Source organism: Rhodoglobus sp. G.S.23, from assembly GCF_056675935.1.
Window position 1 is genome coordinate 1087184 of sequence record NZ_CM155237.1, and the last position, 457134, is coordinate 1544317.

Genomic DNA, 457134 nt, shown 5'->3' on the forward strand with positions numbered 1-457134 from the left:
AAGAGGAGGCTGGGATGCTAACCGCACTACTGGCTGCTGCAACGGAGGGCGAATCGCCCAACCCGTTGATTCCGGAGACCTACGACATTGTTTGGTCGTTGGTTTGCTTCGCGATCATCTTGTTCTTCTTCTGGAAGAAGTTCCTTCCTGCACTAACGAAGACGCTCGACGCACGCGCCGAAGCTATCGAAGGTGGCATCAAGAAGGCTGAGATCGCTCAGGCCGAAGCTGCTGCAGCTCTCGAGCAGTACAAGACGCAGCTCGCTGAGGGCCGTGCCGAGGCCGCGAAAATTCGCGAACAGGCACGACTCGAAGGCACCGCGATCGTCAACGAGCTCAAAGAGCAGGCATCGATTGAGGCTGCACGCATCACTGCGAACGCACAGGCCACAATCGAGGCAGAGCGTCAAGCAGCTCTCGTGTCGCTCCGCACCGAGGTTGGCTCAATGGCCATCGACCTCGCATCGGGCGTCATCGGGCAGAGCTTGACCGATGACAAGAAGTCGTCTGCGCTCGTCGATCAGTTCCTGGCTGACCTTGAGGCATCAGAGAAGGCAAAGGCGAAAAAGTAATGGGATCAGCTACGAGAGAAGCGCTTGTTGCCGCGAAGGATGCTTTGGCATCGGTCGCTGCCAAGAACTCTCTGGCCACTGGCGCAGAGCTGTTTGAAGCCGGGCGCGTTGTGGGCGGTTCCGCCCAATTGCGTTCCGCTTTGGCCGATCCTGCAGCCGCTGCGAAAGACAAGGCCGCGATTATCGGTTCGGTTTTCTCGTCGCTGAGCGCCTCTACGCGCACCGTTCTTTCAGCCATCGTGAGCGCTCGCTGGTCGAGTGCAGATGATTTGCTCGCAGGAATCGAAGAGATCGGCATTCGGTCGGTGGCAAATTCTGCTCCCGCAAAGCTCTCTATTGATAGCGAGCTCTTCGCTTTCGGTGGCACCGTTTCTTCAGATGCCGAACTGGAACTCGCCGTAGGCAGCAAGCTTGGCTCCGCCGCATCGAAGTCTGCGCTGGTTCACGAACTGCTCAAGGGCAAGGCTTCAGAACAGGCTGTCGTCATCATCGACCAGCTCGTTCAGCAGCCACGTGGCCGCCGCATCGGTGAACTAATCGCCACTGCAGCAGACATCGTTGCCGACCAGGCAGGTCAGTCAGTCGCCACGATCACGACTGCGGCGCCGCTCAAGGCAGCGCAGCTCGAACGATTGCGCACGGGCCTCACTAAGAACTACGGACGCGAGCTCAAGCTCAACGTTCGCATCGACCCCTCGATCATCGGTGGGGTACGCGTTCAGATCGGTGACGAAGTCATCGACGGCAGCGTTTCCACCAAGCTCAACGACCTCAGGATCCAACTCGCGGGCTAGCGAGTTAGCAGACCTTTCCACGGAATAGGAAAACACAATGGCAGAACTCAGCATTAGTCCGGACGAGATCCGCGACGCGCTCAAGGACTTCGTCAAGGCTTACGAGCCCGGCAAGGCTGCGACAACCGAGACCGGCACCGTCGTCGACGCTGCAGACGGAATCGCTCACGTCGACGGCCTCCCCGGCGTAATGGCCAACGAACTCATCCGCTTCGCCGACGGCACACTGGGCCTCGCCCAGAACCTCGACGAAGACGAGATCGGTGTTGTCATCCTCGGCGAATTCGCCGGCATCGTCGAAGGTATGGAGGTTACCCGCACGGGTGAAGTACTTTCCGCACCAGTTGGCGACGCATTCCTCGGTCGTGTAGTCGATCCTCTCGGCGCCCCGATCGATGGCCTCGGTGAGATCAAGGCAGAAGCTCGCCGTGCGCTCGAACTTCAGGCACCTGGCGTCATGGATCGCAAGAGTGTTCACGAGCCCATGCAAACCGGAATCAAGGCTATCGACGCCATGATCCCGATCGGCCGTGGCCAGCGCCAGCTGATCATTGGTGACCGCCAGACGGGTAAAACCGCCATTGCGATCGACACCATCATCAACCAGAAAGAAAACTGGGAGTCGGGCGACGAGAACAAGCAGGTTCGCTGCATCTACGTCGCCATCGGGCAAAAGGGTTCGACGATTGCTGCTGTCAAGGGCGCGCTCGAAGAGGCCGGCGCGATGGAGTACACCACCATCGTGGCTGCTCCCGCATCCGACCCTGCAGGATTCAAGTACCTCGCCCCTTACACCGGTTCAGCCATCGGCCAGCACTGGATGTACGGTGGCAAGCACGTACTGATCATCTTCGATGACCTCTCCAAGCAAGCCGAGGCCTACCGCGCCGTATCGCTGCTCTTGCGCCGTCCGCCAGGACGTGAGGCATACCCCGGTGACGTGTTCTACCTGCACTCCCGTCTGCTTGAGCGTTGTGCCAAGCTCTCCGACGAGCTCGGTGCCGGATCGATGACGGGCCTTCCCATCATCGAGACCAAGGCAAACGACGTTGCTGCGTACATCCCGACCAACGTGATCTCGATCACCGACGGTCAGATCTTCCTGCAGTCCGACCTGTTCAACGCCAACCAGCGCCCCGCTGTTGACGTGGGAATTTCGGTCTCGCGTGTTGGTGGAGACGCTCAGGTCAAGTCGATCAAGAAGGTTTCAGGAACACTGAAGCTTGAGCTTGCTCAGTACCGCTCGCTCGAAGCATTCGCAATGTTCGCATCTGACCTCGACCCAACTAGCCGTCGCCAGCTCGCTCGAGGCGCACGCCTCACCGAGCTGCTTCGCCAGCCTCAGTACTCGCCCTTCCCCGTCGAGAACCAGGTCGTTTCGATCTGGGCCGGCACGAACGGCAAGCTCGACGAGGTTCCCGTCGAAGACATTCTTCGTTTCGAAAGCGAATTGCACGACTACCTCGCTCGTAACACGAAGGTTCTCGACACCCTCCGCGAGAAGAACGCACTCGATGACCAGCTAATTGCTGACATGGATGCGGGAGTCGAAGCATTCAAGCTAGGTTTCCAGACCGGTGAGGGCAAGTCGCTCAACTCGGTAGGATCCGAGCAGTTCGAAGAGATCGCTGAAGAAGACATCGCTCAAGAGCAGATCGTCAAGCAGAAGCGCTGAGCTCTGCGCCAGTAATCAGCGAACCAGTGATCATCGACCAACACGACAGAGAAAGTTAGAAAGCTATGGGAGCGCAACTTCGGGTCTACCGGCAGAAGATTAGTTCTGCCAAGACGACCAAGAAGATCACACGCGCGATGGAGCTGATCTCCGCGTCGCGCATTCAAAAGGCGAAACAGCGGGTTGCTGCATCGGGACCGTACTCACGTGCAGTCACTCGTGCCGTTTCGGCGGTGGCGACTTTCTCGAATGTCGATCACGTGCTGACAACCGAGCCAGAGACAGTCGACCGCGCAGCGGTAGTCATCTTCTCGAGCGACCGTGGCCTCGCAGGAGCGTTCAACACGAACGTTCTCCGCGAAGCTGGCGAACTCGCAGCTCGGCTCGAGGGCGAAGGCAAAGAAGTTGTTTACTACCTCGTTGGTCGCAAGGCCGCGGCGTACTTCGCCTTCCGCAAGCGAGATGCTGAGCAGATTTGGACCGGCGGAACAGATTCGCCAGCGTTCGAAATTGCCAAGGAAATCGGCGATGCCGTAGTTGGCAAGTTCTTGCAGCCAGCGAGCGAGGGCGGCGTGGATGAAATTCACATCGTGTATAACCGCTTGGTAAGCATGCTTCTGCAGGTTCCCGAGGTCGTTCGTCTCCTCCCTCTGGAGATCGTTGAGGGTGTTGAAGCGCCCGACGAGAAGGATGTTCTTCCCCTCTACGAATTCGAACCAGAGGTGGACAAGGTGCTCGACGCTTTGCTGCCTGTGTACATCGAAAGTCGCATCTTCAACGCCATGCTTCAGTCGGCTGCTGCAAAGCACGCTGCTACACAGAAGGCAATGAAGTCTGCAAGCGACAACGCAGACAAGCTAATCAACGACTACACGCGCCTCGCAAACAACGCGCGCCAGTCAGAGATCACCCAGCAGATTTCCGAGATCGTGGGCGGCGCGGACGCCCTCAGCTCGGCTAAGTAAGAACCATAGATAGGGAAGCCATGACTGAAAAAGCCCCGGCCAAGAAGGCCCCAGCCAAAAAAGCACCAGCCAAGAAGGCGCCTGCAGCCACGAAGGCTGCGGCAGCCACAGTTGCCGGTATTGGTCGCATTTCGCGAGTAACCGGCCCCGTAGTGGACGTCGAATTCCCGCACGATTCGATCCCCGGAATCTACAACGCCCTCAAGACCAACGTCACCATCGGTGGTCAGACGACTGAGATCACACTTGAGGTCGCACAGCACCTCGGTGACGACGTCGTTCGCGCCATCGCGCTCAAGCCGACTGACGGACTCGTTCGTGGCCAAGAAGTGCGCGACACCGGCGAGCAGATCACTGTTCCCGTTGGTGACGTCACCAAGGGCAAGGTCTTCAGCGTTACCGGTGAGATCCTCAACGCGGATGAAGATGGCAAGGTCAACGGTGAAACTGTCGAGATCACCGAGCGCTGGCCCATCCACCGCAAGCCCCCGGCATTCGACCAGCTCGAAGCAAAGACTGAGCTGTTCGAGACCGGTATCAAGGTCATCGACCTCCTTACCCCCTACGTACAGGGTGGAAAGATTGGTCTGTTCGGTGGTGCCGGCGTCGGTAAGACCGTTCTGATCCAGGAAATGATCCAGCGTGTAGCCCAGGACCACGGTGGAGTTTCCGTCTTCGCCGGTGTTGGTGAGCGTACCCGTGAAGGTAACGACCTCATCGCCGAAATGGACGAAGCAGGCGTCTTCGAGAAGACTGCTCTAGTCTTCGGCCAGATGGATGAGCCACCAGGAACGCGACTGCGCGTTGCACTCTCGGCTCTCACCATGGCTGAGTACTTCCGTGACGTTCAGAAGCAGGACGTTCTGTTGTTCATTGACAACATCTTCCGCTTCACGCAGGCCGGTTCTGAAGTATCGACCCTTCTGGGCCGCATGCCTTCGGCCGTTGGTTACCAGCCGAACCTCGCCGACGAGATGGGTATCCTTCAGGAGCGCATCACCTCGACGCGTGGTCATTCGATTACGTCGCTTCAGGCAATTTATGTTCCTGCTGACGACTACACCGACCCAGCTCCGGCAACGACCTTTGCCCACCTCGACGCTACGACTGAGCTCAGCCGTGAAATCGCGTCGAAGGGTCTCTACCCGGCCGTTGACCCGCTCACCTCGACGAGTCGTATCCTCGACCCTCGTTACCTAGGTGCCGACCACTACCGTGTTGCTACCAACGTGAAGCAGATTCTGCAGAAGAACAAGGAACTCCAGGAGATCATCGCGATCCTCGGTGTCGACGAGCTCTCTGAAGAAGACAAGATCACCGTTTCGCGCGCACGTCGAATCCAGCAGTTCCTCTCACAGAACACCTACATGGCGAAGAAGTTCACCGGTGTTGAGGGATCGACTGTTCCGCTCAAGGAGACCATCGAGTCGTTTGACGCGATCGTCAAGGGTGAGTTCGACCACGTTGCCGAGCAGGCATTCTTCAACGTCGGTGGAATCAACGATGTCGAAGAGCAGTGGGCCAAGATTCAGAAAGAGAACTCCTAACAATGGCCGTTCTCAAGGTGAGCGTCGTCTCTGCCGACCAGGAACTCTGGTCGGGAGAGGCGAGCCAGCTCGTCGCGCGCACTACCGAAGGTGAAATCGGAATTCTTCCTGGCCACGAACCGCTTCTAGCGATTCTCGCGAAGGGTGAAGTTCGAGTCACCGCCGCTGATGGAACACTCGTCACCGCAAACGCAGATAACGGATTCCTCTCAGTGGAGAACAACACGGTAACAGTCGTGGCGAGTTCCGCAGAGTTGGTCTAGTTTTCGTTTCATGCTAATTGCAATGGCTGGGCTGCCGGGCGCAGGTAAGACCACTCTCGCAGAGGTCATTGGTGCACGGCGCAAGATCACAATCCTGTCGGTCGACCAAATAGAAACTGCGATTCTGGAAGCCGGAATTAGTAGTGGACAACCGACAGGTCTTGCCGCCTATTTGGTAGCAGAGACTCTCGCAGAATCTGTTCTCATGCACGATCGAGATATCATCATCGACGCCGTAAACGCCGTGGATCCTGCGCGCGAGCAGTGGGTTAACCTCGCTGAGCGCACAGGTTCCGGCATCCGGTTCATCGAAGTCGTGTGCTCCGATCGCGAAGAACACAAAACTCGACTCGTCGAGCGCGCAGCTAAACGAGAACGGTCCGGTGTTCTGGCTCGAGATGCTGTGGAACACAATCTGGACGAATACTCGGCCTGGACTGGAGCGAGCGGTGCGACTGCACGCATCACCCTTGATTCTGCCGGCGCGATCGGTGTCAACGTTGAACGGGCCATCGCCTTTCTTGACGCGTGATCGTTCTTCTTCCTCCCTCTGAAACGAAACGAGACGGCGGAGTCCACGGCTCCGCCCTCGATTGGTCACGGCTATCTTTCCCTGCGTTGACCGAGCACCGTCAAACCGTTGCTCAACAGCTCACGCACCTCACGGGCGATTCCGAAACCGCCCGACGAGCGCTTGGACTCAGCCTTAAACAACAGTTCGAGGTTGAACGGAACCGCACGCTGGCCACCGCCCCCGTTATGCCAGCCCTCGAACGCTATACCGGCGTACTTTTTGACGGACTCGATGCGCCGAGCCTGACACCTGCAGAACGTGACTTCGCCCACAAAACGGTGGTTGTGCATTCGGCACTTTTCGGGCCCATTGGGGCCGGAGATCCGATTCCCGCCTACCGACTTTCACACAATTCGCGCTTACCCGGATTGACTCTTAAATCACATTGGCGTGCCTCGGTTACGGAGACTTTGAGCGCCGTCAAGGGGCTGCAACTTGATCTTCGCTCTGAGGCTTATGCGCAGCTGGGCGCTGCGTCGGGTAACAGTGTCTATCTTCGAATTGTCACTGAGGGGCCGGACGGAAAGCGCGTCGCGCTGAGCCACTTCAACAAAAAGTCCAAGGGTATCTTCTCTCGGGCGGTCATCAGCGCCGGTATCCACCATTCCACCGTCGAATCGCTCATGGAGTGGGCGAGGGGTGCGGGTTTTCAACTCGAGCGCGGCGAACCTGGAGAACTCGATCTGGTCGTCGCCGCCGCCACTTAGGCTGCTCGCCAACAGCCTTCGACGTGATCGTCGACCATGCCGGCCGATTGCATCAGGGCGTACATCGTCGTCGGCCCCACGAATCGGAACCCCTGAGCTTTGAGGGCCTTGCTCATGGCGGTGGACTCGGCAGTCACGGCAGGTACATCTGCAAGCGACGATAGCCGTCGCGCCCGTGTTGGGGGAGCGAACTGCCACAGCAGTGCATCCAACGCGCCCGGTGCCTGCTGCGTGAGTTTCAGCGTTGCTCGGGCATTGGTGATTGCTGCTGAGACTTTGAGGCGGTTGCGGATGATGCGGGGATCGTTGAGCAGTCGGGCCACATCTGCGTCGGAATACTTCGCGATCGCCATTGGGTCAAAGTGGTCGAACGCATCGCGTAATCCCTCACGTCGTCGCAAGATCGTAATCCACGAAAGCCCAGCTTGGAAAGCCTCAAGCATGATCTTCTCGAAGAGCTTGTGGTCACCGCGAAGGGGAACCCCCCACTCGTCATCGTGGTACTGGCGATAGAGTTCGTCGTCCCCGACCCAGCCGCAACGACCGCGGCCATCGGGCCCGACGATAATCGATGCCCGTTCGCTCATCGGTGACTGATTCCTTCGTGTTCGAGTAGCCACACCTTCGTAGGAATGCCCGCACCACCGCTGTAACCGGTGATGCGCTGGTTCGACGCGAGCACGCGGTGACAGGGCACAATGATGGGGATCGGGTTAGCGCCAACGGCGCCTCCTACCGCACGGCCCGCAGTGGGGCGGCCCGTCGCGCGGCCGATATCGGCATAGGAAACAGCTGAACCGAACGGGAGTTGGTTTAGCTCGTGCCAGACCGACTGCTGGAATGCCGTGCCAGGAGCAGACAGAGGCAAGTCAAATGAGCGACGTTTGCCAGCGAAGTACTCGGTGAGTTGTCGTGCCGCCTCATCGAGCACGGCACAGGAATGCTCGTCTTCGGCGCCATGAGGCAGAACGCCACTGTTTTCAATGGCTAGCCCTGTGAGGCTTTCCCCATCGCTCGTGAGCTCGATGCGGCCGATAGGAGACGGAAGACGGCGAAGGTAGGTTTCTTCGTGCTGGAGTGCGTTGCCTGGTTGCATGATTCGAGCGTAATCCTGACTCTAGAGGCGCCGCTGGCTATTTTCGGACATCGCGATATTCGGCTTTGGGGGAGCGCTGTGGAGGATGAGTCCTAGAGTTTGTCGTCTCGCGGCTCGATATTGATGCTCTTGTTGAGTTCGCTGATCGTCGCGTTGAGTGCCTCAAGCTGCGTCACCATGTCTTCGTACGTCGCGACATTCTTTTCGATTGAGGCGTAGAACGAATTCAAGGAGTCTTGGCGATCGATCAACGAACTGCGCTCGTTGTTGAACTGCTGGACCGTGGAGAAGTCGCCGTTGTCTGCGCGGGTATTGAAGCTATCGATGTCCCGGTTTAATTGGTCGTAGCCCGCATTGTAAGAGTCATAGTCGGCATCAATGCTGGCGCGTAGCGTATCGAGCTCGGCTACCAGCTTCTCGCTAGCTTCCTGCTGAGCGGTAAAGACAGCATTGGACTTTTCGTGCAGGGCAACAACCGCCGAGCGGTCGGTGAAGTACTCGGCGTAGTGCTCTTCAAGTTCGGGGCTGAGTTCGGCAAACTCCGTACCAATAATGGAATGGAGTTCATTCGACCGCTCTCCGGGCTCGGTCTTAGCGTAGAACTCTAGAGTTGTGGCAAACTCTGGATCGTCTTTCATCCGCTTCGCTTCTGCTTCCAGCAGCGGAGTAAGCCGTGCTCGTTCCGCGCTAGAGGTGCGGTCCCACGCCGCGTGCAGCATCTCGTGCGCGGCGACGACTTGCTCGATACCGGCGAGCCGATCATCCGTAACGTCAAAGAGGTAGATCGACTTATTGCTCGGGAAGTAGCAGCCGAGCACCCCGAAGTTTTCTTCGACGTTCGAGCACGTGCTGTTGAAGGTGGGGTTCGTCTGAATCGTCGGCTGGCTTGCGTAAAACAAGAACTTGCCCTCGTCGGACATTCCGGCCTCACCGACATACTTCTCAACGCTCGATGACGGTTCGAACTGCCACACGGCGAACTGATCAGCGATGCGCTGCTGATTAGTGAGTACCCACACTCCGCTAGCGATGACGGCAACATTGAGCATGACCGCGAGGGCAATCGCAATTGCCCGGGACACGGTCATGGGGGAACGGCGATCGCGCTCGCGCAATATCGGCGAATTATCCTCAGTACTCACGAAACAACTCTAACTGAGCCGCGGGTAAGAGAACGAACCTGCTGTGGTTCTAGAGGCGGCTCCATGCTTCGGTGAGAACCGAACGCAGGATCGATTCTATCTCGTCAAATTCGGCTGGACCGATCGTTAGCGGCGGTGCCAGCTGAATCACAGGATCCCCTCGATCGTCAGCACGGCAGTAGAGCCCGGCATCATAGAGAGCCTTGGAGAGGAAACCACGCAGAAGGCGCTCGGACTCATCATCGTTAAAGGTCTCTTTCGTCGCCTTGTCCTTGACGAGCTCAATGCCAAAGAAGTACCCATCGCCCCGCACATCACCAACGATTGGTAGGTCGAGCAAACGTTCAAGAGCCGCACGGAATTTCGGGGAGTTTTCCCGAACATGCTCGTTGATTTTCTCTTCTTCAAAGATGTCAAGGTTCTCGAGAGCGACAGCGGCCGACACAGGGTGCCCGCCGAAGGTGTACCCGTGATAGAAAGTCGTCGCGCCGTGCTTGAAGGGCTCATAAACGCGGTCTGACACGATCGTCGCGCCGATCGGGGAGTACCCGCTCGTCATGCCCTTCGCGCACGTAATCATGTCAGGAATGTAGTCATAGGCGTCACACGCAAACATGTGGCCAAGGCGCCCGAATGCACAAATGACTTCATCGCTTACCAGCAGCACGTCATACTCATCACAAATCTCGCGCACTCGCGTGAAGTAGCCGGGCGGCGGTGGGAAACATCCGCCCGAGTTCTGCACCGGTTCTAAGAAGACGGCTGCGACGGTTTCGGGGCCCTCAAAGAGAATCATCTCCTCGATACGGTTGGCTGCCCACAGCCCGAACTCTTCTTCCGTGCCATGGAAACCCATTTCCTCGGCACGGTAATAGTTGGTGTTCGGCACGCGAAAGCCACCAGGAACGAGCGGCTCAAACATCTCTTTCATGCCGGGGATTCCCGTGATCGTGAGTGCACCCTGAGGTGTGCCGTGATAGGCCACTGCCCGCGAAATCACCTTGTGTTTAGTGTGGCGTCCCTGAAGTTTCCAGTACTGCTTCGCCAACTTGAACGCCGTCTCTACGGCCTCGCCGCCGCCGGTAGAGAAAAATACCCGGTTGAGGTCGCCAGGCGCATAGCCTGCCAAACGGTCAGCAAGCTCGATGGCTTTCGGATGGGCGTACGACCACAGCGGGAAGAACGCGAGTTCTTCTGCCTGCTTAGCGGCAACCTCGGCCAAGCGCTTGCGGCCGTGACCAGCATTGACCACAAAGAGCCCGCTCAGTCCATCGAAGTACTTTTTGCCTGCAGTGTCATAAATGTGATGGCCTTCGCCGCGCACAATAATGGGCACGCCGTGACCGTCTTCCATCACCGATTGGCGAGAGAAGTGCATCCACAGGTGATCCTTAGCTTTTTGCTGCAGATCGGCTTCGTCGAACTCTGGCATGGCAGACACTTTCTTGAGGAGAATGGGGGCGCCGTTTAGCGCGTGCCCCAGTTATAGAACTGCTTGTGGAGACGCAAGTAGACGAAGGTCTCCGTAGAGCGAACGCCCTGAATTCCGCGGATGTCGCGGTTCAGAAGATCAATAAGGTCATCGTCGTTTTCGCAGACGACTTCGACAAGGAGGTCAAAGCTGCCCGCGGTGAGCACGACGTAGTCAACTGACGGAAGCTTACCGATTTGTTCGGCGACAGAGGTCGTGTCTCCTGATACCTGGATGCCGATCATTGCCTGGCGAAAGAAACCAAGTTGCATGGGATCAGTAACAGCAACGACCTGCATGACACCCGAGTCGGTGAGTTTCTGCACACGTTGCCGAACAGCTGCTTCGCTGAGACCGACCGCCTTGCCGATGTCGGCATAGGAGCGGCGCCCATCGTTCTGCAGTTGCTCGATGATCGCCTTTGAGACATCGTCGAGGTGCACAGGTTTGGCCGCAGAACTGCGAGACGAGGTGCTCATTGCTCGATTTTGTCAGTTGAAACCCTCTTCTGCAAGTGATTCCGTATCAAAATAGTCGTTTCACAGCGGAAATCGTCAGTTCAGCAGTGGATTACTGACGACGCGGTAGGTATCTTGGTGGCATGAGCACTTCTGAGATCCAAAACTTCATCAATGGCGAGTATGTTGCCGCCACCACCGAGAACAGTTTCGATGTGGTCGACCCGGCAACGGAGAAGAGCTACGCCACCTCACCAATATCGTCAGCCGCCGATGTTGATGCAGCCTACGGCGCTGCGGCGCGAGCATTCGAGACGTGGGGCGAGACCACGCCGTCAGAGCGTCAACTAGCCCTGTTCCGCATCGCTGATGCGATGGAAGCTCGAGCCGAAGAATTCGCCGATCTGGAATCACGAGACACCGGCAAACCGCGCAACAGTTTGGTGGCCGATGAAATCCTGCTCTCCGTCGATCAAATCAGATTCTTCGCGGGGGAGGCACGGCACCTTTCGGGTATGGCCTCCGGCGAATACCTGAAAGACCACACATCATCGATTCGTCGCGAACCTATCGGCGTTATCGGTCAAGTTGCCCCGTGGAACTACCCGCTCAATATGGCCGTGTGGAAAGTTGCGCCAGCTATTGCCGCTGGCAACACCACCGTCCTGAAGCCGAGCGACACGACCCCGTCATCAACGCTGCTCTTTGCAGAAGTCGCCTCCGAGTTTCTCCCAGCAGGCGTATTCAACGTACTCACGGGCGATCGCACAACGGGCGGCCTCATGATCGACCACAAGACACCGCAAATGGTTTCCATCACCGGGTCGGTTCGGGCCGGTATGGAGGTCGCTAAGGCGGCATCCGTTGATCTCAAGAGGGTTCATCTAGAACTTGGCGGTAAGGCCCCGGTTGTGGTCTTCAACGATGCAGACATCCCTGCGGCGGTAGCAGGAATCGGTGCCGCCGGATACTTCAATGCTGGTCAAGATTGCACGGCGGCAACGCGCCTGATCGTGCAGGAGGACGTGCATGATGAATTTGTCGCTGAGCTGGTGAAGTGGACACGAGAAAACGCCAAGACAGGAGCGCCAGACGAAGACGTGTACTTCGGAGCCGTGAACAACGCGAATCAGCTTGCGCAGGTCTCCCGCGTAGTTGATGAGTTGCCATCCCATGCTCAGATTGAGCTAGGCGGGCATCGTCAAGGTGAGCGTGGCTACTTCTATGAAGCGACCATCATCTCCGGGCTTCAGCAACATGACTCTGCCGTGCAAAACGAAATCTTTGGGCCGGTCATCACCGTTCAGAAGTTCACTGATGAAGACCAAGCGCTCGAATGGGCGAACGATGTCAACTACGGGCTCGCGTCAAGCGTGTGGACTCGCGATCACGGCCGCGCGATGCGCTTCGCGAAGCATTTGGACTTCGGATGCGTGTGGATCAACACCCACATCCCGATCGTCGCCGAAATGCCTCATGGCGGATTCAAGCACTCTGGGTACGGAAAGGACCTCTCAAGCTATGGCTTTGAGGATTACACCCGCATCAAGCACGTCATGAGTTTTATCGGAAAAGCGTGACGTTCTCCCACGAGAAATCGTCAAGCGAGCCTAAACTTACGGGGTGAAGCAAGACTTCGACGACACGATTACTGCGGGCCAGCGTCCCGTCGTGCAGCCGACTGAGCCCGACCTCGATGACACGATCATTCTTTCGTCCAGAAAACGGCCGGTAGTAGTGCAGCCGTATATTCGGCCAGGCGCTGGTGCTGCGCCCTCCGCTGGCCGGGCCGCAGCCTCGCCAACCGCACAAGTTCCTGCACGCCTGCCGACGCGGGTCAGGGCCCAACCGGTGACTCGTTCACGTCCCACTGCCGCGAATACGCCCGAGACATCCGCACTGTATTACCGAGTGCAAATTGACGGCGCAGCAGGTGCCCACAATCTTGAGCATCCGTGTGTGTTTGGCCGCGACCCTAGGCCCCCACGCGTCGTTCGCGGCGTCGGGCCTAGGCTTATCGCGGTGAACTCGCCAACACGAGAAGTGTCAGAAACCCATGTAGAGATACGTCAGTTGGGTTCATCAGTTATCGTGACAGATCTTCGATCTACCAACGGGTCCGTTGTTCAAGTTCCCGGCAATGCCGCGAAAAAACTTCGGCAGGGTGAGTCGGTAGTCGTAACTGCCGGCACGCTAGTGGATATTGGAGACGGAAACATTATTCGGATTCTGCCGCGGCGGCGTCTGGAGTAAAGCAAGCAGGAAGGTGGCCGTGACCGAAATCGGCGGCAACAATTCACGGCACACGATCGCATTGCCAGGGCGAGAAGACCAGACGTTTACGTTTGCGTGGGCTGCAGGCACTCATACTGGACATCGGCGTGCCGCAAATGAGGACAGTTATGTCGCTCGGGCACCGATGTTCGCGGTTGCTGATGGCATGGGCGGACATTCGGCTGGTGACCTCGCTAGCGCTGCCGTCGTCGAGCGCCTCGATGACGCCATCACGGGAGACTTCTTGCCTGCGCGTTCGGTGGAACGTGCACTTGAGCGCGCCACTGACTACATCGGGTTGATCGCTCAGGACAGCGAACTTGGCGTCGGCACTACCGTCACCGGTGTTGTGCTCACTGAGCATCACGAGTCGGTGGCCTTCGCAGTTTTCAATGTTGGTGACAGTCGGGTTTATTCCTTCGAAGATGACGTGCTCACCCAGATCACCCGAGATCACTCTGTAGTTCAAGATCTTGTGGATGCTGGACTCATCACTCGTGACGAAGCTGACGATCACCCAGACGCCAACATCATCACACGGGCGATCGGCTTCAACGCGGCGCCATCGCCAGATTTTTGGATGCTGCCGATCCACCGGGGACAACGACTGCTCATCTGTTCTGATGGACTCACTCGCGAGGTGCCGGAGGATGAACTTTCGCGTCAACTGGCCGAACGCACTGACCCGGCACAAACCGTGTCAACTTTGATCGCAGCAGCACTCGACAGTGGTGGTCGTGACAACATCACCGCGATCATCCTCGATGTACTAGAAGTACCTACAGTGGACTAGGCGGTAGGTCCTCCATACTGGGGACAGACTCTCTGACCCCAAACAAGGGGCAGAATCCGGATATTGAGCTAATTGCTCACTTAGAATGGTCGAACTCGTCGACATGTTAGGGGTGTGCTGTGGCTCGAAGACTGCCATCAGAGCCCCCTGCGCTGCCGGGGTTTTCCCACGTCCACGTTCTTGGTTCCGGCGGATTCGCTGACGTATTTCTTTATGAGCAGAACATGCCACGACGTCAGGTCGCTGTCAAGGTGATGCTGAGTGAAGTTGTCAACGACCAAGTTCGACAAATGTTTCAGGCCGAAGCGAATCTTATGGCGCAGCTCAGCGCCCACCCGTCGATCCTCACGGTCTATCAGGCGAGCGTCTCTTCCGATGGCCGACCGTACTTGGTGATGGAACTTTGCTCATCGACTTTGAGTCAGCGCTACCGGGCCGAGCGCTTGCCAGTTCCCGAGGTGCTGCGCATCGCTATCAAGATCGGCAGCGCGATTGAAACAGCTCATCGCGCCGGCGTTCTTCACCGTGACATCAAGCCATCGAACATCCTGACGACCGCCTACGGGCATCCGGTGCTCTCTGACTTCGGAATCGCAGCGACCCTCAGCGAATCCGAAAATCTTGAAGCCGTCGGAATGTCGATTCCGTGGTCCGCACCAGAAGTCTTGATGGATGAGACTGCTGGCACTATTGAGTCTGAACTGTGGTCGTACGCTGCGACTGTTTATTCCCTCTTGGCCGGTCGTTCGCCGTTCGAAGTACCGGGCGAGTCGAATAAGTCGACGGACTTGATTTCGAGAATCAACCGAGCCAAGCCTCGCACGACCGGTCGTGGCGACGTTCCCGAGAGCCTTGAGCGTGCGTTGAATCGTGCGATGTCGCGCAAGCCGGAATCTCGCCAAGGCAGTGTGCTTGAGCTTGTGCACGAGCTCCAAGCGGTGGAGTCGGAACTCGGCCTTTCGCAAACTCCGATCGAAGTTGCTATGGATGACTGGGCACTCGCGACCGTTGCAGAGTTGGAAGACCGCACTCGAGTTCGTCCAGGTCAGGCTTTGCCGGTTTCGTCATCTCAACGCCGAAAGCGTCGTCGTCCGGCAGCGATCGATGACAGTTTCGGTTCTTTCGACAGCGAGGCCGTCGATGAAAAAGCGGGAAGACGAAAGACTGGCTCGAACCCGCCACCTCGCGGCTACCGCATGCAGGCCATCGCGTGGGTCGGAGTAATTGTTGCCGCACTTGTTGTGGTGCTGGGGGCAACTGTGACGTTCACCCAGTTGCAGTCACAGTCGAGTGGCATTCCTGTTGTTAGCGATATCAGCGCGACAATATCGAGCGATGTTGTGGAATTTTCTTGGAAAGATCCCGGACTCGAAGCGGGTGATTCGTACCAAATCACCACGACCGACGGTCAACCGCCGGTGCAACAACGGGAGCCGAGTTTCGTCGTCGATGCGGAATCAGGCGAGAACGTCTGCATTTCTGTGACAGTGACGCGCGACGGAAAGTCTGGGTCATCGAGTGCTCAGAAGTGCGCGGTGTTGCCATGACGCCAGTAAAAGTAGGCGGTGACGATGGCTAAGCTGTGGCGCGGAGCGCGCCGCTCCACTGTTGTTGGTGCGGTAGCCATCTCTGCGATCGTTGCGTTGATCGCAACGATCGCCGTTGTGTCGACGGGTTACACAGCACAGCGCGTTGATCTTGCCGACGGTGCTGTGTGGGTTGCCAACAACCAGCAGCAGGCTATTGGCCGCGCAAGTACAGAAGTGCTCGAAATCAACTCGGTGGTGAACGCTCAAAGCGCTGACCTTGAGGTTGTTCAGCACGGGGAGAACGTGCTGCTATTCGATCGCTCTGAGAGCGCGATCGATGTGGTTGATCCCGCGCTTTCAGAGGTAGCCGAGAGTATTGCGCTCCCGCCAAACCAACCCGAGGTCTTCTTCGCAGGGAAAAACGTCGTTGTGCTTGAACATGGCACCGGCGAAGTATGGATCCGCTCTTACGACGACTTCCTCAATTTCGATGCTGAGTCTGTCGCGTCGCTGAGCCTCGGTGCCGACGCGATTGTCAGCGTTGACGAAGACGGATTGCTTTTCGCTTTCTCCCCGTCGACAAGTCAGCTTTTTCGGGTGAACGCCGCGATCTCCGACACCGCAGAATCGAGCGTTACCCTCGACCTCGACACCACTGCGGAACTCAGCATTACCTCTGTTGCCGGCCAGTGGGCAATTCTCGATGCGGATGCTCAACTGCTCTATATGGACGGCAGGACGGTCGACCTCACTGGCCTTATTGATGGTGGCAATGGCCCGATCCTCCAGCTCCCATCCACCGGGGGAGAGCGAGTGCTCATCGGCTATAGCGATGGGGTTCTTAGCGTTCCGCTCAGTGGGGCCGCCGCCGTTGGCTTGGCAACTGGCCAGTCAGGGTTGGCCTCGGCACCGCTTCGGATTGGTGATTGCGAGTTCGCCGCTTGGACGAGCGGCGAGAACTGGCGACGCTGTCCAACGGATGCCGGTGATGGTGTGATGCTGCAATTGGCCGAGATGCAAGCCAACGCGCAGTTGTCATATTCCGTTAATGGCACGCGCGCGGTTCTCAATGATCGACTCAGCGGACGCACCTGGGCCATTCAGGATGATGGCGAGCTCATCAATAACTGGAACGAACTCATCACGACAGATGAGGAAGAACCTGAAGTTGAACAAAATCTTCTCGATCTCGAACCCGAAGTCGACAAGGTGCAGCAACCACCCGTTGCCGTTGACGACGCGTTCGGGGCTCGCCCCGGTCGCGCAACAGTTCTTCCGGTGCTACTGAATGACTATGACGCAAACGGCGACGTCCTCGTTGTCGAAGAACTGCCGACGATTAGCGCAAGTGTAGGTCGCATCGACCGAATCAATGAACGCCAGCAGATTCAACTTACGCTCGAGCCAAGTGCGAGCGGCCAAGTTAGTTTCAGCTACACCATCAGTGATGGTCGCGGTGGTACAGCGACAGCAACCGTGGTCGTCGACATTCGCCCAGATTCTGAAAACTCGCCGCCGCAGCAGGTGCGGGCGACGAAGTTCACCGTTCAAACCAGCGGACGAATTACCGAACAAGTGCTTGGCGACTGGGTTGATCCCGATGGTGATCCGTTTTATCTGACGAGCGCGGCAGTCGCGGTTCCCGACACTGTGAGCTACAAGCCAGGCGGAGACGTTATTTTCTCTGACTCCGGCGCTGGCGGCGAACTCAAAATCGTCACTCTCGTCGTTTCAGATGGCGACGCCGAAAGCTCGGGTAGCATTTCCGTTTCGGTCAAATCGCCCGGGGAAGTTCCGATCGAAGCCGATCCTTTTGTCGTACTGGCGTATGCGGGCAAAGAAGTCACGGTCTCACCGCTGGCTCATGTTCGCGGTGGCAACGGAAACATCCGCCTCAATAGCGTTCCAGCCAAGACTGGTGCTCAAGTCTTGCCCAGCTACGAGACGGGCACCTTCCGGTTCAAGAGCGATGAGATTCGCAGCCACAATCTTGAGTACGTTGTCACAGACGGAAACCTGACGTTTACGGCAATCGTACGAATCGATGTCGTTGCACCACCAGACGCGAACACGACACCGATTACGGTACCCAAGACGATTTTCGTGCAGACACTGCAGAACGAACGAATCGATGTTGCGGGCACTGACGTTGACCCCGCCGGCGGAGTGCTTCTCGTCACAGAAATCATGAATCTGCCCGCCGGCTCTGGCGTACGCGCCGAAGTCTTGGAACAGCGACTCGTGCGTGTCAGCTTGGAAGCTCCACTCGACGACGGTCCAGTGAGTTTCAATTACCGCATTAGTAACGGCCTTGCGGACGCCATTGGCGTTATTACTGTTGTTGAAATTCCCGCCCCGTCGCGGCTGCAAGCTCCGATCGCGAACGATGATTCCGTTACCGTTCGCGTGGGTCAAGCTGTCGACATTCGGGTACTCCACAACGACGAACACCCTGATGGACTCGAACTGACTCTCGTGCCCAAGCTTGCTCAGGACCTCCCTGAGGATTCCGGGCTCCTGTTCGCCTCCGGCCAAGTTCTTCGCTACCTTGCGCCCGACCGCACCGGAAACTTCACCGCCGCCTATCAAGTCGCTGGTCCCGATGGTCAGTCAGCAACCGCGATTGTGCGCATTGCCGTTCGTGAACTCGACCCGGCAAGCAACAACCCGCCAGTTCCCCCGACGGTTACTGCTCGCGTTCTTGCTGGAGACACCGTGCGAGTGCAAATCCCGTTGACGTCAGCAGACCCCGATGGTGACTCCGTTCAGTTGCTGGGTCAAGCAACCAACCCCAGCAAGGGCGCGGTCATTGAAGTCGATTCGAATACCTTTGTTTACCAAGCCGGAGAGTACTCCGCCGGAACAGACACCTTTAGCTACACGCTCATCGATTCGCTGGGTGCGCGAGCGAACGGCGAAATCAATATCGGTATCAGCCCACGAATCGATGGTGCGCGGAACCCCGTGGCAATCATCGATGAGGTCACTGTCAAGCCGGGTATTACAGTCTCGGTTCAGGTCCTTGCTAACGACTCCGACCCTGATGGTAGTCCGCTGTCTGTCGTGTCTGTCGAACCGAACGATTCTGTAACCGTTGCTGAAATCGACGGTGACGTGGTCAATGTGACTCCGCCGGAAGAACCAGGCGACTACGGAATCATCTATGTCATCGAGAACGAAACGGGCGGTTCGAGCCAGAACTTCATCCGCGTCACAGTTGACCCTGAAGCCAAACCCGCCTACCCGATAGCGACGGATAGTGTTCTCACACTGTCAGACGTGCTCGACCGCAATCGTGTAACGGTCGATGTGCTCGGTGACGTGTTCTTTGCGGATGGTGACCCTCGCACGCTATCGCTGGCAATCTACACAGGCTTCGGCGATGTCGCACGAGTGACCTCTGACAAAAAGATCGAAATTTCTGTTGAGGATGCCGGACAGATCATCCCGTTCCGCGTCACCAACCCGGCAGACCCCGAAGCCTTCAGCTACGCCTTCATCAAAGTGCCCGGGTACAACGACGCCTTGCCCCAGATCGATCGTCGAGCCAAAAAGTTGAGCGTCAATAGTGAGAGCACGCTAGTGATCGATCTCAACGACTACATCATTGCGGTCGGGGAGAAGCCGGTTCGACTCACCGACTCCAGTACGGTCTTGGCGACCCACAGTGATGGCACGAGCCTCGTGCGCGACGAAGACACTCTTGTTTACACGTCGGCAGAAAAGTACTTTGGTCCGGCATCCATTTCGTTTGAGGTCACGGACGGCACGTCAGCGACCGACCCTGAAGGCCGCAAAGCAATCTTGGTGCTGCCGATCGACGTGCTCCCTCGAGACAACCAAGCTCCAGTTTTTGGCGGCGCCGTAATTGATTTTGAGCCGGGCCAGGAGAAGGAGATCGATCTCCTCAAGCTGACGAACTACCCCTACCCTGACGACCTGGACGAACTCGCCTACTCCGTGTTGAGCCCACTCCCTGAGGGCTTCACTTATTCGCTTGAGGGCACGACGTTGATTCTTCGCGCGAACAACAGCGCGTTTAAGGGAACTCGGACGTCGATCTCGCTCGGGGTCAAGGACGACCTCTCTGAGGGTAAATCCGGGCGTATCGAGCTCAATGTAGTTCCTTCAACTCGCCCGCTGGCAAGCCCAGCGCCAGACTCTGCAATTGCTCAACGCGGTCAGACCACGGTCGTCGACGTACTAGCCAACGACGCGTCGACCAATCCGTTCCCCGGTGCACCATTGCGGGTTATCGATATTCGCGGGCTCGGTGGCGGAGCGATCCCCGCCGGATTGACGATCGTGCCGAGCAGCGATAAGAGCACGTTGACCGTTACCGTTTCGGCTGACGCAGTGCCCGGCGACGTGAATCTTCAGTATCGGGTTGCTGACGCGACCAACGATGTGTCTCGCTACGTGTGGGGAACAGTGACGGTCTCCGTTCAGGATCGACCTGATCCGGTCTCCAACCTGGGGCCAAGCGGCTTCGGGGACAAGACCATCATGATGCGCTGGAACGCCGGTCCGTCTAACAATTCGGCCATTACGTCGTATCGGGTGACCACGAAAGTCGGCACCGTCGTTGCGAACACGACGGAGTGTGCCGGCACAACGTGTGCAATCGCCACCGCAGGCAACGGCCCAACGAATGCGGTCAAAGTTACGGTGGTCGCTATTAACGCGATCGGAGAATCCGACCCCGTAACGCTTGCAGACGCTGTCTGGTCTGACATCATCCCCGTAGCCCCCACTGCATTGAGTGCAGCCCCTCTTGACCACGGTCTGCGACTGACCTGGAATGCGGTGCCCACACCGAGCGGTGGTTCACCAGTGGACCGTTACCGCGTTGTCGTTGGTGGATTCGAGACCTCGCTCGGGTTGACGCAATGCGACAGCACCACGTGCACCTGGGATACTCCAGCGACGTGGGTACTCGACAACGGTGTCGCCGTTACCTATACAGTCAGCCCGCGGAACGCGGCCTACACAGCGCTATCGGTGTGGAATACCAGCGAGCCGCGCAGCGCAGTACCCGCTGGCCCACCGATCGCACTTGCTGCTCCCGTTGCGAGCGTTGTCAACGACAGCACAGCCAATCTGACGTGGGCGGGAGCATTTAGCGAGAATGGTCGCCCCGTTACCGAGTACACCGCCGCTGCCTATACCGGGACAGCTCCTACCTGTGCTGCTGACGGATCGATCGCTCGCAACGGTGCCAAGCTTTCGGCGGCCGCCAGCGGTACGTCGACAACGTTTACCGGGCTAGCCCCCAATCGCACGTACACAATGCTTGTGTTTGCTTACAACGGGCAAGGCTGCACCGTATCTCCAACAGTGATTGCGCACACCCCTCCCGCTGTCGTGACCGCGCTCAATACGGCAGGACCGGTGGCAAACGGCAACCGATTCGACTTCACCGTCAACGGTGGAATGATGGGCAGCGACGCGCTGACAAGCGACTACACGCTCTACTACCGTCTCAGCGGTGGCAGCGTTCCCGGCACAATTTTTGGACCAGTTGCGCTCGGCTCGTTCCTCACGGCCGACGGTGGTCAACAGTATGGAACCTACGTTTCCGTTGAAGTGCGCGCGTGCCGAAGCTACGGATCGGGCCCGATCTGCCAGCCGACCTGGTCAACACCATTCCCGCTCGGAGTTCCCGTAAACCCCTCAGTGGCAAGCCTCACGTTCACGTCTGACAATGACGTACTTAACCAGAGCGGAACCTTCACGTGGCTCGATTGGCCCACCGGCACCTACGAGGCTGTGCAGTATCGCTGTGGAGGCGCAACGCTTGATGCTTGGCAGACAGCCAACACCAGCACGCCCGGCGGCAGCTGCCACGCGGACGTGGCCCTACTGGCAACCCCAACACTTGTCGTCCGCGTCATCGCCAACGGTGGCCAAACCTACGACAGAACGTATAACGGATTCGATTATGACTAGAGGTGCGGTATGAGCATGACTCCCGATGAAGCTGCATGGTTCGCAGAGAGTTTCAACAGGCTCGTCACGAATGTCGAGCAAATCCTGCTCGGAAAGACGTTTGTGGTGCGCCTCGGATTCACTGCGCTGCTGAGCGAGGGGCACCTGCTGCTTGAGGACTACCCCGGCACAGGAAAGACCTCGTTTGCTCGCGCGATAGCGCAAAGCGTGTCAGGAACCACGAACCGCATCCAGTTCACCCCAGACCTACTGCCGGGTGACATCACCGGAGTCAGTATCTACGATCAGCGGGACAACGAGTTTGAGTTCCACCCCGGACCAATCTTTGCCAATATTGTTCTTGCCGATGAGATCAACCGTGCGAGCCCCAAAACTCAAGCTGCGCTGCTAGAAGTGATGGAAGAAGGGCAAGTAACCGTAGACGGAATTTCACACCCCGTTGGCGCGCCCTTCATGGTGATTGCTACTCAAAACCCCATCGAGCAAGCGGGTACCTACCGTCTACCCGAAGCACAACTGGATCGCTTTCTGATGAAAGCTTCGATCGGCTACCCAGACCGGGCATCCACCCTTCGTATCCTTGATGGTGCCGGCGTGGCCGCGCACTCCGTGACCATTGACCCTGTCGTCAGCGCTGAGCTTGTTGTTGAAATGGCTCAGCTCGCTCGCACTGTTCATGTCGACCCGACAATAAATGACTACGTAAGCCGGCTAGTTGAAGCGACTCGCAGCGCAACTGAAGTTCGACTTGGCGTGAGTGTCCGTGGAGCGCTCGCGCTGATGCGCGCAGCCAAGACCCTGGCGGCCTCCAACGGTCGGCACTATGTCGTTCCCGATGACGTGAAAGCACTTGCCGAGCCCGTACTTGCGCACCGACTGGTGATCGATGCCGAAGCAGAGTTTGAAGGTGTAACCGCCTCGAGTGTTATCGCCCAGATTCTGATTGAGAATCCTCCACCCACTGAACGGCAAGCCGTGTGAGTTCGATTTTCTCGCGCCAGGCTAAAAGAGAGCCCCGTCAACAACCCGCAGCGGAACATCAGGATCCGAGCGGCGAACGAGCGCGCTCTGACGCAGACTTCCCGACTGCAATCCGGGGACTCGACAACGCACGAACTCGAATTGTCGGGTACCGCACGGGGTTTCTCGCTGACCTAATCGTGGCCATCGTGCGTTTCGTTGGCCTCGCGCGCACCATGATCTCTCGCTACGCGGCGAGAGTCACGTCAGTCGTGACTCCGCTCGGCTGGGTGATTCTTGCCCTCATCCCTCTGAGCCTGATCGTTGGTTACTCGATAGCGTGGGTCGAACTCGTTATTGCGGGCTACGCATTCATCGCTGTATCGCTGATGGCGGCCATTTATCTCTTTGGGCGAAGCCAGCTCGCAATCAGCCTTCACGTGGATCGACGGCGTGTGGTTGTCGGGGAGGCTGCAAGCGGCGAGGTTCGCGGGGTCAACGAGAGTAAGCGACGCAGCCTCGGAGTTGTCGCTGAAATTCCGGTCGCTCAGACCTTTGCCGAGGCAGTGCTTCCGAGCATCCGGCCCGGCGGTTCGGCAACGCACGATTTTCCCATCCCTACTCATCGTCGAGGCGTTATATCAGTCGGCCCCGTACGAACAGTGCGCGCTGACCCGATAGGGCTTGTACGCCGCGAGCTCGTGTGGACTGAGTCCGCGGAAGTCTTCGTTCACCCGCGCACCATCAGTATCCCCAGTGTCAGCACTGGTCTGATCCGCGACCTTGAAGGAAACCCCACCAAGGATCTAGCAAATAACGACATTTCTTTTCATGCGCTCCGCGAATACCTTCCGGGTGACGAGCGGCGCAACATCCACTGGAAAACCACTGCGCGAACCGGCCGGTATATGGTTCGTCAGTTTGAGGAGACCCGCCGCAGTCATTTGGTGATCGCGTTAAGCTTGGCGACTGCCGACTTTGCGAGCGAATATGAATTCGAGATGGCGGTGAGCGTTGCCGGATCTCTGGGCGCGCAAGCTATTCGCGATGCCAGAACGGTAACGGTAGTTGCTAGCGCGCAAACACCGCAGTTTGCCAAACGGAAGATTTTCGCCGTACGAGCCCTTTCCACTTTGACCGGGACCCGACTCCTCGACGACCTCACTCGCGTGCAGAATGCAGAAACGGCTCTTCGAATTGTGGATGTCGCACGCGTTACTTCTGAGCAGACGAGCGGTGTTTCGGTCGCGTTTCTTATTTGCGGTTCACCCGTGACCTCGCAGCAACTGCGCGCTGCATCAACAAAATTCGCCGCGAACGTGGAAGTGGTTGCCATTGTGTGTGACCCGGAAACAGTTCCTGGTTTGCGCAGGGTCGCCGGACTGAGCGTTCTCACGATCGGCTACCTCGAGGATCTTAAACGAGCCCTCGCGCGATCGGCGGCAGTATGAGGCGCACACTGTCACGTTCCTTCTTCCTTGTCAGCGGCGGACTGCTCTGGCTGGCAATTGTTCTCGCTGCGGCCGCGCTGTGGCCGATCTACCGCAGCCCCGCCGTGATCATTCTCATCGCCGTGAGTGTGATCGTCGGCTCCATTGTGGCCGTCGTTTCGCTCTGGAGAAAATGGTCATTCGTGACGACAACGCTTGTCACGTTTGTTGCATTTCTGGTGATCGGAGTTCCTATTGCGATTCCATCCGAGGCGCAATATACAGTGTTGCCGACGCTCGGCGGACTTATCGATCTCGTTCTCGGTGTTGCTCTCGGGTGGAAGCAACTTCTGACAATTTCCCTTCCCGTTGGCAGCTATCAAGCGTTGCTCGTACCAGCCCTCGTGCTTGTCCTCACCGCCACAGTCGCTGCGCTCAGCATCGCCTATCGCACCAGAAGCCCAGAACTTTCAGTGATTCCACCAATCGCGTTGTTCTTGTCGGCAGTGGCGTTTGGCCCCACCTACCCCGATCGACCGGCAACATTGGCAATCGCCCTATTGGTCGTCATTGCGCTCGCGCTGGTGTGGTTTCGCTGGCGACGTCGACGCGACACCGTCAATGCTCTTGAAGCCGCGATGGATACCGCTGGTGTAGCTCGACGCAAGCGAGAGTTTGGCTTTGCTGGTGCGCGAACAGTAATCAGTGCGGTCATGATTTTGGCGATCGCGACAAGTGCCGCAGTCGCTTTTGCCAACGCTGTGCCTCCCGTGAACGATCGCTCCGTGCTTCGCACGGCGATAGTTGAGCCTTTTGATCCGCGAGATTACGTGAGCCCGCTTTCTGGTTTTCGGCGCTATTGGCAGCCAACAACAGCCAACTCTGTGCTTTTCGAAGTGTCGGGTGTCCCATTGGGAACTCGAGTCAGGCTTGCCACACTTGATAGCTACGATGGGGTTGTTTACGCGGTAGGTAGCGGTCGCGTCACGAGCGCTTCCGGATCATTTGCTCGTGTGCCTTCTCGCTTTGACCAGTCTGAAGTCGAAGGAAGTCCGGCCCAGATGGCAATCACTATTGCCGCATATTCAGGAGTTTGGGTGCCGACCGTTGGCCTGTTTGAAGAGGTTGACTTCGGTGGAGATCGAGCCGCGGATTTGCGCGACTCGTTCTACTACAACAAAGTTTCCGGCACTGCAGCGGTGACCGAGCGACTCGAGCGTGGCGATAGCTACACCCTTGAAGGCGTTGTCCCCGTCCAACCCACGGATGACGAAATTTCGACACTTACGCCTGGTGCAGCTGAAGTTCCTCCCATCGGAGTCTCGCCAGACGAACTCACGGAAAAACTCGACCAGTACGTGCGTGGGATCACCGTGCCAGGCGAGCGTCTCGCCGCCATGCTTGCCGGCCTGGCAGCTGACGGCTACATCAGTCACGGTGTCGGTGTAGACGAACCGGCTAGCAGATCTGGTCACTCAGCAGATCGAATTGCTGAGCTGTTTACTGAGCAGCGAATGATCGGTGATGGAGAGCAGTATGCGGTTGCGGCATCCATCATGGCAAACGAGTTGGGGTTCCCCGCCCGAATAGTGCTCGGGTTCGTCACTTCAGACCAGCAGATTCGCGGCAATGACGTGAGCGCCTGGATCGAAGTCAATACCGAAGAATATGGCTGGGTCACGCTTGACCCCAATCCACCATTGCGTGAGATTCCGGACGAAGATCCGGATGACACTGCGCAGGTTGCTCGCCCCCAAACAGTCGTGCAACCTCCGGAAATCGAATCGGACACGCTCAACCGCCAGTCAAACCCGGATAGTGAGCAGGCGCTGCAACCTGACCTTGATCCTGTGCTGCAGGCGATCCTCGCGGTTCTCCGCGCTGTCGGTTGGACGTTGCTCGTGCTCCTCGTGATCGCTGCCCCATTCTTGCTTATTGTCGCCGCGAAACTGCGTCGACGGATATTGCGCCGACGCGCAGATTCCGCCCTCGACCAGATCAGCGGTGGTTGGCAAGAGTTTGAAGACTCCCTCCTTGACCACGGCTACACGCCACCACCGTCAGGAACCCGAACGGAGGTCGCTGCGATAGTGCAAGTACCAGCCGCCCATGACCTTGCGGTGCATGCCGACCGCGTAATTTTCTCCGGAGCTGATCCGAAGTCAGACGAGGTCGATGCGTTCTGGACGAACGTCACCGATCTCGAAAATCAGCTTCACACTGGACTGTCGCGTTGGGCGCGGTTCACGACCAAAATATCACTGCGATCGCTCGGTGGTTATAGTGTCACAAGTCTGTTTAAGCGATAGAGGACTACCCGATGATCTGTTCTTTCTGCGCGACGCAACTGCCCGCCGATGCTGTTTACTGTGCCGAGTGCGGGCGGCCCGCGATGTCCCGGCGCGCCCGCCGCAGCGCTGATGCTGCTCCCAAACGCTCACAATCCGCACGAGTGAAGCGCGCGGAAAAGAAGGCAAAGGCAGCGGCTTTGCTGAGCGCACGTCGCCGTCACTCGGTCGAAAGCGGCGAGAGCGCTGAGAGCGCTGAGAGCGCTGAGGTCGCACCGGCAGCCGCGTCTCGTCCGGTTTCACGCCCCACGATTCCGACATCGACTGCCGCCACCGCTGACCTTCACGAAGTCAGCGCCGAAACATCTGCGTCAGCCGACAAAACTCATCAGTTCGATGAGACCGCGCCCACAGCATCCGACACCATAGTTTTGCAGCTAGGCGAGCCGCTGGTGCTCCCCAGCGCTGATGAACTCTCAGCCCACGATGTTGGCGACTTTCCCAACACTCCGACTGACGACAGCGAATCAGTTCAGCACGACGGCGCTCCCGAGGACGAGCCAGAAGACGGCCCAGAGCACGAGGTTTTGCCGTTCGACGAAGATGGTCCCTACGACGAAGTCGTCGACCCCTCAGTTCTCACTTTCGCCGCCACCATTTCCCCATCACCAGTGGTGAGCGATGTCCCGCCCGCAGCCGACGAGGGTTGGCGCGACCTTCCGGCGCCAAACCCCCAAGAAGCGGCCTGGCCGCAGTCACCCGACGCCACGGCGGACGAGGCAGCGGTGGACGCAGCAGCCGCGGACGAGGCAGTGGTGGTCAACGACGCAGCGACTGAGAATTCGGTGCAGTCCGAAACTGACGCCGATTCTGACCACGCGCCGAAATCTGATGACGAAATCCCGATAGCTGAGATCGGCGACGCTGACGCTGCTGTAGTTAATGATGCGGGTGTTGATGCGGGTGCCGCTAAGGCTGGCGAGGCCGCTGACGGCGGCGATGTTGCTGACGATGACGGTGCGCTTGTCGATGACGATGCGCGTGGCGGAGACGATCCAACTCGTGACGTCAATGGATCGCTCGAAGAGGATCACTCTGGCGTCCGTGACAGCGATCGCGACGGGGTAGTGCTGCTTGCGGGCGACGCACCGGTGCCCGCGCCTCAATCAGAGTCTCAGCCCGAAACCGAAACCGAATCCGACGCTAAATCCGAGCCTGAGCCAGCGCAAGAGCCAGCGCAAGAGCCAGAGCCGCAGCCGCAGACAGAGCACGAAGAGCAAGCCGAGCCTGAGCTTCCGGCCGAGCCTGAAGCACTCGTTGAGCCAGAGCCCTTGGTCGAGCCGTCGCCCCTGCCGCGATCGGCGTTTGCGCCAGATCTCAAGAATGTGGGTCGGCCCGAGGTGGCCGTTCCTGCCGCCGAGCGTTCCCCTGCAAAGCAGGTGCGCCCCCTCGGTGAAGAAACGCTCTTTACGACAGCAGATCGATTGAGGGCGTCCGCTTTTGCGCCTGTAGCATCGGAGCGCGTAGCCGATCAGCCAGCTCCCTCAACGACAGCGGTCGAGCCAGAGGCTGAGGTGACTTCGTTCAGCGCAACTGCTCCCCGGGCATCCGACAGTGTCAATGGTCCGCAGAACGAGTCAGTCGCTTCTGTTGATTCCGAAAAAGCACCGACGGCGCCACTGGTCGTGTCGGCATCGAGCGATGCAGTCTGCGCTCAATGTGGTGAAGCTCTTTCGGAATCCGATATCTTCTGCGGCTCCTGTGGCTTCGTCAAACACGGAATCGGGCCAACAGCTCGCACCGCGGTCGCGCCACCACTAGACCCCTTCCCCTGGGGAAAACCAACCGCCCGCACCGGGGCAGTCGCTTCAGCGCGCAACACACTCGCTGCTAGTCACATCGACGAGGTAGCGGCACAAGACGAGACTGAACAGAATCAGAACGTTGAGCAGGCTGAACTAGCTGAGCAGGCACAACTATCCGGGCACACTGAGGTCGCCGAGCAGGCCGAGATCGCCGACCAGGCCATGAACGCGGGGAATCCCGAATCGGGAGACGCCCCAGAACTGCCTACAATTTCCCAGAACGATGATGACAACGCAGACTCGCAAAACGACCACTCTGCTTCGAGCGACGAGGCACGCGACGATTCAGGCGACCCACAATTTTCGGATGCGGATTCGAGTTCCCGTGCGACGGAAATCGGACAGTTGAGTTCTGAGGCAGCGTCGACATCCGCTCCACGTGAATCAATCGACTCCTTGGATGAGGCAGCTTCGGTTGGTGCCGTTGACGGAAACCATAACGGCTCAGCTGCCGAATTCGAGCGACTCAGCGCAGTGCCAGATTTTGCGTCAAGCGATGATCAGCGAGTTGCCGAGGAGGTGAGCGCAAGCACGGATGGTAGCGGCGCATCTGAGACGGCTGGGCTCTCAGTTCTTGCACCGCCGCCGATGTCTCATCACCGAGTGGAGCTTCCCATCGCTCCGCCAACCCCGATTGCATCGCTTGCTTCCGACGACGAAGACATCGAAGACACTCGGATCGTCGAGAGAAGTCTTTCTGGCACACGTTTTGTGCTTCAGTTCAGCACGGGCGACAGCGTGATTGTGACGGGAACCGGTCTGGTTGGTCGCAATCCGATTGCAGAGCCATCAGAAAAGTTCGACATTCTCGTGCCGATTACCGACCCCAGTAAGTCCGTGTCCAAGACGCATCTTGAGTTCGGTCAAATCACTGGTGCCTTCTGGATTAGCGACCGTTACTCCGGCAACGGAACGGTCGTGCGAGAACCCGGGGGAGAACCCAAGCGGTGTGAACCCGGCAAGCGTTATCGAGTCATGCGCGGCACACGAGTTGAGATCGGCGAACAGTTCTTCATCGTTAGTTAGCGACAGAACTCACCGGCGTTCGCTTTACTCACCGTCGGTGCGGTCGAACCGGGGAGAAGCGTCCCTCACAAATCCTACAGGATGCACTCTTTCCACTACTTGGGGTGAGTGATATGAGCGGATGCTGAAGGCTGATGAACTCAGTGAGTGACCGATTCTCGCGCTACTGGCCCCCGTATTACTTTGCCTACTGCTCCACAGCCCGCAGCGCCCTTTAGATTCCCGATCGTCGCTGCAACAGTTCCGATCGTGGCTTCGTTGGCGATTTGGCTCATAACAGGATCCACCTTCGCATTGGTCTTCGCTGCGCTTGGCCCACTAGCGGCGACGGGAAGCTTCATTGATTCGCGGGTTTCCGCACGCAAAAAGCTGCGCGCCGAAACCGCACGATTTTCCCGGGAAGTAGCGGCGACCCAACTGTCCATTGAGGCTTACCATCGGCAGGAGCGAGGCGATCTTGTTGAGCGCACGCCACCGGCGATCGTCATGGTGAACGACGTGCAGATAGATTCCTTGCGCTGGGCGCGAGAGCCTCGCGACGTTCTGCCGGTGCACCTCGGCTACGGCACAGTTCGTAGCGACCTCGTCATTGATCGTTCCGGATCGCACGATGCGGTGGATCCGGTTACCGACGAGCACTACCAGCACCTAGTCGATCAGGCTGCGAGTGTGCACGGTGCTCCCATCGCTGTGAATGCTCGGCTCGGCATTGCGATTTTCGGTACCGAGCCAATTGCACTCTCCCTAGCCAGGGGGCTGGCCATTCAGTTAGCGCGCACGCTTTCGCCAACGACAAGCTGGGTGAGGTTGCGCGGCGTCTTTAGTTCAGAGCAATGGAGTGCACATCTTCCGCACCGAGTCTTGCGTTCAGAGAGCGGTGTCGATGATGCTGACCATGCGCACACCCGGGCAAGTGTTCACTGGGGAGTACTCGGAGATGGTGTACCCAGCGTCTCGATCAGCGTTGTCGAGAATGAGGAGCACGCCCCGAGCGGGCATCGAATTATTATTCGCGCCGACGGGAGCACGGTCGCTGTTGTCCGCCATCCGGACAAACATCAGCGGCGAAACTTTGCACCATCGTTTCTCGGTCGGGAGCAAGCATTGGCGTGGGCGCTCGCGGCACACGACATTGCCTCCCGCGACGGGTTAGCAAGCAGCGATGGTGCAGTGCCTAATTCGGTCGAATTGAGAGGCCTATTGGGCCAGCTGGATCCTGGCTGCGAGCTGCGACCGCGTCGTACCAAGTCGCTAGCGAGTCGGCCAGCGGTGGGGGCGAACGGTCGCATCGTTGTCGATCTTGTTGCTCACGGGCCGCACGCAATTGTTGGGGGGACCACGGGAAGCGGCAAGAGCGAACTGCTCATCTCTTGGGTTCTCGCAATGGCTGCAGAATCCTCGCCGGACGATGTCACTTTCCTGCTCGTCGATTTCAAAGGTGGTTCAGCATTCGCTCACCTTTCAGAGCTTCCCCACACGGTGGGAATCATTACTGACCTCAACGCTGCCGAGGCCAGTCGAGCGTTTGTCAGCCTTCGAGCAGAGTTGCAGTACCGAGAGCGTGCACTCGCCATCGCCGGGGTGAGAGATGTCGCTGAACTGGACACACTTCCGCGCCTAGTGATTGTCGTTGATGAGTTTGCGGCGATGATGGCCGACTATCCTCAACTGCACGCCCTGTTTAGCGACATTGCTGCCCGTGGCCGGTCTCTCGGGGTGCACCTGATTTTGTGCACACAGCGCCCGTCAGGAGTGGTGCGAGATTCGCTCCTAGCCAATGCCGATCTTCGGATTTCGCTGCGGGTGAACAACGGAGCAGATAGCTCCGCCGTGATCGGTAGCGATCGCGCGGCCGAGCTGCCAACGGGAGCGAAGGGTCGCGCGTGGCTTGCTCACGGGTCCTCATCCGCCGAGCTAGCGCAGTTCGCGCTCGCGACGCCAGACGACATTCAGACAGTTGCCAAACGATGGCCAGCCACCGTAACCCCGAGACGACCATGGTGCGAACCCCTTCCCGGCGATGTTTCGCTCGCTCATGTCGCTGAACGCAGTAGCTCCGCTGGGGGGAGGGCTTGGCGACAGGGGAGAGAAGAGGCCACCATCTGCTTTGGGCTCAGCGATATCCCCGAGGAGCAGCGCCAGGGCATTGCGGAATGGTCGCCGATGGCAGACGGGAATGTTCTCATTCTCGGTGGCCCAGGCAGCGGCAAGAGTGTCGCGATCGCCACAGTCGCCGCTGCGGCCGCTTCTCGCGGTGTTGCTCGCCCTGTGACGGCAGACTCTGCAGAAGCGGTCACAGGCCCACACATGGGCGAAGAGCCTTGCTTCCGCATTGAAGCCGGAGGGCTCGACGCTGCAGGATTCTGGGACACGCTTGCCGAAATTCATGCGCTACTCGATAATTCGACATCGCGCGAGCAGTCCGCGGGGGGAACGATCGTGCTCATTGATGATCTAGACGCGATAGTTTCACGGTTCGACGACGACCACCGAGCCGCAATTCTCGAGAGACTTATTCGCCTCCTCCGCGAGGGACCCGCTCACAAAATTTGGGTGGTCGCGAGCGCTCAACGTGTCACCGCAGCGCTGCAGGCCATCGCCCAACTCATGCCAAACATCCTGAGGCTCCGCTTCAGCAGTCGGCAGGAATTCGTACTTTCCGGCGGCGCCTCAGACGATTTTAACCCGGCACTACCTCCCGGAGGTGGTTTATGGAAAGACATGCGAGTGCACATCGCCAGAAGCGAAGATGTGCCACCTGTGCCGCGAGCGGCAGCCGTCAGAACCCTCAATCGTCATGAGCACCTCGCTGTCGCCAGCAGCCGTCCCACAGCAACCAGAGCAGCACTCGCCGCAGCAGGATGGCAAACGCGCGTACTCGAAGGAGCGCCTGGTTCCGAACGCGAATTGTTCATCCCCAACGGGAACGACCCCGTTGCCATTATCGGATCAATCGATGAATGGCAGTCGCGCTGGGGCGCGCTAACGCTCCTCAGAGCGCACGCCACAATCCTGCTCGATGGCTGCAACCTCAGCGACTACCGCACGCTCGCGCGCACTCGGGAACTGCCACCCCCTCTTGCTCCCGGCTCGGGCCACTACTGGAACGTCACCGAAGCTGGAGCAGAGAGAGTGCGACTGCCAAGAACTACCACGGTGTAATCTCGCGACGAGAAGTGGTGAGGACGTGATCTTCAGCGGTACCCGAATTGGGCACAATAATGGCGCGAATCTGAGCACAAAACATGGAATTATTGCCACGCGCCCATAAAGCCCCTCCTAACTGGGGCTACAACTACGCAAACTGCGCTCACTACCATCGGGGTAATTGGTGTGGCGAAGGAGAAAACGTGACGAGACCACTTCCGCAGGATCCAGCGATCCAACAGCTGATGCTGCAGGCGAAGCAATCTCAACTCAGCCGCAGGCGGCTATTGCAGGGAGCAGGGCTTGGCGCATCCGCGTTAGCTCTTGCCGCATGCGCCGCGCCAGACGGCTCAAGTGCTATTGATATTTCAGAGAGTGATAGCTCTCTCGTGTGGGCAAGCTGGCCCTCATACATTGATGAAGACCTCAGCGGACACTCCGCGACCCTCAAAGAATTCAAGAATCAGACCGGTGTCAGTGTTGAATACCGTTCTGTTGTCAAAGACAACGTTGGCTTCTACTTGACGATGAAAGACCAACTCGCGTTGGGAAAGCCAACAGGGGCTGACGTAATCGTTGTCAGCGACTGGATGGCTGCTCGACTGATCAGGTTCGGCTACGCACAGAAGATTGATTCGGCGAACATCCCCAACAAGGCGAACCTCAACAAGAAGCTTGCTCATCCCGACTTCGATCCCGACCGTGACTACTCACTGCCGTGGCAAAGCGGATTCATCGGCATTGCCTGGAACACCGAGGAATATCCCAAGGGCCTAGTTTCGGTTGAGCAACTGTGGGCAGATGAACTCAAAGGAAAAGTCGTTGTTCTCGCAGAAATGCGCCACACGATGGGGATGCTCTTGCTCGCCCAAGGTGTCGATATCTCGAAAGATATCTGGGGAATCGACGAATTCAAGAAGGCGAGTGATGTTCTCGAAAAGCACCTCGCGTCCAAACACATTCTTGGGGTCATGGGCAGTGACTACATCGACAAATTCAAGTCAGGCGAAGCAGTAGCCGGATTTGCTCGTGCCGGCGATATCGCTGTGCTCAATGCCCAAGCTGGGTACGAAAAGTACAAGTTCTTGCTTCCAGGATCGCGGGGCACGTTCTTCACGGACTCGCTCGTTATTCCTGCGGGTGCTCAGCACAAAGCCAACGTTGAAAAGCTGATGGACTTTTACTACGATCCCGCAAACGCGACCAAGGTCGTGCAGTGGATCAAGTGTGTGAGCCCTGTTGACGGCACCCTTGAGTACGCAATCGAGAACTACCCGGAGTTGGCCACAAACCAGTTCACGTTCCCCAACGCCACTGCAATGTCGCGCGCCAGTTCTTTCCGCACGCTCAGTACCACCGATGACCAAGCGTTCAATGCCGAGTTCCGTCGCATCACCGGTAAGGGCTGACCTGCCGTCATCCTCGCACCATCATTAGCGCGTAGTTCTTACGTGAGCTGAAAACGCAGTTCACCGACGGGCACGCCTCGACCCAGTACTTTTTCGGTAGTCGAGGCGAGAACCGCAGCGGCAGCATCCGCGTCGATGGCACCAACTTCAGCGAGCAAGGACAAACCGACAGGGAGCAGCGGCCGAATAGACCCGTCAAGGATTTTCAGCGTGACAGTGGTGCCATCGGGCGCCGCCGCGATAAGAACACCCTCGGCGCCGCGCTTGGCAATAATGCCGAGGGTGTCCATCGCTTCGGCAACCTGCGGCATGTCTAGCCCCCAGGCGTTGGCCCGAATCGCGCTGACGAGGGCGTGAGCGTGGGGATCGTTCTCCGCGGTTGCCGTGGTCACGCGTTGGATTGCCCGTGCCAAGGAAACAAGACTCATCGCGAAGACGGGGGCGCCGCATCCGTCGGTACCCTCATGTGCCAGCTCAGCTTCAGTGAACTCGACTATCGTTTCGCGGATTCGAGATTGCAGCGGATGATCGTGCTCAAGGTAGCTCTCAAGTGGCCAACCGTTGACGACACAGGCCGCAAGAAAGCTCGCGTGCTTTCCTGAACAATTCATGGCCAGCCGACGAGGAGCATCCGTTGCGCGTCGAGCAGCCGAGTTTGCTGGCCAGTCGGGCGGGCAACGCAAATCATCATCGCTGAGGCCGTAGGCGGCCAGGGTCGAGGCGACAACGTCTTGGTGGCGTTGGCTACCGATGTGACTTGCGCTGGCCAACACGAGTTGTTCGTCGCTGAGTGTGACTCCTGAGCGCAGGACAGTGATCGCTTGCATCGGTTTCAGAGTCGAGCGCGGATAGATGAGTGCTTCGGGGTTGCCGAGACGACGCAATTCGCTACCGTCAGGGGCGAGCACTACTGCCGCTCCGAGATGGCGAGATTCGATCATCCCCGACCGCTCGAGCACAGCAAGCTGCACGGTGTCTTCGACGGTGAGGGCGTTGGCTTGGCCTGAGGTAGCTTCATTCACCATCCCACGCTAGCCGTTTCGAAGCACTTCAAGCACTTCGCCGTGAGGTCTGAGCGAGATACGGTGGAGTCGCGCGTGGTGGTGGGACTTCGTACTGCGATCATGGGCTTTGGGCTAGATGCTGGCGAAGGAGTTTCTGATGAATATCGATCACAACTTTGAAGTGCGACTCGAATGGTCGGGCAATCTTGGTGAGGGAACGCGCGAATATCGTGGGTACTCTCGCCATAACGAAGTCACTGCCGTTGGCAAGCACAGCATCGAGGGCTCGAGCGCTCGTGTTTTTCACGGTGATGCCACACGGTGGAACCCGGAGGAGTTGCTCATTGCCGCGCTCAGCCAGTGCCACATGCTCAGCTATCTGCACGTAGCGGTCAGCCGCGGCATCGTTGTCACCGCCTACCACGACGAAGTTTCGGGCACGATGAAGCAGACGGACAACGGAGGCGGGCATTTCACCTCGGTGACGCTTCGGCCGGTGGTGACGATCTCTGCCGGAAGCGTTGAGGATGCGATGGATGCGCACACCGAAGCCAGTCAGAAGTGTTTCATCGCGTCATCCGTCAACTTCCCTGTGCTTCACCAGCCGCGGATCATCGTCGGGGATGAGAAAGCGGTCTGAGCCAACATCGCTTGGCGATCGTGCACTGGGCGGCGATTCCACACGCTACGCACAGCAATAGTGCGCGAGGATTGGTTCTTCTTGTTGTTGCTGTGAAAGGTTCCTGTGCGTAAAGCGATTCCGTTCTTCCTGACCCTCGGTGTTGTGGCCTCGCTTGCCGCATGCGCCCCCGGCGACTCGACAACGGCTGAACAATCAGGTGATTGCTCGCCCACAGCATCGGGATCTGCTTCGGAAGCCGTCAATACCGCTGGCGACTTCGGCGCGAAGCCAGAAGTCACAATTGACTTCCCCACAGACGTTTCTGAAACTCAGCGCACCGTTGCTATCGCCGGAGACGGTGACGAGGTTGCTGTTGAGGGCGCAACCGCTAACGTTCAGTTCTCTCTGTACAGCGGTGCTACTGGTGAAGAGCTGTCGTCGACGACTTATGACGAAGCCGGTCTCGCTCCATTCCCGGTTGATGCCGAGCAGTTCCTCGTCGGTATCGTCAAGACCATTCAGTGCTCTACCGCCGGTTCGCGCGTCGTGGGTGTAATTCCTCCTGACGAGTCATTTGCCGACGATGCCGCTCGCGAGCAGCTTGGTGTTGGCGCCGACGACGACATTGTCTTTGTGGTCGACATCGTTTCCGTTGACGCTCCAGCGCCGGCAGCTCTTCCCCGAGCTGATGGCGAAGATCAGCCCGCTGAGGATGGCTTCCCTACCGTTGAGCTCGACGACGATGGTCGCCCGACCATCACGATTCCTTCGACTGATCCTCCCACTGAGCTCGCCGTGGCCGTGCTTAAGCAAGGTGACGGCGACACTGTTGGCGAAAATTCCGATGTCACCGTTCACTACGTAGGAATGAACTGGACAACTGGCGAAATCTTTGATGAAAGTTGGGCGCGCGGCACCCCATCGACTTTCAATACCGGACAGGTTGTTCCCGGTTTCAAAGCTGCTCTTGAGGGACAAAAAGTCGGATCTCAGATCATCGCAGTCCTCCCGCCAAGCGAAGGCTACGGCGAAGCTGGCAACGAAGGCGCTGCGATCAGTGGAACTGACACCATCGTGTTCGTTGTCGATATTCTCGGCATTGGCTAGCATCCGCTCGTCAGTTTCGTCTGGCTCGCTAAGGTAGCGGAATGCGCAAGATAATTCTGCTCGGATCGACCGGATCAATTGGCACTCAGGCGCTTGACGTCATCGATGCCAATCGCGACCAATTCGAAGTAGTGGGGCTGGCCGCCGGGTCGAACCGCGCGCTCGCTGAGGAACAAGCTGCGCGTTTTGGCGTCGAGCACATTGCGTTCGGTGCTGAAGCGGCTGCTCAGTTGGCTCGGGATGTCGAGGCTGACGTTATCGTCAACGGAATCACGGGTTCTGTGGGCTTGGGTCCCACGCTCGCTGCGCTTGATTCTGGCGCAGTGTTGGCTTTGGCCAACAAGGAGAGTTTGATTGTCGGTGGCGATTTAGTGATGTCGCGAGCGAAGCCGGGCCAGATTGTTCCGGTGGACTCCGAGCATTCGGCCATCGCGCAAGCACTTCGTTCGGGGGAGCACTCGGAGGTGCAGCGTCTAGTTTTGACGGCATCCGGTGGTCCGTTCCGCGGTCGATCGCGAGAGTCGTTGCATGAGGTAACGCCGCGCGAGGCGTTGGCGCATCCGACGTGGGACATGGGCCTCGTAATCACCACGAACTCCTCGACACTGGTCAACAAGGGTCTCGAAGTGATTGAGGCACACTTGCTGTTTGACGTGCCATATGACCGCATTGCTGTCACCGTCCATCCTCAGTCCATTGTTCATTCGATGGTCGAGTTTGTGGATGGCTCGACGATTGCCCAGGCAAGCCCGCCCAATATGCGCTTGCCCATTTCGCTCGCATTGGATTGGCCGCACCGTGTTCCGGGTGTCGGCGTACCGCTGGACTGGACTACAGCAAGCACGTGGAGTTTTGAGCCGCTCGATAGCGAAGTTTTTCCTGCAGTCGAGATGGCGAAGGCTGTCGGTACGGCAGGCCTCACATTCCCGGCAGTTTTCAATGCGGCAAACGAGCAAGCGGTGCTGGCGTTCCACGCTGGTGCTATCGGTTACCTCGACATCTTGGATGTCGTCGAGCGGGTCGTTGAGAGCCACCAGCCGACCGAGTTGAGTCTTGACGCCCTGCACGAGGCCGAGGTCTGGGCTCGTCGTGAAGCAGATTCGGTTGTGTCAAAGACTCGCCACTGAGTCTCAAAAACCCCCAGTGCGGGGTAGTTCTGAGGTCTGCACAGCGCTGGCACAGGTGGACGTCGGCGCTCGTGGCTATTCTTAGCGGGTGGAAAACGTGCTCTTGTATATTCTCGGCATCCTTGTTGTCGTCGTCGGACTCGCCGTGTCTATCGGCCTGCACGAAATCGGCCACTTACTGCCGGCGAAGCTCTTTGGGGTGCGCGTAAGCCAGTACATGATTGGGTTTGGCCCGACTATTTTCTCCCGCAAACGGGGAGAGACGGAGTACGGCGTCAAGGCAATTCCTCTTGGCGGTTACATCGCCATGGCGGGAATGTATCCTCCGGGCAAAGCAAACAGTGGGGGGCGCACCGCCACGACAGGTATGTTTCAGGCTCTGATTCAGGATGCTCGTACTGCCAGCGCTGACACTCTCGTGGACGTTGATGAGTCGCGGGCCTTCTATCGCCTGCCCATTATCAAACGGATCATCATCATGCTGGGTGGCCCGGTGATGAACCTGCTTATTGCCATCGTCATGTTCGCGATTCTTTTCATGGGATTTGGTGTTGCCCAGACGAGCACCACAATCGGGAGTGTCTCGGAGTGTGTGCTCCCTGCGACTTCTGAACGTCAGTCGTGCGAAAGCGCTGATCCTGCGGCCCCTGGTTTTGCGGCTGGGATGCTCCCCGGCGACCGTTTGGTGTCGATGGACGGTGAGCCGGTCGAGACGTGGGCTGAAGCCACTGAGTACATCCGTGCGGCTGCTGGCGACGAGCTAACGGTCGTTGTCGAGCGCGATGGCGCCGAGGTCACTCTGGTGGCCGAGCCGCTGCTGACCGAACGCTATGTTTACGATGATCGAGGGGCAATTGTCGAAGATGCCGACGGCAACCCTCAGACCGAAGAGTACGGTTTCTTGGCGATTGGTTCGGCGGTTGAAACGGTGCGCCAGCCTGTTACCGCAGTGCTTCCCGCGGTCGGTGACAACGTTGTCGCTGTCGCCAACGTCATCCTGCACCTTCCGCAGCGCATGGTTGATATCGCGAATGCGGCTTTTGGGCCAGATGAGCGCGACCCCAACGGACCAATCAGTGTTGTTGGAGTCGGCCGGATCGCTGGCGAGATTGCCAGCCTCGATTCCTCTCCGGTTGCAGACCGAGTGGCCTCGCTCATTGGACTGATTGGTTCACTAAACGTCGCACTCTTCGTCTTCAACCTCGTGCCACTCATGCCGCTTGATGGTGGACACGTCGCCGGTGCGCTCTATGAAGGTGTTCGACGCTTCTTCGCGAAGCTCTTTGGCAAGCCCGATCCTGGACCGGTCGATACCGCCAAGATCATCCCGTTGACGCTAGTGGTTGTTGTCTTGCTCGGAGCAATGAGCGCGCTGCTCATCTATGCAGACATTGTGAAGCCCATTTCGATCTTTTAGTTTTTGGCGAATTGCGGTCTAGCCCCGTGAGGCCAGACCGCAATCAACCGTGCGAGTGCCGAACGCTGCAACGCCGACGGCGCAGTACCGACGGACTAGCGCAAACTAGTCAGTACTAGCGGGTTAGCAGCAGGGCGTCGCCCTGACCGCCGCCTCCGCACAGTGCGACTGCGGCGCGACCTGAGCCGCGGCGGGCAAGTTCGTGCGCTGCATGAACGACGAGGCGAGCACCGGACGCGCCAACGGGGTGTCCGATTGCTATAGCGCCACCGTGGATATTGACAATGTCATGACTGAGCCCGAGCTCGGCGGTCGAGCGCAGGCTCACTGCGGCGAAGGCCTCGTTGATCTCGGCAAAGTCGAGGTCGCCAGCGCTCCATCCTGCGTTGTCGAGGGCGGCGGCGATAGCGCGCGCTGGCTGCGAGTGCAGCGAGTTGTCTGGGCCGGCGACATGGCCGGAGCGGTCGAGCACGGCAAGCCAGGTGAGGCCGTTTTCTTCAGCCCAGGCGCGACTGGCTAGGATCACGGCGGATGCTCCGTCGCTTAGGGGCGACGAGTTTCCGGCGGTGATCGTGCCTTCGGGATCGAAAGCGGGACGCAGCCCGGCGAGAGTTTCGACGGTGGTGGTTGCTCGCACACCCTCATCCGTGTCCAGAATGAGGTCGTCACCCTTGCGCTGCGGGATAGTCACCGGTGCAATCTCGTCGACGAAGATGCCGGCTTCGATTGCGGCGGCCGCTCGCTGGTGCGAGGCAGCGGCGATTTCGTCCTGTTCGGTGCGGCCAATATTGAGGCGGCCGTTGTGACGTTCGGTGCTAGCGCCCATTGACTCGGCATCAAAAGCATCGGTGAGGGCATCGTGCGCGGCAGAGTCCAGCGCTGAAACTGTGCCGTAAGCCCAGCCCATGCGCGATCCGGGGAGCACGTGCGGTGCGTTAGTCATGGATTCTTGACCGCCGGCAGCGACGACATTTGCTTCGCCGAGACGGATGAGGCGTGCAGCATCCACGATTGCGGCAAGCCCGGAAAGACACACTTTGTTCACTGTGACGGTGGGGGTTTTCCAGGCGAGGCCTGCGGCGATGGCCGTTTGGCGCGCGGGGTTCTGCCCGGCGCCGGCCTGAATGACCTGGCCGAAGATCACTTGGTCAATGGAGTCAACGTCGACGCCGGAGCGTTCGACGGCGGCGCGAAGCGCTATGGCGCCGAGCTCGACGGCGGTGAGTGAGGCGAGTTGTCCGCGCAGTTTCCCTTGTGCAGTGCGTGTTGCGGAAAGGATTACTACATCGTTGGGTGCGGGGGTGTTGGCCACTGTGCAAACTCCTTTGTTGGTGCGCCGTTGTTGACAGCGAGGTTGAGCAACCATAGGCTACATGAAACCTGAACCGGGTCTCAGGTTCAGATCACAATCCTCCTAAGGCAGCAGGAAAGGTCCCATCATGCGGGTCAGTAAAAAGTACCTCGCTCCGGCGTTAATTGCGACGGTAGCTCTCACACTGGCGGGCTGTGCCCCCAGCGTAGATAACGGTTCGGGCGGCGACGAGCTCGCTCCGGTCGACATCTCCATCATCACTTCCCAAACCGGCCCCCTTGCGGCCTATGGTGAGGCCTACCTCGCCGGATTCGACGCCGGTCTCGACTACGCCACCGACGGCACAGGCACCGTCGACGGCCGTGAACTCAACATCGAAATCACGGATGACGCCGGCGATGCCGACAAGGCAGTCACCGCAGCGAAAGACGTGATCGGTCAAGGCAAGAAGATCATCATGGGCACGGTGTCATCCGGAATCGCGCTCGCGCTGGCCGAACAGGCTGAGCAAAACAAGGTTCTCTACATTTCGGGCCCCGCAGCCGCTGATGCCATCACCGGTGTCAATGGCTACACCTTCCGTTCAGGTCGCCAGAGCTACCAAGACGTCGCTACTGCAGGAACCTTTATCGGAGACCCTTCGGGTAAGTCGGTTCTCGTCTTCGGTCAGGACACCGCATTCGGTCAAGGCAACGTTGCCGCAGCAACTGCCGTCCTCGGCGGCCAAGGTGCCGATGTGACGAGCTTGCTCGTTCCTGAAGATGCAACCGAGTTCACCCCGTTCGCCCAGCAGATTGTTGATGCCCAGCCTGACCTCGTGTTCGTGGCGTGGGCTGGAGCTACCTCTGGTGCGATGTGGGAGGCACTCAGCCAGCAGGGCGTGTTCGATAGCGTTCCGGTTGCTACCGGGCTTGGCGACATCTCGACCTACGGCGCCTACGGTCCCGCTAGCGACAAGATCAGCTTCCTCAACCACTACTTCGGTGGAGCAACAGACAACGACGCCAACTCGGCCATGGTGAGCTACCTCGAGGCAGAGGGCAAGCAGGCTGACCTGTTCTCGCCTGATGGCTTCGTTGCCGCGCAGATGGTTGTTCAGGCTGTGCGTGAAGGCGGCGACGATGTCGACGCCATGATTGCGGCTCTTGAAGGTTGGACGTTCGACTCCGTCAAGGGATCGATCACCGTCCGCGCTGAAGACCACGCCATGATCCAGCCCATGTTCCAGGTAACTCTTGTCGCTGACGGCGACTCGTGGATGCCTGAGCTGGTAACCGCGGTTGACGCTGAAGCTGTCACGCCTCCCGTCGCTGAATAACCAACGAAGTTAGAAGCTATGTCGAACCAGCCCGTGCTCACGGTCGAGCATCTAGCTCTCACGATTGGCGGTGCCGTCATCATCGATGACGTGTCACTGTCGGTAGCGAAGGGCGAGATGCTCGGCGTGATCGGCCCTAACGGGGCCGGAAAAACCACGCTATTCAACCTCATCTCTGGAGTGATGACTCCCACGACGGGAACCGTCAGTCTTGAGGGGCGCGATGTCACGAATCAGACCATTGATGCGCGAGCCCGGGCTGGGCTCGGCAGAACCTTTCAGACCTCCAGTCTCTTTCCGGCGTTGAGTGCTGTGGAGAACGTGAGGCTGGCAGCTCAAGTCAAGCTGGGTGGTGCTACTTCGGTGCTTCGCTTTCCCAGGCCAACCGATGCCGCATCGACGATTGCTCGAGCGGGGCTCGACGAGGTCGGTTTGGGTCATCACAGTGAGACGCTGGCAGGAGTTCTCTCCCACGGTGACAAGCGCAAGCTTGAGATCGCCATGCTGCTCGCTACTGACCCGAGCGTGATCTTGCTCGACGAGCCGATGGCAGGGGTCGCCTCTGGAGATGTTGCTGGACTCAGCGACGTCATCCGCCAGGTTCATCAGTCTGGACGCACAGTGTTGATGGTTGAACACCACATGGATGTCGTGCTCGGCCTGGTTGACCGTGTTGCGGTTATGCACCATGGTCAGTTGCTCGCGTGTGACACCCCGGATGCCGTGATGGCAGACGAAGCGGTGCAGAAAGCTTATTTGGGGGCACCACTATGACCGAGTCGACCGGCACGACGCCGACGATCACAGATTCGATTTTGACGGTTGCTGATCTCAGCGCAAGCATCGAGGGTCAGCAGGTTGTTGAAGCGGTGAGTTTCGAGATGCTCCCCGTTGGTGTGACGGCACTCTTGGGGCGCAATGGTGTTGGCAAGACGAGCACTTTGCGCGCGATCATGGGGCTAATCGAACGTTCTGGGGAAGTGACGTTGGCGGGGGAGCGGGTCGACCGCGAACCTACCCATCGAATTGTGCAGCGCGGTGTTGGCTATGTTCCGGAGGATCGCGAAGTGTTTGCGTCTCTCACGGTTGCCGAAAACTTGCGCCTCGCTGAGCGTGACTCTTCACCAAATCGTGAACTGATCGCCGAGCTTTTTCCTGATCTCACTCAGCGGGCTGGCCAACTTGCGGGAACCCTGTCTGGTGGTCAGCAACAAATGGTCTCGCTTGCTCGTGCACTCGTTAACGACAACCGCGTGCTGTTGGTTGATGAACCGACTAAGGGGCTAGCGCCGTTGATTGTCATGGATGTCGCTCGGGCTCTGGAACGGGCAGCGCAGTCTGTTCCCGTTCTGCTCGTTGAACAAAATCTTCAGGTTGTGCGGATGCTCGCAGAGAAAGCCATCGTGCTTGAAGGTGGCCGCGTTGTTTACGACGGCAGCGCCGAAGAACTCTTGGGCGATGAAGCCCTGACAAAAGAATTGCTGGGAGTCGCATGAGCACCATAATTCTCCTGCTGATTACCGGCCTGGGGCTTGGTGCACTGTATTTCTTGGTTGCATCCGGTCTCTCGCTGATCTACGGCCTCATGGGAGTGCTGAATTTCGCGCACGGTTCATTTCTCACTCTCGGCGCTTTTGCCGGTTGGGAACTGGCGCGGCGTCTGGGCGGAGAGAGCTGGGGCACGCTAATTGCTTCGTTGCTGCTCGGCATGGTCGTTGGCGCTACCGTCGCTGCGGCAACTGAGTTTTTGCTGATCCGGCGGTTGTACAACCGGCACATTGAGCAAGTGCTTGTCACCGTGGGATTGGCTCTGGCGACGGTTGCACTTTTTGAGGGAATTTGGGGTACTGAACCCATCTACGTCACTGCACCACCATGGTTGTCGCAAACGACAGAGATATTGGGGGCGCGCGTTCCGAATGATCGCTTCTTGCTCATCGGGGCTGCGGTGCTCGTACTGCTCGGCATTGTTGCATTCTTGAGGTACACGCGGTTTGGGCTTGTCATTCGGGCTGGTGTCGAAAATCGTTCGATGGTGACCGCGTTGGGGATCGACGTGCGTAAAGCTTTCACCGTTGTCTTTGCGATTGGAGGGGCAGCAGCTGGTCTCGGTGGGGTGCTCGCCTCGCACTACTTCGGTTACGTTTCACCGCAGCTGGGCGGATCACTGCTGATCTTTGCTTTCATCGTCACCGTGATTGGTGGTTTGGGTTCGCTCGCTGGCGCGGCGATTGCGTCGGTGGCTGTCGCCATCCTGCAGCAGTTTGCTAACTATTTCTTGGGCGGAACTGGCGACCTCATGGTTGTTCTGTTGCTCGCTGTCGTGCTGTTGGTTCGCCCAACCGGAATTTTGGGGAAGAAGGCATGAAGTCGCTAACGAACCTCAGCCAGCGCACGTGGTGGATGCTCGGGGGAGCGTTTGTGGTGTTCGCCGCCCTGCTGCCGCTGCTGAACATCTCTATCCCCGGCGTACTGCCAGGGGCCACCTACACGCCGGGTACGCTTCAGTTGCTCGCCCTCGCGCTACTCTTTGCTTCGCTTGCTCTGAGCTACCATTTGCTGTTTGGCACGGCGGGCATGCTGTCCTTTGGCCATGCGCTCTACTTTGCCCTCGGTGCTTACGGACTTGGCATTGTGTTGCAGCAAACTGAGCTCACCCTGATCCCGGCGCTCGGCCTCACTCTGGCGATTGTCATCGCGGCCGCCTATTTACTCGGCTCGCTGAGCTTACGAGTTACTGGAATCTCCTTCGCGATGGTCACTTTGGCTTTTGCGCAGGCAGGAAACGTACTCGTGCGACGTAATCCTTCCGTCACTGGCGGCGAGGAGGGGCTGCGGCTCGACACCGAGCACATCCCCGACTTTTTCGTTGGTGTGATCAATACACGAAACCTTTACTGGCTTGCGCTCGCGCTGCTGGTCATCGTTTTTGTCGTCGTGGCGTGGTTCGAAAATTCTCGAGCCGGTCACGCGGTGACGGCAACGCGCGAAAACGAGTTGAGAGTGCGAGTGCTCGGATTACGCCCGTTCGGCGTCAAACTCATGGCGTTCGTCATCGCGTCGGTTTTGGCATCGCTCGTGGGAATGGTGCACTTGCTGCTTCAGAGCGGAACGACTCCTCGAGCAACATCCGCAGACTTCACGCTCACGATTCTGGTGATTGTGGTGCTCGGAGGTGTCGGTTCGCGATGGGGTGCCATCGTCGGCGGAATCATCTACACCTTGCTCGATCAGAGACTGACGGCGCTCGCAGGTTCCGACGCAATTGCCGGACTTCCCGCAGTTTTGCGTATTCCTCTGTCAGAACCGCTCTTTATCTTGGGCACGCTGTTTATCCTTGTGGTGTTGTTCCTTCCCGGAGGAATTGCCGGTGCAGTGCGGCGCCTAGGAACAGGCACTCGTTCGACGCCGGCTGCTCGCAAGCAGCTTGAGGAGGCGGAATGAGTCAGCCTGATGGGCTACACACGCTAGGGCGGTGGACGGCCGATCGCGCCATCGCTACGCCAGAGCGCGTAGCTGTTGATGACCGTGGTGTGGTGCTGACTTACCGGCAGTTGGATGATCGGGCCACAGCCCTCGCCGCCGCTTTCCTCGATGGCGGCTACGGTGTTGGCGATCGAATTGCGACGATTACCGGCAACAGCTCAGACCACGTTGTGGTGTTCTTTGCGTGTGCAAAGGCAGGGCTCGTACTTGTGCCACTGTCGTGGCGCCTCTCTCCGCGAGAGATCGCTCAGCAACTGGAGCAAGCAGATCCCGCACTGTTGCTCGTCGAAGACGAATTTTCGACCCTGGCTTCACTCGCCACAGATCGCCTTCGGGCCCCCATTGCCCGTAGCATTTTGGGCACCCACGGTATCGAACGAGACATTGTTGCCCCGTTGCGCCAGGATGCGGCACTGCCGGTGCGACGACCCGTCCGAGACGAGGACGCTCTCCTCATCGTGTTTACCTCGGGCACCCTCGAGCAAGCTAAGGGCGCCATCCTCAGTCATTCCAATTGCTTTTGGACGAACCTGTCACTCTCTCGTACTGCCGAGATCACGAGCGCTGACACGGTGCTCGCGGTAATGCCTCAGTATCACGTTGGCGGGTGGAACATTCAGCCACTCTTGGCGTGGTGGATGGGGGCAACAGTGGTTCTTGAGCGCACTTTTGACCCCGCACGCGTGCTTCAACTTATTGCTGATCGGCGCATTACGACGATGATGGGCGTGCCAGCGAACTACCTAATTTTGTCGCAGCATCCACGATTCGCGTCGAGTGATTTGTCGAGTCTGGCGCACGCCATTGTTGGTGGTGCTCCTATGCCCGAACCGTTGCTGAGGGTGTGGCACGGTCGGGGTGTAGCGCTTACGCAGGGCTATGGCCTCACCGAAGCTGCCCCCAATGTGCTGTGCCTTCCCGATGAGGAAGCGCGCGTTCGCATCGGATCAGCGGGCAAACCGTATCCGCATGTTGACGTCGATATCGCCGACCCCGTCACGGGAGAACGAATCACTGGCGCCGGGCAGGGAGAGCTGCTGGTTCATGGCCCGGGTGTCTTCACTGGCTACTTTCGCGCCCCAGAAGCGACGGCACTCGCTCTTCGCGAAGGGTGGCTGGCCACGGGAGACCTGGTGGATCGGGATGCGGAAGGTTACTACCGCGTTCTCGATCGAATCAAGGACATTTTTATCACCGGGGGAGAGTCGGTAGCTCCTGCAGAAATTGAGGGTGTGCTGTTCGGGCATCCAGCTATTGCTGACGTCGCCGTTGTCGGAGTGCCAGACGAGCAGTGGGGCGAAGTTGCCGTCGCCTGGGTCGTCGTTCGCTCTGGTGAATCGACCGATGAAACTGACGTTCTCGATTTTGCCCTCGCTTCTCTCGCCAAGTTCAAAGTGCCGAAACGAGTGCTATTCGTGGAGTCGATTCCCCGGTCATCCAGCGACAAAGTTCGACGTCGTGTACTTCTTAGCCAATGGACAGAACAGTCGGCACAATCAGGACGGATCAGTTCATGAGCACACCACTTACCGCTCGCGGCACCCGCACCAAGACGAAACTGATCGAGGCTGCCGAGACAATCTTTGCCCGTTATGGCTACACGGATGCTTCTGTCGTGCGCATCACAGAAGAGGCCGGCGTAGGTCAGGGCACGTTCTATTTGTACTTTTCGAGCAAGCTCGAGATTTTCGAAGAGCTCGTGGAGGATCTGAATCGGCGTGTTCGTCGGGCGATGAGTGAAGCATCGGGCGCAGCATCCAATCGCATTGAATCAGAGCGCGCCGGCTTTCGGGCGTTCTTCGAATTCACGGCGGAACACCCCGCGCTGTACCGCGTGGTGCGCGAGGCTGAATTTGTTTCGCCCAAGTCGCTGCGATTGCACTATTCGCGCATCGTCGATGGCTATATCGAAGGTCTCAAAGAAGCACAGTTGCTCGGGGAAATCGGTGACGTTGATCCGACCGTTGCAGCCTGGGCGCTGATGGGCATCGGCGAAATGATTGGGATGCGGTGGGTCTTGTGGGGAGACTCCCCGTCGGCGGGCCATGACGCCGATCCGACCGCAAGTGGAACATCGCGGGTTCCCGATGAAGTTCTCGATCAAATGATCACGTTTATCCGCCGAGGTCTGGCAGTGCCAGAGCCGCGCAGTGAAGGAGTCGAGAAATGACTGATCTGACGGGCCGAAGGGCCCTCGTTACGGGTGGCGCAAGTGGAATTGGTGCCTCCTGTACTGTCGCGCTGGCCAAGGCCGGAGCTCACGTGATTGTTGCCGATCTCAACGGTGATGCTGCCACCGCTCAGGCGACGCTCGTGGGTGGGGAGGCCTGGCAGGTCGACCTCACCGACACCGCGGCTCTTGCGGACCTCTCACTGGACATCGACATTCTCGTAAACAATGCCGGTATCCAACACGTGAGCCCGATCGAGAGTTTCGAGCCGGCGATGTTTAGCCGCATTCTCGATCTCATGATTGAGGCACCGTTCTTGCTTGTGCGGGCCGCACTGCCGCGCATGTATGAGCGCGAATTCGGTCGCATCATCAACATCAGCTCGGTTCATGGTTTGCGGGCATCGCCATACAAGTCAGCGTATGTTGCCGCCAAGCATGCCCTTGAAGGCTTTTCGAAGGTCACGGCGCTGGAGGGCGGCGAGCACGGGGTGACAAGCAACTGCGTCAACCCCGGTTACGTTCGCACTCCGCTCGTCGAGAAGCAGATCGCTGATCAGGCAAAGGTTCACGGCATTCCCGAATCTGAGGTTGTCGAAAAGGTCATGCTCACTGAGAGTGCCATTAAGCGTTTGCTTGAGCCGTCCGAAGTTGCCGACCTCGTGCTGTGGCTTGCTGGTGACACCGCCGGAATGGTGACGGGCGCCTCGTACACAATGGATGGCGGCTGGAGCGCACGATGACTCAGCACTATCGAACTATCACGTGTCTCGTCGATGGCGGCGAACTCACGGCAGCCATCTGGGAGCCAGCCGAGCCACCGAAGGGCACCATCCTGGCGATCCACGGCATCACGGCATCCCATATGTCATGGCCTCTGATTGCCGCAGCTTTTCCTGAGTATCGCGTTATCGCTCCCGACCTGCGGGGGCGCGGTGCGAGCCGTGGCCTTCCTGCTCCGTTCGGGATGCCGCAGCACGCCGCTGACATGAACGCGCTGTTGGCTGCGACAGAGACGCAATCGGCGCTCGTTGTTGCTCATTCGATGGGTGGTTTTGTCGCTGCAAGCCTTTCGGCGCTCTACCCGGAGCGCGTGACCGGGTTGGTTCTCATTGATGGTGGTCTGCCGATTCCGGCTCCGGAGGGCACGACGATGGAGGAACTTCCTCAAGTGATTTTGGGGCCGGCGGCGGAGCGACTGTCGATGACGTTCCCGGATCGTGCCAGCTATCAAGATTTTTGGGCTCAGCATCCGGCATTTGAGGGTAATTTCACTCAAGCGGTGCGTGACTATGTTGACTACGACTTGGTTGGTACTGAGCCAGCGTTGCATCCGGCAAGCAATATTGAGGCGGTCACTTATGATGCGTTGCAGTTGAGCGGCGATGCGGAATATTTGGGTGCGCTTCGGGCAATTAGGGTGCCGGTTCATTTCATCCGTGCACCTCGAGGGCTTCTCAATCAGGTGCCCGCGTTGTATTCTCCGGAACAGTGTGAGCAGTGGCACAGAGAGCTTCCTCAGGTGATTTTTCATGAGGCGCACGATGTCAACCACTACACAATTACTTTGACGCAGCGCGGCGCAGATTGTGTTGCGGACGTCATGGGTGAACTATTGGCGAGTCAACCGCGGGAGGTTCGAGCGTGAGTATCGATAAGACAGTGGGGTCGGCGGCGGAGGCAGTCGCGGATATTCCGAGTGGGGCATCTCTTGCCGTTGGCGGCTTCGGTCTCTGTGGCAACCCAATGGTGTTGATTGAGGCGTTATTGGAGTTGGGCTCTGATGACCTCAGCATTGTGAGCAACAACTGTGGTGTGGATGACTGGGGGCTTGGCGTGCTACTGGCGGCCCGTCGCATCCGGAAAATGACGTCGTCGTATGTTGGTGAGAACAAGGAGTTTGAGCGCCAGTTTTTGACGGGTGAGCTTGAAGTTGAGCTGACTCCACAGGGCACGCTCGCCGAGAAGCTACGCTCCGGTGGTTCCGGAGTGGCGGCGTTCTTCACCCAGACGGGCGTGGGTACTCAGGTCGCTGAGGGTGGTCTTCCGCGGCGCTATGACGGTGCCGGTGGCATTGCGATCGCCTCGCCTCCGAAGGAGGTTCGCTCATTCGATGTGGACGGAACGTCAAAAGAGTTCGTTCTCGAAGAATCGATCACGACTGACTTTTCACTCGTACATGCCCTTAAAGGGGACCGTCACGGCAACCTTGTGTTCGCCAAGTCGGCCCGCAACTTCTCGCCGCTCGCGGCAATGGCTGGCCGCATCTGTATCGCTCAGGTTGAAGAGCTAGTTGAACCTGGTGAAATCGAACCGGATGCCGTGCACTTGCCCGGTGTGTATGTCACGCGGGTCATTGAGGTTGGTTCCGATGTCGAGAAGCGTATTGAACGTCGCACAGTGCAGAAGGTGGTTGCGTAATGGCTTTGACTCGTGAAGAAATGGCCGCGCGGGCGGCGCTCGAACTTGCTGACGGTTCCTATGTGAATCTGGGCATCGGCCTTCCGACGCTCGTGCCGAACTATGTTCCCGAGGGGCGCACTGTTGTGTTGCAGTCGGAGAACGGCATCCTCGGTGTTGGACCGTACCCGACGGAGGAAAACGTCGACCCTGACCTGATCAACGCAGGAAAGGAAACCGTCACCACGCTTCCCGGCACAGCCTTCTTTGACTCTGCTATGAGCTTTGGCATGATCCGCGGTGGCAAGATCGATGCCGCCATTTTGGGTGCAATGCAAGTATCTGTTGCCGGAGATCTGGCCAATTGGATGATTCCCGGAAAGATGGTGAAGGGCCCAGGCGGCGCGATGGATCTTGTGCACGGTGCTGCACGAGTGATCGTGCTCATGGAACACGTCGCGAAAGACGGAACTCCCAAGATCGTGAATGAGTGCTCGCTACCGCTCACCGGCCGAGGTGTTGTTCACCGCATCATCACGGATCTTGCCGTGATCGATATCACTCCAACGGGTCTCGTGCTGCGCGAGCTCGCTCCCGGAGTCGACGAAGCCACCGTGCGGGCCGCTACCGAGCCTGAACTCACGGTCGACCTCATCGCTCACTAGGTTTCTGTGGACACCCGCATTTCCAGCAGTTTCACCGACTAAAGGACACCCCATGGCTACTCTTCTCGACGGCATCATTCAGCACAGCATTACGACCCCGCGCCTTGTCGCGTCAGTGCTGGAAAGGCCAGCAGATCCGGCGAGCTCGACCGTCGTTTTTGTTCACGGCAACGTGTCATCGTCACTGTTCTGGCAACCAACAATGCTCGGACTCGACCCGAATGTTCGTGCGCTCGCCATCGATCTTCGCGGTTTTGGAGACAGCGAGACATTGCCAGTGGATGCCACCCGTGGCGTTCGCGATTTCTCTGACGACATCGCAGCAGTGCTGGATTCTCTCGGTGTAGAGCGCGCAAACTTTGTCGGGTGGAGCATGGGTGGCGGCGTCGTCATGCAGTTCATGATCGACCACGCTGAGCGTGTGGCAACAGCAACGTTTGTCTCCCCAGTGTCGCCCTATGGCTTTGGCGGAACCAAGGGCCCCACCGGCGAGATTCTCGCCCCGGAGTGCCCTGGCACCGGTGGCGGGGGAGCGAACCCCGACTTTATCGCCCAGCTCCAGGCGGGTAATACGGGTGTCGACTCTCCGGCATCCGCTCGCATGGTTTTCCGCACGGCATACGTTGCGAACCCCGAAGTGCACGCTGAGCATGAAGATCTGTGGGTTGAGTCGATGCTCACGACGGCGACAGGCGAAGACAATTACCCTGGCGACTCTGTCGTTATTGAGGCGTGGCCCGGATTCGGTCCCGGCGGTCGCGGAGTGCTCAATACGATGACGCCAGACCACTTCAATGTCAGTGGAATCACCGAATTGGCGAGCAAACCGCCCATTCTGTGGGTTCGCGGTCTCGGTGACGCGATTGTTTCGGATGCTTCGGGATTTGATCTCAACTTCTTGGGCCAACTCGGTGTCATTCCTGGTTGGCCGGGGGCGGACATCGCTCCGCCGCAGCCAATGATCGAACAAACTCGCGCTGTTTTCGATCGCTACGTCGCCAATGGCGGCGAATACACCGAGTTGGCGTGGGAAAACTGCGGCCATTCGGCTCACCTTGAACACCCCAAGGAGTTCGTTGAAGCCCTCGGCGCGCACCTCGCCGCGAACTAGCGTTCCGGTGTTGTTCAGGAGTCGGCTCTAGACTGGAATCGTGCCAGCAATCAATCTTGGAATGCCGAAAGTTCCCGAAGTCCTCGCTCCTCGTCGCAAGACCCGGCAGATTAAGGTCGGTTCTGTAGGAATCGGCAGCGAGTCGCAAGTCAGCGTGCAGTCTATGACGACGACGCAGACCACGAACATCGACGGAACTCTTCAGCAGATCGCCGAACTTACCGCCTCCGGTTGCGACATTGTTCGCGTCGCTGTTCCTCATCAGGATGATGCAGATGTCTTGCACATCATCGCGAAGAAGAGCCAAATTCCGGTTATCGCCGACATCCACTTTCAACCGCGCTATGTCTTTTCAGCGATCGATGCCGGAGTGGGCGCTGTTCGTGTCAATCCCGGAAATATCCGCAAGTTCGACGACAAAGTTGGCGAGATCGCCAAGGCAGCGAAAGATGCTGGCGTAAGCCTGCGGATCGGTGTGAATGCCGGTTCGCTTGAGCCGAGCATTCTGCAGAAGTACGGCAAGGCAACCGCAGAGGCGCTCGTTGAGAGTGCCGTCTGGGAGGCTGGGCTCTTCGAAGAGCACGACTTCCACGACTTCAAGATTTCGGTCAAGCACAACGACCCCATCGTCATGGTTAAGGCTTACCGCCTGCTCGCTGAGCGCGGTGACTGGCCGCTGCACTTGGGCGTCACCGAAGCTGGCCCCGAATTTCAAGGAACGATCAAGAGCGCTACCGCGTTCGGCATCTTGCTTTCCGAAGGCATTGGCGACACCATTCGGGTGTCCCTCTCGGCACCACCAGCTCAAGAGGTAAAGGTTGGACTGCAAATCCTGCAGTCGCTCAACCTTCGCGAGCGCAAGCTTGAAATCGTCTCGTGCCCCAGCTGCGGTCGCGCTCAGGTCGACGTCTATAAGTTGGCAAACGATGTCACCGAGGGCCTCGAGGGCATGACGGTTCCGTTGCGCGTTGCTGTCATGGGTTGTGTCGTGAATGGACCGGGTGAGGCTCGCGAAGCTGACCTCGGTGTTGCCAGCGGTAATGGCAAGGGCCAGATCTTTGTGAAGGGTGAAGTCATCAAGACTGTGCCCGAATCAGAGATCGTTGCGACTCTCATCGAAGAGGCCAATCGCATCGCAGCAGAAATGCCTGCCGGTGAGATCGGTACCCCGCAAGTACTGACACCGTAGCGCCACTAACATTGAGACGTGTCTACACGTCTTTCTCAACTCTTTGTCCGCACGCTCCGCGAAGACCCCGTCGATGCTGAGGTAGCCAGTCACCGCCTTTTGGTGCGTGCCGGTTACATCCGTCGTCAGGCTCCTGGTGTCTTTGCGTGGTTGCCACTTGGTCTCAAGGTTCGCCGCAATATCGAGGCGATCATCCGCGATGAGCTTGAATCGTTTGGCGCGCAAGAGGTGCACTTTCCGGCGTTGCTGCCGCGCGAGCCCTATGAGTTGACTGGTCGTTGGGCTGAGTATGGTGACGGTATTTTTCGTCTTCAGGACCGCCGCGGGGCTGACTATCTTTTGGCGCCAACGCACGAAGAGGTCTTCACGCTGCTCGTGAAAGACCTGTACTCGAGCTACAAGGATCTTCCGCTGGCGCTGTACCAAATCCAGGACAAGTACCGTGACGAAGCACGCCCTCGCGCGGGCCTATTGCGTGGTCGCGAGTTCTCGATGAAAGACAGCTACTCTTTCGATTACACGGATGCCGGCCTCGACGTTTCGTATCAGCAGCACCGTGACGCCTACGAGCGAATCTTCGCTCGCTTGGGCCTTGAGTACGTCGTGGTTGCTGCGGATGCTGGAGCCATGGGTGGCTCGAAGAGCGAAGAGTTCTTGCATCCAACCCCTATCGGCGAAGACACGTTTGTTCGCTCTGCTGGAGGCTATGCCGCGAACGTTGAGGCGTACCGCACAACAGTCCCAGAGTCGCTTCCCATTGATGGGCTTCCTAAACCGCTCATTTTTGATTCGCCAAACACACCAACGATCGACACGCTTGTCGCTCTAGCGAACGAGCAGCAGCCTCGCGCTGACCGCCAGTGGACTGCGGGAGACACGCTCAAGAACGTTGTCTTGGCGCTCAGCTCGCTCGATGGATCCCGCGAGCTTGTTGTTGTTGGGCTGCCAGGCGACCGCGATGTTGATCTCAAGCGCGCTGAGGTTGCCTTCGCGCCTGCTGAGGTCGAAGCGGCAACTCCAGAAGATTTCGCCACCCTTGCCAAGCTCGAGGGCAACCCCGGCTTTGTCAAGGGTTACATCGGCCCGTGGTCACCCGAGGGTGCCGTTATCGGTGAGAAGTCAGCAACCGGTGTCCGTTTCATGCTCGATCCCCGTGTCGTTGATGGAACTCAGTGGATCACCGGGGCAAACATCCACGAGAAGCACGTTCTCGGTCTTGTCGCCGGTCGTGATTTCATTGCCGACGGCACTGTAGAGATTTCCGATGTCCGCGCCGGTGACCCGGCTCCTGACGGCAGCGGACCCATCGAAACCGCTCGCGGAATGGAGATTGGGCACGTCTTCCAGCTCGGCCGCAAATATGCCGAGGTTCTCGGACTCAAGGTGCTCGATGAGAACGGCAAGCTTGTGACCGTCACGATGGGCTCTTACGGCATCGGGGTTACTCGCCTCATGGCCGCCATCGCTGAGACCACCAACGACGGTAAGGGCTTGCTCTGGCCGAAAAACATCAGCCCTTTCGACGTTCATATCGTGGCGGCAGGAAAAGACCCGCTCATTTTCGAGACCGCTGAGAACTTGGTGTCTTCGCTCGAAAGCGCCGGACTCGACGTGCTCTTCGACGACCGCCTCAAAGTTTCGCCCGGCGTAAAGTTTGGCGACGCTGAGCTGCTCGGTGTGCCCAAGATCGTCATTGTCGGTCGTGATGCTGCCAACGGAATGGTCGAAGTCTGGGATCGTACGACAAACGAGCGCACCAGCACGAGCATCGACGAGGTTGGTGCGGCGCTGCTCGCCTAAGGCGGCTAAACTAGCCTATTCGGAGCCAGTGAGGCTCCGGTTTATCACCCCTAAATGAATATCGGAGGCCCTCAATGGATATCGACTTGAGCGTGCTGCGCATGATGGAGCGCGAGCGAGAGATACCGTTCGAAGAGCTAGTGCAGATCATTGAGCAGGCAATCATGAGTGCCTATCTCAAGCACGTTGAGGCTCCCGAAGGTAAGGTCGCAGAACTTGCGCCGACTGCTCGCGTCGTACTCGACCGCAAGACTGGCCACGTCAGTGTGTGGGTTCCTGAATACGACGACGAAGGCGCAATCATCGGTGAGGCTGAAGACAGCCCGAGCGATTTTGGTCGTATTGCCGCGTTCGCAGCGAAGCAGGTAATTAACCAACGGCTTCGCGACATCGGTGACGACAAAGTTCTCGGCGAATTCAAAGGTCGTGAAGGCGACATTGTTGCTGGCGTCATTCAACAGGGTCCTAACCCTCGAATGATCCACATTGATCTGGGAACCGTCGAGGCGATTATGCCTCCAGAAGAGCAGGTTCCGAGCGAAGAGTACAAGCACGGTTCACGACTTCGTGTCTATGTCACCGCAGTGAACAAGGGCGATAAGGGGCCCCAGATTACGGTCAGCCGCACGCATCCTTCGCTCGTACGCAAGCTTTTTGCCCTTGAAGTCCCCGAGATTGCAAGCGGACTTGTCGAGATCACGTCGGTGGCCCGCGAAGCCGGTCACCGCACCAAGATGGCCGTGCGGGCGACCGAAACGGGAATCAACGCCAAGGGATCATGCATCGGCGAGCTTGGACAGCGTGTTCGCGCGGTCACAGCAGAACTCAACAACGAAAAGATCGACATTGTCGACTACTCGGAGAATCTTGCTGTTTTCGTCGCAAACGCGCTTTCGCCCGCCAAGGTGTCCAGCTCGTTTGTCATCGACGAAGCAACCAAAGCTGTTCGTGCCCTCGTTCCCGATTACCAGCTTTCACTGGCAATCGGTAAAGAAGGACAAAATGCGCGCCTGGCAGCAAAACTGACCGGCGCCCGCATCGACATCCAGCCAGACTCGATTCTCGACGACGAGTAGTCATACGACTGCGGCAGGCTCTGCTCCCCGTGAGTTAGGGCTGACCGCGGTTGTGTGTCGCTCCCCAGCGCTGCTGACGTGCCGATACTGGGCGCGGGGGAGTGCGGGATTGGAGAGTAGGGGTATCATGGATGCAGTAAGAACGTGTATTGGCTGTCGCGCAAGCGGCAGCAGATCCTCGTTACTGAGGGTTATCGCATCTCACGGTGCGGTTGTGGCCGACCATTCGGCCACACGTCCGGGTCGCGGTGCGTGGCTCCACCCCACATCCACGTGTTTAGAGTCTGCAGTCAAACGCAGGGCTTTTGAGCGTGCATTGAAGGTGAAGTTGCCACTAGATACCGGAACACTTCTTTCAGTGTTAGCTGAATATGAGACGGGACATCAACCGATGTCCCCTAACGAACAGGCTGATTGACCTATGGACAACTAATGAGCGGCTCGAAATGAGTTCCGTCCGTAATTAGCGGTCTGCCCCTGTCTGGGAGCAGACCCAGACAGGAGAAATGTGGCTTCCAAACCACGCGTACACGAAGTTGCCGCCGAAGCAGGCGTCGATAGCAAGGCTGCACTAGCGAAGCTCAAAGAAATGGGCGAATTCGTTAAAGGCCCTTCGTCAAGCATTGAACCACCCGTCGCACGACGGCTAAAAGCTGCTCTAGAAGCAGACGCTGCGAAAGCACCGGCAGAGCCAGAGAAGCCCAAGGCTGCTCCCAAGGCCGCGCCGAAAGCTGCGCCAAAACCCAAGACCCCGGTGCCTAGTGCTCCGACCCCGGCAGAGGTTGTTGTAGAAGCCCCGGCTCCTACGCCAGCGCCCGAGCCGACTCACGAATCAGAAGAGGGCGCGGCCCCCGCACCGTTGACTGTCGCCGAGCGTCAAGCTCAGGCACTCGCTGCCGAAAAGGCTTTGGCTGCAGAGAAAGCATCCGCTGAGTCTGGAGCGAAGCCAGAGGGCAACGCCGCTGCGACTCCGAGCCCATCCTCTGTTCCTCGTCCGGGTACACCTCGTCCGGGAAACAACCCCTTTGCCTCTAACCAGGGAATGGGGCGTCCCGCTGCAAGCGGCGGCAACAGCTCAATTCCTCGCCCAGGCGCACCTCGCCCCGGACTTCCTCGTCCGGGTGCACCTCGCCCAGGCACTGCTCGCCCCGGCTCAGTTCGTCCAGGCGCTCCGCGCCCAGGCGGCCCTGGCCAGAGCGCACGCCCCGGTGGCTTCGGTCAGCGTCCAGGTGGCCCAGGTGCCGGTGGCGGTCAGCGTCCCGGTGGCGCTGGTGCTGGAGCCGGTGCTCGTCCAGGCGGCGCACCCAATAACTTTGGACCCAACCGTCCGCCAGGCGGCGGTCGTGGTCGCGGTCCAGGTGGCGGCACTGCTGGTGCTTTCGGTCGCGGTGGCGGCAAGAGCAAGGCACGCAAGTCGAAGCGGGCGAAGCGGGCAGAGTTCGAACTGAGAGAAGCTCCTTCGCTTGGTGGCGTTAGCGTCCCCCGCGGAAACGGCAAGGAAGTAATTCGCCTTCGCCGTGGCGCATCGATCACCGACTTTGCCGACAAGATCGACACAAGCCCCGGAAACCTCGTTACCGTACTGTTCCACTTGGGACAGATGGCAACGGCAACGGAGTCTCTCGACGAGGCAACGTTCGACATCTTGGGCGAAGAGCTCGGCTTCAAGATCGAAATGGTCTCGCCAGAAGAAGAAGATCGCGAACTGCTGCTCGGCTTCGACATGGACCTCGATCAAGAACTTGAAGACGAGTCGGAAGACGAACTCGTAATTCGCCCTCCCGTTGTCACCGTTATGGGTCACGTCGACCACGGTAAGACCAAGTTGCTTGACGCTATCCGTAACGCCAACGTTGTCGCTGGCGAAGCCGGAGGCATCACGCAGCACATTGGTGCCTACCAGGTTGTCAAAGAGCACGACGGCCTCGAGCGTCCGATTACCTTCATTGACACCCCGGGTCACGAGGCGTTCACCGCCATGCGTGCTCGTGGTGCTCAGGTCACCGACGTTGCGATCCTCGTGGTTGCTGCAGATGACGGAATCATGCCCCAGACGGTTGAAGCCCTCAACCACGCTCAGGCAGCAAATGTTCCGATCGTTGTCGCAATCAACAAGATCGACAAAGAGGGTGCAAACCCGGCCAAGGTACGCCAGCAGCTCACCGAATTCGGCCTCGTGGCCGAAGAGTACGGCGGAGACACGATGTTCATGGACGTCTCGGCGCTCAACAAGATCGGTATCACCGAGCTTCTTGACGCTGTGCTCCTGACAGCGGATGCTGGGCTCGACCTGCGCGCAAACCCCAACAAGGATGCTCGTGGTGTTGCGATTGAAGCCAAGCTCGACAAGGGTCGCGGTGCTGTTGCTACCGTGCTCATCCAGTCGGGAACGCTTTCGGTCGGAGACCCCATCGTTGCCGGAACCGCTTACGGTCGCGTTCGTGCAATGTTCGACGAGAACGGCGACTCTGTCCTCAAGGCTGAGCCGTCGCGTCCGGTTGCTGTGCTCGGTTTGACCTCAGTACCCAAGGCCGGCGACGTGTTCTTGGTTACCGACGATGACCGCATGGCTCGTCAGATCGCCGAAAAGCGTGAAGCAGCAGAGCGCAACGCAATGCTCGCTCGTAGCCGCAAGCGCATCAGCCTCGAGGACTTCACGAAGGCCCTCGAAGATGGCAAGGTCGAATCGCTCAACCTCATCATCAAGGGTGACGTATCGGGTGCTGTTGAAGCCCTCGAAGAGTCGCTCCTCAAGATTGATGTTGATGACTCGGTTCAGCTGCGCATCATCCACCGCGGTGTTGGTGCTGTTACCGAGAGCGACATCAACCTCGCTACCGTCGACAACGCAATCATCATTGGATTCAACGTTCGCCCCGACCCGAAGGCACGGGAACGTGCCGCTCGCGAAGGTGTCGACGTTCGTTTCTACTCGGTCATCTACGCAGCACTCGAAGACGTCGAGAACTCGCTCAAGGGCATGCTCAAGCCAGAATTCGAAGAAGTTCAGTCTGGTGTTGCCGAGATCCGCGAGATCTTCCGTTCCTCCAAGGTCGGAAACATCGCCGGTGTCATCGTGCGCTCGGGAACGATCACGCGAAACGCCAAAGCACGAGTTATCCGCGAAGGTGTCGTCGTTGGCGACAACCTCGCAATCGACTCGCTGCGTCGCTTCAAGGATGACGTCACTGAAGTTCGCACCGACTATGAAGCCGGTATCGGACTTGGCAAGTTCAACGACATCCAAATCGGTGACGAGATCGAGACAATTGAAATGAAGGAAAAGCCGCGAGTCTAACTCGTTGGCTTATGACGGCAACCTGAGCAGGAAGCGGAGCTACGCAGGCTCCGCGAGCTTCCTGCTCAGGTTGCCGTCAACGCCTCAGTTAATCTTGAGGCAGCAAAAGTTATAGAAGGAGTAGAGATGGTTGACGCAGCTCGTGCGGCAAAAATGGCCGACCGCATCAAAGTAATCGTTGCGAAGACGCTAGAGCGTGGCATCAGAGATCCGCGACTCGGATTTGTCACAATCACTGACGTTCGTGTTACCGGTGACTTGCAGCACGCCTCAATCTTCTTCACCGTCTACGGAACAGATGAGGAGCGCCTCGACAGCGCCGCCGCCCTCAAATCCGCTACCGGTCTTGTTCGTCGCGAAGTTGGGAAGAATCTCACCGCACGGCTCACCCCGTCGATTGAGTTCATTCCCGATGGAATTCCCGAGAACGCCGCACTGATCGATTCCCTCCTCACCGAGGCCCATCAGCGTGACGCATCGATCGGTTCGCTCAAGCAGAACGCTACCTACGCCGGCGATGAAGACCCTTACGTCAAACCGCGCGATATCGCCGCCGATGAAGAAGCTGCTGGCTTCGACGATGACGATGACGATGACGATGACGACGCCGTTTACGTCAGCAAAGACGACTAGAGCATAAGAGCATTCGACTACGGCAACTCGTAGTCGGCGCCCACTTTCACGGCGAGGCCGTCCGCGAGGAGCCCAGCGATGGCTCGATTTCGTTGGACACTTTCTGGCCACACTTGGGCAATTTCTTCTGCCGTCACCGGTACATCGCTTGCGCGCAATTCGGCGAGGATCAGGCCCCGCACTTGGCGGTCGGATCCCTCGAACCGTTTTTGGGTGGCTTGCCGTTTTCCCTCATACAGCGGGTAGCCCGCGGCACGCCACTGGCAGTGCTCCCTAATCGGGCACTCGTCACACAGCGGCTTTCTCGCGGTGCAGACGATGGCACCAAGTTCCATGACCGCAGCGTTAGTTGCGCGAGCCGCATCGCGTTCGGCTGGCAGCAGTTCTTCCATCGCTGCGAGGTCACGTTTCGTTGACGGCGGCCCCGCTTCGCCCTGACCGCGCACTGCTCGTGCAATTACTCGCCGAACATTGGTGTCGACGACCGGATGCCGGTGACCGTAGGCGAAGGCGGCGACAGCGCGAGCGGTGTAGTCACCTATGCCGGGAAGAGCCATGAGCGTTGGCACATCCTCCGGCACAATTCCGCCGTGGTGCTCAGTAATTGCTGTGGCCGCGGCGTGGAGGTTGAGCGCACGTCGGGGGTACCCAAGCCGTTCCCACGCCCGTACGGCATCGCCGGGAGGCGCTGAGGCGAGTGCAGCCGGTGTCGGCCACCGCTCGAGCCATTGCTCGAGTCGCGGTATGACTCGGATGACCGGGGTTTGTTGCAGCATGATTTCGCTGACCAAGATGCCCCAGGCGCCGTAGCCATCCTGGCGCCACGGCAATTCACGACCGTTCTCGACGAACCATTCTCGAATCAGCCGCGAAAGTATGACGAGATCTGCGGCCGAATTCTCAGTTGCCACTCGTGAGAGCCGCATAGCGGGCGGCGATGTCATCGGGGCTGAAGAAGGTGCCGCGTTCTTCTACCGCGTGTACGAGCTCGACCATAAGGGCGTTTACGGGAGCGCTGCTGTTGTTGGCGGCTGCGGTGCGCACAACGGCGCCGTTCAGCGCGTCCACTTCGCTTGGTTGGCCCCGTCGAATGCTCTGAAGGGTCGAGCCAGGGTTGGGGGTGCGGCCCATGCGCCGTGCCATGAGCCGGGGGAGTAGCTCGCCGAGCAGCAGCGGTGTTCGAGCGAACGTGCGCAATTGGCGATGGGTGAGCCCCTGGAGTGTTTCGAAGTGGATGTGGCCGGCCAGCCCAACGCGCACTGTTTCGCGCATGCTTGCTGTCATTATGCGTCGTAGGCCTCGGTGTGAAACGACGGCTTGCACGCTACGGCCGCTAATCGCGGGCAGCGCGTTGACCTGATTGATGACGAGTTTTGTCCACTGTGCACCGCGAAAGTTGGGCACAACGAAGGTCGGCATGACGTCATTGAGGGTGTGGGCGGCATAGCGAGCAGGAACATCGTTATCTCCAGCGACACCGACGTAGCTGGGGCCAGCGGCGGTGACATGGATCTTGCCAGGGGAGAGGAACGACGAAGCGAAAGTCGCGAGGCCTCCAATAATGTCGGAGCGAGGCGAGGCGTGCTGTGCGGCCTCGAGCGAATCGAGTCCGTTCTGAAAAACGACGACGGGAACGTTGCGCAAATATTTGATGTTGTCGCGAAGTGCTTGCTCAGCGTCGTGGGCCTTTGTCGCCACGACAACAAGCTCGTTGACGCGCGTGAGGGTCGCTGCCGCGCGAAGTCTGGCGGTGCTTTCGCCCCACGCGCCAGTGAGCGCGATGCCAGATTGGCGAATGGAGTGGAGGTGCGCCCCGCGCGCTGTCACTTCGACATCATGGCCGGCGCGCGCAAGCAAAGCCGCAATTGCGCCGCCGACGGCACCCGCCCCAATGATGCCAATTCGCATGGTCGAAGTCTAAGCGCTTGACCGCGCGAACGGCTGGGACTTGACCGGCGGTGTCGATACGCGTGTGCGATGCGAGAGAATTGGCTAATGTTGTTGCGCTGCCCATCCGGGGCCGCTGGGTTCGGGAGGTGCGGTCATGGCTAAACCACCGCGCAATCCGACGAGCGGAATCCTATTCATCGACAAGCCTCAAGGAATAACGAGCCACGGCGTTGTCGCCAGAGCTCGGGCATCCGTGGGAACACGCAAGATTGGCCACGCCGGCACTCTAGATCCCATGGCCACGGGTCTTCTCGTGCTCGGCGCGAACAATGCGACTCGGCTTCTGACCTACTTGGTTGGCCTCGACAAGCAGTACACGGCAACGATTCGGCTTGGCGCTTCGTCGAATACTGATGATGCCGATGGCGAGCTTTCAGCGCCCGCGGATGCTGCAGTACTTGCCGCGATCAGCGATGACGCTATTGGCGAAGCGGTCGCGCAATTCACGGGCCCCATCATGCAGCGGCCCAGCTCGGTCAGCGCGATCAAAGTTGGCGGTCGGCGCGCCTACACGCTTGCTCGTTCCGGCGAAGAGGTTGTGTTGGCAGAACGCGCGGTGACGGTATCCGCTTTCGAGGTGCTCGAGATCGTGCGTGACGAATTCATTGATGTGAAGGTTCGAGTCGACTGCACCTCGGGAACCTACATCCGAGCGCTAGCGCGCGATGTTGGTGAGGTGCTGGGAGTAGGCGGTCATCTCACTGTATTGAGACGCACCAAAGTGGGGCCATTCGCTGTCGAGATGGCGAGCACGCTCTCGGATGATCTCGAACAGCAGCTCGTTGCTCCCGCTCAGGTTGCTGGCACCCTTTTTGAGACTGTCAAGATCAGTGATGAAGAAGCGTTCGAACTCTCGCGGGGCCAGCAGATTCCGCTTGGGCCCGTTGGCTCCGGCCCGCTCGCTGTTGTGAACTCTGGGGGCCGGCTCGTCGGTCTTGCAGAAGTCGTCAATGGCCGCACCCGCATCCTGTCGAATTTTCCGGCGGATGCCGCAGCAGTTCCCCAGGAAGGTTCCCCGCACGATGGTTGAATGGTTTGTGTGGGTGCAAGTGATCGTGGCGGTGCTTGCCGGCACCGCGGCAATAGTCGCTGGTTTCGCGGGAGTGAAGCCCAACGACTACACGCTGGGTGCCACGCTTCTCGTTGAAGCGCTCTTGGCCGTGCAGCTCGTGATGGCGATTGTCGCCCCAGCGTTCGGAAATGTGGCAACGGGCAGTGGCTTAGAGTTCTGGATCTATCTGGTCTCCGCCATCCTGATCCCGCCGGCTGCAGTGATGTGGGGACTGATCGAACGCAATCGTTGGAGCAGCGTTGTGTTGGGGGTCGCGTGCCTCTCAATCGCTGTGATGGTCTACCGGATGAGCCAAATCTGGTTTGTGCAATTGGCCTAGCCCAGAGCGCCTAAAGTTGAAGCGATGACTAGCCAGAATTCTTCCACCGCCACCGGTTTTGGCCGCGTGCTTATCGCCGTCTATGCCGTTATGGCGTTGGGGGCCACCGCGCGGTCGCTTTTTCAGATCGCAACGAAGTTCGATGACGCGCCTGTCGCGTATCTTCTGTCTGCGCTCGCGGGACTTGTCTATATTGTTGCGACGATTGCTCTTGTCCGTTCCGGAGCGCTCTGGTTCAGGGTTGCCGTGGTGGCAATCGTTTTCGAACTCGTCGGTGTACTGATCATTGGCACGCTCAGTCTCGTAGACGCTGTTCTGTTCCCCGCAGATACGGTGTGGTCGTCATTCGGGGCTGGCTACGGGTTCGTGCCGCTTATCCTTCCTGTTCTTGGGCTCATCTGGCTGTATCGGGTGCAGAAACCTCGGGAGAATCGCTGACATGGAGTTGTTCGAATCGATCGACGCTGTTCCGGATGATTTTGGTGCGGTTGCTATAACGATCGGCAAGTTTGATGGTGTTCATGGTGGCCATCGCGCGGTTCTTGAGCGATTGCAGCAGATTGCCGCCGAGCGGGACCTGCGTTCTGTTGTGGTGACTTTCGATCGTAATCCGATGAGTTTGTTGAACCCCGAGGCGTGTCCACTGCCGCTCGTGAGCCTTGAGCAAAAGCTAGAACGACTTGGTTCGACTGGCGTTGACGCGACTCTTGTTCTGGAATTCGATCGTGCGCTGAGCGAGGTGAGCGCTGAAGAGTTCGTAACGACAGTGCTGACGGGTGCTCTGCAGACTCGCGTCGTTCTTGTTGGTGCAGATTTCCGTTTTGGTGCACGCGGCGCTGGCGACGTCGATTTACTGCGGTCGCTGGGCAAGAAACACGGTTTTGAGGTCATCGTCATCGACGATATCGAGCTCGAGGCAGGTCGTCGTCTTTCGTCGACCTTTGTGCGAGAGCTACTTGCTGATGGCCGGGTCGCTGAAGCTGGTCGCATTCTGACGGCGCTGCATTCGGTGCGAGGTGTCGTTGTTCTCGGTCAGCAGCGCGGTCGCGAGTTGGGTTATCCGACAGCAAATCTTGAGCGATTGCCCGAAGGCTTTATTCCGGCGGATGGCGTCTATGCGGCCTGGCTCATAGTCGACGGCACACGTTTCGCGGCGGCTGTATCGATCGGCAACAATCCGACGTTTGAGGGCGTGGCGGCGAAGCAGGTTGAAGCCCATGCGCTCGATCAGGACTTCGATATCTATGGCAAGCGAGTCGAAATTGAGTTTGTTGAGTTCATTCGCGGGATGGTGAAGTTCTCGTCGATTGATTCTCTCGTCGAGGAGATGGGCCGCGATGAAGACACCGTGAGAACCATCTTGGGCGTCCCCGCGAAAGCGACGCCCAAGAAGTAGTTGCTGAGGCTAGCCCTTGATGAGCTTGTTGAGGGGCACCTTAACGCCATTCTTGAGGTTCTCGACAATGTCATCGGGTACATCGCCGATGAGGGGCAGATTGAGGTCTTTCGCCCAGTTGCCGATCGTGTCGAGGATCGTGTCGGTATCGAGGCCCTGGAGCGTGGGCTGGATGCCTTCCCAGATTGGCTCGAGTGCATTGAGATCGAGACCTTTACCCTGAACCAAACCGCCGACAACATCTCCGATGTCCCCGAGGTCGAATCCGCTGTTTCCCATGAGTGTCTCCTTGGCGTGCAGCCAGCACGAGTTGTCGACTGTACCCATCATCGTAGAGGGAGGGGTTAACGGGAAGTAGAGTAGTTCGAATGACTACTAGCGCGCGCACTCTCTGGAGAGGCCGCATTCTCGCCCTCCTGGGGATTCTCTTTATCGCCCTCAATGTGCGCACCGCCGTCGCCGCAATTTCTCCGATTCTTGGGGTAATTCAAAACGACATCCCGCTCTCGAGCTTGGGTCTCGGAGTGCTCGGAATGCTTCCCCCTGTTGCGTTCGCCCTTGCCGGCCTTGGTGCACCGGCACTTGCTCGTGCTCGCGGGCTTGATGCGAGTTTGCTGATCGCGGCAATGGCGATGGTTTTGGGTTCGAGCATCCGCGCCGTCAGCGATGACTTCGTCATGCTTGCTCTTGGCAGCATCATCGCTCTCGGAGGAATGGGAATCGGAAACATCCTGTTGCCTCCCGCCGTAAAGAAGTACTTCCCTGATCGCTTGGGCACGGTTACCGGCGGCTATGTCATGCTCGTCTCGCTGGGTGCCGCGATCCCGGCGTTCTTTGCTGCTCCGGTGGCTGAGGTTGCCGGATGGCGTGTATCGGTGGCGGTGTGGGCTCTGCTGGCCCTTACTGCGCTAGTGCCGTGGCTCCTGTTGTGGGCGCGTGGACGTCATGCTCGTCGCACTGTCGCGAGTGAAGAAGCACTCCTGCCGACGTCGGACAGTATTTCGGTGTGGTCAATGGCGCATTCGAGAACGGCCTGGGCCATCACGATTGCCTTCGCTGTCTCGTCGATCAGCTTCTATTCGTTCTTCGCTTGGCTTCCTGAAATTCTTATTGAGTCCGCCGAAATGACTCCTGTAGAGGCTGGCGCAATGCTGTCGCTCTTCGGGCTCATCGGGATTCCGCTGGGCATTGTGAGCCCGATTCTGGTCAGCCGAATCTCCAACGTCGGTCTGCTCATGCTTGGCGGAGTAGCGGCCGGTGCCGCAGGTTTCCTTGGGCTAGCCTTTGCTCCCACTGTTGCGACCTGGCTGTGGGTTATTTTCGTGGGAATTGGCAGCATCATGTTCCCGCTCAGCCTTGTGCTGATCAACCTGCGCACCCGTAGTCATGACGCCTCGGCTGCTCTCAGCGGTTTCGTGCAGAGCGTTGGCTACACCGTCGGCGCGCTCGGCCCGTTCGCTGTCGCGCTAGTTCGAGAGCTTTCTGGTGGGTGGGTTGCGCCCCTGATGTTCTTGCTCGCCACTAGCTTGCTTGCCATCATCAGCGCATTCTGGCTGACTCGGCCGCGATTCGTCGAAGATGAGTTACGCATTCCCGTTGGCGAACTCGCGGACTAGACCTTTAGCTCTGCAGCGCGGAATTGCTGAGTCGCTCGGGGTGATGAACGAGAGCGGCGGCGCCAATCAGCGGGCCGTCGCTTGAGAGACCTGACGCCACAACGCGCACCTTCGTGATGAACGGGAACGGCGCGCGGTCGGTGATCGCTTCTGCGACGAGGTCAATGTAGTCGGCGGCGACGTGGGAGAAGCCGCCACCGATCGCAACAAGTTCGAGGTCGACAAGAGCGGTAGCCGAGGCGATTCCGTGGCCGACAGCGCGTGCCGAGCGGCGAACGGCGCGAATTGCGATCTCATCTCCGGCAGCGTAATCAGCCGAGAGCTCTTCTCCCGTGCTGCCGTTCCAGCCGTGAGCTTGTGCCCATTCGACAGTCTTGGGCCCGGAAGCCACAGCTTCTACGCAGCCGGTGCCGCCGCAGCCACACTGGGTGTCCTCGCCGCCGACTTCGACGTGCCCGAAGTGGCCGCCGTTGCCGGTGGGGCCGTCGATGAGCTGGTTGTCGAGGATGAGTCCTCCACCGACACCGGTCGAGACGACCATTCCCATGAAGTACTTCACTCCCTGAGCGGCGCCGATCCAGTGTTCAGCGAGAGCGATGCAGTTTCCGTCGCCACGCAGCGCAACGGAGATGCCGGGGAGCTCTGCTTCGACGAGGGCGCGCACGCCATAGTCTCGCCAGGCCGGCAAGTTGAGGGGCGATACTTCGCCGCGCGATACCGAAATGGGCCCGGCGCTACCGATGCCAGCGCCCAGAAGTTCAGCGCCATCGGGGAGGGCGGCAGTCGACTGGCGCACGACGGTGCGAACGCTCTCGGCGAGTTGCTCGCTCGATGATGCGCGGCCCGTGGGGGCTCGGAAGCGGCTCGTCGCGAGAACGACACCGTTCGGGTCTACGAGGGCAGCCTCGACTTTGGTTCCGCCAATGTCGATGGCGAGGGCATAACGATTCGATGTGGTGGTGGTCACGGCATCCACCTTATTGGGTGTCCGTGGTGATCGTGGTTCACCTGATGACTTTCGTGTGGCATTCAGCTTGAGGGTGTTGGCTGCGCTTGTGCGCATCGCCCAGTGGTATTCAATGCTCATCTGAGCAGATGCAACTGCATATGTTGCAGCGGGCGTCGAGGAACTCTATCGTTGAGGGAGGAGGCAGCAGTGGACGAATCAACCGAGCTCTTGGCCGTGCGTGTTGCCGAGCTCTATTACGAAGAGAACAAGACTCAAGACGAAGTCGGAGCTCTTCTCGGGATTACCCGCTGGAAAGTGGGCCGACTGCTCACTCGTGCCCGCGAAGCAGGAATCGTGCGCATCGAGATCATTCACCCCCGCGCTCGGCGGCTGGATGTCGAACGGCAGTTGCGAGACCGCTTCGGTCTGAAAGATGCGGTCGTGGTTCCGCTGCCCGCGGACGACGAGGAGGTCAACCCTCGCGTGGCTCAAGCGGCTGCCGACTACTTGGCCGCTGTTCGCCCCGTTCCGCGCACTCTGGGCGTCAGCTGGGGTCGCACGCTCGACGAGGTCGCTCGTTTACTTGCTCCCGGCTGGACCGTTGGCGTGCAGGTCGTGCAGATCAACGGCGGTGTGAGTCTCAACAGTAAGCAGGGAACCGCAGCCCAAACTGCTGTCACCATCGCCCAGAAGGGGCACGGTCAAGCGACGCTGCTGCCGATCCCCGCGATTCTGGAGCAGGTCGAGACGAAGCGTGCGATAGAACGCGACCGTGCTGTGGCTAGCGTTCGCGCATTGGGTGCTTCGGCATCCGCCTATTTGTATAGTGCCGGTGTTGCTGGTGCTAGTTCGGTCCACGTCGATAGTGGTTACCTGACCGAGAACGATGTCGATGACCTCGTCTCTAAGGGAGCCGTCGGCGACGTGGTTGGTCGTTACATCAACAGCGCTGGCAAGATCGTTGACTCTGCTCTAGACGAGCGCACTGTCGGTATCGGTCTTGATGAGCTTCGTGCAGCAGATCACGCAATTTTTGTCGTCGCTGGCGACGCTAAACATGACGTCGCGCGCGCCGTCGTTACGAGTGGGCTGTGTTCCGTCATCGTCACCGATGAGGCCACAGCGCACGCCCTTCTGGAGGAAACCACATGACAATCGAATCGGCCATCGCGCTCGCACCTGCTGAGCGCGCGGTCAATCTCATCGGAGCAGATCTGACCGAGAAATCTCTCAAGCTTCACCTTGAAGGACTCTCGGGCGTTGACGCTGTTGGGCTTGAGCAGCGCGCAGCGGGTCTGGGAACGCGTTCCATCAAGACCACGTCGAAGGCATGGGCTCTCGACACCATCATCAAACTCATCGACCTCACCACTCTTGAGGGCGCAGACACCCCTGGCAAGGTTCGCTCGCTCGCGGCCAAGGCTGTACTGCCGGATGCTTCGGATGCGTCGACCCCTCAGGTCGCTGCCGTCTGCGTCTATGGCGACATGGTCCCGTACGCGGCTGAAGCCCTCGGGTCATCCTGGTCAAACGGTTCAGACAACGGAATCAACGTTGCCGCCGTCGCGACCGCGTTCCCGAGCGGACGCTCATCGTTGCCGATCAAGATCATGGACACCAAGGAAGCCGTAGCTAACGGCGCAGACGAAATCGACATGGTTATCGACCGTGGCGCTTTCCTCTCGGGCAAGTACGGTGTTGTCTTCGACCAGATCGTCGCTGTCAAAGAAGCGTGCCGCCGCGAGAACGGCACCTACGCTCACCTCAAGGTGATCTTGGAGACCGGCGAACTCAACACCTACGACAATGTGCGCCGTGCATCCTGGCTCGCAATTCTGGCCGGGGGAGACTTCATCAAGACCTCCACCGGAAAGGTTTCGCCCGCCGCAACCCTGCCCGTCACCCTCCTCATGCTCGAGGTTGTGCGCGACTGGCACTTGCTCACCGGCGAAAAGATCGGGGTGAAGCCAGCAGGCGGCATCCGCAGTTCTAAAGACGCGATCAAATACCTCGTCACAGTCGCTGAGACTGTCGGCGAGGAATGGTTGCAGCCGCACCTGTTCCGTTTCGGAGCATCCAGTCTTCTCAATGACGTGCTCATGCAACGTCAGAAGCTCACTACCGGCCACTACTCAGGCCCCGACTACGTCACGATTGACTAAGGCACACCATGACTGAGAATGACAAAGCATTAAGCGTGAAAGCACCAAGCTTTCTCGACTACGCGCCAGCTCCAGAGTCCACTTCGGTTCTGCACTTGAAGAAGCACTACGGTCTCTTCATCGATGGTGAATTTGTGGATGGCCGCGGAGACGCGTTCAGCACGATCTCACCGGCAACCGAAAAGGAGATCGCCTCGATCTCCAACGCCAACAGCGCTGATGTGGATGTCGCAGTCGCTGCAGCCCGCAAGGCCTACGACCGCACGTGGTCGAAGCTGTCGGGCGCAGACCGCGGCAAGTACCTCTTCCGTATTGCGCGCCTCGTGCAGGAGCGAGCTCGTGAGCTTGCTGTTGCCGAGAGCCTCGACAACGGAAAGCCGATCAAGGAGAGCCGCGACGTTGACGTGCCTCTCGTTGCTGCCTGGTTCTTCTACTACGCCGGTTGGGCTGACAAGCTCGACTACGCCGGTCTCGGACCGAACCCGCAGTCGCTCGGTGTTGCCGCTCAGGTGATCCCGTGGAACTTCCCGCTGCTCATGCTCGCGTGGAAGATCGCTCCGGCGCTTGCGGCGGGAAACACCGTCGTGATCAAACCGGCCGAAACTACTCCGTTGAGCGCAATGATCTTTGCTGAAATCTTGCAGCAGGCTGACCTGCCGAAAGGTGTCGTCAACATCATCACCGGTGCCGGCGACACGGGCCAGGCGCTCGTCAATCACCCGGACGTCAACAAGGTCGCCTTCACCGGGTCAACAGGCGTTGGCCGTGCGATCGCCAAATCGGTTGCCGGAACGGGCAAAAAAGTCACTCTCGAACTCGGTGGCAAGGCAGCAAACATCGTGTTCGATGATGCGCCAATCGACCAGGCCATCGAGGGAATCGTCAACGGCATCTTCTTCAACCAGGGCCACGTCTGCTGTGCAGGTTCGCGCCTACTGGTTCAGGAGAACATTCACGATGACGTCGTCGACCGCCTCAAGGCGCGATTGTCGACCCTCCGAATGGGCGACCCGCTTGATAAGAACACCGATATCGGTGCAATCAACTCCAAGGGTCAGCTCGACCGCATCCGCGAACTCAGCGACATCGGGGAAGCTGAAGGCGGCGAGCGTTGGACTGCCGACTGCGCGATCCCTGAGAACGGTTTCTGGTTCGCCCCGACGATCTTCACGAACGTGTCGACCTCGAGCCGCATCGCTCGCGAAGAGGTCTTCGGGCCCGTTCTGAGTGTCTTGACGTTCCGCACGCCGGCCGAGGCCATCGCCAAGGCCAACAACACGCCCTATGGGCTGTCTGCGGGCATCTGGAGCGACAAGGGCTCGCGCATCCTCGCTGTGGCTGACAAGCTGCGCGCCGGTGTCATCTGGGCCAACACCTTCAACCGTTTCGATCCTGCGTCGCCGTTCGGTGGCTACAAGGAGAGTGGCTACGGCCGCGAGGGTGGCCGTCACGGACTCGCCGCTTACCTAGAATCCGCTGGATGGGCCGCGCCCGCCGTCACGAAAGGTGGCAAGAAATGACCCGTCTCACGGTTCCTAAGACCTACAAGCTCTACATCGGTGGCAAGTTTCCGCGCAGCGAAAGCGGTCGCACCTACGAGGTAGCAACCAAGAAGGGCGCCTTCCTCGCGAACGCTGCCCTGGCAAGCCGCAAGGACGCTCGGGATGCCGTAGTCGCCGCCCGCGCAGCATTCAGCGGCTGGTCGGGGGCCACGGGCTACAACCGCGGCCAGGTGCTGTATCGCATCGCCGAACTGTTGGAGGGTCGTCGCGAGCAGTTCATCGACGAGCTCATGGCAACGGAGTCGCTGTCGAAGTCGGCAGCGACGGCGCAGCTCGACACGGCGATTGACGCCTGGGTTTGGTATGCCGGCTGGGCCGATAAGTACGTGCAGGTCGCTGGCAACGGTAACCCCGTTTCAGGGCCGTACTTCAACCTCTCAACGCCTGAGCCGAGTGGCGTTATCGCCATTGTGGCTCCGCAGGATTCGTCGTCGTTGTTGGGCCTCGTGAGTGTCATTGCTCCGGCTCTCGTCAGCGGAAACACGGTTGTCGTGGTTGCTCACCAGAACGCCCCGCTCAGCGCGATCAGCCTCTCTGAGGTTCTCGCGACGAGCGACGTTCCCGGTGGCGTCGTCAATATCCTCACGGGGTCACCGGCCGAGATCGCGCCGTGGCTTGCGAGCCACGCGGATGTCAATGGTCTCGACCTCGCCGGAGCAGAACAGCTCGAGTGGGTTGACCTTCAAATCGCCGCAGCAGATACTCTCAAGCGCGTATCCGGACCGGTTATCGGTGTTCCGGCGCCGTCAATTGAGCGTGTTGTGCAGTGGACTGAGACCAAGACGGTGTGGCACACGAAGTCTCTGATTTAGCCGAGAAGTGCGGCGTGAAGCTTGATCTAGACGATTATCTGCGGATACTTGCTGGGTAATGGTCTTTTCACGCCGCACTTTCTCGCGTATCGGTGCCGCGCTCTTCGCGCTACTGATCGCTGTCGTCGTGATCCCGGTTGCCAACGCGGCGGCGGCCAGCGCTGCTCCCGCCGACACCATTCACAGTTTGGTGAATCAAGCACGGTGGAATGTGGGTCAGGCTGGTCTGATTCGTAGTTCAGCGATGGATGCTGTTGCTCTCGATTGGGCAAAAAACATGGCCGCGAATAACTCGATGTCACACAATCCCCATTATTCGAGCCAAATCCCTAGTGGCTGGAACAAGGCTGGGGAAAATGTTGCTCAGGGCTACCGCACCGCTCAATCGATGCACGATGGCTGGATGGGGTCCCCAGGTCATAAGGCAAACATTCTGGGGTCGTTCACCGACGTTGGCATCGCGTTTTACGAGAGCGGCGGAACAACGTGGGGTGTGCAAGTCTTTGCGAACTACGCTGGGCACACCGGACCAGCAGCGCCGGCGGCCGCGGTCGCCCCGGCCCCGGCGCCAGCCCCGGCGCCTGCCGTTGAAACAGAACCTGCTCCTGTAGCCGAAGCTCCGAAGGAAGACGCTCCGAGCTCCGCTGAGAGAGCTGCCGCTCAAGCCGCTGAGGATGCCGAGATCTCACCGTCGCCAACGGCATCCGCCGATGCGGGCGAAGACGCTGATTCGAGATCGCCGTCGACCATGTCGCGCGAAGAATTGCAGGCGAGCGTGTACGGCGACAGACCAGATCAGACCTGGATCGCGTGGTCTGTTTTCGCCGGAATTCTCTTGCTTAGCGCCGGCGTCTGGTTTGTGGTGTGGCGAAGACGAGCTCGAAGCTGACATTCTGGCCGCGAGCGTTCAGCCTCTGTGCGCTGGTTCTCAGTTGCGCTGTTTAGAGTTCTGACATGCGCGTTCTTGTAACTGGAGCAACAGGATATTTGGGTGGCCGACTCGTTCCTCGGTTGATAGATGCTGGGCACTCCGTGCGCGTGCTTGTGCGCAACCCTCGCAAGCTGCGTGACGTTCCGTGGCGGGACGACGTGGAGACCGTAATCGGTGATCTCACCGATGCCGAGACACTGACCACTGCTGTCGCCGATATCGACGCGCTCTACTATCTCGTGCACGCCATGGGGGCTAAGGGCGATTTTGAAGCGACCGAGAAGCTCTCCGCCAATAACGTGGCGGTGGCAGCGAAAAGCGCCGGAGTATCGAGAATTGTCTACCTCGGCGGACTTCACCCTGAAGGCGACATTAGCGAGCTGAGTCGTCATTTGCGCAGTCGCGCTGAGGTGGGTCGGATCCTGATGGACTCCGGCGTGCCCACGATCGCATTCAACGCTGGTGTCGTGATTGGTTCAGGCTCGGCGTCGTTTGAGATGATCCGTCACCTCACCGAGGTGTTGCCCTACATGCCAGCGCCGAAGTGGGTGCGCAACTTCATCCAGCCGATCGCCGTACGAGACGTGCTCTACTACCTAGTTGCGGCACTCGAATTGGATAAAGATCTCAACCGTAGCTTCGATATCGGCGGCCCAGATGTGCTCCGCTACGGCCAAATGATGAACGGCTATGCTCTCGAAGCTGGCCTGCACCAGCGCCCCATCGCCTCGTTGCCGGTGCTAACGCCGTGGCTCGCGTCGCAGTGGGTAAACCTGGTGACTCCCATTCCCCGGTTGCTCGCGGTGCCGATCATCGAGTCTCTTCAGTTTGATTGCATTGTGCGCGATGAATCTGTCTCTGACTTCATCCCCAAGCCACCGGGCGGGCTTACGGGTTACCGGGCCTCGGTGCGTTTAGCTCTAGTGAAGATGCGCGACGGGGAAGTCGCGACCAGTTGGCAAGACGCCACCGTCGCTGGGGCTCCGAGCGACCCGATCCCGAGTGATCCAGAATGGACGGGCCACACTGTCTACACCGATCTGCGAGAGCGAAGCACTCCGGCATCGCCAGCAGCACTCTGGGCTGTAGTTGAAGGAATTGGGGGTGAGAACGGATGGTATTCGTTCCCTCTTGCGTGGGCGTTGCGGGGCTGGGTAGACAAGCTGGTTGGCGGAGTTGGTTTGCGGCGCGGACGTCGTCATCCGAGTACTCTCAATACTGGAGACGCGCTCGACTTTTGGCGGGTTGAAAGCATCGACCATGGTCACAGTCTTCGGCTGCGGGCCGAAATGAAACTGCCGGGTCGAGCCTGGCTCGAATTGACCGTTAAACCGGATGGCGCTACCGGATCGCTGTACCGCCAGCGCGCAGTGTTTTTTCCTAGCGGTTTGGGCGGCCGCCTCTATTGGGCAGCGATTCTTCCCTTCCATGGTGTGATTTTCAGCGGCATGGTAAATCGGATCGTTGCTGCAGCAGAATCGAACACCGCTGACTGACCACGCTTGGCTAATGACCCGACTGCGATACATTTGACTAATGTCTGGAATCGTCGTTGTCGGCAGTGCAAATATTGATCAGGTTTTTCGCGTTGAGCGCATCCCTTCGCCGGGAGAAACCGTACTTTCGCACGGTCTGAGCACTGCGCTTGGCGGCAAAGGGCAAAACCAGGCCGTTGCTGCAGCTCGCGCCGGAGCACAAACCACCTTCGTGGGTGCCGTCGGCGCAGACACGTTCGGCGAGATGGTGCGCGCGGGAATGGGCGACGATTTGATTGATATAGCCCAATTACGCACCTCGCCCAAGCCAACCGGCACAGCACTGATTGCTGTTGACGGAACGGGCGAGAACACGATCATCGTTGAGCCGGGAGCTAACGGCGATATTGTGGCTCTCAGCAGTGCGGATGCGGCAGCGATCACGGCGGCGTCGGCTCTCGTGATGCAGTTGGAAATTCCGCTAGCCACAGTCGTCGAGGCGGCAAAAATCGCTCAGGCGGCTGACACTCTGGTCATTCTGAACGCTGCACCCATTCAGACGCTTCCTCAAGAGCTGCTTGACGTTCTTGATGTACTAATTGTGAATGAGCATGAAGCTGCCGAGCTGGCACGTGATAACGGTTTGGACCCTGAACTCGACGGCCTGGGGGAGCGCCTTCTCTCGCTGGTGCCAACAGTGATTGTGACTCTCGGTTCGAAGGGTGCTTCCTTGCACCGCACTGGATTTGATCAGATTGTTGTCCCGGCACATCGTGTGACTTCAGTTGATGCCACGGGCGCTGGGGATACGTTCTGTGGTGCTTTCGCGGCGGGCCTCGTTGAAGGAATGGAGGCGGATGCAGCATTACGATTTGCTGTGGCGGCGGCATCCATTTCGGTCGAGAGCAATGGAGCTGTGCCGTCGATTCCGCGACGTGCGGCCATCGAGACACGCGCAAAAGAATCTGCGCATTAGGTAACGGATTGATAACAGACTCGCTATAGTGGGGTCACCGTGAACGTACGGCAACCCGACAAAGGATGGCGAGTCAATGGCGACATCGCAGAACCCGGCACCTCACTATCGAGACCAACGAGCGCGAAGAGTGACCCTCGCCGTCGCCCTCGTTTCCGCAATTACTCTCGCTCTCGTGCTGAATGCTAACGTCGGCCGCGTTCATGCCGCCGGTGCTTTCTCATCCCTTCGTGCGCCAGGAGAGGCCGCGTTCATCGCCGGGCACCGCGGCGACAAAATGATTGCGCCAGAGAACACCCTCGAGGCGCTCGGTCACGCGCTCAACAGCGCAGCAGACTACGTCGAGACTGACGTGCAACTCACTGCCGACGGCGTTCCGGTACTGATGCACGATTGGACAGTCGATCGCACAACAAACGGCACTGGCCCCGTCTGGGGTTACAGCTATGAAGAGCTTGCCAAGCTTGATGCTGGCTCGTGGTTTGGTGAAGCCTTTGCGGGGGCGTCAGTTCCCACGCTGGAAGAGTTTCTCAATTTGCTTCGCTGGTCTACAAAGAACGCCATCCTCGAACTCAAAGGATCGTGGACTGATGAACAGGTTTCCCTGATTTCTGACCTCATCGCGCGTCATGGTGTCAGCGATCATGTCATCATCGGAAGCTTCGACATCATGACACTGCGAGCACTGCAGCGCGTCAACCCCGAGCTGCCAGGCATGCTTATTGTGCGCGACATTGTCGGTGACCCAGGAGCGCTGGCCGCAGCAGCGGGCGCAGTTGCTCTCGTCACAAGCAAAAAAGCGATTACGGCTGATCCTGAATTAGTGCAGCGGGTGCATGATGCTGGCCTCGGAATACTCATCTACACCCTTAACGATTCTGAGACGTGGTCGGATGCGGTCTCGTTGGGCGTTGACGGAATCGTCACCGACAGACCGGCAGAGTTGGGACAGTGGATCGCTCGCGAGTTCACCGACCCCGAGGATCTGCCATTCGCTAGGGGAGTGCGAGTTGCAGGCTAAAGCGAGGCGATGAGGGCTCGATAAAAGTCGATGCCGGCGAGGTAGCTGCTCACGAGCATCCGCTCGTTTCGGGCGTGAAGTGTATCGCGAACCTCGCGTGCCATCGCAAACGGGGTAAATCGATAGACTCCGCGGCTAATGCGTGTGAAGTGGCGACTGTCTGTTGCACCGTTCTGCACATAGGGCGTCACGATCGTTCCCGGGAAGCTTTTCTCAATTGTCGAGCGAAGCAATTCCCAAGCCAACCCCGTAGTCGGCGAGACGGGAGACGGCTCACCGGGGGACTCGACCGTGATTCTGACCCGCTTGTCGTTTACTGCCCTTGTCACATGTTTGAGAGTCGCTTCGAGGGTGGAGTTGACAGCGATTCGTACGTTGATGATGGCGCTGACCCGCTCCGGCAGCGCGTTGACGGCGTGGCCGCCTTCGAGGATTGTTACGGCCTGAGTTGTGCGCAACATTGCGGCTAGCTCGTCGCTCTTGCGCACCAGAATGGGCACGAGGAGCCCCCGTGTCCACGACACATTGCGCAGCAAGAAGCCGCTGAAGCCCCCGGCATGCTCGCCGAGAGTGCGAAGCAAGTCTGAGCCTGTCGAAGTCAAATGGGTGGGAAAGGGACGAGCATTGAGACGAATTATCGCTTGAGCGAGTCGAACAGCGGCGGGAGTGCGTGGTGGCGTTGAGGCGTGTCCGCCTGACTGGTCGACAGTCAAACGCAAGGCAGCCGTACCCTTCTCGGCGACTCCAACAACTGCCATGGGGGCTGTGACCTGATCGAAGACGTCGTCAACAATCGCGCCGCCTTCGTCGAGCACCAAGACGGGTTTCACTCCGCGTTGTTCGAGCAGATCCACAATCGCTGAAGCCCCAGTGCCGTGTGTTTCTTCGTCGTGGCCAAAGCACAGGTAGATATCTTGAGACGGCACTAGGCCAGCTTCGAGTTGAGACTCGACGGCTTCGAGGATGGCGACGACCGAGCCCTTGTTGTCGAGCGTTCCGCGCCCCCAGATAAATTGTTCTTCGCCTTTGCCGCTGAGTTCAGCGGCAAACGGCGGCCGCTTCCATCCTTCAGGGGGAGCGGCAACAACGTCGTAGTGGGCCAAGAGCACTGACGGTTCTGTCGATGCACGTCCGCGCCAGCGAAAAATAAGGGAGTAGTCAAGCACTGTCTCACGTTCGAGACGGCTGTGGCACAGTGGATAGAGTTTGCGCAGCGCTGAAGCGAAGCGGGTAAATTCTGCCCACTCAGTTGCGTCCACATCCTCGCGGGAAACTGTAGGGATTTGTACGAGCTGTTGCAGGTGTTCGACAGCCAAGGCACTCTTCATACGTCGACTCTATCGAGAGCTGGGCGGTGATTGCCCCCACCCGGGGGTCGTAATGCGTGAGGAAGGAAGACTGTGACTCGACTGGAGCTGGCGGCCAATGGTCATCGAGCACGCCGATATCTGGTGCTTGCCGGAGCCCTCCTGTGGGCAATCGGGATGATTCTGCCGCCGACGATGGCGACCGCAGCACCCACGGCAGCGACTACGCCGAACGCGCACGCTCTCACAGATCCCCCTACAAGCATCGTGAGCGCCGGTCTCGACGATTTCGTATTCGATAGTTATGACGCCGAGTTCTTTCTTGATCGCGATAGCGAAGGTCATTCGACGCTTTCCACGGTCGAAACTTTTGTTGCGGTATTTCCGGCAGACCAGAACCGGGGGATGCGGCGAGCGATCCCTGATTACTACCAGGGTGTGCCGGTAAACCTAGCCAATATTTCGGTGACAGACGAGACCGGCAAACCTCGACCATTCGACGTGGAGCATGACGAGGGATTCACTCTGATCACGAGTGCCGCAAACACGTTTGTCAGCGGAGCCCAAACGTACGTCTTCAGTTATGACCAAACTGACGTCACTCGATACTTTTCCAACACTGAGGCTGACGAATGGTACTGGGACACGAACGGCACGGGTTGGCAACAACCGTTTGGCTCAGTCACAGCAACCATCCACTTGGGCGAAGGGCTCGCAGATGCACTCATTTCGCCGCCTCGCTGCTATTGGGGCTACGAAGGATCGACAGAGGTATGCGAGATCGTCTCGGTTGACGCGAACGATTTTGTTGCCTCCCACGATCTCTTAAGCGCAGGTCAGAACCTCACCGTCGCAATGGGATTCGAACCGGGAACCTTTGTGGCTCGAGACAGCTCCTATTTCGCCTCAACCTCGGGCTATCTGCAACCGTTGGGTGCTCTCGGCGCTCTTGCAGGCCTCATCTGGGCGTTCCGTACGCGGCGAACAAAACTTGCCGACGCTGCAGGGCGGCCCACCATCATCGCCGAATATTCGCCTCCCAGCGACGTGCCACTCGTCACGGCAGCCCTTCTTCTTGGCAAGCGCAATAAAGCGATCGCCGCGCAAATCCTCGAGTTTGCCGTCCGAGGCAAGCTTCGGGTTCGTGAAGCGGAATCGAGTGGGTTCTTCTCGTCGCGCACCGAGTATCTCCTTGAGTTGGTTGACCCAACGGGGGTGCGTGGCGCTGAACTAGAGATATTGCGCGCGCTTTTCGGGAAGTCATTGCAGCACGGCGCGGTGCGAAGTCTCGCGAAGGCCGATCAGAAGCTCAGCCAGAAGCTCTACAAAATTGTGGAGCGAGAGAATTCCGGACTCGTTGCTGCCGGTTTCCGTCGCACAGTGTCGGCGAGTAGCTACCTACCGATTGCGGTGTCGGCGGTCGCGATAGCCGCAGTCATATTCTTCGGAGTCCTGCTGATCGATGGTGCCTTTGGATCCGGAGTCCCATTCGTGATCATTGCGGGTTCGATTATCGCGGGGGTAGCGACTCTGGTGTTGCTCTTTCGCACGCCCGTCACCGCGCGCGGCGCCGAAGCTAGAGACCATCTTGAGGGACTTGAGCTGTACATCCGGCTGGCAGAAGCGGACCGGTTGAGGATGCTGCAAAGCCCTGAAGGTGCCTTGCGCGAGAAAAGTACATCGACCGGTAACAACGACGTGCTCAAGATCTACGAGAAGCTCCTGCCCTACGCAGTGCTTTTCGGGCTCGAAAAGCAGTGGTCTGGGGAGCTGAGTCGGTACTACTCTGAACGCTCACCCGATTGGTATAGCGGTTCTGGCGCGTTCAACGGTGCACTGTTTGCCTCAAGTATTTCGTCAATGTCTGATTCGATCGCAAGTTCGTACTCTGGCAGCGCGTCGAGCAGTTCGAGTGGAGGTTCCGGCGGCGGCGGTTCTTCCGGCGGTGGTGGCGGCGGTGGTGGCGGTGGCGGCGTGTAGCGCTCTGCAGAGTCAGCCGCGGGTATATTTGCTCTAATGAGTGCTACGTACCCCAACAGGCCACGCCGAGTGGTCCTCCCGGCAGCAATCCTCGCTGTGCTCGTGCTCCTCGTTGGGGCGGGCATCATCGACACCGAGATTTTCACAGTGGTTCGCTACGTTGTCAGCATTCTTGCGTTGATTTGCGTGGTGCTCGTGGTTCAGGCTCACCAATGGTGGTGGGCGATCGCACTCGTGCCGATTGCGATTTTATGGAATCCCGTGTTTCCAATTGTCGTCGCCGACACTCAGTTGTTCGCGGGATTGCACTACACCGCAGCGCTTGTGTTCATCGTTATTGGCGTCGCCGTTCGCGTCACCGATACCCAAAGTCGAGGTTAATTCGCTCGAGTAGCACATGATCCCGTTTTTCTGCGTACACTAGTAACGCATCCCTTGAGACCACCAATCGCACCGCAGTTGGGTCTGGCTCACTCGAGCGGATGTTGTCACTCAGCATGAGGTCCCATTCGTGGCAACGTCTTCGAGCCGTCGATCCGTGTGACTGAGCATTTGCCTAGCGCCAGGAGAATAGTTGACCAACTCGTCAAAGACCGATCCCTCGCAGCGCAACAAGCGACCCAAAAACTCTGGTCAGCGACAAGCCGGCGCTCAACGTCGACGCGCTCGCCCCGGTGACGACACCGGAGTAATCCCCGTGCTCGCTCGCGCCGCTCGTGAAGTCGAGACTGCCGTGCAAAAGGGCCCGCTTAAGCCTGCTAACCGTGCACGCTTCCAAGTCGCCGCGCTGCTCCTGCGTGAAGAGCGCGCCAGAGTCAAGGTTGATGCAACGCTGACTGAGTCTGAACGAGCTAATGAGCAGAAGCGCCTTGATGGCCTCGCCGGCATCTTGGCTAAGACCGCAGCGCGAGACACTAGCCTGCTTTCGATGCTCGGGGAGGCCGCCCCAATCACGCCAGCAGCGAAAGCTCTGCGCCGTGACCTTTTGTTGGCTGCTGGCGTTGAGCTGAGCCCTGAAGAGTTGATCATTTCCGCCGAGCCGAAGCCTGTAGACAAGCAGGTCGATAAGCAAGTTGTGCCAGCATCCGTTCGTCAAATGCAAATGGCAAACCCCTTCTTGGCTCCCGATTTCAGTGCAGTGGCTGCAAAGCCAGAGCACGGAAACCGCCTCGCAAACTGGGAACTCATTGACCCTCTGTTCCGGGCTTTCGAACACGGATCTGGCGGTGGTGCTGCGTCAATGGAACTGCCGGAAGCTGAATCGCTTCGCACGCGGGGAAATCTCGATCTCATGCGGCACCAAGCTCGTTTCGTCGAGCGCGTCAAGCAGGGCCACCGCACGTTCCTCCTCGCCGATGAGCCAGGACTCGGCAAGACGGCTCAAGCGCTGATGGCGGCGGAGGCTTCTCACTCGTACCCATTGCTCGTTGTTGTCCCTAACGTCGTCAAGACCAACTGGGAACGCGAAGTGGAACTGTGGACTCCTGGTCGCACCGCGACTGTTGTTCACGGTGATGGCGATTCTGTCGATGCCTTCAGCGACGTCGTCATCGTCAACTATGAGGTTCTCGACCGCCACGTCGGTTGGCTCGGACGATTTGGCTTCAAAGGCATGGTCGTCGATGAAGCCCACTTCATTAAGAACCTCAAATCTGAACGTTCCAAGCATGTACTTAGCCTGTCTCACAGCATCCGTGCGACGTACCCGAAGGCGCTCTTGATGGCGCTAACCGGAACACCGCTCATCAACTCGATTGAAGACTTCCGAGCAATCTGGCAGTTCCTGGGCTGGATCGATGCGACGAAACCACTCGCGCCACTCATGGCAAAGCTCGAAGAATCAGATCTCACCCCCGCTGACCCCGGTTTCTTCTCCGAAGCGAGACGTGCGGTTATCGATATGGGTATCGTTCGTCGAAAGAAAGTGGATGTCGCGGCTGACATTCCGGCGCGACGCATCGCCGATATTCCCGTTGAACTCGACGATGATCTCGGTCGCTCGATTCGGGCGGCAGAGCAAGCGCTCACCGCGCGACTCCTTGATCGCTTCACTCGAGTGCGCAACCTCAAGCCCGATGTCGCTGTCGAAGACTTGATTCGGGTCGTCGCTCACGCCGAGCTCGAAGAGTCAAAGAGTGCAACCACGGGAGAGAACGTCTTTACGATGGTGCGTCGAATTGGGCAGGCAAAGGCTACGCTCGCCGCCGATTACACAGCGCAATTGGCTCGCTCAGTCGGCAAGGTTGTGTTTTTCGCCAAGCACATCGATGTGATGGACACCGCCGAGGCACACTTTGCCAAGGTCGGACTTAAGTCGGTGTCGATTCGCGGTGACCAGAGCGCCAAGGCTCGCCAAAACGCCATCGACTCGTTCGCCGATGACCCCGACGTTTCCGTAGTGGTTGCATCGCTTACCGCCGCTGGCGTTGGATTGAACCTTCAGGCAGCATCCAACGTTGTTCTCGCCGAACTTAGTTGGACGAACGCCGAGCAAACGCAGGCGATCGACCGCGTGCACCGAATCGGCCAAGAGCTTCCGGTGACAGCCTGGCGCATCATCGCAGCGCACACGATTGATGCGCGAATCGCAGAGCTCATAGACAGTAAGGCTGGATTGGCTGCACGGGCACTTGACGGTTCAGATGACGAAGTCATTGCGGAGTCGAATATCCAACTTCAGGCGCTTTCCGCGCTGCTGCGGGACGCCATCAAGAATTAGCTCACCGTTAAGAACTGACGTTCTCGTCACCGGTCTCCGTCGGCTCACGCGTGGCCGAAGCGTAGAATGGTTGCATGAGTGACACGCAGGTTTTGTCGTGCCAACCGTCAACGGAGATGAGAACCAACAGTTGAGCAATGCCTCTTCGCACAACACCACTACCCGCATCGAATCCGATTCGCTCGGCTCGCTAGAGATTCCGGCAGATGCCTATTGGGGGGTCCACACTCTCCGAGCAATGCAGAACTTTCCGATAACTCGGCGTGCGATCTCTGTCTATCCTGACCTCGTTCGCGCTTTGGCTCACATCAAGCAGGCGGCGGCTCGTGCCAACGCCGAACTCGGTGTTCTGGAATCGAAGAAAGCGCACGCTATCGATACCGCGTGCCAAGAGATTCTCGATGGCGCACTTCAGGCAGAGTTCTGTGTCGGGGTGATTCAGGGCGGTGCTGGCACGTCTACCAACATGAACGCCAACGAGGTGATTGCCAACCGCGCCCTCGAAATCTTGGGGCACCAGAAGGGCGAGTACTCCTTCCTGCACCCCATCGATGATGTCAACCGCAGCCAGAGCACGAACGATGTGTATCCGACCGCGATCAAGCTAGCGATGATCTTTGGTGTTCATCGGCTTCTCACCGAACACGCACTGCTGTCCGAGTCATTCGCGGTCAAGGGTCGCGAGTTTGTCAAGATTCTCAAAATCGGTCGCACTCAAATGCAAGACGCGGTGCCCATGACCCTTGGCCAAGAGTTCACTGGCTTTTCGCATACGCTCGAAGAAGATCACGCCAGACTCACCGACGTTCTGCCCTTCATGAGCGAAATCAATATGGGCGCCACTGCCATCGGCACAGGAATTACCGCCGATTCTCGGTACGCCGAAGCGGTACGACGCCACCTGACGGATGCCACCGGCATCGAGATGAAGACCGCGTTCGACCTCATCGAAGCTACGAGCGATGTGGGAATCTTTATGTCGCTGAGTGGAATTCTCAAGCGTTCGGCCGTGAAGCTTTCGAAAATCTGCAACGACCTTCGATTGCTTTCCAGCGGCCCGCAAGCCGGTTTCGGTGAGATCAACCTCCCGGCAAAGCAGGCAGGTTCCTCGATCATGCCTGGCAAGGTGAATCCGGTTATCCCCGAGGTCGTCAATCAGGTCGCATTCAGCGTAATCGGGGCGGATGCCACAGTCACCGCCGCGGCCGAAGCAGGGCAATTGCAGCTCAACGCTTTTGAGCCCGTCATTGCCCACTCGCTGCTTCAGTCGCTGGCCTGGATGACTAACGCTTGCCGTACTCTTCGCGAGAACTGCATCGATGGAATCACGGCCAACGAGGAACGTCTCGCGGCACAGGTCGAATCGAGCGTAGGAGTTGTTACCGCTCTTACTCCCTACATTGGCTACGCAGCAGCGGCGACCCTCGCGCATACAGCGCTGACGACGAACGCATCCATTGCACAACTTGTGGTCTCTGCCGGGCTCATGAAAGAAGAAGACGTCGCCCGAGTGCTCACTCCTGAGCGACTGAGTGGGGTTTCGCCTATGACCTCCGCAATCACCCTTCCCTGGCTAGCTGAAGAAGAATAGCCAGCCCCAACACAGAAGACGCCTAGCCTCTCGCGCTGCGAGGGGCTAGGCGTCTTCTGAGTTAACCAGTGTGTGCCGGATTGAGGGGCACGAGTCGTAGCGCGCTAGGGCTTCTTCGAGGTCGGGGCGTCGTACTCAGAGTCGTCATCGTCTTCGTCATCGAGGGGCGCCAGAGCTTCGTCGCGCGCCTTGCCCGCTGTCGCAAAAGCACGATCGATAACGCTTTCGCCTCGCTCTCGAAGTTCGGCGGCAGTGTGAGTGGCGTTGTCTCGCACATCGCTCGCAGTGTGGGTCACTCGACCGACCGCATCCCGTGCCGTTGTTGAAGCTCGGCCAGCGAGTTCTTTTGCCGAGCCCTTGGCAGAATCAGCGAGATCCTTCGCGGTCTCTTTGGCAGTCTCGGCAAGTTCCTTTGCCGTGCCCTTCGCGGACTCGGCAACCTCGCGCGCGGTTTCAGCGACCTCTTTAGCCGTGCTGGTCACGAATCCCGGGGTAGCCTTTGCGACGGCCTCAGCCTTGTCGCGCAAGATTGGTGCCTGAGTGCGTGCATAGTCTTCGACGCTTGTGCGTGCCTTGCTGACTCGCGGGCTCTCCCAGAGTTCGGTTGCCTTGCCTTTCATCTGGTCGTAACGTTCGCGGCCGGCGCGCGCGCCGAGAACATAGCCGATGGCAATACCGAGTGCGAGTTTCACGAGTCTGGCGTTCATGCGTCTAGCCTACGGTGAGGTCGCCTTTCGCTCTACCTGGGCGGGGCGTGATCGCCACAAGTGCATACAGGCGTAGCTACGCCAGGGCGCCCACGCGGCGGAATACTGGGTGAGAGCCGGAGCAGCGGCCGGAAGCCCCAGTTCCCTAGCCCCTTGGCGCACAACGAGGTCGCTGCTCAGCATGATGTCGGGATTTCCGAGCACCCGCATCGCCATGTACCCGGCGGTCCACGGGCCGATCCCCGGCATCGCCTTTAGCCTTGCTGTGAATTCGTCGACAGGGGTCGAAACGTCGAGATTGAGATCGCCGGAAGCAAGCGCTTCGGCGACAGCGAGAATGCTCGTAATGCGAGTGCGTGGGCCACGCAGTACCTCGCTACCAGACGCCGCCAACCGCTCAGAGGTGGGAAACAGGCCATCACTGCCCAGTTCGCGAGCGATGCGGGCGTGCACTGTTCGCGCGGCCGCAACCGAAATTTGTTGCCCAATTAGAGTGCGAAATAGTGTCTCTTCGGTATCGACACTGCCGGGGAGGCGCATTCCGGGAACCCGCGCGACTGAGGGCGCAAGTGCCGGATCGATGGAAAGGATGCGATCGATTGCGTGCGAGTCTGCGTCGAGGTCGAAGAGGCGACGCACTCGAGCGACCAGCGGTGCGACATCCGAAATTCTGGCTAGCTGGGCAGTGCACACGAGGCCGTTGTCTATCAGTTCGAGGCGAACTGTTGCCACTCCGCCCGGCAAGCGCACCGCGCGCTCAAGGCTGGATTCAGTGGCTAGCTCTATGCCCTCGACTGCATGATTTGCGAAGAAAGTCATGAGCCCGGCTCCGTCGAAGGGTGCACGAGTTGGCAGTCGAAGAGTTAGCGTCGACGGTCGTTCTTCTGCAAGGTGCGGATGAGCGGAGCTGCCGCGCCTGGCTAGCGTACGCAGCTGACTCGGGGTGGTTTCGTACACCGCCTGGATTGTGTCGTTAAATTGGCGGATGCTGGAAAACCCTGCGGCAAAGGCGACGTCGGAAATGCTCAAATCCGTAGCGCTCAGGAGCGTTCGTGCGGCCTGTGCCCGGTGTGCTCTGGCGAGTGCCAAAGGTCCAGCACCGAGTTCTGCTGAGAGCACTCTGGTGAGGTGGCGGCTGGTGTATCCCAAACGGGAGGAAAGTCCAGACACGCCTTCTCGTTCGACGACACCGTCGCCGATGAGGCGCATCGCGCGTGAGGCCAGGTCGTCGCTGAGGTTCCAGTCGGGAGAACCTGGTACTGCGTCGGGCTGACACCGTTTGCACGCGCGGAGACCAGCTTCGTGAGCAGCAGCCGCGGTCCGATAGAACCGCACATTCCGCGGTTGTGGTGCGACAGCAGGACAACTTGGGCGGCAATAGATTCCTGTGGAGTGCACGCCGGCGATGAACTGCCCATCGAACCGCGCATCCCGCGAGCACAGTGCTCGATATTGTTCATCGAAGCTGAGCATGGAGGCGGACATAACTCAAGGGTGCCACCTCGTTAGGCTACTGACCAGCGGAAATCAGACATCACGCTTGCGGCGACTTGACCGAGTACTGCCCGGCGCGCTGACCCGAAGCTGGCCGAAGCGACTACAGTCGCACCGTGGAATCTTCATGGACAGTACTCACCATTCTTGCGGCCGTCTGGCTCGTAGCATTCTCAGCTCAAATCGCTGACTACGCGACGGCACGCTTCGACCACCTTCGACTAGCGCGCGGTGTTCGAACGAGAGTGCGGTTGCACCCTGTTGCGTGGATCGTGCCTGTTGCCGCGCTGGCCCTTGTCATTACGGCAGTAGGGATTGACTGGAGCACACGCTTGTTCTTCGCGAATCCAACACAGACCCCCGCTGGGGTCATCGTCGCGCTCAGCACCGTGGTGTTAATTGTGGCGCTCATTGCGATCATCGCTGTCGTGGTGGTTCGCCCTCCTGCCGATAGCTATCGACTCATGCGTGATGAGCTCATCGAGCTTGCCGGTGTGCGCATGCATCAAGATCAGGTTGACGAATTTCGTGCGCGAGTCGCTGCCATCGATGCAGCATCCAAAGATCGTCGGATGCCGGACGCAGCAACACCTCTAGCAACCGTGCGACTGATTCTGCGAACGCCGCACTGGTTGATCGCGCCAGTTGCTTCACTAGCGGCCATCATCGCGGCGATTGTTGACGTGGCCAACGACTCCTCGCGATCGTGGCCACTGGCAGTAGCAGTGGTGATCTTTCTTCTGAGCCTCCAGTTTGCTGTTTCCGCTGCCCGCGCTTCGCTGACGTTGCGCGCAGCCGTGCGGTCGACTCAAGATGTCTACCGCGGAGAGCTTCTCGGCCTCATCATCGAAGCCGAACGTTCCTCGAAGAAGCGAGTCGCAGGACTCGGTGATCGAGTGACGCGGGCATTGAGCATTTTGCGGGAGCAGCAAGCCTCACAGTAGACGTCCCCAGCGAGGTGGCTGTCTCACGCTAGGGTCGTTTTATGACCGCGAGTGATTCACCTTCTGCGACTCCCGATTTCACCGCATCCGCAGGGATTGCCGCTCAGCAGCCATTGCCGGCGCCTGCCGAGGTCGCTAGCGAAGCGAAGCAGAACCAATTGCATGGTGGGCCGCCTCCGCGGCAAGGGCCCGGCCTGCTTATCTTGGGGATAGTGGGCGTTGTCGCCCTCTCGTTCGTCTTACTTTTTGTTGTTGTCTACGTGATTTCTGCCATCGGCACGGATGCTTTCGCGCTTGGCGGTGTGCTGGCGGTTGTTCCGCTGGCTGTCGTCTTCTTTACCGTGCGATGGATCGATCGCTGGGAACCAGAACCGCGCCTTGCCGTTGTTTTCGCATTTCTCTGGGGTGCTGGCGTCGCTGTCTTGCTTGCGTTGATTGTCGGTGCAGAGATTGAGAATGTCATTGCTGCTCTCGGAGGGCCTGGGCCAGCCTACGAGTTCTTCTCTGCAGCGATTCAGGCGCCGATTGTTGAAGAAGCGGGTAAGGCGCTGGGGATTCTTGTGATCTTTTGGGTCGCACGCCGTCACTTGGATGGACCGATCGATGGATTGGTTTATGCGGCATGGATCGCTGGCGGTTTCGCGTTCACCGAGAACATCTTGTACTTCGGCACTCAACTCGTCAGCGTTGATGGCGGTGGAACAGGAATCTTCCAGATGTTCTTGGTCCGGGGCCTCATGTCACCGTTCGCCCACGTGATGTTTACGGCGTGCACCGGAATCGCATTGGGATTCGCATCGCGCTCGACCCGAGCCGCTCACGGAGTGGGAATCTTCGCCGTGGGGCTCACCGTGGCGATCGCGTTGCACGCCCTGTGGAATGGCGCACTGTTTTTTGTCAATGACTTCTTCGGCTATTACGCCATTGTGCAGTTTCCGCTCTTCGTCGTTGCCATCGTGATTGTTCTTTATCTGCGCAAGCAGGAAGAAAAAATGACGTTCGACCGGCTTGCAGAATATGCAAGCGTTGGCTGGTTCAATCACGATGAGATCGCGGTGCTTGCGACGGCGAGTGGCCGACGTCACGCGCTGGCGTGGGCGGCCCGCAATAACAAGCGAGTGGCGATGCAAGCCTATATTCAGGATGCGACGCGACTCGCGTTCGCCCGTCAGCGCATCATCACGGGGCGTGACCGGATTAGTGCGACCACTGACGAAGCAGTGCTCCTCGGGGCCGTAGTCGAGTCACGCCATGCCCTCATGGGCACCGGGAATCCGCCTCGCAAGGATCCACCGACTGGATAGCCGGCACCGTGAATGAGGAAGTGATCTGCTAAGCAAGCAGGCGGATCACGAACTGCCCGATCCAGAAAACCGCAACTACCGCCACCATCGTAATGGCGGCGATTGAGACGCCGCCCTTCAGCCGTTGCCCCTGAGGGGCGACGAGATTTACGCTCGAGTCGCCGATGCGTTCATCCGCATAATTTCGGGACTGGCGCAGAGTCTTGGCGCCGACAGTATCGGCGATGCCGAGCAGCCGACGGTGTTGCGCTGGGTCAACAAGGTCGAACTCCTGTGGCGAATAGACCAATAGCCACTTGTCGACGACCTCAACGTCGTACGGTGCAGCGTGGTCAATGAGCAACGCCATCAAATCTGGTGTGAAAACGTAGAGAGCGTCGCGTTCATACTGGCGCGGTGAGTACAGCGTGAAATGTTCGTTGAAGTCACCCTCGAGTTTCAACACTTGATCGCGAGCGAACGACTTGGGCAGATTGCTGACACCAAATAATTGATTATTGGAACGAGCATCCAAAACCATGTGGGGGAGAGCCCGGTCAAGCTCTAAGGCCATGAAGCCCCAGTTGTGTGTCTGGCGATTCTTTCCCGAGCCTGTCACATAGCGGTAGTTGCCGTAGTCGAGTGTGCGCCCCTCATTGCTGCGAAAGCGATTGCGGATAGAGCGAGTGCCGCCGTTGTTGAAGATGAGTCCTGGATAGTCAATGGCGGTGTCGAGGGGCGCAAATGTGAGCCCATTGTCTTCAGCGAACTTGTTCATGCGATAGAAGCGCAACCATGGCCCGCCGTTGCGACGCCATGCGCGAATGCCGGCATAGATCGCCCCTGTCGCCACCATCAGAAGGATGAGGAGAAAGAGAAGGGCGGGTAGTGCAGCGAATACCGCGCCTTCGACGAACGCTGATCGAACTATGCCGCTAAGAACGCCGAAAATCTGGCCACCGGCGACGAGGAGAAAGATGACAGCTGCGACAGCGACGAGGCCAACTTTGGCGACCATCCCCAGCTGCGAGTACCCGAAATGGTCGCGGCGTTGTGCCCGAAATTGCGATACCTCGTGAGCGTCAACGGGATAGATCAGCCCGGAGTAGTCGATTGAGCGAAGCATCGTTCCATCGTAAGTTGTGAGGCACTCAAGCCGTCAGTCTCACTTTGGGGGGAGACGGCTCAGAATCGCGGGTTTTGCGGGACTGCAAGCCCCACACAGACTCATCGCCCACCGGTGCGGCACTGCCTGCGACTCTGGTGAGCGATGAGTGTTACTGCTTTCAGCGTGCCACCAAGTTTCGCTAAGCGCAATAGGTTGGCGGCGATTTCATAGTCAAAAACGGCGTACCATTGAAGGCCGCAATTTGGAGAGGAACCCGAATGTCATCGAGTGAACTTGAACGGGAACGGGACTATGTCCATGGTCTCTATCGCCGACTCGATTCGCTTCGGGATGCCGCTCAACAACAGCTGGAGGCTGTGCGCAGGAGCGCTCCAGGAGGAACCCATCAGAACCGGTCTGAGCGCGATGCTTTTGCCCGAATCTATGAAGATCGAGTTGGCCAGTTGCGCGAGATTGACGAAAGATTGGCGTTTGGTCGGCTCGAGTTGGAACCCGATGGCGATGAAAGCGGTCGCGTGCTGCGCTACATCGGTCGAATCGGCCTTCGTGACGATGACCAATTGCCGCTGCTTCTCGATTGGCGAGTTCCTCAGGCACGAGCGTTTTATCAGGCAACGGCCGCGACCCCGCTCGGGGCTCGCGCTCGACGCCACCTCCAAAGCAGCGGGCGCAACATTGTGCGCATCGACGATGAAATCTTTGACTCAGAGATTCTTGAGAGCGACGCAGTCTCACTTCAAGGCGAGGCGGCTCTCATGGCCAGCCTCACTGCCGAACGCACGGGCCGGATGGGCGACATCGTCGCGACGATCCAGGCCGAGCAAGATGCGATCATTCGCTCCGAACTCAGCGGTGCCCTGGTGGTGCAGGGCGGACCAGGTACTGGAAAAACGGCGGTAGCGCTGCACCGCGCGGCGTACCTGCTGTATTCGCATCGTGAACGTCTTTCGACATCCGGTGTGCTGATTGTCGGTCCGTCTCGCTCGTTCTTGCGGTACATCGAAGCGGTACTGCCCTCGCTCGGTGAGACGGGCGTGGTGCTCGCGAGCCTCGGACAGCTATTCCCGGGTGTGGATGCTCGTCGCGAAGATCTAGATGCGGTTGCGAGCCTTAAAGGTTCGCTAGAAATGGCGGCGCTGATCAGGAGGGCTGTTCGGTCACGTCAGGTAGTGCCTACCGCTACTCAGCGCATGGAAATCAATGGTGAAATCCTTGATGTTCCCGCTGATCTCATTCGTGGTGCGATGCAGAAGGCGTGGGATTCCCACAAGCCCCACAATCTTGCTCGAGTGACATTCAATAAGGCCGCGATCGCCGCTTTGAGCCGGATGCTCGCCGAACAGCTTCGTTCACACGGCAACACCATCGACGATTCCGATCAGAAATGGTTGCGCGAAGACATCCGCACTGCCCACGACGTCAAGGTTGCGCTGAACACGGCATGGATGCCCCTGTCGCCTCAGAAACTCATTAGCGATCTCTACGCTCGGCCGGCGTGGCTGGAGAGTCTCACGCCCCGCTGGACTCCCGCGGAGAGGCAATTGCTGCTGCGTGAGCGCGATGCCGCATTTACGATCAGTGACGTTGCACTGCTCGATGAAGCAGCCGAATGGCTCGGTGAAGTGGATGTAGCCCACACCGCGGCCGAGCATGAGCACGCCCAGCAGCGCAAGCGTGACCTCGAGAACGCGGCCGCAGCCATTGAGAACATGGGTGTTGAAGGCATGATTGATGCCGAGACCCTTGCTGACGGATTTGAGGTGGCTGTCGAACGTGCGTCGACCGCTGATATCGCTGCCGCTGATCGCTCTTGGGCCTACGGGCATATCGTTGTCGATGAAGCTCAGGAACTTTCGCCCATGCAGTGGCGTCTCCTCGGGCGTCGCAATCCTCTGAAATCGTTCACGATTGTCGGTGACGTGGCTCAAGCAAGTGCTGCAGCGGCTGCAACGAGTTGGGAAAAAGCGTTGGGGGCTCATGTCGGTAGCGCGTGGCGGCTTGAAGAACTCACCGTCAATTACCGCACCCCCTCTCAGATTGTTGCGGTTGCCGAAGCAGTTGCTTTAGCCCATCACGTGTCGATCACGCCGTCGCGGGCTGTGCGGGAGAGCCCGTGGCCGGTAGCCGTGACGACGACATCCCCTGAAAGTCGTGCCGGGAGCGTTGTCGATGCAGTGCATGCCGATCGGGCTATCTCTACTGATGGAACCACGGCGGTCATCGTGAGCGAGTCGCTGACGGACGAAACCGTTGCTGCACTCACCAGTGCGCTTCCGGGTCTCGTTGGTGAGGGCGCAGCGGGCCTCAATAAGCCGATCGCCGTACTGACGCCTCGAGAATCTAAAGGTTTGGAGTTCGATTCGGTTGTTGTCGTCGAGCCTCAGCGCATTGTTGACGAGATAACTCGGGGCGCTGCCGCCCTGTATGTCGCGATGACGCGCCCAACCCAGCGCCTCAGCATTGTGGCTTCTGAGGGGCTCCCGGAAGGTATTCCCTTACCGAAATAGGGTGCTCGCGGCTGTTCACCCCCACTCGGGTAGGCCCAAAAGTGGGGGTTTCATGAAATTCTCAGGTTAGGCACTATGTATCTAGAAGTTGTTCCTCGGGGGAGGGACCTTCACTCGGGAGCGAGTTTTCGCCACGAGTCGGGCCGGAGGCGGGGGAGCCTCCGGCCCAACGTATTTCTGCATGCATTGAGGTGCATGTGAGAGCTGGAGGGTCTGCGTGCCGCAGAATAACGATCTTCGCGGCCGGATCGCTGGACAGTCAGCTATGGCCGCCGTAATCGAAGCGCAATCACACCGAGCGCCACGAGGACGCTTGGCGCGCACCTTTGGCGTATCCCCGCTCACTGATGAAGGCAAAGCGCACTACCGTGGCGCCGTTGGCGAGTTACTTGTCGGCTCCATCCTTGACCATCTTGGGCACAGCTGGGATGTGCTGCACGGTGTTCCTCTTGGCCCTTCCTCGCTTGATCACTTTGCCGTTGGCCGCGCGGGAGTCTTTGCGATTGCCGTCGTAAATTGCCGGGGCGACGAAGTTGCCGTCAATGGTGATGAACTCATTGTCGCTAAAAGTGTCAATCCCGGGTTGCGCGAGGCCAAGTCCGCTGCGACTATCGTCGCTGAGTCGCTCAGCAACGCTCTCGGCGCCACGATTAGGGTCACGCCAGTCCTTGTCTTGGTTGAGCCGACTAAGGTTTCCACCTTGCAGGATGCTGCTGACGTTCACGTGCTCACCTCGATGCAGCTTGAACAGTGGCTGCTCTCGGCCCCGTCGGTGCTTTCCGGTGAGGATGTTGCCAACATTTCTGGTGCGGCCGAAGCCAACGACACATGGCCACAACCTCAAAAGAGCGCTCGAAAGGCACGAAATCTAACGCGAGCGTTCGTGCGGATCCATCATGAAGTTCGCGCGGCAACGGCGCGACGTTTCCTGTGGGGTGCTGCTTCGGTGATCATCCTGTTTCTTTCCGTGTGGATTCTTGTCTCGATCCTCGCTTCTGCGGTCGTACGCGACATGTGAGTTCCTTATGCGTTGATCCATAGTCAGCCGTGAGTCGTTAGCGAGTCGAGCGCTTTCTCTCTCGAGGTAAGGCACGATGGATGAATGTTTAGGCGACATCCATATCTGAGCGTTGCCACGTTCGGATATTTGGCAATCGTGGCGTGGCTCACTTTGAGTCCCCAAGCGCCTGATCAGCGCGACGGTCCGCTCTGGCGACTCGCGCTATTCCTCGACCGATTTTCTGCAACACAGTGGTTGACGTTCAATGATCTTGAGTTCGTGGCGAACATTGCTCTCTTTGTTCCGCTTGGTTTGTTTTTTGTTTTGCTCGTGGGCAAGCGGCAGTGGTGGCTTGCGATTGGGCTTGCGGTCGGTTTGACCGCGGGTATCGAGTGGGTGCAGCAGTTCATTCCATCGAGGGTGTCTGATCCACGGGATATTCTTTCCAATTCCCTCGGCGCGACTATCGGCGTCGTCATTACTCTCAGCGTTGCTGCCGTGCGCCACCGTGCTCGGGTTACGCTCCGGCGCCGCCATGATGTCGAAAATTCTTCATATTGACGTGAGCGAAGCGTATTCTGGGGCCATGCCTTCCGCGCGCTGGTTTGTTCCGTACCTAGCGGTTTCTGCGATCCATGTCCTTGGTTCGGCTTGTGTACCCACGTTGTGTACTTCGTTCTCTTTATTCGAAGCCTTCGAACCCGTCACATCCCTTGGTCAACCACAGGGCTTGTTGTGTGGTGGATGGGCATGCTCCTCTTGCTACGCGACGATCTTGGCGTCTTCTTACTTCCACTAGCCATCTATGGAATCGTGCTTGGTGCATCGACAGCCGCAGCGTTTGCCACAAGCGCCACGATTGCGACCGGGGCTGTGCTGTTCTTGGTTTCAGACACCTCTTTGGCCTGGGCTCTGTTCGCCCCGACGGGAGCGTGGTGGAATTCGGATGCCGTAATCATGGCGCTGTATGTTTCGGGACAGTTGTTGATCGTCACCGGCTTCTTGCGCTTGCGAAGTCGGGCTCGGGAGGCTGCTAGCGTGACTGGGTGACTTCTGAGCCTCCGTTGGATCCTGTGCAGCGACGTGTTGCGGTTGCGCCGGTGATTGTGGCGGTTGTTGCGCTTCTGGTGTTTGCCGTTGTTGTGACCATCGTTATTACGCTCGCTGCCGCGACGACTCCTGGCAGCGGTGCTCAAGCGCCAACGCCGGGCGTTTCCCCGTCCGCAGTTTCGCCTGACCTCACAGTGCCGGAATCTGCCGCTGTCGCTCCAACCGAGGAGTCGACCGGGGCGCGCTGTGTCGATTTCACCGAAGAGACAGTCGCACTCGATATTGTTGAAGCCTCGCTGACTCAGACGGACCGTGGCGATCTCACCGTCGACGTGACTCTGGCATCCGCTGTGCCCACTGGCTCGGCACAGTTGGGCATTTATGTTGAACGATCCGACGCTGATCGCGCCTATCAGTTCTCTGTTGAGATCAATGATCGCGAGATTGAGAGCGTCACTTCGTACGAGTTCGATGACAAGAAGAGCGATCGACTTGATGTCGATGATGCTGAGATCGATGGCGCTGTAGTGAGCTTTGTCATTCCGCGCAATGTTTTCAAGAAGCTTGGCGACGACTGGTCATGGTTTGCATTTTCGATGTGGGATGACGCGTCCGCCGATGCGTGCCCTGGCGACCCTGGCTCGTTCGAGACTCTGCTGTTCGATTCGACCGCGTCGTCATCACCGGATAGCGAGCAGCGCGACTAGCCCGGAATGCACGCACCGCTTGACACAGTCGCGGAGAGGCCGGGTGCGTCATCAACGGCGGGTTGAAGCTCGGTGAGGGTTAGTGCGTAACCGACATTCTCTTGGTCGGCACCTCGAGCAAAGATTGCTCCGATTACTTCCCCCCTGAGCGAGAGCAGTGGGCCACCGGAGTTTCCGGGATTCACCTGGCCTGCGAGGGTGTAAACCTCGCGAGGCGAACCGCCAGACCCATAAATGTCGGGGCTGCTGGTTGTGCTGACGTGCTGCACTAGTGCTGCATCGACGGTGATGGGCCCTCCGTAGGGATAGCCCTCGATAGCGGCACTAGTTCCGGGGCGTACAGTGCGGCCGAGTGGGAGGGGAGCGGAGCTGAGTCCGGGTACCGCGATTACAGCGAGGTCGTCGCTCGGGTCGAAATACACGATTGTTCCGGTGAGGACTTGGCCGTTTAGCGCTTCGATCACGGGGCGTTCCGTGCCAGCAACGACATGAGCGTTGGTAACAATTCGTTCATCGGAAACCACGAATCCTGTACCGGTCTGGGCTTGGCCACAGGCGTAGGCGTTGCCGGTGATCCGAACAACGGATTCGGCTGCCGTGGCGAGAATTGCGCTGTCAGTGTCGATCGTCGGGATTTTCCCGCCAGCGGCTCCGAGCTTGGATGTGAAGAACGGTACGCCCTGATCGGCGAGCACAGTGCGCAATTGCGCGATTCTGAGTTCGACGTCATTCGGTGTCAGGTCCTGAATTGTGCTGATGACAGCCGAGCCTGAAATGGTGCGGGAGAGTAGCGGTGAGCCGAGCTGCGCGACGCTAAAGCTGACGGTCGAAACGATTAGCGCGGCAAGGACACCATTGGCTATGCCCCCCGCGACTCGGTCGATGCCTCTGAGTTTGCTGGTTTCGAGTTCCTCGCGAAGTGCGCGAGCTATCGCTGCACCGATCGCGTGCCCAATTGCGATTAGAGCAATCGCGGCCACAATAGTAAGAGCGACGCGAAGCTGTGGCCACGGAATCGAGGTTGATATTGATGGCGCAAGCAATACAGCGGCAATGACTCCCGCGACGATTCCCGCGATGACGAAAACGCTTCTGGTCAGCCCTATCGAGATGCCATAGGCCACGTACCCAAGCAGCAGCGCAATAAGCAGCAGGTCGAGTAGCGGGGACACATTCACCTCTCAACTCTAAACGGCCGTTCTACCCCCATGCGCCGAGTTGGGTGATTCACAGAATCCAGCTAATCTCTGCCTGTGGCGTGTGGGGGAATTGAGTGAGTGGTGTTGAGCGGCGCGAGGGTGCCGAAACCATGGCTGGGGCACCAGCGGTTGCAGAGGCCGAAGTCGGTTTTGGGCCGGCGATGTCTGCCTGCCTTCGAGCGCAGGCTGCGCGCGAACGTCAGAGCGCGCCGGCTAGATTTTTTGGTGTTAATCCCCTCTCGACGACGGCACGTCAGCACTATTCTTCGGCTCTCAGCGAGCTGGAAACGGCAGTCGCCCTTGCAGCCTTAGGCGCAGACTGGTGCGTTGCCCATTCGACCCGCAGAGTGACTAACCGGATCAATACCGACCACATAGTGCTCGGTCCTCCTGGAGTCTTCTTGGTATGCAGTCGGCAACATCCGCTAGCGAAGATTGTGACCGCTGGTCGGATGATTATGGTCAATGGGCGCCGCGTTGCCTATGTTCGGGATGCCCTGATTGGGGCGGATCGCCTGGCTGAGGAGTTGGCTGATCTCGGTGCTGATCACATCGGGGTCCGTCCCGTCGTGACCATTGGGGGTGCCTCCGGTGTCATTTATGGCAATAAGCGCCCGCCCGTTCCGGTGCTTCAGCTCGGAGAACTCGTGAGCTGGCTTCTCCACGAACCTCCGGTGCACTCCGTAGGGGAGGTGAACCGTCTTGTAGCCACAGCAGCTCGTCTCGAGTCATGGCATGTTCTACCGGCAGCAGGTAACGCGAACGTGAGGCTCACCGCGCGGTTCGAAAGACTTCGGGCTGAAGTCGACGCTGCGCGTCAGCGATATCGCTTGTTGCTTGTTGCTGGAGGCGCCGCGGCAATCGCGGCAACGGTAACCATGCTGATCGTCGTCGGTCCGTCAATTGCTGAATTAGTAAAGGGCTAACTTTGCCGCTCGTCCTGCCGAGCTCCCAGTTCTGCTAAACTCTCAAGGTTGCCGTCTAACGGCCGCGGATAAAGAGAGCTCAAGCATTCAGCTATGGGCACCGCGCAACGACTAGAGAGGGGATTACCTTATGGCACTTGAAGCAAGTATCAAGAAGGCGATCATCGAAGAATACGCAACCCACCCAGGTGACACGGGATCCCCCGAGGTCCAGATCGCGATGATGACTCGTCGCATCCTCGACCTCACGGAGCACCTCAAGATGCACAAGCACGACCACCACTCACGTCGTGGACTGCTTCTTCTTGTTGGTCAGCGTCGCCGTCTGCTGGGTTACCTGCAGAACGTCGACATCACGCGTTACCGCACGCTGATCGAGAAGCTGGGATTGCGTCGCTAGTCGATTCGTCACACTTGCCAAAGGCCGTCATCGCATTGCGATGGCGGCCTTTGTTGTTAACTCTGGCCGTGGTTCTTAATTCTGGCCGTCGTCGTCACCGCGGTGACGAGCCGAATTAGGCTGTTGGCCCGGTTGCGGTATCAGCTGACCGCTTGTTCTTCCGCGGCAGGGTGAGCAGGGTGGTGATGCTGACGGCGATCATCAAGATTGCGCCGATTGCGACGAGCGAAAGTAGCCCGGCTGCTGGTAATACGAACATGGCTACTCCTGCTGCAATCGAAACGATGCCGCTGAGCCAGCCGAACCAGCGAGGGTGGATGGTGCCACGAACGCCACCTACGAGGTCGACGATGCCCTCGAGAATCCATCCAATTCCAATGACGAGCGCGAGTGCTCCGAGCGATTGGAATGGGTTAGAGAGACACAGGATGCCTGCAATAACCACCAATAAGCCGAGTAGGCCAGTGACCCAGCGCATGGGCGAGTCGAGGTTATTGGCAACGAATGCTGCCGTGATGCGGAATAGTCCTGAGGCGATGAGGTAGATGCCGAAGAGGATTGCAACAGTCAACATGGTTGCGGCAGGAAACAGGAGACCAATGACACCGAGGACGAGTCCGATCACCGCTACCGCGACGAGCTGGCCGCGGTGAACTCGCAGTAGCCCCGGAAGAAGGTCCTCGGCAGAGGTAGAGCGGAATGGTGTGCTTTCAGACGGGCTCATGGGTGTCCTCAGATGTGTGGTCGATCCGTAATTGTTGGGTTCATTCTCCCAGCATCGACGGGCTTGCGTGCAAGTGCGACGCACCCGTTAGGCTCGATATATGTCGCGTCGCGTTACTTTCTCTCAGCTCGGTGGGCCAGAAGTGCTCACGATTTCCGAAGTTTCTGAACCCCATGCTGGTGTTGGCGAAGTGCGGGTGCGGGTCAGGTTTGCCGGCGTCAATCCTTTTGACGCCAAAGTATTTAGTGGCGGTGCCACTTCGACGCCACAGAAAGTCGCATTCCCCAGTGGCAACGGCAACGATTTCGCTGGTGTCGTTGATGAACTTGGCGACGGCGTTTCGGAATGGGCTATCGGCGATGAAGTGCTCGGAGGAAAGGGGTTCAGTGGGCAAGCCGACTATGTTGTTGTTCCCACAAAGAAGCTTGTTCGCAAGCCGGCCGCTCTCAGTTGGGAACAGGCCGGTGGCCTCGACATTGCTGGCCGCACCGCCTGGGCGAGTGTCGAGAGTGTTTCACTCACGTCAGCAGACACTATTCTCGTCAGCGCCGCTGCTGGCGGAGTTGGGGTGATTGCTGCGCAACTCGCCAAGCTCACTGGCGCGCGAGTCATTGGCTCGGCCAGTGAATCGAACCATGAATTCTTGAGGTCGCTCGGCATCCTGCCGGTGACCTACGGCGAGGGCATGGTTGAGCGCATTCTCGAAATCAGTCCAGAAGGTATTACGGCCGCACTCGATAACAATGGGCGTGAGACGGTGGATGCCGCGCTTGCGCTTGGTGCACCGGCATCCCGCATCAATTCCATCGCTGACTATGCAGCTAGCGAGGACTACGGCACATCTGTTGTTGGTGCAGCCGGGGCCAGCCCCGACGACCTTGCTTCGCTTGCCGCTCTTGTGGCTGCGGGGACCGTTCAGGTTCCCATTGATTCGGTGTTCCCCTTCGAGGAGGTCTCCGAGGCATACAAGAAGCTCATGACTGGTCACTCGCGGGGAAAGATTGTGCTCGCGCTTTAACCTTCGTTCCGCGATCTGAGCGCGACGATATGATGAGCCGGTACTGGCCGTAAGCAGAGAGCGACGATCGCCATTTTTCAGCTCCTTACTACTGGCGTGATTGCTGGCATAGCCGGATTCGCCTCATCATTTACCCTCGTGGTCGCTGGCCTACGCGCTGTCGGCGCAAGCGATGCGCAGGCGGCATCCGGTCTCCTAGCGCTTACCGTTCTTATGGGACTCGTCACGATTGGGCTCGCTTGGCGATACCGGATGCCGATCACCGTTGCGTGGTCAACTCCGGGTGCCGCACTGCTCATTGTTGCTGCTCAGGGAGATGTTGAGTTTCGCGCGGCCGTCGGAGCGTTCATCGTGTGTGCGGCGTTGATCATGGTGTGTGGACTGGTGCCAGCACTCGGCCGGCTCATCACTCGCATTCCGCAGCCGATTGCTAGTGCGATGCTGGCGGGGATCCTGTTTCCCATTTGTCTTGCGCCGATCACGGCATCGGTGGAATACCCGTGGCTGGGGCTCCCCATGGTGATCGTGTGGCTCATTCTGCTGAAGGTCGCGCCGCGCTGGGCTGTTCCGGGCGCGTTGGTGGCCGCCGTCGTCGCGATTACGCTCACATCGAATGGCGACGGAATTGAGGCGTCGACCTTCGTGCCGCAACTCACCTTTGTGGCACCGATCTTCGACCCCATTCTGATTGTCAGTCTTGGCATCCCCCTGTTCATCGTGACGATGGCTGGTCAAAACGTGCCTGGCTTCACGGTCATGCGCACTTATGGCTACGAAGTGCCAGCGGGTCCTGCGCTCACGGTTACCGGCGCGGCGTCTGCGGTTGGAGCCGTTTTTGGTGGCCACGCACTCAATCTTGCGGCAATCACGGCGGCGCTCACCGCGAGCGAGGAAGCGCACGATGACAGTCGAAAGCGCTGGATTGCCTCGGTATCAGCGGGCGCCACCTATGTTGTGATCGGTCTCGGTGCCGGCTTCGCGACAGCCCTAGTCGCTATTGCGCCGCCGATCGTCGTCGTTGCTATCGCCGGGCTCGCTGTGATTGGCGCATTGATCACGTCGGTACGAACAGCGCTTGATGCACCGCACCATCGCATCGCTGCGATTGCCACGTTCTTGGTTGCGAGTTCGGGGATCACCGTGATCGGCATCGGCTCCGCATTTTGGGCGCTCGTAGTCGGAGCCATTGTTATGGCGTGGTTGGGGTGGCGGCGGCGCGAGAGTCGAGCCGAATCCACCCCATAATCCGGACGCCCGGTGCACCATCGAAAAACTTTTCGAAGTTTTTTTGAGATTGCTGCATCCAAAACAGGGTCTCAGTCAGAAGTACTCCATGTCAGGCGAATTACGCCTACACATGAGAGGACAAGAACCGTGCGAAACAGAATCATTGCCGGCGTAGCTGTCGGCGCGATCGCCGCAGTGGGCGTCGCTATCCCCGCAAACGCAATCTCAGACTCCAGCGCAGACCTGTACGTGCTTCACGCTGTGCCTGACCTAGTCGTCGACGTGTATGTCAATGGTGAACTCACCCTTGACGACTTCGAACCTGGTGACCTCGCAGGCCCCCTCGACCTTCCCGCCGGAACCTATACGGTGGCGATCACAGCCGCCGATGCCGCTGATGACTCATCGCCGGCAATTGGCCCGATCGATCTCACGTTGGAAGCCAACATGAGCTACACGGCAGTTGCTCACTTGGATGCTGCCGGTGATCCAACAGCGACCCTGTTCACCAACGACCTGAGCACAATTCCGGCGGGAGAGGGCAAGCTCACCGTCCGTCACACGGCCGCAGCCCCCGCTGTAGACGTACTCGCCAATGGTGCTGCAGCGTTCACCAACCTCAGTAACCCCGATGAAGTAAAGGCAAACCTCGCGGTGGGAACTATCTCCGCTGCCGTTGCGCTGACCGGAACCACGGATCCGGTTATTGGCCCGGCTGACGTCACGATTGCCGAAGGTGTCAACACCATTGTGTACGCCTGGGGCAGCGCCGCCGACGACAACCTCACCATCGCAGTGCAGACCATTGAGGGCCTTCACTCAACCCCGGGTGGAGTGGATGCCGGTACCGCTGGCCTCGCCGGTAGCAACAACAACGGGCTTCTCCTCGGAGGACTGGGTGCTCTTGCGGCGCTCATCGCCCTCGCCGGATTCGCCGCAACGCGAGTCTCTGCAGCTCGAGCGACGAAGTAATTCACCCACCAGCAGTCACCAACTAGCACTCACCAACCCCAGCAAGGAGAACGTCATGGCCGCGAGAACCCTAGCCCTCGCGGCCTTGGCGCTTCTTCTTGCTGGTTGCACCGCAGCGCCGGCGCAATCTATTGCACCAGATCCTGCACCGGCTCCGCGCCCTACTGCAGTGGTCGACGTTCCGCGTCAGTCGAGCGAGATCGCGCCGATTGAGCCAGTAGCAATCCCGGTTCGGATCCAGATCCCTTCCGTCTCAGTTGACATCGCCATCGCTCCGGTCGGCATCGAAGCAGACGGCTTCATGCAGATTCCGGAAAATATCACCGTGGCCGGCTGGTATCGGTTCGGCTCATCGCCGAGTAGCGAACGGGGATCCACCGTAATCACCGCTCACGTCGACGATTTTATTCAGGGCCTTGGCCCTTTTGCCTACCTGTCGACGATGCCAGCTGACGCAGAAATAATCGTGACGACAGATGACGGAGTCGACCATCGATACCGTCTCGAATCTGTACAAAGCATCCAGAAGGAGCAAGTTCCGCTTGACCAAGTGTTTGACCGGCAGGGCGCTCCGCGAATTGTTCTTCTCACTTGTGGTGGACAGTTCGACCAGAATGTGCGGAGATATTCAGACAACGTTGTAGCGATCGCCAATCCGCTGTGACTACCACCAACCGGAGAGCCATGACCGACGAAGAAGTCGCCGAGGAAGCCCGCATGACTCAGGCCTTCATTGCGGGCGACGAGTCTGCACTCGCTGACGTTTACCGCCGCTGGTCTTCTCTAGTGTTTACTCTGGCAGTTCGTTCTCTCGGCGACCGAGGTGATGCCGAAGACGTCACCCAGAAAGTTTTTGTGTCTGCATGGACCGGGCGGGCAAGCTACAAGCCAGAGCGATCGAGCCTCTCCGCCTGGTTGGTTGGCATCACAAAGAACAAAATTGCTGACACCCATGAAGCGAGAGCGCGAGTGCGGCGACTTCACGAACAGCTCACGGCAACGACATCACGGGGGGAGCCGATTGTGGAAGACTTCGATCTGGCTGACACTCTTTTGGTGGCCGATGAAATCTCTCGACTTGATTCGGATGCTCAAGCGATCATGCGCTTAGCATTCTTCGACGATCTCACTCACAACCAAATAGCCGACCGTCTCGAACTACCTTTAGGAACGGTCAAAAGCCATATCCGGCGCAGTCTGCAACGGATGAGAATACGATTGGAGGCGACCTATGCGACACGTTGATCCTGAAGTGCTCGCTCTGCTTGCCCTCGGCGAACAGGTTGCCCTCCCTGAAGACAGTGTTCACGTGAGCGAGTGTGATCAGTGCCGCCGCGAAATCGAGGTGCTCTCGCGTGCGGCGATGATTGGCCGCTCCACGTTCGACGCTGGAGAATTACTCGATCCGCCGTCACGGGTCTGGGAGCGCATCAGCGATGAGTTGTCGCTCAGTCCCGAAATCAGTGTTCCTGCCGAAGCTGGCGAACCGACCGGAGTTAGTGTGCCCGCGCGCGACGAGAATAGTGCGGCAGGCGCCATCATTCATTCGCTTGAGAAGCGCCGGCGCCCCTGGATCGGTGCTCTCGCTGCCGCGGCATCTCTTGCTCTCGTTGCCGCAGCGGGTTCGGCGATTTGGCTAGCGTTTCGGCCGGCCGAGCAACCGACAATTCTGGCAAGCGCAACGCTCGACGCTTTCCCGAATTGGGCTGAAGCATCGGGGGAGGCCACACTCGAGCGGCTGCCCGATGGCACGCGGGTGATCGACGTGAACTTTGCTGCGCCGGCGGCCGATGGTGGTTATCGCGAAGTCTGGCTAATCACTACGGATGCCACGGCTCTCGTGAGCCTCGGAATTGTCGAAGGAACCACTGGCCACTTCACGGTGCCCGCTGGTCTGGACGTTGATCGCTATGCGCTCGTCGATATCTCCGAGGAACAGTTTGACGGAGATCCATCGCATTCCGGTGACTCGATCGTTCGTGGGCAACTCTCCGCCGAAGCCTAGAGGCGGCCAACGCCAGCGACAGCACAATTATTAGTCGAAGCGCGTAGTCTCCAAACGATACAGAGCTAGAGCGACTGAGAGCCGTGTGCGTCCCCGTGCTGTGCGCACATCGAAGCCCAACTTTCCGCTCAGTTCCTCTGCGCGGGATTGCACAGTCGAGTGGTGAAAACCGAGCGTACTGGCCGCAGCGCGCAGGCTTTCACTCGCTGCGAGGGTGTCGAGCATCGGCAGGATGCGTGGGGTCTCGCGAATCACGACACCGAGCGACTGGAGGTCGCAATTCTCGGGCGCTCCGGCGGGACTGATCTCCGCGAGCAACAACAGGGAGCCGAGATCGTCAGCGTGCAGCACCGGTTCACTATCGGAAGTCAACCGAAGGGCGGTGAGCGCCGAAATCCACGAGCGCACCAGATCAGCGGGCGCGGCAGCGATGCCGATTCCGGCGCGCGGAGCTTGCACGGCATCCGTGCTGAGTCTAATTTCGGCGCGCACAGTGCCTACCACCGTTGCGATGACGGCGGATGGGCCCGCGGCGGCAGTCGTAGCGGTCGCCGGCTGAGCTATCACACGGTAGCGCGTGGTCGAAATAAGGTGCAGGGAGTGTGCCGCACTCTGACGGTGCTCGGGAGTCTCCGTTGCATCGAGAATTACTTCGACTGGGTTATGTAGGGATTCAGCTGCGCCGGTTCGCTCGATAAGAATTCTGATTGCGAGCGCGACTCTTTCGAGGATCATGTCGTCGTTCGCGTGGGACGCCCCCTTGCGTTCTATCCAGACGGTCGCACCGTCAGCAACGGGCAGGGCTGGCCATGAGTCTGCAGAGCCAGGATCAGAACCGCGGCGCCCGCGCTCGTCAACTCGAAGGTTCAGCGCCGGCGAAGTGAGGCCTGCCGGGCATCCAGCGAGCATGCTTGCACCGCGCAAGAGCACTTCGGCACTGGCGTGGCCCGCGGTGAGCGCGTCGAAATACGAGATCACCCGCAGGGTTTCGCTGGCTTCGGGATCGAGCGCTTTCAAGCGTCCGGCTAGTTCTTGCATTCTCGTTCCGCCCTCTGTGGTTCGAGCCCTACTCTATTGCGGCCCGCCCAGAACGAACAGTCGCGCATAGGGCTCGAACCGCAGGCGAACCGGTGGCGCTGAAGCCTGCAGACTCGCTACAGACCGAGCGTGCGGCGCAACCAGTTGAGTCGAGCGTCTTGAGTGGCGATGGAGAGCGCGGCGAAAGGAGCCATGGCATCGTAGCCGTGGAAGCCGCCGGGCCAGACGTGCAGTTCGCAGTGGCCGCCCGACGCCCAAATGGTTGAGGCGTAGGCGACGTCTTCGTCGCGGAATACTTCCGAGGTGCCCACGTCAATAAAGGCGGGCGGCAAGTTGCTGAGGTCCGTCGCGCGCGCGGGTGCCGCGTAAATAGACACTTCGTCGGTCTTACGACGGTCGCCGAGCAGGGCATCCCAGCCGGTGTCATTGCTGCCGCGATCCCAGACTCCCGTGCCGTCGATCTGATAGCTCGACACTGTCTCGTTGCGGTCATCGAGCATCGGGTAGATCAGCATTTGAGCGGCAAGAGCGGGTCCATTGCGGTCGCGCGCCAAGAGCGTCGTGCCCGCAGCAAGGCCTCCTCCAGCGCTACCGCCAGCAATGACGAGCTTTGTCGCATCGATGCCGAGCCGTGCTGCGTTCTCTGCCGTCCACACGAGAGTCGCGTAGCAGTCTTCGACCGGAGCAGGGTCAGGATGCTCGGGAGCCAACCGGTACTCGACCGACACCACAACGGCATCCAATTCTTCAACCCAGGCGAGCATCGTTTCCATGCCGCTGAAGCGGTCGCCGATGATCATTCCGCCGCCGTGAGTATGCACAATGCCGGGCCCCGCCACGCTGTGATCGTTGCGATGGAAGATGGAGACCAGCAGGTCCCCACCGGGACCAGCGAATGTCTCTTCGCGATGAGTGATGGCTCGCCCGTCAAGCAAATCGGCGACGGGCGTAACCAGCCCGGTTCGCAGAGGCTCGATCATGTCGGGAGTGAGCGTTGGCGGTAGCTGCTCGTTCACGATAGCCAGAACTGCGGCTAGTTCAGTATCGAACGGGGGAGCCGGGTGAACATTCTTCGTAGTCATGAGAACTCCAGTGGTCTGCGTCACGCCAGTGTGACTGCCTGCCCCCACGCTAGAGTCTCATGCGGTACAGGCAGTACCGCCACCCGATCCACGTTCAGAGTCCGTTAACCGCCATCTGGCGGTACGGTGCTGGAATTATCAGGAAACAGGGTGGTTGAACCGGATAACTGATTCATCCAGACAGATTTTGGGAGACCGGAGCACACCATGCAGTTCGGAATTTTCACCGTTAGCGACGTCACGACTGACCCCACCAACGGCACAACGCCCACCGAGGGCGAGCGTATCAAGGCCATCGTCACGATCGCGAAGAAAGCGGAAGAAGTCGGGCTCGATGTCTTCGCCCTGGGGGAGCACCACAACCCACCGTTCTTCTCCTCAAGCCCCACCACGACGCTCGCGTACATCGCAGCTCAGACCGAGAAGCTCATCCTCTCGACGAGCACGACGCTCATCACGACAAACGACCCGGTGAAAATCGCCGAGGACTACGCGATGCTTCAGCATCTCTCCGATGGTCGCGCCGACCTCATGATGGGTCGAGGCAACACCGGCCCGGTCTACCCGTGGTTCGGCAAGGACATTCGGGAGGGCATCCCGCTCGCCATTGAAAACTATTCTCTGCTGCACAAGCTGTGGCGTGAAGAGTTCGTCAACTGGGAGGGTAAGTACCGCACACCGTTGCAGGGCTTCCAGTCCACTCCGCGACCCTTGGATGGCGTGCCTCCCTTTGTCTGGCACGGCTCCATCCGCAGCCCAGAGATTGCCGAGCAAGCCGCGTACTACGGAGATGGCTTCTTTGCGAACAACATCTTCTGGCCGAAAGAGCACTACATGCGTCTCGTGAGCTACTACCGTCAGCGCTTTGAGCACTACGGCCACGGCACGGCAGCACAGGCCATCGTCGGGCTGGGCGGTCAGGCCTTCATGCGCAGCAACTCTCAGTCGGCCAAGGCAGAATTCCGCCCATACTTCGACAACGCTCCCGTGTATGGTCACGGGCCGTCGATGGAGGACTTCACCGACCAGACACCGCTCGCCGTTGGCAGCCCTCAAGAGGTCATCGACAAGTACGCCGGAATGCGCGAACACTTCGGTGACTACCAACGCCAGCTCTTCCTCATGGATCACGCCGGCCTGCCGCTCAAGACCGTTCTTGAGCAGCTCGACATCCTCGGTGAAGAAGTGGTGCCCGTGCTCCGCAAGGAATTCGCCACCAATCGGCCAGCCGAAGTTCCGGATGCTCCAACCCATGCCTCGCTCGTCGCCCAGCGTGATGCCGCTCTTGCGGCCGCAGCTGACGCGCCGGTGACCGTCTAGATCTCCTCGTTTCCCCTTCGCGGCTCAGCACAACCTTCAGAAAGAAGCACATAATGTCCGACGTCAAGAAAATTGCCGTCATCACCGCTGGCCTCAGCCAGCCATCATCCACGAGGCTCCTCGCTGATCGTCTCACCGAGGCAACCGTCAACGACCTGCGTGAACGCGGCATCGAAGCAGAAGTGACTGTCATCGAATTGCGCGACCTCGCGCACGACGTGACGAACAACCTGCTCACGGGCTTCCCGAGCACCAAGCTCGACGACGCCATCGCCGCGGTGACGGGCGCGGATGGACTCATCGCCGTCACGCCCATTTTCACCACGAGTTACAGCGGGCTGTTCAAGTCATTCATCGACGTACTCGATCCGCAATCGCTCACGGACCTGCCTGTGCTGCTCGGCGCAACCGGCGGGACCGATCGACACTCCCTTGCGATCGACTACGCGATGCGACCGCTATTCACCTATCTCCACGCAGTGTCGGTGCCGACCGGGGTATATGCGGCATCGGCAGATTGGGGCAGTGGGGGAGACAGCGCATCGAGCACGCTCCCAGCACGAATAGCCCGTGCGGCAGGGGAATTGGCGGCGCTCGCGGCAGTATCTGATCGTTCGGATCGGGTAGTTGACCCGTTTGCCCTCCCTGAGGGCTTCAGTCCGGTGGGAAGCTTCGGCGCTCAGTAGCCGGCCCGTGAATGAGAAAGCCGTGCGGTAGCACGGTGTGTGGTTCCTCCAGCCGCGCTGCTCGGCAACTCCGTAAGTGGTAAATCCACGCGGTGTCGCCGGGCGGCAGCGGTTGTTGCGACGTTTATCCAGTCTTGCGGCGGAAGTCGCGCTTGTGATCTGCGCGGTCTTGCGTGCCGTGGATTGCCGATTCGGCATCCAGGTGACCGGGACGGGCTGTTTCCTTGCCCTGCTTGCGATCAAGCGCCTCGCGGAACCTGCGCTTGTTCTCTTCGCTCGCAGAGGGTGTTTCTTCTGTGGGTTCCATAAACCCAAGCGTAAACGACGAGGCGACTTTGCGTGTCGATAGCGCTGATTTCCGGGGTCAGAAGGTGCCTAATGATACGATTAGGGGAGTTGTCCACGTAGTTGTAGGCCAACGTACGGAGCAGGCTGGCAAGAAGCTGGTCACCGGTGGTAATTTTCCGAGTTGTTCGGAGGCTTTCTACTGTTGGCCAGACACGCGCCGCCACTCTAGGCATGCGCGTGAACCAAGCGTCCTTCTGCCCGCTCCTGCTCCTTGACGAGTCGCACACCATACGGGTGCGCGACGTAAAACAAAGGAGAAACCCCCGCATGGAGGGTCCAGAAATCACATTCGCCGAAGCCGTTCTCGATAACGGTAAATTCGGCAAGCGCACCGTGCGCTTCGAAACCGGTCGACTCGCTCAGCAGGCACAGGGTGCCGTCGCTGCGTACCTCGACGAAGAAACAATGATCTTGAGCGCAACCAGCGCTGGCAAGCACCCGCGTGAAGGCTTCGACTTCTTCCCACTCACTGTGGATGTTGAAGAGCGCTCATACGCAGCAGGCAAGATCCCCGGCAGCTTCTTCCGCCGCGAAGGCCGCCCATCGACGGAAGCGATCCTCGTTTGCCGTCTCATTGACCGTCCGATGCGTCCGACGTTCGTTGAAGGACTCCGCAACGAAGTTCAGATCGTCATTACCGTTCTGAGCATCGCTCCGGACGAGTTCTACGACGCTCTCTCAATCAACGCTGCATCGCTCAGCACCCAGATTTCGGGTCTTCCGTTCTACGGTCCCATTGCCGGCATCCGCCTGGCTCTGATCAACGACCAGTGGGTTGCCTTCCCGAAGCACAGCCAGCTCGCTGACGCTGTCTTCGACCTCACTGTTGCCGGCCGTATGGTCACCAACGACCAGGGCGAAGAAGACATCGCCATCATGATGGTGGAAGCTGAAGCTACTGAGAACAGCTGGGAGCTCATCAAGGCCGGCGCAACGAAGCCAGACGAGGCAGTAGTTGCTCAGGGCCTCGAAGCATCGAAGCCGTTCCTTAAGCAACTTGTTAAGGCTCAGCTCGAGGTTGCTAACAAGGCTGCAAAGCCTGTTGCCGAGTTCCAGCTCTTCCCGCCGTACTCCGACCAGGCGTACAACGCGGTTAGCGAAATTGCTGAAGCAGAGCTTCGCGATGTCTACAAGATCGCTGACAAGATTCAGCGCCAGACCGCTGACGATGAGCTTAAGGCTCGCGTCAAGGCTGAAGTTCAGTCGAAGGTCGACGCTGAAGAACTCAGCTCAGACGTTCTTGGCATGGTTGGCGGCGCGTACAAGGCCGTCAGCAAGAAGGTTATGCGCCAGCGCGTACTCACCGAGGGAATCCGCATCGACGGCCGTGGCTTGAGCGACATTCGTGCGCTCGATGCTGAGGTCGAGGTCATTCCTCGCGTTCACGGTTCGGCAATCTTCCAGCGCGGCGAGACTCAGATCCTGGGTGTCACCACGCTGAACATGCTCAAGATGGAGCAGCAGATTGACTCACTGGCACCAGTGACCAAGAAGCGCTACATGCACCACTACAACTTCCCGCCGTACTCGACTGGTGAAACCGGTCGCGTTGGTAGCCCGAAGCGTCGCGAAATCGGTCACGGTTTCCTCGCAGAGCGTGCGATCGCACCAGTGCTTCCTCCCCGTGAGGAATTCCCCTACGCCATCCGCCAGGTTTCCGAGGCTCTCGGTTCCAACGGTTCGACGTCGATGGGTTCCGTTTGTGCTTCGACCCTGTCACTGCTCAACGCTGGTGTGCCACTGCGCGCACCCGTTGCGGGTATCGCCATGGGCCTGATCTCGGATGAAGTTGATGGCGTCACGCGCTACGCGGCTCTCACCGACATCCTTGGTGCTGAAGATGCTCTCGGCGACATGGACTTCAAGGTTGCTGGTACGAGCGAATTCGTTACCGCCATTCAGCTCGACACCAAGCTCGCTGGTTTGCCTTCGTCGGTTCTCGACGGTGCACTCAAGCAGGCCAAGGAAGCGCGTACTGCGATTCTTTCGGTGCTCAACGCTGCAATCGATGCTCCTGACGAGATGGCTCCAACGGCTCCTCGCGTGATCTCGGTTCAGATTCCGATTGACAAGATCGGTGAGCTCATTGGGCCCAAGGGCAAGAACATCAACCAGATCCAGGATGACACCGGAGCCGACATCTCGATTGAGGATGACGGAACCGTCTACATCGGTGCTGTCGATGGTCCTTCTGCCGAGGCTGCACGCGCGGCGGTTAACGCCATCGCGAACCCCCTCAACCCTGAGGTTGGCGAACGCTTCTTGGGTACGGTCGTCAAGATCGCTACCTTCGGTGCCTTCGTATCTCTCACTCCGGGTAAAGACGGATTGCTGCACATCTCTGAGGTTCGCAAGCTTGCCGGTGGTAAGCGTGTCGAGAACGTCGAAGACGTTCTCGGAGTCGGCCAGAAGATTCAGGTTGAAATCACCAAGATCGATGACCGTGGAAAGCTCTCGCTTGCTCCGGTTACCGACGAGTCTGACGCAGAAGCAGCGGTTCCCGCTGACGAAAGCTAGAGCCAGCTCAGTAAAACTGAAGTAACGATGTAGTGCCCATCCTTTCGAGGGTGGGCACTACTCGGTTAACGCGTCTAGCTCGAGAGAAGTAAGACCTCTTTCAGGGGTAGTCACCCTTGTCTCCCCTTGCACAGGGAGGGGATATAGGGGCTCTGGGGCGGTACGGTGGTTCTGTGACCCGAATCACTACACCTCTTGATGCCTTCATGAGCGACATGCTCGTGTGGCTAGATGGCGCTTGGTATTTGTGGGTGGCTCTCGGCATCGTCGTGCTTGTCGTGGTCGTCAGCGTGGTTGTCGCAAAAATGCGCAGCCGAGGCTACGAACGCGTACCGCATTACTTCCGTCAGAGTAGCTAAGCCCCGATTTCTGCGTTCTTTATTTGCCCGCATTCCCGAAGCGGGTTACTTGGCGTGCTCGTGTGATCGCTCAGATGAGCCCGCGAGCGTTTATACGTCATTGTCGGTGCTGGAGTAGCCAATCAGCTGAGCGCGGGCAACAATGTGATCACGCAGTACGAAACCCAACATGGCGGGAGTACTTCCTTCGGCAACGTCGAGGAGCTCGACGTTGAGGGCGCTCACGGTGAAAACATAGCGGTTGGCGCCATGACCGGCGGGCGGTGCTGCTCCTTGAAACGACGTGAGTCGCAGTTCGTTCGGAAGAGTGACGGAGCCGTGTGGCATGAGCTGAGCATCCGGATTACCGGCATCCTGAGGCAGAGACTCTACCGAGGCGGGGATGTTGTAGACGGCCCAGTGCCACCATCCGCTGCCGGTCGGGGCGTCAGGATCGAACACCGTGAGGGCAAAACTTTTGGTGCCGGAGGGAAAACCGTGCCAATGAAGGGTGGGGGAGCGGTCTTCGCCGCCCGCGTTCGCGATGCCGGAGCGAGCCCACTGGGGCAGCATTCCTTCAGCTTCAAAGTCTGGGCTCTCAAGCTCAAACGTCGGTACGACGCGAAGCTTCCAGTTCGGGTCATTCACGATGGGGATCCTCTCGTTGGCTAACTCGGTGCTCGTGCCATTATCGCGAGGTTGCGACTGAAGCGGCACCAATTGCGCTCTGAGAGCCCCGATGTCGCTGTTTTTGACACGGACTAGTAACGATCGCGGTGTGCGGCGCGTATTGCGCGTTGGCTCGTCTTATCCTTGCCAGAAGCCTTGTGGGAGGCCACTATGACGCAGGTACACCCGACTCGATCACTGCCGGGTGCTCCGAGTGCGGAGCTAAGTTCGCAACCTCACTTCATCACGCGCGTAATTGGTTCCTCTGACCTTCGTGTCTATCCTCTTGCCCTCAGCGGCAACGTCTTCGGCTGGACTGCCGACGACTCGGCGACGACGGCGATTCTCGATACTTTCGCTGACGGCGGCGGCAACTTCATTGATACCGCTGACTCTTACGCTTCCGGCCGCAGCGAGCTCATGGTTGGCAAGTGGATGCGCGTTCGTCACAACCGCGATGACGTCGTTTTGGCCACCAAGGTAGGGAAGAGTCGCGACAACCCTGGCATGCAAGCAGGTTCGATCAAGCGTGCTGTCGCTGCGTCGCTTGCGCGCCTAGGAACTTCGCACATCGACCTCCTGTACCTGCACGTTGATGACGAGAGCGTCGATTTTGACGAAACTCTGCTCGCGGTAGATGAACTCATCGGTGAAGGCAAAGTGCGTTACTTCGGAGGCTCAGACCACACCGGCAATCGCCTTATTCAGGCGCGCATTGCCTGCGGTCAGATGGGCGTAGCGCCCATGATCGCTGTGCAGTCGCACTACAATCTCCTGCACCGTGAAGAGTATGAGACTGGTCTCGCTCATGTCGCTGCCATTCAGGGTTTGGGGGTAATGCCGCGATTTGCTCTTGCCAGTGGGTTCCTCAGTGGAAAGTACCGTCAACGGGGCGATCTAGCCCTCAACTCCCGCGGGCATGACGCCGCGCAATATCTCCGACGTCGAGGCTTCAAGGTGTTGAACGCCTTGGATGAGGTTGCAGATGAACACGATGCGAGTGCGGCAACGATTGCTTTGGCATGGCTTCTCAATAAGCCAGGAGTCGTGGCGCCCGTCGTGAGTGCGAGCAACGCGGCGCAGGTGCCTGAACTACTCGCGGCTGCCCGCGTGCAGTTGACGCGGCATCAGTCGGCTGACTTGGATCGAGCGTCCGCGTACTAGAGTCCGAAACGGCGGCACTGTATCGGCACCGCGGTGACGAGCTCAGGTTGGCGTTGCCGGTTGACCTGTGAGTCTTAGTACACGGTTGGACTAAACCCGGACGGAGTCAGCGAGCACGCGTTTGACTACACGCGCCATTGCTGCTCCGGCGGCGATAGTGTCTCCGGCATAGCCGCCGGCGAGGGCGCCATCTTTAGCGAGCATGAGCTCGTCAGCTGCGTCACCGGGGAAGAGGTGGCCTGCGTCGCGCATGAGCTCATAGAGAGCCTCGTTGTACCAATCGCGATGCTCGGCGATGAGCTTACGCACCGGATGTGTGGGGTCGGAAAACTCTGCAACGACGTTGAGGAATGGGCATCCGCGAAAATCGGCTTTTGTGAGCTCCCCAGCGATGCCTTCAAGCAATCCCAGAACCGCGTCCTGCGGTGATGCTGCACTATCTATGACGGACTGTACGTGCGCCTCAGTGCTCGCTCTGCGGCTCTTGACGTATTCGAGAATCAAGTTGTCTTTTGAGCGGTAGTGCTTGTAGAACGTCGCTTTCGTCACGCTCGACTGAGCGATGATGCGGTCTACTCCGACGTTCAGGATGCCATCTTGGTAGAAAAGTTCGTTGGCCGTTTCAAGAATGCGGCCTTTGGCCGGAGCGCGCTGTGCGGTCTCTGGTGTCTCAAATACCATCACAGCGCACTCCTTCCGGGGGAAATCCGGATCAGGAATTTTTCCCCACTAAGTGCATTACTCGATTCGGGTCGAGCGATGCGGTTGTAATACACAACCCGGTTCGGGTCCGGGTTGTGTGGTTATGGTCACCGCGCGATTCGGGCTTGAGCGGTGGGTTGTCGGCTTCGGGTGCCTAAAAGAACTGTACCACAGGAGGACATACAGACAAGTCTGTCTGTCCTCATTTGGCCACCCCAATTTGGGGGGTCTTTTTCCTGAGAATTCTCGACGCAATCGTGCGCTCAAGACAAATGACGTAGGCTCATACCGATGAGCGACGCTGTGATTCTTCCTCTTGACCTTCCCGAACTGTCGTTCACTGCAACCGGCGACAGTCTCGTTCGCAGAACCGTTTTGCCGAGTGGTGTGCGCATCCTCAGCGAACAAGTTCCTGGTGCGCGAAGCGCCACCGTCGGCTACTGGGTAGCGGCGGGCTCCCGAGACGAACTCCCGGGAACCTTCGGTGCAACTCACTTCCTAGAGCACTTGCTTTTCAAAGGCACCCCATCGCGCACAGCTCTCGACATCGCGGTGAGCTTTGACGCTGTCGGCGGCGAACACAACGCAATGACCGCCAAGGAATACACCTGCTATTACGCCAAGGTGCAAGATATTGACTTGCCCATGGCGATTGAAGTGATTGGTGACATGCTCACGTCGAGCCTCATTGATCCAACCGAGTTCGCCAACGAGCGCGGCGTGATCTTAGAAGAACTCGCCATGGCAGACGACGATCCCACTGATGTCGCTAGCGAGCGCTTCTTCGAAGCGGTCTTTGGCGATCATCCGCTTGGTCGGCCCATTGGCGGTAGCGCAGAAACAATCAACGCGATCTCGCGTGAATCGGTAATGAAGCATTACCGCGGCAATTACCGCCCCCAAGATCTGGTAATCACTGTGGCAGGTGCCGTTGACCACGACATGCTCCTCGCCGCAGTCTCCGCCTGCTTGGTTGGCGCCGGCTGGGATCTCTCTTATGAGGCAACACCGGTAGCACGCAGAGACAGTGCAGCCACAGCAGCATCAGCGACGACTGCAGCTCAGCGCCTTCAGATAACGCATCGCCCGATCGAGCAAGCAAATATCATTGCTGGCGTTGAAGGACTTTCGGCGACCGATGAACGACGCGCAACCCTCACCGTGCTCAACTCGATTCTTGGCAGCGGAATGTCCTCGCGGCTCTTTCAAGAGGTACGCGAGAAGCGTGGTCTGGCCTACTCGGTGTATTCGTTCGCGCCCAGCTACTCCGACGCCGGAATCTTTGGAATTTATGCCGGATGTTCGCCAGCAAAGTCCGCACAGGTCGCCGAATTGATGCTCGAAGAATTCAGCAAGCTCGGCGATGCCCATGTGACTGACGAGGAAATAAGTCGCGCGGTTGGTCAACTCCGAGGCGCCTCAGCACTTGCGCTCGAAGACTCAGATTCGCGCATGTCGCGACTCGGGCGCAGCGAACTAACGCTTGGCGAGTTTATCGACCTCGACACATCGATTGCTCGGATCTCGGCAGTCACAGCCGACGGAATTCAAGAACTTGCTCGCGAGCTCTCATCGCGCCCCCTGTCGATTGCGGCAGTCGGTGCGGTCACTCAAGAGATGTTCACCGGGCTTACTCTGGGCAGCGCTGCCCGAAGCTAGATCAACAAAGGAATGGTGATGGCTCACTACCTCTACCTCGTGCGTCACGGCGAGCAGCAAGACGCAGAACATGGACTTCCTGACGGCCCGCTCTCGGGCAAGGGGACACGTCAAGCGATGGCAATCTCTGAGCGCCTGAGTGGTGTTCCCTTTACCCGCGCGTTTCACTCGCCGCTGCAGCGCGCTGCAGAAACGGCCGCAATAATGACTGAGCGGATGCCGGCACTCGAGTCACAGCCAACAACGCTGCTCATGGACTGCATCCCCAGCGGCCCAACCGTCGATATGCCGTCAGCCTTCGACCACTTCTTTGGCTCAGTAACACCGGAAGAGATTGACGCTGGCGAAGCGCAAATGGCTGATGCCGTTGCCGAATTCCTCACTCCGGCACGCGAAGACCGCCACGACCTGCTCATCACGCACAATTTCGTAATCGCTTGGTTTGTGCGCGAAGTGCTTGGCGGTGACCGGTGGCGTTGGTTGGGGCTCAATCAGGCCAATTGTGGGCTTACGATCATCCGAGTGCGAAGTGCGAAGCCGCCAGTGCTCGTGGCCCACAATGATCTCGGGCACTTGCCGGCAGAATTGCGCACGGGACTTCCCGAAGAGCAGCCCTACTAGCGCGAGTGTGTTACTGGATCTTCTTGCGATACCAGGTGGTCGCGTTGGGGTTGTCGTTGTACGGTTCGACGGATTCGAATCCGCTCGAACGGTAAAGCCCACCGGCTGCGGCGAGACTTTCGTTGGTGTCGAGTACTAGCTCTGTGGCGCCCCATTTGCGGGCCCGCAGCTCGAGTTCCGCTAAGAGTTGTCGTCCGAGCCCGGCGCCGCGACCTTCGCGGCGCACCCACAGGTGCTTCACTTCGAAACGACCAGCATCAAGCTGGCGGATGCCGCCACAGCCGAGTGCGTTGCCCATTTCCTCGACGACGACGAAAACTCCGCGCGGCGCCGTGAACTGGTCGACGCTGGGGAAAGTAGTGACGTAGCCCGATGGGGTCGGAAACGTCTCAGCTCGGTAGCTGAAGTACTCGGTGAGAAGTTCGTGGGCGAGAGCATCCGAGACGGAGAGAGGTCGAAACTGTGGCACAGCACCACAGTACTCTCGGCTGCAGGTGCGGGTAGTCAGCGAAGTCGCTCAGCATTGATAGATTTGAGTAATGACAACGAAAGTAGCGGTAGTCGGCGCAACCGGTCGCATGGGAAAGTTCATCAGTGGCGTGGTCGACGCAGCAGCTGATTTCTCGTTGGTCGCCACCCTTAATTCGCGGTCGGAGCTCAGCGAAATTCTTGAGGCAGACGTCGTGGTTGACGTCACCGAGCCGAGCATTTCGCCATCGGTTGTCGAGTTTGCGACGTCGCATGGCAAGAGTGTTCTTGTCGGCACCTCTGGCTGGAGCGAAGATCGCGTGCAAAGCGTAAAATCAGCGCTTGCCGACAGGCCCGATGTCGGCGTCATCTTTATCCCTAACTTTTCCCTTGGCTCCGCCTTGGCCACATCATTCGCGGCCTCCGCTGCGAGGTATTTCGATTCGATCGAAATCATCGAGAGCCACCACGCCGGCAAAGTCGATTCGCCTTCCGGCACGGCTGTTCGCACGGCAGAGCTCATGGCAGATGCCCGCAATAAACGTGGACCTGTGGCAGCACCTCATCATGATCAACGTGCGCGGGGTGAACAGGTTGCTGGCATTCCGGTGCACAGCCTGCGGATGGCGGGAGTTGTGGCGCACCAGCAGGTTATTTTCGGTGGTCCGGGAGAAGTGCTCACGATCGACCACCGCACAATGTCGCAAGACTCTTACGAGGCGGGAATTTTGCTTGGGCTGCGGGCGATCTCCCGTGCGCGCGGGGTAACGGTTGGGCTCGATCAGCTCATCGATCTCACCCCTGGCGACCGAGCGGATTCCCAGTGAAAACACGCATTGCGGCACTGGTGATGGTGGGTCTGCTGATCCTCTATCTCGTATTCGTCATCAACTATTCATTTGTTCTCATCGGAACAGGTGAGCTCATCGCCCAGGTTATGGGGTGGGCGCTTCTTGTCCTTCCGCTGATCGGCTTGTGGGCGCTTGCGGCAGAAATGGTATTCATTTTTCGCGCGGATCGACTGTTCAGTACTCTCAGGGACGAGGATGCTTTGCCCGAGGAGATCACGGAACGTCGGCCAAGCGGTCGCCCGGATCCCGAAGCCGCCGACCGAGCATTCGGACGTTACCGCGATGAGGCGGAGGCCAGCCCGGAATCGTGGCGTGCCTGGCTTCGGCTCGGACTCGCCTACGACGCCAGTGGCGACCGCCGTCGCGCGCGCTGGGCAACGCGACGCGCAATCTCGCTTTCTCGTGGTCCTGCGGCGAAGGCTGCCTAGGGACGACCGTGACCGCGGGCGAAACGACTCGCTGTCTAAAGTCGAGCAGACTTACTCGATGAATTCCTCGATCGCCTGCTCGATCGTGTCGTGCGTGAAAGTAAAACCCGTGCCGAGGAGCCTGCTCGGCTGAACCTTTTCATCAACCAAGATGAGATCTTCGCCTGCATCGCCCAGCATCCGGAATGCGAAGCTGGGAACAGTAAGCCAATGGGGTTTGTGCATGGCCTGTGCGAGGGTTTTGGTGACCGTGTCTGCCGTTGCTGGAGTTGGCCCAACGAGGGAAACGACGCCGGAGAATTCACTTCGGAGCAAATGGATGATGGCAGCAGCTTCGTCGTGAAGGCTAATCCACGGCCAATACTGTTCACCGCTTCCGAGCCGGCTCCCCAGACCGAAACGAGTGAGAAGGTTGAGCGGAGTAAACGCTCCGCCCTCACCAACAACGATTCCAGTGCGGAACATTACGAGGCGTGTTGTCGAAGGTGTGAGCTGCGCGGCTTTCTCCCACGCATCAACAACGTCGCTCAGGAATCCTGTTCCCTTCGTCGAGTCGTCAGTCAGAACTTCGCCTGGACGGCTCCCGAAGATGCCCACAGCGGAGCCGTTAAGGAAAACGGAAGGGGGAGTTGCAGACCGCCGAATCGCTTCGGCGATGGTGCGGGTGCCGTTGACGCGGGAACGCAATATCTCCCGCTTGTAGCTGGGCGTCCACGGAATTCGTCCAGTGCTGGCGCCGGCAAGGTTGATGACAGCATCCGCACGTTCAATGGCGCGATCGTCGATGGTGCTCGATAGTGGATCCCAGTAGAACTCGGACTCGGTGCGGGGTTCTCGCCGAACGAGGCTCATCACCTCGAAACCTTCTGTCTCCAGTTGGGAGACGAGTTCCGTGCCGATATAGCCAGACGCACCAGCGACGAGGACCCGTGTGACGGCTTCCTCAGTCACCGCTAGGCCAAGCTTGCTTCAAGAGTGATGGGGACGCCCGTCAGCGCGCGTGATACGGGGCATCCTTCTTTTGCTTCTTGAGCCAATCGCTGAAAGTCGTCTTCGCTCAAATCAGCCACTTTGGCACTGACCAGCAGGTGGCTTCCCGTGATTCCTTCTGCAGGATCAAAGGTGACAGCGGCGGTGACTTGCAGGCTCTCTGCCGGAGTTCCGTTACTGGCGAGCCCGTTCGAGAATGCCATCGCAAAACAGGCCGAATGGGCCGCGCCAAGCAGTTCTTCAGGGTTGGTCGTCGCTTCTTGGCCCTCTGAGCGTGCTGCCCAGGTGACCGGGAACTCTGCCGCATCAGAGGAATCTAGCGATGTCGTACCTTTTCCACTAAACAGGTCACCAAACCAGAGTGTTGTTGCTTCGCTCGTAACAGGCATTGCCGTTCCTTTCGTCGTGCTCAACACTATGCGTTGGCTGAACGACGCGCATGAGAAACCCGTGTGAAGGTGCGCGCACCAAGTACTATCAATTCGATGGCTTCTACGATCGCTACCCCCTATGAAGATCTGTTGCGCGACACGCTCGCCAACGGTGTGCACAAGAGTGATCGCACTGGTACTGGCACACGAAGTGTGTTCGGGCGTCAATTGCGGTTCAACCTCGCAGAGGGATTCCCTCTCATCACTACCAAGCGTGTTCACTTCAAGTCGATCGCCTATGAACTGTTGTGGTTCTTGCGCGGGGAAAGCAATGTCTCGTGGCTTCGCGACAACGGGGTAACAATCTGGAATGAGTGGGCAGACGACGATGGCGAACTTGGCCCCGTCTACGGCGTGCAATGGCGCTCCTGGCCGACTCCGTCTGGAGAACAGATTGATCAGGTCTCTGAGGTCATCGAGCAAATCAAGACCAATCCCGATTCTCGTCGGCTCATCGTCTCTGCCTGGAACCCGGCCGACATCCCGAAAATGGCGCTAGCCCCGTGCCATGCCTTCTTCCAGTTTTATGTCGCCGACGGCAAACTGTCCTGCCAGCTCTATCAGCGAAGCGCAGACCTTTTCCTTGGCGTTCCCTTCAATATCGCCAGCTATGCGCTGCTCACGCACCTGGTTGCCGAACAAACGGGGCTCGAGGTCGGCGACTTTGTGTGGACAGGTGGCGATTGCCACATCTACGACAACCACATCGAGCAAGTTGCCGAGCAGTTGAGCCGTGAGCCCTATGCTCTGCCTAGCCTGGCAATCCATACCAAACCAGACAAAGTCTTCGGCTATGCGTTCGAAGACTTTGAGATCGTCGGCTACCAGCACCACCCAGCCATCAAGGCCCCGGTCGCAGTGTGAGCGTGACCGTTGGCATGATCTGGGCGCAGTCTGATGGCGGAATCATTGGAAGCGACGGCGCGATGCCTTGGCACTTGCCTGAGGATCTCGCCCACTTCAAAGAACTCACTCTTGGCAGCCCGGTAATCATGGGCCGTAAAACGTGGGAGTCACTGCCTCAGCGTTTTCGGCCGCTGCCAGGGCGCCGCAACATCGTCGTCACTCGGCAAACCGAGTGGGGCGATGACGGAGCGGAAGTCACACACAGCGTTGACGAAGCCATTATGTTGGCTGCGACATCCGTTCAGCCCGGGGACACGGTGTGGGTTATTGGGGGCGCAGAAATATTTGCGCATGCCCTTAACCATGCGCACAGGCTCGAGATCACAGAGATCCGCGAGAGCTTTGACGGGGACACCCTTGCCCCGCATCGAAGCGAACAATGGATGCTGGCAGCGAGCGATCCCGCCGAAGATTGGCACACGTCATCCAGTGGACTTCATTACCGTTTCTTGCGATACGAAACCCAGACTTCGAACCAGCGCTAACCTAGAGGGGTGTCTACAGTGAATCCTTTTGGTCAAGTACTCGTCGCGCTCATCACGCCATTCACCGCTGAGGGTGAAGTTAATTGGGGCGATGTTGAAAAGCACATCGATAGTGTGATCAGCGCCGGTGCCGATGGCATCGTCGTCACGGGTACTACCGGTGAAACAAGCACTCTCACTGATCCCGAGAAAATCAAGCTTGTCGAGGTTGCAAAATCTGTCTCTTCCGGTCGCGCCAAGATCATCACTGGCGGTGGTTCGAACGAGACCGCGCACGCGATTGAGCTCTACAAGGCAAGCGAGAAGGCTGGCGCTGACGGTGTGATGTTCGTCACGCCCTACTACAACAAGCCGACCCAAGCTGGCGTGCTCACTCACTTTCGCATGCTCGCTGATGCTACCGATCTGCCCGCGATTCTTTATGACATCCCGGGTCGCACTGGCGTGCCGATCATGTACGAAACAATCCTTCGTGCGGCGAAGCATCCCAACATCCTCGCGGTGAAAGATGCGAAGGGTGATTTCAGTGAGGTGAGCCGTGTGCTCAACCAGACTGACCTCTTGTACTTCTCTGGCGATGACGCCAATGTTCTCCCTCACCTAGCGATTGGCGCTTCCGGCCTCATCGGAGTAACGGCCAACATCGCACCTGCTCCCTACCGCGTGATCGTCGATGCGGTAAATGCGGGCGACCTTGCCACAGCAACCGCAGCCCACAAAGCGCTCGAGCCACTGGTTCGGGCGGCAATGACTCACGTTCCAGGCACCGTCGCTGCCAAGTACATTCTTCACGGCCTCGGGCGCATTTCTAGCCCACGAGTTCGATTGCCTCTCGTCGGACCTGAAGAGTCAGAGGCGGCGCAGATTGAAGACGAGTTGGCGCTGGTCACCGGAATCACAGGTCTCGATCTCACAAATTTTCGCCCTGACCGCAATGCGGCTGCCGGGGGAGCGCTCCCCAAAGTTGCCGGAGCAACCCGCTAGGTTCTTCCGCGAGGGGTAGGCTCTGCCATGGGCATGGCCCACATTTTTCGCACAGGGGCTGACGGCCCTACACATCTAACTGCAAGGTACTGAATGCCAGTTTCCGTTTTTGATCCACCCGCACTTGAGTCGGGCACCCTCCGCGTTACACCGATTGGCGGTCTCGGCGAAATCGGTCGAAACATGACCACTTTCGAAATCGACGGCAAGATCCTCATCGTTGACTGCGGTGTACTCTTTCCTGAGGAGCACCAGCCCGGTGTCGACCTGATCCTTCCTGATTTCAGTTCGATTCGTGACCGTCTCGACGACATTCTTGGCATTGTGCTCACGCATGGCCATGAAGACCACATTGGCGCTGTTCCCTACCTCTTGCGCTTGCGTCAAGACATCCCCCTGATCGGTTCGACCCTTACCCTCGCGCTCATTGAAGCGAAGCTCAAAGAACACCGCATTAAGCCGTACACGCTCAATGTCACTGAGGGTCAAAAAGAGAAGATCGGTCCATTCGATCTCGAGTTTGTTGCCGTCAACCATTCGATTCCGGATGCCCTTGCCGTTGCCATTACGACTGTTGCAGGCACTGTTCTGCACACGGGTGACTTCAAGATGGACCAGTTGCCGCTCGATAATCGCATCACCGACCTGCGTGCTTTTGCTCGCCTCGGCGAAGCGGGAATTGATCTCTTCCTTTCTGACTCGACGAACGCTGACGTTCCGGGCTTCACGCCGAACGAACGTGACATTGGTCCGGTTCTTGAGGCGGTCATTGCCAAGGCTCCTCGGCGCGTAATTGTCGCGAGCTTCTCGAGCCACGTGCACCGCGTGCAGCAGGTGCTCGATGCGGCAATCGCCAACGACCGCAAGGTTGTTTTGATGGGCCGTTCAATGGTCCGCAACATGGGTATCGCTGCTGATCTAGGCTTCCTCAAGGTGCCAGACGGTGTTTTGCTCGATGCCAAAAAGGCTGTCAACTATCCAGACAACAAGCTCGTCTACATGTCAACGGGTAGCCAAGGTGAGCCGATGGCTGTTCTTGCGCGCATGGCGAATATGGAGCACCAGATCGAGGTCGGGCAGGGTGACACGGTAATTCTCGCGTCGAGCCTTATCCCGGGCAATGAGAACGCTGTTTACCGCGTAATCAACGGGCTGACCAAGTTGGGGGCCAACGTTGTGCATAAGGCGAATGCCAAGGTGCACGTTTCTGGCCACGCGGCGGCTGGTGAGCTGCTGTACTGCTACAACATTTTGCGCCCCAAGAACGTACTGCCTGTTCACGGCGAATACCGTCACTTGGTCGCTAACGCCAATCTGGCGATCCAGTCGGGTGTTCCTGCCGAGAACACGATCATCGCCGAAGATGGCACGGTGATCGATCTCAAAGATGGTCACGCAGCGATCGTTGGTCAACTCGATGTTGGCTTCGTCTATGTTGATGGGTCGAGCGTTGGCGAAATCACGGATGCTGATCTGAAGGATCGCCGCATTCTTGCCGAAGAGGGCTTCATTTCGATTTTCGTCGCGGTTGATGCTCAGACGGGAAAGGTCATTGTCGGGCCTGAGATTCAGTCTCGCGGCTTTGCTGAGGATGAGGACGTGTTCGATGCCGTTCTCCCCATGGTGATCAAGGCGCTTACTGACGCCGCCGCGAACGGAACGCGCGACACTCACTCTTTCGCTCAAGTTGTCCGTCGCACTGTCGGCCGTTGGGTTAATACCCAGCACCGTCGTCGTCCGATGATCGTTCCGGTCGTCATCGAGGTTTAACTTTTCACTGGGCGCGAGGGGCTCTGCTCCTCGCGCCTTTTGTGCACCCGCGGAGCGAATGCCGGGCTTGTCTTTTGTCACTTTTGATGGTGTGATGTGAAGATTGCTCGGTTGCTATGGCGAGCCGATTCTGGATTCGGAGTATCGAATGAGTGTTGCGCGCAGGTGGGTATTCCCCATTATTTGGCTGATCATCTTTTCTGTTATTGCGGCAGCCCTCGTGAAGTTTGCGTTCTTTGGCGATGCGCTCGCTGTGGATGACCGAGAGTTTCCGACGGTCGCGATTGAGGAGCAGCACTACGAAGTGGTGACGGGAACGATCACTAACGATGTCGAATTGACGGGGAGTGTGACGGCTGCCGCTAGTGTCCCGATTCCTGCGACGCTTTCCGGAGAAGTGCGTGAGGTTGCGGTCACGGCAGGTCAGGCTGTCAAGAAGGGCCAAGAGATCCTGAAGCTGCGAGCCGAGGTGGTCAACGCCGACGGAACGCCAGGAACTCAGTGGAAGGTGGTCGTTGCGCCAGCCACCGGCACGCTCACCGACTTCACTACGCTCGTCGGTTCCTCCTTTCAGGTGGGGTCACCCGTCGGCAGCGTGGCTCCACCGTCATACCTCGTGACCGGCACGGTTCCCTCCGCGCAGTTGTACCGACTCGTCGACCGTCCCACCGAAGCAAGTGTTGCCATCAACGGAGGTCCGGCGCCGTTCACGTGTACCGGACTGAGCATCACGTTTGCGGCTGCGACAGAAGCCGGTGGGGAAGCGGCATCCGGACCAACAGTGTCCTGTGTCGTGCCGAGTGATGTTGTTGTGTTCCCTGGTCTCAGCGCCGATTTGACGATCGCTGGCGGTGTCGCTGAAGACGTCATGGTCGCCCCGGTTACTGCCATCGAGGGACTCGCCAGCTCGGGAAATGTTTATTTCGTGCTCCCTGACGGCACGACCGAGGTGCGCGAAGTCGTGCTTGGTCTTAACGATGGCATCACCGTTGAGATTGTTTCCGGACTGGAAATCGGCGACGTGATCTTGCAGTTTGTTCCCGGTGCTGATGCGATCGACGAGGAAAATCTGCCGGACAATTGCTACAAAGATGGCGATAGCGTGGTGTGCTACTGATGCCGTTGTTATCGCTAGAAGGCGTAACGCGCTCGGTAGAGCTTCCCGACTTCAGTCGTCTCGACATCCTTAAGGGCGTTGATCTTGCTGTGGATGTTGGTGACCACATCAGCATTGTTGGGCGTTCTGGGTCAGGTAAGTCGACACTCCTCAACCTGCTTGGACTCATCGATAACCCGACAACTGGTCGCATCGTGTTTGACGGTGCCCCGTTAGCGAAGCTCTCAGGTGGCAAGCGAGACCGCAAACGAGGGCGCGATGTCGGTTTTATTTTTCAGCAATTCAATCTGCTGGCGGGCCGTACTGCGCTCGAGAACGTTATGACCCCACTGCTGTACGCGTCTGGCCGTCAGTTTTGGCGCCGTCGCGCTCTTGCTGAAGAGATGCTCGACCGGGTCGGCCTCAGTGAGCGGATGACATCAATGCCAGACAAACTCTCCGGCGGTGAGCAACAGCGTGTTGCCATCGCGAGAGCACTCGTGCGCAGCCCGCGACTGATCCTCGCTGACGAACCGACCGGAGCGCTCGATGTTGAGACCGGTGCGACTGTCATGAAATTACTCGACACCGTTGCGGAGCAATCCGGTGCCGCTCTCATCACCATTACCCACGACCCCAACGTTGCAGCGCTCGCTCGCCGGCACTATCGACTAGACAACGGGGTACTGTCGGCGATTGATGTGCGTCGGATGCTGGCGACGTCACTTCCGGAAGCTGCGCTATGAGGTGGTTTCACAAGAAAGATCGCGAGGCAGGGGCTGAGCCTGAGGCTGATGCAGCGGTAGAGCCGGGTACCGTCGTCGTCGTGCGCCCCAACTACGAGCTCGCGAAACCGACGCGTGAACCGCGTGGTTCACTGTTGAGCGGCCTCGTGGGTTCTGTTGTTGAGGCATGGGACGAAGTCCGCATCAACCGCACCCGAGTGCTTCTGAGTTTGATCGGTATCGGGGTAGCGGTCTGCGCTCTTGCGACCGTGGTTGGCGCCGGAGCGGTATTTGGACAAGCCCAGACTGAACAGTACGAGAAGCAAAGCGGTCGGCCGGCGACGATCATGGCATACCCACCTTTCTCGACGGTGACGAATGAGCAAGCTGATGCAGCAGAGTTCCTCGATTTCATGGGAACACTCGTCGAGCGCTATCAGGTGAGTCACTCAACTTCCGTCCGTCGAGGAAGCGCCAGCATTCAGCTGCCAGACGGTACACAGTTCACCGCCCTGTTGGGTGTGGATGACAAATACGGCGTAATGCATCGACTAGACATTGCCGAGGGCCGCTGGCTGACCGAAGAGGATGAGAAGCACCTCGCGCCGTCAGTGGTCATCAACGACGAGCTGTACGAGAAACTTGGGCGTCCTGACCTGCGTATGCACCCCACGATTAAACTTTCCGCTGACACAGTGACTACGGCTGTGGTCGTTGGGGTACTCGCGCCGGAGCCGAACGCCTCAGGGTTAAGTGTGTCAATTCTTGCGTCGCCTTTTAGCGCGCTCGTCGGCACTGAGGCCGCTAACGCAGGCGATTCGAGTTTCGAGATGTGGGTTCCCGAAGAACAATCTTCTCAACTGGTCGACCTCCTCGATCGCGACATGCGCGCGCAGTATGGCGAAGACGTCCAACCGAGTGTGAACCGCAATGACTATCTGGCGTGGGGTGGACCCAACCCTCTCGAACCACTCCAATGGGTCATTGGCGGTATCGCAGGTCTCATTCTCCTTCTTGGCGCATTGGGGCTTGTCAATATTTCTCTTGTGACGGTGAAATATCGCGTGCGAGAAATCGGAGTCCGTCGTGCGTTTGGAGCCACGGCCGGACGCGTGTTTTTCGCGGTCATGATGGAGAGCGTCGTCGCAACGCTCGCCGCTGGCGTAATTGGGGTTGCCCTCTCGATTGCGATCGTGCAAAACCCCGCCGTTCAGAATCTGATTGCGCCTGGTGTGCAAGATCTGCCGCCGTATCCGCTAGAGGCTGCGCTGATCGCGCTCGCGGCATCCGCAGCTGTTGGTGTCCTTGCTGGCCTCATGCCTGCCATCGTCGCCGTCAAAGTGAAGGTGATTGATGCCATCCGCTATTAGCGCGCGCATTGAGCGCAGCTTGGCAGGTTGAGTGTCGCTGCATCACTCTGACAGAGGCCACAGGTAGCTTTGAATTATGGCTACGCGTACATCGTCGACCTCGCGCTCGGGTGCGTCGAAACCTCGCGCCAGAAACACTTCGAACAAGACTCAAGCAACCAAGCGACTGCCCCGCGGCAAGCAAGCTCCCGTTGAGCCTGAGGGTCCTCTCACCAAAATGTGGATGGCGCTTGCTCACATGGTCGGCGGCGCTTTTCGCGTGTTTGGCCGCGAAGAACTCACTAAAGATGAACGCCGAGACGGTGTTCCGTTTCTTTTCTTTGTTCTCGCAATCGTTGGCGCGGTCGTTGAATGGTTCAACCCCACAGACTCGGTAGCAATTGCGCTCGACGCCTACACCTTTGGTGGCCTCGTTGGACGGGTCGCGTTTGCTTTGCCGGTGATTTTGCTGCTTCTTGCTGTCTGGATGTTTCGGCATCCGTCTAGCGTTCATGACAACGGTCGCATCGGCATCGGTCTCAGCATTCTCATTGTCACAGTGGCAGCGCTGTGCCACGTGTTCAGCGGCCAGCCGCACCCCTCTGAGGGAGCAGAAACCATCGCGCGGGCCGGGGGAGTGTTCGGCTGGATGATGGCGAATCCCCTTATTTGGCTGGGAACGACACTGCTTGCCGTGCCCGTAATCGTGTTGCTGCTTGTGCTTTCGCTGTTCATCATCACGAAGACCCCACCGAATCGTCTCCCTTCGCGACTTCGTGAGCTCTACGCTTACCTTTTTGGCGCACAGCTCAAGAGTGATGAAGAGCGGGCCGCGGCTAAGGCTAAGTCGAGCACAAATATGAACGATTCCGTTCAATTTGGTTCGCTGACCGATATCGGTCTTGGGGGAGACAACGACACGTCATCGCTGCCATGGTGGCGTCGAAACAAGTCACAAAATAGCGAAGATAAAGCTTTCGACAGCCCAGTGATCTCTCGAGATCAAGCCACCGAGGTCGTCAACCCGACGCCGCCTCCAGCAGCAAAAGACCTCACCAAAAAGGAAGAGCAGTTCGGCGTCGAGCTACTCGAAGATCTTCTTAAAGCCGAAGAAGCTGTCAAGAACTACAACACTGGCGAAGTGGATGCCCCGGCCACTGAAATGCGCGACGACGGGCCTCGCGTTCTCCCCGGCTTTACTACCAAGGCCAGCGAAAAGGGCACCGCTGGCGAGTTCGACGGCCCGCACGAGACCACGCCCCAAGCATCGAACGCCGTCTACCGTCTTCCCCAAGCATCCATGTTGTCTGCGGGAACGCCACCCAAGTCGCGTTCAGCCGCCAACGATGAAGTGGTCGCGTCGATCACTGAGGTTCTCAAACAATTTAGTGTGGACGCGACGGTCACCGGTTTCAGTCGCGGACCATCGGTTACCCGGTACGAGCTCGAACTAGGCCCCGGTGTCAAGGTTGAGCGTGTTACAGCGCTGGCCCGCAACATTAGTTATGCCGTCGCAAGCAACGAGGTCAACATTCTCTCGCCTATCCCGGGCAAGAGCGCTATCGGTGTTGAGATCCCGAACAAGGATCGCGAGATCGTGTCGCTTGGTGACGTACTGCGCTCCAGCGCGAGCACTAAGAGTGAGCACCCGATGACGATTGGCCTCGGAAAAGATGTCGAGGGTGGATTCGTTGTCGCGAACCTTGCCAAGATGCCCCACTTGCTAGTGGCGGGTTCTACGGGTTCGGGTAAGTCGAGCTTCGTGAACTCTATGATCACGTCGATTCTGATGCGGGCGAAGCCTGCTGAGGTGCGAATGGTGCTCATCGACCCCAAGCGCGTTGAGCTTTCGATCTATGCGGGAGTGCCGCATCTGATTACTCCCATCATCACCAACCCCAAGAAGGCGGCAGAAGCGCTGGCCTGGGTCGTGAAAGAGATGGACATGCGGTATGACGATCTGGCGAGCTTCGGCTACCGTCACATTGACGACTTTAACCGCGCCGTCGTCGCCGAAGAGATCAAGCTGCCTGAGGGCAGTCAGCGCAAGCTGAAGCCGTACCCGTACTTGCTCATCGTCGTTGATGAGTTGGCAGATCTCATGATGGTTGCGCCGAGAGACGTCGAAGACTCGATTGTTCGAATCACGCAGCTCGCGCGCGCATCCGGCATCCACTTGGTGCTGGCAACCCAACGACCGAGTGTCGATGTGGTTACCGGGCTCATCAAGGCCAACGTGCCTTCGCGCTTGGCGTTCGCCGTGTCGAGCATGACGGACTCTCGAGTGATCCTCGATCAGCCCGGTGCAGACAAACTCATCGGTCAAGGTGACGCTCTCTTCTTGCCGATGGGCGCTTCCAAGGCGATTCGAGTGCAGGGCGCTTGGGTTCCCGAGAGTGAAGTTGCCGAGATCGTGCAACATGTCATTGCTCAGGCCCAGCCTGAATACCGCAACGATGTTGCAGCGGTTGCCGAGAAGAAGAACATCGATGCTGACATCGGCGGAGACCTCGAAGAACTGTTGGCGGCCGCTGAACTCATCGTAAGCACCCAATTTGGGTCAACATCGATGTTGCAGCGCAAGCTTCGTGTCGGTTTCGCTAAGGCTGGCCGTCTCATGGACCTCTTGGAGTCTCGAGAGATTGTTGGCCCATCGGAGGGTTCGAAAGCGCGCGACGTGCTCGTCACCGCCGAGCAGCTTCCTTCAGTGCTCGCGCGATTGCGCGGCGAAGAGGAGCCAGCACCGGTAGACGCTGTGGAGGAATCTCTCAGCGGATACGATGAAGTAGAAGGCGGCTCAGATGAGGACGCTTGGAACTTGACTGATCGGGAGTGATCGCGTGAGCGACCAACCAGCATCACCTTCTGCTCCGCCCGAACGAACTAGTTCGCTGCGTGGTCGGATGATTCGCGACGGCGATACGCCGGCCTCTATTGCGAATATCGCCAACATCATCACCGTTGTTCGAATCTTTCTTGCACCTCTCTTCATCTGGCTTTTGCTGCTGGATGACGGCGAGATGGGTCTCATCAGATACCTTGCGGCTGCACTCTTCATATTCGCCATCGTGACTGACACTGTCGATGGGCACTTGGCTCGCGGGCGAAACCTCATCACGGACCTCGGAATCATTTTGGATCCGATTGCCGACAAAGTTCTCACGGGCGGCGCGCTTGTGGCCCTGTCGATCTTGGGCGAGCTGCCGTGGTGGGTCACGATTCTCATTTTGGTTCGCGAGTTCGGAATCACGATTTATCGTTTCGCTGTGCTTTCGAAGGTTGTCGTCCCCGCCTCACGCGGTGGCAAGCTCAAGACGGTCCTGCAGGCCGTCGCTATTTCCCTTTTCCTCGTACCGCTCTTCACCGTTCTCGGTCCGTGGGTCTTATGGCTCAATTGGTCCGTCATGGCAGTCGCTGTCGTTCTTACGGTGTACACGGGCGTTGAATACCTGTGGCGGGCATGGCGTCACACCCGCAAATCCAATTCAGGAGCGTGACCCTTCACCAGTGAATACTGAAGAACTCGCCACGAAAATCGTGGCGATTCTGACCGCACATCGACAAACTATCGCGTTAGCGGAGTCGCTGACCGGAGGGATGCTCTGCGCTCAGCTTGTTGCTGTGCCGGGAGCGTCCGCTGTGCTCAACGGCGCCGTTGTCGCCTACAACACGGCTATCAAGCACCAAGTTCTTGGCGTCGATGCGAGTCTGTTGGCGATTCATGGCACCGTGCATCCGGATGTCGCTGCTCATATGGCCACCGGCGTGCGTGACGTGCTTGGTGTCGGTGAGCAGCAGGCAACCTACGGACTGGCTACGACGGGCGTAGCGGGCCCGGACTCTCACGAAGGCAAAGTGCCAGGCACAGTATTTATTGGCTTCGCCGCTACCAACTTCGTGGAAACTCGTGACTTTGAGTTCACGGGGGATCGCAACGAGATCCGTGTGCAGACTGTGCATGCTGCTTTGGAATGTCTGTATGAGCACCTCACCGCGGAGAACTGATCGCGGGAAGGGGCAGCGCCCACAAGTGGGTACAGCAAGAATCGTGCCGTGGGAATATTGCAGGTTTCGGCTGGGTTACAGTTAGCGAACTCACAAGGCCTCTCCAGTTTGGAAGGGTTAGAGTTCTGAACAGATAGTGGCTGTAGTCTTGACTATCCAGAATAATCTGGTCGCGATACACAGTCAGAGAGGGAGTGTCCAATGGTTCTAGTTCGTCAGGAAATCGGTGACGTTCTCCGCGACGTGCGCCTTCAAAAGGGACGCACCCTTCGTCAGGTCGCAAGCAAAGCGAGCGTTGCCCTCGGATACCTCAGTGAGGTCGAGCGCGGCCAAAAAGAGGCCAGCTCAGAAATTCTCGCTTCGGTCGCCGAAGCCCTCGATACACCGATCTCCGTAATCATGCGTGAGGTTGGCGATCGTCTTGCCGTCATTGAAGGTGCAACGACGATCCCCGATACTCTCCCCGATGAGCTCGTTGCCGAGTTCGATTCGAATTTGGTTTCGCGCTAACCAGTGCAGATCGAATGCCTCGCTCCGTGTGGAGTGGGGCATTCGTTACTTAAGCGGAGCGAACATAGGGTGGTTGCATGCGAGTGAGCGAGTTTTGGACGGCGGTCGCCGATGAGTTTGGTGAGCCTTACGGCCGCGTGCTCGTTAACGACCAGGTGTTGGGTGCAGTAGGTAGTGTCACTGCTGCCCAAGCGCTCTCCCGTGGCGTTCCTGCTCGTCAGGTCTGGACGGCATTGTGCGAGGCAATGGATGTTCCTCCCGAGCGTCGCTACGGCGTTGGGCAACGCGAACCCAAGAAGCAGTAGCTCTTCGCCCGCGTGGCGCGTTCGAACATTCGTTCGATATTGTTAGTCTTCTCCCTAACACCCAATCGAATACAGCTTTTGGGCGCACATCGCACGCCGCTGCCCTGGAATGTCAGAGCAGGCACGTAACGTGGCATTTAGTAACACAGCCTTTGTCGGGAGGTTGCGGACCTTGCATTATCGGTCCACACGAATCGCGACAGCCTATGGGCAGCAACCTACGACCAATGGAGAAGATGTAATGCCATCAGCAGCAGACCGCGAGAAGTCCCTAGAGACAGCCCTCGCTCAGATTGACCGTCAGTTCGGCAAAGGTTCAGTTATGCGCCTCGGCAGCGATGAGCGCGCTCCGGTCGAGGTGATTCCCACCGGTTCGATCGCTCTCGACGTCGCGCTGGGTATAGGCGGGCTTCCCCGCGGGCGAATCGTCGAGATCTACGGTCCGGAGTCTTCGGGTAAAACTACGTTGACCCTGCACGCAATTGCCAACGCTCAGCGCAACGGCGGTATTGCCGCATTCATCGATGCAGAGCATGCTCTTGACCCCGAATATGCCGCGAAGCTTGGCGTAGACATTGATGCTCTGCTCGTCTCGCAGCCCGACACCGGCGAGCAAGCTCTTGAAATCGCCGACATGCTGGTGCGAAGTGGGTCAATTGACCTCATCGTTATTGACTCGGTCGCTGCACTCGTTCCTCGTGCAGAAATTGAAGGCGAAATGGGCGACACCCACGTTGGTCTTCAGGCCCGACTTATGTCTCAGGCATTGCGCAAGCTCACCGGTGGCCTCAGCCAAACCAACACCACCATGATCTTCATTAACCAGTTGCGTGAAAAGATCGGTGTCTTCTTCGGCAGTCCCGAGACCACCGCCGGCGGTAAGGCGCTCAAGTTCTACGCCTCGGTTCGACTCGACATCCGCCGCATCGAAACGCTGAAAGACGGCACGGACGCAGTGGGAAACCGCACGCGAGTAAAGGTAGTCAAGAACAAAATGGCGCCACCTTTCAAGCAGGCAGAGTTCGACATCCTCTATGGCATCGGAATTTCACGCGAGGGTAGCCTCATCGATTTCGGCGTGGACCATGAGATTGTCCGCAAATCTGGTGCTTGGTACACCTATGACGGTGACCAGCTCGGCCAGGGTAAAGAGAAGTCGCGAGCCTTCCTGCTCCAAAATCCTGCCATTGCGCTGGAGATTGAACAGAAGATCATGCGCAAACTCGGTGTGGGCGCTGAAGCGAAAGCAGCGAACGCGAGCGAGGCGAAAGCCTTGGCCGACGCCGCAGTGAAGGCGGAGAAAGCTGAGAAGGCGGCGAAGGCCAGCGCTAAGGCTGACGGACCGGTGCTGCCAGTAGCTGACAAAGCAGCTACCCCGCTTAAGACAGCCGTAGGCCAGTAGGTTCTGTTATGACTTCCTCCGACGATGAATTTCTCGCACCCGTCATCAACCTGTTTGGGGATCGTTCCGGTACCCAACGGAACGGGGCGGCGGATTTATCGCCGGAGGAGTCACCAACGCTCGAAGCTAGTGGCGACCAAGGCGAATCCCTTGGACGGGCGGATTCGCGTGCAGCCGACCTGGCACCGGTGCGTGCACTACCGACCATGGCTGACTTCAGCCCCGCTCACTCCAAGGAACAAACACCCGATACGGATGACTCCAAGACTCAAGCTGAGCCAGTTCGCGCGCAGTCACAAGCGCAGCGACGTCAAGCGCGAGACGGCTTCTCGGAGATAAGCCAAGTGAGCATGCGGGCACTCGCTCGACGGGGCATGTCGTCACACGAAATGACGCAGTTCTTAGCCACTCGAGAATTCGAATCTGAAGACATTGATTGCGAAGTCGAACGGCTGGAGAGCTGTGGACTACTCGACGACGCCGCACTCGCCGAAACACTCGCGCGAACACTACGCGATCGAAAGAAACTTGGCGCTTCAGCTATCCGTGCCGAACTGCGTCGACGCAATATCGACCAAGAGCACATTGCTGCGGTGCTCGACGACGATCGTGACGAGGAGCAAGAGCGCGCGAACGAGGTTGCGTTCAAGCGAGCTCCTCAGCTTCGCTCACTCGACGGAGTCACAGCCAAGCGTCGGCTCACGGGGTTTCTCATGCGCAAGGGGTACTCAGGGTCCGTAGTCTCGGCGGCAGTCACCGCCGCGCTCTCCTCTGGCTCAAGCGAATCTTCTGGCGGGCCCACCTTTAGGTAACACACCGTCAAGCGGAGATGGTCCAGAGGCTTAAGGTGGAAGACATGATTGATGAGAAACTGGCCGCCCCACGCAGCTACGAAGTGCGCACCTACGGTTGCCAGATGAATGTGCACGACTCCGAGCGACTCAGTGGCTCCCTTGAGGCAGCCGGCTATATTCGCGCAACCGAGGGCCAAGCAGACGTCGTCGTCATTAACACCTGTGCGGTTCGCGAGAACGCGGACAACAAGCTCTACGGCAACCTCGGCATGCTCGCCAGCGTCAAAAAAGAACACGAAGGCATGCAAATCGCCGTTGGCGGTTGTCTTGCGCAAAAGGACAAGAACGTCATCCTCGAGAAAGCACCGTGGGTAGACGTGGTCTTTGGAACCCACAACATGGGCTCCCTTCCCGCTCTTCTCGAACGCGCCCGCCACAATGAAGAAGCGCAACTCGAAATTCTTGAGTCGCTTGACGTCTTCCCCTCGACGCTCCCGGCAAGACGAGAATCCACCCATAGCGCGTGGGTATCGATCTCCGTAGGCTGTAACAACACGTGCACGTTCTGCATCGTGCCAGCGCTACGTGGAAAAGAAAAAGACCGACGTCCCGGCGACATCCTCGCCGAAGTTCAAGCCATTGTTGACGACGGAGCAATCGAAGTCACCCTGCTCGGGCAAAACGTGAACTCCTACGGAGTTGAATTCGGTGATCGTCAAGCGTTTAGCAAACTCCTGCGAGCAGTCGGCGCGATCCAAGGTCTCGAACGTGTGCGCTTCACCAGCCCGCACCCGGCAGCTTTCACCGACGACGTCATCGACGCAATGGCAGAGACGCCCAATGTGATGCCGCAACTGCACATGCCCCTGCAGTCCGGCTCAGACCGCATCCTCAAATCAATGCGCCGTAGCTACCGCTCCACCAAATTCCTCGGAATCCTTGACCGAGTACGAGCCCAAATGCCGCACGCCGCTATCACCACTGACATCATCGTCGGTTTTCCCGGTGAGACAGAAGAAGACTTCCAAGAAACCCTGCGTGTGGTTGAAGAGTCGCGATTCGCCTCGGCCTATACATTCCAATACTCCATCCGGCCTGGAACGCCCGCCGCCACAATGGACGACCAGATCCCCAAAGAGGTCGTACAAGAGCGCTACGAAAGACTCGCGGCTCTTCAAGACCGCATCTCGCGCGAAGAAAACGACAAACAAATCGGTCGCACCGTCCACGTCATGGTTACCGCGACCGAAGGACGCAAGCAAGCAGAAACCGCCAGGCTATCGGGCCGTGCCGAAGACTCGCGACTTGTGCACTTCGATATTCCCGAAGGCAGTGCAACGCCGCGTCCCGGCGACGTCGTCACTCTGACAATCACCGAAGCTGCAGCATTTCACCTTGTAGCAGACACTCCAGCGGGCCAGACCCTTGACATCCGTCGAACCCCAGCCGGAGATGCGTGGGATCGCGCACAAGCCGAGTCCTGCGGAGTGCCGACCGGCGCGGCCACTACCGACTCCGGCCCACGAGTATCACTTGGCCTCCCGACCATCCGTGTCTCGACAACGCCGATCTATGACCCAACAGACTCCCTCCGCTAATCCCGAGCATGCGGTCTCCAGTGACGAGCACGGCTTCATGCACGACCTCGTTGTCATCGTCGGGGCGACAGGAACCGGCAAGTCAGAGCTATCGCTCGACATCGCTGAAGGGTTCGCGCGTCACGGAACTCACGCCGAGATCGTTAACGCAGACGCAATGCAGCTCTATCGCGGGATGGACATCGGCACGGCCAAGCTCCCGATAAGTGAACGACGCGGCATTCCTCATCACCTGCTCGACGTCCTCGATCCTAAAGACGACGCCAGCGTCGCTCAGTATCAGGTGGATGCGCGTCAAATCATTCGAGAAATCCAATCTGCTGGAAACGTACCCATCCTTGTTGGCGGCTCCGGTCTCTACGTCTCGAGCGTCATTCATGATTTCCAGTTCCCTGCCCGCGACCCGCACGTGCGAGCACGACTCGAGGCCGAGCTGGAAACATTCGGCGCTGGCATCCTATTTCAGCGTCTCCGCGAGTTGGATGCTGATGCCGCGCAATCGATCGGCGCCAGCAACGGTCGCAGAATAGTTCGCGCCCTTGAGGTCATCGAAATCACAGGAAAATCCTTCGGCGCTGGATTACCTGAAGAAAACAAGCTCTGGACGTCAACCCGCATTGTTGGCCTCGCTGCTCCGCGCGACAAGCTAGTGGCCAGACTGAACGAGCGCGTGCAGAATATGTGGGATTCCGGGCTGCTCGATGAGGTTCGTGCGCTGCGTCCGCACGGTTTAGGCACCACCGCTGCCCGCGCGATCGGCTATGCCCAGGCCATTGAACAGCTGGAGGGCACACTCTCTGAAGCAGAAGCCATCGAGCAAACGGCGGCGCTCACGCGTCGCTACGCTCGACGCCAAGTTGGCTGGTTCAAACGTTATGCGCAGTGCCGCTGGCTCGAATACGACGCTGCTGATCGTGCCCAGCGTGCTCTGGCGATCGTGATGGGGGAGAATGGTCAGCATGGCGACGCTTAACTTCACAAAAGGTCAAGGAACGGGCAACGATTTCGTGCTCTTCGCTGATCCAGACGGTGAGCTCGACCTCACCCCGCAGCAGGTTGCAGCGATCTGTGATCGTCACTTTGGTGTTGGTGCAGATGGGATCATCCGCGCCGTACGGTCTCGCAGTCTCGATGCGGGCGCTGCGGCGCTTGCCGAAGACGCCGACGCCGAGTGGTTCATGGACTACCGCAATGCGGACGGCAGCATCTCGGAGATGTGTGGCAACGGCATCCGTGTCTACGCCGAGTTTCTCGCCAACGAAGGCTTTGTGGATTTCGAACCCGGCGATACTTTGCCAATTGGTACTCGCGGTGGTGTTCGCGATGTTCAGCGCAACATGGCTGGCTACCAAGTCGACATGGGACGTTGGGCACTCGACGGTGGAGAACCGCTCGTGAGAGCGAAAGAGCTTGAGATCGCCCGCCCGGGACTCGGTATCAACGTAGGAAACCCCCACGTGGTCGTTGCTCTCGCCGAAGAATCAGAACTCGACGGTGTTGACCTCGGCTACATCCCTGTAATCGATCCTGTGCCCGAGCACGGCGCGAATGTCGAGTTCGTGGTGCCGGCGGATCCACTCGTCAAAGACGGAGTTGGTTCGATTCGGATGCGCGTGCATGAACGCGGCAGCGGGGAGACCTTGTCGTGTGGCACTGGGGCCGTAGCAGCAGCGCTTGCCATTCGTCACTACGCGGGCCCGAACGCACCGCATCAGTGGCGCGTTACGGTGCCGGGCGGCACCGTGGTTGTGCGGATGTTCCCGACCGAAGACGGCGAACACGTCTCGCTCAGCGGTCCGGCGGAACTCGTTTACACCGGCAGTCTCGAACTGGCTTAGTTTCCGCGCTGCAGAGCGGCTAACTGCCGAGATTTTGTTAGTTCGCGTCGGTTGCGCGTTTGTGCGCCCGTAATACGCGATACCCCTTGCTGATGGCGGCGCGACTGAATGTGAAGTTGTCAGGGAATGCGGACTCCATCCAGCGATGTAGGGAATCCGAGCCGAGGTTGCGTTGAACAACGAGCCAGGCATCCGCATCCATTTCGAGCCTCGGCAGCCACGTTTCAAGAATGTTGTGAAGCTCGCCCTTGCCTACGCGAATGGGCGGATTCGACCAAATAGTCATAAACGTTATGTCTTCGGGAACATCTTCGGGCAGAACCGCGTTAATATTGGGTATGGACAATTTCTTGGCGTTTGCGCGCACCAGATCCAGTGCGCGCTCGTTGACGTCCACCGCCCACACCGTTGCATGAGGTGATTCGAGGGCAAGGGTGAGCGCCATCGGACCCCAACCGCACCCGAGATCAAGCAAGTTACCTCCCGGAGGAGGCGCTGGCACGTTCGACAAGAGAACTTGAGTTCCCGCGTCAATGTGCGCGGGGCTGAAGATCCCATTTGACGTGACAAGTTCTCGCTCGACGCCAGCAATGGTCGCGTGAATCGTCCGCAATTTGAGATCACTCTCGGGTGAAGACGAGAAGTAATGCTCGTTAGCCATGAACAGAACTTACCGAAAACTAGAGAAGTAGGGTTAACCCAATGACGCGAAACACGACAGAAACCAGTATCGAGGCCAACAACGGCGACGACGCCGAGCGTTCCGTCGAGCGCGTTCTCGCCAGCGAAGGCTCCACTCATGCTGCCGTAACGCGCTTCGGTGCTGGGGCATCTGGGGCGCAAGCGCTCCAATCGGATGCTCATTATGAAGCCGACCGAGACGGCGACCAGTTTGATCGAGACGACCGGCACGCACTGAAGCGTGTTCGAGGGCTCTCAACAGAGCTTGATGACGTCACCGAGGTCGAGTACCGCCAGCTGAGGATCGAAAACGTTGTGCTGATCGGAATCTACGGTCAGGGAGCGCTTCGGGAAGCGGAGAACTCACTTCGGGAGTTGTCCGCTCTGGCAGAGACCGCAGGCGCAGTGGTGCTTGATGGCCTCTTGCAGAGCCGTTCGCACCCTGACCCAAGCACGTACTTCGGTAAGGGCAAAGCAATTGAGCTGCGCGACGTTGTAGCCGCTACCGGCGCGGACACTGTCATTGCCGACACAGAACTTGCTCCCAGCCAGCGTCGTGCACTCGAAGATGTCGTCGGCGTGAAGGTGATCGACCGCACAGCGGTGATCCTCGACATTTTCAGCCAGCACGCGACAAGCCGTGAAGGCAAGGCTCAAGTGGAGCTAGCCCAAATGGAATACCTGCTTCCACGACTTCGTGGTTGGGGTGAATCGATGTCTCGCCAGGCCGGTGGCCAAGTGGGTGGCGCCGGCGCCGGTATGGGTAGCCGTGGTCCTGGTGAAACCAAGATTGAACTCGATCGCCGTCGCATCCACACTCGCATGGCTCGCCTACGCAAGCAGATCAAGGGATTCGCGCCCGCTCGGGAGGCGAAACGCGCCAACCGTGACCGGTTTGAGGTGCCAAGTGTCGCTATTGCCGGCTATACCAACGCAGGCAAGTCGAGTTTGCTCAACCGTCTGACTCGCGCCGGCGTGCTCGTAGAGAATGCGCTCTTCGCAACGCTCGATGCCACTGTGAGACGTTCGGAGACAGCAGATGGCCGGCTATTTACGCTTAGCGACACTGTTGGTTTCGTGCGCAATTTGCCGCATCAGCTTGTGGAAGCGTTCCGGTCGACCCTCGAGGAGATCGGGCAGTCTGACGTCATCGTGCACGTTGTTGACGCCTCCCACCCAGATCCCGGTGCTCAGCTGAGCACGGTGCGCGACGTCATCGGTGAGCTGGGTGCCCGCGACATCCCTGAAATCGTTGTCTTCAACAAGAGCGACCTTGCGGATGACGACCAGCGTTTGTTGATTCGTGGACTTGAGCCGACGGGAATCTTTGTTTCTGCCCGCTCGGGTGAGGGCATCGACGAATTGAACGCGCGTATTGCGGAACTTTTGCCAGCTCCGGAGGTCGAGGTGACTCTGCTCGTGCCCTATGACCGTGGAGAAGTCATCTCGCGCCTCCACGTGCAGGGGCGCGTGTTGGCGACGGACTATCGCGAAGATGGAACCCAGGTGCGGGCGCTTGTGCACCCGGCTCGACTAGCCGAGCTCGAAGAGTTCGTGAGTAAAGCTTCGTAGCGTCTGGTCGCGAGCTTGCGCGTTGGGCGCGAGCTCGCGATTAAACCTGCTTAGAGCGAGCGCAGTACCGTAACGACTTTGCCGAGCACTGTGGCGTAGTCACCGAGAATGGGCTCAAAGTTGGAGTTGCGTGGCAGTAGCCATGTGTGACCGTCGCGTTGACGAAATACCTTGACGGTTGCTTCGTCATCGAGCATTGCGGCAACGATGTCGCCATTTTCGGCTGTCTGCTGTTGGCGCACAACAACCCAGTCGCCGTCGCAAATGGCAGCGTCGATCATTGAATCTCCGACGACCTTCAGCATAAACAGGTCACCTTTGCCAACAAGTTGGCGGGGGAGAGGGAACACTTCTTCAATGTGCTGCTCTGCAGTGATGGGGATACCGGCGGCAATGCGGCCGACGAGCGGAACCATCGCGGCATCACCCATCGATGGGCTGATCGTGCTGGATTCGTCGACGGCGCTTGGCACGTCGATAAGAACTTCGATGGCGCGGGGGCGGTTGGGGTCGCGGCGCACGTAGCCGCTGAGCTCGAGCTGGTTGAGCTGGTGGGTAACGCTCGATAGCGAGGAGAGGCCGACAGCGTCTCCGATCTCGCGCATGCTCGGCGGGTAGCCCTGAGTAGCGACTGCTCGCTGAATCATCTCGAGGATCGCGAGTTGTTTCGCGCTCAAGCTGGTTCGCCGGCGGGTGCCACGCTCTGCGGCGTCGCCATTTGCGGCTATTGAGTCGGTCACGAGTCCTCTATTTCTGCCTCTAACGATTCCAATGTCAGTGGCTCATTCGAAACTGTATCCGCAGAACAAGCCAAAAACAAACATTTGTTCGAGTGTCGCGAGGCAATGTCGGTGGCTTGTTCGAATATGTACTTGAAATTAGAACAATTCGAATGTATGTTCGGAACACAGCTTCGCACCCGACTCTCCCGGCCGAGAGTCGGGTGCGGGAACCCCTAGAGGAGAATTTGATGTCCACTGCAGTGATTGCACCCAACGCGGAATCCCGTGCTCGGCAGTCCGCACCGCGTCTTCGCCTCACAACGCGTGGTCGCGTCGTCTTGATGACGCTCGCGGCCACGCCGTTGGTTGTTGCGGCTCTCGTTTTCTCCCTCAACGGTGGTGACGCTGCCGCTACGTTGGAGTCAAACGAGAACGCGTTCGTTTACGTCGACGTTTCCGCAGGCCAGTCGCTGTGGAACATCGCAGAGACCCATGCTCCTGGGCACGATCCGCGCGATGTTGTTGCTCAGTTGATTGAGCTCAACCAGCTTCCCTCAGCAGATGTCTTTGCGGGTCAACAGCTCGCGATCCCTGCCAGCTTTTCTGAATAGAAGCGCGCGCTAGCTCTTCGCGCGGTTCGCTCGTGGTGCATGCGAGAACGTAGAGGCTGATTGATTGAGGCAGCGTGACGCTTGTCAGCCGTCTGCATCTAGCATTGTGGAGTGACTTCGCTTTCAGATCTCCCTATCCGTGACGACCTTCGAGGGCTCAAGCCCTACGGTGCACCTACCGATCCGGTGAGCATCCAACTCAACGTCAACGAGAACACCCACCCCATCCCCGAGGCGGTGGCCACCGATATTGTGATGGCGCTGGCAAGAGCAGTGATGACCGCAAATCGCTATCCCGATCGAGAGTTCACTGAACTGCGGGAGAGTCTCGCCGAATACCTGGGGCACGGCCTCGCCGCTGCGAACATCTGGGCAGCAAATGGTTCCAATGAGGTACTTCAGCAAACGCTTCAGGCCTTCGGCGGTCCAGGCCGCAGCGTTCTCGGATTCCCGCCCACGTACTCTATGCACCCCATCATCGCCTCAGGCACCGGCACCGAGTGGGTTACGGCTTCTCGTGATGCCGGCTACGACCTCACTCCCGAAACAGTGGTGGCGGCGATAGCTGACCTTTCGCCGGACATCGTGTTTCTCTGTTCGCCGAATAATCCCACCGGCACTCCCGTCAGCAACGAGACGGTCGTCGCCGCCTACGACGCGACCGACGGTATCGTGCTCGTCGATGAAGCCTATGCAGAGTTCTCCGACCGCGAGACGGCGCTGTCACTGCTTGAGGGACGGCCGCGCCTCATTGTTTCCCGCACCATGAGCAAAGCGTTCGCGTTCGCCGGAGCTCGAGTGGGGTACTTGGCCGCCGATCCGGCTATCGCCGATGCCCTCAGACTCGTACGATTGCCGTACCATCTCTCCGCTTTGACGCAGGCGGCCGCAGTTGCCGCGCTTGCTCACGCCCCTGAGATGCTCGCGATGGTTGGGGAGATTAAAACTCAGCGCGACCGGATGAGCGCCGGGCTTGCGGAGTTGGGGTTCACCCCCGTACTGACCGAAGCAAATTTCGTGCTCTTCGGGAATGTTGCGGATCCGCAAGCACTGTTTAACAAGTTGCTCATTCAAGACATTTTGATTCGCGATGTCGGTATACCTCACCACTTGCGGGTCACTGCAGGCACTGAAGCAGAGACCACGGCATTTCTGGATGCGATGGCTGACCTCCAAGCGCTCGGTAGAGTTGAGCAATGACTTCACAGCGCACCGCGACGATCACGCGCGAGACCAGCGAGTCGAGTATCGAACTCTCGATCAATCTCGACGGAACAGGTACCTCATCCATTGAGACGAGCGTCCCGTTTTATGACCACATGCTCACCGCATTCTCGAAGCACTCACTGATCGACCTCACTGTGAAGGCGACCGGTGACACTCACATTGATGTCCACCACACTGTGGAAGACATTGGCATCGCTTTGGGTCTTGCCATCAAACAGGCGCTCGGCGACAAGGCCGGCATTTCTCGTTATGGCGATGCGCTTGTTCCTCTTGACGAGGCGCTTGTTCGAGCGGTTGTCGACGTCTCGGGTCGTCCGTACCTCGTGCACACGGGGGAGCCTGCCGGGTTTGAGATGCACTTGATCGGTGGACACTTCACGGGATCGATGGTTCGTCACGTTTTCGAAGCGATCAGCTTCAACGCGGGTATTACCGTTCACATCACTGTCTTGGGTGGGCGTGACCCCCACCACATCGCTGAGGCTGAATTCAAAGCCTTTGCTCGTGCGATGCGCGGTGCTGTTCAGCCCGATTCCCGTGTCACCGGAATTCCGTCAACAAAGGGTGCGCTCTAGTGGTTGCGCCCTCAGTTGTCATTCTGGATTACGGATCGGGCAATATCCACTCTGCGGCTAAGGCTCTAGAGGCTGCCGGCGCGAGCGTGCGATTGAGCGCTGACCGTTCTGTTGCTGAGGCCGCTGACGGGCTTCTCGTGCCAGGGGTTGGCGCATTTGCTGCTGTCATGTCGGCACTGGAATCAGTGCGCGGTGGTGCGATTATCGAGAAGCGCCTGACAGGCAGCCGCCCAGTGATGGGGATTTGTGTCGGAATGCAGGTGCTGTTTTCTTCCGGCGATGAGCACGGTGTTCAGACCGACGGACTCGATGAGTGGCCGGGTGTTGTAGAAAAGTTACCTGCTCCAGTTTTGCCCCACATGGGCTGGAACACGGTCGAGACTCCCGACGACACGACTATTTTCGATTCGATTCGCGACGAGCGATTCTATTTCGTCCATTCCTATGCTGCACAGCAGTGGACACTTGACGTTCAGCCCCCATTTCCACAACCCAAGCTCACGTGGGCAGACCACGGCGGTCGCTTCCTCGCTGCCGTCGAAAATGGACCCCTGACGGCTACTCAATTTCACCCGGAGAAGTCTGGCGAAGCCGGAATCCGACTACTAAGCAACTGGTTGGAGACGCTCTGATTTTGCGTCAGTTCGACGTGCACTAGTATCGGATGCTTGTGCGCGGCGTTCCGCGATCAGGTCTTCAGAGAGCAAATCTATGAGCGAGTTCAATAAAACACCCAGCCTCACACTTCTGCCTGCCGTCGATGTCGCTGACGGTAAGGCCGTTCGACTCACTCAGGGCGAAGCGGGAACCGAGAAGAGCTACGGCGACCCGTGCGCGGCGTCGCACGACTGGGTTGACCAGGGTGCGGAGTGGATCCACTTGGTGGATCTTGACGCTGCCTTCGGTCGCGGCAATAACCACGCGATGATCAAGAAGGTCATCAAGTCGACGCCGAAGCGCGTCAATATTGAACTTTCTGGCGGCATCCGTGACGATGCGTCTCTCGAGGCCGCGCTTGCCACCGGCGCGAAGCGCATCAATCTCGGCACGGCAGCGCTGGAGAATCCTGAGTGGGCTGCCCACGTAATCGCTGAGTACGGCGAGGCTATTGCCGTTGGTCTCGACGTGCGCGGAACGACGCTCGCTGCTCGTGGCTGGACTCAAGAGGGTGGCGACCTGTGGACGGTCCTCGACCGTCTCGAGTCAGCCGGATGCTGCCGCTATGTGGTTACTGACGTGACTAAAGACGGCACTCTCCAGGGCCCGAACATCGATTTGCTTCGCCAAGTGATGGATCGCACTCACCGCCCGGTTATCGCCTCTGGTGGCGTCTCAAGTCTCGATGACCTCATCGAGCTGCGCGAACTCGTGCCTCAGGGTCTCGAAGGTGCGATCATCGGCAAGGCACTTTATGCCAAGGCTTTCACCCTTGCGGAAGCACTTGACGTTTCATCGCAGTAACTATTTTTTGCATCGGACGCTGATATGAACTCGACAGACTCCGCCGGCACTCCTTGGGAGGGTCGCTCGTTCGAACCGAATCCTGCTCCCGATGACGACGGAACAGCACCTGTTGCGCTCATGGCCGTCATCACTCGGTTCCATCAGGGCAATGCGACTGAGGCAGACGTAGTTGATTCCATTCGTGAATCTCGGCTTCTCATCCCGTTGCTTGCGAAGGCGGGGGAGACGGAGACCACCGAAGCCGGACTCACGATTGACAAGACTCAAGAGTTATCGATCGTGACGGTGACGGGCCCGGATGGTCGGGCAGTTCTGCCGGTGTTTAGTTCGGTCACTGCGATGAGTAATTGGAACCCGGACGCTCGCCCCGTTCCGGCAGCCGGCACCCGCGTAGCTCTCGCCGCTGCGAGCGAGAACACTGATCTGGTCGTTATCGATCCACTGAGTGACAGTGAGTTTGTTATCCGTCGACCCGCGCTGTGGTCGATCGCGCAGTCAACTGACTGGACTCCCAGCTATTTGCGCACCGACGTGCGAGACGAATTCGCGATAGCCGCTGCAGAAGAAGCCGACGTTGCTGAAATCCAGTTGCTCGCGGGAGATCCGGGGGCGCGATTGCAGGGCCCTGAACTGGTTGTTCAAATCGCTATGAAGCCGGGGCTTGACCGCGAAACGCTCGATGCCACGATGGATCGGATGCGCGAGCGCTGGGCTACTTCCGAACTCATCGCGCAGTCGGTCGATTCTCTGGCAGTGCAGGTAGTTCGAGCGCCGGAGTCGTCGCTCTAGTTCACTGGCCCTGTCCATTTTTCGCCTGGACCCTGACCGGGTGCATCAGGGATGGTGGATGCTTCGCGGAACGCGAGTTGCACTGAACGAAGGCCATCGCGCAGGGGGCGAGCGTGGTGGTTGCCGATCTCCGGCGCTGCTGCGGTAACCAAACCGGCGAGGGCATTGATGAGTTTTCGCGCCTCGTCGAGGTCTTTTTCTGATTCCGCATCTGGTCCGTCGGAGAGCCCGAGTTTTACTGCTGCAGCGCTGAGCATGTGTACGGCAACGGTGTTAATTACCTCTACCGCGGGCACCTCAGAGATGTCTCGAGTTTCATTGACGTCGTCATTGGTGGGCTCGCTCATGATGTCCTTCGCTAATTGGGGTTCGCTCTGCTATCCTTATGCAGGCCCGGGGCTTGCCCCGGATACGAAAGTGGAGATTCTCCCACCTGTCAACCGCATACAAGGTTACCGGGTAGTTACACCCCGCATGGTTCGCTTGCGGTGCAGTGTGTGTAATCAGTTGTGATTATGCCTATTGTTCCGGATGCTCGCCTGCAGCTTTAAAGGGTGTTGCAGCGTTCTGCTGCATTTGATCCTCTTTCGTGCCACGGCATCCGCCGAACTGTATTTCGTGAAACGCTCCGCGTACATGAAGTGCACCACGAAATGTGAGGAGAACACGCATCAGCGATCCCCGTACCAACGACCGAATCCGAGTTCCTGAGGTCCGTCTTGTCGGACCCGGCGGTGAACAAGTCGGTGTCGTCTCAATTGACGTCGCCCTCAAGCTCGCCCAAGAGGCAGATCTAGATTTGGTCGAGGTTGCTCCCAGCTCAAAGCCTCCCGTTGCCAAGATCATGGATTACGGCAAGTTCAAGTACGAAGAGGCGCAGAAGGCGAAAGAAGCTCGTCGCAATCAGACGAACACGATCCTCAAAGAGGTTCGTTTCCGTCTGAAGATTGACACGCACGACTACGAAACCAAGCGCAAACGTGCTGAGGGATTCCTCGCAGGCGGCGACAAGGTCAAAGCAATGATCTTGTTCCGTGGCCGTGAGCAGTCTCGCCCCGATCAGGGTGTGCGTTTACTTCAGAAGTTTGCCGAAGATGTGTCGGAATTCGGTTCAATCGAATCAACGCCGACTATTGACGGTCGCAACATGGTCATGATTATTGGCCCACACAAGACCAAGGCAACAGCGAAGGCTGAAGCCGAGGCCCGCAAGGTTGCTAACAAGAAGCCTCGTGAGGCAGAAGTTCCAGAGAAAGAGGAGAAAGATGCCTAAGCAGAAGACGCACTCAGGCACCAAGAAGCGTTTCAAGGTCACCGGTAGCGGCAAGGTCATGAAGCAGCAGGCTGGTATGCGACACAACCTCGAGGTTAAGAGCAGCAAGCGTAAGCGCGCGCTCAACCAGGATCAGGTCATCGCACCGCAGGACGCCAAGACAATCAAGAAGCTTCTCGGTAAGTAAAGGGTTTAGGAATACATCATGGCAAGAGTTAAAAGGGCGGTAAACGCTCACAAGAAGCGTCGGGTTATCCTCGAACGCGCCAAGGGTTACCGCGGTCAGCGTTCGCGTCTCTACCGCAAGGCCAAGGAGCAGGTTACTCACTCGCTCGTCTACGCATACCGCGACCGCCGCGCCCGCAAGGGTGAGTTCCGTCGTCTGTGGATCCAGCGCATCAACGCTGCGTCACGTGCAAACGGGCTTACTTACAACCGCCTCATCCAGGGTTTGAACCTGGCTGGAGTGCAGGTTGACCGTCGCATCCTCGCTGACCTCGCCGTCACCGAGCCTGCTACGTTCGCGTCACTGGTTGCAACCGCTAAGGCTGCACTTCCTGCTGACACGTCAGCACCGCGTTCGGCTGCCTAGGCAGTCGCACCACACATCGTGCAACGGCACGCTGTACAGGCCATTTCGGCCAGTACAGCGTGCCGTTTCTCTTATATTGGGCGGCCGAGTCTAGGGTTGAAGACGTGATTGATAACCCGCGCTCACCACGCGTCCGAGCCGTGGCCAAACTTGAGAAGAAGAGCGCTCGGTCCGAGACCGGGCTCTTTCTGCTGGAGGGCCCGCAGTCAGTCTCTGAAGCCCTCAATTTTCGGCCGGAGCTCCTCGTGGAGCTATACGCCACTCCTACCGCACTAGAGCGTCACACTCATCTCGCTCGTGCGGCTGAAGAAGCCGGCATCGAGATCGAGTTTGTTACCGAGCAGGTAATCGAAACAATGGCTGACACCGTAACGCCACAGGGTGTTATTGCCGTGTGCCGTCAGTTCCCAACATCGGTCAAGGACCTACTTTCCGGTGGGCCCAAGCTCATCGCGATCCTCGAAGAGGTGCGCGACCCCGGCAACGCGGGAACAATAATTCGAGCCGCGGATGCCGCTGGTGCCGATGGAGTGATCCTGACCGGTCGAAGCGTCGACCTCTACAACCCCAAAGTAGTGCGAGCAACAACCGGTTCGCTCTTTCACCTTCCTGTCGCTGTCGGCGTTGAGCTTGAGGCTGTTCTTGAGCGTGTCAAGGGCGCCGATCTTCGAGTAATTGCGGCAGACATCAAGGGTGGCGATTTACTCGCAGCGCGCAACGACGGTGTGCTCGATCATCCGACCGCCTGGTTGTTTGGCAATGAGGCTCGTGGACTGACTGACGAACACTATGCGCTTGCCGATTGGGTCATTTCGGTGCCGATCTATGGGCACGCAGAGTCGATGAACTTGGCGACAGCGGCATCGGTTTGCCTTTATGAGAGTGCATTCGCTCAGCGCAACAACTGATTCTGTGTCACGAGCGTGTTACAACTAGGCGTGCCGTTTGACCCTCGTTGGAGGCATGTGGTTGTCTTGCAATATGGCAGCACAGAGCGGTGAACCTCTGGTCGTAGTCGACCATGTCAACAAACATTACGGTGAGCTGCACGTGCTCAAAGACATCACAACCACGATTCATCGTGGCGAGGTGGTGGTCGTTATCGGGCCTAGTGGTTCCGGCAAGTCCACACTGTGTCGTGCGATCAACCGTCTTGAAACCATCGACGATGGCACGATCACGATCGATGGCAAGCTTCTTCCCGAAGAGGGCTCCGGGTTAGCAAAGCTGCGGGCAGACGTCGGAATGGTCTTCCAGTCGTTCAACCTCTTTGCGCACAAGACGATTCTTGAGAACGTCACGCTTGGCCCGCGCCGTGTGCGCAAGATCGGCAAGGCCGAAGCTGACAAGCACGCGATGGAACTCCTCGACCGCGTGGGTATCGGCAACCAGGCATCCAAGATGCCGGCTCAGCTTTCTGGCGGTCAGCAGCAGCGAGTAGCTATTGCTCGTTCGCTCGCGATGGATCCCAAGATCATTCTTCTCGATGAGCCAACGTCTGCTCTCGACCCCGAGATGATCAACGAGGTTCTGGATGTCATGGTCCAGCTCGCGAAGGATGGCATGACCATGCTGGTTGTCACCCACGAGATGGGCTTCGCTCGCAAGGCCGCCGATCGAGTCATCTTTATGGCGGATGGCGAAATCGTTGAAGAGGCCGAGCCCGAGCAGTTCTTCACCAACCCTCAGTCTCCGAGAGCGCAGGACTTCCTCTCGAAAATTCTTACTCACTAAAGCAGCGAGTAATTTCACCACAGCATAAGGAGAAAAATATGAGGCTCAAAAAAGGCCTATCGATCTCTGCTATTGCGCTTGCTGGCCTCCTTGGCTTGAGCGCGTGTGCAGCAGACACCGGTACCACCGACCCCGATATTGTCGTTCCTGAGTTCGAAGCAGGAACCACCATGGCTGACCTCGCTGACGCGGGAAAGATCACCATCGGCACCAAGTTCGACCAGCCGCTGTTCGGACTCAAGGGACCGTCTGGCGAGCCAGTTGGTTTCGACGTTGAGATGGGCAAGATTATTGCCGCGTCGCTGGGTATTAGCGAAGACAACATCGAATGGGTCGAGACTGTTTCAGCCAACCGCGAAACGTTCATCGAGAACGGAACCGTTGACATCGTCATCGCTACGTACACGATCAACGACAAGCGCAAGGAAGTTATCTCCTTCGCTGGACCGTACTACAACGCGGGCCAGGACATCCTCGTTCTCGAAGGCAACCCCGAGGGAATCACTGGTCCAGAGGACCTTGCAGGCAAGGATGTTTGCAGCGTTGCAGGTTCGACCTCAGAGAAGAACATTGCTGAATACGACGTCAACCTCATCACGACTGACACGTACTCGAACTGCCTTGAGCCGCTTCGTAGCGGAAAGGTCATCGCTGTCACTACTGACAACGTGATCTTGGCTGGACTTGCCGATCAGAACGCTGGCGAGTTCGAAGTTCTCAGCAACCCGTTCACCGAAGAGCCTTACGGCATCGGTCTTGGTCACGACGATGACGCATTCCGTGACTACATCAACGATGTGCTCGAAACGTCGTACTCCGACGGATCGTGGGACGCTGCTTGGGAATCAACTGCAGGCCAGGTCCTGAAGCTCCCGACTCCTCCCGCTGTAGACCGCTACAGCAACTAGTGTGATCGGTGCCCGCTCGCGGTTAGTCCGCGGGCGGGCACCACTCACGTCACTACCCACTATTTCTCAGGAGGCTCTGGATGGACGTCATCTCCAACGCGATCGACGCCCTTGTCGACATAACGCCGCTCTATATGCAGGGCTTCGTTCTGACTCTCGCGCTTCTGGGGATCGCAGGTGTCGGGGCATTCATACTCGGGGTTCTAATCGCATCGATGCGCATTTCTCCCGTGCCGTCCCTTCGTGTCTTCGCAACGGTCTACACCGAGATTCTGCGAAACATTCCGCTCCTGCTTGTGCTCTTCTTCTGCGCCTATGTGCTCCCCATTTTGGGCGTCGAACTCGACTACTTCCTTCTCGCCTCTCTTGGGCTCACCCTTTACACCTCGCCCTTTGTCGCTGAAGCAGTTCGTTCCGGGTTCAATGGTGTTCCCGTCGGGCAGGCCGAAGCCGCCCGTAGTATCGGCATGGGTTTCACTCAGACCGTCGGGCTCGTAATTTTGCCCCAGGCAGGCCGGATGGTCGTCCCGCCGCTTATCAACGTTTTTATCGCTCTCACCAAAAACACTTCAGTTGCCGGGATCTTCTTTGTGAATGAGCTCTTCAAGGCGACTTACGCTGCGGCTCGCGACAACGGCGATGTCGTCGTTCTCACTCTGGTTTACGCGGCGGCGCTCTACCTCGCCATTACGATTCCGCTCGGGCTGATAGCCGGAGCGATTGAGAAGAAGGTCATGGTGCTGCGATGAGCATGAGCGTTCTATATGACGCGCCTGGTCCCAAAACCAAGCGTAATTCGACAATTGCCTCAGTCATTGGAGCAGTCGCGATTCTCGCGGGACTCACTTGGGTATTTTTCATTCTCGCAGCACCTCGCGTCAACGCCAACGGCGCAGAACAACCCGGAATGTTTGATCAGTCGCGCCTGAACATCCTGAGCGATCCTGAACTATGGGGTGCTTTTGGCGGTGGGGTCCTAGATACCCTTCGGATGGCTGCTGTCGCCGGAGTACTGGCGATTGGCGTGGGGATTTTGTTCTCATTCGGACGGACAGCCGCGTCTAAGTGGGTGCGCATCCCGACTTCCGTCCTGCTGGAGTTCTTCCGAGGAATGCCGCTGCTGTTGCTGATCCTTTTTGTCTTCCTGTTGTTTTCGACGGGAAGCTACTGGGCGGGTGTGCTTGGGCTTGCTATCTATAACGGTGCAATCATTGGCGAGGCATTACGCGCCGGAATCAACTCTCTGCCAAAGGGGCAGCGTGAAGGTGGTCTATCTGTCGGCCTCACGTCGCTGCAGACGCGGTTTATCGTGGAATTCCCGCAGGCATTCCGTCAAATGTTGCCAATCATTCTTGCGCAACTTGTTGTGCTACTCAAAGACACCTCATTGGCGTACGTTGTTTCGTATCCTGAGCTCGCCCGCACGATCAAGAACCTCCAGAATTTCTACGGCAGCCGTTATCTCTTCACGCTCTTTGCGGTCGGTTTCGTCATCTACTTGGTGATGAACCTGACGCTGTCCTACATCGCTCGCTACGCTGCCAAGCGAAGTGGGCCGAAGCTCGGCAAGGTCACGCCCGATACTCCTCGGGTGCCTGGAGCAGAGGGAACGAGAGCTATTACGATTCCTCGTGGCCGCAATACCGGTCGAGATCGCACCGGAGGCGACTGGCTCGGCTAAACTCGGTTCTTGTGTCTGAACCCACCCCGATCACAGAACCAGCGGTAACCGCAGCGGTCGAAGCAGCTCTTGCTGCCATCGATTCCGCCGCGACAATGGCCGACCTCAAAACGGTACGAAACGCCCACCTAGGCGAGAGCTCGCCACTGGCTGCCCTCAACGCCCAAATGAAAAACGTGGCGCCCGCCGACCGAGCCGCCAGCGGCAAACTCATCGGTGGCGCGCGAGGTCGCGTCAGCGGTGCGTTTAGTGCGCGCGAGGCCGAATTGGCCGTTGCCGAAGAAGAGGCAAAGCTTGCGGCGGAAGCTGTGGATGTTACGGCCGTCGCCACCCGCTACGTGAAGGGTGCGCGTCATCCGCTCAGCCTGCTTATGGAACACATGAGCGACCTGTTCGTCGGCATGGGATGGGAAGTCGCCGAAGGCCCAGAACTCGAAAACGAGTGGTTCAACTTCGACGCCCTCAACTTCGACGAAGATCACCCCGCGCGGGCGATGCAAGACACCTTCTTCATCGACCCCGTTGACTCGCACTTGCTGTTGCGCACCCACACCAGCCCGGTTCAGATTCGTTCGCTGCTCGAACGCCCGCTTCCGGTGTACGTCGTCGCGCCCGGCCGAGTTTTCCGCACCGACGAACTCGACGCGACCCACACGCCGGTCTTCCACCAGCTTGAGGGAATCGCGATCGACAAAGGCCTCACGATGGCGCACTTGCGAGGAACCCTTGAGCACCTCGCTCGTGCAATGTTCGGCGAGGGTGCCCAGATTCGTCTGCGCCCCAACTACTTTCCCTTCACCGAGCCCAGCGCCGAAATGGACGTCTGGCAGCCCAACGCCAAGGGCGGTGCGCGCTGGGTCGAGTGGGGTGGCTGCGGAATGGTCAACCCCAACGTGCTGCGTGCAGCAGGCATCGACCCCGAGGAATATCAGGGTTTCGCCTTTGGAATGGGCATTGAGCGCACGCTCCAGTTCCGCAACGAAATGAATGACATGCGAGACATGGTCGAGGGCGATATTCGCTTCTCCCAGCAGTTCGGAATGGTGGTCTAATGAAAATTCCCATGAGCTGGTTGCGGGAATTCGTTGAGATCCCCGCAGACATCACACACGAACAGGTACACGCTGCCCTCGTCAAGGTCGGTTTCGAAGAAGAAGACGTACACGGATTCGAAATCTCCGGGCCGGTAGTTGTCGGCCAAGTTCTCGAATTCGTTGGCGAGCCTCAAACCAATGGAAAAACCATCAACTGGTGCCAAGTGGATGTCGGCGAACCCGAGCCCCGAGGCATCGTTTGTGGAGCCCACAACTTCATTGTCGGAGACAAAGTCGTTGTTACACTGCCAGGCTCCGTTCTGCCCGGCCCGTTTCCCATTGCTGCACGCAAAACGTATGGTCACGTCTCCGACGGCATGATCGCGTCGACTCGCGAGCTTGGTCTCGGAGACGAACACGACGGCATCCTGGTTCTCTCTACGCTCGGACTCGACCCCGAGGTCGGCACGAGCGCAATCGAGCTACTCGGCCTTGACGACTTCGCCGTCGAGATCAATGTCACGCCCGACCGTGGTTACGCGATGTCTATCCGGGGAGTCGCTCGCGAATTCGCGCTCTCGACCGGAGCAACATTCACTGACCCAGCGGATGCCCCAACCGTGACTGAGGCGAGCGGATTCTCCGTCACGATCAACGATGATGCGCCCATTCGTGGTCGTGCTGGCGTGCGAGCATTCACCACGCGTGTCGTCCGGAACGTGGATGTCACCAAGCCAACACCGTCATGGATGATCACCCGGTTGACGCTTGCCGGCATCCGCTCAATCTCGCTGACGGTCGACATTACGAATTACGTAATGCTCGAACTCGGGCAACCCATTCACGCCTACGATCTCGATCGTGTGGCCGGCGGCCTGACAGTGCGTCGTGCGGCGGCAGGGGAGACCCTCACCACGCTCGATGCCAAAGTGCGCACGTTGAATGTCGAAGATCTGCTGATCACGGATGACTCTGGCCCCATTGGTCTTGCCGGCGTGATGGGGGGAGCGAGCACCGAAATTACGGATTCGTCCACCAACGTTCTGATCGAAGCGGCAAACTTCGATCCGATTTCTGTTGCACGCACCGCACGTCGTCACAAGCTGGGAAGCGAGGCATCGCGTCGTTTCGAGCGCGGTGTTGACCCCCTCGTGGCGCCGGCTGCCGCTGCCCGCGTGGTCGGACTGCTCGTTAAGTTGGGCGGCGGAACCGTGGACTCGCTCGGAAGCGATATCGCCGCAGCCCATAGTCCTCTGGCCATCGACCTGCCTGCGACCTACATTGAGGGTCTGATCGGTGTGCGATATTCGTCTGATGAGATCACCGATTCGCTCATTGCAATCGGAGCGACCATTGCTGTGACGGAGACCGGCTGGAGTGTGACTCCGCCCAGTTGGCGCCCCGACCTCGATGACAAGACCACGCTTGCCGAAGAAGTCGCCCGCATCGTGGGTTACGACCGGATCCCTTCTGTGCTTCCGGTTGCCCCTCCGGGCCGTGGTTTGACGCGGGCGCAGCGTCTGCGTCGCACCGTATCGAACAGCTTGGCTTCTTCGGGTCTGACCGAAGTGCTCGCATACCCGTTCATCTCGCAAGCCTCAAATGACCTCTTTGGCTCGTCGCAAGCAGGGGGAGTGGCCGCGATCACGCTTGCGAACGCTTTGGACCCCGATGCTGCATCCCTGCGTCGTTCGCTCCTGCCAGGCCTCGCGGCAATTGCTCATCGCAATGTGTCCCGCGGTCTGACCGACCTTGCCCTCTTCGAAGTGGGAACCGTCTTCCTGCCCGAGGCCGGTCGTGCCTACGGCAGCGGTGATCTCCCCGTCGGTGATGAGTTGCCGACCGAGGTCGCTTTGAGCGAACTGCACTCGAGTGTTCCTGAGCAACCCTGGCACGTTGGCGCCCTGTTTGTGGGAGACGCGGTTACGCGCCAGCCCGGTCAGCAAGCTGTTACTCGGAGTTTCGCTGATGCTCTGGCAACGGTGCAGCACCTGGCTGCGACGATGCTGGTGCAAATTGAGGTCGTCACGGGAAGTCACCAAGCCCTTCACCCCGGTCGCACCGCCGAATTGCGCGTTGGTGGCCAACTCGTTGGTTACGCTGGCGAGATATTGCCCGCGCTAGCCCTTGAACTCGACTTGCCTCGTGTCGTCGCGGTCCTTGAGCTCGATTTGAGTGCTCTCATTGCGGCTGCCGCGACGGATATCTCAGCGATGCCCATCGTGTCGTTCCCGGCCGCAACCCAAGATGTGTCACTGGTCGTCGCCGAATCCGTTCAGGCGGGGGAACTGCTATCAATCATTCGCGAGGGCGCAGGAGAACTTCTGGAGAGCGTGCGGTTGGTCGATGACTACCGGGGTGCCGGAATCCCGGAGGCACACAAGTCGCTGACGTTTGCGCTTCGCTTCCGGGCCACCGATCGTACTCTGACTCAGGCGGAAGCAACCGCAGCGAAGAATGATGCGGTTGCCCTCGCTACTGAACGAGTTGGCGCTGAACTGCGCGAGTAGCTAGCGCTTTCCTCCACCGAGAAGACCACCAATGAGACCTCCAACAAGGTCTTGACCGCCAGCGCCTCCGAGGAGACCACCGAGAAGTCCGCTAATGCCGCCTGCAGGCGAGTTTTTGGCGGCGCTCGTGGTGGTAGGTTCTGACTTTTGGCCGAGGAACTTCGAACCGACCCACGCCAAAACAATGGGGGCGACGATCGGCAGGATCTTGCCGATCAGATCGCTGGTGACATTGTCGTCGGCGTTGTTTTTGGCGACCGCGGAGGCAACATCCTGCTGCTTACCGCCGAACACGTTCTTGACGATCTTCGCGCCGTCTGCCGTGTCAATCGCCTCCACCGATGTTGCCGTGGCTTGGGTGCCGTGAGACACAAGTGCCTTTTCGAGTGACTGTGCTCCCGCGTCATCCTTGGCATTGGCGGCCATACCGCCGAGCAGCGTGGGAACGACTTGTTTGACGGCGCTCTCGGCCAGTTGCTCGTTGATGCCCAATTGTTTGGCAATGTCACCGATCGGAATGAGTTTCAGCAGGCCATCGAGATCAGACATGAGTGCTCCTTCGTAGGGGATAGGCGCGACGTAAGTCAGCAATTCAAGAATATCGATTAGCCTGCGTCGGTGTCTGGGCACTATCCTAGAAATGTGACCGACTTCCGCACTTGCAGCCAGCGATTCTCGCTGCGCTTTGTGGTGCCGTCTTCGCCGGTTCTCCGCGGGGCTGACGAGCGACGATAGGCGGAGTTTCGCCATGACCCACGAGGTCGTGTCTGAATCACCGCCGCAAGTGTTCTCGTTTCCGAACCCACCTCGAAGGTAATCCCATGTCTATTTCGGTCGCTGTGGCCGGTGCCAGCGGTTATGCCGGTGGCGAGCTTCTTCGCCTCCTTGCCACTCACCCCGAGCTCGATGTCACAACGGTGACCGCGTTTAGTAACGCCGGTCAGCGCCTCATCGATGTGCAGCCGCACTTGCGTTCGCTCGCGCACCTCACACTCCAACCAACCGAGCCATCAGTGCTGGCTGGTCACGACGTCGTGTTCTTCGCACTTCCGCACGGCAAATCGGGAGCCCTGACAGCCGAGCTTGGAGAAGACACTCTGGTCGTGGACTGCGGTGCTGACCACCGTCTTACTTCGGAAGATGACTGGGCAGCCTTCTATGGCGGAGACTACTTCGGCGCCTGGGACTACGGCATGCCCGAACTCCTCCATGCCTCAGGCGGAACGCAACGCCAAGTCCTCACGGGGTCAAAACGTATTGCCGTACCCGGCTGCAACGTCACAGCGATTTCCTTGGCACTTGCTCCCGGCATCCGTTCCTCGCTTATTGAAGCGGAAGACATTGTTGCCGTGCTTGCGGTGGGGCCCTCAGGAGCAGGCAAAAGTCTCAAGGTGAATCTCCTCGCCAGCGAAATGTTGGGTTCTGCATCCGCATATGCCGTTGGCGGCACCCACCGCCACACACCGGAAATTGTTCAGAATTTGAAGGTTGCCGGCGCAGCGACAGTGAGTGTTTCGTTCACGCCAATGTTGGTACCGATGTCCCGCGGCATTCTGGCTACGTCAACGGCGAAACTTGCCGACGGTGTCACAGCAGCGCAGGTGCGCGAAGCGTGGGAAACCGCCTACGCCGACGAACCGTTCATCCACGTATTACCCGAGGGTGCATTCCCCAGAACCGCAGACACTCTCGGCGCAAACACCGCACTCATTGGGCTCGCTATTGACGAAGTAACCCGCCGAGTCGTTGTTATTAGCGCGATCGACAATCTTGTTAAGGGCACAGCAGGGGCCGCCATTCAATCGACAAACATAGCGTTGGGGCTCGACGAAACCCTCGGCCTTGCGCTGGACGGAGTAGCACCATGAGTGTCACATCAGCCGCAGGATTCGAGGCTTCCGGAATTGAAGCCGGGCTCAAAGCAAGTGGTGGTCTTGACGTTGCCCTCGTGGTGAATCGCGGCCCACGCTTTGATGCCGCCGCAGTGTTCACGAGCAATCGTGCCCAAGCGCATCCGATTATTTGGTCCAAGCAGGTCATCGACGATGGCATTGTTTCGGCAATTGCTCTCAACTCGGGTGGGGCGAACTGCTTCACTGGGCCTCAGGGATTCCAAGTAACGCACGCCACGGCAGAGCATGTTGCTGAGGCCCTCGGCATGTCGGCCGGCGATATCCTCGTCTGTTCGACTGGGCTTATTGGTGAGCCCTTGCCGCAAGACAAGGTTTTAGCGGGCATGAGCGCAGCCGCTGCCGCGCTGAGCACCGATGGTGGGGCTGATGCGTCTCGCGCCATCATGACGACAGACAGCAAACCCAAGACCACCGTCGTCTCGGGCACCGGGTACACGATCGGTGGCATGGCAAAGGGCGCGGGGATGCTCGCTCCAGGACTCGCGACAATGCTCGTGGTCATCACCACCGACGCCGCTGTCGCCTCTGCCGAGCTTGACCGCGCACTGCGCGAAGCAACCAGGGTGAGCTTCGACCGTCTCGATTCTGATGGCTGCATGTCGACGAACGATCAGGTCAGCGTGATGGCATCTGGGGCATCAGGGGTCACTCCCGATAGTGACGAATTTTCGTCGCTCCTCACTCAGGTGTGCAATGATCTTGCCGAACAGCTTCAAGCCGATGCTGAGGGCTCAAGCCATGAGATCCGCATTGAGGTTATCGGTGCGCTCAGTGAAGACGAGGCCGTTGTGGTCGGGCGTTCGGTTGCTCGCAACAATCTTTTCAAGGCAGCAATCTTTGGCAACGATCCCAACTGGGGTCGAGTGCTGGCCGCAATCGGAACCACGGATGCCGCCTTCGACCCGTATGCGGTCGATGTTTCGATGAATGGTGTGCGGGTGTGTCACGCAGGAGCTCCCGACCGTTCGCGCGATGAGGTGGATCTCACGGGGCGCACCGTTCACGTGTTGATCGATCTTGCCACTGGCGATGCTGAAGCAACCATTTTGACCAATGACCTCACGCACGATTACGTGCATGAGAACAGCGCGTACTCAAGCTGATGCCGGCGTATACCCACGGCCCAGCTCACGAGCAGGCAATGACGAAGGCGGGAGTGCTCATTGAGGCGCTTCCGTGGTTGAAGAGGTTTCGTAACCGCATCATTGTGGTGAAATTCGGCGGCAACGCGATGATCAACGATGAGTTGAAGCGCGCATTCGTTCAGGACATGGTTTATTTGCGTCTCGCTGGCGTTCGCCCGGTGATTGTTCACGGTGGCGGGCCTCAGATCACGAAGGAACTGAAGATTCGCGGGATCGAGTCGGAGTTCCGTGCTGGTTACCGCGTGACGACGGAAGAGTCGATCGATGTGGTGCGCGATGTGCTCACCGATCAGGTTGGTGCTGAGCTCGTTGATCTCATTAACGAGCACGGCGACCTGGCAAACGGTATTGCGGGTCACGAGCATTCGCTGTTCATCGGTGAACGCATGATCAAGGAGATTGCGGGCGAGCGTATCGATCTCGGTCTGGTGGGCAATGTGACTGAGGTTGATCCTCAGCGCGTGCTTCATGTGTTGGCCGCCGATCGCATTCCCGTCGTGTCGACTCTCGCCCAAGATAGTGGCGAAATAGAAGACGATGGTTCAGGCTTGCTCAACGTCAATGCGGACTCTGCTGCTGCGGCACTGGCTATCGCTCTTGATGCGGCGAAGCTCGTTATTCTCACGGACGTGTCTGGTCTGTACAGTGACTGGCCTAACCGCGAGTCTCTCGTCTCGATCATCAACACCGACGAGCTGCGTGAACTTCTACCGAGCTTGGAATCGGGCATGATCCCTAAGATGACCGCCTGTCTGGCAGCGGTAGATGCTGGGGTTCCTAAGGCAGCGATTATCGACGGCCGTGCGCCGCACTCGATTCTGCTCGAAGTATTTACTCAAGATGGAATTGGCACCGAGGTGGTACCCGCATGACCTGGCAAGACGACTATGCCCACCGCATCATGAACACCTTTGGTCTGCCCAAGGTGGAGTTGGTGCGCGGTGACGGCTGCGCGGTATTCGACTCAGATGGCAAACGCTACCTCGACTTTTTGGCGGGCATTGCGGTTAACTCCCTTGGCCACAATCACCCCGCCGTTGTCGGTGCGTTGACCAGCCAAGCAAATCTCTTGCACGTGTCGAACTTCTTCGCCACTGAACCGCAGCTTGCTCTTGCCGAACGCCTGTTGCGCATTTCCGGTGCTGGCGACGAGGGGCGAGTCTTCTTCGCGAACTCGGGAACAGAAGCTAACGAGGCAGCAATCAAGCTTGCTCGTCGCACCGGTCGCCCCCGCATTCTTTCCCTGCAGGATTCTTTTCACGGTCGTTCCATTGGCGCACTGTCAATTACCGGCAAGGCTGCGCTTCGCGAACCGTTCGAGCCTCTCTTGCCTAACGTTGAGCACATCGATTCCACGATTGAGGCGCTCACTGCAGCGATTGGTCCGGATGTCGCAGCACTCTTCGTAGAGCCCATTAAGGGTGAAGCGGGGGTGCGTGAACTTCCCGCTGGTTACCTCGAGGTGGCTCGGGAATTGACAACTCAGCACGGCGTGCTGCTCATCGTCGACGAAATTCAGACCGGGGCCGGACGCACGGGAAACTGGTTTGGCTTCCAAGAGAGCGGCATTGTTCCCGACGCCATCACCCTTGCGAAGGGCATTGGCGGGGGAGTGCCGATCGGTGCACTCGTGACGTTTGGTGCGGCATCCGCTCTCTTGCAGCCGGGTCAGCACGGAACAACGTTCGGCGGAAATCCGCTTGTCTGCGCAGTCTCCAACGCCGTTTTGACGCAGATCGAAACGGATGACTTGGTGGCGAATTCCGCCACACGCGGGGCGGAGATTCGAAGTGCTCTCGCTCGCATTGATTCTCCGCTCATCAACGACTTGCGTGGTCGCGGACTTCTGATCGGTATCGGTTTGACTGAACCGGTAGCGGCCCGCATTGTGGAATTGGCGCTTGAGCATGGACTCATCGTGAATGCACCTAACGAGTCAACGATTCGACTTGCTCCACCCCTCATCATCGGTGACGACGAGATCGCCGAGTTTATTGACACCTTTAGCGCAGTGCTCGCCGCTGTCGCCAGCCCAGCCCTTACGGAGGCATCATGACCAGGCACTTTCTTCGCGATGATGACCTCAGCCCCGCTGAGCAGAGTGAGATTTTGGATCTTGCCGAGCAGATCAAGAGTGACCGTTGGGGCCGCAAGCCTCTTGCGGGCCCTCAGACCGTTGCCGTGATTTTCGACAAGTCATCGACTCGCACTCGCGTGTCGTTTGCGGTGGGTATCGCTGACTTGGGCGGTACTCCGCTGATCATCTCGACAGCGAACAGCCAGTTGGGCGGCAAAGAGACTGCCTCAGACACCGCTCGAGTGCTGGAGCGTCAGGTGGCGGCCATTGTCTGGCGCACGTATGGCCAAGAGGGTCTTATCGAGATGGCGCACGGAACCCAGGTTCCCGTAATCAATGCTCTGAGCGACGAGTTCCACCCGTGCCAACTGCTTGCCGATCTGTTGACCATCCGTGAACACAAGGGTGAGCTCAAGGGGCTCACTGTTGCTTTCCTCGGTGATGGTGCAGACAACATGGTGCACTCCTATTTGTTGGCAGGTGCCACAGCAGGAATGCATGTGCGCATTGCGTGCCCCGAAACCTATCTGCCGTTGGCGGATGTCGTGGCTGATGCAGAGAAGATTGCAGCATCCACGGGTGGTTCGATTGCCATTCTCACGGATGCTACTGAAGCCGTGAGCGGAGCGGATGTTGTCGTTACTGACACGTGGGTTTCGATGGGCAAAGAAGAAGAGAAAGCTGAGCGGGTAGCAGCGCTCAGCCTGTACAAGGTGGATGCCGCGCTGATGGCACTCGCAAAGCCTGACGCAATCTTCTTGCACTGCTTGCCTGCCGATCGCGGGTACGAGGTTGAGGCCGACGTTATCGATGGTCCGCAGAGTGTCATCTGGGATGAGGCGGAGAACCGCCTCCACGCCCAGAAGGCGCTCATGGTGTGGTTGCTCGAACAGGCCGCCTAGTTTTCGGCGGTGTTAGGCCGCCGGTGTAGTTCCCTAAACTGAATCACGACTTCAAGGAGAAAATCACATGTCAGAACGCGTTGTACTCGCCTACTCAGGCGGACTCGACACCTCCGTAGGTATCGGTTGGCTCAAGGACGCCACAGGCAAAGAGGTTGTCGCTTTGGCGATTGACGTCGGCCAGGGTGGCGAAAACATGGACGACATCCGTCAGCGTGCTCTCGATTGTGGTGCTGTTGAGTCGATTGTTGTTGACGCGAAGGATGAGTTCGCTGATGACTTCCTCATGCCAGCTCTCAAGACCAACGCGCTCTACCAGAAGCGTTACCCTCTCGTTTCAGCTCTCAGCCGTCCGCTGATCTCTCGCCACCTCTCGCTGACCGCTCAGGCTCTTGGCGCCGACAGTGTTGCTCATGGTTGCACTGGCAAGGGAAACGACCAGGTGCGCTTTGAAGCCGCCGTTGCTGCTCTCGCTCCCGACCTCACGAGCATCGCGCCCGTGCGGGACCTTGCTCTTACTCGTGACAAGGCGATCATCTATGCGGAAGAGCACAACCTTCCGATCCGTCAGTCTGCGGCGAGCCCGTACTCGATCGACAAGAACGTCTGGGGCCGTGCGGTCGAGACTGGCTTCCTCGAAGACCCGTGGAACGCCCCCATCGAAGACCTTTACGAGTACACCTCAAACCCCGAAGCTGGCCTTCCGGCTGACGAAGTGACCATCACCTTCGAAGCCGGTATCCCCGTTGCCATCGACGGCGTTTCGATGTCGGCGCTCGCCATCGTTGAGCACATGAACGCAATTGCGGGCAAGCACGGCGTTGGCCGCATTGACATGATTGAGGACCGTCTTATCGGTATCAAGAGTCGTGAAGTTTACGAAGCTCCCGGCGCGATTGCGCTCATTGCCGCCCACGAAGAGCTTGAGTCACTCACCCTTGAGCGCGACCTCGGTCGCTACAAGCGCGGCGTTGAAACCGAATGGTCCAACCTGGTTTACGACGGACTCTGGTACTCAGGGCTCAAGCGTTCACTCGACGCGTTCGTTGAAGACACGCAGCGCTACGTCAGCGGAGAAATCCGTATGACCCTTCACGGCGGTCGTGCAGTGCCGACCGGTCGCAAGTCGGAGCAGAGCCTCTACGATTTCAGCCTTGCCACCTACGACACCGGGGATACCTTCGACCAGTCACTGGCGAAGGGCTTCATCGACCTCTGGTCGCTGCCAAGCAAGATCTCGGCTCGCCGCGACGCAAAGCAGGGCTAATCATGGCGCAATCTGCTGAAACTGGTGAAGGACAACTCTGGGGAGCCCGCTTCGCAAGCGGTCCATCGCCGGAGCTTGCCCGGTTGAGCAAATCGACTCACTTCGATTGGCAGCTTGCGCAGTACGACCTCGCCGGTTCGCGAGCGCACGCACAGGCGCTCGCGGCCGCCGGGTATCTCAACGACGTCGAACTCGAAACGATGGTGGATGCTCTGCAGTCGTTGAGCGAAGCTGTCGCCGATGGAAGCTTTACTTCTCTCGAATCTGAGGAAGATGTTCACGCTGCTCTGGAGCGTGGACTGATTGAGCGCGCTGGGGCTGACGTCGGAGGTAAACTCCGCGCCGGACGCAGCCGCAACGATCAAATCGCTACCCTCGTGCGCCTCTATTTGCTCGATCACGCTGGTGCGATTGCGAAAATGGTTGTCGACCTGATCGATGCGCTGGTTGCTCAGGCAGAGAAGCACGAGTCAGCGGTCATGCCGGGGCGCACCCACCTCCAACATGCGCAGCCTGTACTGCTCGCGCATCACTTGCTGGCCCACGCCTGGCCGCTCGTGCGCACGCTCGAGCGTTTGCGTGATTGGAAGGTCCGAGCATCCACATCACCGTATGGCTCTGGTGCGCTTGCCGGCAGCACCCTCGGACTCGATCCGGCTCTGGTTGCTCGTGAGCTTGGGCTTGCTCGCCCGACCGAAAACTCGATCGATGCGACTGCGAGCCGGGACGTTGTGGCTGAATTTGCGTTCATCACGGCTCAGCTCGGCATCGACATCTCGCGACTGAGCGAAGAGATAATTCTCTGGAACACGCGTGAGTTCGATTTTGTGCAACTCGATGATGCTTATTCCACTGGTTCGTCGATCATGCCGCAGAAAAAGAATCCAGACATTGCGGAGCTTGCTCGCGGCAAGGCTGGACGCCTCATTGGCAACTTGACGGGTCTCCTCGCCACGCTTAAGGCACTTCCGTTGGCTTACAATCGCGACCTGCAAGAAGACAAAGAGCCGGTTTTTGATTCAGTTGAGACTCTCGAGGTTCTGCTGCCAGCCTTCACGGGAATGATCGCCACGCTGCGTTTCAATACTGCCCGCATGGCCGAACTTGCGCCGCAGGGTTTTTCTTTGGCGACGGATGTTGCGGATTGGCTCGTGCGTCAGCACGTTCCGTTCCGTGAAGCCCACGAGATCAGTGGTTCTTTGGTGCGGTTCTGCGAAGACAACTCGCTTGAACTTCACGAGCCATCAGATGAGGACTATGCAGCCATTTCCCCCCACCTCACGGGTGATGTGCGCGCCGTGCTCACGGTAGAAGGTTCTGTGTCGAGTCGCGCCGGCATCGGTGGCACAGCCCCTGTTCGTGTTGCAGAGCAGCGCGCCGAGCTCACTGAGCGAGTTCGCGTGCTTGCGGCATCGCTTGATCCTCAGGTCCTTCGCTAGACGTGTTCGAACTGCTCAGCAGGCCGGCGACTGAGGTTGCACCGTTGTTGCTGGGTGCTGTCGTGCGGGTTGGTGATGTTGCTGTTCGGCTCACCGAAGTCGAGGCCTATATGGGGGAGCGTGATCCGGGGTCCCATGCGTTTCGGGGCCCGGGAAAACGCAATGCCGTGATGTACGGACCGCCAGGCCACTTGTACACCTACTTCACCTACGGCATGCATACGTGCGCGAACGTGGTGTGTATGCCGGAGGGCACTGCATCCGCGGTACTGCTGCGTGCGGGAGAAGTCATCGCGGGTGTTGACGTTGCCACAGAACGACGAGCACGTTCTCGAAAGCGTACCGATCTCGCGCAGGGCCCAGCACGCCTCGTTGTTGCGCTCGGGATTGGGTTGGATGACGCCGGTACTGACCTTGAGTCGGGTCGCGTGCGCTTAGAGCTCCCTTCCTCGGCAGCACCGTTCGAAGCGGGGCCACGCACTGGAGTTGCCGGTGACGGTGGTTCTGATGATTATCCGTGGCGTTTCTGGATTCCGGGGGAGCCGAGCGTGTCACCGTATCGGTCAGCAGCGAAGCGCAATCCCACCTGATGGCCCGCTTTACTTCACTTGAGCAGCGAATTGATGAGTGGGCTCATCGCACGCTCGATCAACAATCTCACCGTCGACCAAGCCGTGCTCTAACCTGGGTAATTGAGTTCACGGTCTTCGTGCTCAAACAAGCATGGGCGTGCGTCTTTGGGGGCGCGTTGCTGGCGGTGCTCGTACTCACACGGCTCTGGTACCCCGAGTCGGCGACCCTGGCGCGCAACGATTTTTTGGTGCTGGCAGCGCTGACGATTCAAGTTCTCATGGTGGTGTTCAAGCTCGAGACTCTGCGGGAACTTCGGGTGATCATCCTGTTCCACATCGTGGGTACGGTGATGGAAATTTTCAAGACGGATGCCGGCTCGTGGACGTATGAGGGCGACGGCATCCTGCACGTTTTGGGGGTTCCGCTGTATAGCGGCTTCATGTATGCGGCGGTTGGTTCGTATATGGTGCGGGTTTTCCGCCTCTTTGAGTTGCGTTTTGATCGGTATCCGCGTCGTTGGATTACGGCGATTCTGGCGCTTCTCATCTATATCAACTTCTTCAGCCACCATTTCATCCTCGACGCACGCTGGTTCCTGTTTGTGGCAATCGCGGTGGTCTATTGGCGCACGGTGATGCACGTGCGTGTATCGCGGGCACGTTTCCGGATGCCCGTGCTTGTCGCGTTCGTGCTTGTCGCGATTTTCATTTGGATCGCAGAGAACGTGGCGACGTGGTCAAACGCCTGGGTCTATCCCAATCAGTCGCAGGGTTGGGAACTGGTGTCTATTGCCAAGCTCGGATCGTGGTTGCTGCTGATGATCGTGTCGGTGGTGCTCGTCACGTGGGTTGAGAAGCCGCGACCGCCCGAGGTGGAGCGGTTAGCGCCCGAGCAGTAGCGCTGCGGTGCAGAGGCCGGCCCAGACGAGACTCACGAGCGTGCCGATGATGAATCGTTCACGGGCGGCCGCGTTTTCCAGTTCGGAGAATCGACCAAGACCTTTGATCGCGATGATGACCGCGATTGCACCGGGTTGCCCGACCATAATCGACCCGATGAAGGCGAAGCGTTCGAGGTAGCCGATGGTTGTGCCGCCACGCAGAATCTCCCGCTGGGGCAGGGGAGAGTCAGCATCACTGACCAGAATTCCCCCGTGGATGCCGCGGGTTGCCGGGTACGATGCGAGCGAGAGTACGTAGGCCACGAGGGGGCTTCCGGCGACGGTAGCCAGCGCAATCATGGCAACACTCATGAGTATGACGAGGCCCGAAAGGTCGCTGGGAAGTGGGTTCTGGGTTGAGCCAAGGATGAGGGCTAGCGCGACCGGCACGAAGGCGGATGTTGCTAGCCAATACTTTTCGGTGCGCGTCGCGATCATGGCTGCGCCGATTGCGCCGATCGTGAGAATCAGTACGGTTATCCACCAGCCGATCATGAAGTGCCTTCCTCTGCGTTGAATGCTTTGTCTATTGTCAGTGCGTCGTGGGCTCTGTCGAGAAGGTTAGCAAGTGCGCTCACGGCGTCTTCCTCTGTGCGCAGTCCGGCAACGAGGGCTCGTTGACTTGCTGATTGCGGTGAGATTCCGAGTCGTTCGGCGGCATCAGCTTGAGTGATTCCGGTGTTGAGCAGGTCGTACAGTTCCCACCCGTTGTCGGTACGCCGGTTTCTCATCAGGATGAGGAGTTCGAGCAGCGGGTCGATGTCGCGGGCGAGTTCGCTGGTTGGATCTGATTCGACGGCGCACTTTGCGGGACTTTTCTTGGCTCGGTCTATTGCGGTGCGCGCGGCGATAAAGGCGGGGCCGCTTGTTGCGCGAACGGTGGCGCCGAAGGGCGTTGGCACGGCGCCGATTCCGATGCCGACGCTCCATTGGCCGGTTCGCGTGAGTTCGAGGGCGATCTCGAGAGCTGCTTGTGCGGAGTTCAGCAACATTTGCACTTCGTCACCTGCGGTGCGTTCGGCGGTGAGGGCGAGGTCGTTCTGCCGCTCAGCATTGAGCAATTGCAGTGCTTCGGCTACGGCATCCGCGCTGCGTCTGCTGTTTCGTTGATCTGCTGTAATGACAAACATAACTAAAGGCTACAGCATTGATTCGTAAATATCAGGCCCACAACATTGATTCTTGACAATCAGACTCTCAGCCTTGCTTCCCTGCCGCGTCACGAGTTGCCGCAACCTCCACTACGGTTAAAGGCGTGTCAGCGACCGCATCAGAATCACTCAGCAATCAAAGCAACGACGCCTCTTTCGCGACCCTGTGGGACGAACTCGTCTGGCGCGGCCTCGTGCATGTCTCGACAGACGCGGATGCTCTCAAGGAGCTTCTGGCTGGCGACCCGATCACCTACTACTGCGGATTCGATCCGACTGCACCAAGCCTGCACCTCGGAAACCTCGTGCAGCTCCTGCTGCTTCGCCGCCTCCAGCTTGCTGGCCACAAACCGCTTGGACTCGTTGGGGGAGCCACCGGCCTCATTGGAGATCCTCGGCCCACGGCTGAACGCACCCTCAACGACAACGAGACGGTTGCCGAATGGGTGAGCTACTTGCAGGCTCAGGTTTCGAAGTTCCTCAGCACCGAGGGCGACAATGCGGTGCGCATGGTCAATAACCTCGACTGGACAGCGCCGATGAGCGCGATCGACTTTCTGCGGGATGTCGGCAAGTACTTCCGGGTCGGCACAATGCTGAAGAAGGATGCCGTCAGCGCACGCCTTAACAGTGACGCCGGAATTAGCTACACCGAGTTCAGCTACCAAGTCATGCAGGGTATGGACTATCTGGAGCTCTACCGCAGCTACGGTTGTGTGCTGCAGTCGGGCGGCAGTGATCAGTGGGGCAACCTCACGAGCGGTACAGATCTCATCCACAAGGCTGAGGGCGCAAGCGTTCACGCGATCGGTACCCCGCTCATCACCAACTCGGATGGCACCAAGTTCGGCAAGAGTGAGGGCAATGCGATCTGGCTCGACTCTGAGATGACGAGCCCGTACGCGTTTTACCAGTTCTGGCTCAACACTGATGATGCGGATGTCATCCAGAGGCTGAAGATTTTCACGTTTTTCTCGCGGGAACGTATTTCAGAACTCGAAACTGCTGTGGCGGAGGCGCCGTTTAGGCGCGAAGCGCAGAAGACCCTTGCCTTCGAGGTGACGTCGTTGGTTCACGGCCGCGCTGCCACCGAAGCGGCGATATCGGCGTCTGCTGCGCTATTCGGCCAGGGGGAGTTGGCATCGTTGGATGCCCACACTCTTGCTTCAGCGCTGCGAGAGCTCAACCACGTCGATGCCGCAGCGGATGCCACTATCGTGCAACTGCTCGTAGATACTGCGCTGGTGTCGAGTGCGAGTGAGGCGCGTCGCGCCATTTCTCAGGGTGGCGTCTACCTCAACAATGTTGCGGTGGCGGATGACCAGGCGACTGTTGGTGGCGATTTGTTGCCAGGGGATGTGGCGGTTCTCCGTCGCGGCAAGAAGACCCTCGCTGGAATTTTCGTTACGTCGTAGGGTCGGCGTAGCCTGACGGAATGTCCCGCATTCTGTTCGAAACCGCATCCACTCTCAACGGTTATATTGCTGACGAGGCAAATTCTCTTGAGTGGCTTTTCGCTGTTGCGGATGATGAAACTCCCGCTGTTGCTCCCACTGCGACCGTTCTGGTCGAGGGGGCGACCACCTATGAGTGGGTGCTCGAGCACGAAGACCTCATCGCGCAACCGCATAAGTGGGCTGAACTTTTTGGTGACAAGCCGACCTTTGTCTTCACGACTCGCGATTTACCGGTTCCCCACGGTGCCGACGTTCGATTCGTTCGAGGCAACGTTGCGGATGCTCTGCCCTCGATCTGCGAAGTTGCGGGTGACGGCGACATCTGGGTCGTCGGTGGCGGCGAATTGGCTGGCCAATTCTTCGATGCGGGAGCCCTCGATGAAATCTCTATCTCGTTCGCGCCCGCAGCTGTGCTGGGTGGCGCGCCACTCTTTCCTCGCGTCGTGGGCGCCGATCGCTTGCGCTTGACCTCAGCCGCGGCTGTAGGCCAATTTGTCCACGTGGTTTACGAAGTCGTGCCCTTGTCAGTCCCCGCGTCGATGTCGGCGATGAACACGCGCTAAGCATTCGGCAGCGGAGCCGTGGCACTCGTCATTTCGATTCCTCGCCAATTCTGGTCGCCCACCCTCAACTTTCAGTGCCGAGTGTGGTCGGAGCACAGTGTTTTGTGGTGCTCACTTTCTCGACACGCCCGGGATGTTCTCGGTATTGGCGGGAGGGGGATTCTGCACGTAAAGTTCTTTCTAGTCACCCCAAAGGTGCGGATCGCTAAGTCAGTTTTTGCTGCTGAGTGTCCGGCCTCAAGTGGGGACCACCATCCTCCTCAACTTTCGAGTTGTGGTCGAGTCAAACATCGTTTTACCTCTTGTGGGTTTCGGTGTCAGATCTTAGGATGAGAACCCGCTTTATTCGCGTGTTGGTCAGTTGTTGGGTGCCGTTCTGGTGCCGGATGGTTGGTTTGACAAGCGCGGTGAAGCTGGTAAGTTAGACAGGTTGCCTTCCGCATGTATGTGGGGGTTGCCAACACAGGTTTGAAAGCCCTGGGGTGAAGCCGTTGTGCGGTGGAGGTCAGGAGCGTCCGATCCTTGAGAACTCAACAGCGTGCACAATGTCAAATGCCAAAAACCCGACTGTGCTTAGTGAAATCGTCCCATTTCGGGTCGTGATTGCTGGTGCAGCGGATTCCTTTGGAAAAGATATAAACAACAAAGCAAGTCAGTATTGATTTGTTCTGTCAGTTTCAAACTTGCAAGGTTCTGACCTATTCCGGTTAGTCCTTGCACACAATGTGCTTCTGCAAGCTTGCTTGTGGTTGCTAAAAAACATTTATGGAGAGTTTGATCCTGGCTCAGGATGAACGCTGGCGGCGTGCTTAACACATGCAAGTCGAACGATGAAGCAGAGCTTGCTCTGTGGATTAGTGGCGAACGGGTGAGTAACACGTGAGTAACCTGCCCTTGACTCTGGAATAAGCGTTGGAAACGACGTCTAATACCGGATACGAGCTTCAGCCGCATGGCTAGGAGCTGGAAAGAATTTCGGTCAAGGATGGACTCGCGGCCTATCAGGTAGTTGGTGAGGTAATGGCTCACCAAGCCTACGACGGGTAGCCGGCCTGAGAGGGTGACCGGCCACACTGGAACTGAGACACGGTCCAGACTCCTACGGGAGGCAGCAGTGGGGAATATTGCACAATGGGCGCAAGCCTGATGCAGCAACGCCGCGTGAGGGACGACGGCCTTCGGGTTGTAAACCTCTTTTAGTAGGGAAGAAGGGCTTCGGTCTGACGGTACCTGCAGAAAAAGCACCGGCTAACTACGTGCCAGCAGCCGCGGTAATACGTAGGGTGCAAGCGTTATCCGGAATTATTGGGCGTAAAGAGCTCGTAGGCGGTTTGTCGCGTCTGCTGTGAAAACTGGGGGCTCAACCCCCAGCCTGCAGTGGGTACGGGCAGACTAGAGTGCGGTAGGGGAGATTGGAATTCCTGGTGTAGCGGTGGAATGCGCAGATATCAGGAGGAACACCAATGGCGAAGGCAGATCTCTGGGCCGTTACTGACGCTGAGGAGCGAAAGCATGGGGAGCGAACAGGATTAGATACCCTGGTAGTCCATGCCGTAAACGTTGGGAACTAGATGTAGGGACCATTCCACGGTTTCTGTGTCGCAGCTAACGCATTAAGTTCCCCGCCTGGGGAGTACGGCCGCAAGGCTAAAACTCAAAGGAATTGACGGGGGCCCGCACAAGCGGCGGAGCATGCGGATTAATTCGATGCAACGCGAAGAACCTTACCAAGACTTGACATATACGAGAACGGGCTAGAAATAGTTCACTCTTTGGACACTCGTAAACAGGTGGTGCATGGTTGTCGTCAGCTCGTGTCGTGAGATGTTGGGTTAAGTCCCGCAACGAGCGCAACCCTCGTTCTTTGTTGCCAGCACGTAATGGTGGGAACTCAAAGGAGACTGCCGGGGTCAACTCGGAGGAAGGTGGGGATGACGTCAAATCATCATGCCCCTTATGTCTTGGGCTTCACGCATGCTACAATGGCCGATACAAAGGGCTGCAATACCGCAAGGTGGAGCGAATCCCAAAAAGTCGGTCTCAGTTCGGATTGAGGTCTGCAACTCGACCTCATGAAGTCGGAGTCGCTAGTAATCGCAGATCAGCAACGCTGCGGTGAATACGTTCCCGGGCCTTGTACACACCGCCCGTCAAGTCATGAAAGTCGGTAACACCCGAAGCCAGTGGCCTAACCCGCAAGGGGAGGAGCTGTCGAAGGTGGGATTGGTAATTAGGACTAAGTCGTAACAAGGTAGCCGTACCGGAAGGTGCGGCTGGATCACCTCCTTTCTAAGGAGCATGTGCAACGCGTTTTTTCGTCCCTGCGGTATACACAGGGTTAGTGGGAAACGCATTATGTTGCCAAGTCGTACTGCCCTGTTCGGGGTAGACGGCGCTCATGGGTGGAACATTGACATTGTGGCCAGAGGAACTATTTTCTCTTCAGTACGCTGACTTCGGTTGGTAGGAACGAGGGTTTATGGGGGTGCTGGTCTTTGCACGTTGTTGGGTCCTGAGGGACCGGGCTCGGACTGAAAGGTTCGTGTTCGTACCTTAGGACCTGGGACATCGAAAGGTGTCTTTGGGTCTGATGGATCCTGGTCTTGTTTCCTGCAGGTTGGGGGATGAGGGAGGATACCGCCCGTATTTTGAGAACTACACAGTGGACGCGAGCATCTTAGATTCGACCGAAAGGTCGGATCACAAGAAATAACAATTGCTGTCATGCCTTTGGGTGTGGCAGTTCATTGGTCAATCTCGGCATTTAGGTGCCGCGATCGATTCTTATACTCATGTGATATCAATTTTCTAAGAGCAAACGGTGGATGCCTTGGCATCTGGAGCCGAAGAAGGACGTATAAATCTGCGATAAGCCTCGGGGAGCTGATAATAGAGCTGTGATCCGAGGATTTCCGAATGGGGAAACCCCGCTGGGCGTTGCAAGACGACTCAGTGACTCCCGCCTGAATATATAGGGCGGGTAGAGGGAACGTGGGGAAGTGAAACATCTCAGTACCCACAGGAAGAGAAAACAACCGTGATTCCGTTAGTAGTGGCGAGCGAAACCGGAAGAGGCCAAACCGATCATGTGTGATAGCCGGCAGGCGTTGCATGGTCGGGGTAGTGGGACTTTTCAGCTGTTACTGCCGTACAGCAAGAATTACAACGATATATAGACGAAGTGGATTGAAAGCCACGCCATAGAGGGTGCCAGCCCCTTAGTCGAAATGTGTCAATGGTTCGAAGAGTATCCCAAGTAGCACGGGGCCCGAGAAATCCCGTGTGAATCTGTCAGGACCACCTGATAAGCCTAAATACTTCCAGATGACCGATAGCGGACAAGTACCGTGAGGGAAAGGTGAAAAGTACCCCGGGAGGGGAGTGAAATAGTACCTGAAACCGTTTGCTTACAAACCGTTGGAGCAGCCTTAGTAGCTGTGACAGCGTGCCTTTTGAAGAATGAGCCTGCGAGTTAGTGATCAGTGGCGAGGTTAACCCGTGTGGGGCAGCCGTAGCGAAAGCGAGTCTTAATAGGGCGAAATAGTCGCTGGTTCTAGACCCGAAGCGAAGTGATCTATCCATGGCCAGGTTGAAGCGTGTGTAAGAGCACGTGGAGGACCGAACCCACTTCAGTTGAAAATGGAGGGGATGAGCTGTGGATAGGGGTGAAAGGCCAATCAAACTTCGTGATAGCTGGTTCTCTCCGAAATGCATTTAGGTGCAGCGTTGCGTGTTTCTTGCCGGAGGTAGAGCTACTGGATAGCTGATGGGCCCTAAAAGGTTACTGACGTTAGCCAAACTCCGAATGCCGGTAAGTGAGAGCGCAGCAGTGAGACGGTGGGGGATAAGCTTCATCGTCGAGAGGGTAACAGCCCAGACTACCAACTAAGGTCCCCAAGCGTGTGCTAAGTGGGAAAGGATGTGGAGTTGCACAGACAACCAGGAGGTTGGCTTAGAAGCAGCCACCCTTGAAAGAGTGCGTAATAGCTCACTGGTCAAGTGATTCCGCGCCGACAATGTAACGGGGCTCAAGCACACCACCGAAGTTGTAGATTTCGTATTATAGGTAAGCCTTCGTGGTTCAGCCGTACGGAGTGGTAGGAGAGCGTCGTGTGGGCAGTGAAGCGGCGGTGTAAACCAGCCGTGGAGCCTACACGAGTGAGAATGCAGGCATGAGTAGCGAAAGACGGGCGAGAAACCCGTCCTCCGAATGATCAAGGGTTCCAGGGCCAGGCTAATCCGCCCTGGGTAAGTCGGGACCTAAGGCGAGGCCGACAGGCGTAGTCGATGGACAACGGGTTGATATTCCCGTACTGACGAAGAACCGTCCCAACTAATCCAGTAATGCTAAGTATCTGAATCCCCTAGACCAATCCCTTCGGGGTGAGGCGTGGGGCCTAGCGTACGACCCTATTCTGGTGCGGTTAGCGTATTAACAGGTGTGACGCAGGAAGGTAGCTGAGCCGGGCGATGGTTGTCCCGGTCTAAGGATGTAGGGCGAACGATAGGCAAATCCGTCGTTCATTAAGCCTGAGACCCGATGGGTAGTCGTCAAGACGAAATCAGTGATCCTATGCTGCCAAGAAAAGCATCGACGCGAGGTTCAAGTTACCCGTACCCCAAACCGACTCAGGTGATCAGGTAGAGAATACTAAGGAGATCGAGAGAATCGTGGTTAAGGAACTCGGCAAAATGCCCCCGTAACTTCGGGATAAGGGGGGCCTAAGGCGTGAACGGATTTACTCCGGGAGCGCTGCAGGGCCGCAGAGACCAGTGGGAAGCGACTGTTTACTAAAAACACAGGTCCGTGCTAAGTCGCAAGACGATGTATACGGACTGACGCCTGCCCGGTGCTGGAAGGTTAAGAGGAACGGTTAGTCGTAAGGCGAAGCTGTGAATTTAAGCCCCAGTAAACGGCGGTGGTAACTATAACCATCCTAAGGTAGCGAAATTCCTTGTCGGGTAAGTTCCGACCTGCACGAATGGCGTAACGACTTCCCAGCTGTCTCAACCGCGAACTCGGCGAAATTGCACTACGAGTAAAGATGCTCGTTACGCGCAGAAGGACGGAAAGACCCCGTGACCTTTACTATAGCTTTGTATTGGTGTTCGGTGTGGCCTGTGTAGGATAGGTGGGAGACTGTGAAGCTTGGACGCTAGTTCAGGTGGAGTCATTGTTGAAATACCACTCTGGTCATATTGGATATCTAACTTCGAACCGTGATCCGGTTCAGGGACAGTGCATGGTGGGTAGTTTAACTGGGGCGGTTGCCTCCCAAAAAGTAACGGAGGCGCCCAAAGGTTCCCTCAACCTGGTTGGTAATCAGGTGTCGAGTGTAAGTGCACAAGGGAGCTTGACTGTGAGACTGACAAGTCGAGCAGGGACGAAAGTCGGGACTAGTGATCCGGCAGTGGCTTGTGGAAGCGCTGTCGCTCAACGGATAAAAGGTACCTCGGGGATAACAGGCTGATCTTGCCCAAGAGTCCATATCGACGGCATGGTTTGGCACCTCGATGTCGGCTCGTCGCATCCTGGGGCTGGAGTAGGTCCCAAGGGTTGGGCTGTTCGCCCATTAAAGCGGTACGCGAGCTGGGTTTAGAACGTCGTGAGACAGTTCGGTCCCTATCCTCTGCGCGCGCAGGAAATTTGAGAAGATCTATCCCTAGTACGAGAGGACCGGGATGGACGAACCTCTGGTGTGTCAGTTGTTCCGCCAGGAGCACCGCTGATTAGCTACGTTCGGAATGGATAACCGCTGAAAGCATCTAAGCGGGAAGCCAGCTTCAAGATGAGATTTCCATGGCTTAGGCCGAGAGACTCGCAGCTAGACTACTGCGTTGATAGGCTGGATGTGGAAGCAGGGACTAACGACCTGTGGAGCTGACCAGTACTAATAAGTCGATAAATTGATAACACCCCACCTCACTCGGCAGTCTTTGACTGTCGAATGGTGACTGAGAAGAATTCTCGCGTCCACTTTGTGGTTCCCGATTTACGGTCGGGAACTGCGCCCAGCACACACTGCTGAGCCCCACCCTAGGTGGAAGCTCTGTGATGTGAACTGGCCCAGACTGATACATAAATCAATAGTGTTTCGGCGGCCATAGCGAGAGGGAAACGCCCGGTTACATTCCGAACCCGGAAGCTAAGACTCTCTGCGCCGATGGTACTGCAAGGGGGACCTTGTGGGAGAGTAGGACACCGCCGGACTTCAATTGTGAAATGGCCACCACTGTGTTTAATAGACACAGCGGGTGGCCATTTTGCGTTAAGTTCCATCCAGATTCAGGAGCAAAAAGTGAGTGATTCGTCAGGTAACGATGGGCGTCGCGACAGCCGACCCCACGGAAACCGCTCTGGCGCGCCTCGATCTGGTGGTCGACCCACCGGTGGGCGACCAGGAGAGGGCCGTCCAAGCGATGGAAGACCTCGCCGCGACAACGCCGCAGGTGGACCAGCCCGCGGCAAGCCCGCATCCGGATCCGATCGTCCTTGGCGCGCAAAGCCCGAAGGCGACGACACCCGTCCACCCCGCTCCGGAGACCGCGAGGGTCGCCCCGCACGGTCAAACGACGACACCCGCCCACCCCGCTCCGGCGACCGCGACAGTCGGCCGCAACGGTCAGGTGACCGCGATAGCCGGCCACCTCGTTCTGGTGACCGCCCCGATCGTGGCGACCGTTCAGGTGGTCCCGAGCGCAGCGATCGCCCCGCACGACCCCCACGCAACGACGGCTCCGGTCGCCCGGAACGTGGAGGTCGTCCCGACCGCGGATCCGGACGCAGCGATGGGCCCCCCGAGAAGCGTCTTTGGACCAAAGGCGGCGCCCCCGCACGCGGAGACCACAACGCCAGCGAACGCGAGCCAGAAGAAGATCGCGATCCCTTCGGCATCCGCTCCGTTCGCGCATTCCACCAGGCGCCGGAAATTCCCGCGGGAATTACCCCAAAGATGCTTGATCGAATCGCATCCAATGAACTGAAGACTCTGAGCAAGGAAAACGCAGAAGGCGTAGCCCTGCACCTCGTCATGGTCTCGCAGCTCATCGAAAGTGATCCTGAGCTTGCGCACCAACACGCCATCTCTGCCGCTCGTCGAGCCGGCCGAATTGGTGTTGTGCGCGAAACCCTCGCAATCACCGCCTACGCAACAGAGGACTACGCCCTCGCGCTGCGCGAACTGCGCACCTACCGTCGCATCTCCGGTCGCGACGACCAACTACCGATGATGGTTGATAGCGAACGTGGCCTCGAACGCCCCGAACGTGCACTCGAGCTCGGACGATCCGTGCGCCGAAGCACCCTGTCGACCGGCGTGCAGGTAGAGCTCGCGATCGCCATGTCTGGTGCTCGGCTCGACCTCGGTCAAGCCGAAGAAGCCCTGACCGAACTGCAGATTCCGCAACTCGACCCGACTAAAGCGTTCAGCTATAGCCCAGCACTCTTTGGCGCCTACGGCACTGTGCTCGAAGAACTCGGTCGCGAAGAAGAAGCAGCGATCTGGTTTGATCGTGCAGATGTCGCAGCCGACGCGCTCAACGACGATGACGATGCAACCATCGAAGTCGTTGAAGAAGAATTTGAGTACGAAATCGACGAAGTCACGTCTGAGGTCGACACTGCACCCGCCGCGGCATCCGAGACAGAAACTGAGAATGCTGATGAGCCTCTGGACGTCACTGACGAGACTGATGGGAACGAAGGCGAAAGTGGCGAGCGTGTCGACTAAGACACCGCTCACTGGAATTTCCCTAGTTCTTGCCGACCTCGACGGTGTTGTTTACCGGGGCGCTAATGCTATTCCTCATGCCGTCGACAGCATCAACGCGATAGAGGGCGCCCAGGTCGCCTATATCACCAACAATGCTTCGCGCACCGACGCATCCGTCGCCACTCATCTGAGCGAACTCGGATTGCGGGTCGAGGCGAACGACGTCGTCACGTCGCCCCAAGCGGCGATGACTCTTCTGCGCGAGTTGGTGCCAGCTGGTTCAACCGTCATGGTGGTGGGGGGAGACGGACTCACGAGCGAGCTCGAGAAGTCTGGCTTCGTCGTCACACGCTCCGCCGAAGACTCGCCAGCCGCAGTCGTTCAGGGCTTTGCGCCCGATGTGGCGTGGACACACCTTGCAGAAGCAGCGTTCGCTCTCAAAGGTGGCGACGACGGCATCCCGTGGGTTGCCACAAACACCGATTGGACCATTCCCCAAGCGCGCGGAACAGCACCAGGAAACGGCACCCTCGTTTCTGCCGTGCACACCGCGGTTGGCAGGCTGCCCATCGTTGCCGGAAAGCCAGAAGTCGCAATTTTCGAAGAAGCGTTCCGACGTTACGAGTCCCGCAAAGCACTCATGATCGGCGACCGCCTCGACACCGACATTCTCGGTGCCAACAACTCAGGCATCCCGTCTCTGCTCGTCTTGACCGGTATCGATCAAGCCAAGCAAGTACTCGCAGCAATCCCCGAAGAGCGTCCAACGATGATCGTTGACGACCTGCGGGGGCTTCATGAGCCGTATCCAGAAACCGTAATTACGCACGACGGCGCCGCCGTAGTGACGACAGTGGGAACGGCGACAGTGCGCCTCGAAGCACAGCGCCTCACCGTGACAGCGGCCGGAACATCCATTGACCGGCTTCGAGCAGGAGCTGCAGCAATCTGGAATTCCGGGAGCGCCATCTACGCCCTTGAGGTTCCGGCGGAGCTATATTCGTGAGTATGAGCGATGAATCACCCGTCGACGGATTGATGTCACGACTGAGCCTGATCGAAGATCAACCGCTCGAGTCGAGGGCTGCAGCGTTCACGCAAATTCACGATGAACTGCAACAACAACTTGAGGGCAGGGACTCGTTCCCGCGTCATGGCTAGCACCCGGCTCGATGCTGCTCTGGCCGCGCGTGGTCTCGCCCGATCACGCACGCACGCCGCAAAACTGATCGCAGACAACCTCGTGACAGTGCAGGGCATTGCGGTGCCGAAAGCCTCGACACCGGTGACCGATGACCACGTTATCGAGGTTGCCGAGACCGATCACTATGTGAGCCGTGCCGCCCACAAGTTGGTTGCCGCGCTTGAGGCGTTCGGTATTGACGCCACAGACAGGCTCGCCCTCGATGTTGGCGCATCCACTGGCGGATTCACGCAAGTGCTACTCGAACGCGGGGCTCGCGAAGTAATCGCCCTTGACGTTGGGCATGGCCAACTCGTCGACCTGATTCGTTCGGATGCCCGAGTGCGGGTCATCGAACGCGAAAATGCTCGCTATCTCACTGCAGAGTCGCTTGCGGCGTTGAGCGGGACATCCGAAACTCCCACACTGGTGGTTTCTGATCTCTCGTTTATCTCATTGCGTACCGTAATTCCGGCGCTGCATGCGTCGGTGGGGGATGCCGCAGACTACGTTTTGCTCGTCAAGCCGCAATTCGAGGTTGGTCGCACCAATATTCGCGAGGGCATTGTGCACGGCTCTGCTTTGCGTGACGAAGCAATCATGGGCGTGCTGTGGGCTGCTTGGGATGTGGGACTCGGCACGGCGGGCGTCGTCTCCTCCCCAATCGCCGGAAACGCAGGAAACCGTGAGTATCTTGTCTGGTTGAGCGCCCCGAACGGCAGCAACCCGACAGAGTGGATAACGCGGGTTGCTGCCATCGCCTGAGCGGTAAGGGGCTCGAGTCCGGCTACTGGCTGCTGGCGGCCTCGATAGCTGCCAGAGCGGCACGAAGTCGTTCATCTGCTTGATCAGCAACCGCTTGTACTGCTGGCACAGAGCTGAGTTGGACCATGGTTTGCGGGTTGATCGCTTGAACCGTAGTCGACTGGGCAGACTCGCTTCGTCGGATGACGACGTTGCAGGGCAGTAGCAGGCCCATGTTGGGGTCGGCGGCGAGTGCTTGCTCGGCAAGGGCCGGGTTGCACGCGCCCAAGATCAAATAGTCGCCGACCGCAGCTGCACTCTCGGCGCCAAGCTTTGTGGTGAAGGTCGCTCGGATGTCGATTTCGGTGAGGACGCCGAACCCTTGGTTCGCTAGTTCTTGCTTCGTCGCGGCGATTGCTTCCTCGTAGGGCAATGAAACTGTGATCGTGTGCGCATAGTTCATGGTTATCTCCGTTGCTAGTTCGCGGTGATGATTCCCATCATCCCGTTGTCTTCGTGGTCGAGTATGTGGCAGTGGTAGACGGTTTTTCCGCTGAAGTCCTCGAACGCGATCCGCACGCGCGTAGTGCTTCGGGCAGGAATGTTTACGACGTCTTGCCACATGATCGAGTCGACGGGTTGCCCGTCTTGTTCGATGACTTGCATGGGCCAGACGTGCAGGTGCAGCGGATGATCGAGAGTGCTGGTATTGGTTAGCAACCATTCCTCGACGCTGTCGAATTGGACAGTGGTGTCGACGCGGGCGGCATCAAATTCGCGGCCGTTGATCGTGGGCGACATCATGCCTGCTCCCATCCCGCCGCCCATTCCCATTGCAAACACCAGCTCGCGTTTTGCGGTTGTGGTAGCAATGCGGAGGTCACGCTGGGCAGGTTGGCTGGGGAGAGCAGGCTGGCCGGCGATGGCATCCCCGGCCACGCTGAAGCTGGCCAGTGTGATGTCTTCAGCGGCAGGCGATCCGCCTCCCATCATCATTCCGCCGTTTGATCCGCGATCGTATCTCAGGGTTCGTAGTCTGGACATGCCAGCGCTGCCCGTGACGATGAGGTCGGCTCGGTTGCCCGGGGCCAGCACGATTTCGTCGACTTCCCGAGGCGATTCAAAGCGCCCAGAGTCGATGCCGAGCAGAGTCAATTGCTGTCCGTCGAGGCGAAGTCGCAAGTAGCGGGAGACGCTGGCGTTGACGATGCGCCACCGCTCGCGTTCACCGGGGCGGGCGGTCATGTCTGGAGTGAGTTGTCCGTTAACAAGCACGAGATCTCCCTCCCGCCCAGACATCTCTTCCCTCGGCGACGCCGCTGGAATATTTCCCGTTGAGCTGATGGTGATGTCGGAGATGACGAGGAGGCGTTCTCGGTCAGCGGGGATCGGTTCGGGGTCTTCGACGATGATGGCGCCGTAGAGCCCGCCGAACACTTGCTCCGCGACGAAACCGTGAAGGTGCGGGTGATACCAGTACACGCCGGGAGGATGGTCGGCTGGCAACGTGTACTGGTAATCGAATGATTCGCCTGCTGCGACCGTGACGAACACGTTGTCGCTGTTGCCGTTCGGGGAGACATGGAGCCCGTGCACGTGCAGATTGCTGGGGTCGGCTAAGCCATTTTTCAGGCTCACAGCGAGGGTGTCTCCCGCGCGAACGCGCAGGGTGGGACCTGGCAGGACACCGTTGTAGCTCAGTGCGTTCACGTCGCGGCCAGCAATGCTCACTCGCTGGGGCGACGACGTGAGGTCCAGAGTGAGCGCGCCGTCTCTGCTGCGCAACTCGACGGGCTCTGTAAAGGTGTTGCCGGATTCTGTTCCCGACGATGAGTTAGATGAGGGGCCCTGATTGAAAAAGACACCGGTAGCGCCCACCGCGACACTGGCGATCCCGACTCCGCCGAGGATCAGCGCGTTACGTCGGCTGATTTCGGACATTACGGGGACTCGTTGAGCACTCGAAGGTGTTCTCGGTATTGTTCCGCGGTGAGCTCCCCGCGAGCGAAACGTTCTTCGAGGATTCGTTTGGCGCCAGAGGCATCAGAGTGCCTCGGATTCTCAGGTGTTCCCTCGCTGCTGGACTTGCTCGACGCTAAACGAACAATGACATAGATGAGCAGGGCGACGCCGGCAAGTGCCAGCAGCCCGTATCCCCAAGCCCATCCCATATTTCCGTAGCCCCACATCATCAGATTTGGTTCCTTTCGCTTGGGATTGTGCCGTGCGGGCCACGATACCCCCGGTGGTATACAGGAGGCTGTGTGCCAACCGATTCGGCACCAGGACGAAAATTGCCCGCTGGCGCGAGCAATATCCCCAGAATCGTGTGCAACGCGCACTTGTCGGTGGGAATCGGACAGAATGGTTAACGCAGATCTCCGCCATTGCTTTGGGCGGGGTTTGAGTCAGCGCGACACGAGTCGTCAATCACTACCAACGAGAGGTGCACGGTGCAGTCCGAGAACTCTCACGCTTCCGATCGCCACATCCTAGTTATTGCTCACACCGGTCGAGCTGAGTCATTGACGGCCGCGATCTCTGTGTGCCATCAACTCATCACCGCAGGCATCGTGCCCGTATTGGCGCCCGATAGCTACGAAACTATTCTTCAAGCTGAACCAGATCTCTCTCCGATATCTCGCCTCGGCAACGAAGTCGAAACGGGCGAACTTGAGCTCGTCATCGTGCTCGGTGGTGATGGCACGATTCTGCGTGCGGCTGAACTGACCCGTGGCTGCAGTGCGCCGCTACTCGGTGTTAATCTCGGTCACGTCGGATTCCTGGCAGAGAGCGAGCGCGAAGAGCTCACTTCCACTGTGGAGCGTGCTCTGGCGCGCGACTACCTCGTTGAAGAGCGCATGACGCTCTCTGTGCGGGTGAAGGTTGACTCCGAAGTCGTCTACGAAACGTGGGCGCTCAACGAAGCAACGGTAGAAAAAGCCAGCCGAGAGCGGATGCTCGAAGTCGTCATCGAGGTTGACGGCCGACCCCTCTCATCCTTTGGTTGCGACGGCGTCGTCATGTCGACCCCCACCGGCTCAACCGCATACTCCTTCTCGGCCGGCGGACCCATCGTCTGGCCAAGTCTTGACGCCATCCTGCTTGTTCCCCTCAGCGCCCACGCTCTTTTTGCCCGACCGATTGTTGTTGGCCCAGATTCTGCGCTTGCCGTCGAGGTGATGGATCGCAACATGGGGACCGGTGTTCTCTGGTGTGATGGCCGCCGTGCCCACGATCTTCCCCGCGGCGCTCGAGTTGTCGTTCGCCGGTCACCCGTTCCCGTGCGCCTCGCGCGCCTCGCACAGGGGCCGTTCACCGATCGACTCGTAGAGAAATTCAACCTGCCCGTATACGGATGGCGTGGCCCAGCTTCGGAGGAGGGACCCCAGTCGTGATCGAAGAGATCTCCATTCGCGATCTCGGAGTGATCGCATCAGCACGTCTCCCACTCGGCCCCGGATTTACCGCGCTCACAGGTGAAACCGGTGCGGGCAAAACCATGGTGGTCACAGCCCTTGGGCTTCTGTTGGGGGAGCGCGCCGATGCGGCAGCGATCCGAGCGGACAGCGACCAAGCATCCGTTGAAGGGCGCTGGGTCATTGACCCGAAGTCTGCCGTTGCCGAGCGAGTACGCGATGCCGGTGGTGATCTTGATGATGGCGAATTGCTGCTCGTGCGCACCGTGTCACGTGAGGGTCGCAGTCGTGCGGTTGTTGGCGGTCGCAGTGCTCCTGTCGGGGTGCTGACGGAGCTTGGTGACCAGCTTGTTGTTGTGCACGGGCAATCCGATCAGATTCGTCTCAAGTCAGCTACGGCTCAGCGCAACGCGCTCGATCGTTTCGCTGGAGCCGAATTGGCAACCGTGCTTGAGCAGTACCAAACCGACTTCCGCCGCTGGCAGTCTGCCCAGGGCGAACTCGATGTGCTCGTAGCCGAAGGCGATCTGCGCAGTCGGGAAGCCGAAGAACTACGCGTGGCCATTGATGAGATCGAGGCTGCTGACGTTCGCCGCGGTGAAGATGTTGAACTCACCGAGCGTGCCGATCGACTCGCCAACCTTGAAGGCCTCCGTCTCGCAGCCGAAGGCGCCCACGCGGTCTTGTCGGCGGATGCCGCAGACGAGAGCTCCGATGTGGTTGCCCAGCTTGCCGCGGCCTATCGAGGGCTTGAGCGTGTTGCTGAGCATGACGCCCAACTCGGGTCGATCGCGGAAGCCCTTGCCGCGGCATCCATCACTCTCGGTGAAATCGCGACCGATCTTGCCAGCTATCTTGCGGGCCTCGATTCAGATGGCAGCCGCGAACTTGAACAGGTAGAAGAACGACGCAGCCAACTTGCCGCTCTCGTACGCAAACACGGAAGCAACCTCGACGATGTTGTCGACGTGCTCGATACTGGCAGTCAGCGACTACTGGAACTCGACAACGATTCCACTCGCATTGATACGCTCCGTGCTCAAGTGGAAGCTGATCAGGCCGAACTCATCGCCCTCGCAGCGAACGTCAGCGACGTGCGTACAAGCAGTGCACAGCGACTCTCCGCCGAAGTCACCAGCGAACTTGCGCAACTCGCCATGGCTAATGCCGAGATCGTCGTCACCGTTGAAGATCGCAGCGACTACTCGCTGAGCGGAAAAGACGAAGTGTCGATACTGCTTCGCCCACACCCCGGAGCGCCACCGCGCCCGCTCGGCAAAGGCGCATCCGGGGGAGAGCTCTCCCGCGTCATGCTTGCCATCGAAGTTGTCATTGCCGGCAACGACCCCGTGCCCACCTTCATCTTTGACGAAGTGGATGCCGGAGTCGGCGGTGCAGCCGCCATCGAAATCGGAAAACGTCTAGCCCAGCTGAGCCGCACCGCTCAAGTGATCGTTGTCACCCACCTTGCCCAGGTTGCCGCGTTTGCCGACAACCACCTCAGCGTCATCAAGGGCGACGATGGCTCAGTCACGGCATCCAGCGTTCACAAGCTCGAAGGAGAGGCGCGAATCGCCGAAATGGCGCGACTGCTCTCCGGCCTTCCCGACTCCGAATCGGGGCTCGCCCACGCTCGCGAACTCATCAACACCGCGCACGAACTTGAGAAGGCAAATCGCTAACGCAGAGCCACTTTTGTGTCGCGAGCCTGTTAAGCCGATAACGAAACGCCCCAACAGCGCAACTTAAACGCCAGTCGTGAGATACGATGGAACCCCGTGGTGGACAATAAAAACGCGGTCGTAACAAAGCACATCTTCGTCACCGGAGGAGTCGTCTCTTCTCTCGGTAAAGGCCTCACGGCGGCGAGTCTCGGAAACCTGCTGACAGCACGCGGGCTCCGCGTCGTCATGCAGAAGCTGGATCCCTATCTGAACGTGGATCCCGGCACCATGAACCCCTTCCAACACGGTGAAGTCTTCGTCACCGATGATGGTGCCGAAACCGACCTCGACATTGGACACTACGAGCGCTTCCTCGACATCAAGCTCAACCAAGCAGCGAACGTCACTACCGGACAGATCTACTCCGAAGTGATCGCCAAAGAACGTCGCGGCGAATATCTGGGCGACACCGTGCAGGTGATTCCGCACATCACCGACGAAATCAAGCGCCGTATGCGCCTGCAGGCCGCCGGCCCGTTCGACGATGAAAACCCCCAGCCTGACGTCATCATCACCGAAATTGGTGGAACCGTCGGCGACATCGAAAGCCTCCCGTTCATCGAATCTGCTCGGCAGGTGCGCCACGAACTCGGGCGCAAGAACGTATTCTTCGTGCACGTTTCACTCGTGCCGTTCATGGCCGCCTCTGGCGAGCAGAAGACCAAACCGACCCAACACTCCGTCGCAGCCCTGCGCTCGATCGGTATCCAGCCCGACGCGCTCGTTCTGCGCAGTGACCGCCCCGTCTCCGAGTCCAACAAGCGCAAGATCGCGCTCATGTGTGACGTTGAAGAAGACGCCGTCGTCAACGCCACCGACGCCTCCAGCATCTACGACATCCCCGAAATGTTGCACAGCCAAGGACTCGACGCCTACATCATCAATCAGCTCGGCCTCGACGAAGCTAAGTCAGTGAACTGGGATGGCTGGAACGAGCTTCTTGAAGCAGTGCACAACCCCAAGCACGAAGCCACCATCGGTCTTGTCGGCAAATACATCGACCTGCCTGACGCGTACCTCTCGGTCACCGAAGCACTGCGTGCCGGTGGTTTCGCGAACAATGCGAAGGTCAACATTCGTTGGGTTCCTTCCGACGAATGTGAAACTCCAGAAGGCGCAGCCAAGAACCTCTCCGACCTTGACGGCATTGTCGTGCCAGGTGGATTCGGCGTTCGCGGCATCGAAGGCAAGCTCGGAGCGCTCAAATTCGTTCGCGAGAACGGCATCCCCACTCTCGGGATTTGCCTCGGGCTGCAGTGCATGGTCATTGAATACGCTCGCGACATGGCCGGCCTCGAAGGTGCATCCTCGACCGAGTTTGACGCCGACAGCAAGTACCCGGTTATCGCGACCATGGCCGAACAGGTCGACATCATTGCCGGGGGAGACATGGGCGGCACGATGCGCCTCGGTCTCTACAACGCCAACCTTGAGCCGGGCTCGATCGTAGAAGAAATCTACGGCGCACCGACCGCGGCTGAGCGTCACCGTCACCGCTACGAAGTCAACAACGAATACCGCCAGCAGATTGCGGATGCCGGACTCACGTTCTCCGGAATCTCACCAGACCGCACCCTCGTCGAATTTGTTGAGCTGCCGCGCGAAGTTCACCCCTACTACGTGGGAACTCAGGCACACCCCGAGCTCCTATCTCGCCCCAACCGCGCCCACCCGCTATTCCGCGGACTGGTTGCCGCAGCGATCGAGCGTCAAAAAGCAAACCGCCTCTTTGAGGTGACTGAGCAGGATGATGCATAACGAACTCAGCGACGACCGCGTCACCCCACACCTGCTCAACACTGAAACAGTGTTCAGTGGTCACGTGTGGAACGTTGACCGCGAACGTTTTGAGTTAGAGGGATCAGAAATTACCCGCGAGTTTGTCAATCACACGGGTGCTGTTGCGGTGCTGGCTCTGGATGAGCGTGACCGGGTCCTCCTGATCAAGCAATACCGGCATCCGGTGCGCCTTCGCGATTGGGAACTGCCAGCGGGATTGCTCGACGTTGAGAACGAGTCGCCGCTGGTTGCCGCTCAGCGCGAGTTCGCTGAAGAGACCGATTTGCAGGCTGAATCGTGGCACGTGCTCAGTGAAATGCTGACCTCGCCGGGCGGAAGCAATGAAGCGGTGCGCATCTACCTTGCGCGCGGTGTGAGCGCAACGGGCGAGACCTTTGACCGTTTTGCCGAAGAAGCGGGCATCGAAATGCGCTGGGTTCCTCTCGAGGATGCGGTTGATGCGGTGCTTGACCGTCGCATCCAGAACTCGATTCTGTGCATGGGACTGCTTGCGGCCCAGATCGGACGCGACCGCGGCTGGAACACCCTCGGTGCTGCCGATGAGCCCTGGCCGCGGCATCCGCGAAACTACGACGAGTAATTCACGCGAGTAGTTGAATCAGATGAGTGAGTCGGTGCGCGCTGGAGCGGGAAACCGGATCGCGGTCGCCTCGGAGCGCTATCTGCGGCACCTGGCGATCGAACGTGGACTCTCGGCCAACACCCTGGCCGCTTATCGTCGCGACCTCGAGTCGTACCTCGCCTTCCTCGACGAACGCGACATTGTTTCGCCAGACGCCATCACCGCGGATGACGTGACGGCGTTTGCGCACAGCCTGCGTGCCGATCCCGAGCGCCCACTCGCGGCATCCTCGGTTGCCCGGATGCTGTCGACGGTGCGCGGCATCCACACGTTCTTCATCGATGAATCGTTGGCGACTGTCGATGTTGCCCACGCGGTGGCGATTCCGAAGCAGTCGATGCGATTGCCGAAGGCAATCACAATCGAGCAGATGGCGAGTGTGCTGGCGGCGTTCGAGGGCGATGACGTGATTTCTCTGCGCAATACGGCACTGCTTGAGCTGCTCTATGCCACGGGAGCGCGCGTCTCCGAGGTAGTGTCGCTCAATGTTGACGACATGATCGATGGTGACATTGTGCGACTGTTGGGCAAGGGTAATAAGCAACGGATTGTTCCGGTTGGCAGCTTTGCCCGCGACGCGATTCAGCAATATCTGGTGCGGGCGCGGCCGACGCTCTCGCTGAAGGGTCCGTCGACGCCGGCGTTGTTTATGGGCGCGCGCGGGGCCCGGCTTTCGCGCCAAAACGTGTGGTTGATCATCCAAGCTGCCGCCGAGCGGGTCGAACTCGGTATCGATATTTCGCCGCACACTTTCCGTCACTCTTTCGCTACTCATTTGCTTTCCGGTGGTGCCGATGTGCGAGTCGTGCAAGAACTGCTCGGGCACTCTTCGGTGGCGACGACGCAGATCTACACGATGGTGACGGCGGACACTCTGCGCGATATGTACACGACGGCGCATCCGCGAGCTCGCTAGAGGACTCGTTTGGCCTGCGTGTCGCGCGTCCAAACCTTCAACCTTTGGTAGAGGCGACCCTGCTGTGTCCGCGCGTGGGAGCGCAGGCTGTGACGGATGCGCGACGTAAACTTTTGGCATGACAGCACCGCGTGTTACCCAGTCGGGGCTGGCAGGGTTGGATGTTCAGGCAATGGGCCCAACCGGCCGGCCGATCACTCACTTTCCCGAGCCACCTCCTCTCACGGGCCACGGCCCGGCGCGCATCATTTCGCTGTGCAACCAAAAGGGTGGCGTAGGCAAGACCACCACCACGATCAATCTGGGCGCATCTTTCGCCGAATACGGCCGACGGGTGCTCGCGGTCGATTTCGACCCCCAGGGGGCCCTCTCAGCAGGTCTCGGTGTGCCAACGCACGACGTTCCCACCATCTATGACCTGCTGCTCGGCACGATCAAGAACCCCGCAGAAGCGATCGTGCACACGAACGTGCCCGGTCTCGACGTCATCCCGGCAAACATTGACCTGTCTGCCGCAGAAGTGCACCTCGTCAATGAGGTTGCGCGCGAGACGATTTTGGCGCGCGTACTGCGCAAGGTTAGCGATCAGTACGACGTGATCCTGATCGACTGCCAGCCATCGCTTGGCCTGCTCACCGTCAACGCCTTGACCGCAGCTCATGGTGTTCTGATTCCGCTCGAGTGCGAGTTCTTCGCGTTGCGTGGTGTCGCCCTTCTCGTGGAGACAATCGAAAAGGTTCAGGACCGGTTGAACCCCGCGATCAAGCTCGACGGAATCTTGGCAACCATGTTTGATGCCCGCACGCTGCACTCGCGTGAAGTGCTCGAGCGCGTTGTCGAAAACTTCGGTGACGATGTCTTGGAGACCGTGATCGGTCGCACCGTGAAGTTCCCGGATGCGAGCGTGGCTGGCGCACCCATCACGACCTTTGCACCAGAACACTCTGCGGCGCACTCCTACCGCCAGGTGGCGCGAGAGTTGATCGCCCGTGGCGCCGTCGCCTAGCGACGTGGAAGAGTCCCAGTCGCCCGCCCCGGGTTTCTCGGTCTCGCTTAGCAACTTCAACGGGCCATTCGACCTGCTACTTTCGCTGATCTCGAAGCACGAACTCGACATCACCGAAGTCTCGCTGTCACGAATCACCGACGAGTTCATCGCCTACCTGCGCCACTTCGAATCCGAGGGCGATGGCACGGGTGACGGAATCGATGAGCTCGATCAAGCGAGCGAGTTTCTTGTGGTGGCGGCGACCCTGCTCGACCTGAAAGTCGCTGGCCTCCTGCCGCAGGGTGAACTGGTGGATGCCGAGGATGTGGCGCTGCTCGAAGCCCGCGACATGCTGTTCGCCCGTCTGTTGCAGTACCGGGCGTTTAAGCAGGCAAGTGATTGGTTCTCTGGCCACTTCGATGCCGAGTCAACGCGCACCGTGCGGTCAGTTCGACTCGAAGAGAAGTTTCGTACGCAAACTCCCGAGCTTGTGTGGACGCTCAGCCTCGATGACTTTGCTGCCTTGGCGACGCTGGCATTCACCCCGCGGGAGATCCCGAGCGTCGGCCTCGACCATTTGCATGCACCGCTCATCAGCATCCGCGAACAGGCAGCTCACGTCGTTGCGCTGCTGAGGTCGGGGGAGTCGATGACATTTCGGCAACTCATCGCCGGTGCAGAGCTAAAAGGCGTGATTGTTGCGCGATTCTTGGCCGTATTGGAGCTGTATCGCGGCGCAAATGTGTCGTTTGAGCAGATCGAGCCGCTGGGTGAGCTGACCGTGCGCTGGACAGCGCAGCACTGGTCAGACGATAGCCTCGCTAATCTGGGAGCTGACTATGGAAACTAATACTGCGACAGAAGAACTCGAGGCCGGCCCCGTTGTCGACCTTGCTCGAGGACTCGAAGCGATCTTCATGGTTGCTGACGAACCCCAGAGTCTCGTCAGTCTTGCCACAGCGCTCAATGCCCCCGTTGCGGAAATCCGCAAGACCATCACGGCGCTGTGTGCCGATTTCGATGGTGATGGCGAAGGCCCACGCCGTGGCTTTGAGCTGCGCGAAGTCGGTGGCGGCTGGCGTATTTATGTGCGCGCAGACTACGACGCAGCAGTGCGAGACTTTGTCTATACGCAAAACCCCTCACGGTTGAGCCAGGCTGCACTCGAAACCTTGGCTGTCATTGCCTACAAGCAACCAATTAGCAGGGGAGCGGTCGCAGCAGTGCGTGCCGTTAATGTCGACTCTGTTGTGCGCACGCTGCTCGGCCGGGGACTTATTACGGAGGCGTTTACCGACAACGAGACGGGCGCCATCCATTACGAAACAACGGAGCTAATGCTCGTGCAATTGGGAATCAATTCCATTGCCGAGTTACCTCCGATCTCGCCGCTTTTATCTGATGGTTCGGACGGTTTTGATGAACAACGCTAATGGCGCAAGCCCCAGCAATCCCGAAGGCGAACGCCTTCAAAAAGTAATGGCCGCTGCCGGTGTGGCATCGCGTCGCGTTTCAGAAGATTTGATCTACCAGGGTCGTGTCGCGGTTAACGGCAAGGTCGTCGAAGAGGCTGGTCGTCGGGTGCGACCGACCGACCGCGTGACTGTTGACGGCACCGCCATCCAGCTCGACACCACCAAGCGCTACGTGATGCTCAACAAGCCTGTTGGCGTTGTTAGCTCAATGGCGGATGAGAATGGTCGCCCCGACCTTCGCCAGTTCACGGGCAACTATGACGAGCGACTCTTCAACGTTGGCCGTCTTGACGCTCAAACGTCTGGCCTCATCATCTTGACCAATGATGGCGAACTCGCGCACGTTCTCGCGCATCCTTCCTTTGGCGTAATGAAGACCTACATCGCCAAGGTGGAGGGCACGGTGACCGCGCAGACCATCGCACAGCTCACTAAGGGCATCGAACTTGAGGATGGCTTCATTGCGGCAGACAAGGCGCGGGCGCTCGGCCGAGCATCCGGCGACCAGACAATGGTGGAACTCACTCTTCACTCGGGGCGAAACCGCATTGTTCGTCGGATGTTGGATGCCGTCGGTCACCCCGTGATTGAACTTGTGCGGCGCCAGTTTGGCCCGCTCAACCTGGGCAGCCTCGGAATCGGCCGCACCCGCAACCTAACGAAAGTGGAGTTGGGCGCGGTGCTGACGATCGCCCGTGACGCCGAGGAACAGTCGTGAATCTAGGCCGCATCACAGGGCAAGTTCGCATCGTTGGTGCGGGTTTGCTCGGTGCGAGTATTGGGCTCGGATTGCGGGCCAAGGGTGTTGACGTGATTGTTCACGATGCTTCCCGCAGCACTTTATCGCTCGCGATCGATTACGGCGCTGGTCGTGCACCGCAACCTGACGATGCACCAACGCTGGTCATTGTTGCGGTTCCGCCCGATGTCACCGCCGAGGTTGTTGCGCGCGAACTTGCGGCGTGGCCGCGAGCATCCGTGACGGATGTTGCGAGTGTGAAGGTCGGTGTACTCGAGGAGCTCATTGCTCTTGGTGTCGATCTCGATCGTTACGTTGGTTCGCATCCCCTTGCTGGACGCGAACGTGGCGGTGCGAGTGCTGCTCGCGCTGACCTCTTCATCGGTCGGCCGTGGGTTGTTGGCAGGGGAGAGCCCTTCCGTCGTCGCGCGGTGGAAGATGTGGTCATCGAGCTGGGGGCGGTTCCGATTGCGATGTCTGCTGCCGAGCATGACGACGCAGTGGCTCTGATCTCGCACGTTCCCCAAGTGGTGGCAAGTTTGCTTGCGCACCGGTTGGCCGGAGCATCCGACGCCGCTGTTGGGCTTGCCGGTCAAGGACTGCGCGACACCACCCGCATCGCGTCGAGCGCCCCCGAGCTGTGGGTGCAGATTTTGGCCGCAAACGCGGGACCGGTCGCACACATCTTGCGGGAACTTCAGGCCGAACTTGGTGTTGCGATTGATGCGCTGGAGACCCCCGATGCACCTGGCGCACGCCGCGCCATCGCCGAAGTGCTCGCCGGAGGAAACACGGGAGTCGCCCGGATCCCCGGAAAGCACGGAACACGCAAGCACTTCAGCCAACTTGTCGTGATGGTTGATGACAAGCCGGGAGAGCTCGCACGGCTGCTCACCGAAATCGGCGAAGCCCAGGTGAACATGGAAGACTTGCGTCTTGAGCACTCACCGGGCGCCCAATTCGGTCTCGCCGAAATCTCGGTACTGCCCGAAAAAGAAGCCCTACTTATTAGCGAGCTCGAAGCTCGTGGTTGGAAGATTGCAGAGACTTTAGCGTGAACACAGACCCATCGTTCGTTGTCGTGGCCGTCGATGGGCCTGCAGGCAGCGGCAAATCGAGTGTGTCGAAAGCAACCGCTCGCGAACTCGGCTTCGACTACCTCGACACGGGGGCTGCCTATCGTGGATTTGCCCTGCACTGCCTCGACCGTGGTGTTGACACCCTCGGGCCCAGCGATGTTATCGATACGCTTCCCCGCTTCGAGTACTTCATCGGGATTGACCCAGACAACTACTTTGTGAAGGTCGACTCGGAGATCGTGACCAACGACATCCGCGAACCTCGCATTACTGGTGTTGTGTCGAATATTGCCCGCATTCCCGAAGTGCGCGAATACATGGTTGAGCTGTTCCGCAGCATTATCGCGAGCAGTGAAAAACCCGGCATTGTGGTCGAGGGGCGAGACATCACGACGGTCGTTGCCCCCGACGCTCAGGCGCGAATTCTGCTAACTGCTAGTGAAGAAGCTAGGATGGGAAGACGTGCGGCCGAACTCTCCGGAGAATCGAGCGCGACAACGGCGCAACAACTCAGTTATCGAGATGCGCAGGACTCCAAAGTCGTGGACTTCATGAACGCCGTAGAAGGAGTCATCACCATTGACTCCACCAATCTTGACTTCGATCAGACCGTGACGGCCGTCGCGAGTTTCGTTCGCTCCAGCATGTAACTAAAGGACTACCCATGGCCGATCATTCGCCCGCCGAAGACGATTTTCCCGAACTGAACCCGGCTCTCGTCGAACGACTTTCCGGCATGAACGAAGACGAGGCTGCCCAACGCACCTCCGCCTTGCGTGCCGGCCTCAGTGACTACGATCTCGACGATGAGGACCTTCAGGTTCTCGACGCCGCTAGCGAAGATCCTGATGCAATCTATTACCTTCCTGCCCTTCCGGTGCTGGCCATTGTTGGTCGCCCGAACGTCGGCAAGTCTGCTCTGGTTAACCGAATCATCGGTCGCCGTGAAGCTGTTGTTGAGGACACCCCCGGTGTTACTCGCGACCGCGTGAACTACAAGGCCGAGTGGAACAACCGTCACTTCACCATCGTTGATACTGGCGGCTGGGAGCCAGATGCTAAGGGCATCGACGCCTCTGTTGCCGCTCAGGCTGAGATCGCTATCGACCTCGCCGACGCTGTGCTCTTTGTCGTGGATGCCACTGTTGGCCCCACTTCGACTGACGAGCACGTTGTGCGCATGTTGCGTGCCACTAAGAAGCCAGTGATTCTCGTCGCTAACAAGGTCGACGACGTTCACCAAGAGTCGGATGCTGCTTCGCTGTGGAGTCTCGGACTCGGTCAGCCGTGGCCAGCCTCTGCCGTTCACGGCCGTGGTGTTGCCGACTTGCTCGACCACGTTTTGACGGTTCTGCCTGAGATTTCGAACGTTGCTAAGGAAGAAGTCGGTGGCCCTCGCCGCGTCGCTATTCTTGGTCGCCCGAATGTCGGCAAGTCGAGCCTGTTGAACAAGACTGCCGGTGAAGAGCGCGTTGTTGTCAACGATCTCGCGGGCACCACTCGTGACCCCGTCGATGAGCAGATCGAGCTCGGCGGAAAATTCTGGCGCTTCGTTGACACTGCCGGTATTCGCCGTCGTGTTGCGCTCGCTCAGGGTGCAGACTTCTACGCAACGCTTCGCACGAGTGCAGCGCTCGAAAAGGCTGAAGTTGCCGTTGTCATTTTCGATGTCAGCCAGCCGCTCAGCGTGCAGGACCTCAAAATTGTTGATCTCGTGCTCGAATCGGGCCGCGCGCTCGTTTTGGCCTTCAACAAGTGGGACCTCCTCGACGACGAACGTCGCGATCTTCTTGAGCGCGAAATCGACAAGGACCTGTCGCACGTTGCGTGGGCTCCTCGCGTGAACATTTCAGCCAAGACTGGTCGCCACATGGAGAAGCTGGTTCCGGCTCTCGAGCTGGCGTTGGAGTCGTGGGATACCCGCGTTCCGACCGGTAAGTTCAACGCGCTTCTTGCCGAACTGACGCAGGAGCACCCTCACCCGCTTCGTGGTGGCAAGCAGCCGCGCATCCTCTTCGGTACACAGGCATCAAGCCGTCCGCCGACGTTTGTTCTCTTCACGACCGGGTTCTTGGACCCGCAGTACCGTCGCTTTATTACGCGTCGACTGCGTGAGATCTTCGGCTTCGATGGCACGCCCATCCAGGTCAACATGCGTGTACGTGAAAAGCGGAAGCGCAAGTAACGTCTAGAGCCTTTACGACAAACGGCGAGTCACTTCTCGAAAGAGAGTGACTCGCCGTTTTGCCGTTAAGCCGTGTATGAGATTGGTGAGGGTGAGCGAGCGCCGTGGGGTACCCCTTCACGCCCGCTTAGTGCGCTGTCGGTGTCTCGGGGAATTCAGCGTCGGCCGGCTGGAGCTCTTCTGCTGGGCGTTTGACGAAGAAGGTGGCGACGACGGCAAAGAGCGAGATGATTCCGCCCGCCATGAACGCGAGTCGCACTCCGCCAGCGAGAGCGACGGTGTCTGTTGCGCCATCGGAGGCAAGGGCCACGGACTGCACGGTGAGTAGTGCGATGAACAGTGCTGTGCCGGCGGCTCCGGCAAGTTGCTGCACGGTGCCGATGGTGGCGCTGCCGTGCGAGTACAGGTGGGGCTTGAGGGAACCGAGAGCTGAGGTGAACAGCGGGGTGAACATGAAGGCGAGGCCGATGCTCATGGGGATGTGGATGGCGACGACCATGAACGGCGAGCTAGTTTCGGAGAGCATGGTGAAGCTCCACAGCGCGGCGCTCACGAGAATGGCGCCGGGGATCATGAGGGGGCGCGGGCCGACTTTGTCGTAGAGGCGACCGACGACCGGGCCGAGAAGCCCCATGATGAGGCTGCCGGGCAGCACGAGCAGTCCGCTCTGGATGGGCTCGAGTCCGAGAACGTCTTGAGTGAACATGGGCAACAGGATGATGGTGCCGAAGAGCGCAGCCATCATGACCATCATGAGACCGATCGAGACGGCGAAGCCAGGAGCGGCGAAAGTGCGGAGGTCGAGCAGCGCACGATCCTCTTTCTGCAGAGCGATTTGGCGAATGATGAACAGCGTGAGACTGATGGCGCCAGCAACGATGGGAATCACGGGGGCGACAAACACTGTGGTGCCGCTGGCAGATTCGCCGAGGCTGGAGAGTCCGTAGATAAGCCCGGAGAATGCGATCGCCGAAAGAATTACAGAGAGAACATCGATCGAGACCTTGCTCGGCTCGGTGACGTTCTTGACCCGGGTGATGCCGAGGATGAGCGCGATGAGCGAGATGGGAATCATCACGATGAACACCCAACGCCAGTCGAAGACAGCCAATACAAGGCCGGCAACGGTGGGCCCGACCGCCGGCGCCATCGACATGACGATCGAGACATTACCCATCGTTTTGCCGCGAGTTGCTGGTGGCACCAACGTCATGACGGTTGTCATCAGGAGGGGAAGCATCATTGCGGTGCCGGAGGCCTGAATCACGCGACCAATGATCAGTACAAAGAAGGTGGGGGCGACAGCGCCAAGCACAGTGCCCAGAGTGAAGAAGGACATGGCGGCGATAAATATCGTGCGGGTCGAAAAACGTTGGATGAGGAATCCGGTAATCGGAATCACCACCGCCATGGTGAGCATGAACGATGTCGACAACCACTGAGCGGTGCTCGGCTCGATGTTGAGGTCGGCCATGATGCGGGGGATGGCCACCACGAGGGATGTCTCGTTGAGGAACACCACAAAAGTTGCCGCAAGCATGAGCGCAATGACGAGACGGTTGCGACCGCTGTTGTCCACGGGAGCGTCATGAGTGGGCGGCGCCCACTGGGGAAGGGCAATGTTGCCAGTAATCGGCGACGTGCTAATCATGGGGGTCCTGTCGTATTTAAAGTGGTGGGACGAGGCAGCAGCCGGAAGAGAAAGTGGCGCACAAATCAGTCGTCACTCTCATTGTCATGCAGGGCAACGACATCCGTCAGTGTTTTAGTCCAGAAAGGCTTCCGCCTGAGGCGAACACGCGGCGAATACGCGACACACAGCTCCCGGGATCGGGCAGCGCAGGCAGCGACGTGAACCACTCCCCACCGGCATCCGCGACCCGGTATGTTGGAGGCACAACTTGTGACACGGGGTGCCCTGCGGGGCTGAGATCACACCCGTCGAACCTGATCTAGTTAGAACTAGCGAAGGGATGTCGTGCATGTCGCGTACGCCACCAAATCTTTTGACCGCCACTCAAGAAGCGCTCGAGGCGGTGAGATCGTCGTCGCCGCTCGTGCAGTGCATCACCAATAGCGTGGTGGTTGGCTTCACCGCCAATGCGCTGCTTGCGGTGGGGGCGGCTCCCGCGATGGTGGATATTCCGGAGGAGGCTGGCATTTTTGCCGGGGTGGCATCCGGATTGCTCATCAACCTCGGCACCTGCAGTGCTGAACAGCGTGCGGCGGCTCTCGAAGCGGCGCCAGCCGCCAAGGCTGCGGGAACACCATGGGTGCTCGACCCGGTAGCGATCGGTGCTTTGCCAGTGCGCACTCCGCTCGCGCACCAGTTGCGTGACCTAGGCCCGTCGATTGTGCGGGGTAATGCCTCAGAGATTTTGGCACTCGCCGAACTGGGTTCCGGGGGCCGTGGTGTCGACAGCACCAGCAGCGCCGATGATGCGCTTACCGCTGCGAAACTGTTGGCGCGAGTATCCGGTGGTGCCGTCGCAGTTTCGGGAGCGACCGACATTGTGACCGATGGCGTGAGTGTTGTGAGGCTCTCGAACGGGCATCCGGTGCTGACTAAGGTGACCGGTGGTGGCTGTGCGCTTGGGGCGATCATGGCGGCGTTTGTTGCGGTGACTCCGGATGCGCTGACTGGGGCTGTGGCTGCCACGAGCGTGTATACGGTGGCCGCCGATCTCGCGGCAGAACGTTCGGTGCAGCCCGGCAGCTTTGCAGTCGCGCTGCTCGACGCGCTGAGTGAAATATCGGTTGATGACTTGGCGGCACGGGCGGTGTTTGCGTGATTCGCGGAGCGGCGGCGAAGGCGGCACGGCTCGAGAGCCCCGCCGCAGTGAGTGGCTTTCGGCAGAGCTTCGATCTCTCGACCTATTTGGTGACAGATTCTGCGCAAGCACGCGCGGCCGGTCATGATCTGGTCGATCTCGTCTACGAGGCGGTAGCGGGAGGAGTCACGATCGTGCAATTGCGGGAGAAAGACCTGCCGGCGCGCGAATTTCTCGATTTGGTGCTGCGGGTGTCGACCGCTGTGGCTCGCAAGGTTCCGGTGCTCGTGAATGACCGAGTGGATGTGTACCTGGCTGCCCGCGAGATGGGTGCCCGGGTGGCTGGGGTCCATATGGGGCAGCATGACCTGCCTACCGGCTCGGTGCGGGCCCTTGTCGGTCCGGATGCGATTGTCGGGCTGAGCGCTGCGACCGAAGACCAACTCTATGAGGCGAGTGTGCGTTCGGCGGGTGTCGACTATGTCGGTATTGGCGCCCTTCACCCGACGACAAGTAAGAAGGATGCCCCAGAACAGCTGGGTCATGCGCGGATGGCGGAGCTGATTGGGTTGAGCACGCTGCCCAGTGTGGCAATTGGTGGCATTGGACCGGATGATCTGCCGCTGTTGCGGGCGGCCGGTGCTGATGGTGCTGCGGTTGTTTCGGCTATTTGTGGTGCGGCTGATCCCCGCGCGGCGGCTCGGGCGCTCGCGGACGCCTGGGCTGGCGAACGTATGGGGGAGAGCGTCGGAGACGGCGCGTGAGCGGGGGAGCCGGGGTTAGCGTGGTGCCGGGCGTGCATAGCGTGTCGGGGGAGCAGGTTGTGCCCGAGCTGCCAGGTGTGCCGGCTGCGGGGTATGTGCCGCGCGTGCTGAGCATTGCCGGGAGTGATCCCTCGGGAGGTGCCGGCATTCAGGCTGACCTGAAGTCGATTGCTGCCAATGGTGGCTACGGCATGGCGGCGATTACCGCGTTGACTGCCCAGAACACGCAGGGGGTGCATGGAGTTCATGTGCCGCCTGCCCCGTTTCTGCGGGAGCAGCTTGATGCGCTCAGCGACGACATAGCGGTCGACGCCGTGAAGATTGGGATGCTCGGCACCGTCGAGGTCGTTGGTGTCGTGCGCTCATGGCTTGAGGCTGAGCGGCCGCCGCTGGTCGTGCTCGACCCGGTGATGGTGGCCACGAGTGGTGACCGACTCCTGGATGCCGAAGCCGAGCAGGCGCTGCGGGAGCTGGTGCGGGTGTGTGACCTAGTGACTCCGAACATTCCGGAGCTCGCGATCATTGCCGCGGAACCCGCCGCCGAGACATGGCCCGAGGTGCTGGAGCAGGCGGCGCGGGTCTCTGCCTCCTACGGGGTGCGCGTACTAGCCAAGGGTGGACACTTGAGTGGGGCCGAGGCTCCGGATGCGCTGGTGGATGCCCGTTCCGGGAACGCTGCTGTCGTGACTGAGTTTGCCGGCATCCGCATAGAGACCAGCAACACCCACGGAACGGGGTGTTCGCTGTCGAGTGCGCTCGCGACCCGGATTGCGGCCGGCGGTGAGTGGGCTGCCGCTGTGGGGGAGTCGAAGCGGTGGTTGAGCGAGAGCATCCGTGCCGGCGCGTCCTTGGAGGTGGGTGGCGGGCGCGGCCCCGTCAGCCACTTTGCGGGGTTGTGGGAGCGTGGAGGTGTCGAGACGGCGCCTACCGCGACTGAGGTGCGCGAGCACTGGTGGGCGCAGATCGCCTCTGTGCGAGCTCAGATCGACGATGGTGACTTTGTGCGGGCACTGGGGGATGGTTCCCTCGACCGGAACGACTTCGTCTGGTACCTGGCTCAGGATGCGCTCTATCTGCGCGATTATGCGCGGGCGCTCGCCGAAGCTGCCCGATTGGCGCCGACCGCGGCAGAGCAAGCCTTCTGGGCGTCGAGTGCTGAGGGCTGCATCGTGACCGAGCTGCAGTTGCACGAGTCATGGTCTGTGGACGGTGAGCTGTTTGCGGCATCACCCAGTGCGACCACCACCGGATACCTGAACCACCTGTTGGCGACGGCGGCCCGTGGTGACTATGCGGTGCTCGCTGCGGCCCTGTTGCCGTGCTTCTGGGTCTACCACGACGTCGGCTCGCGACTGCACCCGCTAGCGCACCCTGAGCATCCCTACGCCGACTGGTTGACCACCTATGCCGATGAAGCATTCACGGATGCCACAGAGCAGGCCATCACGATAGTGACGGCGCTCGCGGCAGACGCGACCCCGCCGGTTCGGGCTGCCATGCTCACGGCTTTCGTGGCATCGACGGAGCATGAACGCGAGTTCTTCGCCGCCGCGTACGGCATCGCGGCGAACTGATTTGGCGTTGGTTGCCCTTCTGGCCCCAATCTGAACATCGGCGCTCAGAATTCGCGGTAAGCTATTCGAGTTGTCGCGGGCTGTAGCGCAGCTTGGTAGCGCACCTGACTGGGGGTCAGGGGGTCGCAGGTTCAAATCCTGTCAGCCCGACAATCGTGAAGAAGGACCGCACTGAATGTGCGGTCCTTTTCGCGTTAACCCTGCGGGCTTTCTTCCCGATTGTCGGGCTGGTTCGGACGCGAAGCTGCTCATGGGCCCCCGCTGAGCAGTCCAGAGAATCGCGCCGACCCTTCTGCGTCGCACCGACGCTCTACTGCGCGGTTTTCTGGCGGCTCAGTAGGGGAGTCAAATCCTGTCAGTCCGGCAATGTGCCCCGGATTTCTCACGAAGTCCGGGGCTTTTTCTATGGTTTTTGGGATGCCGGTGAGCAGATCCAACACAAACCCAACACGTTGAGTGCATGCTGCGTTGAGTGCGGGTGCGCATACATTCGTTACGAAACCCGTCGGCCACGAATCATGTTGAGCGTAGTTTATATACGCGTTTATCAGTTCAAAAGGCCTCATTCCATGTGGTCCGCCCCGCTCTGTGCGAACGAAGATACCGTTGTAGGAGGCGCCAGACTTCGGGACCCAATGCCTATGGCCTCGCCGAGCGATTTCCGCGATACTTATTTATGGCAATCGCGCGGTTGAAGCGTGACCTCACGGATGATGAGTGGCTCGCTAACAGGTACCCAGTAGGGATTTCCTTCTCGGGTGGTGGAATTCGAGCGGCGTCGTTTGCGCTTGGTGTGGCGCAGGTATTGCAGGAACGGCTTGGATTGATCAGGGGTCCAAGGGCCGCGAGATGGCTCAGTTCCGTTTCGGGTGGATCCTACATAGCGGGTGCGATCACGCTAGTGAATGCGGGCAACCGTATGCGTTCGCAATTTGGGGAGACTCAAGGTGCAGTCGATTTGCCTGACGGGTCGAGTCCATATGAGCCGGGTTCTCCGGAGCTCGAGTACATGTTGCGCCACACTCGCTATCTCGTCGAGGATGGGTGGATCGCGACTGGACTATTGTTCGCGGGTGCGCTCTTTGCAGGATTGGCGACGGCGATGCTAGTGCTCACTGGTGGAACAGCTCTTATTCTTCTAATGGTCTCGATGTTCGGGTATGGCATTTTTGGTTTGCTCCCGCTGCCACTCGGAGGCTTCGAGGGAGTACTAGCGACAGTCCTACTTGTTTGGCTCCTTGTGGACGACAGTGACGTTTCGTGGCCTCGGTCATGGTGGCGAATTCCTCTCGGGCTTGCTCTGTTTGGCGCATGCTTGGCTACGTTCCCTCGGCTGCTCAAGTCCATCGAGAGCATTGCTCTTCTAGTCATCCCTAGCTGGTGCTTTGAGAACGCCGAGACAATCTGGATCGTCATCTCAGGTACTGCGGTCGTGATTGCAGGCGGGCTTGTTGTTGGTCGTTTGGCTCACCTTCAATGGTTGCTCAGACTGGCCCTTGGAGTATTAGGGCTCCTGCTGCGCTTCGGCCCGCTGGCTTTCCTTGCGGGCGCTGGAATCTGGCTTGCAGCCCTAACGTCGCGCAACTTTCCTCAGTGGTTTGCGGCGCTACCTGACGATCTGCCCTTGTATTACTTCGTCGTTCCTGTTGCAATCGGCGCCGCTGTCATTTTTTTCTTATTCGGTTCGGCACCGGCGCACGTCGCATATCGAATCCGGCTTGCCAGATGCTTTGCCACCATCCGCACTGACAATGGCGTGATGGCGGCCCGTCATCCGGAATCGATCCGGCTGAGTTCTCTCGCCCCTGGTCCGATGAACCCACTTGAGTCACTCCAAACCGAGCGGCGGCTCGTGAAAATGGTTGACGATGCAGATCGGATTATGGGGATCCGTAGTCGGGATTTTTTTGGTTTCGCGAGCCCGTACTTGTCGTGGATCCTGGGTGGGACGGACTCGACTTCTTCGGGAGGAATTGGGAACGCTATCAGTGAAGCACTATCCGCCGCTGGCCGAATCTCCGGCAACCAATCGGGGGAGACGGACGACCCTGAGGCAGACGCTGCGGCCAAAGAACCGATAATCCCTTGGGTCCGATATCCCGAACTCCTAATTTGCGCGGCGGCGAACGTGAGCGGGACCCGATCCACGGGGAATGTCAGGCCCTTTGTCTTCAGCGGAAAATCGCTGGCGCTTCCGACCGAGGATGCGAGCCTTCCGATGGACTTCGCCGAACGACGAGACCCGACGCAGCTGGGACTAGCTGCAGTAATGGCGCTCAGTGGCGCTGCGGTCTCACCGTCGATGGGGCGCCTGACTAAACGCAACTTTCGAACCATGATTGCAATCACTGGGGTGAGGCTCGGAGTGTGGCTTCCCAACCCGCTTTCAGCAAGAATGCGCGCGAAAAATCGTCCGAAGTGGTTTGCCCTATCTCCGGCATACGGGCCGGTTTCGTTTTTCGGAGAAGTTCTGGGCATACACCCCAGATCCGCCGACACCGTTTACGTGACTGATGGTGGTCATGATGAAAATTTGGGTTTGATCGAGCTGCTGCGTAAGGGGTGCTCCGAAATTTGGTCGGTCGACTCGTCCACGGATCGGCCGGGGTTTTCGCCGGGTCTAGATCAAGCCATCGTTGCTGCCGAGGCTGAGTTGAAATGCAGAATAGACCTTGACGTCTCGGTATTCGGTCCAGACGAGAGCGGAAGAATGCATCGACAAACTTGGGCGGAGGGCTCTATCCGCTACGCGGACGGGCGTACTGCAATTCTCAGAGTGTTGAAACTTGGCCTCACCTCGAAGCACTCTGCTGAGCTGCATGATTACGGGAGGATAGACGCATCTTTTCCTTTTCATTCGACACTGCGCCAGATATATTCGCCCGATCGCTTCGAGGCATACCGTCGCCTTGGCGCGGAAACAACGGGCCTCGCTATCGATGCTCTGATTGGCTCCGATTAGGACCAGATGCGCCGCGAACTGTTCTGCGGCTTGTTCACTCCGACCGAGCGCATCATGTTCGACAACGAACTTGCGCCGCCTATGAGCTGCTGAAAGCGAGGGCTGCGCTGAGGCGCCGATTCAATCTGCGTTCTTCCGGCTTCGGAACAAATGCTCAGTCTTGATCGCCGTACGCCGAGCCTTCTCGATTTCATTGCGCATTCGGGGTGCGCCTGCTTCGGAAATTCCCACCCCGAAGTGATCCACCCTTGGGCCTCGTGCACGGACCGACTAACCGCACCCACCGTCCCGACTGTCGCCGTAGCGGCCTGAGCATCTCCGGTCACTAGCGCCGGCGTGACCGTTGGTGCGCGGATCTTGACGTCGGGGGTCGCCACGACGCTTACAGATAGCACGACGATCGTACTCACACGGGGTATCACCGGCCAGTTGGTGCCCCGGACTGATGATTCCGCTGGTTCCCAGACGGAGGGTTAGCTCCATCGGCATTCTCGAATCCACGGCGAGTATCGCTGTTCAGCCAACATTTACCCAACACTTTGCCCCGGAATTGCCCCGAGATGCTCAGCAATCGTCAGGCCTGATCCATCCCCGAAGTGTCTCAACTTCCTCATTATTCCTGGCTTTCCGGCACCGTTCGGTGTTCCACCGGCTCTAGGATTCCGAGTCAGGGGGTCGCAGGTTCAAATCCTGTCAGCCCGACAATCGTGAAGAAGGACCGCACTGAATGTGCGGTCCTTTTCGCGTTAACCCTGCGGGCTTTCTTCCCGATTGTCGGGCTGGTTCGGACGCGAAGCTGCTCATGGGCCCCCGCTGAGCAGTCCAGAGAATCGCGCCGACCCTTCTGCGTCGCACCGACGCTCTACTGCGCGGTTTTCTGGCGGCTCAGTAGGGGAGTCAAATCCTGTCAGCCCGGCAATACGAGAAAAGGACCGCCCCGGGGCGATCTGTTTTTCGTGTTCTGAGCCTTGCGGCCGAGGCTTCGCTACCGTTCGTTTGCTCGGCGGATCAATCTTGTAGAGTCGCGCTCCGGCAACGTTGTCAACGCTCAGAGTCGTCCTGCCGGAAGCTGAGCTGTTGACTACGTCACAGGTTGTTCGTCTGGTACGTCTCGATGCGCTGGGTTCGGCCTGTGAGGAATTCGAGTTGTGCGTTTCTGAAGAGGGCGTAATCCTCGAAGGTTGCTGGAAGAGCCGGTTTGTCGAAGCCATCGAACGGAAGGTAGAACCGGACGGAGTCGTCCTCATTCACGAGGTCGTTGAGGAGGAAGAAATCGACGTATCCTCCGAAATTCTCGAACAGAGCGAAGAATTCACTGTAGCGAGCCAAGACATCAGACAAAGGTGATGTTTCACCGGAGTAGTGGCGACGAATAGCTTCGAGGGTGAGGTCGAATCGATCGCTAATTGATTTAGTCGTCCCCCTAGTTTGATTGATGGTCTGTTTACCATTTACTTGATTGCAGGGAAAGAGTAGTCGTGCACCGATCGAGCTCCGGTGCCATGCGGCGCTGACCGACGCTGGCATTTGGTCGTAGAAGCGTTTGAGTGGCCCCTTGTTGGAATTAAGGATCGTATCGCTAGAGAGTTCAAAGACGCCCAAATCCGACTCATGCCGGAGAACATGGTCTACGCCCACGGTCTTTTCGGATAGATCGAAGAGAACGCCTGAAGGTAGCTTCTTGCTGAACAGCAGCTTCTGGTAACGCTGCAACGTGGGGCTGCGTCTGTCGGGATCCACGCTGCAGTTGGGCTCCGTCTTGAAATCAAATGATGTGTCAATCGGCAAGATGCTCATGGCCACACCATATAGCTAGGGCGTGTCACGCGCTGGTGCTGGTGCACGAGCCAATCGGCCCGGTCATCACACCAGGGGATGATCTCGGTATCGGTGCCCGATTGCCCATTAGCGGTTCGGGCGCTTCCGTTAGCAGAAGCACCCGCGCCACCGGCCGAGTTCTAGTCCTTGCGCTTGCCTGCGGCCTTATCTTTCTTATCAGCGCGCTTCTCCTTGAGAGACTTGCTCGCTACAGTCTTGCCGCTCGATTTCTTGGGTGATTTATCGGCCATGACGTTGTCCTCCTGTGAGCCGAGTGGCTCGTGCCCTGAGCGTACCCGCTATTGCTCGTGGCGGGAGAGTCGGCGTAGCCCCTCGTCAATACTCACGGCTGGCGACCAGTCCAGCGCCTCGCGGATGTCGCGCTGATCGAACCAGTGCGCTGTCGACAGCTGTTCCGCGAGAAAGCGTGTCATGGGCGGCTCGTCGACTCCGGGGCGCACGGCCCAGACCCGTTCAACCAGAGAGCCTGCGGTGCGTCCAAGGGCGGCGGGGATACTCCAGCGCGGAGGCTGAACCCCCGAAGCGAGGCAGATGCCCGCCAAGATGTCGGCAACGGGACGCGGTTCGCCGTTGGTCAAAACGTAGGCCTTGCCGTGCGCTGTGTCGGCGCGGTGCAGAGCGGCGACGATGCCGGATGCCGCGTTGTCGATGTACGTCGTGTCGATGAGGGCGGTGCCGCCGTTGAGTAGGGGCAGGCGTCCACGGCGAGCTCGATCAACGATGCGTCCAACGAGTTGGGTGTCACCGGGGCCCCAGACTAGGTGCGGGCGAATGGCGACCACGCGCATCCGTTCGCTGTCGCTGGCGAGAGCAAGCAGTTCTGCGGTGGCCTTGGTGCGCGCGTATTCGCTGCGGGCATGTTCGGGCGACGCGGGTTCGGCACCGACGCCTGCCAGCGCGGAGCCCGAGTGCGCGACCGAGGGCGATGACACCTGCACGAAGCGGGAGACGCCCGCGGCCTCGGCCGCGGAAAGCACGAGACGAGTGCCCTCGACGTTGACGGTGTGAAACGCGCGCGGATCGCCAGCGAGCGACACCTTTGCCGCGAGGTGGATGACGCCCTCGGCACCCTCCATCGCACGCGCGACGTGATCCGGGTCGGTGATCGAGCCGAGCATGTCGGTGACGCCCGCAACGCCTGACGGTCGTCGCTGCAGCGTGCGCACCTCGTGCCCCGCGGCGACGAGTTCAGAAGCAACGGCTCGACCGAGAAATCCGGATGCTCCGGTGACGAGCACGATCACGGTGCAGTCGGCTTTCCGCCAGCCAGCAGTCGCTCAGCCCACTTCGACAACCGCGAGCGGTCGATCTTGGAATTGTGGCGGATGTCGGTCGGAAGCTCGGGGACGGCGAGTACGGCCACTAGCGGTAGCGATGTGCTCTCGCGCACGGCCGCAGTCAGCTCGGGGCTGGCGAGCCCAGGTCGACGAGTCGGCGACACAGTCTCGACGACTGCGACGGCTTGCCGCAGCTGGTGCGGCCCGACGCCAACGACAGCAGCACGGCGCACGGCCTCGACACCTTCAACGTCTTGTTCGGCGCCGACGGGAGCGATCGGCCCTGTCGAGGTCACGATCACGTGGGGCAGGCGGCCTTCGACCCAGAGGCGACCGAGTTCATCGAGGTGACCAACGTCGCCGGTGCGGTGCCAGCGCGCGGAGAGCGCAGCGGGCGCAGGTGGTGTTTTCGTCGAATCCGATGCGACAGCAGAAGCGGCGGCCTCCGTCTCGACAGTGGTCTCGCGAGCAGCCTCACGGTCGGTGAGCCACAAGCGGTCGTAGTGGTCCTTGAGGTGCGGTGCCGAGACGACGATCTCCCCGAGAATGCCGGGCTCCGAACTTGGTGCGCCGGTCGCTGCACCGTGCTCATCGAGTGCGCTGATGCGAAGTTGGTTCTCGCCGATCGGCGTTCCTACGCAGACACCGGCGTTCGCATCACTGGCGGCGGCACGGATGCCGTCGAGCGTTATGTCCGTCACGAGCAGACATTCGGTCATGCCGTAGGGCGAGTGCGCGGTCGCGTTCGGCATGATCGCGCCGACGGAGGTGAGCAGTTCGGCACCGATGGGCGCGCCGGTAGAGAGGAAGGAGCGAACGCGCTCGAGTTCGCTGCGGTCCTGCGGGGTGAGATCTCCCGCGGTCGCGACGACATTGAGAATGGCGGCGGGGGAGAGGAACACCATGCTGGCGCCGGATGCTTCGACGGCAGCCGCGACGGCCCGAGCCGTAAGTGTGCGGGGAGCGGAAACATCCATCTCGGGTGTCACTGATCGCGTGCCGAGCGCGGGACCCAGGAGGGCGAACGGCGCGAACCCGGTCACGAGTCCGGTGTCGGAGGTCACTTCGAAGTGGCTCGCGAGCACATCGCGCAGGGCGGAGAGCTGACCGTGGCGGTACACGACACCCTTGGCGGGGCCGGTTGAGCCCGAGGTGAAGAGGATCGCTGCGTCATCCTCAGATCGTGGTTCGGCGGGGAGGGGCGTGTTTGTACCGAGTGTGATGAGGTCGCGAAGACTGTACGAAACTCCGAGAGTCGCTGCGGAAACCTTCGGTAGTTGCGCGGTGGAGATGCGCTCTCCCGGCCAGCCGAGCGTGCGGGCGGCGATGAGGCCGGGGGCTTCGCCGATGACGAAGTCGGGCCACGATCCGCGCACGGCACGGGTGAGTCCCTTGACTCCTAATCCGGCATCCGCGACGACGATGACAGCGCCGATGCGCAGGCAGGCGTAGACCACGGCGGTGAGCGTCGGCCCGGGCGGGACGAGAAGGGAGACCCGCTGGCCCTTACACACGCCGATCGCGGAGAGTCCGGAGGCGATGCGGTCCACTCGGTCACTGAGTTGTTGCCAACTGACCTGTTGTGGGCCACGTCGTCCTCGCGTCGACATGTCGATTACGGCGGTGTCGGTGTCGTCGGCGCGTTCGTCGAGATTGTGCCAGAGCGGCACGAAGCTCGAGTCGTCTGACTCGGCGGATGCGAGGGCGATCGCTTCCCGCGGCGACGGCGACGCCGAGCCCGGGCTCGCGAGACTGGCGGCGTTGTCGCTGAGCCAAGTCAGCACCGATTCTGCGTAGGGCGCGTCTTCGGCGACGAGGTGACCGCCGCCCTCGAAGCGGTGCACATCCGCCTGGGGGAGTCGTTCTATGAGGTCGTCGAGGTAGTAGTCGCTGAAGATCGGATCGCGCGGTCCCCACAGCATCAGCGCCGGCAGGTCGAGCTTTGCTACAGCGGTCGCGATGCGGTCGAGTTCGCTGAAGCTTTCGTGGTTCGCGTCGACGGGAATGTCCGCAACGAAGCCGCCAATGCCTCCGCGACGCGCTGCTGTGCGGTACGGCGCGCGGTACGCATCCTTCACTGCCGCGTCGAGCGGAGCAGACGTGAGCGCCAGTGTTGTCTCTAGGAACGCGGTGGTGCGCACGGTGGATGCCGCCAGCATCCCGCGGGCTCGCGCAAGCCGCAGCGGTGCGGGGATCGGCTTACCGGCCTCGTGATGCACGGCCGTATTCAACAGCATGACGCCGGCGAGCTGCGTCGGGTGATCGACGGCCCAGCCGAGGGAGACAACGCCACCCCAGTCGTGTCCGAGCGAAATTACGGGTCCGTCTAGCGAGAGCGCGTCGGTGAACGCGGTCAGATCGGTGACCCGTTGAGCGAGCGGGCGGTGGATGCCGGTGCGTTCTGAGAAGCCCATGTCGAGTTGGTCGACGGCGATGACTCGCCAAGCCGGAGCGCCAGCGCCAGCCCCAGCCCCAGCCTCGGCGGCCTGCAGCGTTTGCGTGAGCAGTTCGCGCCAGTAGTACGACCAGGTCGGGTTGCCGTGGACGGCCAGAATGGTGCCGGCAATGGGGACGCCGATACGTTCCAGCTCATCGCCGGTGTCGAGGTAGTGCCATTCACGGGTGAGTCCCGCATCCAGACCACTTCCGGGCACGGAGGTAACTCGGCTGAAGCGAGGGTCAAGCCCGGGCAGGTGGTGCGGTGGGCGGGAAGCGGCTTCGGTCACCATGCTAGTTCCATCATTGCTGTGTTGAGCCCGGAGCCCACACCCATGAGGAGAACGCGGTCGCCCTTCTTGAGGGAGCCCTGTGCTTCAGAGAGGGTGATGGGGATCGATGCGGGGCCGACGTTGCCATAGAGCGGGAAGGTGGTGGGCACGCGATCGCGGTCGAGCTTCGCGGCTTTGACGATGGCGTTGGTGTGCACCGACGACACCTGGTGGGTGACGTACAGATCCATCTTCGACCAGTCCCATTCGGTGGATGCCTCTTTCCACGCCGAGACGACGAGGTCGAGACCGCCTTTGAGGAGGGCTTTCGCGTCGGTGAACATGCCATCGACGCTTCCGACGCAGAGTTCGTGAAACTGTGTTGCCGCGCGGGTGACTCCACCGAGGATCGGATGACCGGCCGGGTGTTCGTCGGTGCGCCCGAGCACCGCAGCAGCAGCACCGGAGCCGAGTGTGAGCGATGCGAATTCGCTCATGAATCCGTCACGATCGGAGTCCTGCTTCAGCAGGCGGTCGATGGTGTTGGTTTGGATTGCGTCAGCGTCTTCGCCATTGACGATGATCGCGTACCGGATCTGGCCCGATTCGATCATGTTCGCCGCAAGGTTCATGCCGCTGACAAAGCCGAGGCAGGCGTTCGCGACGTCGAAGTTGATGGCAGAGCTGGGCAGGCCGAGCCCGTGGTGAAGGCGCACCGCTACCGATGGCTCAAGGTGCTTTCGGCTCACAGAAGTGTTGATGAGGAGGCCAACTTCTGAGGCATCCACTCCGGCTTCTGCCAGCGCGCGTTGGCCGGCCGAGACTGTGGCGTCGTCGGATGTTTCACCGTCAGCCCAATTGCGACGTTCAAGTACACCGGCCGCCCGTTGCAGAAGTCTGCTGGGGAGCGCGAGGCGCGAGAACGCCGGGGCGAGGCGCGTCTCGAGGTCAGCTGATGTGGTTACCCGGCTGGGTAATGTGCTCGCGACCGACAACAGTGAAACGTTGTTGAAGCGAGTGTTGGCATTTCCGGCCACGAAACCTCCGTCGAGCGAGCCCCACAGGCTCAATAATCAAGAGGCCTAGTTTACGTCAGTCGGCTGTGCCTTGCCTTCTCGTGCTGAGGGCATGCATGAAGCTCTGGCGGCTACAGGTGATGTGAACGGTTTACGAAACGTCGTCCGTCAGGTTTTCGGCTGGTAGACGGGAAGCGCTCAGAGAGCCATTCTCAGCAGGAGCGAATCGCCATGCTGATCGTCGTTCTCCTTCTCGCCTTTGTTTACGAAGCCCAGCTTGTCCAGCACTCGGAGTGACGCGGTGTTCCAATCTCGAACAGTGGATGTGAGGTGCCGGTACCCTATGCGCCGTGCTCGTTCGATGATCTCTCGTGACGCCTCGGTGGCAAATCCTTGATTCCAGAATGCTCGAAGGAATTCGAATGCCAGTTCTGGTTCTTCTGGACGGCTGACGCTATTGGGGATGAGCCCGCAATATCCGATCGCTGCTGACACACCCTTCTGCTGCACAACGAGAAGGCCGGGCGCTGGCTTTAGTTCGTAGCTGCGGGCCCAGTTCGCCAACTCTGCAACGGTAGGACGACCATCCCGCGTAATCCGACGATGCGCCGGGACGCGTGGATCGCGTTCCTCCCACAGCTGGCGATGGAACTCTGCGTCGGTGACCTGCCACGGCCGCAAGAGGAGTCGCTCGGTCTCGAAGACGATCGGTGGTGGAGATGCCTCGCTTCGGTCCATAGAGAAAGTATGGCTGTGAAGTCATTGGGCGCAAAGCAATATCGCGATAGCGGATCATGCTGGAGTCGCGGGCGCGTGCATCCTGGAAAAGTGGAAGATCCGGAAGAGTTAAGCGGAGTCATGGCGGGTGCAACCTCCGCAAGGGCTCAGACCAGAAGGTGCTCTTAAGCTCGCAGATGAGCTACGGGTCGGATGCGGTTTCAAGCTCCAACGCGACAAGCACCTCTACCGACCTCTACCGCCATTTCTATGGTCTATTCAATGTGCGTTTTCAGCTCGTGGTGCAGCTGCCTTCGTCGCCGGATGTCGTGGTGGGCTACGCCTTGAACCGCAGCGAGCGGATGGGGGAGTTCAGCGATCGCGACGTTGCCGTCATGAACGCACTGAGTGGCCATCTCGCGATGCGCCACAGGTCAGCGCCGAGCGCCCCCGCCTCGTGGATGCGGAGATGGATCGCTACTCGTGGGCGGTGCTGCTCTTGCGCCGGGAGCAGGATGTCTCAGCGGATACGGATGCGCTCCTGGACGCTGGCCTCACCCGTCGCCAAGCCGATGTGCTATTCGCCCTCGCGCACACGGGAGGTTCGAACAACGAGCTCGCGCGCGAACTAGGCATCTCAGAGTCGACTGTGAAAAAGCACCTCGAAGGGGTATTTCGCCTGCTGCAGGTTACTGGTCGCGCTGCGGCGGTGCTTCAGTTGCGCGAGTTGACATGGCGTGGTTCGGAGACTTCACGCGAGGCGGGGCGCTGACGTTGGGCGATTCCGGCGCGTCCTATGAGGTCGTGTCGAGTTGCTCCGTGGACGCGCTGTGGACGTTCGCAATGCGCACTTTTAAACCGGGAATGTACTCATCTGGATTCTCGCCGATCGTGTCGAGGCGTGTGCCTATAACGGAGACGAGCTTGCCGATAGCCTCCTCGAATAGTTCGCGGGTTCGGTCCACATCCTGAATCATGTGGATGTCGGTCTCCGGACCGTCCCAGATTTCAGACCATTTTCCGAAAAATTGATGGGCGAGGCTATTTCGCTCGGCAACAGCGCGCGTAAGCAGTGCCTCCAGTTTCAGGTCGCTTACTAGTAATGGTGCGAGCGCTGGCGACTTAGCGCTTTATGCGCATGCTTCCAACTCACGTGAGCCCCGAATATCCGGTGACTCATCCACCGCAACCTATGCTCGGCCGTATGGCTAAATTTGTAGAGTTTCGGTTCGCGATGCCACGGGCGGTGCGGATTACAAGTCGTTCCTCGAGCATCACTAACTCCTTCGTCAACGGCATCATTCCAGTTGTCCCGCCGAACTCTTCTCAGATCGATGGGGCCCTGAAAGTTCTCGATATGGAGGACTCGGTCACGTGCGCCTATTGCGGAGACCCCGCGAGCGAATGGGACCACCTGAGACCGCTCGTTGTCGATAAGAAACCCACCGGCTATATTTCAGAGATTCAAAACCTCGTGCCTGCATGCGGCAAGTGCAACCAGAGCAAGGGCAACAAGCCTTGGCACTCGTGGATGTTTAGTCCGGCTCGTCTCTCACCTGCGACGCGTCGTGTGCCGGGGCTTGAGGAAAGGGCGAGTCGCCTAATGGACTATGAATCATCAGGCGATCCGACCTTCATCGACTTTGCATCGCTCGCGGGCGAGGACCTTTGGGAGGAGCATTGGGAAAACCACGCGAAGATACTCACGGCAATGAGACACGCTGAGCTTACTGCTGGACTAATCCGAATAAAGATTGCAGATTCGCGAACAGACGCTGGGTTGCCAGCCGTGTTTCCAATGCTTTGAAATGAAATTCGTAGGTCCGAGGATCGCCGCGGAGGTCTCTGCTTACTAAGCGTCGCGCGAATCAGGCTCAGGATCGGCGACGATCTCGGGCGAGAGCATCCGCCGCTTCGTCAGGGCAACTTCTGCAGCGATGATGCCGAGCACGACCGCGGCACCGATCGCAAAGAGCAACAGCACGAATCCGAAGTCAGATTCGGGCGCGAGTACTTCGCCGGTCTCGGTTTGCCACGGCCAGAGGGCGCGGAGCGAGCCGAGCATGAGGCCTGTCATGATGACGAGAGTGACGCGGCGGCGGTTCTTCAGGAGCCACTGCAGCCCTGACACGAAGAGGCCAAGACCGACGATGGCACCGATCACAAACGCGCCGAGGTAGCCAAAGTTGCGGTCATTCACGGCAGCGAGAGTGGGCGCATACATGCCGAGGATCAGCAGCAGGTATGAGCCAGAAACTCCGGGAAGAACGAGGGCACACACTGCGAGGGCCGCAGCGAGCGACACGATGATGAGGGTGGGATCCGCATCCCCGGCGCGCGGCAAGCTGGTAAGCGCAACAGCGACGCCGGCGGCCAGGAGGCCGATCAGAGCCTCGGGCAACGTCCAACGTCCGCCGACCATCCGAGCAGGTACGATGAGCGACGCGGCGATGAGCCCGGCAGAGACTGCGCGGGTGCCGGTCGGATATTGCTCGAGCAGGGGAGCGAGCAGCGCCGCGCCGATAACGATGGCGGCGAGCATCCCGACACCGATGGGCAACACGACATTCCAGCGCACCGAACGGAAGTGGGCGGCAGCGCGAGAAAGCCCACGGCCACGGATGCCGTCTGCGACTGTGAGCGCGACACCACGGGCGAGATTTCCGGCGCCATCGATGAGGGTGTCGTAGACGCCGACGAGGAGGCCGATGGTTCCGCCACTGACTCCGGGAACGATCTCAGCGAAGCCGATCAGCATGCCGCGGAACGCGTCGCCGACTGTGCGTATGACGGGGTGAACTCGGGTCATCGCCTACTCGTTTTCTTCTCAGCGGCTAGTGGTGCTGGCCGTAGTTGTGGTGGGAGCCCGCCCTGAGCTGAAACACAGGGTGTGGCATCCGGAGCGGTGGATTTTTTCACCATCGTGCAGAGTAGTCGATTTAGTTGAGGTGGCGGTGGCTATCGGCCCCGTCGCGGACACATTCCCACGCTCGTGCCCGTAGCCTAGAGGGGTGACTACGGGCAACAATCGACTACGCGCATTCCAGCAACGGATCAGTCGATCCCTCATCACTATGGCCGGGGGAGCCCTGCGCACAAACAGTGCGCCCACTCAGCTCCTGTCTATCCCCGGCAGTGAGCAGCAGCTATCTCAGCGTCACGCGCGCTCGGTCATCGACCTGTGTTTGCGTGCTGGCGAAGCGATGCTCGCGACTGGAGCTTCCGCCGCCGACGTTGTTGCTACCGTGCTGCGCATCAGCACCGCCTATGGCGTTACTGGGATGCACGTCGACATCACCTTCACCTCGCTCACCGTCTCGATACACCGCGGGATGAATGAAGATCCCATGTCGATCATGCGCATCGTGAAAGTGCGCACCATTGACTACACGCGGCTGCAGAACGTGTACTGGCTGATCGACGAAATCACCGGACCGGACGGTCCAGGAGACGTGGATGAGACGCGCGAAAAACTGAGCGCGATCCTGACGACACCCCACCCGTACCGCCGCTGGATGGTGACCGCTGGTAAAGCGATACTCGCGGCAGGTGTCGTCGTGATGTTCGACGTGAGCTTCGTTCTCGTGCTCGTGGCGGCAGCATCCGCAGCAATATCGGATGTCATGACTCGTCGTCTGGAACGCTTCTCAGTTCCCGCATTCTTTGCTCAGATGGCTGCCGCAGCGGTAACCACCGTCATCGCGGTGTTCATGTTCTGGCTGCGTTCGGTGGGGATCGAGATCCCCGGATCGAACAGCCCGACAGTCATTGTCATCGCCGGCATCATCATGCTCCTTTCCGGCGTCGGACTCACCGCCGCAGCCAGCGACGCGATCGGCGGCTACTACGTCACCGCAACTGCCCGCGGAATGGAGGTCATCATGATGACCCTTGGCCTCGCGGTCGGTATCTCCATCGTGCTGAGTCTCTCTCTGCGCCTCGGCATTCCGGTGGCGGTGGGCGACTCTCTTGGGGACAACCGCAGCGTAGTCTCCGGGATGATCGGCTCGGCCATCATCGCTGTAGGCTTCGCCCTCGCCTCCTATGTGCGGATGCGGTTGCTGCCGATTATGGCCATCGGCGCGAGCCTCGTATTTGCCGTCTACTACTTCGTGCTGCCGCTGGCCTCGTCGCCAGGACTGGCTCCTGCGATTGCCGGGACCGCGGCCGGCGTCATCAGCTACCTTCTTTACCGCTGGCTGAAAGTGCCAGAAGGCGCCACCAACATGGTCGGCATCATCGCCCTGTTGCCCGGGCTTGCCCTGTATCGAGGCATCTATTCGCTCATGGATTCCGAATTCGGGGTGACCGAAGGGCTGCCGTCAATGGTCATGGCACTAGCCACTGGCCTAGGGCTCGCTGCGGGAACAACCATCGGCGGATTCGTTGCCCGACGCACCTTCGGGTTCGACCGCTCGGCCATGCTGGCGTTGAAGCGGTCGCGGACGCCGCGGTAGCGCTGCACGCTCTCGTGCAGCTCGAGAGCAAGCTGGCATCCATTCGTCAGCTCGAGATCGATGCGGAGAAGTCGGCTCGCTGGCCCTTCATGTATTCGTTGGATAGCCCGATGAGATACGAATTGTGTGTATCTGGAAGGAGCTTGGCTGGCCGTCCTAGGTAGTCTGGAGCGCTGCCTTCGCGACCTATTTGGGTGACGACATACGTTTGGGGCACTGCCCTCGCTGGCGGCTCAGGTCGCTGAAAACCCCACTCGTATCGCTCTTGTGACCTCCGTCACGTATGCGTCGGCGCGGCTATTTGGGCAAGGCGTGAATTGCGAGCACAACTTCACACCTAGAGAGATTTGTTCCTCGCGAGCCTAAACGCAGCCAGTTTGAAGGCGATCGCTTCGCTAGAGAAGCGCCTCACCGAGCATGTCATTAAGCTGAACCAATACCGTGCAAATCCGGATGCATCTGACAACCTCGGAATTCTTGCTGCGGCGAGTTCAAATGTTGTAAGAGAGAGCATCATTGCGGGCCGAATCGCACATCTCGAAAAAGAAATCTCGGCGTTCCAGAAGGGCATCACAGATATTTTGGGGGGAAGATGAACGAGCGGAACCAGAAAGTAGACGCTTCGGCGCTTGAGTCCGCTTTGCGGATGGCACTTGCCAGAGTAGTGGAGAGACGGGGGCCGGTGCTCGCTATTCCGCACGAGTATTTTTGGTCGATACCTGTTGACGCTATGTACGATGTCACCCAGTCACCGGCAGAGTTTACGATTGGACAGCTCTCCGACTCAATTAGATCACTTGAGGCGATCGTTTCCGGCGAACATGAGCCGATCGACTATGACCTTGTCTGGATAGCTGACGTCCTTCGCGCAATAGGACAGGGCAGCGAGTGAGGAGTGGTTTAAGCTCTCAATCGGCGAGGGTAGAACCGCCACGACCTGTTCGGCTTTACTCCTGAGTGGCGAAAAGAAGCCATAAGTCGGATAAAACGTTGTCCTATTTCGGTCACGCTTGCGGCTCCACGAAGTTGACAAGTGACACGGAACTTATACTTCGGGCCGTCTGGATCTCCGCCGGCTGCCGATTTGCCTAAACCAGTGGGTATCGTGTTGCGGCGGCTGCCCTCCAGGGGCGATGAGTGCTTATGCCACTAGCTCAGGCGGACGCATCGAGAGGCTACGACTATTGCTCTACAGACGGCGATTCTCTTTTCGGCCCCTTCGTGCTATTAGGGCTTTGGTCTCCAGGAAGCGCTTGAAATGCTTGATGCTTGCGGGAGGAGGCTCAATACTTTCTGTGCTTGACATTAGTGTCGACAGTCGTTGACACTAATGAGATGACGAACTCGATTGAGAGTACGGCCCTTGCTCCGGTCGAAGATTCAGCGGCCACCGGCGACCTCCGAGCCCTCTCCAATGCGGTACGGCTCGATATGCTTCGACTGCTGAGGGATCGCGAGTGGACCATGGTCGAGCTCGCGACCGAGTTGGGGCTTCGCAAGGGCAGTATCAGTTACCACTTGCGCGTACTGGAGCGAGCCCACATCGTGTGCCAGGTTGGTGAGCGCAGTGTTCGCGGCGGGCGACAGCAGCTCTGGGGGCTCGCGGCTCCATCGATCGCAGGCGACCCTGAGAGCACCGAGGCGGGTGCGCGGCCCGCAGTGCTCCGCGCGCTGGCTTCGCAGATGGAAGCGAGTGAATCCCAGCGACTGTTTGTGTCGCAGGTGCGATTGGATGCTGCAGGCAAGGAAGCTGCGGTCGTGCTGCTGGAGAGCGCGTTGGCATTCATTCGTCAGCTCGATACCGACGGCGGAGACATGGTCTCGCTCGGAGCATTCACGTATTCGGTAGGCAGCCCAACGAGAAGCGAATAGTGTCCGGCGGGCAGAAGCTCGGGCGACCATTCTGGGTTTTCTGGGGTGCCGTCACTGCGACGAATATGGGCGACGGCATCCGTCTGGTCGCACTGCCCTTACTGGCGACTCAGGCAACGGAAAACCCCGCGCTGATCGCGCTGGTGACCGTGTTCACATACGTGCCGGCGCTGCTCTTCGGGCAATTTTCCGGAGTCTTCGTTGACCGGGTCAGGAAGCGACGACTTATCGCGCTGTCACAGTTAGTGCGTGCGGTCGTGTTGGCGTTCGTGGCGGTCGCGATCGCGCTCGGGGTGCTCGACATCGCGATGCTGTGTGTGGTTGCGTTCCTTTATGGCGCGGGGGAGGCGGTATCGGATCCGGCATCGCACGCGATCCTTCCGCGTCTGGTAGCTGCGAACAATTTGGGGCGGGCGAACTCTGACCTGCAGTCGGGGCAAATCGTTGGTGAGATGTTTGTGGGGCGTGCGCTCGGCGGGATTCTGTTTGCGGTGGCTCAGCCGTTGCCGATTCTTGCTAATGTGCTGCTGCTCGTCGCCGCGGCACTTGCGATGGTCTCGCTGGGCGAAGTGGAGGGTGCGCCCGAAACTCCTGCGCCGGACCGTGCGGGAGGGCAAATCCAGAACTTCCTCGGAGATTTGGTCGAGGGAATCCGGGTGGTGACTCACTCGCGATTACTCGGCATAATGTCGTTGCTGTTGGCGGTGTGGGCTGGAGTTTCCGGAGGGTTTTGGGGAGTTGCCGCGATCTACGCGCTGCGCGATCTGCAATCAGGAGAGATCGGTTTCGGCATCATGCTGGCCCTGGCAGCGGTCGGATCTTTTGTCGGTGCGTGGATCGCGATTCGGGTCATCCAGAGACTGGGTGCGCCAGCGGCTGCGGTAGTTTCCGTTCTCCTGAGCGGAGTGTCGATCATCGCCCTCACGTGGACACGAGACCTCTGGCTCGCCTCCCTGCTGCTCGCGTTCAACGGTGCAGCCGTCACGCTGTGGAACGTGATGACTATCACCATTCGGCAGACCGCTGTCGAACCGCGCTTGCTTGGTCGTGTCAGCAGCACCTACCTCGTATTGGCGCGAACTGCGCTTCCTGTGGGCGCTGGGCTCGCGGGGCTGTTGGCGTCGGCTACCGATGCTCGGACTGTGTTCATGGTGTTCGGCGGTGTCTTGTTGGTCGCTTCTGCTGTGCTAATACCGATGCTGTGGACGGCGTTTGGCGAATCATGGCCACGTGGGCAGGCTTCGGCGCGGAAGGTTACGGCTAGTTGAGCGCACCCTCAACGCAGGGATGAAGGTGCTTCGACTCGAGAGCAACTACCGCCTGCGAGGCGGCCGCGGCGAGTGCCCCATCGGTGCCGGCACCCGACAGTGTCGCGTGCAGAAAGCCAGCAAAAAATGCATCACCGGCACCGTTAGTGTCGCGGATCTCGGCAGGCACCGCATCCACCTTATGGATTCCATCAGCGTCGAGCGCCATAGCTCCTTCGGCACCTAGCGTGCACACCACCACAATGGCGCCCGCGTCTACCCGAGCGCGCATGAATGGCAGCGGGTCCGGCATCCCATCGGCGTTCATGAATAGGTACGACGCCGCCTGAACGAACGGCTCATGAAAATCAGACTGGCCGTCGTGATCGTGGAGATCGGTCCAGATCGGGATGCTCGATGCCGCCGCCTCCGAAAGAAGTGCTCGAGAGGGCTCCGATAGGTCCATGACAAGTGCCTCCGCGCCTTCGGCCAGGGTGCGAAACTGCACAACATCTGGCTCGGCAAACGCGGGAGCCGACAGGTAGAGCGACACCCGCTCGCCGGACCTCGTCATCAGATTCAGATGGCGTTCACTAGCGCCGGGAACGGCGACGCAGTGCAGCTCAATGCCGGACGATTCAAGAACCGAGCGCAGGCGGGTAGAAGCCGCATCGTTGCCCATCACTGTGTGGCAGGTGACCTCTCGGCCAAGCCCGGCAAGGTGCAGGGCCTTACCGGCGGAGGTGCCGCCAACCGTCTCAAAATCTTCCAGAGCGAACTGCATGTGAGGGCGGGGTTCGGGCAGATGATCGAGATAAACGATGCTGTTCCACGACACTGGGCCAGAAATGAGAATGTGGTTCGGCATGCTCAAACATTACCGGCGCAAGCGGAGTCAGGTCGTGTGGCAGGCGATGGCACACCAGAAACAACCGTTAACCTTCGAGTACTGATTCTTTGCGGCATTCACAGCTTCGCTGCACGAGGCGAATTCGCCGAGATCGGTGCGATTCTCGACGCTGGGCAGACAGCCCCGTGTCGACGCCAAGTCATGAACCTCGTGGTCGCCGGTGTTCGGCTGGGCATTCTTGTTGACGGTGAAGTAAGGCATGAGCTCCTCTTTTCCGTTGCACGTCATCGTGTGGGCTAAAGAATAGCGACCTACCCTGTCAACATCACCACCCGTTCGTCAGTACGCGGTCAAGGGCATCGACGAAGGCGTCGGCACTTGCGCGCGTGAGACACATCGGCGGTTTGATCTTCAGCACGCACTGGTGGTCCGACGTGGGCTGAACGATGACGCCCACTTCACGCAGGCGCTCACAAATAGCTTCGGTTTCCTCGGTGGCTGGTTCTAGCGTTGCCCTGTCTCGCACAAATTCAAGACCGAGATAGAAGCCGCTGCCGTGCACGGTTCCGACCAGCGGGTGGCGCTCGCCTAGCGAGGCGAGGCGTTTCTTGAGGTAACCGCCGGTCGCGACGGCGTTCTCCTGCAACTTCTCATCTCGGATCACATCGAGCACCGTGAGGCCGACAACGCTCGACACCGGGCTGCCGCCTGCTGACGAGAAAAAGTAGCCCTGCGAGCGGTAGTGGGCGGCAATCTCTGGCGTCGTGATGACTGCGCCGAGCGGATGCCCGTTGCCCATAGCCTTGGCGACCGCAACGATATCCGGCACAACATCCTGCTGCTCGAAACCCCAGAACCACTTGCCGAGGCGGCCATAGCCGACCTGCACTTCGTCGGCGATGGCAAGGCCGCCATGTTTGCGCACTGCGCCGTAGACAGCGTCGAGGTAGCCGTCAGGCAGGGCGATTCCACCCGCATTGCCATAGAAAGTTTCTGCGATGAAGGCGCCAACAGGGGTTCCGGCGGCGGCCAGACGTTCGATCTCGGCAACAGCCTCGTCCGCATAGCGGCTGGACTCCGTGCCGCGATACTTGCCGCGGTAACTGTTCGGCGCATCGACAGTGTGCACCCAGTCTGGCCGCGTGCTGAGGGCGCCAGGGTTGTCCGCGATCGATGTGGATACGGCATCCGAAAGGTAAGTCCAGCCGTGGTAGGCCTCACGAACGGCGAGTACATCGCTGCGTGCTTTCCACGCCCGGGCAATGCGCAGCGCGAGGTCAACCGCCTCCGAGCCACTATTCACAAGGAAGACGGAATTGAGGGGATCGGGGAGCAGCGCGCTCAAACGCTCGGAAAACTCCACGACTTCCGGATAGTTGAAACGGGAGTTGGTGTTGAGCAGGCTCCACTGCCGAGTGACGGCGTCGACGAGGCGTGGGTGTGCATGTCCGATCGAAGTGACGTTGTTAAGAACATCAACGTAGACGCGGGAATCAGCGTCAACGAGATACTCCTTCCAGCCGCGCACCATCATCGGAGGCTCGTCATAATAGAACTCTTGCGCATCAGCGAAAGTGTCGCGCCGGCGAGCGATCAGGGCGGCCGAATCTCGGTCGGCGCTGGGAAGCGTCTCGCCAAACACGAGCGGTGTTGGATCGCACGCGAGAGAGCGCCAGGCGGTAGCCAGGTCCGGGCTGACAAGCCAGGGCACCGCGACATCGCCGAGGGATGCCCGCACGCGGAGTCGATTCTGGACGTGGCCGATTGGCGCGCCAGCATCCACCTCGGTGCCAGTGGGAACAAGCGCTTTGACACCCTCAAGAGTGAGGAGGATGCCGTCGCCTCGGAACTCGACGCCGTCGGCGCTGTGCGTGACAGTGCCCGGCCACGGCGCGGCCAGCTCCTGCGGCTCGGACAGTGTGAGCTCGATGCCGAGCGGAGTGTTCAGGGGCTCTGGATCGACTGGGATACGCGCTCGTGTGAACCGGGGCTCGGCAAAGCGTGTAAGCGCGCCGGAAGCACCAGCGGTGATGGCCTCGGCGGCGATCTCCGCTTCGGCGTCGTCGTTGAGCCAGCGCCCATTGTTGAGTGCCGCGCTCGTTGCCGAGAAATCCAGCACTTCGATTGCGCTCGGATTGAGCGCGGGAATTAGCATTCTGTTCGCTGGCAGGCTCGCTTGGCGGCCATCATGTCCGAGCGCACTGCGAACTAGTTCGTTCGCGACGGTTAGCGGAACCGAGGTAGCCTGCTCGAAGATGCGCCCCTCGTGCAACAAATTCTCGCTCGCATACTCATTGTCGGGATCGGTCGCTTGCACATGATGCCCGCTGGCGACAAGGATGGCGCCGCGGATCACCACAAGCGGCCAGAGCGCTTCTGCTTCGGCCAACGAGAGCGGACGGATCGAGTGGTACGCGGAGACCGCGCGCAGCACAGATGGCAACGTTGCCCCGTCGTGGTGCAAAAGCGACGAGACCGTGATCGCAATCTCGCCGACAGCCCAACTCCGGTTGACATCGCCGAAGTCGATGATCCCGTCGGGAATACCCGTGACACTGTCGTTTGAGACGACATTGTCGTCAGTGAGGTCACCGTGGATTGTCTGAACCGGAAGCTCAGCGGCCAAATGGGACACCGTCCCCCAAGCGGCATCGCTCGTCTCGCGAAGGCGCGCACGGAGTACATCGTCGTGAACATAAGGGAGGAGGGCGTCGAGCACTGGCGAAGCGCGACGAAGATCCCACTGGTTCGAGCGCTCGACGCCGGGGGCATCGAAGTCCGCGAACGCGACGGCAACGCGAGCCGCTAGTGCTCCGATCGCGCGCACAGCGCGCGGGGAAAGGTAGCGCCCGCCAGAGAGGGGAGTGCCGCTAATGAAGTCGAGAATGCGGGCGTGTAATATCCGGCCGTCGACCGAGAACTCCTGAACGCGTGCACCATCACGCCCGGTGCGAGTGAGGGGCACCCGGATGCTCGGCTCGCGTGCGGCAAGATGGGCGGCGGCGAGCGATTGTGCCTCGAGCTCAGCCCGCGAACTTGCGGGGTTAGAAATCTTAAGGAGAGTGCGTTCTTCCGCGCCTTCCAGAAGGAAATTGCGGTCCTGATGGCTGCCGAGCGAACGGGCAGTGGCAGCGAGGCCATAGACGGTGTCGGTGAAAGCCGCGGCATCTTGCTCAGAAATCGCCGGAGGTGGGTCTTGCACAAGGGAGAACTCGCTAGAGGTCGACGTATCTTTCACAGTAATTCCGCTCGTGAGTTTCCACACGCAAGTGTCGCGGATGCCCGTGCGGCAGCCGCGCATCCAATCTAGGCCACAGCCCTGTTTGACAGCGCTAACCTTCTCGGAATATCTGAAGTCGCATTCGACTTGTCCTGAGTAACTTCTCGTCACACAACGATGACGCAACAGAAGCCCCCATACTCTTGAAAGGTGGACGCCGTGGAAACCCTGACTGTGCTTCTTGGCCTCGTGGCACTCGCCACCGCGCTGGGCCTAGTCTGGCGTGCCAGAACCGGCCGTATCCAGCGAAGTAAAAACCCCGACAACTCAGCCGCAGCAGCCGCAGGCGAGGATCGCATCACGATTCCCGGTGCAGCGCTCTTCGGAACCCGCATCACCCTGCTCCAGTTCTCCACCGCTGCCTGTGCAATCTGCCCAACGGTTCGCACACAGTTGAGTGCCATTGCTGACGAACTCGATGACGGAACCGGTTCAGTGGTTCATGTCGAAGTGGATGTCACATCACGCCCCGAGATCGCTAACCAGTTCAACCTGTTGCAGTCACCAACCACGTTCATCCTCGATGGCAACGGTGTGCTGCAGGCCCGCATCGGTGGTGCCCCCAAGATCAACGACCTCCGTGCCGAACTCGACCGGATGCTCAGCCCCGTGTTGGTCTAACAGCCAGTCACCGCACCCGCCCCTCCGAGACAACGCTCCCGCCCGGGACAGCACAGATAGCGACACCAATGACTACGAATGACACCCGCTCCACCGGCACCACTTCGCTTGCAGGCTCCAAGGCAGCACTTGCCGCGAAGCCGGGGCAACGCGGCATTGACCCGCGCGGCCCTCGCTTCGGCGCAGGCATCACCGCCGTGCTGCTGCTCACAGTGATCGGCCTCGGACTGGATGCCGCAGCAGCGCTCCCGGCCACGATCGCCGAGCGCGCCAGCCAGCCCGCCTTCATTCTCTTCAGCCTCATCGCTGCGCTCTTTGCGTGGGGAGCCTTCGCCGGCATCCAACATCACCCCTACGGACTCTTCTTCACAGCAGTGATTCGTCCGCGCCTGAGTGCACCAAGCCACCTCGAAGACCCGCGCCCACCCACGTTCTCGCAGGGTGTCGGCTTCGTCATCACCGTCATCGGCGTCGTGCTGCACCTCGCAGCCGTGCCCTACGCTCTCGTGGTCTTCGCGGGTCTGGCATTCATCGCCGCGTTCCTCAATTCAGTCTTCGACTACTGCCTCGGATGCCAGCTCTATGTACTGCTCGTGCGTGCCGGAATAGTGGGGCGGACTCGCACCGTCGCCTAAACAGGGGAGCAGAGCATCCTCTGTGCACGATGCCCTTCCCAGTGAGAATGCCGTGACCTCGACGGCAACTCTTCCTACTCCGTTGGCGCTCGATTACTGTGGCATCACAGTGGGCGGCTAACGATCACGATGGTTGCCCGATTCCTCAACGCGAGCGAAAAGGACGAAACCATGTCTGATATCAACAGCCCCTCAGCCGCCGAAAACGGCTCAGGCCCAGACGCCCACAACATCCAAGACTGGACCGATCTTGGAAAGGAAATGTGGTCGTATCTCACCGGTCGAAGCGCCGTCATCGACTACAGCTTCATTGATATGACTGTCGAAGTTCCCCGCGATGTTGGTCAGGATGCGCCTCGCGCGACGTGGAAACTCAACGGCACCCTCAGGGTGACCACCAGTGAAGGATCCGGCTCCGAACCGCTCGCCCCGTAACGATGAGTACCTCAACGACGAGTGCCGCCACGAGGCTCGACATCGATCTGGCGTTCTCACTCATCGAACCAATTCTCGATGACACGGATGCCGCGACTTCGGGCAATGGCGAGACCGGAGCATCACGGCTTGAGACAGAGACGATGACGGGAACGGTCAGAGCGCACGGCACCGACATCGACGTGTTCTCGAGTAACCCGGAGCTGTTTCTGCAAGCACGATCCGTGAAGCTCAAAGAGGCGCGCATTGTGGCAAAGGCGTTCGCTGAAAGAGGGCTCACCGTCTCACTGTCTGGGCCGCTCGGCTTGATCGCCCGCATTGGCGCGATCAAGCCCTCGGTGGCTCAGCGAGTGTTGACAGGGTCGCCGCACATCGCATTGGGCAGCCGAGCGGCGCTCGCACCAATGCTGCGTCGGCGGGATGCCGCCTCCGCGGGCGACTCGCGGATGCAGTTTCCGCCCGGAACACTGTTTCCGCTCGTTCCCACCTTCGACCGCACCATTCGCCGCAGGGTTACGACGACGCACTATGCGCCCGGAGCCGGACGGCCGAGGTTGTTCTTTGTCGTCGGCTCCGAAAATTGGAACGGCCAGATGCCGCGGGAGTTCGAATTGCGGTCGGATGTCACCACCATCGGGTCATCAACGTCGGCAGACCTGCAGCTGCCCGGTCTCGATCCCATCCACGCCGAAATTCGCCACGACAACGAGGACGAGTACGTGCTTCGCTCGTTCGGAGCCGTCGGCGGCGGCTCTCGACCACTCACCGGTCAAGAAGCAGGCTCCCGCACTCTGCGCACCGGCGCGCTCATGGAAATGGGCGAGTGGCGCATTGGATTCTTCCGCGAAGAGTATGCCGACCACGGTCGCCCCTTTGGCGGTCGAATCGGCGGCGAGATGGGTCATCAGAAACCGCAACCTGGGCGCCATCGCGCAGAGTCGGAACCCGTGGTGCTGCCGGAGGGACCAGAAGTTCCGGAGACGCGCTAGCAACACTTCGAACGCTTCGCTCCATATATGCCGCTGAGCGACCTTATCTATACCGGGCCGTTTCGGCCCTTCACACACGTAGGCTCAAGTCATGGCAATCTCCCGCTTTGAAGAGCTCGACTTTCAAGAGACCCCGATGGGCGAGCTCACCCTGCGGCGTCGACGCGAACCAACACTCGACGTTGACGTCTATGAGGTGAAACTTGGCGAGGAGTACCTCATGTCAAGCTTGTTCACTGTTGCCGAGATTGCGCTCTCTGACCTCGGGTTGGCTGCAGCTAGCGGCGACAAGCTGCGTGTAGTTAACGGCGGCTTGGGTCTCGGCTACACAGCAGTTGCCGCCCTCGCCGATCCCCGCGTAGCCTCACTTGAGGTCATCGACGCCTTGCCCGCTGTAATTGATTGGCACAATCGGGGCCTCCTCCCGGTCTCCGCAGAACTTACCGGCGATAGCCGCACCACCCTCACCCACGCGGACTTCTTCGCAGTAATGCGTGCAGAACCGACCGAGCCGTATGACGTGATCCTTCTGGATGTCGACCACTCGCCCCGCCACCAACTAGACCCCAGTCACGCCGACCTCTATACCGTTGAGGGTTTGCGGCGCGTGCGCGCTCATCTCACCATCGGCGGAGTTTTCGCACTCTGGTCGGATGACCCGTCCGACGCCGAATTCATGGATCGCCTTGGCCAAGTCTTTGCGAACCCGCTCGCCCACGCCGTCGACTTCGACAATGCGCTCACCGGTGGGGTGTCATCCAATACGGTGTACGTCGCGACTCGGGGAGCGTAGCTCCGCCTCGCCCTAGAAGCTTCGTTCGTCTGACCATTCAACGATGGGCTTGTCATTCGACGCTCGTGCCGCATGCGCGGTTGCCGGTAGCGGCGGGAATGGTGCCACCGTCTCATCCGTATCGGCACCGACCTGGGCTTCAGGAACGGGAGAGGGCTCACATTGGCCACCATCCGCTTGAGCGGTTAATCTTCTGCGCATTGCGGGGCCTCGTGGTTCATCGTGGTGAAAAAAGGGGAGGGGTGCAGGGCCGTACTGGCCCTGCACCCCTCGATCAGTTCAAGCGACACTGGGGGAGGTCGGGATGAACTGCTTGTGCTAGTTCACCGAGTGGCGAGTGTTAAACCCGACCGCCAGTGAGCTTGCGAGCGAGGAAAACGATGATGGCGAGAACGGCCAACACAACGCCAACCCAGAGGAGGAAGTTCAGCGACTGAACTAGCCCACCGGTCAGGAGCAGGATGACGGCAACAACCGCCACGATAATAAGAAGCGTGTTCATGGGAATCGAACCTTTCGAAAGGAAATGCGGGTGGGTATTGCTAGGGATGACGCGGAACGTTAGTCCGTAACCGCGTCTTTGATGTTCTCGCCAGCCTTCTTCAGATCTGCCTTAGCCTGATCAGTCTTTCCCTCAGCAACAAGCTCCTCATTGTCGGTAGCTTTACCGGCAGCCTCTTTGGTTTTGCCCTTGAGGTCTTCAGCTGAGTTTTCGATCTTGTCTGATGCACTCATGATTGAGCTCCTACTCTTCTGGGGGATAAGCGGACACCGTCCGCGATTATTGGGGCATAAATAAACACCCAAAAGCTGAGAGTATTCTGGGGGATACCGGGGCGGCTTCACCCTAAAGGGTGAAGAATCGCTAAGTTCCGAAAAGCACGCCCTATCGTTGACGCATGAACGAAGTTCGAGTTGCCCTAGTCAACGACTACGAGGTCGTTGCACGCGGAGTTGTCGGCATGTTGCGCTCCTACCAGAATCGGATTCGCGTCGTCGAACTCGACCTCAACAAGCAAGTCAGCGAACACGTAGATATTGCCCTTTACGACACTTTCGCATCCACCCAAGGCGACCGTGCAGCGGTGCGGCAGCTGGCATCCAACCCCAACGTCGCCGCGGTAGTCGTCTATTCGTGGAACCTTGATCCGGCGCTCGTGAACACTGCGATTACCCATGGCGCGGGGGGATACATTTCGAAAGGCCTGCCAGCGGCCCTCCTCGTTGCCGCGCTCGAAGCAATTCGCAACGGGGGCGAGCGCGTTCATCTGGGCGAGACCGGCACCCCGATCGTCATCGGAGGTGACTGGCCGGGACGCGAAGAAGGCCTCACCGAGCGCGAAGCAGAAGTATTGGCCCTCATCACCCAGGGCCTCTCGAACGTAGAGATCGCGGAACGAACCCACCTCTCAATTAACTCAATCAAGACCTACATCCGAAGCTGCTACCGAAGCATCGGTGTCAACAGCAGAACGAACGCAGTGCTGTGGGGGATTGAGCACGGCTTTCGCCCCGATCGAATCAGAATCGAGCATCCGGAACCTGCACCCGGCGGTATTGAGATAGCGGCTCGCCCATGAGGTGGCCCACGCGTGGGAAGCGGCAAGAACTGGCCGGAAACACGCTCGAGCCGGTGAAGAAGACGGCATGGCGGATGAGATCCGAAATCACCCGATCGCGCATCTTGCAGGCAGCAAAAACCGCCCTCGCTGTCGGCGTCGCGTGGACCATCGCGCCCTACCTTCCCGGGGTGGCAGACAACTACCCCTACTACGCACCGTTGGGTGCAATCGTGAGCATGTACCCCACGCTCATGGGCTCAATGAAGAACGCCATGCAAACCCTCGGAAGCCTCGCCGTCGCCATAGTGCTCGCTGGCGCGGTAATCATTTTCAGCTCACCGAGTGTTCTCACCATGTCACTCGCCGTCGGTGCCGGCGCCCTCATCGCTGCCACTGGCTGGTTTGGGGCCAACCGTGAATACATTCCCGTCACCGTGCTGTTCGTTCTCATCATCGGTGGGCCGGATGCTGACGACTATTCGATTGGATACCTCGAGCAGGTCAGCCTCGGCATCGTTGTTGGACTTCTCGTCAACGTTCTTATTTTTCCGGCGCTCAGCCAGAACGCCGTAGACCAACAACTCTCCAATTTTCGGCGAGTTCTTTCCACCCATCTTTCCGAGATTTCCGAAGCGCTAGCCGAAAGCTGGCCCCCAGAACGTGACGGATGGGCATCCGCAAAAGACATGCTCGTGAACGTCTCACGCGAGGTTCGTGAAGCAGTACTGCTCGCCGACGAAAGCCGCAAAGCTAACCCACGGGCCCGGCGGTATCGACGCGATTTACGTGCAGACTACGAGGACCTTGCTGCTCTAGAGAACGTGACTTTTCACGTTCGCGACATCACCGATGTGCTCACTGGCGCAGTGTGGGGCACCCCTATCAAAATCGAGCTTCGCCCCGAACTGCGTCCAGTGCTGAGTTCAGCGCTAGCCGCAGTATCGACGGTTCTGAGCGATTGGGGAACACCTGAGAAACGCGCGGCCTCCCATGCGGCTGCCACTGATGCCCTTGCGGCATTGACCGCGGAACTGGATGCCAGAAAAGACACAGCGACCGCCACGACGATGGGGGCATCAGCAGCAATCGCGATGGATATTGCGCGTATCCTCGCCGCGTTGGGCGCGCGAGTAGAACAAGCCGAGCGCGCGGAGCAGGCCGAGCAGCCACAAACGACTATTGAGCCTGACTAGTGTGCACTTGCGACGGTGACGTGGCACTCGCGCTGCCGTCGGCGTAGGAACACTACTCCTGTGGAACGCGCATCCGCAGCCCTGCCGGCTTGATGCGCGTCTTGAAAGCAATCGCCTTCCCGAAGCTGTCGCCGTCGAGTTCAATTTCTTCGGACTTGGTCAGACGCACCGTCATCTGTTTCGCCTTCACGTAGTTCAACGCGCGCACATCCTTAGTGGTGAGGGCTTCGCCACCCTTAATGCGCCGAAGAACACCGTTTTCCCAGAAAACTTTGCCCATGATTTGCACCCAGCCGACAACCCCTTTGGGGCGCATCACCGCGACATCAAAGAACCCGTCATCCGGCGCTGCATCAGGGAGGAGAAGAACATTCGCTGTGAGCGAGCCACAGTTTCCAATGATGATGGTGTGGGCCCGAGCGCGGCGAGGTCGACCACCGTCGAGCCGAAACTTGAGCTGAAGCTCGCTCTCATCGGTGAGAGCCCTCACAATGGCGCCAACATAGGCCAGCCACCCAATCTTCTTCTTCAGCTCCTCATCAGTGTTGACCAACATTTTTGCATCAAGCCCAAGCCCCGCCATAACCACAAATGCATGCTTAGATAGCTTCTCGTTCTCGTCCCGAATATCAATCAGCCCGATATCAACGAGACGCTCCTCGCCAGTGAACGCTGCGCGCACCGACCCTTCAATGTCATCGAGAGGGAGCTTGAGGTTGCGGGCAAAGAGGTTCCCCGTGCCCGACGGCATCAACGCCAAAGCGGCATCGCTGTCATGCACGACTTCGGCGACGGCACGTACTGTTCCGTCGCCGCCAGCGACAATAATTACGTCGGCCCCGGCATCCAGTGCCTCGTGGGTTGCACCCTGCCCAGGGTCTTCCTTGCTCGTAGAAAAGTACTGGGTAGCATTCCAGCCTGACGCTTCTTCCTGCACAGCAACGGCCGACTTGATCGCGTCAAGGTCAACCTTGATGGGGTTGTAAATTACGGCGGCAGTCAGCGAACGCGAAGCGTTCTTGCTCGGCGTTGCAGGCATTAGTCGACCTCACTCTTTCTGGGCATCATCCGTTGGTTATCGATGCGGATCCGAAGGGATTCGGATGGGCCGAGTCGACAGTGAAATGACTCTAGCCGGTGACGTCCGCCGGTGTTCTGTGTGTTTACGTTTTGGCGAAAGAAAGTTTTAGCATTGCGTCATGGAGAAGAAACATCCGGAAGATGCGGCCACGGACCGTGCCCAACGTGTCCGTCGCTTCTGGCCGCTACTGAGTGGATTAGTGGCCCTGGGTTTGGTCGTGGCTTTGGGCGCGCTGATCGTCGTTCGTGACCACGGGATGCCCCTCGCCGTTGATACTTTCTGGATGACCGTGCTCTCCGATAACCGCAATCCGCTATGGCAATCGGTGTCATTAGTCATGAACTATCTGGGAGCAGGCGTAGTTGCCAGTTTCATCGTGCCCGGGGCAATCATCATCGCGTTGCTTCTCATCAAGCGCCCCTGGGCCGCTTTGTACTTCACTATTGCCACGGTCATCACCGGCGGATCGGTGCAGCTTCTCAAGCATTTCTTTGCCCGAACGCGACCCGACACGATTCTCGTCACCGTCGACTTCGGGTCATTCCCCTCCGGACACGTCGCAAATGCCGCAGTGATGGCCCTCGTGCTTTCCATCCTCTTTCCCCGAGTGTGGGTATGGGTCGCGGCGAGTCTTTACACGGTTGTCATGATGCTCAGCCGCACCTACCTAGGGGCGCACTGGCTCACCGACACTGTGGGCGCGTTGCTCCTAGGAGTGGGGATTGCGATTGTTGTCGCAGCGCCGCTTGCCGCCAAAATTGACGGCGAGCGACGCATCCGAGGTGGCAGTGGCTCTCGTGACGATCGCAAACTACAGTCGAGCGAAACGCGCCCGGACGAAGCAATATAGGCCGTAGCCGATCAGGCCGATCGCAATGACAACCAGAAGGGCAACTCCAAAGGGAAGGGCCACCAGACTTGTCAGCGCACCATCAAGTCCGGTGGACTTGCTTGGGTCATGAGTGACCGCAGCAACAATGACCAATATTCCGGCGATCGCGATAGCGATTCCTTTGGCAACATAGCCCGAAATCCCTAGGCCGAGCACCGCCTTCCGCATCGGCTCGCGAGGCAAAGATATGTCCTCAACGAACTTCTGGGTGACTCCTTTGCGAACGAAGTAGACACCAACGCCCACGACTGCAGCTCCGATAATAGCCAACGCGACGACGCCAGCCGGAGACGACATCAGCATGGCGCTGAGGCTGCTCGTGCTGTTCGATGAACTCGTTGCGCCACCGAGGGCGAACGGTACTGCGGTTGCTCCCAGCGCGATGTACGTGAGTCCCTTGGCGGCTTCAGCGACCCGGCGTGCCCACTGACGCTTGGAGTCCCCACCGGACATTAAGAACGCCGAAATGAGCAACCAGAGTCCGAGAGCAAACATGCCGATGACAATCGACCAGAGCAGGAAGACCCCACCCGGTGTCGATGCAAGTTGTTGGAAGGCTCCCGACTGATCAGCATCAGTGCTTCCGCCATCCGTCGCTATCCCGATTGCGAGTGCACCGATGAGAATATGCACGAGACCATTGACCGCGAAACCCAGTCGGGCCAAAACCTGAAGAGCAGTACTATTCTTTGCGCTGCGGGCTGCGCCCGACACGGAAACATCGTTCATGACGGATAGTGTAGATGAGCGCTCCGGCGGGATACTATCTCCTATGCAAAATTCAGAGTGGTCTAACGCACCCAGTGACCTGCTTCGCGTCGATACCGGGTTTCGGCTCGCAGAAGTAGACCCACAAGCAACTCCCGGAATCAACGCCTCTAAGAAGTCCGGCACCGCACTGCTCCGGAAAAATCGACGTGAGCTCGGAAAACTGCAGGGCAAACTCTTCGCCGACAGCACTGTGGGTGGCAAACGATCATTACTGATCGTGCTGCAAGGAATGGACTCCTCTGGCAAAGGCGGCATCGTTAAACATGCGCTTTCGGCAATGAACTCGTCTGGCGTCGTTGTGCACGGCTTTAAGGCACCAACTGACGAGGAACTCAAGCACGACTTCCTCTGGCGAATTCGCAAACACCTTCCCGAACCAGGAATGGTCAGTGTCTTCGACAGATCACACTACGAGGATGTTCTTGCCGCTCGAGTGCAGAACCTTGCGGACCCAGACACCATCGAAGCCCGCTACGACAAGATCATCGCCTTCGAGCAGGAGGCCATCGATAACGGCACAGTGATTATCAAAGTGATGCTCCAGATCAGTGAAAAACAGCAGAAGAAGCGCCTAGTTGCCCGACTTCACCGCAAGTCGAAGCTCTGGAAATATAACCCCAGTGACGTCGATGACCGCGAACGATGGACCGGACTTCAGGATGCCTACCAAATCGCGTTGGAACGGACATCCACGGATGAAGCACCCTGGTATGTGATTCCCGCCAACCACAAGTGGTACGCCCGACTGGCCGTGCAAGAAATCGTGATGAGCAAACTGAGGGAGTTGGAAATGAAGTGGCCGCGCCCCGATTACGACCTGAAAAAGGAACGCGGAAGGGTCGCCGGAGCATGAATACAATCACGAAGGGCTCCCGGTTTAAGACTAAGCTTTTCGTCGACGAACGCGCCGTAACTGCCGCGACGAAAAAGCGACTGTATATCGTCGCGACGGCACTGATCTCTATCGGGCTTATCAGTCTCCTGACTCTGTGGTGGTCGGTGCTTCAACCGGATGCGCTCACCGCCATGGACACTGGAGTACAGGGGTGGTTGGAAGACCGGCAGTCAGCGACAGCGACGCTGCTGATGATCGTCTTCACGGAGATGTTTGGGCCCATTGCCCTACCCATCATTGTGCTCGCGGTGACCGTCACGTGGGGTGTGAAAGCCGAGCGCTGGTGGAGACCGTTCCTCTTGGCCGCTGGCACCCTCACCGGCGTCGTAATCGTGCAGATCATCACCCGTGTTGTCGGTCGAAGCCGGCCACCTGAAGACCTCATGCTGTACGGCCCAGACATGACATTCTCGTTTCCGTCTGGCCACGTGCTCGGTGTCGCAGACTTCTTTCTCATCCTGACCTTCCTAATATTTTCCCGGCGCAGCAACCCCAAGCTTGCGGCAGTCTCGTATGTTGTGGCGGTGATACTGGTGATTGCCACCGCCCTCAGTCGCCTCTATTTGGGCTACCACTGGAGCAGCGATGTTCTTGCGTCAATGGCACTGTCGCTCGTGATTCTCGGCACAGTGATTGCTGTCGATACCTATCGAACGGCGCGAGTCGATTCAGGTGCGCAGCCGGTCGTCTCGAGGTAGCTACGTTTCCGGTCGCGACTTGGCTCCCGCCTGTGGACATTCGCAGCGGCATCCCAGCAGCCAGATCCACAATTGGTGGATGACGCCAGCCGCCGGTTTTCCCCGATCACGTCCCCGCCCCAAGCCCATCAAGCCTCACGCAGGTCAAGAGTCGGTGTGGGACTATCCGCGGCCTCCACGAGTGGAACGACGACACGAACGCATTGTTGTGCGGTTGGGCGACCAAGTGATCGTCGACACTACGGATTCGGTGCGGGTGCTTGAGACGAGTCATCCACCCGTCTACTACGTGCCAATCGCTGCGTTTCCCGACGGCGTTCTGGTACCAGTAGCGGGCACAAGCTTCTGCGAGTTCAAAGGTGAAGCCCATTACTTCGATATTGTTTCCGGGGGAGTGGTTGCCGATCGAGCGGGATGGACCTACCCGGATCCGACCCGAGGATTCGAGGACTTGGCGACACGAGTAGCGCTCTACCCGAGCCAAATGGACTCCTGCGAAATCGACGGCGAACGAGTGAGCACTCAAGCCGGCGACTTCTACGGCGGGTGGATCACCTCTCGTATTGTCGGACCGTTTAATGGTGGCCCGGGTACGTCAGGCTGGTAACAGCCGGCTGGTAAGGCCCGGCCATCGACGTGCGTAGAGGCTAGCTGCGACCCTGATTGCGGCGGCGGATCGCGCGCGGCGCACGACCGCTAAGGAATGACGCGCTCGAGTCGATAAGAAAGCCTTGGCTGAGAGCCTCGCGGCCAATCAGCATCCGAAAGCCCATATCGCTGCGGTCAGTCAGTGTCGTTTCGGCGGTGACTGTATGTCCAAAGAGCTCAACGTGAAGCAACACCACGATGCGGTCTTCACTGTGACCGGATGAGCTGCGCACGGAACGGCGATCGTGGACTTCACGCTCCACGACAACAGCATCATCATCAGATTTTTGCCACGGCATTACGCGGAACCGCACCCAGTTGGCGCCGTCCTTGCCAACGTATTCTTCGATGTCAGACGCATGAATGGCAGAGCTATGCGCCCCAGTGTCGAGTTTGGCTTTAATCCACGAAACGCCGATTTCTGGGAGGGCAACCCACTCGCGCCAACCGGCGACCGTGCTTGAATGGGTAGGTTCTATCACCCCCTTATCTTGGCAGGTCATCTGATGAAACTCGCTATTCTCTCGCGTGCGCCGCACGCTTATTCCACTCAGCGCCTTCGTGCGGCCGCCGAGCAACGCGGGCATCAGATCAAAGTGCTCAACACCCTTCGGTTCGCAATCGATCTCACGGGGGACGAACCCGACCTGCAATATCGCGGCAAATTGCTGTCGGACTATGACGCCATCCTGCCCCGCATCGGCAACTCCATCACCTACTTCGGCACGGCTGTTGTTCGCCAGTTTGAACAAATGGATGTCTACACGCCGAACACTTCGAGCGGCATCACGAACTCGCGCGACAAGCTGCGTGCCACCCAGATTCTTTCGCGTCACGACATCGCGATGCCAGCGACGACCTTTGTGCACAACCGTGCAGATGTCGAGATGGCTATCGAACGCGTCGGCGGCGCGCCCGTTGTCATCAAGCTGCTCGAGGGCACGCAGGGCATCGGTGTGATTCTGGCTCCCGATACGCAGGTCGCCAAGGCGATTATCGAGACATTGCACTCAACGAAACAGAACGTGCTGATTCAGAGCTTCATCTCTGAGAGTAAGGGCCGCGACATCCGTGCCCTCGTTGTTGGTGACCGTGTTGTTGCTGCGATGCGCCGGGTGGCTGTTGGCGACGAGTTCCGGTCGAATGTGCATCGCGGTGGCAACGTTGAAGCTGTCGAGCTCACGCCTGAGTACCACCGTGCCGCAGTCAAGGCCGCCCAGATCATGGGATTGCGGGTTGCCGGCGTCGACATGCTCGAAGGTAAAGATGGCCCCCTGGTGATGGAGGTCAATTCGTCGCCAGGGCTTGAGGGCATTGAGCGTGCGACCGGGTTGGATGTCGCGGGCGCGATCATTGACTACATCGCCAACCAGGTTGCGTTCCCTGAGATCGATGTTCGCCAACGTCTCAGCGTTTCTACAGGCTATGGGGTTGCTGAAATCGTCGTCGGCAGCGACGCGGATTTTGTCGGCAAGCAGCTCGGCGAATCTGGTCTCGGTGAGAAAGACATCACCGTGCTGACCCTGCACCGTGGCTCCAACGTTGTGCCGAACCCCCGCCGCAGCACTGTGCTCGAGGCGAACGACCGCCTGCTCTGCTTTGGCAAGCTCGAAGAGATGCGCGCCATGATCCCAGCACGTCGTCGCCGTCGCGCGAAGGTGCGCAAGCTTCCGCCGCAGCCGATCACCGAGGACTAGACCCCGCTAACACCGAGCAGCGGCGCTGACACTGCAGTGTGCAGTGCCAGCGCCGTCATCCGTTCGCTGGAGCGCCCTAGCCCTTGATGGCTTCGGCCCAGCTCACCCGGCTGCCGACCTTCAGTAACGAGTTGTTGTAGATGCGAGCGCCGAGGAGCACAGCGAGGCCCGTGGTGATGAGCAGCAGAACGAGGGAGATCAGTGGCTCCCACCATTCGGCTGTTCCGAGGAACATTCGCATGGGCATTCCGACAGGTGCCGAGAATGGAATATACGACATGATCGCCAGGATCTTTGGGTCATCGTTGAAGAAGATGATCGCAAAGTAGGGGAGCATGATCAGCATCGTGACCGGTGTCATGGCCGAACCAAGATCCTCTTGACGGGACACCATCGCGCCCACCGCAGCAAACAGCGCGGCGAGGAGTACGAAACCGATGATGAAGAATCCCACGAACCACAGCAGCGGTGCGCCGAGGAGCGACAAGAGTTCACCCTGACCGGTCACCGACAGGCCGACGATCGCGAGCACCGCAATCGCAATAATTTGGGCGAATGCCAACAGCGAGTTGCCGATCACTTTGCCGGCCATCAACGCCGAGACGGGCACGGCCGACATCAAGATTTCAACGATTCGAGTTTGCTTCTCCTCAACAACGCTCTGCGCAATCATCGGGCCAAAGGTCATGCCGGAGATGAAGAAGATGATTCCGAAACCTAGAGCTGCAATGTAGCTGAGCGGGCTCGTTTCACCGTCGGGGTCAAGAAGAACAACCTCGGGGGAGACACTCAACATCTGAACCAGCAGAGATGGCGCTTCTGTGTTGGCGATGATGGTTGCAGGAGCGCCCGAGCCTTCCTTGGAGGGCAGTACCGCTGCATCCACAGTTCCATCGCTCACGAGAGCTTCTGCCTCCGCACGATCGTCGACAGTGGTGACCTCAACACCTGAAAGCCCAGACAACTCTGACGACAGCGAACCGATCGTGGCAACGCTCGTCGTCCCCGCGGTCTGCGAGAAGATTCCTCCCGCAATCACACCGCCAAGAACGAGGAGCAGCAGGATGCCGGTAGTGATGAGAAAACTCTTCGAACGAAGGCGGGTAGTGATTTCACGCTCGGCGACGAGAACAACCGATTGAAGGTAGCGAGGGGACTGGCGTGCTGCGGTAGCGGAGTTCATTAGATAACCTCTCGGAAGATTTGGGCGAGGGATGCGCGCTGAGGGGCGAACGAGGTGACGTCGCCATCGGCGAGGGCGTGACGGAGAACTCGCTGGGCGATGGTGGTCTCTTCGGCATCGAACGTGGCGTAGCCGCTATCGAATTCAACGACCGTGACTCCGGGTTCGTTTCGCAACCATCCCAGATCGCCGGTCGTCACAATCTCGTAGCGTGGCGCCGAGTGCTGGGCACGGAGAGTGTCTCGCTCACCAGATGCGCGAATAGTGCCATCGGCAATAATCACGAGGTCGTCGCACAGCCGCTCAACGATCTCGAGCTGATGGGAGGAGAACAGTACTGATGCTCCGGATGCCGCACGCTGCTTGAGCGCCTCCACCACAGTATCGACGGCGAGAGGATCAAGCCCCGAGAAGGGTTCGTCGAGCACGAGTACCTCGGGATCATGCACGAGTGATGCGGCGATCTGGGCGCGCTGCTGGTTTCCGAGCGACAGGCTCTCGAGGGTGGAATCGCGACGCTCGCCGAGGCCAAGCTCTTCGAGCAGGCTGTCAGCATTTCGGCCCGCTAGGGTCGACGAGAGTCCATGCAGTCGAGCGAGGTAGACGAGTTGCTCCCGAACTTTCATCTTCGGGTAGAGTCCCCGCTCCTCAGGCATGTACCCAAATCGACGCCGTTGTTCTGCACCCAGTGGTTTGCCGTCGAGGTGGATCTCACCGGCATCCGAATCAAGAACACCCAGCAGGATGCGCATTGTCGTTGTCTTGCCGGCACCGTTGCCGCCGACGAAGCCCGTCATGCGCCCGTCGCGCACAGAAAAGGTCACGCCGTCGAGCGCTGGGCGCGCCCCAAAGCTTTTGGTGATGTTGTCGAGCTGGAGCACGAATACCGCCTTTGTTCGCAAAGAATCTCTCTGGGAACAACGGTATGGGCTGACGCGATCGACGGGATCAGCCTGCGGGTGGGTTCTTGCCTCCATCGCGTGGGGGAGACGGCCATGAGTTGCGAGCGGGCAGCGTTACGTCGAGTTCGGTCGCTCGGGCGCTGTGTTCGGCACAACGACGCCGTTTTCATAGGAGTACACGATGGCCTGGATACGGTCGCGAAGGTGGAGCTTCTGAAGAACCTTCGAAACGTGGGTCTTTACGGTCGCCTCGCCAAGAAAGAGTGCCGTCGCGATCTCAGAGTTGGAGAGGCCCTCCGCCACGAGCACGAGCACTTCATGTTCGCGCGCGGTTAGCTCGGCAGGAACAGTTGGCTCCGTCTGGCGGGGGAGCCGCTGATCGGTGAGACTCAGTCGTTCCAGCACGCGCCGGGTCACGGCGGGAGCCAGCAGCGCGTCGCCGCTCGCCAGCGTGCGCACGGCATCCGCAAGATCATCGGGAGACGAGTTTTTGAGCAAGAACCCGCTCGCTCCGGCGTCCAAAGCGTCGAAGAGCTGTGACTCGTTATCGAAGGTGGTGAGGATGAGAACCGCGACAGTGCTGTTGGGCTTCGCTACGATCATCCGGGTCGCATCGATGCCGTCGACTTCAGGCATTTGGATGTCCATGCAGATCACATCTGGCTGGAGTGTTTCGGCGAGTTCGACGGCTTCACGTCCATTGCGGGCTTCGCCAACAACCTCGAAGTCGGGTTGGGCACCAAGAATGATGCGGAAACCTGTGCGCACCAGTTCATGGTCATCGGCAAGCAGGATGCGGATCGGTTGAGCGGTCATGCGTGAGCCTCGGCTGCTGGTGCGCCCGCACCGATGTCAGCCTGCACCGGCAACTCAGCGCGCACGAGGAAGCCACCACGGGATCGGGGACGCAATTCGAGTGAGCCGCCCACAGCGTTCACGCGTTCGGCCATGCCAATCAATCCGAGACCCGTGGACGGTCGGCGGCTTGGTGTGCGCCCAGAATTGCCGACCTCAATCTCGACGGCGGTATCGCTCCAGCGCAGTCGAACATCGGCGTCTCCATTGGGGCCAGCATGTTTGCGGGCGTTGGTGAGTGCTTCTTGAGCCACTCGGTAGAGCGTGACGGATGTTGATGGGCTCAGGGGTTGAGCGTCGCCAAATTCTTCGAACCGTGTTGGCAGACCGGCGCTGCGTGTGGCTTCGATCAGCTCGACGATGCTGTGCACTCCGAGCGTTGAGGCAGCGGCGGTGTCAGTTTCGCGACTGTCAGCCTCCCGCAGTGTTCCCAATAGTCGATGCATCTCATCTATTGCTTGGCGAGACCCGGTCTCAACAGCACGCAACGATTCGGATGCGGCAGCAGGATCTTGAGTGAGCACGGTGCGCGCGGCGGCGGCCTGCACCCCCATGATCGAGACGTGGTGGGCAACAACGTCATGCAGCTCACGCGCAATACGCAGGCGCTCAATGGTTACGGCTTGGGCGGCAATCAGTTCGCGCTCTCTCACCAGCTCGACAGAACGTTGATGCAGCGCATGCCGTTCCAGTCGGGAGCGGTAGGCGCGTTCGCCGAAGTAGTAGGCGGCGCCGAAGTAGAGCACGTTGGTCAGAAATTGGATCACGAGGTACGCCAGCAACGGAGAGAATGCCCCGGCACGCGAGAATCCGCTCAGTGCATCGGGGTCGGTCGTGGTCTGAAAAATGGAAATCGATAGCCAAATGAACATGGCCGCAATGATGGCGATGCGGGTGATGGTGGCGACGCGACGTCGGTCTTCCCAAACGCCAACAGAGTAGAGCGCGATAAAGAGCGAAATATTGCAGAAGGTAACTTCGGGCACCTGAAGGGTCGCCCCCACCATGAAGACGGCGGCAACAACGATGACGACGGGCAACGCATGGTGGCGCCGAAACAGCAGGGGCAGCGTGATCGCTGCAGCCCACACCAGCGTGACCACCGAATCGGCAGGTTCGGAGAAGATGCCGGCGATGCGGGTGAGAACCGTGCTGAGCAGGGTGCCAGCGAGCATCCCTACCGCGAGCACAACATCCCACCGGTTCACCCCGGGCGTTGCGCGGTGGCGCACATCACTGCGGGTATCAACCATGCACTTAGGTTACTCGGCGCGGGGAGGTTGCTCGCGTTGCTGTGATTTTTCGGCGTGCGCTGGGGTGAAGCCGCCAACTAGGCGGCGACCGCCGTATCACCGTGAACTCGAGTGTGCTCGCCAACACCCTCGATGTGCGCGAAGTGACCTGCACGTGCCGTCACTTGTTGCGTGGCGTGGGGGAGCGCTTCAGCAAACCAGGCATCGTCACTAGCGCTCACGAACACATCTCGTTCACCCCGAACTAGAGTGATGGGGCACCGGATGCTCAACCACTGTCGCTCGTCATAGCGGGACGCTGCCTCGGCGGCACGTACGAACGCCGTGGGCCGGATCTCTGAGGCCAGCGAGTCAATAACGGAGACATCGAGCGTCTGCCACTGTGCAAACAGCGGAGCGCTCAACGGCCCGAGAAGATGCATACGATGAAGACCGCGAATGAGGCTGTTGCCCGCTAGTCCCAGTGCCGAAAGGAAGCTCATGGCGCCGAGCATGCCCGCCAAAAACGGTAATCTCCGAAAATCTCGAATCGGATGCCGGAGCACGGCAAGCGCGCCGGGTCCGGTCGCTGAAATGGCGGTTACGCTGTGCGTGCGGTTGGGGTAACTCGCTGCAAGGGTAAGGGCGAGGTGTCCACCAAGCGAGTGGCCGATGGCGTCCCACGTGGCGAAGCCGAGCGTTTGCGCGACTTGCGCTAGTGCGTCGGCCATGTCGTCGACTGTTGCACCGGCAGGTAGTGTTCCGCTTTCGCCCCAGCCGGGGAGGTCAATTGCCACAACGTTCTGCAGTGGCTCGCCGGTTTCATGCGCGGCACGGATGAGTGGCAGCCAGGTTGTCCACGAGCCTGCTGCACCGTGAATGAGCAACGTCGCAGTCTTGGGGTGCGCAATCATGCTGGGGCTGGCGTGCACGACAACGTCGCCCAAATCGGTGGGAACGACAACGCGAGAGAAGTTTTCGGTGGCGGGGTCACAGGAATCGCTTGTGTTAAAGCGCGTGCTCAAGGATTGTCTCGTATTCACACTGGTTGTTCGTAGCCGCCGCAATTCGAGATTGCTCGGCAGTGCGAGCGCGGGGTCTTAGTGCAGAGCAGCGCGAGCGAGTTGCGCTACTGAACTATTTCGATCTGGGTGACTTTCGTAGCGTTGTCTATCGATCCCAGATCGAGAACGTTGGTAAAGCCTGCGTTGGTCATCATCGCTACGGCTTGTCCTGAGCGGTTGCCTGATTTGCAGTAGACCGCATAGTCGGCGTCGGGATCGAGGCTGGGGAGCGTGTCGGCGAACTGGCCACCGCTCAGGTCGAGAAGATTTGCCCCGTCAAGGTGACCTCCCGCGAATTCTCCCGGCGTGCGCACGTCAATGATGATGGTGTCGGAACTGAGTTCGATCGTTTCGACGGGTGCCGAACATGCAGCCAGCGAGGCCAACACGATGAGCGAGCCGGCGAGGGCTGCGAGAGGGCGGATCATTTTTCTCCTAGTGAACAATTAGTTGTGGGGTTGCGTATTCGCGAAAGGCTGTTGCGAACCGGCTAGCAGTGACAGCGGTCGCGCTCGGCGACATCGGCGAGGGCATCCTCGATGTGTTCTCCGCAACCAGCCCACGTGGGTTTGCTGCAGTTCTGGCAAGTAACTTGTGCGCACATATGAACTCCTAACGGCCGAAGAGGCGAGCGAAGAAGCTGCCCTTGTTGGCTTTGGCGGCGTCAATTTCCGAGGCCGAGTGTTTGCCATTGCACCAGTTGGACGCAGGCACGCTGCGCTTCACTGACGGGATGTGTTCTCCGCATCCGGCCCACGTTGTTTTGCCGCATACCCGGCACGTGACTGCTCTGCACATAACTCTGCTTTCGTTTGACTGACTATACGAACTTATACCCTAGGGGGTATGCTGAGAACTATACCCCATGGGGTATTGCAACTGTCAAATCATGTCCGAGAAATGAGAAAATGATGGCCTCTGAGGTCTCCGCATCCTTGCCCGTCACTGACGCCGAAGCTCAAAAGAAGATCCTGAACCGGTTGCGGCGCGCGCAGGGTCAGCTGGGCGCACTCATCACGACAGTGGAAACCGGCGCAGGTTGTGCGGACGTGATCTATCAGCTTTCCGCGGTCTCCAAAGCGCTCGACCGAGCTGGTTTCCTCGTTATTTCCGGAGCGATGAAAGAGTGCTTGGCAAACCCGGGTGCCGAGGGATCACCCCAGCCTGACGAGATCGAGAAACTATTTCTTTCGCTCGCCTAATCGCTGATTAACCCGCGATAACAATGCACTGCCGGCAGATCAGGCGCTCAATGCACGCGCTGATTTAGGAAGTAGCCGCAGATAGCAGCAGCCGGGCGAGCTCCAACATCCGCTCGCTGAGCGCCGTACTCAAGATTGCCAACACCAAAACGTTCAGCACGACGCTGCCCCAGAATGCTTGGCGGTAGCTCGGTTTTTGGTTCTTGTGGCGTAGGCGTTGCTGAGCGACGAGTGCGCCGGGCCAGCCGCCGAATAATCCTAAACCGAGGAGCGTACTCTCGCTCACTCGCCACTGCTTTGTTTGAGCCGCACTCTTATCGGTCGCATAGACGATATAGGTGATGATGCTCATCAGTAAGTAGAGAGCCGCAAATAACCACGGGAGAGCGCCAATCGCTGTCACGATGCCGATTGCTAGCGCGAAAGTCACCAGCACAACCCAGCTCATCGTGCCGGCTTTGCGTTTGCGTGTGCGGATCGGGCGTCCAGACGCCGAAAGATAGCGGATGTTGCTTGCCCGAATTTTGTCGTCGGTTGTGCGTTCCACCGTGCAACTGACTCGCTCACCGAGTGTGGGCCGAGTATCGCGCGGTGGGAACGCGGAGATGTGGGCAAAAATTCGCTCACCGCCGTCGAGGGTCACAAATCCGAAGCCGCGTTCGTCGTTCCACGAGGCTAAAACGCCGTCACTTCGTGTGTTTCGCGAACCCATACTCTGAGGGTATCCCGCGCGTGGGGGTAGTGCGGTTACGGCGTGCCCGCCGATTCTGTCCATCCAGTCGCGCGGGGAAAAATACTCATACACTGGTCCCACAAGCTCCTCGACGAGCGCGACTTCATTGCACGGTTTACCCAGCACAATTCATCGCGATCAGAGACAGGAAATCTCGTGACTGTTGCCCATACTTCCCCGCGTGCACCATGGTGCCGTCCCCGAACATCCGAAGTGCAGTCTGAGACGTTTGACCAGCTGGATGCGTGGTGGCGGGCCGCCAATTACCTTGCTGTTGGCCAGATCTATTTGCTCGACAACCCTCTGCTGCGTGAACCCCTCCGCCGCGAGCACACTAAGCCGCGACTTCTTGGACACTGGGGCACAACGCCCGGCCTGAACTTTGTGTGGGCTCACCTCAATCGCATTATTCAGGAACGCGACACCGACACGATTCTTGTTGCTGGTCCTGGGCACGGTGGACCCGCGGTCGTCGCGAGCGCATACCTCGATGGCACGTACAGCGAAACGTACGGCGACATCGATAAGAGCGCTGATGGCATCCGCAAGCTATTTAGGCAGTTTTCTTTCCCCGGTGGCATTCCCAGCCACGCCGCTCCTGAAACGCCCGGCTCCATCCATGAGGGTGGCGAACTGGGGTATGCGCTTTCGCATGCGTACGGTGCGGCGTTCGACAACCCGAATCTGCTCGTCGCTGCTGTTGTCGGCGATGGCGAAGCCGAAACTGGTCCGCTAGCGACGAGCTGGCACTCGAACAAATTTATTGACCCTGAACGTGATGGCGTGGTTTTACCAATCTTGCACCTCAACGGTTACAAGATTGCGAACCCCACAGTGCTGTCGCGTATCCCCGAAGACGAACTCTGCGATCTGATGCGAGGTTACGGGCATACGCCGTACGTTGTCTCGGGCGGATTCGACGATGAAGATCCTCGCGCCGTGCACGGACGCATGGCGGCAACTCTTGATGACATCGTCGATCACATTGCGCAGATAAAAGCCGACGCGGCTGCCGGAACTCTCGACGGTCGCCCGGCGTGGCCGATGCTGATCTTGCGCACCCCCAAGGGGTGGACGGGACCGCAGGTAGTCGACGGGCACCCTGTCGAAAACAATTGGCGTTCGCACCAGGTCCCGCTTGCGAGTGTTCGGGACACAGACGAACACCTGAAACAACTTGAGGAGTGGATGGCCTCGTACCGTCCAGAAGAGTTGTTTGATGAGAGTGGTGCACCGCTCGCAATTGCAACGGCACTCGCGCCAGAGGGCGACCGTCGAATGAGCGCCAATCCTGTCACCAACGGTGGAGTGTTGCGCGCCCCACTTAGGCTGCCCGACTTTAGGGATTACGCCGTCGACGTTCCAAACCCCGGTGAAACGACAAGTTCCGCGACCGGCGCCCTCGGGGAGTGGCTACGCGATGTTGTTCGCGACAATCCAGACAACTTCAGAATTTTTGGTGCCGACGTCACAGCATCCAACCGACTAAGCGCTGTTTTCGAGACAACCGATAAACAGTGGGATGCCGGATTCCTCCCCATCGACGCCGACAATCACCTTGCCCGTGCAGGTCGTGTCGTGGAAATGCTCAGCGAGCACCAGTGCCAAGGCTGGTTGGAGGGCTACCTGCTCACCGGCAGACACGGCATGTTCAACTCCTATGAAGCGTTCATCCACATCGTCGATTCGATGTTCAATCAGCACGCGAAATGGCTCGAAGGAGCGAACGATATCCCGTGGCGCCGCCCGGTCTCTTCGCTCAACTACCTGCTGAGCTCGCACGTGTGGCGTCAAGACCACAACGGCGCATCGCACCAAGACCCCGGCTTTCTTGATCTCGTCATGAACAAGAAGCCCGATGTTGTGAGGGCCTATTTGCCGTGCGATGCCAACACCCTCATCGCCACCTACGATCACTGCCTTCGCTCCGTCGACAAGATCAACGTCGTCATCGCCGGAAAGCACCCCGAAAATAATTGGCTCGATATGCCAGCCGCAATCGAACATTGCACGCGGGGAATCGGACTATTCGATTGGGCAGGCACCGAAGTTGTCGGTCAAGAACCGGATGTCGTACTCGCGTGTGCTGGTGACGTACCTACCCTTGAGGTCTTGGCCGCCGCGCAAATCTTGCGTGAACGGATCCCTGAGTTGCGAGTGCGAGTCGTCAACATCATTGACCTGATGCGACTGCACAGCGAATCTGAGCATCCGCATGGTTTGAGCGATGCTGAGTACGACGCTATCTTCACGACAGACAAGCCCGTAATTTTCGCTCATCACGGCTACCCGTGGCTGATTCATCGCCTCACCTACAAGCGTGCCGGGCACGCGAATTTGCATGTGCGGGGCTACAAAGATGAGGGCACGACAACCACTCCGTTCGACATGGTGATGATGAATGACCTAGACCGCTACCACTTGGTCATCGACGTACTCGAGCGAGTTCCCGGCCTCACTGCGCGTCACGCCGCCTTCTGGCAAGAGATGCATGACACCCGACTCCACGCGCAGCAATACACCCGCGAGCACGGCGAAGACATGCCAGAAGTCGCAGACTGGAGATGGAAATCGGCCCGCTAAATTAGGCGGCACCCCGCCGCGCTAAATGGGGGTAAAAAATGATCTGGCGCGCAGTGTAATTTGTGCTTAGAATTGCCGAGACATCGGATGGATGCCCAGCAATTTGCGCCCAATTAGGAGTTCTTCCTCGGGCCGTCAGAAAGATCGAGCACTCGGTATGGACATCACCGATTTCGCTATTAACGCACTCGGATTCGTGGGCACTGCATTCTCGTTCTTGATGTGGGTTCCGCAGGCAAGAATCACCTGGCAGAGCCGCAACGATGCAGTGCGTCTCGCCGGCATTTCTGAGACCACCCAGTGGCTGCTTGTTCTTGGATATGCGGTGTGGGGCGCCTACGGACTGCTCAGTGCCTCAATGTGGGTTGCGGCACCAAGCGCGATTGCTATCCCGCTCGCGGCTGCGACCATCGTCATCATTCGGCGCGGGCGCAGGCTACCTGACGAGGGTCGCTCGTTCCCCATCTTCTCCAGCACGGATGCTGATCCGATCGCTACGATCAGTGACGGTCTCATTGCACTGACAGATTCGATCCCGATCATCACGATGGGGCACTACGAGCACCACGAGGCGCCCGCCGTAGCAGCGCGTGTTCCCTAACCCTTGCGGATAAAGCTGTCGACCTCTGCCGTGATCACGTCGCGCACGATCGAGCTGTCGAGACTTGCGACCCCGTCGCCGGGCTGCACGCCATAGTCGCCGAAGCGCGCATGATTGGCACCTTCGATGGGAAAGAACGTTGTGTTCGTTGGCAGCAAGTGTGCAGCGGCCACAATCTTGTCTGGAGTGCTGAGCATGTCGACGCTGCCACTCAAGCTCAATACGCGAGTGTCCACATCCGCCAGATCATTGGCACAATAGCTGGCAAAGAGAATGAGTCCGCTCACCTCAGGTTGAGCCGCGTACTGGCACGCTCGCACCCCACCAAGCGAATGCCCACCGACGAACCAGGTGTCAACATCCGGGACAGCGTCGGTGAATGTTGAGAGAGATCGCTGATCAAAGAATGCCAAGTTGAGAATCGGCTTGGTGACGATCACAGTCAACCCCGACTCCACCACGGCGCCAGAAAGCTTATAGAGGTAGGCCTCAGCAGTGACTTTAGCGCCGGGAATGAACACCAACCCGGTTCCTGATGCCCCATCAGTGGGCGAGAGAATGAACGAGTTGGGCGTCTCATGAAGGGAGACTGCTGGATTCGTGCGCACATTCTCCAGAGGGTCAGCCTCGGCCTGCATCACACCAACATTTGCCCAAACGAGAATGCCAATCGCTGCGAGCACAATGAGCGACGCAAACGAGATGAGTGAGACGAAAAGGATGCGTCGACGACGGGATGGTCGCTGGGCGAGAGAAGCTGGCGCAGTCGATTCACTCGAGACGGGTGACGATGGCTCAGCGGCGTGCATCCGATCAGTCTATTCAACTAGCGAAGGCAAGTGAGGCGGCGCCCACAATTGGGGTGATGAGGGCTGAGCGTTGGCAACCTGACGTAATCGTGCGGCGCGGGCGATGATCACCGCGATAGCTGCTGCTGCCGAAGCGAAAAGAAGACTGGCGATCGTGGCGATTGCGGCATCCGGTTTCACGATCGATTGGCCCATCAATGCTTGCGCCGTCAGCAGGGCAGTCACGGCAACGTAGAGGCTGACGAGCACACCGATCACGCGCTGTCGCGTCTGCGGGAGCGCGAGCCCTGTCACTCGACGCCCCAGGAATTCGAGCGCAAGCGCGGCTAGCGGCAGCAATTGTAGGGCGTGCATCCCGATGAAGTGGGGGATGCGGAGGTCTCCGGCGACCGTACTCCAGCCCAAGAGAGGTAAGCCATCCCCTCCGTCGGGTAGCCCGACCGTGTGAGCTCCCGCGATGCCCTGAAAGTCGCTCAATTGCTGGGCCGTTGGCGAGGTCATGAGAAATGCCAATCCCATACCGATTATTCCGACGATGAGACCAGATTTGATGGCGAGTGACCGCGCCGGATCGGAGATTCGATAGCGCCAGAGAAGGCCGGCGACAAGGACTACCGCCGACCACACGATCACGATCGACACTGCCATTACTGACCAGAGCGCTGCTATCACCGGGCTAGCCACATTGAAGTGGCTTGTTGTGCCGAGGGCTGCGGCGCCGACGATCACGACCATTTCAACGGCGAGGAATGCCGCACTTACAGTTCCGAGCCACCACGCCAGACGTGCATGCCGAGTGAGCATTCCGATCAGCCAGGCGAGCGTTAGCGAATACAGTGCAATCGACAGGGCAAATTTGAGTGGTTTTGCCCACAGCGGCGCGCCCACGATTTCGCGTTGGTCGACGATCAAGCCGAGCGTGGCGATGATCGCAAGCCCGATCATTGCCATGGTCAACCACACCAGCGGGCGGTGGAGTAGCGCACGCTCAAGGTTAAGCGTGCCGCTGTCAGGTCGTGACGTACTCGGGGAATTGCTGGCGGCATCGTGCCGGGACGACTGACGAACCTTCGCTTCGCGCTGAACATTCATGGCTTCTCCTTAAGTCGATAGTGACACTATCGGATAGCATCACTATCTGTAAAGGGTGAAGGCGAAATGAGGTGTGCGAGTTAGCTCCGGGACGGATCTCCGTGCCGACGGATCGTCGAGGCTGCTTGAGCGCTCCGCCGTAGCGCAGCAAAGAGCGCATCACCCAACACCGTTCCCACGACAACGGTTTCCGCTTGTGCCGCAAGTCCATCGCGACTCTCGGCGAGATCAAGATCTGCTTCTGCGACGAGTTGCGCAGCCTCGGCATAGCGAGCGAGCCACCCCGTATCGGTGCCCTGGCCGGCCTGCCGAAAGTTCATCACCACACGGGCGGCCGCGAGTCGGCCCGGGTCGTTCGGGTCGCAACCCCAGCCCGAAAGGGCAGAGTCAACCGTCTCGAGCGCTTCGGCATCCAAGGATTCAGGGTCAACGCGCTCGGAAACTGTGCTCTGCGCAATCTCAAAAGCGCGCGTCAGTGGCAGGTCGGACTCAATGGCCTCAATAACGCGCTTGGTGTCGGCAACAGAGAGGCCACCAATGTCGGTCAGCGCACGAATCATATGGATGCGGCGCACATGGGTTTCGCCATAGGTCGCCTGGTTCGGTGCCGAGCGTTCCCCCGCGGGCACAAGGCCCTCCCGCAGGTAGTACTTGATCGTGGCGACCGATGCGCCAGTCTCGTGGCTCAACTCCGAAATCTTCATAATGGACACCATAGCTATCTGCCCGGGTTTTAGGGCGTGGCATACCGGTCGGATGCGCGACGCTAAGGAATATCCCGACCGTTCGACGGTTGAATAGTAGTGATGACTACACCACTTCGTCTTTCTGTTCTTGACCTGATTCCTGTGCGCAGCAACCAGACTTCCGCTGATGCGATTTCGGCGACCACCGCGCTAGCGCAGCGTGCCGATGAACTCGGATTTTCGCGCTATTGGGTGGCTGAACACCACAACATGAAGGCCGTGGCATCCACAAACCCTGCCGTGTTGATCGGGATTTTGGCTGCTCAGACCCAACGCATCCGCGTCGGTTCTGGGGGAGTGATGCTCCCGAATCACGCCCCGCTCGTCGTGGCTGAACAGTTTGCAATTCTGGAGGCGGCATTCCCGGGGCGCATTGACCTGGGCATTGGCCGCGCTCCCGGAAGTGATCCCGTGATCACGTCCTACTTGCGGATGACGGGAACAACAAGCGACGTCGACGCGTTCCCGCGAAACGTTTCCGACATCCGCAGCCTCATGCACCCCGAGGGGGCGGCTCTTCAGCTGCCGTCTGGGCAGGTGTATGAGCTCACCGCGACACCGAATGCGTCGTCAGTTGCTGAGCTTTGGTTGCTAGGTTCGAGTGATTATTCTGCGCGGCTCGCCGCCGCTCAGGGCATGCCGTACGTGTTCGCGCATCACTTCTCTGGTGAGGGAACAGACCGCATCTTGGGCTTGTACCGCGACAACTTTGTACCCTCGGATCAGCTGAAGGAGCCACGAACCTTCTTGACGCTCAATGTTGCGGTCGCCGATACCGCGGCAGAAGCGCGGGCTGCTGCGCTTCCGCAGTTGCAGCAGATGGCTCGGCTCCTCAGCGGGATGCCTCTTGGTCCGCTCTCAACAATTGAGCAGGCTGCGGCGACCGAACTTGCTGCTCCGCAGCAACAGATGGTCGATGATATGGCCGAACGTTGGGTCATCGACGAACCCGTGGCTGCGGCAGCCCGCATCCGCTCGCTGGCGACCCGGTTCGGTGTTGACGAAGTTATGGTCAGCCCAGGGCTCTCGGCACACGATGCGGATGCGCCGAACACCTCGCCTGCGCGCGTGCGGGCTCTTGAACTGCTGGCGGAGCAACTGCTCGCCTAACGCGCCAAGACGCATCTTTTGGCACGCGATCTCCGGTTGATTTATTGCACAGAACCAAGGCTCGCTATTCAGGCAGTGTCACGTTGGTGCGGAGTCTAAGCTGCCGGACGCCGTCATGCTCGCGCATCTCAACGTGCGATAGGCGAGACTTCACAAACTCGCTGAAAGTTGTGAAGCCCAACGAAGATTCATCGAACGACGGATCAATTCTGAGCATCTGATTCTTGACCGCGGAGCTGTGGAGCCACTCTGAATCCTCTTTCTGTTGCACTAGTCGCATAGCGCGCACTAGCACCTTGAATGGAGATACCTTAGTTGCCGGCGGATCGGTGATAGCGGCCTTTGCGCTGGACTTAGATTCGGGAGTAGGTGTCGTTGTTGCCCCGTCGTCTGTGGCGGGTGGTGCAGCGGTGAAGGCGGAGACCGGCGATTCATTCGCACTGGCGCCGTACTCAACACCCGGCAGCGAGTCATAGTCGGCGAATTTGTCGCACGAGGAGGTAAGCGCTTGACTTGTGCCACCAGCGACTCCGACACCGACGACAAAGCGACCAAGGGTCTTGGCGCGTTGCGCTAGCGCCACATAGTCTGAGTCGCCAGCAACGATCACCACATGAGTGAGGTCGGGCAGACGAAAAAGGTCTTCCATGACGTCAACAGACAGCCGGATGTCCGCCCCATTCTTCATTTGAGCTGTGAGCGGAAAGAGTTGCACGAGTTCGACAGCGCGGTTGATGAGCTGTTTCTGGTAGCTCGAGTTGACCGGTAAAGACCAGTCGGCGTAGGCGCGGCTGAGCGCAACTGTGCCGAACGAGGAGGCGTAGTCGAGCAGGGCCTCAACGTCGACTTCGGCGTCCGCGAGCTTGGTCCCGACCGGCGTCGTGCTTGCACGGTTTGAGACGTGCCACCGAACCTTGTCCGTCTGAAACGCACCATTGCCGTGTTTTTGGTTGTAGCGCGAGATCACGATGTTGTCGAAATCGATGTAGACGGCAACGCGTCCTTCTGTGGAAGCGGGCATGGGGTCTCCTCCGGCTAGAGCGGTCCACCTCGCGCACAACGTTACTGAGGCTTCTTCGGCTCACGCTAGCAGTACACGCCGCGCGAGTCAGCGACTGGGGGAACCTCATCGTCGCTACCATTGGGCGATCAGAGTGATGGAGAGCAAGTCATGAGCTACAGTGCAATTCGGGTTCGAGCCACCCCCGGGATCCCGCGGGAAGGCCACACCGGTGTTGCCGTAATCGTGGCAGGCATCGGTCTGGCTGGCTGGATATCGTTCGGTCGGCACCTCTTTGGCATCGGGGGTGACCTCACGATTGTCTACGCTGCAACGCTCGGACTCATTTTTGCGGTCTTGTTTGTTCTGACCGGGCTGGCAGTTCGGCGCACGGCACGTCGCGGGTTCGAGACGCGGGTTTTAACCCGAGCCTTGCTCATCGCCTCCGGGATATGCGGATTTCTTCTGGGGCTTACGATTCCGGATTCAACACCTCAGGGGCTTCAGACCATAATTAGCGGTCCGTACGAGCCGGCACTAGGAATAGCCATTGGCATCGCAAATCCGCTCGGCGTCATTGGCATTGCCACCGCGATAATCGCGCTCACTCTTGCGATAAAGGATTCCCGTGGCCGGATCTCACTAGTTGAGTCGTGGGGCGATGACGAGTCGGCGTCAGAGGTTGCACCGGTTTAGTTCCGCTGGGCTAGCTCACTTGTGAGTGTTCGCCGAGCTGGTGCCAACCGCGATTGAAATAGACGAGCGGTGGAGTGCCTTCTGCCCCAGAATCGACTGCGGACTGTGTCGCACGAAGCAAAATTATGGATGCGGCTCCCGCGTCGAGTTGATCGACCCGCGTTCCTGCGACCCAGGCTGGTGCGCTCGGAAAGTACGGCTCACCGGTCGGCAGTCGTCTCCACAAACTGGTGTCAGAAAATCGATCAACACCGCTAGTTGCGCACAGTTGCGCGATTTCAAGTTGGTCTTTTCCCAAGAAGTGGACCACATAGGAGCTGGCGCTCCGGATGCTCGCGGCGGTGGATGCACGATGGCTGATCGAGAACGCGAGGAGCGGCGGTACCGCGCTCACAGAAACAACCGATGTCGCTGTGAGGGCAACGGGACCGTCGGGGGAGTCGGCGGTGATGACCGCAACACCGCCAGGATAGTGACGAAAGGCGCGAGCAAAATCGTCGCCACTGATCTCAGTTTCGGGCGAGGTGCGCTCATCGGGGCTGTACGCCTCATCGTGCGAGAGAGTCTGATGTTTCGCTGTCGTCTGCATTCGTCCATCCGAAGGTTGTGGGGATGCGAACAAGAATGCGCCGCATCCGCCAGCGAAGCGAGAATGTGTCGCTTTATTTCTCTGTGTTTCGTCCTTTGTTTCACTGCCAGGTGCAGTGAATGGCTGCTCGGCGCACCATGGTGGCATGCCTAAACAAATTCGCTTCAACGCCTTCGACATGAACTGCGTCGCCCATCAGTCGTCAGGAATGTGGCGCCACCCCGATGACCAATCGTGGCGCTACAAAGACCTCGACTATTGGACGGAACTTGCCCAGCTGCTCGAACGTGGCACCTTTGATGGCATCTTCATTGCGGATGTCCTCGGTACCTACGATGTGTACGCGGGTTCCAATGAGGCTGCGATTCGCCACGGCGCGCAAGTTCCGGTGAATGACCCACTGTTGCTCGTTTCGGCCATGGCGCATGTCACGGAACACTTGGGATTCGGCATTACCGCCGGCACGGCCTACGAACATCCGTACCCTTTCGCGCGTCGCATGTCGACGCTTGATCACCTCACCAAGGGGCGCATCGGTTGGAACGTCGTCACCGGTTATCTTCCTTCAGCAGCCCGCAATATGGGCAATGATGATCAGCTCGAGCATGATGATCGCTATGACCACGCCGACGAATACCTCGAAGTTCTCTACAAGCTGTGGGAGGGCTCGTGGGAAGACGATGCCGTTATTCGTGATCGCGAAACCGGTGTGTTCACCGACCCAAGCAAAGTTCACGACATTGAGCACAAGGGCAAACATTTCACGGTTCCCGGGATCCATTTGTCAGAGCCGTCGGTGCAGCGAACCCCGGTGATCTACCAGGCAGGCGCATCACCGAGGGGCATCCAGTTCGCGGCAGGCAACGCCGAAGCGATCTTTGTTGCTGCCTCGACTAAAGCGGGACTCAAGGCAACGGTTGGCCGCATCCGGGATGCTCTTGAAGAGGCTGGCCGTGATCGCTATTCTGCGCGAATCTACACACTGCTCACGATCATCACGGATGACACCACGGAGAAAGCTCACGCGAAGTATGCCGACTTTCTCAGCTACGCCAGCGAAGAGGGAGCGCTCGTCTTCATGTCCGGATGGATGGGGATTGACCTTTCGGAATATGACCTCGATGAGCCCATTGGCAACGTCAAAAGCAATGCAATCCAGTCAACAGTCGCCAACTTTCAGCAGGCAAACAATGACGGAAGCGAGTGGAAAGTTCGCGATATTGCCCGACTCGGCGCTATCGGGGGTCTGGGTCCGTTCATCATTGGCTCGGGCACGGAAATCGCGGATGAGCTGCAACAGTGGGTAGAAGAGACCGACGTTGATGGCTTCAATCTTGCGTATGCCATTACGCCAGGTACCTTCGAAGATGTCGTAGAGCACGTCATCCCTGTGTTGCGCGAGCGGGGTCTATATCCTGAGGAATACGTGGAGGGCACGCTGCGCAACAAGCTTCACGGACGAGGAAACCGGCTGCCAGCCGAGCATGCAGGGGCGAGTTATCGCCGACGTCCCTAGCGAAGCTCGAAGATGATCTCTTCGGTGTCCCGTTTCACGCTGGCGATTCCTTGACCCCAGAATTCACGACTGATCCAGTAGGTGAGCTCTCGCTGGTCGTCCATCATGAAGGTGGCTATCATTCCGGCGAGAGTTCCGCTGCGGTAGATCGCGCAGGCTACAACGTCGGGGTTCGCGAGAATGCGAGAAACCAGGAATCGAATTCGGCCCGGTCGTCGGGGTCTGGTGCCGTGAATGCGGCCATCGCGACCGACTCTGGATCCCGCATCCACTCGAAGACTGCATCACCGTCGCTGAGACGCAGGTCACGAAGGGTGACGCCGTCGTTTTTGGCGTCGGCGACTGAGGTCATAGCTTGATCGAATACTTAAACCCGATGTGCGATGCCTCGAAGCCCAGCTTCTTGTAGAAGCGATGCGCGTCGGTGCGCGCCTCATCCGATGTGAGTTGGATGAGCGAAGCGCCGAGTGTTGGCGCTGCGATGTCGATGACCCACCGCATCATCGCGCCGCCGATGCCCGATGAGCGCTGACTTGCCGCAACCCGAACGGCTTCGACTTGGAGGCGGTGTGAACCTCGCCGCGCCATCCCGGGAATCGCGGTCAATTGCATGGTGGCCACGACATCACCACTGGGGGCAACGACAACAAGCAATGCGTTCGCGGGAGTTGTTGCGATCGCGTGGAACGCTTTTTCGTAGGCCGGGCGATCTTCGGGGCGCGCGGTATCTCCCCGCAAGGCGCTCACTGGGTCATCCGCCAGAAGTTGAAGGATGGTGTCGATGTCGCCCAATTCGGAATACCGAAGCGTCATTTCACCATCTCGCGTGTGGAGAGTTGTCGGGACCGTCACTTTGGAAAACACTCTTATGACGTTATCAGCGTGGGCGGGGGCCTTAGTGCCGCATCAGCGGAAGTTGCCATTGATTAGAACATATGTTCGAATAGAAGCATGCGATGGAGCGGGCAACAGGTCAGCAGTGAGGCCCCCAACGCGCTGCCCGGCCTTGCGAAGCTCAACAATCTTGTGCGTACGGTTCGCACGCCAGACTTTCAGGGCGTCACCTTCTACGAGGTATTAGCCAAGAGCGCCCTCAACAAAGTCCCCACCGCAAGCGATATGCCGTTTGGGTGGACCATCAACCCGATGCGCGGATGCCTTCACCAGTGCACCTACTGCTTCGCTCGACCGACGCACGAATATCTCGACCTCGATTCAGGGAAAGACTTTGACACTCAAATCGTGGTGAAGGTCAATGTTGCTGAGGTGCTGGCCAAAGAACTCAGCAAGCCCAGCTGGGGAAGGCACGCTGTTGCTTTAGGAACCAACACTGACCCTTACCAGCGCGCAGAGGGTCGATACCGGCTGATGCCGGGCATCATCGCTGCATTGGCCGGTTCGGGAACGCCGCTCTCGATTCTCACCAAGGGCACCCTGCTTCGGCGAGATTTACCACTGCTGAAAGAGGCAAGCGAGCACGTACCCGTCGATATCGGGATGTCGATCGCGATCTATGACGATGAGCTGCAACAGTCGGTCGAGCCTGGTACGCCGACTGCGAAGTCACGCCTCGCCACAGTAACTGCGGTGAGAGATGCTGGCCTCGATTGCGCAGTCTTTCTCATGCCGATCCTGCCGTTTCTTACCGATACGCGTGATCACTTGGAGCGTGCAGTTGCCGCGGTGAAGGATGCCGGCGGAACATCAATTGCCTATTCTGCCCTTCATCTCAAGCCCGGGACCAAGGAGTGGTACTTCCAATGGCTAGAAGCGGCGCATCCGGAATTGCTCGAGCGCTATCACTCAATGTATTCACGCGGCACCTACGCTCCCATGGAATATCGTCACTGGCTAGCAGCCAAATTGCGTCCGATTATCCGTCGGCACGGTCTCGAGCGAACCGCACTTGACCCAGCGACAGGAATCGTTGGTTCGCGTGCCACCGTAAGTACGCGCGACGTCAATGGGGAGCGATCGCTAATCGCGGAAGAAATGCCGCCAGCCTTGGCCGCTAGGGCGATGCCGCAACCCATGTTGTTTTAGCGGTTCGCGCATACTCGCACCCATTCCTGCTCGCCGCGATCTGGGAGCAGGCTCCACGTTCGCTCGACGTTCTCAGAAATTTGTGGGGGCTCAGTCCGCCCGTGTTTATCGTGAATATGCTGCCTCGCGCAGCAAAGGGGTCGAAGCTGACGCCCCTAATGGAGACGAATCGAACTTGGGGAGTGAAACGAAGATGCCTGCCAACAAGAATTCACGGGTGAAGGACCCGGAGCTCTATGAGGAACTCCGCAACGACGGTGCGTCAGCGGAGAAAGCAGCGCGCATTGCGAACGCGGCGGCACGGGATGGACGATCCGAAGTTGGGCGACGAGGGGGAGAGTCAGGATCCTACGAAGACTGGACAGTCAAAGAATTGCAGAATCGGGCCCGCGAACTGGACCTGCACGGATACTCTTCGCTCAACAAGGACGACCTGATCGCGAAGCTGCGCGCACACTAGGAGTGCCGAGACGCGGTTCGATACGGCTCCTCGTGCCTGAGCGTGAGTGAGCAAATGTGGTGCACACGCTGCGGCCGGGAGACCGTCTCATTAGGCTGGTGCGGTGACCTCTCAAGCTTCTGCCTACTACGTTCGCCACGACGACACTCATTTTGAGTCCACGATTCACGCACAAGGAGCGTGGAATCCGCACGAGCAGCACATGGCTCCGGTTGCCGGAATTCTGGCGCACGCGCTTGAGTCATTCGAAGCGCGGACAGAACTCCGCATTGCACGCATCAGCTACGAGATCCTCGGGCTCATTCCTGATGGTGCTTTCGAAGTGAAGACAACGCTGCTGAGGCCGGGGCGCACAATCGAACTTGTCCAAGCTGAGCTCGTTGCTGCGGGTCGTGTCGCAGTTCGAGCGACTGCGTGGCGTCTTCACACCTCCGACACCTCAGCAGTAGAAGGAGTTGTCGACGAACGGATGTTGGCTCCCGAGCACGCAACTGGCGCAGTGAATCTCTCGAAGTGGCCAGGAGGCTACATTCAATCGATTGACGCACGGGCTCTTCCGGATCATGGTCCTGGACACGGACGCGTGTGGTTGCGCACACCGTATCCTCTGTTGACAGATGAGCCGGTAAGCGATTTTGTGCGGCTGATGGGGCTTGTTGACACGAGCAATGGCATCGCCACGCGCGTCAAGCCGGGGGAGGGCGGGTACGCCTTCCCGAATGTTGACTTGCAGATCCATCTCTATCGTGCGCCAACTGGGGAGTGGCTTGGATTGCAGAATGCCGTAAATTTTGGGGCTGATGGGGTCGGCCTGACATCGACTGTCCTCCACGATCTGAGCGGACCATTCGGTCGAGCTGAGCAGATCCTGACGCTCCGCAAACTGTAAGCATCCACCTGCTAATTAATTCTCATGTGGGTCTTGTGTTGCCCGTCCTGCGAGCGTAATCTACAACCAAATGGTTGTAGATGAAGTAACAGACGCCGAAGTGGACGCGATGTTTCGCGCTCTCGCTGATTCCACACGTCGTGACATAGTCACGCGCGTAATGCGGGAAGGAATCTCTGTCTCGCGTCTCGCCAGCAGCTATGAGATGAGTTTTGCCGCGGTTCAAAAGCACGTTGCCGTGCTGCAGGCGGCTGGGCTTGTGTCGAAGCAGCGCAGCGGCCGTGAGCAAATAGTTCGCGGCGATCTGACATCCATTCATCGAATCCAAGAACTTCTCTCGCACTTTGAAGAGGTGTGGGAGAAGCGAGCGCTGCGCATGGCCGCTGTGCTCAACGACGACCCCAATGACATAGACAACGAACGAAAGAACAGGTGAAGCAATGAACGTCACGAGCCACACCGATGTTGAGGCACTGACTCTCACGACGACCGCCGAGTTTCCCGCCACGCTTGAGCGCTCCTGGCAACTGGTCAGTGACCCTCGGCAACTTGAGCGCTGGTGGGGGCCACCCGAGTGGCCGGCGACGTTTGTGAAATTCGAGTTCGAGCCTGGCGGTCGCGCCCACTATTACATGACGGGTCCTGAGGGCGAGAAGATGCATGGCTGGTGGAAGTTCACCTCTATTGTCGAACCGCGCGAGCTATCGATAGAAGATGGATTTGCGGATGATGCTGGTGAGCCGAGTGGCGACCTCGGTGTTACGATCGCTCGCCTCGTCTTTGAGCCTGTAGACAACGGAACCCGGCTCACGATTCATTCAGGATTCGAGTCAGCCGCTCAGCTCGAGGAAATGATCAAGATGGGCATGGAAGAGGGAATGCGCGAAGCTCTTGGCCAAATCCGCGCCATCCTTGACGAAGGCTAGGCAGGAAGCGGGATGTCATTTCAGGCTTACCTGGACGCGGTAGAACAGAAGACCGGTCTCACGCCTCGCCAATTCATCGCGATCGCAGAGCAGAAGGGGCTTGCGGACCGATCGGTCAAGGCCGCTGAAATTCTGGAGTGGCTCAAGAACGATTACGGTCTGGGGCGTGGGCACGGCATGGCGATGGTGCACGTCATCACCAAAGGCCCAAACATTGACGCAAAGCATGTGGGCACCGCTGGTGCTCATCGTGACGAAGCTGACGTGCTTTGGCTCGATGGAATCGCAACGAAGCCGAACTAGTCGTCGCGTGGTCGCGAATCCGATTCGTCGCGACCCCGTAGCTTCTCCAGCTCGCGACGCTCGCGCTTGGTAGGTCGACCCGCTCCACGATCACGGCGGGGTGCCAGCGCCACTTCCTCGCGGGAGGGTGGCGGAGGAGTCTCATCGATGAAGCTCTCGGCGGCAGTGACTGCTGAGACTCGCTTCACGATGGTCTGTTTGACAACGAGGATGCGGTCGAATCCGGCAATGCGAATGCGGACCTCATCGCCAATTCGCACCGGATGCGCGGCTTTTGCGCTCGTACCGCCGATTTTGACGTGTCCGGCCCGGCAGGCTGCGGTGGCTTGTGAGCGGGTCTTGAAGACGCGCACTGCCCACAACCAGCTATCGACGCGTACTGTGCCTGCAGCCACTAGGCGCTGGCGAGTTCAGTTTTCCAGCGAACAAGGCGCTGCACTGTGGCGTTGTCATCGGCGGCGAGCGTGCTCATGGTGTCCTCGGGAACGAAGTAGTTGATGGCGAGGAATCCCCGCACCTTCTCCGAGGGGTCATCCACGAGCATCCGCAGCACGTCGCACGGCGCATATTCGTTGCGTGCCACGCAGGCGCGAACGCCCTCGTCAGTATCGCGAGCCAGCACCTCGAACACGTCGACGGGCGTGTTGTGGCTGCTCGCCGCACTTTCACGAATTTTCGGGTTGGGGTCGCCAGCCAAGATGCGCAGTCGAGCAATCTTGCTTGGGGTAACTTCTGGTGCTGGGTGAAGATCAGCGGCCTCTTCAGCAGTGAGCATCGATGGGGCCATTGCCCGCATTTGGGCCCGCTGCGCCGGAGTATTAAAGCGGATGCATGACATGGGGCTAAGGCTACGCCTGATGGCTAGCAAGTTCCTGTTTCGATCGCGGCATTTCGTGGTCGGATGCTCGCTACACTCGAAGTGTGGCAGTCAGCAGTTCACCCGAGATCAGCAACCGTGTCTGGACTGTGCCCAATGTGCTGAGTCTCATCCGACTCGCACTCGTGCCGGTGTTCCTCTTTTTCATCATCTCGGCACAGGATGCTCTTGCGCTTGTCGTTCTTGTCGTGTCGAGCGTGAGTGACTTTCTCGATGGCGTTATTGCGCGACGATTCAACCAGATCACCCGATTGGGGCAGTTGCTAGATCCCGCTGCCGATCGGCTTTTCATTTTTGCGGCACTTATTGGTTTGGCGGCACGGAATGTCATACCGTGGTGGCTTTTCATCATCATCGTCGCGCGCGAAATCATGCTCGTAATTTTGGGACTCATTTCGGCTAACTATGGATTTGGCCCGCTCCCGGTTCATCACCTCGGCAAAGTTGCGACAGCTGCACTGTTCTATGCTCTTCCAATCCTGATGCTCGGGCAGGCGTTTCCTGACGTCGCGTGGGCCACTGATCCCATCGGTTGGGCTTTCGCTTTGTGGGGTGCGTTCTTGTATTGGTGGGCTGGGTTCATCTATGTCGCACAATCGGTCCGAATTTCTCGCATTCCGAGGGGTTGAGGAGTGCTCCGATCCGATACGCTGTTCAGTCAGGGAGGTTTGCGATGGTTGAGTCAATGAATAGTGGTCACGGCGCCGACATGCAGTCGGCTGACGAGACGTCCGCGCAGCCTATTGTCGAGCGAATCGACACCACTGCTACTTATAGTCACGAGTTCGCGGCTCAGGTCGCGGCAATGGGCGCCGATGTTTCGGTCGATGAGCAGTCAGCAATTTCTGCGCTGCCTTCAGGTTCTGCGCTGCTGATTGTGCGCCGCGGACCAAATATTGGTGCACGTTTTCTGCTGGATGCCGACATCACTACTGTTGGTCGTCATCCCGAGGCGGATATTTTTCTCGATGACGTGACTGTTTCGCGTCGTCATGTCGAGTTTTTGCGTCGCGGTACAACATTCGATGTTAAGGATTTGGGCTCGCTCAACGGAACGTATCTCGGGGGTGACCGCATCGAGTCGACCGCGGTTCTTCGTGACCGCGCTGAGGTTCAGGTTGGCAAGTACAGGCTGACGTTTTACGCGTCTCGCCGTGACCTTCCGTCGGCGGCTGGTAATTAGTGGCTGGGGTTGCGCGTCAAGCGCGTCAAGCTCCAGCGCCAGTACTGTTGAGTATTGGGCAAGTTCTCGCAAAACTCAGTCCTGAGTTTCCCGATCTCACTCCGTCGAAGCTTCGGTTTCTTGAGGAGCGCAAACTCGTGGCGCCGGCACGAACGGCGTCGGGGTATCGCAAGTTTTCGTCGTCCGATATGGAGCGACTTCGTTTTGTGCTTTCCATGCAGCGAGACCATTATTTGCCGCTCAAGGTAATCCGTGGCTACCTCGAAGAAATGGATGCCGGGCGCACTCCTGAACTTCCTGGTGGTGCCGTTGCGGCAGCATCGATGCTGTCGGCCGAGCGCAAGCTCACGCGGGAAGAGTTAATTCGCGAAGCTGGCGCAAGCCCCATGCTTTTGAGCGATGCGATTTCGTCGTCGCTTATCGTGGCGTCCGATGTTTTTGGCGAAGATTCGCTTGCGGTACTGAAGTCGCTTGTCGAGCTTCAGCGCAGTGGAATTGAGCCGAGGCACTTGCGTGGCTTCCGTGCGTCCGCTGAGCGCGAGTTGGGGCTCATTGAGAGCGCACTGATGCCCGTAGCTCGTCGCAAGGATGCATCGAGCCGGGCTCGCGCTGCAGAGATGGCTCGTGAAATTGCGGGCCAGCTAGAGATTGTTCGCAGCAGTCTTATCCGATCTGCCCTTAGTCGACTCGATTCGTAGTACGGTCGATTCGTTGATCGTTTTCTGGTTGTGGCCGGGCGCGATTAGCTGACGTTGGCACAGTTACCCTGACTAATTCCGACACGCCGCGGAGTTTTTGCGAATGTCGTTGATCGATGCGGCGGGCGTGACTACCGTGGGGTAACACGAAAGATTAAGCGTCAACTTCAACATGAAGGTTGATCGTTTCTCGTGCTGGTCGAATCAGAATCTAGAGGGGCAATGCCATGAGTGAATTGAGCCGTAGCGAGACATCACGCTACGATCTTGGCCTTCTCTTCACTGACGGAATGCCCGACCTCGATGACTCAGCAGGCTACCGCGGTGCGGTCGCCGCTCGGGCAGCAGGAATCAGCTACCGCCAGCTCGACTATTGGGCCCGCACAGAGCTTGTTGAGCCAACCGTTCGTGGCGCAGCAGGATCAGGATCACAGCGACTTTATGGGTTCCGCGACATTCTGGTGCTCAAGCTCGTGAAGCGCCTTCTCGACACCGGCATCTCTCTTCAGCAGATTCGTGTCGCCGTCAACCAATTGCGTGAATCAGGCATCCACGATCTCGCCCAGACCACACTCATGAGTGACGGTGCCAGCGTCTACCTGTGCACCTCGAATGACGAAGTCATTGACCTCGTCAGCCGCGGCCAAGGCGTTTTCGGTATCGCCGTTGGCAAGGTGCTTCGTGAAGTTGAGACAAGTCTCATCGACATCGACACTGTCAAGGGCGAAGACCCCATGGATGAGCTGGCGAAGCGCCGCGCTTCCCGCGCTTCCTAGACGCACTCTGTAGCTACACCTTCGCAGGCACGCCCTGCGGGTCAGTGCCGTGCGGAAACGCTAGTTGTTGTATTCACCCATTCTCGCAGCGCGCATGACGCGATCGAGAAGCTGGTCGAAGTAACGCGCCATCTCTTGGGCGCTCTCGCCGGGCCAGACGTGGAGTGGCTTGGCCGCTCCCTGAGCCTGCTGCAGCGATGTGCGTTCTGGCAGCTGGGGGGAGAGGACGAGCGGCCCAAACATGTCTCGCAGTTCTTTGATGCGGAACTGGTGTTCAAGCGATTGTGAGCGCAAGCGGTTCACGATGATGCCGAGTGGTTGAAGTCGCGGGGATAGTCCTCGACGAATTTCTTCAATCGCTCGAAGGGCGCGGTCAGCGGCAGCAACCGAAAACAGGCCAGGTTCAGTGACGATGGAGACGCGGTCGCTGGCCGCCCACGCGGTTCGCGTAAGAGCGTTGAGAGACGGTGCACAGTCAATGAGCACCAGATCGTAGTCAGCCTCGACGTTGGCGAGAGCTTCTTCAAGCTTCCAGATCTCGCGGATGCTCGGGTGCGGGCCATCAAAATTGATCGCTGATGGCGATCCGATGAGTACATCTACTTTGCCGGGGCGGCCCTTAGTCCACCCGCTGGGGGCGATTGCCGCGCGCACGATCTTCTCTTTAGGAGAAGCGAGCACGTCGGCAATGTTGAGGTGACCGGTGACATCGATGTCCATTCCGGTCGACACATCCGACTGTGGGTCAAGGTCGACGACGAGGGTTCGAAGACCGCGAGCAAAAGCTGCCGAAGCGAGCCCAAGCGTCACGGTCGTCTTTCCAACGCCCCCCTTGAGGGAACTAACGCTAAGTACGTGCACGAGTAACGACGATACCTTCACTACAGTTAAGAAACCTAAAACTCCGCCAACTTTTGCGCACCCTTGAGGAAACTGCCAGAGTTCAATCACTCTAGGCTTGGTTTTTGTCAGGAAGGATCGAATGTTTAAGAAGATTCTCGTTGCTAACCGAGGTGAAATCGCGATCCGTGCAATGCGCGCGGCTGTCGAACTCGGTGCACGAACTGTTGCTGTTTTTCCCTACGAGGATCGAAACTCGGTTCATCGGCTCAAAGCGGATGAGGCCTACCTCATTGGTGAAGAGGGGCATCCTGTACGTGCCTATCTCGACGTTTCGGAGATTATCCGCGTAGCTAAAGAGTCGGGTGCTGACGCGATCTACCCCGGTTACGGCTTCCTTTCGGAGAACCCGGAGCTTGCTCACGCAGCAGCGGATGCCGGAATCGCCTTCATCGGTCCGCCGACGAAGGTTCTTGAGATGGCTGGCAACAAGGTCACGGCCAAGGAGCACGCTATTGCTGCGGGAGTTCCCGTGCTCAAGTCGACTCCGGCAAGTACTGATCTTGATGAACTTCTCGCGGGCGCCGATGACATCGGTTTCCCCATTTTCGCTAAGGCAGTTGCTGGTGGTGGCGGGCGCGGAATGCGTCGAGTGGAGAAGAAAGAAGATCTCCGCGATGCGCTTGTCGAGGCTATGCGTGAAGCGGAAAGCGCTTTCGGCGACCCGACAATGTTTCTCGAGCAAGCGGTTGTGCGACCACGCCACATCGAAGTTCAGATCCTTGCGGATTCGCACGGCAACATCATTCACTTGTTTGAGCGCGATTGCTCCGTTCAGCGTCGGCACCAGAAGGTTGTCGAAATCGCTCCAGCCCCCAACCTTGACGAGAACACTCGACAAGCGATGTACCGTGACGCCGTCGCCTTTGCGAAGTCTATTGACTACGTCAATGCCGGCACTGTCGAGTTCTTGCTCGACACGGCGGGGGAGCGCAAGGGTGAGCACGTCTTTATCGAGATGAACCCGCGCATTCAGGTGGAGCACACTGTCACTGAAGAGGTCACCGACGTCGACCTCGTTCAGTCTCAGATGCGAATTGCTTTTGGCGAGTCCCTCGAAGAATTGGGGCTCCGTCAAGATGAGCTCAAGCTCCGCGGAGCAGCCCTCCAGTGCCGCATCACGACCGAAGACCCGGCGAGTGGGTTCCGGCCTGACACCGGAAAGATCACGACGTACCGCTCGCCTGGTGGCGCGGGCATCCGTCTGGATGGTGGAACGGTTTCTGCAGGGGCGCAAATTTCTCCGCACTTCGACTCCATGCTCGTGAAGATGACGTGCCGCGGTCGTGATTTTGCGTCCGCTGTGCGACGCGCACGTCGTGGACTGGCTGAGTTCCGTCTTCGCGGTGTGACGACAAACATCCCGTTCCTTCAGGGAGTGCTCGATGACCCGGAGTTCATTGCGGGAGATTTGAGCACGGCGTTCATCGATGAGCGCCCGTGGCTCGTGAACTCACACCGGTCTAAGGACCGTGGAACAAAGATCTTGACCTGGTTGGCTGAAGTGACCGTCAATCAGCCCAACGGCGACGGTGCAGGAATCATCAACCCGCAGCTCAAGTTGCCTCAGGTTGATCTTTCCCTTGAGGCTCCTGCCGGTTCACGCCAAAGACTGTTGGAACTGGGCCCTGCCGGCTTCGCTTCAGCTCTTCGTGAGCAGAAAGCTCTCGCGGTAACAGAAACGACATTCCGCGACGCCCATCAGTCGCTCTTGGCTACTCGCGTGCGAACTCGAGACTTAGTTGCTGTAATGCCGCATGTTGCGCGGTTGACTCCGCAATTGCTTTCGGTCGAGGCCTGGGGCGGGGCAACGTATGACGTCGCCCTGCGTTTCTTGGCTGAAGATCCGTGGGAGCGCCTCGCGTCAATGCGGGAGGCTCTACCTAACGTGGCCATCCAGATGCTTCTTCGCGGTCGCAACACTGTCGGCTACACCCCGTACCCCACCGAGGTTACGGATGCGTTTGTCCGTGAGGCTGCGAGCACCGGCGTCGACATCTTCCGCATTTTTGATGCGCTCAACGATGTATCTCAAATGCGCCCGGCAATTGACGCAGTGCTCAACACGGGCACCGCCGTCGCTGAGGTCGCCCTCTGCTACACGGGTGACTTGCTCGATCCGAATGAGGACCTGTACACCCTCGACTACTACCTCAAGCTTGCCGACCAGATCATGGAGAGCGGCGCTCACGTGCTCGCAATCAAGGACATGGCTGGGCTGCTGCGTGCAGAGGCCGCAGAGACCCTCGTGGCCGCGTTGCGTGAACGTTTCGATGCTCCGGTGCACGTGCACACTCACGACACGGCAGGCGGCCAGCTGGCCACCTTGCTTGCGGCGTCGCGTGCGGGTGCGGATGCCGTGGATGTCGCTAGCGCTCCGATGGCGGGTACGACAAGTCAGCCATCCATGTCGGCTCTCATCGCTTCGCTCGCGCACACCGAGCGTGACACGGGAATCTCGCTCGATGCGGTCTCGGATCTTGAACCGTATTGGGAAGCCGTTCGCCACACTTACGCCCCATTCGAGTCAGGACTTCCTGGACCAACGGGCCGCGTTTACCACCACGAGATTCCTGGTGGTCAGTTGTCGAACTTGCGTCAGCAGGCGATTGCGCTTGGCCTTGCCGACCAGTTCGAGACCATCGAGAACCTCTATGCTGCTGCCAACAAGATGCTCGGCCGTCCGCCAAAGGTCACTCCGTCCTCGAAGGTTGTTGGAGATCTCGCCCTGGCGCTTGCTGCAGCGAAGGCAGATCCAGCGGACTTCGAGGAAAATCCAGACAAGTACGACATCCCCGACTCGGTCATTGGGTTTATGGCGGGGGAGTTGGGTGAGCTTCCTGGCGGTTGGCCAGAGCCATTCCGGTCGAAAGTCCTCAAGGGCCGAAACGTCAAGATTGGTGTCGAAGAGGTCAGCGCTGAAGACCAGGCTGCTCTCGACGGTGAGCCAAACGAACGTCGTTCCGCCCTCAATAGGCTTCTCTTTGCTGGACCGACCCAGATTTTCGAAAAAGCTCGTGAGGCCTATGGAGATCTCTCCGCTCTCGCAAGCACCGACTACCTTTATGGTCTCCAGCAGGGCAACGAACATGTCGTCGAAATTGACAAGGGAGTTCAGCTCTTCGTCGGGCTTGAGGCGATCGGTGAAGCAGATGAGAAGGGGATGCGCACGGTTATGGCCACACTCAACGGCCAGTTGCGTCCGGTCTTCGTCCGAGACCTGAGCATTAAGGTCGACTCGACGTCAGCTGAAAAGGCCGATGCGTCGAAGCCGGGTCATGTGGCAGCGCCATTCTCGGGGGTTGTGACGCTTCAGGTCGAAGAGGGCACACAGGTTGAGGCAGGCCAGGCGGTTGCGTCAATTGAGGCAATGAAGATGGAAGCGGCGATCACTACGTCGGTTGCTGGCAGGGTCAAACGGCTCGCCATTCCTCAGACGCAGCAAGTGGATGCCGGAGACCTGCTTGTAGAAATTGAGCCAAGTTAGTCACGCCGAAGTGGGCTCCGAACGAGGCTCTTTTGAGGCAAGGGTCACGTTCGGTGCGTATACGCGGTAAAGTTGTGTGTTTGCTTTCTGAAAGGGATCGATAAGTGGCTACTAAGCGCAATGAACCCGATGTGCAGTCGTCCTCCGACGACGAAAGTTCGTCGACCGATCACGACTCGAAAGATTCGACGGTAAAAGAGGCACCGAGCACTGAAAGTCTCACGTTCACGTTGGCGTTGCCGACTCAGGTTCGGGAGACTCCAGAGCACGAGGCGGCTGTCGCTATCGACGACGTGCCGGTGAACGCCCACCACGTTGACCCCGCAGCTATGGCAACGACTTCGGTGTCCTTTGTTCCATCTGCCGTGGTCACGATGCCTGCAGAGACTGCCCAAGAAGCGGCGGTTATCCCGGAATTGCCTCCGGTAGATCACCCAACGACACGTCGCGGTCGACAGCGCACCGAGGTTCGCGCTGCTCCCGAAACGGCGACGATGCTCACCGCCGAACGTCTCATCAATCAGGGTAAGAAGAACCGTCGTCCGGCACCTGAGGGCTTCCTGCAGGAGCTTGTCTATGCGCTCACCTTCCACTTGGTGAATCTGGGTGACTCGTACTACGTACGGGAGCGCAAAGCGCTCGAGGCGCGCATTACCAAGACCTTTATCGGTGGTACTCGCTTCGTTCCTGTGCTCACTCGCAAGGGTGGTGTCGGAAAGACGACGATCACAGCTTTGCTCGGAATGGCATTGGCAGATACTCGTGAAGATCGCATCATCGCGATCGATGCCAACCCTGACCGCGGAACCCTCGCGGAACGCATTGACAAGCAGACGCGGGCCACCGTGCGCGACGTCGTCATGCGTTCTGATGGGCTTCACACTTTTAGCGAGTTTCAGACGGTCGTGTCGCGAGACGAAACACGACTCGATGTTCTGGCCTCAGACACCGACCCCCACGTCTCTGAAGCCTTCGACGAAGATGACTACAACGTCGTTGCGGATATGGCAGAGCGATTCTATTCAGTAGCGATCACCGACTGTGGAACCGGAATTGTGCACTCCGTCATGCGTGCAACCCTCCAGCGAGCTGACTCCATTGTCATCGTTTCGGGTGGCAGCGTTGATGAGGCCCGCCTCGCATCCGAAACTCTCACGTGGCTTGAATCCAACGGCCACGCCGATCTCGTAAAGAACGCTGTAGTCGCACTGAACACGGCGACGCAGGGAACTAACTTGGTCAAGCTTGAGGAGATCGAGGCGCACTTTAAGTCGCGAGTACGGGAGATCGTTCGCGTTCCTTATGACCCCAGCCTCGCCACGGGTTCGGTTGTGCACTACCGCGACCTCAACAAGCTGACTAAGAACGCTGCACGTGAGCTTGCGGCAGTTGTAATGGACGGCCTCCCAGAGGTACGGACCGACTGAAACTATGGCTGTTCGTGAGATTCGCCTCTTTGGCGATCCCGTGCTTCGTTCCCCGTGCGACCCGATTGTTATCGGAGACCCGCATGCTGCAGCGCTTATCGATGATCTGATTGAATCTGTTCAGGTTCCCGGCCGTGCCGGATTGGCCGCCAACCAGATCGGTGTTGGATTACGAGCCTTCAGCTACAACATTGACGGCGAAATCGGATACATCATCAATCCGGTTCTCGTTGAGGTGTCTGGCGAACCAGAGCTCGTCGAAGAGGGTTGCCTATCGGTGCCCGGGTTCTACTTTCTTCGTCGCCGGCACCCGTTCGCGCGCGTGACCGGCGTCGACCTTGATGGCGAGCCGATTGAACTCAGCGGAAACGGGCTTATGGCTCAAGCGCTCCAGCATGAAACTGATCACCTTGATGGACATCTGTACATAGAGGGCCTTGAACCCGAGTCGAAGCGCGAAGCGATGCGCGCTATTCGCCAAGCATCCTGGTACTAGCGCCGTCATTCGTCGCTCGTCGCTCGTAGGCGCAGTCGCTTGTAGGCGCAGTGGCTTGTAGGCACAGAAAACCCCCGTCGTGTTTGCCCACGACGGGGGTTTTCTCGTGCTCGAGCATTCCGGCTCGGCAACTACTACTTGAGCGAGATTCCTTCAGTAGCCGGTGAGTTCGAGTACAGTGACTCGATTACATCCGCGAAGTCGGCAAGAATCACGTTGCGCTTGATGCTCAATTTGGGCGTGAGGTGTCCGCTGGCTTCCGTTAGATCCGCATCGAGGATGTGGAACTTGCGGATCGACTCTGCTCGGGAGACCCGCGCGTTTCCGACATCAATAGCGCGCTGCACTTCGGCGAGTACCGCAGGGTGCTTTGCTGCTTGATCAAGGGTCCAGGTTGCATCTAGGCCGTTGTTGTTGAGCCAGACGGGGAGCATCTCTTCATCGAGGGTGATGAGCGCCGAGATGAACGGGCGCTGTTCACCAACGACGACAACTTGACCGATGATCGGGTTGGCGCGAATGGGATCTTCGAGTGCCGCAGGGGCGACGTTCTTTCCGCCGGCGGTTACGATGATCTCCTTCTTGCGTCCGGTGATCTCGAGGTATCCGTCTTCGTCGAACTTGCCGATGTCGCCGGTCTTGAACCATTCGCCGTCGAACACTTCACCGGTGGCTTCTTGGTTGTTCCAGTAACCGTCAAAGACACACACGCCTTTGGCTTGGATTTCACCATCCTCGGCAATGCGCACCGAAACTCCGGGCAGCGGTGGCCCGACTTTGCCAATCTTGAAGTTGGATGGCTTGTTCACGGAGATCGGTGCCGTTGTCTCGGTGAGGCCGTAGCCTTCGAGAATTGTGAGGCCCAAGCTGCGGTAGAAGTGTCCGAGGCGAAGCCCAAGAGGCGCTGAACCGGAGACAGCGTACTTGACTCGTCCGCCGAGGGCAGCCCGAATCTTGGAGAGAACTAGTCGGTCGAAGATGGCGAACTGAATCTTGAGACCCAGCGGAACGTGACCGGAATCTATTGCTTTCGAGTGTGCGATCGCGACATCTGCTGCCTTGCGGAAAATCTTTCCCTTCCCGCCAGCTTCTGCCTTCTGTTCTGAGGAGTTGTAGACCTTCTCAAAGACGCGAGGCACCGCCAAAAGGAACGTCGGTTTGAATGACGCCATCGAGGGCAAAAGCAGCTTGGTGTCGGGCTGGTGCCCAACCTTCACTCCGCCGTGGATGCACAGAATGGAGATGAATCGAGCGAAGATGTGCGCTGTTGTGATGAACAGCAGCGTGCTCGAGTCGGGATTGACAACCTCAGGAATGGCCTTTTGTGAGTTACGGCACAGTTCAACGAAGTTGGAGTGGGTAATTATGCAACCCTTGGGCTTGCCCGTCGTGCCTGAGGTGTAGATGAGCGTGGCGAGATCCGCACCTTTGGCAAGGTTGCGACGGCGCTCAATTTCCTCATCGGTCACTGCAGTGCCTGATGCGGCTAGCTTGTCAATATCACCGAGGTCGATCTGCCACACGTTAGCGATGGCGGGCACGTCAGCACGAATCTCATCGAAGCGCGCGAAGTGATCGGGAGTCTCGGTGATGATGGCAATCGCACCAGAGTCAGTGAGATTCCAATGGATTTGAGTTGGCGAGCTGGTTTCATAGATCGGAACAAGCACGGCACCGGCGAACCAGGTCGCGAAGTCGATGAGCGTCCACTCATAGCGCGTCTTGCACATGAGCCCGATCTTGTCGCCGGGCTGTATGCCTGCGGCAACGAGCCCCTTAGCGACGGCCTTCACCTGAGCTAGGAACTCTGATGACGTCACGTCACTCCAGCCGCCATTGGCTGTGGGGAGTGAGAATAGGGCGTTATTTGGCGTAGCCGCGACGCGATCTATCAGAAGATCGGTTGCGTTCGCTTCCGGGTCAGCCTCAACTAGGGCTGGTACATCAAACTGTTTCACGGCAACTCCTTTGGCACCGGTAAGGTGGTCTACTCCACTCTAGCTAGGTCTTGCGGGTCAGACCATGCGCGCATTAGCGCGGGAGAATATTTGCACCCGTTTGTGGGGTACGTTCGGGCGCGCTGTAGAGTAGAGATTCGCTCGAGCAGGAGAAAGAGGCACCATGTTCTATTGGTTTATGAAGAATCTGGTGGCCGGCCCCATTCTGAAAACGGTGTTTCGGCCGTGGGTTTCTGGGCTCGAGAATTTGCCACGCAAGGGCGGCGTGATCCTCGCAAGCAACCACCTGTCGTTCATTGACTCGGTCTTCTTGCCGTTGGTGATGGATCGGCGAATCTTCTTCCTTGCCAAGAGCGACTATTTCACCGGCCGCGGCATCAAGGGCTTCTTCTCTCGCGCTTTCTTCAACGGCACAGGAATGCTTCCGATTGACCGCTCAGGCGGAAAGGCTTCCGAGGCCTCGCTCAATACGGGACTTGCGGTTCTCGCTCGCGGTGAAGTTCTTGGCATTTATCCGGAGGGGACACGTAGCCCAGATGGCAAGATGTATCGCGGTCGCACCGGTGTAGCTCGCATGATTCTTGAGGGCCATGTTCCTGTGGTTCCGGTTGCGATGATCGACACTGAGAAGGTCATGCCGATCGGCACCAAAATCCCGCGCATGGGTCGCATCGGAATCGTCTTCGGTGAGCCGCTCGACTTCAGCCGTTTCGAAGGTATGGAAGGCGACCGCTTCATTTTGCGGTCCATTACCGACGAGATTATGTACGAGCTCAACCGCATCAGCGGTCAGGAGTATGCGGATGTGTACGCTACGTCGGTCAAGGAACGCGCGGCTGCTCCTCGTCGCTGACCGTGACATTCCGTACCCCAGTGAGCCGGTAGGCTCGTAGTGGGTCACAAGCCCAGCCATTTTCGCAGTAAATGTATGAAGGAATCTCCCTGTGGTCGACCCGTCAGAACCAGTCGTGCTCGCTGATCCAACCGTGATTGCCGGTCTAGACAACTGGCGCACCCTCCCCATCAAGCAGCAGCCACAGTGGCCGGATGCCGTTGCGGTTGGCGAAGCCTCGAGCAAGATCGCTTCCCTTCCTCCGCTGGTATTCGCTGGCGAAGTTGATCGCCTGCGTTCACGGCTGGCGCGTGCTGCACAGGGAGAAGCTTTCCTCTTGCAGGGTGGTGATTGTGCAGAAACTTTTGCTGGCGCTACGGCCCGGCAAATTAGTGATCGCGTCAAAACGATTCTTCAGATGGCCGTTGTCCTCACGTATGGTGCCTCAAAGCCGATCGTCAAGATGGGCCGCATGGCTGGCCAGTTCGCCAAGCCACGCTCAAGTGACTTTGAGACACGCGGAGAAGTAACCCTTCCGGCCTACCGTGGCGACATCGTCAATGGTTTTGATTTCACTCCAGAGTCGCGGACCGCTGATCCAGCACGTCTGGTTGAGGGCTACCACACGGCGGCATCCACTCTGAACCTCATTCGCGCGTTCACACAGGGCGGCTTTGCCGATCTGCGCCAGGTGCACTCCTGGAACAAGGGCTTCGCGGCTAACCCGGCGAACCGCCAGTACGAGAGTCTCGCGAAAGAGATTGATAAGGCAGTGCGCTTCATGGAGGCGGCAGGTGCCGACTTCGACGAGCTCAAGCGCACGGAGTTCTATTCAAGCCATGAGGGCTTGTTGATGGACTACGAGCGCCCTATGACTCGCATCGATTCGCGCACGGGTACTCCGTACAACACCAGCGCCCATTTCCTGTGGATCGGGGAGCGCACTCGCGACCTCGACGGTGCGCACATTGACTACTTCTCGCGGCTGCGCAACCCGATCGGTGTGAAGCTCGGTCCAACGACGACTCCTGAGACGATGAAGCAGTTGATCGACAAGCTCGACCCCGAGCGTGAGCCGGGTCGACTTACCTTCATCACTCGTATGGGAGCTGGCAAGGTTCGCGACGCGTTGCCGCCGTTGCTCGAGGCAATCAAAGACATGGAAGCTACGCCGCTATGGGTCACCGACCCGATGCACGGCAACGGTCTCACGACGCCCACTGGCTACAAGACTCGTCGCTTTGACGATGTCGTTGACGAGGTCAAGGGGTTCTTCGAGGCCCATCGCGCTGCGGGAACATACCCTGGTGGAATCCACATCGAGCTCACTGGTGATGATGTCACCGAGTGCTTGGGTGGCTCAGAGCAGATCGACGAGGCCACTCTGGCAACCCGCTACGAGTCGCTGTGCGATCCTCGACTCAACCACATGCAGTCGCTTGAACTTGCTTTCTTGGTTGCCGAAGAGCTTCGCGCCTTCTAGCCTCAAACGCTTGACGTTGAACAACGACGCTCGCTAGCAGTCGTCCCGGCAAGGAACGGACCGCTAGCGAGCGTTTGTTTTGGTGAGCCAGTATTCGGCCGGGCACCGACAGGCGTCAATGCACGGCTGAAACGGGCAGGCTAGCCGTAGATCGTGACGTCGGCGCCACGCTTGATCATTTCTCCGCCAGCGGGGTCTTGATCAGTCACAACCGCAGGAGGGAAGCTCCAGAAGATTTGCTGGATGGCAGTGTCAACGGTGACGACGAATCCGGCTTCTTCGAGCTCGCGCTTAGCGGCGGCAATATTGTCACCGATGACATCAGGAACCTGAACGAGATCGGGTCCGCGAGAGATAATGAGCGTTGCGGTGTCGCCCTCGCGGAACGTGCGGGCAACGCCATCCGCGTTCTTCTCGGAGTCAATTGCGACGACCGTTCCTTCGGCGCAATCGTTGAAGACTTCGATGCCCTTTACTGCATCGAGTCCGACACCAGCGAGAATTTGCGACGCTTCCTCGAAGGTCGCGCAGGAGACGTTTGGTAGCGGCCCCACTGAAACGATGAGAGTGACTTCTTGCAGTTCGCCGTAGGTCTCTGAAGCAAGGATCGAGGCCCCATCAACGCCGAGGACGTCGATTACGAGTCCAGCACCGATATCGCCGTTGAACTGCTTGATTACGGGCTCGACGAGAGTGAACGGAGCGGCTTCGATGGCATCTCGTGCTTCTTGTTCTGTCATTCCCGCGAACGCCGGCACTGCGATGGGCTCGGGGCCCTTCGAGATGAGCAACGTGACGGCCGAGCCATTGGGTACCGCTGAACCAACGGCTGGCGTTGAGTTGGCTACCAGATCAATGGCGACCACGGGGTCAAACGTTTCGCCAAGTTCGTCGCTCACCGTGAGCCCGAGATCTTCCAGAATTGCCCGCGCCTCATCTGGCGTACTGCTCGTGATGCTTTCAGGGATCGTCACTTGCGAACCAGGACCAGAGCCGAAGTACCACCCCGCGCCAGCGGCACCGCCGACGAGCAACACAATGAGTACGAGCAGCCACCATCCACGTGACTTCCGTTTGGTCGCGCGCGTCGAAAGCGTTGTGGTGTTTTCTGACACTTGAGTCGGCGCGGGTGGGGCAACCTGTTGAAGTTCAGCGCCGAAGATCTGTGTTTCGGCCGTCGACCCGAGTGACTCCGCAGCAGGAGCGCTTGGCAACACCATCGTGCGCTGCACCGCTGTTGAGGCTGTCGGCGGCAACGCTGTCATCAAAGAACTGTGCGTTTGGTAGAGCTGATCGAGTAGCACCCGCGCGTCACGCGGACGATCATCCGGTTCGCGGGCGGTTGACCATAGGACAAGGTCGTCGAGTTCTGCTGGCACTAAGTGATTTGCTGCGCTGGGGCTGGGCACCGCATCGTTGGCATGCTGGTACGCAATCTGCATGGGCTGCTCACCCTTGAAGGGTTGTTCGCCAACGAGCATTTCGTACATCATGATTCCGACAGCGTAGATATCGCTGCGGGTGTCAGCTACACCTCGAGTAACGAGTTCGGGGGAGAGGTACGCGATCGTACCCAGCAGCGCTGCACCGGTTGCCGTGTTTGCGCTGGCAGCACGGGCTAAACCGAAGTCGCCAATTTTGATTCGCCCGTCGTCGGCGAGCAACACGTTTTCTGGTTTCAGGTCGCGATGAACGATGCCCGCTTTGTGGGCGGCGGCAAGTCCTGCGAGCACAGCCTCCATGATGTCGAGCGTTTGCTCGGTAGTCAGGATGCGATGCTCGAGCAGAAGGTCGCGGAGCGTAATTCCCGGAAGATACTCCATGACGAGATAAGCCATGTCGCTGTCTTGACCCTGGTCAAAAACGTTGACCACGTTGGGGTGCGCTAGGCGTGCAGACGATCGCGCCTCTTGAACGAAACGTTCTTTGAACTTGCTGTCGTCGGCAAGATGGCCGTGCATTATCTTGATCGCGACCTTGCGCTCAAGTCGAAGATCGGTTGCGAGGTAGACGGTGGCCATGCCGCCACGGGCAATTCGCGAACGGATCTGATACCGGCCGTCGAGGAGACGGCCGATCATCGGATCTGTAGTGTTCGCATTCACTCTGCGAGTCTAAAGTTCTGAGCCGTGAGAGTACCGCTAGACACGGCTGTTCGGCAGGTTAGCCGAGTTCTTGCAGCCACGAACGGGCCGAGGTCTCCCATTTTGCGTATGCATCTGGGTAAGCCGAGATCTGAACTGCCTGTGCAGCACGCGTCAGGCTCATGTCTTTCCAGCCTGAGATCTCGAGGAGACCGCGGGTCACGCCCTTGTTGGGGTTGCTCGGTCCGCCATAGAAGAGTCGTGCGGCGTACGACGGAGTGGTGAGTTGAGTAACGGTGCCCCACCCGGCGCTGGGCCGCTGCTGGAACAGCCCGACTGAGTCTCGGTCGCCCCAGTTGAGATTGCGCAGACTCGATTCCTGCATCGCCGTAGCGAGAGCAATCGTGATTCCGTAGTCGGAAACTCCCAGATCACGGCCAACCTGAATGACTACCTGCGCGTTTGCACGCATCTCGGCGGTCAGATAGGTCACATTGCCGCCGCTGCTTGCAGGAGCCGCGCTCGACGACGGAATCGTGAGCTTGTCGCCGATGTGGATAATGCTTGCGGAGCTCAGCCCGTTCGCGTCGAGTACCGCTTGGGTAGAAAGCCCGAAACGTTTGGCGATTGCTGAAACTGTGTCGCCCGATACAACCAGATAACTACTGCCGGATACGACGGGTGCTGGTGCTGGTGCTGGTGCTGGTGCTGGCGCTTCCGCGACGGGAGCGGGTGCCGGTGCTGGTGCTGGTTCTTCGTCAACGACGGCAACGTCTTCGGTCTGATCACCAGCTTCGGTAGTGCTCTCGGCAGAGTCGTCAACCGCGCTGCTGGCGGCATCCGACGCATCGTTGCTGTCATCATCCGTCGTGAAGTCGTATTCCTGAGTGTCTTCCTGCGCGCCTTCGCTTGGTGAACTGAGGTTGCCAGGAATCAGAATGGTTTGGCCAGGGTAAATGATGCTCGACCAGCCGAGGCCGTTTGCTGACATCACCGAAATTGTCGAGACACCAAACTTGTTGGCGATTCCGCTGATGGTGTCGCCAGCAACGATTGTGTATTGACCATTGGTTGTCTTGGTGTGGCTAACGCTCGGCAACGGTGCTGCTGCGCCCTTGGTGAGCGTTAGCTGCTGCCCGGGAAAGATCATTGATGACCAGCTGAGGCCATTGAGCGCCAGAACGGATGCTGTGGACAGCCCATAGCGAGACGCGATGTCGCTAACGGTGTCTCCTTCAGCGACGGTGTAGCTCGCCGGGGCTGGTGAAATCACTGTCGCGGCGGCCTCGGTTGCGATTGCAGCGGCGCGTGGGGTCGGCTTCTTTGCCGTCTCGATCGACAGGCCAGGATCGTTCGGAGTTTTTGCATTGACGGGCTCGACTGGACCGGTCAGGTTGAAGGTAGCTGCAGCGAGTGATCCGACGAGAATTACGGGAACCGTGTTCATGAGATTGCGGCCGGCTCGGGCTCGCTGTTGAGCTAGTCGTCGTGCGCGCTCTCCGTTGTCGGTTGTCGCGGGAACTAGTCCGGCGAAAACTGTGTGAGCAACACTGTCGGTGTCGTCCATTGTGAAATGTGTCATTTTGTCTTCCTGCTCCCGGCCCCGAGAAGGTGTGCGTGATCACCTAGATCACGGCGCCAACGCTGTCACAGAAGGTGCCTAGTGTCAACCATCGTGGCTGGTGTGGCTAATGTGACTGAAGTTATCTAAGTCGACTCGTGAATATTCTGTATATGCCGTGCTAACTGTCAGGTTTTCCACAACGGCCGTGGCACTCTTAAGGGGTGACTGAATCACCCACCATTAACTGGCTCACCGTTCCTGACCTCACCGAGCAGCTCGGCTTGAAGGTCAGCCAAGTTCGCCGCCTTATTGAAGAAGGCGCTCTACTTGCGAGCAAGATCGACGGAGTGTGGCAAGTTCCCGACGTCTTCATCGTCGATGGGGCACCGCTGCGCGAGCTCAAAGGCACCGTCATCGTTCTGAGCGACGCTGGCTTCACTTCAGACGAGTCGATGAACTGGTTGCTCAACGCCGAACCGAGCTTGGGTGTTTCACCCGTCGAAGCATTGAGAGCCGGCAGAAAAGCCGAAGTGCGTCGAGTCGCCCAAGCTCTCGGCTTCTAGGCGTTCGGCACCACGGCTCTCCTTGGCGTTCTCCTCCGAGGCCGCAACAATCTTTTTACGATGTGCGAGTAGTAGCTGCCGTCGCTAGCTCAAGAAGTCGCGCTCGAGCTGTCGGCGCCAGGTTCGCGTTCTCAATCGATTCGCAGGCGCGCTCGAGATTCCGTGCGATTACTTTTTCAATCTGATCGACGGCACCCGAATCCTGAAGTGTCGAGCGAATCATATTGACCTGCTCTGTCGAGAGATCGGGGTCGCCGAGAAGTTCATCCAAGATTGAATTGGCGCTTGCCGGGAGTTTCTGGCGAGCAATGGCGATGATCGCGGTTCGTTTTCCTTCACGAAGATCATCGCCAGCAGGTTTACCGGTCAACTCAGGGTCGCCAAATATCCCCAACACGTCGTCCCGAAGTTGGAATGCGACACCGAGGGGGAGCCCGAATGCTCGCAACGCGTCGATCTGTTCTTCGCTTCCCGCGCCCAGACTTGCGCCGACGGCAAGCGGAGCTTCGACGCTGTATTTTGCCGACTTGTAGATCAATACGCGCTGTGCCCGCTCTAGCGCTTCAGACTCGGGATAACTTGCCCACGCGCTTTCGTCGTGGATGTCGAGAAACTGGCCAGCCATTACCTCAGTTCGCATCGTCATAAATTCTCGACGAGCGGCCAGCGCTGCCGGTCGAGGAAGCATGGCGATTCCGCGTCCAAGAAGTTCGTCGCTCCAGCCGAGAAGAAGGTCGCCGAGGAGTAATGCCGAGGACTGGCCGTACGCTTCTGCGCTGCCGGCCCAGCCGCCATCCCGATGCATTTGCTCAAAGCGACGGTGTGCAGCTGGCGCGCCGCGTCGAGTGTCAGAACGGTCCATGATGTCGTCGTGAACGAGCGCTGCGGCGTGAAAGAGCTCTAGCGCCGATGCCGACATAAGAACGCCAGGCAATGCGCCTGCAACAGCGTCATCGTCTAGAGGGCTTTCTGCCGAAGGTATTCCCGCGACTGATTGCCAGCCCCAGTAGCAAAAGAGTGCGCGAAAGCGCTTTCCGCCAGAGAGTAGATCACCCCCGACGTCGATCAGGGCAGTGAGTTCGGGCGCGATCGCGTCCAGCTCCGCACGCTTTTCGGCGAGGAACTCGTCAACGTTCAGCTGGACAAGGTCAACTAACTGGTTACTCTCAGGCACTTGTCTAGCCTAGCGACTGAATCGGGGCGTACTATGGAGGCCTAGCCGTGGATCCCATAGAGAGGGGAACGGAATGCCGCTTTCAGAGCAAGAGCAGCGGGCCCTCGATGAGATGGAGCGCAGCCTCTATCAAAACGATGCTGATTTCGTCAGTACAGTCAGCCCTCGTCGTGGCAAGCCCAACTACCGAATGATGGTGATCGGCGTTCTTGTCGGTGTCGCCGGAATTATTGCCCTCCTCACGGGAGTCATCATCCAGCAGCCCCTTGTCGGCGTGCTCGGCTTTATTGTGATGTTCGTTGGTGTGCTTCTGTTTGTCTCACCACCGCGTTTGAGCGCCGCAGATGCAGCGGATGCATCGCCCTCCACTTCATCGCGTCGAGCAACGAAGCGTGGTGCGTCATTCATGGACACCATCAACAGTCGTTGGGATCGCCGCCAGGACGGGCGCAGCTAACTCCAACCCTCTCCACTTTTAGGACCAGCCTTCGGGCTGGTCCTTTTTTTGTGCCCTAAACGGGGTCAGTTTGCTGCGTTCTGCCAAATTTGCTCCATTTTCCTCCACCTGCTTATCCCTTATGTTTACTGACTTCTTTCAAGGTATTTTGATATTTATGGGTAAAAACCTTAGATAAGTGGTTGAAAGTGGAGTAAAGTGGAGAACACCTAAATCTGGGCCGGAGAATGAGGGGGAGTAGCCATGTTTCTTGGCACCTATGCCCCCAAGCTCGATGACAAGGGCCGCATCATCCTCCCGGCCAAATTTCGTGAAGAGCTCGCGTCAGGCGTGGTCGTTACCCGTGGACAAGAGCGCTGCCTCTACGTCTTCAGCCAGCGCGAATTCGAAGTAATGCACGAAGCAATTCGCAAGGCGCCTGTAACAAGCAAGCAAGGGCGAGACTTTCTTCGTCTCTTTCTCTCCGGTGCAAACCAAGAGACACCAGACAAACAACACCGGGTCACCATCCCAGCCGGGCTGCGCGAATACGCAGGCTTGGGGCGTGACCTCACCGTCATCGGTGCAGGCAACCGCGCTGAAATCTGGGACACCGAAGCCTGGAACACCTACTACGCGGCCAGCGAGGCCGACTACGTCAACACCACCGAGGAGGTGATTCCGGGACTCTTCTAGCTCTTCGACGCTGACTCCCAGCCGAACGCCCTGATTTTCTTCCCCGATATCAGGTCGCATCGGATGGGGATCAGCCTCCGAGAACTAGCCCGTACACCATGGCTGATAACACCATCCACACCCCAGTGCTCCTTGAGCGTTCGATCGAATTGCTTGCACCGGCACTGGAATCACCAGGCGCCGTGCTCGTTGACGGCACCTTAGGCATGGCCGGACACGCTGAGGCTTTCCTCCAGCGGTTCCCTGAGCTCACGCTCGTGGGCATTGATAGAGACGAGGACGCTCTTGCTATCGCTCGACGTCGGCTTGAGCCTTTCTCTAGCCGCACGCACTTTGTTCATGCTGTCTACGACGAGATTCCGCAGGCACTCGCTTCGCTGGGATTCCCGAGCGCTCAAGGAATCTTCTTCGACCTCGGTGTCTCGTCGCTCCAACTCGACAGAGTTGAGCGCGGGTTCTCCTATTCTCAAAATGCTCCGCTAGACATGCGAATGGATGTCTCGACACCGATAACGGCCGAGCACATCCTCGCTACCTATAGCGAACTAGAACTTCGCCGCATCTTCTACGCCTACGGTGACGAGAAATTAGCACCTCGATTTGCGAGTCGGATCGTGCAATTTCGCGAACAGCAGCCGTTGACCACATCGGCGCAACTAGTCGAACTGGTAATCGCGGCTACTCCCGCAGCCGCTCAGCGGGCTGGGCACCCCGCAAAACGTGTGTTCCAAGCCCTCCGCATTGAAGTAAACCAAGAACTTTCCGTTCTCGAACGCGCAATCCCCGCAGCGATCAACTCGCTAGACATCGGCGGCCGAATGGTCGTGCTGGCATATCAGTCGCTCGAAGACCGCATCGTCAAGCGTGAACTTCAACGACGGTCGCGGTCGACGGCGCCTGCAGGCCTTCCTGTCGAGCTTCCCGAACACAAGCCCGAATTGAAACTGCTCGTTCGAGGCTCTGAACAAGCAAGTGACGCAGAACAACAAACCAACCCCCGCGCCAAGCCCGTACGACTGCGAGCTATCGAACGAATGCGAGTCATCTCATGAGCACTAACCTCGCTTATGCGCAGCCACAGCACGAACCAACCCCTCGTCAGCGACCGTCTCACATCGAGATCGTCACGACTCGGGCCCAGCGAAAGGCCCGTCCGCGGGCTCTTTATGCTGTCGCTACCGTGGCCAGCATGTTTGTGATCCTCGCAGCCCAACTGCTGCTGAGCATTGTTGTTACTCAGGGTGCTTACCAGATTGATTCGCTGCAAGACCAGCAGAAGCTTCTGAACCGCACCGAGCAGAATCTCCTCGAATCGCTCGCGCTGCAATCGTCTTCGCAGAATCTTGCAGCACAAGCAGCTGGCTTCGGAATGGTTCCCAACTCCACTCCGTATTCGCTCAACGTCGCTACTGGCTCTGTTTTCCAGCTTCCCGGCAGTGCGGACCCCACCGGTTGCGGCGGAAAGTGCGGCCTCGTTGGCAACACCCTGCTCACCGGAATGCCTCTCGTAAGTGCAGAGGTCGCTGCCGCGGCGAAGGCAGCCGATGCAACGGCAGCTGCGGCTGCGGCAACCACGGCAGCAACGGTTTCGAGTTCATCGACTGCTTCTGCATCCACCGCCGCGCCAGAGGTCGCTAATAACGCGATTCCCGCGCCTGTCACGCGATGATTGAACCAATCACACCGGGGGAGAACCGATGAAGCCGCGCTCGACACGTGCCAGAATCACGTTTGTTGTTTTTACGATTCTCGCGTTGAGCGCAGTTTTCATGATCCGGCTCATAGACCTTCAGGTTGTTCAAGCTGAGACGTTGTCTGCAGAAGCAGATACGAAACGCACGCTGACCCGAGTGACCTACGGAACGCGTGGAGACATCGTTGACACGCGCGGAGCCGTTCTTGCCGACAGCGTCGAACGCTTCGACATTGTGATCTCACCGCGGGTGACTCTCTTAAGGGAGAACGCGTCTGTCGTCGTTCTAGAAGATCTCACCAAAATCACCGAGCTGATTGGGGGAGACCCCGCGGCGTTGCTGACGATGATCCTTGAGAACCCGGACTCCGACTTCGAGTATTTGGCAAAAGGAATCACGCTCGAGCAGTACCAAGCGGTAGCCAAACTCGATATCGCTTGGCTGTACTACGAACTGCGCCCAGACCGTAGCTACCCCAACGGCGAAGTTGCCGGCAATCTCGTCGGGTTCATCGGTACCGATGGTGCGCAAGCGGGGCTCGAACTGACCGAGGATGAGTGCCTAGCGAGCCAGGATGGCGAAGCGAGCTATGCCCGTGGAGAAGATGGGGTTGCGCTGCCAGGTAGCTCGGTAGACATTCTCGAACAAAAAGACGGCGGCACTCTCAAACTGACCATTGATCGAGATCTGCAGTTCTATGTGCAGCAGCGGATGGCGCAGACAGCAGAAGCGCTTGGTGCTACTTGGGCAACCGGAGTGGTCATGCGCGTCAGTGACGGACACCTCATGGCGGTAAGTGATTGGCCGACCGTAGACCCCAACAACGTCAACCTTTCTGATGTGGGAGATCTCGGCTCCCGTGCATTCAGTACCCCCTACGAGCCAGGTTCCACGGTGAAAGCCCTTACCGCTGCATCGCTCATCGATTCCGGAGCGGCAAATCAACGCACGCAAGTGGTTTCGCCATACGCACTTGAGCTTGCCAATGGTGGCGGCGTCATTAGTGACTCGTTTTATCACGCCGACCAGCGACTGACTCTCGCCGGTGCACTCGTTGAGTCCTCGAACACCGCAATCGCTCAGTACACCGATTTGCTCAAGGCTTCGGCTCGCCACGACTACTTGCAGGCATTCGGCCTCGGAGAAGAGACGGGTATCGATTTCAACGGTGAGTCGAGTGGCACCCTGTACGAAGCGAATAACTGGGATGCGCGTACCAACTACACCGTGCAATTCGGCCAGGGTCTGAGCGTGACATCTATCCAGATGGCTAGTGCTTACCAGGCACTCGGCAACGACGGCGTTCGGATTCCACCATCGATCGTCGAAGGCTGCTACTGGCCAGACGGCAGTGTCACGGATACGCCTTCGGCCGACGGAGTTCGAGTTATCTCGAAAGAAGCATCTGAGCAGACTCTTCAGATGATGGAAATGGTTTATAGCTCGAGCGGATCAGCTCCGAACCTGCAGATTCCCGGATATCGAGTAGCAGTCAAGAGCGGAACAGCGCAGGTCGCCGAGAACGGCGGCTATGGCGACAAAGTCGTTATCTCCTACGCTGGGATCGCTCCAGCAGACAATCCTGAGTACGTTGTGATCGCGACCGCCGGTATCCCGGATACCATCTATTCGGGCGCTATTGCATCGACATTCCGAGACATTATGGCCCAGACGCTTACCACCTACCGTGTTACTCCGTCGGGAACTGCGGGACCGGATCTGCCATTGCGCTGGTAAGTTTTCCGCGCGTTCACCCAACCTGGAGCACACCACGTGATCGAACTGACTATCGCCGAGATTGCCACCGCCGTAGGTGGAACCCTTGTTGACTCGGCAACCGGAGACCGTCAGTTGCCGGCTGTAGCCGTGCAAACGGACTCGCGGTTGAGCACAGCGGGATCGGTGTTTTTTGCGCTTCGGGGAGAGACAACAGACGGGCACCTCTTTGCCGCCAGCGCGGTTGCCAACGGCGCTGAACTGGTCGTTGCCGAATACCCCCTTGACCTGGATGTCGCGCAGATCATTGTCGCTAACGGAGTGCACGCACTCCAGGCACTCGCCCGCACTGTCGTCGCTCGCGTTCGCGCTAAAGGAGATTTGAAGGTTGTTGCCGTCACAGGGTCAAATGGCAAGACCACAACGAAGAACATGCTGCGGAGCATCCTCGAACGTCAGGGTGAGACTGTTGCACCTCAGGGCTCATTCAACAACGACGTTGGTGCACCGATCACCATGCTTGGCGTGACGCACGAAACCAAGTACCTCGTTGTAGAAATGGGTGCAGACGGTGTCGGCGACATCACCCGACTGCAATCGATCGTGATGCCCGACGTCGGAATCGTGCTCATAGTTGGGCTTGCTCACATCGGAAAGTTTGGCGATGCGGCGACGACTGCCATCGCAAAGTCCGAAATGGTGACCGGGCTGCCGCCGGAGGCAACAGCCGTTCTCAACTACGACGACGGTCGAGTTAAAGCGATGGGCGCGCTAACCGAGGCTGCCGTTAGTTCCTTTGGGCTCGACGCAAGCGCGGATGTCTGGGCTGACGAAATCGAGGCGACCGCTCGCGGCACCGCATTTGATCTTCATATCGGTGACGACACCATCCCGGTGCAGTTGCGGATCCTTGGTGAACACCACGTCACGAATGCCCTTGCTTCGATTACAGCAGCGCGAGCCCTTGGCATTGACCCTCAGAGTTCAGCGACCGCACTTGAGTCGATCGAACGAGCCGAGCGTTGGCGCATGGAACTGCTCGCTGGTCCCGGTGGCATCACCGTGATCAACGACGCCTACAACGCGAGCCCCGATTCCATGGCGGCGGCTTTGAAGACACTCGTGCAGGTCGTTGGCCCGAAAAACAGATCCGTCGCAGTGCTTGGGGAGATTGCCGAGTTAGGCGACTATGCCAACGAAGAACACGATCGCATCGGGCGACTCATCGTGCGCTTGAACGTGCAGAAGCTGATTGTTGTTGGCCACGCCGCCCGCCACATCCACAACGCTGCCGGTCTCGAAGGTTCGTGGGATGGAGAGTCGGTACTCGTGGATAGCGTCGAAGAGGCATACGCTGTGCTGCGTGAAGAACTGCGAGAGGGCGATGTTGTGCTGGTGAAATCGTCGAACTCTGCTGGCCTTCGGCACCTGGGTGACCGGATCGCGGGTGTAACGGCATGATTGCCCTCCTCATAGCAGCGGGTTTCTCGCTCATGTTCACCCTCCTGCTGACGCCACTGTTCATTCGCCTATTTGTGCGACTCAAATGGGGTCAATTCATTCGGGACGATGGTCCTGAGAGCCACCACACCAAACGTGGAACGCCCACGATGGGCGGAATCGTCTTCATCATTGGCTCGACCGCCGGCTACTTTGTCGGTCACTGGGTAGCCCAGGAAACTGTCACGCTTTCGGGTCTTCTCGTGATCTACCTCATGGTCGGATTGGGTCTGATCGGTTTTCTCGACGACTTTTTGAAGACCCGCAAGCAGCGCAGTCTCGGACTCGGCGGTTGGTCGAAAGTGGCCGGACAGGTAATAGTTGCAGCCGGTTTTGCCGCTCTCGCGCTCAACTTCCCTGATCCGGGAGGACTCACACCGGCATCCACAATGATTTCCGCAGTTCGGGATATCACTTGGCTGGATCTCGCGACGTTCGGCGTCGTCGCCGGTGGGATATTGTTCGCGATTTGGGTGACTCTCATCATCGTGAGCGCTTCTAACGGAGTAAACGTAGCGGATGGTCTCGATGGACTCGCCACTGGATCAGCAATCTTCGCGATCTCCTCCTACATTGTCATCGGCTTCTGGCAGAATAATCAGTCATGTAGCAACATTGGAATCGACCGCGAAGTGCTCTACAAGTGCTACGACGTTCGTGACCCACTAGATCTCGCCATCATCGCTGCGGCAATCGCTGGAGCGCTCATCGGATTCCTTTGGTGGAACACCTCCCCGGCTCAGGTATTCATGGGCGACACCGGCTCGCTGGGACTCGGCGGTGCGCTTGCCGCGCTCGCCATCATGAGTCGCACCGAGTTGCTGCTCGTTCTCATCGGAGGCCTCTTCCTTATCGTCACCGGTTCAGTGATCCTTCAACGGGTGTACTTCAAGATCACCGGTGGTAAACGAATCTTCTTGATGAGTCCGCTGCACCATCACTTTGAACTCAAAGGCTGGGCAGAAGTCACGGTCGTCGTGCGCTTCTGGCTAATCGCCGCCCTCTTCGTTGCCGCCGGCGTCGGCCTCTTCTACCTCGAATGGATTAACCAGTAGCTGTGCGCGATCTCGAAACTCTCACCAGCTGGAACTCAGAATGGAGCGGCCTCAAGGTCGCAGTACTCGGTCTGGGAGCCACCGGTTTCTCCGCGGCGGATACCCTCACCGAACTGAAAGCCGACGTGCTCGTTATCGCAGACACGGCATCCGAAAACCGTGTCGAAATGGCGAAGGTAGTTGGCGCAGCACTCACGCTCGGAGGATCGCCTCATACTCAGGTCTCAGCTCTCTCCTCGCACCGGCCAGACGTGGTTATCGTGTCGCCTGGCTATCCGCTTGATCACCCACTGCTCGAGTGGTGTCGCACTGCCGATGTGCCCATGTGGACAGAGATCGAACTTGCGTGGCGGCTGCGAGACAAGACAGGAACGCCCGCCGAGTGGATCGCCATAACGGGAACGAACGGCAAAACAACCACGGCTCAATTAACAGCTCACATCCTGTCGACCGCCGGGTTCAGGGCTGGCGCGGTCGGAAATATCGGCATTCCGGTACTTGACGCGATCCGCTATCCCGACGGATTCGATTTCCTCGTTGTAGAACTCTCGAGTTTTCAACTTCACGGGATGCCACGACACGGTGTTGGAGCGATCTCACCACTGGCAAGCGTGTGTCTCAACCTCGCCGATGACCATCTTGATTGGCACGGCTCACGGGATGCCTACGCTCAGGCGAAAGCAACCGTGTATTCGAATACCAAGATCGCCGCGGTCTATAACCGTGCCGTACTTGCCACTCAAGAGATGGTGGAGGAAGCTGACGTCATTGAGGGATGTCGAGCGATCGGCTTCGGCCTCGATAGCCCAGGGCCAAGCGACTTCGGCATCGTTAGCGATCTTCTCGCAGAACGCGCGTTCCATGAGGACCGCCACAATGTTGCGGTCGAGCTCTTCACTCTTGACGAACTTCGTCAACGGAACCTAGCGGCACCTCACATGCTCGCCAACATTTTGGCAGCCAGCGCGCTTACTAGGGCTGCGGGTATCAGCATCGAAGCGCTTCGCGCAGGAGTTGCTAGTTTCCAGGTCGACGCTCACCGCAACGAGGTTGTTCTCATCAGCGGAGGAGTCTCGTGGATCAACGACTCCAAAGCAACGAACATGCACGCGGCAAGTGCGTCGCTTTCCGCCGTTGAGTCCGTGGTGTGGATTGTCGGGGGACTACTCAAGGGCGTGGATATCGCCCCGCTTGTGAACCAGCACGCCAAACGACTCAAGGCGGCCATCATCATCGGCACCGACAGGCTGGCAATCCTCGCGGCATTCGCGCGACACGCGCCCCAGATTCCCGTCTTCGAGGTTGACTCGACTGACACTGAACACGTGATGCCGCGCGTCGTTGAGATGGCGCACGGAATCGCGACCGATGGTGACACCGTTCTCCTGGCGCCGGCAGCGGCATCCATGGATCAATTCATCAGCTATACCGATCGCGGCGAACAATTTATCGCTGCTGTGCGTGACCGAGTAGGAGGGAGCGACGATGACACCACCGACGCCCCCGCAGCGCCCCCAGCGTCCGAGTAGCGCTGCGCCGATTCCGCCCCAGCAGAAGTCGCAACAACGAAAAACTCCCGCAGCAGGATCACCGTCTCGTGCCGCTCGCACTCTTGCTGCTGCCGCAGCCTACGCGCGTCCAAGCGCAGCGGTGGGATCCGAAGGCAGCACTGCATCCGCCAGTAAAGACTCTGATGCGCCAGTCTCCGCTCGCGTACCCGTGAAACGCATTTTTTCCGCGCAGTCGAGCAACTTTTTCCTCCTGCTCGGCACAACACTCTTTCTGGTGATTTTCGGGCTAGTAATGGTTCTGTCCTCGTCTTCGGTGGAGTCTTTCACCGCAGACGAAGGGTTCTTTGGTCGCTTCCTGCGTCAAGGAATGTTTGCCCTCATCGGTGTGCCACTCATGCTGATTTCTTCCCGGGCGCCTGTTGGCTTTTGGAAACGCTGGGCGTGGCCCGGTCTTGTGTTTGGTGGGGTACTTCAGCTCCTCGTCTTCGTTCCTGGTATCGGCTATGGCTATGGCGGAAACCAGAACTGGATCCGATTGGGCTCGTTTACGGCGCAACCCTCGGAATTCGTTAAAGTTGCTGTGATCATTTGGGTTGCCTGGGTCTTGTCAACGAAGCAGGATCTGCTCACCGATTGGCGTCATGTGCTCCTACCGGTAGGGCCGGTTGCGGGTGCGGCAATCGGTTTCGTTCTGATCGGCAACGACTTGGGAACAGCATCGATCATGCTGCTCATCGTGTTCGGCTGCTTCTTCTTTGCCGGGGTCCGCCTGCGATTCCTCGCCGTTGGCGTTTTGGGAGTGGCTGTGGGTGCGCTGCTCTTCGCCGGTACGAGCAGTTCCCGAAGCTCGCGCATTGGAGTTTGGCTCAACGGATGCACCGATCTCGACTATCAGGATGCATGCTGGCAAATTGACCACGCGTATTGGGCTCTTGCTGGCGGTGGAATTTTTGGCACCGGTCTTGGCAATTCGGTTGCTAAACGTGGTTGGCTTCCGCACGCGGACAATGACTATATCTTCGCCATTATTGGTGAAGAACTTGGACTCATCGGTGCGACCGTAGTTCTCCTTCTTTTTGTGGTGCTGGCGATTGCTTTCATCAGGATCATTCGTTCGACAAACGACAGCTTTGTGCGGATTGCTACCGCCGGAGTAATGGTGTGGACGGTCGGTCAGGCCTTCGTCAACTTTGCTGTGGTGCTGGGAGTGCTTCCCGTTCTCGGCGTCCCGTTGCCCCTGATCTCAACCGGTGGCTCAGCCTTGATCGCGACGCTTCTGGCGATCGGAATCGTGCTGTCATTTGCTCGAGCAGGTAACAAGCCTGAGCCGCGCACCACCCCGGCCCCAACGCCGCCAACCCAGACTGCTGCTGATCGCTCACGCATGCTCGCAGCCGATCGAGCACGAGGACGCCGATGACCACCTATTTACTTGCTGGCGGCGGCACAGCGGGCCATGTGAATCCGCTCCTTGCGGTAGCGGAACGAATTCGTGTTCGCGAACCGAAGGCTGAAGTTCTCGTGCTCGGCACTGAGGAAGGTCTTGAGGCTCGGCTAGTCCCTGAGCGCGGTTTCGAACTCCTGACAATCGACAAGCTTCCATTCCCGCGTCGGCCGAATAGGGCTGCTCTGGATTTTCCCCGTCGGCTGCGCGAAACTATCGATCATGTCGCTGAGCTCATAACCGAGCGCGGTGTGGACGTCGTTGTTGGCTTCGGCGGTTATGTTGCGGCCCCGGCATATTTAGGGGCCCGTAAGGCAAAGATTCCGCTTGTCATTCACGAGGCCAACAGCAGGCCGGGCATGGCCAACCGCCTCGGTTCGTTTTTCACGCCCTTTGTGGGTACGGCGTTCGACCGAACCCCTATCCGGGGCGGTGTCGTGGTCGGGATGCCGCTTCGCGCTGAGATTGAGTCGCTAAACCGTTTTGCAGCTCGCGCCGAAGCTGATGATTTTTTCGGACTCGACCCGCACAAAGCCACGCTGCTCGTTACTGGCGGTTCGTCCGGTGCTAAGCGTCTCAACGACACTGTTGCTGCTTCGGTGACTCGAATACTGGGTGCGGGATGGCAGGTTCTCCATATCACCGGCGAGTACCGGGACGTTGTTGAGGATCCGCGACTTCCTGGCTATGTCGTCGTGAAGTATTGCGATCGGATGGAGTTGGCTTTGGCCGCGGCCGACTTGGCAATTGCTCGCGCGGGGACATCGACTGTCGCGGAATTGACCGGCCTGGGAATCCCCGCCATCTATGTTCCGTACCCGGTCGGAAACGGCGAGCAAAAGTTCAACGCCCGCACAGCTGTAGATGCGGGGGCTGCTGTTGTGGTCGCGGACTCCCAATTCACGAATCGTTGGGTGACGAGTGAATTGGTGCCCATGCTGCGCAAGCGGGCTCTCATCGCAGACATGGCGGCGCGAGCATCGACCATTGGTTCACTCGATGGAACTGATCGGATGCTCGAACTCGTCGATCGGGCGCTCGGTCGCGATCTACCATTGACATCATGATCTTTCCCGATTTGACCATGCCGTTGCCCGGTGCGCTGACCTCTGCCCACTTTGTGGGTATTGGTGGCGCGGGCATGAGCGGTATTGCTCAATTGTTTTTGGATGCGGGAATCACTGTTACCGGATCTGACCGTGCGACAAACGCGAATATCGACGCGTTGAGGTCCGAGGGCGCGACGATCCATATTGGCCACGATGCCCGTCATCTGGGCGATGCGGATGCCTTGGTCTACACGGGTGCGTTGTGGCCAGATAATCCGGAGTACCTTTCGGCTATCGAGCGCGGGATTCCGGTATTGCACCGCTCTCAAGCTTTGGCGTGGCTGATTGGTGATACTCGCCTTGTTGCTGTTGCTGGGGCGCACGGCAAAACAACATCAACGGGAATGATCATTACTGGTCTTCGCGAACTTGGCGCTTCCCCCAGCTTTGTCAACGGCGGTGTTATTCAGGGCCTTGACGCGAGTTCTGGTCTGGGAACAGACAATCTCTTTGTCGTGGAAGCCGACGAATCTGACGGCTCATTTTTGCTGTACTCAACGGCGATTGCGTTGATTACTAACGTTGATGCTGATCACTTGGATCACTATGGCTCACATGAAGCTTTTGATGATGCGTTTGTGACATTTGCGTCTCGTGCGACCGAGGCTGTTGTGGTGTCGAGTGATGATGCGGGCGCGATCAGGGTCACACAACGGTTGGCCCACAAGAACATCGTCACGTTTGGTGAAGCGGCCGACGCCACCATTCGCATGCACTCGTTGACCGATGAGGGGCCCGTCGCGTTCACTATCGTCGTCGACGGTCGCGAAGAGCGCGTGCAGTTGTCTGTTCCTGGTCGTCACAATGCGGTGAATGCGACAGGCGCCATCGCTGTGCTTGTCGGGCTCGGTTTCGAACTCGGGGCCGCGATTGATGCGGTGTCTACGTTTGCGGGAACTCAACGACGTTTCGAACTGCATGCTGTTGTGGATGGCGTCAGTGTCTACGACGACTACGCCCATCACCCCACGGAGGTCGAAGCAGCGCTCAGCGGAGCGCGGAGCGTGCTGGGTAGCGGCAAGCTCATTGCCGTTCATCAACCCCATTTGTTCAGCCGCACGCGCGACATGGCGAATGAGTTTGCCGAAGTTTATGAGCGACTTGCTGACCATACCGTCGTGCTTGACGTTTTCGGGGCTCGCGAAGATCCGATCCCAGGTGTCACTGGCGAGTTAGTTTCGTCAAAATTCGCGGATTCGAGTCGTGTTGATTTTGTCCCGGATTGGCAATTGGCGGCAGAGCGCGTAGCTGAATTGGCCGTTGAGGGAGACATCGTGATGACTCTCAGTTGTGGTGACGTTTATCGGATTATTCCGCAGCTTATCGCGGCAATAGGCGATCATCGGTCGTCAGACGACCGGACGCCGTCTGTGGCAGATCAGGTGCCGAGTGAAGAGGCCTGAGGGTTTCGATAAGCCTTCTCCGGAGTCGACGACGTCGAGCGCAAAACCGCGGCGCAAACGGGGAACTCCGGCGCAACAGTCGAAGGCAAACGCGGCCACGCCCAAAAAATCCCCTAGCGCCACTCCGCAAGTTCGCAATCCCACCGGCGCGGCCGGCGCGACGAAGCCATCACAGGCGTCACTGGCGTCACAGGCGTCACAGGCACCCAGCCGAGAACGGCCTTCTTCTCCTCGAATCGAACGAGCGCCGCGCCCTAAGCTGCACGGCCGTGAGCCAAGTCCGGATGCTCTGGCAAAGAAGCAACTTCGCCAGGCTGCGCGAGCGCGAAAGAGGGCCGAGCGAGCCGAGCTGCGCCGTTTCACTCGGCGAGCACGCACTCGCAAATTTGTGCTTCTTTCGGTCGCTGGAATCGTCGCCACCCTTCTTGGTCTCATCGCGGTGGCAGTGTTCTCGCCGATTCTGGCGCTCCGCACTGTCGTGGTTGATGGCACCAACCGTATTGACCCGGCGGAAATCCAGACTGCAGTCGAGACGCAAGAGGGTACCCCTCTAGCGCTACTCGACTTTGATGCCATCACTAAAGAGCTTTCAGTGTTTCCGCTGATTCGTAGCTACGTCACCGAGATTGTTCCTCCCGACACGCTTCTCGTTCATATTGTCGAGCGCGAACCGATCGGTTCGATCAGCGTTGACGGCGTTTTTCGCATGGTTGATCCTGCGGGCATCACTATTCAGGAATCTGCTGAGCGCATCGAGGGGGTTCCCCTCATCGATACCGGGGGAGCGGACACCTCAAGTCCGGCCTTTGCTGCCGTCACTGAAGTTCTGCTCTCGCTCCCGCTTGATCTGAGGGCGCAAGTCACTAGTGCATCGGCAACGACGAAAGATGATGTGTCCTTTGTGCTTGCTGGTGTTGGGCAACGAGTTGTCTGGGGGAGTGCCGGTGATTCAGCTAAGAAGGCCGTGCTCTTGGCATCTCTGATTTCGATCACGGATGCTGGACGGGCGGGCGAGTTCGACGTCTCTGCTCCGAGCAACGGAATCTTCCGACCGAGCTAGCCGTTCGAGAGGTGGGCGTGAGGTCACCATCAGCGCGGATTCATTAGGAGTCGTGCACCAGCTGGGCCGCAGATTCGCTTGGTTTCTCGGGGCCTTTTGCGGCAATTTCTGCTAATTGTTCGAACACTTTCCGACACGCGGTAAGCGGTGCATCTTTGTTGCTCTGTGTCCGCATATTCTCAACAAAAGAAATACATACTGAGCATAACTTTAAACCTCAAGTCGAGGTTGATAGTTTCCAGTGGAGGCCGAACGTGACATCAAACCAGAACTACCTCGCAGTCATCAAGGTAGTCGGCATCGGTGGCGGCGGAGTTAACGCCGTCAACCGAATGATCGAGCTCGGCCTGCGAGGCGTCGAGTTCATTGCGATCAATACCGACGCCCAAGCACTGCTTATGAGCGACGCCGACGTCAAGCTAGACGTCGGTCGCGAACTGACTCGTGGACTCGGTGCAGGAGCCGATCCAGAGGTTGGTCGACGTGCTGCAGAGGACCACGCAGAAGAAATCGAAGAAGCGCTTGCTGGCGCCGACATGGTGTTCGTTACAGCAGGTGAGGGTGGCGGAACCGGAACCGGTGGCGCACCCGTAGTTGCAAGAATCGCCAAGTCGATCGGCGCACTCACTATCGGTGTCGTCACGAAGCCATTCGGCTTTGAGGGCAAGCGCCGTTCGTCGCAGGCAGAAATTGGCGTTGAAACCCTCAAAAACGAGGTCGACACCCTCATCGTCGTGCCCAACGATCGTCTCCTCGAGATCAGCGATCGTGGCATCAGCATGCTTGAAGCCTTTACGACCGCCGACCAGGTACTCCTTGCCGGTGTTCAAGGCATCACCGACCTCATCACGACACCGGGTCTCATTAACCTGGACTTCGCTGACGTCAAGTCAGTGATGCAGGGCGCGGGTTCTGCGCTGATGGGAATCGGTTCTTCACGCGGGGCCGACCGGGCCATAAAAGCGGCTGAGCTTGCAGTGGCATCCCCGCTGCTTGAAGCCAGCATCGATGGAGCACACGGTGTGCTTTTGTCGATTCAGGGCGGATCGAACCTCGGAATTTTCGAGATCAACGATGCGGCACGCCTCGTGCAAGAGGCTGTGCATCCAGAAGCGAACATCATTTTCGGTGCCGTAATCGACGACACTCTCGGCGATGAAGTGCGCGTCACCGTTATCGCTGCGGGTTTTGACGGGGGAGAGCCATCGGCTAAGCCTGTCGAGGGGCGCCGCACGAACTACGTCGTTCCTGAAGCGCCAGCGGAGCACATCTCTGCCGCAGAAAAGTCGGCCGAGAAAGACACCGACTGGAAGTCGCAGCCGAGTGTCGTCCCCGCGGCCACGATCGACCGTAGTTTTGACGACGACGCTGAGAACGACAACGATCTCGACGTTCCTGACTTCTTGAAGTAGGAACGATGGCTGACCAAACACCGTTAGCCACTCGACTCGCAGAAATCGACGAGCGGATCGCGGATGCCGCACACGCTGCATCACGCGATCTCTCGTCGATTACGCGAATCGTCATCACCAAGTTTCATCCCGCGAGTATGGTGCGAGAGTTGCATGCACTTGGGGTTCGCGATTTCGGAGAGAGCCGGCACCAGGAGGCGCAGCCCAAGGTGGCCGAGCTCGCTGACCTTGACGCACGCTGGAGCTTCGTCGGCCAGTTGCAGAGCAAGAAGGCGCGTCAAGTTCGCGCCTACTGTCAGGCGATTCATTCTGTCGATCGCGATTCCCTCATCACGGCACTCGCCAGCGAAGATGCGGTCGTCCCCCTCGACGTCTTCGTGCAAGTGAATCTCACTGACGATCCGGGCCGCGGTGGAGTGATTCCCAGTGAACTCGATGGTTTCGTCGATCGCGTGGCAAATGCCGCGGGAATCGAGCTGAGAGGCCTCATGGGGGTTGCCCCGCTTGACGCAGACCCGAGGCCAGCATTCGCCGCCCTGAGGGCACTCTCGGAGCGCCTGGGGGCTCAGCACCCAACCGCTCGAGCGCTCTCGATGGGAATGTCAGGCGATTTTGAAGAAGCAATCTCCGAGGGCGCGACACACCTACGTATTGGCACGGCAATCACGGGAAAACGACCCGACCATGGTTAATCTCGAAGCAGAAGCTTCACCATTCGGAGGATTATCATGGCCAACCCACTGCGCAAGACAATGGTCTACCTCGGCCTCGCCGATGAAGACTACGAGTACGAGCAGGGACCAGCCGCGCCGGTTGCCCCTGTTGCAGCAGCACCAGCCCCAACGAGCTCTAACCGCGCGCCGGTTACCCCGTTGCGTCGCGCTGCGCCCAGCACTGCGGAGGCAGAGATGAACGAGATTTTGACGGTGCACCCGCGCCAGTACAAGGATGCACAGCTCATCGCTGAGAACTTCCGCGAAGGCATCCCGGTCATCATCAACCTGTCGCAAATGAGTGAGCCGGATGCCCGCCGCCTGGTTGACTTCGCTAGCGGACTCTCACAGGGTCTCTACGGCAAAATCGAGCGAGTAACGAGCAAGGTCTTCCTCCTCTCGCCAGCACACGTTGCGGTCAGCGGCGAGCAGGCCGAGGTCGAGTCAGACGTCGACGCCTCATTCTTCGCTCAGTAGACACTCTGCGCAGCAGCAACAATTTCGACCGGTAACCTAGAAGGGTGAATCCGGTTTCTATTGTTGCCACGGTGGCTATCTACGCCATTAATCTTTTTATGCTTGCGATGTGGGCTCGGTTCATTCTCGATCTCGTCGTGGTGTTTGCGCGAGGGTGGCGTCCAAGCGGAGTCGGCCTCGTTCTTTCCGAGTTTGTGTTCACCATTACCGATCCTCCGATCAAGGCTGTTCGCAAGGTCGTACCGATGATTCGCATCGGCAATGGAGCGCTCGATCTGTCATGGATGCTCGTGATGCTGGCGTGCATTATTCTGACCTCCATTTTGCGGGGCTTTTAGATCTAGCAAGTGCCGATGTACTCTTATCGGAGAGCATGCGGCAACTAATCAGGTTTCGTCATTACGATGTGACGCGAACGTTGAACGTTGTGTATACGTTGAAAGAAAGTTTTAGAGGTGGCGGCAATGGCTTTGACTCCAGAAGACGTAGTCAACAAGCGGTTTGAATCAACAAAATTCCGAGAGGGATACGACCAAGATGACGTCGATGATTTTCTCGACGAAGTTGTCGTTGAGTTGCGCCGACTTAATCAAGAGAACGACGAACTCCGCCAGCGTTTGACCGCTGCCGAGTCCCGTTCAAGTGAGCTTCAGCAGGCGGCGGGCAGTGCTCCTGCTGTGCCAGCACCTGTTGCTGCCGCTTCACCCGCAGCGATAGAAAGCGCTCCATCGGTTGCAGAACCTGCTGCGTTGGCCCCAGAGCCAGCCACATCTGCTCTCGACGACGCCAGCAGCACAAACAACTTGCTTCAACTCGCACGTCGTTTGCACGAAGAGCACGTTCGTGACGGTATCGCCAAGCGCGATGCTCTCATCGCCGAAGGTAAAGCATCCGCTGCGGAAATCGTTGCCGACGCAGAAGCCAAACAGCGTGAGCAGATCGGCTCCCTCGAAAAGGAGCGTGAAGCTATCGTTGGTTCGCTCGATCAGGAGCGTCAAGCAATTGAGAGCCGTATCGAGTCGCTCCAAAACTTCGAGCGCGAATACCGCGAGAAGTTGAAGAGCTACATCGAGGACCAGCTCCACGAACTCGATTCTGCAAGTCTCGTCTCCGCAGGGGCCCCGGCTCAGGACTCTGCTCAACAGGACGCCGCTCCAGTTGCCCAGCCAGCAGGTCACCTCTCACCCGAAGACTTCGCTGCGCCCCAGTCGGCACAGCAGCCTCCGGCAAGCTTCACCGGATTCTCCGGCAGCTAGTTTTTCGCACAAGCCGTCAACAGTCGGTGAGAGCTTCGGCTCCGCCGCTGTTGGCGGCTTTTGCTATGTTTGCGCTCGTGTCGAAAAACTGACTGCAGTGCAGCATCCGAAATAAAGATCAGCAAGAAATCAATAAAGATCAGTAAGAAATCAAGGAGCAGTAGTGGAAACCCGTAGTATGCCGGTTCCTGAAGGTCTTGCGGGGCAGCGCGTCGACGCAGCCCTAGCCAAGCTCCTTGGTTTCTCACGTACCTTTGCCGCAGAAGTTGCCGCATCGGGCGGAGTAACGATTGATGGGGTTGAAGTGGGAAAGTCGGATCGACTCTCCGCTGGCGCCTGGATCGAAATCTCCTGGGTCTCTAAGACCGAGCCGCAGATCGTGCCCGTCATTCTCGACACGATGAGCATCGTCTACGACGATGATCACATCGTGGTCGTAGATAAGCCTGCAGGCATTGCGGCCCACCCATCAATCGGGTGGGACGGTGTGACGGTACTCGGTGCGCTTGCCGGTGCTGGCTACCGGATTTCGACCTCTGGTGCAGCAGAACGCGCCGGCGTCGTGCACCGCCTCGACGCGGGAACAAGCGGACTCATGGTTGTGGCAAAATCAGAGCTCGCGTACACCGAACTGAAGCGCGCGTTCCACGATCGCGAAGTGACCAAGGTGTATCACTCGATCGTTCAAGGACATCCTGACCCTCTATCGGGCACAATCGATGCTCCGATCGGCCGTCATCCGGGGTCAAGCTGGAAGTTTGCCGTTGTGGCTGGAGGAAAAGACTCCATAACCCACTATGAAACTCTTGAAGCTTTTCCCTCGGCAGCGCTAGTCGAGGTGCACCTGGAAACCGGGCGCACCCATCAGATCCGGGTACACATGGCGGCTCAGCGTCATCCATGTGTTGGTGACAGCATGTATGGAGCAGACCCGACTATCTCGGCGAGACTCGGCCTTAACCGCCAATGGTTACATGCCCACAAACTAGGTTTCGCGCATCCGGCAACCGGTGAACAAGTCTTGTTTGAGTCGCCATATCCGGCCGACCTTCAGGCTGCACTTGAGGTGCTTCGGGCCGACTAGGGCGCGTCAGTTAGAGTCTGTTTGGGGTGCTGGCTTAGGCTGGATTTCGAAAGAATTCGGAGTGTCTGTGGCTGCTAATAACGACTCGTTTGTGCACTTGCACGTTCACAGCGAGTATTCGATGCTCGATGGTGCTGCGCGCGTGGGCCCCCTCCTTGATGCTGCTGTTGAACAGGGCATGCCGGCGATTGCGATCACCGACCATGGCAACATGTTTGGTGCCTACGATTTCTGGCAGTCTGCGACTGCCCGCGGCATCAAGCCGATCATCGGTACCGAGGCCTACATAACGCCAGGAACGGCTCGCGGCGACAAAACTCGAGTGCGTTGGGGCGGTAGCCACCAGACTCGGGATGACGTCGGTGGTAGCGGTGCGTATACCCACATGACGTTGCTTTCTCAAAACAACGAGGGGATGCACAACCTCTTCCGCATGTCTTCGAAGGCGTCGATCGAGGGTTTTTACTTCAAACCCCGCATGGATCGTGAGCTACTCAGTCAGTACTCCAAGGGCATCATCGCGACCACCGGTTGCGTCGGTGGAGAAGTGCAGACCAAGCTCCGCCTTGGTCTCTATGACGAGGCACGGCAAGCTGCTGCGGAATTCCAAGACATCTTCGGCAAAGAAAACTTCTTCGCCGAAATCATGGATCACGGAATCGATATCGAGCGTCGCACGATACTCGATCTCATCAAGCTTGCCAAAGAGCTCGACATGCCGCTTCTTGCCACCAACGACCTGCACTACACGCACGCGCACGATGCCACCGCGCACGCGGCGCTGCTGTGCGTGCAGTCAGCATCCACTCTCGATGACCCCAACCGATTCAAGTTTGATTCCAACGAGTTCTATCTCAAATCGGCAGCGGAAATGCGTTCACTCTTTCGTGAGCATCCCGAGGCGTGCGACAACACTCTTCTGATCGCCGAGCGTTGCGAAGTCAACTTTGAGGGTCGCGATCTCATGCCACGATTCCCTGTTCCCGAGGGGGAGACCGAAGCGACCTGGTTCGAAAAAGAAGTCGCCAAGGGAATGAATAAGCGCTTCAATAATGCGCCATCTGACGCGCACCTGGCTCAGGCTAAGTACGAAGTTGATGTTATTCAGCAGATGGGCTTCCCCGGTTACTTCCTCGTGGTCGCCGACTTCATCGAATGGGCGAAAGCTCAGGGCATTCGAGTAGGCCCAGGTCGTGGATCGGCTGCTGGCTCCATGGCATCGTATGCCGTTGGAATTACCGAGTTAGATCCACTCGCACACGGGCTCATCTTCGAGCGGTTTTTGAACCCAGAACGTGTATCAATGCCCGATGTGGACGTCGACTTCGATGATCGGCGACGTGGTGAAGTTATCCGCTATGTCACCGACAAATATGGTGACGATCGAGTCGCCCAAATCGTCACCTACGGCACGATTAAGGCTAAGCAAGCGCTGAAGGACTCTGCGCGCGTGCTCGGCATGCCGTATTCGGTCGGCGAAAAGCTGACCAAGGCAATGCCGCCAGCGATCATGGGCAAGGACATCTCACTTCATGACGTGCGCAATAAAGATGCGGCACGGTACAAAGAGGCCGCAGATATCCGCGGAATCGTCGACACTGACGCCGAAGCAGCAAAAGTGTTCGAAACAGCTGTCGGACTCGAGGGATTGAAACGCCAGTGGGGCGTGCACGCTGCCGGAGTCGTGCTCTCGGCCGAGCCCTTGCTCGATGTGCTTCCCATCATGCGCCGTGAAGACGATGGCGCAATCATCACCCAGTTCGATCAGCCGCCCTTGGAGAGCCTCGGGCTCATCAAGATGGACTTCCTCGGACTGCGAAACCTCACGGTTATCGAAGACGCGCTCACGATGATCCGGGCAAATACCGGTTCGCCGCTCGTTATCGAAGATCTTGATCTGGATGCCGACCAGAAGACCTACGACTTGCTTGCGCGCGGCGACACACTTGGCGTGTTCCAGTTGGATGGCGGGCCAATGCGTGCGCTCCTCAAGCAGCTCAAACCTACGAACTTCGAAGACATTTCGGCTGTTATCGCTTTGTATCGGCCGGGCCCCATGGGCATGAACTCTCACACCAAGTACGCGTTGCGCAAGAACGGCTTGGAAGAGATTGATGCGATCCACCCCGAACTCGAAGAGCCGCTAAAAGAAATCCTTGGCACCACTTTCGGGTTGATCGTTTACCAAGAGCAAGTGATGTCGGTTGCTCAAAAGGTTGCTGGCTTCACGCTTGGCCAAGCCGACGTTTTGCGTCGCGCGATGGGCAAGAAGAAGAAAGAGGAACTCGACAAACAGTTCATCGGGTTCGAATCTGGCATGCTCGAGAACGGTTTCAGTAAAGAGGCCGTCAAGGTGCTCTGGGAAACGCTCATGCCATTCGCCGACTACGCCTTCAACAAGGCGCACAGTGCCGGCTATGGCGTGCTCAGCTATTGGACCGCCTACCTCAAAGCAAATTATCCTGCGGAGTACATGGCGGCGTTGCTCACGAGCGTTGGCGACTCGAAAGACAAACTCGGGATGTATCTGAGTGAATGTCGTCGCATGGGAATTAAAGTTCTCGCTCCGGATGTGAATGAGTCGACGGTGAACTTCACTGCCGTTGCCGGAGACATCCGTTTCGGTCTCGGTGCTGTGCGAAACGTCGGTGCCGCAGTAGTCGAACAGATTGTTCGCGCACGCACCGAAAAGGGCCGTTTCGAGTCATTCCATGACTATTTGCGCAAGGTTTCCATTCAGGTCGCTAACAAGCGCACCGTCGAATCTCTGATCAAATCGGGTGCATTCGACTCTCTCGGAGCAACCCGTCGTGGACTCCTCGAAATTCATGAAGACGCGTGCGATTCAGCCGTGAGCCTCAAGCGGAACGAAGCCAACGGTCAAGTCGATCTTTTCGGCGGAAACTTTGACTTCAATGAGGAAGACGATGGTGTGCCCGAGCGACCAGAGTGGTCGAAGCGAGACAAGTTGGCTTTCGAGCGCGAGATGTTGGGTCTCTACGTTTCCGATCATCCGCTCTCTGGCCTTGAGCTGCAGCTTGCGAAGCATCAAGATGCCACCATCACAGAGGTCCTCTCTGGCGACGTGGTTGCCGACGGCGAGCACGTTTCGATCGCAGGACTGGTCACTAGCGTGCAGCACCGTGTAGCGCGCAATAGCGGAAACCAGTACGGGATTGTCACTGTCGAAGACTTTGGTGGCGAAATCAGCGTTATGTTCTTGGGCAAGACCTATCAGGAGTTTGCACCAGGTCTCGTCAACGACTCCATTGTTGTCGTCCGGGGGCGCGCCAGTGCCCGAGACGATGGAATGAATTTGCACGCGGTGAGTATGTTCTCGCCGGAGCTCGGACCCAGCTTGGGATCTGGACCTATCGTCGTGTCGATCAATGAACAGCGTGCAACCACCGATGTGGTCGCCGGACTCGGCGATGTACTCATTCGTCACGCCGGCGATGTCGAAGTGCGATTGCGACTGGTTCGCGGCGATGTTGGGCGAATCTTTGAAGTGCCCTACCGGGTGAAGGTCTCTGCCGATCTTTACGGTGAGCTCAAGACGCTCCTCGGCCCTGGCTGCTTGGGCTAGGGGAGCGACGGATGGCCTCTCGCAGTTAGGCGGCAGTTACCGCTCTAGTCGTCGAGGGCGTGGGGGCGCATGTAGGTGCGCTCGTGGTACAACAAGGCTTCGTCTTCGTCGCCCAAAATGCCGTGATCGATTTCGACAACGACGATTGCGTTGTTGTGCACTGGATGCACATCAACGATGCGACCAATGGCAATCGCTGTTGCACCATCGAGAAGAGGCAATCCGTTGGGATCTGCGTGCCAATGATCTCCCTCAAATCGGAGGTCATGGTCGGCAGCCATACGCTCGGCAAGATGGCGACTTCGTGGGCCAAGCATATGAATAGCCACCAGGTTTCCCACCGTTATGGCCGGCCACGAACTTGATACCTGCGCCATATTGAATGTCGCAAGCGGGGGAACAGCCGCCAGCGACGCGAGAGAAGTCGCCGTGAATCCCACCGGGTGACCATCGGGGGCGACTGAGGTGACCACCGCTACGCCTGCGGCGTGGCGCCTAAACGCGCTTTTGAAAGCGTCGATTCCGTCTGCTGCTGCTGAATTATCCATGTCTTCTTATCAAGCCTAATCTGCCTCAAAGAATTCCGAGCACAGAACGAACTAACATGGGGAGGCCATGTCGCTGAATACAATCGATCTTCGCGCCGCCACACTGAGCCGCGCCGAACTTGCCCGTGTCATCCCTCGTGCTCAGATGGATGTTTCTGTTGCCTCCGCAGCAGCTGTCCAACTCATTGACGATGTTCGGGAGCGGGGCGAGCAAGCTCTACTTGACCAAGCCGAACGCCTCGATCGTGTGCGGCCCGACCGTGTGCGAATTCACGCGGATGAGATTACGCGAGCGATGCGCGCGCTCGAGCCCGCCGTGCGTGAAGCTCTTGAACTTGCCATTGACCGAGTTCGCACTGCAAGTAAGGCTCAAATTCCGCCTGCAATCATGACCGAGCTGGGGGATGGCGCTGAAATCGTTCAGCGCTGGCAACCCGTAAATCGCGTCGGGCTTTATGTGCCTGGCGGTAAAGCGGTCTACCCATCGAGCGTCATCATGAATGTTGTGCCAGCACAGGTGGCCGGTGTTTCTTCCGTTGCCTTGGCGTCGCCTCCACAGCGGCTTTTCGGAGGAGCGGTTCATCCAACCATCCTGGGCGCCGCAGGCTTGCTCGGCGTCGACGAAGTTTACGCAATGGGCGGCGCGGGAGCCATTGGCGCTTTCGCTTACGGAATCCCGGATTTGGGGCTCGATCCCGTAGACATTATTACCGGGCCAGGAAATGTCTATGTAGCTGCAGCAAAGCGTGCGGTTCGGGGCATCGTCGGCATCGACTCTGAGGCCGGTCCGACCGAAATTTTGATCATTGCTGATTCGGAAGCAAACCCGCGTCTTGTCGCGGCTGACTTATTGAGCCAAGCGGAGCACGATGAACTCGCCGCTGCGGTTCTGGTGACCGATTCAGAAGAACTTGCGGATGCTGTACGTATCGAGCTCTCGAAGCAGCTAGCCGCAACGTCGCATTCGGTGCGCGCCGGTATCGCCCTCGATGGCCAGCAGTCCGCGATTGTTCTGGTGAATGACATGGCCTCTGCCGCTGCGCTCAGCAATGCCTATGGCCCCGAGCATTTAGAAATTCAGACTGAAGAGTCTGGCGCCGTTCTCGACATGATCGATAACGCCGGTGCCATTTTCTTGGGTGCACAGTCTCCGGTGAGCCTGGGAGACTATCTGGCGGGATCGAATCACGTGCTCCCTACCGGTGGACAGTCGCGGTTCTCGTCGGGTCTCGGCGCCTACACGTTCCTGCGCCCGCAACAGGTTATTCGCTATAGCCATGATGCGCTGCGTGCTCTCGAGCCGCACATTGTTGCTTTGAGCACGGCAGAGGACCTTCCGGCGCACGGTGCCGCTGTGAGTGCACGTTTCTCGGATCACTAAACAGGTACGCTTGACACACTATGTATTGCCCTTTTTGTAGGCATCCCGATAGCAGGGTTGTCGATTCTCGCACCAGCGATGACGGCCTCTCGATTCGCCGACGTCGACAGTGCCCCGAGTGCGGGCGACGATTTTCGACAACCGAAACCGCATCGCTCAACGTCATCAAGCGAAACGGTGTAGTCGAGTCGTTCAGCCGCGAAAAGATCGTCAGTGGTGTGCGTAAAGCTTGCCAAGGTAGACCGGTTACTGACGGTGACCTTGCTGTTCTTGCGCAGAAGGTCGAAGAGTCCATTCGTGCAACCGGTGCCGCCCAAATCGATGCCAACGAAATCGGCCTAGCCATTCTTTCGCCGCTGCGAGACCTCGATGAGGTTGCCTATTTACGTTTCGCCAGTGTCTACCAAGCTTTCGATTCGCTTGACGACTTTGATGATGCCATCAACCAACTGCGTCTGGACCACGGCACCACACCCTAGCTTGGCCCCGTTGTTGACCACTGTCTTCTATCGCTGAGAGCACCACTGTCTATGTATGAGTTCTTTTTCCGGACCGTTCTCAAACGGCTCGACCCTGAGTTCGCCCATGCTCTCGCCTTTACGGTGATTCGGCTGCTTTCCGCTACGGGGATCGGACGCCTGTTTCATCGCATCCCAGATCCAATTCTCCGAGTAGAGACACTCGGGCTCACATTTGATTCACCCTTCGGTGTCGCTGCGGGCTTCGATAAGTCGGGCGTTGGCATCTCTGGTCTGGGCCAGCTCGGCTTTAGTCATGTCGAGGTCGGCACGATCACGGCTCTGCCTCAACCAGGAAACCCTAAACCCCGACTCTTTCGCCTGGTCGCGGACCGCGGTGTGATTAACCGCATGGGGTTCAACAACGCTGGTGCCGCAAAGGCAGCTCTGGTTATTGATCGCGCACGCCAGCGAGAAGGCCGACCGGTGATCGGCATAAACATTGGAAAATCGCGAGTAGTCGCCGTCGAGGACGCTGTGTCTGACTACCTCACGAGTGCGCGCTCGTTGGCACCACATGCCGACTATTTGGTCGTCAACGTGAGTTCGCCAAACACTCCAGGGCTCCGCGGCCTCCAAGAAATCGACAAACTGAAGCCGTTGCTGACCGCAGTTAAGTCTGCAGCCGGCCGCACCCCGGTGCTGGTCAAGATTGCTCCAGACGTAACGGATGACGAAGCTGCAGCAATTGCGCGATTAGCGGTTGAGGAGCTTGACGGCATTATCGCGACGAACACGACGCTCTCCCGCGAGGGGCTGACTACAGCGCCAGACATCGTTGAGGCCGCTGGCGCTGGGGGAGTGTCAGGTAAACCTGTCGCTGCACGGTCACTTGAACTGTTGCGGATCATTCGCGCCGTGGTTCCTGCCGAGTTCTGTGTGATCTCCGTCGGTGGCGTTGAGACCGCTGAGGATGTCGCTGAGCGGCTGCGAGAGGGCGCAACTCTTGTTCAGGGTTATACCGGATTTATCTATCGCGGCCCGTTCTGGGCGCGAACAATCAATCGACGGCTCACAACGCTCTTGCGCGCTGATCGCGCCAAGTGACGCCAGACCACAAGTGTCGGACGTCCTGCTCGATGGTCTCGACAGTTAGCTCGGGAACTGTCCGCGCTTGACCTGCGGCTTGGGCAGTCGCATGATCCGCAATTGAAGTGAGCGCATCGCGGCGTACCAGCGAACTTTTTCCGCGCGCGATTCGCCGAACTTCTCGGCGATTTTACGGCGCAGGCGGAGTCCGAGAAGGATCGCGTCGAGCGCAGCCACGATGAAGAATCCCCACAGCGCGAATAGTCCGAAAACTTGAACTTCCGGCTGAGGCAAGAGGGTCAAGATGATGACCACGAACATCGCGGGAACCAGCAACTCACCAACGCTAAAGCGTGCGTCAACATAGTCGCGTACGAACCGCTTCTGAGGTCCGCGGTCTCGAATTGGCAGGTACTTTTCTTCACCATTTGCCATGCCGACACGCGCACGTTCGCGCTCTGCCTGCAATTGCGAGCGCGCCTGGCGGCGTGCTTCCTTGCGGTCATCGGAGACGAGCGGGCGCAGATTGGCCGCTTCTCGCTCTTTGCGCGTGGGGGTCGGGCGTCCCTTTCCGGCGACACTTTCGTGGTCAGCCGGAGTCTCGGGAGTTGGGTTGCTTTCGGAAGAAGATGCTTTTACCACTGGGTTCCTTGCGTTGGTGTCGATCTAAGATTACTCGTATGACTCACACGCCGCAGCCGACGACTCCGTCGATGACTCCTGACCCGCAATTCGATTCACTGTCTGAGGCTGTTAACGCCGCTATGCCAGCAACGATCGCTGAGCTGTCATCGTTGGTGCGAATTCCTTCCGTGTCCTGGGATGGTTTCGATTCTGCGCAAGTTCAGCGCAGTGCCGAGGCCGCACAAGCCTTGATTGACGGTATCGGTGTCTTCGACAGCGTTGAACTCGCGCGCGCGCCGATCGATGAAAACACTCTCGGTCACCCGGCGCTTCTCGCCACCCGCAAGGCCAAAAATGGAAAGCCCACAATTCTTTTATATGCGCACCACGACGTGCAGCCCCCCGGCCAGGATGCGGATTGGGACTCGCCCCCATTCGAGCCGACTGTGCGCGGGGATCGTTTATACGGCCGCGGCGCCGCCGATGACAAAGCCGGAATTATGGCCCACGTTGCGGCAATACGCGCTTTTGTCGAGACGGTAGGAACTGACTTCGAGCTCGGCTTGGTTGTGTTCTTTGAGGGCGAAGAAGAATTCGGCTCACGCTCTTTTGCGAATTTCATCACCCAGAACCGCGACAAGCTTGCCGCCGATGTCATCGTGGTGGCTGACTCCGACAACTGGGATATCAACACCCCGTCTCTCACCGTTGGCTTGCGCGGAAACGTCACGTTCAAATTGACGGTGTCAACGCTTGCTCATGCGTCGCACTCTGGAATGTTTGGGGGAGCGGCACCGGATGCGATGCTCGCAACGATCAAACTGCTTGCGACCCTGCACGATGAAGATGGTTCGGTCGCCGTGGAAGGCTTGATCACTCGCGACGGAGAGACGCCGGAATATAGCGAAGAGAAACTGCGACACGAAGCAGGGTTGCTCGACGGTGTTTCATCATTAGGGTCTGGAAGCGTGCTCGGTCGGCTCTGGAACAAGCCGTCGATTACCATCACTGGCATCGATGCTCCGACGGTCATGAATGCATCCAACACGTTGACTCCGAGTGTCACCGTCAAGCTGAGCGCGCGAATCGCGCCGGGGCAAGATCCGGATGACGCGTTCGTCGCACTACGCAGCCACCTCGAGTCACACGCTCCTTTCGGCGCACACGTGGAAATTTCTGATGTCGATCGCGGAAGCCCATTTTTGGTCGACACCAGTGGTTGGGCCGTCGACGTCGTAACGGCCGCGATGCATGAGGCGTGGGGCAATGAGCCCCTCCAGACAGGCATAGGCGGGTCAATTCCCTTTATTTCCGACCTCGTAGAGGTGTTTCCCGAGGCTCAAATCTTGGTGACTGGCGTAGAAGATCCGGAATCGAGGGCGCACAGTCCGAATGAGTCGCTGCACTTGGGTGTTTTCACACGCGCGATCCTCACCGAGGCGCTTCTGCTCGCAAAGTTGGAACGCCGGGCGTAGAATTACGTCATGACTGAAACCGCTGTTGAAACTGCTGCCCATGGGGTCGCGCTGACCGAGGCCGCCACCGACAAGGTTCGTAGCCTGATGTCGCAAGAAGGTCGCGACGACCTGCGTTTGCGTTTGGCCGTTCAGCCAGGCGGATGCTCTGGACTCATCTATCAGCTCTACTTTGACGAGCGCATTCTCGACGGCGACGTGAGCGTTGACTTCGGAGACGGCGTAGAGGTTGTCGTTGACAAGATGAGCGTCCCCTACCTCGACGGTGCCAGCATCGACTTTGAAGACACAATTCAGAAGCAGGGTTTCACTATTGACAACCCCAACGCAGAGGGCAGCTGCGCTTGCGGAGACAGTTTCCACTAATTTCGCAGTATTTTTTTGAGAAGGTGCGCCGATTTGGTGCACCTTTTCGCTTGCGCGGGGCGAGCCGGTAATCATTACTGGGTCTGGCTCCGTATACACTGGAAAGGTATTAGTCCGTGTTCTTCGAGAGGTCACAGGTGCGCTCTAACCGCCGAATTCGATGGGCAGCGATTCCCATCGCTCTGGTTACGATGCTGGTCTTGGCCGGTTGTACCCCAGATCAACTTCAGGGTTATTTGCCCGGAGGCCCAGATGTCACCAACCACACGAGCAGCATTATCGGCCTGTGGGTAACTTCGTGGATTGTTCTTCTCGTTGTCGGTGTAATCACCTGGGGGCTCATTATTTGGGCAGCCGTGGTTTACCGTCGTCGTCGCGGACAGACCGGACTTCCTGTTCAGCTGCGCTACAACATGCCGATCGAGATCTTCTACACGATCGTGCCCCTGATCCTGGTAATCGGCTTCTTTGCCTTCACCGCTCGCGACCAAGCTGAGATCGAAAAGGTCGAGGTAAACCCCGATGTTTCGATTGAGGTAATCGGCAAGCGTTGGGCTTGGGACTTCAACTACACCGACGACAACGTGTACAGCCCCGGTGTACAAGCAGACTTCAATCCCGATGGAACAATCAACGTGGATTCATTGCCACAGTTGGTCTTGCCTGTCGATAAAAAGGTTGAAATTAAGATTGAATCGCGCGACGTGATTCACTCGTTCTGGGTCGTCGACTTCTTGTACAAGAAGGACATGATCCCCGGCAAGAGCAACTACATGTACTTCATTCCGACTAAGGAAGGTACGTATCAGGGCAAATGTGCTGAGCTCTGTGGCGAATATCACTCGCTCATGCTCTTCACCGTCAAGGTCGTCTCTGACGCCGAGTACAAGGACTACATCGAAGGCCAGCGCGAAGCGGGCTATGAAGGTCAGCTCGGTCTTGATTACAACGTGAACCAAAACTTGCCCGGCAACGGCAGCAGCGACGAGGAATAGGGCTCATGAGCGTCGAACATAAGGGCAATGTCTTGGTGAACTGGGTCACCTCGACTGACCACAAAACAATTGGGTACATGTACCTGATCACGTCTTTCTTCTACTTCCTTCTTGGCGGCGTGATGGCGCTTGTCATCCGAGCTCAGCTCTTCGAGCCAGGATTGTCAGTCGTTGCTACTGGTGAGCAGTACAACCAACTCTTCACGATGCACGGCACGATCATGCTCTTGATGTTCGCGACGCCGCTTTTCGCCGGCTTCGCAAACGTGATCATGCCGCTTCAGATCGGTGCTCCTGACGTAGCATTCCCTCGCCTGAACGCATTCGCATACTGGCTCTATAGCTTTGGTTCGCTAATCGCCGTCGCAGGTTTCCTCACCCCTCAAGGTGCGGCATCATTCGGCTGGTTCGCTTACGCTCCGCTCTCAAGCACGACCTTCTCTCCTGGTATTGGTGGCAACCTGTGGGTCTTCGGACTTGCGATGAGCGGTTTCGGAACCATTCTTGGTGCGGTCAACTTCATCACCACCATCATTACGATGCGTGCTCCTGGCATGACGATGTTCCGTATGCCGATCTTCACCTGGAACACCCTTGTGACGTCGTTGCTCATCCTCATGGCGTTCCCTGTGTTGGCAGCGGCTCTCTTTGGTCTCGGAGCGGATCGAGTTGTCGGCGCACATATTTATGACCCCGCGAACGGTGGCGTCATTCTGTGGCAACACCTGTTCTGGTTCTTCGGCCACCCTGAGGTCTACATCATCGCGCTTCCGTTCTTCGGAATCGTCTCCGAGGTGTTCCCTGTCTTCAGCCGTAAGCCGATCTTCGGCTATTCGACCCTGATCTACGCGACAATTTCGATTGCTGCGCTCTCGGTTACTGTCTGGGCGCACCACATGTACGTGACTGGCTCGGTATTGCTACCGTTCTTCTCGCTCATGACCATGCTCATTGCGGTGCCGACTGGCGTGAAGATATTCAACTGGATCGGCACAATGTGGCGAGGCTCAATTACGTTTGAGACGCCCATGTTGTGGGCGATCGGGTTCCTCGTTACCTTCACATTCGGTGGGCTTACGGGCGTCATTCTTGCTAGCCCCCCGCTCGACTTCCACGTTTCTGACACCTACTTCGTGGTTGCACACTTCCACTACGTTGTGTTCGGAACTGTGGTCTTCGCGATGTTTAGCGGATTCTACTTCTGGTGGCCCAAGTGGACCGGCAAAATGCTCAACGAGCGTCTCGGAAAGATTCACTTCTGGTTGCTTTTCATCGGCTTCCACACGACCTTCCTCATTCAGCACTGGGCCGGCGTTGTCGCCCTGCCGCGTCGTTACCGCACCTACCTCGAAGAGGATGGCGTGACATGGATGAACCAGGTCTCCACTATCGGCGCGTTCATTCTTGCCGTGTCGATGATCCCGTTCCTCTATAACGTCTACATCACCGCTCGCAAGGCGCCGCGCGTGACCGTCGATGACCCGTGGGGCTACGGACGTTCACTCGAGTGGGCGACAAGCTGCCCGCCACCACGGCACAACTTCACGTCGATCCCACGAATTCGTTCCGAATCCCCGGCATTCGACTTGAACCACCCTGAAGCTGGTATCCCCGTGGGCATTGGCCCAGGCAAAGATGCCCCCGAAGCGCCGGTTTATGATCTTGCAGATGAGAAGGTGAAATAGCTCATGAGGGCTAACGTCAAGCTTTATTGGATTCTCACCGTATTCTTCTTCGTCCTGGCCGCGCTGTACACCGGTTGGTCGCTCATCGACCAGGCTCATCAGCGCGTTGAATGGGTGGGAACCATCTCGCTGCTCCTCAGCGGCCTGTTGTGGGCGCTAATAGCCTTCTACCTAGGTAAGGTGCATGATGCACAGGGTGGCGAGCTCGCAGAAGACCGCCTCGATGCCAACATCGAAGACGGCGATGCCGAGCAAGGGCACTTCAGCCCCTGGAGCTGGTGGCCAATCGTTCTCGCGGCATCCGTCTCGCTCGTCTTCTTGGGCGTCGCAATCGGACCGTGGATCTCGTTCATTGGTGGCGGAATTCTCATCGTAAGCCTCGTAGGGTGGACGTATGAGTACTACCGCGGATACTTCGCACGCTAAGACAGTGCAGATACGTTCTGCCACCGCTGCCGATGCGGGCTCAGTATTTGAGTTACTGAAGCAGCTAGGTACTGAGTACGCTCCGGACCGTGCCGCATTTGATGCGAGCTTCTCGCACGCGGTCGACGATGGTGCAACGACACTCATGCTTGTCGCTGAACACCCCGAGGTCGGCGTCGTGGGGTATGCCTTCGCAACTATCGCGCACCTTCTCCACACCAACGGCAGCTCAGCGCAGCTGCAAGAACTTGTTGTGGATGGAACCGTCCAAAGTTCCGGCATCGGCACGCGTCTCGTTGAAGCTGTAGAGGCAGTGTGCCTGGAACGCGGAGTACGTCAGCTCACAGTTCCGAGCCGTGGATCCGCAGACTTCTTTGAACGCATCGGCTACCGCTCGACCGCTGACTTCCTCAAGCGAGTCTTCGACTAGAACGCTTTTTGCCCCCTAGGGAAAGCTTCGCCACCCGTAGTTATTTTGGTGGTTCTAAGTAAGCGTCCCGTGCAGCGCTCCGCCTCTTCACTGGCGTTTAGGCAGCTCCGAGGACGCAATGAGAGACCGAGTAGCGGCTGTGACCTAGCTAGCCTCCACGGCCAAATTTGCTCTGGCGCTGCACAACGTCGGGGGAGCGAACCTCGTGAATGGGCTGGACCGACCGAGTAACCGAACCCCGGTACCACGCGCCACGCTGCATCACAGAGCGCAGCAGAGCACGGTGGCTTTGACTATGACTCATAACGGCACCGTGGAATACCGCACTTGCCGTCTTGTTTTACACCGCCGCGTTAAACGACTGTGGGCCTTGACGGAGAGTATCCGACAAGGCCCACAACCGTTCGTGTGAGGAACGCTTAGTGGTGCGCGTCCTTCGACTGTTCGATCTCACCCTGAGATACGGGAGCGATTCGGTCTTCGAAGAACCACCGCGAAACTGAGGCACGGAGGCGCTGGCCACCAGTGATTTTGCCGTCAGCATTGGGGCGGATCGTCAGCGGCTTGTAGTCGGTGAAGTTAACAAGCTTCCAACGTTCGTACTCGTCGAGTTGCTCGTGGACCTCAATGTATTCACCGTGCGGAAGGCGCACGATTCGACCTGACTCGTAGCCGTGGAGCGCGATTTCGCGGTCCTTCTTCTGCAGACCAAGGCAAACTCGCTTCGTGAGGAAGTAAGCGATGATCGGTCCGAAGATGAGCAGAGCCTGACATGAGTGGATAACGCCCTCGATCGAGAGCTTGAAGTGCGTTGCTATCAAGTCCGAGCTGGCCGCAGCCCACAGGACGGCGTAGAACGTGACTCCTGCTGCACCAATCGCAGTGCGGGTAGGAGCGTTGCGCGGACGGTCAGCGATGTGGTGCTCGCGCTTGTCGCCGGTAACCCAAGCCTCGATGAAGGGGTAGAAGGCCACGACAGCGATGAACAGTCCGAGGGCGACGAGCGGCACAATGATGTTGAACGACCACGTGAATCCGAACCACTCAGTCTCCCACCCTGGTGGAATAAGCCGGAGGGCGCCGTCGGCGAATCCGATGTACCAGTCGGGTTGAGTACCGGCAGAGACGGGGGAGGGGTCGTAGGGTCCATAGACCCACACCGGGTTGATCGAGAACGTCGACGCGATCAAGGTGATGACACCGAAGACGATGAAGAAGAATCCACCGGCTTTCGCCGCGAAACCGGGCATTACGGGCGAACCGACGACGTTGTCGTTGGTGCGGCCCGGACCAGCAAACTGCGTGTGCTTGTTGATCACGAGCAACAGCATGTGGACGCCGAGGGCAGCAATAATGATCGCCGGCAGCAGCATGATGTGCAGGATGTACAGGCGGCTCACGATATCTACACCGGGGAATTCCCCACCGAAGAGCAGATACGAAATCCAGGTACCAATAACCGGGATTCCCTTCACCATTCCATCAATGATGCGAAGTCCGTTGCCGGAGAGTAGATCGTCGGGGAGCGAGTAGCCGGTGAAGCCCTCAGCCATCGCGAGGATGAAGAGCACGAAGCCAATGAACCAGTTAATCTCACGCGGCTTGCGGAACGCGCCGGTGAAGTACACCCGGAGCATGTGCAGTCCGATAGCAGCCACGAACAGCAGCGCTGCCCAGTGGTGCACCTGGCGCATGAGCAGTCCACCGCGGATATCGAATGAAATATCGAGAGTCGATGCCATCGCGGCAGACATCTGGATTCCCTTGAGCGGTGCGTAGGAACCCTCGTAGTGAACTTCAACCATGGACGCTTCGAAGAAGAACGTCAGGAATGTGCCTGAGAGCAGAATGACGATGAAGCTGTAGAGAGCGACCTCGCCGAGCATGAACGACCAGTGGTCGGGGAAGATCTTGCGACCGACCTCTTTGACGAGGCCCGAGATGCTCGTGCGTTCATCAATGTAGTTCGCGGCAGCTGAAGTGAAGCGCTGTCCGCGCGACTTTGACTGTGCGTCCTGGGTGGGTGTGGTTGTCATAGCTTGCGCTCCCAGAAGCTTGGTCCGATGGGTTCACGGAAGTCGCTCTGTGCGATGAGGTAGCCCTCGGAGTCGACCGTGATCGGCAATTGCGGAAGTGGACGTTTTGCTGGCCCGAAGATAACTGCTGCTTCGCGCTTGATGTCGAACTGCGACTGGTGGCAGGGGCATAGCAAATGGTGGGTCTGCTGCTCATAGAGCGCGACCGGGCATCCGACATGGGTGCAAATCTTGGAGTAAGCGACGATTCCGTCGTAGTTCCAGTCTTCGCGACCCTCGGAGACTTCGAGATCTTCTGGCTTGAGGCGCACCAGTAGTACGGCGGCTTTTGCTTTTTCCTCAATGCGGTGTTCAGAGTCGTTAATTCCCTCAGGGATGACCTGAAACGCTGAACCAATCGTGAGGTCGGAAGCCTTGATCGGGGTGCCACTGGGGTCGCGCGTTAGCCGCATTCCCTCTTCCCAGAAGGTGTGCTTGAGGAGCTTCACCGGATCATCCGCGGGTGCCAGGTCACGGAACAGCGCGATTGCAGGCAGCGGCGTAACGACAAGAGCGCCGATGAGGGTGTTGCGCAGCAAGGTGCGACGGCCGAAGCCTGATTCCTTGTTGCCCAGGGTGAAGACTTCGACGGCCTTGGCGCGAGTTTCTTCGCTACCTCGAGTGCTGTGACGCTGCTCAACGAGGTCGTGCCCCTCCATGAGCGCTTTGGCCCAGTGAACGGCACCGACGCCGATGCCAAGGAGTCCGAGAGTTATTCCGAGTCCGAGGAACATCGTGTTGTTGCGAACCGAGTCCATATTGCCGGGCTCGATAGGGAACGCAATGTACGCCGCTACAGCGAGAACGCTACCAATGATGGAAAGGAAAAATAGCGCTGAGACTCGACGCTCTTGCTGCTTGTCAACCTTGGGGTCAAGATCCGTCACCCGCGGGCGGTACGGAGGGAACCCCGGGTTGGGTACTTCGTCGGTTGCGACGACAGCGGTGCCTGCATCGTGTGCAGTAGCGCTGTGCTGCGCGACGTCCTTACCCGCAGCCATGCTGCCGGCGGTATCGCCGTGGTCGTCTGCCATTCTTATCCCTTCAACCGTCCGCTGTGAAGCGGTCGCTAACTAGTTTGACTTAGCCGTGAGCCAGACCGTGATTGCCACGATCGCGCCAAGGCCAAAGATCCAAATGAACAGACCCTCGGAAACAGGGCCGAGTGAACCGAGCGTGAAGCCGCCAACCGAAGGAGTCTCATCGAGGTACTTCAGGTACGTGATGATGTCTGCTTTTTCCTCAGGGGAGAGGTTGGTGTCGTTGAACACGGGCATGTTTTGCGGGCCGGTGAGCATTGCTTCGTAGGCGTGCTTCGGTGTTACACCAGCTAGGGACGGGGCAAACTTGCCCTCGGTGAGTGCTCCACCGGCACCAGCAACGTTGTGGCACATCGCGCAGTTGATGCGGAACAGTTCGGCACCGTTGGAAACGTCGTAGCCTTCGCCTGTGAGGTACATGTCGGCGGGGATGGCGGGGCCGGGGCCCTGCGATGCTACGAACACTGACAACGCGAGAATTTGCTCTTCGGTGAACTGGACAGGCTTCTTCTCCGCCTGAGGACCGGTAACGGCGAGCGGCATACGGCCGGTTCCCACCTGGAAGTCAGTGGCTGCAGCGCCAACCCCAATCAGGGTGGGCCCCTGAGTAGTGCCTTCAAGGTCAAGCCCGTGGCACGTTGCGCAGTTTGCTGCGAATAGCTTTCCGCCTTCTTCGACCAGCGATTCAGCCGAGGCACTGGTCTCTGCAGTCGCGCTCGAAGTGAAGAGCGCGTAAGCGCCACCAGTTCCGACGAGAGCGACGAGGAGCAGCGCTACGGTCGCAAGAGGGTGACGTCGACCAGCAGGTCGTGACCTGCGAGACGCTCGGACTGCCGATGTGGCCATTACTTTATTTCCGTTTCTCATTTGAGCACGTAGATGATGAGGAAGAGGCCGATCCAGACTACGTCGACGAAGTGCCAGTAGTACGAAACAACGATCGCGGTCGTTGCTTCTTTGTGGCCGAAGGTCTTTACTGCGAATCCGCGCCCAAGAACGAGCAGGAAGGCGATGAGGCCGCCAGTTACGTGGAGCCCGTGGAATCCGGTGGTGATGTAGAAGGCCGAGCCGTAGGAGTCGCTTGACAAGCTGACGTGCTCAGAGACGAGCGTTGCGTATTCGAAGACCTGACCGGTGACGAACACAGCGCCCATGGCGTACGTGAGGAAGAACCACTCAGTCATGCCCCACTTGCGCACATCGAAGAGCTTGCCGGTGCGGTGCACTTGCATGCGCTCCGCAGCAAACACGCCAAACTGGCAGGTCACCGACGAAAGCACAAGAACGATCGTGATCGTGGTGGCAAACGGTACGTTGAGCTTCTCAGCCTGTTCCGCCCACAATCCAGGCGAAGTGGACTTCAAAGTGAAGTAAATGGCGAAGAGGCCAGCGAAGAACATCACCTCGCTTCCGAGCCAGACGATGGTACCGACCGCAACAGTGTTCGGTCGTTGGACAGACTGGGCTCCGAGCGAGCGATTGAGGGCAGCTGTGGTCACCTACCTATTATGGCTGATATCTCAGGGTTCGTTTTTCAATCCGCGGCCAGTCGCACAGCATCGGTAGGATTTCCTTTATGGCATCTACCCCAACTTGGCCCGAAATCCTTAGTTCTCTCGTCTCGGGAAACGATTTATCGATCAGCCAAGCCGAGTGGGCAATGAAGTCTGTGATGAACGGCGAAGCTACTTCGGCACAGTTGGCCGCGATGCTGATTGCCCTCCGGATCAAAGGCGAGACTGTCGATGAGATCGTAGGATTCCGGGATGCCGCCCTCGCTAGCGCTCTTCCACTCCCTGTCGACCCCATGGCCCTCGATATTGTCGGCACCGGCGGAGATCCCTATGGAGCGGTTCTCAACATCTCGTCGGTGGCATCGATCATTGCGGCAGCCGGAGATGTCCCCGTCATTAAGCACGGGAACCGCGCGGCGAGCAGCAAGAGCGGAGCATCCGATGTTCTGAGTGCTTTGGGCCTGAACCTTGACCTCACCCCAGAACGGGTTGCCGAAGTTTTGCGCGAAGTGGGGATCACGTTTGTTTATGCGGCGCTGTTTCACCCCGGGTTTGCCCACGCCGGACCGACACGTCGCGAACTTGCCATCCCCACTCTGTTTAACATTTTGGGCCCACTGTGCAATCCCGCCCGCCCGCAAGCGTCTGCCGTCGGCGTCGGAAGCCGCGAACGCGTCAGTCTCCTCGTCGGTGTCTTCCAAACTCGCGGCGCTACCGCGCTCGTCTACCGCGGGGATGACGGCATAGACAAACTCACAACGACTGGCCACAGCCACGTCTGGGAAGTGTCGCGAGGCTTCGTGACCGAACATGATCTTGATCCGCTTGAGCTCGGCATCCCGCGCGCACCCATCGAGGCTCTTCTTGGCGAAAGCCCCGAGCACAATGCGAACGTTATTCGCTCAGTCTTGGCGGGGGAGAAGTCGCCAGCTCGTGATGTCGTACTGCTCAACGCGGCCGCAGGGCTTGCGTCATTCACGCTCGCTCAAGAACCAGAACAGAGCCAGCGGCCCCTTCTTGCACGGTTGAAAGAGCAATTCGACCGCGCAGAAGATCTCGTGGACTCTGGGCGAGCGAGTGCGAAACTCGACGAATGGGTCGCGGCGACCAACCGCTAAGGGGAGCTAGTCGGTGTCTTCGTCGACCCAATCGAGGGTCTTGGAGATTGCTTTCTTCCAATTGCGCAAGAGACGCTGGCGCTCGTCATCCGCCATCTGCGGTTCCCAACGTTCACCCTCGCTCCACTTGTCACGTAACTCGTCGAGCCCGCTCCAATATTCGACCGCTAGTCCGGCAGCATAGGCCGCACCCAGTGCCGTAGTTTCTGCCACCACTGGCCGTATGACGGGCATGTTGAGGATGTCCGCCTGAAACTGCATGAGAGCAGAATTTGCGACCATCCCGCCGTCAACCCGAAGCTCAGTCATTGCGACTTCGGCATCCGAGTTTGCCGCATCGACGACGTCACTGGTCTGGAACGCGGTGGCCTCCAGTGCTGCACGCGCAATATGGCCCTTGTTGGCGAAGCGCGTGAGCCCGAGGATCGCACCGCGAGCATCCGGTCGCCAATGTGGGGCAAAGAGGCCCGAAAACGCGGGAACAAAGTAGACACCACCGTTGTCGTCGACGGATGCCGCGAGCGCTTCGACGTCTTCTGAACGAGCGATGATTCCGAGATTGTCACGCAACCATTGAACGAGTGACCCTGTCACTGCTATCGAGCCCTCAATGGCGTAGCGAGGGGACTCATCCCCGAGTTGATAGGCCAGGGTCGTGATGAGTCCGTTCGCGGAGTGCACGATGTCAGTTCCGGTGTTGGTGAGGAGAAAGTTTCCGGTGCCGTAGGTGTTTTTGGACTCGCCAGCGTCAAAAGCGGCCTGTCCGAACGTGGCAGCTTGCTGGTCGCCGAGTATTCCCGCGACGGGCACTTCGCGCAGCAGGCTAGAAGTTGAAACGGTGCCGTAAACCTCGGAAGAACTACGAATATCGGGCATCAGTGATGCGGGAATGTTGAGTTCTGCAAGTATTTCGGCGCTCCACGAGAGAGTTTCGAGGTCCATGAGTAACGTTCGGCTGGCGTTCGTAACATCCGTGGCGTGAACCCCACCGTCTGGGCCTCCGGTGAGATTCCACAGCACCCACGTGTCTGGGGTTCCGAAAGCGAGCTCGCCGGCCTCGGCACGCTCGCGTACTCCATCGACGTTGTCGAGCATCCACACAATTTTGGATGCCGAAAAGTAGGTTGCGAGAGGCAGCCCGGTGAGTTTCTTGAACCTGTCGGTATCGCCAGCAGCGATGCGGTCGATGATGGTTTGCGTGCGGGTATCTTGCCAGACGATTGCGTTGTAGACGGGCTTGCCGGTTGCACGGTCCCAGATGATGGCGGTTTCCCGCTGATTGGTGATGCCTACGGCTGCGATGCTGTGGCGGGTCACATTTGCTTTGGAAAGTGCTTGGCCGATGACTTCGCGAGTATTGTTCCAAATCTCGATGGGGTCGTGCTCGACCCATCCAGCTTTCGGAAAGATCTGTTTGTGTTCGAGCTGACCAGAGGTGACCGGCGTGCCATCGTGATCGAAGATGATCGCCCGGGTGCTCGTGGTTCCCTGGTCAATTGAGAGTATGTAGTTCACCGGTTCTCCTCAGCCTTTCGTTGAGCGTTGCATGCTTAGACCGCGTTGACGTAGAGCCAGGCGCCGTTCTCCCGCACGAACATACTGTTCTCATGTTGTTGATCGGCAACACCGTCGCTGCGGTAGTGCGCGCGAAATTCCACAGTGCCACGAGCATCAAACATGCTGCCACCTGTGCGGGCAACAATATCCAGACGGTACCAGCGCACATCTGGATCGACCTCAAGACTCGTCGGCCGAGTAGACGGATGCCACGACTTCAACAAGTATTCGGTCTCGCCAAGGACATAGGCACTGTAGCGCGAACGCATAAGCCGTTCAGCGGTCGGAGCCAGTGCGTCGCCGCGGTGGAACCGAGCGCAGCAGTCCTCGTAGGTTTCTGCCGACTGGCAGGGGCACGCGTTCATTGGTCAAGCCTAACGAGTCGCGGTTCGGTGCGCGTCTCGTGTGGCAGTGCCACTCGGACCAAAATGAACAGTTGGCGGGTCGGCCGGAACAGATTCCCGCCGACCCACAAAACAACTCTATTGACACTAACTGTGTCCAATGGGCAGGCGGCCTTCAAAGAGGCGACCGCGGATAGATTCTGGCTCGATCAGGATATAGACGAAGGACTCCACTGGAACCCAATCCGGCAGCGTCTTGAGAGCCTGAGCTGTCACCTGCGACGCGTCATCGAGCACTGTTGCTAATCCTCGAACAACAACACTCCACACGTCATTCGGAGTCGTTTGGTCGACTTCGAAGGCAACGTGAATGTTCTCGGTGAGCTCGTGAACCTTCGAACCCGATGCGGTGCGGAACAGGATTGTTTTTTTGTCGCAGTAATAGTTGACCGGGAAGATATCTGGGCGCCCCTCATTGCTGAGGGCAAGATGCCCGAAGCTTTTACTGGCGAGCAGACCGAGGCTTGCCTGATCGGAAAGCTCGACTACAGGTCCTTGCGGCGACCAGCCTGCTTCACTCATGTCATGAGACATTGCCGACCTCCGGCCGAACGATGATCTTGACGGCAGTCTCCTTGTGATCAATGAGCGTCATGAATCCCTCATCGATGAGTTTGTCGAGAGGTATCCGACCCGTGATGAACGGTGCGAGGTCGACCTTGCCGTCCTGAACAAGTTTGATTGTTGCGGGGTGATCGTGCGCGTAGGCAATCGTCCCGCGCAGATCAATTTCCTTGAGGACGAGCTTTTGCATATCGAGTTGTGCAGGATGACCCCAAATGGAGACGTTGACGATAACACCAGTGGGCTTCACCGCGTCAAAGAGTTGATCGAGCACTGCATTGATACTTGAGCACTCGAAGGCGACATCGGCACCGACTCCGTTAGTCAGCTCCATGACTTTAGCCACAGCATCCTCGACGCTGGGGGCGATCACGTGCTTGGCCACTCCGGTGGACAACGCCATTTCGCGCCGTGCTGTTCCGGGCTCGGACAAAATTACCGTGATTCCCTCTGCTGAGAGCACGGCGGCGAGCAGAAGACCGATGGGGCCGCCGCCACCGATGAATGCAACATCGCCGGCTTTCGCACCACTGCGCACGAACGCGTGATGGCCAACGGCGAGGGGTTCAATGAGGGCGGCCTGATCGAGCGGGATGTCGCCGATCGGGTGAACCCAGCGACGCTCAATGACGACTTTTTCGCTGAGTCCTCCGCCTCCGCCAGCGAGGCCGATGAAACCCATTTTTGTGCAGAGGTTGTAGTTGCCTGCACGGCAAGGTGCGCACTCACCGCACACAAAGTACGGTTCGACGACAACGTTTTCGCCGACGGTGAGGTCAGTAACTCCTTCACCGAGAGCGGTGATCGTTCCCGAGAACTCATGGCCCATGGTCACCGGGACGTCCTCGTGAGTGAGCGGGTGTTGGTGTCCTGCCGCGGGAATGAAAATGGGCCCTTCGAGGTATTCGTGAAGGTCTGTTCCGCAAATGCCGCACCACGCGACGTCGATAGCGACAGTCCCTTGGCGAAGTTCTGGTGCAGGAATATCTTCGATACGGATGTCTTTGCGTCCGTAGAAACGTGCTGCCTTCATAGTCTTCTTCTATCTACTCAGTGGTCAACGGTTGGCACTAGGGAACTAGGGAACTAGGGGAGAATCGCTAGACCAGCCATGGCATCTTCTGCACAATGCTGAGTCGCTTCCACGCCAGGCCAACACCCCAGGTGTCTCCTGCCGACAGCGCAGCGATGGTGATTAGTGCGAGTGCATAAATGATGTGGTAGTCCACGAGCGGGTTAGTGGAACCCGCGTTCGCTGCGAACGGCCACTCGGCGAGGTACATCAGGAGCATCATGACGGTTCCCGCTACGGCACTGACACGTAGGCCGATTCCCAACATCACAGCAACGCCGATTCCGAGCATTCCGAGCATAAAAAGAATGTCGGAGGTGGGGCTGGCGATCGCAGCAAAAGCCGGTTTTAAGGGGCCGACAACGGCATCGCCGGTCAAGAAACCTTGACTGGGAGCTCCGCCGTTGATCCACGCTCGTTCCGCTGGGGTCGAGAATCCCAGACCGAAGGTCTTGTCGAAGAACGCCCACAGGAAAAGGAACCCGGTAGCGAGACGTAACACTGCCAGAACGCGGCGCCCAGTAGCCGAAACGACTCGATTGCCAGCCTCTACCACCGTGCCCGTCTCGTTCCGGGAGAGTGGTGGGGCTGCGGCTGTACGTGTGGTCATCGTTGTATTCCTTCAGTGGTGGATGATTGAGAAAATGAAACCGAGTGGCTTCAAGGGGATTCAGGCGGAGACGTACTGTTTGACAGCCACGGTGATGTCAGTAAGTGCTTTCTTCGCATCGGCGAAGAGCATTCCCGTCTTGGGATCGGTGAACAGCGGGTTGGTGATGCCCGCGTAGCCAGGGCGCATCGATCGCTTGATGACGACAACGGCTTTGGCATGATCGGCGTCGAGAATGGGCATCCCTGAGACAGCATTGCCCGGCGTTCGAGCGTCCGGATTACAGACATCGTTGGCTCCGATTACCAGAGCTACATCGCAGTTATCGAACGCCGCATTCGCCTCGTCGAGTTGGAGCATCTGCTCATAAGGCACATTGGCTTCGGCGAGGAGTACGTTCATGTGGCCCGGCATTCGTCCAGCAACGGGGTGGATGGCGTACTTGACGTCGATGTTGTGGGCCATCAGCAGCGCAGCGAGCTCGGCGACTTCGTGCTGGGCCTGCGCTGCGGCGAGTCCGTAGCCGGGAACGATTAGGACGCTCTGCGCATAGGCGAGTTGAATCGCGACATCATCCGAAGTGAGGCTCCGCACATTGGTGAGTTCCTCATCCGCTGGTCCTGCCGTTGCCGTAATCTCGCCGGTGCCGAATCCACCGACGATGATCGAGAGCACTGAGCGGTTCATCGCTTGAGCCATTTGCAGCGTCAGAATGGTGCCAGCGGCGCCGACCAAAGCACCTGCGATGATGAGCGCCTGATTGTTGATTGCGAAGCCAGCCATCGCCACAGCTAGACCAGTGAGTGCATTCAGGAGCGACACGACGACCGGCGCATCAGCGCCGCCAATAGCCAGCACCATAAGAATGCCGAGGATGAGCGCGGTCACGAGAACCACCACGAGGAGCAGGGTGTTATCGGGCAGGATGACTGCCGCAACGCTCGCGCCGAGGGCGATAAGAGCCATCGTGGCATTAAGAACACGGAATCCAGGGAACGTTACGGGGTTGCCGGGGATGATGCCCTGCAGCTTTCCTGCCGCGATAAGCGATCCTGAGAAAGTGATCGATCCAATGAGTACGTCGAGAACGACGGGGATAGAGACGGTTAAGTCGAGTGGATCGTTGCTGGTTGCCATGATGAAAGCGGCGAAGGCAATCGCGGCAGCGGCGCTACCTCCGACGGCGTTGAATACGCTCACGAGCTGAGGGACATCGGTCATCTTGACCGTGAGCGCTCGATATACCCCGAAGACCGCGCCGACGAGCACGCCGGCAGCGAGCGCCACCCACGCAATCCATTGACCACCGTCGGAGACGAGTGAAAGCATAATCGTTGCCAAGACCGCGATGACCATCCCGATAGCGGAGATGCGATTCCCGTTTCGGGCAGTTGCTGGTGCACGCATCATGTGGAGCCCGACTACAAAGAGCGATGCCGAGAGGAGGTAGAGAATGCCCACGAGGAACTCGAAGCCGGTCATGAGGCGTCCTCCTTGCCGCTCGTGGTGTCGGCCATCTTGTGCGGTGTCGGGCGGGTAAACATCTTCAGGATGCGGTCGGTCACGGCATACCCTCCGAACACATTTGCGGCAGCGAAGGCACCCGCAATGAAGGTCAGAATGTAGCCGGTTGGAGAATTGGCGAGTGACGCCGTGACAACGGCGCCAGCAATGACGACTCCGTGGATGGCATTGGATCCCGACATCATGGGGGTGTGCAGCGTCGAAGGGATCTTGCCGATCACTTCGACACCCACGAGAAGCGCGAGAACGAAAATAGCGAGGTTGCTGTACAGGGTTTCCATTACTTGGCCTGTGCTTTCGAAGGGTCGGCTGGAGTGAGGGGGTCGCTATCGAGGACGGTGCGCACCGCGGTATTCGTGACATCTCCTGCATGACAAACGACGATCGCTTTGTGGACCTCGTCGGCTGGATCGATCGTGATTACACCCGCAGGGGCGATTGTCTCGATGACCGCCGCGACATTTCGGCCAAACATTAGGGAGGATGAGGAGGGGAGATCGGCGGGAAGGTTGCCCCCGCCGACTATTACGACACCGTTCGCGGTCGTGAGTGTTTCACCATCGATCGAGCCAAAGACGTTTCCGCCTTTGTCGCTCGCCCCGAGATCGACGCAGACGGTTCCGGGTTTCAGTTCCGCGAGAGTATCTTCCGAGACGAGCAGCGGGGGAGTGCGTCCTGGCACCTTCGCGGTCGTGATGATGATGTCGAAACCGACAAGGGCGTCTGCGAGTTCTTGTTGCTGGGTCGCCTGCTCGTCAGTAGTCATTGCCCGGGCATAGCCGCCTTCACCAGCACCAGCGGCAACGGACGACGTCAAGAACTTGGCGCCAAGCGACTCAACTTCGGTGCGGGATGCTTCTCTCACGTCGTACCCCGTTACAACAGCACCAAGTCGCTTCGTTGTAGCTATTGCTTGCAGCCCCGCGACACCCGTGCCAATAACGATTGCCTTCGCGGGCGTTGCGGTTCCGGATGCCGTAATCATCATGGGGAGGTAGCGGCCAAATTTCTCTGCTGCCACTATTGCCGCGCGGTAGCCTGCCGCGCTCGATTGGGAGCTGAGAGCATCCATTGATTGGACACGGCTGAGGGTTCGGGGGAGCAATTCGAGTGCCACGAGGGTGAGCCCTTGGGCAGCCAATGCTTTGACTCTGCTGAGGTTATTTAGCGGGTCGAGCAGACCAATCACCGCGCTGCCCGCGGTGAGACCGTCGGTGACTCTAGTAGGAGGGAGGGAGAGGGAGGCGAGTGCATCGCAACTGGCGATGACCTCGACGGACGTCGCGATTCTGGCTCCGGCGGCTAAATAGCTCGCATCAGTGAAGCTCGCACCTAATCCGCATCCCTCTTCGACGACAACAGCAAATCCAGTCTGGACAAGGTGTTTAGTAGCGCTCGGGTCGAGACTGACGCGATGCTCGCGCGAACTGTTTTCGGAAAGAACCCCGACGGTGAAGCCTGTACCTGACTTGGGCATTGCCATCCTTGATCGAAACGGAACAAATTCCGTTGCCAAGGTCTGGAGCAACTACCTCAAGAGTACACCAGCGTTTGCCGCCTAATTGTGGATAAGTTTCGACGATTTTTGCTTGGTCCCAGCTGCAACAATGTGCTGCACCGTGACCTCCCGTCGACTCACCAATTCTGATGTTGCCCGAATTGTGAGGTTGCGATCACGGGCGTACTGGCGCAGTATTCCGAACGCATCGTCCATACTGAGCGATAAGCCGTTCGCAACGATGCCCTTCGCCTGTTCTATGGCGATCCTGCTCGTCAGGGCATTGTGTAATTGTTCTTCGACAACGTGCGCCTCGTGGAGCGCGCGCTCGTGGGTGATCCCGATCGTCGCGACATCAGCGAGGGCTTGAGCCACCGCGGCATCCCGTGAGCTAACGGCTTCGCTCGCGGCCCTAAAGAGGTTCATCGTACCGAGCACCCTGCCCTGGACCTTCATCGGGATCGATAGGAGCGAGTTGAACCCCAGCCCAACGGCGGTAGAAGAGAACACTGGCCAAGCAACTGACGCCGAAATGTCATCAATCGCTACTGCATTTCCGCTCTGGAAACAGTCGATGCATGGCCCTGCCCCATCCTCGAGTTGAATACTTTCCAGCATCATTGCGGCTTCGTTCGTCGATGTCATGAGTTGGAGCTCACCAGTGTCATCGACCAGTACGAGTCCGCCGGCATCCATACACACGATCTCGGCGCACCGTTCAACAAAGGTGTGCAGTACATCCACCATGTCGTGGTCGGCGGAGAGTGTTTCCGCAACGGTGACGAACGCGGCACTGATTTGGGCCTCGCGGGTTGTGCCGTCCATCTGGCGCTCTTTCTTACCGGGAGGTGGATTTTGGTTCAGTAGATTGAACTCGAGTACTCGCGCAACTATGTCACGAGCGTCATCGTGAACGGTGCGTGCAAAGTAACCCATTCCATTTGAGGCTACCGCTGAAACCGCGACAACCGGCTTAGAGATGTAGGAGGCTGTTAGCAGATGATCTCCAGTCGTGATGAGAGTCGTCGTGGCGACGAATGCTATGAAGCGCCTATACGTGTTCCCGAGACGTCCCGGGAGCGCTCGGCTGGGTCAAGAAAACGATCAGCACGATGAGGCCTGCGATGGGCACGAGTACCCAGAAGATGTTGGTCCAGTTGCGACCGGTGTCACGCAGTCTTCGCACGGTAACCGCCAGTTGCGGGAGGAGGAGGGCAAGAGACCAGGCGCTGCTGAGCCCGACTGAGAGTCCAATCGCGGCTACATTGTCTCCCGTGGTGGGGTCAAGTGCTGCAGCGATCGCTGTAGTGATGAAGGAGAAGAGGGCGAACCACCAGTACTCAGAGCGACTGGCGACGCCGGTGAAATCCGCATACTTGCGGAAGACTGTGGCGATGGATTCGAAGAAAGTCACAATGGCTCCCACTGGGTCGGCTTTGTTTCAGGCTAGGCGCTTCTTGCATCGTGCGGGTAATGGAACCAGATAAAAGCCCGGGGCCTTCCTGAATAAACAGTGAAGATTTGCCGAACGGGCTGCGGGTAAGCGTAGCGTTGACGTCCAACAGGGAACTGACGTGCAAAGTAGGCGTCAGGGTTAGCTCGCTCGCTGGTGCGGGCTGACATTCTCTTAGCGAGGAGTTGTTGTGCGTCTCTCATCCCCAGTCATGTTCGTATCCGATCTTGATAGATCGATCGCCTTTTATTCCGACCTTCTCGGGCTTAAGTGCTCTGTTCGGGATGAATCTGCCGCGCTGCTCGTAGGCGGCGAAGGCTACGAGCTTTACCTCCGCGGTAAGCATGCACAGCCCAGTCGAGTGTCGGGTTCTGTCGGTCTGCAGTACCTGATCTGGAGCGCAGACAGCCTTGAGGAACTGCAACGGTCCGAAAACGCCCTGAGGCGCCAGTCTCGCCATGTGCGCCGAGAGCGTCTCGACGATTTCGAGGTTGTTGAAGGGCGTGACCCCGATCACTTAGCAGTGATGGTTGTGTTTCCCGGGCCGGATCAATCCGCGCGACACGCGATCATTCCCCGAATCTATAGCTGGTAGCTGGTAGCGGCTGTGAGTGGTTGGCGTTAGGTGCGCTGAGCTACGTAAGCGGCTAAGTGCTGCGAGGTGAGGGTCGAGCGTGCCGCGACGAGATCGGCCGGAGTTCCCTCAAAGACAATCGAACCGCCCTCGTGCCCAGCGCCTGGGCCGAGGTCAATTATCCAGTCCGCATGGGCCATCACCGCCTGATGGTGCTCAACGACGATCACGGATTTTCCCGAATCGACGAGACGGTCGAGTAGGGCGAGGAGTCTCTCGACATCGGCCAAGTGCAGGCCCGTGGTTGGTTCATCCAGAACATAAACGTCGCCCTTGTCTGCCATTTGGGTGGCGAGCTTGAGCCGTTGCCGCTCACCGCCCGAAAGTGTGGGTAGCGGCTGGCCAAGACGCAAGTAGCCGAGGCCCACATCGACGAGCCGATCGAGGATGGCGTGAGCTGCGGGCATGCGTGCGTCACCTTCACCGAAGAAGGCCTCGGCTTCGGACACGGACATCCCGAGCACCTCACTGATGTTGCGCCCACCGAGCGTGTATTCAAGCACGGAGGCGAGGAAGCGTTTGCCCTCACAAACCTCGCAGGTAGTGGCGACGGTCGCCATCACGCCGAGGTCGGTATAAATGACGCCTGCCCCGTTGCAGTTGGGACAGGCGCCTTCAGAGTTAGCGCTGAAAAGGGCTGGCTTGACCCCATTCGCTTTGGCGAACGCTTTGCGAATCGGCTCGAGGAGTCCGGTGTAGGTTGCCGGATTGCTGCGCCGCGATCCTTTTATGGCAGCTTGATCGACCGACACGACGCCGTCGCGGGGAACGACTGAACCAAGGATGAGCGAGCTCTTGCCCGAACCGGCGACTCCTGTAATCACGACGAGGGTGCCGAGCGGGATGTCGACATCCACGTTCTTGAGGTTGTGGGTGTCCGCGCCGCGAATTTCCATGACGCCGGTAGGGGAGCGCACCGTGTCTTTGACCGAGACCCTATCGTCGATGTGGTGGCCAGTGACGGTGTCGCTCTGACGAAGTTCATCGAAGCTGCCCTCGAAACAAATCTTGCCACCGTCGGTGCCGGCCCCAGGACCGAGGTCGACAATGTGGTCGGCAATCGAAATCGTCTCGGGCTTGTGCTCGACGACGAGTACCGTGTTGCCCTTGTCGCGCAGGCGAAACAGGAGCTCGTTCATCCGTTGAATATCGTGCGGGTGGAGGCCGATGGTCGGCTCATCAAAAACGTAAGTGATGTCGGTCAGCGAAGAACTGAGGTGGCGGATCATCTTGGTGCGCTGGGCTTCACCACCCGAGAGGCTGCCTGCTGGACGATCGAGAGAGAGGTAGCCGAGGCCAATTTCCACGAACGAATCGAGGGTCTGCTGCAGCGCTTCGAGCAGCGGGGCGACGGATGGTTCATTCAGGCCGCGCACCCACGCGGCGAGGTCGCTGATTTGCATGGCACAGGCATCCGCGATGCTGATTCCCGCGATTCTGGATGCTCGGGCACCCTCGTTGAGTCGAGTGCCCCCGCAATCGGCGCAGGCCGTGAATGTGACGGCCCGATCGACGAACGCACGGATGTGGGGCTGCATCGCCTCACGGTCTTTCGTCAGCATCGACTTCTGAATCTTGGGGATCAATCCCTCGTAGGTCATGTTGATCGACTGCATCTTGACCTTGACCGGCTCTTTGTAAAGAAAGTCGTGCAGCTCAGCCTTCGTGTAGTTCTTGATGGGCTTGTCGGGGTCGAGGAAGCCTGACTCGGTGAAGATGCGCACCATCCAGCCATCGGCGGTGTAGTTCGGGATGGTGAGGGCACCTTCGGCTAGTGACTTGCTGTCGTCGTAGAGCTGTGTCAGATCGATGTCGTTGACGGTGCCACGACCTTCGCACGTCGGGCACATACCGCCCGTGATACTGAACTCGCGCCGTTCCTTGGTCGTGACGCCGGCCTTCTCAAACGTGACCGCACCTGCGCCCGAGATGGATGCCACGTTGAACGAGAACGCTTGCGGCGAGCCGACATGGGGATCGCCGAGGCGGCTGAAAACAATACGGAGCATGGCGTTGGCGTCGGTCGCGGTGCCCACCGTCGAGCGGGCGTTGGATCCCATGCGCTCCTGGTCGACGATGATCGCCGTCGTAAGGCCCTCAAGCACATCGACATCGGGGCGTGCGAGCGAGGGCATGAAGCCCTGTAGAAAGGAGCTGTAGGTCTCGTTGATCATGCGTTGTGACTCGGCCGCGATTGTGCCGAAGACCAACGAACTTTTGCCCGACCCCGAGACGCCCGTGAAGACCGTCAGGCGACGTTTCGGAATGTCGATGCTCACATCGGCGAGGTTGTTTTCGCGGGCGCCCCGCACGCGAATCAGATCGTGGCCGTCAGCCGCGTGAGCGCTGGGGGAGTCGTGGTTGCTCGTGTTGGCCATCGTGGGTGCCTTCCTGGCGGTGCGGATGTCGCGGCTCGATGGGGTCGCGGATGCTTTGTGTCCATTATCGCGAAAGCGCTCTGAGGTTTCTCGGCACAGGGGTAGACAATTCGTTCTCATAGTGTGAGTATTCTTCTATAAATCTAAATGAGAGGAATAGTTATGAAAATTTCACAGCTCCGCTCGCGAGGACTAATCGCCGCAATTGGGCTTGCCTTGCTCAGCCCACTGCTTATCGCAGCGCCTGCGAACGCCGCTGCGAACTGTTGGGGCGCCGGATCCCTTAACAACATCGCAACGGCGTCATGTTCCGGTGTCGGATATGCACGTGTCAACGTAACTTGCCATGCAGCATGGCCCTTTGCTTCGTGGACTGATCTTGGTGGCTGGTATTACGTCAACGGAGGTGCCAATATCGTGAATGCGCACGCTTCCTGCGGCGGCTATACCCAGGTGTGGCCGAGCTACAAATAGCAGTGGCGGCTCATCGCGCTAGTTTCGCTGTTCTGTCATGTGCGTGTGTTTCGCACGGCCCAAGGGGAATTGATTGATCGAGTTTCGCAAGTTGACCAAGCGTTTCGGGAATAAGCTCGCGCTCGATTCCCTGAGCTTCACAGCCGAGTCGGGACAAGTAACAGGTTTCCTCGGGCCAAATGGCTCCGGCAAGACCACGACAATGCGGATCTTACTCGGGCTCGAGGTGGCGAGCTCAGGGGAAGCGCTCGTGGGCGGCGAACGCTATGGGCAAATCAGAAACCCACTGTTTCGTGTCGGTGCGCTGTTGGATGCTCGCAACGCGCATCCGGGTCGCTCGGGATTCGATCACCTTCGCGCGCTTGCTCTCACGCATGGAATCTCGAATGAGCGAGTGGAGTTTGTGCTCGAAGAGGTCGGACTCAGTGGTGTCGCGTCGCGTCGTGTTCGCGGCTACTCGCTGGGCATGCGTCAGCGGCTCGGCATTGCGGCCTCAATGCTGGGCGATCCAGAAGTGTATGTTTTCGACGAGCCTGTGAACGGGTTGGACCCCGGCGGTGTGATCTGGTTTCGGGAGCTCGTTCGGTCTTTCGCGGCGGAGGGGCGAACAGTGCTACTCTCCTCGCACCTTATTAGCGAGGTCGCGCTCACCGCAGACCACGTGGTAATCGTGGGGCGGGGCAAGGTGCTGGCCGACACCAAACTCGCTGATCTTGCTCGAGCACAGGGCGTCGAGCATATTAGAGCGCGCAGCCCTCGTGCTGGAGAGCTGGCTCGCGCAATGGCTGCGCAGGGTGCGATCGTTGATGTAACCGATGACACCCTTCTCGTTGAGGGCGCATCAGCCGCAGCTGTCGGCCTTTGTGCAACCGCGCTGGGGATACCGCTCTCCGAACTCCAGACACAGACTGAATCGCTGGAAGATACCTACCGTCATCTCACAGACGCTAGCGTCGAATACAGGCAAGGGTCATCAGCGTGAGTGCTCACGTTTCCTTCAGCCGCCCGAGGAGTGAAACATCCCGATGGGCTGTTATTACCGCCGGTGCGATGCGTTCGGAGTTTGTTAAGCTCTGGTCGCTGCGGCCACCGCACGCCGTTGTCGTACTGATGTTCATCGTCCCGGTCGTGCTTGCTGGCGCACGTGTATTCCCGGTGCCGTCGCACACAGACGGCGTTCCCGGTCAGGGCGCGTCACCGGTGTTTTTCGAATCGATCGCGGTCGCGGCGCTTCCCCTCGCTTTTCTTTCCGCGATTTTGGGCATTATTGCGATGACTTCGGAGTACACGGGTGACGTTGTGGCTGCGTCTCTTTCCGCAGTGCCGCGCCGTTCACTGTTGGTTGTTGCCAAAGCTGTGCCAGTCATCGCCCTGTCCGCGATGGCTGCTCTTCCGGGTGTACTCGCCGGCGCTTGGATTTCTTCGGTGACGCTGACATCGCGAGGCTACTCAGAAGCTGGTGTGGAAAGCGCCCTCGGACTGCTGATAAGTATTGCTGTGGGCTGTGGTCTATTCGCTGTGCTTGGAGTGGCCTGTGGTGCACTGATGCGAAGCGGTGGTTCTGCCACCGTGATGCTTGTGGCGATTGTGTTTCTGCTACCGAGCATCCTCTTCTTGTTTGGCGGGAATACCGCTGAGGGCGTTATAGCGGTGCTGCCAGCATCAGCGCTTCAGGCGTTTACGACGCTCCCTCCGGCGGAACCCTTCGTGTTGGGCGGTACGGTCGTTTCAACCCTCGATCAATCAATCGGATTCCTTTGCCTATTCGTTTTTGTTTTTCTGGCACTTGGGGCCGGCACGTCTATCTTTTCGAAACGATCTCTTTACCCCAGGGCTCTGAGCGCAAGACGAACTCGCCGCTTTCAGACAAAGGATGGCGCGAGGCCGCTCCGGCCGGGGCTGACGTTCTGGGGCGTAGTGCACGCTGAGTCTGTTAAGGCGTTGTCGATGCCTTCAGCTCGTTGGTTACTGGCGCTGAGCGGTATCTCGATTGTCGTGTTGGGGTACCAGTATGCGTCGGGCCGAATTCCCGATGAAGTTCTAGTTCCTCCGATCCTTCCCGGCGACCTGGCTCGCGTCACGTTCCACGAACAGTCCTCTGCGATTACCGGGGGGCTCGCGCTCGCGCAGTATTTCCTCGCGGCCCTCGGTGCTCTCGTGATGACGTCAGACTTCTCGACAGGAAACATTCGGCCTACGGTTGTCGCCGTCCCCAAGCGCGGATGGCTGGTGCTGGCGAAGACGGGTGTCGTCGTGGCTATGTCGATGGGGGTGGGCATTGTTTCGCTGACAGTGACAGCCGTAGTGGTGACAGAGCTACAGCAGCGGTTCGGCTTCCCCGCTGACCTTGACGCCCCGGTTGTGGCAATCTCACTAGCAAAAGGAACACTAATCTTCGGGCTGGTGTCAGCGCTGGGTTGCGGAATCGGATTGATCGCTCGCTCGTCGGCAGCCGCGATTGTGGCGCTAGCCTTGATCTTCATAATCGTTCCCAGTGTGTTTGGGCCGCTTCAGATTCAAGCGCGGGGAACTGTTTTCTTGTGGCCCCTCAACGCTATTTCGCTACTTCCGTCGGGGCCAGACGCGGCGAGCATGATCGGCCTGAACGAGACGATGCCACTCTTCCAGTTCGGCGACGTACTGCAGCTTCGACCTCACGAATCGATGGCAGTGTTGGCTCTGTGGGCGTTCGGGAGCCTATTGCTCGGTTGGATCTCCTTTCGGCGCCGAGGGGTGTGAGCGCAAACAACGAGCGCCAGAGGCTTTGGTATTCGGCTGGGAGGCATGCTCCAGATGGCTGATTGTTTTGCTGAGAGAAGCGTCGTCGGACTCAAGCAACGCTTTCAAGTAGCGAAGTCGATCTCATTCCTAGAGCCGAATGAGCGTGCGTCCCTGAGGGCTGGCCGCGCACTCGCAGCGAGTTCGCGGCACGACACGGGGGAGTGGCGGTCCTGCCGACCGCCCTTTCTCGTCTTGTGGTCGGGTGGGGTTGTTGGTCCGCCACGAATTTCTCTGCAGACTCGCGTTCCCGGTCAGCCACGAGACGGCAAGAACTGGTGAGCTAAAGTCCATTTCTCGGTTCTAGGATTGTGCTGCCGTGAAATCTAGGCCATTAGTCGCCAGGAGCCCAATGAGGCAATCGTGGCGTGGGCGTGCACTGAGTGGCCAGGTTCGTCGCGATTGGTCGTCGGGCAACACGCGCAGGGGTGCTTTCCTCCTTGAGCTGACATAATGTGCATTATCGGATACTAAATACGTCCTTGAGAGGGGCGGCAGAGGTCAGGGCTGCAACGGCGGCAACGCGACGACCGTGACGGTCCAGGGCTGCTGGTTGTCGGTCGTCACTGCGATTGAATAGCTGCCGCTGGGATCGATATCCAGCTGGTCTAGGTGGACTGCGTCATCTGAGCTTTCGCGACAGTCGTGAGAAGACTGTGCGACGTCACCGATCGACACTGTCATGCGGCCGGGGCCAACACAATCTGAATACACTGCGATTCGTCCTGTTGTGGGGGCGAATGGCGACACATCGATAGAGCCGCCGGCATTGGTGCTCGTCGCTAGGACAACTTCGCCCCCGGTGTCGAACGCCATCAATTCTGGAGTTTCTGACATAACGGAATCTCTAGCCGTGTTTGTGGGGTTCGGCGTGTGAACTCTGACTTCGACGTCTGCCTCTGAGATGCCGGTGCATCCGGTCAGTATCGCCACGACGGCGGCCGCAGCGGAAACCATGTACAGGCCGCTGCGTACCGCGCTCATGGCGCTCCCCCACTTAGTCACTAGTGATTGCACCTTGCGGTGGCGTCGAAGGCTCAGGCCTGAGCCACATGGATAGGCTAAACAAAAACTTGAGCGTCTGTCAACTAATTATCAGTTTTGGAGATGCGAGGCTCGACCCGTGCTCGCGGCAGCACCACACTAAAAACTTGGATTACGGCTGCTGACGAACCTCGCCAGCGCCTCAGCAGCGGCTTCGTGATCGATTGCGTCCGGCTCCCCCGACATGGTCATTGTGCCGATGATGGCGCCGTCGACCCACAGCGGAATCGATCCACCGTGAGCCTTATACGTGTCGTGGTCGACATCCGTTCGTTCCTCAAACGGCGTACCGGCAGCGAGGTGGCGCAGCTTGACCACGAGCGAAGCTTCGCCGAAATGGTTCACAACTGCAGCTTTTCCCGCCAGCCAAAGGTCGTTGTCTGCGTTTGTCGACTTCAGCTTCGCCTTGAAGACAACGTCACCGTGGAGAACGATTTCAACTGCGAGATTGAGATCCCATTCCTGAATGACCTGTACGGCAATCAGCCCCAGCGCCACAGCATCATCATTGGTGATGGTGTCGAACTCAATCTCATTCAAGTACTCTACATCAGGCACCGAGTAGTGCGGTAGTGGACGACTCATCGGTTCATCTCCTGAAGGTGCGTTCGAATGACGCCGACAAGCTCGGCGGGTTCATAACGATCTGATGTGGCGGCCAACTCATCGATGGTCCACCACCGGTGCGCTAACACGTCGACGCGTTCGTCGGCTGTCCATTGTTCTTGCGACGGCTCGAAGACATCCGTGTGAGCGAGGTAGAACTCGGCGTGACCGGTGTCATGATCAGCGTCATCCCACTCCACTACGAAGTCGTGCGACCACACGGGCGCACCGAGATCCTCGATAACAAGTCCGGTTTCTTCTTCAAGCTCGCGTAGTGCCGCTTGGTGGTGTGACTCCCCCGGGTCCACGCCGCCACCCGGCGTGAGCCAGCGCGCGACACCGCTTGTATCCGGCGCTTTCGTCAGAAAAAGCAAGAAGCGCTGCTCGCGGTCGAACAACAGCACACGGCTGGTAGTTCGGTTCACCGGCATCTGCGGGTCGCTACTGGTTGAGGAAGTCTGAGACGTCGCCGACGTAGCGAGTGTTGTTCTCCGGGACCTGCTCGACAGCAGCAGAAGCAACTTCAGCGGCAAACTCGCTCACGTTGTACAGGCGACCAGCGGCTTCTTTGCGAGCCTCGATTGCACCAGGGTTGGCGCGCTGCAGCAGAGTCGCTGTGATTGTTCCCTCGATCATGTCGCCAGAGACAACAACGAAGCCGATGCCGTGAGACTCAAGCTCAGGAATCAACTCGCGCAGAGCGTCCTCACCAGCGCGCTTGCTGAGAGCAACAGGAACATATTCCGGCATCGTCTCGACTGTGCGAATGAAGTGAGCCTGGTGGCTCGTCACGAAAACGACGCGTGAACCCTCATGAAGCAGCGGCATCATGGTCTTCAAGAAATTGACCTGAGCATCACGGTTGAGCTGCATGGCGTAGTCCTCAGCCATGCCACCCTCCATGCCACCGGAGGCGTTGAGTACCAGAATCTCTAGGCCACCGAATTCGGACTTCACCGTCTCAAACAGCGCGGCAACCGTTTCAGGGTCAGTGAGGTCAGCGCCAATCGCGATAGCGGACCCGTCAGTCTCATTGAGCTGTGCGACTAACTTGAGAGCGCGGGCCTCCTTGTTGCGGTAATTAATCGCAACGCGCGCACCGGCTTGAGCGAAGTAAGCAGCCGTATCGGCGCCAATCCCCCGCGATGAACCGGTAATCAGCGCGCGTGCGCCATCGAGCGAGTGGGCTGCCAGAGGATTCGAGTTTTCGCTATTCACCCTACGACTTTAGCGGTCGAAGCCGCGCCATGCAGTGATCTAAGTGCTAGCGTCGAGAGTGAAGATTTGTCGAACAGCGCAACGATGAAGGGCGCCGCACAATGCTCATTGATCTGACCAACTACTTGTGGATCCTGTGGCTGGCCCTTGTCGTGCTCTTCATCGTGATCGAAGTACTCACTCTCGAATTCACCTTCCTCATGATTGCCGCGGGAACCCTCATCGGCGGCCTCGGCTCTAACCTGCTTGGCTGGCCATGGTGGCTGCAAATTGCTCTCGCCGCCGCCATCTCGGGCCTGCTGATTTTCACCATCCGGCCGGTGCTGCTGATGAATCTTGAGAAAGGGGCCGATCCGGCCAAGAGCAACGTCGACGCACTGTACGAGCTCGGCGGGCGCGTGACGGGCGCGTTCGCCAACGGTATTGGTGAAGTCAAGCTCGACAACGGTGAAACGTGGACCGCACGCATCGATGACCGCTCCGCTGCCTCTGCTATCTCCGTTGGCTCGCGTGTTGCCGTAGCCGCTATTGAGGGCGCGATCGCGGTGGTAGTGCCTGAATCATTGGCAGGCACAACGAGCGCACAGTCTGTGCCGGACGAAGCCGTTGACCCGCCAACCTCCAAGCCCCGCGCATCCAAATCCCGCAGCACCAAGCCTCGAGCGACCCCACAGCCGCCGAGAAAGGAAGAAAAGTGATTGATCCCGCTGGTTTCATAGGCCAGATCTTTGTGGTGATACTCCTTGTAGTACTCGCCATTTTTGTTCTCGCCACTCTGTTTCGTGCGATTCGCATTGTTCCGCAAGCTCGGGCCGGTGTCGTTGAACGTCTCGGCAAGTACCGCAAAACGCTGCTGCCGGGCCTCAACATCCTGGTGCCATTCATCGACCGGATGCTGCCGCTCATCGACCTGCGTGAGCAAGTTGTTTCGTTCCCGCCACAGCCGGTTATTACCGAAGACAACCTCGTCGTATCCATTGACACTGTTGTCTTCTTTCAGGTCACGGATGCTCGCGCCGCTACCTACGAGATCGGCAACTACCTTGGGGCAGTGGAGCAGCTGACCACCACGACTCTTCGTAACGTCGTCGGTGGCCTCAACCTCGAACAAGCCCTCACGAGCCGCGACAACATCAACTCGCAACTGCGGGTCGTCCTCGATGAAGCAACAGGCAAGTGGGGTATCCGCGTCGGACGAGTCGAGCTCAAGGCAATTGACCCGCCCCTGTCGATCCAGGACTCGATGGAAAAGCAGATGCGTGCCGAGCGTGACCGTCGGGCGCAGATCCTTACCGCTGAAGGCACCAAGCAGGCCGCCATCCTGGAGGCCGAAGGTTCCCGTCAAGCAGCGATTCTCGAAGCCGAAGGTGAAGCAAAGGCGGCAGTATTGCGCGCCGATGGCGAAGCGGCCGCGATCAAAACTGTATTCGCGGCCATCCACGAAGGTGACCCCGATCCGAAGCTCCTTGCGTACGAATACCTTCAAACGCTGCCTAAGATTGCAAACGGTGAATCCAACAAAATGTGGATCATTCCGTCTGAACTGACGGAAGCACTTAAAGGCATTGGTGAAGGATTCTTTAGTGGCAAAGGACCAGTCGCGCGCTAGCGGCAAATCGTCGTACCTCTCCCCCGCGAGTCCTCGCGTGCTCGCGCACCGAGGGCTTGCGGTGGATGTACCCGAAAATACGATGCTTGCCTTCGCCAAGGCAGTAGCCGTCGGAGCTCAATACATTGAGACGGATGTTCACGCCAGTCTCGATGGTGTTGCAGTCGTCTCCCATGATCCCAGCCTTGCGCGCGTTGCCGGCCGAGATCTCAAGGTTGAGCAACTGACGATGGCGGAGTTGCGTCGCATCGATCTGGGCGACGGTCAGGGCTTCTGTTCTTTATCCGAGGCTCTAGATGCTTTCCCCGAGACCCGTTTCAATATTGACGTCAAATCTCGCGGGGCAGTATTGCCGACCGTTCGCGCTATCCGCGATCTTTCTGCGCTAGATCGCGTACTGGTGACGTCGTTTGATGAGAAACGGCGAGCCGCGACCGTCGAACAACTGCCCGGAGTGGCGAGTTCGGCATCCGCTCGTCGTTTTATGGTGGCGCTATTGAGCGCCAAGACGGGTATTTCGCCGGCAACGCGTCGTGCCTTGGGCGGGCTTGTCGCCATCCAAGTGCCCGAGAAGGCGCTAGGGTTGCGGGTGACCACTCAGCGGATGATTCAACGTGTGCACGCTCTCGGACTTGAGATGCACGTCTGGACAATCAATGAACCGCAGCGAATGCGTCACTTGCTCGATCTTGGAGTCGATGGAATCGTCACCGATCGAGCAGATTTTGCCCTCGAAGTCGTGGAATCGCGAGCCTAAGCAGGCAGTGCATATTCCACGTCTCAGCAGCGAAAACGTTGTTAAAGACTGACAACTCGCTGTGAACACTGCGCGCTTGGAAGCATTCGTTCAGCAAGAGGGTCTATTACTTGTAGAAACCGCGAATTGAAGGAGGCCACACGATGGCAGATCGCAGCTTGCGCGGCATGAGACTTGGAACCCAAAGCCTACAGAGCGAAGAGGGTGTCGAGTTTTCCCCGCGGAAAAAGAGCACATACAGAGCAGCAGACGGCAACACTTTTGAAGTGATGTTTTCGTCCGACGCTGAGGTGCCCCAGCAGTGGCACGATGCCAAGACTGGTCAGGAGGGAACGCTCCTCGATAGCGATGGCGAACTCGTCGAACTCGATCTCGTTGACGTTAAAACTCCCCGTAGCCACTGGGACATGCTCCTTGAGCGTCGCACGCGTCCCGAACTGGAAGAGCTTCTTCAGGAGCGCCTTGACTTCCTCCGCGCTCGTCGCGGTCAGCAGAAGATCGGCGCTTAACGACGTACTGTTCTCAGGGTCGCCGATAGCCCCCAGCCGGTGACCCTGAGCAGTGCCTCTGCAACAATTCCTGCATGCATTTTTGACCGGCCCGTTGAACGCTCAACGAATGTGATCGGATGCTCAACCACTCGGTAGCCCGCACGTTCGAGATTCCAGGCCAGTTCCACTTGGAAGCAGTATCCCTGCGACGAGACCCCTTCTAGGCCTAGGTCTCTGAGTGCGCTAGCGCGGAACACTCGGTATCCCGCAGTGAGATCGTGGATGTGTGAACCGAGCACCACCCGTGCGTAGGCGTTACCGGCGCGCGAGACGCTGTGTCGAAACCACGGCCAGTTCTTTACCGAGCCGCCGCTGACCCAGCGAGATCCAATGACTAGGTCGTTTCCTGCCTTCGCGAGCTTGATCATGGCGGCCAAGTCTGTGGGGTCGTGTGAGCCGTCCGCATCGATTTCGACGACGTACTCATAGCCGTGGTTGAGCGCATACGTGAACCCAGCAAGATACGCCCTGCCGAGGCCCTCTTTCTTGGGGCGATGTAGCACAGACACACCGGGGTCAGCAGACGCCAGCTGATCAGCCCGCTCCCCTGTTCCGTCAGGGCTTGAGTCGTCAACGACGAGGACGTCTGCTCGTGGCACTGCTTGCCGCAGTCGCCCGACGATGGCCGATACATTTTCGATTTCGTTGTAGGTGGGCACTATTACGATGACATTAGGCATTCATTCTCCGACCCACAAGTACAGCGACGACGAGTGCGCCGAGCCCAATTCCTGAGACAAGCCACTCAAGTTCACGACCCCAGACAACTGCAGGGGTGATCGTGCTGCTCAACGGGACATCTTCGAGCATGACTGCCGGTGTATACCAAGGAAGCTCAGCAATCGTTTTTCCGTCTGGCGCAATAATCGCGCTCAGTCCTACTGTCGAAATGTTCACGACGCTTCGGCCGAGCTCGAGAGCCCGAATTCGCGCGGTCGCGAGCTGTTGGGCGCTCTCATCGGTTCGCCCAAAGTCTGCATTATTGGACGACGCAATGATGATTTGCGCCCCCTGCTCGACTGACTCGGTCAAAATTTGGTCATCCACGATATCGAAGCAGATGTTTACGCCGACGGTCACCCCGTTGACGTCGAAGACCATGTCTGTTGCCCCAATTGTGTAATCGCGGGCGATGAGTCCGATGAGGTCGGGCGCAAACTGAGACCAGAAATCACGGTTGGGAACATATTCGCCGAACGGAATAGGGTGACGTTTGTCATAAATGTCGACAACACCCTCTCCCGGCATCCACAGCAATTGACTGTTGTAAACGTTGTCATTGCGCTCGGTAATATCACCAGAGATGAGCGGCGCCCCAGCGCGCTTGGTAACAAAGTCGAACGCGGCAGCGGCATAGCTGTTGCTCAGCGGCGAGATATCAGTTCCCCCTTCTGGCCACACCACGAGATCAAGCTTCTCGCCATACAAGGGTTCGGTCGCTTGAAGCTGAGCATTCAGGAGATCACCGCGTTCACGCTCATCAAAGTAGGCGGCTTTACCGCTCCCCTGCACTGCGCCTACCCGCAGCGATCCTTCGGTGGTCACTGCAAACGCGGGAATATTGACGAGAATCGCAAAAATTGCCACGGGGACAAAGGCGGTGCGCAACGCACGGGAGACATGCTGAGATCGCTCATCGAGCGGAGTCTCGCGATATCGCGTCCACGAATATTCGATTGCTGCCAGCGTCAGGGAGACGACCAACACCATGACAAAGCTGACGCCCGAAATACCCAGCCACGCGAATAATTCTGAAAGGGGACTATCCGATTGCGAAAGCGCCACCCGTCCCCAAGCGAATCCGCCATAGGGCCACACACTTGCCCACGCTTCTCGAGCTGTCCACAAACCAGCAATGACAATCGACAGTCCGATCGTGGCTGCCCAACCAACACCAAACACGCGTGGTAACCACCGATAGGCCAAGGCAATCGCCAACGTCCCGACAGCGAAGAACATTGCTTCAAGAATCGAGAGGGCAGACATCGGTACCGGACCCAAAAACAACGACGCCCACTGAATATGCGTGAAATAGAATGCTGAGCCAGCCAAGAACCCGATCAGCAAAGAACCACCGACACTTCGACCACGTGCGGCGATCAACACCAGGGCGATGCCGACGAAAGTCATTGGCCACACATCTTTGTCAGGGAATCCTGCATCCAGCACGGGGCCCGAAGCGAGTGCGGTAACTACTGCTGCCCACAGGGGCAGCACAGCAACGGGTTTGTGGAGCATCACTCGTTGAGCCTAAGCGACAGAACTGTAGGCGACTATTCCACGGCGGATGCCATCGAGTGCTTGGCGCGCTGTGCGACCGACGTCACCGTCAGCAACCACTGAGAGCTGATCGAGAAGATCGATCGCCTGCTTAGTCGATCGAACAAAGTCGCCTGCCGCCATATCCGCCAAATCAAGAACCGAGTCGAGATTGGCTCCGTTGGCCCAGCGGTACATCGCGAGCGAAAGGCCCGTTGACAGTGGTTGGCTTCCTGGCAGACGGTTGTCGCGCTCGAGGTCATCAAGCTGCGCCCATAACGTTGAGGTCTTATCGAACGCTTCGCGGAACGGGCCGCGAGGAAGGTAACGATCGCTGAGGTCTCCTTCGTCGCGGCGAGGTTCGTAGACGAGCGTGGTCGCCATGGCCGCCATCGACGCGGCATCCAAATCTTTCCAAAAACCGTGGCGAAGACATTCAGCAACCAGTAGGTCGCGTTCACCATAAATGCGCCGAAGGATTCTGCCGTGAGCATTGATCGTCATCTCGCCGTTTGCGCCAGGCTCAATGTAATTAAGTTGCGTCAATACATCAGTAACTCGATCAAAGATTTTCGCGACTGCGCCGGTGCGATTCTGAATCTGCCGACTCAGCTGATCGGTCTCGCGCTTGAGGCGCCACCATCGTTCAGCCCAGCGAGCATGAGACTCACGTTCGGGGCACGCATGACAATCATGTTTGCGCATTTGGTTGCGAAGGCTTGCAAGTTTGCGCTGGCGCCGATCCCGATCGGCTCGCTGGCTCGGATCATTCTTCGGGGTCGTTTTGCGCTCAAGATCGTTCAATTCCCGACGAATGCGCGAATACTCAGCAAAATCACCCAAATGACACTGCATCGATTTCTCGTAGCCCTCGAGCGAATTTTTCTGTGAACGCACCTTGCGCGCAAGATCGACGACCGCGCGGTCGGCCTGGAACTGCGCGAAGCTCGACTCCAAGATTTCGCGCGTGTGTTCGCGACCAAAGAGTTCAATTAAGTTAACCGCCATATTGTAGGTCGGCTTAAAGCTCGAATTGAGAGGGTAAGTGCGGCGGGATGCCAAAGAAGCGACGGCTTGAGGATCGAGACCGTCAACCCACTGAATGACGGAGTGGCCTTCGATATCGATACCGCGACGGCCAGCGCGCCCCGTGAGTTGGGTGTACTCCCCTGGAGTTATCGGTACCCGAGCCTCACCATTGAACTTTTCGAGCTTCTCAAGAACGACGGTGCGCGCCGGCATGTTAATGCCGAGAGCAAGAGTCTCGGTCGCAAAGACTGCTTTGACAAGCTTCTTCTGAAAGAGCTCCTCAACGACCTCCTTGAAGGCAGGCAGCATGCCGGCATGATGGGCGGCGACACCGCGCTCGAGCCCATTGAGCCACTCCCAATAGCCGAGAACCGCGAGATCTTCATCGAGAAGAGTGCGGCAACGTGCCTCCACGATCTCGCGAATCTCATCACGCTCCTGCACCGTCGTGAGGCGAACACCCGCACGGAGAACCTGGTTCACCGCCTGATCGCAACCCATGCGACTGAAAATGAAGAAAATTGCCGGAACGAGATTTTTGGATGACAGCATCGCGACAACATCCGCGCGGTCCATCTTGGTGCGTGCCGGGCGACCGCCACGGGATTCGTAACGACTGCTATTTTTGCGATTGCGCACGCTCTGACTTCGCCCGCCAAACCGCGCCATCTGTACGAGTTCGGGGTTGACTCTGTTCGTTGCGGCCAGTCCAGACGAATCGAATAGGTCGACAAGCTTGCTGCTCACCAGAACGTGCTGCTCTAGGGGCACAGGGCGCTGTTCTGAGACGATAACTTCGGTGTCGCCGCGAACGGCCTGCAACCAGTCGCCGAACTCCTCAGCGTTCGACACGGTGGCGCTGAGCGACACCATGCGAACGTCGTCTGGCAGGTGGATGATTACTTCTTCCCACACCGCACCGCGGAAGCGGTCGCCCAAAAAATGCACCTCATCCATGACGACGGTGCTCAAATTGCGAAGCAAATCAGACTTCGCGTACAGCATGTTTCGCAATACTTCTGTCGTCATCACGACAATGCGCGCGCTTGCGTTTACGTTGGTATCCCCTGTGAGGAGTCCAACATTTTCCGCACCGTACTCGGTGACCAGTTCCTGGAACTTTTGGTTACTGAGCGCCTTCATCGGGGCGGTGTAAAACACCTTCGGCCCATCGAGTTGCATCGCGCGGTAGATGGCAAACTCGGCGATGATTGTCTTACCTGCGCCCGTTGGCGCTGCCACCAAGACGCTCTTGTCATCCTCCACGACTTGACACGCCAAAACCTGGAACTCGTCAAGATCAAAACGCTGGCTGGCACGAAAAGCTTCAAGCACGGGGTAACCGCGACGCTTCTTCGCCGCAGCGAAACGTTCGGCGGGAGACAGATCACTCATTGACTACAGCCTAAGCGGTGACGGCGAAGCCGGACGTATCCCGCACGGTTGGCGACTAGAGATCGGCGCCGAGCTCGGCATCGAATCGTGCCGCCCGTTTCGCCGCTCGACGATCATGGAGCCACGCAATAAGGGCGGCTGAGAAGTAGAGGATCACCATGGGGATGGCGAGGAGGAACATTGAGATGACATCCGCTGCAGGGGTTGCCATTGCAGTGAAGAGACAGATCGCCAGTATCGCCACCCTCCAGCCTTTGAGAATCGCGCTGGCCGAGAGCACGCCAACAAAGTTCAGAAGCACAATAAAAACGGGAAGAACGAACGCGATTCCGATCGCCAACATGAGCTTGACGATGAAGTCGTAGTAGTACTTGGCGTTCAAATTCGAGAGATCCTGATCACCGGCGAAACTGAGCAGCAGCGTCACGATGTTTGGCATGATGAACCACCCCGCAGCGCACCCGGCTAAAAACAATGGGATAGCGGCTGAAAGGAACCCGATCGCATACTGCTTTTCTTTTCGGACCAAACCAGGAACCAAGAACGCCCACACTTGGTAAAGCCATACGGGGCTAGCGGCCACAATTCCGACCGTAATGATGATCTGGAAGTGAATGTCGAACGCCTGGGTGACCGCGTCATAGTTGAGCGCCGCGCCGCGCCCTGTCGCATCCGCGATATTCGTAATCGGAGCGCGCAGAGCGTCGATGACGTACTCCACAATGAAGATGGAGCCAATAGCGGTGACGATGATCGCGACTGCCGAAATCGTCAACCGCTTACGCAGTTCTATCAGATGCGCTCCCAGCGACATCCGTTCGTCGCTCTTGTTGCGCCACCTACTGGTTCGGGGCATAAAAGCTAAGGCTTCGGAGGCGTGGAATCGTTGGAGTCTGCCGAAGTCGACGAGGTCGTGTCATCGCCGTCGTTTTCGTCCTTCATGGTCTTGACCTCGCTGCGGAAAATTCGCATTGATTGACCAATACTGCGGGCGAGCCCAGGAAGTTTGGGGGCGCCGAACAACAGCAGGACGATCACCAGAATGATGATCAGGTGTGCCCCGGTGAGATTGCCGAGCATGTGGGTACATCCTTTAACTGTCGAAGATTACGTGTAGCCATCATACCTAGCACCTCGCCGAGGCGCTTAAGGCTGGCTTGTCTACTCTTGAGTCGTGTTCCCGCCGGTGTTCGAGACGAAATCGACCGGGAACCAAGTGCGCGGCTGATTTCCAAAACCGACGAGAACGTAATCAGAACGGTCGGCACGTTTCGGATGATAAAGAACGACGGCAGGCTGCTTGAGCAGTTCGGAGTCGCCGGCGCTCAGGAGTGCTTTCACCGCTGTTCGTTCGGTACCGGAGTTATCCGTGTAGCGCACTGCAATTCGAGGAGTCCGTCGGCCGCGGCGATAAATGCTGCTGATGGCTGAGGTTTGCGCACCCGTGGTAAGCAAGATGGTGCGGATGGAACGTCGGCGCAGCCTCGTCGCAGTCCAAAGCAGCGCGAGAAACACAATTGCCGTAGCGATCAACCAGCCCACTACGACCACCCTGCTGGCCATTGAGCCGAGTTCGCATCGCGCTTAGTGATTCGCTTAGCCCTAGCGAGGCGACGCTCGTGGCGTTCGATCTTCAGTTTTGAGCGACGCCGCTGCCGGGTATCGCGTTGTGCTCGAATCTCGCTCATCTGAGTGAGTATGGCAATCTGTGGCTGAGATAGTTCCGGGACTTCAACATCCAGCGCCGCAGTCTTATCGACAACGGCAGATACCTCGTGCATCAGATCGATTGCTTTACGAAACAATCTGTAGGCAAGAAACCCGAGCACGAGCAACAGCGCGAGCACGAGGCCCGCCCAGATCAGAAGCCATCCCCACCACTGAATCATGTAAATTCCTACGGCAATTCCGCATAGCGGTCGACACCAGAGCGAGCCCACAACGCCACGGCTTCACGAGCTTCAGCGGGGCCAACAACAGTCACAACGCCCGGGAGCCCAGCAATGAGGCGCTTCAGCCCGTGAAAATGGGGAACACGAACCGTGGTGCGTACGCGCTCCCCTGCAGGAGTCAATCGCGCATTGTCTGCTACATAATCTCCCAAGAGAGGGATCGCACTCTCCACGACCTCGATGGTGACCTCACAGTCTTCTGGCGACGCGTCAAAGAGAGTCTCTGGAAGGCTCACATCGGCCGCGGTGTGGGTGATCGGTGCCGAAGTCATTGTCGGGCATGAGATGCGGTCAAGACGGAACGTTCGCACGTCTTCCCGAGAGTGACACCAACCCCGGACATACCAATCAGTGTCCACAGATTCAACCCGCAGCGGATCGATGCGGCGACGCTCTGACTCTCCCCGCGAATTGAGGTAGTCGAACTCGATCTGCGTGCCCGCGGCAACTGACTCACGAATCAGGGCAAGAGTCTCATCAAGATCGCTTGCTTCAACGCCCATTGCGGTCGGCTGAGCGGAGGCTCCACGCGAAAGTTTCGACATGAGGGTCGCGATCGCAGCTCGGTCAGCATGCTCTGGCAGACCAGAGAGGTATTGAAGACCAGCGATAAGCGCGGATGCCTCGCGCGCAGAGAACCGCGGTGAGTCGTCGATGGCGACCATGTGGGTGAGCACGATCTGGTCGTTCTCTTCGAAATCATCCCACGCGATATCGAACAGGTCGCTGTCTTGATAGGTCGACGTCTCGCCAGGAATTCCCGACACCGCAATCAACCGCACGGCGTCCCGAATCTGTTGTTCAGGAACCCCAAAGTGCGCGGCGGCTTCCGATACGCTCACGCGATCGCGATCCATCAAATAGGGAACAAGAGCGAGCAAATAGACCAGCTTGTCTTGCGCGCGAAGTGGTTGAACTTTCTTAGCCATGGTCAGCCGCCGTTCTCGTCAAGCGTTCGATGACGGCAGCACGTACAGCGTGAGGAGAAATCACGAGTACTTCAGGCCCAAAACTTGCCAGCTCATCAGCAAAAATATTAATGTCGGTGAAGTGGAGCTCGAGGTCTGCGGTTGCGCGTTTTGTAGCGCCCCGGCGCTTGCTCAATCGGGTAGCTGCATCTGTTCCTGGCTCGACTCGCACAACTGCGACATTGGATTGCCAGACAGCTTCCAGCTCGGCAAGTGCGCGAGCAGCGGCATCCACCGTTGATTCATCGGATGGCTTCTTGCTTGCACGCACGGGGCTCACGATGCGGCGAAGGAGGAACGTCTTAAAACGATCTGTCGCTGGATCTTTGGCATACAAATGCCAGCGGCCCTGATGCTGAACGAGCGCAAGCGGCGCGACCGTGCGCTGCGTTGATGACTGCTCCCCCGGTTTCAGATAGTCAAACGAAACCAAAACCCGCTTATCGAGCGCTAACCGCAACGGCTCGAAAGATTGTTCGCGCACTCGCAATTGCGGGGCGTAACTCAGCACCGGCTCGGCAGTAGCAATGCCGAGCGAACGAAGCTTGACCATTGCTCGGCGCGATTCTTCAGACAGCGAACCTTCACGCCACACCATTGCGGCGAGCCCGAGAAGCGTCGACTCTTCAGCCGAGAAACTGATGTCGTCCGGAAGCTCGTAATCGACCCGTGGAATACGGTAGCGAAGGTTGTGGTTGTTGCCAGCCTGCTCGGGAGATTCCATCGTCTCGAGCGGTACCCCGAGTTCGCGAACATCATCCTTATCGCGCTCAAATTGGCGCTCAAGGTTGGAGTTATCGCCCGAGTGCACGAACCGTTGACGGTAGCCCTGGACGGTCGACAAGATTTCGCTCTTCGTCAGTCCGGCCTCGGACGACAGCAAGGCTAACACCAAGCTAAAAAGTCGCTCCTCGTTGGGAACTTTGGGTACTGGCACGAGTCAAATCCTATGTCTCTGACACCCGGCCGTGTCTAGTTGAACGATTACTGCTCTTGGATTCCCAGAATGTCGAAAACGAATACCAATGTGGATCCGCTAGTCACCCCGTCTGGAGCTGTGCCCTCGGCAAATCCCACGTCTGGCGGGAGAACAACGAGAACCTGCGAGCCGACCTTTTTTCCGATGAGTGCCTTAGCAAGCCCCGGAGGAAGTCCACGGTCCGAAGTTTCGCTGCTCTCGATGAGATAGGTTCCGGGAACGCCAGCTTCTTCCCAACTGTTGGTAAAGGTGTCGTCGGCATCCCACTCGATGCCACTCACGTGCATCACGGCAAGGTCGCCCTTGGCTACCGTTTGACCGTCTCCAGCCTTGAGCGTTGCCACCTTAAGTTCACTCGGTGCTTCTGTTCCGGGGAACGTAAAGCCAGGCTGACCATTCGGTGCCAGGACCACCGCAGGAAGACCGGACGGGGGAACCTGGTTTGTGCCGTCAGCCTTGCCCGGATAGCGGGTTTCAACGTCGCTAACCATCACGATGGTGTCACTATCGGTTAGCGGAAGCTGGTTCTGAGTGATATTTTCGGCACCCAAGATCTCGCCAGCGGTTCCCACAGTGACAATGCGCGATCCAACCGTCGAGCATTGTGCGATCTCGCCAAAGTGCGGTGCGCGCTCGGTAACGGGAACACGGAGACCGGCGCTGTCGTGACCCGTGGAAATTAGCTGTTCGCCAGTTTCGCCGTTGTAAATCGTGATTTGCAGTGTGGCAACGTCTCCATCGTTGAGCTGTTCGCCATCACCAACCGTCGTCACCTCACTTGAGATGCCATCGGCAATGAGTGGAGTCGGAAATTCCGCTTCGGGGTCGGCGCTGAGGTCTCCGCCGGTAGTGACGAGAGCCGCGTTGCTGCCCGAAGAAAACAGCGGAGTACACGCAGCCAGATTGAAGGGGCCGTTGGCGCAACCGCTCAACGAAACAACGATTCCGGCGCTCAGGGCCACCACTGCAAGCTTGCGCACAAATACTCTTTTCATCGACACAGACATCGCCATCACTCTACCGGTCTGAAGACGCGGCTTCAGCCGCCGCCTTCGCCTCACGCGCAGTCTTGCGCAGGCGCTTAGCGCTCGCGCTGCGCTCCCCCAGTGCACCGGGAGTCCAGATCTCGACATCCTCATCGCTGAAGTCAGTTTTGGATGCGCGGCGCTTGAGTTCCGGCAATACGGAGCCGGGCGCCAGACGGCGCGCCGTCATCAGGAACCCTGTATGGGCAACCATGCGGTGATCTGGACGAACGGCAAGGCCCTCGACGTGCCAGCCGCGCACGATAGTTTCATTGGAATCAGGTTCAGTGAAGAGTCCGGTTGCGCGAATCGCTTCAGCAACACGTGACAGCTGTGTGACGGTGGCGATGTAGCACAGCAGCACTCCGCCTGGCGTCAGCGCGGTGGCGCACTCTTCGATGCATTCCCACGGAGCGAGCATGTCGAGAACCACACGGTCGACAGACCCAGGTTCAACGGATGCTGGCAGTTGTTCCTGAAGATCACCAACAGTTACCGACCAGTTTTCGGGCTTCGCGCCGAGGAATGCTTCAACGTTCGACTGAGCAATCTCTGAGAACTCTTCACGTCGTTCGAATGAACTCAACTGGCCACTCGGTCCGATGGCGCGCAAAAGCCACAGGGAGAGTGCGCCGGAGCCAACACCAGCCTCCACAACGTGGGCTCCCGGAAATACATCGGCTTGGCCAATGATCTGTGCGGCATCCTTCGGATAAATAATTGCGGCACCGCGGGGCATCGACATGACGAAATCGGTGAGCAGCGGTCGCATCGCCAAATATTCGATGCCGTTGGAACACGTGACCACACTGGCATCCGGAAGGCCGATGATGACGTCATGGCTCAGCACACCCCGGTGAGTGTGGAATGCTCCCCCAGGCTTGAGGGTAACCGTGTTGAGGCGGCCCTTTGGTCCTGTGAGCTGAACACGGTCACCTACGCGGAATTCGCCGCTCTGTCGTCGGAATACGTCAGTCATCGAGTTGCTACCTTTGCGTGAAGTTCTGAGAGATGTTCGAGCGTGCGCCCGGCAAGTGTCGGCCAGAGCGCATGAGTCTGATCTTCGGGAATGTCGACCATAAAAGGAACTCCCACTACCGTTGCTCCAGCGCTGAAGGCTGAAGTGGCGCCCGGTGGGGAGTCTTCGATGGCAACGCAATCATCAATGTCAACGCCGAGGGCGTCAGCGCCGACATGGTACGGCTGCGGATGAGGCTTCGGATTCTCGACGTCATCTCCCGAAATCACCGCGTCGAAACCGTGGAAACCAAGATTGTCGACGATATGGTGCGCCATGCGCCCTATCGACATGGTGACAAGGGCGGTCGGTATGTTGGCTTCTCGAAGCTCAAGCAGCAACTCACGGGCGCCTGGACGCCAAGGGATTCCGGATTCTCGCAGCTGTATCATCACCTGATCGGTGAGCCGATCAACAATAGTTTGCTCATCGAGTTCAACACCCTTGGCTTGCATAGCTCGTGCTGAATTGAATAGGCCGCTGCCAACGACGGCCATAGCGTCGTCATGCGTCCACTCACCTCCGAACGCTTCAACGAGCTGGACCTCGGCGGAAATCCAGTATGGTTCGGAATTTATGAGGGTGCCGTCCATGTCCCATAAAACGGCAGCCGGAGTGGAATGAGTCACAACGCACCATCGTAGTTCTATCCTTGACCTAGTGACATTCGTGGCACTCGACCTAAAGGAGCCAAGTGACTAACACCCTATTCGCGAACGGACGACTCTTGGTCGTCGCCTTCGAGGGGTGGAATGACGCCGGAGAAGCGGCCAGCGGTGCCGTCAAATCCCTCAAAGAGCAATTAGACGTCTACCCCATCGCCGAAGTCGATCCTGAAGACTACTTCGACTATCAATTTAATCGGCCCATGGTCGCGCATGATGATGACGGCAATCGGTCGCTCACTTGGCCCTCGGTAACCATTTATGGACCGTCCCGCCCCAATACCGTTCGTCCGGATAGCATCGCCGCTGATGCGGAATTGCAACTCAGTGCGAACAACCAGTCGAACATTTACTTGCTGCTGGGAACCGAGCCTTCGCGATCATGGAAGGCGTTCACGAGAGACATTCTCGAAACCGTTGTTGACAACGGCATTACGTCGATCGTTTTCCTTGGCGCAATGCTGGCTGACGTTCCGCACACGCGACCAATTTCGGTCTTTACCTCTAGTGAAAACCCTTCGGTGCGTTCTGCTTTAGAAATTGAGCGAAGCAACTACGAGGGGCCAGTGGGGATTCTTTCGGTGTTGGGTCAGGCTGCTGAAGCGGCAGGCATCACTACTATGTCGATCTGGGCATCCGTTCCGCACTATGTGCACAATGCGCCATCGCCTAAGGCAACTCTTGCGATCATCGACAAGCTTGAAGAAATTGTGGATGTCGTGATTCCTCGAGGCGACCTCGTGACGGAGGCCACCGACTGGGAAACAGGCATTGACGCTCTTGCCGGCGAAGATGACGACATGTCGTCCTACATCGAGCAGTTGGAGCAGGCGCGCGACACTGTTGACTCCCCCGAAGCTAGTGGTGAGGCGATCGCTCAAGAATTTGAGAAGTATCTTCGTCGCGGAGACGATAAGCCCGATCAGGGTTCCGCCGGCGATGAGCCGTGGCGCGGTAAAGACTAGATTCTGGCTGGCGACGCACTACACCGGCTGAATGACGTTGAACGATAGCAGCACAAATAACGTCACGCCGAGTGCTACGCGATAAATGACAAACGGCAAGAACGAGCGCTTTTCGATGTACCGCATGAGGGCGGCAATGACGACATACCCCACGACGAACGCGATCACTGTTGCGACCGCAGTTTCGGCGTAGGTAAACACGTGGTTTGACTCACCAAAGCTGTGGACGAGTTCATAGAGCCCGCTGCCGAAGACAGCGGGGATCGCTAGGAGAAAGCCGAAACGTGCTGCAGCGGGGCGAGTATAGCCAAGGGCGAGTCCGGCAGTCATGGTTGAGCCGGAGCGGGAAACACCGGGCACGAGTGCGAGCACCTGCGCAAGGCCGATGGTGATGCCGTGGCCGTAGGTCATTTCATCGAGTGCACGAGTGCGCTTTCCGAGGTAGTCAGCGATTCCCAAAATGATGCCGAAGACAATGAGCACGGTCGCGACCAACCAGAGCGAGCGGAACGTGGAACGGATGTACTCCTGGGCAAAGTATCCGACGATTACGATCGGGACCGTACCGATGATGACCAGCCAGCCGAGCCGAACATCCGGATGATTCTTGTCGACTACCTCACGGTGAGACCCGCTGGGCTTTCGAAACTGTTGAAACCAGCGGCTCAGAATTCGGGCAATGTCTTTGCGAAAGTAGAGGATCACGGCCAGTTCTGTGCCCAACTGGGTGATTGCCGTGAATGTTGCGCCTGGGTCGCTCGCGGAGGGAAGAAACTCGCCCATGATGCGCAAGTGGGCGCTCGACGATATCGGCAGAAACTCGGTGAGTCCCTGAACAAGCCCAAGAATAATGGCCTCGATAAAACCCATGGAGCGCTCCCGATCAGGTGAAAACTAGTACTTGAGAAGCAAGTCTCCGAGAACCTGCCTGCCAAAGACTAGTGCGTCCAACGGCACACGTTCATCAACGCCATGGAACATGCCGGGGAAGTCGATCTCCGGGGGCAATTGGAGCGGCGCGAATCCGTAGCCGGTAATGTCTAGCCGCTTGAGAGCCTTGTTGTCTGTGCCGCCAGACATGAGATAGGGCAATACAGGAGCTCCTGGGTCAAATACATTGAGGCTGCCGATCATGGCATCGACCAGCGGACCATCGAAACTGGTTTCGAGCCCAATGTCGCGGTGCATGATTTCGATCTCAATTTCGTCAGGCAGGAGTGCGCGCACTTGAGCGAGAACCTCATCCTCTTCGCCGGGAAGCGTGCGGATGTCGATGAGTGCTTCGGCAAAGTCGGGAATCACATTGTGCTTGTAGCCGGCGTTCAAGAGTGTTGGGTTGCTGGTGGTCCGCAGTGTCGCCTGCAGGAATCCCGAGGCAGTACCCGTTGCCAGGATTAGCTCGTCTGGTCCAACCACTTCTGGGTCGATTTTGAGGATGCGCGACAATTCGGAGATCATCAACGTTGTTGTGTCAGTGAGCCGCACTGGCCACTCTTGACGACCCAAGATTGCGACTGCCTCGGCAAGTTTTGTGACTGCATTGTTGCTGATTACTCGCGAACCATGGGCGGCCATGCCTCGCGCGGTGAGTTTGATCCACACAAGCGCTTTCTCGCCGGTTTGCAGCAAGTAGGCGCGCTGGCCTTGGAGATCAACGGAGTATCCGCCAACTTCGCTGATGGCTTCGGTCGCGCCGTCAAAGACGTCGGCGTGGTGATCAACCATGAAGTGCGAACCGAATTCGCCACCGTTCTCCTCGTCTGAGAAGAAAGCGATGATGAGGTCGCGCGCTGGTCGTTTGCCAGCTCCCAAAATGTCGCCGAGAGCGGTGACGATCATGGCATCCATGTTTTTCATGTCCACGGCACCGCGGCCCCAAAGTAGGCCGTCCCGGATCTCTCCACCGAACGGATCAACAGACCAGTTTTTTGGATCTGCCGGCACAACGTCGGTGTGCCCGTGCAGGATCAAGGCGGGGCGTTCGTTCGCATGTGGTGCCGACGATTCGGTGTCGTAGCTGCCTTCGACACGAGCCACGACGGTGGTGCGACCAGTGGCGGCATCAAAGTACTGGGTCGTCAAACCCATCTCTTCAAGAAGTGCGCCTAGGTACTCAGCGGCAACAGTCTCTCCGTTGGATCGCCCCTCACCGTAGTTAGAAGTGTCGAAGCGGATGAGATCTTGCGCGATGCGAGCGGTGCGCTCAAGAGATGGCTCAGAAGTCATAAGGCCACGCTAGCCGTCTGACCGGGAAAAATCTGCACGCCACGGTTTGGTCGATAAGCCTCGCGTGGAGCCGTGCACGGGACGCGTCATTGTGTGCTCAGAAATGATGCTATTCTCTTATCTCGGCGGTGCTCCTAGAGCGCCGCTGATGCGCGCGGATGGCGGAATTGGTAGACGCGCTAGCTTGAGGTGCTAGTGCCCGTAAGGGCGTGGGGGTTCAAGTCCCCCTTCGCGCACAGCGAATGATTCGGACTAACGAATCGGTAGTTGAGAGATTAGGTCGGCAGGTCGTTTTATACGGCTGCCGGCCTTTTTTCGTTCCTCGGAGCCGTATCCCACTCGGCCGGTATGCGCTGACGGCTTCTGCAAGTTTCCTGTGGTTTTCCTTCGGCAAATAGTTAACGATGTATCGTTGAGCATCGGCAGGGCCTCTCGTGCCCCGCCCCGCGGAATGGAGGACCACCATGAACAACTCATTTGGAACCGGCGGCCGCAACTCGCGCCGTCCGTTCGCAGAAGCTTTTGACCATGCAGGCCAGGGTCTCTGGGATGCGCTCGACAACGTGCGCTCAGAATTTGAGCGCCGCGTATCGCCGCGGATGGGACGCGGAGATGTGCGTGTCGCCATCCTTTCTCTTCTTGCTGAAGAGTCGATGCACGGCTACCAGATCATTCACGAAATCGAAAGCCGCAGTAAAGGTGCGTGGAAGCCCAGCCCTGGCTCTGTTTACCCCACACTCCAGCTACTCGCCGATGAGGGGCTTATTGAGGCGCACGAAGCCGACGGTAAGAAGACCTACACGTTGACGGAGAAGGGGCACGACGAAGTGAAGTCGAGCCGTCCAGCACCATGGCACGATTCGGAGTCTCACGACTCTTCGCGGCCCACAGCACTGCCTCATGCTGCCGCCAAACTGGCAGAAGCCGTGATCCCGATCATGCGAAGTGGTAGCCCCGAACAGGTCGAAGAAGCAATCGCCGTTGTGGACGATGCGCGTCGTAAGCTTTACGCAATCCTCGCCCAAGACTGACCAAATGGCGCCGAGTAGTCGGCACTAGGGAGAATTCATGACCGAGACCAGACAGCTGCGCGCCCGCTATCGTCGGATACTGCGTTTCGCTGCTCGGTACATGGTTCTCGAATGGTGGTTTGAACTCGTACTCCCCCGGTTCGGTCTCGAACGGATCGCCGCCCGCCGCCGACTTGCACGCGCGGCTCACATCGCCCGAAACTTCCACACCCTCGCCGTCGATTTAGGCGGTCTCATGATCAAGGTCGGACAATTTATGTCCTCCCGCCTTGATGTGTTGCCGGCTGAAATCACTCGAGAGCTAGAGGGACTTCAGGATGAAGTGCCAGCGGTCGACTTTGCTTTGATCGTAAAGAGCGCTGAGCGCGAACTCGGGCTCCCCCTTGAGCGTGCTTACGCGTTCTTCGACTCAACCCCCATTGCTGCTGCCTCGTTTGGTCAAGTTCATCGCGCGCGCCTGACACCGTCGGAGGCGACGGATGTCGGGTTTAGCGATGTAGTGGTCAAGGTGCAGCGCCCGGGAATCGGCGAAATAATTGAGGTCGATCTCTCGGCCCTTCGGCGTGTTGCGTGGTGGCTGAGTCGTGTGCGCTTCATCTCGCGACGCGTGGATTTGCCAGCGCTTCTCGAAGAATTCGCAATCATTAGTCTGCGCGAGATTGACTACCTCAATGAGGGAAGCAACGCCGAAAGATTCGCAGACAACTTTGCTGATGACCCGCGAGTAGAGGCACCCGTGGTGGTGTGGGAGCGTTCCACGCGACGTATCCTGACGCTCTCTGACGCGACGGCGATCAAAATCAACGACGTGCAGCGCCTCGAAGAGGCTGGTATCGACCCAGCCGAAGTCGCCGATGAATTATCGCGTGCGATGTTTGAGCAACTTTTTATGCACCGGTTCTTCCACGCCGACCCGCACCCTGGCAACATATTCGTCACTCCAGCGGACCCAGAACGAATTGACCAATCCACCCCTGATTGGACGCTCACGTTCATTGACTTTGGAATGATGGGCGAAGTGCCCGAAAACCTCAGCCGCGGACTACAACGACTCATCATTGCCGCGGCCGCGAGAGACGCCCCAGGCCTTGTTGCCAGCGTTCGAGATATGGGCATCCTGCTTCGTACCGCAGAGACTGCGCCTCTCGAACGCGCGATGGGTGAACTATTCGACCGTTTCGGGGGAATGGGATTTAGCGAGCTCCAAAAAGTCGACCCGCAAGAATTCCGGGCCTTTGGAAACGAGTTCAGTGAAGTGGTGCGGACAATGCCGTTCCAGCTCCCCGAGAACTTCTTGCTGATCATCCGCTCGGTCTCGGTGACTTCTGGCGTGGCTAGCAACCTGAACTCGAAGTACAACGTCTGGACGGCGATTGAGCCGTTCGCCCAGCGCCTCGCTGTCGATGAAGGTAGCGGAACCATCAAGGAGTTTGCGAAGCAAGCGCTCTCCTCCGCTGGCCTCCTTCTGCGACTGCCTCAGCAGCTGGAGAGCGTTGCGACGCTTATGCAGCGTGGTCAACTAGCGGTAGAGACGCCAAGCGTCGACAAACGGTTGCGGGTGGTGGAGCAGCTCGTGCGACGAGTGTTGTCCGCTGTCTTGTTCGCCGGACTACTCATTGGGGGCATCCTGCTGAAGCCAACGGAGCCGAATTTCGGCGTCGTACTCATGATTGTGTCGCTTCTGCCCCTCCTGCACGCCGTACTCGGCGGGATATTATCGACTAGCCGTCGCTTCTAATCCCCGCGAAGGGATCGCTGGGAGTCACCCGCGAATCTGTGCGATCGGCTATCGTGTTAGAAGGACCCAGTCGAATCTGCTGTTGTCCGCTCTTGTCTAGCCAGGCTACCTCTGGTCTCTAGCCGGCAATGTCGCTGGTATTCAGCCGTGCATATCTCGCACCTAGGCTCCTCAAGCATTCAGTACACCGCGCCCGCGTGTGGCGCCTTTCGCAGGAGAATATTATCGCCATCGCACAATCGCCTCGTCCTAATCGCTACCGCGCCGAACCCTCAGTCATGACGGCTTTGCGCACACCGCGAATCCTCACCCGCGAGGTACTGGCGGGGTTGGTTGTCGCATTAGCTTTGATTCCTGAAGCCATTTCGTTCTCGATCATCGCGGGCGTCGACCCTCGAGTCGGGCTCTTCTCTTCTTTCGTTATGGCCGTGTCGATCGCATTCCTCGGCGGTCGGCCAGCGATGATCACCGCCGCGACGGGAGCGATCGCTTTGGTGATCGCGCCCGTCGCCCGCGAATACGGCATGGACTACTTCATTGCGACGGTAATTCTGGGTGGGCTACTTCAAGTCATCATGGGTGTACTGGGCGTCGCGAAGCTCATGCGGTTTATCCCCCGGAGCGTGATGCTCGGCTTCGTGAACTCCCTCGCAATTTTGATCTTCATGGCGCAGTTGCCCCACCTCATTAATGTGCCGTGGATGGTTTACCCCCTCGTCGGTGTCGGCCTGATCATCATGGTGCTGATGCCGCGCTTCACTAGGGTCATTCCTGCTCCGCTGGTAGCCATCGTCCTGATCACCATCGCCACTGTCACTATGGCGATCGCAGTGCCCAACGTCGGGGACCAGGGCGAGCTCCCTCGCAGTCTTCCTGAGCTGTTCATCCCGAATGTCCCTCTCACGTGGGAGACGGTGCAAATAATCGGCCCGTTTGCCCTCGCGATGGCGCTAGTTGGGCTCCTTGAGTCGCTGTTGACGGCAAAACTTGTCGACGACATCACAGACACTCACTCTCGCAAAACTCGTGAAGCTTGGGGTCAGGGCGTAGCGAATGTGCTCTCTGGTCTGTTCGGCGGAATGGGCGGATGCGCGATGATTGGTCAAACCATGATCAACGTCAAGGCATCCGGGGCTCGAACCCGCATCTCGACGTTCTTGGCTGGTATCTTCTTGCTCATTCTGGTTGTCGTACTTGGCGACGTCGTTGCCATCATCCCGATGGCTGCACTCGTCGCTGTGATGATCATCGTCGCGGTGTCGACTTTCAACTGGCACAGCGTGCAGATCTCGACTCTCAAGCGCATGCCCCTGAGCGAGACTGTCGTTATGGTAGCGACGGTCGTCGTGGTTGTCGCAACTCACAACCTTGCGGTTGGCGTTCTCGTTGGAGTCATCGTAGCGATGGTGGCCTTTGCTCGTCGCGTTGCTCACTTTGCGACAGTCGAACGCACTTTGCCCGAAGATGAGACGGTTCCTACCGCGTATTACCGTGTGAATGGCGAACTCTTCTTCGCCTCCAGCAACGACCTGACGACGCAGTTCGAGTATTCGGATGACCCTGATCGGGTCATCATCGATATGTCAAACTCCCATATTTGGGACGCCTCCACAGTTGCCGCCCTTGATGCAATCACTACGAAGTACGAGCGCCTCGGAAAGCGCGTTGTACTGATTGGCCTCAATGAAGCCAGTCAGTATATGCACGAGCGTCTTGCGGGAAACCTCGGGGGCGAAGGCTAACTCAGTTTGCGAGAGGCTCCACAGAAATAGTGGAGTGGTGGGTGTTGGCTGTTCCGTACGCCGCCGTGACCAAGATGGGTAGATGATCTGAAGAACCTCGGGTCAGAGTTTCTACACCTTCGATCGTGAAGCCCTGAGACGTGACAAAGTCGAAGTGCCCGCGGAAGAATTTATAATTCGTGTAGGTCATACGGTCGCTGAGAGACAGGTCGTAACCAGTCTTTTTCACCTTCTGGGTGAGGCCATCTTTAAACAGAGGGTAATTGTAATCACCGACCATGAGGATCGGCGCGCCTGAACCGAGCGTCTGCAGTAGTTCGTGAGCGGCCTTTATTTGGTTGCGCCGCAACGAGTTGAGGGCGGTGAGCGGAGCGGCGTGGAACGAAGCAAGCACAAGCTCGTGTCCGGAGTCGCGATCGATGAGTCGCGAACCTACGAGGCGCTCAGGGGTCGGCGTGAAGATTCGGTCATGAAGCGACTTCTTGAGTTCAAACGCTTGGCTCGCAGTTTGCTCGTATCGTCCTCGCCGATAGTAGACGGCAAGTCCCAGCCGGTTGTTTTTGGTTGAGTCGGCAAGGTGCAGGTCACCAATCTCAGTGGGAAGCTCAGATGAAATGACCTCTTGGAGGCACAGGGCATCGAGGTCGGGTGTTTCTGCGAGCTTCGCCAATTCGGTGGCTGCTTTATTTTTGCGGAGGTTGTAGCTAATTACGCGAATCACGAATCCAAATACCTCTTTCTTAAGAGAGAACTAGCCTATGCGCCATGATCTGAAAGTGCGGGAGATTGTCGATTCGACAACAAACGCACAGGAATCCCTAGGATCAGGATGACAGCCCCAACAGCAATGCCCATGACAGGTAACGTCGCCACCAGCAGGACGCATCCCGCCGCCCCAAGAACATTGATGAGTCGCGGTACACGGCGTTGTGCTGTGGGCTGAGTAAAAGCTGCGACGTTCGCTACACAGTAGTAAAGCAGAACTCCAAACGACGAGAAGGCAATCGCCCCTCGAAGGTCAGCTAGGAGAATCACCACGATGACGATGATCGCAAGGAAAATCTCCGCACGGTGAGGCACGGCGAATCGAGGGTGAACCGCGCCCAGCCACGGTGGCACATCGCTGTTTCGCGCCATGGCAAACGTCGTCCGGCTGATGCCGGCCATCAGAGCCAGTAGTGCGCCGAGTGAAGCAACGCCCGCTGTTAGCGAGATGAGGCCGGATGCCCATCCCCATCCAACCGCGTTGGCTACATCGGCGACCGGTGCTTTCGAGTGAGCTAGCCCATCCACTCCAAGCACAGAGAGCATGACTACTCCGAGAGCAACGTAGAGAGCTACGGTGATAGCGAGTGCGATCATGATCGCGCGAGGAATTGAGCGTTGGGGCGCCAGAACTTCTTCGCCAAGGGTCGCGATACGGGCGTAGCCAGCGAAGGCAAAGAATAGTATCCCGGCCGACTGGAGTATCCCGTAGACGCTGGTGTCGTCGACAAGTGAAAAGAGCTGAGGGGTGAAGGAGGACGAGCTGATCGTCGCAATGAGAACGCCGATTAGCACCATAATGACGGCGGTGGCCATGACTTTTGTCGCGAGTGCAGTGCGTGTCACCCCGAGTAAATTCACCGCGGTGAGGGACACGACCGCAGCGATGGCAGTGGGCTTTTCCCAACCAGCCGGTGCGATGTAGGCCGCAAACACCAGTGCCATAGCGGCACAACTTGCTGTCTTGCCGATCACAAATGACCAGCCGGCGAAGAACCCCCACCACGGACCGAGCTGTGCCCGGCCGTAGGCATATGTACCTCCGGCTACTGGATGCACGGCGGCAAGTTGCGCGGAGGCCGCGGCGTTGCTCCACGCCACCGCTGCCGCAATTAGCAGGCCGATCACTAGCCCACCACCGGCGGCGTGTGCGGCTGGCACGAATGCGGCGAATACCCCGGCACCAATCATTGAGCCAAGACCAATCATCGTGGCGTCAAATGTGGTCAACCGCCGAGCAAGCGTGGCGTGTGTATTCACAAGATCACCATACTCGTGGCGGAGTTGGGCCAGAGGCGCGCGACATCGATCGTCGGGTGAACAGTGTGCAACGAACTGAGAAACGTTGGGGACTACGTTCTAGTCGACGAAGGAAATTCCATTACTGAGCCTGGTGCGTACGTCGAAAAGCTCATTGCCGCCAAGATGTCGGGTACCGGGAATTTCAGGACCGGTGCGCAGTAAGTGTGCGAGAACGCTCTGACGCACCACGATTGCTGGTTGTCCTCGAACGGTTCCAAGAGAAACCTGCGGTTGAGCGAGGGCTTCATCGGGAACGACTATCACGAAACAGGTGAATGCGACCTTCAGCTGACGACTCAGCGCCTTCGCTCGAGAGGACAACTCGTGCATGGGTTTCTCTGGCTGGACAGCGGGTCCGATTAGCTCGCCGCGGCGAACCTTTATCGGTCCACCAAAGTCTTCGGAGAGCATCGCGAATAGTCCGGTGGGCCCGAGAACGACGTGATCAATCTTGCGGTCGGGGGCTCCCGTCGCGATGTCATGCCACACGGTGAATCCGATTCCGAGAGTGCTAATCGTACGAGCAGTTGCCTCTTCGGCGAAGGCATCCGCGAGTGTTCGACGCAGTTCGCGCGGTGCTCCTCTGACGAGAGCCGGATCGTAAGGATCATCGAGGCTGACTCCCCGGCCAACCCACTCGCGCATGCCGTCAAGAAAACGCTCCCGTCGCCATCCGCCTGGATGCCCGTAGGCCCGAGCCTTCGGGCGAGAGCTTTCGCGAGAGTTTGTGCTCGTGCCGGCGGCGTACGACGGACGAGAAGATTGGGGTGAAGTCGAGCGGGAAGAGAAGACGGCATCGTAGCCGCGCCGTTTCTCCGGAGTTCCCACGCGTTCCCACGCACGCTGAACGGCGGCAAACTTCTCGGGATTTCCCCCAGTATCGGGGTGAGTCTGCCGAAGCGCACGACGAAAAGCCTTCTTAAGCTCAGCGTCACTAGCCGAGGCCTCAACACCAAGCACCTCGTAGGCACTCGCTGACAAGGGGCTATCGGGCATGGACTCGCTTTCGCTGGGTGGCTGACGCAGTTTCGGGTGAATCCCCCACATTACCGAACCTCGCTGGTAACACACGGGATGTCGTAGGCGAGTGCCCAGCCTGCAGGCGTAGCGTTATCGTGTGACTGAACTTCGCGACATCCCTCTGACCACTATTGATGGCTCCACAACCTCGCTCGCTGATTTTCGCGACAAGGTGGTTCTCATCGTCAACGTAGCTTCGCGTTGCGGCCTCGCACCGCAATACGAGCAGCTCGAACAACTACAAAAGACCTATGGCGAGCGTGGATTCGCAGTCTTGGGTTTTCCGAGCAACCAGTTTTTGCAAGAACTCGGGAGTGAAGACGCGATTAAAGAATATTGCTCCATGACGTGGGGTGTGACTTTTCCCATGTTCGAGAAAGTGAAGCTCAACGGCAAGTCTGCTCACCCGCTCTACGCGGAGCTCAAGAAGACTCCTGATAGTGCAGGCAAGGCCGGTCGCGTCGCGTGGAACTTCGAGAAGTTCTTGGTCACTCCCGACAATGAAGTGCAGCGCTTTCGTCCGACGGTGGTTCCGGATGACCCCGCTATCGTCGGTGCAATTGAAGCAGCACTCCCCGCATAGGGTAGATCGATGACTACCCAATTTGTGCATGAAGCTGACTCGAACCGCTACGTGATGAACGTCGATGGCGCGCTCGTCGCTGTCGCAGACTATCGGTCACAGGGGGGCTCGATTTCGTTCAACCATACCTACACTCAGCCCGCCCATCGCGGCAAAGGGTATGCGGCACAATTGGTCAAATTCGCCATGGACGACGTTGAATCGAATTCATCGAAACGAGTTCTGCCGATGTGCTGGTATATCGCCGAGTGGTTCGATGCCAATCCGACTCGTGCAGAACTTCTCTCTCGCTAGTTCCCGCTACTTCTGCCGCGACGATTCTTCTGTCTCGACGATTCTTCCGTCTCGACGTTACTGTGGTGCCCAGTTCACGGCAGCAATAACAATCACAGACACGAGCCCAACTAGGGCGATCGCGAGAAAACACCCGGCGATTAATCTGAGGCGGAGTTTTCGGGTGCGCACGAGCAATCGTGCAATGAGCATCCCCGCATAGAGCGCGGAAATCACTGCAATCGTCGCGAACGCTAATCCAGATGGCGGCAGTGTTGCCAGTGCCGAAAGCATCGCGATAGTGATCGCCGCAAAGAGGGCACCGACGATGAGCCAGCTCGTTCCCGAATTAGTGGTCAGGGCCGGCTGGTTTCTCATTCGAGATGGATCGTCACTCATGGGCAAAAAATACGCCCCTTAGCTGGACGCTGCGTCACAATTGTGGAGCTACTTTTGGCGCTGCAACTGAACAAGAAGCTCGGGACCGTGGTTATCCACTAGTTTGCCGCCCCATCGAACACCAATGATGAGCAACCCCGTGCCGAGCCCTACTCCGATAGCGAGGGCAAGCCATCCAAGTAGCGGTTGATCTGTTGCGATGCCGAGCAGAGCCAGAATCATTTCAGGAAGCGTCAAAACCGTCAAAGCTGTCCACGAGGCCAACATGGACAGCATTAACGTGAATCCGCCACCTGGGCGTGACTTGAATGGATTATCACCGGGGGCCGGAACGGAGAATGCGAAGCGACCTGATACGAGCGATGACAGCGCAAGTCCGGTCAGAAGCAGCCCGAGCGCGATGCCGAGAAGGCCAGGAAGTCTCTCCCAGCTGTTGCTGACCCAGACGCTTGCTACGGTCAGAAAAATGGTGACCGGTATGGCAAACGTTGATACCGCCAACACCCTTCCCCAACGATCAGCGCGACCGCTGACGCCAGTTTGGAGGTGGAGGCTGAAAGCAGTGTTGTCGTATGAGACATCCGTATAAATGGACATCCCGAGCAGCACCGCGACAATGGGCCCAACAAAGAGCAATCCCGTGAGATCGCCGCTCGCTCCGCTATAGAAAAACACGAGCGCTGGCACAAGCGGAACGCTTATCAGGGACTGCGTGTAGCGCGGATCGCGAATCCAGTACGTCAACGCCCGAGCAGCGACAGCACCGCTTGCCGTGCCAGGAAATACTCTGAACCACCCGAGACCTCGCCGAGTTGCTGTACTGGTAGTCGAGTGGCCAGGGCGTTCAAGAGCACGGTCGAGTGCCCAGCGCCAGACGAACACCGAAACTGCGAGAGTGGCGATTCCCATGAGGGCATGGAGAACGGCATAGCCATAGTTGCCGAGCGCGAGATCGCCAGGTACCGCCCAGATGGCACCAAGAGGTGTCCACGCTACGACTCCAGCGATGGCGGGAAAGATCCCGGAGAAATCGCGCAATAGCGAAGAAATACCCAGTATCGCCGGGCCAAGCAAGATCAATGGGATCAAAACCAAAATTGTCTTCGCTTCGCGAGCACGACGCCCACTGGAGATGCGCACTGTCAGAGCTGCGAGCATCCGTGACCCAATGATGCAGGTGGAAGCCCCGACCGCGCCGCAGATAACAGCGACAACGCCGATCAGCGGAGTTTGCCACCAAATGAGTCCCGTCGAGAAAGTCACGAGAGTCGTGATCACTCCGGGAACTCCCAACAAGCCACTGATCGCGAGAGCAAGCACGAGGGTATTTGTCTGGATGGGAAATACAGCGAGCTTCGAGGGCTCAACAGTCTCATCGATGCCAGAACTCAACAGCGGAAGCACGGTCCACCCGAGTAGAAGCACAGCGCCGCCAAGCACACTGACCGTGCGACCGACCTCGACCGGGGCAAAACTCAGGGTGAAAAGGCCAACGATGGCAAGCGCAAGTAGAAACAGGGCGTAGAGGGTGCCGAGGATGACGGCAACGGCCTGCCACGGGCTTCGACTGAGGCTGTTGATCAACAGCCGAAACCGAAGCCTTACGAGATGCGCAACCACTCGGGGCCCTTCCCGTGACGTCTTCCACCGACGAGTTCCACGAACCGGTCTTCCAGCGTCGAATCTCCCCGGACTTCGTCGGTAGTTCCCGAAGCGAGAACACGACCATCAGCGATTACCGCGACGTGATCGCACATGCGTTGCACGAGGTCCATGGCATGACTCGACACGATGACAGTTCCGCCAGACTCAACGAATCCGTGCAAAATATCGCGGATGTTGGCCCCGGACACTGGATCGACGGACTCAAATGGTTCGTCAAGAACGAGCACTTGCGGCGCATGAATGAGCGCACAGGCTAGGGCAATCTTCTTAGTCATTCCAGCGGAGTAATCGACGACAAGAGTTCCGCCGGCAGCCTCGAGATCGAAGAGCTCAAGAAGATCGGCGGCACGCTCCGCAACGACTGCCCGCTCCATGCCGCTGAGGAGCCCTGAGTAGGTGACGAGTTGCAGCCCGGTGAGTCTGTCGAAAAGTCGTACTCCATCGCTCAGAACACCAAGGCGCCTCTTTGACTCCACCAGGTTGGTCCAGACATCAACGCCATAAACCGACACTGTGCCAGAGTCAGGCCGGAGGAGCCCAGTTGCCATCGAAAGAGTTGTTGTCTTACCGGCACCGTTTGGGCCGACAAGTCCAAAAAAAGAGCCACTGGGAACAATCAGATCAACCGCGTTAACAGCGAGCTTCTCACCGAAGCGCTTGGTCAGACCGGTGATTTCGAGGGCAGGCAAAAGAGTTTTGGCATCGGGCACGGCACTAGCCTAAAACCGAATGGTGCTCATTGTGCGTCTGACACCAGAATCTGCGGTGATGCGCAGCTACTAGAGTCGAATAGTTCGGTGCCAACGACACCGTGCACGCACCGATGAAAGGTTGTTATGACGATTACTGCCGCTGCCGATGGCTCAGCACTGGGCAATCCCGGACCAGCAGGGTGGGCCTGGTACGTCGACGAGAGCACGTGGGCGGCCGGTGGCTGGGATCATGCAACGAACAATCAAGGAGAGCTCATGGCCGTGCTTCAGCTATTTCGCGCAACCGCACATGTCGATGATGACCTTCTGATCTTGTGCGACAGCCAATACGTGATCAACTCGGTCACTAAATGGATGCCTGGTTGGAAGAAAAAGGGTTGGCGCAAGAGCGATGGCAAACCCGTCATGAATGTCGACCTTCTTAAGCAGATCGATGACGCCATCGTCGGGCGACGGTACCGGTTCGAATGGGTTCGCGGTCATGTGGGGCATCCGCTCAATGAAGCTGCTGACGTTCGGGCGCGCGGTGCAGCTGAAGCATTCCAACGCCGCAGCGAGTGCCCAGTAGGCCCGGGATACCCTGGTGCTGCTGCTAGCGATGCTTCGCTCGGCAGTTCTCTTTCAGACGAGATCTCCCCACTGTTCTAGGCGCACGCTAAACAACACTGGAGGACCAGCTCATGCCCGATTTTCTGATTGCCGGTGGTGCCGCCCTCGTCTCGGGTTCCATGCTCGTTGTCGGCGCCCTCGTATCGTGGTTCATCAAGGTACCCGCATCCGTCACAGCGGGCATCATGGCTTTTGGAGCAGGGGTGCTTCTCTCCACGCTCGCCTACGAAATAGTTCAAGAAGCCAATGATGGCGGCGGCGTCAGTGCAACAGTCACGGGCTGTCTCGCTGGCGCGATTCTCTACGTAATTGCTGACAGTGTGCTCGCACGATTCGGTGCGCAACACCGAAAACGCTCCTCGACCCTTCAATCGTCGGAGAGCGAAAAACAGGGAAGTGGCACAGCCATAGCCATCGGCGCACTATTTGACGGCATCCCCGAATCTCTCGTTCTTGGGCTGAGTGTTGTTGCAACGGGAGGCGTGAGCATGTCACTCCTCGTGGCCTTCGGGCTCTCGAATGTTCCAGAAGGGCTCTCTGCTTCCGCTGGAATGAAACAGTCGGGGCGCTCAGCTCGCTATGTCTTCGGCGTGTGGGGCGGTATCGCCGTCGCGAGCGGAATTGCGGCGATGATTGGCACTTTCGCTCTCGCAACCGCGAGCCCGTCCACAATAGCGTTTGTGACGACTATCGCCGCCGGGGCCATCCTCGCAATGCTCTCGAACACCATGATCCCTGAAGCTTTTGCGCGCGACAGAGCAATCACTGGCCTGATTGTCACGGTAGGTTTTTTGACTTCGTTCGCGCTTCACGAACTCGGGTAGCCCAGACTCGTTTTACTCTGGCGAGAAGAACGCCGAAATTGCCTTACTCAATGCCAGTGGATCTGCGACCCCGCACATCTCGCGAGCCGAATGCATCGACAGCAGCGGAAGTCCGACGTCGATCGTGCGGATTCCTAGACGGGTCGCGGTAATGGGCCCGATGGTCGATCCGCAGGGCATGTCATTATTTGAGACAAATTCTTGGTACTCGACACCAGCCTGACGGCAAGCGCGCGCCCACTCCGCTGCGCCAACACCATCAGTCGCGTAGCGCTGGTTCGCGTTGATCTTCAACAGCGGTCCCCCGCCAAGTCGTGGCCGATTAGCAGGATCGTGCCGCTCGGGATAGTTGGGGTGTGCGGCGTGACCCGCGTCAGACGAAAGGCACCATGATTCGGCGACGGCTCGCATCCGATCAGTATCGGAACCACCAAGTCCGCCACCGATTCGAGCAAGAAGATCGGCGAGGAAAGGCCCACCGGCACCTGAACGTGTTGCTGACCCAACCTCTTCGTGATCAAACGCGACAAATACGGGAATGTGATCAAGCTTGGTTGACAGCGCAACGAGTGCAACGAGACCGGCGTGAACCGACGACAAATTGTCGAGTCGCCCAGAAGCAAACAGCTTTTCATCAAGGCCGAAAACTGCGGGAGTTGCTGTATCGGCAACGACAATGTCGTAGCCGTCGATATCAGCGGCGGAGCGCTTTGTTGACTCGGTTGAGAGAAGCGATGCGAGGTGCTCAAGCAGGTCGGCGTCACCCAACTCCCCCAAGCCAAGTACGGGGTTCATGTGCATCTGACGCTTCAGAGTTAAGCCGTCGTTGACCTTGCGGTCCAGATGTACGGCGAGCTGCGGAAAACGCAGCAACGGACCCGTGCGTACCAGCTCGGAGGTTCCATCATTGAAAATGATTCGTCCGGCCAACTCGAGCTCACGGTCAAGCCAAGAATTGAGCAACGGGCCGCCATAAATCTCCACCCCGGCCTGGAGCATTCCCTCATTGCCTGTGGTGGGCTTCGGCTTGAGCTTGAAGCTTGGGGAATCCGTGTGCGCTCCGAGGATGCGGAAAGGAGTCGTCGCGGTGGCCTTCGTCGGCTGAATCCACGCTGCAATCGCGCCATCGCGAATCACGAAGTACTTTGCCGCTTTGCGAGTTCGGGCGCCATTCCAGTCGTCCGCCTCGTGAAGTTCGCTAAAGCCAGCAGCGCGTAGTCGTCGAGCGGCTTCCGCCACGGCGTGAAAAGACGATGGGGATGCGGATACAAAGCGTGCGAGATCGTTTACGTGATCGAGAGCGGCAGTCATGGCTCAATTCTCGCACTGTTAGATGAGCGTCCGTCTCGCAGCGCTACGAATCAAGGTGCATTAGAACCAGATACTCAACCACGGTGTAGTCGGTGAATGGAAAGTACGTTCAATAGTCGCACCGGCGCCTGAAGTGAGCTCGCGCATCCGGCCACTGGCAACGAGGGATTCGGCCGTCACTCCCCCGAGATACAGCGAACTGAGTTCGTTCACTGAGAGCTCGACGGCAGCGGTATTTGCAGGAAGTTCGTCCAAATGGGACACCTGTGGGGTTCCCTCGTCATCCGTTTCAAGGAGGAAGCGCCCGTTAGCGAAACCGAGCGTATCCGAGACATCAAAGGCGATGCGCGAGGAGCTGGTATATTGCCGCGCAGTGAGCGAGGCAGGAACATCGAGGATGCGCAACCACAAGTGGTCGATGGGAGTCGCTGTGACAGCCCGCATGTCGGAGAGGTGCCAGAGGAGCGGTTCAGCGACGGAACGGAGTTCGGATTTAACTTCGCGCACCAAGTCGACCTCGAGAACGTAGCGCCACAGGGCCTCGTAGGCTTCGGCAGTCTCCGAGAGAAGATAATCGACTGTGAGCGAATGATTGGTGATATCAAGCCCACCACCACTCACTCGATAAACAACAAAGCCGCGAGGAGTTCCGCCGTCATCGTCGAACCTCACGACACGAGTTTTCTTGGTGTACTCCTCGTCGCCAGGAGCTAGACCAGCGATTTGCTCCCATCGCAAAGGCCACACCCCTATTTGGCCGGGAGTCGCAAGACGAATGCGATCAAAAATGTTGGGTGCATCGTTGCTGAATTCAGACGGCGAGACCGGCTGCAACTTGCCACGACGCTCCGAGGATCTGAACGTTGCGCGGGTGGAGTCAATAGTGAGATCTGCGGCAAACACTGCAGGTCCGAAGCCGAATCTCCCGTAGATAGTGGACTCCGAGACGGTGAGCATAGCCATCGGCAGCCCCATGCTCGCTGCGGAACGCAACTCGCCTTCGAGCAGCGATCTGGCGACGCCTCGGCGCCGGTGAGTTGGGGACACCGTAACCGAACTGATTGCCCACGCATCAATGCTGCGACCGCCAGGAACTGTCAGTTGTTCAGTCCATGAGCTGGTAGTTGCCACCGGGACCTCTGGCGAAATCAGGCTGTCATCCCACACACCAACAGTGCGCCGGTAGGTCACTCCCTCAAAGTTGGAGTCGACCTGTTCTTGAGACATGACCGGACCATGAAAACCTCGAGAGTCCGCCTGAAACCAGGCAGCAAAAGCCTCCCGATTGGAGGAGTCAACTAGACCGTAACGCAGGCCGCGACTGGCGAGCGAAGCTGCTGAAGTCTCATCAACGGGGTGCGTAGAAAAGTCATTCGTCATGCACCAACGCTACCGCGTACCCTACTGAATGAACCATGGCGGGTAGACCGCCACTTTGGTCGCGAAGGATGCAGAATCGAGCAGTTGCTTCACACGATCTCGAGCGCGGTCACTAGCTACACCAACAAGCTGCACTTCGTCGAAGGCAAATGAACCATGAATCAGAACTTCAGCATCCTCCGTGAGTTCGTCGGCGCGCAAATTCCCCAGCATTCGCGTCTTGGTTTCTTCATCAGCGGCAAACCGAGTGAGCGATGCAGAAGCGTCACCATCGGCAAGCACCGCGTCATCACCGAGAGCACGAATGGTTGTTACCAAAAAAACGAAATCTGTCGATGATGCTGCACGTGCGGCATCCGACCACCGTGGCTCCATTGCGCCATCCCGCAGCTCACGCCATGCACTTGACTCAGGTACGAGGCTGAATGGCACGTAACGGTCGACCGACTCCCCCGTGCTAAGCGAGGCTGTGCTGCGAAGTTCACGAGTAAGAGGCGAACTGATGTCTAAGATCGGAGTTTCGATTTGAGCTGCAGCAACCAGTTGTCCCGTACGAAGAATATTTTCGAGATTGCTGATGTGCGTGACGTGATAGGCCCGCTGATCGGCCAGGACCGGGAGCTTATTGCTTGACGCTCGTGGCGCACCAGGTACGCGTTTGGTACGCGATGACGTTGTTGCCCGCGTCACTGGCTTGGCAGGGGCAGCCTTGGGGAAGCAGGAATCGCACAATTGATTCTCGAAGCCGTGGATGCACTCGGTGCCACTCATTGGGTCCTTTCTCGGAGTTCAGAAATGACCTCCGTTCCCAAGGTACGGCAATTATCGTCGCTGTATTGCCGACGCTGCTCGCATGGCCAACTCCCGGAGTAGTGATTCGTGGCTCGAATCGAACGTGCGGGGTCCAGTATCGAAGATGCAGACAGCGCCTACAACATCGCCGTTAGGTGCCGAAATCGGGTAGCTGGCATAGAACCGGATACGCGGCCCCCTCAGAACCCAGGGGTGATCGGAGAACCGAGGATCCTTGAGAGTGTCTTGCAATACGACGAGACCTTGGGCGACAAATGCCGCGCTGCAGAAGTCCCCTGCTTCGTCACGCCGCATGTCGCCAACACCTGAGGTGGAGGTGAACCAGAACGTTTCTTGATCGTGAAACGTAACCGCAGCGCCCGTAGTGTTAAACATGACTCGAGCGGACTGAGTGATCGTCTCAAGCGAGTTCGACACCGACCCAATTGAGAGTGCGGAATCGTCGAATGCTGGACGATCGGTATTCGACGACCAATTTGAGGGCTGAACGGCGCCATCTGCGAGTCGAGCAGCAATTACTGGAGCCAGCTCGTGCGCCCAGTGCGCGTAGGTGTGGCTTGCAAACGGAATGCTAGCGGAATCCGACGGTGGAGTTGCGGGAACAAATGTGATGCCCGCTCGCGCCGCACAGAGCTGTTCAATTATGGCGTTGAGCTTGGCGATATTCATATTGACAATGCGGAGCAGCATGGCGGGCAGCGTAAGCAACTCGTCGGCGGGTGCAATCCCCACGATGAAACTGTGAAGTGCACCTCCCCCGCTGTCTTTGATAGCGTCGAGCAGCGCTGACACGTCTCGCCGCCACACAAAGAGCGAGCGCATCCGTATGGTGTCTGCTCCTCCCAAGGTCAGCACAAGTGCATCAAATTTCTCTAGACGCGCCCAGCCAATGATGACACGGATGTCTGCAGCGGACATGGAAGGGTCGGAGACGATGTCGACGCTGCACCCGCGTTTGGTGAGTGCGGAAAGTTCACGGGCGAGGTGACCGCCGAGGCCCAGCTCGTGCGTAGCAACTCCGAATCCAGCTGACTTTCCCGGACCAAGCAGCAGCACGCGGTCGGGATCCGGGCCAACTGCTTCAGCGCGCGGGTCATCTGTGGGCACCACAAGGGTCCGCCAACTCTGCGGAATTAGCGCAAGACAAAGCTTGACTAAAGGCCACGCCAATAGCGCAGCATAGCTACGAAACAATCGATCCCCACCCGAACGTCCAGACACGGACGCACTCAAGCTACAAAGTATAGACCTGAATACTTTTCAGAACTAGCAGAATGAGGAAAACTGATGATTATTTACGAGCGGCCTTCGCAGAGCGTTCGGCCTTGATCCGTGCATTCTCTTCGTTGACCGCGGCGTGAACCGATCGCTCCTCAACGAGCCATTGCGGCATTTCGACGAGAAGCGATTTGATCTCTGAAGTTGTCATCACGTCGGGCGCTCCTGCACGGGCGAGTCCCGATGTCGAAACCCCGAGTTTTTGAGCAACAACCTGTCGAGGATGGGGCCCTTCGCGGCGCAATTGTGCTAACCATTCCGGAGGTGATTCGAGCAGCGCTGCAAGTTCTTCGCGACTAATTTCGGAGTCACGGAACTCTTCTGGGGTTGCTGGCAGATAAATACCGAGCTTTTTGGCGGCTGTCGCGGGCTTCATGGTCTGAACTGGCACGCCCCAAGACTAACCTGAACCCATGCCTTCGTCATTCACTGTTGCCTTCGTTCTCGGTGCGACCCCGGGCAAATGGGCACGCGTCTGGAATGAGCGTCTCGTCGATGTCGCTCTGAATCTTGTAGCAAGCGAGCAAGAAGAGGCATTGGCCATGCTGCACAGCGGCGCCGCCGACGTCGCCCTCCTGCGTCTACCTATCGATTTAGATTTCGATGGCGATCGTCCGCTAGCCGCAATCCCGCTCTACACAGAACGTGCCGTCGTGGTTGTCCCTAAGGAACACGCACTGGCTAAGTCGGAGTCGGTCAATCGTTCCGAACTTAGCGCTGAGAATGAGTTATCTGGTGGCTGGTCAGAGGCAACAGAACTTGTTGCTGCCAATGTGGGAGTGGCCATTATGCCGCAGTCGGTAGCACGAGCACTGATGCGCCGGGATGTCGTGGCAAAGCTACTCGACGACGGGCCAGAGTGGCAGGTCGCCGTTGCGTGGCGCGACGGTTCGGTTGATCCGCACGTTGAAGAATTCATCGGCATCGTTCGCGGACGCACTGCACGGAGTTCACGGGGAACAGCGAAGGCTTCAGAGTCTGCTGACGCAACGGCGGAAGCTAGCCAGGACAAAACGGCAACAAAGAAACAGCAACGTCCTAGTCAGGCGAGCCCTCGCGTCAAATACCCGCGAGCGAACGTACGACGTCCGGCTCGTCCGGGCAAGCGTCAGAACAAGAAACGCTAGCGGGCCGACCGCGACATACGGAGCCGCCAGCTCGTGCGCGTGATCGTTTAGCTACTCTTTCACTCCTGGACCGTCGAGCGCCCCGGCAATTTCGGGAGCGATCGCGTCAGCCCAAGTTCGATAATTTTGCCGGCCCTCTATAGCTTCCGCATCTTCAGGCTCTGGCGCGAAATCGATCCGGTAGACACGTTGTCGTTGTTCAACGAGTAGACGAATTTGTTCATTGTATTCAGATGTCAGCGTCAAGAGACGGCGCTGGTAAGCGGCGGTAAAGGTCGACATCTTTGGCGCAGTGCAATCCAAAACAAAGACTTGCGTACGCGATGTGGTGTTGGCAAGGACCGAGTCGACCAGCTCGCCGATGCGTCGACCCCACGTTCGTGCGGGGCGAAAAGAGAGAAGGTCGAAAGTTCCGAACGACAGTACTACGGCATCCGTTTCGCTGAGTGTTTGAGGCGTGAGGAGTGACTGTGCTGCTTTAGGGGACAGCCTGGCGCCGGCGATTGTCGCCACTTGAGTGCCGCGACCCGTGATGGCGGCGAGCGAGCGAGCGAGCGAACCCCCGAGGGCGAGCTCATGAGATGCAACCCCGTAGCCGACAACGACGCCCGAACCGCACAGGAGAATATTCCGAGAATTGGGTCCGTCAACTACCACGGGCGGACCAGCTTCAGGCACAGGAAGACCTCGCCACGAATGTGGTGAGGTATATAACCACACAAGCATGAATGACTTCATCACGATATGTCCTAGCGTGGCGAACATCTCTTGTTCTCCGTTTCGGGTATATCGGAGCGCATCGCTCAGGTGGTTGCGATGTAAATGTCCCAGCGGGAGGGGCAGTCTAATTATGCGGATCATAACATCGTTATGAGCCGCTAACCATACCTCCGCGGCTCAAAGGACCGCGCTCCCCGCTCCTAACGTGTGCTGATGCTTGCGAATTTTCGCACCGCAAGCGGAATGAAAATCGCCAACATCAGTACAATTCCGATGAGGACTGTGATCACTGGATGTTGTTGCGACCACACCTCGGACTGCGCAGAGCCCACAGGGGTATTGCCGAACAACTCACGAGCTGCTTGCACTAAGGCCGATACGGGGTTGAGTTCCGCAAATGCGCGCAACGGCCCTGGCAGAGTTTCTGCGGGAACAAACGCATTTGAGATGAAGGTGAGCGGAAAGAGCACCAAGAAAGAAACATTGTTGATCACCTCGGGGCTGCGAACGCTCATTCCGATGAACGCCATTACCCACGACAACGCATAGGCAAAGAGCAAGAGCAGCGCGATCGCAGCGAGAGCCTCAAATGGGCTTGAGTTGATTCGCCAACCCACAATGAGTCCTGTGGCCATCATCACGACCATCGAAATTGAGTTAATGAGGAGATCGCCATTTGTGCGACCAACCAGCACAGCCGATGAGCTCATGGGTAATGTGCGAAAACGGTCAATAATCCCGTCTTTCAGGTCTTGGGCCATAGCCGAACCAGAGTAGGTGGAACCAAAAACCACTGTCTGGGCGAAAATACCCGCCATGATGAACTCGGCGTACGTGCTGCCGGGAATATCGATCACGCCGGCGTAGACATAGGTAAATAGCAGTACGAACATGATCGGCTGCAGGGTCGTAAAGACCAAGATGTCAGGGACACGTTTGATCTTGATGAGGTTGCGGCGAGTGGTGATCCATCCATCGTTGAGCCATGCGGCGACCGGCGAAGATGTGGTGGGGTACGGTGTTTTTTCGCGAACCGTAGCGGTCATTGCTGTGCCTTCTTTGCTGAAGTTGCTTTCTGCGTTGCGGATGAGGAAGTCGAGTCTGTTGGCTCAGCATCATCCGTGCTCGCCGTGTGGCCGGTGAGTTTCAAGAACACATCGTCGAGAGTCGGCCTGCGCATTCCTGCGTCATAAAGTTGGATGCCCTGGCTGGCGAACTCACTGAGAATACGTTGCAGTGCGGCAGGGGCGTCTTCTGCGTTAACCGTGAGTCCACGACCATCGAGGTTCACAACAGGTTCGGTTGTGCCAAATCGGGTGAGGATTTCGATGGCGGCAGCTGAATCATCCGTCGAAACAAGACTCACTTCAACGCGTTGGCCACCGATTGAAGCTTTGAGTTCGTCTGAGGTTCCCTTCGCAATGACCTTGCCATCGTCGATCACCGAGATACTGTCAGCGAGCTGGTCAGCCTCTTCGAGATACTGGGTGGTGAGGAGAACGGTTGTGCCCTCCCCCACTAGCGACGTGATGATCTCCCACATGCCGATACGGCTGCGCGGGTCAAGGCCGGTCGTCGGTTCGTCGAGGAAGAGCACCGGCGGTCGCATGACGAGGGCGCCAGCGAGGTCGATGCGTCGCCGCATGCCGCCAGAGAATCCCTTAACCGGACGATTTTGCGCTTCTGTGAGGTCAAAGAGGTCAATGAGTTCACGAGCCCGTTCGCGAGACTGTTGTGCGCCCAAATGGTAAAGGCGGCCAACCATATCGAGGTTTTCAAAGCCCGTGAGATTTTCGTCGACGGCCGCGTACTGCCCGGACACCCCAATCATTGGGCGAATACGTTCTGGTGAAGCGATCGCATCAATTCCATTGATTGTCGCGGTGCCCGAATCGGGGCGGATAAGCGTTGTGAGCACTTTTACTGTTGTCGTTTTTCCTGCACCATTCGGGCCGAGAAGGGCGGTAACTGTTCCCTGAGGAACGACAAGATCGAGACCGTCGAGCGCATGAACCGGCGCGGCCCCTTTGGGCGTGTAGGTCTTTCTGAGGTCAACTGCTTCGATGAAAGTCACGAAGCAAAGGTAGATGATGCGTGCGACATCGTAAAGACACGCCGGTAGATGTCGTACGCAATTGACACACTCGAACATATGTTCGAATATGAACAGGTGTCCCCTGTCTCCGCTCAAGCTTTTTCAGCAACCGCTGAAGCGCGATCGAGTGTGCAAAGCGGGAGGTCTATCGCAGCCAGCTCGGCTTCAGAACGGGTAGCCGAACTGCAATCCCGCATCGCCCAGATGCAGTCGCGCACACTAAATACCCAACTGATCCCCACCCACCCTGCTATCGGCAAACTTTTACCCGGTGGTGGTTTGCAACAGGGCAGCGTTTATTCGATAGATAAATCAACCATGTTGCTGATGGCATTGCTCGCGCCACCGTCTGCGGCAGGGTCTTGGTGTGCAGTCATTGGGGTTCCTGAGTTTGGCATCGAAGCAGCCGCACGCTTCGGGGTCGATCTTGAACGGTTGGTGTTGGTTCCGCATCCGGGTGACCAATGGTTGGCCGTTACTGCGGCGATCGCAGATGTCGTTGATGTTGTTGTGGCTCGACCCCCTGCTCGAGCTTCTGATTCTGCTGTCGCACGGTTGGCTTCACGGCTTCGGCAGCGCAAATCTACGCTGCTCATGATGGGGTCGTGGCCGCAAAGCGAAGCAATGGTGTCGTTGGGCGAAAGTCGATGGCATGGCATTGGTGCGGGTTATGGGCACTTGGCTGCTCGCGAGGTAACCGTCACTGTCACAAGCAAGAGTGCTGCACGTCCCCGCAGTGCGCGATTGTGGTTACCCGATTCGGCAGAAACTATTCGGTCCTATAACGACCACGAGTTGGCCAAACCTGAACTGACAGTCCTGCCTGAACTGACAGTCCTGCCGCAAATTTCGGCGCTGCCGCATCGGGTGTCAGCATGACCGCCACACCGCTTCCTTTGGCTCAGCGCTCCGCTAATCCTCTTTCTCTCCCCCGCGTTCTTGTGCTGTGGTGTCCTGATTGGCCAGTGGTTGCTGCCAGACAACACGAAAAGTTGCCGACGGATGCTCCGCTCGTGCTCACTGAGAAGGGTCTCGTTTTTGCCGCTTCTGCTTCTGCGCGGGCTGAGGGGATCAGCCGGGGGTTGAGGTTGCGAGAAGCGCAGTCGAAGTTTCCTGGGCTTATCGATCGCGCCTACGATCCTGCGCTCGATAGTCGTGCATTCGAACCTGTGATTGCTGGCGTTGAAGAGCTAATTCCTGGCGTACAACTACTTCGACCGGGCATGTGTGCTGTGAGGGTGCGTGGTGCCGCCCAGTATTACGGTGGCGAAAAGGCTGCAGCACTCACCGTCATTGATCGAGTTAATGAGATTGTTGCGTCCGATGCACGAGTGGGTATTGCTGATGCCCTCTTCACTGCGGTGCATGCTGCACGCAGCACTGTGGGGGCAGATCCGCATTCTCGCTCCGGTCAGGCGCGACTCATTCCTCTCGGAGAGTCTGCAAACTTTCTGGCACCACTACCCATCGCGGTGCTTGAAGAGCCCCCGATCGCCACTCTTCTCCTGAAATTGGGTATCTCTACTCTTGGCGGCTTTGCCCAGCTTGAGCACAGCGATGTTCGTATTCGTTTTGGAGAACTCGGCGCTCGATTGCATTCCCTTGCTGGTGGTCGTGACCCCCAGGCATTTATTGCCCGCACGCCTCCTCTCGATCTTGATGTTGTTATCGATTTTGAGCCAGCACTCGACAGGGTCGACCAAGTGGCCTTCGGCATTCGCAGTCTGGCTGATGATTTCATTGCGGCACTGGTGAATGCCCAATTAGTTGCCACCGCGATTCGTGTCGAGCTTGATTCCGAATCTGGCGAAATTGCCGAACGTGTGTGGTTACATCCGCGGTCATTCACTGCAAGCGATGTTGTTGATCGTGTCCGTTGGCAGGTGCAAGGCTCCGGTCTTATTGATGCAGGTTTGAGTTCGGGTATCAGTCGTGTGCGCATTGTGCCCGAAACGGTGGATGCGATTGGCAACCACGAAACAGGATTGTGGGGTTCTGGGCTTGAGCCGCGCATCCATCACGGACTCTCTCGAGTGCAGAGCATGCTCGGGCATGGGGCTGTGCTCATGCCAACTCTGCAGGGTGGGCGAACGCTTCAGTCGCGGCAGCAATTTACCGCTTGGGGCGATCGCAGCATTGATGAAAGATCTGCGCATCGGCCGTGGCCAGGGGCGCTGCCTGCTCCCCTACCGGGAACAGTTTTTTCATCGCGTCATGCTGTGCATGTTTTTGCTCACGATGGCAGTCCAGTTTCCGTGGATGAGCGAGGTCAGGTTGCTGCGGCCCCCGCACGTTTTGCGACCAGCGATTCGCGCTCGCGCACGCTAACGGCGTGGGCAGGGCCGTGGCCTCTCGCTGAACGCTGGTGGGAGGCGGGGGCCTCAGGAAATGCTTGGCGTTTTCAAGCCGTCGATGACACCGGATGTGCGTGGTTGCTTGTGCTCGACGATGGCGGCTGGTGGGCCGAAGCGAGGTACGACTAATGCACGTGTGGTTGATGAACGTTCCGCGGGGTGAGGTGTCTCATGGCGTGGTCTAATCCTCCGATTCCGTGGCACCAGCTTGAGCGAACGCTGTCGGGGTTTGGCTCGGTTACACCGATTGGCGAAGCCGGTGACGGGCGTGCCATGTCGTTGGTGTCGAGCAAACGTGTGCCCTATGTCCCTCCGAATGAGCATCTCGATGTAGAGCATGGTGCGTCGACGGGCGACGCCGATACGGCATCCCTTAGTGAGGTTGTGCCCTATGCCGAGCTTCACGCGCATTCGAGCTTCAGTTTTCTTGATGGCGCGAGCATGCCGGAGAAGCTGGCAGAAGAAGCTGCTCGGCTGGGACTGACTGCTCTTGCTCTTACCGATCATGACGGGCTCTACGGAATTGTCCGAATGGCTGAGGCCGCAGCCGAGTTGGGGCTTTCCACACTGTTTGGTGCAGAACTTTCTTTGAATCTCACAGAACCGCAAGCCGGCAACGCTGATCCGGAAGGCGAACACTTGCTGGTGCTTGCTCGCAAAGAGGAGGGGTATCACCGATTGGCGCTGGCTATTACTCGCGCGCAACTGGCGGGAGGAGAAAAGGGGCGCCCGCAGTATGACCTGAACGAATTGGCGGAGTTGGCAGGGGGACACTGGTTTGTGCTGACCGGATGCCGAAAGGGTGCTGTGCGTCGAGCGCTCTGTGGCCCGAACCCCAATTCAGCACCAAGCAATGAATCAATAACGGCTGCTGGCCACGAGATCGACCGACTGTGTGAGCTCTTCGGCAGCGAAGCTGTCATTGTGGAACTTTTCGATCAGGGGTATCCCCTCGACTCTGCTTACAACGATGCTCTCTACTCTTTAGCTCATGCGCGTGGTCTCCGTGTTGTTGCCACCTCGAACGCTCACTATGCGACGCCACGCCAACATCATCTTCATTCGGCGATTTCCGCCGTGCGTGCTCGACGCAGTCTTGATGAGATGGATGGCTGGCTCCCTGCTGCCGGAACAGCTCATCTGAAGTCGGGCGTCGAGATGACGGCACGCTTTTCCCGCTACCCCGGTGCGGTGGCTACGACGGTTGAGGTGGCCAATGAGGCGGCGTTTGAACTGAGACAGGCGAAGCCAGCCCTTCCTGATCAGGCGGTGCCAGAGGGGCATACGCCGTCGAGCTGGCTACGTGAACTCACCTGGGCGGGAGTCGCCGATCGAGCGATCACACTTTCTGCAGCTAACCGGGCACGTATCCAGCGTGAACTTGATGTGATCGAAGAGAAGAATTTCGCCGGCTACTTCTTGATTGTGCACGACATTGTGGCGTTTGCTCGCGGCCGAGGAATCTTGTGTCAGGGACGAGGCTCAGCGGCCAGTTCAGTGGTGTGTTATTTGCTGAAGATCACGGCGGTCGATCCGATTCGCTACAAGCTTCCGTTTGAGAGGTTTATTTCGGCAATGCGCGAAGAGGAACCCGACATTGATGTCGATTTCGATTCCGAACGTCGTGAAGAGGTCATCCAATACGTCTTTGACCGCTACGGGCGCGAAAATGCGGCCCAGGTGGCGAACGTGATTCAGTATCGTCCCCGGTTTGCTGTGCGCGATATGGCGAAAGCACTCGGCTACAGCGCGGGTCAGCAAGATGCCTGGTCACAGCAAATGGAGCGGTGGGGTTCTGAAGTTTCCGGAATCGACCATGACATTCCCGACTCGGTGTTGGAACTTGCTCAGCAGGTGATGAAGTTTCCGCGGCACTTAGGTATCCATTCGGGCGGAATGGTGCTGACGCAACGACCCGTTGGCGAAGTTGTGCCCATTGAGCATGCCCGCAAAGAAAAGCGCACAGTGGTGCAGTGGGATAAAGATGACTGCGCGTGGATGGGGCTGGTCAAGTTTGATCTTCTCGGCCTCGGCATTCTTTCGGCCATGCAATACAGTTTCGATCTCGTTGATGAGGCACTTGGTGAGCGTTGGGATCTCGCTACGATTCCCGCCGAAGAGCAGGGCGTCTACGACCAGTTGTGTCGAGCTGATGCCATCGGGGTCTTTCAAGTGGAAAGTCGCGCTCAGATGGGGCTGCTGCCGCGTCTGCAGCCGCGAGAGTTTTATCATCTGGTGGTAGAGATTGCGCTCGTTCGCCCCGGTCCGATTCAGGGTGGAGCTGTGCATCCGTATGTGCGCCGCAAGATGGGTGCCGAACCGATCACTTACCTGCATCCCAATCTGGTTGAGCCACTTGAGCGCACCTTGGGGGTACCCATTTTTCAGGAGCAGTTGATGCAGATCGCGGTGGCGGTTGGCGGATGTTCGGCGGATGATGCTGACCTGTTGAGGCGCGCGATGGGGTCGAAGCGCGGCATCGAACGCATCGACAAGTTGCGGTCGAAGCTCTATTCCGGGATGGCGAGCAACGGAATCGTCGGGGCGGATGCCGACCGCATTTACGAGAGCATTCAAGCCTTTGCCGGTTTTGGTTTTGCTGAAAGCCATGCCCTCAGCTTTGGCCTTCTTGTTTATGCCAGCGCGTGGATTCGACTGCACTACCCCGCGGCATTCCTTGCTGCGCTGCTGCGCGCGCAACCGATGGGTTTCTATTCTCCACAGTCTTTGGTGGCGGATGCTCGGCGCCACGGGGTGCAGGTGCGTGGCCCTGACATCCATCGTTCTGGGGTTTTTGCGGGGCTTGAGCAGCACTCTGGGAGCACAGCGCCTACCGGAAGTGGGCAGTGCACCGATCACGAACAGCCACCGGTCGGCCCCTTTGATCGCTCGGCCCACTTTGATACTGATGATCATCGTCGTGATGGTGCATTCGCGGTGCGTCTTGGTTTGGATGAGGTTAAGGGCATCGGTACAGCTGTTGCAGAAAAAATTGTGGCTGAGCGTGATTCGGGCGAGTTCGTTTCAATGAATGATCTAGTTCGCCGCGTAGGGCTCACCACAAAGCAGTTAGAAGCGTTGGCGGCGGCTGGTGCCTTCGATGGGTTCGGGCTGACCCGTCGGGAGGCGCTGTGGAATGCGGGTAATGCTGCACACGATCGGGAAGAGTATTTGCCGAACAGCATGGTCACTGTGCAGCCTCCGCTGTTTTCGTTGGCCTCAAATTTTGATGACCTGATGGCTGATCTTTGGGCAACGGGAATCTCTCCAGCAAGTCATCCTGTGGTGCATCTGCGAGAGGCTTTGACGCGTCGGGGGGTTCTTTCTGCCACTGACCTTGCTGTCACCGAGTCGGGTCGCCGCATCGAGATCGGTGGAGTGGTTACCCATCGGCAGCGTCCGGCAACAGCCAGCGGCATCACCTTTATGAATATCGAAGATGAGACGGGACTCATCAACGTGATTTGCAGTGTCGGTGTCTGGGGGCGGTATCGCCGCATCGCGCGCGACAGTGCAGCCTTGATTGTTCGTGGCATTGTTGAGCGATCAGATGATGGCGTTATTAATGTGCTCGCAGATCGTTTTGAGCCACTTTCTGGGCTTCCCCGCACGCAATCGCGTGATTTCCATTAAAAGAAACTTCATTACCGTTGTGTGAACTTTACGAAATACATGACCCATGCAGCGCAATACTGATATAGCCTTATGGAATCGTTCATGTTCTATACAAGGCATGGATGCGGCCTCGACTGTCGGGGCCTGAAAGAAACGCTCCTGGAGGAGTTTTAAATGGCACTAGGTACCGTCAAGTGGTTCAACGCAGAAAAGGGCTTTGGCTTCATCGCCCCCGAGGACGGAAGTCCTGATGTGTTCGCCCACTACTCGGCCATCGCAACAAATGGCTACAAGTCGCTCGACGAGAACCAAAAGGTTGAGTTTGACATCACACAGGGTCCCAAGGGACCCCAGGCGGAGAACATCCGCCCCATCTGATCTTGATAGTTCAGTAACGAAGACGCCCTCGGTCCTATACCGGGGGCGTTTTCTTGTTAACCCACGATTGTTTTAGCTGCAGCAGCTGCTCGATCAGTCGGATGGACCCACAAGACCACAGCGATGGGGGTTGCGGTGCCACGCGTCCGGCGCCCAGCGTGTTGCGAAATGTGAGAGGCACTCCCCCTAGGAGTGCATGCTTTTACTCAGATAGTCGATGCGCGTTTGCAACTGCGTCACCGTTGCCTGCGCGACAGCAGGCCCTCCGCAGACTCGGCGCAGCTCAGCATGAATGAGTCCGTGGGGTTCGTTGGATAGTTTCGCGCGTCGCCCCACCAGATTATTCAGCAGGGTGCGTTGCTCTTTGAGCGTTCGATACAACGGTTGGGGCTTGTCTGCTTTTGGCTTGCCTTCGGCGCGCCGAGACTGGCGTTTCTGGCGTTGCAGCAGTAGTTCGCGAACCTGTTCAGGTTCCAAAATTCCGGGGAGCCCAATGAAGTCGAGCTCTTCATCACTGCCTGTTTCTGCCGCAAATCCAAACTCATTCCCGTCAAAAAGCACCCGGTCGAAATTTGCATCTGACTCGATTGCTTCCCAAACGAACTCATCTGAAAGCTCATCACTCGTTTTCTCTTCCTGGTTTTCGCTGTCGAGAAGGCTATCGTCAAGCAACTCGTCTTGTGCGCTCTCACGATCGAGTGCGTGATCTCGTTCCTGCTCAAGCTTTTCTGCCAGAAGCATCAGCGATGGAACGCTCGGTAAGAAAATGGATGCGGTCTCGCCACGTCGGCGCACGCGAACGAACCGCCCAACGGCTTGAGCAAAGTAGAGCGGTGTCGACGCTGACGTTGCATACACTCCGACGGCTAGCCGAGGAACGTCTACGCCCTCTGACACCATCCGCACGGCAACCATCCACCGGCTGTCGCTTGCCGCGAACTTCTCGATACGTGCAGAGGACTCTTTTTCGTCAGAGAGGACAATCGTCGCTGACTCCCCCGTAATTTCTTTGATGAGTCCCGCATAGGCGCGCGCAGCGAGCTGGTCAGTAGCAATGACGAGTCCGCCAGCATCCGGAATCGAATGCCGCACTTCGCTAAGACGACGGTCAGCGGCTCGAAGCACTGCCGGCATCCATTCGCCTTGGGGATCAAGGGCAGTGCGCCAAGCTTGGGAAGTCACATCTTTAGTGTCGCCCTCGCCCAGCCGGGCCTCCATCTCATCACCCATGCGGGTGCGCCAACGCATCTTGCCTGCATAGGCCATAAACATGACGGGCCGAACGACGCCGTCGCTGAGGGCACGGCCGTAGCCGTAGCTGTAATCCGTGACTGAAGTGCGAATGCCTTTGCCGTCGGGCGCGTAGGTGACAAACGGGATAGGGGCAGTGTCACTGCGAAATGGAGTCCCCGTGAGGGAGAGTCGCCGGGTCGCGCGGCCAAACGCGGTGTGGATGGCATCGCCCCAACTCAGCGCATCACCGCCGTGATGCACCTCGTCAAGAATGACGAGGGTCCGCGCCGAATCGGTGATTTCTTGATGCAAGGATGCCTTCATTGCGACTTGCGCATAGGTGACGGCGATTCCGTTGAACCGTCGACCACCCCACGCATCGCCGTTGGAGAATCCAGGGTTGAGACGCAACCCAACTCGGTCAGCGGCGTCGGCCCATTGCCGCTTGAGATGGTCTGTTGGGGCGACAACGGTGACGCGGTCGATTTCACGTCGTGCGATCAGTTCAACCGCTAATCGCAGTGCGAAAGTTGTCTTTCCGGCTCCCGGTGTCGCTGCAGCAAGAAAGTCTTTCGGCTCTCGTTCGAAATATAGATCGAGTGCTTCGGCTTGCCACGCCCGCAATTTGGACGCGGTGCCTCTGGCGGCGCGCTCCGGGTACGACGGTGAGAGGTGTTCCGCCGCAAACGTGCCCACGGTTGGGCCAGGCAATGGAGTGCTCACTTGATAAGACTTTACCGTTTCTGACTGACATCGATGGTCGCGGCAGCGGAGTTTCGCTGCAGGCGCGGGCTAATCGCGCTGGCCGAGTCGTGGACGCGCGGAGCGTTCAGCACCTAGCAACCGTGCAGGACCAATAGCTCCGCTGCCGAATCGTGCTGAGGCCGCTTCCATTGCCTCTTCAGCATCACGCCAGCCGTCTGTGGTGTCCCACAAGCTGATGAGCGTTCCTCCGGGGTCGACGAGTTGTTCTCCGCGCACACCGACGAGGCGGACGGGACGTCCTTCGGCCACAAACTCGTCGTAAATGCCTCGGACGGTCTCGTAAAGGGTGCGACCGAGATCGGTGGGCTCAGGCAGCTTGCGGGAGCGCGTCACCGTGCTGAAATCCTCGAATCGTAATTTGAGAACGACAGTTCGCGCCACCACGCCGGCAGCTCTCAGACGAATGGCAACTTTTCCGGACAGGCGCAGAAGCTCTCTGCGGATCCCGTCGGCGTCGAGCACGTCGTATTCGAAAGTCGTCTCGTGGCCGATGCTCTTTTCTGCCGGGCGCTCTTCGACCTCTCGGTGGTCATTGCCCCAGGCGAGGTTATGCAGTTTCACGGCACCGGCCTCCCCCACTGCTCGCGTTAGCGACTCGCGATCGGCGTGGGCGATGTGGGCAATGGTGGAGAAGCCACGCTGCTGAAGCGTCTCCTCGGTCTTGCCGCCGACGCCCCAGAGTGCAGAGATGGGCAACGGATGAAGAAACTCGATGGTCTTGTCGGCCGGAATCACGAGCAGACCGTCTGGCTTTGACAAACCTGACGCTACTTTAGCTACATACTTGGATGCCGCAGCACCCACTGAGCAGACTAAACCTGTCTCGGCGAGGACTCGCGCGCGAAGCAATGCAGCGATTTCTTTGGGCGAGCCATAGATCGCGCGTGCGCCAGCCACGTCGAGGAAGGCTTCGTCGATGCCCAATCGCTCGACCTTTGGTGTGAGTTCATCGCAAATCTCAAAGACTTTGGCTGAGTAGTGCTGGTACCGCTCAAAATGTGGCTCAAGCACGATGGCTTTAGGGCAGCGTCGAAGCGCCAGAGCCATCGGCATCGCCGAGTTCACGCCGTATCTACGAGCTTCGTAGGTGGCGGCCGTGACAACTGAGCGGGTCGAGTTGTGGCCGACAATTACTGGCTTGCCAATGAGTTCGGGGTGATCGAGGAGCTCAACGGAAGCGAAGAAGGCATCCATGTCGACGTGCAGGATGGTTGCGGTGCTGTCGTCGACGTCGAGTGCCGACACGTGCCGTGTCAGTCCGTCTTGCTTGCCCATGCTCCTATTCTCTCAGGAGCCTCTGACGCTGCGGTGACGCTTCACTGCCCCTCCGCAAGCCGAGTATTCGAACCGCTAAGCAGGCCGGGGTGGCGGGCCACGGTGGCGGCTGATAAATCTCCCGCAACCGGTTAAACAAAGCAGGCGGCACACCTCGGTGTGCCGCCTGCTTTCTTAGTAAAGAGTTAGCGACGTGAGCCGCGCGTGACTAGTCCGTAGATGAACAGCACGAGCACTGAACCAGCGATGGCTACAAGCCACGTCTGGATGGAGAAGAATTCTTCGAGCCCGATTTCGAAGATCGCGCCTCCAACGAATCCACCAACGAGTGCACCAACGACACCAAGGATCAGTGTCGCAATCCAACCGCCGCTCTGGCGTCCGGGCAGAATTGCCTTAGCGATGGCTCCGGCGATAAGTCCCAGTACGATCCAACCAATGATTCCCATTGTGTGTTCTCCAAACGGTTGTATGTTGTCTTCGATGTGAAGATCGTGAATAAACCTAATATGCCCCCATCCGGGGGTCAAGTGATACAGGCTGCTCACAGGAATCACTCGGGTTTCGCACAGACAAAATGTGAGGCAAGCTGGATGAATGCAAGAACAACATCCGTGGACTCGATATGTCGCCATTGGCGACTCCTTCACTGAAGGAATTGGCGACCCAGAACCCAACTCCCCCGGCGGCAATCGCGGGTGGGCCGACCGTGTCGCTGAAGTTCTTGGGCAAGACAAAGAAGGCTTTGCCTATGCAAATCTCGCGATCCGTGGGCGACTGCTTAACCAGATTCACGCCGAGCAACTCGAGCCGGCACTGCTGCTCAAGCCCGACTTGATTAGCGTCTCGGCTGGAGGAAACGACATCATCCGCCCCGGTTCAGATCCCGACGAGGTAGCTGGCCGAGTCGATGCGCTCGTTGCCGGGCTACGAAGCGACGGTGCCACAGTCGTGCTATTCACGGGACCAGACATCGGGATGACGCCAGTACTGAATCGCATGCGAGGAAAAGTCGCCATCTATAACGAGAACATTCGCACGATCGCTCATCGGCACGATGCCGTCGTCGCCGACATGTGGTCACTGCGTGAACTCGGTGATCCGCGCATGTGGGCACCGGATCGACTGCACTTCTCCGCTATCGGACATCACACCGTAGCTCGCATGGTTCTTGAGGCTCTCAACGTTGCCAATGAACTCGAACCGTTTAAACCAGAACCTCTTCCGCCGCGGCGTTGGCGCACAGCGAGAGTGGAAGACATCGGTTGGGCGCGCGAACACCTTATGCCTTGGGTGCTCCGTCGAATACGTCACGAGTCGTCTGGAGACAACATCACAGCGAAGCGTCCGGAGTTCTAAGCTTCGATACAACGTCAAAGGGCCCCTACCGACTCGGTAGGGGCCCTTCAGCGTTGTAGTGCGGCGTTCTTTAGCCTGTGTAGCCGGTTCGGCCCGCTGCGGGGCAATCGAATGGGTCACCGTCAGCGCCAAGGCCAACTTCATTGAGGTGACGAATAACAATTCCGTAGGAAGTTACTAGCCCTACCTCGGTGTACTTGATTCCCTTGGTCTTGCAGTATTCCTTGACCATTTCTGCGGCACGAGGCAGGTGCGGTCGAGGCATCGTGGGGAACAAGTGATGTTCGATTTGGTAGTTCAAACCACCCATGAAGTGGTTCATGAAGACACCACTGCGAATGTTGCGGCTAGTAAGTACCTGACGTCGCAGGTAGTCAACCTTCGATCCCTTGGGCAGAATTGGCATTCCCTTGTGATTGGGAGCAAACGATGCGCCCATGTACAAGCCGAAGATGCCCATCTGGACCGCGAGGAAAGCGAACGCCATTCCTACCGGTAGGAACGTGAAAACGACCGCGAGATAACCGATGTTGCGCACGAGGAGCAGGACGATTTCGAGAGCCCGCTTGTCGACCTTCTTCTTGAGGTTGAACACCTCTTGGAAAGCGTGTGAGTGAAGGTTGAAGCCCTCGAGCAAGAGAGCGGGGAAGAAGAGGTAACCTTGGCGGTTAGCCATGAACTTGGTAATTCCCTTGAGGCCGACTGCTTTTTCCTTCTGGAAAATGATGAAGTCAGTTTCGATGTCAGGGTCTTTATCTACCGTGTTGGGGTTCGCGTGGTGACGCGAGTGCTTGTTCATCCACCAGGCGTAGCTGATGCCGACAACGAGGTCGGACATAAGGCGCCCAAGCGTGTCATTGAGCTTGCTCGAGTCGAAGACCTGACGGTGAGCTAGCTCATGCGTCAAGAATGCGTACTGCGTGAAGATGATGCCCATGGCAGCCGCGATGAGCAGCACATACCAAGTGCCGGCCAGCATTGCGAAGCCAAACCAGGCTGCGACCATTGCCAACGTGATGACGGCAAAAGTGATGATGTAAAAGGCTCGACTGCGACGCAGAAGACCAGCTTCGCGCACGGTGCGAAGCAAGGCAGCGAATTCGCTGATGGGATTACCGACACCGCGTGGACCAGTTTTAATTACACGTGTGGGATCGGCTGAGAGAGAACTACTCACGTGACCTCAGAAGTTTCGTATGACTTCCCAGCCATGTGACATACGAGCGGGTGCTCCAGATCAAACAACCTTACCGCTAGTGCCTGTGAGCCCCGTGTTTATTTGATAACTAAAACAAACTCTGCGGATGCGTGAGCCTCCACCACGCTCCCGGGCCGTCGATTTCGTCACTGAAGTGAAGCGGAATTTCAATCGACTCAGAACCGATCTGAACATAGACAACACCGGCGCTTGAGCCTGCGGTAGCGACGCGAACTGGGTCGGCATCCACCGTCATCGTGATGTCATCTTCTCCCCAGACAACACGAGTGATGGTGGCTGAAGTGACAGCGGTGGTGTCATCGCCCCACGGCGTGTCGTATTCGGCAAATTTTTCGCCATCGCTGGCGAGAGTCACTTCTGTATAGCCCTCAGTTGCCTCCGCAATGAGCGTGCGGATTGCCGCAGCGATCGTCGGGTGGTCCGGTCCGCCGAGCACAACGCCAACGAATGTCTTGATCTCATCACCGATGGGAACGTCGGTAGAGAACAGTAGGCACGCATAGTTGTCGAGGAGCGTTCCCGTCTTGATGCCGTCAACGCCGTCGATTCCGAGAAGCTGATTGCGATTGCTCACGATTCCCAAGCCCGGAACTTCCACTGAAGGAGTTCCCACGATCGCCGCAATGACAGGCGTTGAAATCGCGAGGCGCGCGATTTCAGTGAGGTCTTGAGCGGTGCTGGTGTTCGAAGTCTTGATGCCCGACGCCTCGCTGATCGTGGTATTTGCTAGCCCGTGGTCGGTGAGCCAAGTAGCAGCGGCTGAAACGAATGCGTCTTCAGAGCCGTAAGCCCAGAGGGCAAGTGACTGAGCATAATTGTTCGCCGATGCAAGAAGCGTGACGTTCATGACGTCTCGTTGCGACAACTGCTGCCCATCGGAAACGGGCGATACCAGTCCGTATTGCGCTTGTTGGGTGTAGTAGTAGTCGAGATCTGCAGCCCCGAAGGTGATCGTTGGCCCTAACTCGTCAGCTGTTAGCGGCTTGACGTCGAGCACGACAAGCGCCGTGATGATTTTCGTAATCGAGGCGATAGGAAGCGCCTCTTTACTTCCAGCTTGTGCCAGTACGCCCGGACGATCAGTGGCAGCGATCGCTGAAGCCCCATAAGTCGGGAACGTGAATTCGGGCTCCGCGAGCTCTGGCGCTGGGTGAGCGATCGCTGACGCAGAGACTTGTTCGAGAGGCGCGAGCAGCGTGAGAGGGAGGTAGAACGCTGTCGTGAGAACAATTCCGACGACGGAAAACACGACAATACGTCGGCGACGAAAGATTTGGCGTTGAGTCAGCGGCACCGCATAACGCTAACAGTTCAGGTGCGATTGAGCGCTAGCGCACGCGAAGCGTGTACATTCCCACTGCGCTGGCGGCAGCGACATTGAGCGAATCCACGCCATGCATCATGGGAATCTTAACAACGCTGTCCGCAGCTTCGATGGTTTGTCGCGATAGACCATCACCTTCGGTTCCGAGAATGAGGGCGACTCGCTCTGGCGCGTTCGCGGCGAATGTATCAAGATCGATGGAATCGTCGCTCAGCGCAAGCGCTGCGAGGTGAAAGCCCGCTGTTTGGAGTATCGCGGCATCCGCTGGCCAGTTGTCCAGCCGGGTCCATGGCACCTGGAGAACAGTTCCCATGCTGACCCGCACGCTACGGCGATAGAAGGGATCTGCACAGCGGGGGGTGATGAGAACGGCATCGGCGCCCAGAGCGGCAGCCGAGCGGAACACCGCACCAACATTGGTGTGATCGACGATGTCTTCAAGAATGACGATGCGGCGGGCACCCTCGATCAGTTCTGAAACGGATCGCAATCGCGGTCGGTGCATCGATGCCAGCGCGCCGCGGTGCAGATTGAAGCCAGTCAATTGTTCCAACAATGCGGACTCCCCCACATAAACCGGGGTTTCTGAGTCACCGAGCAGTTCAGCTACATCGTCGAGCCACTGTTCGAGCACGAGCACCGCGCGAGGAATGTGTCCTGCCCGCAAAGCTCGGGAGATGACCTTCGACGACTCGGCAATGTACAAGCCGCCCTCGGGTTCGGTGCGGCGCCGGAGCGCAACATCGGTGAGGTTAGCGAAATCACTCAGTCGCGGATCAGAGAGTTCGGTAACCCGGATGACATTCACTGTGTGTTCCCAACTACGCGAATTTGAGGCAAGGATGTCTCGACTCGGCTTTTGTGCTGTTAGCAGTGTCTACGCTGGAGGTGTGCAGACACAAAACGCCAGCAACGAAATTGATCGTGCTGCGGAGCTTCTGGATGGAAAACTGATCAGCGTTCTCACCGGCGCCGGCATCAGTACCGATTCCGGTATACCCGATTATCGCGGCGAGGGCGCCGCGGTGCGTAATCCGATGACCTTCCAGCAATTCCAGAGCGCCGAAGACTTTCGCAAACGGTACTGGGCCGGAAGTCACCTGGGCTGGAAACGCTTTGCAGCATCCGCTCCCAACGATGGACACTTGGCTCTGGCTGAGTTTGAACGGCGTGGGCTGAGCAACGGCGTTATTACCCAAAATGTTGACGGGTTGCACCTGCAAGCCGGTTCAGGACGAGTTGTGGATGTTCATGGCAGCGTTGACAGAGCGCGGTGCCTTCGCTGTGGGCAATATTTCGCTCGCGTTCCTCTCGCTCAGCGCATTGAGCAGCTCAATCCTTGGCTGGAACAGTCTGAAGTCAACCGGCTGAATCCTGACGGCGATGCGGAGGTGCAGGAGGTCGAGGCTTTCGTGGTTCCTGACTGCACTGTCTGCGGCGGAATGCTGAAACCTGACGTTGTCTTCTTCGGCGAATTCGTTCCGCCACGAAAGTTTCAGCTTGCTTCGTCGCTCGTGGACCAGTCGGAGGCGCTCATCGTCGCGGGTTCGTCGCTGGTTGTGAATTCTGGAATTCGCTTGGTGGAGCGTGCGCTTCGCAAGCAGATCCCGCTCATCATCATCAATCGCGGCATAACAAAGGCAGATCGACGGGCCGACGTTAAGCTGGACGGCGGAGCATCCGTCATTTTGAGCAGTTTGCTCGATCGTCTGGGTACATAAGTAATTGAGCGCTGCACGAGCATGAGTTAGTGAGTGCCATCGATGGGAGTCCTGTGTTCATCTACCTAGTACGTCACGGCGAAACGGATTGGAATCGCCAGCGGCGCATTCAGGGCAGTAGCGACATACCCCTGAATGACACGGGGAGAGCTCAGGCGAAGGCAACGGGTGAGCTTCTGGCGAGACGTAACTGGGATGGCATCTTTGCCAGCCCACTCTCCCGCGCGATGGAGACCGCTCAAATCATTGCCGCGGAAACGAGTTTGGCTGAGCCGATCCCGCTTCCAGCGGTTGTCGAACGTAATTATGGTGACGCCGAAGGTCGCACGGATAGCGAAGTTGATGCTCTTTATCCGGGAAATACTGAAGTACCCGGCCGTGAACCGCGGCAAGCGGTAATTGACCGCGCACTTCCCGCCCTCGTGCAACTTGCTGAAGCCAATCACGGAAAGTCAGTGATCGTCGTCGTACATGGTGGAGTGATTGCGTCCATTCTGGCAGCGGTGGCACCTGAGCGACCGCGTTCACCCATCGTCAACGGATCGGTACACAGCTTTCGCCACGACGATGGATCTCTCTATCTGGTGAACTTTGATGACCCTATCGAAGCCGAATCAGAGACCACAGGCGGAGATCCATTTGACACGCAGAATGTACTGGCGCGTCGGGAGTCGTCAACACACTAGAGCGTGAGCTACCAGCTCACTCATCCAATCACTTGCGTGACTGCGTGCGAGCTTCCACTGCGTCGCGCAATACCCGCGAGAGTGCAGCTGCACCCTTAGCCCACGTGAATTCGGCGGAACGAGTACGCGCCAGTGTTGAGCGCGACTGCCAGACTGCAGGGTCTTCAAGAGCGTGCACCTCACGGACAAGTTCTGCTGGGTCATCCGGGTCAAAGAAGCCGCCCGCGGCCCCGGAGATCTCACGAAAGATCGGAATGTCGCTCAGCAACACTGGAGTGCCGAGAACCATCGCCTCGACCTGTGGTAGTCCGAAGCCCTCGTCCCGCGATGCAGAAACAAGCGCAGTGGCCCGTGACAGGGTCTCGGCGTACACTTCGTCGCTCGCCCCATTGTGAAAAATGAGCGAGGATTCGGGAGCAAGCGCAGCTAACCGGGCCTTCACGTCGTCATCAGCGCGACTCATGAGATGCAGGGTGTACCCGGGCAAGTCGTGAAGCGCACGCGCGATGAGTTCCACGTTTTTGTATGGCATATAGGAGCCCATATAAACGAGCTCTCGCGAGGTGGGGGCGGTGCGCACGGCAGACTGCTGAGCGCTGTCAGTTCCTAAAGTCACCACAGAGATCGGTCGTGTGGTGAGTCGATGCTCAAGCATCTGATCGCGAGTCGTCTCGGAGTCTGTGACGTGCGCATCCGCACGGTTCAGTAGTGCACGCTGGAACGCCCAGGTGAGGTGATAGATACGCCACATTGCCCGAACCGGCCACGGCAGATTGCGGGGCGGCGTTGGATGCTTGTAGTAGATCAAATCGTGCACCGTCGTGACGAGAGCGTACTTGCGCCCGAACGGTCCCATGGTTTGCATCGGTGTGAATACAACATCCGGCCCGAGCTTATTGACCTGAAGCGCGACTAATGGTTCCCGAGCGCTTGTCGGTGAGCTCACCAGCTCCCACGGAAGGTCGGGCAAAAGTTCGAGCTGGCGCTTGTCAGAGATCAGCATCGTTACGGGGTGCAGCTTGTTCAATTCCTCAACCAGCCGTGAACCATAGCGACTGATACCGTCATGTCGGCCGATGCGCGTGTAGCGGCAATCAAAAACAATTTTCACTTGGTTGACTCCGCAACTGTTCCTGTATTGAGGAACGAAACAATTAATTCGGCGGCTTCGCGTGGCCGTTCGTAGTGGATGAGATGGCCAACATTGTCGAAAAGTTCGAGTCGGGCATCCGGAATCACATCCACCAGCCGCTCTTGCGCTGGAACAGGACTAATCGGATCGTTGCGTGCACCAATCAGCAAGGTTGGCATCAAAATCTGCTCTGCAAACATGCTGACGTCTGAGCCGATCGATGCTTCAAACCCCTCAAGCAGGCCGTCACGATTCGCGTAACTACTAAAGTACGCGTGATGCTGTTGATGTACCCAGCGGCGAAGTTCGGCGTCATGCGTCTTTACCATCGCAAGACTCATCACCCTCACGACAAGCCAATTGCTGAGCAGCGGTGCACCCAGGGCGAGGGGAAGTGATCGTGCCAAGCGGTAGAGGCCGAGAGTGATTTTACTGAGCACGGCATTAGGGCCGGCGAGGGCAGGCGCCGCGATTGGGTTCACGAGAATCAGTTGCGGTGTTGTAAGTCCGCGAGCTATTGCCGCCGCGACGACAATAGAACCAAATGAGTGGCCGAGCAGCACTGCGCGACCACTGAGTCCCAAAGATCCGATGAACGCGTCGAGCCACATTGCATAACCCGTGATGTCGTGGGCGTGCCCGTTGAGCGGCGCAGAGTCACCAAACCCGGGAAGGTCGGGGCTGACGATGCGGATGCCGCGAAGGTGTGCACACACCGCCTCGAGTCCGTGGTGGTCCCCCCGAAAACCGTGAACAAGAACGAGTACAGTCTCCGCATCTGCTGGCCCGTACTCCCAGTAGTGGGTTGTTGCGCCGAGCACGTCGATAGTGGAGTGTCTCGAAGGGTTAGCGGCGAGTAGTTCTCCGTACGGCGATGCGGGTCTCATTCACACAATTCTAGGCAGTCGCCGAGTGGTTGCTCGCATCTGACGTGTCGCGCGTCGAGAACGCTGCCCAAGCGATGGATCACCGCGAGCCGCGTTCCTGCTGTCAGTGCTCCGGCATACGCTGAGATCATGAGCAACTCGGGAACCCTAGCCACTTTCGATCTTGAGACGACTGGCGTTGATGTTGAAACCAGCCGCATCGTTTCAGCCTGTATTGCCATCGTCGATTCTTCAGGTCGCGTACTGTCACGCTGGGATTGGCTTGCCGACCCCGGAATTGAAATTCCCGAAGGTGCTGCCGCAATTCACGGTATCTCAACTGAGCGAGCACGGGCCGAGGGTCGCGATGCCTCCATCGTTGTTGCCGAGATCGTACAAACTCTGAAAGTGACCTGTGGTCTCGGCATCCCGCTCGTGGTCTACAACGCGCCGTATGACCTTTCACTACTTGATCGGGAGTGCCGTCGTTATTCGATCGACCCGCTGCCCGAACCCTATGTCGTCATTGATCCTTTAGTGATTGACAAGGCAGTGGATCGCTACCGTCGTGGAAAGCGCACCCTTGAGGTAACATCGGGGTTGTACGGCGTAGTGCTCGACGATGCCCATGATGCTGGCTCGGATGCAATTGCTGCCGCACGCGTGGCCCAAGCCCTGTTGGTGAAATTCACCGAGGAGCTGAGCATTCCGTTCGCCGAACTTCACGCTCGTCAACGCCAGTGGTACTCCGACCAGGCAGCCAGTTTTCAGGACTACATGCGCTCGTCCAAGGGCGACCATGATTTCGTCGCCAACGGCGAATGGCCCGTCCGCTCGTTCCCGCAGTAGCAGCTACTTCTTCGTAGGTCGGCTGCAACAGAGGTGCCTCGCCAGTTTCTCGACGCGGTCGCCAGTGGTGACGCTGGCGCAATTGGCAGCGGAAGTCGCTGTTAACGACTGAAGGCGACCGGAATACCGGTCGCCTTCAGTGAAACTGGAGTGTTACTAGTTGCCGAAGCCCTTGTAACGGTTCTTGAACTTCTCAACGCGCCCGGCGGAGTCCATGATGCGCTGCTTGCCCGTGTAGAACGGGTGCGACTCAGAGGAGATTTCAACGTCGATCACCGGGTAGGTGGTGCCGTCTTCCCACTCGATCGTCTTCTCGCTCGTCACTGTTGAACGGGTGAGGAACGTTGAGCCCGACGCGAGGTCGCGAAAAACGATGGGCATGTATGTGGGGTGGGTCTCGGACTTCATTGGATTTCCCTGGGTTCTGGATTAAGTGCTGAGTTCTGGACTACATAAAAGACGTAGGCGGTCACGCGGACCGACACACAAGCCTATCAGAGGTTTAGGTGGCCCGCGCCGTGTAGCGGCCCGAGTCTTTTGTGATGATCAGCTCAAGCCCAAAGGCTGCGCTCAAGTTCTCTGACGTAACAACATCGTCAATCTTACCGGCGCTATGCACTGTTCCGTCGGTGATAATCAGCGCGTGCGTAAATCCCTGAGGAATCTCTTCGACGTGGTGCGTAACCATGACGATTGCTGGTGCGCTTTCTGCCTTCGCATAGCCACTCAGTAATTGCACGAGTTCTTCGCGAGCACCGAGGTCAAGGCTTGCGGCAGGTTCATCCAGCAGAAGCAGCTCTGGGTCAGTCATGACTGAGCGCGCAATTTGTACACGCTTCTGTTCGCCATCGCTCAGATCTCCAAAGCGGCGGTCTTCGAGGTGCGAAAGGCTCCACTCGGCGAGAACTCTCCGGGCACGGCGAATGTCAACCTTCTCGTACTGCTCGTTCCAGCGGCCGGTAACCGAATACGCAGCAGTGAGAACGACGTCGATTACCCGCTCGCTGTTGGGCACGCGACGAGCCAGTGCCGTCGATGCGAACCCGATTCGGGGACGTACATCGAACACATCGGCCGACCCGAGCGTGCTCTCAAGCACGACGACTTCACCCGAACTGGGATGAATCTGGGCGGCAGCCAACTGCAACAGGGTGGTCTTGCCTGCACCATTTGGCCCCAGAATCACCCACCGATCGGATGCCTCTGCGCTCCACGAAATCGAGTCGAGAATTGTGGTGCCGTTGCGAGTAACGGATACATCAGAAAAAGAGAGGACACTAGCCATGATCCCCTATCCTATTCGCTCTGACCCTCTCGCGGGGCAGCCACTCGACTGATCCCGATAGTCTGGAACGCGGTGCTGCAAGGTTCCGACACATTACGACCGAAGCTGTGGCACGAAAGGCTCAACTTGTGGCTAAATTTCTCGTTGTTCTCGATGTAGATTCCACTCTGATCGAGAACGAGGTTATCGAGTTGCTCGCCGCCCATGCGGGCTCCGAAACCGAGGTTACGGACATTACAACTCGTGCCATGAATGGTGAACTCGACTTTGAGCAGAGCTTGCGTGCGCGAGTGGCAACGTTGGCTGGGCTTGATGAATCAGTGGTGGCAGACTGCGGTCGCGACATCCGAATCACTCACGGTGCTGAGGAAATGATCGCTGCGGTCATTGCGGCCGGAGGAAATGTCGCCGCCGTATCCGGTGGATTTCATGAGCTGCTCGATCCAATCGCGAAAAAGCTTGGCTTGGCCTACGCACGCGCCAACCGACTTGAAGTAGTTGGCGGCAAGCTCACGGGCAACGTTCTTGGCCCCGTTATCGATGCCCAGGCAAAAGCGGATGCGCTTCATGAATGGGCAGCAGCGACAGGCACTCCCCTCTCGGCAACCATCGCTGTCGGCGATGGAGCTAATGACTTGCTCATGATGAGCGCGGCAGCACTCTCGCTGGGGATCACCGCTAAACCGATCGTGCGCGCCAATGCTGATGTTCACATCGATACGCGGGATCTGAGCGTAATTTTGCCGCTATTAGGCCTCCGCGGATAGTCAGCGCGGACCGCGTGTGCGGCTGCGCTCTTCTAGTGGCCCATTCCGAGACCGCCATCGACCGGAATGATGGCTCCAGAAATGTAAGCGGCATCGTCGCTAGCGAGCCACGTAATTGCTCGGGCGACCTCTTGAGGCTGGGCGAAGCGACTTGCCGGGATCTGTTTGAGGTACGCATCCTGCTGTTCAGCCGGCAGCGCAGCCGTCATATCGGTCTCTATGAATCCGGGAGAAACGACGTTGGCAGTGATACCCCGACTGCCTAATTCCCGCGTCACTGAGCGAGCAAGACCAATGAGTCCACTCTTCGACGCTGAGTAATTGACCTGACCAGCAGAACCGAGAAGACCTACGACACTCGAAACAAGAATGATGCGCCCAAACCGTGCTTTCATCATGCCCTTGGATGCGCGCTTGACCACCCGGAACGCACCGGAGAGGTTGGTGTCGATCACTTGAGTAAAGTCGTCATCGCTCATACGCATCAAGAGCATGTCACGCGTAATCCCTGCATTCGCTACTACGACTTCAACCGGACCAAGTTGTGCTTCGACTTCAGTGAATGCAGCATCAATGCTCGCCGGATCGGTAACGTCGGCGATCACAGTGAGCGTGCCTTCCGGTCCGGACCCCGTACGCGCAGTCACGGCGACTCTGTGCCCCTGAGCAACAAACTCTTCGGCAATAGCCCGGCCAATACCGCGATTGCCGCCGGTAACAAGAACGATCCGTGATGGAGATGCTGTGGTGCTCATGGTTCCCAGCATATAGTCGCGAACAGCGGCGTAGGCTTAGGTCTACCTTCCTCGATACCTAAGAAAGCCCATGACCAGTCCTGAGTCGATTACCTCGCTCCCTGAACGACCCGATGACGAGCGCCATCGACGCATGGTCAATTACTCGATCGCTATGGCGATCCGAGTTGTCTGTGTTCTCTTGTGCGTCTTCGTTCGGGGCTGGTGGCTCGTACTTCCGATTCTCGGTGCGGTCGTCTTGCCCTACATCGCCGTTGTCCTGGCGAACGTTAATTCGAGTCGATCCGGCTCGATTAATACGCCAGGTCAATTCGCCATTGGCTCGATCAACTCCTCGAGCGATTCGAACTCGTCAGACGAGGCAGCTCGTTGATCGGAGAGAACGGCCCAGTAACCTCGCAGTGCTCACGAGCAGGATGTTTGTTGGATGCTCGCTGGAACGTCAATTGGCGCAACCCCCGCATCCACGGTCTTGAGAGGGTCAAGATTTGGTTGGCGTGTGACGAACATGTCGACTACCTCAATCATTACCTCAGCACTCGAGGCTTTCCTGTTGTGGTTAGCGAGCTTGCACATCCTGCAACCGTTGTACCGGATGGTGCATCACAGTGAAAAAGTGGCGCTTCGCGTTCTCACAGAGGTGGTTTGGCTACCTGGCTTTAGTTGTCGCATTTGCGATTGGTTGCGTGTTTCTCTCGCATTGGCAGTTTGACCGCCGCGAAGAAGCCGCGGCTGAAGTCGCTCGAGTCAGCGAGAACTGGGATGCGGCGCCTCAACAACTCGACAGTCTGATGCCGGAACTCGCTGATTTTGATATCGACAATAAGTGGATGTCTGTGGCGGTCAGCGGTCAGTACTTGGAGAACGAACAACTGTTGGTTCGCGGGCGCCCGTATTCCGGTCAGCCCGGTTTCGAGATCCTTGTGCCGTTCAAGCTTGAGAGCGGCCGTGTCATCATCGTCGATCGAGGTTGGGTTCCTGCGGGTAATAGCCAAGATTCACCGGATGCCGTGCCGACTCCCCCATCGGGCGCAATCGATATTGTGGTCCGCCTCAAACCCGGTGAGCCCACCGTTCAGGGTCGGTCAGCACCTGCTGGCCAAGTCGCAACGATTCACTTACCAACGATCGCGAACCTTCTAGACGAAGAAACGTATATCGGCGGGTACGGCCTTCTTGCCTCTGAGTCCCCCAGCGTCGCTGAAATGCCGATTGCCTATCCGAAACCGCTTCTGGATGAAGGCGCTCACCTGTCGTATGCGTTTCAGTGGGTAGCTTTTGGAGTTCTGGCCTTTATCGGGCTCGGCTGGGCGGTCCGGCAGGAGTACCGTCTCATCAATGAAGCGGATCCTGCGGAACGCGAGCGTGCTGACAAACGCAAACGAAAAGCGGAAGACCGCGGCCCAACGGATGCCGAGATCGAAGACGCGATTCTCGACGCCTAGCTAGCCTCGTAGGCGTGTCGTACCTGAAGTCTGGATGACGAAGCTCGGCCGAGCAATGCTACGCCAGCGAGATGAGGTCCGCGTAGTCCTTATTCCAGTGGTCTTCGATTCCGTCAGGCAGAATCAGAACGCGTTCGGGGTTAAGGGCCTGGACGGCACCCTCATCGTGGCTCACAAGCACAACGGCGCCCTTGTAGTTCGACAGCGCGCCCAAGATTTCCTCGCGGCTCGCGGGGTCAAGGTTGTTGGTGGGCTCATCGAGAAGAAGTACGTTTGCGCCACTGACAACGATCATGGCCAGTGCGAGTCTGGTTTTCTCTCCACCAGAGAGAACGCCAGCAAGCTTTGCTGAGTCATCACCGGTGAACAGGAATGAACCGAGAACCCGGCGGGCTTCCATCTCCGTAATGTGAGGAGACGACGACACCATGTTTTCGAGAACCGAACGCTTAACGTCGATTGTCTCGTGCTCCTGGGCGTAGTAACCGATGCGAAGGCCGTGGCCAGGCTCAATATGCCCGGTGTCTGGTTTGTCGACGCCGGCGAGCATCCGCAACAACGTGGTCTTTCCTGCACCGTTGAAGCCCAGGATTACTACTTTCGAGCCGCGGTCGATCGCGAGATCGACGGATGCGAAGATTTCAAGCGAGCCGTAGCTCTTGCTGAGGTTGTAGCCCATGAGCGGCGTACGACCGCAGGGCGCTGGGTCGGGGAAACGGAGTGCGGCAACCCGATCGTTGGCGCGCACGTCATCGAGACCGGCAAGCAATTTTTCTGCTCGAGCAACCATCTGGTGGGCAGAAGCAGCCTTTGACGCTTTTGCACCGAATTTAGCGGCCTGAGCTTGCAGCGTGCTCGCCTTCTTCTCTGCGTTGGCGCGTTCCTTTCGGCGACGCTCTTCGTCAGACTGGCGCTGGCGAAGGTAATGCTTCCAGCCCATGTTGTATTGATCGATTTGCTGCCGGTTGGCATCCAAGTAAAAGACCTTGTTCACGGTGTCTTCGACGAGCTCAACATCGTGGCTAATCACGATCAAACCGCCACCGAAGTTCTTCAAGAATTCTCGAAGCCACACAACCGAATCGGCGTCGAGGTGGTTTGTTGGTTCGTCAAGAAGCATCGTGTCTGCGCCCGAGAATAGAATCCGCGCGAGCTCGATGCGGCGACGCTGTCCGCCGGAAAGCGTAGACAGCTGTTGATCGAGAATGTGATCCGGCAGGCTCAAGTTGCTCGCGATCGATGCCGCTTCGGCTTCAGCCGCATACCCCCCTAGGGATAAGAAGCGGTCATCCAACTTGCCGTATCGATCCATGGCGGCAGCGCTGATTTCTGGATCGCTGCTTCCCATCTCGTCTTGAGCTTGGCGCATCTTCAGCACGATGCTGCCGAGCCCTCTGGCGTCAAGAATGCGAGTACGCGCGAGATCTTCAGGGTTTCCGGAGCGGGGGTCCTGCGGCAAGTAGCCGATCTCCCCGGTACGTTCGATTGATCCGTCGGTGGACTCAAGTTCTCCGGCAAGCGTTTTCGTGAGGGTTGTCTTGCCGGCACCGTTTCGCCCGACCAGCCCGATTTTGTCGCCGCGATCGACTCTGAAATTGACGCCCTGCATCAGCATGCGTGCGCCAACGCGCAACTCGAGATCATGCACAGCAAGCACGGCAAAACATCCAAATCTTGGGGGTTGGGGTTAGTGGGCGACAGCACCAACCAACTAGTCTACTTCCTAGCGTTGGCTGCACAGTGCAGTCAGAATTTTACTGATCCGGAGCGCTCCGCTATGAGCAAGAAACCCGTCAGGTTACCCGCAACCATAATCGATCAAGTTTTCGGTCAGAATTTCGTGTCCAGCGTGACCTTCATTGTCGCGGGTGCGGCGCTTACCGCAATCTTGGCACAGTTCGTCGTGCCGCTAGATCCGGTGCCCCTCACGGCTCAAACACTCGCTGTACTACTGGTCGGAATGGCTCTGGGAGCTCTCCGCGGTGCTCTTGCCATGGTTGTGTATGTGGGTCTAGGAGCAATAGGCTTGCCCATCTTCAGCGGCGGCGAGGCAGGAATCACGGTACTCACAGGACCAACAGGTGGGTACCTCATTGGCTATGTATTTTGCGCGGCAATCGCTGGACTCTTCGCCGAGCGGCAATGGGACCGAACCTTTATTCGCGCGCTAGTCGGAGCGAGTCTCGCAATTGCCGTCACATTCATTTGCGGGCTGATAGGTCTGGCTGTCGCGTTCCACGCTAGAGGGCAGTCGACATCGATCTCTAGCCTTATCGAAGTCGGACTCACCCCGTTCTTACTGGGTGCCGCTACCAAGATCATCTTGGCCGCAGCCATACTCTCCGTAACCTGGAGTGCAGTGCTGCGGCACAGTGCGGTCGAACCGGTTTCCCGCTAGCGAAGCAGCGAACTAGATCGAGAATCCCAGCGCGCGCATCATGTCACGCCCGTCATCGGTGATCTTTTCTGGGCCCCACGGCGGCATCCAGACCCAATTGATACGGAACGCTTCAACAACGTTGTCCAGAGATTGTGCAATCTGCTCTTCAATTACGTCGGTCAAGGGACAACCAGCGGAAGTCAACGTCATGCTGATGATGAGCGCATTGTTCTCGGGATCCCAACTCAAATCGTAGATCAGGCCAAGATCAACAATATTGACGCCAAGCTCGGGATCGACGACGTCCTTTAGCGCCTCTTCGACCTCGTCGAAGAGTGCGGGAGCCAAAACAGTAGACATGGCTTTAGGCTACGCTCGTGTCGGTCAAAAATCGATCATAGCCTTCGTTTTCAAGGCGATCTGCAAGCTCAGGACCACCCTGCTCGGCCACTCGACCATCAACGAACACGTGCACGAAATCAGGCTTGATGTATCGCAAGATACGAGTGTAATGAGTGATCAGCAGCAAGCCGAGACCTGTTGACTCGTGTGCGCGATTGACGCCCTCAGAGACAATCTTGAGTGCGTCTACGTCGAGTCCCGAATCAGTCTCGTCGAGAATCGCGAATTGTGGCTTGAGAAGCTCCAACTGCAGAATCTCGTTGCGCTTCTTCTCTCCGCCGGAGAATCCCTCGTTCACGTTACGGTCAGAGAACGCCTTGTCCATCCGGAGTGCCTTCATCGAGGCGTTGACCTCTTTGATCCACGGCCGAAGTGCAGGAGCCTCACCGCTGAGAGCGGTCTTGGCGGTGCGAAGGAAGTCGGCGACCTTGACTCCGGGAATCTCTACTGGGTACTGCATAGCCAAGAAAAGCCCAGCGCGAGCACGAGCATCGATGCTCATATCGAGCACTTCTTCTCCATCGAGAGTGACAGATCCGCTCTCGACGTGGTACTTGGGGTGGCCCGCAATCGTATAAGCCAGAGTGGACTTTCCCGAACCGTTGGGCCCCATGATCGCGTGGATTTCTCCCTGCTTGATCGTGAGGTTGACACCCTTCAGGATGTTCTTGGTGCCCTGCTCAGTTTCAACGCTGACGTGCAAGTCTTTGACTGACAATACTGACATTTATTTCTTTCCTTAATGGTCTCGTGAGGAGGGCGTTTAGCCCTCGATGGCGACGGTGTCTTCTGGGTCGATGTGAACCCCGCCATCGTCGTCGATCTTCACTACAAAGACCGGTACAGGTTCATAGGCTGGCAAGCTCAGCGGCTTACCAGTATCGAGCGAAAACAGTGAACCGTGAGCCCAGCACTCGATCGCCCCGTCTTCGACAAAGCCTTCGGCTAGAGAAATATCTCCATGCGTACAGGTATCGCCAATGGCGTGAACTACGCCGGCCGAATCTTTAACAATCGCGATGGCAGTGCCATCTAGATCAACACGGTAGGCCTTGTTCGGCTCAAGTTCGTCGATTCCGCACACTCGCTGAGCGGTCATGAGAGAGTGCCTTCCAGCTCAGCTTCAATCGCCGAATGCAGACGCGCTTCAAGCGCGCCGTCGCCGACCTTCTGGACGATTTCCGTGAGGAATCCGATGACGACCAGACGTCGCGCCTCGGCTTCGGAGATACCTCGAGCTTGGAGATAGAAGAGCTGCTCGTCGTCGAACCGTCCGGTTGCACTGGCGTGCCCGGCACCCTGGATGTCGCCAGTTTCGATTTCCAAGTTGGGAATCGAGTCAGCGCGTGTTCCTTCAGTGAGAACGAGGTTGCGGTTCTGCTCGTAACTGTCGGTGCCAGCACCCTCACTGCCGATAAGAACGTCGCCGACCCACACGGTGCGTGCTCCCTCTCCCTGAAGCGCACCCTTATAGTTCACGCGGCCGCGCGTGTGCGCTGCTTGGTGATGCAGGTAAACGCGCTGTTCGAGGTGCTGACCCTTGTCGGCAAAGTACAGACCGTTGAGTTCGCCATCCGACCCTTCTCCTGAGAGATGAACCGAGGGGTTGACTCGAACGACCTTGCCGCCAAGCGACACGATTGTGTGTTTGAGGTAGGCATCACGGCCGACTTGCGCAAAGTGACTTGCCAAGTGAATCGCTTCGTCGTTCCAGTCTTGAACGCTAACCACATTGAGCTTGGCGCCCTCCTCGACAACAATTTCGACGTTCTCGCTCAGAAGCGCAGCTCCGGACGACTCAACGATGATCGTGCTGTTGCTGTGAGGGCGAGCAGTGATAACAATGTGCCCAGCGCGGGCATCAGTGCCGAGTTCAGTGCGAGTCAGGCGAAGCGTCACGTGTTCTTCGCTAGTAACCGTGATTGCTAGCGCTTGCTCGAAACTTGTCCAAGCATTGGCAGATGCGCGCTCTTCTGGAGCACCCGCTGATGCGATGCGTTTGTCGTCTCTGGCGACCCATTCGACGACAACGCCATCGGGCACCTCCGCGTCAAACGGATAGTTCCCACCGTTGAGGGTGTCATCAAGCAAAGGCTTAATGAGTTTCACCGGTGAGAGCTTCCAGTCCGCTTCGATCCCTGTTACGGGGGCGAAATCGGCGTGTTCGAACGACTTAGGTCGTGCGGAACGCGTTTGAACGGGAACGAAGTTCTTATCTTCGGCATCCCATCCACCATCGCTATGAGCTTTGAGTCCGTGTTGTTCTGGTGTAACGACGGTCATTTAGCCGACGGATCCTTCCATGCTCAGTTCAATGAGCTTATTGAGTTCGAAGGCGTACTCCATGGGCAGTTCGCGTGCGATGGGCTCGATGAATCCTCGAACAATCATCGCCATCGCTTCGTCCTCTTCCATTCCCCGAGACTGCAGGTAGAAGAGTTGTTCAGCGCTCACCTTGGAAACCGTAGCCTCGTGCCCGAGCTGCACGTCATCCACACGGATGTCGATTGCCGGGTAGGTGTCCGATCGAGAAATTGTGTCAACCAAGAGAGCGTCGCAGCGCACAGTATTTGCCGAGTGATGAGCTTTCTCGTCTACTCGGACCTCTCCGCGGTAGCCGGCGCGACCTCCGCCTCGAGCCACTGACTTCGAAACAATTGACGAGGTCGTGTATGGGGCCATGTGAATCATTTTGGCGCCAGCGTCTTGATGCTGACCGGGGCCCGCGAACGCGACCGAGAGGGTTTCGCCCTTGGCGTGCTCGCCGACGAGGTAGATCGACGGGTACTTCATCGTGACCTTTGAACCGATGTTTCCATCAATCCACTCCATAGTTGCGCCTTCGTGCGCGATCGCACGCTTGGTCACCAGGTTGTAGACGTTGTTGGACCAGTTTTGGATCGTTGTGTAGCGAACGCGAGCGTTCTTCTTCACGATAATTTCCACCACGGCCGAGTGCAGCGAATCCGACTTATAGATCGGCGCGGTGCAACCCTCGATGTAGTGAACGTATGAGCCCTCATCCGCAATGATTAGCGTGCGCTCAAACTGGCCCATGTTCTCCGTATTGATCCGGAAGTAGGCCTGCAACGGAATCTCTACGTGGACGCCCTTGGGAACGTAAACGAACGAGCCACCAGACCACACAGCGGTGTTCAGCGCGGCAAATTTGTTGTCGCCAGCGGGAATCACTGATCCGAAATACTCGTCAAAGAACTCGGGGTGCTCGCGCAGCGCCGTATCAGTGTCCATGAAGATGACACCCTTAGCTTCAAGTTCAGCGTTGATTGAGTGGAAGACAACTTCAGACTCGTACTGTGCGGCTACGCCAGAGACAAGACGATTACGCTCCGCCTCGGGAATACCCAACTTCTCATACGTGTCACGAATATCGGCAGGAAGGTCTTCCCACGTCTGGGCTTGCTTTTCCGTGGAACGAACAAAGTATTTAATGTTGTCAAAGTCGATGCCCGAGAGGTCTGCGCCCCACTTCGGCATCGGTTTGCGACCGAAGAGCTCAAGGCCTTTTAGGCGTTTCTTGAGCATCGATTCTGGTTCGTTTTTCAGCGTTGAGATGTCGCGGACGACCTCTTCGTTGATGCCTCGTCGTGCAGAGGCTCCTGCAACGTCGGAGTCAGCCCAGCCGAACTCATACTGGCCCATGCCACTGAGTTCCGGACGATCAATAAGCACGTCGGACATTGGTACCTCTTTTCCTGCCCCTATCAACCAAGGTGGCTGTGTTGGCATTCCTTCGCACAGCAGATTGCCGGGAATATTTCGTGAGTTGCGCGTGCACTGTGTCACAACACAGTGCGGGCGAACTTAGACTGAAACAGGACAAGCAAGGCATTACCTCGCTGTCATCATTGACTTCCCGGCATGGGCTGTGTTCCTGAACGCAATCCATTCTACAGGCAGAAGCTCGAAATAACAGGAGGTACGGCCGTGAACGCCGTCATCGCACGATTACCCCAGTTCGTCAGCACGCGAGTTCGCTTTTTCGCAGTGACATCTCTCGTCATTCAGATTCTGATTGTCGCAACGGGAGGGGCTGTTCGCCTCACAGGTTCAGGACTCGGATGCCCGACCTGGCCACTCTGCACCGATGCGTCCCTCATCGCGACGCCAGAGATGGGAGTGCACGGTGCAATCGAGTTCGGAAACCGCCTGTTGTCGATCATTGTCGGCTTTGTCGCCATCCTTATGGTCCTGATGCTCATCCGGCTTCGTCGCGAGCGTCGCGATCTGATGACCCTTGCACTGGTCATTCTCGGTGGAACGGTTCTTCAAGGACTGATTGGTGGGCTATCCGTTCGCGTTCAACTGGATCCGAGCGTCGTTGGCGTTCACTTTGCCATATCGGCAATTCTGGTCGCAGTCAGTGCTGCCTTGGTCTACCGAGTATGGATGGGCCCCCGAGGTGACCGTCTCCTTGTCTCGCGTCCGATCGCTCTCCTGACCCACGTAACGAGCCTCTTTGTTGCTTTGACAATCATCGCGGGCATCCTTACTACGGGGGCAGGACCTCACGCTGGTGATGACGGCTCCGCTCGCAACGGCCTAGATGCGAGCATCCTGCAGCACGTGCATAGCTGGCCAGGCTACGCGCTGCTGGCAACCACGCTCGCGCTCGTTATCATGCTTGCCATCGACGGTCATCGTCGAATCATGAACTTTGCGATCATCCTGCTCGTCCTCGAAGCTGTGCAGGCCGTCGTCGGTATCGTTCAGTCCCGCACCGGATTGCCGATCGCACTTGTCGGCAGCCATATGATCATCGCGTGCACGATAGCTGCGGCAATGACCGTAGTAGTGCTCTCGTTGCGGAGTTCGAACCCGCAAGCCACACAGTCCGCACCTGCTCACGAGGAGCTAGCGGCTAGGTGAGCTAGCGACCAGTGACGTTGCGAGGTTAGCCGCTCTTAGAACGGAAGAAGTGGGTCGATACCGACCGCGAGGAACACCAGCGTCAGGTAGCTGATTGAGCTATGGAAGACCCGCATCGCTTTAACTTCGCCGTGGCGGATTGCCGTTGAATACAAACGGTGAGACTCGATGATGAACCACGCGCCGCTGCCTGCGGCAACCACGGTGTAGACAATCCCCATGTCAGCGACGGGTACCAGCAGTAGCGAACAAACGACGGTTGCCCAGGCGTACAAGATGACTTGGAGCCCGACTGCTGCGCGGCCACGAACTACCGCGAGCATTGGTACGCCGACAGATTGGTACTCTGCCCGGTATTTCATCGACAGCGGCCAGTAGTGCGGAGGCGTCCAGAGAAATACAACGGCGAAAAGCACAATCGACGCCCACGAGAGATCACCGGTGACTGCTGCCCATCCGATGAGCACGGGCATGCACCCTGCAATTCCGCCCCAAATAATATTCTGAGGGGTGCGACGCTTCAGCAGCAGGGTATACACGAAGACGTAGAAGAGAATGGCAAAGAGCGACAGTCCCGCCGCAAGCCAGTTAGTCAAGACGCCAAGCCAGAGAACCGACCCAGCTCCCGTTACCCACGCAAACACAAGAGCCTCGCGGTCGCTTAACTCGCCGGTAACCAACGGACGGTTCTTCGTACGAGCCATCACACGGTCGATATCGCGATCGATGTAACAGTTGAAGGCGTTTGCTGATGACGCACTGAGAATTCCGCCAACCAGCGTCGCCAACACGAGCCACAGGTTGGGAATGCCGTTAGCAGCAAGCACCATCACCGGAACCGTCGTTACAAGCAGGAGTTCGATAACTCGCGGTTTTGTTAGTGCGACATACGCGCGTGTCTTACGGAGGATGCCGATGCGTTCGTGCTGCGTACGGGCTTCTAAAGTGACATCCATACCCACGATTCTAAACCGCTGAAGCGATTGCGCTGACCGTCACCGTAGCAAGGCGCCGTTCACCTGCTCTGTTCCCTATACTTGGGATGCCCGCCTCTCGGTGACGAGGTCCGTGTTCTGCGTTCGCGTAGTTGCGACAACCCACTGAGCGAGCCAAAGATGTCGCGTGGCGGGCCGTTCACGTGCCCTGATCGTTCACGGTCAGGCACTTCGCTTGCAGAAGGGTCATTATTCTCATGGCAGCTTTTCAATGGGATCACATCGACAACAAAGCAGTAGATACTGCTCGAATTCTGGCGGCTGATGCTGTTGAGAAGGTAGGTAACGGGCATCCCGGTACCGCGATGAGTTTGGCGCCTGCAGCGTATCTGCTCTTTCAGAAAGTGATGCGTCGCGATCCAAGCGATGATCAATGGCTCGGGCGCGACCGTTTCATCCTTTCGGTGGGCCACAGTTCACTAACCCAGTATGTTCAGCTGTACCTCGGCGGCTACGGCCTCGAACTCGACGACCTCAAGGCACTTCGCACCTGGGGTTCGCTCACACCTGGTCACCCCGAGTACGGCCACACCAAGGGTGTCGAAATCACTACGGGGCCCCTAGGTCAAGGCATCGCCTCGTCCGTCGGTTTTGCCTATGCTTCGCGTTTCGAGCGCGGTCTATTTGACCCAGAAGCAGCAGCAGGTGAGAGCCCGTTCGATCACTTCGTCTACGTCATTGCCGGCGATGGAGATCTTCAAGAAGGCGTATCGTCAGAGGCTTCCTCTCTTGCCGGCCACCAAAAGCTTGGCAACCTGATTGCTATCTACGACAGCAATCAGATTTCCATTGAAGACGACACCAACATCGCCTTCACCGAAGACGTTCACATGCGCTACGAGGCGTACAACTGGCATGTTCAGGTAGTTGATTGGAAGAAGACCGGCGAGTACGTCGAAGACGTCGAAGCTCTCAATGACGCGATTGAGGCAGCTAAGGCCGTCACAGATCAGCCGTCGTTGATCATCCTGCGCACCATTATTGGTTGGCCAGCACCGAGCAAGCAGAACACCGGGAAGATCCACGGATCTGCCCTCGGTGCAGAAGAACTGGCAGGCACAAAAAAGGCGCTCGGTTTCGACCCAGAACAAAGTTTTGTCGTCGACGACGATGTGATTGCGCACACACGTCTCGCAGTTGAGCGTGGCAAGCACGCTCGAGCTTCGTGGACCGAGACCTTTGACAAATGGGCTGCCGCCAACCCCGAGCGCAAGCAATTACTTGACCGTATTCAGGCTGGCGAACTTCCCGAGGGATTCAGTGAAGCACTCCCCCAGTTCGAAGCTGGGAAGGATGTCTCAACACGCGCCGCCAGCGGCAAGGTACTTGGAGCACTCGGAGCGGTAATGCCCGAGTTGTGGGGCGGCTCATCCGACCTTGCAGAATCGAACCTAACTACCATCGCCGGCGGACAGTCGTTCATCCCGAGCGAACACTCCACAGGAGAGTGGAGCGGAAACGAATACGGGCGGGTGCTTCACTTCGGTATTCGCGAGCACGCAATGGGCGCGATCATCAACGGAATCGTCCTGCACGGAAACACCCGTGTGTTCGGCGGCACGTTCCTCATCTTCAGCGACTACATGCGCCCCGCAGTGCGATTGGCTGCCCTTATGGCCGTCCCGTCGATCTTCGTGTGGACTCACGACTCGATCGCTCTCGGCGAAGATGGTCCGACGCACCAGCCCATCGAACAGCTTGCAAGCCTGCGCATGATCCCGGGCCTCGATGTCGTTCGTCCCGCTGATGCTAACGAAACTGCGTGGGCCTGGAAGACGATTCTAGAGCGTCGCAACGGCCCAGCCGGAATCGCACTCACCCGTCAAAACGTTCCGACGTTTGCCCGCGGAGAAGGCGATGCAAGCGGCGAGACGTTCGCTTCCGCCTCCAACGTCGCGCGCGGTGCGTATGTGCTCGCAGAGGCTCCAAACGGAACGCCTGACGTCATCCTGATCGCTACCGGGTCTGAGGTTCAGCTTGCCGTTGAGGCGCGCGAGGCACTCAAGGCTGACGGAATCAACGCCCGTGTGATTTCTGCCCCGAGCCTTGAGTGGTTCTCTGAGCAGTCAGCCGAATACCGCGAGTCCGTTTTGCCTTCAACTGTGCGTGCACGCGTATCGGTCGAAGCAGGAGTCGCCACTGGATGGCGCGAGTACGTCGGCGACGCCGGCCGAAGCATCTCCATTGATCACTTCGGTGCATCGGCTGACTACAAGACTCTCTTCCGTGAGTTTGGCATCACCACCGAGGCCGTTGTGGCCGCAGCACGCGATTCTTTGGATGCCGTCTAGGCATTCCGATAAAGGAGACAAGAATGACTAACGAAACCCCCACCACCGCACTGTCCAACCTCGGAGTGAGCATTTGGCTCGATGACCTCTCACGTGAACGAATCAATTCAGGCGGCCTCGAGTCGCTCATTGAGTCGCGCAACGTTGTTGGTGTGACGACCAACCCGACGATCTTCGCAACGGCCTTGGCTAAGGGCGAAGCATACGACGAGCAGGTCGCTGCGCTTGCCGCCAAGGGCAAGACCGTTACGGAAGCTGTATTCGAGATCACTACGGACGACGTCGCTGCAGCTAGCGACATCTTCCGTCCCGTCTACGATGCAACTGGTGGCCGCGACGGCCGGGTGTCGATAGAGGTAGAGCCTGGGCTTGCTCACGATGCCGCAGGTACTATCGCGCAGGCGCAGCAGTTGTGGGCGAAAGTAGCCCGCGAAAATGCGATGATCAAGATTCCCGCAACCGTTGAGGGACTTGAAGCGATCACCGAGACCATTGCCGCCGGAATTAGCGTCAATGTCACGCTCATCTTCAGCCTGGCTCGCCACCGCGACGTCATTGAGGCCTACTTGACCGGACTTGAGAAGGCACAGGCCGCTGGCCATGACCTTTCCAAGATCCATTCGGTCGCATCATTCTTCGTTTCGCGGGTCGACACAGAGATTGACAAGCGACTGGACGCAATCGGTACCGATGAGGCCAAGGCACTCAAGAGCAAGGCTGGCGTAGCAAACGCTCGTCTCGCTTACGAACTCTATGAGGCAGCCTTCTCGACTGAGCGTGCTGAGGCATTGCTCTCCGCCGGCGCGAATAAGCAGCGCCCTCTCTGGGCATCCACTGGTGTGAAAGACCCCAGTCTCCCCGACACCCTGTACGTCACAGAGCTTGCTGTAGGCGAAACAGTAAACACCATGCCGGAAAAGACTCTCGAGGCTACGTTCGACCATGGAGTTATCGAAGGCGAACAGGTAACCGCAAATTACGCGGCGGCCAATATAACTCTGGACGCGCTAACCGCACTCGGTATCTCGTACGACGAAGTAACTGCCCTTCTCGAAAAAGAGGGTGTTGAAAAGTTCATTGTCTCGTGGAATGAGCTGCTCGACACCGTTTCTGCTGCGCTCGAGGCCGCAAAATGAGTGTGAAAATTGCTGTATCGGGAGCGGCAGCAGAAGCCGTCGACCGTATTGTTCCTCAGCTCGTCAACGATCTAGTCGCGAGCCGTATCACCGGAGGAGACTCCACTCTCTGGGGTCCTGAGGCGGAAGAAGAATCAGCTAAAAGACTCGGATGGGTTGAGGCAGTCTCGGTCGGACGTCCGATGGTTGAGGACATCTATGCGCTTCGCGACAAACTGCGGGCTGAGGGCGTCAACCACTTTGTCCTCGGCGGTATGGGTGGCTCCTCCCTCGCCCCCGAGGTGATTACGCGTACCTATGGCGTTGAACTCACTGTTCTCGATTCGACTGACCCTGCTCAGGTTTCAGCGGCGCTAGCGGACCGACTGGACTCAACAGCGGTCATCATTTCGTCGAAGTCAGGTTCGACCCTCGAAACTGATTCTCAAAAGCGCATCTACGAGAAGTCCTTTACTGACGCCGGAATCGACCCCCGTGAACGAATCGTGATTGTGACTGATCCTGGTTCTCCGATGGATGCTGCCGCTCGTACGGCGGGATACCGCGTATTCAATGCCGACCCCAACGTTGGTGGCCGATACTCAGCGCTTACCGCCTTCGGTCTCGTCCCCTCGGGCCTAGCGGGTGTTGATTTGGTGGAACTTCTCGATGAAGCAGAAGCCGTCATGGTTGAACTCGCCGTAGACAACGAGAGCAACCCTGGCCTCATTCTTGGTGCTGCGATTGCTGGTGCAGACCCGCTCAAGGACAAGCTGGGCATCGTTCCTGACGGCACGCACATCCTCGGATTTGGCGACTGGGCTGAACAGCTCATCGCAGAATCTACGGGAAAGCTCGGCAAGGGTCTTCTTCCCGTTGTCCTCAGCACTGACTCCCCCGAAATCACTGAAGGTCTTGATGATCTTCAAATCGTTCGGCTCGTTGGCGAATGGGACGACACCAAAGAGGTCATCGATGGGGAAATAGAGATTGCAGGCTCACTCGGCGGTCAATTGCTGCTCTGGGAGTACGCGACAGTAGTTGCCGGGCGATTGCTCGGGATCAACCCGTTTGACCAGCCCGATGTCGAGGCCGCGAAGAATGCCGCGCGCGAACTGATTGACAATCCCACGCCACCGGTAGCACCGGCGTTTACTGTCGGGGATATAGAGATTCGTGGAACCGACGGTGTCATTGCTGACAGCAGCGATCTTTCCGGAGTTGTTTCTTCGCTGCTCTCCTATTTGGATGACGACGGTTACGTTGCGATTCAGGCCTACGCCGACCGCACTGCGTATCCAGAGCTCGCTCGCATCCGGGAACGCGCAGCAGCCCGCGCCAAACGGCCTGTCACATTTGGCTGGGGACCTCGCTTTTTGCACTCGACTGGACAGTTCCACAAGGGTGGGCCCGCTGTCGGAGTATTTTTGCAGATCATCGTGGTTGAAGATACTGATCTTCAGATCCCGGACCGCCCGTTTACTTTCGGACAGCTCATCCGTGCACAGGCGGCGGGCGATGCTAGCGTGCTAGGCGATCACGGTCGTCCCGTATTGAGCCTCACGGTTTCGAACCCGAAGGTTTCGTTGCCGCTCGTTCTCGACGCGATCGGATAGCTGCCGCATCCTTGCGCAGCACACAGAGGAGAAGCATGTCCCCCGTTGACATCAGCGCCGATTTTAACCCATTGCGGTTGAGTTCTGACCGCAGGCTTAATCGCATTGCAGGACCTAGCGCCTTAGTTATATTCGGCGTCACCGGCGACCTGTCGCGCAAAAAGCTCATGCCTGCGGTCTATGACCTCGCGAATCGGGGGCTGCTTCCCCCAGGTTTCGCTCTCGTCGGCTTTGCTCGGCGTGAGTGGGAAGACCAGGACTTCGAAAAAGTCGTTCACGACGCCGTCAAGCAATACGCGCGAACTCCCTTTGATGAAGATGTGTGGAAGCAACTCGCACAGGGAATCCGTTTTGTGCAGGGCGAATTCGATGACGCTGCAGCATTTGAGCGCCTCAAGACGACGCTAGGCGAGCTCGATCGCGAACGCGGAACGATGGGGAACCACGCGTTTTACTTGTCGATCCCTCCGAAGTCTTTCCCGCAGGTCACTGAACAGCTCCGTAATTCTGGCCTCGCCGAACAGCGCGATGGTCAGTGGAGTCGGGTGGTTATCGAGAAACCATTTGGTAGCGATCTCAAGACTGCTCGCGAGCTCAACGATGTCGTGGAATCAGTCTTCCCTCCAGACAGCGTATTTCGGATCGACCACTACCTCGGCAAGGAAACAGTCCAAAACATCTTGGCGCTGCGTTTTGCCAATCAGCTGTATGAGCCCCTGTGGAATTCCAATCACGTCGATCATGTTCAGATCACCATGGCTGAAGATATCGGGGTAGGCGGCCGAGCCGGCTACTACGACGGCATCGGTGCTGCCCGTGATGTTATCCAGAATCACCTACTTCAATTGCTGGCACTGACGGCTATGGAGGAACCGGTTTCGTTTGATGCTGCAGACTTGCGGGCAGAAAAGGAGAAGGTGCTTTCCGCAGTTCGCCTTCCCGCTAATCTCGGTGAGCACACCGCTCGCGGGCAATACGCAGGCGGCTGGCAGGGCGGCGAAAAGGTCGCTGGATTCCTCGACGAAGAGGGAATGAATCCGGAGTCGACGACGGAAACCTACGCAGCCATCCGTCTGGACATCGGAACTCGACGGTGGGCTGGCGTTCCGTTCTATCTCCGTGCGGGAAAACGACTTGGACGCCGCGTTACTGAGATCGCCGTTGTGTTCAAGCGCGCTCCGCAATACTTGTTTGAAGAAAGCCGCACCTCCGCTCTTGGACAGAACGCACTCGTGATTCGAGTTCAGCCGGATGAAGGTGTCACAATCCGGTTCGGATCGAAGGTGCCCGGCGCAGAAATGCATGTCCGGGATGTCACGATGGACTTCGGATACGGCCATGCGTTCACTGAGGCAAGCCCCGAAGCCTATGAGCGTCTCATTTTGGATGTATTGCTCGGAGATCCTCCCCTGTTCCCCCGCCATGAAGAAGTCGAACTGAGTTGGAAGATCCTCGACCCAATTGAAGAATTCTGGGAAACGCAGGGAGCCCCCGAGCAGTACCGCCCAGGCACCTGGGGACCACAATCTGCTGACGACCTCATGGCGCGCGATGGACGAGTTTGGAGAAGACCATGATCGTTGATCTGCCAAACACCACGACGGCAAAGATCTCAAAAGCACTTGTGAGAATTCGTGAGGACGGCGGAGCCGTGGCTCTCGGTCGAGTCTTGACGCTGATTATCGCTACAGAACTTGGTAACGAAGAAGAAGCTATTGCGGCCGCTAATGATGCATCTCGAGAGCACCCTATGCGCGTTCTTGTTGTGTCGACGAGCAGCGCGGCATCCGACCGCGAGCAAGAGCCGCGAGTAGACGCTCAAATTCGCGTTGGTGGCGACGCAGGCGCGAGCGAAGTTATTGTCGTTACGGCCTACGGTGACGCCGCTATCGACCAGGAGAGCCTCGTCACAGGCCTCTTGCTCCCTGACGCGCCTGTTGTGGCTTGGTGGCCGGGAGAGGCCCCAGAGAGCGCATCAGAGTCCCCACTGGGTCGCATAGCGCAGCGCAGGATTACGGATGCCGCTGCAAACGAGAACCCCCTCGATGCAATGCACCGCATGTGCAAGACCTACGTTCCCGGTGACACCGATTTTGCGTGGACGCGGCTCACCCTGTGGCGTGCGCAGCTTGCGGCCGTGCTCGACCAGCCGCCCTTTGAGGCCATCACTGCGGTTACCGTAAGCGGCGCCGCTGATTCACCCTCGACGATGCTCCTCGCGGCCTGGCTTCAAATGCAACTCAAAGTGGAAGTCTCTCTTGAGGTGGCGGATGGCTCCCCCGTGCCCACCGGCATTCACGCTGTGATCATGGAACGCAAATCGGGCACGATTTCGCTTGAACGCAATGTTGCGAGCATCGCTACATTGACTCAGCCAGATCAACCGGTTCACGACATTTCTCTCCCGCGTCGCAGCCTCCGTGACTGCCTGGCTGAGGAGCTACGCCGTCTCGACCCCGACAGCCTTTTCGGCGAAGTGGTTCGTCGCGGAGTGAGCGAAATTACGAGCGTGCAGGTCAACAACTCTATGAAGGCGAGTAACTAGTGAGCAACGAACGGCGTGCAATTGTCCATGCGACGAAACCAGAACTCGCCGAAGCCGTAGCTGATCGCTTTCTCACGAAAGTCCCTCATATCATTGCTGAGTTTGATGAAGCGACTGTCGTACTCACCGGCGGAACTATGGGACAAGCGGTACTTGAAGCCATCAATAGATCGGCGAAACGCCGTGCGGTTGACTGGTCACGCGTCAACTTCTGGTGGGGCGATGAACGTTGGTTGCCTGCAGGAGATTCCGAACGCAATGACGTGCAAGCTCGAGCGGCACTACTGGACCACATTCCTGTCGACCAAGCGCGAGTTCATCCATTCGCCGCCTCCGACGCTGGGCTGAGCTTGGACGAAGCCGCTGAAGCCTATTCGACTGAACTAGCAAGTCACGCAGCGCGGTCTGGCAAGTACCCCAATTTCGATGTCGTTTTTCTGGGGGTTGGCCCCGACGGCCACATCGCATCGCTGTTTCCGGAACGTGAAGGCATCCGCGAGACGGAGCGCACTGTTATCGCGGTCCGCAATTCGCCTAAGCCACCTGATGAACGGCTCAGTCTGACTCTTCCAGTGCTCAATTCGTCTGTGCGGATCTGGGCTGTGGTTGCAGGAAGCGACAAGGCGTCTGCACTCGGACTGACGCTCGCCGGCGCTAGCTACAACGAGGTCCCTGCAGCAGGCCTAGAGGGACGCCGCAAGACACTCTTCTTTGTCGACTCGGATGCTGCAGCGCAGGTTCCCGATTCCCTTATCGATCCAGGAGAGTTCTGGACTAGCGCGGACGCGACCGACGAACACTAGAATCCGCGACTGCCAAGAGCTCTGCGCTAACTGACGGTTCAGCGCAAACTAAGTAGGGGTCCAACCGATACACGGTTGGACCCCTACTTTTAGATATTGCAGCCCGCACGGGACGTTCTAGGAACTTACAGTTCCTCGTCGCGTGCGTAATTGTAGTAGCGCTTCCTCTAGCAACTCGGCGGCTTCGTCGTCGCTACGGCGCTCCTTTACGTAGGCAAGGTGAGTCTTATATGGCTCAAGCTTTGCTACCGATGGAGGATTCTCTTTGTCACGGCCCGCAGGGAGGCCAGAAGACGGGCAATCTATTGTCTCCGGGATGTCCTCGTCGGGAACAGTGGCCGCAAAAGACCGTACGGTCTCGTTGCCCAGGGCATCCCAGTATGAAACGTGGACGCGCTCAGCGTGAAAACCACGATCTTGTTCACCCATGGGACCTGCGCCAACGCGCGATCCGCGAATTGCACTACCGCCTGATGCCACTGTGTTTCCTTGTCTCGAGAGGCTGGAGGTTCTTTACGCGCCGTCAAACTTGGTAATGAGCCCAAGAACAACGATGCAGCTGATCCACACGACTCCGAGGATCACCGTGATTCTGTTCAAGTTGCGCTCGGCAACACCCGATGCGCCGAGGTTGGATGTTACTCCCCCACCGAACATATCGGAGAGGCCTCCACCGCGACCACGGTGAAGCAGGATAAGAAGCGTGAGCAGCAAGCTCGTAATACCGAGCAGGACCTGCAACACAACTTGGAGAATTTCCACAAAGAACCTTTCGAACAGGCCGTTCAGGCCTCGAACAGTATAACGGCTAGGTGCCGACGTGCTTGGAGAAGCGCGAAATGCTCGCAAATTCGGCGACATCGAGGCTCGCTCCGCCAACAAGAGCACCATCGATATTGGGCTCCCGCATCAAACTAGCAATGTTGGCAGACTTCACCGAGCCGCCGTAAAGAATTCGAGTCGCTGCGGCAACGTCTTCGCCCAGGACTTCTGCGAGCGTCTCACGAAGTCGAGCGGCAACTTGCTCTGCTTGCTCCGGAGTCGCAGCCTTGCCGGATCCGATGGCCCAGACGGGCTCGTAAGCGACAACGATTTCAGGTGAGCCCGAGATTCCCGCAAGTCCAGCCTTAAGCTGCGAGACCGGAACGGCACTTGGGCCGTGTTTTTCAAGATCGTCGGCGGTCTCACCGACGCACAACACGGGAACGAGACCGTGCTTCAGCGCTGCTGCAACCTTGCGAGAGAGCTGCTCGTCAGTCTCACCGTGCATAGTGCGACGCTCAGAGTGCCCAACCAAGACGTAGCGGCAATCCAACGATGAAAGGAACGCGCCAGAGATCTCACCCGTGTAGGCGCCAGACTCGTGCTCGGAAAGGTCCTGACCGCCGAAACGGACGTCGAGCTTGTCTGCTGCGATAAGAGTCTGCACGGACCGAAGGTCAGTGAAGGGTGGGAACACCGCAACTTCTGCGCCGTCGACGCCGAAGTCGTGATTTGCGTCTTTCAGCGTCCATGCAAGTTTTTGCACAAATGCGATTGATTGAAGATGGTCAAGATTCATCTTCCAGTTGCCCGCAATAAGCGGGACACGCTTTAGCTTTGCCATCCAAGTACCTCCAGTCCGGGAAGTGGTTTACCTTCGAGGAACTCAAGGCTCGCTCCGCCACCCGTAGAAATGTGACCAAATTGGTCATCGTCAAAACCTAGTGCACGAACCGCCGCCGCAGAGTCGCCGCCACCGACGACTCCAAAACCCTCGGTTTCAGTGAGTGCCTGAGCGATTGCCTTCGTGCCTGCGGCAAAGGCCGGAAACTCGAATACGCCCATCGGCCCATTCCAGAACACTGTCCGAGACGAGCGGACGACATCCGCAAATCGTGCGGCAGTGTCTGGTCCAATGTCGAGCCCGATCCCGCTCGCGCCGAACTCGGTATTCTCGATCTGATCTGCAGCGGTTACCGCATGAGCCGCATCAGGACCGAAAGATTCCGCGACGACAACATCGGTTGGCAAAATAATTTGCACGCCGAGATCGTGAGCTTGGGCGAGATAGTTTTTGACTGTCTCAAGTTGATCAGCCTCCAGCAAGCTTGCTCCGACTTTGTGCCCTTGGGCGGCAAGGAAAGTGAAGAGCATTCCTCCCCCGACGAGCAGTGAATCTACGCGCGGAAGAAGCGAGCCAATGACGTCGAGCTTGTCCGAAACCTTCGAACCTCCCAAGACGACGGTGTAGGGCCGCTCAGGGGTGACAGTCAACCGTTCGAGCACATCGAGTTCAGTTTCGATCAGAAGCCCAGCCGCGCTCGGGAGGATCTGTGCAAGCTCGAAAACACTCGCTTGTTTGCGGTGAACAACACCGAAACCGTCAGAGACGAACGCGTCACCGAAGCGAGCGAGCTTGCTAGCAAACTCTCCACGTTCAGTCTCTGACTTTGAGGTTTCACCGGAATTGAATCTCAGATTCTCTAGCAGCGCGACGCCACACTCTCCCAGCTCCGAAACTGCCTGTTCTGCGGCGTGACCCACGGTGTCCTTGGCAAAGACGACAGCCTTGCCGAGAAGTTCCGAAAGTCGTTGGGCCACAGGCTCAAGACTGTATTGCGAATCAGGCTCGCCGTTAGGGCGACCAAGGTGCGAGACGATAACTACCCGTGCACCCTTGTTGATGAGAGCGTTGAGCGTCGGCAGAGAAGCACGAATGCGACCGTCGTCGGTGATCTGACCGTCCTTGAGGGGAACGTTGAGATCGCAACGGACGATTACACGCTTTCCCCGGAGGTCCGAAAACGTTGAAAGAGTTCTGAGGCTCATATTCGGCGGGGGTTAGAGGCGTTCGCCGACGTACTCTGCAACATCCACGAGACGGTTAGAGTATCCCCACTCGTTGTCGTACCATGACGCGACCTTGACCTGGTTGCCGATGACTTTAGTGAGTCCGGCGTCGAAGATCGAGGAATGCGGATCGCCGACGATATCGCTCGAGACGATTTCGTCCTCTGTGTACTTAAGGATTCCCTTAAGGGGACCTTCCGCCGCTGCTTTGTATGCGGCGTTGATCTTCTCAACCGTGACATCAGCTGACGTCGTAATGGTGAGGTCAGTGATCGATCCAGTAATAACAGGAACGCGAAGTGCATAGCCGTCAAGCTTGCCCACGAGCTCAGGAAGAACCAAACCGAGTGCCTTTGCAGCACCGGTCGACGTCGGGATGACGTTCTGCGCTGCTGCACGAGCACGACGCAAGTCGCCGTGAGGACCATCCTGAAGATTCTGGTCAGCAGTGTAAGCGTGAACCGTGGTCATGAAGCCGGTGTCGATGCCGAAGTTGTCCATGAAGACCTTCGCCAATGGCGCGAGGCAGTTTGTCGTGCACGATGCGTTCGAGATGATGTTGTGCACGGTGGGGTCGTAATCGCCCTCGTTAACACCAAGTACTACGGTCGCTACGTCGTCACCTGAGGCAGGAGCAGAAACAATGACCTTCTTCGCACCCGCAGCAATGTGCTTCGCTGCATCAACTGACTTGGTGAAGTGACCAGTTGATTCGATAACGATGTCAACACCCAACTCTCCCCAAGGAAGGTTGGCGGGGTCACGCTCAGCGAATACCTTGATCGCGGTTCCATTGACAACGATCTGGTCGTTGTCGAACGTTACTTCTGCATCGAGACGACCTGTGATTGTGTCGTACTTGAGCAGATGAGCGAGAGTCTTGTTATCTGTGAGGTCATTTACCGCAACAATTTCAATGTTGCTGTCTTTGGCCAAAGCCGCTCGAAAGAAGTTGCGACCAATGCGACCGAAACCATTAATACCGATTTTTACGCTCACTGTTGCTCCAGAAAATCAGGCGTCTAGGACGCGTCGTGCTGTAGTGGTGGGGTGGTGCTATCTAGCGGAGACAGGGCTAAAGCCGGGGCCAAACCCGGCCACGATGCCGCTACGAGAGTAGCAGCAGTCCATTTGTCTTCGAGCGCGCTGCGCTGAAGCGGTCTTGAACGTTAGCCCAATCAACGATTTTCCAGAACGCTTTTACGTAGTCAGCGCGCACGTTCTTGTAGTCGAGGTAGTACGCGTGCTCCCAGACATCGAGCATCAAAAGTGGCACGATTCCGGCCGGCAAGTTGCCCTGCTGGTCAAAGAACTGAACAATGATGAGCCGCTCTCCCAGCGAATCCCACGCCAGAACGGCCCAACCCGAGCCCTGAACGCCCATGGCGGTTGCAGTAAAGTGCGCGGTGAACTTGTCAAAGGAGCCAAAGTGGTCGTCGATTGCGCTCTCAAGCTCGCCGGTCGGCTTGTCGCCACCATCTGGTGACATGTTGGTCCAAAAAATCGAGTGGTTGACGTGGCCACCGAGGTTGAACGCGAGGTCTTTCTCCAGCTTGTTCACGTTCGAGAGGTCACCGGCATCGCGCGCATCAGCAAGTCCAGCGATCGCAGCGTTTGCGCCAGTCACGTAGGCCTGGTGGTGCTTGCTGTGGTGCAATTCCATGATTGTCGCACTGATGCTCGGCTCGAGCGCCGAGTAGTCATATGAAAGTTCGGGAAGGGTATATTCAGCCATCGGAAGTCCTCCTAGAATCTTGAAACCTGCGCGGCTGGCAAGCACGAGCAGGCGAGATGGTTCCAGTCTAACCACGTCCATACGACACACGTGTCGCATGCATCGAACGCTAAGCTTCCTCCAACTCGGAGGGCAGGTTCGCTTCGGTTCCGGCGATTCCGAGATCGCTTGCGCGCTTGTCGGCCATTGCGAGCAGCCGTCGAATCCGGCCGGCAACGGCATCCTTGGTCATGGGAGGATCGGCATGGTGTCCCAGCTCGTCAAGGCTCGAATCACGGTGACTTAACCGTAATTCACCGGCGTAACGGAGATGCTTGGGGACATCGTCTCCGAGAATCTCAAGAGCACGCTCGACCCTCGCGCACGCTGCTACGGCTGCTTGCGCAGAGCGGCGGAGGTTCGCATCGTCGAAATTGACCAGGCGGTTTGCAGTCGCTCGCACCTCGCGGCGCTGGCGCAACTCGTTCCAACTGACCACAGTAGTTTCTGCGCCCATGATCGTGAGCATCGCGCTGATCGCCTCACCATCACGCACTACGACGCGGTGAACTCCGCGCACCTCTCGAGCCTTAGCGGCCACGCGCAGGCGCCCCGCTGCGCCGACAAGAGCCATAGCCGCTTCATTCCCGGGGCAAGTAACCTCTAGGGCCGCAGAGCGACCGGGATCGGTGAGGGAACCGGCAGCAAGGAATGCGCCGCGCCAGACAGCCGCCAGTTCGCCGCGACCTCCTGTCGTGACCCGATTCGGGAGCCCGCGAATGGGTCGGCGGCGAGCATCCAGCAGCCCCGTCTGGCGGGCCAAGGTCTCTCCCCCGTCGAGAACTCGCACCAAAAGATTATTTGAGCGACGTCCGCCAGATGACGCAACTCGTGACACTTCGGAGCGCACCCCATACAACTCTGCGATGTCGCGTCGCACTCGACGCGCGAGAAGTTCGGTCTCGAGCTCAGACTCGACGGCGATGCGTCCCGAAATCAGGTGCAATCCGCCCGAGAAACGCAGAATTGTCGCGAGTTCAGCTGCGCGCTCGGTGGTCTTGCCCAACTGAATTCGTGCCAGTTCGTCTTTGACTTCAGCAGTTAATGCCACTAACTGGCCTTTCTTTCACGGTGGCGGTGTTCATGGATGAGTAATCTACTCTCGTCCGCGATCCCGATGTTTGATGCTTACGGCAACTCCGGGCAAGCCGCTCAGAATCGCCGACAATTCTTCTGCAATTGCAACCGACCGGTGTTTACCGCCGGTGCAGCCGATCGCAATCGTTGCGTGTCGTTTGTTTTCGCGCTGATAGCCAGCAAAGACAGGCTCAAGTGCTCGTGCATAGTCTGCAACAAACTCTTGTGCTCCGGTTGCTCCAACGACGTACGCGCGCACTCGATCATCGAGTCCGTCAAGCGCTTTGAGTTCAGGAACCCAAAAGGGATTAGGCAGGAACCTGCAGTCAGCCACCATATCGGCGTCTGCTGGAAGGCCATACTTAAACCCGAAGCTCTCAATAGTAATACGCAAACCGGCGTCGCTCTCCGCAGAGAACTTCTCGATAATGGTTGTTGCGAGCTGGTGGATGTTCAGATCTGTAGTGTCGATGATGATGTCGCTGCTGGAACGAATTTCTGCCATTCGGGTACGTTCTGCGGCAATCCCATCCAGCGGAGTCCCCTCCTCTTGAAGCGGGTGGGGGCGACGCACTTGTTCAAATCGACGAACAAGCGCAGCGTCCTCTGCATCGAGAAACAGCACCCGCAGAGAGGTCGAGCCTCGCAGCGACTGGATGGCCTCTTGAGCGTCGGAGAAGAGCTTTCCGCCTCGAACATCAATAACAGCCGCGACGCGAGGCAGGGAATCTCCCGCCCGGTGGGCGAGATCAACGAGCGGACGCAACATTTGGGGCGGCAGGTTGTCAACGACATACCAGCCAAGATCTTCTAGAGCATTTCCGACTGTCGATCGTCCTGCGCCTGACATCCCGGTCACGATGAGCATCTCTTGCTGTTCGGTAACAGGTTTCATGGTGTTGCCAGACTACCTGAGGTCGGGTTGGGCGAGCTTCTGAATGATGGCGTCGGCTGTCGATGCGCCAATGCCAGGTACTTCGATGATCTCGTCAACTGAGGCCCCCCTGAGCCTGGCGACGGATCCAAAATGCTGAAGGAGGGTCTTGATCCGCGCTGGTCCAAGGCCCGGGACAGTTGCGAGAACCGACGACACATCTTTCGATCGACGCTGTCGTTGATGAGTAATAGCAAAACGATGGGCTTCATCCCGAAGCCGCTGAATCAAAAAGAGTGCATCACTATTACGCGGCAGGATGACCGGAAAGTCAGAATCCGGAAGCCAAATTTCTTCGAGCCTTTTCGCGATCCCTGCGAGTTGAATGCCAGAAACCCCCGACTCTTCTAGCGCACGTTTCGCTGCGGAAACCTGCGGCTGGCCACCATCAACAATCAGAAGTTGTGGCGGATAGGCAAACTTTGTGGAGCTCACGGGCTGCTGGGTGAGGTTCGACAGCTCACCAGCGACATCTTGCTCATCCAGCGCCGTCGATTCTTCTGACTTAGCGAGGTCCTTCACTGGGGTTGGTTGACCTGATTCTGGCACGGTAGCTCCGACCGCTAGATAGGCGAGCCGGCGCTTAAGCACCTGGTAGATCGAGTCAGTGTCGTCCGTCGTTTCCGCGATGTTGAAGCGCCGATAGTGCTGCTTTTTCGGCAATCCGTCTTCGAAGACCACCATTGATGCCACAACGTTCGTTCCCGAGAGGTGCGAGACGTCGAAGCACTCCATTCGCAGTGGAGCCTCAGACATGCCTAGTGCTTCTTGGATGTCGGCCAGAGCTTGAGAGCGAGCAACGAAGTCACCACTGCGCTTCGACTTGTAGAGCATCAGCGCGTTCTTTGCGTTTGTCTCGACGGTCTGAGCGAGTGCAGCTTTCTCACCGCGTTGCGCAACCCGCAATCGAGCGCGAGCTCCTATTCCACGCCGCTGAGCTAGCCACTCTTCTAGCACCGTGCTGTCTTCGGGCAATGCCGGCACTATGACGTCGCGCGGAGGTGACGCGTCGTCATACGCATTCTGAAGCACAGACTCGACCAGACCGCCAAGATCGACATCAAGTTCCTTGTCGACGACCCAGCCCCGCACACCTCGAATACGTCCGCCTCGCACGATGAACTGCTGCACGGCAGCTGCGAGCTCATCATGTGCGATTCCAAAGAAGTCGGCGTCAACATCTTCAGAGAGCACGATTTGGTTCTTGGCCAGTGCCGTTTCGAGGGCACCTATCTGATCCCGATAGCGGGCGGCAGACTCGTAGTCTTGCGAGGCTGCTGACTGATTCATCTGTTCCCGGATCGAATTGAGCATCCGTGAGTCATTGCCCGCCATAAACGAGGCGAAGTCCAGCGCAATCGACTTGTGATCCTCGAGGGTAACTCGCCCTACGCACGGCGCTGCACATTTTCCGATATCTCCCAGCAGACAGGGGCGACCTGTATGTTGCGCACGCTTGTAGACCGACTGCGAACAACTTCGCATGGGGAAAGCCTTGAGCATAACGTCGACGGTGTCGCGAATTGCCCAGGCTCGGGAGTAGGGTCCGAAATAGCGCGCGTTCGGAAGATTTCGGTTACGGGTGACGAGCACGCGAGGAACGTCGTCGCCCATTGTGATTGCCAGATACGGGTACGACTTGTCGTCTTTGTACTGAACATTGAACGGCGGATCGAATTCCTTAATCCAAGTGTATTCGAGTTGCAGCGCTTCGAAGTCGTTTCCTACGATTGTCCACTCGACGTCGGTTGCCGAAAGCACCATACGGCGAGTGCGCTCGTGGAGCGACGATAGCGGTGCGAAGTAGTTGCTCAACCGCGAACGGAGGTTCTTGGCCTTGCCGACGTACAAAACTCTCTTGCGATCGTCTATGAAGCGATAGACGCCTGGCTGAGTAGGAATATCACCCGCGCGAGGGCGCCAACTGACTGTTTCAGCCATGTCGTTCCCTTTCCTCGCTAGATGCAATCTTTGTTCCGTGCGCCGTTTTCACTCTAGACATCCGGACGATTGATTAGACACGGTTGCCGCTGAGCACCTCGTCGAGGAACTTTCCGGTGTGGCTATCTTTCACCTTGGCGAGCTTTTCCGGCGTGCCCGTGAATAGCAGTTGACCACCGCCGGCTCCGCCCTCAGGCCCGAGATCGATAAGCCAGTCTGCGGATTTAATAACATCGAGATTGTGTTCGATCACGATGACCGTGTTTCCCTTATCAACGAGACCATTGAGCACTAAGAGCAACTTGCGAACATCCTCGAAGTGAAGCCCAGTAGTCGGCTCATCGAGGACATAGATGCTGCGCCCCATCGATCGCTTCTGTAGTTCGGTCGCGAGCTTTACCCGTTGTGCTTCGCCACCGGAAAGTGTGGTTGCACTTTGACCGAGTCGCACATAGCCGAGTCCAACCTCTTCTAGCGTCTTCAGGTATCGATGGATGCTAGAGATCGCCTCAAAGAACTCTGCAGCCTCGCTAATGGGCATGTCGAGAACTTCTGCGATGTTCTTGGATTTGTACTTCACAGCGAGTGTGTCGCGGTTGTAACGGGCTCCCCCGCATACTTCGCAAGCGACGTAGACATCAGGGAGAAAGTTCATCTCGATCTTGATTGTTCCGTCGCCCGAACAGTTCTCGCAGCGGCCACCCTTCACATTGAAGCTAAATCGACCGGGAAGGTAACCTCGTGCTTTTGCATCCCCTGTTTCAGAAAACAGCGTGCGAATTTTGTCGAAGACGCCGGTATAGGTGGCGGGGTTTGACCGGGGTGTGCGACCTATGGGATTTTGATCGACGTGGACAACCTTGTCTAGGTTCTCGAGACCGGTGACCCGCGTGTGCTTGCCGGGGATCTGACGTGCACCGTTGAGTTCGTTGGCGAGAACCCTATACAAAATGTCGTTAACGAGACTCGATTTTCCTGAACCACTCACTCCGGTCACCGCGGTGAACGTGCCGAGGGGAAACTTCACGGTGACGTTCTGGAGGTTGTTGGCTCGCGCACCTTCCACAGTAATTTGCCGGTCGCGGTCAATTGGTCGACGCTTTTTCGGCGTTTCAATCGCCTTTCGTCCTGACAAGTAGTCTGCGGTAATCGATTCCGTGTTCTTCAGAAGGTCAGCATAGGAGCCAGAATGCACGACTTCTCCGCCGTGTTCGCCAGCACCCGGCCCAATATCGACAATCCAGTCCGCAGTGCGAATGGTGTCTTCGTCGTGCTCGACGACGATGAGGGTGTTGCCAAGGTTCTTGAGCTTCACCAAGGTCTCGATCAACCGGCGATTGTCCCTCTGGTGAAGACCGATGCTGGGTTCATCAAGGACATAAAGCACACCAGTAAGCCCAGACCCGATCTGAGTTGCAAGTCTGATGCGCTGAGCTTCGCCACCGCTCAAAGTCGCGGCTGCGCGGGCGAGGTTGAGATAGCTCAATCCGACCTCGACCAAAAATTCCAAACGAAGCCGGATTTCGCGCAACACTTGGGCCGCGATACGAGCATCGCGCTCTGAAAGTGTGATGCCGTTCATGAAACCGTAGGCGTCACTGAGGCTCAATTCGCAAATATCAGAGATGCTGCGATCAGCAACGGTGACGGCGAGAACTTCTGGTTTGAGTCGTTTGCCCTGGCAGACGGGGCAAGGGATTTCGCGCAGGTAGGCGGCATGACGTTGCCGTTGAACGTCAGTTTCTGCCTCGAGATACTTGCGTTCGATGTACGGTATAACTCCCTCGAACCCGGTCGAATACTTCATTTCTCGGCCGTAGCGATTCTTCCACTTGACGGAGACTTTGAAGTTATTTCCGGTCAGAATCGCATCCTTGACGTCCTCTGGAAGCTCGCCCCAGGGCGTGTCCAAAGAAAAATCTAGGTCTTGGGCTAGGCCGCCGAGCAACTTCTCGAAATAGTTATAGAGGCCCTTTCCTGCGTTGGTCCACGGCAGAATTGCGCCCTCTGACAGGCTTACTGAATCATCGGCGATTAATAGATCCGCGTCGATCGACATGCGGGTACCCAGCCCGGAACATTCGGGACAGGCACCGAATGGAGCGTTGAATGAGAAGGTTCGAGGCTCAATCTCAGTAAGTTGGATGGGGTGGTTGTTGGGGCAGGAGAGTTTCTCTGAGAATGAACGCCATGCAGCATCGCCCTCTTCGTCCACAAAGTTGATCGCAACAGTTCCATCGGTAAGTCGAAGTGCCGTTTCGAGGGAATCGGTGAGGCGAGTGAGGATGTCTTCGTTAGCGACGAGGCGGTCAACGACGACGGAGATGTCGTGTTTAACCTGCTTTTTGAGTTTGGGAGGATCGTTCAGTTGAATCACGTCGCCATCCACCAACGCGCGTGAGTATCCGCTCGACGTTAATTCGGCGAATAGGTCAACGAACTCGCCCTTCTTCTGACTAACGACCGGGCTCACGACCTGGTAGCGAGTGCCACTCTCGAGTTTCATGAGCTGATCAGCAATCTGCTGCACAGACTGACGTTCGATCTTTTCGCCACACACAGCACAGTGCGGGACCCCGATGCGCGCCCAGAGGAGCCGCATGTAGTCGTAGATCTCTGTGATCGTGCCAACAGTGGACCGCGGATTACGGTTCGTCGACTTCTGATCGATCGACACTGCAGGGCTGAGACCCTCGATGAAGTCAACATCAGGTCGGTCGACTTGACCAAGAAACTGCCGCGCGTAAGCGGAGAGAGATTCTACATAGCGGCGTTGACCTTCAGCGAAGATCGTGTCGAACGCAAGGCTCGACTTTCCTGACCCAGAAAGACCGGTGAAAACCACGAGCGAATCACGAGGTATTTCGAGGTCAACGTTCTTGAGGTTGTGAACTCGAGCGCCGCGGACGCTGAGGTGAGAATTGGGGATCAACGGAGCAGTAGTCACTCTTACTATTCTACGGAGACCACTGACATTGCCTGAACGTTTGCCTTGTGAGGGCGATAATGAACATATGCACATCGCGCACGTGGCCAGTTTCTATTCAGTTCCGGCGCTCTCCCCCTCAAGCGCGGTGCGTTCACGCGGAATCGCGTACCGCGCGGCTGGTCACGAATTTTCGGTAATTGTGCCTGGAATTGTCGCGTCCGTAAAATGGACCGAGTACGGCACCGTGGTCACGGTTCCCGCACGTGGACCCGCAATGCGCCGTGGGTTTGTGAGGATTCCCCTCGCGATCCGCCGTGCGCTTGATCGGCTAGTTCCCGACCGCCTTGAGGTTGCCGATCGCCTGAGTTTTCGCCAACTGGGAATCTGGGCGCGAAACAACCATGTACCGGCAATACTTCTAGCCGACGATGTGCAAGCTAAGTGGTCGACCGACGCAGCGCTGACGAACTATGAGCGAGTTGTGTGTGGCAGCGAGTCGACGACACTTCGCTCCGCGTACCTCGACGCCAGTAGAATCTTGACGGTTGAGCCCGGGGTGGATCTGGAGATTTTCACTCCGTTGCGCCACAACTCTGCTCTCCGCGACACGAGCGGTGCCGATGTGATTGTGGTGTGTGCCGCGCCGCTCACCACTGGCGGCGCTGTAGCAGTCGCTATAGAAGCTATCCGTGCCATTACTATCCAGGGGATCGATGCGCATCTAGTGGTCGTGGGTGACGGTCCGCTGCGCAATCGACTCGAGCGGAGCGCCTCTGGGCTGCCAGTGCAATTCTTGAGCGCCGACGACCTCTCCTTAGCCGAACGCGCCGAGGTCTTTGCCACCGCAGACTTCGCGTTCGTCACGGTTGGCGGCACCATCGGTCATGGGATCACTCTTGAGTCCCTCGCGTCTGGCACCCCGGTAATCGTGAGCGCGCACATCCAGGGCCACATTGATTTTCGAGATGGCGGTGGCCTCAGCACTTCCGCGGATCCTGCGCACATGGCACAAGCAACCCTGGTGCTTCGCGCCGAACCAGTGGAGAGGCGTAGGCGTGCTGCACGCGAGACCGCACTACCTTTTGATGCGATGCCACTCGCCCGCGCCATGATTGACCTTCACGAATCGCTGGGCTAAGCAATGAAAGTTAACGCAAGTGACCAGCCTGTTCCATCTGGCGTAGTTCTTTCTTGAGATCCTGAACTTCGTCACGCAATCGCGCAGCAAGTTCGAATTTCAATTCGGATGCCGCTTGCAACATCTGTTCATTGAGCTCGGAAATGATCTGCTCAAGGTCGTTTCCACCGCTCGCTGCGATTCCCTCACGTGAAAGATTGGGTGTAGGTGCCCTCTTTTTACCATCACGATTGCGGGTGGAAAGAAGCTCGGCGGTGTCGGCGCCCTCGCGGAGGAGAGCATCAGTGATATCGGCGATCTTCTTGCGAAGCGGTTGCGGGTCGATGCCGTGTTCGGTGTTGTATGCGACTTGCTTTTCGCGACGACGATCAGTTTCTTCGATGGCGAACTGCATGGACCGGGTGATGACATCCGCGTACATGTGGACCTCACCGGAGACGTTTCGTGCTGCTCGTCCGATGGTCTGGATGAGAGACGTCGATGAACGAAGGAATCCTTCTTTATCGGCGTCGAGAATCGCGACGAGAGAGACTTCGGGAAGATCGAGCCCCTCCCTGAGCAGATTGATACCGACGAGCACGTCGTAGACCCCCTGCCGCAGTTCAGTGAGCAACTCGACGCGACGAAGGGTGTCAACGTCGGCGTGCAGGTATCGCACCCGAACGCCGTGCTCTGACAGGAACTCTGTGAGCTCTTCCGCCATTTTCTTGGTCAGCGTGGTGACCAAGATCCGCTCGTTCTTCTCGACCCTCGTGGTGATCTGTTCGAGGAGATCGTCTATCTGGCCCTTCGATGGTTTAACCACAATTTGGGGATCAACCAGTCCGGTCGGTCGGATGACCTGCTCAACGATTGAGTCGGTAATTCCTAGCTCGTATTTTCCGGGGGTGGCCGAGAGGTAAATCTTTTGACCAACGCGTTCTAGGAACTCTTCCCAGCGAAGTGGACGGTTGTCGAGCGCACTCGGTAACCGAAATCCGTGCTCAACGAGGGTGCGCTTTCGGGAAGCGTCGCCCTCGTACATCGCGCCAATTTGGGGCACCGTTACATGAGACTCATCAATTACGACCAAGAAGTCTTCGGGAAAATAGTCAAGGAGACAGCTCGGTGGCTCGCCAGGCTGGCGTCCATCCATGTGCAGGGAGTAATTCTCGATGCCGTTGCAGAAACCGATTTGCTCCATCATCTCGATGTCATACGTTGTGCGCATCCGCAACCGTTGTGCCTCGAGCAACTTGCCTTGGCGTTCGAGGACTGCCAGTCGATCGGCGAGCTCCGCTTGAATCGACACGATCGCTGTCTTAATCGTTTCTGGGCTCGCCGCGTAGTGCGTTCCGGGGAAAACAGAAACGGCATCCATCTTTTTGACAATTTCGCCGGTCAGCGGGTGCAGAGAGTAAAGAGCTTCAATCTCGTCGCCAAACATCTCCACGCGAATCGCCAGCTCTTCATACACCGGAATGATCTCGATGGTGTCGCCACGAACGCGAAAGTTGCCCCGCGAGAAGTCATAGTCGTTGCGCTGGTATTGCATGCTCACAAACTTGCGAATGAGCGTCTCACGATCAATACGCATTCCCACCTGAAGAGCAATCATTGCCTCGAGGTAGGACTCTGCCGCCCCCAAGCCGTAGATGCTTGACACAGTGGAAACCACGACGGTGTCGCGGCGACTGAGTAAGGAGTTTGTCGTGGAGTGTCGTAGCCGTTCGACCTCGGCATTGATCGACGAATCTTTCTCGATGAACGTATCCGTTTGCGGGATATAGGCCTCAGGCTGGTAGTAGTCGTAGTACGACACGAAGTACTCGACAGCATTGTTGGGCATCAGGTCACGGAACTCATTAGCGAGCTGGGCTGCCAGTGTTTTGTTGTGCGACATGATGAGAGTCGGACGCTGAACCTGCTCGATAAGCCACGCTGTCGTTGCCGACTTTCCGGTACCCGTCGCGCCAAGCAACACCACGTCAGTCTCTCCGGCGTTGATCCGCTGCGCGAGTTGCCGAATGGCCTCTGGCTGATCGCCAGACGGTGAGTACTCGCTGATCACCTCAAATGGACGCACTGAGCGGGTAGGTTGCATTACTCAAGTCTAAGCATGCGCACTGACAACTTGATTAGAGAGATGCCTGCAGCTGCGCGACGATGCGGGACCACACTTGGTCGGCTTGATGCTCGGTATCGTCAAGCGAACCATTTGTCTCAATAACGAAGTCGGCAACGGCGCGACGATCTTGGGATGTGGCCTGGGATTGCACACGACCCCGAGCCTCGCTCTGAGACATCCCCCGATGCTCGATTAGTCGTTGAATCCGCACTTCAGGTTCAGCTTCAACCGTGACAACAAGCTCAAAGCGGTCGAGAGACTGTGCAGACTCCACTAGCAATGGGATGTCGTAGACGATCATCGCATCGGGATTCAGCCGAGCAGCATCGTCAAAATGACGTTGCGCAAGTCGCCCGATCGCGGGATGAGTGATGGCGTTGAGGTCCTCCCGAGCCTGACTGTCTCGAAAGATTATGTCGCCCAGCGCTGCACGGTTCAGCGACCCGTCCTCCGAAAGCACGCCGGGGCCGAATCGATGAGCAATCACGTCAAGAACTCGCGAGCCGGGCTCGACCACTTCGCGAGCCAGAGCATCCGCATCCACTACGACCGCACCGTGCTGTTTCCAGCGCTGTGCAACTGTGGACTTACCTGACGCAATGCCACCGGTGAGCGCTAATAAGTGCATTCTCTAATGCTAGCCTCAGCGTGTTGAAAGGAACTCCGGATGCTTGAGGTGCTTACCGGTAGCGGTCTGGCTGTAGCGGCCGGACTCAATGCCTACATCCCGCTGCTAATTTTGGGGCTCGCAGGGCGAGTCTTTGATTTCGTTGAGTTGCCGGGCGCGTGGACTTGGCTCGAAAATCCTTGGGTCTTGGTGATTCTCGGTGTGCTTCTTGTCGTCGAAATCGTGGCGGACAAAATCCCCGTCGTGGATTCCGTCAATGACTGGATCCAAAGTGTCATACGCCCCGCCGCGGGAGGGATCGCCTTCGGCACTGGAGCTGCATCCGAAACCGCCGTTGTCACCGATCCCGCCGCGTTCTTCAGTTCCCATGCTTGGGTTCCCGTTGCGGTTGGTGTCCTCCTCGCGTTCGGAACGCACGCCACGAAGATGCTAGCGCGCCCCGCCCTCAACGCTGCTAGCGCGGGCACTGCTGCGCCCGTAGTGAGCGCTGCCGAAGATCTCAGCAGCGTGCTGCTGAGCTTCATGGCACTACTCGTGCCGGTGATCGGCCTTGTTGCCCTAATCGCCCTGGTTGCTCTCGTCATTGTGCGGATTCGTCGATCACGACGCGGACGGCTAACCCGCCAGTAGCGGACCTCAGCCAGTTGCTCGCCTCGCACCAGCTTGTGATCGAGGGCCTCGCACCCTCGCTGCCGGCGTTGGCAAGCGAGCTCTCGTCCGCTGGATGCTTCTCCCGTTAACGGACTGTGGCCAGCCTCCCGAAGGAGACTGGCCACAGAAATTCAACTAGAGACTAGTTGTTGCTCGAAAGCTTTTCGCGCAGAGCGGCGAGAGTCTCGTCGTCTGCAAGGGTTCCTGAACCAGCAGCGGATGCTGCCTCGTCGTTCGAGAACGAGGACGATCCAGCAGGTGCACTGCTGATCGACTCTTCCTGAATGGCGGCTGCAGCAACCTGCTTCTTGTGCTGTTCCCAACGCTCCTGAGCGGCAGCATAGTCCTGCTCCCACTTCTCGCGCTGTGACTCGAAGCCGTCTTTCCACTCGTTGGTCTCGGGGTCGAAACCATCGGGGTACTTGTAGTTGCCCTGGTCGTCGTACTCCGTGAGCATTCCGTAGAGTGCCGGGTCGAACTCGGTACCTTCTGGGTCAACGCCCTCGTTAGCCTGCTTGAGACTAAGCGAGATGCGACGGCGCTCGAGGTCGATGTCGATGACCTTGACGAATACTTCGTCGCCAACCGAAACAACCTGCTCGGCGAGCTCAACGTGCTTGCCGGAGAGCTCGGAGATGTGAACGAGACCCTCGATGCCGTCTGCGACGCGAACGAACGCACCGAACGGAACGAGCTTGGTGACCTTACCCGGTGCAACCTGTCCGATTGCGTGGGTGCGGGCGAATACCTGCCACGGGTCTTCCTGCGTTGCCTTGAGCGACAGCGAAACGCGCTCGCGCTCGAGGTCAACCTCAAGAATTTCGACGGTAACTTCCTGGCCAACTTCAACAACTTCTGAAGCGTGCTCAATGTGCTTCCAGGAGAGCTCAGAAACGTGGACGAGTCCGTCTACGCCGCCGAGATCAACGAACGCACCGAAGTTGACGATCGAGGAAACGACACCCTTGCGAACCTGGCCCTTGGCCAAGTTGTTGAGGAACGAAGTGCGGCTAGCCGACTGAGTCTCTTCGAGAAGGGCACGACGCGACAGAACAACGTTGTTGCGGTTCTTGTCGAGTTCGAGGATCTTCGCTTCGATCTCCTGGCCGAGGTACGGCGTGAGGTCGCGAACGCGGCGAAGCTCGATGAGCGATGCGGGGAGGAATCCACGAAGACCGATGTCGACGATGAGTCCACCCTTGACGACCTCAATGACAGAACCGGTGACAACGCCATCCGATTCCTTGATGAGTTCGACGTCGCCCCATGCACGCTCGTACTGTGCGCGCTTCTTCGACAGGATGAGACGGCCTTCTTTGTCTTCTTTCTGAAGAACAAGAGCCTCAACGGTGTCGCCAACGTTGACAACCTCGGTGGGGTCAACGTCGTGCTTGATGGAAAGTTCACGGGAGGGGATTACACCCTCGGTCTTGTAACCGACGTCGAGGAGAACCTCGTCACGATCGATTTTGACGACGGTACCTTCGATAAGGTCACCATCGTTGAAGAACTTCAGAGTCTTTTCGACCGCGGCGAGAAAATCTTCAGCAGATCCAATGTCATTGATGGCGACCTGCTTGGGTGCCTTGTCGGTCGTTGCGATTGTCATGTAGTAGTAGCTCCGGTATGGGTTGCGCTTCGAAAAGCGCACAATTGGGCCAACGGCAATAAGTAATTTTGTGATCGCCGCAGGCAGGCGAATAAGAAGTCGCAATTGCGACACTCCAGCCTAGCGCCTCAGGTGAGGGAAAACCAACCAGCCGACCCCAGTGTTTCTCTTTAGTTGGGGAAAACTGCGCCTTCACGGCACGGATATGAAATCAGCATCCTCGCTAGGGCTTTTCATAGTGGGCGAGTACTGCGGTTCGCAGAGTGTCAAGCCCTACTCCCCCGACGTTGAGTGCTCGGCGGTGGAAGGCGCGCAAATCGAAGGATTCGCCTTCGCGCGCTTTGCACTCGTCTCGCAGCTCTTCCCAGATTCGCTGTCCTACTTTGTAGGACGGGGCTTGGCCCGGCCAGCCAAAGTAACGGTTCACTTCAAACCGAACATTAGCGGGATCGAGCGTGACATTCTTCGTCATGAAGTCAAGAGCGTAGTCCCAGTCCCAGACTCCGGTCCCGTCGAGTTTGGGCTTGCCCAGATGTACACCGATGTCGAGAACAACCCGCGCTGCACGCATCCGCTGGCCGTCGAGCATGCCGAAGCGATTCGCTGGATCATCAAGAAAACCAAGCTCGCTCATAAACCGTTCAGCGTAGAGAGCCCACCCCTCGGCGTGACCCGAAGTGCCAGACAGCTGTCGACGGTAGGTATTCAACTGATTGCGGTTGTATACGGCCTGAGCGATCTGAAGATGATGGCCGGGCACGCCCTCGTGGTAAACGGTTGTCGCTTCTCGCCACGTAGTGAATTCGGTCACCGACTCTGGCACTGACCACCACATGCGGCCGGGGCGCGAGAAGTCGTCGCTTGGCCCGGTGTAGTAGATGATTCCGTCGTGTGTTGGAGCGATCATGCACTCAAGCGCTCGCATGGGCTCTGCAATATCGAAATGTGTGCCGGCCAAGGCATTCACGGCCTCATCGCTCAGGTTCTGCATCCACTCGCGGAGCGCCTCGGTGCCATGGAGAGTCCGCGCAGGATCTGAATCGAGATGAGCAATCGCTTCCGCGACTGTAGCCCCTGGCTTGATTTCACGGGCGATTTCTTCTTGCTCACGAGTCATGCGAGCGAGTTCTTCAATTCCCCACTCATAGGTTTCGTCGAGATCGATCTTGGAACCAAGGAAGCTCTGGGACTGGAGGGTATAAAGCTCCCGGCCGAAGGCGTCTTGCATCGAAGCTCGTGGAGCTAGTTCAGTGCGGAGAAACTCTTCGAGTTTGAGGTAACTTTTGGCCGCTTCCGACGCACCGTCGTTTAGAGCACTTTCTAGCGCTGCATCGCCTGCTGCAACTGGCTGAGCCGCCGCGATAAAGCTATCGAAGAATCCACCCGGTGCTGAGATTTGTTTCGCCTGAGCGATAACTTCAGCAACTTGACGCTGGGCCGGAACGACCGCCTGATCAATGCCGTGGCGGAGGGTGGCAATGTAGCCATCGATCGCGGCGGGAATGTTGTGAAGTCGGTCTGCAATAACCGACCAATCGTCTCCGGACGCAGTGGGCATGAGATCGAGTACGCCACGGATGTCTTGAGCTGGGCTTGCCAGATTATTGAGATCGCGCATCCACAAGCTCGCAGCATCAGAGTCGAGTTCAAGCTGCAGCGTCGACACCATATCGGACTTGGTAACGAGATCCACGTGGTCAACAACAGCCTCATTCTTGAGACGCTCTAGGACATCGCGAGTAGCTTCAACAATCTCAGAGTGCCCTTCTGGTGAATAGTCGGCATACCCAGAATGCGCACCCGGCGATCCGATCCAGGTACCGATTGCTGGGTTGAGTCTTGTCAAAGTCTCAACCCACTCTTCGGCGATCGCGTCGATCGGCGTGGACTCACGCGATGCACCGGAATCCTCGTTGCTTGGCTGAAGCTTCGATTCTGACATCTTTGTCTGGCTCCTTTTTTAGCGGATCTTGTTGCTAGTCGTCTAGTTCGCTAGCAAGCAGCCGAGCTAACGACTCAAGCGCGGCTTCTGCGCCGTCATCATCGGATGTCAACGTCACAGAATGACCGAACTCGATCCCCAGCGATAGCACGCTGAGAATGCTCGCCGCGTTGACAGTCTTGCCTGTCGAGTCGGTGAGCATCACTGTCACTCCACAGGTACTTACCGCTTGAGCAAATAGAGATGCTGGGCGAGCGTGAAGCCCCACCTTTGATCCGATGGTTGCGGTTCTGCTTGTCATCTCTGCTCCTCGCTGCGGCTAGTGTTCGCCGTAATTCTTGAAAACCCTAATGAGCTGCCGAATCCCAGTTGTGTCCCGTACCAATTTGAACGTCTAGCGGGACAGAGAGGTTCGCAGCACCCGACATCCGCTCATGAACGATAGTAGTCATTTGCTCAAGCTCTCCCCCAGCGATTTCAAAGACCAATTCATCGTGAACTTGGAGAAGCATCCGCGATTTAAGTTCGCCCTCACGAATATCGGCATCGATCTGCAACATCGCAATTTTGAGGATATCGGCGGCCGATCCCTGAATGGGTGAGTTCAATGCTTGGCGCTCCGCGTTGTCACGCAAAACACGATTCTTCGAATTCAGGTCGCCAAAGGGTCGCCGGCGACCGAATATCGTTGTGGTGTAGCCGTCGACTCGCGCCTGCTCGACAACATTGCGCAAGTAGTCCCGCACAGCACCGAACCGCGCAAAGTAGTCCGTCATTAGTGCCTTGGCTTCGCTCGTCTCAATACGTAATTGCTTACTGAGGCCGAAAGCACTGAGTCCGTAAGCTAAGCCGTAGGACATCGCTTTCACCTTGGTTCGCATTTCCGACGTGACATCGGCCGGCTCGACTCCAAAGATTCTGGATCCGACAAAACGATGCAAATCTTCGCCATCGTTGAAAGCCTGAATGAGCCCTTCATCTCCAGAAAGATGGGCCATGATGCGCATTTCAATTTGCGAATAATCGGCGGTCAATAGAGTGTCGAATCCAGCGCCAGCTTCGAAAGCTGACCGAATCTGCCGCCCTGTCGCTGTTTTGATGGGAACGTTCTGCAGATTGGGTTCATTAGACGCAATGCGACCGGTGCTTGACCCTGCTTGCTCGTACGTCGTGTGTACGCGACCCGACTCATCAATCGCTTTCTCAATGCCGGTGATGATTTGAGCCAGCTTTGTGGCATCCCTGTGCTTGAGCAATAGATCGAGGAACGGATGCGGAGCTTGCTCTTGCAGGTCAGCAAGGCTAGCAGCATCCGTGGAATAGCCGGTCTTGTTTGCGCGCGTCTTTGGCATCTCCAGCTGAGTGAACAGCACCTCTTGAAGCTGCTTCGGACTACCTAAATTAATCTCGCGCCCAATTACCTCGAAGGCATTGCGAGCGACTTCTGCTGCTGTTTCAGACAGTGAAGTACTGAGATCGTTGAGCAATTGCCGATTCACGGCAATGCCCGAACGCTCCATTCGAGCAAATACAGGAACAAGCGGCATCTCGATCTCGGTCAGAACACCGAGCGAACCTTCGTCTAGTCGACCGGCAAGATAGTCCGCGACGCGAATAACGTACCAAGACAGGGTCGCGGCGCTCAGCGCCTCTGTTTCGGGTACAAGCTGATTGGGGTCGCTTTGTTCGATCGTTTCGCCTAGGTAGTTGTACACCTGGGCCTCGAGCTCTTCAGGTTTTCCGCTTGGCTTGAGCACCCATGCAGCAAGCATCGTATCGAAGGCAATCCCGGCGATCTCGAGACCGTTAGCCAAGGCGACCTTGAGCTGCGCTTTGGCGGAATGCATGAACTTCGGAGCGTCGCTGGCTAACCACTCGGTGAGCGCTGCGTAGTCGAGTCGGTCTGCTGCCCAGGGCACAAACGCAGTTTCGGTTGCGGTTGCTAGCCCGAGGCCGGTCACCTTGCCGTCAACGGTTGTCAGTGTGAGGCCGAGAGGCTTTGTGCCTTGAGCGCTGTTCGTAGCAATCCACTTAGCAAGTTCTTCATCAACCATCGTGCGCACAACGGGAACAGTGGTTGCTGTTTCGAGGGCTGTCGACGAGGAGGGTTCATCGCCGCGTTCGGCTGCCGCAATCTTGAGCACGCGTTGAAGCAGAGTTTTGAACTGGAGTCGATCAAAAACTTCCTGAACTGCTGCTTCGTCGATGGGGCGTCGGTCGAGATCGCCGACGGTAACCGGCAATTCGACATCAGTAAGAAGGTGGTTGAGCTTGCGGTTGCGAACCGCGCGATCCATCTGATCCCGCAAATTTTGCCCAACCACGCCCTTAATTTCTTCGGCATGAGCTAGCACTTCGTCAAGCGATCCGTAGAGATTGATCCACTTGACCGCGGTCTTCTCCCCCACTTTGTCAACGCCGATGAGGTTGTCACTAGTCTCGCCAACCAAAGCTGCGACATCCGGATATTGGTGGGGTTCCACGCCGTAGCGTTCGAAAACAGCATCGCGGTCGTACCGCTTCAACTCGGAAACGCCACGAGCATTTGGATACAGCAAAGTGACGTCATCGTTGACCATTTGAATTGCATCACGGTCGCCAGAAACAACAAGTACCCGGTAGCCATTGTCGGAACCCTCATGGGCGAGCGTGGCGAGGATGTCGTCTGCTTCGTAATCTTCTTTGCTGAGAGTTTGGACACCCATGGCCTTGAGAGCCTCCTCCAGCAGCGGAATTTGCCCCACGAACTCGACAGGCGTTTCGCCACGCGTCCCTTTGTATTCGGGGTACTCCCGCGTGCGGAAGGAATAGCGGGAAATATCGAACGCCACGGCGAGATGCGTGGGTTTCTCATTCTGCAAGAGAGAGATCAGCATCGACAAGAAGCCGTGAATGGCATTGGTATGTTGACCCTCCCTGTTCTGGAAACTATCGACAGGGAGCGCATAAAACGCTCGGAAGGCCAACGAGTGGCCGTCAATGATCATGAGGGTAGGCTTTTGATTATCCGACACGCAGCCAGCCTAGCCGCGCCTGCCGACAGCCGGAACGACTTAGCTTGAAGGGCCCCTCTGTGAAGTATCCCGATGACCTCGATCCTGAACTCGTCGCACGACTTATTGAATCAGGAGGCGGAGCACTCACCCAGAAGATGGGGATCGAGTTTCTAGAGTTGGGAGCCGAACGCTCGGTTGCAACTATGCCCGTTGAGGGCAACACCCAGGTGATCGGTATTTTGCACGGCGGCGCTCACGTTGTGCTCGGTGAGTCACTTGGCTCAATATCTTCTGCGATTCATGCCGGCCCCGGTCGAGTCGCCATGGGCATCGAAGTGAACGCGACCCACACCCGAGCAGTGCGCGAAGGAATAGTCACCGCGACGTGTACCGCGATCGCTCTGAGCCGCACACTGGCCACTCACGAAATCGTGATCCGTGACGAACAGGAACGTCGACTCTCGACGGTTCGCATCACGAACATCCTGAAGGATCGCCACACCCCATAGCGCGGTGCAGGCCCCAAGATCAGCGCGGGCCTCATGGCGGCGCCATAACGCGCCAGAAACTACTTCTTGGCGCTGAGCTGGTCGATGATGGCCTGCGACACATCGTGCATCGTCAAGCGACGATCCATAGATGCCTTCTGAATCCAACGGAATGCATCAGGTTCGCTCAGCCCCATTTTTTCATTCAGCAGGCCCTTGGCGCGATCAACGAGTTTGCGAGTTTCGAAACGCTCGACGAGGTCACTGACTTCCGCTTCGAGAGTAATGATCTGCGCATAGCGACTAAGCGCAATCTCAATCGCTGGCAGCAGATCGCTCGGAGTGAACGGCTTGACGACATAGGCAAGCGCACCAGCCTCTGAAGCACGCTCTACGAGCTCCTTCTGGCTGAAGGCGGTAAGCAGCACGACCGGGGCGATGTGGTTGGCGCTCAGGCGTTCAGCGGCTGAGATGCCGTCGAGCTGAGGCATCTTAACATCCATGATGACCAGATCGGGGCGCAACTCTGTGGCCAAGGCCACGGCGGTCTCGCCGTCACCGGCTTCACCGACAACCTCATAGCCGGCGTCACGGAGAATTTCTACGATGTCCCTGCGGATGAGAGACTCATCTTCGGCAACGACGACGCGGCGAGGAGCAGTGGGATTGGTGTTTTGGTCAGTCACAAGTGCAAGCCTACGGTATTCTATTCAGCGTTGTAGTCAGCCGAATTGGCGGAATGGTAGACGCGGAGCACTCAAAATGCTTTGTTCGAAAGGACGTGTGGGTTCGAGTCCCACATTCGGCACAATATTTACAGAATGAGACCGAGATCAGAACCCCTGATCTCGGTCTTATTCGTTAACGCGCCATCCGCTATCGCATTGTTCGTTAACGGCGCGTGCCGGCGAGAACCGTTGGGTCCTCGCCGGCACGCTGGCGACAATTATCTGAGTGAACTAGTTGTTCGCCCAGACTGGCGCCTTGGCATTAATTGCGTCACCGATGATGTGCACGCGAAGGTCATTTGTCGATCCCGCGATTCCGGGAGGGGAACCGGAAATAACGACTACCTTGTCCCCAATCTCAGCGAGCTTCTGATCAAGCAGAACTTGATCAACTTGGCGGTACATTTCATCCGTGTGGGTAACACGGTCGACAATAAATGATTCGATTCCCCAGATCAGCGACATGCGGCGTTGAATCTCAGGGTTCGGCGTGAAGGCCTTCATGGGAATGCGGAACCTCAGTCGTGACATCCGACGTGCAGAGTCACCAGATTCGGTGAAGACACAGACATATTTTGCTTCAACGAACGCGGCAACATCGGCTGCTGCAAGTGTGATTGCACCGCCCTGTGTCTTCGGCTTCGTGCCCAGCTCAGCAATACGGTCGAGACCGTGTTCTTCTGTTGAAGCAACAATCTTTGCCATGGTCTGAACCGTGATCACGGGGTACTCCCCCACGCTGGTTTCGCCGCTGAGCATGACGGCGTCAGCACCGTCCAAAATCGCATTGGCGACGTCGGACGTTTCCGCGCGCGTCGGTACGGGGCTAGAAATCATGGACTCAAGCATTTGGGTCGCAACAATGACCGGCTTAGCCATCCGGCGAGCCAACTCGACCGTACGCTTCTGAACAATCGGAACCGCCTCGAGAGGAAGTTCAACGCCAAGGTCGCCACGCGCAACCATGATGGCGTCGAAGGCGTCAATGATTGCCTCAAGGTGATCGACAGCCTGTGGCTTCTCAATCTTGGCGATGACAGGAACCCGACGGCCCTCTTCGTCCATAATCTCGTGAACCCGAACGATGTCTTCAGCATTGCGAACGAACGACAACGCGATCAGGTCAGCGCCAAGCTTGAGACCCCAGCGAAGGTCATCTTCGTCCTTTTCCGACAGAGCAGGAACGTTGACTGCAACACCAGGCAAATTGATGCCCTTGTTGTTCGATACTGCGCCAGCAACGATGACTTCGGTGGTCACGACAGTATCCGTCGCGCTCACAACCTTGACCTTGACCTTGCCATCATCAATGAGCAGGAAGTCGCCAGGGGCCACATCCTGAGGCAATCCCTTGAAAGTAGTCCCGCAAATCTCGCGGTTACCGACGATATCGTCGATCGTGATCTTGAAAATGTCACCGACTGCGAGGTCGTAGGGTCCATCTTCGAACTTGCCAAGACGAATCTTAGGGCCCTGAAGGTCAACCATCACTGCAACCGGCTTGCCAGCGTCCTCGGCGGCACGACGCACATTCGCGTACACCTCTTCGTGGACGGCGTAGTTTCCATGGCTGAGGTTCATGCGAGCAACATCGACACCTGCATCGATGATTGCCCTGATGTTCTCGTAGCTCGACGTAGCCGGGCCGAGCGTCGCGACGATTTTTGCGCGTCTCATAACTTCCTTTGACAATTCAGTGGTGGTGAATGGGTGGTGGTACTAGTGGTGGTGATACAGCTACGCGGTCATCCCGCGATCGCTGGGCAAAACAGGGAACGGCAATTGCGTGTCCCCTTCAAGGTACCGATCTACAGCGGATGCCGCAGCCCGCCCCTCGGCAATAGCCCACACGATCAATGACTGACCACGGCCAGCATCCCCAACGACGTAAACGCCGGGAGTGTCGCTCTGGTAGTCAGCGTCGCGCGTCAGGTTGCCACGATCATCTGATCCGAGTGGCAGCTGCTTGTTGAGCAAGTCTGTCTCGGGACCAGTAAATCCGAGCGCGAGCAGCACGAGATCGGCCGGAATTTCGCGTTCGGTCCCCGCCTTCGGCACTCTGCGGCCATCGACGAATTCGGTCTCGGCGACCTTGATTGCACGCACTTCGCCGACAGAGTTAGTCACGAACTCAACGGTCGATGCCAAGTAGAGTCGCTCGCCGCCCTCCTCATGGGCACTGGACACCTCGAAGAGTGTGGGGGTCAGGGGCCACGGCTGGTGTTCTGGGCGCTCCGCCGGAGGCTGGACTCCAATGGCAAGGTTCGTAACGGAGAGCGCTCCTTGGCGATGTGCCGTGCCGATGCAGTCCGCTCCGGTGTCTCCACCGCCCAAAACCACGACGTGCTTGCCTTCAGCAGTGATTTGTTCGCTCACAGAGTCGCCGGCAACAACCTTGTTCGATTGAACGAGGTATTCCATGGCGTAGTGCACACCGAGAGAGTCGCGGCCGGGCACCGGCAAGTTGCGCGGCACCGTAGCGCCGGTAGCAACAACGACGGCATCGTAACGCGACCGCAGATCGTTCCACGAGATGTCGACACCAATGTTTACTCCAGCGCGAAAACGAGTTCCCTCAGCCTGCATCTGGGCAAGACGCAACTCAATGTGGCGCTTTTCCATCTTGAAGTCGGGGATGCCGTAGCGAAGCAATCCACCGATGCGGTCCTCACGCTCGAACACCGCAACCGTATGACCAGCGCGCGTTAGTTGCTGAGCGGCAGCCAAACCAGCGGGACCTGATCCAACAACGGCAACCGTCTTGCCCGTCAGCCGACCAGGAGGGTGTGGGGTGACATTGCCATCGGCAAATGCCTGATCAATGATCGAAACTTCAATCTGTTTGATCGTTACTGCTGGTTGGTTGATACCCAAAACACACGAACTCTCGCACGGTGCAGGACACAGCCGCCCGGTGAACTCGGGGAAGTTGTTCGTCGCGTGCAGCCGCTCAATTGCTTCGGCGCTCTCTCCCCGACGCATCAGGTCGTTCCACTCAGGAATTAAATTGCCAAGCGGGCATCCCTGATGACAGAACGGAATACCGCAGTCCATACAACGGCCAGCTTGACGAGCCAATTGACCCGACTCTTGCTGTTCGTACACTTCTTTGAAATCCATCAGTCGAAGACTGACGGGGCGTCGCTTGGGAAGCTCACGCTCTTGTACCTTGAGGAATCCCTTGGGATCAGCCACCGGTAACCTCCTTGATTCGCGCCCAAGTAACGTCCCCATCGGGGTCGAGTCCTTCGGCCAGTGCGGTTGCTCGAGTTTCGATTACTGCCGCATAATCGCGCGGAGTCACCTTCGTAAACTGGGCAGCCGTAGCATCCATATCGGCGAGCATTTTTTCGGCAACAACCGACCCTGTTTCGGCACGATGAAGTTCGAGCAGATCTTTCAGAATTTCTACATCAGCGCTGCCGAGTTCGCTCAAGCCCAGTTCGCCGGAGCTCAAAGACTCGGCGTTAACGCGTTCTTCACGCAATTGGTGAATGTACGCGGTGCCACCAGACATCCCCGCACCGAGGTTTCTCCCCGTCGTGCCAAGGATGAGTACGAGACCGCCGGTCATGTACTCAAGAGCGTGGTCACCAACGCCTTCCGCTACCGCAGTCGCTCCGGAATTGCGAACCATAAAGCGCTCGCCCACTTTTCCACGAATGAAGATGCTGCCGCTCGTGGCGCCATAACCAATAACGTTTCCCGCGATCACATTTGTCTCGGCGGGGAAAACACTCGCCAGATCAGGCCGGACAACGACCGAACCTCCGGACAGTCCCTTGCCGACATAGTCGTTGCTGTCACCGTACAGCTTCAACGAAATACCTGCCGGAACGAAGGCACCAAGTGATTGGCCCGCTGAACCATGCAGCGTGATGGTGATCGTGTCAATCGGCAGACCGTGCTCGCCGTGACGACGCGTAACCTCATGACCGAGCATCGTGCCCACTGCGCGATCAGTATTGCGCACAGGCAGATCGATCGAAACAGAGCTCTTGTTCTCCAATGCCGCGCGGCTGAGTTCAATAAGCTGCTGGTCGAAGTGCTCATCGAGTTCGTGATCTTGAGCCACCGACTGAGTGCGAGGCTCATCGTCAGCGAATACCGGTCCCTCAAATACTGGAGTCAGATCTAGGCCGTCAGTCTTCCAGTGTGAGATTGCCCGGTTCATGTCAAGCAGTTCGCTGTGGCCGATCGCTTCTTCCAGCGTGCGGAATCCTAGCTGCGCCAAGTATTCACGGACCTCTTGAGCCAAGAACTCAAAGAAGTTGACGATGAACTCCGGCTTGCCCGTAAAGCGTTCACGCAACTCGGGATTCTGAGTCGCGACACCGACAGGACACGTATCGAGGTGACAAACCCGCATCAGGATGCACCCAGACACCACAAGGGGCGCCGTCGCGAACCCGTACTCTTCTGCACCGAGAAGCGCACCGATGATCACGTCACGGCCCGTCTTCATCTGACCATCAACCTGAACCGTAACGCGGTCACGCATTCCGTTGAGCATGAGCGTCTGCTGGGTTTCGGCCAAACCGATTTCCCACGGCGTGCCAGCATGCTTGAGCGAATTCAGGGGGCTAGCGCCCGTTCCGCCATCATGGCCAGATACCAACACAACATCCGCTTTTGCCTTCGTGACGCCGGCCGCAACTGCTCCGATGCCTTTCTGGCTCACCAGTTTGACGTGGACTCGAGCCGACGGGTTCGACCGCTTGAGGTCGAAGATCAATTGCTTGAGGTCTTCGATCGAGTAGATGTCGTGGTGCGGCGGCGGCGAAATCAATCCGACTCCGGGTGTGCCGTGGCGCGTCCGTGCGATCCACGGATACACCTTGCTCGCCGGCAGCTGACCGCCCTCACCAGGCTTTGCTCCCTGAGCCATCTTGATTTGGATGTCGTCTGCATGGGTCAAGTACATGCTCGTCACGCCAAAACGGCCAGAAGCAACCTGCTTGATTGCGCTCCGACGAGAGGGGTCGAGAAGTCGTTCGACGTCCTCGCCACCTTCGCCAGTGTTCGAACGCGCTCCGAGTTGATTCATGGCGATAGCCAGTGTTTCGTGAGCTTCTTTGCTAATCGAGCCGTAGCTCATTGCACCGGTACTGAACCGCTTGACAATGCTCGCTACCGACTCGACCTCGTCGATCGGTACAGCCTCGCGACCCTCAGTCTTGAAGGCGAAGAGTCCACGCAAGGTCATCAAGTTTTCCGCTTGCTCATCTACTTGCGAGGTGTACTCACGGAAGATGTCGTAGCGACGCGTGCGAGTCGAGTGCTGAAGCTTGAAAACAGTCTCCGGGTTGAACAGATGCGGTGGGCCCTCACGGCGCCACTGATATTCTCCACCGGTGTTGAGACGTTCGTGAACCGTTGGCGCACGGTCCTCGGGATAAGCGGCAGTGTGACGTGCAGCATTTTCCCGAGCGATGGCATCGAGGCCCACGCCACCCAAGATGCTCTTGGTGCCAGTGAAATACTGATCGACGAACGCCTGAGAAAGACCGACAGCTTCGAAGGCCTGAGCTCCCGCATAGGAGCTCACTACCGAGATGCCCATCTTGGACATGATCTTCAACACGCCTTTGCCAAGCGCGGTGATCAGATTACGAACTGCCTTCTCGGCGCTCACATCAGTGATCGTGTCATTACGAACGAGCTCTTCAGCGGTTTCCATCGCCAGATACGGGTTAATTGCTGACGCGCCGTAGCCCACAAGAAGAGCCACATGATGAACCTCGCGCACATCGCCAGCTTCCACCATCAGCCCAACCTTCATGCGGTCATGCTGGCGAATCAAGTGATGGTGCACCGTAGCGACCATGAGCAGCGATGGAATCGGTGCGAGGTCCTTATTCGAGTCTCGGTCGGAGAGCACGATGAACTCTGCGCCATCGGCAATAGCCGCATCGGCCTCGGCGCACATCGCCGCCAACCGCGCTTCCATCGCTGATGGTCCAGCATCAACTCGATAGAGACCCTTAATGGTCGTCGCGAGGCGGGAGCCGGGATGCGGTTCGATGTGCTGAATCTTGGCCAACTCATCATTGTCGATTACCGGGAACGGCAGAGCGACCTGTTTGGCATGCTCAGGGGTCGCCGCTAGCAAGTTACGTTGCGGGCCAACTCCGAGACGCATCGACGTAACAACCGACTCACGAATCGAGTCGAGTGGTGGGTTCGTCACCTGCGCAAACTGCTGAGTGAAGTAGTCGAAAAGTAGTCGTGGGCGCTCCGAAAGTACCGCAATGGGCGTATCGGATCCCATAGCACCGAGCGGCTCTGCGCCCAACCGTGACATCGGTTCGATAAGAATGCGTACTTCTTCTTCGGTGTACCCGAAGGTGCGTTGACGACGAGTAACTGACGCCGGGGTATGCACGATGTGCTCGCGCTCCGGCAGCTCTTCGAGGGCAATTCGACCGCTCTCAAGCCACTCAGCCCACGGTTGCGATGCCGCAAGCTCTGCCTTGATCTCGTCATCCTCGATCAAGCGACCGGCCTGAGTGTCGACCAAGAACATCTTGCCGGGACGCAAGCGTCCCTTGCGAACAACCTTGATGGGATCGACGTCGAATACGCCGATCTCACTGGCGAGTACGACGAGTCCATCGTCGGTCACAAGGTAGCGTCCGGGACGAAGTCCGTTGCGGTCGAGCGTTGCGCCTACCAGCGAACCGTCAGTGAAGACGAGTGCTGCTGGGCCGTCCCAGGGCTCCATCAACATCGAGTGATATTCGTAGAACGCCCGACGGCGAGGATCTGCATCAACCTGGTTCTCGTACGCCTCGGGAACCATCATCATCATTGCGTGTGGGAGTGGGCGACCCGCAAGGTTCAACAACTCGACGACCTCATCGAAGGACGCTGAGTCGCTTGCACCGGGAGTATTGACCGGCAGGATGTCGTTAATATCTCCGAAAACCGCAGATTCGAGCTGCGATTGCCGTGCACGCATCCAGTTACGGTTGCCCTGCACAGTGTTGATCTCGCCATTGTGAGCGACCATGCGGAATGGCTGCGCCAAAGGCCACGAAGGGAAAGTGTTCGTTGAGTAGCGCGAGTGCACGAGCGCGAGCTTTGACGCGAAACGCACATCGGAAAGGTCAGGATAGAAAGGCTCGAGCTGGAGCGTCGTCACCATGCCCTTGTAGGTGATCGTTCGACAGGAAAGTGAGGGGAAGTACGCGTGCAGATCACGTTCTGCACGCTTACGGAGACGATACGTCTGGCGGTCGAGATGAATGCCGCGCAGCGTTCCTTTCAAGTCGACACGTTTGGACTGCAAAAAGAGCTGCTCAATAGCCGGCATTGCTCCGCGGGCGAGACTGCCGAGCTCATCGGGCTGGATCGGCACATCGCGCCACCCCAATACCGTGAGATCTTCCTCGGCAGCAAGCTTCTCGATGCCAGCTTTAACATCGTGACGGGCGGCGCTATCGAGCGGAAGGAAAACATTGCCAACGGCGTAACGGCCGTTGCTCGGCAGCTCAAAATCGACGACCTCTCGAAAGAAATCATCGGGAATCTGAGTCATGATGCCCGCGCCGTCGCCGGTTCCGGCGTCGGAACCGACCGCGCCGCGATGTTCTAGGTTACGAAGCGCCTCAAGCGCCGTCGTAATAATGTCGTGCCCAGGGGTGCCGCGAAGCGTCGCCACCATGGCGAGACCACAAGCATCTTTCTCATTGGATGGGTCGTACATCCCTGCTGCTGCTGGGATCGAACCAAAGCGTTCAAAGGGTGGGGTAACAGCCATGCCGTACCGTCCTCACGTTATTACTGGTGCGGAGAGGGACTTCAGTGGCCCAGAGAAAATTCAGCGCCCGATAGGGGCCTGAGGGGTATCGCCGCTTGTGGCGGACTATTTCGAAGCAGTGACAGGAGCGGACTCCTCGGCATCGTTGACGACTATGTCATGCTCAGAATACGTTTCATCGGAGTTTACAACACCATCGGCGGTCCACACGTGACCATCGACGTAGGCGCTCTTTTCGACACCAACGTGACGACGTGACTGCACAACGAAGAGAATAATGCCGAGGGCCACCGTGAAGATTGCGCCCCACACGTTAACTCTGAGTCCGAGATAAACCTCGCTGGGATCGATGCGAATCGACTCGAACCAGACACGGCCGACGCCATACCAAATCATGTACAGCGCCCATACCTTGCCCCACTGGAGGCGAATTGGGCCTGTAGCCGTGAAGACGGGGAGGGTGAGTCCAAGAACATGCTTCTTTACGAAACCGTATTGACGCTCCATTGTGAGCAAGAAGACGATGCCGACAACATTCCAGATCATTTCGTACAAAAAAGTCGGGTGGAACAGGGTATCAACGGGCAATCCTGCAGGGATTGCTGAATTTCCCGCCTCGATCTCGAGACCCCAAGGCAAATCAGTAGGCTGGCCGAAGAGCTCATGGTTGAAATAGTTGCCGAGACGACCAATAGCCTGAGCCAAGAGAATCGCAGGAGCGAGAGCATCCGCAAAGCTCCAGAACCGTATTCCGGTCATTCGCGCGCCAATATAGGCACCGACGGCTCCACCGATCAGCGACCCGAAAATCGCATTTCCGCCATTCCAGATACGGATGACTTCCCAGGGATCCGCGCCGTCATAGAAGTAATCGCCAGGGTGAGTCAACACGTGATACGCGCGCGCACCAACCAAACCGAGAGGCACAGCCCAAATGATGATGTCGAGAACAATCCCGGGTTCAGCACCACGATTAGTGAGCCGACGTGAAGTCAACCAGGTAGCCGCAATGATTCCCAGCAGAATGCAGATCGCGTAACTGTGGATCACGATCGCCTGGTTGGGATTGACGCCCAGACCGCTCAACCATTGGCCGAACGGAATTGTCGCGAGCGTCGACCATGAATCGGGCGGGCTCGGAATACTGAGGGGCACTAATGACAAGAGGGTCACCTTTCTGGACTGCGACTAAGCAAGCGTACCGGTCGAAAGCGACGCTGCCGTCTGTGCTACGGCGCTCACCCCGCCATTGGCCAAAGCGCTGACGAATACTGAGCCGACAATTGCACCATCCGCGTAGCTGAGCACCTCACGCACTTGATCAGCGGTCGAAATCCCCAGTCCAACGCACGCGCTCGTGGAACCCGCGTTTCGCAAGCGCGCAACCAGAGTTTTCGCTGCGGTATCGACATCAGAACGGGCGCCCGTAATTCCCATCGTGGAGACCGCATAGACGAATCCAGTGCTTGCCTCAACAGCGCGAACTAACCGGGCATCGCTGGACGACGGGGCTGCGAGGAAGACTCGGTCAAGACCGGTGCGGTCTGATGCCGCAATCCATTCTGCGGCCTCATCGCTAACAAGGTCAGGCGTAATGATGCCCGCTCCCCCAGAAGCCTTGAGTTCGTCTGCGAACCGATCGACCCCAAATTGCATGATCGGGTTCCAGTAGCTCATCAAGAGCACCGGTGCCGACACTCGCGACGTGATCTCCGCCACGGCATCAAACCCGTCTTGAAGCCGGAAACCATTAGCGAGAGCCTGCTGGGTCGCTTTCTGAATTGCGGGGCCGTCCATCACCGGGTCGGAGTATGGCAAGCCAAGTTCAATGACGTCGACACCATTCTCGGCGAGAGCAACGGCAGCCTCAATACTGTCGGCGATAGTCGGGAAACCGACAGGAAGGTATCCGATTAACGCACCTGAGCGATCACGATTCGCCTGGGCAATGGTGTCTTCTACGGTGCTCATTACTTTTCCTCCGCGCGGGAAGTAGCAGCCGAAGCCGCTTCCGCATCAATGAGGTCGAAGTATTCTGCAGCAGTTTCCATATCTTTGTCACCGCGGCCGCTGAGGTTCACCAAGATCACGGAGTCTGGCCCGAGTTCCTTGCCCAAGTTGATGGCCCCAGCCAACGCATGTGCAGACTCAATGGCGGGGATGATACCTTCGGTTCTGCTCAACAAGCGCAGAGCATCCATCGCCTCAGCATCGGTGATGGGCAAGTAGTCTGCCCGCCCGATATCTTTCAGCCACGAGTGTTCAGGGCCAACACCCGGATAGTCGAGGCCGGCAGAAATCGAGTGTGATTCAACGGTCTGGCCATCAGCGTCCTGGAGCATGTAGCTACGTGCACCGTGGAGGACCCCAGGGCGGCCTCGTGTGAGGGTCGCCGCATGACGTTCGGTGAGGTGCCCTTCTCCTGCCGCCTCGTAGCCATAAAGCGCTACGCCGGCATCATCGAGAAAGGCGTGGAAAATCCCCATAGCGTTGCTGCCACCGCCGACACACGCTACAACCGCGGTAGGAAGGGCGCCGGTGAGTTTCACAACTTGCTCGCGAGCTTCGTCGCCGATCACCTTGTGGAAATCCCGCACCATGACAGGGAATGGATGCGGACCAGCGACAGTCCCCAAGAGGTAGTGGGTGTCTTCGACGTTGGCAACCCAGTCGCGAAGTGCCTCGTTGATCGCATCTTTGAGGGTGCGCGAGCCCGCTGTCACGGGAATGACTTCTGCACCAAGCAAACGCATGCGCGCAACGTTCAGTGCTTGGCGTTCTGTATCCACTTCGCCCATGTAGACAACGCACGACATGCCAAACAGCGCTGCCGCTGTTGCGGTCGCTACGCCGTGTTGCCCCGCACCGGTCTCTGCGATGAGGCGAGTTTTACCTAGTCGACGAGCGAGCAGTGCTTGCCCGAGCACGTTGTTGATTTTGTGAGAACCGGTGTGATTCAGGTCCTCACGCTTGAGGATGATTCGAGCACCACCCGCGTGCTCCGCGAATCGCGGAACCTCGGTAATAATGGATGGCCGCCCGGTGTAACTAGCGTGCAACTCCGCAAGCTCCGCTTGAAACGAGGAATCGTTCTTCGCCTCGTTATAGGCAGCGTCGAGCTCATCAAGAGCGGCGATCAAGGATTCGGGGACAAAGCGCCCGCCGAACTCTCCGAAATACGGTCCTAGTTCATCTCTCAGCATTAGCAGTCCAAAAATTCTTGCAGGGTGGCAATGGGATCACCGGTAACGAGGGCTTCGCCCACGAGAACGACGTCAGCGCCTGCCTTGCGGTAGTGGGCGACATCAGCCGCAGACTTCACGGCAGATTCGGCAATGCGGATAACTCCGCTAGGAATCTGATCGGCAAGCTCGCCGAACAGGTTCTGATCGAGTTCGAAAGTGCTCAGGTTTCGTGCGTTGACGCCGACCAAGCTGGCCCCAACGTCCAAGGCCCGCGAAACCTCGTCAGCAGAATGCGTTTCGACCAACGGCGTCATGCCCAATGAGACGATCAAGTTGTAAAGGTGCTCGAGAGTCTTCTGGTCTAGAGCAGCAACAATGAGGAGCACGAGGTCAGCACCAGCAGCGCGAGCCTCAAACACTTGGTAAGGCTCGGCGATAAAGTCCTTGCGCAAGACCGGAAGTCGCACAACAGCTTTAACCGTCGTGAGGTCCTCAAGGGAACCTCCGAATCGACGCTGCTCGGTGAGCACACTAATCGCACTGGCGCCGCCGGTTTGATAGGACAACGCTAGCGATGCCGGATCGCTGATTTCCGCTAACGCACCGCGAGATGGACTAGACCGTTTGATCTCAGCGATGATGTGCACACGTTCGCGCGGCGACAGAGCCTCAAGGGCATCCAGAGCCGGAAAAGCATCTGCAGCAGCACGCTCTACCTGAGCGAGACTGACAGCCTCACGACGAACGGCGGCATCTTCGAGCGCGCCGTCGACTAAATCGGAGAGCACTCTAGTTGTGGGGCTCGACGGTGAGCTTGTCGCCACCGACGCCGTAACCGAGTTTGCGCAGAATCTGGCCAACGATCAGGCCGACAACGACGAGCCCTGCCGAGGCAAACACGAGCCACGGCACATTGAACCAGAATGCGAGCGTTCCGATTGTGAACGCGACCAACATGATGACGACGGCAGTCCATGCCGCTGGAGAGTTTCCGTGGCCGGGGTCAGTATCAGTACTCATCAGGCTCCATTCTTTGCTGATCCTAAATTCTAGCGGGAGTAAGGCTCGTGGTTGTGCCACTCAGCTCGCAGTTGGGTCGATTCCCCGACTCTGAGCGTCCCATTGAGATGCTGGATCGTCGGCAACGACTGCTGTCGCACGATCGTATTTCTTAGTGGGTGCAGGCCAACGGTGGGCCGAAATCGTCGCGAACAAACCCACAACGACAATGAGCCCGCCAGCCACTATCGCCGGTATCGGCCAGCCGCTGACACTGACAGTGTCGACTAAAGACCGAAGCGACTCATCGCCACTGATTCCGGTGGCATCCGTGATGAGTGCACTAGAGGAATGAAGCGGATCGGCGATTGCTGACTGGCTCACGGCCACAATGATTGCACCAACACCGGCGGCAAGAACTCCCAGCACGCGCCGCACGATCACGGAAGAAAGACTGAGTGCCGCAACCAGCGCAAAGATCGATAGCGCCAGAGCTGCCAGCGAACCGGCAGCATCACTTCCGAGCACGTCAACTCTTGAGCCTTCATTCAGCGCGATCGTAAACCACTGTTGAGTCCAGGAGAGCATCACGGTCGCGCCCAAAATTACGAGAGCAGCGAGCACGATCGATCTGGAGCGTCTCACGATCACGAATTCAGCCGCCGCATCGCATTGGCCACCGCGACGGCGCGCAGTGGAGCCGCCGCCTTGTTCTTAGCTTCCTGATGTTCAGCAGCAGGGTCCGAGTCGGCCACCAGACCAGCGCCAGCTTGCACCCGCGCCATACCATCGACGATCGTGACCGTGCGAATGGCGATCGCGAGATCAGCATCTCCAGCGAAGTCGAAATAGCCAACCACTCCCCCATACACGCCGCGCTGAGCAGGCTCGAGCTCGTCGATAATCTCCAGCGCGCGGGGCTTGGGCGCCCCAGAAAGCGTTCCTGCCGGGAACGTGGCACGGAATACGTCGACGGCTGAAGCATTCGGCGAAAGGTCGCCCTCAACTGACGAGACCAAGTGCATGATGTGGCTGAAGCGTTCCACCTGCATAAACTCGGTGACGGCCACAGTGCCGGGAATACAGACCTTCAAAAGGTCGTTGCGAGCCAAATCGACAAGCATGAGGTGTTCTGCGCGCTCTTTCGTATCGGCGAGCAACTCTTCAGCAAGTTCGAGGTCGTGTTCAGTGTCCACTCCGCGCGGGCGCGAGCCAGCGATCGGATGCATGTGCACCCGTTTTTGCGACACCTTGACGAGCGCTTCGGGGCTGGCCCCGACAATCGAGTATGGGCGACCAGAAACATCGACCAAGGAAAGCAGGTACATGTATGGCGATGGGTTGAGCGTACGGAGCACTCGATAGACATCGAGAGGACTCGCACTAAGTTCGTGATCGAAACGCTGCGAGATGACGACTTGAAATACGTCACCTTCACGAATGAACTCTTTAGATTTGGCGATGGCCTGCGCATACTCATCAGGAGTGGTTCGAGGAATTGGGCTCGGCTCAATCTCGATGTCGACCTCTGCGAGATACGCTTCGGTCGGTCGAGCAAGCCCAGTCTGCAAAACGTCGAGTCGAGTTTGCGCTTCCGTCCACATCGTCGCGGAATCAAGAGTTCCATCGTTGAGCGCCGTGGATATGAGCAACACTGTGCCATTGCGGTGGTCGAGCACAACGAGATCGGAAACGAAGCTCAGTGCTTGGCTCGGAACATCGAAATCGGCGGGCGGAGCATCCGGAAGGTTCTCTAGTTGTCGGATCGCTTCCCACCCGATAAAGCCAACGAGGCCGCCGGTGAGAGGCGGGTGGCCGGAAACTCTTGGTGTCTTCCATCGTTCGTTGAGGTGCGCTAGAGCCTCTAGCGGGGCTGTGGGGCAATCGTTGCCGAGAACTCTCTCCCTCGACAAGCCGTAGTCGATCCACTCAACGGACTCTTCGTTGTGCGTAAGCACACCAAAGCTCGCTACGCCGACGAACGAGAATCGAGACCAAATGCCACCCTGGCCCGCCGATTCAAGAAGAAAAGTACCTGGCTTGGCCTGCGCAAGTTTGCGGTACACGCCCACTGGCGTCTCACCGTCAGCAAATACTTGACGGATGACCGGAACGACCCGGTTTCCTGCCGCTACGAGGCGCTCAAATTCCGCGTGGTCTGTCGTGCTATTCATTAGAGAATCCCTGAACGGGAACGAGCGGGTCGACCTCGAAACAGGAGTGAGTTCCGGTGTGGCACGCCGGTCCGACCTGCTCGACACCTACGAGAAGTGCATCTCGGTCACAATCGAGGGCTGCCGTCCGAACGAACTGAAAGTGGCCGCTGGTATCACCCTTGCGCCAAAGTTCTTGCCTGCTTCGGCTATAGAAAGTCACTCGACCCTCAGTCAATGTGCGGGTCAGTGCTTCCGCATTCATATAGCCAAGCATGAGTACCTCTTTGGTATCCCACTGCTGAATAATTGCCGGCAGCAGGCCGTCAGGCGCGAACTGTGCCCGCTCAAGAACATCGCTAATGGTCGCCAGGGTGAGTTCGTCGCTCATCGCGTAACCAATCCATGATTTCGAAGTGACTCTTTAACATCGCCGACAGTCAGTTGGCGATTGTGGAACACGGATGCCGCAAGCACGGCATCGGCACCGGCGGCAATTGCCGGGGCGAAGTGCTCCACAGCACCGGCACCACCACTGGCGATGACGGGCACGGTCGCAAATTCGCTAATCGCCGAGACCAGCTCAAGGTCGAAACCCTGTTTGGTGCCATCTGCATCGATGGAGTTGACGAGCAATTCGCCGGCACCACGGTCCATTGCCTCGCGGGCCCAGTCGATCGCATCTCGATCGGTCTCAGTTCGACCACCGTGGGTGGTCACGATCCAGCCATCGCCGCGGCGTTTAATATCGAGACTCAATACGAGTACTTGAGCACCAAAACGTCGCGCAATGTCATCAATGAGCTGCGGTCGAGCGAGGGCTGCACTATTGACGCCAACTTTGTCTGCGCCATGGGCAAGAAGCTTGGAGACGTCGTCGGGTTCCCTGACTCCCCCACCAACAGTCAGTGGGATGAAGATCTGTTCCGCTGCTGAACGGACAACATCGTACATCGTCGCGCGACCTTCTACCGTCGCCGTGACATCCAAGAAGGTCACTTCGTCAGCGCCCTGGTCGTAATAGCGGCGGGCGAGCGAAACGGGATCTCCCGCGTCTCGAAGATCCTTAAAGTTGACGCCCTTGACGACCCGGCCGTCGGCGACGTCGAGACACGGAATGACTCGGACTGCGACAGCCACGACTAAATCCTCGCAGCGTGGATGGTGCTGACGAGAATCGCGCGTGCGCCAACGGCGTAGAGCTCGTCCATGACGTGGTTGGTGTCGGTGCGTCGAACCATCGAGCGCACTGCAACCCATTCGGGATCCTGCAACGGAGAGACTGTAGGGCTCTCGATACCGGGAGTCACTTGCGTAGCGGCGTCAAGAAGTCGAACAGGAACGTCGTAGTCGATCAGCACATACTGTCGAGCCACAAGAACTCCCTGAAGGCGGCGCTGAAGGGTGGCGACACCATCTCCGGATGCCGTGCCGGAGCTAATGAGAACGGCGGTGGAATCGAGGATGACCGGTCCGAAGATTTCGAGGCCCTGAGCGCGCAACGTTGAGCCAGTGGACACGACGTCGGCAACGGCATCCGCTACTCCAAGGCGGATCGCGGACTCGACGGCACCATCGAGGCCTACGAGCTCTGCCTTTACTCCGTGACGCTCAAGAAACGCACCAACGAGTCCCGCGTAGCTGGTGGCTACCCTCACTCCATTGAGATCGGAGAGTTCAGAAAAGCGGCCGGGCGTTCCGGCGAAACGGAAGGTGGATCCCCCAAAATCAAGGCTCGCAATTTCCACAGCAGGCGACTGCGAATCCAAAAGCAAGTCTCGGCCAGTGATCCCAACGTCGAGAGCGCCGGATCCAACATAGGTAGCGATGTCGCGGGGGCGGAGGTAAAAGAACTCAACGCCATTGCGTTCGTCACGTACGTTCAGCGCGCGGGGGTCCCGGCGACCAACATAACCAGCTTCCGACAGCATTTCGGAAGCGGTATCACTCAGTGAACCCTTATTGGGCACTGCAACTCTTAACATGTCAACTCTCAGTCAGTTCGCGCGAAAAGGGGTGTGTTGGCGTCAGAGATGTCGCCACACGTCGTCGGGCGTTAGCCCCTTGGCGACCATGAGAACCTGGAGGTGATAGATCAACTGAGAAATTTCTTCAGCAGTCTCTTCGTCAGACTGGAATTCGGCGGCCATCCATACTTCAGCGGCCTCCTCAACGATCTTCTTGCCGATCGAGTGCACTCCAGCATCGAGCAAGGCTACCGACCCTGACCCTGCTGGGCGTTCGACCGCTTTGCGGCTTAGTTCTGCAAAAAGTTCGTCAAAGTCTTTCACAGGTCAAGGGTACCGCCCCGAAGGACGGTCCCCTGCCGTTTTGTGAGATGCAGCTCTGGAGCTAGTTCGTGCCGAGAAGGTCGATCACGAAGGTCAACGTGCGACCAGACAATTGGTGTCCTCCGCCAGCGAGGCCGTATGCCAAGTGAGGAGGGCAAATGAGCTGACGACGTCCGCCAACTTTCATCCCGGGGATACCTTCTTGCCATCCGCTAATGAGAGACGTGAGAGGGAAGTTGATGGACTGTCCGCGGCTCCATGAAGAATCGAACTCCTCGCCGGATTCGAAATCTACGCCCAAGTAGTGAACGTCAACGGTGGCACCCGCAGTTGCTTGGGCTCCGGTTCCTTCTTCAATATCGATAATGACAAGCTCAGTGGGCGCTTCGCCCTCATAGAACTCGACCTCTGGCTTAGTTTTTCCTGAATCGCTCATAGGACTAGTCAACCAGACCCGATCGCTTGCCGGCGACTAATGACGGTGTGCGGCTGCCCGTTCGCGCAGTTCTGACACTCGAAGTGATGGATCGGATCCACGATAAACGGATGACCCCGCAACAAAAGTGTCCGCACCAGCCGCAGCGGCAATTTCGATGGTTCGTTCATCGACCCCTCCGTCGACTTCCAACCACACATCGAGGCCACGCTTATCGACGAGTTCACGCAACTGGCGCAATTTGGGCATCGTCTCTTCCATGAAGCTTTGCCCACCAAAACCAGGTTCAACGGTCATCACCAGTACCTGATCGAATTCCTCAAGAAGTTCGAGATACGGCTCGATCGCCGTCCCCGGTTTAACCGCGACACCAGCACGCGTGCCCTGAGATCGGAGCGTGCGCGCGAGCGCAACAGCATCCCTAGCGGCTTCGGCATGGAAGGTGACCGCAAAAGCACCCAAGTCTGCATAGTCGGGAGCCCACCGTTCTGGGTTCTCAATCATGAGGTGGATGTCGAGCGGGATCGGCGACACCTGCTGGATTCGTTCAGTCATTTGTAGCCCAAACGTGAGATTAGGCACGAAATGGTTGTCCATGATGTCAACGTGAACCAGATCGGCGTTTGAGATGCGAGAAATATCACGCTCGAGATTGACAAAATCGGCGGCGAGGATGCTGGGACTAATGCGTACGGACATAGCGAGAGCCTATCTAGGAGTCAGCCTTCACGAGCAGCTGAATGAACATGGCGTCGGTACCGTGACGGTGCGGCCACAACTGGACATGGGTGGCATCCGGGAGATCGAGCTCATGTACCGTGACTGTGCGAATTACCGCAGGAGTGTCCATTTTGGTCACATTCGGAACTTTGCGAAGCACAGACCCGACAATCGCTTTCGTCTCAGCAGCGTGAGGCGAACACGTCACATAAGCAAGCACGCCGCCTGGCTTGAGAGCATCGAGTGCCGAATGAAGCAGCGCCGTCTGCAGCGCGCCAAGTTGGGCAACATCACCCGGCTGCTTTCGCCACCGAGCCTCCGGGCGGCGACGTAGTGCCCCAAGACCAGTACATGGTGCGTCGAGCAAGATGCGGTCAAATTGGCCAGGATGTTCGCGGCCAATCTCGACACCATCCTTCTCCCAGACCTCAGGAGGTGAATCGAAAACCGCAAGGGCATTTCGCACGAGCTTTGCGCGGGCAGGAACGAGCTCGTTAGCGGTCAGCTTCGCGCCACCGATGAGCGCCTCTGCGGCAAGCAACGCTGCTTTGCCGCCCGGACCAGCACACATATCGAGCCACGACTCGCCAGCAACGATCGGACGCGCCCGACTCAAAGCCAGTGCAGCCAATTGCGAACCCTCGTCTTGCACACGTGCTCGCCCCGAAGCCACTGCAGTATTCTTGCCAGGGTCACCCTCGCGAAGGGTGCCACCGACCGGCGAATACTCAGCGACCGTCACACCAATCTGAGTGGCATCCGCGAAGCCTGGTAGCGCGACAACGGAAACTCGTGCAGGAACGTTATCGGCAGCCAATAGTCCCTCAAGCTCAGCCTCACGACCCTCGGCAACCAATACCTGACGGAAGGCACGGGTCACCCACAACGGATGCGAATACGCCAGCGCCAGAGCCTCTTCCCCTGACGCAGCCGAACCGATCACTCGCTCACGCCAGACGTCTGGTTCGTGCTTCGTAATGGCACGCAATACCGCGTTCACAAAACCTACCGCCGAGCGGGAACCGATCGTCTTAGCCAAACGGACCGACTCGTCGACAGCAGCATGCGACGGGATACGCATCGACAACAACTGATGAGTTGCGAGCCTCAGAACATCAAGAACCGGCGGATCAATCTTTGCGACAGCACGACCGGCAGCCTGCTCAATTACCGCATCGTAGTAGCCCTGCATGCGGAGAGTCCCATAGGTCAGCTCAGTGGCAAGTCCCGCATCCGCTGTCGACAGCTTCGCGCGCTCGAGATGAACCGGCAACAACAAGTTGGCGTACGCATCGGACTCGCGCACCGCCATAATGACATCGAGCGCGACTCGACGGGCTGACTGTGCGTAGCTCACGAAGCCACCACCTCTGATTCTGAATTCAGGCCGCGCCACCAGGCTGCGGCATCCATTGCGTTGCGCCCCTCCGGATGAACCCGGAGAAGCTCGATTGGTTCTGAGGCTGTGCCGACAAAAACTTTTTTGCCGACGAAATTGATGTGGCCGATCGGGAGAGCGGGGGTTTCGCGGGCGATCGCCGCGTCAAGTACTTTCAGTCGCTTGCCGTCTACCTGAGTAGATGCGCCGGGCTCAGGGGTGACGCCTCGGATTTGGTTGTGCACGTCTTGAGCACCCTGCGACCAGTCGATACGACCGTCTTCTAAAGTCAATTTGGGGGCAAGTGTGATGTTGCCGGACTGTGGTTCGGCGTGAGCTGTTCCCGCTGCCAAAGAATCGACCACAGTCGAGAGAAGAGTTGCACCGGAGAAAGACAGTTGTTGCAGAAGGGCACCCGCTGTTTGCTGCGCACCGATGGGCTCGGTCATGGTGGCAAAAATATCCCCAGCATCAAGCTTCTCAACAAGTTGGAATACAGTCGCGCCGGCGACCGTATCGCCGCCCATAATGGCTCGTTGAACTGGCGCGGCCCCTCTCCACTGAGGAAGCAGCGAAAAGTGCAGGTTGATCCAGCCAAGGCGGGGAATGGTCAACACGTGCTTGGGGACTAGTCCTCCATAAGCAACGATCACACCGAGGTCCACATTGAGCGCCTCAATTGACTCACTCGCCGTGTCGTCAAGGCGGTTTGCCCGGATAACCTCGACTCCGGCCTGTTCCGCTCGAGCGGCAACAGGCGTCGGGGTCATCACACGACGGCGCCCCTGAGCAGAGTCAGTCCGCGTGAGCACTGCCGCAACCTCGTGCTTGCTCTCTAGCAGCGCGTCAAGACTGGGTACAGCAACGTCGGGGCTACCGGCAAAGAGGAGTCGCAACGAAGTCATCCACCAATTCTCTCGTGAAAATACGGAAGCTTTCGCACTCTTGCTTTATAGATCCACAAATGGTTCGAGATCGTCAAGGTGAACACGCAGTCCGGGTGGTGGCTGGCTCGCTCGTGGCACACCCGGTTTGCGGTTGCTGCGCGACACTGTTGTGGCCGCGATAACGAGGGCCTTGAGTTGTTCGGCAATCGCCGAACCGGCCTTGTAATCGAAACGGATGATCGTGCGAACCACCCCGTCTGCAAGATCCACTGGCCCAAGAACATCAAGCGGTTCGACGTGCAGCTTCTCGATTGCGTCAGTGATGAGATCAACCTTGCCGGTGAGGGTGGCGACACGAATCGCCGGCGGAAACCTCAACTCTCGGCGGTCGGCAAGCTCAGAACTGGCAAAATCCTCTTGACGCCACGTCACCAACGCGGTGGCCAGCGAACCACCAACCCCAACGATCACAGCTGGAGCACCGTCGGCGGCCAGCGAGATGGCGTTCGACCACCAGCGGAGACAATCCTCCGATACCCTCAAGCTTTCGCGGGCGAGCATCCCGGCACCGTCAAGGAGAAGCACCGCACGGTAGCCGCCCGCGGCGACAGGCTCAGCACCCCGAGTGGCAATGACCAATGATGGTTCAGACGAGACCGTGAGCACTTGGTGATCGCCGTCTGCCACGATCACGCGATAGCCCGGAAACGCTCGGCCCAGTTCATCAGCCGTGCGGGCGCTGCCCGAGCCGACCATGCGCAATCGCGTCCCGTCACATTCACGACAGCGCCACTTCACGGCTAGCGCTCCACACCAGACGCAGCTTGGGGTCGCTGAAGCCGAACGCTGCGCAAGCGGGCCGGCGCAAGTTGTGCACCGCGCTGACTGTGCACAATCAGTACAGGCGAGCCGTGGCGCATAGCCAGGGCGCGCGACCTGCACAAGAACTGGGCCCTCATCGAGACCGGCACGCGCCGCCTTCCACGCCGACGACGGGATGCGGGCTATCGCCGCCAGTCGATCCTGACTTTCCTGATTCGCCGAAGGGATTACCTTCGGTGGACGGATTCCCCCGGGATTCAGTGAGACAAGCCAGCCGACTTCGACGAGTCGCTGAACTTCTGTGCTGCGGGAGTGGCTCAGAAACACCAAGGCGCACTGTTGCTGCTCCTGACGAAGCAGCGCGGCATCCCGCGTATGGATGTATGGCGAAAGATTTTCGCTGTAGAGCGAATCGCCGTCATCCCAGATCACGATCAATCCCAGGTTTTTCGCCGGGGCGTACACCGCAGATCGGTTGCCGACGATGACATACGGAGAGTCGTCGTGGGTTCTCAAGAAGTTTCCGTAGCGACGCTGCACGCTCTGGCGCGCATCCAGCCTCAGAATTCGGTCGTCCGGGATAAGCGCAGCAACGGCAGCCTCAAGCTGCTCCTGATCACGAAAATCTGGCGTCGCCAGAATCGTTGTCGAGCCACGAGCGAGCGTCTGAGCGGCCAACTCAGCCATCGTTACAGCCCACCGACCAACCCACGTGCCTGGAGAAACTTCAACGACCCCGGTGGGAGCCGACAGCGCCGCCCTCTTGTTCGTTGTCAGAAGCGTCGTGACAGATTCTGCGTGGAAATAGGTGACCGGCAGCGGCTGCCCTGAGGGCTCAAACGTCACGGTCGCAGGATCAGGAAGCAATTTTTCGGCGCGAGCGTGGCGCTTCGGAATTCCTAGACGCAACACATCAGCTGCGTTTCCTGCGGCGCGATCTGCTGCAGCGCGAGCGAGCGTCCACACTTCTGGAGATAAGACAGGAAACGGCGAAACAATCGAATCGAGTTCGCTCAACTTGCCGGCGTAGTCGACAGTGTCTGTTAGTTCGACAATCCAACCCTCGACCAAGCGGCCGAGGGTCTTGAGCGGAGCCTTGACCCGAACACCAGCGCGCGCTTCGTGACGAAGATTCTCGGGAATCGTGTAATCGAAAAGCCTGTCAAGTTGCGGCAGCGGAGAGTCAATGAGCACCCGTGCGATGGATGCTTCAGTCATCTCTAGAGCCCGGCGGCCCTGCGAAGAGCCTCAACGCGGTCGAGTCGTTCCCACGTGAACTCGGGAAGCTCACGACCAAAGTGGCCATAGGTAGCCGTCTTGGCGTAGATCGGGCGAAGAAGATCCAGATCTCGGATGATGGCGCCAGGTCGTAAATCAAATACCTCGTGAATCGCACCAAGAATTGCCTCGTCTGAAACGTGGCCAGTGCCGAACGTTTCGACATAGAGGCTCACCGGAGCCGCGCGGCCAATCGCGTAAGCAATCTGGATCTCGAGGCGATCGGCGAGGCCAGCAGCAACAGCATTCTTTGCTACCCAGCGCATGGCATACGTCGCCGAGCGGTCAACCTTCGACGGATCTTTACCGCTGAAAGCTCCCCCACCGTGACGCGATGCCCCACCGTAAGTATCGACAATCACCTTGCGGCCAGTGACGCCAGCGTCGCCCTGAGGGCCACCGATCTCAAATCGGCCACTCGGATTAACGATCGACTGCAGGTTCGAAAGATCAAGACCCGAGCTTTCAGCAATCGGGCGAACCACAAGCTCTTCGATCTCCGACCGCAACTGAGCGGTCGAAATGTGAGGCGAGTGCTGCGTCGAGAGAACAACAGTCTCAATGCTGCGCGGGATGTCACCCTCGTAACCGACGGTGACCTGTGTCTTGCCGTCCGGCCGCAGATAATCCACGAGACCGAGCTTGCGAACTTCCGCGAGCCGCTCAGCCATCCGGTGGGCAAACCACACCGGTGCTGGCATCAACTGAGGAGTTTCGATCGTGGCGTAGCCAAACATCACGCCTTGATCGCCGGCGCCGAGAACATCAAGTTTGTCGCTCGAGTGTCCCTCGCGAGTCTCCAATGCGACATCTACGCCCTGAGCAATATCGGGCGACTGAGCGCCAATCGAAATTGACACGCCGCACGATCGGCCGTCAAACCCTACTGCTGAAGAGTTGTAGCCGATCGCTGAGATGCGATCTCGAACGATTGCCGGAATGTCCGCATAGCCGGATGTCGTAACCTCACCGGCAACATGAACAAGACCAGTCGTGACGAGTGTCTCAACCGCAACACGAGCGTTGGGGTCTTCCTCAAGCAGCGCATCAAGAATGCTGTCGCTGATCTGGTCACAGATCTTGTCGGGGTGTCCCTCGGTAACGGACTCCGAGGTGAAGGTGCGCAGGGGCGAAGTCATAAGCCGTCTCCGGTAGTGATGAATGGATGTCAGCGGGCTGCGAACACAAGATCCAGAATGCGGTGGGCCACCGACAACTTGCTTCCGCTTGCCTCGCCCACTCTATCTCCGGCCGTGTTGATCACGACGACAGTGTTACTGTCTGTGGCGAATCCTTCGGTCCAACCCACACGGTTGAGAACAAGAAAATCGCAGCCCTTTCGGGAAATTTTTGCTCGCCCCAGTTCGACGAGAGCGTCATCGTCAGGTTCAGTCTCAGCGGCAAAGCCAACGATCACCTGATCGCGAGTTCGGTTGCTCGCCAGTCCCCGCAAGATGTCAGGATTCTCTTCCAATCGGAGTTCAAGAGTGCTCGAATCGCTGCGCTTCTTAATCTTGGACTGAGCGGTCTCCGCTGGCCGATAGTCGGCAACAGCGGCTGCCATCACCACAAGATCGGCGTGTACAACCTCGGCAACAACCGCCGCCTGCAGCTCTAGCGTCGAACCGACTTCAATAAAGTGAACACCGGGAGGGGCAGAAACCTCAAGATTGGCTCCGATAAGCGTGACGGATGCACCGCGCGCCGCCGCCGCGGACGCCAACGCAACCCCCTGCTTTCCACTCGAACGATTACCAATGAATCGCACCGGATCGAGAGGTTCACGGGTGCCACCAGCAGTAACGAGCACCGTGCGACCGGCGAGATCGTGAGAGGAAACCACCAACTCCAAAGCAGCAGAAACTATGTCGCTTGGCTCCGACATCCGACCGGGTCCGCTATCGGTGCCAGTCAATTGACCTGATTCCGGGCCAATGATGTGGATGCCGCGCGACCGCAGCGTCTCAATATTGGCAACGGTGGCCGGATTGAGCCACATTTCAGTGTGCATGGCCGGAGCGATGACGAGTGGTGCGGTGCTCGCCAAAATAGTGTTGCCGAGAAAGTCGTTGGCCTGACCGGTGGCGATTTTTGCGATCGTGTTCGCTGTCGCTGGCGCAACGATGATCAGATCGGCTGCTTTCCCGACGGCAACATGGCGAACTTCGTCAACGCCCTCGTACAGGTCGGTGTTGACCGGGTTGCGACTTATCGCCTCGAGCGTGGGGATTCCCACAAAGCGCAGAGCATTGCTCGTCGCAACAACATGGACATCGTGGCCAGCGAGCACAAGCTCGCGCACAACGGAGACAGCCTTGTAGGCAGCGATTCCGCCAGAAATTCCGACGACTACGTTGAGCGCGGTCACCGAAGTGGGTTCTATTCGCCGCTGAGGCGCTTGAGTTCGAGCTTGTTCTCGTTGATCTCGTGAAGAGCAACCGAGAGAGGCTTGTCTTCGATCGTGGAGTCAACGAGGGGTCCGACGTTGTCGAACAGGCTTCCTTCGTGAAGGTCTGCGTAGTAGTCGTTGATCTGGCGAGCACGCTTGGACGCGAAGATTACCAGCTGGTACTTCGAGTCAACCTTCGACAGCAGTTCGTCGATGGGGGGATCAATGATGCCCGAGTTCTTGTCAACCATGGGGGTGCTCCTTGGAGTCGGAAGTGGTCGCGCCAGCGGGCGCATCCATCAATTCTACGACTTCTTGAGCCGCTTGGCTTACTTCTGTGTTCACGACTTTCACATCGAACTCTTCTTGAGCCGCCAACTCGACCTTTGCGGTCTCTAATCTGCGCGCCTGTTCGGCCGCATCTTCGGTGCCGCGGCCAATCAATCGGCGAACCAATTCTTCCCAAGTGGGAGGCAGAAGGAAGACCAATAATGCCTCAGGCATGACCGAACGCACGGAGCGCGCACCTTGCAGATCAATCTCCAGGAGAACACGCTTTCCCGCAGCGAGAGCAGCATCGATTGGCGGACGCGGCGTGCCGTAACGGTAGGAATTGTGCACGATTGCCCACTCGAGAAGCTCATTACCGGCGATCATGGCGTCGAACTGTTCATCACTAACGAAGTAGTAATGAACTCCGTCAACTTCTCCCGGGCGGGGCTTTCGTGTCGTCGCAGACACGCTAAGCAAAACGTCGGGATGATTTTCCCGAATGTAGCTCGAGACAGTACCTTTGCCGACGGCTGTTGGACCAGCGAGCACGACGAGACGCGTGGGTTCCGGACCTTGACGATCGGAAAGGTACGCGGCGAGTCGGTCTCGCTGTTTCGGACCGAGACCACCGACGCGCTTACGCTCGGCAATAGCCAAATCTTCCATCACTGATTCAACCCTTGTCGGTCCCAACGAGGGAACACTGAGCAAGAGCTCGCGAACCAACAACCGAGCCTCAGGGCTATCTGGACTTGACCACGCTGTGCGTGCAACGCTCAGAGCGGTTCGTGCGCGCTCGGCAACTTCCCGTTTGACCGATGCGCGAGCTCGGCGGGCAGCAATCGCCGCGCGCGATGCAGCAGCTCTATCGACTGCTGGGGGTTCCGGGCGAGGTCCCATCAGCGCACCTGCTCACGAAGTTGAGAGCGTAACGAACGCAATTCGGAGGGAATCTGGCTCGCTCCCTCTTGGAGAACGCTTCGCGAGACCGTGACAATAGTGTTCACGACCGCTGGACCGTATAGTTCTCGCGCTTGCTCAACCAATGCTCCTTGAGCGCCAAAACCCGGGGCCAGTACCGGCACATCGATCAACTCTTCAACTCGCATGCCGTAGTCGGCGACGTTCACCGTTGCACCAACAACAACACCAAACGAGCCCAACCCGCTCTCCGAGTTGAGAGCACGAACATCTCGAACAAC

437 protein-coding genes, 3 tRNA genes, 3 rRNA genes, 1 pseudogene and 1 riboswitch (1 of these 445 running past the window's edge) are annotated in these 457134 nt (G+C 58.4%); of the genes and pseudogenes, 263 read left to right on the forward strand and 181 right to left on the reverse strand.

Going from position 1 to position 457134, the window contains the following annotated elements:
* The first annotated feature begins 14 nt into the window (after positions 1-14).
* From AC1ENN_RS05205 to AC1ENN_RS05240, 8 genes are all read left to right on the forward strand, one after another.
* Entirely contained in the window at positions 15-572 is a 558-nt protein-coding gene (locus AC1ENN_RS05205; RefSeq protein WP_449648856.1) for a F0F1 ATP synthase subunit B, read from the forward strand.
* Positions 572-1366 (forward strand): F0F1 ATP synthase subunit delta, encoded by a 795-nt coding sequence (locus AC1ENN_RS05210; RefSeq protein WP_480406813.1) that lies wholly within the window; start codon positions 572-574, stop codon positions 1364-1366. The genes AC1ENN_RS05205 and AC1ENN_RS05210 overlap by 1 nt, the downstream gene beginning before the upstream one ends.
* Positions 1367-1403: 37 nt before the next feature.
* The gene (gene atpA / locus AC1ENN_RS05215) at positions 1404-3041 is read left to right on the forward strand and encodes a F0F1 ATP synthase subunit alpha (protein WP_480391991.1); all 1638 of its coding nucleotides are present in this window, start codon (positions 1404-1406) and stop codon (positions 3039-3041) included.
* Between the two features lie 65 nt (positions 3042-3106).
* Positions 3107-4006 carry a F0F1 ATP synthase subunit gamma gene (locus AC1ENN_RS05220; protein ID WP_449648859.1) on the forward strand — a complete coding sequence of 300 codons (900 nt, stop codon included), beginning with the start codon at positions 3107-3109 and terminating at the stop codon, positions 4004-4006.
* Between the two features lie 20 nt (positions 4007-4026).
* Entirely contained in the window at positions 4027-5553 is a 1527-nt protein-coding gene (gene atpD / locus AC1ENN_RS05225; RefSeq protein ID WP_480391992.1) for a F0F1 ATP synthase subunit beta, read from the forward strand.
* A 2-nt stretch (positions 5554-5555) separates the two neighbouring features.
* Positions 5556-5816 carry a F0F1 ATP synthase subunit epsilon gene (locus AC1ENN_RS05230; RefSeq protein WP_449648861.1) on the forward strand — a complete coding sequence of 87 codons (261 nt, stop codon included), beginning with the start codon at positions 5556-5558 and terminating at the stop codon, positions 5814-5816.
* Positions 5817-5826: 10 nt separating this feature from the next.
* Positions 5827-6348, forward strand: a complete 522-nt coding sequence (locus AC1ENN_RS05235) for a P-loop nucleotide/nucleoside kinase family protein (RefSeq protein ID WP_480391993.1) — start codon at positions 5827-5829, stop codon at positions 6346-6348.
* The gene (locus AC1ENN_RS05240; RefSeq protein WP_449648863.1) at positions 6345-7097 is read left to right on the forward strand and encodes a YaaA family protein; all 753 of its coding nucleotides are present in this window, start codon (positions 6345-6347) and stop codon (positions 7095-7097) included. Before AC1ENN_RS05235 ends, AC1ENN_RS05240 begins: the two co-directional genes overlap by 4 nt.
* Here the strand turns inward: AC1ENN_RS05240 and AC1ENN_RS05245 are convergent.
* From AC1ENN_RS05245 to AC1ENN_RS05265, 5 genes are all read right to left on the reverse strand, one after another.
* Positions 7094-7684: a DNA-3-methyladenine glycosylase I gene (locus AC1ENN_RS05245; protein ID WP_480406814.1), complete on the reverse strand. Its 591-nt coding sequence runs from the start codon at positions 7682-7684 to the stop codon at positions 7094-7096. The two genes, AC1ENN_RS05240 and AC1ENN_RS05245, sit on opposite strands and share 4 nt — an antisense overlap.
* The gene (locus AC1ENN_RS05250) at positions 7681-8193 is read right to left on the reverse strand and encodes a methylated-DNA--[protein]-cysteine S-methyltransferase (protein WP_449648865.1); all 513 of its coding nucleotides are present in this window, start codon (positions 8191-8193) and stop codon (positions 7681-7683) included. The genes AC1ENN_RS05245 and AC1ENN_RS05250 overlap by 4 nt, the downstream gene beginning before the upstream one ends.
* Positions 8194-8285: 92 nt before the next feature.
* Positions 8286-9335: a hypothetical protein gene (locus tag AC1ENN_RS05255; protein WP_449648866.1), complete on the reverse strand. Its 1050-nt coding sequence runs from the start codon at positions 9333-9335 to the stop codon at positions 8286-8288.
* Positions 9336-9384: 49 nt separating this feature from the next.
* The gene (locus tag AC1ENN_RS05260) at positions 9385-10767 is read right to left on the reverse strand and encodes an aspartate aminotransferase family protein (protein WP_449648867.1); all 1383 of its coding nucleotides are present in this window, start codon (positions 10765-10767) and stop codon (positions 9385-9387) included.
* A gap of 35 nt (positions 10768-10802) precedes the next feature.
* A complete protein-coding gene (locus tag AC1ENN_RS05265) occupies positions 10803-11285 on the reverse strand; it encodes an Lrp/AsnC family transcriptional regulator (protein WP_449648868.1) in 483 nt (160 codons plus the stop codon).
* 122 nt (positions 11286-11407) lie between these two features.
* Between AC1ENN_RS05265 and AC1ENN_RS05270 the strand changes: the two genes are divergently transcribed.
* From AC1ENN_RS05270 to AC1ENN_RS05320, 11 genes are all read left to right on the forward strand, one after another.
* Positions 11408-12844 (forward strand): gamma-aminobutyraldehyde dehydrogenase, encoded by a 1437-nt coding sequence (locus tag AC1ENN_RS05270; protein ID WP_449648869.1) that lies wholly within the window; start codon positions 11408-11410, stop codon positions 12842-12844.
* 43 nt (positions 12845-12887) lie between these two features.
* The gene (locus AC1ENN_RS05275) at positions 12888-13517 is read left to right on the forward strand and encodes an FHA domain-containing protein (RefSeq protein WP_449648870.1); all 630 of its coding nucleotides are present in this window, start codon (positions 12888-12890) and stop codon (positions 13515-13517) included.
* 19 nt (positions 13518-13536) lie between these two features.
* Positions 13537-14331 (forward strand): PP2C family protein-serine/threonine phosphatase, encoded by a 795-nt coding sequence (locus AC1ENN_RS05280; protein WP_449648871.1) that lies wholly within the window; start codon positions 13537-13539, stop codon positions 14329-14331.
* Positions 14332-14450: 119 nt separating this feature from the next.
* Complete coding sequence (locus AC1ENN_RS05285; protein ID WP_449648872.1) at positions 14451-15878, forward strand: serine/threonine-protein kinase; 1428 nt, start codon at positions 14451-14453, stop codon at positions 15876-15878.
* A 24-nt stretch (positions 15879-15902) separates the two neighbouring features.
* A complete protein-coding gene (locus tag AC1ENN_RS05290) occupies positions 15903-21809 on the forward strand; it encodes an Ig-like domain-containing protein (RefSeq protein WP_480406815.1) in 5907 nt (1968 codons plus the stop codon).
* 9 nt (positions 21810-21818) lie between these two features.
* On the forward strand, positions 21819-22790 hold the full coding sequence (locus AC1ENN_RS05295; protein WP_449648874.1) for an AAA family ATPase: 972 nt from the start codon (positions 21819-21821) through the stop codon (positions 22788-22790).
* 179 nt (positions 22791-22969) lie between these two features.
* A complete protein-coding gene (locus tag AC1ENN_RS05300; RefSeq protein WP_480406816.1) occupies positions 22970-24220 on the forward strand; it encodes a DUF58 domain-containing protein in 1251 nt (416 codons plus the stop codon).
* Entirely contained in the window at positions 24217-26508 is a 2292-nt protein-coding gene (locus AC1ENN_RS05305; RefSeq protein ID WP_480392001.1) for a transglutaminase TgpA family protein, read from the forward strand. Before AC1ENN_RS05300 ends, AC1ENN_RS05305 begins: the two co-directional genes overlap by 4 nt.
* Positions 26509-26591: 83 nt before the next feature.
* Positions 26592-29378, forward strand: coding sequence for an FHA domain-containing protein (locus AC1ENN_RS05310; RefSeq protein ID WP_480406817.1), 2787 nt, complete (start codon positions 26592-26594; stop codon positions 29376-29378).
* Between the two features lie 147 nt (positions 29379-29525).
* The gene (locus tag AC1ENN_RS05315; protein WP_480392003.1) at positions 29526-32540 is read left to right on the forward strand and encodes an FtsK/SpoIIIE domain-containing protein; all 3015 of its coding nucleotides are present in this window, start codon (positions 29526-29528) and stop codon (positions 32538-32540) included.
* Between the two features lie 188 nt (positions 32541-32728).
* Positions 32729-33934, forward strand: coding sequence for an ABC transporter substrate-binding protein (locus AC1ENN_RS05320; protein WP_449648879.1), 1206 nt, complete (start codon positions 32729-32731; stop codon positions 33932-33934).
* 38 nt (positions 33935-33972) lie between these two features.
* Here AC1ENN_RS05320 and AC1ENN_RS05325 read toward each other — a convergent pair whose 3' ends face one another.
* Positions 33973-34959 (reverse strand): asparaginase, encoded by a 987-nt coding sequence (locus AC1ENN_RS05325; RefSeq protein ID WP_480406818.1) that lies wholly within the window; start codon positions 34957-34959, stop codon positions 33973-33975.
* A gap of 136 nt (positions 34960-35095) precedes the next feature.
* Between AC1ENN_RS05325 and AC1ENN_RS05330 the strand changes: the two genes are divergently transcribed.
* The 4 genes from AC1ENN_RS05330 to AC1ENN_RS05345 all read left to right on the forward strand — a co-directional run bounded on the left by AC1ENN_RS05330 (position 35096) and on the right by AC1ENN_RS05345 (position 39211).
* Entirely contained in the window at positions 35096-35578 is a 483-nt protein-coding gene (locus AC1ENN_RS05330) for an OsmC family protein (RefSeq protein WP_449648881.1), read from the forward strand.
* Positions 35579-35683: 105 nt separating this feature from the next.
* Positions 35684-36667, forward strand: a complete 984-nt coding sequence (locus AC1ENN_RS05335) for an FKBP-type peptidyl-prolyl cis-trans isomerase (protein ID WP_449648882.1) — start codon at positions 35684-35686, stop codon at positions 36665-36667.
* Positions 36668-36708: 41 nt separating this feature from the next.
* Complete coding sequence (dxr, locus tag AC1ENN_RS05340; RefSeq protein WP_449648883.1) at positions 36709-37794, forward strand: 1-deoxy-D-xylulose-5-phosphate reductoisomerase; 1086 nt, start codon at positions 36709-36711, stop codon at positions 37792-37794.
* Between the two features lie 88 nt (positions 37795-37882).
* The gene (locus tag AC1ENN_RS05345) at positions 37883-39211 is read left to right on the forward strand and encodes a M50 family metallopeptidase (protein ID WP_480406819.1); all 1329 of its coding nucleotides are present in this window, start codon (positions 37883-37885) and stop codon (positions 39209-39211) included.
* 115 nt (positions 39212-39326) lie between these two features.
* On the opposite strand, the gene AC1ENN_RS05350 is transcribed toward AC1ENN_RS05345, so the two are convergent.
* Positions 39327-40523 (reverse strand): acetyl-CoA C-acetyltransferase, encoded by a 1197-nt coding sequence (locus tag AC1ENN_RS05350; RefSeq protein ID WP_480406820.1) that lies wholly within the window; start codon positions 40521-40523, stop codon positions 39327-39329.
* A 127-nt stretch (positions 40524-40650) separates the two neighbouring features.
* On the opposite strand from AC1ENN_RS05350, the gene AC1ENN_RS05355 reads away from it, so the two are divergent.
* The 18 genes from AC1ENN_RS05355 to rbfA all read left to right on the forward strand — a co-directional run bounded on the left by AC1ENN_RS05355 (position 40651) and on the right by rbfA (position 59669).
* Positions 40651-41841 (forward strand): substrate-binding domain-containing protein, encoded by a 1191-nt coding sequence (locus AC1ENN_RS05355; RefSeq protein WP_480392006.1) that lies wholly within the window; start codon positions 40651-40653, stop codon positions 41839-41841.
* An 18-nt stretch (positions 41842-41859) separates the two neighbouring features.
* Positions 41860-42615 carry an ABC transporter ATP-binding protein gene (locus AC1ENN_RS05360; protein ID WP_449648887.1) on the forward strand — a complete coding sequence of 252 codons (756 nt, stop codon included), beginning with the start codon at positions 41860-41862 and terminating at the stop codon, positions 42613-42615.
* Positions 42612-43337, forward strand: coding sequence for an ABC transporter ATP-binding protein (locus AC1ENN_RS05365; protein WP_449648888.1), 726 nt, complete (start codon positions 42612-42614; stop codon positions 43335-43337). Before AC1ENN_RS05360 ends, AC1ENN_RS05365 begins: the two co-directional genes overlap by 4 nt.
* Positions 43334-44209: a branched-chain amino acid ABC transporter permease gene (locus AC1ENN_RS05370; RefSeq protein WP_480406821.1), complete on the forward strand. Its 876-nt coding sequence runs from the start codon at positions 43334-43336 to the stop codon at positions 44207-44209. Before AC1ENN_RS05365 ends, AC1ENN_RS05370 begins: the two co-directional genes overlap by 4 nt.
* The gene (locus tag AC1ENN_RS05375; RefSeq protein WP_449648890.1) at positions 44206-45285 is read left to right on the forward strand and encodes a branched-chain amino acid ABC transporter permease; all 1080 of its coding nucleotides are present in this window, start codon (positions 44206-44208) and stop codon (positions 45283-45285) included. The genes AC1ENN_RS05370 and AC1ENN_RS05375 overlap by 4 nt, the downstream gene beginning before the upstream one ends.
* Positions 45282-46844, forward strand: a complete 1563-nt coding sequence (locus tag AC1ENN_RS05380) for a class I adenylate-forming enzyme family protein (protein WP_449648891.1) — start codon at positions 45282-45284, stop codon at positions 46842-46844. Before AC1ENN_RS05375 ends, AC1ENN_RS05380 begins: the two co-directional genes overlap by 4 nt.
* Positions 46841-47497 (forward strand): TetR/AcrR family transcriptional regulator, encoded by a 657-nt coding sequence (locus AC1ENN_RS05385; protein WP_480392008.1) that lies wholly within the window; start codon positions 46841-46843, stop codon positions 47495-47497. Before AC1ENN_RS05380 ends, AC1ENN_RS05385 begins: the two co-directional genes overlap by 4 nt.
* Positions 47494-48240: a 3-hydroxybutyrate dehydrogenase gene (locus tag AC1ENN_RS05390; RefSeq protein ID WP_449648893.1), complete on the forward strand. Its 747-nt coding sequence runs from the start codon at positions 47494-47496 to the stop codon at positions 48238-48240. Before AC1ENN_RS05385 ends, AC1ENN_RS05390 begins: the two co-directional genes overlap by 4 nt.
* Positions 48237-49145 carry an alpha/beta fold hydrolase gene (locus AC1ENN_RS05395; protein ID WP_480392009.1) on the forward strand — a complete coding sequence of 303 codons (909 nt, stop codon included), beginning with the start codon at positions 48237-48239 and terminating at the stop codon, positions 49143-49145. The genes AC1ENN_RS05390 and AC1ENN_RS05395 overlap by 4 nt, the downstream gene beginning before the upstream one ends.
* Positions 49142-49918, forward strand: coding sequence for a CoA transferase subunit A (locus AC1ENN_RS05400; protein ID WP_449648895.1), 777 nt, complete (start codon positions 49142-49144; stop codon positions 49916-49918). The genes AC1ENN_RS05395 and AC1ENN_RS05400 overlap by 4 nt, the downstream gene beginning before the upstream one ends.
* Positions 49918-50562, forward strand: coding sequence for a CoA transferase subunit B (locus tag AC1ENN_RS05405; protein WP_449648896.1), 645 nt, complete (start codon positions 49918-49920; stop codon positions 50560-50562). The genes AC1ENN_RS05400 and AC1ENN_RS05405 overlap by 1 nt, the downstream gene beginning before the upstream one ends.
* Before the next feature lie 52 nt (positions 50563-50614).
* A complete protein-coding gene (locus AC1ENN_RS05410; protein ID WP_449648897.1) occupies positions 50615-51673 on the forward strand; it encodes an alpha/beta fold hydrolase in 1059 nt (352 codons plus the stop codon).
* 40 nt (positions 51674-51713) lie between these two features.
* Positions 51714-52862 carry a flavodoxin-dependent (E)-4-hydroxy-3-methylbut-2-enyl-diphosphate synthase gene (gene ispG, locus AC1ENN_RS05415; protein WP_449648898.1) on the forward strand — a complete coding sequence of 383 codons (1149 nt, stop codon included), beginning with the start codon at positions 51714-51716 and terminating at the stop codon, positions 52860-52862.
* 18 nt (positions 52863-52880) lie between these two features.
* Positions 52881-54662: a proline--tRNA ligase gene (locus AC1ENN_RS05420; protein ID WP_449648899.1), complete on the forward strand. Its 1782-nt coding sequence runs from the start codon at positions 52881-52883 to the stop codon at positions 54660-54662.
* A gap of 74 nt (positions 54663-54736) precedes the next feature.
* Positions 54737-55738 (forward strand): transcription termination factor NusA, encoded by a 1002-nt coding sequence (nusA, locus tag AC1ENN_RS05425; RefSeq protein WP_480392011.1) that lies wholly within the window; start codon positions 54737-54739, stop codon positions 55736-55738.
* 127 nt (positions 55739-55865) lie between these two features.
* A complete protein-coding gene (locus tag AC1ENN_RS05430) occupies positions 55866-56156 on the forward strand; it encodes a YlxR family protein (protein WP_449648901.1) in 291 nt (96 codons plus the stop codon).
* A gap of 90 nt (positions 56157-56246) precedes the next feature.
* Positions 56247-59036: a translation initiation factor IF-2 gene (gene infB / locus AC1ENN_RS05435; RefSeq protein WP_480392012.1), complete on the forward strand. Its 2790-nt coding sequence runs from the start codon at positions 56247-56249 to the stop codon at positions 59034-59036.
* Between the two features lie 126 nt (positions 59037-59162).
* Positions 59163-59669 carry a 30S ribosome-binding factor RbfA gene (gene rbfA, locus AC1ENN_RS05440; protein WP_480406822.1) on the forward strand — a complete coding sequence of 169 codons (507 nt, stop codon included), beginning with the start codon at positions 59163-59165 and terminating at the stop codon, positions 59667-59669.
* A gap of 17 nt (positions 59670-59686) precedes the next feature.
* On the opposite strand, the gene AC1ENN_RS05445 is transcribed toward rbfA, so the two are convergent.
* Together AC1ENN_RS05445 and AC1ENN_RS05450 are read right to left on the reverse strand one after the other, a co-directional pair.
* Complete coding sequence (locus tag AC1ENN_RS05445) at positions 59687-60580, reverse strand: HhH-GPD family protein (protein ID WP_480392014.1); 894 nt, start codon at positions 60578-60580, stop codon at positions 59687-59689.
* The gene (locus tag AC1ENN_RS05450) at positions 60570-61577 is read right to left on the reverse strand and encodes a ketopantoate reductase family protein (RefSeq protein WP_480392015.1); all 1008 of its coding nucleotides are present in this window, start codon (positions 61575-61577) and stop codon (positions 60570-60572) included. The genes AC1ENN_RS05445 and AC1ENN_RS05450 overlap by 11 nt, the downstream gene beginning before the upstream one ends.
* A gap of 136 nt (positions 61578-61713) precedes the next feature.
* On the opposite strand from AC1ENN_RS05450, the gene truB reads away from it, so the two are divergent.
* Genes truB through AC1ENN_RS05470 form a run of 4 tightly spaced genes read left to right on the forward strand, consistent with a single transcriptional unit; the run spans position 61714 to position 64406 of the window.
* Positions 61714-62649: a tRNA pseudouridine(55) synthase TruB gene (gene truB / locus AC1ENN_RS05455; protein WP_480392016.1), complete on the forward strand. Its 936-nt coding sequence runs from the start codon at positions 61714-61716 to the stop codon at positions 62647-62649.
* The gene (locus tag AC1ENN_RS05460) at positions 62642-63010 is read left to right on the forward strand and encodes a hypothetical protein (protein WP_449648907.1); all 369 of its coding nucleotides are present in this window, start codon (positions 62642-62644) and stop codon (positions 63008-63010) included. Before truB ends, AC1ENN_RS05460 begins: the two co-directional genes overlap by 8 nt.
* Positions 63011-63034: 24 nt before the next feature.
* On the forward strand, positions 63035-63448 hold the full coding sequence (locus AC1ENN_RS05465; RefSeq protein ID WP_480392017.1) for a hypothetical protein: 414 nt from the start codon (positions 63035-63037) through the stop codon (positions 63446-63448).
* 1 nt (position 63449) lies between these two features.
* On the forward strand, positions 63450-64406 hold the full coding sequence (locus AC1ENN_RS05470) for a bifunctional riboflavin kinase/FAD synthetase (RefSeq protein WP_449648909.1): 957 nt from the start codon (positions 63450-63452) through the stop codon (positions 64404-64406).
* Positions 64407-64415: 9 nt separating this feature from the next.
* Here AC1ENN_RS05470 and AC1ENN_RS05475 read toward each other — a convergent pair whose 3' ends face one another.
* Entirely contained in the window at positions 64416-64685 is a 270-nt protein-coding gene (locus tag AC1ENN_RS05475; RefSeq protein ID WP_480406823.1) for a hypothetical protein, read from the reverse strand.
* Between the two features lie 89 nt (positions 64686-64774).
* Here AC1ENN_RS05475 and AC1ENN_RS05480 point away from each other — a divergent pair, with 89 nt between their 5' ends.
* Positions 64775-66022, forward strand: coding sequence for an MFS transporter (locus AC1ENN_RS05480; RefSeq protein ID WP_480392019.1), 1248 nt, complete (start codon positions 64775-64777; stop codon positions 66020-66022).
* 4 nt (positions 66023-66026) lie between these two features.
* Here the strand turns inward: AC1ENN_RS05480 and AC1ENN_RS05485 are convergent, their stop codons facing one another.
* The gene (locus AC1ENN_RS05485) at positions 66027-66989 is read right to left on the reverse strand and encodes an ROK family protein (protein WP_480406824.1); all 963 of its coding nucleotides are present in this window, start codon (positions 66987-66989) and stop codon (positions 66027-66029) included.
* 189 nt (positions 66990-67178) lie between these two features.
* Between AC1ENN_RS05485 and AC1ENN_RS05490 the strand changes: the two genes are divergently transcribed.
* The 8 genes from AC1ENN_RS05490 to AC1ENN_RS05525 all read left to right on the forward strand — a co-directional run bounded on the left by AC1ENN_RS05490 (position 67179) and on the right by AC1ENN_RS05525 (position 75910).
* Positions 67179-68123 (forward strand): sugar-binding transcriptional regulator, encoded by a 945-nt coding sequence (locus AC1ENN_RS05490; RefSeq protein WP_449648913.1) that lies wholly within the window; start codon positions 67179-67181, stop codon positions 68121-68123.
* A complete protein-coding gene (deoC, locus tag AC1ENN_RS05495; protein WP_449648914.1) occupies positions 68120-69133 on the forward strand; it encodes a deoxyribose-phosphate aldolase in 1014 nt (337 codons plus the stop codon). Before AC1ENN_RS05490 ends, deoC begins: the two co-directional genes overlap by 4 nt.
* Before the next feature lie 8 nt (positions 69134-69141).
* Positions 69142-70653: an aldehyde dehydrogenase family protein gene (locus AC1ENN_RS05500; RefSeq protein ID WP_449648915.1), complete on the forward strand. Its 1512-nt coding sequence runs from the start codon at positions 69142-69144 to the stop codon at positions 70651-70653.
* Positions 70650-71507, forward strand: coding sequence for an aldehyde dehydrogenase family protein (locus tag AC1ENN_RS05505; RefSeq protein WP_480406825.1), 858 nt, complete (start codon positions 70650-70652; stop codon positions 71505-71507). Before AC1ENN_RS05500 ends, AC1ENN_RS05505 begins: the two co-directional genes overlap by 4 nt.
* A 58-nt stretch (positions 71508-71565) precedes the next feature.
* Positions 71566-72396 (forward strand): CAP domain-containing protein, encoded by an 831-nt coding sequence (locus tag AC1ENN_RS05510; RefSeq protein ID WP_480406826.1) that lies wholly within the window; start codon positions 71566-71568, stop codon positions 72394-72396.
* Positions 72397-72461: 65 nt separating this feature from the next.
* Positions 72462-73934 (forward strand): SDR family oxidoreductase, encoded by a 1473-nt coding sequence (locus tag AC1ENN_RS05515; protein ID WP_480406827.1) that lies wholly within the window; start codon positions 72462-72464, stop codon positions 73932-73934.
* Positions 73935-73974: 40 nt separating this feature from the next.
* Positions 73975-74889 (forward strand): ribokinase, encoded by a 915-nt coding sequence (locus tag AC1ENN_RS05520; RefSeq protein WP_480406828.1) that lies wholly within the window; start codon positions 73975-73977, stop codon positions 74887-74889.
* 76 nt (positions 74890-74965) lie between these two features.
* Positions 74966-75910, forward strand: coding sequence for a glycerophosphodiester phosphodiesterase (locus AC1ENN_RS05525; protein WP_480406829.1), 945 nt, complete (start codon positions 74966-74968; stop codon positions 75908-75910).
* Here the strand turns inward: AC1ENN_RS05525 and AC1ENN_RS05530 are convergent.
* Positions 75907-77238: a M20/M25/M40 family metallo-hydrolase gene (locus tag AC1ENN_RS05530; RefSeq protein WP_480406830.1), complete on the reverse strand. Its 1332-nt coding sequence runs from the start codon at positions 77236-77238 to the stop codon at positions 75907-75909. The two genes, AC1ENN_RS05525 and AC1ENN_RS05530, sit on opposite strands and share 4 nt — an antisense overlap.
* 72 nt (positions 77239-77310) lie before the next feature.
* Here AC1ENN_RS05530 and AC1ENN_RS05535 point away from each other — a divergent pair, with 72 nt between their 5' ends.
* From AC1ENN_RS05535 to AC1ENN_RS05550, 4 genes are all read left to right on the forward strand, one after another.
* Positions 77311-79197 carry a DUF2207 domain-containing protein gene (locus tag AC1ENN_RS05535; RefSeq protein WP_480406831.1) on the forward strand — a complete coding sequence of 629 codons (1887 nt, stop codon included), beginning with the start codon at positions 77311-77313 and terminating at the stop codon, positions 79195-79197.
* Positions 79198-79233: 36 nt separating this feature from the next.
* The gene (locus AC1ENN_RS05540) at positions 79234-79578 is read left to right on the forward strand and encodes a DUF6804 family protein (protein ID WP_449648923.1); all 345 of its coding nucleotides are present in this window, start codon (positions 79234-79236) and stop codon (positions 79576-79578) included.
* Positions 79579-79771: 193 nt separating this feature from the next.
* Entirely contained in the window at positions 79772-81916 is a 2145-nt protein-coding gene (locus tag AC1ENN_RS05545) for a DEAD/DEAH box helicase (protein WP_449648924.1), read from the forward strand.
* 97 nt (positions 81917-82013) lie between these two features.
* Positions 82014-83507: an aspartate ammonia-lyase gene (locus AC1ENN_RS05550; RefSeq protein ID WP_480406832.1), complete on the forward strand. Its 1494-nt coding sequence runs from the start codon at positions 82014-82016 to the stop codon at positions 83505-83507.
* Positions 83508-83611: 104 nt separating this feature from the next.
* Here AC1ENN_RS05550 and AC1ENN_RS05555 read toward each other — a convergent pair whose 3' ends face one another.
* On the reverse strand, positions 83612-84214 hold the full coding sequence (locus AC1ENN_RS05555; protein WP_480406833.1) for a protoporphyrinogen oxidase: 603 nt from the start codon (positions 84212-84214) through the stop codon (positions 83612-83614).
* A 9-nt stretch (positions 84215-84223) separates the two neighbouring features.
* Positions 84224-85699: an AlkA N-terminal domain-containing protein gene (locus AC1ENN_RS05560; RefSeq protein WP_480406834.1), complete on the reverse strand. Its 1476-nt coding sequence runs from the start codon at positions 85697-85699 to the stop codon at positions 84224-84226.
* 125 nt (positions 85700-85824) lie between these two features.
* On the opposite strand from AC1ENN_RS05560, the gene AC1ENN_RS05565 reads away from it, so the two are divergent.
* Together AC1ENN_RS05565 and AC1ENN_RS05570 are read left to right on the forward strand one after the other, a co-directional pair.
* Positions 85825-86652, forward strand: a complete 828-nt coding sequence (locus tag AC1ENN_RS05565; RefSeq protein ID WP_449648928.1) for a hypothetical protein — start codon at positions 85825-85827, stop codon at positions 86650-86652.
* Positions 86653-86693: 41 nt separating this feature from the next.
* A complete protein-coding gene (locus AC1ENN_RS05570; protein WP_480406835.1) occupies positions 86694-87956 on the forward strand; it encodes a PrsW family intramembrane metalloprotease in 1263 nt (420 codons plus the stop codon).
* 28 nt (positions 87957-87984) lie between these two features.
* Here AC1ENN_RS05570 and AC1ENN_RS05575 read toward each other — a convergent pair whose 3' ends face one another.
* On the reverse strand, positions 87985-89061 hold the full coding sequence (locus tag AC1ENN_RS05575; protein WP_449648930.1) for a hypothetical protein: 1077 nt from the start codon (positions 89059-89061) through the stop codon (positions 87985-87987).
* Positions 89062-89321: 260 nt separating this feature from the next.
* Between AC1ENN_RS05575 and AC1ENN_RS05580 the strand changes: the two genes are divergently transcribed.
* From AC1ENN_RS05580 to AC1ENN_RS05600, 5 genes are all read left to right on the forward strand, one after another.
* A complete protein-coding gene (locus AC1ENN_RS05580) occupies positions 89322-91571 on the forward strand; it encodes a HelD family protein (RefSeq protein WP_449648931.1) in 2250 nt (749 codons plus the stop codon).
* A 217-nt stretch (positions 91572-91788) separates the two neighbouring features.
* Positions 91789-92589: a nuclease-related domain-containing protein gene (locus tag AC1ENN_RS05585; protein ID WP_449648932.1), complete on the forward strand. Its 801-nt coding sequence runs from the start codon at positions 91789-91791 to the stop codon at positions 92587-92589.
* An 84-nt stretch (positions 92590-92673) separates the two neighbouring features.
* On the forward strand, positions 92674-93132 hold the full coding sequence (locus AC1ENN_RS05590; protein WP_449648933.1) for a VanZ family protein: 459 nt from the start codon (positions 92674-92676) through the stop codon (positions 93130-93132).
* A gap of 90 nt (positions 93133-93222) precedes the next feature.
* A complete protein-coding gene (locus tag AC1ENN_RS05595) occupies positions 93223-93621 on the forward strand; it encodes a lysoplasmalogenase family protein (protein WP_480406836.1) in 399 nt (132 codons plus the stop codon).
* Positions 93618-94328 (forward strand): hypothetical protein, encoded by a 711-nt coding sequence (locus AC1ENN_RS05600; RefSeq protein WP_480406837.1) that lies wholly within the window; start codon positions 93618-93620, stop codon positions 94326-94328. The genes AC1ENN_RS05595 and AC1ENN_RS05600 overlap by 4 nt, the downstream gene beginning before the upstream one ends.
* Here AC1ENN_RS05600 and AC1ENN_RS05605 read toward each other — a convergent pair.
* The gene (locus tag AC1ENN_RS05605) at positions 94325-95506 is read right to left on the reverse strand and encodes a MarP family serine protease (protein WP_480406838.1); all 1182 of its coding nucleotides are present in this window, start codon (positions 95504-95506) and stop codon (positions 94325-94327) included. The two genes, AC1ENN_RS05600 and AC1ENN_RS05605, sit on opposite strands and share 4 nt — an antisense overlap.
* 95 nt (positions 95507-95601) lie before the next feature.
* Between AC1ENN_RS05605 and AC1ENN_RS05610 the strand changes: the two genes are divergently transcribed.
* Both AC1ENN_RS05610 and rpsO read left to right on the forward strand, forming a co-directional pair.
* On the forward strand, positions 95602-96453 hold the full coding sequence (locus AC1ENN_RS05610) for a hypothetical protein (protein ID WP_480406839.1): 852 nt from the start codon (positions 95602-95604) through the stop codon (positions 96451-96453).
* Between the two features lie 130 nt (positions 96454-96583).
* A complete protein-coding gene (gene rpsO, locus AC1ENN_RS05615) occupies positions 96584-96853 on the forward strand; it encodes a 30S ribosomal protein S15 (protein WP_009771894.1) in 270 nt (89 codons plus the stop codon).
* A 115-nt stretch (positions 96854-96968) separates the two neighbouring features.
* On the opposite strand, the gene AC1ENN_RS05620 is transcribed toward rpsO, so the two are convergent.
* The gene (locus AC1ENN_RS05620; RefSeq protein ID WP_449648938.1) at positions 96969-97577 is read right to left on the reverse strand and encodes an HdeD family acid-resistance protein; all 609 of its coding nucleotides are present in this window, start codon (positions 97575-97577) and stop codon (positions 96969-96971) included.
* Positions 97578-97677: 100 nt separating this feature from the next.
* Here AC1ENN_RS05620 and AC1ENN_RS05625 point away from each other — a divergent pair, with 100 nt between their 5' ends.
* From AC1ENN_RS05625 to AC1ENN_RS05650, 6 genes are all read left to right on the forward strand, one after another.
* Entirely contained in the window at positions 97678-98595 is a 918-nt protein-coding gene (locus tag AC1ENN_RS05625) for an NADP-dependent oxidoreductase (RefSeq protein WP_480406840.1), read from the forward strand.
* Positions 98596-98667: 72 nt separating this feature from the next.
* Positions 98668-99840: a benzoate/H(+) symporter BenE family transporter gene (locus tag AC1ENN_RS05630; protein WP_480406931.1), complete on the forward strand. Its 1173-nt coding sequence runs from the start codon at positions 98668-98670 to the stop codon at positions 99838-99840.
* Between the two features lie 129 nt (positions 99841-99969).
* Complete coding sequence (locus tag AC1ENN_RS05635; protein ID WP_449648940.1) at positions 99970-100794, forward strand: DUF4397 domain-containing protein; 825 nt, start codon at positions 99970-99972, stop codon at positions 100792-100794.
* Between the two features lie 55 nt (positions 100795-100849).
* Positions 100850-101458, forward strand: coding sequence for a class F sortase (locus AC1ENN_RS05640; protein WP_480406841.1), 609 nt, complete (start codon positions 100850-100852; stop codon positions 101456-101458).
* Between the two features lie 20 nt (positions 101459-101478).
* The gene (locus AC1ENN_RS05645; protein ID WP_480406842.1) at positions 101479-102039 is read left to right on the forward strand and encodes an RNA polymerase sigma factor; all 561 of its coding nucleotides are present in this window, start codon (positions 101479-101481) and stop codon (positions 102037-102039) included.
* Positions 102026-102799, forward strand: coding sequence for an anti-sigma factor (locus AC1ENN_RS05650; protein WP_480406843.1), 774 nt, complete (start codon positions 102026-102028; stop codon positions 102797-102799). Before AC1ENN_RS05645 ends, AC1ENN_RS05650 begins: the two co-directional genes overlap by 14 nt.
* 30 nt (positions 102800-102829) lie before the next feature.
* Here the strand turns inward: AC1ENN_RS05650 and AC1ENN_RS05655 are convergent, their stop codons facing one another.
* Together AC1ENN_RS05655 and AC1ENN_RS05660 are read right to left on the reverse strand one after the other, a co-directional pair.
* Complete coding sequence (locus tag AC1ENN_RS05655; RefSeq protein WP_480406844.1) at positions 102830-103837, reverse strand: helix-turn-helix domain-containing protein; 1008 nt, start codon at positions 103835-103837, stop codon at positions 102830-102832.
* Between the two features lie 116 nt (positions 103838-103953).
* The gene (locus AC1ENN_RS05660; RefSeq protein ID WP_480406845.1) at positions 103954-104919 is read right to left on the reverse strand and encodes an alpha/beta hydrolase; all 966 of its coding nucleotides are present in this window, start codon (positions 104917-104919) and stop codon (positions 103954-103956) included.
* A 207-nt stretch (positions 104920-105126) separates the two neighbouring features.
* Between AC1ENN_RS05660 and AC1ENN_RS05665 the strand changes: the two genes are divergently transcribed.
* On the forward strand, positions 105127-106239 hold the full coding sequence (locus AC1ENN_RS05665; RefSeq protein ID WP_449648946.1) for an LLM class flavin-dependent oxidoreductase: 1113 nt from the start codon (positions 105127-105129) through the stop codon (positions 106237-106239).
* A gap of 53 nt (positions 106240-106292) precedes the next feature.
* A complete protein-coding gene (locus tag AC1ENN_RS05670; protein ID WP_449648947.1) occupies positions 106293-106925 on the forward strand; it encodes an FMN reductase in 633 nt (210 codons plus the stop codon).
* 124 nt (positions 106926-107049) lie between these two features.
* Here the strand turns inward: AC1ENN_RS05670 and AC1ENN_RS05675 are convergent, their stop codons facing one another.
* Positions 107050-107232 carry a DUF5302 domain-containing protein gene (locus AC1ENN_RS05675; protein WP_009771901.1) on the reverse strand — a complete coding sequence of 61 codons (183 nt, stop codon included), beginning with the start codon at positions 107230-107232 and terminating at the stop codon, positions 107050-107052.
* 308 nt (positions 107233-107540) lie between these two features.
* Between AC1ENN_RS05675 and AC1ENN_RS05680 the strand changes: the two genes are divergently transcribed.
* Positions 107541-109790: a polyribonucleotide nucleotidyltransferase gene (locus AC1ENN_RS05680; RefSeq protein ID WP_449648948.1), complete on the forward strand. Its 2250-nt coding sequence runs from the start codon at positions 107541-107543 to the stop codon at positions 109788-109790.
* 173 nt (positions 109791-109963) lie between these two features.
* Positions 109964-110149, forward strand: coding sequence for a hypothetical protein (locus AC1ENN_RS05685; RefSeq protein WP_449648949.1), 186 nt, complete (start codon positions 109964-109966; stop codon positions 110147-110149).
* Between the two features lie 90 nt (positions 110150-110239).
* On the opposite strand, the gene AC1ENN_RS05690 is transcribed toward AC1ENN_RS05685, so the two are convergent.
* Positions 110240-110779, reverse strand: coding sequence for a YbhB/YbcL family Raf kinase inhibitor-like protein (locus AC1ENN_RS05690; RefSeq protein ID WP_480406932.1), 540 nt, complete (start codon positions 110777-110779; stop codon positions 110240-110242).
* Positions 110780-110968: 189 nt separating this feature from the next.
* Between AC1ENN_RS05690 and AC1ENN_RS05695 the strand changes: the two genes are divergently transcribed.
* Entirely contained in the window at positions 110969-111961 is a 993-nt protein-coding gene (locus AC1ENN_RS05695) for an aldo/keto reductase (RefSeq protein ID WP_449648950.1), read from the forward strand.
* A 90-nt stretch (positions 111962-112051) separates the two neighbouring features.
* Here the strand turns inward: AC1ENN_RS05695 and AC1ENN_RS05700 are convergent, their stop codons facing one another.
* On the reverse strand, positions 112052-112642 hold the full coding sequence (locus AC1ENN_RS05700; protein ID WP_449649011.1) for a TetR/AcrR family transcriptional regulator: 591 nt from the start codon (positions 112640-112642) through the stop codon (positions 112052-112054).
* A 312-nt stretch (positions 112643-112954) separates the two neighbouring features.
* Here AC1ENN_RS05700 and AC1ENN_RS05705 point away from each other — a divergent pair, with 312 nt between their 5' ends.
* Positions 112955-114322: a M16 family metallopeptidase gene (locus AC1ENN_RS05705; RefSeq protein ID WP_449648951.1), complete on the forward strand. Its 1368-nt coding sequence runs from the start codon at positions 112955-112957 to the stop codon at positions 114320-114322.
* 18 nt (positions 114323-114340) lie between these two features.
* Positions 114341-114943 (forward strand): histidine phosphatase family protein, encoded by a 603-nt coding sequence (locus tag AC1ENN_RS05710; RefSeq protein WP_449648952.1) that lies wholly within the window; start codon positions 114341-114343, stop codon positions 114941-114943.
* 10 nt (positions 114944-114953) lie between these two features.
* Here the strand turns inward: AC1ENN_RS05710 and AC1ENN_RS05715 are convergent, their stop codons facing one another.
* The gene (locus AC1ENN_RS05715; protein ID WP_480406846.1) at positions 114954-115412 is read right to left on the reverse strand and encodes a GNAT family N-acetyltransferase; all 459 of its coding nucleotides are present in this window, start codon (positions 115410-115412) and stop codon (positions 114954-114956) included.
* Between the two features lie 70 nt (positions 115413-115482).
* On the opposite strand from AC1ENN_RS05715, the gene dapB reads away from it, so the two are divergent.
* Together dapB and AC1ENN_RS05725 are read left to right on the forward strand one after the other, a co-directional pair.
* On the forward strand, positions 115483-116238 hold the full coding sequence (gene dapB, locus AC1ENN_RS05720; protein WP_480406847.1) for a 4-hydroxy-tetrahydrodipicolinate reductase: 756 nt from the start codon (positions 115483-115485) through the stop codon (positions 116236-116238).
* Entirely contained in the window at positions 116235-116690 is a 456-nt protein-coding gene (locus AC1ENN_RS05725) for a hypothetical protein (protein WP_449648955.1), read from the forward strand. Before dapB ends, AC1ENN_RS05725 begins: the two co-directional genes overlap by 4 nt.
* 51 nt (positions 116691-116741) lie before the next feature.
* On the opposite strand, the gene AC1ENN_RS05730 is transcribed toward AC1ENN_RS05725, so the two are convergent.
* Complete coding sequence (locus tag AC1ENN_RS05730; RefSeq protein ID WP_449648956.1) at positions 116742-117641, reverse strand: TIGR01777 family oxidoreductase; 900 nt, start codon at positions 117639-117641, stop codon at positions 116742-116744.
* A 2-nt stretch (positions 117642-117643) separates the two neighbouring features.
* Positions 117644-118069, reverse strand: coding sequence for an OsmC family peroxiredoxin (locus tag AC1ENN_RS05735; protein WP_449648957.1), 426 nt, complete (start codon positions 118067-118069; stop codon positions 117644-117646).
* A gap of 96 nt (positions 118070-118165) precedes the next feature.
* Here AC1ENN_RS05735 and AC1ENN_RS05740 point away from each other — a divergent pair, with 96 nt between their 5' ends.
* The 17 genes from AC1ENN_RS05740 (at position 118166) to dapF (ending at position 135878) form a co-directional block, all read left to right on the forward strand.
* On the forward strand, positions 118166-118975 hold the full coding sequence (locus tag AC1ENN_RS05740) for a thymidylate synthase (RefSeq protein WP_449648958.1): 810 nt from the start codon (positions 118166-118168) through the stop codon (positions 118973-118975).
* A complete protein-coding gene (locus tag AC1ENN_RS05745) occupies positions 118972-119502 on the forward strand; it encodes a dihydrofolate reductase (RefSeq protein WP_449648959.1) in 531 nt (176 codons plus the stop codon). The genes AC1ENN_RS05740 and AC1ENN_RS05745 overlap by 4 nt, the downstream gene beginning before the upstream one ends.
* A 9-nt stretch (positions 119503-119511) precedes the next feature.
* A complete protein-coding gene (dapA, locus tag AC1ENN_RS05750) occupies positions 119512-120486 on the forward strand; it encodes a 4-hydroxy-tetrahydrodipicolinate synthase (RefSeq protein WP_449648960.1) in 975 nt (324 codons plus the stop codon).
* A 93-nt stretch (positions 120487-120579) separates the two neighbouring features.
* Positions 120580-122256, forward strand: a complete 1677-nt coding sequence (locus tag AC1ENN_RS05755) for a ribonuclease J (RefSeq protein ID WP_449648961.1) — start codon at positions 120580-120582, stop codon at positions 122254-122256.
* Between the two features lie 148 nt (positions 122257-122404).
* Positions 122405-123373: an efflux RND transporter periplasmic adaptor subunit gene (locus tag AC1ENN_RS05760; protein ID WP_449648962.1), complete on the forward strand. Its 969-nt coding sequence runs from the start codon at positions 122405-122407 to the stop codon at positions 123371-123373.
* A complete protein-coding gene (locus tag AC1ENN_RS05765; RefSeq protein WP_449648963.1) occupies positions 123373-124098 on the forward strand; it encodes an ABC transporter ATP-binding protein in 726 nt (241 codons plus the stop codon). Before AC1ENN_RS05760 ends, AC1ENN_RS05765 begins: the two co-directional genes overlap by 1 nt.
* Positions 124095-125447: an ABC transporter permease gene (locus tag AC1ENN_RS05770; RefSeq protein ID WP_480406848.1), complete on the forward strand. Its 1353-nt coding sequence runs from the start codon at positions 124095-124097 to the stop codon at positions 125445-125447. The genes AC1ENN_RS05765 and AC1ENN_RS05770 overlap by 4 nt, the downstream gene beginning before the upstream one ends.
* A 76-nt stretch (positions 125448-125523) precedes the next feature.
* The gene (locus tag AC1ENN_RS05775; protein WP_449648965.1) at positions 125524-128262 is read left to right on the forward strand and encodes an FtsK/SpoIIIE family DNA translocase; all 2739 of its coding nucleotides are present in this window, start codon (positions 125524-125526) and stop codon (positions 128260-128262) included.
* A gap of 4 nt (positions 128263-128266) precedes the next feature.
* Positions 128267-128923, forward strand: coding sequence for a CDP-diacylglycerol--glycerol-3-phosphate 3-phosphatidyltransferase (gene pgsA, locus AC1ENN_RS05780; RefSeq protein WP_449648966.1), 657 nt, complete (start codon positions 128267-128269; stop codon positions 128921-128923).
* A 10-nt stretch (positions 128924-128933) separates the two neighbouring features.
* Positions 128934-129431: a CinA family protein gene (locus AC1ENN_RS05785; RefSeq protein ID WP_449648967.1), complete on the forward strand. Its 498-nt coding sequence runs from the start codon at positions 128934-128936 to the stop codon at positions 129429-129431.
* Positions 129432-129632: 201 nt separating this feature from the next.
* Entirely contained in the window at positions 129633-129941 is a 309-nt protein-coding gene (locus AC1ENN_RS05790) for a helix-turn-helix domain-containing protein (protein ID WP_009771924.1), read from the forward strand.
* Between the two features lie 77 nt (positions 129942-130018).
* Positions 130019-130246, forward strand: coding sequence for a DUF3046 domain-containing protein (locus tag AC1ENN_RS05795; RefSeq protein ID WP_449648968.1), 228 nt, complete (start codon positions 130019-130021; stop codon positions 130244-130246).
* A gap of 241 nt (positions 130247-130487) precedes the next feature.
* Positions 130488-131648: a recombinase RecA gene (recA, locus tag AC1ENN_RS05800; RefSeq protein WP_449648969.1), complete on the forward strand. Its 1161-nt coding sequence runs from the start codon at positions 130488-130490 to the stop codon at positions 131646-131648.
* Positions 131649-131656: 8 nt separating this feature from the next.
* The gene (locus tag AC1ENN_RS05805; protein ID WP_449648970.1) at positions 131657-132460 is read left to right on the forward strand and encodes a regulatory protein RecX; all 804 of its coding nucleotides are present in this window, start codon (positions 131657-131659) and stop codon (positions 132458-132460) included.
* A 44-nt stretch (positions 132461-132504) separates the two neighbouring features.
* Entirely contained in the window at positions 132505-134040 is a 1536-nt protein-coding gene (gene miaB, locus AC1ENN_RS05810; protein WP_480392031.1) for a tRNA (N6-isopentenyl adenosine(37)-C2)-methylthiotransferase MiaB, read from the forward strand.
* A 37-nt stretch (positions 134041-134077) separates the two neighbouring features.
* Positions 134078-135013 carry a tRNA (adenosine(37)-N6)-dimethylallyltransferase MiaA gene (gene miaA, locus AC1ENN_RS05815; protein WP_480392162.1) on the forward strand — a complete coding sequence of 312 codons (936 nt, stop codon included), beginning with the start codon at positions 134078-134080 and terminating at the stop codon, positions 135011-135013.
* Positions 135000-135878 (forward strand): diaminopimelate epimerase, encoded by an 879-nt coding sequence (gene dapF / locus AC1ENN_RS05820; RefSeq protein ID WP_449648972.1) that lies wholly within the window; start codon positions 135000-135002, stop codon positions 135876-135878. The genes miaA and dapF overlap by 14 nt, the downstream gene beginning before the upstream one ends.
* A gap of 37 nt (positions 135879-135915) precedes the next feature.
* Here dapF and AC1ENN_RS05825 read toward each other — a convergent pair whose 3' ends face one another.
* Entirely contained in the window at positions 135916-136539 is a 624-nt protein-coding gene (locus AC1ENN_RS05825) for a class I SAM-dependent methyltransferase (protein ID WP_449648973.1), read from the reverse strand.
* A gap of 41 nt (positions 136540-136580) precedes the next feature.
* Here AC1ENN_RS05825 and hflX point away from each other — a divergent pair, with 41 nt between their 5' ends.
* On the forward strand, positions 136581-138131 hold the full coding sequence (hflX, locus tag AC1ENN_RS05830) for a GTPase HflX (RefSeq protein ID WP_449648974.1): 1551 nt from the start codon (positions 136581-136583) through the stop codon (positions 138129-138131).
* Between the two features lie 50 nt (positions 138132-138181).
* Here hflX and lexA read toward each other — a convergent pair whose 3' ends face one another.
* Positions 138182-138871, reverse strand: coding sequence for a transcriptional repressor LexA (gene lexA, locus AC1ENN_RS05835; RefSeq protein WP_449648975.1), 690 nt, complete (start codon positions 138869-138871; stop codon positions 138182-138184).
* Between the two features lie 230 nt (positions 138872-139101).
* Here lexA and AC1ENN_RS05840 point away from each other — a divergent pair, with 230 nt between their 5' ends.
* The 6 genes from AC1ENN_RS05840 (at position 139102) to AC1ENN_RS05865 (ending at position 143519) form a co-directional block, all read left to right on the forward strand.
* Positions 139102-139464 (forward strand): LysM peptidoglycan-binding domain-containing protein, encoded by a 363-nt coding sequence (locus AC1ENN_RS05840; protein ID WP_449648976.1) that lies wholly within the window; start codon positions 139102-139104, stop codon positions 139462-139464.
* Between the two features lie 111 nt (positions 139465-139575).
* The gene (locus AC1ENN_RS05845; protein WP_449648977.1) at positions 139576-140664 is read left to right on the forward strand and encodes a histidinol-phosphate transaminase; all 1089 of its coding nucleotides are present in this window, start codon (positions 139576-139578) and stop codon (positions 140662-140664) included.
* Complete coding sequence (hisB, locus tag AC1ENN_RS05850; RefSeq protein ID WP_449648978.1) at positions 140661-141266, forward strand: imidazoleglycerol-phosphate dehydratase HisB; 606 nt, start codon at positions 140661-140663, stop codon at positions 141264-141266. Before AC1ENN_RS05845 ends, hisB begins: the two co-directional genes overlap by 4 nt.
* Entirely contained in the window at positions 141266-141898 is a 633-nt protein-coding gene (gene hisH / locus AC1ENN_RS05855) for an imidazole glycerol phosphate synthase subunit HisH (RefSeq protein ID WP_449648979.1), read from the forward strand. The genes hisB and hisH overlap by 1 nt, the downstream gene beginning before the upstream one ends.
* Before the next feature lie 79 nt (positions 141899-141977).
* A complete protein-coding gene (gene priA / locus AC1ENN_RS05860) occupies positions 141978-142727 on the forward strand; it encodes a bifunctional 1-(5-phosphoribosyl)-5-((5-phosphoribosylamino)methylideneamino)imidazole-4-carboxamide isomerase/phosphoribosylanthranilate isomerase PriA (protein WP_449648980.1) in 750 nt (249 codons plus the stop codon).
* A gap of 24 nt (positions 142728-142751) precedes the next feature.
* Positions 142752-143519 carry an SseB family protein gene (locus AC1ENN_RS05865; RefSeq protein ID WP_480392032.1) on the forward strand — a complete coding sequence of 256 codons (768 nt, stop codon included), beginning with the start codon at positions 142752-142754 and terminating at the stop codon, positions 143517-143519.
* Here AC1ENN_RS05865 and AC1ENN_RS05870 read toward each other — a convergent pair.
* Entirely contained in the window at positions 143516-143866 is a 351-nt protein-coding gene (locus AC1ENN_RS05870; RefSeq protein ID WP_449648982.1) for a DUF1844 domain-containing protein, read from the reverse strand. The two genes, AC1ENN_RS05865 and AC1ENN_RS05870, sit on opposite strands and share 4 nt — an antisense overlap.
* A gap of 308 nt (positions 143867-144174) precedes the next feature.
* On the opposite strand from AC1ENN_RS05870, the gene infC reads away from it, so the two are divergent.
* The 10 genes from infC to pheT all read left to right on the forward strand — a co-directional run bounded on the left by infC (position 144175) and on the right by pheT (position 153251).
* Positions 144175-144792 (forward strand): translation initiation factor IF-3, encoded by a 618-nt coding sequence (infC, locus tag AC1ENN_RS05875; RefSeq protein ID WP_449648983.1) that lies wholly within the window; start codon positions 144175-144177, stop codon positions 144790-144792.
* Complete coding sequence (gene rpmI, locus AC1ENN_RS05880) at positions 144785-144979, forward strand: 50S ribosomal protein L35 (RefSeq protein ID WP_197108656.1); 195 nt, start codon at positions 144785-144787, stop codon at positions 144977-144979. Before infC ends, rpmI begins: the two co-directional genes overlap by 8 nt.
* An 18-nt stretch (positions 144980-144997) precedes the next feature.
* Positions 144998-145384: a 50S ribosomal protein L20 gene (rplT, locus tag AC1ENN_RS05885; protein ID WP_009771944.1), complete on the forward strand. Its 387-nt coding sequence runs from the start codon at positions 144998-145000 to the stop codon at positions 145382-145384.
* 104 nt (positions 145385-145488) lie between these two features.
* On the forward strand, positions 145489-146292 hold the full coding sequence (locus AC1ENN_RS05890; RefSeq protein ID WP_480392033.1) for a TrmH family RNA methyltransferase: 804 nt from the start codon (positions 145489-145491) through the stop codon (positions 146290-146292).
* Between the two features lie 73 nt (positions 146293-146365).
* Entirely contained in the window at positions 146366-147118 is a 753-nt protein-coding gene (locus AC1ENN_RS05895; protein WP_449648985.1) for an amino acid ABC transporter ATP-binding protein, read from the forward strand.
* Between the two features lie 38 nt (positions 147119-147156).
* The gene (locus tag AC1ENN_RS05900; RefSeq protein ID WP_480392034.1) at positions 147157-148026 is read left to right on the forward strand and encodes a glutamate ABC transporter substrate-binding protein; all 870 of its coding nucleotides are present in this window, start codon (positions 147157-147159) and stop codon (positions 148024-148026) included.
* Between the two features lie 80 nt (positions 148027-148106).
* Positions 148107-148775 carry an amino acid ABC transporter permease gene (locus AC1ENN_RS05905; protein ID WP_480392035.1) on the forward strand — a complete coding sequence of 223 codons (669 nt, stop codon included), beginning with the start codon at positions 148107-148109 and terminating at the stop codon, positions 148773-148775.
* Positions 148772-149707, forward strand: coding sequence for an amino acid ABC transporter permease (locus tag AC1ENN_RS05910; protein WP_480392036.1), 936 nt, complete (start codon positions 148772-148774; stop codon positions 149705-149707). The genes AC1ENN_RS05905 and AC1ENN_RS05910 overlap by 4 nt, the downstream gene beginning before the upstream one ends.
* A gap of 11 nt (positions 149708-149718) precedes the next feature.
* Positions 149719-150759 (forward strand): phenylalanine--tRNA ligase subunit alpha, encoded by a 1041-nt coding sequence (gene pheS / locus AC1ENN_RS05915; protein ID WP_480392037.1) that lies wholly within the window; start codon positions 149719-149721, stop codon positions 150757-150759.
* Positions 150759-153251, forward strand: a complete 2493-nt coding sequence (pheT, locus tag AC1ENN_RS05920) for a phenylalanine--tRNA ligase subunit beta (protein ID WP_480406849.1) — start codon at positions 150759-150761, stop codon at positions 153249-153251. Before pheS ends, pheT begins: the two co-directional genes overlap by 1 nt.
* On the opposite strand, the gene AC1ENN_RS05925 is transcribed toward pheT, so the two are convergent.
* A complete protein-coding gene (locus AC1ENN_RS05925; RefSeq protein ID WP_449648991.1) occupies positions 153252-153800 on the reverse strand; it encodes a DUF937 domain-containing protein in 549 nt (182 codons plus the stop codon). It abuts the gene before it with no gap.
* A gap of 272 nt (positions 153801-154072) precedes the next feature.
* On the opposite strand from AC1ENN_RS05925, the gene argC reads away from it, so the two are divergent.
* The 9 genes from argC to AC1ENN_RS05970 all read left to right on the forward strand — a co-directional run bounded on the left by argC (position 154073) and on the right by AC1ENN_RS05970 (position 163465).
* A complete protein-coding gene (gene argC / locus AC1ENN_RS05930; RefSeq protein WP_449648992.1) occupies positions 154073-155119 on the forward strand; it encodes an N-acetyl-gamma-glutamyl-phosphate reductase in 1047 nt (348 codons plus the stop codon).
* Positions 155116-156267 (forward strand): bifunctional glutamate N-acetyltransferase/amino-acid acetyltransferase ArgJ, encoded by a 1152-nt coding sequence (gene argJ / locus AC1ENN_RS05935; protein WP_449648993.1) that lies wholly within the window; start codon positions 155116-155118, stop codon positions 156265-156267. Before argC ends, argJ begins: the two co-directional genes overlap by 4 nt.
* Positions 156267-157181, forward strand: a complete 915-nt coding sequence (gene argB, locus AC1ENN_RS05940) for an acetylglutamate kinase (protein WP_449648994.1) — start codon at positions 156267-156269, stop codon at positions 157179-157181. Before argJ ends, argB begins: the two co-directional genes overlap by 1 nt.
* The gene (locus AC1ENN_RS05945; RefSeq protein ID WP_449648995.1) at positions 157178-158365 is read left to right on the forward strand and encodes an acetylornithine transaminase; all 1188 of its coding nucleotides are present in this window, start codon (positions 157178-157180) and stop codon (positions 158363-158365) included. The genes argB and AC1ENN_RS05945 overlap by 4 nt, the downstream gene beginning before the upstream one ends.
* A complete protein-coding gene (argF, locus tag AC1ENN_RS05950; protein ID WP_449648996.1) occupies positions 158362-159288 on the forward strand; it encodes an ornithine carbamoyltransferase in 927 nt (308 codons plus the stop codon). Before AC1ENN_RS05945 ends, argF begins: the two co-directional genes overlap by 4 nt.
* Positions 159289-159355: 67 nt before the next feature.
* Complete coding sequence (locus tag AC1ENN_RS05955) at positions 159356-160555, forward strand: argininosuccinate synthase (protein WP_480406850.1); 1200 nt, start codon at positions 159356-159358, stop codon at positions 160553-160555.
* A 2-nt stretch (positions 160556-160557) separates the two neighbouring features.
* Entirely contained in the window at positions 160558-161994 is a 1437-nt protein-coding gene (argH, locus tag AC1ENN_RS05960; protein WP_480406851.1) for an argininosuccinate lyase, read from the forward strand.
* 2 nt (positions 161995-161996) lie between these two features.
* Positions 161997-162584, forward strand: coding sequence for a DNA-3-methyladenine glycosylase (locus AC1ENN_RS05965; RefSeq protein ID WP_480406852.1), 588 nt, complete (start codon positions 161997-161999; stop codon positions 162582-162584).
* Entirely contained in the window at positions 162584-163465 is an 882-nt protein-coding gene (locus AC1ENN_RS05970) for a DUF817 domain-containing protein (RefSeq protein ID WP_480406933.1), read from the forward strand. The genes AC1ENN_RS05965 and AC1ENN_RS05970 overlap by 1 nt, the downstream gene beginning before the upstream one ends.
* Here the strand turns inward: AC1ENN_RS05970 and AC1ENN_RS05975 are convergent.
* The gene (locus AC1ENN_RS05975; protein ID WP_480392042.1) at positions 163448-164002 is read right to left on the reverse strand and encodes a hypothetical protein; all 555 of its coding nucleotides are present in this window, start codon (positions 164000-164002) and stop codon (positions 163448-163450) included. The two genes, AC1ENN_RS05970 and AC1ENN_RS05975, sit on opposite strands and share 18 nt — an antisense overlap.
* Positions 163999-164637, reverse strand: a complete 639-nt coding sequence (locus AC1ENN_RS05980; RefSeq protein ID WP_449649002.1) for a DNA-binding protein — start codon at positions 164635-164637, stop codon at positions 163999-164001. The genes AC1ENN_RS05975 and AC1ENN_RS05980 overlap by 4 nt, the downstream gene beginning before the upstream one ends.
* A gap of 125 nt (positions 164638-164762) precedes the next feature.
* Here AC1ENN_RS05980 and tyrS point away from each other — a divergent pair, with 125 nt between their 5' ends.
* The 9 genes from tyrS (at position 164763) to AC1ENN_RS06025 (ending at position 176338) form a co-directional block, all read left to right on the forward strand.
* The gene (gene tyrS / locus AC1ENN_RS05985) at positions 164763-166073 is read left to right on the forward strand and encodes a tyrosine--tRNA ligase (protein ID WP_449649003.1); all 1311 of its coding nucleotides are present in this window, start codon (positions 164763-164765) and stop codon (positions 166071-166073) included.
* A gap of 20 nt (positions 166074-166093) precedes the next feature.
* Positions 166094-166678, forward strand: a complete 585-nt coding sequence (locus tag AC1ENN_RS05990) for a dihydrofolate reductase family protein (RefSeq protein WP_480406853.1) — start codon at positions 166094-166096, stop codon at positions 166676-166678.
* Between the two features lie 762 nt (positions 166679-167440).
* Positions 167441-168967: ribosomal RNA gene (locus tag AC1ENN_RS05995) — 16S ribosomal RNA — on the forward strand.
* 509 nt (positions 168968-169476) lie between these two features.
* Positions 169477-172593, forward strand: a 23S ribosomal RNA gene (locus tag AC1ENN_RS06000).
* A gap of 179 nt (positions 172594-172772) precedes the next feature.
* A 5S ribosomal RNA gene (gene rrf / locus AC1ENN_RS06005) occupies positions 172773-172889 on the forward strand.
* Together the 16S, 23S and 5S rRNA genes form the textbook arrangement of a ribosomal RNA operon.
* Positions 172890-172977: 88 nt before the next feature.
* Positions 172978-174408, forward strand: a complete 1431-nt coding sequence (locus AC1ENN_RS06010; RefSeq protein ID WP_480406854.1) for a hypothetical protein — start codon at positions 172978-172980, stop codon at positions 174406-174408.
* Positions 174371-175396 carry an HAD-IIA family hydrolase gene (locus AC1ENN_RS06015; RefSeq protein ID WP_449648165.1) on the forward strand — a complete coding sequence of 342 codons (1026 nt, stop codon included), beginning with the start codon at positions 174371-174373 and terminating at the stop codon, positions 175394-175396. Before AC1ENN_RS06010 ends, AC1ENN_RS06015 begins: the two co-directional genes overlap by 38 nt.
* Before the next feature lie 2 nt (positions 175397-175398).
* The gene (locus AC1ENN_RS06020) at positions 175399-175551 is read left to right on the forward strand and encodes a hypothetical protein (RefSeq protein ID WP_341952173.1); all 153 of its coding nucleotides are present in this window, start codon (positions 175399-175401) and stop codon (positions 175549-175551) included.
* Entirely contained in the window at positions 175544-176338 is a 795-nt protein-coding gene (locus tag AC1ENN_RS06025) for a TlyA family RNA methyltransferase (protein ID WP_480406855.1), read from the forward strand. Before AC1ENN_RS06020 ends, AC1ENN_RS06025 begins: the two co-directional genes overlap by 8 nt.
* Positions 176339-176360: 22 nt before the next feature.
* Here AC1ENN_RS06025 and AC1ENN_RS06030 read toward each other — a convergent pair whose 3' ends face one another.
* The 3 genes from AC1ENN_RS06030 to AC1ENN_RS06040 are packed head-to-tail and all read right to left on the reverse strand — an operon-like array spanning position 176361 to position 178509.
* Positions 176361-176780 (reverse strand): DUF302 domain-containing protein, encoded by a 420-nt coding sequence (locus AC1ENN_RS06030; RefSeq protein ID WP_480406856.1) that lies wholly within the window; start codon positions 176778-176780, stop codon positions 176361-176363.
* A gap of 14 nt (positions 176781-176794) precedes the next feature.
* Positions 176795-178258, reverse strand: a complete 1464-nt coding sequence (locus tag AC1ENN_RS06035; protein ID WP_480406857.1) for a multicopper oxidase family protein — start codon at positions 178256-178258, stop codon at positions 176795-176797.
* Positions 178258-178509, reverse strand: a complete 252-nt coding sequence (locus AC1ENN_RS06040; RefSeq protein WP_480406858.1) for an SHOCT domain-containing protein — start codon at positions 178507-178509, stop codon at positions 178258-178260. Before AC1ENN_RS06040 ends, AC1ENN_RS06035 begins: the two co-directional genes overlap by 1 nt.
* Before the next feature lie 261 nt (positions 178510-178770).
* Here AC1ENN_RS06040 and AC1ENN_RS06045 point away from each other — a divergent pair, with 261 nt between their 5' ends.
* From AC1ENN_RS06045 to der, 12 genes are all read left to right on the forward strand, one after another.
* Positions 178771-179715, forward strand: a complete 945-nt coding sequence (locus AC1ENN_RS06045) for an NAD kinase (protein WP_449646463.1) — start codon at positions 178771-178773, stop codon at positions 179713-179715.
* Entirely contained in the window at positions 179712-181418 is a 1707-nt protein-coding gene (gene recN / locus AC1ENN_RS06050) for a DNA repair protein RecN (protein WP_480406859.1), read from the forward strand. The genes AC1ENN_RS06045 and recN overlap by 4 nt, the downstream gene beginning before the upstream one ends.
* 96 nt (positions 181419-181514) lie before the next feature.
* On the forward strand, positions 181515-183218 hold the full coding sequence (locus tag AC1ENN_RS06055) for a CTP synthase (protein WP_480406860.1): 1704 nt from the start codon (positions 181515-181517) through the stop codon (positions 183216-183218).
* Positions 183208-183840, forward strand: a complete 633-nt coding sequence (locus tag AC1ENN_RS06060) for an NUDIX domain-containing protein (protein WP_480406861.1) — start codon at positions 183208-183210, stop codon at positions 183838-183840. The genes AC1ENN_RS06055 and AC1ENN_RS06060 overlap by 11 nt, the downstream gene beginning before the upstream one ends.
* Before the next feature lie 22 nt (positions 183841-183862).
* The gene (locus AC1ENN_RS06065) at positions 183863-184798 is read left to right on the forward strand and encodes a site-specific tyrosine recombinase XerD (RefSeq protein WP_449646467.1); all 936 of its coding nucleotides are present in this window, start codon (positions 183863-183865) and stop codon (positions 184796-184798) included.
* A gap of 118 nt (positions 184799-184916) precedes the next feature.
* The gene (locus tag AC1ENN_RS06070; RefSeq protein WP_449646468.1) at positions 184917-185804 is read left to right on the forward strand and encodes a ParA family protein; all 888 of its coding nucleotides are present in this window, start codon (positions 184917-184919) and stop codon (positions 185802-185804) included.
* Positions 185788-186636, forward strand: a complete 849-nt coding sequence (locus tag AC1ENN_RS06075; RefSeq protein ID WP_449646469.1) for a segregation and condensation protein A — start codon at positions 185788-185790, stop codon at positions 186634-186636. Before AC1ENN_RS06070 ends, AC1ENN_RS06075 begins: the two co-directional genes overlap by 17 nt.
* Positions 186626-187219, forward strand: a complete 594-nt coding sequence (gene scpB, locus AC1ENN_RS06080) for an SMC-Scp complex subunit ScpB (RefSeq protein WP_449646470.1) — start codon at positions 186626-186628, stop codon at positions 187217-187219. The genes AC1ENN_RS06075 and scpB overlap by 11 nt, the downstream gene beginning before the upstream one ends.
* Complete coding sequence (locus tag AC1ENN_RS06085) at positions 187206-187979, forward strand: pseudouridine synthase (RefSeq protein WP_449646471.1); 774 nt, start codon at positions 187206-187208, stop codon at positions 187977-187979. The genes scpB and AC1ENN_RS06085 overlap by 14 nt, the downstream gene beginning before the upstream one ends.
* On the forward strand, positions 187976-189058 hold the full coding sequence (locus AC1ENN_RS06090) for a prephenate dehydrogenase (RefSeq protein ID WP_449646472.1): 1083 nt from the start codon (positions 187976-187978) through the stop codon (positions 189056-189058). The genes AC1ENN_RS06085 and AC1ENN_RS06090 overlap by 4 nt, the downstream gene beginning before the upstream one ends.
* Positions 189055-189729, forward strand: a complete 675-nt coding sequence (gene cmk / locus AC1ENN_RS06095; protein WP_480406862.1) for a (d)CMP kinase — start codon at positions 189055-189057, stop codon at positions 189727-189729. The genes AC1ENN_RS06090 and cmk overlap by 4 nt, the downstream gene beginning before the upstream one ends.
* Before the next feature lie 14 nt (positions 189730-189743).
* Positions 189744-191264 carry a ribosome biogenesis GTPase Der gene (gene der / locus AC1ENN_RS06100; RefSeq protein WP_449646474.1) on the forward strand — a complete coding sequence of 507 codons (1521 nt, stop codon included), beginning with the start codon at positions 189744-189746 and terminating at the stop codon, positions 191262-191264.
* A gap of 127 nt (positions 191265-191391) precedes the next feature.
* Here the strand turns inward: der and AC1ENN_RS06105 are convergent, their stop codons facing one another.
* Positions 191392-192915, reverse strand: coding sequence for an MDR family MFS transporter (locus AC1ENN_RS06105; protein WP_480406863.1), 1524 nt, complete (start codon positions 192913-192915; stop codon positions 191392-191394).
* A 248-nt stretch (positions 192916-193163) separates the two neighbouring features.
* A riboswitch (TPP riboswitch) is annotated at positions 193164-193255 on the forward strand.
* Between AC1ENN_RS06105 and thiM the strand changes: the two genes are divergently transcribed.
* From thiM to AC1ENN_RS06130, 5 genes are all read left to right on the forward strand, one after another.
* Entirely contained in the window at positions 193247-194056 is an 810-nt protein-coding gene (gene thiM / locus AC1ENN_RS06110) for a hydroxyethylthiazole kinase (protein WP_480406864.1), read from the forward strand. (Overlaps the previous riboswitch by 9 nt.)
* Positions 194053-194799, forward strand: coding sequence for a thiamine phosphate synthase (thiE, locus tag AC1ENN_RS06115; protein ID WP_480406865.1), 747 nt, complete (start codon positions 194053-194055; stop codon positions 194797-194799). Before thiM ends, thiE begins: the two co-directional genes overlap by 4 nt.
* Before the next feature lie 59 nt (positions 194800-194858).
* Complete coding sequence (locus AC1ENN_RS06120) at positions 194859-196373, forward strand: bifunctional hydroxymethylpyrimidine kinase/phosphomethylpyrimidine kinase (protein WP_480406866.1); 1515 nt, start codon at positions 194859-194861, stop codon at positions 196371-196373.
* Positions 196374-196449: 76 nt separating this feature from the next.
* Positions 196450-196523: transfer RNA gene (locus AC1ENN_RS06125), tRNA-Pro, on the forward strand.
* Between the two features lie 859 nt (positions 196524-197382).
* Positions 197383-199335, forward strand: coding sequence for a hypothetical protein (locus AC1ENN_RS06130; RefSeq protein WP_480406867.1), 1953 nt, complete (start codon positions 197383-197385; stop codon positions 199333-199335).
* Between the two features lie 1086 nt (positions 199336-200421).
* On the opposite strand, the gene AC1ENN_RS06135 is transcribed toward AC1ENN_RS06130, so the two are convergent.
* The 5 genes from AC1ENN_RS06135 to AC1ENN_RS06155 form a co-directional block, all read right to left on the reverse strand.
* On the reverse strand, positions 200422-201132 hold the full coding sequence (locus tag AC1ENN_RS06135) for a DUF6994 family protein (protein WP_480406934.1): 711 nt from the start codon (positions 201130-201132) through the stop codon (positions 200422-200424).
* Between the two features lie 320 nt (positions 201133-201452).
* The gene (locus AC1ENN_RS06140; RefSeq protein WP_480406868.1) at positions 201453-202418 is read right to left on the reverse strand and encodes an NAD-dependent epimerase/dehydratase family protein; all 966 of its coding nucleotides are present in this window, start codon (positions 202416-202418) and stop codon (positions 201453-201455) included.
* Positions 202415-205180 (reverse strand): alpha/beta fold hydrolase, encoded by a 2766-nt coding sequence (locus AC1ENN_RS06145; RefSeq protein ID WP_480406869.1) that lies wholly within the window; start codon positions 205178-205180, stop codon positions 202415-202417. Before AC1ENN_RS06145 ends, AC1ENN_RS06140 begins: the two co-directional genes overlap by 4 nt.
* Positions 205174-206196 carry a 3-oxoacyl-ACP synthase III gene (locus AC1ENN_RS06150; RefSeq protein ID WP_480406870.1) on the reverse strand — a complete coding sequence of 341 codons (1023 nt, stop codon included), beginning with the start codon at positions 206194-206196 and terminating at the stop codon, positions 205174-205176. Before AC1ENN_RS06150 ends, AC1ENN_RS06145 begins: the two co-directional genes overlap by 7 nt.
* A gap of 177 nt (positions 206197-206373) precedes the next feature.
* A complete protein-coding gene (locus tag AC1ENN_RS06155; RefSeq protein ID WP_449646491.1) occupies positions 206374-206913 on the reverse strand; it encodes a GNAT family N-acetyltransferase in 540 nt (179 codons plus the stop codon).
* Between the two features lie 448 nt (positions 206914-207361).
* Between AC1ENN_RS06155 and AC1ENN_RS06160 the strand changes: the two genes are divergently transcribed.
* Positions 207362-207664, forward strand: coding sequence for a response regulator transcription factor (locus AC1ENN_RS06160; RefSeq protein ID WP_449646492.1), 303 nt, complete (start codon positions 207362-207364; stop codon positions 207662-207664).
* Positions 207665-207686: 22 nt separating this feature from the next.
* Here AC1ENN_RS06160 and AC1ENN_RS06165 read toward each other — a convergent pair whose 3' ends face one another.
* Positions 207687-207857 (reverse strand): hypothetical protein, encoded by a 171-nt coding sequence (locus AC1ENN_RS06165; RefSeq protein ID WP_480406871.1) that lies wholly within the window; start codon positions 207855-207857, stop codon positions 207687-207689.
* A 239-nt stretch (positions 207858-208096) separates the two neighbouring features.
* Between AC1ENN_RS06165 and AC1ENN_RS06170 the strand changes: the two genes are divergently transcribed.
* Entirely contained in the window at positions 208097-208699 is a 603-nt protein-coding gene (locus AC1ENN_RS06170) for an HNH endonuclease signature motif containing protein (RefSeq protein ID WP_449646494.1), read from the forward strand.
* Positions 208700-208744: 45 nt separating this feature from the next.
* On the opposite strand, the gene AC1ENN_RS06175 is transcribed toward AC1ENN_RS06170, so the two are convergent.
* Positions 208745-209701: a DUF368 domain-containing protein gene (locus tag AC1ENN_RS06175; protein ID WP_480406872.1), complete on the reverse strand. Its 957-nt coding sequence runs from the start codon at positions 209699-209701 to the stop codon at positions 208745-208747.
* A 202-nt stretch (positions 209702-209903) separates the two neighbouring features.
* On the opposite strand from AC1ENN_RS06175, the gene AC1ENN_RS06180 reads away from it, so the two are divergent.
* The 5 genes from AC1ENN_RS06180 (at position 209904) to AC1ENN_RS06200 (ending at position 214489) form a co-directional block, all read left to right on the forward strand.
* On the forward strand, positions 209904-211349 hold the full coding sequence (locus AC1ENN_RS06180; RefSeq protein ID WP_480406873.1) for a threonine/serine exporter family protein: 1446 nt from the start codon (positions 209904-209906) through the stop codon (positions 211347-211349).
* Between the two features lie 377 nt (positions 211350-211726).
* Entirely contained in the window at positions 211727-211945 is a 219-nt protein-coding gene (locus AC1ENN_RS06185) for a hypothetical protein (RefSeq protein ID WP_480406874.1), read from the forward strand.
* Positions 211942-212241, forward strand: coding sequence for a hypothetical protein (locus AC1ENN_RS06190; RefSeq protein ID WP_480392063.1), 300 nt, complete (start codon positions 211942-211944; stop codon positions 212239-212241). Before AC1ENN_RS06185 ends, AC1ENN_RS06190 begins: the two co-directional genes overlap by 4 nt.
* Before the next feature lie 443 nt (positions 212242-212684).
* Positions 212685-213221 (forward strand): ArsR/SmtB family transcription factor, encoded by a 537-nt coding sequence (locus AC1ENN_RS06195; protein ID WP_449646498.1) that lies wholly within the window; start codon positions 212685-212687, stop codon positions 213219-213221.
* Positions 213221-214489: an MFS transporter gene (locus AC1ENN_RS06200; RefSeq protein WP_449646499.1), complete on the forward strand. Its 1269-nt coding sequence runs from the start codon at positions 213221-213223 to the stop codon at positions 214487-214489. Before AC1ENN_RS06195 ends, AC1ENN_RS06200 begins: the two co-directional genes overlap by 1 nt.
* Here AC1ENN_RS06200 and AC1ENN_RS06205 read toward each other — a convergent pair.
* From AC1ENN_RS06205 to AC1ENN_RS06215, 3 genes are all read right to left on the reverse strand, one after another.
* Entirely contained in the window at positions 214482-215336 is an 855-nt protein-coding gene (locus AC1ENN_RS06205; protein WP_449646500.1) for a carbohydrate kinase family protein, read from the reverse strand. The genes AC1ENN_RS06200 and AC1ENN_RS06205 overlap by 8 nt on opposite strands.
* A gap of 27 nt (positions 215337-215363) precedes the next feature.
* On the reverse strand, positions 215364-215579 hold the full coding sequence (locus AC1ENN_RS06210) for a hypothetical protein (protein WP_449646501.1): 216 nt from the start codon (positions 215577-215579) through the stop codon (positions 215364-215366).
* Between the two features lie 64 nt (positions 215580-215643).
* Positions 215644-218556: an aminotransferase gene (locus AC1ENN_RS06215; protein ID WP_480406875.1), complete on the reverse strand. Its 2913-nt coding sequence runs from the start codon at positions 218554-218556 to the stop codon at positions 215644-215646.
* A 201-nt stretch (positions 218557-218757) separates the two neighbouring features.
* Between AC1ENN_RS06215 and AC1ENN_RS06220 the strand changes: the two genes are divergently transcribed.
* From AC1ENN_RS06220 to AC1ENN_RS06240, 5 genes are all read left to right on the forward strand, one after another.
* Complete coding sequence (locus AC1ENN_RS06220; RefSeq protein WP_480406876.1) at positions 218758-219219, forward strand: thioredoxin family protein; 462 nt, start codon at positions 218758-218760, stop codon at positions 219217-219219.
* A gap of 68 nt (positions 219220-219287) precedes the next feature.
* Complete coding sequence (locus tag AC1ENN_RS06225) at positions 219288-219854, forward strand: DUF4395 domain-containing protein (protein ID WP_480406877.1); 567 nt, start codon at positions 219288-219290, stop codon at positions 219852-219854.
* 171 nt (positions 219855-220025) lie between these two features.
* Positions 220026-220289 (forward strand): hypothetical protein, encoded by a 264-nt coding sequence (locus AC1ENN_RS06230; RefSeq protein WP_449646506.1) that lies wholly within the window; start codon positions 220026-220028, stop codon positions 220287-220289.
* A 2-nt stretch (positions 220290-220291) separates the two neighbouring features.
* Positions 220292-221278, forward strand: coding sequence for an FHA domain-containing protein (locus tag AC1ENN_RS06235; RefSeq protein WP_480392067.1), 987 nt, complete (start codon positions 220292-220294; stop codon positions 221276-221278).
* A gap of 91 nt (positions 221279-221369) precedes the next feature.
* On the forward strand, positions 221370-222071 hold the full coding sequence (locus tag AC1ENN_RS06240; RefSeq protein ID WP_480392068.1) for a polyamine aminopropyltransferase: 702 nt from the start codon (positions 221370-221372) through the stop codon (positions 222069-222071).
* 12 nt (positions 222072-222083) lie between these two features.
* Here AC1ENN_RS06240 and AC1ENN_RS06245 read toward each other — a convergent pair whose 3' ends face one another.
* The 3 genes from AC1ENN_RS06245 to AC1ENN_RS06255 form a co-directional block, all read right to left on the reverse strand.
* Positions 222084-222272: a hypothetical protein gene (locus tag AC1ENN_RS06245; protein WP_480392069.1), complete on the reverse strand. Its 189-nt coding sequence runs from the start codon at positions 222270-222272 to the stop codon at positions 222084-222086.
* A 139-nt stretch (positions 222273-222411) separates the two neighbouring features.
* Positions 222412-222573, reverse strand: a complete 162-nt coding sequence (locus AC1ENN_RS06250; protein ID WP_449646510.1) for a hypothetical protein — start codon at positions 222571-222573, stop codon at positions 222412-222414.
* Between the two features lie 59 nt (positions 222574-222632).
* Entirely contained in the window at positions 222633-222806 is a 174-nt protein-coding gene (locus AC1ENN_RS06255) for a CsbD family protein (RefSeq protein ID WP_449646511.1), read from the reverse strand.
* A gap of 164 nt (positions 222807-222970) precedes the next feature.
* Here AC1ENN_RS06255 and AC1ENN_RS06260 point away from each other — a divergent pair, with 164 nt between their 5' ends.
* Positions 222971-223651, forward strand: coding sequence for a response regulator transcription factor (locus tag AC1ENN_RS06260; protein WP_449646512.1), 681 nt, complete (start codon positions 222971-222973; stop codon positions 223649-223651).
* Positions 223648-224826, forward strand: coding sequence for an FUSC family protein (locus tag AC1ENN_RS06265; protein ID WP_480406878.1), 1179 nt, complete (start codon positions 223648-223650; stop codon positions 224824-224826). Before AC1ENN_RS06260 ends, AC1ENN_RS06265 begins: the two co-directional genes overlap by 4 nt.
* 52 nt (positions 224827-224878) lie before the next feature.
* Here the strand turns inward: AC1ENN_RS06265 and AC1ENN_RS06270 are convergent, their stop codons facing one another.
* Positions 224879-225865, reverse strand: a complete 987-nt coding sequence (locus AC1ENN_RS06270) for a diacylglycerol/lipid kinase family protein (protein WP_480406879.1) — start codon at positions 225863-225865, stop codon at positions 224879-224881.
* A 160-nt stretch (positions 225866-226025) separates the two neighbouring features.
* On the opposite strand from AC1ENN_RS06270, the gene AC1ENN_RS06275 reads away from it, so the two are divergent.
* A complete protein-coding gene (locus tag AC1ENN_RS06275) occupies positions 226026-226757 on the forward strand; it encodes a phosphatase PAP2 family protein (protein WP_480406880.1) in 732 nt (243 codons plus the stop codon).
* Here the strand turns inward: AC1ENN_RS06275 and AC1ENN_RS06280 are convergent.
* Positions 226719-227528 carry a DUF1206 domain-containing protein gene (locus AC1ENN_RS06280; protein ID WP_480406881.1) on the reverse strand — a complete coding sequence of 270 codons (810 nt, stop codon included), beginning with the start codon at positions 227526-227528 and terminating at the stop codon, positions 226719-226721. The genes AC1ENN_RS06275 and AC1ENN_RS06280 overlap by 39 nt on opposite strands.
* A gap of 43 nt (positions 227529-227571) precedes the next feature.
* Between AC1ENN_RS06280 and AC1ENN_RS06285 the strand changes: the two genes are divergently transcribed.
* From AC1ENN_RS06285 to AC1ENN_RS06295, 3 genes are all read left to right on the forward strand, one after another.
* A complete protein-coding gene (locus tag AC1ENN_RS06285; RefSeq protein ID WP_449646517.1) occupies positions 227572-228423 on the forward strand; it encodes a PPK2 family polyphosphate kinase in 852 nt (283 codons plus the stop codon).
* The gene (locus AC1ENN_RS06290) at positions 228420-229163 is read left to right on the forward strand and encodes a phosphatase PAP2 family protein (protein ID WP_480406882.1); all 744 of its coding nucleotides are present in this window, start codon (positions 228420-228422) and stop codon (positions 229161-229163) included. Before AC1ENN_RS06285 ends, AC1ENN_RS06290 begins: the two co-directional genes overlap by 4 nt.
* 79 nt (positions 229164-229242) lie before the next feature.
* Entirely contained in the window at positions 229243-229770 is a 528-nt protein-coding gene (locus AC1ENN_RS06295; RefSeq protein WP_480406883.1) for a DUF427 domain-containing protein, read from the forward strand.
* 40 nt (positions 229771-229810) lie between these two features.
* On the opposite strand, the gene AC1ENN_RS06300 is transcribed toward AC1ENN_RS06295, so the two are convergent.
* Positions 229811-230314 (reverse strand): ATP-dependent zinc protease family protein, encoded by a 504-nt coding sequence (locus AC1ENN_RS06300; protein WP_449646520.1) that lies wholly within the window; start codon positions 230312-230314, stop codon positions 229811-229813.
* A 3-nt stretch (positions 230315-230317) separates the two neighbouring features.
* On the opposite strand from AC1ENN_RS06300, the gene rimK reads away from it, so the two are divergent.
* On the forward strand, positions 230318-231508 hold the full coding sequence (rimK, locus tag AC1ENN_RS06305) for a 30S ribosomal protein S6--L-glutamate ligase (protein WP_449646521.1): 1191 nt from the start codon (positions 230318-230320) through the stop codon (positions 231506-231508).
* A gap of 76 nt (positions 231509-231584) precedes the next feature.
* Here rimK and AC1ENN_RS06310 read toward each other — a convergent pair whose 3' ends face one another.
* From AC1ENN_RS06310 to AC1ENN_RS06335, 6 genes are all read right to left on the reverse strand, one after another.
* Entirely contained in the window at positions 231585-232691 is a 1107-nt protein-coding gene (locus AC1ENN_RS06310; protein WP_449646522.1) for an ABC transporter permease, read from the reverse strand.
* Positions 232691-233572: an ABC transporter ATP-binding protein gene (locus AC1ENN_RS06315; protein ID WP_449646523.1), complete on the reverse strand. Its 882-nt coding sequence runs from the start codon at positions 233570-233572 to the stop codon at positions 232691-232693. The genes AC1ENN_RS06310 and AC1ENN_RS06315 overlap by 1 nt, the downstream gene beginning before the upstream one ends.
* Positions 233573-233707: 135 nt before the next feature.
* Complete coding sequence (locus AC1ENN_RS06320) at positions 233708-234409, reverse strand: response regulator (protein ID WP_480392076.1); 702 nt, start codon at positions 234407-234409, stop codon at positions 233708-233710.
* Complete coding sequence (locus tag AC1ENN_RS06325) at positions 234406-235701, reverse strand: sensor histidine kinase (RefSeq protein WP_480392077.1); 1296 nt, start codon at positions 235699-235701, stop codon at positions 234406-234408. Before AC1ENN_RS06325 ends, AC1ENN_RS06320 begins: the two co-directional genes overlap by 4 nt.
* Positions 235702-235778: 77 nt before the next feature.
* A complete protein-coding gene (locus AC1ENN_RS06330; protein ID WP_480392078.1) occupies positions 235779-236705 on the reverse strand; it encodes an alpha/beta fold hydrolase in 927 nt (308 codons plus the stop codon).
* A gap of 104 nt (positions 236706-236809) precedes the next feature.
* The gene (locus AC1ENN_RS06335) at positions 236810-237172 is read right to left on the reverse strand and encodes a rhodanese-like domain-containing protein (RefSeq protein ID WP_480392079.1); all 363 of its coding nucleotides are present in this window, start codon (positions 237170-237172) and stop codon (positions 236810-236812) included.
* A 483-nt stretch (positions 237173-237655) separates the two neighbouring features.
* Here AC1ENN_RS06335 and AC1ENN_RS06340 point away from each other — a divergent pair, with 483 nt between their 5' ends.
* Entirely contained in the window at positions 237656-237946 is a 291-nt protein-coding gene (locus tag AC1ENN_RS06340; protein ID WP_449648166.1) for a metal-sensitive transcriptional regulator, read from the forward strand.
* A 64-nt stretch (positions 237947-238010) separates the two neighbouring features.
* Here AC1ENN_RS06340 and AC1ENN_RS06345 read toward each other — a convergent pair whose 3' ends face one another.
* The gene (locus AC1ENN_RS06345; protein ID WP_480406935.1) at positions 238011-238721 is read right to left on the reverse strand and encodes a DUF1294 domain-containing protein; all 711 of its coding nucleotides are present in this window, start codon (positions 238719-238721) and stop codon (positions 238011-238013) included.
* 171 nt (positions 238722-238892) lie between these two features.
* Here AC1ENN_RS06345 and AC1ENN_RS06350 point away from each other — a divergent pair, with 171 nt between their 5' ends.
* Together AC1ENN_RS06350 and AC1ENN_RS06355 are read left to right on the forward strand one after the other, a co-directional pair.
* Complete coding sequence (locus tag AC1ENN_RS06350; RefSeq protein ID WP_480406936.1) at positions 238893-241262, forward strand: phosphoketolase family protein; 2370 nt, start codon at positions 238893-238895, stop codon at positions 241260-241262.
* A gap of 157 nt (positions 241263-241419) precedes the next feature.
* Entirely contained in the window at positions 241420-241863 is a 444-nt protein-coding gene (locus AC1ENN_RS06355) for a hypothetical protein (protein WP_449646530.1), read from the forward strand.
* Here AC1ENN_RS06355 and AC1ENN_RS06360 read toward each other — a convergent pair.
* From AC1ENN_RS06360 to AC1ENN_RS06370, 3 genes are all read right to left on the reverse strand, one after another.
* Positions 241860-242672, reverse strand: coding sequence for an alpha/beta hydrolase (locus tag AC1ENN_RS06360; RefSeq protein ID WP_480406884.1), 813 nt, complete (start codon positions 242670-242672; stop codon positions 241860-241862). The two genes, AC1ENN_RS06355 and AC1ENN_RS06360, sit on opposite strands and share 4 nt — an antisense overlap.
* A gap of 9 nt (positions 242673-242681) precedes the next feature.
* Complete coding sequence (locus AC1ENN_RS06365; protein ID WP_480406885.1) at positions 242682-243764, reverse strand: hypothetical protein; 1083 nt, start codon at positions 243762-243764, stop codon at positions 242682-242684.
* Positions 243765-243844: 80 nt separating this feature from the next.
* Positions 243845-244468, reverse strand: a complete 624-nt coding sequence (locus AC1ENN_RS06370; protein ID WP_480406886.1) for a MerR family transcriptional regulator — start codon at positions 244466-244468, stop codon at positions 243845-243847.
* A gap of 102 nt (positions 244469-244570) precedes the next feature.
* On the opposite strand from AC1ENN_RS06370, the gene AC1ENN_RS06375 reads away from it, so the two are divergent.
* Positions 244571-245620, forward strand: a complete 1050-nt coding sequence (locus AC1ENN_RS06375; RefSeq protein WP_480406887.1) for an LLM class flavin-dependent oxidoreductase — start codon at positions 244571-244573, stop codon at positions 245618-245620.
* 64 nt (positions 245621-245684) lie between these two features.
* Here AC1ENN_RS06375 and AC1ENN_RS06380 read toward each other — a convergent pair whose 3' ends face one another.
* Positions 245685-246641 (reverse strand): NYN domain-containing protein, encoded by a 957-nt coding sequence (locus AC1ENN_RS06380; RefSeq protein ID WP_449646535.1) that lies wholly within the window; start codon positions 246639-246641, stop codon positions 245685-245687.
* Positions 246642-246791: 150 nt separating this feature from the next.
* On the opposite strand from AC1ENN_RS06380, the gene AC1ENN_RS06385 reads away from it, so the two are divergent.
* A complete protein-coding gene (locus AC1ENN_RS06385) occupies positions 246792-247316 on the forward strand; it encodes a hypothetical protein (protein ID WP_449646536.1) in 525 nt (174 codons plus the stop codon).
* Positions 247317-247326: 10 nt separating this feature from the next.
* Here the strand turns inward: AC1ENN_RS06385 and AC1ENN_RS06390 are convergent, their stop codons facing one another.
* Positions 247327-247905: a flavin reductase family protein gene (locus AC1ENN_RS06390; RefSeq protein WP_449646537.1), complete on the reverse strand. Its 579-nt coding sequence runs from the start codon at positions 247903-247905 to the stop codon at positions 247327-247329.
* Between the two features lie 145 nt (positions 247906-248050).
* On the opposite strand from AC1ENN_RS06390, the gene AC1ENN_RS06395 reads away from it, so the two are divergent.
* The gene (locus AC1ENN_RS06395) at positions 248051-249421 is read left to right on the forward strand and encodes an LLM class flavin-dependent oxidoreductase (RefSeq protein WP_480406888.1); all 1371 of its coding nucleotides are present in this window, start codon (positions 248051-248053) and stop codon (positions 249419-249421) included.
* Here AC1ENN_RS06395 and AC1ENN_RS06400 read toward each other — a convergent pair.
* Genes AC1ENN_RS06400 through AC1ENN_RS06410 form a run of 3 tightly spaced genes read right to left on the reverse strand, consistent with a single transcriptional unit; the run spans position 249418 to position 250234 of the window.
* Complete coding sequence (locus AC1ENN_RS06400; RefSeq protein ID WP_480406889.1) at positions 249418-249543, reverse strand: hypothetical protein; 126 nt, start codon at positions 249541-249543, stop codon at positions 249418-249420. The genes AC1ENN_RS06395 and AC1ENN_RS06400 overlap by 4 nt on opposite strands.
* A gap of 35 nt (positions 249544-249578) precedes the next feature.
* Positions 249579-249773, reverse strand: coding sequence for a hypothetical protein (locus AC1ENN_RS06405; protein WP_480406890.1), 195 nt, complete (start codon positions 249771-249773; stop codon positions 249579-249581).
* Positions 249770-250234, reverse strand: a complete 465-nt coding sequence (locus AC1ENN_RS06410; protein ID WP_449646540.1) for a GNAT family N-acetyltransferase — start codon at positions 250232-250234, stop codon at positions 249770-249772. Before AC1ENN_RS06410 ends, AC1ENN_RS06405 begins: the two co-directional genes overlap by 4 nt.
* A gap of 138 nt (positions 250235-250372) precedes the next feature.
* Between AC1ENN_RS06410 and AC1ENN_RS06415 the strand changes: the two genes are divergently transcribed.
* The 6 genes from AC1ENN_RS06415 (at position 250373) to AC1ENN_RS06440 (ending at position 254042) form a co-directional block, all read left to right on the forward strand.
* Positions 250373-251464 (forward strand): Rv2578c family radical SAM protein, encoded by a 1092-nt coding sequence (locus AC1ENN_RS06415; RefSeq protein ID WP_480406891.1) that lies wholly within the window; start codon positions 250373-250375, stop codon positions 251462-251464.
* A 193-nt stretch (positions 251465-251657) separates the two neighbouring features.
* Positions 251658-251924, forward strand: coding sequence for a Rho termination factor N-terminal domain-containing protein (locus AC1ENN_RS06420; RefSeq protein WP_449646542.1), 267 nt, complete (start codon positions 251658-251660; stop codon positions 251922-251924).
* A 103-nt stretch (positions 251925-252027) separates the two neighbouring features.
* Positions 252028-252813 carry a thioesterase family protein gene (locus tag AC1ENN_RS06425; protein WP_449646543.1) on the forward strand — a complete coding sequence of 262 codons (786 nt, stop codon included), beginning with the start codon at positions 252028-252030 and terminating at the stop codon, positions 252811-252813.
* A 70-nt stretch (positions 252814-252883) separates the two neighbouring features.
* Positions 252884-253249: an ArsR/SmtB family transcription factor gene (locus AC1ENN_RS06430; protein WP_449646544.1), complete on the forward strand. Its 366-nt coding sequence runs from the start codon at positions 252884-252886 to the stop codon at positions 253247-253249.
* 4 nt (positions 253250-253253) lie between these two features.
* Complete coding sequence (locus tag AC1ENN_RS06435) at positions 253254-253739, forward strand: SRPBCC family protein (RefSeq protein WP_449646545.1); 486 nt, start codon at positions 253254-253256, stop codon at positions 253737-253739.
* A 12-nt stretch (positions 253740-253751) separates the two neighbouring features.
* Complete coding sequence (locus AC1ENN_RS06440) at positions 253752-254042, forward strand: DUF4287 domain-containing protein (protein ID WP_449646546.1); 291 nt, start codon at positions 253752-253754, stop codon at positions 254040-254042.
* Here AC1ENN_RS06440 and AC1ENN_RS06445 read toward each other — a convergent pair.
* Both AC1ENN_RS06445 and AC1ENN_RS06450 read right to left on the reverse strand, forming a co-directional pair.
* Positions 254039-254437 (reverse strand): RNA-binding S4 domain-containing protein, encoded by a 399-nt coding sequence (locus tag AC1ENN_RS06445; RefSeq protein WP_449646547.1) that lies wholly within the window; start codon positions 254435-254437, stop codon positions 254039-254041. The genes AC1ENN_RS06440 and AC1ENN_RS06445 overlap by 4 nt on opposite strands.
* Positions 254437-254880 carry a hypothetical protein gene (locus tag AC1ENN_RS06450; protein WP_449646548.1) on the reverse strand — a complete coding sequence of 148 codons (444 nt, stop codon included), beginning with the start codon at positions 254878-254880 and terminating at the stop codon, positions 254437-254439. Before AC1ENN_RS06450 ends, AC1ENN_RS06445 begins: the two co-directional genes overlap by 1 nt.
* A gap of 83 nt (positions 254881-254963) precedes the next feature.
* Between AC1ENN_RS06450 and AC1ENN_RS06455 the strand changes: the two genes are divergently transcribed.
* From AC1ENN_RS06455 to AC1ENN_RS06470, 4 genes are all read left to right on the forward strand, one after another.
* Positions 254964-255548 carry a CDP-alcohol phosphatidyltransferase family protein gene (locus AC1ENN_RS06455; protein WP_449646549.1) on the forward strand — a complete coding sequence of 195 codons (585 nt, stop codon included), beginning with the start codon at positions 254964-254966 and terminating at the stop codon, positions 255546-255548.
* Between the two features lie 44 nt (positions 255549-255592).
* Positions 255593-256102, forward strand: coding sequence for an FHA domain-containing protein (locus AC1ENN_RS06460; RefSeq protein ID WP_449646550.1), 510 nt, complete (start codon positions 255593-255595; stop codon positions 256100-256102).
* Positions 256102-256800, forward strand: a complete 699-nt coding sequence (gene ftsR, locus AC1ENN_RS06465; RefSeq protein ID WP_449646551.1) for a transcriptional regulator FtsR — start codon at positions 256102-256104, stop codon at positions 256798-256800. Before AC1ENN_RS06460 ends, ftsR begins: the two co-directional genes overlap by 1 nt.
* A gap of 227 nt (positions 256801-257027) precedes the next feature.
* A complete protein-coding gene (locus AC1ENN_RS06470; RefSeq protein WP_480392094.1) occupies positions 257028-257576 on the forward strand; it encodes a MerR family transcriptional regulator in 549 nt (182 codons plus the stop codon).
* 60 nt (positions 257577-257636) lie between these two features.
* Here AC1ENN_RS06470 and AC1ENN_RS06475 read toward each other — a convergent pair whose 3' ends face one another.
* A complete protein-coding gene (locus AC1ENN_RS06475; RefSeq protein ID WP_449648168.1) occupies positions 257637-258437 on the reverse strand; it encodes a ParA family protein in 801 nt (266 codons plus the stop codon).
* A gap of 121 nt (positions 258438-258558) precedes the next feature.
* On the opposite strand from AC1ENN_RS06475, the gene AC1ENN_RS06480 reads away from it, so the two are divergent.
* From AC1ENN_RS06480 to def, 3 genes are all read left to right on the forward strand, one after another.
* On the forward strand, positions 258559-261963 hold the full coding sequence (locus tag AC1ENN_RS06480; protein WP_449646553.1) for a pyruvate carboxylase: 3405 nt from the start codon (positions 258559-258561) through the stop codon (positions 261961-261963).
* Positions 261964-262067: 104 nt separating this feature from the next.
* Positions 262068-263390, forward strand: coding sequence for a MinD/ParA family ATP-binding protein (locus AC1ENN_RS06485; RefSeq protein ID WP_449646554.1), 1323 nt, complete (start codon positions 262068-262070; stop codon positions 263388-263390).
* A 4-nt stretch (positions 263391-263394) separates the two neighbouring features.
* Entirely contained in the window at positions 263395-263886 is a 492-nt protein-coding gene (gene def, locus AC1ENN_RS06490; protein WP_480392095.1) for a peptide deformylase, read from the forward strand.
* A gap of 134 nt (positions 263887-264020) precedes the next feature.
* On the opposite strand, the gene AC1ENN_RS06495 is transcribed toward def, so the two are convergent.
* On the reverse strand, positions 264021-265844 hold the full coding sequence (locus AC1ENN_RS06495; protein ID WP_480392096.1) for an AMP-dependent synthetase/ligase: 1824 nt from the start codon (positions 265842-265844) through the stop codon (positions 264021-264023).
* A 163-nt stretch (positions 265845-266007) separates the two neighbouring features.
* Between AC1ENN_RS06495 and AC1ENN_RS06500 the strand changes: the two genes are divergently transcribed.
* Positions 266008-266697: a lysophospholipid acyltransferase family protein gene (locus AC1ENN_RS06500; RefSeq protein ID WP_480392097.1), complete on the forward strand. Its 690-nt coding sequence runs from the start codon at positions 266008-266010 to the stop codon at positions 266695-266697.
* A gap of 91 nt (positions 266698-266788) precedes the next feature.
* On the forward strand, positions 266789-268159 hold the full coding sequence (locus tag AC1ENN_RS06505; protein WP_480392098.1) for a class II 3-deoxy-7-phosphoheptulonate synthase: 1371 nt from the start codon (positions 266789-266791) through the stop codon (positions 268157-268159).
* Positions 268160-268299: 140 nt separating this feature from the next.
* Here AC1ENN_RS06505 and pknB read toward each other — a convergent pair whose 3' ends face one another.
* Both pknB and AC1ENN_RS06515 read right to left on the reverse strand, forming a co-directional pair.
* Positions 268300-270264, reverse strand: a complete 1965-nt coding sequence (gene pknB, locus AC1ENN_RS06510; RefSeq protein WP_480392099.1) for a Stk1 family PASTA domain-containing Ser/Thr kinase — start codon at positions 270262-270264, stop codon at positions 268300-268302.
* Positions 270265-270322: 58 nt separating this feature from the next.
* Complete coding sequence (locus AC1ENN_RS06515; RefSeq protein ID WP_480406892.1) at positions 270323-271825, reverse strand: muramidase family protein; 1503 nt, start codon at positions 271823-271825, stop codon at positions 270323-270325.
* Between the two features lie 203 nt (positions 271826-272028).
* Here AC1ENN_RS06515 and AC1ENN_RS06520 point away from each other — a divergent pair, with 203 nt between their 5' ends.
* A complete protein-coding gene (locus AC1ENN_RS06520) occupies positions 272029-272370 on the forward strand; it encodes an Rv2175c family DNA-binding protein (RefSeq protein ID WP_449646560.1) in 342 nt (113 codons plus the stop codon).
* Between the two features lie 55 nt (positions 272371-272425).
* On the opposite strand, the gene AC1ENN_RS06525 is transcribed toward AC1ENN_RS06520, so the two are convergent.
* Positions 272426-273544, reverse strand: coding sequence for a polyprenyl synthetase family protein (locus tag AC1ENN_RS06525; protein ID WP_480392101.1), 1119 nt, complete (start codon positions 273542-273544; stop codon positions 272426-272428).
* 73 nt (positions 273545-273617) lie between these two features.
* Between AC1ENN_RS06525 and AC1ENN_RS06530 the strand changes: the two genes are divergently transcribed.
* The 19 genes from AC1ENN_RS06530 (at position 273618) to dnaE (ending at position 295696) form a co-directional block, all read left to right on the forward strand.
* On the forward strand, positions 273618-274001 hold the full coding sequence (locus tag AC1ENN_RS06530; protein ID WP_449646562.1) for a DUF3040 domain-containing protein: 384 nt from the start codon (positions 273618-273620) through the stop codon (positions 273999-274001).
* 243 nt (positions 274002-274244) lie between these two features.
* On the forward strand, positions 274245-274676 hold the full coding sequence (mraZ, locus tag AC1ENN_RS06535; protein WP_449646563.1) for a division/cell wall cluster transcriptional repressor MraZ: 432 nt from the start codon (positions 274245-274247) through the stop codon (positions 274674-274676).
* Between the two features lie 98 nt (positions 274677-274774).
* Positions 274775-275728, forward strand: coding sequence for a 16S rRNA (cytosine(1402)-N(4))-methyltransferase RsmH (rsmH, locus tag AC1ENN_RS06540; protein WP_449646564.1), 954 nt, complete (start codon positions 274775-274777; stop codon positions 275726-275728).
* Complete coding sequence (gene ftsL / locus AC1ENN_RS06545; RefSeq protein ID WP_449646565.1) at positions 275725-276345, forward strand: cell division protein FtsL; 621 nt, start codon at positions 275725-275727, stop codon at positions 276343-276345. The genes rsmH and ftsL overlap by 4 nt, the downstream gene beginning before the upstream one ends.
* 28 nt (positions 276346-276373) lie before the next feature.
* Positions 276374-278107 (forward strand): peptidoglycan D,D-transpeptidase FtsI family protein, encoded by a 1734-nt coding sequence (locus tag AC1ENN_RS06550; protein WP_480406893.1) that lies wholly within the window; start codon positions 276374-276376, stop codon positions 278105-278107.
* A 36-nt stretch (positions 278108-278143) separates the two neighbouring features.
* Positions 278144-279547: a UDP-N-acetylmuramoyl-tripeptide--D-alanyl-D-alanine ligase gene (locus AC1ENN_RS06555; RefSeq protein WP_480392102.1), complete on the forward strand. Its 1404-nt coding sequence runs from the start codon at positions 278144-278146 to the stop codon at positions 279545-279547.
* Complete coding sequence (gene mraY / locus AC1ENN_RS06560; RefSeq protein ID WP_449646568.1) at positions 279544-280641, forward strand: phospho-N-acetylmuramoyl-pentapeptide-transferase; 1098 nt, start codon at positions 279544-279546, stop codon at positions 280639-280641. The genes AC1ENN_RS06555 and mraY overlap by 4 nt, the downstream gene beginning before the upstream one ends.
* Before the next feature lie 2 nt (positions 280642-280643).
* Positions 280644-282170, forward strand: a complete 1527-nt coding sequence (murD, locus tag AC1ENN_RS06565) for a UDP-N-acetylmuramoyl-L-alanine--D-glutamate ligase (RefSeq protein ID WP_449646569.1) — start codon at positions 280644-280646, stop codon at positions 282168-282170.
* A complete protein-coding gene (gene ftsW / locus AC1ENN_RS06570; protein ID WP_480406894.1) occupies positions 282127-283572 on the forward strand; it encodes a putative lipid II flippase FtsW in 1446 nt (481 codons plus the stop codon). The genes murD and ftsW overlap by 44 nt, the downstream gene beginning before the upstream one ends.
* Positions 283569-284663: a UDP-N-acetylglucosamine--N-acetylmuramyl-(pentapeptide) pyrophosphoryl-undecaprenol N-acetylglucosamine transferase gene (locus tag AC1ENN_RS06575; RefSeq protein WP_480406895.1), complete on the forward strand. Its 1095-nt coding sequence runs from the start codon at positions 283569-283571 to the stop codon at positions 284661-284663. The genes ftsW and AC1ENN_RS06575 overlap by 4 nt, the downstream gene beginning before the upstream one ends.
* Entirely contained in the window at positions 284660-286108 is a 1449-nt protein-coding gene (gene murC / locus AC1ENN_RS06580; RefSeq protein WP_480406896.1) for a UDP-N-acetylmuramate--L-alanine ligase, read from the forward strand. Before AC1ENN_RS06575 ends, murC begins: the two co-directional genes overlap by 4 nt.
* Positions 286095-287168, forward strand: coding sequence for an FtsQ-type POTRA domain-containing protein (locus tag AC1ENN_RS06585; RefSeq protein WP_480406897.1), 1074 nt, complete (start codon positions 286095-286097; stop codon positions 287166-287168). The genes murC and AC1ENN_RS06585 overlap by 14 nt, the downstream gene beginning before the upstream one ends.
* Before the next feature lie 254 nt (positions 287169-287422).
* Entirely contained in the window at positions 287423-288580 is a 1158-nt protein-coding gene (gene ftsZ / locus AC1ENN_RS06590; RefSeq protein ID WP_449646574.1) for a cell division protein FtsZ, read from the forward strand.
* Between the two features lie 5 nt (positions 288581-288585).
* Complete coding sequence (locus tag AC1ENN_RS06595; RefSeq protein ID WP_449646575.1) at positions 288586-289272, forward strand: YggS family pyridoxal phosphate-dependent enzyme; 687 nt, start codon at positions 288586-288588, stop codon at positions 289270-289272.
* Positions 289273-289308: 36 nt separating this feature from the next.
* Complete coding sequence (locus AC1ENN_RS06600) at positions 289309-289770, forward strand: cell division protein SepF (RefSeq protein WP_449646576.1); 462 nt, start codon at positions 289309-289311, stop codon at positions 289768-289770.
* 44 nt (positions 289771-289814) lie between these two features.
* Positions 289815-290108, forward strand: coding sequence for a YggT family protein (locus tag AC1ENN_RS06605; protein WP_449646577.1), 294 nt, complete (start codon positions 289815-289817; stop codon positions 290106-290108).
* A 126-nt stretch (positions 290109-290234) separates the two neighbouring features.
* A complete protein-coding gene (locus AC1ENN_RS06610; protein WP_449646578.1) occupies positions 290235-291026 on the forward strand; it encodes a DivIVA domain-containing protein in 792 nt (263 codons plus the stop codon).
* Between the two features lie 163 nt (positions 291027-291189).
* Positions 291190-292110 (forward strand): RluA family pseudouridine synthase, encoded by a 921-nt coding sequence (locus AC1ENN_RS06615; protein WP_449646579.1) that lies wholly within the window; start codon positions 291190-291192, stop codon positions 292108-292110.
* Positions 292111-292177: 67 nt separating this feature from the next.
* Complete coding sequence (gene dnaE / locus AC1ENN_RS06620; RefSeq protein WP_480406898.1) at positions 292178-295696, forward strand: DNA polymerase III subunit alpha; 3519 nt, start codon at positions 292178-292180, stop codon at positions 295694-295696.
* 44 nt (positions 295697-295740) lie between these two features.
* Here the strand turns inward: dnaE and AC1ENN_RS06625 are convergent, their stop codons facing one another.
* Complete coding sequence (locus AC1ENN_RS06625) at positions 295741-296244, reverse strand: flavin reductase family protein (protein ID WP_449646581.1); 504 nt, start codon at positions 296242-296244, stop codon at positions 295741-295743.
* A 67-nt stretch (positions 296245-296311) separates the two neighbouring features.
* On the opposite strand from AC1ENN_RS06625, the gene hisD reads away from it, so the two are divergent.
* The 3 genes from hisD to AC1ENN_RS06640 are packed head-to-tail and all read left to right on the forward strand — an operon-like array spanning position 296312 to position 299190.
* Entirely contained in the window at positions 296312-297625 is a 1314-nt protein-coding gene (gene hisD / locus AC1ENN_RS06630; protein WP_480406899.1) for a histidinol dehydrogenase, read from the forward strand.
* 20 nt (positions 297626-297645) lie between these two features.
* Entirely contained in the window at positions 297646-298104 is a 459-nt protein-coding gene (gene nrdR, locus AC1ENN_RS06635; protein WP_449646583.1) for a transcriptional regulator NrdR, read from the forward strand.
* Between the two features lie 51 nt (positions 298105-298155).
* Positions 298156-299190: a quinone-dependent dihydroorotate dehydrogenase gene (locus AC1ENN_RS06640; RefSeq protein ID WP_480406900.1), complete on the forward strand. Its 1035-nt coding sequence runs from the start codon at positions 298156-298158 to the stop codon at positions 299188-299190.
* A gap of 45 nt (positions 299191-299235) precedes the next feature.
* Here AC1ENN_RS06640 and AC1ENN_RS06645 read toward each other — a convergent pair whose 3' ends face one another.
* Entirely contained in the window at positions 299236-299814 is a 579-nt protein-coding gene (locus AC1ENN_RS06645; RefSeq protein ID WP_449646585.1) for a DUF3043 domain-containing protein, read from the reverse strand.
* Between the two features lie 38 nt (positions 299815-299852).
* Here AC1ENN_RS06645 and AC1ENN_RS06650 point away from each other — a divergent pair, with 38 nt between their 5' ends.
* From AC1ENN_RS06650 to AC1ENN_RS06675, 6 genes are all read left to right on the forward strand, one after another.
* Positions 299853-301271 carry a dipeptidase gene (locus tag AC1ENN_RS06650; protein WP_449646586.1) on the forward strand — a complete coding sequence of 473 codons (1419 nt, stop codon included), beginning with the start codon at positions 299853-299855 and terminating at the stop codon, positions 301269-301271.
* Between the two features lie 9 nt (positions 301272-301280).
* On the forward strand, positions 301281-301637 hold the full coding sequence (locus AC1ENN_RS06655) for a HesB/IscA family protein (RefSeq protein ID WP_009772096.1): 357 nt from the start codon (positions 301281-301283) through the stop codon (positions 301635-301637).
* A 137-nt stretch (positions 301638-301774) separates the two neighbouring features.
* Positions 301775-302632: an aa3-type cytochrome oxidase subunit II gene (gene ctaC, locus AC1ENN_RS06660; RefSeq protein WP_480392107.1), complete on the forward strand. Its 858-nt coding sequence runs from the start codon at positions 301775-301777 to the stop codon at positions 302630-302632.
* A gap of 5 nt (positions 302633-302637) precedes the next feature.
* Positions 302638-304317 carry an aa3-type cytochrome oxidase subunit I gene (gene ctaD / locus AC1ENN_RS06665; protein ID WP_449646588.1) on the forward strand — a complete coding sequence of 560 codons (1680 nt, stop codon included), beginning with the start codon at positions 302638-302640 and terminating at the stop codon, positions 304315-304317.
* Between the two features lie 3 nt (positions 304318-304320).
* Entirely contained in the window at positions 304321-304743 is a 423-nt protein-coding gene (locus AC1ENN_RS06670; protein ID WP_480406901.1) for a cytochrome c oxidase subunit 4, read from the forward strand.
* The gene (locus tag AC1ENN_RS06675) at positions 304712-305173 is read left to right on the forward strand and encodes a GNAT family N-acetyltransferase (RefSeq protein ID WP_449646590.1); all 462 of its coding nucleotides are present in this window, start codon (positions 304712-304714) and stop codon (positions 305171-305173) included. Before AC1ENN_RS06670 ends, AC1ENN_RS06675 begins: the two co-directional genes overlap by 32 nt.
* 419 nt (positions 305174-305592) lie before the next feature.
* Here the strand turns inward: AC1ENN_RS06675 and qcrB are convergent, their stop codons facing one another.
* The 4 genes from qcrB to ctaE are packed head-to-tail and all read right to left on the reverse strand — an operon-like array spanning position 305593 to position 309787.
* Entirely contained in the window at positions 305593-307209 is a 1617-nt protein-coding gene (gene qcrB / locus AC1ENN_RS06680; protein WP_449646591.1) for a cytochrome bc1 complex cytochrome b subunit, read from the reverse strand.
* Positions 307206-308282, reverse strand: coding sequence for a cytochrome bc1 complex Rieske iron-sulfur subunit (gene qcrA / locus AC1ENN_RS06685; RefSeq protein WP_449646592.1), 1077 nt, complete (start codon positions 308280-308282; stop codon positions 307206-307208). Before qcrA ends, qcrB begins: the two co-directional genes overlap by 4 nt.
* A 39-nt stretch (positions 308283-308321) precedes the next feature.
* The gene (qcrC, locus tag AC1ENN_RS06690; protein WP_449646593.1) at positions 308322-309134 is read right to left on the reverse strand and encodes a cytochrome bc1 complex diheme cytochrome c subunit; all 813 of its coding nucleotides are present in this window, start codon (positions 309132-309134) and stop codon (positions 308322-308324) included.
* Between the two features lie 17 nt (positions 309135-309151).
* Positions 309152-309787 carry an aa3-type cytochrome oxidase subunit III gene (gene ctaE / locus AC1ENN_RS06695; RefSeq protein ID WP_449646594.1) on the reverse strand — a complete coding sequence of 212 codons (636 nt, stop codon included), beginning with the start codon at positions 309785-309787 and terminating at the stop codon, positions 309152-309154.
* Between the two features lie 77 nt (positions 309788-309864).
* Here ctaE and trpD point away from each other — a divergent pair, with 77 nt between their 5' ends.
* On the forward strand, positions 309865-310920 hold the full coding sequence (trpD, locus tag AC1ENN_RS06700) for an anthranilate phosphoribosyltransferase (protein ID WP_449646595.1): 1056 nt from the start codon (positions 309865-309867) through the stop codon (positions 310918-310920).
* Positions 310921-310926: 6 nt separating this feature from the next.
* On the opposite strand, the gene glpK is transcribed toward trpD, so the two are convergent.
* The 10 genes from glpK to AC1ENN_RS06750 form a co-directional block, all read right to left on the reverse strand.
* Positions 310927-312435 (reverse strand): glycerol kinase GlpK, encoded by a 1509-nt coding sequence (gene glpK, locus AC1ENN_RS06705; RefSeq protein WP_480392110.1) that lies wholly within the window; start codon positions 312433-312435, stop codon positions 310927-310929.
* Between the two features lie 35 nt (positions 312436-312470).
* On the reverse strand, positions 312471-312842 hold the full coding sequence (locus tag AC1ENN_RS06710; RefSeq protein WP_480392111.1) for a YchJ family protein: 372 nt from the start codon (positions 312840-312842) through the stop codon (positions 312471-312473).
* Between the two features lie 126 nt (positions 312843-312968).
* Positions 312969-313415: a pyridoxamine 5'-phosphate oxidase family protein gene (locus tag AC1ENN_RS06715; protein ID WP_480406902.1), complete on the reverse strand. Its 447-nt coding sequence runs from the start codon at positions 313413-313415 to the stop codon at positions 312969-312971.
* The gene (locus AC1ENN_RS06720; RefSeq protein WP_480406903.1) at positions 313405-314478 is read right to left on the reverse strand and encodes a 2,3-butanediol dehydrogenase; all 1074 of its coding nucleotides are present in this window, start codon (positions 314476-314478) and stop codon (positions 313405-313407) included. Before AC1ENN_RS06720 ends, AC1ENN_RS06715 begins: the two co-directional genes overlap by 11 nt.
* A gap of 67 nt (positions 314479-314545) precedes the next feature.
* The gene (locus tag AC1ENN_RS06725) at positions 314546-315127 is read right to left on the reverse strand and encodes a DoxX family protein (RefSeq protein ID WP_480392113.1); all 582 of its coding nucleotides are present in this window, start codon (positions 315125-315127) and stop codon (positions 314546-314548) included.
* 60 nt (positions 315128-315187) lie between these two features.
* Positions 315188-316609 (reverse strand): NAD(P)(+) transhydrogenase (Re/Si-specific) subunit beta, encoded by a 1422-nt coding sequence (locus AC1ENN_RS06730; RefSeq protein WP_480392114.1) that lies wholly within the window; start codon positions 316607-316609, stop codon positions 315188-315190.
* Complete coding sequence (locus AC1ENN_RS06735; RefSeq protein WP_449646602.1) at positions 316606-316932, reverse strand: NAD(P) transhydrogenase subunit alpha part 2; 327 nt, start codon at positions 316930-316932, stop codon at positions 316606-316608. The genes AC1ENN_RS06730 and AC1ENN_RS06735 overlap by 4 nt, the downstream gene beginning before the upstream one ends.
* Positions 316932-318128: a Rossmann-fold NAD(P)-binding domain-containing protein gene (locus AC1ENN_RS06740; protein ID WP_480392115.1), complete on the reverse strand. Its 1197-nt coding sequence runs from the start codon at positions 318126-318128 to the stop codon at positions 316932-316934. Before AC1ENN_RS06740 ends, AC1ENN_RS06735 begins: the two co-directional genes overlap by 1 nt.
* Positions 318129-318209: 81 nt before the next feature.
* Positions 318210-318974, reverse strand: a complete 765-nt coding sequence (locus AC1ENN_RS06745; protein ID WP_449646604.1) for a GAF and ANTAR domain-containing protein — start codon at positions 318972-318974, stop codon at positions 318210-318212.
* A gap of 226 nt (positions 318975-319200) precedes the next feature.
* Entirely contained in the window at positions 319201-319563 is a 363-nt protein-coding gene (locus AC1ENN_RS06750) for a DUF805 domain-containing protein (protein ID WP_449646605.1), read from the reverse strand.
* 229 nt (positions 319564-319792) lie between these two features.
* On the opposite strand from AC1ENN_RS06750, the gene AC1ENN_RS06755 reads away from it, so the two are divergent.
* Positions 319793-320197: a VOC family protein gene (locus AC1ENN_RS06755; protein WP_449646606.1), complete on the forward strand. Its 405-nt coding sequence runs from the start codon at positions 319793-319795 to the stop codon at positions 320195-320197.
* A 26-nt stretch (positions 320198-320223) separates the two neighbouring features.
* Here the strand turns inward: AC1ENN_RS06755 and AC1ENN_RS06760 are convergent, their stop codons facing one another.
* Complete coding sequence (locus AC1ENN_RS06760; RefSeq protein ID WP_449646607.1) at positions 320224-322614, reverse strand: ATP-binding cassette domain-containing protein; 2391 nt, start codon at positions 322612-322614, stop codon at positions 320224-320226.
* 162 nt (positions 322615-322776) lie between these two features.
* Between AC1ENN_RS06760 and AC1ENN_RS06765 the strand changes: the two genes are divergently transcribed.
* The 3 genes from AC1ENN_RS06765 to AC1ENN_RS06775 all read left to right on the forward strand — a co-directional run bounded on the left by AC1ENN_RS06765 (position 322777) and on the right by AC1ENN_RS06775 (position 325827).
* A complete protein-coding gene (locus tag AC1ENN_RS06765) occupies positions 322777-323088 on the forward strand; it encodes a hypothetical protein (protein ID WP_449646608.1) in 312 nt (103 codons plus the stop codon).
* A gap of 73 nt (positions 323089-323161) precedes the next feature.
* The gene (locus tag AC1ENN_RS06770; RefSeq protein WP_480406904.1) at positions 323162-324070 is read left to right on the forward strand and encodes an ATP-binding cassette domain-containing protein; all 909 of its coding nucleotides are present in this window, start codon (positions 323162-323164) and stop codon (positions 324068-324070) included.
* Complete coding sequence (locus AC1ENN_RS06775) at positions 324067-325827, forward strand: ABC transporter permease family protein (protein ID WP_480406905.1); 1761 nt, start codon at positions 324067-324069, stop codon at positions 325825-325827. Before AC1ENN_RS06770 ends, AC1ENN_RS06775 begins: the two co-directional genes overlap by 4 nt.
* Before the next feature lie 540 nt (positions 325828-326367).
* Here the strand turns inward: AC1ENN_RS06775 and AC1ENN_RS06780 are convergent.
* The 4 genes from AC1ENN_RS06780 to AC1ENN_RS06795 all read right to left on the reverse strand — a co-directional run bounded on the left by AC1ENN_RS06780 (position 326368) and on the right by AC1ENN_RS06795 (position 328734).
* Entirely contained in the window at positions 326368-326871 is a 504-nt protein-coding gene (locus tag AC1ENN_RS06780) for a hypothetical protein (RefSeq protein WP_449646611.1), read from the reverse strand.
* A gap of 138 nt (positions 326872-327009) precedes the next feature.
* Complete coding sequence (locus tag AC1ENN_RS06785; protein ID WP_449646612.1) at positions 327010-327495, reverse strand: heme-binding protein; 486 nt, start codon at positions 327493-327495, stop codon at positions 327010-327012.
* Entirely contained in the window at positions 327492-327947 is a 456-nt protein-coding gene (locus AC1ENN_RS06790) for an NUDIX hydrolase (RefSeq protein ID WP_449646613.1), read from the reverse strand. Before AC1ENN_RS06790 ends, AC1ENN_RS06785 begins: the two co-directional genes overlap by 4 nt.
* Positions 327948-327957: 10 nt before the next feature.
* A complete protein-coding gene (locus AC1ENN_RS06795) occupies positions 327958-328734 on the reverse strand; it encodes an SDR family oxidoreductase (protein WP_449646614.1) in 777 nt (258 codons plus the stop codon).
* 101 nt (positions 328735-328835) lie between these two features.
* Here AC1ENN_RS06795 and AC1ENN_RS06800 point away from each other — a divergent pair, with 101 nt between their 5' ends.
* The 4 genes from AC1ENN_RS06800 to AC1ENN_RS06815 all read left to right on the forward strand — a co-directional run bounded on the left by AC1ENN_RS06800 (position 328836) and on the right by AC1ENN_RS06815 (position 331609).
* Positions 328836-329432 carry an NfeD family protein gene (locus AC1ENN_RS06800; protein WP_449646615.1) on the forward strand — a complete coding sequence of 199 codons (597 nt, stop codon included), beginning with the start codon at positions 328836-328838 and terminating at the stop codon, positions 329430-329432.
* A complete protein-coding gene (locus tag AC1ENN_RS06805; RefSeq protein ID WP_449646616.1) occupies positions 329429-330343 on the forward strand; it encodes an SPFH domain-containing protein in 915 nt (304 codons plus the stop codon). Before AC1ENN_RS06800 ends, AC1ENN_RS06805 begins: the two co-directional genes overlap by 4 nt.
* A complete protein-coding gene (locus AC1ENN_RS06810; RefSeq protein ID WP_449646617.1) occupies positions 330318-331100 on the forward strand; it encodes a glycerophosphodiester phosphodiesterase family protein in 783 nt (260 codons plus the stop codon). Before AC1ENN_RS06805 ends, AC1ENN_RS06810 begins: the two co-directional genes overlap by 26 nt.
* A gap of 143 nt (positions 331101-331243) precedes the next feature.
* Complete coding sequence (locus tag AC1ENN_RS06815; RefSeq protein WP_010202408.1) at positions 331244-331609, forward strand: RNA polymerase-binding protein RbpA; 366 nt, start codon at positions 331244-331246, stop codon at positions 331607-331609.
* Here AC1ENN_RS06815 and AC1ENN_RS06820 read toward each other — a convergent pair.
* The 12 genes from AC1ENN_RS06820 to AC1ENN_RS06875 form a co-directional block, all read right to left on the reverse strand.
* On the reverse strand, positions 331606-332331 hold the full coding sequence (locus AC1ENN_RS06820) for a polyprenol monophosphomannose synthase (protein WP_480406906.1): 726 nt from the start codon (positions 332329-332331) through the stop codon (positions 331606-331608). The genes AC1ENN_RS06815 and AC1ENN_RS06820 overlap by 4 nt on opposite strands.
* Positions 332324-333889, reverse strand: a complete 1566-nt coding sequence (gene lnt / locus AC1ENN_RS06825) for an apolipoprotein N-acyltransferase (protein ID WP_480406937.1) — start codon at positions 333887-333889, stop codon at positions 332324-332326. Before lnt ends, AC1ENN_RS06820 begins: the two co-directional genes overlap by 8 nt.
* A gap of 12 nt (positions 333890-333901) precedes the next feature.
* Positions 333902-336334 (reverse strand): DEAD/DEAH box helicase, encoded by a 2433-nt coding sequence (locus AC1ENN_RS06830; protein WP_480406907.1) that lies wholly within the window; start codon positions 336332-336334, stop codon positions 333902-333904.
* A 55-nt stretch (positions 336335-336389) separates the two neighbouring features.
* A complete protein-coding gene (tatC, locus tag AC1ENN_RS06835; RefSeq protein WP_480392166.1) occupies positions 336390-337148 on the reverse strand; it encodes a twin-arginine translocase subunit TatC in 759 nt (252 codons plus the stop codon).
* Between the two features lie 47 nt (positions 337149-337195).
* Positions 337196-337414 (reverse strand): Sec-independent protein translocase subunit TatA, encoded by a 219-nt coding sequence (gene tatA / locus AC1ENN_RS06840; RefSeq protein ID WP_449646620.1) that lies wholly within the window; start codon positions 337412-337414, stop codon positions 337196-337198.
* A gap of 81 nt (positions 337415-337495) precedes the next feature.
* Complete coding sequence (locus AC1ENN_RS06845; protein ID WP_480392123.1) at positions 337496-337897, reverse strand: hypothetical protein; 402 nt, start codon at positions 337895-337897, stop codon at positions 337496-337498.
* Positions 337876-338223, reverse strand: a complete 348-nt coding sequence (locus AC1ENN_RS06850) for a hypothetical protein (RefSeq protein WP_480406908.1) — start codon at positions 338221-338223, stop codon at positions 337876-337878. The genes AC1ENN_RS06845 and AC1ENN_RS06850 overlap by 22 nt, the downstream gene beginning before the upstream one ends.
* An 8-nt stretch (positions 338224-338231) precedes the next feature.
* The gene (locus AC1ENN_RS06855) at positions 338232-339215 is read right to left on the reverse strand and encodes a helix-turn-helix transcriptional regulator (RefSeq protein ID WP_480392125.1); all 984 of its coding nucleotides are present in this window, start codon (positions 339213-339215) and stop codon (positions 338232-338234) included.
* Positions 339208-340191 (reverse strand): helix-turn-helix transcriptional regulator, encoded by a 984-nt coding sequence (locus AC1ENN_RS06860; RefSeq protein WP_480406909.1) that lies wholly within the window; start codon positions 340189-340191, stop codon positions 339208-339210. The genes AC1ENN_RS06855 and AC1ENN_RS06860 overlap by 8 nt, the downstream gene beginning before the upstream one ends.
* A gap of 47 nt (positions 340192-340238) precedes the next feature.
* Positions 340239-341240, reverse strand: a complete 1002-nt coding sequence (locus AC1ENN_RS06865; RefSeq protein WP_480392127.1) for an FKBP-type peptidyl-prolyl cis-trans isomerase — start codon at positions 341238-341240, stop codon at positions 340239-340241.
* Positions 341241-341250: 10 nt separating this feature from the next.
* Positions 341251-342237, reverse strand: a complete 987-nt coding sequence (locus AC1ENN_RS06870; protein WP_480406910.1) for a tRNA (adenine-N1)-methyltransferase — start codon at positions 342235-342237, stop codon at positions 341251-341253.
* On the reverse strand, positions 342234-342905 hold the full coding sequence (locus AC1ENN_RS06875; protein ID WP_480406911.1) for an HAD family hydrolase: 672 nt from the start codon (positions 342903-342905) through the stop codon (positions 342234-342236). The genes AC1ENN_RS06870 and AC1ENN_RS06875 overlap by 4 nt, the downstream gene beginning before the upstream one ends.
* A 65-nt stretch (positions 342906-342970) precedes the next feature.
* Between AC1ENN_RS06875 and AC1ENN_RS06880 the strand changes: the two genes are divergently transcribed.
* A complete protein-coding gene (locus AC1ENN_RS06880; RefSeq protein WP_480406912.1) occupies positions 342971-343906 on the forward strand; it encodes a proteasome assembly chaperone family protein in 936 nt (311 codons plus the stop codon).
* Between the two features lie 18 nt (positions 343907-343924).
* On the opposite strand, the gene AC1ENN_RS06885 is transcribed toward AC1ENN_RS06880, so the two are convergent.
* Both AC1ENN_RS06885 and AC1ENN_RS06890 read right to left on the reverse strand, forming a co-directional pair.
* Complete coding sequence (locus AC1ENN_RS06885) at positions 343925-344776, reverse strand: undecaprenyl-diphosphate phosphatase (RefSeq protein ID WP_449646629.1); 852 nt, start codon at positions 344774-344776, stop codon at positions 343925-343927.
* Positions 344777-344800: 24 nt separating this feature from the next.
* Positions 344801-346132, reverse strand: coding sequence for a M20/M25/M40 family metallo-hydrolase (locus AC1ENN_RS06890; RefSeq protein ID WP_480406913.1), 1332 nt, complete (start codon positions 346130-346132; stop codon positions 344801-344803).
* A gap of 152 nt (positions 346133-346284) precedes the next feature.
* Between AC1ENN_RS06890 and AC1ENN_RS06895 the strand changes: the two genes are divergently transcribed.
* From AC1ENN_RS06895 to AC1ENN_RS06910, 4 genes are all read left to right on the forward strand, one after another.
* Positions 346285-346368, forward strand: a tRNA-Leu gene (locus tag AC1ENN_RS06895).
* A 228-nt stretch (positions 346369-346596) separates the two neighbouring features.
* Positions 346597-347163 (forward strand): PadR family transcriptional regulator, encoded by a 567-nt coding sequence (locus tag AC1ENN_RS06900; RefSeq protein WP_449646631.1) that lies wholly within the window; start codon positions 346597-346599, stop codon positions 347161-347163.
* A 37-nt stretch (positions 347164-347200) separates the two neighbouring features.
* Entirely contained in the window at positions 347201-348901 is a 1701-nt protein-coding gene (locus AC1ENN_RS06905) for an ABC1 kinase family protein (protein ID WP_480406914.1), read from the forward strand.
* 278 nt (positions 348902-349179) lie between these two features.
* The gene (locus tag AC1ENN_RS06910; protein ID WP_480406915.1) at positions 349180-350643 is read left to right on the forward strand and encodes a SulP family inorganic anion transporter; all 1464 of its coding nucleotides are present in this window, start codon (positions 349180-349182) and stop codon (positions 350641-350643) included.
* Between the two features lies 1 nt (position 350644).
* Here AC1ENN_RS06910 and AC1ENN_RS06915 read toward each other — a convergent pair whose 3' ends face one another.
* The 3 genes from AC1ENN_RS06915 to AC1ENN_RS06925 all read right to left on the reverse strand — a co-directional run bounded on the left by AC1ENN_RS06915 (position 350645) and on the right by AC1ENN_RS06925 (position 353706).
* Positions 350645-351361 carry an endonuclease/exonuclease/phosphatase family protein gene (locus AC1ENN_RS06915; RefSeq protein WP_449648172.1) on the reverse strand — a complete coding sequence of 239 codons (717 nt, stop codon included), beginning with the start codon at positions 351359-351361 and terminating at the stop codon, positions 350645-350647.
* Between the two features lie 38 nt (positions 351362-351399).
* Complete coding sequence (locus AC1ENN_RS06920; RefSeq protein WP_480406916.1) at positions 351400-352668, reverse strand: APC family permease; 1269 nt, start codon at positions 352666-352668, stop codon at positions 351400-351402.
* A 99-nt stretch (positions 352669-352767) separates the two neighbouring features.
* Entirely contained in the window at positions 352768-353706 is a 939-nt protein-coding gene (locus tag AC1ENN_RS06925) for a J domain-containing protein (RefSeq protein WP_449646635.1), read from the reverse strand.
* A 121-nt stretch (positions 353707-353827) separates the two neighbouring features.
* Here AC1ENN_RS06925 and AC1ENN_RS06930 point away from each other — a divergent pair, with 121 nt between their 5' ends.
* On the forward strand, positions 353828-354313 hold the full coding sequence (locus AC1ENN_RS06930; protein WP_449646636.1) for a glutathione peroxidase: 486 nt from the start codon (positions 353828-353830) through the stop codon (positions 354311-354313).
* Between the two features lie 9 nt (positions 354314-354322).
* On the forward strand, positions 354323-354607 hold the full coding sequence (locus AC1ENN_RS06935) for a GNAT family N-acetyltransferase (protein WP_449646637.1): 285 nt from the start codon (positions 354323-354325) through the stop codon (positions 354605-354607).
* Between the two features lie 57 nt (positions 354608-354664).
* Here AC1ENN_RS06935 and AC1ENN_RS06940 read toward each other — a convergent pair whose 3' ends face one another.
* The 3 genes from AC1ENN_RS06940 to AC1ENN_RS06950 form a co-directional block, all read right to left on the reverse strand.
* Positions 354665-354964, reverse strand: coding sequence for a hypothetical protein (locus AC1ENN_RS06940; RefSeq protein WP_480406917.1), 300 nt, complete (start codon positions 354962-354964; stop codon positions 354665-354667).
* Positions 354965-355033: 69 nt separating this feature from the next.
* The gene (locus AC1ENN_RS06945) at positions 355034-356569 is read right to left on the reverse strand and encodes a transporter (protein WP_449646639.1); all 1536 of its coding nucleotides are present in this window, start codon (positions 356567-356569) and stop codon (positions 355034-355036) included.
* Between the two features lie 17 nt (positions 356570-356586).
* Positions 356587-357360 carry an ABC transporter ATP-binding protein gene (locus AC1ENN_RS06950; protein ID WP_449646640.1) on the reverse strand — a complete coding sequence of 258 codons (774 nt, stop codon included), beginning with the start codon at positions 357358-357360 and terminating at the stop codon, positions 356587-356589.
* A 126-nt stretch (positions 357361-357486) separates the two neighbouring features.
* Here AC1ENN_RS06950 and AC1ENN_RS06955 point away from each other — a divergent pair.
* Positions 357487-357951 (forward strand): annotated as a pseudogene (locus AC1ENN_RS06955) (RNase H family protein); the annotation flags it as partial.
* A gap of 92 nt (positions 357952-358043) precedes the next feature.
* Complete coding sequence (locus AC1ENN_RS06960) at positions 358044-358796, forward strand: ZIP family metal transporter (RefSeq protein WP_480392139.1); 753 nt, start codon at positions 358044-358046, stop codon at positions 358794-358796.
* A 12-nt stretch (positions 358797-358808) separates the two neighbouring features.
* Here AC1ENN_RS06960 and AC1ENN_RS06965 read toward each other — a convergent pair whose 3' ends face one another.
* The 5 genes from AC1ENN_RS06965 to AC1ENN_RS06985 all read right to left on the reverse strand — a co-directional run bounded on the left by AC1ENN_RS06965 (position 358809) and on the right by AC1ENN_RS06985 (position 363954).
* The gene (locus tag AC1ENN_RS06965) at positions 358809-360107 is read right to left on the reverse strand and encodes a M18 family aminopeptidase (protein WP_480406918.1); all 1299 of its coding nucleotides are present in this window, start codon (positions 360105-360107) and stop codon (positions 358809-358811) included.
* 60 nt (positions 360108-360167) lie between these two features.
* Positions 360168-361487, reverse strand: a complete 1320-nt coding sequence (locus AC1ENN_RS06970; RefSeq protein WP_449646643.1) for a GNAT family N-acetyltransferase — start codon at positions 361485-361487, stop codon at positions 360168-360170.
* A 21-nt stretch (positions 361488-361508) separates the two neighbouring features.
* Complete coding sequence (locus tag AC1ENN_RS06975) at positions 361509-362258, reverse strand: DarT ssDNA thymidine ADP-ribosyltransferase family protein (protein ID WP_449646644.1); 750 nt, start codon at positions 362256-362258, stop codon at positions 361509-361511.
* 51 nt (positions 362259-362309) lie between these two features.
* Positions 362310-363410, reverse strand: coding sequence for a GAF domain-containing protein (locus tag AC1ENN_RS06980; RefSeq protein ID WP_449646645.1), 1101 nt, complete (start codon positions 363408-363410; stop codon positions 362310-362312).
* A 181-nt stretch (positions 363411-363591) separates the two neighbouring features.
* Positions 363592-363954, reverse strand: coding sequence for a DUF5997 family protein (locus AC1ENN_RS06985; RefSeq protein ID WP_449648173.1), 363 nt, complete (start codon positions 363952-363954; stop codon positions 363592-363594).
* A 37-nt stretch (positions 363955-363991) separates the two neighbouring features.
* Here AC1ENN_RS06985 and AC1ENN_RS06990 point away from each other — a divergent pair, with 37 nt between their 5' ends.
* A complete protein-coding gene (locus tag AC1ENN_RS06990; protein WP_449646646.1) occupies positions 363992-364705 on the forward strand; it encodes a LysR substrate-binding domain-containing protein in 714 nt (237 codons plus the stop codon).
* A gap of 51 nt (positions 364706-364756) precedes the next feature.
* On the opposite strand, the gene AC1ENN_RS06995 is transcribed toward AC1ENN_RS06990, so the two are convergent.
* The 3 genes from AC1ENN_RS06995 to AC1ENN_RS07005 all read right to left on the reverse strand — a co-directional run bounded on the left by AC1ENN_RS06995 (position 364757) and on the right by AC1ENN_RS07005 (position 367499).
* The gene (locus AC1ENN_RS06995) at positions 364757-365470 is read right to left on the reverse strand and encodes a GDSL-type esterase/lipase family protein (RefSeq protein ID WP_480406919.1); all 714 of its coding nucleotides are present in this window, start codon (positions 365468-365470) and stop codon (positions 364757-364759) included.
* Between the two features lie 155 nt (positions 365471-365625).
* On the reverse strand, positions 365626-366471 hold the full coding sequence (locus AC1ENN_RS07000; protein ID WP_449646647.1) for an ABC transporter permease: 846 nt from the start codon (positions 366469-366471) through the stop codon (positions 365626-365628).
* Entirely contained in the window at positions 366468-367499 is a 1032-nt protein-coding gene (locus AC1ENN_RS07005; protein ID WP_449646648.1) for an ATP-binding cassette domain-containing protein, read from the reverse strand. The genes AC1ENN_RS07000 and AC1ENN_RS07005 overlap by 4 nt, the downstream gene beginning before the upstream one ends.
* A 339-nt stretch (positions 367500-367838) precedes the next feature.
* Here AC1ENN_RS07005 and AC1ENN_RS07010 point away from each other — a divergent pair, with 339 nt between their 5' ends.
* The 4 genes from AC1ENN_RS07010 (at position 367839) to AC1ENN_RS07025 (ending at position 373867) form a co-directional block, all read left to right on the forward strand.
* Positions 367839-368399: a hypothetical protein gene (locus AC1ENN_RS07010; protein WP_480406920.1), complete on the forward strand. Its 561-nt coding sequence runs from the start codon at positions 367839-367841 to the stop codon at positions 368397-368399.
* Entirely contained in the window at positions 368396-370003 is a 1608-nt protein-coding gene (locus AC1ENN_RS07015) for a DNA polymerase Y family protein (protein ID WP_449646650.1), read from the forward strand. Before AC1ENN_RS07010 ends, AC1ENN_RS07015 begins: the two co-directional genes overlap by 4 nt.
* A 42-nt stretch (positions 370004-370045) precedes the next feature.
* Positions 370046-373507: an error-prone DNA polymerase gene (locus tag AC1ENN_RS07020; RefSeq protein WP_449646651.1), complete on the forward strand. Its 3462-nt coding sequence runs from the start codon at positions 370046-370048 to the stop codon at positions 373505-373507.
* Positions 373508-373663: 156 nt separating this feature from the next.
* On the forward strand, positions 373664-373867 hold the full coding sequence (locus AC1ENN_RS07025) for a cold-shock protein (protein WP_009772173.1): 204 nt from the start codon (positions 373664-373666) through the stop codon (positions 373865-373867).
* Between the two features lie 186 nt (positions 373868-374053).
* Here the strand turns inward: AC1ENN_RS07025 and AC1ENN_RS07030 are convergent, their stop codons facing one another.
* The 3 genes from AC1ENN_RS07030 to AC1ENN_RS07040 all read right to left on the reverse strand — a co-directional run bounded on the left by AC1ENN_RS07030 (position 374054) and on the right by AC1ENN_RS07040 (position 377589).
* Positions 374054-375823, reverse strand: coding sequence for a DEAD/DEAH box helicase (locus AC1ENN_RS07030; RefSeq protein WP_449646652.1), 1770 nt, complete (start codon positions 375821-375823; stop codon positions 374054-374056).
* 69 nt (positions 375824-375892) lie between these two features.
* Positions 375893-377140, reverse strand: coding sequence for a DNA polymerase IV (dinB, locus tag AC1ENN_RS07035; protein ID WP_480392141.1), 1248 nt, complete (start codon positions 377138-377140; stop codon positions 375893-375895).
* Between the two features lie 185 nt (positions 377141-377325).
* Positions 377326-377589, reverse strand: coding sequence for a GlsB/YeaQ/YmgE family stress response membrane protein (locus AC1ENN_RS07040; RefSeq protein WP_480405739.1), 264 nt, complete (start codon positions 377587-377589; stop codon positions 377326-377328).
* A 148-nt stretch (positions 377590-377737) separates the two neighbouring features.
* Here AC1ENN_RS07040 and AC1ENN_RS07045 point away from each other — a divergent pair, with 148 nt between their 5' ends.
* Positions 377738-378499 (forward strand): SGNH/GDSL hydrolase family protein, encoded by a 762-nt coding sequence (locus tag AC1ENN_RS07045; RefSeq protein WP_449646655.1) that lies wholly within the window; start codon positions 377738-377740, stop codon positions 378497-378499.
* Positions 378500-378569: 70 nt separating this feature from the next.
* Here AC1ENN_RS07045 and AC1ENN_RS07050 read toward each other — a convergent pair whose 3' ends face one another.
* The 3 genes from AC1ENN_RS07050 to AC1ENN_RS07060 all read right to left on the reverse strand — a co-directional run bounded on the left by AC1ENN_RS07050 (position 378570) and on the right by AC1ENN_RS07060 (position 381850).
* Entirely contained in the window at positions 378570-379676 is a 1107-nt protein-coding gene (locus AC1ENN_RS07050) for a fatty acid desaturase family protein (RefSeq protein ID WP_449646656.1), read from the reverse strand.
* Positions 379677-379785: 109 nt separating this feature from the next.
* Positions 379786-381012 carry a D-alanyl-D-alanine carboxypeptidase family protein gene (locus tag AC1ENN_RS07055; RefSeq protein WP_480405740.1) on the reverse strand — a complete coding sequence of 409 codons (1227 nt, stop codon included), beginning with the start codon at positions 381010-381012 and terminating at the stop codon, positions 379786-379788.
* Positions 381013-381046: 34 nt separating this feature from the next.
* The gene (locus tag AC1ENN_RS07060; RefSeq protein WP_449646658.1) at positions 381047-381850 is read right to left on the reverse strand and encodes a TrmH family RNA methyltransferase; all 804 of its coding nucleotides are present in this window, start codon (positions 381848-381850) and stop codon (positions 381047-381049) included.
* 82 nt (positions 381851-381932) lie between these two features.
* On the opposite strand from AC1ENN_RS07060, the gene AC1ENN_RS07065 reads away from it, so the two are divergent.
* Positions 381933-382763, forward strand: coding sequence for a Sir2 family NAD-dependent protein deacetylase (locus AC1ENN_RS07065; protein WP_449646659.1), 831 nt, complete (start codon positions 381933-381935; stop codon positions 382761-382763).
* Positions 382764-382792: 29 nt separating this feature from the next.
* On the forward strand, positions 382793-383449 hold the full coding sequence (locus tag AC1ENN_RS07070) for a histidine phosphatase family protein (protein ID WP_449646660.1): 657 nt from the start codon (positions 382793-382795) through the stop codon (positions 383447-383449).
* Positions 383450-383477: 28 nt separating this feature from the next.
* Here AC1ENN_RS07070 and AC1ENN_RS07075 read toward each other — a convergent pair whose 3' ends face one another.
* Both AC1ENN_RS07075 and AC1ENN_RS07080 read right to left on the reverse strand, forming a co-directional pair.
* Positions 383478-384560, reverse strand: a complete 1083-nt coding sequence (locus AC1ENN_RS07075; RefSeq protein ID WP_449646661.1) for a glycosyltransferase family 4 protein — start codon at positions 384558-384560, stop codon at positions 383478-383480.
* Positions 384557-385468, reverse strand: a complete 912-nt coding sequence (locus AC1ENN_RS07080; RefSeq protein ID WP_449646662.1) for an alpha/beta fold hydrolase — start codon at positions 385466-385468, stop codon at positions 384557-384559. The genes AC1ENN_RS07075 and AC1ENN_RS07080 overlap by 4 nt, the downstream gene beginning before the upstream one ends.
* A gap of 129 nt (positions 385469-385597) precedes the next feature.
* Between AC1ENN_RS07080 and AC1ENN_RS07085 the strand changes: the two genes are divergently transcribed.
* Positions 385598-386296: a 3'-5' exonuclease gene (locus tag AC1ENN_RS07085; RefSeq protein ID WP_449646663.1), complete on the forward strand. Its 699-nt coding sequence runs from the start codon at positions 385598-385600 to the stop codon at positions 386294-386296.
* A gap of 156 nt (positions 386297-386452) precedes the next feature.
* Here AC1ENN_RS07085 and AC1ENN_RS07090 read toward each other — a convergent pair whose 3' ends face one another.
* Together AC1ENN_RS07090 and AC1ENN_RS07095 are read right to left on the reverse strand one after the other, a co-directional pair.
* Positions 386453-386704 carry a type B 50S ribosomal protein L31 gene (locus AC1ENN_RS07090; RefSeq protein ID WP_010202510.1) on the reverse strand — a complete coding sequence of 84 codons (252 nt, stop codon included), beginning with the start codon at positions 386702-386704 and terminating at the stop codon, positions 386453-386455.
* A 94-nt stretch (positions 386705-386798) separates the two neighbouring features.
* Positions 386799-387581 (reverse strand): ABC transporter ATP-binding protein, encoded by a 783-nt coding sequence (locus AC1ENN_RS07095; protein ID WP_449646664.1) that lies wholly within the window; start codon positions 387579-387581, stop codon positions 386799-386801.
* Between the two features lie 128 nt (positions 387582-387709).
* Here AC1ENN_RS07095 and serB point away from each other — a divergent pair, with 128 nt between their 5' ends.
* Positions 387710-388348 (forward strand): phosphoserine phosphatase SerB, encoded by a 639-nt coding sequence (gene serB / locus AC1ENN_RS07100; protein WP_449646665.1) that lies wholly within the window; start codon positions 387710-387712, stop codon positions 388346-388348.
* Positions 388349-388380: 32 nt separating this feature from the next.
* On the opposite strand, the gene AC1ENN_RS07105 is transcribed toward serB, so the two are convergent.
* A complete protein-coding gene (locus AC1ENN_RS07105; protein WP_480405741.1) occupies positions 388381-389103 on the reverse strand; it encodes a beta-ketoacyl-ACP reductase in 723 nt (240 codons plus the stop codon).
* A gap of 70 nt (positions 389104-389173) precedes the next feature.
* Here AC1ENN_RS07105 and AC1ENN_RS07110 point away from each other — a divergent pair, with 70 nt between their 5' ends.
* The 3 genes from AC1ENN_RS07110 to AC1ENN_RS07120 are packed head-to-tail and all read left to right on the forward strand — an operon-like array spanning position 389174 to position 390548.
* The gene (locus tag AC1ENN_RS07110; RefSeq protein ID WP_449646667.1) at positions 389174-389476 is read left to right on the forward strand and encodes a DUF3099 domain-containing protein; all 303 of its coding nucleotides are present in this window, start codon (positions 389174-389176) and stop codon (positions 389474-389476) included.
* Positions 389473-389715 (forward strand): hypothetical protein, encoded by a 243-nt coding sequence (locus tag AC1ENN_RS07115; protein WP_480405742.1) that lies wholly within the window; start codon positions 389473-389475, stop codon positions 389713-389715. Before AC1ENN_RS07110 ends, AC1ENN_RS07115 begins: the two co-directional genes overlap by 4 nt.
* Complete coding sequence (locus AC1ENN_RS07120; RefSeq protein WP_449646669.1) at positions 389712-390548, forward strand: SURF1 family cytochrome oxidase biogenesis protein; 837 nt, start codon at positions 389712-389714, stop codon at positions 390546-390548. The genes AC1ENN_RS07115 and AC1ENN_RS07120 overlap by 4 nt, the downstream gene beginning before the upstream one ends.
* A 58-nt stretch (positions 390549-390606) precedes the next feature.
* Here the strand turns inward: AC1ENN_RS07120 and AC1ENN_RS07125 are convergent, their stop codons facing one another.
* A complete protein-coding gene (locus AC1ENN_RS07125) occupies positions 390607-392205 on the reverse strand; it encodes an ABC-F family ATP-binding cassette domain-containing protein (RefSeq protein ID WP_449646670.1) in 1599 nt (532 codons plus the stop codon).
* A gap of 120 nt (positions 392206-392325) precedes the next feature.
* Between AC1ENN_RS07125 and AC1ENN_RS07130 the strand changes: the two genes are divergently transcribed.
* Entirely contained in the window at positions 392326-392946 is a 621-nt protein-coding gene (locus AC1ENN_RS07130) for a biotin transporter BioY (protein ID WP_449646671.1), read from the forward strand.
* A 12-nt stretch (positions 392947-392958) separates the two neighbouring features.
* On the opposite strand, the gene AC1ENN_RS07135 is transcribed toward AC1ENN_RS07130, so the two are convergent.
* From AC1ENN_RS07135 to sufB, 5 genes are read right to left on the reverse strand one after another with little or no spacing between them, the layout of a single operon-like run.
* Complete coding sequence (locus AC1ENN_RS07135; RefSeq protein ID WP_100388990.1) at positions 392959-393288, reverse strand: metal-sulfur cluster assembly factor; 330 nt, start codon at positions 393286-393288, stop codon at positions 392959-392961.
* Positions 393289-393292: 4 nt separating this feature from the next.
* The gene (gene sufC / locus AC1ENN_RS07140; RefSeq protein WP_449646672.1) at positions 393293-394057 is read right to left on the reverse strand and encodes a Fe-S cluster assembly ATPase SufC; all 765 of its coding nucleotides are present in this window, start codon (positions 394055-394057) and stop codon (positions 393293-393295) included.
* A 36-nt stretch (positions 394058-394093) separates the two neighbouring features.
* Positions 394094-394429 carry a non-heme iron oxygenase ferredoxin subunit gene (locus AC1ENN_RS07145; RefSeq protein WP_449646673.1) on the reverse strand — a complete coding sequence of 112 codons (336 nt, stop codon included), beginning with the start codon at positions 394427-394429 and terminating at the stop codon, positions 394094-394096.
* Positions 394426-395613 (reverse strand): Fe-S cluster assembly protein SufD, encoded by a 1188-nt coding sequence (sufD, locus tag AC1ENN_RS07150; protein ID WP_449646674.1) that lies wholly within the window; start codon positions 395611-395613, stop codon positions 394426-394428. Before sufD ends, AC1ENN_RS07145 begins: the two co-directional genes overlap by 4 nt.
* Positions 395614-397032, reverse strand: a complete 1419-nt coding sequence (sufB, locus tag AC1ENN_RS07155) for a Fe-S cluster assembly protein SufB (RefSeq protein WP_449646675.1) — start codon at positions 397030-397032, stop codon at positions 395614-395616.
* A gap of 246 nt (positions 397033-397278) precedes the next feature.
* Here sufB and AC1ENN_RS07160 point away from each other — a divergent pair, with 246 nt between their 5' ends.
* Positions 397279-398220: a COX15/CtaA family protein gene (locus tag AC1ENN_RS07160; protein WP_480405743.1), complete on the forward strand. Its 942-nt coding sequence runs from the start codon at positions 397279-397281 to the stop codon at positions 398218-398220.
* Positions 398221-398255: 35 nt separating this feature from the next.
* Here AC1ENN_RS07160 and AC1ENN_RS07165 read toward each other — a convergent pair whose 3' ends face one another.
* On the reverse strand, positions 398256-399176 hold the full coding sequence (locus AC1ENN_RS07165) for a heme o synthase (protein WP_449646677.1): 921 nt from the start codon (positions 399174-399176) through the stop codon (positions 398256-398258).
* A 236-nt stretch (positions 399177-399412) separates the two neighbouring features.
* Here AC1ENN_RS07165 and tkt point away from each other — a divergent pair, with 236 nt between their 5' ends.
* Genes tkt through pgl form a run of 6 tightly spaced genes read left to right on the forward strand, consistent with a single transcriptional unit; the run spans position 399413 to position 407585 of the window.
* The gene (gene tkt, locus AC1ENN_RS07170) at positions 399413-401506 is read left to right on the forward strand and encodes a transketolase (protein WP_449646678.1); all 2094 of its coding nucleotides are present in this window, start codon (positions 399413-399415) and stop codon (positions 401504-401506) included.
* Between the two features lie 23 nt (positions 401507-401529).
* Entirely contained in the window at positions 401530-402642 is a 1113-nt protein-coding gene (gene tal / locus AC1ENN_RS07175; RefSeq protein ID WP_449646679.1) for a transaldolase, read from the forward strand.
* Positions 402639-404237: a glucose-6-phosphate isomerase gene (locus AC1ENN_RS07180; protein ID WP_480390771.1), complete on the forward strand. Its 1599-nt coding sequence runs from the start codon at positions 402639-402641 to the stop codon at positions 404235-404237. Before tal ends, AC1ENN_RS07180 begins: the two co-directional genes overlap by 4 nt.
* Before the next feature lie 35 nt (positions 404238-404272).
* Positions 404273-405814: a glucose-6-phosphate dehydrogenase gene (zwf, locus tag AC1ENN_RS07185; RefSeq protein ID WP_480390772.1), complete on the forward strand. Its 1542-nt coding sequence runs from the start codon at positions 404273-404275 to the stop codon at positions 405812-405814.
* A complete protein-coding gene (locus tag AC1ENN_RS07190; protein ID WP_449646682.1) occupies positions 405811-406782 on the forward strand; it encodes a glucose-6-phosphate dehydrogenase assembly protein OpcA in 972 nt (323 codons plus the stop codon). The genes zwf and AC1ENN_RS07190 overlap by 4 nt, the downstream gene beginning before the upstream one ends.
* On the forward strand, positions 406782-407585 hold the full coding sequence (pgl, locus tag AC1ENN_RS07195; RefSeq protein WP_449646683.1) for a 6-phosphogluconolactonase: 804 nt from the start codon (positions 406782-406784) through the stop codon (positions 407583-407585). Before AC1ENN_RS07190 ends, pgl begins: the two co-directional genes overlap by 1 nt.
* A 117-nt stretch (positions 407586-407702) precedes the next feature.
* On the opposite strand, the gene AC1ENN_RS07200 is transcribed toward pgl, so the two are convergent.
* The 10 genes from AC1ENN_RS07200 to uvrA all read right to left on the reverse strand — a co-directional run bounded on the left by AC1ENN_RS07200 (position 407703) and on the right by uvrA (position 419090).
* Positions 407703-408065, reverse strand: coding sequence for an RNA polymerase-binding protein RbpA (locus AC1ENN_RS07200; protein ID WP_449646684.1), 363 nt, complete (start codon positions 408063-408065; stop codon positions 407703-407705).
* A 33-nt stretch (positions 408066-408098) separates the two neighbouring features.
* Positions 408099-408347: a preprotein translocase subunit SecG gene (gene secG / locus AC1ENN_RS07205; protein ID WP_010202547.1), complete on the reverse strand. Its 249-nt coding sequence runs from the start codon at positions 408345-408347 to the stop codon at positions 408099-408101.
* A gap of 46 nt (positions 408348-408393) precedes the next feature.
* A complete protein-coding gene (gene tpiA / locus AC1ENN_RS07210) occupies positions 408394-409191 on the reverse strand; it encodes a triose-phosphate isomerase (protein WP_480390773.1) in 798 nt (265 codons plus the stop codon).
* Complete coding sequence (locus AC1ENN_RS07215) at positions 409179-410396, reverse strand: phosphoglycerate kinase (RefSeq protein WP_480390774.1); 1218 nt, start codon at positions 410394-410396, stop codon at positions 409179-409181. Before AC1ENN_RS07215 ends, tpiA begins: the two co-directional genes overlap by 13 nt.
* Before the next feature lie 12 nt (positions 410397-410408).
* Entirely contained in the window at positions 410409-411416 is a 1008-nt protein-coding gene (gap, locus tag AC1ENN_RS07220; protein WP_449646687.1) for a type I glyceraldehyde-3-phosphate dehydrogenase, read from the reverse strand.
* A 109-nt stretch (positions 411417-411525) separates the two neighbouring features.
* Positions 411526-412152: a superoxide dismutase gene (locus AC1ENN_RS07225; protein WP_480390775.1), complete on the reverse strand. Its 627-nt coding sequence runs from the start codon at positions 412150-412152 to the stop codon at positions 411526-411528.
* A gap of 109 nt (positions 412153-412261) precedes the next feature.
* Positions 412262-413242, reverse strand: coding sequence for a DNA-binding protein WhiA (gene whiA / locus AC1ENN_RS07230; RefSeq protein WP_480390776.1), 981 nt, complete (start codon positions 413240-413242; stop codon positions 412262-412264).
* 45 nt (positions 413243-413287) lie between these two features.
* On the reverse strand, positions 413288-414163 hold the full coding sequence (rapZ, locus tag AC1ENN_RS07235; protein WP_480390777.1) for an RNase adapter RapZ: 876 nt from the start codon (positions 414161-414163) through the stop codon (positions 413288-413290).
* A gap of 12 nt (positions 414164-414175) precedes the next feature.
* On the reverse strand, positions 414176-416143 hold the full coding sequence (gene uvrC, locus AC1ENN_RS07240; protein WP_480390778.1) for an excinuclease ABC subunit UvrC: 1968 nt from the start codon (positions 416141-416143) through the stop codon (positions 414176-414178).
* A 73-nt stretch (positions 416144-416216) separates the two neighbouring features.
* Complete coding sequence (uvrA, locus tag AC1ENN_RS07245) at positions 416217-419090, reverse strand: excinuclease ABC subunit UvrA (RefSeq protein ID WP_449646692.1); 2874 nt, start codon at positions 419088-419090, stop codon at positions 416217-416219.
* A 67-nt stretch (positions 419091-419157) separates the two neighbouring features.
* Here uvrA and AC1ENN_RS07250 point away from each other — a divergent pair, with 67 nt between their 5' ends.
* Positions 419158-420210 (forward strand): glycosyltransferase, encoded by a 1053-nt coding sequence (locus AC1ENN_RS07250; protein WP_480405744.1) that lies wholly within the window; start codon positions 419158-419160, stop codon positions 420208-420210.
* 10 nt (positions 420211-420220) lie between these two features.
* On the opposite strand, the gene uvrB is transcribed toward AC1ENN_RS07250, so the two are convergent.
* A complete protein-coding gene (gene uvrB / locus AC1ENN_RS07255) occupies positions 420221-422293 on the reverse strand; it encodes an excinuclease ABC subunit UvrB (protein ID WP_449646694.1) in 2073 nt (690 codons plus the stop codon).
* 34 nt (positions 422294-422327) lie between these two features.
* Entirely contained in the window at positions 422328-422945 is a 618-nt protein-coding gene (gene coaE, locus AC1ENN_RS07260; RefSeq protein WP_480405745.1) for a dephospho-CoA kinase, read from the reverse strand.
* Between the two features lie 39 nt (positions 422946-422984).
* Here coaE and AC1ENN_RS07265 point away from each other — a divergent pair, with 39 nt between their 5' ends.
* Entirely contained in the window at positions 422985-423575 is a 591-nt protein-coding gene (locus AC1ENN_RS07265) for a DUF4126 domain-containing protein (RefSeq protein WP_449646696.1), read from the forward strand.
* Between the two features lie 163 nt (positions 423576-423738).
* Here AC1ENN_RS07265 and rpsA read toward each other — a convergent pair whose 3' ends face one another.
* From rpsA to polA, 4 genes are all read right to left on the reverse strand, one after another.
* Positions 423739-425205: a 30S ribosomal protein S1 gene (rpsA, locus tag AC1ENN_RS07270; RefSeq protein ID WP_449646697.1), complete on the reverse strand. Its 1467-nt coding sequence runs from the start codon at positions 425203-425205 to the stop codon at positions 423739-423741.
* A 223-nt stretch (positions 425206-425428) separates the two neighbouring features.
* Positions 425429-427147, reverse strand: coding sequence for a DUF885 domain-containing protein (locus AC1ENN_RS07275; RefSeq protein WP_480390782.1), 1719 nt, complete (start codon positions 427145-427147; stop codon positions 425429-425431).
* A gap of 34 nt (positions 427148-427181) precedes the next feature.
* Positions 427182-427448 carry an HPr family phosphocarrier protein gene (locus AC1ENN_RS07280; RefSeq protein ID WP_449646699.1) on the reverse strand — a complete coding sequence of 89 codons (267 nt, stop codon included), beginning with the start codon at positions 427446-427448 and terminating at the stop codon, positions 427182-427184.
* 46 nt (positions 427449-427494) lie between these two features.
* On the reverse strand, positions 427495-430161 hold the full coding sequence (gene polA, locus AC1ENN_RS07285) for a DNA polymerase I (protein WP_480405746.1): 2667 nt from the start codon (positions 430159-430161) through the stop codon (positions 427495-427497).
* A 59-nt stretch (positions 430162-430220) separates the two neighbouring features.
* Between polA and AC1ENN_RS07290 the strand changes: the two genes are divergently transcribed.
* Positions 430221-430652, forward strand: coding sequence for a PaaI family thioesterase (locus AC1ENN_RS07290; protein WP_449646701.1), 432 nt, complete (start codon positions 430221-430223; stop codon positions 430650-430652).
* Positions 430653-430711: 59 nt separating this feature from the next.
* On the opposite strand, the gene AC1ENN_RS07295 is transcribed toward AC1ENN_RS07290, so the two are convergent.
* Positions 430712-431317, reverse strand: coding sequence for an ANTAR domain-containing response regulator (locus tag AC1ENN_RS07295; protein WP_480405747.1), 606 nt, complete (start codon positions 431315-431317; stop codon positions 430712-430714).
* Between the two features lie 39 nt (positions 431318-431356).
* Here AC1ENN_RS07295 and AC1ENN_RS07300 point away from each other — a divergent pair.
* Positions 431357-431439: transfer RNA gene (locus AC1ENN_RS07300), tRNA-Leu, on the forward strand.
* 151 nt (positions 431440-431590) lie between these two features.
* Here AC1ENN_RS07300 and pyk read toward each other — a convergent pair.
* The 24 genes from pyk to pyrF all read right to left on the reverse strand — a co-directional run.
* Positions 431591-433036: a pyruvate kinase gene (pyk, locus tag AC1ENN_RS07305; RefSeq protein ID WP_449646702.1), complete on the reverse strand. Its 1446-nt coding sequence runs from the start codon at positions 433034-433036 to the stop codon at positions 431591-431593.
* 60 nt (positions 433037-433096) lie between these two features.
* Complete coding sequence (locus tag AC1ENN_RS07310) at positions 433097-434554, reverse strand: glutamate synthase subunit beta (RefSeq protein ID WP_480405748.1); 1458 nt, start codon at positions 434552-434554, stop codon at positions 433097-433099.
* The gene (gene gltB / locus AC1ENN_RS07315) at positions 434547-439121 is read right to left on the reverse strand and encodes a glutamate synthase large subunit (protein ID WP_480405749.1); all 4575 of its coding nucleotides are present in this window, start codon (positions 439119-439121) and stop codon (positions 434547-434549) included. Before gltB ends, AC1ENN_RS07310 begins: the two co-directional genes overlap by 8 nt.
* Positions 439122-439226: 105 nt before the next feature.
* Positions 439227-440276 (reverse strand): prolipoprotein diacylglyceryl transferase, encoded by a 1050-nt coding sequence (lgt, locus tag AC1ENN_RS07320; RefSeq protein WP_480392169.1) that lies wholly within the window; start codon positions 440274-440276, stop codon positions 439227-439229.
* Between the two features lie 33 nt (positions 440277-440309).
* Positions 440310-441092 carry a tryptophan synthase subunit alpha gene (gene trpA, locus AC1ENN_RS07325; RefSeq protein ID WP_480390787.1) on the reverse strand — a complete coding sequence of 261 codons (783 nt, stop codon included), beginning with the start codon at positions 441090-441092 and terminating at the stop codon, positions 440310-440312.
* Complete coding sequence (gene trpB / locus AC1ENN_RS07330; RefSeq protein WP_480390788.1) at positions 441092-442324, reverse strand: tryptophan synthase subunit beta; 1233 nt, start codon at positions 442322-442324, stop codon at positions 441092-441094. The genes trpA and trpB overlap by 1 nt, the downstream gene beginning before the upstream one ends.
* Positions 442324-443094, reverse strand: a complete 771-nt coding sequence (trpC, locus tag AC1ENN_RS07335; RefSeq protein ID WP_480405750.1) for an indole-3-glycerol phosphate synthase TrpC — start codon at positions 443092-443094, stop codon at positions 442324-442326. The genes trpB and trpC overlap by 1 nt, the downstream gene beginning before the upstream one ends.
* 1 nt (position 443095) lies before the next feature.
* The gene (locus AC1ENN_RS07340; protein WP_449646708.1) at positions 443096-443326 is read right to left on the reverse strand and encodes a DUF6704 family protein; all 231 of its coding nucleotides are present in this window, start codon (positions 443324-443326) and stop codon (positions 443096-443098) included.
* A 60-nt stretch (positions 443327-443386) separates the two neighbouring features.
* Positions 443387-443950, reverse strand: a complete 564-nt coding sequence (locus AC1ENN_RS07345) for a Trp biosynthesis-associated membrane protein (protein WP_480390790.1) — start codon at positions 443948-443950, stop codon at positions 443387-443389.
* 2 nt (positions 443951-443952) lie between these two features.
* Positions 443953-445479 carry an anthranilate synthase component I gene (locus tag AC1ENN_RS07350; protein WP_480405751.1) on the reverse strand — a complete coding sequence of 509 codons (1527 nt, stop codon included), beginning with the start codon at positions 445477-445479 and terminating at the stop codon, positions 443953-443955.
* Positions 445472-445849: a phosphoribosyl-AMP cyclohydrolase gene (gene hisI / locus AC1ENN_RS07355; protein WP_449646711.1), complete on the reverse strand. Its 378-nt coding sequence runs from the start codon at positions 445847-445849 to the stop codon at positions 445472-445474. Before hisI ends, AC1ENN_RS07350 begins: the two co-directional genes overlap by 8 nt.
* Complete coding sequence (hisF, locus tag AC1ENN_RS07360) at positions 445846-446598, reverse strand: imidazole glycerol phosphate synthase subunit HisF (RefSeq protein ID WP_449646712.1); 753 nt, start codon at positions 446596-446598, stop codon at positions 445846-445848. The genes hisI and hisF overlap by 4 nt, the downstream gene beginning before the upstream one ends.
* Before the next feature lie 2 nt (positions 446599-446600).
* Positions 446601-447443, reverse strand: a complete 843-nt coding sequence (hisG, locus tag AC1ENN_RS07365; RefSeq protein ID WP_449646713.1) for an ATP phosphoribosyltransferase — start codon at positions 447441-447443, stop codon at positions 446601-446603.
* Between the two features lie 42 nt (positions 447444-447485).
* Positions 447486-447749 carry a phosphoribosyl-ATP diphosphatase gene (locus tag AC1ENN_RS07370; protein WP_449646714.1) on the reverse strand — a complete coding sequence of 88 codons (264 nt, stop codon included), beginning with the start codon at positions 447747-447749 and terminating at the stop codon, positions 447486-447488.
* A gap of 61 nt (positions 447750-447810) precedes the next feature.
* A complete protein-coding gene (locus AC1ENN_RS07375; protein WP_480405752.1) occupies positions 447811-448185 on the reverse strand; it encodes an FKBP-type peptidyl-prolyl cis-trans isomerase in 375 nt (124 codons plus the stop codon).
* A gap of 36 nt (positions 448186-448221) precedes the next feature.
* A complete protein-coding gene (gene rpe, locus AC1ENN_RS07380) occupies positions 448222-448884 on the reverse strand; it encodes a ribulose-phosphate 3-epimerase (RefSeq protein ID WP_480405753.1) in 663 nt (220 codons plus the stop codon).
* Positions 448885-448897: 13 nt separating this feature from the next.
* Positions 448898-450262 carry an RsmB/NOP family class I SAM-dependent RNA methyltransferase gene (locus tag AC1ENN_RS07385; protein ID WP_449646717.1) on the reverse strand — a complete coding sequence of 455 codons (1365 nt, stop codon included), beginning with the start codon at positions 450260-450262 and terminating at the stop codon, positions 448898-448900.
* A complete protein-coding gene (fmt, locus tag AC1ENN_RS07390; RefSeq protein ID WP_449648176.1) occupies positions 450259-451179 on the reverse strand; it encodes a methionyl-tRNA formyltransferase in 921 nt (306 codons plus the stop codon). The genes AC1ENN_RS07385 and fmt overlap by 4 nt, the downstream gene beginning before the upstream one ends.
* Positions 451180-451233: 54 nt before the next feature.
* A complete protein-coding gene (locus AC1ENN_RS07395) occupies positions 451234-453210 on the reverse strand; it encodes a primosomal protein N' family DNA-binding protein (protein WP_449646718.1) in 1977 nt (658 codons plus the stop codon).
* 2 nt (positions 453211-453212) lie between these two features.
* Positions 453213-454409: a methionine adenosyltransferase gene (metK, locus tag AC1ENN_RS07400; RefSeq protein WP_449646719.1), complete on the reverse strand. Its 1197-nt coding sequence runs from the start codon at positions 454407-454409 to the stop codon at positions 453213-453215.
* A gap of 29 nt (positions 454410-454438) precedes the next feature.
* Positions 454439-455638: a bifunctional phosphopantothenoylcysteine decarboxylase/phosphopantothenate--cysteine ligase CoaBC gene (gene coaBC, locus AC1ENN_RS07405; protein ID WP_480405754.1), complete on the reverse strand. Its 1200-nt coding sequence runs from the start codon at positions 455636-455638 to the stop codon at positions 454439-454441.
* 11 nt (positions 455639-455649) lie between these two features.
* On the reverse strand, positions 455650-455910 hold the full coding sequence (gene rpoZ, locus AC1ENN_RS07410) for a DNA-directed RNA polymerase subunit omega (protein WP_009772249.1): 261 nt from the start codon (positions 455908-455910) through the stop codon (positions 455650-455652).
* Positions 455903-456832: a guanylate kinase gene (gene gmk, locus AC1ENN_RS07415; RefSeq protein ID WP_480390792.1), complete on the reverse strand. Its 930-nt coding sequence runs from the start codon at positions 456830-456832 to the stop codon at positions 455903-455905. The genes rpoZ and gmk overlap by 8 nt, the downstream gene beginning before the upstream one ends.
* A protein-coding gene (pyrF, locus tag AC1ENN_RS07420; protein ID WP_449646722.1) for an orotidine-5'-phosphate decarboxylase crosses the window boundary here: on the reverse strand, positions 456832-457134 show its 3' end. It continues 540 nt past the right edge of the window; the window shows 303 of its 843 coding nt (coding positions 541-843); its start codon lies beyond the right edge, outside the window; it ends in the stop codon at positions 456832-456834. The genes gmk and pyrF overlap by 1 nt, the downstream gene beginning before the upstream one ends.

What these genes read in the sequence shown, in the direction of transcription:
- AC1ENN_RS05205 (WP_449648856.1), top strand. Translation starts at nt 15, where the DNA reads ATGCTAACCGCACTACTGGCTGCTGCAACGGAGGGCGAATCGCCCAAC.
- AC1ENN_RS05210 (WP_480406813.1), top strand. Translation starts at nt 572, where the DNA reads ATGGGATCAGCTACGAGAGAAGCGCTTGTTGCCGCGAAGGATGCTTTG.
- atpA (WP_480391991.1), top strand. Translation starts at nt 1,404, where the DNA reads ATGGCAGAACTCAGCATTAGTCCGGACGAGATCCGCGACGCGCTCAAG.
- AC1ENN_RS05220 (WP_449648859.1), top strand. Translation starts at nt 3,107, where the DNA reads ATGGGAGCGCAACTTCGGGTCTACCGGCAGAAGATTAGTTCTGCCAAG.
- atpD (WP_480391992.1), top strand. Translation starts at nt 4,027, where the DNA reads ATGACTGAAAAAGCCCCGGCCAAGAAGGCCCCAGCCAAAAAAGCACCA.
- AC1ENN_RS05230 (WP_449648861.1), top strand. Translation starts at nt 5,556, where the DNA reads ATGGCCGTTCTCAAGGTGAGCGTCGTCTCTGCCGACCAGGAACTCTGG.
- AC1ENN_RS05235 (WP_480391993.1), top strand. Translation starts at nt 5,827, where the DNA reads ATGCTAATTGCAATGGCTGGGCTGCCGGGCGCAGGTAAGACCACTCTC.
- AC1ENN_RS05245 (WP_480406814.1), bottom strand. Translation starts at nt 7,684, where the DNA reads ATGAGCGAACGGGCATCGATTATCGTCGGGCCCGATGGCCGCGGTCGT.
- AC1ENN_RS05250 (WP_449648865.1), bottom strand. Translation starts at nt 8,193, where the DNA reads ATGCAACCAGGCAACGCACTCCAGCACGAAGAAACCTACCTTCGCCGT.
- AC1ENN_RS05260 (WP_449648867.1), bottom strand. Translation starts at nt 10,767, where the DNA reads ATGCCAGAGTTCGACGAAGCCGATCTGCAGCAAAAAGCTAAGGATCAC.
- AC1ENN_RS05265 (WP_449648868.1), bottom strand. Translation starts at nt 11,285, where the DNA reads ATGAGCACCTCGTCTCGCAGTTCTGCGGCCAAACCTGTGCACCTCGAC.
- AC1ENN_RS05270 (WP_449648869.1), top strand. Translation starts at nt 11,408, where the DNA reads ATGAGCACTTCTGAGATCCAAAACTTCATCAATGGCGAGTATGTTGCC.
- AC1ENN_RS05290 (WP_480406815.1), top strand. Translation starts at nt 15,903, where the DNA reads ATGGCTAAGCTGTGGCGCGGAGCGCGCCGCTCCACTGTTGTTGGTGCG.
- AC1ENN_RS05295 (WP_449648874.1), top strand. Translation starts at nt 21,819, where the DNA reads ATGAGCATGACTCCCGATGAAGCTGCATGGTTCGCAGAGAGTTTCAAC.
- AC1ENN_RS05305 (WP_480392001.1), top strand. Translation starts at nt 24,217, where the DNA reads ATGAGGCGCACACTGTCACGTTCCTTCTTCCTTGTCAGCGGCGGACTG.
- AC1ENN_RS05310 (WP_480406817.1), top strand. Translation starts at nt 26,592, where the DNA reads ATGTCCCGGCGCGCCCGCCGCAGCGCTGATGCTGCTCCCAAACGCTCA.
- AC1ENN_RS05325 (WP_480406818.1), bottom strand. Translation starts at nt 34,959, where the DNA reads ATGGTGAATGAAGCTACCTCAGGCCAAGCCAACGCCCTCACCGTCGAA.
- AC1ENN_RS05330 (WP_449648881.1), top strand. Translation starts at nt 35,096, where the DNA reads ATGAATATCGATCACAACTTTGAAGTGCGACTCGAATGGTCGGGCAAT.
- dxr (WP_449648883.1), top strand. Translation starts at nt 36,709, where the DNA reads ATGCGCAAGATAATTCTGCTCGGATCGACCGGATCAATTGGCACTCAG.
- AC1ENN_RS05355 (WP_480392006.1), top strand. Translation starts at nt 40,651, where the DNA reads ATGCGGGTCAGTAAAAAGTACCTCGCTCCGGCGTTAATTGCGACGGTA.
- AC1ENN_RS05360 (WP_449648887.1), top strand. Translation starts at nt 41,860, where the DNA reads ATGTCGAACCAGCCCGTGCTCACGGTCGAGCATCTAGCTCTCACGATT.
- AC1ENN_RS05365 (WP_449648888.1), top strand. Translation starts at nt 42,612, where the DNA reads ATGACCGAGTCGACCGGCACGACGCCGACGATCACAGATTCGATTTTG.
- AC1ENN_RS05370 (WP_480406821.1), top strand. Translation starts at nt 43,334, where the DNA reads ATGAGCACCATAATTCTCCTGCTGATTACCGGCCTGGGGCTTGGTGCA.
- AC1ENN_RS05375 (WP_449648890.1), top strand. Translation starts at nt 44,206, where the DNA reads ATGAAGTCGCTAACGAACCTCAGCCAGCGCACGTGGTGGATGCTCGGG.
- AC1ENN_RS05380 (WP_449648891.1), top strand. Translation starts at nt 45,282, where the DNA reads ATGAGTCAGCCTGATGGGCTACACACGCTAGGGCGGTGGACGGCCGAT.
- AC1ENN_RS05385 (WP_480392008.1), top strand. Translation starts at nt 46,841, where the DNA reads ATGAGCACACCACTTACCGCTCGCGGCACCCGCACCAAGACGAAACTG.
- AC1ENN_RS05390 (WP_449648893.1), top strand. Translation starts at nt 47,494, where the DNA reads ATGACTGATCTGACGGGCCGAAGGGCCCTCGTTACGGGTGGCGCAAGT.
- AC1ENN_RS05395 (WP_480392009.1), top strand. Translation starts at nt 48,237, where the DNA reads ATGACTCAGCACTATCGAACTATCACGTGTCTCGTCGATGGCGGCGAA.
- AC1ENN_RS05405 (WP_449648896.1), top strand. Translation starts at nt 49,918, where the DNA reads ATGGCTTTGACTCGTGAAGAAATGGCCGCGCGGGCGGCGCTCGAACTT.
- AC1ENN_RS05410 (WP_449648897.1), top strand. Translation starts at nt 50,615, where the DNA reads ATGGCTACTCTTCTCGACGGCATCATTCAGCACAGCATTACGACCCCG.
- nusA (WP_480392011.1), top strand. Translation starts at nt 54,737, where the DNA reads ATGGATATCGACTTGAGCGTGCTGCGCATGATGGAGCGCGAGCGAGAG.
- AC1ENN_RS05430 (WP_449648901.1), top strand. Translation starts at nt 55,866, where the DNA reads ATGGATGCAGTAAGAACGTGTATTGGCTGTCGCGCAAGCGGCAGCAGA.
- rbfA (WP_480406822.1), top strand. Translation starts at nt 59,163, where the DNA reads ATGGTTGACGCAGCTCGTGCGGCAAAAATGGCCGACCGCATCAAAGTA.
- AC1ENN_RS05450 (WP_480392015.1), bottom strand. Translation starts at nt 61,577, where the DNA reads ATGCGAATTGGCATCATTGGGGCGGGTGCCGTCGGCGGCGCAATTGCG.
- truB (WP_480392016.1), top strand. Translation starts at nt 61,714, where the DNA reads ATGGCTAAACCACCGCGCAATCCGACGAGCGGAATCCTATTCATCGAC.
- AC1ENN_RS05460 (WP_449648907.1), top strand. Translation starts at nt 62,642, where the DNA reads ATGGTTGAATGGTTTGTGTGGGTGCAAGTGATCGTGGCGGTGCTTGCC.
- AC1ENN_RS05465 (WP_480392017.1), top strand. Translation starts at nt 63,035, where the DNA reads ATGACTAGCCAGAATTCTTCCACCGCCACCGGTTTTGGCCGCGTGCTT.
- AC1ENN_RS05470 (WP_449648909.1), top strand. Translation starts at nt 63,450, where the DNA reads ATGGAGTTGTTCGAATCGATCGACGCTGTTCCGGATGATTTTGGTGCG.
- AC1ENN_RS05475 (WP_480406823.1), bottom strand. Translation starts at nt 64,685, where the DNA reads ATGGGAAACAGCGGATTCGACCTCGGGGACATCGGAGATGTTGTCGGC.
- AC1ENN_RS05480 (WP_480392019.1), top strand. Translation starts at nt 64,775, where the DNA reads ATGACTACTAGCGCGCGCACTCTCTGGAGAGGCCGCATTCTCGCCCTC.
- deoC (WP_449648914.1), top strand. Translation starts at nt 68,120, where the DNA reads ATGACAATCGAATCGGCCATCGCGCTCGCACCTGCTGAGCGCGCGGTC.
- AC1ENN_RS05500 (WP_449648915.1), top strand. Translation starts at nt 69,142, where the DNA reads ATGACTGAGAATGACAAAGCATTAAGCGTGAAAGCACCAAGCTTTCTC.
- AC1ENN_RS05505 (WP_480406825.1), top strand. Translation starts at nt 70,650, where the DNA reads ATGACCCGTCTCACGGTTCCTAAGACCTACAAGCTCTACATCGGTGGC.
- AC1ENN_RS05510 (WP_480406826.1), top strand. Translation starts at nt 71,566, where the DNA reads ATGGTCTTTTCACGCCGCACTTTCTCGCGTATCGGTGCCGCGCTCTTC.
- AC1ENN_RS05515 (WP_480406827.1), top strand. Translation starts at nt 72,462, where the DNA reads ATGCGCGTTCTTGTAACTGGAGCAACAGGATATTTGGGTGGCCGACTC.
- AC1ENN_RS05520 (WP_480406828.1), top strand. Translation starts at nt 73,975, where the DNA reads ATGTCTGGAATCGTCGTTGTCGGCAGTGCAAATATTGATCAGGTTTTT.
- AC1ENN_RS05525 (WP_480406829.1), top strand. Translation starts at nt 74,966, where the DNA reads ATGGCGACATCGCAGAACCCGGCACCTCACTATCGAGACCAACGAGCG.
- AC1ENN_RS05530 (WP_480406830.1), bottom strand. Translation starts at nt 77,238, where the DNA reads ATGAAGAGTGCCTTGGCTGTCGAACACCTGCAACAGCTCGTACAAATC.
- AC1ENN_RS05540 (WP_449648923.1), top strand. Translation starts at nt 79,234, where the DNA reads ATGAGTGCTACGTACCCCAACAGGCCACGCCGAGTGGTCCTCCCGGCA.
- AC1ENN_RS05555 (WP_480406833.1), bottom strand. Translation starts at nt 84,214, where the DNA reads ATGAACGCCAGACTCGTGAAACTCGCACTCGGTATTGCCATCGGCTAT.
- AC1ENN_RS05560 (WP_480406834.1), bottom strand. Translation starts at nt 85,699, where the DNA reads ATGTCCGCCTCCATGCTCAGCTTCGATGAACAATATCGAGCACTGTGC.
- AC1ENN_RS05570 (WP_480406835.1), top strand. Translation starts at nt 86,694, where the DNA reads ATGACCGCGAGTGATTCACCTTCTGCGACTCCCGATTTCACCGCATCC.
- AC1ENN_RS05575 (WP_449648930.1), bottom strand. Translation starts at nt 89,061, where the DNA reads ATGCTTCGCTCAATCGACTACTCCGGGCTGATCTATCCCGTTGACGCT.
- AC1ENN_RS05580 (WP_449648931.1), top strand. Translation starts at nt 89,322, where the DNA reads ATGTCATCGAGTGAACTTGAACGGGAACGGGACTATGTCCATGGTCTC.
- AC1ENN_RS05590 (WP_449648933.1), top strand. Translation starts at nt 92,674, where the DNA reads ATGTTTAGGCGACATCCATATCTGAGCGTTGCCACGTTCGGATATTTG.
- rpsO (WP_009771894.1), top strand. Translation starts at nt 96,584, where the DNA reads ATGGCACTTGAAGCAAGTATCAAGAAGGCGATCATCGAAGAATACGCA.
- AC1ENN_RS05620 (WP_449648938.1), bottom strand. Translation starts at nt 97,577, where the DNA reads ATGAGCCCGTCTGAAAGCACACCATTCCGCTCTACCTCTGCCGAGGAC.
- AC1ENN_RS05625 (WP_480406840.1), top strand. Translation starts at nt 97,678, where the DNA reads ATGTCGCGTCGCGTTACTTTCTCTCAGCTCGGTGGGCCAGAAGTGCTC.
- AC1ENN_RS05640 (WP_480406841.1), top strand. Translation starts at nt 100,850, where the DNA reads ATGGCCGCGAGAACCCTAGCCCTCGCGGCCTTGGCGCTTCTTCTTGCT.
- AC1ENN_RS05645 (WP_480406842.1), top strand. Translation starts at nt 101,479, where the DNA reads ATGACCGACGAAGAAGTCGCCGAGGAAGCCCGCATGACTCAGGCCTTC.
- AC1ENN_RS05650 (WP_480406843.1), top strand. Translation starts at nt 102,026, where the DNA reads ATGCGACACGTTGATCCTGAAGTGCTCGCTCTGCTTGCCCTCGGCGAA.
- AC1ENN_RS05655 (WP_480406844.1), bottom strand. Translation starts at nt 103,837, where the DNA reads ATGCAAGAACTAGCCGGACGCTTGAAAGCGCTCGATCCCGAAGCCAGC.
- AC1ENN_RS05660 (WP_480406845.1), bottom strand. Translation starts at nt 104,919, where the DNA reads ATGACTACGAAGAATGTTCACCCGGCTCCCCCGTTCGATACTGAACTA.
- AC1ENN_RS05665 (WP_449648946.1), top strand. Translation starts at nt 105,127, where the DNA reads ATGCAGTTCGGAATTTTCACCGTTAGCGACGTCACGACTGACCCCACC.
- AC1ENN_RS05670 (WP_449648947.1), top strand. Translation starts at nt 106,293, where the DNA reads ATGTCCGACGTCAAGAAAATTGCCGTCATCACCGCTGGCCTCAGCCAG.
- AC1ENN_RS05675 (WP_009771901.1), bottom strand. Translation starts at nt 107,232, where the DNA reads ATGGAACCCACAGAAGAAACACCCTCTGCGAGCGAAGAGAACAAGCGC.
- AC1ENN_RS05680 (WP_449648948.1), top strand. Translation starts at nt 107,541, where the DNA reads ATGGAGGGTCCAGAAATCACATTCGCCGAAGCCGTTCTCGATAACGGT.
- AC1ENN_RS05695 (WP_449648950.1), top strand. Translation starts at nt 110,969, where the DNA reads ATGACGCAGGTACACCCGACTCGATCACTGCCGGGTGCTCCGAGTGCG.
- AC1ENN_RS05700 (WP_449649011.1), bottom strand. Translation starts at nt 112,642, where the DNA reads ATGGTATTTGAGACACCAGAGACCGCACAGCGCGCTCCGGCCAAAGGC.
- AC1ENN_RS05705 (WP_449648951.1), top strand. Translation starts at nt 112,955, where the DNA reads ATGAGCGACGCTGTGATTCTTCCTCTTGACCTTCCCGAACTGTCGTTC.
- AC1ENN_RS05710 (WP_449648952.1), top strand. Translation starts at nt 114,341, where the DNA reads ATGGCTCACTACCTCTACCTCGTGCGTCACGGCGAGCAGCAAGACGCA.
- dapB (WP_480406847.1), top strand. Translation starts at nt 115,483, where the DNA reads ATGACAACGAAAGTAGCGGTAGTCGGCGCAACCGGTCGCATGGGAAAG.
- AC1ENN_RS05735 (WP_449648957.1), bottom strand. Translation starts at nt 118,069, where the DNA reads ATGCCTGTTACGAGCGAAGCAACAACACTCTGGTTTGGTGACCTGTTT.
- AC1ENN_RS05740 (WP_449648958.1), top strand. Translation starts at nt 118,166, where the DNA reads ATGGCTTCTACGATCGCTACCCCCTATGAAGATCTGTTGCGCGACACG.
- AC1ENN_RS05755 (WP_449648961.1), top strand. Translation starts at nt 120,580, where the DNA reads ATGCCAGTTTCCGTTTTTGATCCACCCGCACTTGAGTCGGGCACCCTC.
- AC1ENN_RS05760 (WP_449648962.1), top strand. Translation starts at nt 122,405, where the DNA reads ATGAGTGTTGCGCGCAGGTGGGTATTCCCCATTATTTGGCTGATCATC.
- AC1ENN_RS05765 (WP_449648963.1), top strand. Translation starts at nt 123,373, where the DNA reads ATGCCGTTGTTATCGCTAGAAGGCGTAACGCGCTCGGTAGAGCTTCCC.
- AC1ENN_RS05770 (WP_480406848.1), top strand. Translation starts at nt 124,095, where the DNA reads ATGAGGTGGTTTCACAAGAAAGATCGCGAGGCAGGGGCTGAGCCTGAG.
- AC1ENN_RS05775 (WP_449648965.1), top strand. Translation starts at nt 125,524, where the DNA reads ATGGCTACGCGTACATCGTCGACCTCGCGCTCGGGTGCGTCGAAACCT.
- AC1ENN_RS05790 (WP_009771924.1), top strand. Translation starts at nt 129,633, where the DNA reads ATGGTTCTAGTTCGTCAGGAAATCGGTGACGTTCTCCGCGACGTGCGC.
- AC1ENN_RS05795 (WP_449648968.1), top strand. Translation starts at nt 130,019, where the DNA reads ATGCGAGTGAGCGAGTTTTGGACGGCGGTCGCCGATGAGTTTGGTGAG.
- recA (WP_449648969.1), top strand. Translation starts at nt 130,488, where the DNA reads ATGCCATCAGCAGCAGACCGCGAGAAGTCCCTAGAGACAGCCCTCGCT.
- AC1ENN_RS05805 (WP_449648970.1), top strand. Translation starts at nt 131,657, where the DNA reads ATGACTTCCTCCGACGATGAATTTCTCGCACCCGTCATCAACCTGTTT.
- miaB (WP_480392031.1), top strand. Translation starts at nt 132,505, where the DNA reads ATGATTGATGAGAAACTGGCCGCCCCACGCAGCTACGAAGTGCGCACC.
- miaA (WP_480392162.1), top strand. Translation starts at nt 134,078, where the DNA reads ATGCACGACCTCGTTGTCATCGTCGGGGCGACAGGAACCGGCAAGTCA.
- dapF (WP_449648972.1), top strand. Translation starts at nt 135,000, where the DNA reads ATGGCGACGCTTAACTTCACAAAAGGTCAAGGAACGGGCAACGATTTC.
- AC1ENN_RS05825 (WP_449648973.1), bottom strand. Translation starts at nt 136,539, where the DNA reads ATGGCTAACGAGCATTACTTCTCGTCTTCACCCGAGAGTGATCTCAAA.
- hflX (WP_449648974.1), top strand. Translation starts at nt 136,581, where the DNA reads ATGACGCGAAACACGACAGAAACCAGTATCGAGGCCAACAACGGCGAC.
- AC1ENN_RS05840 (WP_449648976.1), top strand. Translation starts at nt 139,102, where the DNA reads ATGTCCACTGCAGTGATTGCACCCAACGCGGAATCCCGTGCTCGGCAG.
- hisB (WP_449648978.1), top strand. Translation starts at nt 140,661, where the DNA reads ATGACTTCACAGCGCACCGCGACGATCACGCGCGAGACCAGCGAGTCG.
- priA (WP_449648980.1), top strand. Translation starts at nt 141,978, where the DNA reads ATGAGCGAGTTCAATAAAACACCCAGCCTCACACTTCTGCCTGCCGTC.
- AC1ENN_RS05865 (WP_480392032.1), top strand. Translation starts at nt 142,752, where the DNA reads ATGAACTCGACAGACTCCGCCGGCACTCCTTGGGAGGGTCGCTCGTTC.
- AC1ENN_RS05870 (WP_449648982.1), bottom strand. Translation starts at nt 143,866, where the DNA reads ATGAGCGAGCCCACCAATGACGACGTCAATGAAACTCGAGACATCTCT.
- rpmI (WP_197108656.1), top strand. Translation starts at nt 144,785, where the DNA reads ATGCCTAAGCAGAAGACGCACTCAGGCACCAAGAAGCGTTTCAAGGTC.
- rplT (WP_009771944.1), top strand. Translation starts at nt 144,998, where the DNA reads ATGGCAAGAGTTAAAAGGGCGGTAAACGCTCACAAGAAGCGTCGGGTT.
- AC1ENN_RS05895 (WP_449648985.1), top strand. Translation starts at nt 146,366, where the DNA reads ATGGCAGCACAGAGCGGTGAACCTCTGGTCGTAGTCGACCATGTCAAC.
- AC1ENN_RS05900 (WP_480392034.1), top strand. Translation starts at nt 147,157, where the DNA reads ATGAGGCTCAAAAAAGGCCTATCGATCTCTGCTATTGCGCTTGCTGGC.
- AC1ENN_RS05905 (WP_480392035.1), top strand. Translation starts at nt 148,107, where the DNA reads ATGGACGTCATCTCCAACGCGATCGACGCCCTTGTCGACATAACGCCG.
- AC1ENN_RS05910 (WP_480392036.1), top strand. Translation starts at nt 148,772, where the DNA reads ATGAGCATGAGCGTTCTATATGACGCGCCTGGTCCCAAAACCAAGCGT.
- pheT (WP_480406849.1), top strand. Translation starts at nt 150,759, where the DNA reads ATGAAAATTCCCATGAGCTGGTTGCGGGAATTCGTTGAGATCCCCGCA.
- AC1ENN_RS05925 (WP_449648991.1), bottom strand. Translation starts at nt 153,800, where the DNA reads ATGTCTGATCTCGATGGCCTGCTGAAACTCATTCCGATCGGTGACATT.
- argC (WP_449648992.1), top strand. Translation starts at nt 154,073, where the DNA reads ATGTCTATTTCGGTCGCTGTGGCCGGTGCCAGCGGTTATGCCGGTGGC.
- argJ (WP_449648993.1), top strand. Translation starts at nt 155,116, where the DNA reads ATGAGTGTCACATCAGCCGCAGGATTCGAGGCTTCCGGAATTGAAGCC.
- argB (WP_449648994.1), top strand. Translation starts at nt 156,267, where the DNA reads ATGCCGGCGTATACCCACGGCCCAGCTCACGAGCAGGCAATGACGAAG.
- AC1ENN_RS05945 (WP_449648995.1), top strand. Translation starts at nt 157,178, where the DNA reads ATGACCTGGCAAGACGACTATGCCCACCGCATCATGAACACCTTTGGT.
- argF (WP_449648996.1), top strand. Translation starts at nt 158,362, where the DNA reads ATGACCAGGCACTTTCTTCGCGATGATGACCTCAGCCCCGCTGAGCAG.
- AC1ENN_RS05955 (WP_480406850.1), top strand. Translation starts at nt 159,356, where the DNA reads ATGTCAGAACGCGTTGTACTCGCCTACTCAGGCGGACTCGACACCTCC.
- argH (WP_480406851.1), top strand. Translation starts at nt 160,558, where the DNA reads ATGGCGCAATCTGCTGAAACTGGTGAAGGACAACTCTGGGGAGCCCGC.
- AC1ENN_RS05970 (WP_480406933.1), top strand. Translation starts at nt 162,584, where the DNA reads ATGGCCCGCTTTACTTCACTTGAGCAGCGAATTGATGAGTGGGCTCAT.
- AC1ENN_RS05975 (WP_480392042.1), bottom strand. Translation starts at nt 164,002, where the DNA reads ATGATCGGCTGGTGGATAACCGTACTGATTCTCACGATCGGCGCAATC.
- AC1ENN_RS05980 (WP_449649002.1), bottom strand. Translation starts at nt 164,637, where the DNA reads ATGTTTGTCATTACAGCAGATCAACGAAACAGCAGACGCAGCGCGGAT.
- AC1ENN_RS05990 (WP_480406853.1), top strand. Translation starts at nt 166,094, where the DNA reads ATGTCCCGCATTCTGTTCGAAACCGCATCCACTCTCAACGGTTATATT.
- AC1ENN_RS06015 (WP_449648165.1), top strand. Translation starts at nt 174,371, where the DNA reads ATGGGAACGAAGGCGAAAGTGGCGAGCGTGTCGACTAAGACACCGCTC.
- AC1ENN_RS06020 (WP_341952173.1), top strand. Translation starts at nt 175,399, where the DNA reads ATGAGCGATGAATCACCCGTCGACGGATTGATGTCACGACTGAGCCTG.
- AC1ENN_RS06025 (WP_480406855.1), top strand. Translation starts at nt 175,544, where the DNA reads ATGGCTAGCACCCGGCTCGATGCTGCTCTGGCCGCGCGTGGTCTCGCC.
- AC1ENN_RS06030 (WP_480406856.1), bottom strand. Translation starts at nt 176,780, where the DNA reads ATGAACTATGCGCACACGATCACAGTTTCATTGCCCTACGAGGAAGCA.
- AC1ENN_RS06035 (WP_480406857.1), bottom strand. Translation starts at nt 178,258, where the DNA reads ATGTCCGAAATCAGCCGACGTAACGCGCTGATCCTCGGCGGAGTCGGG.
- AC1ENN_RS06040 (WP_480406858.1), bottom strand. Translation starts at nt 178,509, where the DNA reads ATGATGTGGGGCTACGGAAATATGGGATGGGCTTGGGGATACGGGCTG.
- AC1ENN_RS06060 (WP_480406861.1), top strand. Translation starts at nt 183,208, where the DNA reads ATGATGCATAACGAACTCAGCGACGACCGCGTCACCCCACACCTGCTC.
- AC1ENN_RS06065 (WP_449646467.1), top strand. Translation starts at nt 183,863, where the DNA reads ATGAGTGAGTCGGTGCGCGCTGGAGCGGGAAACCGGATCGCGGTCGCC.
- AC1ENN_RS06070 (WP_449646468.1), top strand. Translation starts at nt 184,917, where the DNA reads ATGACAGCACCGCGTGTTACCCAGTCGGGGCTGGCAGGGTTGGATGTT.
- scpB (WP_449646470.1), top strand. Translation starts at nt 186,626, where the DNA reads ATGGAAACTAATACTGCGACAGAAGAACTCGAGGCCGGCCCCGTTGTC.
- AC1ENN_RS06085 (WP_449646471.1), top strand. Translation starts at nt 187,206, where the DNA reads ATGAACAACGCTAATGGCGCAAGCCCCAGCAATCCCGAAGGCGAACGC.
- der (WP_449646474.1), top strand. Translation starts at nt 189,744, where the DNA reads ATGGCCGATCATTCGCCCGCCGAAGACGATTTTCCCGAACTGAACCCG.
- AC1ENN_RS06105 (WP_480406863.1), bottom strand. Translation starts at nt 192,915, where the DNA reads ATGATTAGCACGTCGCCGATTACTGGCAACATTGCCCTTCCCCAGTGG.
- thiM (WP_480406864.1), top strand. Translation starts at nt 193,247, where the DNA reads ATGTCGCGTACGCCACCAAATCTTTTGACCGCCACTCAAGAAGCGCTC.
- AC1ENN_RS06130 (WP_480406867.1), top strand. Translation starts at nt 197,383, where the DNA reads ATGTTGCGCCACACTCGCTATCTCGTCGAGGATGGGTGGATCGCGACT.
- AC1ENN_RS06135 (WP_480406934.1), bottom strand. Translation starts at nt 201,132, where the DNA reads ATGAGCATCTTGCCGATTGACACATCATTTGATTTCAAGACGGAGCCC.
- AC1ENN_RS06145 (WP_480406869.1), bottom strand. Translation starts at nt 205,180, where the DNA reads ATGGTGACCGAAGCCGCTTCCCGCCCACCGCACCACCTGCCCGGGCTT.
- AC1ENN_RS06155 (WP_449646491.1), bottom strand. Translation starts at nt 206,913, where the DNA reads ATGGACCGAAGCGAGGCATCTCCACCACCGATCGTCTTCGAGACCGAG.
- AC1ENN_RS06160 (WP_449646492.1), top strand. Translation starts at nt 207,362, where the DNA reads ATGGATCGCTACTCGTGGGCGGTGCTGCTCTTGCGCCGGGAGCAGGAT.
- AC1ENN_RS06170 (WP_449646494.1), top strand. Translation starts at nt 208,097, where the DNA reads ATGGCTAAATTTGTAGAGTTTCGGTTCGCGATGCCACGGGCGGTGCGG.
- AC1ENN_RS06175 (WP_480406872.1), bottom strand. Translation starts at nt 209,701, where the DNA reads ATGACCCGAGTTCACCCCGTCATACGCACAGTCGGCGACGCGTTCCGC.
- AC1ENN_RS06190 (WP_480392063.1), top strand. Translation starts at nt 211,942, where the DNA reads ATGAACGAGCGGAACCAGAAAGTAGACGCTTCGGCGCTTGAGTCCGCT.
- AC1ENN_RS06195 (WP_449646498.1), top strand. Translation starts at nt 212,685, where the DNA reads ATGACGAACTCGATTGAGAGTACGGCCCTTGCTCCGGTCGAAGATTCA.
- AC1ENN_RS06205 (WP_449646500.1), bottom strand. Translation starts at nt 215,336, where the DNA reads ATGCCGAACCACATTCTCATTTCTGGCCCAGTGTCGTGGAACAGCATC.
- AC1ENN_RS06210 (WP_449646501.1), bottom strand. Translation starts at nt 215,579, where the DNA reads ATGCCTTACTTCACCGTCAACAAGAATGCCCAGCCGAACACCGGCGAC.
- AC1ENN_RS06225 (WP_480406877.1), top strand. Translation starts at nt 219,288, where the DNA reads ATGACTACGAATGACACCCGCTCCACCGGCACCACTTCGCTTGCAGGC.
- AC1ENN_RS06230 (WP_449646506.1), top strand. Translation starts at nt 220,026, where the DNA reads ATGTCTGATATCAACAGCCCCTCAGCCGCCGAAAACGGCTCAGGCCCA.
- AC1ENN_RS06235 (WP_480392067.1), top strand. Translation starts at nt 220,292, where the DNA reads ATGAGTACCTCAACGACGAGTGCCGCCACGAGGCTCGACATCGATCTG.
- AC1ENN_RS06240 (WP_480392068.1), top strand. Translation starts at nt 221,370, where the DNA reads ATGGCAATCTCCCGCTTTGAAGAGCTCGACTTTCAAGAGACCCCGATG.
- AC1ENN_RS06245 (WP_480392069.1), bottom strand. Translation starts at nt 222,272, where the DNA reads ATGCGCAGAAGATTAACCGCTCAAGCGGATGGTGGCCAATGTGAGCCC.
- AC1ENN_RS06250 (WP_449646510.1), bottom strand. Translation starts at nt 222,573, where the DNA reads ATGAACACGCTTCTTATTATCGTGGCGGTTGTTGCCGTCATCCTGCTC.
- AC1ENN_RS06255 (WP_449646511.1), bottom strand. Translation starts at nt 222,806, where the DNA reads ATGAGTGCATCAGACAAGATCGAAAACTCAGCTGAAGACCTCAAGGGC.
- AC1ENN_RS06260 (WP_449646512.1), top strand. Translation starts at nt 222,971, where the DNA reads ATGAACGAAGTTCGAGTTGCCCTAGTCAACGACTACGAGGTCGTTGCA.
- AC1ENN_RS06265 (WP_480406878.1), top strand. Translation starts at nt 223,648, where the DNA reads ATGAGGTGGCCCACGCGTGGGAAGCGGCAAGAACTGGCCGGAAACACG.
- AC1ENN_RS06270 (WP_480406879.1), bottom strand. Translation starts at nt 225,865, where the DNA reads ATGCCTGCAACGCCGAGCAAGAACGCTTCGCGTTCGCTGACTGCCGCC.
- AC1ENN_RS06275 (WP_480406880.1), top strand. Translation starts at nt 226,026, where the DNA reads ATGGAGAAGAAACATCCGGAAGATGCGGCCACGGACCGTGCCCAACGT.
- AC1ENN_RS06280 (WP_480406881.1), bottom strand. Translation starts at nt 227,528, where the DNA reads ATGAACGATGTTTCCGTGTCGGGCGCAGCCCGCAGCGCAAAGAATAGT.
- AC1ENN_RS06285 (WP_449646517.1), top strand. Translation starts at nt 227,572, where the DNA reads ATGCAAAATTCAGAGTGGTCTAACGCACCCAGTGACCTGCTTCGCGTC.
- AC1ENN_RS06290 (WP_480406882.1), top strand. Translation starts at nt 228,420, where the DNA reads ATGAATACAATCACGAAGGGCTCCCGGTTTAAGACTAAGCTTTTCGTC.
- AC1ENN_RS06295 (WP_480406883.1), top strand. Translation starts at nt 229,243, where the DNA reads ATGACGCCAGCCGCCGGTTTTCCCCGATCACGTCCCCGCCCCAAGCCC.
- AC1ENN_RS06300 (WP_449646520.1), bottom strand. Translation starts at nt 230,314, where the DNA reads ATGACCTGCCAAGATAAGGGGGTGATAGAACCTACCCATTCAAGCACG.
- rimK (WP_449646521.1), top strand. Translation starts at nt 230,318, where the DNA reads ATGAAACTCGCTATTCTCTCGCGTGCGCCGCACGCTTATTCCACTCAG.
- AC1ENN_RS06310 (WP_449646522.1), bottom strand. Translation starts at nt 232,691, where the DNA reads ATGAACTCCGCTACCGCAGCACGCCAGTCCCCTCGCTACCTTCAATCG.
- AC1ENN_RS06320 (WP_480392076.1), bottom strand. Translation starts at nt 234,409, where the DNA reads ATGACCGCTCAACCGATCCGCATCCTGCTTGCCGATGACCATGAACTG.
- AC1ENN_RS06325 (WP_480392077.1), bottom strand. Translation starts at nt 235,701, where the DNA reads ATGGTTGATACCCGCAGTGATGTGCGCCACCGCGCAACGCCCGGGGTG.
- AC1ENN_RS06335 (WP_480392079.1), bottom strand. Translation starts at nt 237,172, where the DNA reads ATGATCCGCCCTCTCGCAGCCCTCGCCGGCTCGCTCATCGTGTTGGCC.
- AC1ENN_RS06340 (WP_449648166.1), top strand. Translation starts at nt 237,656, where the DNA reads ATGGCCTCTGAGGTCTCCGCATCCTTGCCCGTCACTGACGCCGAAGCT.
- AC1ENN_RS06345 (WP_480406935.1), bottom strand. Translation starts at nt 238,721, where the DNA reads ATGGACAGAATCGGCGGGCACGCCGTAACCGCACTACCCCCACGCGCG.
- AC1ENN_RS06355 (WP_449646530.1), top strand. Translation starts at nt 241,420, where the DNA reads ATGGACATCACCGATTTCGCTATTAACGCACTCGGATTCGTGGGCACT.
- AC1ENN_RS06360 (WP_480406884.1), bottom strand. Translation starts at nt 242,672, where the DNA reads ATGCACGCCGCTGAGCCATCGTCACCCGTCTCGAGTGAATCGACTGCG.
- AC1ENN_RS06365 (WP_480406885.1), bottom strand. Translation starts at nt 243,764, where the DNA reads ATGAATGTTCAGCGCGAAGCGAAGGTTCGTCAGTCGTCCCGGCACGAT.
- AC1ENN_RS06370 (WP_480406886.1), bottom strand. Translation starts at nt 244,468, where the DNA reads ATGAAGATTTCGGAGTTGAGCCACGAGACTGGCGCATCGGTCGCCACG.
- AC1ENN_RS06375 (WP_480406887.1), top strand. Translation starts at nt 244,571, where the DNA reads ATGACTACACCACTTCGTCTTTCTGTTCTTGACCTGATTCCTGTGCGC.
- AC1ENN_RS06380 (WP_449646535.1), bottom strand. Translation starts at nt 246,641, where the DNA reads ATGCCCGCTTCCACAGAAGGACGCGTTGCCGTCTACATCGATTTCGAC.
- AC1ENN_RS06385 (WP_449646536.1), top strand. Translation starts at nt 246,792, where the DNA reads ATGAGCTACAGTGCAATTCGGGTTCGAGCCACCCCCGGGATCCCGCGG.
- AC1ENN_RS06390 (WP_449646537.1), bottom strand. Translation starts at nt 247,905, where the DNA reads ATGCAGACGACAGCGAAACATCAGACTCTCTCGCACGATGAGGCGTAC.
- AC1ENN_RS06395 (WP_480406888.1), top strand. Translation starts at nt 248,051, where the DNA reads ATGCCTAAACAAATTCGCTTCAACGCCTTCGACATGAACTGCGTCGCC.
- AC1ENN_RS06400 (WP_480406889.1), bottom strand. Translation starts at nt 249,543, where the DNA reads ATGATAGCCACCTTCATGATGGACGACCAGCGAGAGCTCACCTACTGG.
- AC1ENN_RS06405 (WP_480406890.1), bottom strand. Translation starts at nt 249,773, where the DNA reads ATGACCTCAGTCGCCGACGCCAAAAACGACGGCGTCACCCTTCGTGAC.
- AC1ENN_RS06410 (WP_449646540.1), bottom strand. Translation starts at nt 250,234, where the DNA reads ATGACGCTTCGGTATTCCGAATTGGGCGACATCGACACCATCCTTCAA.
- AC1ENN_RS06415 (WP_480406891.1), top strand. Translation starts at nt 250,373, where the DNA reads ATGCGATGGAGCGGGCAACAGGTCAGCAGTGAGGCCCCCAACGCGCTG.
- AC1ENN_RS06420 (WP_449646542.1), top strand. Translation starts at nt 251,658, where the DNA reads ATGCCTGCCAACAAGAATTCACGGGTGAAGGACCCGGAGCTCTATGAG.
- AC1ENN_RS06430 (WP_449646544.1), top strand. Translation starts at nt 252,884, where the DNA reads ATGGTTGTAGATGAAGTAACAGACGCCGAAGTGGACGCGATGTTTCGC.
- AC1ENN_RS06435 (WP_449646545.1), top strand. Translation starts at nt 253,254, where the DNA reads ATGAACGTCACGAGCCACACCGATGTTGAGGCACTGACTCTCACGACG.
- AC1ENN_RS06440 (WP_449646546.1), top strand. Translation starts at nt 253,752, where the DNA reads ATGTCATTTCAGGCTTACCTGGACGCGGTAGAACAGAAGACCGGTCTC.
- AC1ENN_RS06450 (WP_449646548.1), bottom strand. Translation starts at nt 254,880, where the DNA reads ATGTCATGCATCCGCTTTAATACTCCGGCGCAGCGGGCCCAAATGCGG.
- AC1ENN_RS06460 (WP_449646550.1), top strand. Translation starts at nt 255,593, where the DNA reads ATGGTTGAGTCAATGAATAGTGGTCACGGCGCCGACATGCAGTCGGCT.
- AC1ENN_RS06470 (WP_480392094.1), top strand. Translation starts at nt 257,028, where the DNA reads ATGAGTGAATTGAGCCGTAGCGAGACATCACGCTACGATCTTGGCCTT.
- AC1ENN_RS06480 (WP_449646553.1), top strand. Translation starts at nt 258,559, where the DNA reads ATGTTTAAGAAGATTCTCGTTGCTAACCGAGGTGAAATCGCGATCCGT.
- def (WP_480392095.1), top strand. Translation starts at nt 263,395, where the DNA reads ATGGCTGTTCGTGAGATTCGCCTCTTTGGCGATCCCGTGCTTCGTTCC.
- AC1ENN_RS06500 (WP_480392097.1), top strand. Translation starts at nt 266,008, where the DNA reads ATGTTCTATTGGTTTATGAAGAATCTGGTGGCCGGCCCCATTCTGAAA.
- AC1ENN_RS06515 (WP_480406892.1), bottom strand. Translation starts at nt 271,825, where the DNA reads ATGACACATTTCACAATGGACGACACCGACAGTGTTGCTCACACAGTT.
- AC1ENN_RS06530 (WP_449646562.1), top strand. Translation starts at nt 273,618, where the DNA reads ATGCCGCTTTCAGAGCAAGAGCAGCGGGCCCTCGATGAGATGGAGCGC.
- mraZ (WP_449646563.1), top strand. Translation starts at nt 274,245, where the DNA reads ATGTTTCTTGGCACCTATGCCCCCAAGCTCGATGACAAGGGCCGCATC.
- rsmH (WP_449646564.1), top strand. Translation starts at nt 274,775, where the DNA reads ATGGCTGATAACACCATCCACACCCCAGTGCTCCTTGAGCGTTCGATC.
- ftsL (WP_449646565.1), top strand. Translation starts at nt 275,725, where the DNA reads ATGAGCACTAACCTCGCTTATGCGCAGCCACAGCACGAACCAACCCCT.
- AC1ENN_RS06550 (WP_480406893.1), top strand. Translation starts at nt 276,374, where the DNA reads ATGAAGCCGCGCTCGACACGTGCCAGAATCACGTTTGTTGTTTTTACG.
- mraY (WP_449646568.1), top strand. Translation starts at nt 279,544, where the DNA reads ATGATTGCCCTCCTCATAGCAGCGGGTTTCTCGCTCATGTTCACCCTC.
- ftsW (WP_480406894.1), top strand. Translation starts at nt 282,127, where the DNA reads ATGACACCACCGACGCCCCCGCAGCGCCCCCAGCGTCCGAGTAGCGCT.
- AC1ENN_RS06575 (WP_480406895.1), top strand. Translation starts at nt 283,569, where the DNA reads ATGACCACCTATTTACTTGCTGGCGGCGGCACAGCGGGCCATGTGAAT.
- murC (WP_480406896.1), top strand. Translation starts at nt 284,660, where the DNA reads ATGATCTTTCCCGATTTGACCATGCCGTTGCCCGGTGCGCTGACCTCT.
- AC1ENN_RS06595 (WP_449646575.1), top strand. Translation starts at nt 288,586, where the DNA reads ATGGCTGACCAAACACCGTTAGCCACTCGACTCGCAGAAATCGACGAG.
- AC1ENN_RS06600 (WP_449646576.1), top strand. Translation starts at nt 289,309, where the DNA reads ATGGCCAACCCACTGCGCAAGACAATGGTCTACCTCGGCCTCGCCGAT.
- AC1ENN_RS06610 (WP_449646578.1), top strand. Translation starts at nt 290,235, where the DNA reads ATGGCTTTGACTCCAGAAGACGTAGTCAACAAGCGGTTTGAATCAACA.
- AC1ENN_RS06625 (WP_449646581.1), bottom strand. Translation starts at nt 296,244, where the DNA reads ATGGATAATTCAGCAGCAGCAGACGGAATCGACGCTTTCAAAAGCGCG.
- hisD (WP_480406899.1), top strand. Translation starts at nt 296,312, where the DNA reads ATGTCGCTGAATACAATCGATCTTCGCGCCGCCACACTGAGCCGCGCC.
- nrdR (WP_449646583.1), top strand. Translation starts at nt 297,646, where the DNA reads ATGTATTGCCCTTTTTGTAGGCATCCCGATAGCAGGGTTGTCGATTCT.
- AC1ENN_RS06640 (WP_480406900.1), top strand. Translation starts at nt 298,156, where the DNA reads ATGTATGAGTTCTTTTTCCGGACCGTTCTCAAACGGCTCGACCCTGAG.
- AC1ENN_RS06650 (WP_449646586.1), top strand. Translation starts at nt 299,853, where the DNA reads ATGACTCACACGCCGCAGCCGACGACTCCGTCGATGACTCCTGACCCG.
- AC1ENN_RS06655 (WP_009772096.1), top strand. Translation starts at nt 301,281, where the DNA reads ATGACTGAAACCGCTGTTGAAACTGCTGCCCATGGGGTCGCGCTGACC.
- ctaD (WP_449646588.1), top strand. Translation starts at nt 302,638, where the DNA reads ATGAGCGTCGAACATAAGGGCAATGTCTTGGTGAACTGGGTCACCTCG.
- AC1ENN_RS06670 (WP_480406901.1), top strand. Translation starts at nt 304,321, where the DNA reads ATGAGGGCTAACGTCAAGCTTTATTGGATTCTCACCGTATTCTTCTTC.
- AC1ENN_RS06675 (WP_449646590.1), top strand. Translation starts at nt 304,712, where the DNA reads ATGAGTACTACCGCGGATACTTCGCACGCTAAGACAGTGCAGATACGT.
- qcrB (WP_449646591.1), bottom strand. Translation starts at nt 307,209, where the DNA reads ATGACAACCACACCCACCCAGGACGCACAGTCAAAGTCGCGCGGACAG.
- qcrA (WP_449646592.1), bottom strand. Translation starts at nt 308,282, where the DNA reads ATGGCAGACGACCACGGCGATACCGCCGGCAGCATGGCTGCGGGTAAG.
- qcrC (WP_449646593.1), bottom strand. Translation starts at nt 309,134, where the DNA reads ATGGCCACATCGGCAGTCCGAGCGTCTCGCAGGTCACGACCTGCTGGT.
- trpD (WP_449646595.1), top strand. Translation starts at nt 309,865, where the DNA reads ATGGCATCTACCCCAACTTGGCCCGAAATCCTTAGTTCTCTCGTCTCG.
- AC1ENN_RS06710 (WP_480392111.1), bottom strand. Translation starts at nt 312,842, where the DNA reads ATGAACGCGTGCCCCTGCCAGTCGGCAGAAACCTACGAGGACTGCTGC.
- AC1ENN_RS06715 (WP_480406902.1), bottom strand. Translation starts at nt 313,415, where the DNA reads ATGTCTCATGACATGAGTGAAGCAGGCTGGTCGCCGCAAGGACCTGTA.
- AC1ENN_RS06720 (WP_480406903.1), bottom strand. Translation starts at nt 314,478, where the DNA reads ATGAAGGCAGCACGTTTCTACGGACGCAAAGACATCCGTATCGAAGAT.
- AC1ENN_RS06725 (WP_480392113.1), bottom strand. Translation starts at nt 315,127, where the DNA reads ATGACCACACGTACAGCCGCAGCCCCACCACTCTCCCGGAACGAGACG.
- AC1ENN_RS06730 (WP_480392114.1), bottom strand. Translation starts at nt 316,609, where the DNA reads ATGACCGGCTTCGAGTTCCTCGTGGGCATTCTCTACCTCCTCTCGGCA.
- AC1ENN_RS06735 (WP_449646602.1), bottom strand. Translation starts at nt 316,932, where the DNA reads ATGGAAACCCTGTACAGCAACCTCGCTATTTTCGTTCTCGCGCTTCTC.
- AC1ENN_RS06740 (WP_480392115.1), bottom strand. Translation starts at nt 318,128, where the DNA reads ATGCCCAAGTCAGGTACAGGCTTCACCGTCGGGGTTCTTTCCGAAAAC.
- AC1ENN_RS06745 (WP_449646604.1), bottom strand. Translation starts at nt 318,974, where the DNA reads ATGGACGGCACAACCCGCGAGGCCCAAATCAGTGCCGCGTTCGTCACC.
- AC1ENN_RS06760 (WP_449646607.1), bottom strand. Translation starts at nt 322,614, where the DNA reads ATGGCCAACACGAGCAACCACGACTCCCCCAGCGCTCACGCGGCTGAC.
- AC1ENN_RS06765 (WP_449646608.1), top strand. Translation starts at nt 322,777, where the DNA reads ATGAAAATTTCACAGCTCCGCTCGCGAGGACTAATCGCCGCAATTGGG.
- AC1ENN_RS06785 (WP_449646612.1), bottom strand. Translation starts at nt 327,495, where the DNA reads ATGAGTCGTCCACTACCGCACTACTCGGTGCCTGATGTAGAGTACTTG.
- AC1ENN_RS06790 (WP_449646613.1), bottom strand. Translation starts at nt 327,947, where the DNA reads ATGCCGGTGAACCGAACTACCAGCCGTGTGCTGTTGTTCGACCGCGAG.
- AC1ENN_RS06800 (WP_449646615.1), top strand. Translation starts at nt 328,836, where the DNA reads ATGCTCATTGATCTGACCAACTACTTGTGGATCCTGTGGCTGGCCCTT.
- AC1ENN_RS06815 (WP_010202408.1), top strand. Translation starts at nt 331,244, where the DNA reads ATGGCAGATCGCAGCTTGCGCGGCATGAGACTTGGAACCCAAAGCCTA.
- AC1ENN_RS06820 (WP_480406906.1), bottom strand. Translation starts at nt 332,331, where the DNA reads ATGCCTAATGTCATCGTAATAGTGCCCACCTACAACGAAATCGAAAAT.
- lnt (WP_480406937.1), bottom strand. Translation starts at nt 333,889, where the DNA reads ATGCTCCACAAACCCGTTGCTGTGCTGCCCCTGTGGGCAGCAGTAGTT.
- AC1ENN_RS06830 (WP_480406907.1), bottom strand. Translation starts at nt 336,334, where the DNA reads ATGAGTGATCTGTCTCCCGCCGAACGTTTCGCTGCGGCGAAGAAGCGT.
- tatC (WP_480392166.1), bottom strand. Translation starts at nt 337,148, where the DNA reads ATGTCGCTGGGAGCGCATCTGATAGAACTGCGTAAGCGGTTGACGATT.
- tatA (WP_449646620.1), bottom strand. Translation starts at nt 337,414, where the DNA reads ATGCTCGGCAATCTCACCGGGGCACACCTGATCATCATTCTGGTGATC.
- AC1ENN_RS06845 (WP_480392123.1), bottom strand. Translation starts at nt 337,897, where the DNA reads ATGGCCAGCAGGGTGGTCGTAGTGGGCTGGTTGATCGCTACGGCAATT.
- AC1ENN_RS06850 (WP_480406908.1), bottom strand. Translation starts at nt 338,223, where the DNA reads ATGATTCAGTGGTGGGGATGGCTTCTGATCTGGGCGGGCCTCGTGCTC.
- AC1ENN_RS06855 (WP_480392125.1), bottom strand. Translation starts at nt 339,215, where the DNA reads ATGGCTAAGAAAGTTCAACCACTTCGCGCGCAAGACAAGCTGGTCTAT.
- AC1ENN_RS06865 (WP_480392127.1), bottom strand. Translation starts at nt 341,240, where the DNA reads ATGTCTGTGTCGATGAAAAGAGTATTTGTGCGCAAGCTTGCAGTGGTG.
- AC1ENN_RS06870 (WP_480406910.1), bottom strand. Translation starts at nt 342,237, where the DNA reads ATGACTGACGTATTCCGACGACAGAGCGGCGAATTCCGCGTAGGTGAC.
- AC1ENN_RS06885 (WP_449646629.1), bottom strand. Translation starts at nt 344,776, where the DNA reads ATGGGTTTTATCGAGGCCATTATTCTTGGGCTTGTTCAGGGACTCACC.
- AC1ENN_RS06890 (WP_480406913.1), bottom strand. Translation starts at nt 346,132, where the DNA reads ATGACTTCTGAGCCATCTCTTGAGCGCACCGCTCGCATCGCGCAAGAT.
- AC1ENN_RS06900 (WP_449646631.1), top strand. Translation starts at nt 346,597, where the DNA reads ATGAACAACTCATTTGGAACCGGCGGCCGCAACTCGCGCCGTCCGTTC.
- AC1ENN_RS06905 (WP_480406914.1), top strand. Translation starts at nt 347,201, where the DNA reads ATGACCGAGACCAGACAGCTGCGCGCCCGCTATCGTCGGATACTGCGT.
- AC1ENN_RS06910 (WP_480406915.1), top strand. Translation starts at nt 349,180, where the DNA reads ATGACGGCTTTGCGCACACCGCGAATCCTCACCCGCGAGGTACTGGCG.
- AC1ENN_RS06925 (WP_449646635.1), bottom strand. Translation starts at nt 353,706, where the DNA reads ATGCCCGATAGCCCCTTGTCAGCGAGTGCCTACGAGGTGCTTGGTGTT.
- AC1ENN_RS06935 (WP_449646637.1), top strand. Translation starts at nt 354,323, where the DNA reads ATGACTACCCAATTTGTGCATGAAGCTGACTCGAACCGCTACGTGATG.
- AC1ENN_RS06940 (WP_480406917.1), bottom strand. Translation starts at nt 354,964, where the DNA reads ATGAGAAACCAGCCGGCCCTGACCACTAATTCGGGAACGAGCTGGCTC.
- AC1ENN_RS06960 (WP_480392139.1), top strand. Translation starts at nt 358,044, where the DNA reads ATGCCCGATTTTCTGATTGCCGGTGGTGCCGCCCTCGTCTCGGGTTCC.
- AC1ENN_RS06965 (WP_480406918.1), bottom strand. Translation starts at nt 360,107, where the DNA reads ATGACTGCCGCTCTCGATCACGTAAACGATCTCGCACGCTTTGTATCC.
- AC1ENN_RS06970 (WP_449646643.1), bottom strand. Translation starts at nt 361,487, where the DNA reads ATGACGAATGACTTTTCTACGCACCCCGTTGATGAGACTTCAGCAGCT.
- AC1ENN_RS06975 (WP_449646644.1), bottom strand. Translation starts at nt 362,258, where the DNA reads ATGAGTGGCACCGAGTGCATCCACGGCTTCGAGAATCAATTGTGCGAT.
- AC1ENN_RS06985 (WP_449648173.1), bottom strand. Translation starts at nt 363,954, where the DNA reads ATGAAGCCCGCGACAGCCGCCAAAAAGCTCGGTATTTATCTGCCAGCA.
- AC1ENN_RS06990 (WP_449646646.1), top strand. Translation starts at nt 363,992, where the DNA reads ATGCCTTCGTCATTCACTGTTGCCTTCGTTCTCGGTGCGACCCCGGGC.
- AC1ENN_RS06995 (WP_480406919.1), bottom strand. Translation starts at nt 365,470, where the DNA reads ATGTTCGCCACGCTAGGACATATCGTGATGAAGTCATTCATGCTTGTG.
- AC1ENN_RS07000 (WP_449646647.1), bottom strand. Translation starts at nt 366,471, where the DNA reads ATGACCGCTACGGTTCGCGAAAAAACACCGTACCCCACCACATCTTCG.
- AC1ENN_RS07010 (WP_480406920.1), top strand. Translation starts at nt 367,839, where the DNA reads ATGTTGCTGATGGCATTGCTCGCGCCACCGTCTGCGGCAGGGTCTTGG.
- AC1ENN_RS07015 (WP_449646650.1), top strand. Translation starts at nt 368,396, where the DNA reads ATGACCGCCACACCGCTTCCTTTGGCTCAGCGCTCCGCTAATCCTCTT.
- AC1ENN_RS07020 (WP_449646651.1), top strand. Translation starts at nt 370,046, where the DNA reads ATGGCGTGGTCTAATCCTCCGATTCCGTGGCACCAGCTTGAGCGAACG.
- AC1ENN_RS07025 (WP_009772173.1), top strand. Translation starts at nt 373,664, where the DNA reads ATGGCACTAGGTACCGTCAAGTGGTTCAACGCAGAAAAGGGCTTTGGC.
- dinB (WP_480392141.1), bottom strand. Translation starts at nt 377,140, where the DNA reads ATGGGCAAGCAAGACGGACTGACACGGCACGTGTCGGCACTCGACGTC.
- AC1ENN_RS07040 (WP_480405739.1), bottom strand. Translation starts at nt 377,589, where the DNA reads ATGGGAATCATTGGTTGGATCGTACTGGGACTTATCGCCGGAGCCATC.
- AC1ENN_RS07045 (WP_449646655.1), top strand. Translation starts at nt 377,738, where the DNA reads ATGCAAGAACAACATCCGTGGACTCGATATGTCGCCATTGGCGACTCC.
- AC1ENN_RS07080 (WP_449646662.1), bottom strand. Translation starts at nt 385,468, where the DNA reads ATGAGACCCGCATCGCCGTACGGAGAACTACTCGCCGCTAACCCTTCG.
- AC1ENN_RS07085 (WP_449646663.1), top strand. Translation starts at nt 385,598, where the DNA reads ATGAGCAACTCGGGAACCCTAGCCACTTTCGATCTTGAGACGACTGGC.
- AC1ENN_RS07090 (WP_010202510.1), bottom strand. Translation starts at nt 386,704, where the DNA reads ATGAAGTCCGAGACCCACCCCACATACATGCCCATCGTTTTTCGCGAC.
- AC1ENN_RS07095 (WP_449646664.1), bottom strand. Translation starts at nt 387,581, where the DNA reads ATGGCTAGTGTCCTCTCTTTTTCTGATGTATCCGTTACTCGCAACGGC.
- AC1ENN_RS07105 (WP_480405741.1), bottom strand. Translation starts at nt 389,103, where the DNA reads ATGAGCACCACAGCATCTCCATCACGGATCGTTCTTGTTACCGGCGGC.
- AC1ENN_RS07110 (WP_449646667.1), top strand. Translation starts at nt 389,174, where the DNA reads ATGACCAGTCCTGAGTCGATTACCTCGCTCCCTGAACGACCCGATGAC.
- AC1ENN_RS07130 (WP_449646671.1), top strand. Translation starts at nt 392,326, where the DNA reads ATGAGCAAGAAACCCGTCAGGTTACCCGCAACCATAATCGATCAAGTT.
- AC1ENN_RS07135 (WP_100388990.1), bottom strand. Translation starts at nt 393,288, where the DNA reads ATGTCTACTGTTTTGGCTCCCGCACTCTTCGACGAGGTCGAAGAGGCG.
- sufC (WP_449646672.1), bottom strand. Translation starts at nt 394,057, where the DNA reads ATGTCAGTATTGTCAGTCAAAGACTTGCACGTCAGCGTTGAAACTGAG.
- AC1ENN_RS07145 (WP_449646673.1), bottom strand. Translation starts at nt 394,429, where the DNA reads ATGACCGCTCAGCGAGTGTGCGGAATCGACGAACTTGAGCCGAACAAG.
- sufD (WP_449646674.1), bottom strand. Translation starts at nt 395,613, where the DNA reads ATGACCGTCGTTACACCAGAACAACACGGACTCAAAGCTCATAGCGAT.
- sufB (WP_449646675.1), bottom strand. Translation starts at nt 397,032, where the DNA reads ATGTCCGACGTGCTTATTGATCGTCCGGAACTCAGTGGCATGGGCCAG.
- AC1ENN_RS07165 (WP_449646677.1), bottom strand. Translation starts at nt 399,176, where the DNA reads ATGGATGTCACTTTAGAAGCCCGTACGCAGCACGAACGCATCGGCATC.
- tkt (WP_449646678.1), top strand. Translation starts at nt 399,413, where the DNA reads ATGGCAGCTTTTCAATGGGATCACATCGACAACAAAGCAGTAGATACT.
- tal (WP_449646679.1), top strand. Translation starts at nt 401,530, where the DNA reads ATGACTAACGAAACCCCCACCACCGCACTGTCCAACCTCGGAGTGAGC.
- AC1ENN_RS07180 (WP_480390771.1), top strand. Translation starts at nt 402,639, where the DNA reads ATGAGTGTGAAAATTGCTGTATCGGGAGCGGCAGCAGAAGCCGTCGAC.
- zwf (WP_480390772.1), top strand. Translation starts at nt 404,273, where the DNA reads ATGTCCCCCGTTGACATCAGCGCCGATTTTAACCCATTGCGGTTGAGT.
- AC1ENN_RS07190 (WP_449646682.1), top strand. Translation starts at nt 405,811, where the DNA reads ATGATCGTTGATCTGCCAAACACCACGACGGCAAAGATCTCAAAAGCA.
- tpiA (WP_480390773.1), bottom strand. Translation starts at nt 409,191, where the DNA reads ATGGCAAAGCTAAAGCGTGTCCCGCTTATTGCGGGCAACTGGAAGATG.
- AC1ENN_RS07215 (WP_480390774.1), bottom strand. Translation starts at nt 410,396, where the DNA reads ATGAGCCTCAGAACTCTTTCAACGTTTTCGGACCTCCGGGGAAAGCGT.
- AC1ENN_RS07225 (WP_480390775.1), bottom strand. Translation starts at nt 412,152, where the DNA reads ATGGCTGAATATACCCTTCCCGAACTTTCATATGACTACTCGGCGCTC.
- rapZ (WP_480390777.1), bottom strand. Translation starts at nt 414,163, where the DNA reads ATGAAACCTGTTACCGAACAGCAAGAGATGCTCATCGTGACCGGGATG.
- uvrC (WP_480390778.1), bottom strand. Translation starts at nt 416,143, where the DNA reads ATGGCTGAAACAGTCAGTTGGCGCCCTCGCGCGGGTGATATTCCTACT.
- AC1ENN_RS07250 (WP_480405744.1), top strand. Translation starts at nt 419,158, where the DNA reads ATGCACATCGCGCACGTGGCCAGTTTCTATTCAGTTCCGGCGCTCTCC.
- uvrB (WP_449646694.1), bottom strand. Translation starts at nt 422,293, where the DNA reads ATGCAACCTACCCGCTCAGTGCGTCCATTTGAGGTGATCAGCGAGTAC.
- coaE (WP_480405745.1), bottom strand. Translation starts at nt 422,945, where the DNA reads ATGCACTTATTAGCGCTCACCGGTGGCATTGCGTCAGGTAAGTCCACA.
- AC1ENN_RS07265 (WP_449646696.1), top strand. Translation starts at nt 422,985, where the DNA reads ATGCTTGAGGTGCTTACCGGTAGCGGTCTGGCTGTAGCGGCCGGACTC.
- rpsA (WP_449646697.1), bottom strand. Translation starts at nt 425,205, where the DNA reads ATGACAATCGCAACGACCGACAAGGCACCCAAGCAGGTCGCCATCAAT.
- AC1ENN_RS07275 (WP_480390782.1), bottom strand. Translation starts at nt 427,147, where the DNA reads ATGTCAGAATCGAAGCTTCAGCCAAGCAACGAGGATTCCGGTGCATCG.
- AC1ENN_RS07280 (WP_449646699.1), bottom strand. Translation starts at nt 427,448, where the DNA reads ATGACAAGCAGAACCGCAACCATCGGATCAAAGGTGGGGCTTCACGCT.
- pyk (WP_449646702.1), bottom strand. Translation starts at nt 433,036, where the DNA reads ATGAGACGCGCAAAAATCGTCGCGACGCTCGGCCCGGCTACGTCGAGC.
- gltB (WP_480405749.1), bottom strand. Translation starts at nt 439,121, where the DNA reads ATGGCTGTTACCCCACCCTTTGAACGCTTTGGTTCGATCCCAGCAGCA.
- trpA (WP_480390787.1), bottom strand. Translation starts at nt 441,092, where the DNA reads ATGAGCACCGTAGAAGACACCATTGCCCAGGCGAATCGTGATCGCTCA.
- trpB (WP_480390788.1), bottom strand. Translation starts at nt 442,324, where the DNA reads ATGCTGAGAGATGAACTAGGACCGTATTTCGGAGAGTTCGGCGGGCGC.
- AC1ENN_RS07340 (WP_449646708.1), bottom strand. Translation starts at nt 443,326, where the DNA reads ATGAGTACTGATACTGACCCCGGCCACGGAAACTCTCCAGCGGCATGG.
- AC1ENN_RS07350 (WP_480405751.1), bottom strand. Translation starts at nt 445,479, where the DNA reads ATGAATAGCACGACAGACCACGCGGAATTTGAGCGCCTCGTAGCGGCA.
- hisI (WP_449646711.1), bottom strand. Translation starts at nt 445,849, where the DNA reads ATGAGCGACGAACTCACCCTGGCGACCATTAGCGATGTTCTTGAGCGG.
- hisG (WP_449646713.1), bottom strand. Translation starts at nt 447,443, where the DNA reads ATGTTAAGAGTTGCAGTGCCCAATAAGGGTTCACTGAGTGATACCGCT.
- AC1ENN_RS07375 (WP_480405752.1), bottom strand. Translation starts at nt 448,185, where the DNA reads ATGAGCGATTCAGGAAAAACTAAGCCAGAGGTCGAGTTCTATGAGGGC.
- rpe (WP_480405753.1), bottom strand. Translation starts at nt 448,884, where the DNA reads ATGTCCGTACGCATTAGTCCCAGCATCCTCGCCGCCGATTTTGTCAAT.
- AC1ENN_RS07395 (WP_449646718.1), bottom strand. Translation starts at nt 453,210, where the DNA reads ATGACTGAAGCATCCATCGCACGGGTGCTCATTGACTCTCCGCTGCCG.
- metK (WP_449646719.1), bottom strand. Translation starts at nt 454,409, where the DNA reads ATGACTTCGCCCCTGCGCACCTTCACCTCGGAGTCCGTTACCGAGGGA.
- rpoZ (WP_009772249.1), bottom strand. Translation starts at nt 455,910, where the DNA reads ATGGTTGACAAGAACTCGGGCATCATTGATCCCCCCATCGACGAACTG.
- gmk (WP_480390792.1), bottom strand. Translation starts at nt 456,832, where the DNA reads ATGGGACCTCGCCCGGAACCCCCAGCAGTCGATAGAGCTGCTGCATCG.